The organism is Robbsia betulipollinis (genome assembly GCF_026624755.1).
Classification (GTDB): Bacteria; Pseudomonadota; Gammaproteobacteria; order Burkholderiales; family Burkholderiaceae; genus Robbsia; species Robbsia betulipollinis.
This window is the reverse complement of the sequence record NZ_JAPMXC010000001.1, coordinates 1553370-2014742: the sequence shown is the minus strand read 5'-3', so window position 1 is coordinate 2014742 and position 461373 is coordinate 1553370. Positions and strand designations below refer to the sequence as shown.

Genomic DNA, 461373 nt, shown 5'->3' with positions numbered 1-461373 from the left:
TAGGGATTGCGCTGGACCACCCAGATATCGCCCAGCACCTCGTACAGCATGCGCGCGGAGCGGCCGGTGCGACGTTCGTCGCGCAGCCCGGAGAGGGCCTGCCACGCCTCGTCGCCGAGCAGCCGGATGACGATCTCGCGATCGGAAAACGAGGTGTAGTTGTACGGGATCTCGCGCAGGCGCGTTTCGCCATGCAGATCGACGCCGCCGCCGGGGACCACCGGCATGCCGCTCGGATCGAATATCTGGGGAGCGTTCATTTTCGACTATTGTATTGACCGGCGTTGCGGCCGGACAGGCAGGCCCGGAGACGGGGCCGCGGGGTCGGCCGGCCGGGCGCCGCGAGGGGCGGCCCGGTCCGGCGCGCGATTTTCATGGAAACGGGACGGCCGACGACACACGCCCGCACGCCCGCCACGGCAAGAATGGCTGCCGATCGGCGGCGGCTATGCATCGCCCTGAAAAAAGCGAATTGTACTGCAAGGGCGGGGTTCGCGTGACCGGGGACGGGGGCTTGCGCTTCAGGGCCGCGCGAGCGCCCCCGGCGGCGCGGCGGGCGCATCGGCCACCGTGCACGCATGATCCTGCAGCCGCTCGGCGCCCTGGCCGTCGCCGCTGGCGCGGCGCACCCGCCAGACCACGATGTAGAGATCCTTCGCGTGCGGGTCGGGGATGGTCGCGGCGGCGCTTCCGGGCTTTTGCGCGTCGGCGCCCGTGACGTACGGCGCCACGGCATCGCGATTCGCCGCGCCGGTCACGAAAATCGTCTGCGTGCCCATGTCGGCGGCGGCGTCCGGGATCTGCGCGGCCACCAGCTGAAACAGGTCGGTGTCGCGCAGCTGGTCCGCGGCGAGGCGGCGCACGCGGTACGTCCTGCCGTGCCAGGCCCAGTCGGACCATTGGCCGGTGATCCGCGCGTCGTCGGCGGCCAGTCCGCGGCGTGCATCGGGACGGATGCAGTCGATATGGATGTGCAGTTGATCCTGCGAACGCGCCGTCGTCGGATTGATCGCCAGACTGAGTTCGTCGTCCGACAACGGCTTGCCCAACGTGGCGATCACGTAATCGCGCTTCGCCCAGGCATCGAAGAAATAGTTCGACGCGCCGGGCCGCAGCAGCATCGGGCTTTCGATACCGGAGACGCGCGCGGTGGGAATCAGCAGGTGCTGCGAGCGCCCGCGGATGTCCTTGATGACGACGAAACCGGCGGCGGTGTCCACTTCGGCGCAGGGCGACGGGGAGCCGGTGCGGGCGACGTTCGGCACGCACATGCCGTGCGTGATCGCCCAGAGCGCGTTGGGCGACTGCGACAGGCGTTTCACCGGCCAGGCGCAGGCGCTGGTGAGCAACAGGAGGGACAGCGAAAGAGTCGAGCGGATGCGCATGCGCGGTTCGCCATGGGTCGACGGACAGGATGGCGCAGCGGTCAAGCCGCGCCGGCTGCCGCGATTCGGGTCTTCTCCCCTTTCGAGACCGCGGCTGCGCCCATGGTAAACCAGGCGCCGATGCGCTGCTGCGCGATATCGCCGCGCTCAGGCAACGCCGGGCGGGTTCGCAAGCGCCGCGAACCCCGGCACGCCGCGGATCGTCGCCTTCACCTGCTCGCTGGTGATGAGCCGCGTGCATTCGAACTGGCGATCCGTGCCGGCATGGCGTGGACACCAGAGGAAATCCTGATGGTCGAAATGCACCCGTACGTCGTTCCAGCAGCTATTGCAGGTGTGATAGTTGATGACCCGGTGCGGCGTGGCGAATTCGGTGCTGGGGTGCGAGAAACCGCTGATCATGACCACCGGGGTGCCCGTGGCCCAGGCCAGCCAACTCAGGCCGCTGCCCAGGCCGACAAAGAAATCGGCATGCTTCAGCCAGCGCGCGCGCTCGGTCAGCGGCCGGTCACCGGTCTGGTCCTCGGCGCCGTACGGCAGATGATTCCAGACCATGCCGTGACCGTGGACCGGTTTCTGATCGATGCAGATCACGCGGTAGCCATGCTCCTTCAGGAAAGCGACGACCTCGCGCCAGCCCGACGGATTGTTCCAGTATTTGCATTGCGTGGATGCCTGGCTGGCGACGCAGACGTACTTTTCCGGGATCGGCCGGGTATCGCCGCCCGCGTCGCCCGCGTCGCCCGCGTCGCCCACGTAGTCCAGCAGCGGGGGCGTTTCGTCCATGTCGACGCCCAGGATGTAGGCGGCGGTATGGTGCAGGCCGACGATCCGGAAGTCGCAGGGCTGGAAGATGTGCGCGTCGTCGTGAAAGAACAGGCCGATCCGGTAGGTCGCATAGAAGTCCTCGGCGACGACCTCCTCCGGCGTGATGAAACGGATCGACGGATAGCAGGCCTTGAACAGCGGAATGATCCGCGCGGACATCGAGCAGGTCAGCTCGCAACCATGCTTTTCCTGGAATTTGGCCGCATACGGAAACCAGCCCATCAGGTCGCCGAGCGTGCCAACCGGAAACTGGACCAGCACCGGCCGATTTCTCGGGTCGAACGTGTGCTGCAGCACCGGCCTGCCGTCCGAGTGGACATCGATCTCGAACGGCACGTAATACTTTTTCGCGCTGGCGACGCTGCCCGCGCCGATATCCGTCTCGAACAGCACGTTGCCGGTCACGCGGTCGCGCAGCCGCACGTGCCACTGGCCCCCGGGAAAGGTGACCCGGCAGCCATCGTTGAAATCGAAGCGGATCGACTCCGGCCCCGCCTGGGTAGGGATGGCGGGCGCGGCGACGAAGGGTTTGAACGGGGTGACGACGGGGACGGCGGACGGGGTGGTGGAACTGCTGAACGCGTCGCGCGGCGCGGCGTCGACCACGGGCGTCGCACACGGCGACGGCAGAGAGGCGCCTTTTCGGACGAACTTCACGGAGGACGGGATCGGACGGGGTTGCTTGGACACGATGGTATCGAGTAAGGCCGCGAGGTGGATGACGTTTGTTGAGTAACGCGCCACTCGCCGGTGTTCCGCCTCCCGTGAATGGAAATGTCCGTTCTCCCGGCCGCCCCGGCCCGTGTCGAGAAAAAGTGCCTGTCCGTTCGCCGTCTATCTCATCAGCGCCCGCCTCACCACTGCCACTGCACGCCGACGTTGCCGCCATACGCTTTCGTCGTGCTCCCGACCGATCCGCCGAGATTGGCGAACAGCGTCGTCGACGGGTTGACGTGCCACTTGCCGCCCAGCAGGAGGCGCAGCGCGTCGGCATCCATCTTCGCACCGTTGATCCGGTACGTCGCCAAGGGGGCGTTCACGAAAGCCGCATCGAGCGAGGTGTTCGTCGCGCCGAAACGATGCTGCCAGGACATATCCGCCTGCCAGTCGACCGCATGCCCCAGCAGCGTGGCACCGGCCCGGCCAACGCGCACGCCGAGCACGCTGGACACCGCCGTGGAATGCGCGCTGTCGTAGCGCAGGTTGAAAAGGTCCGATCCCGCCGTCGTGCTTTCCGTGCCGCCCTGCTGCTGGTAGCGCCCCACCTTCACGCCGGCATACGGCTGCGCCGGGCCGAGCGGACTATTCAGCTTCAGACCCGTCTCCACATACAGCGATTCGCCGGTGGTGTCGAAGCTCCCGCGCGTCCCGCCGGACAACGCCCCCAGCGTGACCTGCCGCGACAACGTGTTCTCCCACCAGCCGTAGCTCGCGATGCCGTTGACATAGAGCGACGAATTCACCGGCGTGAAGGCGCCATACAACAGGGCCTGAGCGCCGTCGAGGCGTGCGTTCGCACCGCGCTCGCTGAAGCCGACCGTGTCGTGGTTGAGCATCACCGCCGCGCCCACGCGCACCGACGGCGTGATCGCCCGGTCATGGCCGATGGTCAGCGCCGACGCGCGGTCGAGGGTGGCGCCCGCGCCCGAGGCGTCGTTACCGCCGGTGCGCGCGTTCTGGTAGCTGGCCTGCGCCCAGACATCGCGCCGCGCCGCCCGGGCGTCAGCGGCCCCGGCCGCGCCGGCGCCGCCCGCATCGCCCACCTCGCTCGTCAGCCGGTTGTCGACCACGCCCTGCGCCTGGTCCATCCGGCGCTCGGCGATCTGCCGGAACGCGACCGCCGCATCGCCCGACATCTGCGTCAACGCGCCTTGCGCCTGCGTCGCGCTGGCCGTGAGCAGCGCATCGGTCAGGCCGTTGCCGCCCGCGCGCAGAATGTTCATCAGCGCCTGCGCGACGCTGCGCGGGTTGTCGTGGGTCGCGACCGAGGCGAAGTCGGCGTTCGGGGCCATCGCCAGGGTGACCGTGACGGCGCCGCCGGTGTAGCCGAGGTTCGGCGTCACGAAGGCGAAATCGCTGTCGATCGTGCCGAAGGCGCCGGATTCGCTGCCCTGATAGGTGAGGATCGTGAACGTCTCGCGAGGCGAATATCGGCCCGGGTTCGCACTCAGCACCAGCCGCGCCCCGGGTGCGATCGTCAGGTCGCCGGCGACGCGGGTGATGCCGCTCGACGGCGCGCCGCCGGCGGCCAGCACGACCGGGCTGGCCGCCGCGTTCGCGCGCTGCGCCATGACGGAGGGCGCCACGGCGCCGGCCGCGGACGCCGGGTTCACCGTGACCGCATAGGTCGAACCGGCCGCGAACGTCAGAGTGCCGTTCACGCTCAAGCCGGCGCCCGGCGTGCCGGCCGCGATGGTGCTGCCCTGCGTCGCGCTCAGGTCCGAGGCGACGACGCCGGTACCGGTGACCACCGCCCCCGTGCGGAGCGACAGGTTCGACGCGGTGCCGTCGATCACCACGCTGCCCACGCCGACTGCGATGCCGTTGCTGACGCCGCCGGCGGCGATGGTCTGCGTGCCGTTGTTCGAGATCACCGTGTTCGACGCGGCACCACCGGCGTCGATCGTCTGCGTGCCGCCGGCGAGCGTCGTGCCGTTTGCCAGACCGCCAGTCGCCACCACTTGCGCTCCGCCCGTGGCCACGGTCGTACCGGTGGCCACGCCGGCGCTGTAGACCATTTGCGTGCCGCCGTCGTTGATCCGCGCATTCAACGCGGCGCCGCCCGCCAGCACGTTCTGCATGCCGTTCGCGTTCACGGTCGTCGCTTCGGCGACGCCTCCCGACACGTTCTGCACGCCGTTCGCGTTCACGGTCGTGGCGATGGCGATGCCGCCCAACGCCACGGTTTGCGTGCCGCCCGTGTTCACGACGCTCATCGAGGTGGTGCCGCCGGAGGCCACGGCTTCCTCGCCACCGGCATTGATCCGGGTGACGACCGCCGTCGCGCCGTTGGATACCGTCTGCGTACCGCCGTCGAGGATCGAGCCGATCGCCGTCGCGCCATTGCCCCCGACGGATGCCTCGCCATTCGCGGCGACGATCGCATCGCGCGATGTACCGGAAGCGCCGATATGCAACAACCCGCTTTCATTGACCCGGGTCCCGATCGCCGACTGGCCCGCGTTCACCTGCAGGCTGCCGCCGTTCTCCAGCAGCAGATGCGTGGCGACGCCGCTGGATACCGTAAAACTGCCGGAGGCATTCACGCCGTCCAGCGTCGCGCCGGCATCGGTCACCAGCGCCGCGCCGGCGAGCTGGGAAATACCGGTGCCCACGCCGCCCGCCGCGACCCGGATCTCGCCACCCCTGTTGATCGTCGTATCAACGGCCGAGCCGCCCGACAGCACATACTGCAAGCCCGTGACGTTGACGATCGTGGCACCCGCGACGCCACCGGCCAGGACATTTTGCGTCCCACCGGCGTTCACCATGGTCCCCGACGCGCTGCCGCCCAACGCCACCACTTCCCGGCCGCCGGCACCGACGCGCGTGCCGCTCGCCGCGCCGCCGTCGAAGAGTATTTGCAGGCCGCCGCTGAGGATCGAGCCCGAAGCCGACGCGCCGGCGCCCGAGACGAATGCCGTCCCTCCCGCGGTAACGATGGCCGCCTGGGAAAGACCGCCATCGACGACGTTCAACATACCGTTCGCGCCGACGAAGGTCGCCGATGCCGACTGGCCCGCGTTCACCTGCAGATTGCCGCCATTTTCCAGCAGCAGATGTGTCGCCACGCCATGGGCGATCGCGAAATCGCCCATGGCATTGACGCCGTCCAGCGTCGCGCCGGCATCGGTCGCCAGCGCCGCGCCGGCACGTTGGTCGATCGCCGTCGCCGACCCGCCCGCGACGACCGCCAGCGTGGCACCGGCCTCGATCGTCGTGCCGGAGGCGACGCCCAGGGAGAACACGATTTGCGTTCCCCCCACGCTGACGACCGTGCCCAGGGTGACGCCGTACGCGTACACGCCTTCCGCGCCGCCCGCATCGATCACCGTGCCGCTTGCCGTCGCGCCGTCGACCAGTATCTGCTTGCCGCCGTCGAGCACCGTGCCGGTCACGCGCGCGCCGTCGCCTCCGGCGGATACGACGCCGCCCGACAGGACGACCGAACCCAGCGCCATCCCGCCGGGGTTGACGACCAACGTCGCACCGGATTCGAGCGTCGAGTCGGTGGCATTGCCCGAGGCAAATACGATCTGCCTGCCGTTGGCGTAGATGTGGGCACTCGTGGCCACCCCCCCGGCGGAGAGGTATTGGTTTCCGTACGCGTTGACGACCGTGCCGAACGCATTGCCGCTGTCATACACGATCTGCGCCCCGCTCGAATTGACCGTCGTGACCGTGCTGAACCCACCGTCGCTCACGGTTTCCAGGCCGCCGGAATTGACCGTCGTGTCGTAGGAAGTGTCGCCAGACCCCACCACCTGCAGCCCCTGGGGGCCTTCGACCGTCGTGTCGTGATAGGTCGTCGCCCAGGCCATGCCGCCGCAGCCGATGCCCGACAGCGCGAGCAGCGTCGCGCAGAGCCGCGACAAACGTTGCCGGCCGGCGCCGAACCGGCGTACCCCATATATTCTGCGAAACGACAGCGGCTTCATGTCACCTGATTCCGAATGATTTTCTGGCGCCGGGCGCTGTCGTCGATCACGACGGGCGCGGCATGAGGGCCTCCACCGCGATGAGTCACCGCCCCGGAAAAATCGTGTTCGTGCACCAGGAAAGTTGAAGAAACGCGTCCGGCGAACGAGCGAATGCGCTATCCCCGCCCGGAATCGGCGACAATGGCGCCATGAAACCCGCCGCCACTCCCCTCCTCGCCACGCCGACCGGCATCCTCCTTGCCGCCGGCAAAGGGCATCGCTTCGATCCGTCGGGCGTCCAGAACAAACTGCTCGCGACGCTGCGCGAAGGGCCGGAAATCGGCCTGCCCGTGGCCTTCGTCGCGGCGCGGCGCATGCGCACCGCGCTGTCGCGCGTGATCGCGGTCATCGACGCGCAGGCGCCGCAGCGCGCGGCGCTGGCGGACTGGCTGCGGCGCGCGGGATGCGAGGTGGTGGAGGCGCCCGACGCCGCGGAAGGAATGGGCGCGAGCCTCGCTTTCGCGATCCGGGCGAGCCTGGCGGAGGATGCCGCCGGCGATATCGCCGATCGCTCTGGCTCGCCCGCCGCCGCGGGACATACCCCTGGCGCGAACGGCGCCGCGACGTCCTCGCCGACCGGCTGGATCGTCGGACTCGCCGACATGCCGATGATCGCGCCGGCGACCATCCAGGCGGTGGCCGGGGCGCTGACGGCCGGCAACGACGAATCGATCGTCGCGCCGGTGTGCGACGGCCGGCGCGGGCACCCGGTCGGCTGGGGCCGGGCGCACGGCGCGGCGCTGATGGCGCTCGGCGGCGACACCGGCGCGCGGGCACTGATCGACGCGCACGCCTTCATCGCCGTCGCGACCGGCGACGAAGGCGTGCTGCGGGACATCGACCGGGAAAGCGATCTCGGCTGAGCGCGGCCCCGGCGTGCCGCCACGGTGCGTGGCCGCCGCCCATCGTCACCGCTTGCGATCACCGCTCACCACCGCCACTGCACGCCGGCATTGCCCGCGTACGCCTGCGTCGTCGCGCCCAGCGACATTCCCGCGGTGACATACACCGACATGGTCCGGTTCACCGCCCACTTCACCCCCAGCGTCGTGCGCAGCGCGTCGTGATCCATCTTCGTGCCGCCGACCTGATAGCCGATCGTGGGCGCATCGACGAAAGCCGCCTGTAGCGTGCTTCCGCTCGGGCCGAAGCGGTGCTGCCATGCCACGTCCATCTGCCAGTCGAAGCCATGCCCGAAGAGCGCCGCGCCGTCGTGCTTCACACGCATACCTAACAAACTTGATGCGGCCGTGGTGCGCGCGCCGCCGTAGCGCAGGTCGAACACGTTCGTGCCGCTTGCCGCGCTTTCCGCATAACCTTGCTGCTGGTAGCGGCCCACCTTCGCGCCCACATAGGGTTGCAACGTGCCGATGGCGCTGACGAAATTCAGCCCGGCCTCGGTATAGAGCGACGCGGCCATGGTATCGAAGCTGCCATGCGCATTGCCCGACAGCGTGCCCAGCGTCACCTGGCGCGATAGCGTGTTGTTCCACCAACCGTAGCCGGCGATGGTATTGACGAACACCGGGCGATCCGCGGGCGTGAAGCTGCCGTAGAGCAGCGCCTGCGCGCCATCGACGCGCCCGTTCGCACCGCGGTCGCTGAAGCTCACCGTGTCGGTGTTGAGCATCAGCGCGGCGCCGACACGCACCGTCGGCGTGATCGCGCGGTCATGGCCGATCGTCAGCGCCGTGGCGCGGTCCAGGTAGGCGGCGGCGCCGGTGGCGTCGTTGCCGGCGGTGCGTGCGTTCTGGTAGCTCGCTTGCACCCAGAGTTCGCGCCCCAGCGTCGGCTGCGCCTTCGAACCAGGCGTGGCAGCGCCCGGCCCGGCGCCGGTTGCATCGGCGAGGCGGTTGCTGATCACGCCCTGCGCCTGATCCATGCGGCGCTCGGCGATCTGCCCGAACGCGGGCACCTCGTCGCCGCTGAGCGTGCGCAATGCTTGTTGCGCCTCACTCACCGAGGCGGTCACCATGACGCCGGTGAGCGGGTCGCCGCCCGCGGCGTAAATCGAGGTCAGCGCGTCGCCGACATGCCGCTGGTTGACGGTCGCGGCCACCGAGGCGAAATACACCGGGAATCCCGCCGGGGCCGCGGGAGTCACCGGCGCGGTCGACATCGTGGACAGCGTGACCACCACTTTGTTGTCGCCATAGGTCAACACGGGCGTGACGTAGGCGAACGTGCTTTTCGCCGTGCCGAACGTGCCGCTGCCCGCGCCGTCGTAGGCGATGATCGTGTACGGGGTATTCGCCTTGTACGTGCCGGCCTGCGTGGCGAGCAACGACACCGTGCTGCCCGCGTCGATCGACAGGTTGCCACCGACGTGCGTCATTCCCGCCCCGGTGGCATCCACCGTCACGCCATACACCGAACCACTGGCGAACGCCAGATTGCCCGTCACCGTCAGTCCGGCATTCGGCGTGGCGGCGCGCAGCGTGCTGCCCGGGGCCATCGTCAGATCGGATGCGATGGTGCCGGTGCCCGCCACCGTGGCGCCGTCGCCCAGCACCAGATGGGACGCCGTGCCGTCCACCACCACACTGCCCGAGTTCACCGTCGTGCCGCTCGCGTATGCGCCCGACTGCACGATCTGCGTGCCGCCATTGTCCAGACGCGTGGCGGTCGCGCTGGCGCCGCTCGCCAGCGTCTGGACGCCGCCGTCGAGGAAGGTATCGGTCACCACGCCGCCGCTGAAAACGTTTTGGCTGCCACCGGCGACGACCGTCGTGCCGCTCACGCTCGCCGTGGTGCCCGTGACGAGCGTGATGACCGAATAGGCGTACGCTGCGCTAGGCTGGCCGGGGGCCGACGGGGGCAGAAGCACCGTGACGACCGTGGTCTTCGATGTCACCGGATAGCTGGCATACACATTCTGCGTGCCGCCGGCGTTGACCTGCGTCGCCACCGCGGCACCGCCCTGCCGGACGGTTTGCACGCCGGTTGCGTTCAGGGTCGTGCCGCTCGCGCTGCCGCCCGAGAGCACGGTCTGCGTGCCACCGTTGTCGACCGTCGTGGCGGTCGCGCTGGCGCCGCTCGTCACCGTCTGCGTGCCGCCATCGACGAAGGTGCCCGTCACGACGCCACCGCTGAAGACGTTCTGGTTGCCCCCGGTCAACACCGTCGTGCCGCTCACGCCGCTCGTCATGACCGCCGCCGACGCGCTCGTCACGCCACCTGCGACACTGCCCGTCTGTGCGAAGGTCGAGGCGATGATGGACGAACTAGAGGCCGAGACCGACGCCGACGCCGACGCCGACGCCGACGTTATGACAGTGCTCGTGACGGCCCCCGTCGTCGCGCTGCTCGGCGCGGCGCTCGCATACACGTTCTGCGTGCCGCCGTTCTCGACCAGCGTCCCCACGGTCGATCCACCCTTCCACACGTTCTGCACGCCGCCCGTATTGACCGTCGTGCCGCTGGCGATGCCGCCGGCCAGGAGGTTCTCGGTGCCCTGGGCGGCGATGCCCGTCTGGCGCGTCACGCCGCCACTGCCCACGTTCAATATGCCGCCGGCCTGGATCTCGGGCATCGACAGCGTGCCGCTCGTCAGACCCTGCACGCCCGAAACGACCTGCTGCGCCTGCACGGGCGTCACCGCGCCGATCAAACCGATCCCGAACAATACGGACAGGCACAAGGCGGAGGGATCCGAGCAGCGACGGCCGAAACGGCGCACACCGTATTTTCTGCGGAACGAAAGAGGACTCATGGGGCAGGCGAATGAAGAGCGACGTGTCGCGGGTCAGGGGTATGCCATGGACGCGATCCCGATCGAGAACGACCTCTGCGCGCGCCAGTGACGCTCGTGAGTAACGCCTCGCATGCCTAAGTTGTTCCGCCTTCGTAAAATTGAGTCATCATCCAGGACGGCATGCACGGCATGCGCCCCGGATGATGACTTTCGCTACCACTTCCACTGCACCCCGGCATTGCCCGCGTACGTCCGCATCGTCGCGCCCAGCGACATGCCGGCATTCACATACAGCGATGTGGTGCGGTTCAGCGCCCACTTCACCCCCAGCGTCGTGCGCAGCGCGTCGTGGTCCATCTTCGTGCCGCCGACTTGATAGCCGATCGTGGGCGCATCGGCGAAGGCCGCCTGCACCGTGCTGTCGCCCGGGCCGAAGCGGTGTTGCCATGCCACGTCCATCTGCCAGTCGAAGCCGTGTCCGAAGAGCGCCGCGCCGTCGTGCTTCACGCGCACGCCCAGCAAACCCGACGCGGCCGTGGTATGCGCGCCGCCGTAGCGCAGGTCGAACACGTTCGTACCGCTCGCCGCGCTTTCCGCATAGCCCTGCTGCTGGTAACGGCCCACTTTCACGCCAGCGTACGGCTGCACTGTCCCGATGGCGGTGGCGAGATTCAGCCCGGCTTCGGTATAGAGCGACGCGGCCGTGGTATCGAAGCTGCCATTCGCATTGCCCGACAGCGTACCCAACGTCACTTGCCGCGAGAGCGTGTTGTTCCACCAGCCATAGCCGGCGATGGTATTGACGAACACCGGGCGGTCCACGGGTACGAAACTGCCGTAGAGCAGCGCCTGCACGCCATTGACGCGCCCGTTCGCGCCACGGTCGCTGAAACTCACCGTGTCGTTGTTGAGCATCAGCGCGGCGCCGACGCGCACCGTCGGCGTGATCGCCCGGTCATGGCCGATCGTCAGCGCCGTGGAGCGGTCGAGATAAGCGGCGGCACCGGTGGCGTCGTTGCCGGCGGTGCGCGCGTTCTGGTAGCTCGCCTGCACCCACAATTCGCGTTCTACCTTGTTCACCGGATCAATGGCTGCCGCTGCGCTGCCCGATGCGCCTGAAAGCGCCAACCCCGACTTCTCCGAACCGGACGCGCTCGCCACCGTCGCGCCGCCATCCGCCGTATTGACACCCCCCAGCCGATCGCTGATCACGCCTTGCGCCTGATCCATCCGCCGCTCGGCAATCTGCCGGAACGCCGGCGTCTCGTCACCCGCCATCTGCGTGAGCGCGGCGCGCGCCTGCGTCGTCGATGCCGACAACAACGCGGTGGTGAGCGCGTTGCCGCCCGCGCGGTAGATGCTTGTCACGGCGTTGCCCACGCCTGCCTGATCGCCGGTCTGCGCGACCGAGGCGAAGCTCGCCATCGGCGAGACCACCAGCGTCACCGCGATCTGGCCCGCGTCGTAGCTGAGCGTGGGCACCACGTAGGCGAAATCGTTGTTGACGGTGTCGAAGCTGCCGGACGCCGTGCCGCCGTAGTTCACGATCGCGAACTTCATGCCGGGGGTGTAGAGGCCGGGCTGCGCGGTGAGCGTGAGCGTGGTGCCCGGCGCGATCGCGACATTGCCCGTCACCGTCGTGACGCCACCCAGCGCGGACAGCCCCGAGGCACCCGCACTATCCGTCCCCGCGCCGTTGCCGCTCGCCGGCGTGCTGGCGACCGTCACCGCATAGGTCGATCCGGTCTTGAACGTAAGGGCGCCCGTCACCGACAGGCCCGCGCCCGGCGTGGCGGCCGCCAGGGTGCTGCCGCTGTTGACCGTCAGATCCGACGCGATCCGGCCCACGCCAGTGAGGATGGACGCAGCATTCAGTGTCACATTCGCCGCCGTGCCATTCACGATCAGCGTGCCGTCGTTGACCGTCGTGCCGTTCGCGGTGGCGCCCGTCTGCACCGTCTGCACCCCGCCACCACCCACCACGGTGTTCGTCGTGCCGCCACCCGCCGAGACGGTCTGCGACCCGCCGCTGACGGTCGTATCGCTCGCCGTGCCGCCATTCGTCACGGTCTGCGAGCCGCCGGATGCCACCATGCTGCCGCTCGCCGTGCCGCCGTTCGTCACGGTCTGCGAGCCGCCCGACGCCACCGTGCCGCCGCTCGCCGCGCCGCCGCTGCCGACGGTCTGGGTGGCGCCGCTGCTGACGCTGTTGCCGATGACGACGCCGCCGTCCGTGACGCTTTGCGTGCCGCCCGCCGCCACGGAGGTGCTGATCGACACGCCGCCGGAGGCGATGTTCTGCGTGCCGCCGTCGTTCACGAGCGTGAAGAAGGTCGAGCCGCCGGCGAACACGTTCTGCACGCCGCTGGCGTTGACCACCGTGTTGCTGGCCTTGCCGCCGAACAAGACGTTCTGCGTGCCGCCGGCGTTCAGCGTGGTGGACGTCGCGGTGCTGCGCGAGCCGACATTCTGTATGCCGGCGCTAGCGACCGTCGCGAACACGGCCGCGCCGCCATCGACCAGTTCCTGGCGGCCGCCGTTCAACACCGAATACGACGCGACGGAACCGGTGTTCGTGATGGTCTCGACGCCGCCCGTGTTGATCGAGGTCTCGTGCGAGGTGCCGCCGAGCCTGACGTTCAGCGCGCCGCCGGCGTTGAGGATGCTCTGGTAGGCCGCCACGCTGGGTCCGGCGACCGTGCCCGTGCCGCCGTTTTCCAGCAACAGGCCGCTGGCATAGCCGCTCTGCACGAGGAAACCGCCGGACGCGTTGGTGCCGTCGAGCGTGGCGCCGGCAATATCGACGATCAACGCCGCCCCGCTCGCCTGCGTGATCGCCGTCGCCGCGGCACCGGGCCGAACGTCCAGGGTGCCCCCGCTGGCGACCGTCGCCGACAGCGACGAGGCGCCGGACAGCACGCGCTGCGAACCACCGGCGCCGATCGTCGTCAGGCTCACCGCGCCGCCCGAGGACACGGTTTGCTGGCCAAACACGGTACCGCCACTCGCCTGGGCGTTCATGCCCACCGATTGCAGGCCGCCGGCGGCCACCGTGATGCTTTGCGTAACGCCGCCCGACGTGATGTTCTGCACGCCGGACACCACGCCGCCGCTCGCGATGACGCCGTTGCCGATGGTCTGCGTGGCGCCGGCATCGATCAGGTTGTCGAACACCAGGCCACCGGCCGAGATATTCTGTTGCCCGCCGTTCAACAGGTGGGCGCTGATGGCGGAACCGCTCGCATAGATGGTTTGCACGCTGCCGGAGGAGATTTCCGTCCCGATCGCCGTGCCGTACACGTTCTGAAAACTAACGCCGTTCGATAAAACCGTGTTCGAGGCAACCCCGCCAATCTCAATATTCTGTGCACCCTGACTGACGAGTGTCGATATCGCAAGGCTCCCGGAATTGACGTACTGGACTCCCCCGTTCGCCACGGTGGCAGAAAGCGCCGCTCCGCCCAGCGTCAATCTCTGTGCGCCGTTGACCGTCGACGAGTTAGCGAGCGAACCGCTACCGATGACATATTCCGTGCCGCTTGCACTAATGACCGAGGAAAGCGAGGTTCCTCCTGCCGAAATGGTCAACACGCCATCCGCACCAACGATGGTTCCAATCGCCGTCTGCTGCGGCCCCGTCACCAGCAAGTTACCGCCGTTCTCCAGCAAGAGGCCGCTGGCGACGCCACCGGCGATGCTGAAGACCCCCACCGCATTGACGCCGTCGAGCGTCGCGCCGGCATCGGTGACGAGCACCGCGCCCTGGTTCTGCACGATTCCCGTGGCCGAGCCTCCGGCACTGATGACTTCGGTACCGCGCGAGGACACCGTTGTGGCAACCGCGACACCGCCCGCCGATATCGTCTGCCACCCGTAGGCGGCCACGGTCGTACCGGACGCCCAGCCTCCGCTCATAATGGTTTGCGATCCGGCGGCGACGGTATTGGTCGCGCGGCCGCCGCTAGCGACGATTTGCAGTCCGGCGCCGCCGATGGTTGTCGCATCCGCCAGACCTGAGACCAGTTGCGTCCCGCCGGCGCGATTGGTTGGCGGCGTGGTGGCGCCAGTGAGAGTAACGGCAAAACCATAACCCACTCCGTTAGTCCCAATGGTGGTACTGGTTGCCACCCCACCCGCCTGAACCGTTTGCAGCGCCTGTGTGCCTACATAAGTGTTTTGCGCGCTGCCGCCAGCGTTCACCACTTGCGACGCCCGGCTTAATGTCGTTATGTTGGCGGTACCATTGCTGGCAACCGTTTGCACGCCGCCGTCGGTCACAAAACTGGAAACCGCCAGCCCTCCAGCGGAAACGGTCTGCATGCCGCCGGTGACGACGTAGGCCAGTAGCGAGGAGCCTCCCGAGAAAATCGTTTGCAGACCGTTGACGATGGTGTTGGACGCAAACGCGCCGCTGCCGACGTTTTGCGAACCGCCGGACAATACTATCGAGCGGCTGGTCACGCCGCCGCTTGTCACGGATTCCACACCGCCCGAGGAAACCACCGTGGAGAACGCGTAGCCCGCTACCTTCTGCGCACCGCCAGCGGATACCATCGTCGCGATGCCAATGCCACCTGCCAGAATATCTTCCAACCCGCCTGAGTAGACCGTCGCGCGGGTCGTCGTATAACCGGACGTGACGTGCAGTGTTTCTCCAGCGGAAATCGCTGGACTGGCGAGATTTCCCGAAGTGGTCTGGTCAGTCGCCACGACGGTCTGGGCCACAACAGGTTGCACTGCATTGACTACCCCCAACCCATACAACATCGACAAACACAGCCGGGAGAGAAACACCTTGCGGCGGCCAAAATGGCGCACGCCGTATTTTCTGCGGAACGAAAGGGGGGTCATGGAACGGGCAAGGTAGGCGCGACGCGTCGCAGGTCAATGGTGTGTCATCGACTGCCTTTCGATCGAAAACGACGCATGCGCGCGCCGATGACGAACGTGGGTAACGCCTTACGCCTCGGCGTGATGTCGCCCGCGTAAAATTGAGCAACCGCCCGCCCCACCCCGCCGCGCAGCGACACCGCCCCCGACCGCGCTATCATGGCGGTCTCGCAAAACCGCGGACACGACCATGCCGGCCCCCGACTATCTGAGAAAAGTGCTGAACGCGCGCGTCTACGACGTCGCGCGCGAGAGCGAGCTGGATTTCGCCCCGAACCTCTCCGCGCGGCTGGGCAACCGAATTTATTTCAAGCGCGAGGACAATCAGCCGGTGTTCTCGTTCAAGCTGCGCGGCGCGTACAACAAGATGTCGGGCCTGTCGGCCGAGGAACGCGCGCGCGGCGTGCTGGCCGCGTCGGCGGGCAACCACGCGCAGGGCGTGGCGCTGGCGGCCGCGCGCCTGCGCTGCACCGCGGTAATCGTGATGCCGACGACCACGCCGCAGGTGAAGGTCGACGCGGTGCGCGCGCACGGCGGCAACTGGGTGGACGTGGTGCTGCACGGCGAGTCGTATTCGGACGCGTACGGGCATGCGCTGACCCTTCAGGCGGCGCGCGGTTTGAGCTTCGTCCATCCGTTCGACGACCCGGACGTGATCGCCGGCGCCGGCACCGTCGGCATGGAGATCCTGCGCCAGCATCAGGGCCCGATCGACGCGATCTTCGTGCCGATCGGCGGCGGCGGCCTGGCCTCGGGCGTGTCGGCCTACGTCAAGGCGGTGCGCCCGGAGATCAAGGTGATCGGCGTGCAGACGGAGGATTCCTGCGCGATGGCGCAGTCGCTGGAACGCGGCGAGCGCGTGGAACTGGCGGAGGTCGGGCTGTTCTCGGACGGCACGGCGGTGAAACTGGTGGGCGGCGAAACCTTCCGCGTGTGTCGGGAATACCTCGACGAGATCATTCGCGTGGACACCGATGCGCTGTGCGCGGCGATCAAGGACGTGTTCCAGGACACGCGCAGCCTGCTGGAGCCGGCCGGCGCGCTCGCGGTCGCGGGCGCGAAGCAATACGCGGAGCGCGAGGGGTTGCGCGACGCGACGCTGATCGCGATCAACTCCGGTGCGAATCTGAATTTCGACCGGATGCGTTTCGTCGCGGAGCGCGCCGAGGTGGGCGAATCGCGCGAGGCGGTGTTCGCGGTGACGATTCCCGAGGCGCGCGGCAGTTTCCGGCGCTTCTGCGAGATCGTCGGCGAGCGCAACGTCACCGAGTTCAATTACCGGATCGCCGACCGGCGCGCCGCGCATATCTTCGTGGGCGTGCAGACGCGCAGCCGCGACGAGGGCGTGGCGCTGGCGGCGGCTTTCGAGCGGACCGGCTTCGCGACGCTGAACCTGACGCAGGACGAACTCGCGAAACAGCACGTGCGGCACATGGTGGGCGGGCATTCGCCGCTCGCCAGCGACGAGCTGCTGTACCGCTTCGAGTTTCCGGAACGCCCGGGCGCGCTGATGCGCTTCCTGTCGTCGATGTCGCCGAACTGGAACATCAGCCTGTTCCACTACCGCAACCAGGGCGCGGATTACAGCAGCATCCTCGTCGGTCTCCAGGTCCCGGCGGACGAGTGCGCGGCGTTCGGCACGTTTCTGGAGGCGCTGGGCTATCCGCACTGGAACGAGACGGACAACCCGGTGTACCGGCTGTTTCTTGCCGACACGAGCGCCGACACGAGCGCCGACACAGGCGCCGACATGACGCCCGCTGGCGCTGTGCCTTCCCTTCACCAGGATCGATGAGGTTTTTTCGATGACACCCGAACAGTCCACTCTCGGCAAGCCGGTCGAATATCGCGATACCTACGACGCCGGCCTGCTGTTTCCGATCGAGCGCAGCCGCGGCCGCGCGGAGATCGGTTTGACCGGCGCGCTGCCGTTCTTCGGCATGGATATCTGGAACGCGTACGAACTGTCGTGGCTGACGCCGCGCGGCAAACCGCGCGTCGCGCTGCTGACCGCGCTGGTGCCGGCCGATTCGCCGAACATCGTCGAGTCGAAGTCGTTCAAGCTGTACCTGGGATCCTTCGCGCAGACCCGGCTGGAATCGGCCGAGCAGTTGAGCGACACGATCCGCCGAGACGTCTCGGCGCTCTGCGGCGCGCCGGTGCAGATCCGGATCACGCTGCCGGACGCCTTCGGCGAGCTCGTGCTCGACGAACTCGCCGGTGTCGATCTCGACCGTCTGGACCTGGATACGGATGTCTACATGCCGGATGCGAACCTGCTGAGCGCGCGCCTCGACGAGGCGCCGGTGGAGGAGACGCTGGTGTCGAACCTGCTGAAATCGAACTGTCCGGTGACCGGGCAGCCGGACTGGGGCAGCGTGCAGATCCGCTACGCGGGGCCGCAGATCGATCAGGCGGGGTTGTTGCGCTATATCGTGTCGTACCGGATGCATACCGGTTTTCATGAGCAGTGCGTCGAGCGGATCTTCACCGACATCCAGCGTCACTGCCGGCCGACGCAGCTCGCGGTGTATGCGCGCTATACCCGCCGCGGCGGGCTGGACATCAACCCGTTCCGGACCAATTTCTCGATGCCGCTGCCGGACAACGCGCGGACGGCACGTCAATAGACGGACATCGCGCCGCGGACCACCCCGCCCGTCCCGCCCATCCCGCCCGTCAGGACGCGATCCTGCAACGGGCGGCCACTTCCTTGATGCGCGCCTCGAACAGCGTCATCGTCTCCTCCATCAGGCATAGCCTGTCCTCGGACAGCGTGTCGGTCGCATCGGCCAGGAAGGCGTCGCGCAGCGGCGTCGCCTCGTTGATCTTCTGCCGCCCCTTTTCCGCCAGCGCGACGTTCGTGAGGCGGTTGTCGCGCTCGTCGATGCTGCGCGTCAGCCAGCCTTTCTGCTCCATCTGCTGCAATTGCCGCGTCAGCGCGCCGGCGTCCACGTCGAGCGTCTCGACGAGGGTCTTCTGCGGCTGCGCGCTGGACAGATCGCGCAGCATCAGCAGGATCCGCCATTGCAGCAACGGCAAGCCGACGCAGGCCTGGAACGCCGTCATGAAAGTGCGGTAGGTCCGTCCGAACTGCTGCACCACCGCGATGCGGTCCTTTTCATCAAGCATCCGTTCTACTCCGCTGTGTTACGGCCGGGTCTGTTGCCACACTGCGTGAACGCAGGGCGCCGCCATTATGCCGACCGCCCGACGCTTGCGCGAGCGGCACCGCCTTATCGTGACGATTGACATGATTCATACCGGCCATAGGTATTGGTAAGGCCGCCAACTGTAATGCACGCAAGCAATCCCGCAGCCGGCGGGCCCGCAGTCCGGGAAGGCGGGGCGAAGCTGCTGCGCACCCGAAATGCGACCGGCACGTCCAGCGCCCGTCCGGGGGCGCTCAGCGCCGAACCGCGAGCGGGCGGTATCATCGGTATTGGCCTGCACCTTCCCCTATCTCCTACCTGCGAGCATGATGCCTCTTCCCTCCCCGATCGCGCCGGACCACCTCGACGAATTACGCAAGGCGCGCGCCCGTCTGGAGCATCCCGGCTTTCCGGTGAAGCTGGCGTCGATGGTGGGAGCGCCGGTCGAGAAGCTGCTGGCGCGCCTGCCGAACGTCGCCGGCAATCTCGTCAACGACGCCACGCGCGCGGCGCTCGACAAATGCCTGGCATTGGCGCTGCGCACGATCCGCAAGACACCGGTGCCGTCCGGCCATGGCAGCGCGACGGCCCCTGGCGGCGCGGCACCCGGTACACCCGCGCCGCACGGCGAGGCGGTCGAGCGCACCAGCAGCCGTTTCCACAAGCTTGCCGTCGCGGCCACCGGCGCCGCCGGCGGCGCTTTCGGCTTCGTGTCGTTGCCGGTCGAACTGCCGGTGACCACGACGCTGATGTTCCGCTCGATCGGCGAGATCGCGCAGGCGTACGGGGAGGACCTGTCGCTGCCCGACGCACAGCTGCAATGCCTGATGGTGCTGGCGATGGGCGGCCCGGCGACGGCGGAGGACGACGCGTCGTACGGGTACTTCGTGGTACGCGGCGCGCTGGCCCAGACCGTCGCCTCGGCCTCGGCGGAACTCGCGGGCAAGAGCGCGGCGAGCCACGGCTCGGCTTTCGTGACGAAGCTGGTGCACTCGGTGGCCGCGCGCTTTTCCGCGCAGGTGGGCGAGCAGGCTGCGGCCAAGGCGATCCCCGTCGTGGGCGCGGTGTTCGGCGCGGCGATCAACACGGTGTTCATCTCGCATTTCCAGGAAATGGCGCGCGGTCATTTCGCGATCCGGCGTCTGGAACGGCTGTACGGCGAGGACGCGGTCAGACAGGCGTACGAGCGTGTCGGCGGATGAAGTCGCCCGCCTGATGCAGGGCGACCCGCGCCTCGGGCAGAAAACCGGCGAAGATCTGCCAGGCATGCGGGACCCCGCGCCACTGGTGAAACGCCACCTCCACGCCGGCGGCGCGCGCCTTGTCGACCACGCGGCGGGCGTCGTCGAGCAGCACCTCGCTGTCGCTCGCCTGGATCAACAAGGGCGGCAAACCGGTGAAATCGCCATAGAGCGGCGACGCGCGCCAGTCGGTGCCGGGCATGCCGGCGAGATACAGGCGGGCCGCCGCGCGCACCCCGCGTCCGTCGAACAGTACGTCGGAATCGGCGTGACTATCGATCGTCGCGCCGGTGACCGCGAGATCGGTCCACGGCGAGAACAGCACGCCGGCGGCCGGCAGCGGGTCGCCCGCGTCGCGCAGCGCGAGCAGCAGGGCCAGCGTCAGGCCGCCGCCCGCCGAATCGCCGGCGACGACGATGGTGGTGGGAGCGATGCCATCCGCCAGCAAGCCCCGGTACGCGGCGAGCGCGTCGTCGAGCGCCGCCGGCGCGGGGTGTTCGGGCGCGAGCCGGTACTCCGGCGCCAGCACGCGCGCCAGACCATGCCGCGCGAGCGCGCACGTGATCGGCCGGTGCGTGCGGGGCGAGCAGAACAGATAGGCGCCGCCATGCAGGTACAGGACCGTGCGCGACAGCGTGGGAGTCAACTCGGCCGCGGCGGGCTCGATCCATTCCGCCGCGACCGTGCCGACCTGCCCCTCGGATGCGGCGCGCGCGGGTACCGCGCGGATCCGCCAGTCGCGCGGCGCCCGGCGCGGGGCCCACATCCTGTCTGCCAGGGCGCGTGCCTCGGCGACATCGATTTCGCCCTGCCCTTTGCCTTTCATGCGTCTGCGCAGGAACCACGACAACGCGACGTTCTGCCAACTCATCGGCGCTCCTCTTCGTAGGGGTTAGCGGGAAACGATCGTCGAGGATAGGTTAACCATTCGCCGAACCGCAATACGCCATTGTCTCGATTGCATCCATTTTCGGGAGGATCGTCGACTAGAATGGGCATTGCGAGAAGTTGACCTTCGGCATGATCGAGGTCTCCATTCATTTGCGCGGCTTCGGGCCGCGCTTTTTTTTTGGCTGTCACGGACACAGACGGGCACGCGCATCGCGCGGACATGCGGCGCGCGAAAAAAGCCGGCGACGGTCATCGACCGTGGCCGGCATTCGCAACGCCGCGGTGGCGGGACCGGCCGCCAGAGATCGCGGCGCCGGCCCGCCGGGGCAACGGCCGATCAGCGCCTGGCGCTGGCCGCGGCGGCGTCCGCCACCACCTGGCACAGCGCAAGGTGCTGACGGATGGCGAGGCGGCATTGCCGGCGAAGCGTCGCGAGGCCGCGGGCGACAGCGCCGTCTTCGTGCGAGAAGAATTTTGCGAGGGTGGTCATGGCAAGGCTCGTCGGGATAGCTGGGAATCATTCCTAGGGGTTATCCCTAATCTAGGCCGCCATGCCGTAAAAAGCAAGCCCTTCGCCGCCGAACGCCGTTTTTGGGCGTTGGCCGGGCGCGACAACCCGCATGTGATTGCCCGCCCTCCACCCCACCCACGCCCCTGGCCCGTCCATCCGCTTTTTCAGGCCACCCGCTCGCCCAGCACCTGCGCGAACGCCGCGCCGACATGATCGACATTCGCCTCGTTCAGGCCGGCCACGCACATGCGTCCCGAGCGGATCAGGTAGATGCCGAACGCCTCGCGCAACCGGTCCACTTCCGCGCCCGTGAGGCCCGTATAGCTGAACATGCCGTGCTGCGTCAGGAAATACGAAAAGTCCCGGTCCGGCAGGCGCGCCGACAGGATGTCGTGGAGACGCCGGCGCATCGCGTGGATGCGTTCGCGCATCGGCGCGACGTCCTCGTGCCAGGAGGCCGTCAGCGCGGCGTCGTTGAGGATCGTCGATACCAGTTCACCGCCGTGGCGCGGCGGACTGGAATAGATGCCACGGATCGTCGACTTCATCTGACCCAGCACCGCGTCGGCGGCCGCGGCGGATTCGCACACCACCGACAGGCTGCCGACGCGCTCGCCGTACAGCGAGAGATTCTTCGAGAACGACGTGGCCACGACCAGCGGCAGGCCCGCGTCGACCATGGCGCGGACCGGCCAGGCATCCTCTTCCAGGCCGACGTCGAAGCCTTGATAGGCCATGTCGGCGAAGACGATCACATCGCGCGCGGCGAGCACGTCGACGATCTGCTGCCACTGCTCGCGGGTCGGATCGACGCCGGTGGGGTTGTGGCAGCACGGGTGCAGCAGCACGACGCTCTTCGCCGGCAGCGCGGCGAAGGTCGCGAGCATCTCGTCGAAACGCAGGCCGCCGGTGGCCGCGTCGTAGTACGGGTAGGCGTTGACCTTGAAACCGGTGCCGCGAAACAACGCGACGTGGTTGTCCCAGGTGGGGGCGCTCACCCACATCGCGCTGTCGGGAAAATACCGGCGCAGGAAGTCGGCCCCGACCTTCAACGCGCCCGAGCCGCCGATCGACTGGATCGTCGCGATCCGGCCCGCCGCCACCGCCGCGCTGTCCGCGCCGAACACCACGCGCTGCACGCCCGCGCGATAACCGGCCAGTCCTTCCATCGGCAGATAGACCTGCGGCGACGGGTCCGCGTCGACGCGCCGCTGTGCCTCCAGCACGCAGTCCAGCCGGGGGATACGGCCCTCGGCATCGTAGTACAGCCCGATCGACAGATTGACCTTGTCGGGCCGGGCATCGTGTTGGAAGGTCTCCATCATGGAGAGGATCGGATCGCCCGCGTAGGCATCGACGTGCTGGAACATGCGACAGGACTCGTAAGAAAGCGAAGAAAAGAGGGGCCGGCGCGCGGCGCGGCGGGCCGCGTCCTGCCGAGGCGTCAGTCTAGCGGCTTTTGCCGCCGTCCGGGGCATGGCGCCGTCGCGCGACGCCTGCGCCCGGGCATCGCCGCGCCGGACAGCGCTGGCGCCGCAGACAGGGAACGCGGCGCCGGGCCGGCTTGTCGGGGCGAAACCGCCGGTTGATTGCACCAACAACAAACCGCGTTCTGGCGCAGAATGACGCGCGAACGACGCGGCGCCCGCGCCATCGGGCAATGGCCGGGCAATGACTGGGCAACGAACGGAACCGTGCAGCCCGCGTCGGTATCGCTCCTCGACCTCCCACCGGAACGTTCCACCATGAACCACACTCTCGCGGCGGCAGGATGGCTGCCGCACGATACGCAGCTCATCGTCGCGGGCGCACTCGCGCTGGCCGTCATCATCACGCTGATCGCCGCGCTGAAGATCGCCCCCTATCTCGCGATCCTCGTCGGCACCTTCGTCGCCGGCGCGGCGGCCGGCCTGCCGCTGGAAAAGGTGTCGACGGCGTTCAGCCGCGGGGCCGGCGCCCTGCTGGGCGACGTCGGCATCATCATCGCGCTGGGGGCGATGCTCGGCGCGCTGATGGCCGAATCCGGCGCGGCCGAGCGGCTGGTGGACGCGATGCTGAAGCATTCCAGCAAGCGCATGCTGCCGTGGATGATGGCGCTGGTGGCGATCATCATCGGCTTGCCGCTGTTCTTCGAGGTCGGTCTGGTGATGATGGTGCCGATCATTTTCGTGATGGCGCGCCGCTCGGGTCAGCCGGTGCTGCGCATCGCGATCCCCGCGCTCGCCGGCATGACGACGCTGCATGCGCTGCTGCCGCCCCACCCGGGTCCCTTGATCGCCGTGAGCGCGCTGCACGCGGACCTGGGCCTGACGCTGGCGCTGGGTTTCGTCGCGGCGATCCCGGCGGTGATCCTCGCGGGACCGCTCTACGGCATGTGGCTCGCCCCGCGCCTGGCGAACCGCAAGCGTGGCGGCATCGTCGAATCGATCGGCGAGTCGCTCAGCACCGAAGGCCCGCCGGCGCACGGCGACGCGGCGCGGCGCCCGGACACGCCCGATACGGCCGAACGGCGCGCCTGGCGCCAGCCGAGTTTCGCCGCCGCGCTGACGACGATCCTGCTGCCGGTGATCCTGATGCTCGGCCGCACGGTGGCCCGGCTGGCGCTACCCGGCGGCTCGACGCTGGCCGAGGTGCTGGATTTCCTCGGCGAACCGCTGGTGGCGCTGACGCTGACCGTGCTGCTCGCGATCGTGCTGTTCGGCTGGTCGACCGGACGCAGCCGCATCGAGGTGGGCCGGATCCTGCGCCGCAGCGCGCCGCCGATCGCCATCCTGCTGCTGACGATCGGCGCCGGCGGCGGCCTCAAGCAGACCCTGGTGCTCGCCGGCATCAGCGACACGGTCGGCAAGATCGCCACCGGCTCGCATCTGCCGCTCCTGCTGCTCGCCTATCTGATTGCCGTCGCGCTGCGCCAGGCGACCGGTTCGGCAACCGTCGCCACGACGACCACCGCCGGCATCCTGGCCCCGCTCGCCACGCATCTCGCGCCGGCGCACGCGTCGCTGGTCGCCTTGTCGATCGGCGCGGGCTCGGTCTTTTTCTGTCACGTCAACGACGCCGGCTTCTGGATGGTGCGCGAGTACTTCGGGCTCGAACTGAAGGAAACGATCTGGGTATGGTCGATCCTGCAGACGATCGTCTCGGTGGTGGGACTCGGGATGGTGCTGCTGATGTGGCAGATCCTGGTCTAGCCTTGACACCTTCCTGCGTTAACGATATATCTTTAAAAACTTCCTAAAGATATATCTAAAATGACAACTTTCGACGGCGATATCCATTCGCGCGGACCCGGGAACGACCCCGACACTGCGCGGCACGACGGCCCTTCCGAAGCGGTACGCGATGGCAGACGCGGCGGCCGGCATGGCGGGCAACGCGACGGCGGCCATCACCACGATCACCACGGTCACCATGGGGCAGGCGGGATGAACCGCGAACAGGGTGGCCGGGATGCGCGGGACGAACGCGAAACGCATGCCGGACATGGAGCGCGTGAGGGCCACGGTGAGCGTGGCGAACGTGGCAAACACGGCGGACGCGGCGAACGCCCGGCGCGCGGCGAGCGTTCGCGGGTACTGGGCCGGGGCGAATTGCCGCTCGTGATCCTGGCGCTGCTCGACGAAGCGCCGCGTCACGGTTACGACGTCATCCGCTCGATCGAGGAGCGCTGCCGGGGCGCCTACGCGCCCAGCGCCGGCGTGATCTACCCGACGCTGACGATGCTCGAGGACCAGGATCTGGCGCTGTCCGCGCCGGCATCGGACTCCGGCAAGCGGCAGTACCGGATCACCGACGCGGGCCGGCGCCACGCCGCCGACAACGCCGGACTCATCCGCGGCGCCTTCGCGCGCATGGACACGGTCGCCCGGATGCGCGCGCGCGAAACGCTGCCCGCGCGCGTGAAACAGGCGATGGAAACGCTGAAACAGGCATTGATGGCGTCCGGCGTGCAGGACGACGGCGCCGAAAGCGAGCGTATCGCGCAGGCGATCGAATCCGCCGCGCGGGCGATCGTCGCGGGGCCCGCGGCCTCGCCCACCGGACCGGAGGACGTACGCACGCACGCCGCGCCCGTGTCGACCTCCCCCCTTTCACAGGCGTCATCCATGACCGAACCCGACTACGCAAGCCGCCGCGTGCGCCACGAAACGACCCGGCGCACGCTCCATGTGGTGCGCACCGAACGGATGGCGCGCGACCTGATCCGGGTGACGCTGGGCGGGGAGGCGCTGCGCGGCTTCGTCTCGGCGGCATTCGACGATCACATCAAGGTGTTCCTGCCGCGCCCCGGCGAAACGGTGCCGACCCTGCCGTCCGCCCCGGGCGACGACGCGGCGCCACGCCCGATCGCCCGGGACTACACGCCTCGCCGTTACGACCCCGTGCGGCAGGAACTCGACATCGAATTCGTCGTGCACGGCGACGGCCCCGGCAGCCGCTGGGCCGAGCGGGCGGCGCCGGGCGATCCGCTGGTCATCGGCGGCCCGAAGGGATCCTTCGTGCTGTCGGACCGATACGACTGGTATCTGCTCATCGGCGACGCCACCGCGTTGCCGGCGATCGGCCGTCGCATCGAGGAGCTGCCCGAGCAGGCGCGCGCGCTGGTGTTCGTCGCGCTCGACGCACCGGACTGCCTGCCGGTCTGGCCGACCCGTCCGAACGTGCAGTTGCATCCGGTGTTCGGCGCTGTGAAAGCGACCGACGCAGCCGATGCAGCCGACGTGACCGCGGGCCTGCTGGCCGCCGTGCAACAGACGGCGTTTCCCGCCGGCACCGGCCATGCCTGGGTGGCGGCCGAGTCGGCCAGCGCGAAGGCGCTCCACGCGCATCTCGTCGACGCGCGCGGCTTCGACAAACGCCACGTGCGCGCGTCGAGCTATTGGCGCGCGGGCGCGTCCGGGCATCACGAAAAGCTGGGCGAGTGAAGACTAGAGCGCGTGCCGCATGCGGATCGCGTCGGGCTGGCCGCGCAGCGCATCCGCGCGCGCCTGCTGGATACGCTGCACGGTGATCTTGCTGACCTCGGCGTGCGCGGCATCGATATGCGCGCCGATCAGCTCCAGCGCGGCGGCCGCATCGCGCGCGAGGATGGCGTCGAGCAGCGCCGCGTGTTCGCCGCGGATCACCCGCACGCGGCTGTCGTACTCGAAATCGAGACGGCGAATCACCCGGATCTTGTCGGTCAGATGCGCGAAGGTATCCAGGATCTCGGCGTTGCCGGCCGCGCGCACCAGCGCGATATGGAAGGCTTCGTCGCGCGCGGCAGCCGCCACGCTGTCGAGCGGCGCAGCGTCGGCGGGTCCGCACCATTGCGCGCGCAGATCGGTCAGTACGGCCCGGTCGACGCGCGCGTGGGTCTCGACGCACAGGGTGCGGATCGCATGCCGTTCGATCAGCTTGCGCAGTTCGTAGAGATCCTCGAAACGGCCGAAATCGAGCGGCACCACTTCCCAGCCGCTGCGAAACTGTACCCGCACCAACCCCTCGCCTTGCAGCCGCAGCAGGGCTTCGCGCACCGGAGTGCGCGAGATGCCCAGGCAGGCGGCGACGTCGCTTTCGGTGAAGCGGTCGCCCGGCAGCATCCGGAATGTGAAAATGTCGTCGCGCAGCCGCGCGTACGCGGTCTCGGCGCGGGAAGAAACGCGGGAAGAAACGCGGGAAGCGCGGCGACCATCCGAAAGCATTGCACCCGAAAGCATGTCACCCTTTTAGCATGCGGCATTCAACCGGCTTGACGCGCGGCGGCCAGAAAACGCCGGCGGCGGGGCCGCAGGACCAGGATCGCCAGCAGCGCGGTACAGATGTCGAGCGTGATCGCCGTGCCGAAAACGGGATTCCAGCTGCCCGTATGCTGATGCATCAACGCCGCGAGCGGCCCGCCGAAGATCGATCCGATCCCCTGCGAAATGTACAGCCAGCCGTAGTTCGCGGTGGCGTAGCGGGTGCCGAAGGTGTCGGTCAGCGTCGACGGGAACAGCGAGAAGATCTCGCCCCAGCCGAAAAATACCACACCGGACAACAACACGAACAATACCGCGTTGTCCCGCGTGGCGAGCCACAGCGCCATCGCCACGCCTTCGAGCGCGAACGCGAAGAACATCGTGGTTTCGCGGCCGAAACGGTCCGATATCAGGCCGAAGAAGGGGCGCGTGAGGCCATTCGTGAGACGGTCGATCGTCAAGGCGAGCGGCAAGGCGACCAGACCGAAGACGACGACGTTCGCGACGCCGAAGTCGTGCGCGAAGGTGGCCATCTGCGAGGTCACCATCAGGCCCGAGGTGGACATCATCGTCATCATCACGAACATCAGCCAGAACAGCGGCGTTTTGAGCATCTCGCCGGGGCGGTACTGACGGGCGCCGGAGGCGTCGCGCGCCACGCTGCCGGCGCCCTCGCCCAGGCTCCGGACATGCGCGGGCGGCGTGCGCAGCCCTTGCGCGGCAGCGAGACCCACCACCGCGAAAATGATGCCGAACAGCCAGAGCGTGCCGTCCAGACCCCGCGTCTCGAGCGATGCGTGGATCGGAAATGTGGTCAGGATCGCACCCATTCCGTAGCCGGCGGCCACCAGCCCGGCGGCGAAACCGCGCTTGTCCGGAAACCAGCGGACCATCAAGCCGACCACGCCGACATAGACGATGCCGGTGCCCAGGCCGCCGATGCCGCCGTAGGTGAGATACAGCAGGGTCGCGCTGCTCGCGTACGACGCCAGCACCCAGCTCAAACCCGACATCACGGTGCCGATCGAGATCAGCACGCGGGGGCCGAAGCGCTCGATGAGCGCGCCCTGGAACGGCGAGAAGAACGTCTGCAGGATGATCAGCAGCGAAAACGTCACCTGCAGCGCGGGCAATGGCAGACCGAGCTTCGCGGCCAGCGGCCGGGTCATCAGCGTCCAGACATATTGCGGGCTCGAGATCGCCGCCATGCAGACCAGACCGAGCAGCAACTGGATCCAGCGGGTACGGGCCGGTAGCGCGACGGTGGGCGGCGCGAGGGGGGCATCCGGCAAACGAGTGGTCATTCCCTGTTTCTCCAGCAAGCGGTATGAAAGGACGAACGAAGCGGTGAAATCTTGCATACAAGATTGAAGACAAGTTAGCAGCTTGCATGCCAATACATTAAATTACTTAGAATTCATATACTTGCCGGATATTTTCAAGATTGCTCGGGGACCGTCGTGGCATGGCGTGGTGCGCACGGATGGGGTCGGTGGACGGCGCCGCGCACTGGTGTTGTGCAGCCGCCCCGTTGCGGGGCGGCGGGCGTGAATGCCGCGTTCGGCGCGCGTCGTACCGGACGCGCCTTGCGCTGGCCGCCGCCGTGCGCGGTACACTGCTGCGATTCACTGGAGTCGAACACATGGTCCCAAGAGCGCTACTTTTTGGAAATCCGCGCCGCGCGTCGGCCACGATCAGCCCCGATGGGCGCTGGCTCGCGTGGCTCGCGCCGCTCGACGGCGTGCTCAATCTCTGGCGCGCGCCCGCCGACCAGCCGGACGCCGCCCGGCCGCTGACGCGCGACACCGGCCGCGGCATTCGGCACTATGCGTGGACCTTCAACGGCCGCCATATGCTGTATCTGCGCGACCGCGACGGCGACGAGAACTGGCATGTGCACGCGCTCGATACCATCGACATGGACGTCAAGGACCTGACGCCCTACGCCGGCGTCATGGCCCACGTCGCGGGCCTGAGCCGCGACATCCGCGACGAGGTGCTGGTGTCGATGAACCGGCGCGACAAGCGTTTTCCGGATGTCTACCGCATCCGGCTGGACACGGGCGAGACGACGCTCGTTGTCCAGAATCCGGGTCTGGCGGACTTTGATTTCGGCGAGGACTTCCACGTGCGGCTCGCGAGCGAGGTCCGGCCCGATGGCGGTTCCACGATCCTGAAACCCGCGGGCGGCGATGGCCCGGTGCGGGAGTGGGCGCCCTGGCTGAGTTTCGATCCCGTCGACGCGAAGACATCGCACGGCACCGGCCTGAACCGGGACGGCACGCTGCTGTACCTGCGCGACAGCCGCGGGCGCGACACCGCGGCGCTGACGCAGGTGGACATCGCCAGCGGCGCAACCACGGTGCTGTTCGCCGACCCGCGCGCCGACGTCGGCGGTTACCTGACCGATCCGGACACGGGCGTGCCGGTGGCGTGCTCGGTCGACTACCAGCGCCTCGAATACCATGCGCTGGACCCGGCGCTGCAGCCGGACCTGGACTTCCTCGCCAGCCAGGACATCGGCGACTGGGCCCTGCAAAGCCGCACCGAGGACGACGCGGTGTGGCTCATCGCGTCGATCACGGATCGCCATCCGGGCGCGACGTACCGGTACGAGCGCGCGGCGCGCACACTCGTCAAGCTCTTCGACGCGCGTCCGGAACTCGCGGCCCATGCGAGCGCGCCGATGCAGCCGCTCGCCCTGCCCACACGCGACGGGCTGACGCTCGTCGCCTATCTCACGTTACCGGCGGGCATCGGCGACCCGGCGACGACGATGGCATCGACCACCGGGGCGGCCGATGTCGGCGATGTCGGCGATGTCGACGATGTCGACGAAGGCGTCAAGGCCACCGACGCGCGCGACGCGCAGGCGGCCCCGTCCGCCTCGCGAGCCCCGTCGGCGCCCGCGCCGCTGGTCCTGCTCGTGCACGGCGGCCCGTGGGCACGCGACCATTTCGGCTATGACGCGCAACACCAGTGGCTGGCCGACCGCGGCTATGCGGTGATGTCGCTGAACTTCCGCGGTTCGACCGGTTTCGGCAAGGCCTTCGTGAACGCGGGCGACGGCGAATGGGGCCGCAAGATGGACGACGATCTGCTGGACGCCGTGGACTGGGCGATCGCGCAGGGCATCGCCGATCCGGATCGCGTCGCGATCATGGGCGGCAGCTACGGCGGCTACGCGACGCTCGCCGCGCTCACCCGCAACCCCGAACGCTATGCCTGCGGCATCGATATCGTCGGGCCGTCGAACCTGCAGACGCTGCTCGACAGCGTGCCGGAATACTGGGAATCGCAAAAGACCATCCTGTACCAGGCCGTGGGCGACCCACGTACCGAAGCGGGCCAGGCGCTGCTGCGCGAGCGTTCGCCGCTCTTCCTGGCCGAGCGCATCCGGCGCCCGCTGCTCATCGCGCAAGGCGCGAACGATCCGCGCGTCAAGCAGGCCGAGGCCGACCAGATGGTCGCGGCGATGCAGCAGGCCGGCGTGCCGGTGACCTATGCGCTGTACCCGGATGAAGGCCACGGCTTCGCGCGACCGGAGAACCGCCTGTCGTTCTTCGCGCTGGCCGAGGCCTTTCTGGCGCGCTACCTGGGCGGCGCGCTGGAACCGGCCGAGGCGGCGACGCTGTCGTCGAGCAGTCTGCGGCTCGAAGCGGATCCCGACGGGCTGGCGGCCGACCTGACCGGCTCCGACGCCGCCACACCGACGACCTCGGCGGCCTGCAACAGCGCCAGCGGCGGATAAAGATCCAGACGGCGCGCGACCGCCAGGTTCACGACGGTTGAAAACCGCGCCAGCGGTCGGGCCGGAATGGCGGCGGGCGCGTGCCCGTCGACCAGGATCCGCTCGGCCTTGAAGGCGGCGAACTCCCCGACCGTGCCGCCGTTCGAGAAAATCCCGTACAGACAGCGCGACTGGCGCAGGATGCTCTCGGTCGTGCAGAACGTGGGCAGACCCGCAGCGAGCGCCGCCGTGGTGACCAGATCGCGCTGGCTGAAGGCCAGCAGCGTGCTCGCGCCGATGTACAACACGTCCGCCCCGGCAGTCCTGAGTTCCCGTACCCGCGCGGGAATCGTCGCGACATCGGCGGCGCCGTCGGCCCGCAGGCCGACTTCCCGCGCGACGATGTCGATGCCGCGCGCGTGCGCGAGCGTGCGCAGCCGGGCGAGCAGCAGTGCGGAATTCACTTCCAGCGGATTGTCGATGAAACCGATCCGGCGGAAGTTCCGGTAGGACCGCAGCACCTCCAGCTGCGTCTCCAGCGGCGCGATATGCGGCACGCCGGTGACATTGCGCCCGGGCGCGTCGAGCGACGCCACGATGCCCGCCCCCACCGGGTCGCTTACCTCGGCGAAGACGATGGGAATATCGCGGATGCCCGGGCCGCGCTCCGGATCGTCGTAACGTCCGGCCAGCGCCAGCGTCGTCGGCGTGCCCCAGGCATAGATCAGGTCGGGACGCAGCGCCCGTACCTGCCGTACCAGCGCCGCGCGGTCCCGCGCCCGTCCCGTGAATGCCACCTGCGCATAGCGCGCCGCGACGTGGTGCCGCGCCAGGTATCGCCGGAAGGCGATCTCGTCATTCTGTTCCGGGCGTGGCAGCACCATCGCGATCGTCCATTCGCGCGTGGCGGCAGGCGCCGGGCGCGGTGCGAGGAATTCGCCGACGTGGTGGGTGAGGCCCGCGGCGGCGTGAACGCCTGGCGTTTCCGTGTCACTCATCGTGGGCCACTGCGCCAGCAGCCGCGCGCCTCCGACGAGCACCAGCAGACATGACACCCACCGCACGCCATACGCCCGCCACGCCGCCGCCTTCGTCGGCTCTCGCTTCATCGGGTCTCCCTTCGTCCGCCCTCTCCTCATCGGTTTTTCCCGACAGCACGCCTTCCCTGCGCATCCGGCGTCTGACGGTGCGGCATGCCGCCGCGATCGTCGCGCTGCGCGCGCGCGTCCTCGCGACGCTGACGCATCCGGACTGCTACGTCGCGGAGTCCGACGAGGCGGCCTTCATCGCGCGCCACCGCGGCGCGACCGGCATCACGCTGGGTTGCTTCGCGGGCGCGACGCTGATCGCCTACGGGATGCTGCACCTGCCGCATGGGGACGCAAGCGCGGACGCGAATGCGGACTCGAATGCGGATTCGGGTGTGGACCCGGGTGTGGACCCGGGTGCGGATCCGGGTGCGGATCCGGGTGCGGATCCGGGCGTGGATTCGGCGCATCGGTCGCCCTGGGGCGCGCCGGCAAGGGCGCGGCTGCCGGAACTGGCGAGCTGCATGGTCGATCCGGCATGGCGCGGCCACGGCCTGCAACGCCGTCTGATCGAGGCACGACTGCAACAGGGGCGTCGCCGGGGCGCGCACCGCTTCTGGGCGATCGTCTCGCCGCACAATCCGGCGAGCCGGCACAATCTGCAGATGGCCGGTTTTCGTGTGGTCGGCGCGGGCGATGTCGATGGGCATCATCGTCTCGTGTTGGGCTGGGAGGCGACCGGCGCGGCCTCTGCGACGACACCGGCGGGGTGGCCCCCGGGGGGGCCCACATAGCGCAGCGCGAAACAGGTGATGTCGTCGGCTTGCGGCATGCCGCGCTCGAAATCGCGGATCGCGGCGACGACGGCATCGTTGACGTCCCGCATCGGCACGCCGGGCCGCGCCGTGCCGTCCACCACGTCGCGCAATGCCGCTTCACCGAACAGGGCCGCGTCGCAGGCCTGCGCCTCGGTCACGCCGTCGGTGTAGAGAAACAGGACGTCGTCGCGCGCCAGATGCAGGGTGTCGGCGTGAAACGCCAGGCCCTCGACGATGCCCAGCGCCATATTGCGGCCCGCGCGCAGCCAGACCGGTGCCGCGCCAGGGCGCACGTGGAGCGGCGGATTGTGGCCGGCGTTGACATAGACCAGCGCGCCCGTGCGCACGTCCAGCACGCCGAGAAACAACGTGACGAACATCAGTTGCGCGTTGTCCTCGCACAGCAATTGGTTCAGCCGCGCCATCACGACCTCGGGTTCGCGCAGCAGCAACGCGGTGTTCTTCAGCAATGACCGGGCGATCGCCATGAAAAAGGCCGCGGGCACGCCCTTTCCCGAGACGTCCGCGACGACGACGCCGAGATGCGCGTCGTCGATCATGAAATAGTCGTAGAAATCGCCGCCGACTTCGCGTGCCGGAATGATCGACGCCGCCAGTTCGATCCCCGCGACGCCGGGCGCGGCACGCGGCAGGATCGACAGTTGCATCTGTCGGGCGATCTCCAGCTCCTGGCGCAGCGCCGCGAAGCGGGTCTCGTTCTCCAGCGCGAGCGCGAGGTCGGCCAGCAGGCCACGCAGCTTGCCGTGCTGCGTGGCGATCAGGTCCGACAGCCGGCCGAGCACCGCCGCGAGATCCGCCAGCGTGCCGGCGGCCTCTCCCTGCGAAGTGGCGGCATCGAGCAGGGCCACGACATCGTTGCGTTCGGCCTCGTCCAACGCGTCGGCCAGCGTGCGCAACTGCCACCGCACCAGGCGCGCCTGCTGTCGCGCGCCGCGCTCCCGTTCGTCGCGCAGCATCTGCAGATTCAATAGCTCGCCGCGCAGCACGGTCACGTCGCGGGCGATCGCTCCGGCGGCGTCGCCGCGCTCGCTGTCCTCGGGGTCGGTCGCGGCGGCGTAGCGCCCCTGCGCCAGCTGCGCCAGCACCGCGACCGAGCGCCCCAGCGGCGCGAACAGTGCGCGCAGCGCCAGGGCCGCCCCCAGCATCGCGAGCAGCAACATCGCGCCGCAGGCGGCCACCTGCCAATGCAACCGCCGGTTCGCATCGCCGGGCATGTCGGGCATGTCGGCCGAGACGGCTACGCGCGCCGGCGCGGGCGGCAACGTCGCGGCCGGGCGCCAGGCCAGTGCGGCGAGCGGCCGGGCTGCCGCATCGGCCGGCGGCAGCGGCAATACCAGCGCATGGGAGCCGGACGCCCGCCCCGGCATCGCCCGCGCGTCGTTGTTGAATGCGCCCGTATCGGTCAGTTCCAGCGCGCCGCCCAGGCGCGCGCGCAGGTCGTCGAGCGATGCCTGGGCATCGATCTCCAGCCACAGCAGCCGGGCGCGCGCCGGCGCGCAGGCGATGCGCCGCACGCCGATCCAGCCATAGCGCCCGTGGCCGACCGGCGCGAAGCGTCGGGCGTCGCGGTCGGCGTCGCGGTCGAGATGGTGAGCGCCACGGACCGGAGCTGGAACCGGCCGCAAAGCCGCCCCGATCATGTCGGCGCGCGCGAGCGGCATGGCATCCAGATCGAGCGCGCTCGTGTAACCCATCCGGCCCATGGCATCGGTCAGTTCGACCCGCGTGCCCGGGTGCCGCTGCACCCAGCGGTCCAGCCCGTCGCGGGCCGCCGCCGACCGTCCCGCACCGCACACCGCATCGCGCGCCGCGTCGAGCCGGTCCGTGAGCGCCAGGGACGCGACGCGATCCGCCTGGCGCCATTCCGACGTCAGGACCGCGCGCAATACCGCCATGTGCTCGACCTGCGTCGCGCGCGCGCGCAACACACCGATGGCATGGGTGAACAGCACGCCCGCGCCCACCGACAGCGCCACGATCAGCATCATGCCCGGCTTAATCCGCACGGCTGACGCACGCCGGCGGGGAACGGCGCGGGTGCGCGGGCGCGGCCAGCACCGCCAGCGCCGCCAGGAAGGCCAGCAACGGCGTCCACGCATCGGCGGCGTGCGGTGCCTCCCACCGCATCGCGCCCCCTTCGCATGCCAGAGCAACGAGTTCGCCCATCCCCAGGGTCAGGCAAAAAACCGGCAGGCAGGCCGCAAGCGGCGCGCGCAACGCGGCGAGCCGGTGCGCGATCGTGGCCGCCAGCAAGCCGGCGCCGACCGCCGCCAACGCCCACGCACCCAGCACGACCATATCCCGCTGCCAGGCCGGCCCGTGTCCGGCGAGCGGCAGTACGAGAATCAGGTACGTCAGCACCGCGGCCTGCGCGGCGGCGGCGTACATACCCGGCACGCACGGCACGCCTGTTGCGCATGGCGCGCGCCGTGCCGTGCGCGCGCCGGCCAGCAGGCCGAGACCCACCGCGCTCCAGAGCAGCATCGGCGCGTGCCCCGGCAGACCCTGGCCCGCCGCGTCCAGCCCCGTGGCGCGCAGTCCTGCCACGAGCCACCCCGCGTCCGCGCGGACGAGCCACGTTGCCTGCAGACACCAGCCACCCACCGCCAGCGCGGCGGCGATCACCGCGCGGCGCTCACCGTTGCGCGGCGCGTCGGCGCGTCGCGCAACCCCGGTCCGCGATGGCGGCAGGCCCTGCCAGGGATGCCGCCCGCCGACGCTGCGCCGGTCGCCGCGATAACGCGCCAGCAGGAGCGCGGCGGCGGCGGCGGGCAAGGCCGCCAGCGCCGCGCATCCGTACCCCGCCCAGCCGGGCAGCACCGCGCCGATGAACGCCGCGGCGACGGGACCGAACCAGAACAGGCCCAGAAAGGCGCCCAGCCAGTGGTCGCGCATGCCCGTTCGCGGCATGTCGAAACGGGATTTGCGCGTGGCCATGCGCACGGCACTGTCCGCGGCCCCGAGCAGTGCGCCCAGGCAAGCGCCTGCCGCCGCATGCACGATCACGCGCGTGACCCAGGTACCGCCCATGCCGCCCGAGTCGCCGAAGACCGTCGCCATGTGCCCGGCTCCGGACACGCCCGTCACGTCCATCGGGCCGATCCATACGGCGCACAACGCCAGCAGGACGAGGCCGATGCAACCCGCGACGCCGATCGAAGCGGCGGACGCCCCACGTCCGATCGGCGGCCGGCACGCGGCGGCCATACCGAGCAGGGTCGCCACGCACAACCACAGGGACGTGCTGCCACCCCCCTGTCCGGCGGCACCCGCGCCACCCGGGGTTCCCAGCGCGCCTGCCGCGCACCCGGCGAGCAGCGCCAGCCAGCGCGCCTGCGCGACGGTCGCCACCCCGCAGCGCGTGGCCGGCGCCTGCCCGGCGAAACGCGCCGGACCGCGCGCGCGAGCGAGTCGCGCGTCGAGCCGGGCACGCCGCGTGACGTCGGTTTCGGTACGCGACAGGGAGTCGACCAGGCGCCAGGCGCGCCGCTCGCTTTCGTTGACCTGGCGCACGAGGTGCGTATTGTCCTGCGCGCGCGTATCCCAGCGGCGCCGCGCCGCGCCGCGCCAGGATGACGAAAAGTCCTCCGCCTGCAGGCGGCGCGCCCCGGCCAGAACGACGCGTCGACGCAACTCGGGGCCGCAGCGCCAGGCCACACGCAGGGCCTCGCCGGCGAAACCGAGCACCGCGGCCAGCACCACCAGCAAATCGCACAGGCCGAGCGCGAGCGGCGCGACAAACCGCTGCACGACACCGCCCGCCGCCAGCGAGACGCGCACGAAACCCACGCGCCCACCCGATCGCATGTCGCGTACCGGCGCCACGGCGAAGACCGTGCCGTCGGCGTCGTGGGCGGCGGCGCTATCGGCGTCCTTGCCGCCACCGCGATGATCGGCACCCGCACCGCGCCCGTCGGCATCCTCATGCGCGAGATCTGCGGCGCAGCCGTCGCCGCCCTTGCCGCCCTCCACGGCAGACCGCATGCCGCTGGCCGCCAGCACCCGGCTGTGCGCGTCGCACACTGCGATCGACAACAAGGGGTCGCCTCGGCGTTGCTGCGCGACGAAATCCGCAAGATCGACGAAGCGCGTCAGCGGCACGCCGTCCGTCACCGCCGCACCGATCTGCGCGGCGAGCGTCCGCGCCAGCGCGCGCGCGCGCGACGCACGCTCGTGCTCCGCGTCCAGGCCCTGCTGACGCAGACAACCGGCGAACAGGAACAGGCTCGTGCCGCCCAGCGCGAGCATGCCGACCAGGGCAAAGCGGCGATACAGCCGGGCGGCATCGCTCATTGGACGTCCTGCCGGGGTACGTCGCAGTCGACCGTTTCCAGACAGTGTTCCAGTGCTGCGAGCCGCGCCATGGCGATGCGCCGCCCATCGGCCTGTTCGCGCGCCACGGCACGGGCGGCTGGCGCGCCATGCAGCCGCGCCAGCACGGCTGTCGCGCACCCGCATGCCAGCAGGAACGTCACGGCGGCCGCCAACCATGCCGCGCCGCCCTGCGCCGCGGTGCCGGACGGCGCGGCGCAGGGCGGCGCGGCCGACGAATCGGCGTAGGTCAGCATGACATCGGCGACCCATTCGCCGAAGGCGTTATGGATCGCCACGCCCTGGATCCACTGCGGGCCCACCCGCGCGCGCCACGGCCATGCGCCGGCGATATCCGCCGCATGGCGAACGGCAGCCGGCACCCTCCCGCCCACGCCGCCCCGATCGCTGTCGAGCAGGATCGTGCCGTGACGGTCGACCACCCGCACCGCGACCAGCGCGGCATCACGCCCATACGCGACATCGAGCATGCGCGCGCCGGCACCGTTGCCGATCGGATCGAGGCCCAGCGCCAGGTCGTTCTCGAAGCGGTCGGCAAGCTGGCGCAACGTCAGCGTGAAGCGTTCGCCGCGCCAGGCATCGCGGGTCGCACGGTTTTCCGCGCCCAACAGCAAATGCACGACAAACACGCCGATCATGAGCGATACTAACCATGTTCCGGCGGTCTCCATGGTGCGTCCCGCCGCCTGACCCAGTTTGCGACCCACCCGCGCCAACCGCCCCCGCAACAGCCCCACGCGGACGATACCGCGCCGCGCGCCGACGACAAACCTGCCCATGACGCCTCTCCTGACATTACCGACACCGTTCTCGCGGCGCATCTCCGCCAGCATGGAAGACGTCGCCGCGCTCAACGACGCTTTCGCGACGTGGGCCGGGCAGGTCGCCCTGCCGCGCAGGACCGCCTTTCACGTCGAACTGATTCTCGAAGAACTGCTGACGAATATCGCGATGCATGGCACGCGGCCCGCCGCGCACGGACCGCACGCCGCCGTCACGATCGACCTGTGCGTGGCGTTCACCGCCGCGGGCGATGCGCTATCGATCACGCTGCGCGACGACGCCCCGCCCTTCGACATGACCCGGCGCGCGCCGGTGGATACGCGCGCGCCGCTCGCGGCGCGCGCGCATGGCGGTCTCGGCGTGCATTTCGTCACGCAATTGACCGAGACGATGCACTACCGGCACGCCGATGGCTGCAATCACCTCGTCGTGCACAAGGCCATCATCCCCGACGTCTGAACGCCGGCGAGCCGCGCCGCGCGGCGGGCAGCACGGATGCGCCGGGCGCCGACGCCGCCCGCTGCCAGGCCTGCGCGTGCCGGAGCAGCCGTTCGATCGCCGCCAGCAGCGATGCGCCTGCCGCGCCGTCGTCCTCGCTTACGCCCAGACCGTCGAACACGGACTGCACGCACCAGGCATCGGCGTGCAGGATCCGCAACGCGATACCGTCGCGGCGCATTTCCTGAAGCGACTCGCGCACCGGTCCCACGCCGGGCAGTGCCGCCACCGGCAATGCCGCGACTTCGCTCGACAAACGTATCCGGCTGCTGTGAGGCCAGCGCTGCAGATGCACGATGCGCGTCCCGAACACCAGGCAACACAGGCCTTCGGCATTCGTACGCAGGTCCTCCAGACCGCACAGCGCACCCAGCTCATGGAGGGGATCCGAGCGGACGGGGGCAATGTCGAAAGACATGCCGAGCAGGTTTTGCTTAATCACAGCGCACTCCCGTTTTCATTACCTGAAATGTTTTTTCATCCGGCGCGTCGCGTCGCCGGCACACCCTGATTCTTTGAAACCGACAGCCGCCGGTAAAACCGGCGTCACCTTCATAAAGCCTTGCCAGGCTTGGCGGTGCGCCCTTTACGCAATAATTTCCGATTAATGAATGCAATAATTTCGAGTGCGCCGCCGCAATGAGTCAAATATACGCAAACCAGGCACTTCACCGCTATTCCAGGATATTCAACATTTCTCATGCGTATGCAATAAACAATGAATCCGGAAAATCCATCCGTTATATTTTGCACATCGCTTGGCAGACAACGAATTCATGGAGTAGGCAGATGCCCGGGGGGCGCCACGCGGCGCGGCTCGGGCGCGCAGACCCTGACGGAACCCGCGCATGGTCCGTGTTACTCACCCCTCAACCATTTGTCAGGAGGCTCGGATGACCATATGCACCGATGCGCGCGGCGCTCGCAGGATTCACCTCGACGACTTTCGCCGCTATGCCGGTCGGGGGCCGGCGATTGCCGTCGTCGAGCACCCGTCGGCGATGAAACTGATCGCCGTGGGCATGACGCCCGCGGGCTGTCCGGTGGCCTGGCTGGAACCCGGCATCGACACGGTCCGGCATTTCGTCGCCGCGCTGCGCGACGCATTCGGCGCGGAACTCGTCGCGCATACCGTGCGGGAGCTGGGGCTGACGCCGCGTCCGGGTGAAGCGCTGTCATCGGCGCTGGTGCAGCGTGCCGTCACGATGACCGAGACGGCACGCGTGGCGCTCGACGGCGTGGATTTCCTGGCCGGCCTGCTGGGCGGCGCCCATCCCGCGATCGGCGGGACGACACAGCGCCTGCAATAGGCGGGATACCGCCGGAACCGCACTCCTGTCGGGCGCGCACGGGCGCATCGTCCGGCCAGCACGCGAATCGCTTCGACTATTCATATGATAGGACAACGAATTATCATGAAGCGTCATCCCCGTGTTCCGGAGCCCGTCGCGGCGCTGGTTTTCGCAGCCGCCGCCCTGCCCGCGGACGTCCCGGCCGCCGGTCGCCATGACGAGGCCGTCGTCGATACCGGTGCCGTCGTCGATACCCCTGCTGTCGACACCCATGCCGCCGCGCACGCGCCGGCGTTCGACGAGGGCGTCTTGTTCAAGCAGCTCGTCGACAGCCATTCCTCACGGTTGTATCGCTTCATCCTCAAGCACATCGGCAACAGCAGCGATGCGGAAGAACTCGCGCAGCAGACATTCGTCGAGGCGGTGCAGGCCTACCGGAGCTTTCGCGGCGAATCGCAGCTGTCGACCTGGCTCTACGGCATCGCGATGAATCTGGTGCGGAACTATCTGTCGCGCTCGCCGCACCGGCGCCATCAGATAACGGACGAATCCGCGCTCGACGACATTTCCGAGAGCGACATCGCCGGGTATGCGATCAACGACCCCGAGCGGCAGTTCGCACAGGCTCAGTTGTTCCGGCAACTCGACGCCGCGCTGGACGAACTGCCGCCGCACATGCGCGAGCTGCTGATGCTGGTCGGCATCGAAGCGCTCTCGTACGAGGAAGCGGCCGTCATGCTGACGGTGCCGATCGGCACGGTGCGCAGCCGGCTGTCGCGCGCGCGCCGCGCATTGACCGAAAAACTGGCGGCACGCGGCGTAAGTCTCTGACACGCGGCGTCGCCACGGCATCGTGGCGGCTTCATCGACGCGGCATCACAGGGGTTTCATCGAAGCGGCATCGTGGCGTCACTGCGGCGCGCCGGTGGACGCCGGCGGGCGTGGTTCGGGCAGGCCGACGATCGTCGGCCGGATCACGAACAGACGCTCGGTATTGCGCTCGCGGGTCTCGCGGTTGCGAAACAATGCGCCGATCAACGGCAACGCTCCCAGCCACGGCGTGCGCGTGACCATGCTCTGGTCGTCGGCGCTGTCGTAACCCGCGATCACCAGCGCCTCGTTCTCGGCGATGCGCGCCTGCGTGCCGATGGTGCTCTTGCGCACCACGGGCAGGCCGTTGTACTGGGTCGGCAGGATTTTCCCGTCCTCGATATCCACCGTGAGTTCGATTTCGCCATACGGTCCCGCGATCTGCGGCGACACATACCGGGGCGTGACGTTCAGGGTCGTGCCGACCGACACCGGCGTGACGGTGGCGACCTGCTGCCCGCGCGTTTGCACATAGAACGTATCGGAGAGATCCAGCACCGCGCCCTGGTTGTCGGCGGTCAGGACCGACGGACTCGCCAGCACGCGCGCATCGCCCGCCTGTTCGAGCAGGCTGATTTTCGCGGCGAACGAATTCCCGGCATTCGCCACCAGAGTGGTCGTACCCGCCCCGCCCGCGCTGACCGCGTCGAGCACGCCGCTGCGCGCGCCGCCGCTCACCGACGAGGTATCCCCGAAGCCGAGACCGACCCGTCCCAGCCGGGCGCCCCAATTGATCCCGAGTTCCTTGATGTGATTGCGGCTGACGTCGACGATCGCCGCCTCGATCTGGATCAACGCCGTGGGCACGTCGAGTTCGTCGATCAACTGCCGATAGATCGGCATGCGCTCCGGCACATCCTCCACGACGATCGCGTTGAGACGGGGGTCGGCCTGGATCGAGGGCGCGAGAACGCGACCGCCGCTCGATGTGGGGCCGGTGCTTCCCGCCGGCGCGCTGCCGGGACTGCTGCCGGGACCGCCCGCACCCGCGACGCCCGCGGCGGCCGGCGTGGATGCACTGCCCGCGATCGGAGATGCCGTGGCGTCCGCGGGCATTCCGAGGGCCGGCAACGGGGGCAGGCCCGGTGCGCCGACGTTGCCCGCCGCGCCGAACACCGGTGCGGGCCCGGCGCGCAACGGCGCGCTGAGCCGGGACACGGTGTCGTCGCCCACCACGCCGGTCACGCCGTCGCCCGCGATCAACCGCCGCAACATCGTCGCCATGCCGGGCGTGACGATCTGCTGGTCACGGTAACGGATCGTGCGGTCCAGCACCGAGGCATGCTTGAGCCGAAATACCCGGACTTCCTGCGCACCCGCCGAACTGGGCAGTTGCGCGACGATCTGCTGGAGCAACGCGACGTAGCGCGCCGGCCCGGACACCAGCGCGATGCCGCGCTCGGGCATTTCCCCCCAGCCGAAACGGGGATCGCGCACCCCCAGGTCGTCGAGCGCCTGGCGCAGCCGGTCGATGCCCCCGCCATGCGCATCGACGACGCGCGTGACCACGTCGCTGGCGTCGCTGACGTACAGCACGCCCGCATACGTGAACCAGGAAAAGCCGTAGACGCTGCCCATCTGATCGAGGAAACCGGTGGGATTGGCACTGTTGAAGCGCCCGTTCACGCGCTTGCCCAGGGGCCCGCTTATGGATCCGCTTCCGGTCCCGCTTCCGGTCCCGCTTCCCGTCCCGCCCGCGAGCGCGGCTTCCGGTTCGTTCAACGCCAGGCGCAGACTGAAATCGCGGGCAAAATCCCGCAGCAACCGCTCGACGGTGACCCCATTCGCGTAATAACTGAACGGGGCGTCGTTCCAGCGCGGCGGCGCGGCCTGCGCCGCACAGCAGGCAGCCGACAGGGCCAGCGTCAGGATGGTCTTATGCATCGGATTCATTCAGGACGACATCCATTCGAGGTGGCGTTTCCAGAACGTCAGCCAGTCGACGAAACCGCCCAGGGCGGTCGCAAAATCGGCCGCCGTGCCATCGGGCGCATGGCGCAACTGCAGCCAGACCGCTTCCTCGCGCGCATCGACGACGCACGCGGGCACGGGCTGGCGGGTCGCGCTCGCCGCCACCGCCGCACGCCGCGCGATGTCCACCAGCAGCGCGTCGCGGCGCGCACCGAACGGCGGCAAATCGATCAGGCGCGCGCGCACGACCACGCGCCCGTCCGAGCCGGCCTGCAAATGCACGCGGTGGCGGCCGTCGAAGATCACCGTCGCCCGCCCCTCGGCATCCGGCAGCGGCAGCGCCCGAGGCGCGAGATAGGACCGCAGCATGGCGGCGCAGGCGGTGCTCATGCGCGCCCTCCCGCGAGCGGCGCGGCCGACGCATCCCGCGCGTCCGCTTCCTCCGCCCATTGCCGCACCAGACGCAGCACCTCGGCGACCGGTTCGATGAAGGTTTCCGGAATGTATTGCGCGATCTCCGCGCGCGCGCTCAGCGCCCGCGCCAAGGGGATGTCGCGCAGAACCGGCACGCCCGCCTCGCGCGCTTCGTCGATCATGCGCTGCGCCAGCGCGCCCTCGCCTTTCGCGAGCACGATCGGCAACGGCGTCTCGGCCGCTTCGTAATAGATCGCGACCGCGTAATGCGTCGGGTTCGTGATCAGCACCGAGGCGCGCCGCGCGCCGGCCGTCGCGCCCTGCATCGCCATCTCCTTTTGCAGATTGCGCCGCATGCTCCGCACATGCGGATCGCCCTCCATTTCCTTGTATTCACGCTTGACGTCGTCCTTCGACATACGCAGTCCCTGACGATGCAGATACCGCTGCCAGGCAAGATCCGCGACGCCAAGCGCGACATAGGCCACTGCCACGTTGAGCAGCAGTGTCGTCATCAGGACCCCGACGGAGGCGAAAACCCCATCGACGCCCGCGCGCGGCAGCGTGAACAGCTCAGGCAGCGCGGCGGCCACCACCCTCCAGACCAGCACCGACAGAAAACCGATCTTCACGACCGACTTGACGAATTCGATCAGGTTTTTCTTCGAGACGATGTTTTTCAGATTCGCCGCCGGATTGAGTTTTTTCGCGCTCGGCTTGAGTTTCTCGAACGCCAGCAGGACACCGACCTGCACGGTTTCCGCAAACACGCCCACGCCGATCACGATCAGCAGAAACGGCGCCACGATATCGAGGCACGCGCCCGCCGCTTCCCGCCCGAGCGCGGCGACCGCGCCGCTGAACGACAACGGCGGCACGGGCGAGAACGTCGACGCGGTAGCCGACGCGGTAGCCGACGCGGCGGCCGACGCGGCGGCCGAAATGCGGCCGGCAAACAGCACCAGCGCCGCCAGCGTCTCGAATATCGCCCGTCCGCGCAGCACCAGATAGGCCAGCAGGGAAAGGATCAGCAGGGTCTGCGTGAAATCCTTGCTGTGCGCGACATCGCCCTTGCGACGCGCATCGTTCAGCTTTTTGTGACTGGGGGGTTCGGTCTTTTCGGAACTCATCGCCGCATTTTCAAGGGGGTCGTGCCTGCCATTGCTCATTGAGGAACGGCAGCACCGTGTGAAGTTCCCCGAGAATGTCGCCGGTGCGGGCGAAGAGCGTGCCGACATACATCGTCAGCACCAGGAAGGCAAGCGCGCTCTTGATCGGCATCGCGATGAAGAAGACCTGGAGCTGCGGCACGAAGCGGCTGATCAGCGCGAGGCCCATCTCCGCGAGGAACATGACGATCAGCACCGGCGAGGCCAGCACGAGCGCCAGCCGGATCAGGCGATCGAGCTGGTCGAGCAGCAACGGCACCGACGCGGGCGAGAGCCGCGGCAGCCAGGCCGCCGGCGGCCACAACAGGAAGCTGTCGTACACGCTGCCGAGCACGAGCTGCAGGCCGCCCGAGGACAGCAGAAAGACGATGAAGGCCTGCAGGAAGAGCTGCCCGAGCGGCGACGAATCGTTGCCGGTCAGGGGATCGAGCGTGGCGGCAATGCTCGCGCCGCGCTGGTTGTCGATGATGAAGCCGACCGCCTGGAACAGCCAGAACGGCATCGCGAAAAAGTACCCGAGCACGAAACCGACGAAGGCTTCCTTCGCCGTCAGCACCAGCAGCAGCAACAGGGGCGGCAGCGACGGCATGCCCGCGCCGGCGGACGCAGCGTCGCCCGGCAGCGCGGGCGCCGCGAGCAGGCCGAACGCCGCCGCGATCGCGAAGCGCAACAGGCTGGGCACCAGTTGCTGATTGAACAGGGGCAGCACCATCAGCATGGCGAGCATGCGCGGCTGCGTCTGCGCCCATGCCCAGAGGAGCTGTTTCGCGTCGCCATAGGCATCGAGCCCGAACGACGGCACGGCGAGCGGTGGCGCCATCAGCGCGCCACGTCGTAGAAATGATCGAACACCGACACCGTGTAGTTGTACAGCTCGGTGCCGATCCACGGCCCCAGCAACATCAGGGTCGCCACCACCGCGATCAGTTTCACCGCGAACGACAGCGTCTGTTCCTGGATCTGCGTGAGTGCCTGGAACAGCGAAAACGCGGTGCCGACGATCGCCGCGACCGCGATCGGCGGCATCGACAGCCACAGCACCAGTTGCAGGGCCTGCTTCAGATAGGCGATGAGGTCGAGTGTCGGCATGTCATTGAATGTAGGACAGCACCAGCCCCTGGATCAGGCGGGTCCAGCCGTCGACCATGACGAACAGGAACAGCTTGAGCGGCAGCGAGATGGTGACCGGCGACACCATCATCATGCCCATCGCCAGCAACACGTTGGAGACGATGAGATCGATCAGCACGAAAGGCAGGTACAGCAGGAAACCGATCTGAAACGCGGCGTTCATCTCCGAGAGCACGAAGGCCGGCACCAGTACCAGCAGCGTGCGCTCGTCGATGCCGGCGGCCAGCTGCGCGCCCCATATCCGCCGCGCGGTGTTGGCGAAGAAGACCCGTTGCTCGGGCCGGCTGTTGCGCAGCATGAAATCCTTCAAGGGTTCGATGCCGGCTTTCAGGCCCTGGAACAAGGCGTCGATGCGCAACGGCGACGCGGCGTTCGCGGCGCCGGCCACGTCCGGGTACCGGGAAACGCCCGCGGGGCTCGCGCCGGAAACGCCCGCGGGGCTCGCGCCGGAAACGCCTGCCGGACTCGCCGCGGAGACGGCCATCATGCCGTCGTACGCGCGCAGTCCGACCGGCGCCATGATGTAGGCGGTGAGGATCAACGCCATGCCGTACAGCGCGATGTTGGGTGGCGCCTGCTGCACGCCCAGCGCATTGCGCACCAGCGACATCACGATCGAGATTTTCAGAAACGAGGTGGTCACGACGGCGACGGTGGGCAGCAGCGCCAGCATGGCGAGCACCAGCGCCAGCGTGACGGGATCGAAATGGGTCATGGCCGGCCCGGTTGGCGGAAAGTCACGGCACGCATCACGATACCGGCATCGACGCGAGCGATGGATGAACCAGAAAACTCAGGAGTCGCATGGACGGTTCGTAACGGCGCAGGGCGCGCCGTTCCCTCCGCACACGGCGCGACGCGGTCGGCCGGACGGGTCAGGTAGCTGCCGGCGTCCGCTCGGTGGCCTCGTCCGCCGCGTGGATCCTTTCCGAGAGCGCGACGATCACGATGCCGATGTTGCCGTCGATTTCCACCAGATCGCCCCATCCGATCGGCATGCCGTTCGCGCGGATGCAGACCGGCGCGCGCGATGGCCGCTCGAGGTCGAGCGCCTGTCCGGGTTGCAGCCGCCGCAATTCGCCCAGCGGCACGACCTGGGTGCCCAGATCGAACTGGAGACGCACCGGCATGCGTTCGATCCAGGCGTCGTCGCGGCGGGTGTCCTCCGCCATCGCCGGTGGGCCATCCGCGCCGGGCGCCACGTCGAATGTCGTTTCATCAAAGTGCCCTTCCGTCATGCCATGCCCCCGTCCCATAAAAATCAGGCGGCCGGCGGCGCCCGGCCCGGTTTCGCCGGACGCGCTCCCCACCAGTCGCATGCGCCACACCCGGCCGTCGGGCGCGGTGGCCGCCACCCACGGCACGGCGCCCAGCGTGCAGCGCGTGCACCGCACGATGTCGCCCGCTGCGAGCGACGCCATTTCCACGACCCGCAGTTCCGCGTCGCCGATCACCAGGCGCAGCGGTACCGGCAGCGCGTCGATGGCGATGTCGTTTTCGCGGTCCGGATGCCGTGCGAGGAGGCTGGCCAGCAGCATCACGCCGAATGCGTCGGTCTCGACGCAGGCCAGCACGCCGGAACGTGGCGCACCGCCCGCCTCCGGCCCGACATCCGCCTCCTCGTCGCACCGCACGGCCAGCACGAAGGCGTGCGCCAGTGCGAGGGGCGGATCCGCGACCGGCGGCGCGTGACGCCAGCGCGGTGCACCCAGGCCGCCGAGCGCGAGCCGTTCGACCACTTCGTCCAGCATCGCTTCCAGCACCGCCTCGGCCAGCGGCGGGTCCAGCGCTTCGGCTTCGTCCACGCCCAGCCGCGCGGCCAGCCACAACGCGGCCGCACGCGCGGGAAAGCGCAGATGCAGGCGCGCGCCCGACCAGTCGATCGCGATCTCGCGGTCGCAGGTGGCGCGCACCGCATCGTTGCGCCCAGGGGTCAGCGACAGCCGCCAGGCCGCGCGCCCCGGCATCGCCGCGTCGCACGGCACCGAGCAGTCCAGCAGGCGGCGGCTGATCAGCGTCAGCGCCTCGGCTTCCCGCGCCGACAGACGCAGGCGCGGCATGAGGCGCGACGGGCGTGGGGTAAGCGCCATGTCAGCCCACCGCGACGTCGACGTCGCCCGTACCGCCGTCGATGTCGTTGTCCTTATCGCCGTCACCTCGATGCCGCACCGCGACGCCCACCGGCCGCGCGAGGCGTTCGTGCAGTAACCCGGCCATCCTCGCGGCCTGGCCGGCCAGCCGGCGGAAACCGTCTGCCCGCCGACAGAAAAAGGTGAAGCACAACCGGGCGTCGGTTTCGGCGATGCGGACCGACACGCCCGGCAGGGTCCGTTCGTCGAGGTCGATTTCGATCACCGCCGTTCCGGACACGTCGCCGCGCAACGCCACGACCATGGCGAACAGGTCGTCGAGGAGGTCGCGCGGGGCCGCTTCCCGCGCCGCGCCCGGTTCCGGCAGCGCCACGGGCGCCAACGTCCCGGCGGCGCCCGTGGCGAACAAGGACCAGACGTCACGTATGCGCGACGCTGCATCGCGATCGGCGCAGCGCGCACGGTCGCGCTGATCGACGCCCCATGCATCGCGTGCGTCGCGCCCTGGATCGCGAGGCGCCCCACCATCGCCAAATGCTCCGCCATCGCCAAGCATCTCGTTATCGCCGAGCGTCTCGCCATCGCCAAGCATCTCGTCATCGCCGGGCGTCTCGCCGTCGCCACCGGGCGCCGCGCCATGATCGCGCGCGCGTGCTCCGGGCAATCGCCCGCCCCGCATCGCCTGCTCGAAAGCGCGCGCGGCGCCTTGGGGCGCGGCACGTGGCGCCAGCGCGTCCGGGCCCGGATCCCGGCCATGGGGCAGACCCGCCGACAGATCCGGCCCACCCCGCTCCTGCCCGCCTGCATACGATCGATTGCTTCTCACGGCGCCTCCTTGTCCGGTGCGTTTCGCTCAGCACACCCGTTGTGTCCGTTTGCCTACGATATTTCGTCATCCTGCGGTTCGTACCGCGCCTGCTCGCGCTCGCGCGCGAGCAGGCCCATTTCCTCCAACTCCCCTTCTTCGCGCCGCTCGGCCTCGCGCCGCGCCGCGCCGGTATGGCGCCGCACCAGCTCGGTGAAAGTCTCGCGGCGCTGCTCGGCCTGGCGCTGCGCCAAGCGACACTGCTCCAGCACGCCGCGCGCTTCGTCCAGCACGCCCTCGGCGCCCGATAGCTCGCCATCGAGCCGCATGTCCTCGCCTGCCAGCGCGCCGACGCGCGACCGCACGTTTTCGATCGACCGCACTTGCACGAGCCGTCCCAGCAGATCGCCGAACAGGCGCACCTCCTCCTCCGCGGCGAACGCACGATGCACGTCGCGCTCGTCGCGTGCGGCGTCGCGGGCCGCGTTCGCCTGAACCACCCGCAGCCGTTGCCGGCGCAGCGCGAGTTCCGCCTGCGCTTCGCGAAACTGCTTGATGCGCAGCACGTCGTCGACGATGCTCATGGGCGCGCCAGCGCGAGCAGCGCCGCCTGCGTCTGCGCGGCCGGAATGCGTTCGCGCGTGCCCTGCTTGAGAAAAGCGAGAATCGCGTCGTGCTTGGCGATCGCCTCGTCGGTCACGGGGTCCGCACCGCTCTGGTATTCGCCGATCTTCAACAACAGCTCGATCTCGTCGTATTTCGCCATCAGCTCACGCACGCGGCCCGCCGCGGCCTGATGCGACGGCTGCGTCACCGCGTGCATCACGCGGCTGGTGGACGCAAGGATATCGATCGCCGGATAATGGTTCGCGGCAGCGAGTTTTCGGGACAGCACGATGTGGCCGTCGAGGATCGAACGGGTTTCGTCGGCGATCGGCTCGGTCATGTCGTCGCCCTCGACCAGCACCGTGTACAGCGCGGTGATCGAGCCGTGCGCGTTCATGCCAACGCGCTCCATCAGCTTGGGCAACGTCGCGAACACCGACGGCGGGTAGCCGCGCCGCGTCGGCGGCTCGCCCGCGGCGAGGCCGATCTCGCGCTGCGCGCGGGCGAAACGCGTGACCGAGTCCATCAGGAACAGCACGCGCTGGCCCGCATCCCGAAAATATTCGGCGATCGCGGTGGCGACGTAGGCGGCCTTCACCCGTTCCATCGACGAGCGGTCGCTGGTCGCGCAAACGATCACCGCGCGGCGCCGCCCCTCGGCACCCAGCTCGCGTTCGATGAACTCGCGCACCTCGCGCCCGCGCTCGCCGATCAGCGCGACCACCGTGACATCGACGTCGGCGCCTTTCACGAGCATGCCGAGCAGCGTCGACTTGCCGCCGCCCGCTGCCGCGAAAATGCCCATGCGCTGCCCTTCTCCGCAGGTCAGCAAACCGTCGAGCGCGCGCACGCCGAGATCGATCGGCCGCTCGATCATGCGGCGCGTGAGCGGATCGGGCGCCTCGGCGAAGACCGGATAGTATTTGCCGGTGCGCAGCGGGCCGCTGTGCGGATCGTCCAGGGGCCGTCCGAGGCCGTCGAGCACGCGGCCCAGCAGTTCCTCGCCCACCGCCACGCGATGCGCCTGGCCCGTGGGCATGACCTCGGTGCTTGCCGACAGGCCGTACATGTCGCCGATCGGCGTGAGCAATGCCGCCTCGCGCGCGAAGCCGACGACTTCCGCACGCATTTCGAAATTGCCGTCCGGATCGCGCAGCACGCAGATCTCGCCGATGCGCACGCGCGGCACCACGGCACGGATGATGGTGCCCGAGACCTGCGTGACACGGCCCCGAACCTGCATCGTCGTGGCGTCGAGCAGCGCCATGCGCATCATCTCGGTGATGTAGTCGAAGCTGCGCACTATGCCGCTCCGCCCGCGAGGCTGCCTGCGCCATCCCCCCGCTCGCCCAGCACCTGCTGGAACGCGCGCTGCAGCGCGCCCAATTGCCCTTCCAGGCTGGTCTCCACCAGACCGATATCGGTTTCCAGGATGCAGGCGGCGGGCGCGAGACGGCCGTCGGCGACGATGTCGATGAAACCGATCGCGGGAAAGCCGGCGAGGATATCGTTGAGCCGCTGCTTCGCCGTGGCGGCGTCGTCGGGGTGCAGGCGCAACGTGATCTGCTTCTGGTTGCGCACCGCGGCAAGCGCGCCGCGCACCACGATCGCGACCTTCTCGGCGTCGGTGAAATCGTGGATGATCTTGCGCACCGCGCCCATGACGAGGTCGATCGCGTCCTTCTCGACCCGCTCGAAATAGTCGATCGCGCGGCCGACGTTCTCGATCATCCGCTCGGCGTGTTCGAGCCGCGCGGCCTCGCTGCCTTCCCGGAAACCCCGCGCCCGTTCGGCGGCATGCACCGCGCGCGCCTCGCCGACGATGCGTTCGGCCTGCCGCGCCGCCTCGTCGAGGATGCGCCGCGCATCCACCAGCAGCCGATGCTCGCCCGCCTTGAGCACGGGCGCGGCGGAATCGACGGCGACGGCCACGCGCGTGGGGTTCAGCGAATCGCGTTGAATGACGAAAACCATGCGGGCTCGAAGTGGGAAAGCAGGGTGTCGATCAGCGTCAGCGCCTCGCGGGCGGTGAACGCCGGGAGCGGCGATGGCGCAACGGCGAGCGTTTGCGCGTCGGCGGCAACCGGCGCGCGTTTGAGCGCGACGCGCGCGAGCACGCCCGGGTCCGCCGCGCCGAGCGCGGCGTCGATGACCGACCAGCCCAGGGGCGCGATCCGCGCCACGAAGCGGCTCGCGCTCTCCTCGGCCTGCCACTGCCGGCTTGCCGCGAGCCCCGGATGATGGGTACGCGCGGCATGGATCGCGAATTGATAGAGCGGCTCCCCCAGCGCGTGCCGCAGCAGGGCGACCGCGTCGCGCGCAATCGTCGCGCCGATCCCCGGCGCGAGCAACACCACGCCGCCCGCGTCGGCCAGACGGGACAGCGCCGCCGGCTCGAGCAGCACCAGGCGCAGCAGATCCGCCGGCAACGTCGCCGGCAGCGCGCGCGCCAGCAGCGGTTGCTCGGCGCGCAATGCCCGCGACCGATGGCGATGCCAGATCGCCCGGCCAGATGCGCCGAACGACGCCAGCGCGGTCTGCGCGGTCTGCGCGGTCTGCGCGGCAGGATGCGCGCATCGGGATGGATGCACGTCATGCGACGCGAGCCGCTCGAACGCGTCGAGACGTGCCGCGACCGATGGCGGCCACGTCGCGCGCCGTGCAAGCTCCAGGAGAACCGGCGCGTTCATCGGCCGGACGCGCGCGCGGCGCGCCAGTAGACCCACCCGAGGCTACCCGCCAGCGCGCAGGTCGCGGCAAAAGCCAGGACCATCCAGCACCACAGCGCCTGCACCGATTCCGCCGCGACATGCAGCCCGAGGACCGTGCGCCACGCAATGGCGGCGGGCACCGGGGCGGCGGGCGATGCGACCATGAAGACGGTGACGTGGTCGGCCGACAAACCGGGAATGCCGTTGGCGACCATCTGCCGGATGTGCGGCTGCAGCGCATCCAGACTCATGCCGGCCTTGTGCTTGATGAAGACGGCGGCGGTGGCCGGCGTCGCGGCCTCGTTGATGTTGCCGCGCTCGGGCAAGACGACATGCACCCGCGCGCTCACCACGCCGTCGATCTGCGACAGGGTTTCGCCCAGTTCCTGCGACAGCGCGAAGACGTAGCGGGCGCGCTCTTCCAGCGCCGACGACACCAGGCCCTCCTTGCGGAACACATTGCCCATGCCGGTGAAACGCTCGCGGGGCAGCCCGTGCGCGCGCATCACGTCGAGCGCGCGCGAGACCTGATCGGACGGCACGGACAAGGTCACGCCGGCCTTCGCGATGCGCTTGTCGACGGACACGCCCGCGTTGAGCAGGGTCGACATGATCTCGTTGGCCTCGTCCTCCGGCACCGCGCCCATCAGCTCGACGCGCGCGCCGCAGGCGGCAAGCGAGGCGAGCAGGGTCAGCATGCCCAGCAGCAGCACCATCCGCGGCATCATCCACCGCAACAGGTCCGGGCGACATTTTGCGGCGCGGTTCATTGTGTCTTGATCAACTGATCGATGTTCTGGGTCGAGCGGGAAATGATCTTGCCGAAATAGTCGAACTGCACGGACGCCTGCATCGCGCCCATCTCGATCTGCAACAGGTGCGCCATCGTCGGCTCGCCCGCGACCGTCGCGAACTGCGTCATCCGGTTCCAGGCATCGCCGGCCCCCGTCGAGAAGGCATGCAGCGTCGCAAGAATCCGCTCGCCGGCGTGCGTGCCCGATGCCGGCGCCACGCCCGCGGTGTTCCAGGAGGGAACGACGTTCGCCGCATCCGGTGCGGCGTTGACGGTACCCGGGACCGCATCCGCAGACATCGCGCCGGCCGACGGCGCGCCTTGCAGCGCGGTCTCGAAGCGCGCCACCAGATGCGCGTCGGCGGACGCGGGCGGCGGCACCGCGGGGAGCGCGAGCGACGCGCTTGCCGCGGCACCCGACGATAGGGAAATCGGCATGCTCATGCGGCCCCCGTCGCATCGCCGCCCATGCCGTGCGCAAGCCGCCTGACGACGGGCGATGCGCCGGCCGGATCGATGCCGGCCAGCACCCGCCGGCTTTCCCCCAGGCGGCTCGCCAGTTGCAGCGCGAGCGCGTGATAGATCGCGAGATCGGGCAACTCGGCGGCATCCACCGGCGGCGCGCACTCGAACACCGCCACCGCCTCGCCCGGCTTGCCGGCGTTCAGCCAGGCGAGCGCGAGCCCGATATACGGAAACGCCCGCCGCGGCCGCAAGGCCATCAGGGCGGTGAAGATCGTGCCGGCCCGCTCGACGTCGCCCGCCGCGCTGGCCAGGAAACCGACTTCCGTCAGCAAACCGATTTCGGCGCCGGTCAGGGAGTCGTCGCCCGGCTCATCCGGCTCATCCTGTGGATGCGTACGCGGCTCGCTCCGCGCACGATCGCCCGCGTGACGTACGTGGCGGCTCAGGGGAAGACTCGTGGGGCTATGCATAAGGCTATTCATGGAGCAGCTCGGCGGCGCCGCGTGCCGGGCAGCCGGCCTTCTCGACCGCCGCGCCGCCCGCCGGCGGCTGCCCGAGCAGCGCCAGCAAGCCCGCCGCGCGCGCGCTGGCGGGATGCGCCGCGCCAGGCGCGGCGGCATGCCGGGCCAGCAGCCCGAGCAAACCGAGGGCGGCCTCATGCCGTTGCTGCGCGAGCAGGCAGTGCGCGAGCTGCAGGCTCGCGTCGAGCGCTTCCGGTGCGAGCATGCCGATGAAGGCATAGACCTGGATCGCGTCGTCATGACGCCCCAACTGCTGCAGACAGCACCCCAGACCGTCAAGGTAGGACAATGCCGTGGGCGCGTACTGCGTGAGGAAGGCAAAGATCGGCAACGCTTCGGCGAAACGCCGGCGCGCGAGCTGCGCATGCGCAAACGCGTAGACCGTTTCGAGTTCGCCGGACGTGTAGCGCTGGCTCAGCGGCGCGGCGGCGAGCGCCGCGCGCAGGCGCGCGACGCTTGCACCGATGTCCGCGCCCGGGTTTGCGTCCATGCCGGCGCTTGCGTCCATACTCACGTCCGTACCGCCGTCGGCATCGTTTATTGCAAGGGAATTCATCACCGGTCTCACACGTTGCGAATCACGGCGGCCGCGGTGTCGCTGCGCGTCTGATTCATCGTTCGGCCCATGTCGCGCAGGCTGACGATCACCTGATCCATTTTCGAGACGGCATCGCCCGCGGTGCCGGCGTTCGCCTCGCTGCGCTTGGCCATCGCCTCGTCCTGCGCCTGCTCGGCATCGTGATTTCTGGCGTCCTGGACCAGTGCCCCCGATGCCATCGTGCCCATGCCCGACACACTCTCGCTCAGCGATTTGCCCATGCCCTGCTGCATACCGGCACGCGCGGCAAGCAACTGGCCCGCATCGGACTGCAGGCCCGCGCCAACCGCCGCCTTCGTGCTGCCCAGCGACACGGTGGCACTTGCTCCCTGCAACACGCCGCCGCCGATCTGCAGCGCGCCCTGCACCATCGTCGCGGCATAGTTTTTCGCGGCCGCCTCGCGGATCTCGTTCGCGCTTTGCGACAGCGACAGCATCTGCGTATTGAGCGATGCCGTGCGATCCTGGCTGCGGGCGGTGCGTACCTCCTGCGCGAATTTCGTCATCAACGCCATCAACTGGGTAATGTCCACGCTGAGCGTCCCGGTGTCCGCATTGGCCGACAAGGCGCGCTGCAACGCGGTGCCCGCATCGGCCGACAAGGCATCGGCGGCGGGCGGCGGCAGCGTGGCGGCAGGGTTGCCCGGGGCATCGGACAGCGACGCGAGCAGGCCCAGATGCACCGCGCTCGTCCGCAGCAGCGCGTCCGGCACAGCAGACGAGGCGGACATGCCCCGTGCAGCCGCGACCGAGGTCGCGGTGTCGGCGGCGCCCTGCTCATCGGTGTCGGAAGGCAGGTATACCGCCAGGCTCGCATGCCGGAGGGATGCATCGATGGTGTTCATTTTCGGACCTCTACTGAGCGTTCCACATACTGCGGCGACGGCACCGTGCGGCCCGTCACGCGCCCGCCGGAACGAAGTTGCTGTTGATCTGACGACTGGTCTGCGACGCGTTTTCCAGCATCCCCGACAGGCGCTCGAACGCCGCCTGGAATTGCTCGACGACCTTCTTGATCTCGTCGCGCGACCGCTCCATCTGGCTCTGCAATCGCATCAGCGTCGCGGTGTTCTCCTTCATGTCCGCCCGCGCGTCGCCGACGGCCTTCTCCGCTTTCGCACGGTCCAGCGTCTGCACGCCCTGAACGACCTGGTCCACGCCCTGTGTTACGCCGCCGATGCCGCCCATCACCGCGCCGGCCGTTTTCACGGTGTTGACTGCCGTGCTCGTGGCCGCTGCCGCCGCATTCGCCGCGCCGCCCACATTGCCCATCGCCGCCATCGCGATCGCGGTCGCGATCACCGCGACCGTCGTCACCACCGCATTGAGGATCGCGAGGGTGTCGGCATGCGCGCCGAGGCACTTCGCCACGCCTGTCGCGAGCGTGCCGACCAGGCCCGGATCGATCAACGCCGCGCCGGTGCCGATACCCACGACGCCGGCGAAGATGTCGCCGGCCTTCTCGGCGGCGTCGTGACGCATGCCGAGTGCCTCGAACAGCTTGGTGCCGCCCTGCGTGAGCAATTTCGTCAGGGACAATTCGGGACCGCCCGCCGCGACGCTGATCTGGCTCGCCAGGCTCATCGTCGCGCTGGCCAGACCGATGCAGGCGACCGCCAGCAGCGGCGCCGCCGCGCCCCCCGTCGCCACCGTCGCGACTGCCGCGACGACCACGCCGACCACCGCGGCGATCGCCTTGAAAATGCTGGTCAGCCAGCCCATGATGCCGCTGTGCTTCCTGTGCGCCTTCTCGCTGTTCTTGATCCAGTCCTGGACCTTCTGCGCCTGGTCCTTGTTGCTGACGGCCGCCTTGCTGCTCGCCACGTCGATCGCGCTTTTCGCGCTGGCCAGCCGCTGGTTCAACAGGTTGTCCTGCGCGGTCTGCAACAGCAGCGCAACGTCTTCCACGTTGCCGACGAAGCTGGCCGGCGCGAGCGACGGCGCACCGTTCGCGTTGTCGAGGCCGTCGCCGCCCGTCGCGCCGGCCCCGGTTCCCTCCAGCCCGGGAAAACCGGACGCGGCGAGCGCCGCCAGCACCGCGCGGGCGGCGGCCAGCGTGGCGTCCGCCGCGGCGGGCGATCCCGCGGCGGGCGTGGACGATCCCGCGGCGGGCGATCCCGTGGTCGGGGCGTCGGTCGCATCCGCCGCGCCATCTCCCGTCGCGGGAAACGACGGCAAGGTCGAGGAACGAAGCACGGTCATGATGCGGCATCTCCTTTCAATAACGCCAGCATGGCCTGCGCGCGACGGCGCAGCGCGCGGTGTTCGGTCGTATCCTCGTCGGCAAGCGCGACCACGACGTCCAGGGTTTCCCGCGCCTCGTCGCGCCGGCCCAGCGCCAGCAGGCACTCGGCGATCCGGTAGATCGGCGCGGGGTCGCTCATGTCCATCGCGACCAGCATCCCGTACGCCTGCATCGCCTCGTCGTGCCGGCCCAGCACCTGCGCGCAGGCACCCAGGCCCCAGTGATAGCGTGGCGCCAGATGGTCGTTGAACGACAAGAATGCGAACAGACTCAACGCGTCTTCGTACCGCGCCTCTTCGTAAAGCGCGCGCGCATGGCCATAGGCCGCCTCGATCCGCTCGGGCGGATAGCCGAGCAGCGTCCCGACCGTCCCGCCGCCGGCGAGCAAATCCGGCAACTCGCGCGCCAGCGTCTCGACGCGCGAATCGTTTCCGGGAAGCGTTGCTGCATTCATGAAATGAGGTCCCGATAAGGAAATGGCACACACGCGGCACGGGCACGCCGCCCGTCAGCGCATGCTGGAAGTGATGCCGCTCTTCGCATCGTTCATCGATTTCAGGAAATTCGACGCGAGCGTCAACGCCGAGTTATAGTTCGACGACAGGCTCTGCACGCGCAACAGATCGGTTTGCTGGATATTGCTGGTCGCATCCACCTGGCTCTTCAGCGTGGTGATGTTCGCGTTCATCACGCCCAGCGAATCGCCGTTCGACGCGTAGGTGGTGGAGATGCCGTTGGCCTCGCAAATCGCCTGGATCTGGGCGGTGTTCGCTTTGAAGGTTGCTTGATCCGCCGCACTCAGGCTGTCGACGCCCTTGCTCGTATCGGTCGTATTGAACAGCGCGGTGTTTTGGTTCATCAACGCCGACACGCTGTTGAGCGCCGACATCTTGCCGTTCGCGTCCTGTACCGACTGGAGCTGCGTGCGCAGCTCGCCCTCCAGCAGGTTCGCGCGCTTGAGCTGTACCTCCATCATCAAGGTATCCAGACTTTCTCCGGGAGAGAAATCCACCGTCGCGGTAGCGGATAGGTCTTGAATGCTCGTCATATCGGCCTCGATGAGAAGTGTTCCGCCCTACACCAGGTTGCGCAGCTTGCGCGGCGCCCCGTTACGGGCGGTTGTCGGTGCATCGCTTTCGTGCTGCGTATTCACCGGTGCATGCATCGGGGAATCCCTTGGCGAAGCCATCGGCGAGTGCATCGCCCCACGCATCGATGCACTCGTCGGCACGACCCGCGCCTCGGCCGCATAGAGGTCGGCTGCGCGCAGATCGTCCTCGAAATGGCGCCGCGCCTCGGCCTCCTGCGCGGCATGCAGTTTCGCCGTCGCCGCGCGGATGTCGATTTTCGCGCGACGCCAATGGCGCGCGGCGCGGTCCATGTCGAACTCGATCTCGCGCACCACGGCTTCGGCACGCGCGATCAACGCCGCGCTCGCCTGTTGGCGGGCGGCTTCCTGATCGGCCCGATCGGCCCGATCGCCCTGCTGATCCGTCTGCTGCCGTTGCGCCATGGTCATGTCCTCTTTCGCGTGGGTCGCCGCCGACAAGGCCACGGACCATGCAGCATCGGTAACGGCTATCGCCAGCCGGTTCCATCGACTCCGCCGTCATGACGCCGCCGCCCGCCCCGCCGGCACGCGACGGAACTTCCCGCGCCCGCCGGTTACTTCTTCCGGTCACTCTCCACCCTGCTGCCATGGCACCCATCCCATTCGACGCGGGCTTCCGTACCGGGAGTCCTGTTTACGACGTCCGCGACGCCGATGCCGCCGATGTCTTTTCGCGCGCGGGCGACGCGCCGGGCGCCACCGCTACCTACCGCGGCGCGGCGCTCGCGCTGCTGCCCGAGGCACCGTCGCTGGCCGACGCCGCCGAAGAGATCAGCCTGCATTTCACCGAAGCGGCCGAAATGCTCGAACTCGACGAGCACGACGCCCGGGCCGACGAGCGGCTGGACCTCTCGGACGACGATATCGATGCCTACTTCGATGCATCGAAGCAGGACGACGGCAGTCTGCGGCGCGAACTGATCGAGGGCCTGCTGGGCAACCGTCCGCCCGGCCCGCGCGAGCGTCTGACGCACGCCCATCCGCACGACCCGAGCGGCCAGTTCCTCCTGTTGCAGCAGGCGCTCCGGCATGGCGAACGGCGTCTCGCGCAACGCACCGATCCGCAGGACCGGCAAGCCGCCCTCGCCACGCTCGAGCGGCTGCGCGATGTCGCGGCGCATCTCGCCCTGACGCAGGGGCCATGGATCCGCGCCGACCTGAACACGATCGCCGTGGCCGGCGCGTCCGGCGACACCGCCACGGACGTCCGGCGCTTCCAGACGGGCTACCGCGACGTGGTGCTGGGCAAGGGCACGCTGGCCGCCACCCTGCAGACGCTGCTGGGTCCTTTCGGCGGCACCGACCCCCGCGCCGCGCTGACCCGGCTGACGCAGGCGCTGGGCCGCGATCTGGCGGCGGCGCGCCCGTCCACCGACGCGGTGCGGCTGCACGCCCTGCTGCACGACCAGTTCCACGCGGCCACCGCGCTTACGGTGCTGGGACGCTGCGCATCGCTATCGAGTGCCGTAGCGCGCACCGCCGCGCATCTCGGCGGCGTTGCCGCCGTCACCGACGATGGTCGCCCCCACCGCCTGATGGCCGCCATCGTCGCGTTGAGCGACGAACGCTGGCCCGCCGCGAACCGCTTCGCCGCGCTCGCGAGCAGCGAGGGCGGCACAGCGGCGCACGTCCAGATCGGCCTGCTCACCGGCCTGCGCGCGATCCTGCGCGACCTGCCGGTCCAGATCTTCCACGACGGCGATCACCGCGAGCAGGTGCTGGGCGCGGCCCAGGACGCGCTCGATACGCTGATCGACGCCAGCGAGGCAGACACATGAACCACGTGGATGACGTCCTCGACGCGCTCGGCCGCGACCTGGGCCTGACCATGCTGCGCTTCGACGCGCGCGGTCATGTGTCGCTCCGTTTCGCCTCGGGTCGCCGTTTCGGTTTTGAAAAACACGATGACGCGCTGGTGCTGTTCGTCGCCGAGCCGGTGCCCCATGCGCTCGGCGAGCGCCTGCTGGACGCGATGCAGCGTGCCGACGCGAGCCAGGCGCCGCCCTGGCCGGTGCAGGTCGTGGTCCAGGATCATGCGGGGCAGCCGGCGCTGCTCGCCGTGGCGCACCTGGGCGCCCGATCGCTGTCGTTTCGCGAGGCGCGCCGCCTCCTGACGTTTCTCGATGAATGGAATCCGCCGCGATGATCGATCTCTCCTCGCAACCGTACGCGCTCGATCGCGGCCTCGACCGCATCGATTATGTCAACGACCAGCCGCTCGATGCGCTGCCCGCCGGCCTGACGACGCTGCTGCCCCCGGGCCGGCAGGCCAGCGCGTCGCTGCGGCAACTGCTCGACAGGCCCGACCTGACCGACTATCTCGAAAGTGCGTTCGAGCCGCAATTGACCGATCACGCCCTCCTGGGACCCCAGGTGTTTTCGCAAGCGCTGCACGGCGTCGCGCAGGAATTGCAGCGTACGCTCGGCGCGGCGGCGCGCAGCGACGCCGCGCGCGAAACCAGCCCGGGTGCCGCCACGGACAACGGCGCGGGTGCCGGCGGCGACAGGATCCTCGCGCGCGCACTGCGCGTGGTGCGGCGTGAACTGGATCTGCGTGCCGAGGTGACCATGAACTGGAACCTGCTGCACAAGGGATGACGATGCCGCGAACCCTCGACGCGTCGCCGGTGGCCGGCGCCCCGCCCGCCCTGACGCCGCAAAGCCTGGCCCTGCTGGAATTGCTCGCCTTCGTCTACCTGCAGAACCGCCGCCCGGACAATGCCGCGACGCTGCTGGAAGCCCTGCTCGCCACCGGCGCGGCGAACGAGCGCGCGTGCGGCGCGCTCGCGCTCGCGCAGTTGCGCATCGGCCGGCCCGGCGCCGCGCTGACGACGCTCGAACGGGCGACGCTGCGCACCCGGCTCGAACCCGCCTTCCAGTTGCTGCGCGCGCAGGCGCTCGGCGCGCTGCACCGCCCGGACGAAGCCGCCGCGGCCATGGCGGCTTTCGTCGACGCGCGCCGCGCGCGCGCCACGGCGGCGCCACACGCATGAGCGCCTCCCTGTACCATCGGCTGCAACGCGCGGTCGCGCTCGCCACCAGCCGCAACGATATCCTGCTCGCCATCGGGCTGATCGCGGTCGTCTTCATGATGATCCTGCCGCTGCCGACCTGGCTGGTCGACGTGCTGATCGCGATGAACATGACGCTCTCGGCGGTGCTGCTGATGGTGGCGATGTACCTGCCGTCGCCGCTCGCGTTCTCGTCGTTTCCGTCGGTGCTGCTGATCACGACGCTGTTCCGGCTGTCGATCTCGATTTCCACCACGCGGCTGATCCTGCTGCAGGGCGACGCCGGGCACATCGTCGAGACCTTCGGCAATTTCGTGGTCGGCGGCAATCTCGTGGTTGGGCTCGTGGTCTTCCTGATTCTGACGATCGTCCAGTTCGTCGTCATCACGAAGGGCGCCGAGCGCGTCGCCGAGGTGGCCGCACGCTTCTCGCTCGACGCGATGCCGGGCAAGCAGATGTCGATCGATGCCGACATGCGCGCCGGCGCGATCGATCTGACCGAAGCGCGGCAGCGCCGCCAGCGCGTCGAAAAGGAGAGCCAGCTCTACGGCTCGATGGACGGCGCGATGAAGTTCGTCAAGGGCGACGCGATCGCCGGACTGATCATCGTCGCGGTCAATCTGCTCGGCGGCATCGTCATCGGCACGATGCAGCAGGGCATGAGCGCGGGCGACGCGGTGGCCACCTACTCGGTGCTGACGATCGGCGACGGCCTGATCGCGCAGATTCCCGCGCTGTTCATCGCGATCTGCGCCGGCATCATGGTCACGCGGGTGCAGGTCGACGACAACGTGTCGAACGTCGGCCGCGACATCGGCACGCAGATTCTCGCGCAGCCGCGCGCGCTGCTGATCGGCGCGCTCATCGCGCTCGGCATGGGATTGATCCCCGGCATGCCGATGGGCGCGTTCGCCGCGCTCGCCATTCCGATCGCGCTCGTCGGCTTCGTCCTGCTGCGCGCCACCCGGCGCGTCGTCGACGAAAAGACCGGCGCGGTGACCGAAATCCACGACATTCCCGGCCTGCGCGCGGCGGGTGCCGGCCCCGGATCCTCTGCATCGGCCGCGCCGGCGGCGGCCGAGCAGGCGGAATTCGTGCCCACGGTGCCGCTGATCGTGGAGATCGCCGCCGGGCTGCGGCGCAGCTTCGACGCGCAGGTGCTCGACCAGGAACTGCTGAAGATCCGCCGCGCGCTGTATGCGGACCTCGGCGTGCCGTTTCCCGGCATCTCGCTGCGCTTCTCGGAAAGGCTCACCGAGGAGCGGTACCACATCCTGCTGTCCGAGGTACCGGTGGCGACCGGCCGGCTGCGCCCCGACCATCTGCTGGTGCGCGACCAGCAGCATCACCTCGAAGCGCTGCAATTGCCGTTCGAAACCGATACCGCCTTCCTGCCGAACATTCCCACGCTCTGGGCACCGGCGACGCTGCGCCAGACGCTGAGCGATGCCGGCATCGTCACCCTCGACGCGAGCCAGACCCTGACCTATCACCTCGCCTTCGTGCTGAAGAAATATTCGGCGGAATTCATCGGCATCCAGGAAACGCGCTTTTTGATCGATGCGATGGAGACGCGCTTCCCCGATCTGACCAAGGAGGCGCTGCGCGTGATGCCGGTGCAGAAGATCGCGGAGATCCTGCAACGGCTGGTGTCCGAGGACATTTCCGTGCGCAATCTGCGCGGCGTGCTCGAGGCGCTGGTCGAGTGGGGGCAGAAGGAAAAGGATTCGGTGCTGTTGACGGAGTACGTACGCATCAGCCAGAAGCGCCACATCAGCTACAAGTTCTCGAGCGGGCGCAATATCCTGCCGGCCTACCTGCTCGCGCCGTCGATCGAGGACACGCTGCGCGCGTCGATTCGCCAGACCTCGGGCGGCAGCTATCTCGCGCTCGACCCCGGCGTGACGAAAGCGCTGGTGAGCGCGATCCAGCGCACCGTCGGCGAGCTGGGTCGCGCCGGGCATCGTCCGGTGCTGTTGACGTCGATGGATATCCGGCGCTATCTGCGCAAGCTGATCGAAGCCGACCTCTACGAACTGCCGGTCCTGTCGTATCAGGAGTTGACGCCCGAGATCAACGTCCAGCCGCTCGACCGTGTCGTGCTGTAAGGGGGTGGCGACGCCTGCAAGGCACGGCGGGCATGGCGGGCGATGGCAGCGCCTCCTGCCGCCTGCCGTCACCCTATGCGCCGGCGGAACCGCCGACGCCTTCCTCCATCCGCCCGTCAGGCAGACTCGCGAGCGCGGTGGCAAGGTCGTCGAATACCGGAAACAACGCAATGAAACCGCTCATCTCGAAAACCTCGCGCACATTCGGCGTCAACGTCGCCAGCACGACGCCGCCCCCCGCGCGAGGCAGGCGCTTGCCGGCCATCAGCACCACGCGCAGGCCGATCGAACTGATGTAGACGAGGCGGGAAAAATCGAGGACCAGTTGCCGGCCGCCTTCCGCGACATGACGTTCGATCGCGGCTTCGAGCAGGGGCGCGCCGATGCCGTCGAGCCTGCCGACCGGGCGCAGGACATGATGCGCGCCGATCGATTCCTGTTCAAGCTGCATGATGAAGACTCCTTGGTAAAACACTGCTGGATACGAAAACCGCACCCCTGTCGCGCCATCTTATCGCCGTCATCGCTTTCCCGGCCATACCATGAAGAGAAAAGATCAGGATTGCTTGCGTGAAACGCCTGCATTCGATGCGACGGTGTCCGACGGCGCTGGCGTTCCCGCCGAGCTCGACGACGCCGGATTCGATGCGGCGCATGCCGCGTTCGAGTTTCGCGTGCTCGCGGGACTGCATGCCGGCGCACGGTTCGCATGGCCGCCCGCGACTGCCGCCAGCGTGCGTATCGGTGCCCGTGCCGACTGCGATATCGTCCTGCAGGACGCGGCGCTGGCAGCGCGGATCCTGCATGTCCGGCTCGCGTCGGACCGGCGCGGCTGGCACGTGCGGGAGACCGCGACGCCGCAGCAGGAAGACCGCTCACCGGGTGCCGGCGGGGACGTCCCCGGGGAAGGCGCCGGGGAAGGCGCCGGAGAGGATGCCAACGCCGCCTTCGCATTCGGGCAGGCGCTGGTCTTGTCCGGGCTCGCATGCACGGTTGCCCTCGCGGGCACGCGCTGGCCGACGCAGAACGCGGCCCTCGCCGGCGGCACCGCCCTGGCCCGCGAGGAAGCCCCGCGCGCCGACGGCGCGACGGGCGCGCGGCCCGACGCGATACGCGACGGTGCCCTGTCGGACGTGACGTCGGACGGCCCTGCGCCCGTGCACGCCCTCCGCGACGCGTCGGCATCGCGCCTCGACACCGACACGAAGAAGGCGGTCGCCGCAGCCGCAGCAACCGACGCCGATGCCCCGGCGGCGGCGGACCGCCGCGCCCGGCCCCGCGGCTGGCGACGCGCCGGCCTCCCGGTTGCCATTGCGATCGGGCTGGCCATGCCGCTGGTCATGATGTTCACCCCGCTGCCGGGCTTGCTGCGGCATGCGCTTCCGCACGCCGTCGCGTCGGCGCATGCGGGGCCGCCGCAGAACCAATCGCCCGCCGCGGTTACCAAGCTGTTGGAGCGTCTGGGTCTGGCGCAGCGTCTGCATCTCGGGACGACCGACGACGGGCTGATCGCGGTGACCGGCTGGCTGGCCGATACCGCGCAGCGCGACGCGCTCGCCGACGCCCTTGCGCAACTGACGCCGATGCCGGCGATGCGCGTCCTGATCGAAACCGAAGCGGTCGCGACGGCGCAGCAGCTGGCGGACACGTTTTCCGCCACGATCGAGGCGCGCTACGACGGCGCCGGTCGCGTCGATCTGTCCGGCGCGATCGACACCGACACGCAGCGCGACGCGTTGCGCCGGGCGTTTCGCGAGCAGGTGCCGGGCGCGGTGTTGATCGACCGGCACCTGCTGCCGCGCGCGGCCATCGAGCAGGCGCTGCGGGACGCGCTGCGCGGGGCCGGCATCGTCGGCGCACGGGTGACGTGGACGACGGCGGCGTTGGAGATCGATGCCCCGGCCGGCACCGACGCGGACCGGTTCGACCGCGCGCTGACGGCCTTTCGCGGCGTCTACGGCAAGCGCCTGCCGCTGCGCGCGCGCATGGGAACGGCGTCGGCGCCGTTCGTCGCGACGGGTCTGCCGTTCGCGATCGTGTCGGTGACCGGCGGCGCGTTGCCGTCGGTGGTCGTCGCGGGGGGTGGCCGGCTGTTGCCCGGCGGAGCGTATCGCCAGTATCGGCTGGTATCGGTCGAGGAAGGACGGATCGTGTTCGATGGACCCCGGCGCGTGATCGTCGCGCGTTGATTGTCGTAACCGCAACGGAATGGGACATGTCATCTGGTATCGTCACCCCGCTCGAATCCCGGCTTGCCGGCAGCGACGGCGCACACGTGGGCGAGCGCCTCGCCGAGCAGTTCGCGCAGGCGCAGACGCGCCTGGAGCGGCGTCTGCGCCGGGGCCTGCCGCCGGACCATTTCGCCATCGTGCTCGCGTGCGCCGAGGCGCTGCGCGCCGCGCGCGCCGTGCTCGCGGCGCAACCCGGCGGACCGCCGCGCACCGAGCCGCACCCCCTCCTCTCACCGATCGCGTCCTCCAGGAACTGACCATGTCCACGTTCGGCAATATCGGCACCACCGGCGGCAGCGGCGGCATCACCTTCGACAGTGTTTCGACGTCGATGACGTCCGCCCTCTCCAGCGCCGAAAGCAATATCAGCTCGCTGCTCAGCACCGCCGGCAACAGCACGTCGACCACCGATCTGCTCGCCCTGCAGGTCGCGATCCAGAAATGGACCCTGATCGGCAGTGTGCAGAGCACGCTGGTGAAGGATCTGGGCGACTCGCTGAAAGGCATCATCCAGAAAGCAAGCTAACTTGTGCCGGAACCTCTGGAAGATGACGCCGACGCTGCCTTCCTATCGCGCCCTGCTCGAGGAACTCGCGCTGCTTGACGGGTTGTGCGCCACGCGCCTGCTGGCGTCGGAGGAATTGCTGATCGGCGAATTGCGCATCGGCCTGATGTGCGAAGGCGACGCGCACAATGGCGACATCCTGCTCTATACGTCGCTGGGCAAGCCCGCGCGGGAACGCGAGCAGGCGATCGACCGTCTGCTGCTCGAAGCCAATCATCTCGGCACCGGCACGGCGGGCTGCACGCTCGGGCGGCACAGCACGACCGGCGTCGTGACCTTGTGCGCGCGCACGCCGATTCCCCTGACCCACGCGCTGTCGCTGTCCGACCTGCTGCAGGCCTTTCACGCCATCGCCATACTGTGGCGCGACGAGATCGAACGCCCATGCGAACCGCGGGCGCACGAGATGAACTGAAATGCCGGAGTCGAGACGCCGCGCCAAGCTCTCCGTGCGCGCCGTCTGCCGGCGCCGGGCGTTGCGCGTAGCCATGCCACGTTCAGGGCATGCAGTCCCCGGAAACGGGGTCGAAGCGCCACTGATTCTCGATCGCCACCGATATCGTGGTCGCGCCCCGCACGGCGAGGATCCGCTCCGGCTGATCGCCGCGCGCCCTGGCATCCGGGATGCCGGCATCCCCCGCGAAGAGCCGGTCGAGCCATTGCGCGGTTTCCCGCTGCGCTGCCGCGTCGCGTTCCGCCGGGCGCTCCGCCGGGCGTTGTGCTGCGCGTTGTGTCGTGCGTTGTGTCGCGCCTGACGGCGCGGCATGGCTGGCCGCGCGCCGGATCGAAAACGACGTGGCGAACGTGACGTGGCTCTCGCCCGCGCCGCGCGCCACACGCCAGCGCGCCTCGGGCTCGCCCCGGTATCCCGCCACCGGATAGACCGCCCGTATGCGCACTTCCATGTCCTGGCCCGCGCCCCCGGCCACTTCGAAAGCGAAGCTCGGATGCTGCGCGAGGCGCAGGTACTGCTCCTGTTCGACGAAAAACAGATCGCACTCTTCATCCACGTCATCGGACGCCCGGAAGACATCGCACGTGCTCGCGACCAATCCGTAAATGGCCTTGGTGACGCCGAGCAGACCGGAGACGGCGGTCATCATCGCATGATCCGCACGACAGGCCTGATACAGCCGCGCGAAAACGGCGGCCTGCGCGGCGTTGACCGGCCGCGATCCCGCGCCGGCGACTGGCGGAAGCAACGGGAGCGGCGCGGAGAACGCCGCCGCCTCCCCGGCGCCTGCCGGACGCGCCGCCGCCACGGCCGCGCTGTCCGGAAAGGTCAACGCCAGATCGGCCGCCTCGGCGGCGAACCCCGGGTCGAGCCGGTAGCCGCCGTAGTCCTGCGGCGTGCCCACCGGAAAACCGGCGACGAAGCGCACGCCGCCCTGGCTCGGGGACGCCGCGTCGAAGTCCAGCGGATAGGGTCCCGTGGACAGCCTGCCGAGCGCGACCGGGAACCGCTCGCGCGCAACGGTATCGAAACCGTTTCCGACACCGTCCGCCGCGAAGCGCGGCCGTATTTCGCACACCGCCCCCAGCGGCGCGATCTGCGCGGGCGCGAGGGACTGCCACAGGGCCGCCGGGCCGGCCGCTCGGGACGCGGGCAGCGCCGACGCCGCGGCGTCGGGATGACGCTCGCCGAGACGGCGCAGCGCTTCCTGGATGGCACGTACCGGAACGTGCCGGGTCCCGTCGACCGGGCCATGGACACCGAGCAGGGCCATCGGAAACGGGCTGACCATGCGCAGCATTTCATCGGCGAGGTCGCGCTCGCTTGCCGGCATCGCAGGGCGCACCCCTGCCGCGGCTGCGCCGCTTCCCGAAGGGCGCACCTGCGCCGTCCGCCCGGCCAGCCCCGTCTCCTGCACCGGATACGCCGCCGCCATGGCGGTCGCCGCGCTGATGAGCGGATCGACATGCTGCGCCGCGCCGTCGAGCATGACGTTGCGCAATTGCGCGCCGAGCGTCTCGCCCACCGTCCCCGCCGCCTGAGCGGCCGACGTTGCCGCCGGATCGGCATGCGCCGGGGTAACCGTCCGGTCCCTGCCCACTCCTGCCGGTGAATCCATTTTTACGACCTCGAACAAAAGGGGGTCAGACAAACGTCGACGTAGAGGGTAACGCCATGTGCCGCGCCGCCGCATCCGGCGCCGGATGCAGCAGCGATGGCAAGGTGTGCAGCAATTCGATGCCTTGACGCAGGAACGATTCGACCGCGAGCACGGCCTGCGCAGCCGCGCCGTCCGCAGCGAGATCGATCGTCTTGAAAAGAATGATCCGGTCGAGCAGCGGGTCGAAGCCGAAATGCGCGCAATGCCGCGTGGCGCGCGGCACGGCGATCTGCAGCAAATTCCCGAGCACCCGTGCACGATCCCGCTCGCCGCTCGCGCCGAGCGCAATGAGCGGCGCATGCAGGCGCACCTGCCGCGCATCCGGGGCCGCGCTGATCGTCAACTCGAAGGTTTCATGGAAAACCAGCGTGCAGGCGCCCGCGTGCGCCGCCGCGGCAAGATCCAGCCGGGACGCCAGTCCCAGCGCCGCGAGGAGATCGACATAACGCATCGCTTTTCCCGAAAAACCGTTATTCAGATGCCGCCAGCAATGGCAGCGCCGCGTTCCACCGGAAACACTGGTCGACGAAGGAGGCCACCGAGCGCAACGCCTGCTCGGTATCGATCCCGCAAAGAGGCTGTGCCTTCGACAAGGTCACACGGTCCCGTTCGGCGTCGAAGCCGAAATACGCACCATCGGTGGCAACCCCGAACAGGTGAATCTGCATCAATGCCGCGAACACGCGCGCCCGGGCAGCGGCCCCGCCCACGGCTGGCGCGAGCACCGCGTGCAGATGGACGACATCGCGCGCCGCCGCTTCCGTGCCGCCGCGCGGAGCCGGTTCGCGGGCCTCCGGCGCGTCGCTCGCGAATTGCACCATGACGTCCACCGCAGCGTCGAAGCGAATCGTATAGGTCCGGTCGCGATCGTCGTCATGTTCCGGGCGCGCAGTGCCCGTGAGATCCAGCCGCATTTCCAGACTCAGCGCGCCGATCAGCTCGGTGTAGTTCATCCATCCCCTCCGGGAACCCTTCGTTCGTCCCTGCCGATCGAACCGGATCGTGGGTAACCGGAAGGTCGGGCAGAGTTCCATGCGGGCGCCGGACGGGACCGCGACCGCTAGAACCGCAACACGCCGTTGACCGAAATCTGCGTGGCGTTCGCGCGGCCGTCGTCGCGGTGCTGCTTGCCCAGTTCGAGCGTCACGCTGGCGCCGCGCAGTCCCAGCGCGTGGAAATCCGGTGCGCTGACGAAGCGCGTGCCGATACCGTAGTCGGCCGCGTGCACGGCGCCGTGTTCGTATGACTGGGCGTTATGGCGGAACACCGCACCGTACCCTGCGAACGCGTACGGCGCGACGCCGAGCGTGACACCCCGCTCGGACACCTGCCAGGGCGACGATATCTCGCCGCGCGCCACATAGCCGGCGTCACCCAGCAAGGTGCCCCAGTTGAAACTCGACAGACCGTCGGGCGACGCGATGTTGAGCATTTCCGAATAGACGAGCGACTGGTTGAACGCGGTCTGTCCGCGCGCCTTCACGTCGAGCGCGAGATGCGGCGCGAACGTCTGCGTATAGCCCAGACTCAGGTCCAGCTTGCGCAGCGCGTCGGTGGAATTGGCGCGCGAGAGCGTCGTGCCGTTTTCGTAGTCTTCCTCGGCCGAGCGCGCGCCCAGCTTGTCCAGACCCACGGAGAAGGCCACCCTGCCGGTCAGCACGCCGGCGCGGGGCGCGTGCCAGGCGAACGCGTTCGCGAAACGCAGGATGCGCAGGCGGTCGAGCGCCGCGGTATCGTTGCCGGCCAGCCCGAAGCGCTCTTCGGTCGCATCGAAACCGATTTCCTGCGAGGTCATCCAGTCGCGCCCGCCGATATAGTCGGTCCGGTAGTGGATCGACAGGCGTTTGTAGTGGCTGCTGGCCAGCGTGGACAGATCGTCGATCGGCGCGAGGGTGCGGGCGTCGGTGTATTCCAGGTTCAGGCTGGTGCCGGTGAGGCCCAGCGGCAGCACGACGCCGGCGGCCAGCACGCGGTCGCGCGACGTGCTCGAGAAAAAGCCGTCGGAACCGAGCGCCGGATGGCCCGCCGCGCGCAGATAGAAACGCTCGCCATACCCGCTCGGCGAATTGAAGTCGATGCCGGCGTTTACCCAGTCGCGTCCCAGCGACGAGCCATAACCGTTCCCCGCGCCGACAAAGCCCTCGACGGGGCGCGTGACGACGGTCACGGACAGCACCTTCGCATCGGGCGTATCGCCCGGCAGGATGACCGCATGCAGACGCATGCCGGCGGGCTGCTCGGCGAACATCATGCGCTGCTCGATCGCGCCCAGCGTCACGTCGCGATGACCGATCAACGGGTGCAGGGTCGCGGCGATGCGCGTCTGGTTGCGGCCCGAGACGCCGGCGATGTCGATGCGATCGATGTAGGCGCCCACGAGGGTCAACCGCAGCGGCTGGTCGTCCTGGATCTGCCCGGGTGCGAGATCGACGCGCATCAGAACGTACCCCGCCTGCGCGTACGCGGTTTCGAGCGCGCGCGCCGCCGCGTAGACGTCGTTCACGGTCACGGTCCGATCCTGCAGGCGCCGCACCAGCGTATCGTCGGCCGCGCGCAGCGACGGCAGGCCACCCTCAAGCTGTACCTCGCGCAGATGCACGCTGCGCTGCCCTTCGCCCTCGGCCGGCGTCTGCGCCGCGAGCGGCAGACCGTCGACAAGCGGCTGCAAATGCGGTTGGGCGCCGTCCGGCGCGAAGCTTGGCGGCACGACCTGACTGGCGCTCTGCGCCAGGGCGCCGCCCGACGCGGCGAGCAGCAGCGCCGCAGTGACGCTCAGGGTCCGGAGGCGAAAAGGTGCAATGGTCATCTGTTGTCGGCTGAAAGTTCAACAGATGCTAAAGTAGCGCGGACCGGAAAAATCTACGCGTCAAACAACGCCCGTTTACGACGCCATTTCCGAAAATGGGCGTGGCGCGGGATCAGCGGTCGACCGCGGCCATCCGTGCTTCGTTGTAGCGCGCCCCGGCGACGACGTTGGCCGGCAACGCCGCGTCGAGTGCGGCGATCTCGTCGACCGACAAGGTAATCGACGCCGCCGCGACGTTTTCCTCCAGATAGGTGCGGCGCTTGGTACCCGGAATCGGTACGATGTCCGCGCCGCGATGCAGTACCCAGGCCAGCGCGATCTGCCCGGGCTTGACGCCCTTGTGTCGCGCGATCTCGGCGACGACCTGCGCGGCGCGCATGTTGGCATCGTAGTTCTCGCCCTGCAGGCGCGGGTCGTCGTGCCGGAAATCGTCCTTCGGGTAATCTTCCGCGCGCCGTGCCGTACCGGTCAGAAAGCCGCGGCCCAGCGGGCTGAACGGCACCAGGCCGATGCCCAGTTCGCGCAGCACGCCGATCAGGCGCGGTTCGAGGTTCCGCTCCCACAGCGAGTACTCGCTCTGCAGGGCGGTGATCGGAAAGGTGGCGTGCGCGCGGCGGATGTTCGCCTCGCCCGCCTCCGACAATCCCAGAAAACGCACCTTGCCTTCGTGCACCAGGTCCGACATCGCGCCCACCGTGTCCTCGATCGGTACGTCCGGATCGATGCGATGCTGATAGAGCAGGTCGATATGGTCCATGCCCAGGCGCCGCAGCGACCCCTCCACGGCCTGCTTCAGATGCTTCGGACGGCTGTTGACGCCCACCATCTTGCCGTCCTCGATCTTCATCCCGAACTTCGTGGCGACGATGACGCGCTCGCGCTGCCCCTTCAGCGCCCGCCCGAGCAGTTCCTCGTTCGTGTAGGGTCCATAGACCTCGGCGGTGTCGAACAGCGTGACACCGAGATCGAGCGCGCGATGAATCGTCGCGATCGCCTCGGCTTCGTCGGCCGGCCCGTACGACTGGCTCATGCCCATGCAGCCGAGGCCGACCGTCGACACCTCCAGACCTTGTTTTCCCAACAGACGCTTTCCCAGCATGTTTTCGACTCCGGATCGCGGTCCGCGCGCGCAGACCTGTGAAAGTGCATGACATCCTCGATCGATTATCCCCGCATCCCGAAAAGGCCGTCGGCGCCCCGGCAGGCGATCAATGCGATAATCCGGCGCGGACGGCACGCCGTCCCGCCGTTCTTTCTCTTCCCGTTTCCCGTTTCACGTCTGCGCCTTCGGGCGCGCCTGCGAATGAAAGATCTCCGCGTTACGCTCGACCGGCGCCACGAATTCGACGACATCATCGATGCGCGCACGCCGCTCGAATTCGCCGAAGACCACCTGCCGGGCGCGATCAATGCGCCGGTGCTCGGCAACGAAGAGCGCGTCGTCATCGGCACGCTCTACCGCGAGTCGCCGTTCGAGGCCACGCGTCTGGGCGCGGCGATGGTCGCGCGCAATATCGCCCGGCACCTCGATACGCTGTTCGCCGACCGCCCGCGCCAGTGGAAACCGCTGATCTACTGCTGGCGCGGCGGCAAGCGTTCGGGCGCGATGACGACCTGGTTCGATCTGATCGGCTGGCGCGCCCGACAGCTCGAAGGCGGCTACAAAACCTACCGAAGCTGGGTGCGCGACACGCTCGCGGCGCAGCCGGCGGCGTTTCGCTACATCGTTCTGACCGGCCACACGGGCAGCGGCAAGACACGCCTGCTGCAGGCGCTGGCGGCGGCGGGCGCGCAGACGCTCGACCTCGAGGATCTCGCCGCGCACCGGGGTTCGCTGCTCGGCGCGCTGCCCACGCGCGCGCAGCCGTCGCAAAAAGGCTTCGACACGGCGCTGGTCAATGCCTTCGCGCGCTTCGACCCGGCGCGGCCCGTTTTCGTCGAAGCGGAAAGCCGCAAGATCGGCAGCATCACCCTGCCGGATACCTTGCTGCACAGCATCCACGGCGGCGACTGCGTGGCGGTGCACGCCGAGCGCGCCTCGCGGATCGCCTTCCTGTTGCAGGACTATCACCACCTGTTCGATGCGCCGGACGCCCTCAAGGGGCAACTCGCCCGTCTGGTCGGGCTGCACAGCAAGGACACGATCGCGCACTGGCATGCCCTGATCGACCAGGGCGCGCGGGCCGCGTTGTTTGACGCGCTGATCGATCAGCATTATGATCCCGCGTACTCGCGCAGCAGCCACGCGCATTTCAGCGCGCGCGGCGCCGCCCTGCCGTTCCGGTTCGAGCCGAATGCACCCGACAGCGTCACGCAGGCGCAGGATCTGCTGGCCGCGCTACGGTATCCGGCGGCCGGCGATCCGGCGGCCGCCGGCTGAGACGTCCCGCCCCGCACTCCCGCCCACCGACACCGCGCCACCGGCCCCAGCGCCCGCACCGCGGTTTATCCAGAAAATATCGTGAAAGCGCGCCTGAGCCCTCCGCAGCCCGTCGCGACCCCCGTCTGGGGCATCGTGGTCTTCTTCGCCCTCGCCGTCGCCGGGCTCTTCTACGTGAAGTGGTCGCCCTATTACCACCGCGCATTCGTCGCGGCCGGTCAGCATGCGATCGGCAATTCGATCCTGATGGGCAAGGCGAGCGCCGCGCCGCCGGCGTCGCTGCAGGCTGCGCTCGACTATGCCTGGGCGTACGGCAAGGCGATCTGGCAGGCAATGGTGCTGGGGCTGCTGCTCGGCTCGGCCGTGCAGGCGCTGCTGCCGCCGCGCTGGATCGCGAAGACGCTCGGGCGCACCGGTTTCGGCAGCGTTGCCGCCGGCGGCATGCTGTCGCTGCCGGGCATGATGTGCACCTGCTGCGCCGCGCCCGTCGTCGTCGGCCTGCGCCAGCAGCGCGCGTCGGCGGGCGGGGCGATCGCCTTCTGGCTGGGCAACACGGTACTGAACCCGGCGACGCTGGTGTTCATGGGTTTCGTGCTTGGCTGGCACTGGACGGCGTTGCGCCTCGTGCTCGGCGTGCTGATGGTGTTCGGCACCGGTTATCTGGTCAGCCGGCTCGCCACGCCGATCGACGCGGTGGCCGCGCGCGCGCAATTGCACACCGCCGTGACCGCGGCCGAGGGCCAGGCCGCCACCGGCGGCACGTTCGCGCGCTGGATGAGGATCCTCGCGCGCATGACGCTGCGCCTGGTGCCGGAATACCTGGTGCTGGTGCTGTTGCTGGGCGCGGCGCGTGCCTGGCTGTTTCCGCATATCGGTCCGGACATCGGCAACGAAGTGCTGTGGATCGCCGCGCTCGCGGTGGCCGGCATGCTGTTCGTGATCCCGACGGCGGGCGAGGTGCCGATCATCCAGGCCATGCTCTCGCTCGGCATGGCGGCAGGTCCCGCAGGGGCGCTGCTGATGACGCTGCCGCCGATCAGCCTGCCGTCGCTGGTCATGGTCGGACGCTCGTTCCCGACCAAGGTGCTGGCGCTCGTCGTCGTCTCGGTGCTCGCCTTCGGGCTGGCGGGCGGTTTCCTGGCGGTGCTGCTGCGGTTCTGAGGCCCGACGGCCGGGCCGCGAGAGCGCGAAAAGCACCGCCGGCCCTGGCTATCGCGCCGGCGGGTTCCGCGACATAATGGCATCCGGCCCCCGGAGACCCGCCATGTACATCCCGCCCGCCTTCGAAGAAGGCAGCCTGCCGCTCCTGCACCAGACCATCCGCCAGGCGCGCATCGCCCAGTTGGTGACGCACGGCGACGCGGGGCTGGACGCCACGCCCCTGCCGCTGCTGCTGGACGCGAGCGAAGGCCCGCACGGCACGCTGTACGGCCACATCGCCCGCGCCAACCCGCTTTGGCGAACCGCGATCGATGGCGCGGCGCTGGCGATCTTCATGGGTCCGGACGCCTATGTATCGCCCTCGTGGTATCCGAGCAAGCAACGCGACGGCAAGGTCGTACCCACATGGAATTACGTCACGGTGCATGCGCATGGTCCGGTCGAATTCTTCGACGACCCCGACCGGCTGCTCGCGGTGGTCACGCGCCTGACCGAACGGCATGAAGCGGAGCGTGCCGCGCCCTGGGCGGTCGCCGACGCACCGGCGGCATTCGTCAGCGCGCACCTGCGCCACATCGTCGGCATCCGCCTGCCGATCGCGCGGCTCGACGGCAAACGCAAGATGAGCCAGAACCGTAGCGCCGAAGACCGCGCGGGCGTGGCCGCCGGACTCGCCGCCAGCGCCGATCCGGCCGACCGGAACACCGCCGCGCAGATGGCTCCCGCCGCTTCGGCCCCGGCTCCCTTCCCGCCCCCGCCGCTTTCCTGAAAGAGATCGTCATGCGCATCCCGCCCATCCGCGTGCCCGCGGTTCTGCGCGAACTTCCCTGGGCCGATGCCAGCCATGCGGCGCTGGTCAGCGCCGCACCCGCCGTCCTGGCCGTGCTGGTCGGCGAGCCGCGCCTCGGCTGGTCCGCGATCGCCGCTTTCTGGGCCTGCTTCGCCGACCCGGGCGGACCGCTCGCGCAGCGGCTGCGCGCGATGTGCTGGGTCGCGGCGGTGGGCGCTTTGTTCTGTTTTCTCGCCAGCGCGTCGAAGGACACGCTGTGGCTGCTGTTGCCGCTGACCTTCGTCTGCTGCACCGCGGCCAGCTTCGCGCAGCTCTGGGGGCCGGCGGCCGCGATCATCGGCACGCTGGTCTCGGCGGGTTTCGTGGTGTCGACCGAACTGCCGACACCGACCCTGGGCGCGAGCGCCGCCTATGCGGCGTTCTTCATCGGCGGCGGACTCTGGTCGATCGTCATGACCGCGCTGGTCTGGCGGCGGCGTCCGTGGCGCCACGCCGCGGCGGCGGTGGCGCAGTGCTATGCCGGCATCGGCGAATACACGGCGGCGATCTGCCTGCTGTACCGGCCGGAGCGCCCCGCGCAGCCCGGCGCGCGCGCGCGCTGGCACGAAGTCAGCACCGCGCACCGCAAGGCATTGCGCGCGCAGATCGAAACCGCGCGGCAGCGCGTGTCCGAAGTGCTGGGCAGCCGGCCCTCGCGGATGCGCCGCGGACAGCAGTTGCTGGCGCTGCTCGACGCCGCCGAACGCGCGTTCGTCGTGCTGGTCGCGCTGGCGGATACGATGGCGTCGCTGAGCGCCGCGGATCACCCCGCGACCGCCGACGCCGCCGATGCCCTCGCGCGCCGCACCAATGCCGACGTACTGCGCGTGATGCGCCGTTTCGCGCACGGCTGCCGGGTCACCTCGCAGATTTCGAACGTGGCGGCCCCGGCGCAGCGACAGGCCCTGCAGAATGCGCTCGCACGCACCGAGCAGGCGGTGCGGCAGGCACACGCGCGTACGTCGGCGCCGGACAACCCCACCGCCGCGACGCTGCTGCCACTGCTCGATCGCCTGTTCAGCGCCGGTACCGACGCCGTCTCGGCCCTGCTCAGCGATGCGCCCGAGACCGTCGAGCACGGCGCCGCCGCCACGCCCACGCAGACGACGTCCGCGCCGCCGGGGCCCTCCGCACTGAGCCATCTGCGGCGCAATCTGGATCTGCGTTCCAGCATCACGCGGCACGCGATCCGCGTCGGCGTCGCGGCCACGGTCTCGGTGGCGCTGTGCAAGTGGTGGCACATCAATCACGGCTACTGGATGTCGCTGACGGTGGTTTTCATCCTGCAGCCCTATCTCGCGTCCACCTGGCAGCGCACCGCCGAGCGCATCGTCGGCAGCGTGGCGGGCGCGATCGGCGCCTCGCTGATCGGCATCCTGCTGCCCTCGCCGCTGGCGGTCGCCGTGGCCGTGGTACCGATCGCGCTGGGCACCTTTCTGGGCCGCACGGTCCATTACGCGGTCTTCACCTTTTTCCTGACCCTGCAATTCGTGCTGGTGGCCGAGATCCAGCAGCCCGCCGCGCATGAATTCACGCTCGCCGCGCTGCGTGGCATGAACAGCATCTACGGCGGCGTGCTGGGCCTGCTGATCGGCATGCTGCTGTGGCCGGAACGGGCGAACGAACGGCTCGCCGCCGTGCTGTCGGAAGCGGTCGAGCGCCATGCCCGTTACGTGCTGGCGGTGTTGCGGGCGACGCAGGCGGGCGACGCCCCCGGCGTGGCGCCGGGCACCTTGCGCCGGGAAGCCTGCCTGTCGGCGGACAACGCGCAGGTCGTCCTGCACAGCCTGATGCGCAGTCCCCTGCATCGTCAGGCACGCGCGCATGCGGTGGGCGATCTGATCGCCGCGCTGCGCGGCATGACCGCCGCGGCGACGGTGCTGGAGTTGCAGCCGCTGACATCCGCCGACGACCGCGAGGCCGCGCCGCGCGGCAAGCCCGAGGGCCCGGCGGACGGTACGCTGAACGCCGCACCGGACGATGCACCGGACGACGAACGGCGCGGCGCGGCGGCGGTGAAACGCTACGCCGACCGCCTCGACGCGGCGCTGCGCCATGTCGTCGTGCGCATTCGCCAGGACGCCGCGCGCGACGCCGTGCCGACGTCGGGCGGCGGGGACGCCCCTTTGCCCTCCCCCGAGGAACCGTCCCCGCAGTGGCTGCGCCCCGCCGATCCGCGTTTCCTGGCCTTGCAGCGCATCGCCGCGCTCGGGCAGGCCATCGGCCGCTTCCCCGATCGCGCGCAACTCGCCACCCGGTCCTGAGTCGCCACCGGCGCCGGACCGCCGGACCGCCGGACCGCCGGACCGCCGGATCGCCGGATCGCCGGACCGCGGTCTGTCGCACGAAAGAGACAGGAAAGCGGCACGAAACGTGCGCGATGGCGCCACGCGGATCGCGTGTGCGTCATCCCCGGCATGGGCCGCGAAATGAACAGGCTGGCGAAGGCTATACTGCCACGACGCTTTTCCAAAACTACAGGCATTCCCCATGGACTACAGTGCATTCACCGAAATACTCGCGCGCGAGGGATTCTCCGAGGTCGTGCTGGTCGAACGGCAGGCCGACGGACATCTCGACTCCCATGCACACCCGTTCGAGGCCAAGGCCCTCGTGCTCGAGGGCGACTTGCGCATTCGCGAGGAAAACGCCGAGACGCGGACCTATCTGACCGGCGAGGTCTTTCACCTCCCGGCCAACCGGGCGCACGAAGAGTGGTACGGCGCGAGCGGCGTGCGCTACCTGGTCGGCAGGAAATAGCGGCGCGCCCGCGCGGGCGCGAGGATCAGTGCAGGATGTCCTGCAGCCGATAATAGGCGCCGATCAGCGGCAGGAAATACTGCCGCCCGGCCTGCAGCGGAATTTCCCGCCATGCCATGCCCACCCATGGCGCCACGTCTTCCAGATCCCGCGCCTTTCCAGCGATCAGCGTCGCCATCACCTGCCCCATATGCGTGGCCATGTGGGTCCCGTGTCCGCTATACCCCATCGAGTAGTACAGGCCGTCGTGCACGCCGGCACGCGGCAGCCGGTCGACCGTCACGTCGATCAGGCCGCCCCAGCAATAATCGATCGCGACATCGCGCAGCGCCGGAAACGTCTGGCCGAGCGTTTCGCGCAGGATGCGCCCGCTTTTCTCGTCGCTCTTCGGATTGGACATCGCGAACTGCGCGCGGCCGCCGAAGATCAGCCGGTTGTCCGGCGTCGTCCGAAAATAATTGCCGATGTTCTTGGTGGTCACGTACGCGCGCCGGTGCGGCAACAGCGCATCGAGCACCGGCTGGTCGATCGGCGCGGTCGCCAGCACGAAGCTGCCCACCGGCGCCATGCGCCGCTCGAAGAATTTGAACGGCCCCATCTGCGAACTGCCGGTGGCAACCAGCACCTTGTCCGCACGGATGACGCCGCGCGTCGACGTTACTTCGTACGCGTCGCCTTGCAGGCGTTTCAGGCCGGTCACCGCGGCGTGCTCGTAGATCCGCGCGCCGCGCCGCGCCGCCGCTTCCGCCATGCCGACGCCGAAGCGTCCCATATGCATCTGCGCGCCGCGCGTCGACAATAGACCGCCGTGGTAGCGGTCGCTGCCCACTTCGTCGCGGATCCGCTCCGGCGCCACCAGCGCGACATCCTGATCCACATGCTTCGCCAGAATCTCGTAGGCGCGTGCCAGCTTCGCGAAATGTTCGGGCTTGGCGGCCAGCTTCAGCTTGCCGGGACGCATGAAATCGCAATCGATCCCCTCCTCGGCGATCAATGCCTCCACCGTATCGACCGCCTGCACGAAGGACTGGTAGAACGCGCGGGCGCGCGCCAGGCCGAACTGCGCCATCAACGCACCGAAATCCTGCGCCGTGCCGGTATTGCAGTGCCCGCCATTGCGTCCCGATGCCTGGCCCACCACGCGATCGGCATCGAGCACCACCACCGAGGCACCCGTGCGCGCCAGCGTCAGCGCGGCCGACAGGCCGGTGAAACCGGCACCGATGACGACCACGTCCGCGCGGCCCTCGACCGGCCCCGGGTTGCCACCGCCGAAGACCGGCGCGCTATCGAGCCAATACGGCTGGAGTTTCATGATTGGACTCTCGATCGGACGGTTTCGGCGCTATCGACATCGGCCTGCGCCAGTTGCGGGTACTGACGCAGCACCTCGCGATACAGATCATCCACCACCGCCGCGCCCGGCGCCAGCGTCCCCGCGGCCTCGCGCGCATCCAGCGCGTCGAAGATCCTGTGCTTGAGGAAGTGCCGCCATACCACCGGGGACCCGGCGAGGATCGTCGTCAGCACCTGGTAGCGCTCGCGCGTCCATTTCGCTTCATACGCGTCGCGTTCCGCGCCGTACGCGAAATGCGGCAGCGTCTCGCGCTCGGCGGCCTGCTTCATCCGCGCGCGCAGCGTCGCGGTTTCGGCCTCATTCACACCGTCCGCGCCGAGCACCACGCCGTACAGCACGCGCGCCTGTTCGAGCGTCACATAGCCGCGACGCACGTCCTCGACGACCTTGCCGGTTTCCCGTTCGTGCGGATGCCCGTAGCCCCCGCCGCCGCAGCCTTCGAGCCGCACCGTGTCGCCCGGATCGCAGATCACCAGATCGGTCACGCCCAGGTTCTCCTCCTTGTCGGTGCCGGCGTTGCGGGTAAAGCGCGACACTGCCCCGGCCTTGCCGCCCAGCACGCCCCAGGACGCGAAGCGCGAGCGGTCGCGGTTGCGTGCCGTCACGAGCGTGCCCGGCGAGAACACGCGGAATTCCATGACCGTGCCCAGGCCGCCACGGTACTTGCCCGCGCCGGCGCTGCCCGGCACCACGCCGTACTGAGTGATGCGGATCGGCACCTCCGCCTCGTTGATCTCGACCGGCGTATTGCGCAGGAAGGCCACGTTCGCGCCGGACGCGTCGGAACCGTCCGCCGACGCCATGCCGCCCGCGCCGCCGCCCACCGGGCCGATCGAGGCGATGATGCTGCGCCCCCCGCGGTCCACGGTCCTGACGTTGAGGATCGACATGCCGCCCGCCGGGCAGGCCGGGAGACGATCCGGGCAGGCCATCGAGAACGCGCCGAACGTGACGTACTGCGCGACCTTCGCCGTCAGGCTGCGCATGCCCACCGCCGCGGGCGGCACGCAGTTCATGATCGTACCCTCCGGCAGGATGCAGCGCGCGACCTGCAGCATGCCGGCATTCAACAGCAGGTCCGGGTTCAGCGAGTAAAGGATGTAGTTCAGGCCGACCAGCGCCAGCACGTGCCGCTCCCTGCCGCCGGTGGGCATGTTCAGCGACGAATTGAGCTGCGGATCGCTGCCGGTGAAATCGAAAACCAGCGAGTCGTCGTCGATCTTCAGGGTCAGCGCCACGCGCAGCGGCTTGCCGTTGACCGAATCCTCGTCCGCGTATTCGGCGAAGAAGTATTCGCCGTCGGGCATGCCGCGCACGATGGTGCGCGCCTGCTCTTCCGAGTATTCGAGCAGCGCGTCCATGCCGGCCTTGAACTGCGCGACGCCGAAGCGCTCGATGATTTCGAGAACGCGGCGCTCGCCGGTCATCAACATCGCGATCTGCGCCTTCAGATCGCCCCGGTTCTGCTCGGGCGCGCGCACGTTGATCGCCATGTGTTCCAGCAGCGCCTCGTCGAGCACGCCCGCGCGCACGATTTTCGTCGGCGCGAAACGGATGCCTTCCTGGTAGATCTCGGTCAGCGTGCGCGACAGCGAGGCCGGCACCGCGCCGCCCATGTCGGTGTTGTGGATGTGGCCGCCCACGTAGCAGACGATCTCGCCCCCATGGAACACCGGCTTCCACATCACCACATCGGGCGTGTGCGTGGCCACGTAACCGCTATACGCGTCGTTGGTCATGCAGATGTCGCCTGGCGCGTAGTCGTCGATCATGTCGATGACCGCGCCGAAGTCGAGTCCCGGGTACCAGGTCGCGCCCAGCGTCTTCGGCGAGGCGAAGGTCAGCCCGCGCGCGTTCATCAGCGTGCAGGAAAAGTCCTCGGTTTCCTTGACGAAGGCCGAGTGCGCGGTGCGTACCAACGTGTAGGCCATGCTCTCGGCGGCGGCCACGCAGTAATTCGCGAAGATCTGCAATACGGTTCGATCGAAAGTCATCTGGCTTTCCTGAAATCGCGCATCGATCATTCGGCGGCGGCCTGCACGGCTTCGAGCAGAAGATTGCCGTAGCGGTCGACGACGCCGTCGAAACCGGGCAGCACGCAGGTGGTGGTGTCGTCCTGCGCGACGATCGCCGGTCCGGAAAAACGGTGTCCGGCCAGCAGCGCGGCGCGCCGATACAACGGCACCTCGCGCCATGCGCCGTCGAGAAAGGACCGCACCATCGATTCCGCCTGCGGAGCGCCCACGCCCTGCGCGATCGCCGGCAGTTCCGGCTTGGGCGTGACCGACGTGATCACCAGCCGCAGCGACACGATCTGGATCGCGGACGTGCCGTCGCTGTGCCCGAACAGGCGCTCGTGCTCGCGATGAAAGGCCGCGCCGATCGCCGCGATGTCGCCGGTCTTGATCGCCTCGACCGACAAGGGCGTATCGATCTCGAAGGACTGCCCGCGGTACCGCATGTCCGCCGATACCACCCGTTCGGCGTTCGCGTCGGAGCCCGTTTCCTGGATGATCCAGGCGCGCGCGTCGGCGTCGAGGATGTCCAGATCGCACGCCAGACGATCGAGCGCGGCGCTGTCCAGTGGATAATACGTGGTGCGTACGAAATCGTTCTTGGTGTCCGCGATCAGTCCGCCCAGCGCGCTGAGCACGCCCGGCGTCGTCGGGATCAGTAGCCGGTGCATGTTCAGCGCGCGCGCGAGAAAGCACCCGAGCATCGGGCCCGCGCCGCCGAAGGGCATGAGCGAGAAAGTGCGCGGATCGATGCCGAAACGCGAGCTCAGCCGGCTGACCCCCGCGTACATGCCGGAGATGGACACATCGACGATCGCCGTCGCGGTCTTGTAGACGTCCAGTCCGAGTTGCCGCGCGAGCGGTTCGATCGCGCGCCGCGACGCTTCGGCGTCCACCTGCACCGCGTCGTACCCGAGCGCCGCGCGGCCCAGCACGCCGATCACGGCGAAGGCGTCGGTGATCGTCGGCCGGGTCCCGCCCCGGCCGTAGCAGACCGGCCCCGGGTTCGAGCCGGCGCTTTCCGGGCCGACCTTCAGCACGCCGAAGTCGTCGACCCAGGCGATCGACCCGCCGCCGTCGCCGATCGACGACACCGACACCGACGGGATGTGGATCTGGAAGTCGCCGATGTATTCGCCGCTCGCGTATTGCGGCTTGCCGTCGATGATCAGCGCGACGTCGGCGGTGGTGCCGCCGATGTCGAGACTCATGCAGTGGGAGATCTCCGACATCTGCGCCAGATACGCCGCGCCGATCACGCCCGAGGCCGTACCCGAGAGAATCATCTGCACGCAGTTGTGCTTGCCGTTCTCGGCGCGCATCACCCCGCCGTTCGACTTCGTGACCTTCAGGTCCGCCGTCACGCCGCTTTTCGCGAGCGCGCCCTGCAACTGCGTCAGGTAATGCGAGACGATCGGTTGCACATAGCCGCCGATCGTCGCCGTGACGGTGCGCTCGTATTCTCGGATGATCGGCCAGATCTCGTGCGAGCAGGACACGAACAGGCCGGGCACCGCGCGTTCGATGATCGCTTTCACCTGCTGCTCGTGGACCGGGTTGCGGTACGAATGCAGCAGCGACACCACCACGCCCTCGCAGCCCTCCGCCTGCATGCCGCGCACCGCGTCGAGCACGCTGGCCGCGTCGACCGGCGTCTCCTCGGTGCCGTCGGCCGCCAGCCGTTCGACGACGCCGAACACGCGGTCGCGCGGGACCAGCGGCGGCGGCCGGTTCGACATCAGGTGGTACATGTCGGGAATCTTCAACCGGGCGATGTCGAGCACGTCCTCGAAATTCTTCGTGGTCACCAGACCGAGCTTCAGGCCCTTGCGCTGCACCACCGCGTTCACGCCGACGGTCGTGCCGTGCGTGAAATACACGACGTCGTGTGGATCGATGCCGTAATGCGCCTTCAGGCCCTGCATGCCGTCGATCACCTCGCTGCCCGGGCTGTCCGGACGCGAGAAGACCTTCAGGGTAAGGATCGTGCGCGTGTCGTCGTCGAGTACGGCGAAATCGGTGAACGAGCCGCCGATGTCGACTCCAATTCTCAAGCCCATTGCTTGTCCTTCCGACGTCGGCCTCGGCCGCCACCGCGCCGCGCCGGTCGATCATTCACAAACCGAAAGATTCGTGCCACAATGCGGCACGCCATTCCATATTTACTCGATGCGAAAGTAGCACGTGAATTTTCACGCCGCAAGTGAGGAAATTCGCATGTCGTGGAACGCACTCAGGCAGAAGCATGCAGCCCCCGGATACGCCACCGCGCACCTCCGTCGACATACCAACCCGGGAACAAGCCCGAGATGACGCAGAGTCCGCGCAGGCATCGCGCATCGCGGTCATCTGGAGAAGGGGACATTGAAAAGTCTTTTGAAAAGCCTCGAAGTGCTCGAGGCCGTCGCGCAACACCAGCCGGTCGCCGTCGGCGTGCTGTCGCGCCTGCTGGGCATGCCGAAATCGAGCGTGCAGCGCGTGCTGCTGACCTTCCACGAAGCAGGATGGCTGCGTCAGACGAAAGGCGACATCACCCGCTGGGAAGTCAGCGCGCGCATCCTCGGCATCCGTCCCACCGCCCTGCACGGCAATGCGCTCTATGCCGCGGCGCGCGAGCCCATGCGGCGCCTGCGCGACGCCACCGGCGAAACGGTGCACCTGTCGATTCCGGACAGCACGAATTCCGTCGTCCTGATCGATCGCGTGGACTGTCACAACAATGTCCGGACCTACAGCCCGATCGGCGATGTCTCGCCCTATCACGCGACGGCCAACGGGCTCGCCGTGCTGGCCTATCTGCCGCAGGGGGAGATCGATGAAATCCTCGCACGCGATCTGTCGAAATTCACCGACACCACGCTCAGCGAGGCGGCGGCGGTACGCGAGGAATTGACGCGGATTCGCGAACGCGGCTATTCATTGAACCTGTCGCAATATCGACCGGCGGTTTGCGCGATCGGCGCGCCGATTCTCGATTCGAACACGCTGCCGGTCGGCAGCATCTGCATCTCGATGCCGGAGTCGCGCTACGACCCCGCGCGGCAGGAGGAATGGGGAACGGCGGTGCGCCAGGCCGCCCGCGAGATCGGCGCGAGTCAGAACGACAGCGCCTGACGTTCTCTTACGTGGCGCGCACCGTCGATGCGAGCAGCGTTTCGATATGCACCGGCAGGTCGCGCACCCGCACGCCCGTGGCGTGATGCACCGCCGACGTCATCGCGGCCGCGAATCCCGCCAAACCGATCTCGCCGATGCCCCGCGCCCCCAGCTCATTGAGCGCGAAATCCGGATGGTCGAGGAACGTCACGTCGATGTCCGGCGTATCGGCATTGCTCGAGACGATGTAGTCCGCGAGATTGCTGTTGATCGGCGCGCCGTTGCGTGGGTCGTACTGGGTGCGCTCGAACAGCGCCATACCCACGCCCATCATGATCGCGCCCTCGATCTGGTTCGCGCCGGTGCGGGTGTTGATGACCTTGCCGCCGTCGATGACGGTGACCACGCGCTTGACCCGTAGACGGGCGATCGCCGGCTGCCAGCTCACCTCGACGAAATGCGCGCCGTACGAGTGGATCGACAGCTTCTTCGCATCCGGATCCGAATCGCTCGCGCCGGACTTGCCCATGCCGGTCACGTGATTGAAACGCGCCGCGCGCAACACGTCCTCGAACGGCATGCCGCTGGCCGCGGCCTGCGCCTTCAGGTGCACCCGGCCATCGGTCAGCGCCAGCATGTCGGGCTTCGTGTCCATGAAGGGCGTGCCTTGGGCGGTACTGGCCACCGTCAGCATCTGCTTCACGGCATCGCGCGCCGCCTCGGACACCGCCGGCACCAGCGACGCGGTCGCCATCGAACCGCCCGACATCGGGCCCGGCGGCAAGCGTGTATCGCCGATCGACACGACCACCTTGGACAGCGGCACCCCCGCCTGCTTCGCCGCCATCTGCGCCAGCACCGTGTAGGTGCCGGTACCGATATCCTGGGTGCCGCTCGACACCCGCAGGGTGCCGTCGGTGTTGAATTCGACTGCCGCCTGCGCCGGCACCCGCGAGGCCTTCCACGAGCAGGACGCGACGCCCCACCCCAGCACCTCGCCATCCTTTTGCATCGATCCCACGCGCGGATCGCGCTTCGACCAGCCAAACTTGTCCGCGCCCACCTGCAAGGCCTCGACCAGATGACGCGACGAAAACGGCACGTTCAGGCTTTCGTCGATTTTCGGCTCGTTGCGCACGCGCAATTCGACCGGGTCCATTTTCAGCAGTATCGCCAGTTCGTCCATCGCCGATTCCGTCGCGAACAGACCCGGCACCGCGCCCGGGCCGCGCATCGAGGTATCCGGCGCGATATTGCGGCGCGCGCTGGCCGAGGTGACCTTCAGGTTCGACGTGCTGTACAGATAAGGCGTGGCTTCGCCGCAATCTTCCTTGCGCTTGTCCAGGATCGGCGCGTGGGAGATATAGTCCTGCTGCAACGACATCAGCTTCCCGTCCGCGGTGGCGCTCACGCGCATGCGCTGCTGCGTGTTCGGACGATGGCCCACGGTCTGGAACATCATCTGGCGGCTGACCACCAGCTTGATCGGGCGCTTGAGCTTGCGCGCGGCGCCCGCCGCGAGAATCGAATGGGTCCACGGCCAGAGCTTGCCGCCGAAACCGCCACCCAGGTATTCCGTGACGATGCGCACCTGTTCGTCGTCCACGCCCAGCATCTGCGCCATCGCCGAACGGTGATTCATGATGGCCTGGGTGGATTCGTACAGCGTGAAGCGCCCCTCGTCGAAGGTCGCGACGCTCGCGTGCAGTTCGATCGGATTGTGCGTTTCCACCGGCGTGGTGTACGTGGCATCCAGCCGCACCGGCGCCGCCGCGAAGGCAGCCTCGGTATCGCCGCGTTCGCTCTCGACCTCGGGCTTCGCGTCGGGCGACATCTGCATCGCCACGTTCGGCGTTTCCTCGCGATACGTCGCCTGCACGGCGGCGGCCGCGGCGCTGGCCTGCTCGAAGGTGTCCGCCACCACCAGCGCGATGTACTGCCCGTAATAGCGAATCGTATTGTCGTCGAGCGGCGGACGCGTCTCGTCGATCTTGATCTTGGTCGCCTTGTTGACACGGTAAAAGCGCCCGATGTTCTCGTGCGTCAGCACCGCGCGCACGCCCGGCATTTTCCCGGCATCCGCCGTGTTGAGGCCGGTCAACGTGCCCTTGGCGATCGTCGACGCCACCGGCACCGCGATCAGCATGCCCGGCAGGCGGCGGTCCGACGTATAGTGCGCGCCGCCGCTGCATTTCAGCGGGCCGTCCACGCGCGAGTGCGCGCCGCCGATGACGGCGTTCACATCCTGGTCGGGATTTTTCATGGTTCGTGTTCTCTGCTTGTCTATGGGGGGGAGCGCGCGCGGCGCTCAGGCCGTCACGGTGCGCAGCGCCTGCATCAGGCAGCGCTTCGCGAGCTCGACCTTGAAACCGTTTTCGCTCTGCGGACGCGCGCCCGCCAGCGCGGCATCGGCCGCGGCCGTGAAACTCGCTTCGTCCGGCGCGGCGCCCACGAGCGCGCGTTCGGCCGCCGTCGAGCGCCATGGCTTCGCGCCCACACCGCCCAGCGCGACGCGCGCGTGCCGGATCCGGCCCCCTTCCACCGCAACGACCACCGCCGCCGACGACAACGCGAACTCGTACGACGCCCGGTCGCGCAGCTTCAGATAGGTCGAACGCGCGCCCGTCACCGGTGCCGGCAGCACCACGTGCGTGATCAGGTCGCCGGGCTGCAACACGGTTTCCCGCTCCGGCGTATTGCCCGGCAGCAGATAGAAGTCGTCGATCGCAATCTGTTTTTCGCCGCCGGTACCCTGGATCACGATGGTCGCGCCCAGTGCGGTCAAGGCGACGTTCATGTCGGACGGATTGGACGCGATGCAGTGATCGCTCGTGCCGAGGATCGCCAGCATCCGGTTCGCCCCGCCGATCGCCGCGCAGCCCGACCCCGGCTGACGCTTGTTGCACGCCATCGCCGTATCGCGGAAATACATGCAGCGGGTACGCTGCAGCAGATTGCCGCTGGTCGTCGCCATGTTGCGCAATTGCGCCGACGCGCCCGACAGCAGCGCCAGCGACAGCACCGGATAGTCGTGCTTGACCGTCTTGTCCTGGGCGAGGTCGGCGTTGCGCACCAGCGCGCCGATGCGCAGCGTGCCGTCCGCGTGGCGCTCGATCTTGTCGAAGCCCAGCCGGTTGATGTCCACGACCTGCGTGGGTTGCTCGACGTCGAGCTTCATCAGATCGGTCAGCGTCGTGCCGCCGGCCATGAAACGCACCTTCGCGCCCTGCTGGGCGGTGGGCGAGGCGGCCGCCGCCGCGATCGCCTGGGCGGGGTCGGAAGCACGCATGTATTGAAAAGTCTGCATGTCGGTCTCCTCAGCCCTTGCGCACGAACTGAATCGCGGCAACGATGTTCTTGTACGCGCCGCAGCGGCACAGATTGCCGCTCATCGACTCTTTTACATCGGCGTCGGCATGGCCGCACGGCTCGTGCACCAGCGCCGCCGCGGACATGATCTGACCGGACGTACAGTAGCCGCACTGATAGCCGTCGTGGTCGATGAAGGCCTGCTGCATCGGGTGCAGATTGCCGGGCTGGCCGAGACCCTCGATCGTCGTGACCGCGTCGCCCTCGTGCATCACCGCGAAGCTCATGCAGGAATTCACCCGGCGCCCGTTGACATGGACGGTGCAGGCGCCGCACTGGCCATGGTCGCAGCCTTTCTTGGTGCCGGTCAGCGCCAGGGTCTCGCGCAGCGCATCGAGCAGGCTGGTGCGCACATCCACCTGCACCGATACCTGCCGGCCATTGACGGTGAACTGTACCGGTACGCTGCCTTCGGCGACGGGCGCGGGGGCGGCGGTGATGGCCGGCGCTTCATGAGGCAACGGCGGCGCGGTGGGCGCGTCGGCGCCGCGGGCCAGACCGGAGACGGAGACCCCGCTCACACCCGCCCAGGTCAGAAAGGAGCGCCGGTTCAGGCGCACGCCCGCCGAGTCGTCGTCGCGCTCGGCCGTGGAAGTGGTGTCGTTCGACATTTTTGTCCTGTGGGAAAGAGAAGATGGCCCGTTCTGGCGCGGGCTCGATCCGTAAGAAGACGCAAGAATCATTCCGAAACCGTGCTTTCCAAAAAAAATCTCGCCACGCAGGCGTGATAGGCTCTTGCGCGCGACCGGAGGACGGCTCATTCGAGAGAAAGCGTCCAGCGGGCGCGATGACCGACAACCCCCGCAGGCCCGTCATGACCCTCGACTTTTTCCTTCGCCTGATCGCCGCCTTCGGCTGCGGCATCGTCATCGGCCTGGAGCGCCAGTGGCGCCAGCGCACCGCCGGCTTGCGCACCGTCACGCTCGTGACCAGCGGCGCCTGTCTGTTCGTGACGCTGGGCGTGCTGACCGGCAACGGCGTCGCGGGCGTTACCCAGATCGCCGCCTACGTGGTCTCGGGCGTCGGCTTCCTGGGCGGGGGCGTGATCATGCGCGAGAAAGGCACGATCCAGGGCATCAACACCGCCGCGACGCTCTGGTGTTCCGCGGCCGTCGGGGTGCTGTGCGGCGCCGGCCACTACGGCCCGGCACTGGGCGGCACCCTGGTCGTGCTGCTGACCAACACGCTGTTGCGCAGCGTCAGCCACATCATCAACGCGTCGCCGGTTTCGACCGCCGACCTGGTCCGCTCCTATGTGCTGACGGTGATCTGCCGGGAAGAAGACGAAATTCACATGCGCGCGCTGCTGTCGAACGCGATGTCGTCTTCGCCGCTGTCGTTCCAGTCGCTGACCAGCAAGGATGCGGACGAAGCGCGCGAACGCGTCGAAGTGCAGGCGGTCGTCGCGCTGCATCCGAAGGACCAGCCGAAGCTGGAGCGCCTGGCGAGCCGCATCAGCATGGAGAAAGGGGTGTCGAGCGTGGGGTGGGAGGGATTGAAGACGGAGCCGGCGGTGGAGTGAAAGCGGCACTGCGCTTTTCCGGGCAGCAACTGTTGAAACGCTGGCGCCCTGTCCAGGGCCGCGAGCTTATCGATCGCTGCCATCCTGTTCATATCGACTTCTTCGGTTTCATATGAAGACAAGTACAATCATGCCCTGACAAAAGATAGGGTTGATGTGCACTTATGGGGCGTATCCGACATCTCCCCCATTGCACCGCATGAAAATAAAAAACCCCATAGCCTCAAAGGGTTATGGGGTTCATCGGCTTCCCGGCGCCTGATACGCCCTAGAACGGAATGTCGTCATCCATTTCGTCGAACCCGCCACTCGACCGGCCCGCGCCGCCGCCGTTACCGGCATTCCCGCCGCCGTTGCCACCACCATTTCCGCCGCCGGCCGGCGCACGCGATGCGCCGCCGCTGCGACCGCCGCCGCTGTTCTCGCGCTGCTGGTAACCACCGCCGCCACCGCCGCCACCGCTGCTTTCGCGCTGATAGCCGCCTTCATCGCCGCCGCCCATGCCGCCACCGCCGCCACCCGCGCCGCCGCGGCCGCCCAACATCTGCATCTGCTCGCCGACGATCTCGGTCGAATATTTTTCCTGCCCGGACTGATCGGTCCACTTGCGCGTGCGGATCCGCCCCTCGACATACACCGAGGAGCCCTTCTTCAGGTATTCGCCGGCGACCTCGGCCAGACGGCCGAAGAACGACACCCGGTGCCATTCGGTGGATTCCTTCATCTCACCGCTGGCCTTGTCCTTGTAGCGGTCCGTCGTCGCGAGACGCAGATTGGTCACGGCATCCCCGCTCGGGAGGTACCGCGTTTCGGGATCGGCGCCGAGGTTGCCGACGAGAATCACTTTGTTGACCGATGCCATGGTGGCTCCTGTAGATTCGGTTCTGCTTCGATTTCTGCGCTTCTGCCCCGCGTCCGCCGCATGTCACCGCGGCGCCCACGTCCACGCCGGGGCAACCGGGACGCTCCGGCGCGGCATCAGACAGGCTGGCGGACCGGCGGCGCCTTCATCCGGCTCGCGATTATAAGCCAGACGAAAACCAGCGCCGACGCGCCGTAAAACACCGCGTGCGGGCCGCTCGTCTTCGACAGCCAGCCGCCGATCGCTCCGCCGGAGAACAGGCCCAGCGCCTGCAAGGTGTTGTAGACCCCCATCGCGGCGCCCTTGCGGGGCCCGGGCGAGAGTTTGGACACCATCGACGGCTGCGACGCCTCCAGCACGTTGAAGCCGGTGAAATACACCAGCAGCACGAGCGCGATAACCCATAGCATACCGGGCAACGCGGCCAGCGCAAGCTGGCCGATCAGCACCAGGGCAATGGCGCCGAGCATGACGCCTTTCATCCTGCCGCGCTTCTCCGCGACGATGATCGCCGGCACCATCAGCACGAAGGACAGGCCCATCACCGGCAGGTAAACCCGCCAGTGCGAGGCGACCGGCAGCCCGGCCAGTTCCAGCATGTGCGGCAGCACCACGAACAGCGCGGTCTGCGTGGCGTGCAGCGCATAGACGCCGAAATTCATGCGCAGCAGTTCCGGATTGTGCAGGACCTCGGAGAACGGCGAGCGCACCACCGGCGGCCCGGTGGGCGCGTCGGGCACGACCCAGATGACCACGGCGATGGCCAGCACCGCCAGCACGCCGATCGCCGAGAACAGCCCGCTCATGCCGATCCACCGAAACACCACGGGCGCAAGGATGATCGCCACGCCGAACGAGACGCCGATGCTGCCGCCCACCATCGCCATCGCCTTGGTCCGGTTGCCCTCGGTGGTCAGATCGGCGATGAAGGCGGTGATGGCCGAGGAAATCGCGCCGGCGCCCTGAATCGCGCGGCCGATGATGATCCAGGTCATGTCGTGCGCGAGCGCGGCGATGGCGCTGCCCAGCGCGAACACGACAAGGCCGGCGATGATCACCGGTTTGCGGCCGATCCGGTCGGACAACCAGCCGTAGGGAATATAGAACAGCGACTGCGTCAGACCGTAGATGCCGATCGCCAGACCGACCGCCGCGGCGTTGTCGCCGCCGGGAATGGTCTTCGCATAGATCGAGAAGACCGGCATGATCATGAACAGGCCGAGCATGCGCAGCGCGAAGATGGCCGCCAGCGACAACGTCGCGCGCAGCTCCAGCCCGCTCATGCGCGACGAGGAAGCGTGAGAGTGTGACATCGAATTCCGCAATGATATCGGGGCGAGATGCCGGCCGGCCGCGTGTTCACGCTCCGTGCCGGCACGCCGGGCGGGTTGGCGCCTGGCTGACGCCCGAAGGCTGCGCGCCGGCAGCGGTTCCGTCAGGCGGGCAGGCCGTTGGCAACCCGGTCGGCAACCCGACTGGTGCGGGGTCCCGAAACGGGACCCGTTCACGCGCACCGGGCCGGGACCCCGCGCCACGCCCACCGCGCTAGTCCGATCCCTTGGTATCGCACGGTGGAAAAGCCGCTATGTTAGCAGGTTTATCCCTTTCGAGACTCCGCGATACCGCTCAAGGCGCCTGGTTGGTGGAGGGACTGAACAGCACCTTCAGCTTGCCGTCGTAATACCCCGCCTGCTTGTCTTTTTGCTTGAATGCGGGTGTATGCAAATGAAGAGACCATGGAACGCAGACCACCGGACCGGTCACGCCGGGCAGAGCCACCTGCCGGACCTGCGCGCCTGGCGAAACGGTGAAATCGTGCGCCGCTCCCGAGGCAAGCGGAAGTTCGGGTGCGGACGGATCACCGGGACTCGACGCGAACACTTGGTAAGTAATTTTCGAACGGTCGCCGGCGCCGAGGTTTCCTGGATTTCGCGCGGTGACGAAAAAGTCGCCGTCATTCGCGTCCGGATTGATCGCCGTCAACGTGAATTTGGTGCTGTCGCTGTTGTACCCATCATAAAGACAAGACTCGATCGTCGCGTCGCCGCTCTCGGTCGCGTCCGGTTTCGCGAAGGGACTGGCCACCAGTCGCAAATCGACCGTGGGCTTCGCGCTGCTCATATTGGGCAAATACATCTGCATATTTTTTACATCTGTCATTTTTATCCGAAGGAAAAGCGTATCCCACTGTATCCAGACAAGTTTTCTCTGCACGAACTTATATTGGTGCAGTTGCAGGGTTGCAGTCCAGATGCCGCCATAGGGTAGTGCCGAGGCCGCGTCGGCGAGACTGAGATAGTACTTTGTATCCCCGGAATCGAGGGAGCAGTCCCCTATGACATTGATCTTCGTATCCATGCCGTCGGAACTGCATTGCGAGCTCGACGCTTCCGACACATACCGGCGGTAAAGATTGAGATTCACCACCGCGAGGGCCCCCGAGCGCTGCTCGGTGAAAGTCAGTTTCAGAGGCGTCTGTCCCGGTTCCGCTTTTTCGCCGAACGCCCCCGGATTCGTGTCACATGCGCCAAAAGTTGGAGAGGTATCGGAACCGCACACCATCCCGGTATATCTGCTTTTATCCTCCTCGCTCCCACCGTATATCACGGAGGTTGCTACAAACCCGTTCGATTTATCGAAAGCGTAATCGAAATTGTGGTAATAAGCATAAACGTCGCTCCCCCAAAATAAAAATATCGCAAGCAATATGCAGTTGGAAAGGAAATGCCATCGCTTTGAAAATTGATATCTCATTTCATTTGTCTCGTAAAATGCGTGTCGCCATTGGATGGCGATGCAGTCCGATGAAAAACCGGCGCGCGTGCCGTGACGCCGAACATTCAACCGTCGTCCCGCGAAACGCGTGTCGCTGTTTCCTTGCTGGCCGCCGCCAGGTTTTTCGACACCGGAACGTGATGCTTCGCGAGCATTTTGATGACCTGCGCGTCGTTCCGAACGTCGCGCGGCAGCGCCGACGACAGGATCGGCGTGCAATGCACGGTGTGTGCATTGAAGAGCGATTGGCGCGATGGCGTCGAGGGCATCATGCATTCGAATAATGCATTTCCCAACAGAACATCGAGCGCCTTCAATCGATGGTGAAAGTCTGCGGCGAACGTGCCGTCGTCATTGATTTCAACGAAATCGCCAGCCAGAATGATGCCGTTCGCGAGATCGCTCTTGTCACCCGCCGTCAATCTTCCGACATAGGTATAGGTGAATTGCGCCGTCGCGAACTGGCGACCCACGTGGCCCGGCACCATGAACCATGTCCGTTTCCCGAGCCCCTCCTTCACGGAAGCGACGCCCGCACCCTGCCTGGCATCGGGATCCTCGATATCGACGTCCACGGGCCGGTATGCCGACTGCGGAAGAAATGCACTCTCGCCGATGCGCATGTTTTGCGAGGCCACGCCATCACCCCGCACCCTCGCCACCGTCTGCGACGAGGCCGCGTGGTCGCCCTTCATCGATACGATGACGGCCGCCATGGGATTGGCGTCTCCGGAATCGTCCCCGATGAGGACGCCCGCCGGCGACAACGCGACCGTGCCGGAATACGTTCCGCTGAAAGCGGGGAGCGCCGCGCCGGTGCGGGCATCGTAATGGTCGCTGAGACCGACATCGATACTCCCGTCCCGTCCTTCCGCCCTGCCGGTGACGGCGGCGTCGATATCACCACGTTGATCGACGGACATGCTCGTTCCCGCCGATGCACGCAGCGCGCCCTGCGGCCGGATGGTCCCGGACATTCCCATCTGATTCTGCACCCCCTGCGGTGTGCTTTCGAGGCTGTATGTCAACGCGCCATCGAAATTCATCGCCCCGTCCGCGCTCCCCGACGGGGCGGCATGATGCAGCTGAAGTGACAGATAGGCCCCTCTGTCGTCATGGCGATTGACTCGCCGAAAGTACAGACTGGCGTCCGTATCGATATCGAGATTGCGCCATTCGAAGACGTGCGATACCGATAACTGCACGGTGGACGAGCGGCTTCGTCTATGCACCCATGCATGACGCAAGGCAGTCGCGGGAAAGTACTGCGGGCGATACCGGCCGTCCTCGGGGTCGACTACCGCGCTGGAGCCGGGCATCAGGTCCCCGTACAGCCATTCGGAACTGGCATGCGTCAATCCGACACGCACGTCCCACCCATACAGCGCGTGCGATACAGAGGCCGTCACATCCGATTCACACGATGACGCCCGCGACGCGCTGCAATCGCTCGAACCGGTATTCGTCCAGGCAAGCAACGCGGAATAGGGTCCGCTCCAGTCGAGGCTCTCCGCGTTCCCGTGCGAGCCGTCGTTGCCCGCGAAAATCGCTGCGCTGATGTCCGCCGTGCCCGCGGCGAACTGGCGCTGCCAATCCAGGCGTCCCTCGCTGTAGATCGCGCCGGCCTGGCCCGCCACGCCGAAAGTCACGCTGGTATCGCTGCTCAGCGACAGCTTGATCCCGCCGGACATTACCTGTCCAGGCGTCGCGCGTGAATAGCCGTCGGAACCGGATTTTCCCGCCTGCACGAACCACTGAAATGCGCCGGGCGTGCCAAGCCCGCCGTCGACCCGCGAAAACGGTTGGGTTTCGGTACGGACTTCGCGTCCGTTCTCGACGACGCGCAACGTCAAAAGATAGGTCCCGGGCGGAAATGCCTGGGTATCGATCTGATGAATCCCGGACCGAAAATAGCTGCTCGATAGCAGTTGCGCGCCGCGATATGCGTCGACGCGCGCGTTTTGAGACAGCAAGATGGTGACGGGAGTGCGTTTGCTTTCCGAATCGGGATTGACATACGCTTGTGTCGTGCCGATCCGTATCCCGTCCATACGCGGCAGGGGCAGCATCGAAAACGCGAACGTGCCTCCGAACTGCGTCGACAAATCCCGCGCATCCATCCGGCCCGCCTGTAGATACAGACGGCGGCCGATATCGTAACGATAATAGAGGTTGCTGACATCCGCCGACGTCTGCTGCCCCCATTCGCTCCCATTGTATGAAAAAGTATAATCGGACGCGATGAAACTGCTATCGGTCGCGCCCAGAACCGCGTGCGCGTTCAGACTCGCGCTTCGGTATCCGGACGATCCCGCAATGACCACGGAATTGCGCTGGATGAAGGCTCGCGACGTATCCGGGGAAACGCTGAAACGTTCCGGATGTGCGGGACCGTCCGACGCGAGCCATGATTTTGAAATGAATATGTCGGCCTGTTCCTCCGATTCGTCGTAGATGATATCGATACTTTTCGTATCGATGTAGTCGCACCCGGCAACGTCCTGCCCTTGCAAGCCACAGACCAGATCGCTATGGCGTGCCATCGGGTTCTCCAGACGCCGCAGCAGCAACGTCCGATCCTTTTCGTCGATGCCCTTTTTCAGCGGCAATGCTGCCAGGATGCCCGCCGGATTCGAGAACACGATGTCTTTGGCGGTTACGCGCGCATCGAACAGGCCCAGACGTCTGCCTCCGACGCGTACTTCGATACGCGCCGACTCACCAATGGCAGCGAGGTTCTCGAACCCTGGGGGCACCCGGTCCGCCGGTGCCTGCGCCGCCGTTGCACGCAGCGGTGCAACCGATTCCAGTAATAGTAATCCCCAGACGGCGATGCAAGACACCGAACGCATAATATTGCTCCTTTTACGACGGCGTCTGCTGCTGCAACATCACCGTCACCGTCCCCTTGTAGGCTCCTTGCGGGATGGCGGCGGTGGGCCACGTCGGGGAAAAGTTGAAATCGATCGCCGCGGTATCGCCTGTCGAGAACAGCGTCTTTGTCTGAAACACCGTTTCCGCCTGGGTCAACGGCACGCCATTCATCTTCACCGTCAGCGGAATCTGATTGGTACCGCTAAACAGCACGGGGGTGTACGGAACCGACGCGACGATATTGTTGGCGGTGTCGTTGGTGGCGAGGATAGCGTCGACATCGGCCGGTGCCAGCGATTTCTTGAGCAGGCTGTAGGCCATCGTGACGTTTGGATCCAGCGCGCTTCCATCGAGCGCCGTCAGTTGCAGCATCGTATTGACGTTCGCGGTAACGTAGAACAACTGCGTGATACTCGATCCGCCCACGTCCTTTCCGCTGGCAAACGCCGGCGCGCAGACCGCCATCGCAAGCGCGCCGATGATTTTTGTGACTTTCATTTTTTTTCCTTTCAGTTGTCGTGTTTTACAGCACGCATATCGCGTACTGGCTGGGGCGACGGGCCCCGAGCTTCGTTGCGCACCTGACCATCCGGTGTCTTGTATTCGATTCTGAATGTATCGCCGGGCCGATCCGGCCTTGCATCGAGGCCCAATTTTTCACCGACGTATACGATGTGTTTGACGCTTTGCCACCGACAGCTGTTCGCATCGGTCTCCGATGCGCAGTAGGCGACCTTGTCGACGCCCAAATGGACATTGCCGTCGTTGGCCAAAACGCCGTGTACCCGATCGATCGACCATGCCGGCGCGGAGACGGCGGGAGCGACCGTCACCAGCGGCGCCCATACAATCGAAAGGCCGACCGAGGTGGATATGCCGCTGGCCGGATGATCGACGCCGGCCGTGGGCGCGGCAACCGGCTTGATCGCGACGCGATAGAGCGTTTCCTTATTGGGCGAACCCTCGACGATCAATCGCACCACATGTACCTGGCGAGGCTCGAGAATCAATCGCTGCGGCGATGCCACCAGGGTCGGTTCGTCGACGGGAGAGACCGGCACGTTTTTCTCGTGATCCGTTCCGGGATGCGTGACTCGCATGACCGAAACCTGGATATATTGCGTGACATCGGAACGTGACAGTATCTTCAGTTCTCCCAATCCATTGTCTTTGGCTGAAATCGTCGACATCATCGGGTAGACTTCGACGGCGGCATACGCGGGCGTCAGAAAAGACAGAAGCAGCGCACATGCGAGAGTGCTTCGGAATAATTTCATCTGATTTTTAGATAAGCAAGGATAGAGAGCAGCATCTGTGTGCGGCGAAAGCGGAGTGCACGCAGCGGGAAGGCCAAATAGTAGTTCGATCGGCCGCCCGCGCTAATGGGTGAAGCCCGCGATGTGCATGGGCGCACGCCCAAAAGCGCTTGATGATGCGGTTCAGCCCGCATGTATATCCCATGGCGGCAGACGCATCACGGCCAGGAATATCGGTCGAGTGCCCTGCGCGCCACACCGATGTTCCCGTATAGGACGCTCGCACCCCATACCGTACGGTCGATTTTCTTGTACTGGTGGAAGGACGACCATCAACCGCCGGAAGGTGGTTGCCTTGGTGTGAAGCGCACCGTCATGCGCCTGGGAACCGTGGCCGCGAGACGGCGAATGCCTAGCCACCCTGTGCGGCGCCTTGGAAGAAGGAGGCGTCTTCTGTGAAATCGCGCCGCCCGGAACGCGGCCTCGCCTGGCCGATGCGTTCGGAACGAAGCGCGCCAAACGCGATGCATCGATGTTCTAGCGCGGCGGAATAGCGTCGAATTTCTTCAATTCCACGATGTCGCGAAAAAACACTTCATAGGATGGAGCATTGTTCATGATGACGTATGATTTTAATTTCAATTCCGATTCGAAAAACGAATAAAAATCCTTCGGAACCGCTTTGCCATATATTCTGCAATAGTTGTTTATCAAGTGCCGAAGGTCTTCCCCGATCCTTCCAGCCTTCAGATTCGCATGAAATTCCTTCATCATGTCCGCCGCGCTTTTCGCCCGTCCGGTCGACGTGCGTGTGAAGTACATGTAATCCTGCGTGCAGGACGAAAAGTGCGTGCACTCGTGAAAAAAGGTTTCCCCGAGGTGATGCGTTTGATAACGACGATACGCCACCGGATGTTCGATATTGGTCATCTGCGATTTTTCCGCGTATATCACCATGATCGATTTGTCGGAACTGTATGTCGCGGCAAACGGCATTTCATTGAGGTGATCCGCGCTCAGCAGGGTGAAGAATTCATTTCCGTCTCCTTGCCGGGCGACGTCCCCCTTGGATGTGACGAACCATAGGTCCTCGAAATTTCCTTCCGTAAGCTTTTCCAGGTATTTCTCGGTTCTTACCGCCACCTCCTTCAATCTCGACAACACGCTGTAGATCAGGGAATCGTCCATGCTGTTGAACAGCCTGGAAAAATATTCAATGATGTGGTTTTTAAATACAACTCCCATCGCGCTTTGCCGCTCGATTTGCTCGAACATCGACCTCATTTTCGACAGGTTTTCCCGCGTGTATTCTATGTGCGATTTGGCCATGATTTTGGATTCCACGATATTGGCCGGATCATCACTCTGCACCGTCAAACCGCGCGCAATGATATATTCCGTGGCACGGTAAACCTTGCTGATTTCATCGTAGACATAACTTTTCCTTTCTTCCTCGCTGTCCTTGGCGATCGATGAGGCCCGTCTATCCAGCGCGTGGGATATCGCCGGGTAGACAAACTCGCCCGGGTCCCTGCTCTCCGCGGCGGCGACCCTCGACGTCTCGTGGATCGCAGGTCGTACGTCCACGCCCTCGCGGCCCGCGACACCTGCCGAATTCGCCGCGGCCGCCGCGCCGGTTCCGCTCGCGCCGGCCGAGCCGGACGCCATGGCCGCGCCAGCTCCGATCCCGACCCCAACCCCGCCTCCGATCACGATTCCGGTCGCGGCGCCGATATCGGTATCGATACCGTCATCGACCAGGTCGACCGCATCGTCCACGCCCAGGACATCTTTCAGCGCCGCCTCCGCATCTTGATCGGCCGTTGTCGTCCGGTTCAGCGAGGAGAAAGGAATCGTCATGTTCCCCGGATCGGATTCGAGGGTCGCTTCGGAGAACTCGGGTTGCATAGTTTTTTCCCGATCCTCCACGCAAGAAGCGATGAACGAGCCATTGAAACTGGCCTCCACCCCGAAAATCCTGTTGTCGGGTGCAATATCCTTTAGGATATTTTTCAGAATGACCGGATGCACGCGGGTGGCGCCGATACCTTCGCACAGATCTATCAAATCAGGGATGATCAGGGCATGCGCCATCGACAGCGATATAAGCGTTTTACCGAAATCCGTTTCCGGTTCATTCAGGGAAGCAAGCAAACCCGATATTTCAAACGCGCTCAAATCGCGCAGGAACCCGGAATGTCCGATTTCTCCGCTGACTTTCGAATAAATGTTGAACAGATTGATACTGACATTTTCAAAAATCAGTTTTTGCAGAACGTGAGAACGAGACAAAGTGAAGGATTCACTGAAAATCGATCCGGCATTTCGCAAGATTATTCTGGTTTCGCGACTCAATCTGGATTTACAATCTTTTTTACTCAGACACACCAGAACGCTTCGTATTTCTTCCGCGATGCGCTCGATTCCCCCGGCACCCAGAATTTCTCGTACCGCCGCGCTCATGTCGGTCAGGCTGCCGGTGCCAGACTCCGGTTGGAAATTCAGGTCATGGTAATGTGTGTCGATCGGCGTCAGACTCGTTTTTGGATAAAGAAACTTCAAAACATTCAGGCAATGGGATTGCAGATCGCACAGCCCCGGACTTCGAAGCATATTTTTATTGTTTAATTTCTTTAAAATATAGTCGACTTTTACCTTGAGAACGGATATGAAATTTTCGACTCCAATTTTTTCATTCGAATTCTCCGCTTCCGTCCCGGAAATTGCATTCCTCAGAACAATATGAAAATATCTATTGTAGAAATTTCGGTCCATGGTGAGTTTCACCATGTCAACGACCAGCTTGGGAGTGAATTCCTCGTTCGTCACGTCGTCGTAGCCAAGCCTTTTTTCGCTCACGAAGCGCGAATCGCCGTCCACCCAGGTGTCAAGCGACGACGACACTTGAGCCTGCCACATCGACCGCTTTTCTGGAACGGGCAAAATCGCAAGAGTGTTGGTCGAAACAAATTTTCGGGCAGCTTCCGTTTTTTCCTTTTTCAAATCAAGCAATACGTCATTCAGAACCGAAGGATCGGTCAAATTGTACAAGCCATTTTCCGACAATCCCACCAGGTCGGGAATAATTGTGCCGCATGCTATCAGACAAGATATGTACGATATATCTTTGTTCGATGAAAAATCATCGCGGCCTTTCAAAGAAGCGCATATGGAACGGTAATTCAATTTTCTCGAAAATTCCGGCGCATCAATGCCTCTATGAAAATCCTTATCCATTTTATTCAACCTTCGCGCGACATTTTTGATCACGATGGCTTGCAATGAACCCGAATTTTTCAAAGAAGAAATTTCGGAGAATACACGTCGGGCATGTCCCACGATTATCTCTGCCCTGGCGCTGATTGCCGGATCACAGCTTTCTCTCATCAAACAAATCAGAGCGCTCCTCAGCTCGTGGCGAAGCTTTTCTGCTTCAAAGACGTCAAGCGCATCGAATGCCTCGCTATTCAAATCTCGTGCAACCGAACCCTGTCCGGGAAGACTTCCATCAACGATCGGGTCGTTTAATATTTTAAATATTGAAAAACATCTTTGTTTTAAATCGCATAATCCCGGGCTGCCAGTCAACTTCATCTTTTCCAGGGAATCCAATATGTATCGAAAATGTTTTTTCAACGAATTTATAAATGCACCCTCTTCGATTCGTCCGTTGGAAGAAATTTTCGTGGCATTATGAACCACCTCCTCGAAGATAACCCTTATGTAGTCGTCGTAATATTTTTTATCTGGAATTGATATCATCACATCAAAAACCGATTTCGGAGAAATCAACCTGTTTATCAAAACATCGTATTCCATATTATTTACATTGATGAAAACAATATGATTACCCTGGTTTCTTTCATTCGGCTTTTCCGGGCTCCCTTCCAAGGCTGCCGGCATTGGCAAATGCTCTGGCGCAAATGACGCGGATTGTTCCATAGCGGAGTCTTCCCGCGCCGGGAGACTATCCCGGTGAATCCTCCTTTTTTCGTCGACTTCCGGTTCGTCGCTTCTTCCTGTCCAGGCTTGCCAAACGGAACGAGCGGCGTAAAAACCGACCACCCCTCCCAAAACCAGTCCCATCGTTCCCGTCAATCGGATAGGCAGCGATGTCAGCGAGCCATTCCTCGCGGACATCGCATCGGAAAATGCTTCCGCTTTACTTTTCAGCGCCCCGCCTTGCGTGAGAATTTGCTGAAGCTCGACATCATGAACGCTCTGCGTGCCCTTGTCGAAAAAAGAAAGATCCGCCACGCGCGGCCATCGATAAATGGTGCGATGCGGCATCCCTTCACCCGATCCGGCAACATTGGTTTTGGATGACTGCGAGACGGAGACAAGATGGTCCGGCAGCGATGCGCTTCGCAACGGATGTTTCTCTTCCGTCTCGACACTTATCGTATCGGTTTCACCGAAATCGGGAGAAAAAAGCGAATGCTCATTGGACGTCACGTGCATAAAAGATGATCTCGGTTGGACAGCGGAACAGGGTGGCTGGTAGGCGCGAATCACGCTGCCCGGCTCGCCTGTGTAGTTGTCGCCCGTTGCAAAAGGGAAATCGGACGAATCAGACGACGGCACTCGTGGAACTGGAAAACGCCGCAGTTTCGGCATGGTCGATTATTTTTTCTCGAAACGCCCGGCACCACCTGAACACGTACCGCGCTTTCGTTAAGTATTACACATCAATCGACAATGATTTATCGGGCATCGACCCTTCCCCGAGAAATCGCCCGAGCGGCGTATAGCGATTTTCAACGATTCAGTCGCATTTGTCTAATTCCGTTTGCACCTTCGGCCCGCTTTCGACTCCATCGATGGCGCGGTACGATGCAAGATATCGATATTCAAATTTCCTAATTGATTGGCAATGACCGTTTTTTGATAGACTCGACAAACCCCATCATTCGGTAATGTCGATTCCGGAAAAAAGGGAGCTGCGAAATGAAATCCACGTATGACGTCACAAGCGCGCCTCATCCGGATCGCGAAGGCTTCGCTCCGATCCCGCGCCAGAGCGAGGCCAGAAGCGATCATGGCGCGGAAACATCCACGATACGACGCCGCGACGGGCGCGACGGTGAAACGTTCCCCGAACGGATAGATGCCATCCGCAATGCCCACCCTGGAACGCAAACGCTGAACACGTCGGCGGCCGAGCGGAATGGGACGTTCGCTGCTGACCTGCGCGGGGTGCTGGTTTCGTCGTCCAACCACCGCTACGGACGACGATACGGCCTCGACGGGACCGGAACGCCCGCCTCGATGCCAAGGACGACGCGGCACCGGTTGCAGACGATCCTGGAGCAAGGCCTGAGCGGACGGCGTGACTTGTCTGCCGGCGCTGCAATGGCCCGGGCACCACGTCCGGACCTACGGCAGAATACCGTGTCATTGCCACCGCCGCCGCCTCCACCACCACCGCCGCGGGATAGTTCCGAAGCGTCGTCCGCGCCGGTGCATGGCGACGCGACGGAAGTCGCCGGCCTTCGCATGCGGGAAACTCGCGAACCCGGTGCGAGCGAACACCGAGGCTCGTTCATATCGTCATCCGTGATGCTGCTGGATTTGCCGCAAGAGGATCTCGATGCCATTGCCGAGCGAGCGGACGCCGGCTCGCTCGTCGCGTTGTACGATGTCAACCGCAGAATGCGCGACACGGTGGAAAGCGTCCTCAGACGCAAATGGCCAATCGAAAGGCGCGAGCGTGAAACGGTACGCGCGGCGCTGGCCGACGAGGCCAAAATCATCCGGTTCTTCGCCGATCACGGTTTCAAGATCGACGACGTCATGATCAACGGTCGTACGCTGCTGGCCGAATCGCTCCATCATGACCTGAGCCGCGATACGTATGCCGTCCTTCTCGACATGACCACCGAACTCAATGGCCGCATCATCAAGGAGCCGTCCGATTTACTCCCGGATTTTCTTCTGGACCGGCCCATTCTCGAAGCGGCCATTCGCTACCGCAACAAGCACGCGGTGGAGGCCATCGTGACGTGCGTACGCCACGCCATTCCGTCCCAGAAATGCGACGAACCGGGATATGTCGCGCTGGCGGCGGAATACAACGATCTGGACACGATGCGGTACCTGATAGAGTCGGGAAAATTCAGCGTGAACGACAGGCGATTCGGCTTCACCGCGCTACAGACGCAGTTGGCGGATCTTTCCGGCGACGGCGTGGACGTGGTTCGCTATCTGCTGTCGAGAGACGACATCGCGCTCGACGATCCGTCCCTCGTCAATGACGTTTTCCCGAAAAACCCTGGCAGGTTTGCCCTGCTTGTCGAGGATCCACGCATCGATATCAATGCCGTCGAATACTATGACACTGTCCATCATGTCGCGCACACGCCGCTGACCGCCGCGATCTATACGATGTGCACGTTGGCGGACAACCGAAACTTCGACGTTTTGATTCAATGCGAGCGCGTGGATGTCAGCAAGCCCATTCTCTGCGCGGATGATCGCTGGAGAACGCCGGAGCAATATCTTCGCCATTGTCATCAAAACAATACGCGCGACGTCCACGATCGAATCAGCGTTGCGTTGCGACGGCACCCCCGCTACGTGAATCGCCGAGCCGCCATCGCCCCGTCGCACTCCGGGAACGCGTCCGCTGGAGAAACGGGTGGATCGCGCTGATGGGGGCGGCATGCGACGGATGACCGTTTTCTGGGCGCGCCCCGGCTCCAGGATTGGATATAAAAGTTCTTCAATTCTTTTGGAGAACATGGATGGTGATGAATCTGACCGACGCTGCGCGTGACGACATCCGTCTTCGCCGGGACATGGCGACCTTCCCTGCGCAGCCACCGGCGGCGCGCGATGCCGTACCGGATGTGGCCGAGAGCGGCGCGCTCATGGCATTCGACCCGGAAGCCATTCCGGGCGGCGTCGTCGCCCGTTTGACCGACGCCGCCCCGTTGCGCGGCCTGACCGACGCCATGGCGAATCCCGGGCCGACCACCGGAACCGCACCCCTCGCCGATCCGTCGACCGCTGCCCGACGCCGCCTGCAACGCATCCTGGACGCCGCGGTCAAGGGCGAGACCGGCAACATCGGGCTGGCGATTCAAAGTCACCGAGCCGCGCAGGCGCAGGCATTCGCCACGCTGCAAGACCGGGTGAACACCCGGCTGGACGTCGCAACGCCGGACCGGCAGGCGCGCGATGCCTCGCCGCAGCCCGCGCGCGGCTCGGAAAGCGGACTCGGCGCGTCGGCCGCCCCCGCCCCGACGCCCGGGGCACAGGCCGGCGACGCGGACCGCGCCGACGATCCGGCCGCGAACGCGCCCGTGGCCAGCGATCCGCCCACGGATACGCCAGCGGCCGTCGACGCGATCACGATCGATACGCTCGACGACCTCAAGGCCTATTACGCGCAATACGCCGCGGCCTACCAAACCCTTGCCGCCTACATCGAGGCGAACTCCGCGTCGGACCCGGAGGGTTGCAAGCAAAGGTCCCAGGCGTTCGCCGACCAGTTCAGCGCACCGCTGATCGTCGGCGCCGGCATCGATCCCGCCTATGCGTCCGTCGCACTGGGCGGTGCCTGGCAAATCAGCGACATCTCCCTGCCCGGGAAAGGGCACTTCGAAGCGTATCGGCTCAATCTGGGACCGGTACAGTCCTATATCGAAGACCAGGCGTTCTGCGATCGGCTGCTGGGTGACTTCAACGCCGCTGGCGTCCTCTGGAACGCCTCGGCCGGAGATGGCACGAGAGAACCGGGTTATTCAGCGCCCACGTATTCGCAGGCTTGTGCCGCCGTGCAGAAACTGAAGGATTCGGTCACTCAGATCTCGCACATCAGCGTGCTTCCTCCTGCCAGTCTGGCTGACTTCTATAATTTCCGGAGCGATCCCGCCGGCGGCTATTTCGTCGAACCTTCGGCCAAGTTCCAAAAAACCATTGACGACGGCAATGCATACCTTGCCGCATGGCGGGAAAAATACGGTGGCACGCCGACGGACGAAGATAAATACGACAGGGGCGAGGGGGGAGCCGCACGGGAAATGTACAACATCGCGGGAGATTGGCTCGGTCAAAATACCAATGTCACCGATTGGCTGGCGGAAGTTACCAAGGGCATACCGGCGAAATTCGAGACCTGGAATCCCGACATCGCCGCCGTGAATGCCGCCCTCGACAGCCTGGCACGGTCGGACGCGGCCCAATATGGCGGCCTGAAGGCGACGATCGGCGAAGCGAAGGCCGCCATCATCGACCCCTACGGCGATCTGATAACCCAGTACATGAAATACACGCAGTCGATCACCGACATCGTCGCGGATCTATCCAAGTACGTCCAGGCGACCGGCGACGGCTCGAAAGTCACGTTCGACGCCGACGCCCTACGCTCGGAGATTCAAGGAAAAATCGATGCCTTGTCGGCCTGGTCGCTCACGATCCCCGGCACCACCGTGCTATCGCAGGCCGATTGGTCGAAGGAACTGGCAGGCAACTTCATCGCGACCAAGAACACCGACGGCACCACGACGCTCACGCTCGATTTGACGAATTTGAACGGCATGCGCGACTCGCTGAAGAACTACGGCAAGGGCGACATCAGCGTGACGCAATACAATGCGTGGTATTCGGGCTTCTCGAGCGAGAAGGACAATGTCCAGAATCTGTCGCAAAGCATCGCGGAGAAGTTTTCCAAGATGAACACGACGTTCGACGACCTGGTCCGCGTCATGAGCGCGACGATCTCGGCGTTGCTTGAGTCGGAATCGAAATATTTCCAATTCTGACCAGCCGGTTGCGATGTCGGCCCCGCGCCGCGGCGGTCCTCGCGGCCGCCGCGGCGTGGGGCCGCTTTCCAGCGGTGGGGGGCGGGCCGCCGTTCTAGCCGCGTCGTCCTCGATGCGCGATAGCCGGCATTTCCCGCGCGCCCGGCGTCACCACGCGTCGAGCCATTTATAGCCTACGGGATTGTCGACGCATTGCGACAAGCCGCACTCAAGAAAAACCGATGCGAGATTCATGACGACGACGGACACGAACAGCAAGACCACGATCCGTCTCGCCAGTGTCGGCACTCGTCCGCTACTCGCCGGACGCGCTTCCGGCTGCATCAGCGCGAAGGCGATGCACAGCATCATCGCCACGGCGAAAACCAGCGTCCACGTATAGAGATGCAAGCCCAGCAAACGGCCGCCATAACCCGTCGCCTGCGGCAGAATGTGAAGAAACACCTGCCGCGTGGCGACCGCGGCCGTCACGACACACCCGACCAGCGCCATGCCGAAATGGCGCGTGGATGTGCCGAACTGAATATTGAACAGGAATCCCGCGCCAATCAAGACGATTGATGCACGCTGCAACAAGCAAAGCGGACAGGGAATTTCATTCAGTACCAGCTGATAGTAAAAGGCGGTGAACAGTGTCCCCGTGATGATCAGCAAGGACAATTCGTTGATGTAAGGTCCGAGACCGTTCAGGAAAATTCGCTTCATGGGCATTGCGTTTCAGAAAGAGAGGGAGAGGACGTCGGACGCGTGATAACGGAAAAAAATCAATATCAGCACCAGCATCGAACCCCATGAGACATATGCCCATTCCCTTTCTCGAAGCATTGAGTACGTCGTCATGGCAGCGGCAAGTAAAAAAGGTAGGAACATGAATAGCCTTTCGGAGACCAACTCCGTGTTGCGGTGAAAAATTCAATCGATCGTCGAACGACGGCGCCACCGGCGCCCACATGGCGATTGACGGTGCCTACCGCCATCGGCAATGTCGAAAGGGTCAGCGACGCGCCATCTATTCATGAAAGCGGCCACTACATCGGCCGCCTGGACGATTGCGTCTCAACCGCCGCGTGATGTCCTCGCGGATTTCCGCCTTGATCGCTTCCGCAAGGCTGGGCTCATGCCGTCTCCATGAGCCATCCCGCCGCGTTGCCTCGGCTGCGCCGTTCGATACCACGACGGCGGTCGACGCGGGATGCCAGATCGTGACGGTCGAATCAGCGGGCATGTTGAGGACCAGGCGAACATCGCCGACACGGGACGACCCGCTCGCCCGACTTGCCTGACCTGTGCGACTCGTCTGACCTGCCGGAAGCGCCTGACCCGTCCGGCTCGTCTGACCTGCCGGAAGCGCCACGTCCGTGGCCATCGCGACCGGCAGCTTGCCGGTCGCGGCGGCTGTCTTTTTTTCCCTTCCCGTCTCCACCGTCGACGCCGCGACCCGCGTCGCGTTATCCACGGCCCTCGGCACACGATGGGAATATCGCCGCCCCTGGTCAGTCGATGACGGGCCGGAACGTGTCGGTGCGTCGCGATTCGCGCGCCGGGCCTCGCTCGCTGCGTCGCGTTCATCGATCCAGCCGTCGTAGGCGCTGGCGTAGGGGCGGGGCACGCTATTGTCGACCCGCTCCAAAGCGCCCGATAGCATCCGGTTGTATCCGTCAACGCCGTAGACCGCGTAGCGGCGTTCAGGGAACCGGGTGGCGTTATAGACATCCTCGGCGCGTCGGCCGTGATACCCGTATATGCGCGTCAGCACCGCATCATCCATTACCGCACCTCCATGCTGTTGACATGAATCATAACGATCGGGGACACACGTCGGCCTTCAGAACCGACTCGACCTGGGCCAGCTTTGCGTCGACGACGGCTTCGTGACTGGCGGCGGCCGACGGCGTCGCGCCACGATCCAGGCCCGCCGCGCCGTCCCGAAGCACCACGGGCCGAAACGCCAGCCGTATATGGTCCGATGCGCCCTCGCCGATCGCCGTAAAAGTTATCCCGGCCTCGCGTCGGCACTCCAGAAGCCCGTTCTCATGCCGTGTCACGCCATCAATTTGATATTGCGTTGTCTGGAAGGGCACCGGGGATCCGCTCATTTCGCGCAGGGGGCCCAACACGTCGACCGGAAAACGGGTGATCGACTCGATCTGCAGCCACCCGGCGAGCGCGCCGATCTCGACCCGCACGGTACCTTGTCCGAGCGGCACCACCGCCGTGTAATAGCCGTCATAGGTCGCGTATGCCGAAATGCAACGGCGAACGGGAGCGCCACCGAACGCGAACGTCACGGGCAAATCGAGACGGCGGAACGAAAATTCGGGCGCGTTCAGCGGTAGTCCGTTCCGCAGGCAGACCATGTAAAGCGCCAATTGATCGAGCCCCGCATGCCGAAGATTGAGCGAGTGATTGCTCTGCGATCCTTCCTTGCTGGTCAGATTCAATAAGCCGCGCCGGCGCAGGCCATCGATGCACGTCGAAAGGTCGCACAGGTCCTGGTTGTACGATCCTCCGATATTCACGTCCGACTGCATCTCGCTGATGGCCGACAGTTCGCGCTCGCTCGGGAAAAACAGGATTGCCGCGAGATTCGTCAACGCGGCTTCACGCAACCGGGTGGGGGTCAGCATGGGCATGGTGGCGCGCGACGCGGCGCAGACCTGATCGACGAACGTCAGCGCGGCGCGTTGGCTGGACTCGACCCAGGCGGGACGATGGACGATTTCCGTCTTGCACACAGGGCTTCCGCTTGCGTCGTAGTCGATCACGGACCCTCCTCCGCTCGAGCAAAGCGTTTCCAGATACACAACCGATTTTGCCAGTGTGTTGACCAACCCCATATCGAGCCAGGACGCGTCGATCAGACCTGCCGCCAGCCCCATCAAATGCAGGTTATCCCTGTAGATCAGATATCGCCCGATGACGGCGACATCCCATTCCCTGCGCATGACGTCACGCAACAAATATTGAATCGTGCCGTTAAAGCCGGTGTCGACGAGACACAGCGTGTCGCCGCGCCGAACGCCGGTCTGAGCGACAACGTGTGCGATCAGGCGCCGGCGGAAATCCGTGGAACGCGCCTTGATGGCCTCCAGCGTTTCCCGGGTAAAGAAATTCGCGACCGCATGCGGGTCCTGCCGCCTTGCGGCGAATGCCGCGGTCAGTGCCGCTGTTTCGTCGTCGGTCAGCAGCAGGCATGCGGCGCACTGGCCGGAACTCAAGCGGTATTCGAGCGCCGTTAATTTGATGAAATGCAGAATGGCATCGTCATCGTAGAACGAGGCGGAAAAAGCGGTAAGCCGGCTGATGTGGAGTATCGGATGAGGTTGCCCGGGCGAGACGATTTCCGCTGCCTTTTGCAACAGCCCGGCGTCCCGCATCAGAAAGCCCAAACGCACCGTCGACCCGGCGGCGCGAGGCGCACGGTCGTGCGACCGGACAATGGCCGGGACACCCCATTCGTCGTCCAGCATCTTTGCGAAGGCGAAGATGACCGGTCCCAGAAAATTCCTGCCCAGCTCTTCGTCCCAGCTCGACTGACCCGCCTGCCCCTGGCACGCCAGGCCGTCATACAGCGTCCAGATGGGTTTCGTCTCGCCGACACCACTGAACATCAAACGCGTTGCGAACTCCCGGCGCTGCAACGTCGCCTCGGCTGCGCCAGCATATCTGTCCAGATGCAGGCAGCGGATGCCAAGTCGCGACGGCACCATGACATCGGCGACGGCATTGTCTCCAAGGTGGACGATCGTATCCGGTTTGGCACACAATTCGGCGACCACGCAGTTCCAAAGCCAGCGTTCTTTTTTGATACGGTACGCCGACGAGCAAAAAATCAGATCGACCAGATCGTTCAATTCCGGCGACACCCTTTCGAAAATCCCGCGCAGCTGGTCCGCGCTGAAATACGTGTCGCTGACGACGATGATGCCCATGCCCCGTCGACGTGCCTCGCGCATGCTGGCGAGCACTGGCGGCGCGACGAAACATAGGGATGCCTCCGTCTCGCACTCCTGCTTCACGCAGGTCAATGCGTGTCCGGGCGCATCGTGTTCGGGAAACAGTTGCTGATAGATCTCCAGCAGCGTGACTTCCGGTATCTGCCCGCGTTCGAATCGTTCGCGCTGCGCCTGCGCTTCGGCCGCCATCCGATGGTAGGCGGTGAAGCGGCGCGTGGAGAACGGCAGCTTGCCGCTCAACTCGCAAAAAACATGGCTCGGTGACGCCACTCCACGCCAAAGCAGCGTATCGAAGCAGTCAAACGACGCGATCGTCTTGCCTTCGGCGGCCCGGCACCACGCGTCGAACAACGCGCTGGGCGGGATGCTCGCAATGTTTTCCACGATATCGATCCTTTTTCTTCAAATCTGGTGTTCCTGGGGGGCTGCCAGCGCGGCCTGTCCGACGACCGTTTCGCCACCGCCCGGCCCCGCGCGCCACTATCGGGATTCGAGCGCGCAGGCGCCTATCGGCATCGCCAGCGGCCCCGGCACCTGCCGGCGTTCGTCGAGTCCGTAGAAATCCAGTTTCAGCGCCAGACGCCGGCTCGCTTGCGCGCTTTGCTTTTGCTCGCCAGCCGAATATCCCCCCACCCTGAACAGCTGGCGGATGGTTTGCCGCTCGGCGTCGGTCATCGCCGCACCATTGCCCTGATCCAGCAGCGCGCACATCAACCTTTCGCTGCGTCGGGCGCTCAAATCGAGATTGAACAGGTACGACCCCGCGGAATCGGTGAAACCTTGGACGATGATGCCTTTCAGCGGCGACAGGGCGGGATCGTCGTGCAGCAGACCCATGAGCTGCGCGACATAGCGGCGTAACTGCGCCTCCTGCTCGGGCGTCAACCGGTCGCTGTCGCGCGGAAAGACAGCGGACTGACCGAGGTCGATCGTGCCCGTGTCCGTGTCCACCGAGAAGCCGTATTGCCGCGACAGCACGGAGATTTTTTTCATCGCGGCCGCGATCTCCGTCTGGTAGACGGCAAGGCGATTCGTATCGTGACCACCGCCGGGCGGGACGTCGGCGGCCGGATCACGCGGAGGTTGCGCGAGTTGCACGGGGGCCGCGTCCGGGGAGATCTTCGCGTCGGGCGCGGGGGGTGGCGTGACGGGACGCGTCGTATCGAGGGTCCACATCACCATCACCGCGCAGGCCAGCACCAGAAACAGCGCCGTCATGCCCGTCATCATGTCCGACATGGAAATCCAGAACGGGCTCTCTTCCGGCGCGCGCATGCCGTTGCGTTGCGCATGATATCGATAACGATTCATATCGTCGGTTTCGTCGCGGCTTCCGGGCTGCGATCGCGCGATATCGCGATCCCATCGAGCGACAGCGCGATGCGCCGGGTTTGTTTCTCGGTCGCCTCCGACGAGCGCGTCAAGCGCGTCATCGGGTCGTCGCCCGGGCTGAAGTCGAAAAGCTTGTCGATCGTCGAGGACAGCTCCTGCAGATGCTGAAAGCAATACGCCATCAGCAGCTTTTCGAAGAAGGTCGTGAAAAACGCGCACAGCACGGCAATGGCGGAAACCACGAACGCGTCGGACACGCTATGCAGCAGACGGCCCAGTGCGACGGTCAGCGTATTGGCATCGACCACCGACCTCAGTGCCGCCGACGCGTGCGCGACGGCGGCGCCCCCCATGTGGTGCGCGCCCGTCGCGCCGTCATCGATCTGATCGAGAACCTTCAACCCCGGAGGCGGCGGCGCCGGTGCCGACGCCACGGGTCCGAAAGAAGAGAATGTGCCATCCGGGTTCGATAGATGAGCATCGTGGCTCGGCGGCCCGGCCGGCGGCGTGGATGCGCCCGGAGCGGCCGGCGGCGAGACGATGGCCGCCGCAAAGCGATGCAGACCGAAAAGCAGCCCGGAGAACGTCCCGAAGATACCGATGCTCGTCATCAATCCAGGGCAGTGACGGAAAAATTCCAGCTTCATCGGGATCTCGACGTTTTCCTGACGATCGAAACACACCGATGCCGGCATCGTTGCACGGCCGCCTCCTGCACGGCTCGCCGGCGCGAGCGTCTTCCTGTAGTTGCGCCAGGACCGGGCAAGGTGGAGATCGGCCTTGAAAATCGTATCGACGTCCGCATCGTCCGCTTCGGTTACGGCGATTCGCCGTAAATGTCGGATGGCGCGCCGGATGCGAACGAGCAACAGGACGGCCGGGAACACGAAGCGCAATGTGAAATAAAGCGAAAGTGTCGCCAGCCCGCACAGCAAGAACACGATCGAAAGCGGCATCTCCGTCAAATCGGCGAACATCACGAAAACATCACTCCTGGCAATTCACTTGAAGGAAACCCGGATCACGCCATGGCATCGCGCCATGGCACCGCCCGGATGCCCTCGACTATCGCAGTCAACCCAAGCCGGTGCCATGAGGCAATGCCCATTCCGAAATGGGACCGCACCCAAACTGCGGAACCCAGGACTCCGAGCGCAAAGTGCTACTCAGTGCGCTCCGGCGACAACGACGCCGCCCTGTCGCCCTGCCATGCCCTCACCGTCTCCGACGGGGTTTGCTGTCCCAATCCTGCCGTCAGGATGACCGGGCGCTGCACCGACACCTGGTGAGCCCATGCCCTGGGCGATGGCGACGTGCGGGGGGCCCGGGCTGACGCATTGCGAGACGATGCGCGGCTGACGTCGAACGGCATGCCGCCCACCTCCGCCCGGCTCGGGTCCGTGAAACTGTAAGTCCGCGTGGGCGAATTCATCGAAAACCCCGATTCCTCCGAACTCGATCGGACCGGCGTTTGCCGTGGTGCAGTCTCTGAGGGTGACGCAGCGCGAGACGATGCGCCGCGGACGTCCGGCGGCATGCCGCCCACCTCCGCCCGGCTCGGGTGCGCGGAACGGGAAGTCGGCGCGGGCGAATTCGGCGAAAACACCGATTCCTCCGAACTCGACCGGACCGGCGCTCGTCGCGGTGCGCGATCCAAGATTCCCTGTCCATCCCCGCCGTCGCTCTTTCGTCGCAAAGCCCCAGCATCGTGCAACGCTTTCGCCTCGTTCATGGTATCGGCGAGCTGATCCAACAACCCCGATTTTTCCGGAGCGTCCGATGCTTGCGGTTGTGGCTGCGCCTGCGCCCGGGGCACGGTCGATGTCTCTACGTTGGGTCGGGACTCATTCTCGTCCGACGGCCCCGGCCCGTTTTCATCGAGCGAGGAGAGTCTGCCGCGGTGCCCGCCCGTGTGCGATGCATTGACGGTGTCGCTTGCCAGGTCTCCTGTCTCCGCGCCCTCCGTCGCCGCCGTCTCCAATCGGCTTTCCTCCGCTCGCGCAGACGCCTGCTGGTGCGCGCCGCCATGACGGCCCGCGCGCAGTCCCGCGTTCGAATCCGTGCCGCCCAACTGTGTCATATGGATAGTCGGCCCGATCATGACTTGATCGCCATTGCTGTTCTTGTTCACGAAATCACGTCCGATTAGTGAACGATGCGCGGACCGTTCATTCTGATCCGAACCACCAACCCCCGTATCGCGACCGTCTTGATCATCCGCGCCCCTGGATCCCGCGGCGCGGGCATTGGCGGCAGCGGGCGCTGCCGCCATGTCAGCATCGTTTCCGTTGGAGGGAGATCCGTTCGGCGGCGCGCCCGCGGCAGCGGCTTTCCCGGTTCCCGGTTCCTTCGGCGCGTCGGCCTTGTTCTCGGGACGGCGCAGGAACTCCGGCATCATATGCAGCAGTTCGCTCGCGCAGGCCAGATTCAAGCCCCTTTCCTCCGGATTCGCCCCCGGGGCACACAGCAACTGACGCGACGCGTCCCAGACCGCCTGCTTCGAGCCCGAACAAAGCCGCGCCTCCGCATTATTGGTGGTTTCGCCATAGACGAACTGCGCACGAAGCATCGTTCGCGGAACGACATGCTCCTCGTAATACGCGTTCAGATGATCCATGTCCGACGCTCCGCCAGACCGCTGCGCCAGCGCTTCGTTCAACGCGGCCCATGCCTTCGACCACACCTTGCAACCGCTCCGCCCCGTCGACGAGTTGAGGTCGAGACTCGCGGAAAACACTTCGTCCGCCTTTCCGGGACTGCGCGCATGCCGTGCGGCCCCGGCATTGATCGCATCGATGAAAGCGTGGCCCAAGGCAGTACGCTTCTCGGCCTGGTTCGCGTCGCACGGGGAGTACAAGCCCGTCACTTTCAGCAGGTGCAGCGCGTAGAGGAACTTACGCAGATATTTCTGCGTCGCGCTGCTCGCTTCCGTTTCGTCGAGCAACGTCGTCAACCGCTGGTTCGCGCCCATCGCGCGCTCGCCGCCGATTTCGCCGATCAGTTCACGCGCGAACGCTCTCATCGACATCTCGATTTCTTCGGTCGACGCATTGGGCGTCGTGACCGGCCTGGCGGTTAACACGGGCTGCGCGGCGGTATCGCGCGTGTTCACGCCGTCGCTCGATGCCGATGTCGATGGCCTAAACGGGTTGGTGGATTGGGTGGTTTCGCGGTCAGCATTTGTCACGGACACCATCGAACTCGTCATGCTCGAACCGGACCCGTTGGAATCTTGCGGGCCATCCGATCGGACGGACGAAGAAAGAGAGGTATGCAACGCGGGCGCGCCCGAATTCGGCGCGCCGATAGCAGAAGTAACCATAGGGCATTCCTTACCGGAAATGATCGTTCGATGCCCCGTATCGCGCGTCTCGTGGTCACGATCGGCGAGCGGGGCATCGGCGGGTGTCGCCAGGGACCTGGCGGTCAAAAACGGAGCCGGCCGTGCCGGCCCCTTTCGCGCGTCAAACGCGCAGGTTGCCGGCGATCTGCGCCGCGACCGAGCCGATGTTGTTGATCAGCTGATTGGAAATGTTGTGCATTTCCTGCGCGATGGCACGACTCTGACGCGCGCTTTCCTCATGCAGCGACGCATCGCTGCGCGCCACCTCCTGCTGGTTCTGCTGAACGGTCTGACGGGCGTGCTCCTTGCTCTGCTCCATCTGCCCCACGCCGTCGACCATTTTCGCGCTGACGTCGGCGCCTGTGTGCCACAGATCGGCCTTGGCATAGTCGCGTCCCCATGCGCGCTGATTCAGCGCATGATGCGTGGAAACGTTAGCCGAGCGCGCGGCCGAACTCATCGCCGGCTCGCTCATTCGCGCCGCATCTCTCGCGGGTGCGCGCACCCTGTCCTCTTCCAGGCGAAGCGTGCGCTTGTTTGCACCGCTCCCCACCGTGACGGTGTCGATCTCCGATGGCCGCACCGCCTCCGCCGACCGAACCGCGCGATTGATGATATTTTCCCGCCCGTGCGCATCCTGCCCGTTCTGCGTGTTCACCTTCAGCGATGCGTGCTCCTTGTTCAATGCGCGGACCCGGATGGTCGTGCTCATTACCTGCATGCCCACATTGAGCGCGGATGAGCTCACGGCCGTTGCGAATGCGTCGTTGCCCGCCGCGATCTGCGAATTCGACTGCTCCATCGCCGCCTTCGTCGCGACCGTCGTCATTTCGCTTTGCAGCTTGCGATCCGCCATCTGCGCCTTCTGCCATTCGGTGCTCATCATCAGCAGGATGTCGATTCGCGCATCGTCCATCAGGAACCCGGACGATGGTTCGCTTTCCGAACCGCCGGCATGCCCTGCATCACCAGCCGAACGCGTCAACACGTCGACGAACGCATTGCCGAGCGCATCGCTCCCCTGCGCGAGGGGCAGCGCAAGCGCCGCGATCTCCGATGGCGCGATACGCTGCGCGGCACCCGCCGACGGCGCCAGCAACCGCGGCGATCCGAAGGTCGCGGCCGCATCCCGCACCGGCGTATCGACTGCGACATCGCTCGCCCCGACGGCATTTCGGGAAGACACCGCTGCCCCCGCCTGGGTCGACGGCGTGCTGCCTGCACGGGCGGCATCGGCGGCGTGCTCGCTGCCGAGCCGATACAACTCCAGGCGGCCGGCGACTTCGGATGCGATATTCATGGACATTGAAAGATCTCCTTGGGTTTTTGGTTCAAACTGCCCGTGCGTTGTTGAGCACGAACGTATCGGCGGCCATCTCGTTTTTCAGCGTGGTCGACATCGCGTTGCCGAGCGCGGTCATGGCCGAGTTGCTGTTGGACAACGATGTCACCAGTTCTTGCAGCAGTTGCGAGATGACCTTCTTGTCGGCAAGCGCACGCGTGATGGCCGCCTGCATCAGCGACGCATCCCGCGTATCCGCGGCGGCGATCGTATTCACCGCGGCCTGCGTGCCGGACAATGCGGTTTCGCCGACGGTCAGCCCGATCTTGCCGCGGGTGGCCAGCGCCTGAATCTGCCCTTCCCCAAGCTCGGAAAGACCCGTCTGCGTGCGCAGCTCCGCCATGAGCATTTTGGCGCGGGATGCCAGCGTCGTGACCCCGGTGTCGTCCGCCAAGGTCACGATCATGTTCTTGGCGCTACGGACCACCGCCGATTCCATGACCTCGGCGAGTTCCGCCGCCGTGGACTCAGCGAGCACCGACGCGACCTTCCCACCAACGCTTCCCACCACCGCTATGCCGGTCACCATCACCGCGGCGACCGCCACGCCCGCCACAACGGCCCCGATGATCTCCGCCTTTTCCTGCGACACGCCGCACGATTCGAGCGCCGAGGAGACCTGCTTGCTCAACCACTCCATCATCGGCTTCACGGCATGATCCATGACCGGCTGCATCGCTTCGTCGATGAACGACGTGCCGGTGGCGGCCTTGTAGATCGCGTCGGCCGCCATCAGCGCCAGGCCGGCCGCAGCAATCACCAGACTGGCACCGCCGGTGAAAATTGCCAAACCTACGCCGATGATCGCCAACGCCCATCCACCGATCTTCGCGATCTCGCCGATCGTGTCCTGCAGCCGCTGCGCCTCCGCGACCTTGGCCGCGTAATCGTCGGACGACTTTTGCAGCGACGTTTGCCGCTTCTCGGACAGCGCATTCAACATCTTCCGTTGACTGTCGAGCGCATCGATGTTGCTGTCGGACATCATTTTTTCAAGCTGCGCCAACGCCATGGTCAGCTTCGCAGTCCCGGTCAGCAGCGCCGCGGTGTCGATATCGAACGCTTCCGGCGTCGACGGCAGCGCCTGCAACGTCGCGCCGCAACGGGCTTCTTTCGCCACGGCATTGGACAGGGCAGCGGCTGCCGAATCGGCCTCGGTCTTCGTCAGCCCCCCGTCCCCGATCCGGGCGACAAGCGTATGCGCTTGCTCGGCGGCGGCCGCAAACGCCGTGGCAGCCTCCGTGTGCTCCTGCACCTTTTCCGACACCGATGCCTCCCAGCGTTCGACATTGCCTTCGATGCGCTTCAGTGCGGCGGAAGCATCCGCATTGCCAGCCGGCAACGATCTCACCGCATCGACGAGCGGCAGCATATCCTTCATTTCGCGCAGCGCGGCGGCCTTGGGCGGCGTCAGCTGCGGCATGGCAAGACCGACGTTCGCCTTTGCAAAGGCTTCCGTCGAACCCATCCTGGTTTCGCAATGCACCACCTCGACAATCTTTTCCGACCCTCTTACCTGCTTACAACCATTAATTTCGTCATACATAACTTCTGACAGAAATTGTTCTTTGGAAAAACTGTTTTTATCTATCAAAATATCTCTCCAAACGTTGACTAGGATGACGCTACTTTCTTCGACGCTTTCGCCCCGACCTGCTCCCCACCATTCTCCATGACATCGAGACTGGCCTTCGCCGCTTCCCGCAATACGGGCATGCTGGCCCGCTCCATCACCACCTCGAACTTTCGCCGCGCGGCGGCACGGTTTCCCAGACAGGCATGACACTGCGCGGCGTGGAAGACCGGCCGCATGTCGTCTTCGGCCAGAGAACCCGCGATGGTGTAATATTCGATAGCCTTGGGGTAATCACCCTGCAATTGATACACCGCGCCCAGGCCCATCGGATATTCGGCGCAACGAAAATCGTACATAAACAGAAACCGGAAGAACGACTCGGCCTCCTTCAACCTTCCCTGTTGATAGAAACGATATGCGTAGGCATACAACCCTTCCATCGCGGCATCGGTGACCCCGTGCAGATCCTTCATCGTCGCGCCTTTCTGGATGGCGGCGATCACGACGCGGTTCAATCGATCAAGCTCGACGGCATCGTCGTTCGTCTCTGTTCTCTGCGTATCGCTCATAACGTGTTTTCCAGTCCCTGCGTGCCGAGATGCATTCACTGCGAGCTGCAATGGCATGCATCAATACTAAGTGTTCCGCCAGCGGCCAAATATCACAAACCGGTCAGGCCGGCGACGGGGCTCTTGCTCTCATGACGAGTTTCTTTGATCGGTCGGACGCGTTTCGTCCGGCGAGGCCGGCGGATCGGCTGCGCCCTCGGCCGTGCCTGCATCGCCGGCCGGGCGCTGTTCAGGCGCGCCAGCCGCTTCGACCTGCCGCAACCAGGTCAGAATTCGGATGATGGGTTCCAAATCCTCGGGGGCGACGAATTGATAGCGTTGCGATCTGGCATAGACTCTTCTCGCCAACGGCACGTCGCGTAATACGGGTACACCGCACTGCATCGCGTAATCGATCGCCTCCCGCGCGAGTGCGTCGACCTCTCGAACCGACACCATCGGAAACGGCGTGACGGCGAAGTCGATGTAAATGCCCACGGCGATGTGGGTTGGATTCGCGAGGATGAACGTCGATCCCTTGACGTTTTCCTTTACCTTTTCGCTCAATCCTTCCCGCGACAATTGCCGCTGCCGCGATTTGACCTCCGGATTTCCCTGGCTCTGCTTGACCTCCTGCTTTACCTCGTGCCTTGCCATCTTGAGACTGCGTATGTACAGGAAATACTCCGCCAGGCAGTCGAGCACGGCAACCGGCAAGGCCGCGCCGGCAAGATAGAGTCCGAGGCAGCGGGCGAGATGTGCAAGCTCGAAGCGCAGCGCCGGCTCGGGCATGCGCGCCGTCATGAACAACTCGCGATAGTGCAGTCTGATGAAAATTGCCGCGCCGGCAAGCGTCGTCACGATATACAGCAGCGTCTTGCAAAAATCTTTCGCGACGCGAAGACTGAAAAGCTTCTTGAATCCGTTCGCGGGATTCAGCGCATCGAAGTTGAATTTGATTGCATCGAAGGCCAGCGTGAAGCGGCTTTGTATGAGCCCCGGCACGACCGTCACCACGGAACAAACCGTGAGAAAGGCGGCGATACCTTTCACCACCAACCATCCCAGTGCGTTGACGTAGGAAAACGGATCGGGCAGAGTGCGGTCGCGAGCCGATTCGGCGATGTGACTGAAAGCGTCGCCAACGCGGTCGAGATGAAACATCAGCGGGATGGCCGCGCCGCCCGCCAGCAGGAGCAATATCGTGCCGATGTCGCCGGCCTTGAACGACTGTCCTTTCTGTTCCGAGTCTCTGCGTTTTTTCTCGGTGGGTTTTTCGGTTTTCTCGCTCATCTCACTGGAGTATCCCGCGGAAGGACCACTGGTCCACGAGGTGATAGATTTCGATCGGTACCGTCGACGCGAAGTAAAAATACATGATGCCGTACGCGCCGAGACTCTTGAGCGTCAACGACAGCGAAAACGCGTTCAACTGCTTGCAGAATCGCGATAGGAACGCCAGCACCCCATCCAGAAGCAGAAGTCCGGCCGCGACCGGCGCCGACAGGCTGACCGCCATCTGGATCACGTGGTTCATGAGCGTGACAAGGCCGACGTAGTTGAAATGGGGTATCTCGCCAAGCGGCACATCCAGCAGGCTTTTCGCGTAAAAACTCATCAACACCGTCAATCCGCCATTCTGGAGAAAGACGTTGGCGAACATCAGGTTCAGGAAAGGCGCCAGGATGGCCGCTTCGACACCGCTGGCAGGGTCGATCGAATCGGCGATGGTCGCGCCGCGCTGGTTGTCGATCAGTTCTCCCAGTAGCGATGCGACCCAAAACGGCCCGGCGACGATCACGCCGACCACGATGCCAACGATTGCTTCCGTCGCGCATGCGAACGCTATTTCGATTCCGCTCGCGCCATTCACTGGATGGACGGCATGCGGCGCGAGTCCGATGACGATGAAACAGATGATGAGCTGCCGCGTCACCGGATTGACGACGATGCGTGAGCTGACGAGTGGAATCAGCAGGAACGTGGGCGCGACCCGCGCGTAGAGCATCGACCATATTTCGAGATGATGAAAGGCATATCCGACCCACCACCGCATCAGCAACATCAACTGCCTCCGGGGAGGAAAGCAAGCCGGAATACCTCCCGCGCGAAATCCATGACGACCGTCGCCATCCAGTGCTCCAGAAGCAGCAGGCATGTCAGCACGGCTATCAATTTCACGCCGAACGGTAGCGTCTGTTCCTGTAACTGCGTTACCGTCTGGAACAACCCCATCGCGATACCCACGACGGTGGCGACAACGATCGCCGGCGCCGATACCAGCAGCACGAGCACGAGCGCCTTGTTCGACGCGTAAATGATTTCATCCATGCTCAACCCAGCGAATGCAATGACAGATAGGGTTGCACCAAATCCTTTGCCACGAGGGTCCAACCGTCGAGCGCAACGAACAGGATCAATTTGATCGGTACGGAGATCGTCACCGGGCTCATCATCATCATGCCGAGTGCCAGCAGCACGTTGGACACGATCAGATCCACGACGATAAAGGGCAAATACAAATAAAAGCCGATGCGAAACGCGTCCCGCAGTTCGCTCAACGCATAGGCGGGCAGCAGGGCGTACAGGGACGGCGGCAGGACGCGGTGGGCCGCGCCTTGAGGGAGGGTGTCCTGCTGGACGGTGCCGGACGGGCTTGCCGCGCTCCCGGGCAGGATTGCCGGGCGCTTCTGCGGGGACGACAGGTTCTCGAAGAACTTGACCAGATCCGCATCGGCATAACGAGCCAGATACCGACGGTACGGGGTCAGAACGGTCGTGACATACGGACTGGCTTCATCGATCGACGTGGCCTGAGGGGTTTGCTCGAAGACCTGGAACGTCGAGGTGAGGACGGGTTGCATGACGAAGGCAGCCAGCATCAGGGCGATACTGTTCAGCACCAGGTTGCTCGGGACCTGCTGTACACCGATGGCGTTACGCAGCAATACCAGTACGATCGAGAATTTCAGAAAGCACGTTCCGGATGCGAATACAAAGGGAAGCAGTGATGCAATCGCGATCAGCGAGATCAGCGACAGTTCGGGATTATGCATTTTTCTCCCTCTGGGACAGATGCAGTACGGCGATCTCCGCGGCGAGCGCGCCCTCGACTTCCACCATCTCGGCCCGACCGATCTGCCGCCCGTTCGCGTAGATCAATAGCCGCGCACCGGGTTCGAGCGGCACGACATCGCCTGGCCGTAACGACGACAGTTCGGCTACCGTCATCGGGAATGGTGCAAAGGAAAAGGACAGACCGACCGGCAACTCGCCAACGGACAGGGGCGCGGACTCGTCAAGCGAAAGGTCGTCCGCCAGAAGAAGGCTCGATGGGGCGTCCGGTGTGCGCGGTGAATGGGACGAACTGTGGGCCGTCGACGAATCTGCCGACGGCACGTCGGACGTCAAAGGGATGTCTGACACGATGAATACTCCATTATCAAGCGCCAACGTCGCGCCAACTCGCGGGGATGCCCGTAGACACGGCTTCGGCGTGACGATCTTCACGACGTCGCCGGCACGCAGCGAATCGACCACCCGCAGCGGAATGCGGGTATGTCCGATTTCCACGCTCACCTGAACCGGGCACGCCGATGCGATGGCCCAGTCCCCTCGGTCTGGCGCCGCTGTAGCGGCGTTCATTGAACATGGCACGCGTTGAAATAAAAATTGCGTGCCGCGAAAGACGACTTCCAGCATCGTGTTGTCCAGCTGCGGCGGCGGGCCGACGCTTTCCAGGGCGACGCCGTCCCAACGCCGGGCCAGCACGGGAACGAAGTCGTGCCATTGCTCGCGATGCAGCACATCGCGCAGCGTCACATCGGAGAGCGCGTCCCACGCGTATTCGACCGCCTCCGGATAGCGCCATGCAATGCATGCGCGCGCGTCCACGTGCACGCTCGTCGCGAACGACCCATGCCGCACGGTGAAGCAGGCATGGCGGGCGGCGGGCGCCGCGCGGGGGATCGCGGCATCGATATCACGCCGCCGCAAGGCCCAGATGGCGCGCAGTGCGGCCGGGTTCGATGCGCCGGCGACTTTGCGCAACCCTTGCCTGAGGCCTTGATCGTGGGTCACGTCGCCGCGTGGCGTCGCCGCTCGCGTCTGGTTCGAAGGAAGCACGTGTCTCATGCCTCGACCGCCACGATCGCTAGCTCGGCGTCAGCGTCGGCATCGCCCCGCGCCAGCGCGCCTTTGATCGCCCTGAGCGCCGCACGGTCAACCGTTGTCACGTGGACGGTCAGAACAGCAGGCCGCGCATTCGGCGTAAAAATTCCAGGGGTGCTGGACAGTTCGATCACAGGCTTGTGCTCCCAGCTTCGAAACGTGAAATACAGACGCCACGGCGTCGCCGGCCAGTCGCCATAGGCGCCGCAGGCGCCGGGGGAGGCGCTCCCGGTCGAGTCGGGCACCGAGATTGACGGCCTGCGCGCCGCGCCAGCCGCCGGGCCGGCGTCCGGCGCATAAGCGTCGCCACCCCGCGCGGTGTCCGCCACGCCCGATGCGACACGGCGGCTTTGCACCGCGCCTCGCGCCAGCGCCTCGGGACGCCGATCGAAATGACAGCCGTACCGGCCAGTCCGGCGTACGAGGCGCACGGCGTCCGTGCTCTCGCCGCGGCGCACCGTCACCCCCGCGGTGTCGTTCGCTTCGCCATCCAGTGAGTCCCGTTCCACACGGTCGCTCCCCATGGCGCCCCCAGCCTTGAGCGCCGGCCCGCCGGTCATTGGCCAGAAACCCATGGCAACCGCCGCGCCGGCGGACGCCGTCGTGCACGATGTCATCGCCATCCTGGAAACTTCGCGATGACCGGTCGCGGTTTCGGCGTCGCCGCGTATCGCGTGTCGTGTCTCCCGGCAATGCGCCTCGGGGCCGGAAGATGCATCGTCGGTCCCGGAAACGCGAGGCATCGCATGCTGTTTCCGCTCCGTGGCGCCTGGCAACGCGCCGTTGCGTCTTTCGTGGCGAGACGGCACGCGTGAATGCGCTCCGCCATGCGAACAGGTTTCCTCCCCGATGCCCGGTGCGGGTGCGGGTTCCTGCGCGGGTTCGGAAGCAATGCCGGCATCACCGTGGCTGCCGGGCGACCAGGACAACTCCGCCTGTGCGGGCAAATGCGGTGCGACGGTTTTGATGTCGACGTGCATCGCCACGTGTCGCCACGCCGCGTGTGGATCGATTTCCACTGCCTCATCCCTATCCTTTTCCGCGTGCGATGCGCGTTCGACGGCCAAGCGCAACAACTTCTCGCGCAAAAAGTCCCTCGCTGAGTCGCCGCTTTCCGCCTGGCCCGCCGCCGCGGCAGTGGATTTTTCGAACAGCATCGTCTCGATGCCGCACTTCCTTTGCACTTTATTGGACATAGCTCTTTATCTCGACGAGGTCTTCGATCTCGCTTCTATCCGCGGCGTTTTGATCCGCCAGCGCGGTGGCGCGTCGGATCTGCTCGATCCTGCCGCTCTTTTTCACCGCGCGCGCGCGCGCGCGCCCGGCATTCGCCGCCTCGGCGCCGGCGTCCGCACGCCGTCCGACCAGGCATTCCAGCTCCAGGCGCAGCGCCGCAAGCGCATGCAATGCCTGCGCTTGACGGGCGAGTACATCGGCATAGGCCGCTTTCGAGTACCGTCCCGGGTGCAGACACGCCTTCGCCATGGCGTCTTTCGCCTCGATCTCTGCCGCTGTTTCCGTTACCGACGCATCGAGCGTCGCATAACGGCTGACGGCTTCGTAATGGCGTTGTTCGGTCCGTATCTGCCGCAAAGTGGCGGCGCTGACCGCCTTACCCAGGATTTCGCGTCGCTTCATGCAATGCCTGGATCGTTTCCGAAGGGTCCGACCATTCCGATTTATCCTGTATCAAAAACCGCCGCATTCGAGCGTGGCAATCGACGATCTGATCGTTTTCCGCATTCAGGCCACGCTTGTATTCGCCCATATCGATGTACACCTGAAGTTCCTGATATTTCGAAAGTCGTTGCCGGAATGCCGCGGCCGCCGTCTGGTGTTTCTGGTCCGTCACGGCATCGAAAAGCCGGCTCGCACTTTTCAAGACATCGATTGCGGGGTAGTGATGGGTATCGGCCAGACCGCGCGACAAATAGATATGGCCATCCAGCAAGGACCTGATCTCGTCCGCGACAAGATCCACCTCATCCTCCGATTCCAAAAGAACGGTATAGAACGCGGTGATGCTGCCAACGACGGTGCGGCCCGCGCGTTCGATCAGTTTCGGAAGCCGGTCGAACACGGAAAGCGGATAGCCCCGTTTCACCGGAAGTTCGCCCGATGCCAGCGCGATATCCCGTTCCGCACGCGCATAACGCGTCAGGGAATCCAGATACACGGTGACATTCGCACCTTGGTCTCGAAAGTATTCTGCCGCCGCCATGGCCACTTTCGCGGCGTTCGCTCGCTCCACCGCCGACTGATCCGACGTCGCATAGACGATGATCAACCGCTCCCCAAGGCGGCTGCGCCGCGCCGCGTCGACGAATTCGCTGACCTCGCGGCCCCGCTCGCCGATCAATGCGACGATGGTGACATGCGCCTCCACACCGTCGATCAGCATCGACATCAGCGAACTCTTCCCGGAGCCCGCCGCGGCAAAGATTCCGACGCGCTGGCCCATCGCGCAGGTCAGCAATCCATCGATGGCGCGGATGCCGCTCCACAATGGGCTCGTCTCCGGGTTCCGGTCGGCGTAATGCGGCCCCATCACGTCCAGCGGCATATCGCGGTCGGCGTCGGCTGCGTGATCGTGCGCATCGGTGCCGGCGTTCGCGTCATTCGCCTGTCCCGCGATCCGCTCGACGATCCGCCCGCTCGCGTTCAGCACCGTGCCCAGCATGTCGAACGACATGTGAATCGACATTCGATTCCCGCTTGGACGAACGACGAACTCTCGCCTGAGGCCATCGATGGCGTCCAGTAGGCTCAGCACGGCGGTATCGCCGGACAGCGCGACTACCTGCGCCCGGCCGATCGGTACGTGCGAGAACGGGCTTTCGTGTACGGTGCACAATTCGCCTACGGCGACATTACCCATGCGCACGCGCAGGATCTGTCCCGCGATGGCGTCGATGCCGGCCGAACGCTGCGCCAAATCCATCAGTCCCATTCACAGTTTTCCCACGATTTGCAGCAATGCCTGCGCTTCCTCGAAAAAATACTCGAGCGCGTGACGAAAACCCGGCATCGAAAACCCATCGGCCGCGAGGTTGGCGTGCAACGCCAAATGGTCGTCATACCAAATGATGACGGGTCTGGCGGGTGAAAAAACCGGCAGTGGAGGACGCATGGCGAATTCGACCATTTGTGTCGAGGCGTGACACAACAGGGATTCCGTGACCGATGGCATTGGCGCGACGAAATGGATGCCATGCTGGCCTGCATCGATCCGTATTTCAGAACCATCTCGAAAATTGACACTTATCGGGTCGTGCGGGTTCAAGGCGTCGCTCACCTTATCCGCGCATCCCAGCTCCTGAAGCGCCTCCCGTACCAATCCAACGATATCGACTACTGCGTTCACTACGATCCCCTATATGTTCCCGAGCACGTCCAACTCGACGTTATCGGACACTTCCCCGAATGAGATGACCTGCAATCCTGGAAAACGCGACTCGATCAGGGTCCGCGTGTAGCGCCTGACGTCCATGGATGCAAGCAGGACGAAATCGCGACGAATCGCATTCAATTGGTTCAGCGCGGCGCCAATGCGATCGATCAATTCATTCGCGACATCCGGCGTCAAATTCAAAAAGGTGCCGGCCGACGTGTTCTTGATACCCTGGCGCAGCCGGTCCTCGAAATCCGGAGTCAACATCAGCACTTTCACTCGTCCGTCATGCGCCACGCCGTGTGAGATGTACCGTCCCAACGCCGTGCGAACGTGCTCCACCAGCACGATGCTGTCTTTCTCGCGCATTCCCCAATTCGCCAGCGTTTCCAGAATCAACTTCATGTTCTTGATGGCCACCCGTTCCATCAGCAATCGCCTCAGGATTTCGCATAGTTTCTGTATCGGCAATTGCCGATAGACCTCTTTCAGCAATTCCGGATAGCGGGTATCGAACGTATCCAGCAGATTCTTCGTTTCCTGTATTCCGAAAAACTCGTTGCAGTTGCGCAGCACCACGGAAATGAACTGATCGTGCAATTCGTCGAGCGCTTCACGAAAATCCACGCCAAGATCCCGTAGCCGCGCCGCGTCCGCGTCGACCCAGTCCACGGATCCGCCGTCGCAGTCCAGCAGTTGCGAGACGGTCATGCCGAAACCGCGGCTCAAATCGGCGCCGTTGAGCAGCCGGACACCGTCGAACGCGATATACAGGGATGCCGCGTCGACATCGTTGACGCGAACCGTCACGCGATGCCGCGCGTCATCGTCGTGGCCGGAATCGGGCGTCGCTTCGGCCGCAGGGCCGGCGAACCCGACGAAAATTTCCGGAAGCAACAGGCCCGTGTTGCCGAACGTCCTGGCATGCAGGGACGTGGCAAGCTGCCGCGGCGCCACGGAACCCTTGCATGCGTGGGGCAGCAACACCACCAAGGGATGGCCTGCCGGCACGGCGTAGTCCTCGCCGATTGCCAAGGGTGCCGCGCGCGCCTCGGGTGCCTGCGAAGACCGCTCTGCGGCGCCGGCGGCCGGAGAACCGGATGAAAGCGCTCCATTGCGCCAACGCCGCCAACACAGCAATGCCAACACTGCGGAAACAGTCAAAAACACCGTCAGCGGAAAACCGGGCAGAAAGCCCATGAGGGCGGACAGACCCGCAGAGATCCACAGTACATGGTTGCTGGACAGCAATTCCGAGACAATGTCATGACCCAGGTTCTGCTCGCTTCCCGCCACGCGTGTGACGAGAAAACCCGCCCCCATCGAAATCAGCAGCGCGGGAATCTGGCCCACCAGCGCATCGCCCACGCTGAGGATCGTGTATGTGGACATCGAATCGGAAATCGACAAATGGTCTTTGATCGTGCCGACCGCGATACCGCCAATCAGGTTTACGAAGATGATCAGAATTCCCGCGATGGCGTCTCCCTTGATGAATTTCATCGCGCCGTCGAATGATCCGTACAACTGACTCTCGCGTTCCAGCGCGCTTCGCCTGGCGCGAACGCCTTCGCCATCGATGATTCCCGCGCGAAAGTCCGCGTCGATGCTCATTTGCTTTCCAGGCATCGCATCCAGCGAGAATCTCGCGGCCACTTCCGCGACGCGTTCGGCGCCTTTGGTGATGACGATGAACTGGACGACCGTCACGATCGCGAAGATGACGATTCCCACGACGATGTTCTCCCCGATGACGAATTCGCCAAACGTCTGGATGATCCTTCCGGCATGGCCGTCCATGAGGATCAGCCGGCTGCTGCTGATCGAGAGCGCGAGGCGGAACAGCGTGGTCAACAGGACAATGGCCGGAAACGTCGATAAGCTCAGCATGTTGACGACGTGCAGCGCGCTCATCAGAACGAGCAACGCCGTGATCATGTTCACGGCGATCAGAAAATCCAGCAGCTCGGGCGGCAGCGGCACAATGAGCATGCCGATGATCATGATGATCAGACACAGAACGAGCAGTTCGGGCTTTTTCTGAAGAATCGAGAGGATTCGGCGCCCGGAAGCAAGGTATGACATATCGATGCCCGTCGCGAGGTCGAGCCTCGCTTTGCGAATTATTGCCAGTCTAAGAAGAAGCAACCGGACGGTGGCGACGCGAAGGCGAACACATCGTGCTAGAAATGTGGGGTGGCCAGACCGAGAACGTCGCTTAGAATCGTCTGGCGGTGGCCGATGTCGGGATAAAGCGCAATTGGCAGGGCGGCGAACGCACGATAGACGCGTTGTACGAATCGCTCCCTTTCGTTCAACGTCCTACTCCGCGTGCACAGCATCCCGACGGCCAGCTTGACCTCCGTCGGGTCGCGCATCATCGTCGTCAGCAACCCTGCCATCTGGCGTTCGAGGTCCCCCCTGTCCTGTGGCGGCGCGCCGACCGGCGCCAGCTGCACCAGCAAACGTTCGGCTGCCGTCATCATTCGCAATACATTGCATTGCACGATCAATGCCGAAAACACTTCCTGTGTACAGCTCGGATCCACTGCCCGCCGATCCGCCGTCAGCGTCTCGCTGACGTAGCGCGTGAGGCCGATGCGTTGATCGTAATCGAACCTCTCGATCCAGTCATCGTAGAGATCAGGCAATGCATCGACGAAATCGAGGAACTCCCGATACAGCTGGCGCAGCAGCCGCGCGCCCATATTCAAGCGCTCGCCATAACGGCGTGCCTGCGTGGCGGCGTTGATTCCCGCCTTGATATGACGGGCGTCGCCGTTCTGGAAAACGTTGTCGATGGCGCGGTCGAGCAGCGCTGCCGCGCCGGCATTATCGAGCGTGGCGGACGTGCTCGCCCCTTCGGGTCCCGCCGACGGGGCCGCCATCGGCATGCGCCCGCGTGCCCGGAGCGCCAGCACGAGATCGCTGTCGTCGGGAAAAAGCCGCCGCGCCTGCCGCAGGAAGTCACGCAGGCTCTGGTTCCCGGATTTGACCACGCGCGCCAGTCTGGCCAGACGCTCTTCGCGATCCTCCTCGAGAATCGACTCGGTCTCGTCGGAGACCCGCGGCCGCATGCGCTCGACATCCTTGCGACGGGCATTCTGCGCCAACATCATGCCCAGATCGTCCTGAAGCGCATATAGCCGCTCCTCGGCATTGTTGCAAGGCATCTGCGCCGGCTGATGCCCTGCCTCGCTTCTTTCGCTACCCTTCGGCATCCCCGCCGCTGCACCATCCGACGTCGACAAATTCGACAGGGAATCCTTGCTCATGCTACTGATTCGTTGCATGGTGCTTCTCCGATGGGTTTCCTTCGAGGCTGTCGGCCCGGGCGTCGTCGACGTTGTCCATATACCGCTGCAACATCCGGCTCGTCGCCGCCATCTCCGACCGGCTGGACGAGAGGCCGCCCTCCGTCAGCGTCTGTCCGTCCTGCCAGCCATCCTGCCGCGCGAGAACGCGCGGCTGAATCAGAAACAAGCGGACCATGTGTTCGGTCCGCGTCCGATCCAGACGAAACAGACTTCCCACGACGGGCAGTTTCCACAGTCCCGGGATGTAATACGTCGTCGTTTCGTGCTGATCGATCGTGCTGCCCCCAAGCAGAAGGCTTTTGAATCGGGGAACCCGCGCTACGGTGCTGATCTGCGTACTGCTGACGCCTGGAATGACCGGCGTATCCTTCGCCGTGCTGCCACTGTTTTGGGATCGACCGTCCTGCACCGTCACGATCATTTCCACCTCCTTCGCCTCCCGCGTCAATCGCGGCAGCACACTGACAAGCGTCCCGTACGTGAAATGCTCCAATGCAGTCGTTCGCTCCCCCACCAGAGGATAATATTGCGTATGGCTGTTATCGAAAATGGCCGGCACGTTCTCTTCGGTCAGCACGATAGGGCGGGACACGATCGTTGCTCGCCCCTTTTCCGATAGCGCGTTGATTGTCGCCAGGAACGTGATGCCGTTGAGCGCCGCCATTTGCGTGCCGTTCACGCTGGCCGTGAGAGGTCCGAAGTTGGAAGAGGACTGCCAATTTATTCCCAGTTCGTTGAGTTTCTGCCGGTCGACGTCGATGATCCACAAAGACAACTCGATCTGCCGTTTGGCGACGTCCACCGCGCGTATCGAACGCTCCATCAAGTCGACGTGGTCCCGCGGCCCGTACAGCAGGATACTGTTGCCATCGGGATTCGAAACCATGCGGACGTCCCATACGGTGTCCTCCCGCATCGCCACCGTCTTTCCGGTCCCGGGCCCGCCCTGGTCCGACGCACTGCCCGCGTCGTCCGCCGGCTTCGGCAACGGCAACGCGAGTACATCCGTCGGTTTGCGCGCTTCCGCGTGCGACACCTCCGCCGCCGATGACTCGCCGCCGGCGGCGGTGCCACCGGACGTCGCAAAGAGCGCATGGATGACATCGGCGACCCCCGGGACCGTCACCAATTCGCCACGGACGCGGTATCGCCGATTCGCGACGAAGGTGTTATGCAACGGCACTACCCGCAATACCATCGCCGTGTCGCTCTGCGCACCCGGCAATTCATCGAGATATTTGGCCGCGGCCACGACCAGATGCACGTAGATCGGCGGCCCCGACACGTAAAACACCCCCATGCCGTCGGATCCGGCGATCGGATACCGTTCGTCATAGAGATTCGACGAACGCAGGAATGCCCGCACATCGCCTAGCCGCTGACGGCCCATTCGTACCATCGATCCGGTCACTTCGTTGTTCCGGTATATGTAGATGGACCGGCCGTCGTCGTACGTCATCAACCCCATCATCTGCACGAGCTTGTCCAACGTGGCCGTCGGCGAGGCGAGGTCGAACGTCCCCGTCACGAACAGCGCACGCGTCTTCGGACTGGCAACGATCGGGCGCTCGATCCTGCCCTCGATCGCATCGAAGACGTCGCTCAGGCTGGTGTTGTTGGCGATGAACGTTGGTGGCGTCGATTTGGCCGACGCCAGGTTTCCGGCGGGAAGCGTGGCGGGCGACGACGATTCCTGCGCCGATGCCGGACCCCACCACAGGCAACCCAGCACGGCGACGGCCACCGCCACGAGACGGCACTCCTGACGCCAGACAGCCGACGCCCGACGATCCACAATACGAGCGTTCATCGCAGACACCCCGGCCGTGCGCCAAAATGAAATTTTATTTCCTGCGCGAAATGGGACGACGATGCGAAACCATGCCGATAGGCCAGCTCGGTGAGCGACCCGTGGTCCGACAGGATATCGTGCAGGGCGTTCTGTGCGCGCCACTGCCGGAGACGGCGCTTCAATCCGCCCCCGAAGATGCCTCTACAGATTCGCCTGAACTGGACCGCCGAAACGCCATAGCGTTGCGCAAGCGCGCTTACCGAAGCATGGCCATCGAAAGAGAGCAACAGAAAGCGGACAAGCAGATACGCTTCCTGAGTCCGCAGAAAGCACCGCAGCGGCATGATGTGGGAATCGTCATCGACGACACGATCGCACAGCCAACGCTCGAACCCGCCCCCCGAGGACAGATCCGTGGCGGTCATCCTCAGCACATTGGCGGCGCAGTCCCGTCGTTCGAACGTGGCGCTATCCACGTCGACACCCAGGGAGGCTTCCATGAATGCCAGCAGGCTGGCGATTCGTGCAACCGGGATGCTCCGCTCCTCCTGCGCGGCGGTGTCGGTCGTGATAACCAGACGATGCTTGTCCAGCACCAAGTATCGGATCTTCTCCCTTTCATACATAATTCGTTATCCTGCATAGAATTTTTTGTTCATGGGGAAAACCCAATCCCGACATGCTCTTTCCGACCACCAACGCGGTCATCGTCGAACGGCTTTTTGTCTTTTCGACACCGACGTATTATGCGAATCACGGCGATCATAAGATATGGTTGCAGGCCCAATGCGGGATGGGCGGCGACCCACTTTCCCAGAGGATTTCCCTCGAATATCAATCGTTTGTTTTTTTCGATTGACTGCTCAAAATCAATCATGTCTCATTACGAAATGCAATGACGAGCATCTCTGTCTCGTTTTCTACTTGTTGAAATGCATGCTGCCTGGAGCCGCATGCTTGGCGAAAGGCATGGAATGAATGGTGTGTCGACTGATGCTGAAGCCCATTACGAGCTGCGCATCCTTTTTGGTCCGATGTTCGGCGTCGACTTGCTGCTGCCGCGGGAAGATTCGATCTTTTTCGTCGTCGGCCCGAACAGCACGGAGTCCGATGAGTTGCAGGGCACTGAGACAGTCGTGCAGGATGCCGCGCAATTTGCGAAGAACATGCTGTTTGTTCCGCATCACCAGTCGGGCATTAACTTCCGGATCAATTTCCAGACGGGTGAGGACGATGATGAGTGCCGCTTCGACGTCGAGTGGATCGATGGAGGCAATAGCGTGGTCGAGGGCGGTCGGCTCAACTGCGTCTGCCAATTCGCGCACATCGCGTTCGCTGTCCGCCTCACCGGCATGCCCTGGTCCGATGCGGTACTTCACTTCGCCGCCGGTCCGCCGGCGGCGGACCACACAGCGCTGGAAAGCCACGATGGTAGCGCCCGTACGGCCATCGCGGACGCAATGCCGACCACCTGGACGAAGCGCCGCATCGGCGCGTTGGGTTGCGTGGCGGTCTCGCTCGTGGCGCTGGCGACCTGCATCGTCGCAAGCATGTTTGCCGATCAGGCCAAGCTGAATCAGCTTGAAACGGTCTTCGACAATGGCGCAGGCAAGAACCGTCTCGTCATGAAGGACGGCAAGGTCTATGTCATTGCGTCAACGGAAAGCGACGAGGATTGGAACAAACAGATAGCCCAGCGCTTCCCTTTGAACCAGCGGCCGATAGTCACCTCCGTTGGCGATCTGCGATCACAGTCGGAGCGGGTTCTCGATGAGCACGGCGTCGACTATTTCACCTTGCTCTTCGACAAGGTAAGCGAGCCGGAGTTGATCCTGGTTGCGCATCAGGGTGAGGATCCGGATGTCGCGAAGAAGCGGATCGACGACGCCACCACGCTCCTGAAGCCTGTCCTGCCGTTCGCGACGGGCCTGCATATCCGGGAAGTCTCGCTGGATGCCGTATCCGCGATGGCGAGTGCCCGTCTGACCCGCATTCCGGTGACGTATTCGCGAATCGAGTCGGGCGGCTACGTGACGTTTTTCGTCACCGGTTACATCACTGATTATGCCTTGTCCGCGATGTCGGACCTGGTGAAACGATTTTCGCATGACTGGGGTCATCGAAAAGTCCGGTTCGGCCTCGGATTGAAAACCACCTGGCTGGACGGGAAATCACGCCGGGTAGGCGAGGACGGCTACGTTCTGGTCGACCCGGATCATTGGTATTTTGATAACGTTATCGCTGGAAATAAAGAAACTAATCATGAGCAAAAGTGAGTCTATTGGATCGAGTCCTTCCGCTTCATCGGATACTTTCGGTGAAGGTCTCGATATGTTCATCATCGACATCGCCAAGGGTTTCAATACCGGAGTAGGCAGCCTTGGCAGCGCGTTGGATGCGGCATTGGCGAAATTGCAGTCAAGCCCCTCCGATCCGAGCGCTCTCGCGAACTATCAGGCGCTCCTGTCCGAGTACAACATGTACCGGAATGCACAGAGCAGCGCGGTGAAGGCGATGAAGGACATCGACACCGACATCGCCGGCAAACTTCGGTAAGCGCCGTGGTCTGATACGACGCAAACAGCGCTACATTCATTTTTCAGGATCCTTTTCGATGAAAATCGTCCCAATCGTTGCATCTGCGTTTTCGGCGACCGCCGTCGAAGGCGAAAAAAGTCTGGATGTAGCGCTGCGATCGGCCGTGCAAAATCTCACCGATGACATGATTTCGAGCAGGAACCGAATCGACTCTTTCATGCAGACACCGAATGGTTATTCCAATCCCGCGGCACTCGCCGCATTTCAGGTCGAACTGGCCAATTACAGCATCAACAACGCCGTCGTCAGTGGCGTCGTGAAACGCCTTACAAGCGGCGTCGAAACGCTGGTCAAGGGGTAATCCGCCGTGCGCCGTGTCTATCGGATGCTGCCACTGGCAAGCTTGCTCGTACTCTGCGCGTGCCACAACGAATCGCTATTGTCCGGCCTTACGGAACCGCAGGTAAACGCGGTGGTGGCGGTACTGCAGCGGCACGGCGTGTCCGCCACCAAACGCGACCTTGGTAAAAACGTCTTCGCGGTGGACGTCGCGCGTAACGACTTTCCCGCGGCCGTGGACCTCACCCGCCGCTACGACCTGCCGCAACCGGCCGAGATTCAGATAAGCCAGGCGTTCCCGTCCGACAGTCTGATTTCGACGCCCCTCGCCGAACACTCGCGGCTGATCTCCTATATCGAACAACGGCTTTCCAGCAACCTGTCGGCGCTGAACAATGTCGTTCGCGCCCGGGTGAACGTCAGCTACCCGCTAACGGGCAACATCGATACCCCGAAGCGCATGCATGTCGCCGTGCTGGTGGTCTATGCCGGCGAGGTCGATCAGGATGCGTTGATCAGCGAAGTGAAACGCTATGTCAGGAACAGTTTCGACCAGATCGATTACGACGATATTTCTGTCGTGGTGGAACGCGGCTCGCCGATCTTTCGCGGAAGGCTTCCCGGAGGCTCCGCGGTCCCGACGGCGTCCGGCGGCGTGGACTGGGCTCATCTGTGCATCTGGCTGGCAGGCATCATCGGTGTCGTCGCATTGCTCGGCGCGCTGGGTTTCGCGCTGGCCCCGCGGCTCGCATCGCGTCCGCTGCCGTCACCCTGGCTTGCCAGGCTGCCGGGACGCCGCGGCGGCGGCGACCGGGATCGCTCCGAACGGGACGCGCCGACCCAGCGCGACCACCGCGATTCCGCCGCGGAACCTTCTTCATCGACGGGATTTTTCCGCCGTTTCCGCGTGGCGCGGCACAAAGTCGAACCCGTGATCAAATGAACGGCACCAACCACCTGCTGCGAATCATGCTCGACCCGGACGACTATCTGCATCCAGCCCGCGTGACAATGGCTGCTGCATCGTGGCGCACGCTGTCCAAAGTCAGCAGGAACACGATCATCTTCGCCGAGCACGGGTTGCACACCGCCTCGCCCGACGTCATTCCAACCGATCCTCCCACCTCTGCCCTGCTGCGCTGCTGGAACGCGATTCCGGACCTCTGCCTTCTGCTCGGGCTCTTCAGTCAACGCGCCGATTGGCTCGCGTCCGGCCAGTACCGGCGCCTGGACGGGCGCCGCCGACGCTTCCTCGAATTGCCGCTGCCGCATCGCGCGGTACCGCCCTGCGCTCGCGCCGGAAAAGTCGATCCGGCCGTCTGCGGTCTGGCCGCTCTGCGACTCGCCATTCCGGGAATGCACGAGGTCATCGCCGAACGGCTCGGACTGCTTTTTTCCGCGCGAACCGACGCGGACGCGACTGCGCTATCCACGCAATTGCAACGCGCTTCACCGGTTGGATATCGCGGCTGGATTTCCCACACCCTTCTCTCGATGGCAACGAGCTATGCGCAACCACTCACACAAGATCTATGGGGAAGCCCCGACGCCGGAAGCCGGCGTGGTGTACCGGCGTTCGGCTCTGCATCGCGCCAACCGACGCCTCGCCTTGGAAGAAACGGCCAGGAAGATCGCCAGGCGCATCGTCGATGACGCCGGCCGCGAGGTGGACGCACGCTACGAGCAGGCCCGTCTGGATGGTTACCGCGATGGCATCGCACTGTTTGTCGACGTCTTGATCGGCGAAACGACGCAGCTTTCGCAAACCTACGCCGCGCAACTGGCGCGCGAGCGCGATGCCATCGCGCGAGACGTGGAAATGCTGTTCACGGACACGGAGACGGTCAACGCACTGATAGAGGAATACCTGGGCGTGAAGGATCGCGAAACGGATCAGCCGGTGAGCGTTCACCTTCCGCGATGGTGCCGGCTGGACCCATGCGAAGTCGATCGATTACAGGCGAACAGCGGACGACGCCTCGCCTTGAGCCCCTCGCCGAACGACCGGCTCGTCATTGGTCATGGCCCATTTTCCCTCTCGTTCACGCCAGCCGCCGCATCGACCCAGGTCTGCGCCCGCATGCAGCGAGGCGCGCGCGGGCCCGGTGCCGACATCACCGCAAAAATGGTCGCGGCGCTATTGTCCCGCGCCCAGCAAACAGAAGAAAAGGAATCCCCATGACGATCGATCCATCGGCACCTTTAGCGTTCGGCGAATCCAAGGCCATGCCGAACGCCGATTCCGAATCGCCGCGGAGTCTGTCCGATGCCGCTGCCGCGGCCTCCGCGACAGGCACCGGCGGCATGTCGCCCTCCGCCATGCAGAAATGGATGATGCAGATCATGATGACGAACATGAGCTCATCCGATGACGACGCGCCCGATGCCAGTCCGACCCTCCAGTTCGACCCCGATCTGTTTTGAAGCCAGCGTGACTATCCGACAGAACCGCAGCCAGCCCACCGTGCGCTTCGAAGCCACCCGACACCGAACCACGCGGTGCCGATGGGTTCGGTGGATGGCAAGCGCCATGTGCACGATGGGTTTCGGAACGACGTGCGCGCAGGCCGGAGATTGCTGGACGGAGGCGGCCCGCGCATATGGACTCGACGCGAGGTTGATGTACGTGATCGGCGAACGCGAGTCCGGATTGAACGCCACCGCATTGAACCGTAACCGCGATGGCTCGTACGATATCGGCGTCATGCAGATCAATAGCCACTGGCTTCCCATCCTGAAGCGGTACGGAATTTCGGAAAAGCGTCTTTTCGACCGATGCACGAACGAAAGCGTGGGCGCCTGGATTCTCGCCCGCAACATTCGTCGATATGGCGCGACGTGGCGCGCAGTGGGTGGCTACAACGCGCACTCTCCCGACAAGCAACGTACTTATGCACGGCGGATATTCGCTGGCTACTATGGCGCCAACGCATCACCGGCGGGACTCACACCGCCATCGCCATTTCGACTGCCGGGCATGGCGGCGATTCATCCCGACGATGGCGGACATCTCACCGACGGACGGCGCACGACCGCCTCCGGCCATGACGCCATGAATCGTCGCGCGAAAGCACCGGCTTTCAGCGGATTCCCCGGTCCGGCGGTGACGCTCGCGCGCGCGCGGAACGCACCACAGCCGCATGACGACACTGACATGTCCACGACACTTGCCCCCTAGAGGGCGTCAAACCGATGTCGGCAATGCCTCGTCCACCCGCGCGGCCAGCGTGATCCAGGCCTGATCCAACTCGGCCTCATCCTGTCGCCCGACAGCAGCCGATACCGGTTCGAGCGCCTGAATCAGCGAATCGTCGCCGAGGGTAAGCAGTGCGCCGCGGACGCGATGGATCTGACGCTCTATCGAGGAAAAATCGCGCGTTCGCACGGCGCCGGCAAGATTCGCCCGATCTTTTTTCCACTCGACCCGGAACGCATCCCACAGGATCGCATCGATTCCCGTGCGTCGCGATGGCGCCGCCGCCTCGCCTTCCCCGGCGTCCCTGCCCGTGAGCCGTTCCAGCAAACGGGATAAATCGTCGAGCAGCACCGGCTTTTCGAGTTGTCCATCGAATGCCGACAGGGCCATCCCGCGGTCGTCCCTGACAGACGCCGTCGTGAAGACGACCTTCGCCCCCGCGTCCTCGCGCCGTATCTCCAGGAGCAGGCCCGGGCCGTCGAGCACCGGCATCGACAGATCGGTGATGACGAGGTCCGCCGGCCGCTCGCGCCATGAAGCCAGCGCGGCAAGACCGTTTTCGGCGCTGCGGATGCGCGTGTATCCGAGACGGCGCAACTGGTCCACCAAGAGACTGCGACTCACGGGCTCGTCCTCTGCGATGAGAATATCGAGATCGGCGACCTTCCGCGATGGTGAGGCCGGGGCGGAAACGACAGGCGCGCTGCCTTCGCCGCAGGCGATCCGATGCAGCGTGTCACGCAGCGCCTGCCGCGACAGCGAGGTCAGTAAGACGGTATCGTCCTCGAAGCGGGGCACCGAGGGCAGATCCGCCGCCAGGCGAACAGTGCGTGTCGCCCGGGCGCTTGGACGCGCGGAAGACCGCGAGTGCGAAGCGGTGGCGTGGACGACGCGTTCATTCGGGGGACCGATGTCGGATACGGTCACCAGGATGTCGAGCGGGGCCTGCTCCGCCGCGTCGACGAAATGCCCGCCCCAGCGCGTGATGCGCTGGGCCAGGGCAGACCGCCATGCCGGGTCATCGACATCGGTACCGACGCGCGTGCCGGGAAGACCGGCACACGCGTCGGCGGCCTCTTCGAGCGCATCGACGCGACCCATCTGGAAAGGCAAGTCGACGTAGAACGTGCTTCCCGCTCCCGGCGCGCTTTCGAGCGTAATGCGCCCGCCCATCAACATGGCGAGCTTGCGGCAAAGGAAAAGGCCCAGTCCCGTTCCGCCAAAGCGTCGGCTTATCGTATCGTCCGCCTGCGTAAGCGGATTGAACAGCGTGGATTGCAGCGCCGCCGGGATACCGATTCCGGTGTCCGCGACTTCCAGCCGGACGCATTGCTGGGTTTGACTCGTGCTGATCAATTCGCTCCTGACGGATACCGCGCCTTTCTCGGTGAATTTCGCGGCGTTGCTGAGGAGATTGAGCAGAATCTGGCCGAGCCGCTGATCGTCGCCCAGCACCATGCCGTCCAGCCTGGCGTCGGTCGTGCATACGCAGCGTACCCCGCGCTGCGTGATCGTTGGGGCGAACTGCTGCACGCATTGCTCGACGATGTCGTTGACGCACATACGCACGCTGCCGATCGTCAGGGCGTTCGATTCGACCTTGGTCAAATCCAGCAGATCGTCGACGATCTTGAGCAGCGACGAGAACGAGCGCCGGATCATCGCGACGCGCTCGACCTGTTCCACGTCGAAGACTTCGCGCTCGAGCAATTCCAGGTGCCCCGCCGCGCCATGAAGCGGCGTGCGGATTTCATGCGTCATCAAGGCAAGGAACATCGACTTGGCGCGGTTTGCCTCGTCCGCCTTTTCCTTCCCCTCGATCAGCAAACGCTCATTGGCTTTCTTGAAATTCAGGTCGACCAACCCGAACAACAACGCGGCACGGCCGCCATATGTCGTGCTGGAGGCGGCAACGCCGATACAGGCGGAGCGTTCGGATGCAAACGGCCAGGTAACTTCTCGAAAAATGTGGTCCCGGTGACTATCGTGCAGCAGCGGCTGTTCATCGGCGATCCTCTTGTAGAAGTCGCTGCCGTTCGTGCCGGCCTCCACGCCCAGCATGCGTGCCGCCACCGCGTTCTCCAGAACGACCTCGTGTGTCCCCGGAATATAGACCGCCACGCCGACCGGAATCGTATCAACCACTGACTTGCTGAAATGTTCGGCTTCGATCCGCTTCTGTATGCTGACGCTCAATGGCCCTGCGATTCGTTTGTCGAAGTAGATCACCGCGCCCCAGAGGAACAGCAGCGATCCCAGGACGATACCGAGCGCACCGAGCGCTTCCCGGTGCAGACTCGCGATCACATCGCGCCAATCGAATACATAAACGGCGATCCAGTCGGGACCGTTGACTTTCTGCGTGATATAGAAGACGGCACCTTCGCGGTAGCTACGAAGTTCGCCGTCGGCTTGCCCGATTATCGCCGGCTGACGCTGGATCGCGCGGTAGCGCCGTTCGTCCGCGGCCGAGTCCAACGCGAAACCGAGATTCTGGTGACGCGCGCTATCCAGAACGAAAAATCCCGGCGTACGCTCGCTATGCAGGAAGAATTGCAGAAAGTCGTCGAATCCGACGCTGACGTCGATCGTCAGAACGCGCTCGTCGCCATGAAAAATCGGCAGCACGATTTGCGAGATGGCGGACTGATTCGTCCCGTGCGTTTCGCTTGCTACATCGGCCCCGCCCCCATCGTCGTCACGCCCCGTCCGTTCCGTGACCCAGAACGGACGTCTCGTACGCAAACCTCTCGGGGATTGACAGGCGAGCACGTCCTCCGCGAACGCCATCCTGCCGAGATTGAAACGCACCGCGCCTTGCGTGCGCGCCGTGACTTGCGCCCTTTCATCCAGCGGCGGAGAAAATGCCATGAATTTGCCATCCGGCGCGTAGATGCCGCCCTGCAAGGTCACGCCGATCTTGCGCGCGTCGATCGACGGCGCGGCGGACACATCGCGAAGAATGCGCAGCAGCACGGCCAGCCGGTCGGCATCGCCTGGCGACGACAGGTTGCTCACGATGGTAAAGGGCGTCACGGTAAGGTCCGCGGACGTTCCTGTCACGTCCATGCCTTCCTTCAACCGCCCTTGATACGCATGCAGTGGAACGTAGTCCGTCTGGTGCAACGACCAGGCGGCTTCATACAGATCCACGAGCTGCATCAGCCGGACCGACAGATTGTCGACCTCGGACTTGACCTGCTCGCGCTTGGTTACGAAAAGCGCGACCTGTTTGTCTCGATATTGATCGACGACAGCGACCGTTGCAAGAGCGGCAGCGCCTAAGATCGCGATCGAAAGCGTGATCGCGGCTCCATACAACAGGCGTTGGTTGTACCGGTAGGTACGCGCCAGAATGCGTTGCGGCATGGTGCTCGATTCTCTTCATCTTAAAAAACTAGCGACCCTGCAAATTGGGCCTTCGCCCATCCCGCATTGCATCTACGCCCGTTCCGGAAAAACACCCATTCCGAGACAATGGGACATCGAAAACAGATTTTAAGCCAAGTTTTTATACAATTTTTTTTCAAGAAAAACAATAATAAATAGAAAAATACTCTATCTACTATTGTTTTATTGCAAAAAAGCAACTTTTCAACGAGGTTCCAGCATGATATATCTACAGGCAGCGGCTATCTGGATCGCGTTCGTGGCTATCGTAATATGTTTTCTGCGAGGCGCAAAACAGGATTACTAAATAAAAACGAGCGGAACGGGGTGCCGCCAGAGTGGATCGGTTACCTGGATTCGCAAACGCGATACGGGGGGAAATATGAAAAAAATATCAGTCGGGTTGGCGGACGACCATCCAGTCATACTATTGGGAGTGAGCCAGGTATTGACCGAACATCCGGATATCGACGTGCGGTTCAGCTGCGCCACTATTGGAGAGCTGTTTCAGCATCTCCTTGAAACCCCCGTGAACGTGCTGTTGTGCGATTTCGAATTCGCGGATGATCCGCAGGCGGACGGTCTCGATCTATTGAAAAGAATCAAGCGCGTGGCGCCCAATACCAAGGTGCTGATCCTCAGTTCCCATACCGGGTCGCACATTGTCTCGACATCGCTGGCGGCGGGCGCCTCCGGATTCATCGGGAAGGCACGTAGCGATTGTGCCGGGTTGCCGCAGGCTATTCGCGATGTGCAAAGCGGCAACATCTATCTACCACCGCCGATTGCCAGTGCCCTGCTGTCGAATATATTTCAAGGCCCGGACAAAGCCGGCGGATTGAGTGCGTTGTCGGAGAAGGAATCGATCGTGGCGCGAATGACGTGCGATGGCTTTTCCATTTCCGAGATAGCGGCGCGACTGCATCGCAGCCCGAAAACGGTGAGTAATCAGAAAGGCGCCGCCATGCGCAAGCTCGGCGCTCGCAACGATGTCGAACTGGCAAGCATCGTGCGCGAGTTGAAGAGCGACTGAACCCCGACGGCAATGTCCGGCCGTTTTCCTGGCGCCCATTCCGGCATGGACGGTAGTTTCGCGCTCGACGCATGCGAACGCGCCTCGATCCGCAATGCGTTGCGGCCGTGACCCGGAGCGTTGAACGCGGTGCCCGTCGACCGGAATGTCGGATAACCGCTGTTTACCTGGAGAAACGACGAGGCATGGATCTGTGCATGCCGAGATGGTGGACCGCATTGCGCTGCGCCCTGGTTACGCGATCTCACCGAACCTTCCGGCCGGCCTGGCGATCGATCCGGGTTCAGGCGTGATCGGTGGCACCCCTGCGGATGTCAGCCCGTCTACAACGTATGCGATCGTGGGCAGCAACGCCGCCGGTAGGCGCGGACCAGCGTCGTGATCGCGATCGTCGCTCCCGGCACCTGGACAGTCGTTGCTGCGTTCTTGACGCCCCATATCGATGGCACGGCGACGCTGCTCAACGACGGCACCATCCTTGTGACAGGTGGCATTCCTACAAGCGCTGGCGCGGCTGCGCCGACGGCCATCGCGGAAGTCTGCGCGCCGGCACGAAACACATGGACCACGTGTGGCGCGATGATCGTTGCTCGGGGCGCCCATACGGCGACACGTTTAGGCAATGGCAGCGTGTTGGTCGCCGGTGGGTTCGCGACGGCGTCCGGCACCAGTGCGCTGGCAACTACCGAGATCTACGATCCCGGCACGCAGCAGCGGCGCGCGGGCGGCGTTCTCAACCAGGCGCGCGCAGCACACGGCCACGCTGTTGTCCGACGGCAAGGTGCTCGTCGCCGGCGGTGGGACCGATGCGACCACGCCGCTTGCCAGCGCCGAGCTTTACGACCCCGCCGCGGGAATCTGGACGACCACGGGTGCGATGGTGGTCCCGCAAATGCTCCATACCGCGACATTGTTGCGGACCAATCAAGTCCTGGTCGCGGGCGTCGGCAGCGAGCGCTATGACCCATCGTCCGGCACTCGGTCCGCTACCAGCGGCGCGATGATTCTTCCCCGCCTCCAGCACACCGCCAATCTCCAGAAAGACGGGCACGATCCTGGTCGCCGGGGGCGACGTGGGGAGTGGGGGCAGCGCGAGCGCGGAGCGCTATGATCCCGGCACCCGCGCCTGGGTGGGCACCGGTGTCATGGCGGCGGCGCAGGAAGAGCAGCGCCTCGTCGGCCTGACCTCCGGACAGGTGCTGTCCATTGGAACCGATGCCGGGATCTATTCGCCCTGACAGCGCCCATCGGGCGATGGCGTCGCGGACATGACCGGTTTTTGATCGCCATGCGTTCATGACAGCGTCTATAAATAAGTCTCCGCATATTTTCATTGAGAGAGACGACGCCAATGGCTTTATCTGATGATCGAATCGCACGATATGGGACGTCGTACCGACGCGAGATCGACTTGTGGTGCGCCGGGCGGATATCGACGGCGCACCGTGGCCCGGATACGGCACCGGTCGAGGCGATGACGTCCCACCGGGTTTTGGCGAACCGGCCGGTGCCGGCCATCCCCGTTCATCGAGAATCGGACGACCAGGTGGCCCGATGATCACGGTGACAGGACAGATACGGGGCCGCGCGCGCGCGCGCCTGCGCATCAACGGGGCCGCGCGATGATCCGCCCGGGAAAACCGGACCTGCTCCCGGATACGCACCGGGAGCGTATCGGTTCGTTCGAGAACGCGAGGCACGGGACGGGACGCCTGCATGCACAAGCCGACGCCCGCATCGTGCGGGCGATCGCCAGCGCCCGGGGAACGTCTCTTGAAAATGTCCGAGCCGGGAACTGGATCACGCTGCTGGCATTGTTGAGCCACGTCGGAAACCTCCTGGCCGCCCCGCGTTCCTTGGGGCAATGCCAGGCCGGCGCCCCATTTTCCGTAAAACGCGCGCCACCCGGCGATGGGATCGATGCGGTATTCAACGTCACGGGCATTGTCGAACGGGACTTCCGGCAGTATTGCATCGCCACCAACCAGAACGCGGCGGGGCGGGAACGCCATGCGTGCGAGATCGGGCACATCGCGCGGATCAAGCGCGCCACCGACAGCCGTACCGTGTATGCGATCGGGCGGCACCGCAACGAGCCGGTGAACGTGCTGTCCATGCGATCCGTCTCCCACGACGCAAGCCCACCTCAGCATTTTTCCTTGTATAGCCGACACCCGGTCGCACGCAATACGATGTCGACCTATCGAATGACACTTGGCGTCGACCTCAGTCGGAAAGGGGCCGCCGATTTCATGCGGTTGCGTGAAAAGTCCCCATCCGGCGAGTGGCGCAGCGTCCTGCATGTCGGCCGGGATGGCAAAAACCGGCTGCGCCTCACGCGACCCGGGCCGACGGGGCGGATGGTGCACGCTGGCCTGGCGAACCTGCAGGATTTCGGCATTCGCCGCAGCGACTACTTCACCCTTCTCGCAACCGTGTGCTGGCAGGGCGCCGACTCATCGATCGGCATCCAGTTGGCGCGCAAGGATGACCTTGTCGATCGCGTCAAGACGACGCAAGCCGAAGCGATCCAGCCGGCTGGCACGCGAACCGACGCCCAACGCGCCGACCTTTACGTGATCCGCTTCGGAAGCGACGACGCGGTGCAATACCGTGCATCGTTTGGATTGGAGAATGTCAGTGGTCGGCTAGGTAGCGTGAATCTTCATTCGCTGACGGAACACCACTGTTCAATTTGATCAAGGAGGCATCCCGCCATGCTGTCAATTCCCGCAACACGTGGACTTTATTCGCTGATCCGAGGGTTGAGCGGGCGGTCGGCCGCGCGCTCCCGCTTCGCGCCGCCCGAAGGCGCGCCTCCGGGCACGTTCCGGTCACTGTCGCCGTTCTCGGAACAGACCAGCGACGTGTCGCAGTCTTCACCGCACGCCATCTCCTCCACGCCGCGGGCATCCCGACCACCGAGCAACTTCGCCATTCGGCGGAATCCGCTGTTCATCGACGAACTTCGCAAACGCATTGCCTCGGTGAAGAATTCATCAGGCGATACGAGCCAGACGGATCGATCGCGTCCCGGCAACGCCGGCCGCGAGCGCGATGTCGTGCAAGACAAAACCGCCGCTGCAACGATACCCGCGCGAATCCCGACGCCCGCTGCGGACCTCGCGCCGTTGACCTCGCCAGCGCTAGTGCTTTCACAACAGCGGGTATTCGAAGCGGAGCAGCTTGCCAGGAGATCGACGGCCCCGCCCTCCGCCGCCCTGCTTCCGGCGAACCCGTCGCAATGGCAGCGTCTGCCGATCAAAGCGCCCCCCCCTCCCTTTCATGTGGAGGCCATCCCGGCAGGCGGCAACCACACCGAAATCCTGCGTACATGGTCCGTGGAGGAATTGCGGGACATGGATCGTATCACCCGGGTTGCACGGACATTGTCGAGCGTCGACATGTTGTGTCACGCGGCATCGGAGAAAACGCGCGAAATGAGCGATGCGGCGCTGGCCATCGACCTGTCGCGCGTGTTCGGCGGCAAGCTCTTTACTCCGGATGAAGTGAGGAAGTGGCGCCGCGACATCACAACGATGTACAACCATGCGAGTCTGTTTTCAGCGCAGCGGGAGAAGCTCGTCGCCTTCACCCACCTGAGCCACGATCGCATGAGGGTGGAACGCCGCTCGCCTGCCGCAATTGGCGAATTCATGAAAAAACACGAGGTGGACCCCTCCCTGATCATTACCGATGCTTTCTTCGACGACAGCGAAGCCCACTGCCTGCTCCAGATACTGCGAGCCGTCACGCACGGAACGGGCCGGCGGGAAACGCTGACGTTTCCGCTGCACCATAATCAGGATGCCGTTTCCTTGTCGGCTTCGCCGCGCAACGCGCTCCACGAACTGGAGGCGTTCTGTCGGGCCGGACTCCGCGTACACGGCAACCTGCTCCGCGGCAACGCCGATGCGGACATCGACCGCAACGCAGTCCGCTTCGGCAAGCACCTTCCGGACGACTTCACGGGCGCCGATCCCAGCGAAGGCGTGAAAAAAGAAGCACTCAAATTGGTACACCGCGGCGATCGTAGAATCGAGCAGCTCGTCAAGACCAACTGCGACAGTCTCGTACTGTACGCGCTTCGCTGCGCGACATCCGGTCGCGACCACGACCGGTAACGCGGTGTCGTCTCCGCGACCGCTTTTCGCCTGAAACGGGACCGGACGGATTTCCGGCACCCCTCGTCCCACCGTCGGGCCCCGGAAGCGGGCTTCCCGCCCGACATCCTTCGCCCTGCCCGGAGCAATAGCCTGAACCCCTTATACAATATGGTGGAAAAGCCGCTATAGTATCGGGTTGATCCCTTTCGAGAATCGACAGGTTAATGGCAGAATCCCGGGACGAAATCCGCATTCGCGGCGCGCGCACGCATAACCTCAAAGACATCGATCTGGACCTGCCGAGGCACCGGCTCGTCGTCATCACCGGCCTCTCCGGCTCCGGAAAATCGTCGCTGGCCTTCGATACCCTGTATGCCGAAGGCCAGCGCCGCTATGTCGAGAGCCTGTCGGCGTACGCGCGGCAGTTCCTGCAGCTCATGGAGAAACCGGACGTCGACCTGATCGAGGGGCTGTCGCCGGCGATCTCGATCGAGCAGAAGGCGACCTCGCACAATCCGCGCTCGACGGTGGGCACGGTGACCGAGATCCACGACTATCTGCGGCTGCTGTTCGCCCGCGTGGGCACGCCCTACTGCCCGGAACACGACATTCCGCTGGCCGCGAGCACCGTTTCGCAGATGGTCGACGCGGTGCTCGCGCTGCCGGAGGACACGAAACTGATGATCCTCGCGCCGGTGGTGTCGAACCGCAAGGGCGAGCACGTCGATCTCTTCGACGACATGCAGGCGCAGGGCTTCGTGCGCTTTCGGATCCGTTCCGGGGGCGGCACCGCCAACGAGGGCAGTGCGAAGATCTTCGAGGTCGAGAATCTGCCGAAGCTGAAGAAAACCGAGAAGCATACGATCGACGTCGTGGTCGACCGGCTGAAGGTCCGCGCCGACATGAAGCAGCGGCTGGCGGAATCGTTCGAGACGGCGATCCGGCTGGCCGACGGCCGCGCGCTGGCGCTCGAGATGGACGCGCAGGTCGAGCAGGTGTTCAGCTCGAAGTTCGCCTGCCCGATCTGCGCGTACTCGCTCCAGGAACTGGAGCCACGGCTGTTCTCGTTCAACAATCCGATGGGCGCCTGCCCGCATTGCGACGGGCTCGGCCACATCACCTTCTTCGACCCGAAGCGCGTCGTCGCGCACCCGTCGCTGTCGCTGGCCGCGGGTGCCGTGAAGGGCTGGGACAGGCGCAACCAGTTCTACTACCAGATGCTGCAAAGCCTGGCGGCGTTCTACGAGTTCGACATCGACGCGCCGTTCGAGGAACTCGACGAGAAGGTGCGCGACGTGCTGCTGCACGGCTCGGGCAAGCAGGAAATCCCGTTCGCCTATATCAACGAACGTGGCCGCACGGCGGTCCGGTCGCACGCGTTCGAAGGCATCCTGCCGAATCTGGAACGCCGCTACCGCGAGACCGATTCCGCCGCCGTGCGCGAAGAACTGGCGAAGTTCCAGAACGTGCAGACCTGCCCGGTCTGCGAAGGCACGCGGCTGCGCCAGGAAGCGCGCTACGTGCGCATCGGCGAACATGCGCACCGGCGCGCGATCTACGAGGTCAGCAACCTGCCGCTACGCGACGCGCTCGCCTACTTCTCCGGTCTGAAGCTCGACGGCGCGAAGGGCGAGATCGCCGACAAGGTGGTCAAGGAGATCATCTCCCGGCTATCCTTCCTGAACAACGTCGGGCTGAACTACCTGTCGCTGGACCGCAGCGCGGACACGCTCTCGGGCGGCGAGGCGCAGCGCATCCGGCTCGCCTCGCAGATCGGCTCGGGGCTGACCGGCGTGATGTACGTGCTCGACGAACCGTCGATCGGGCTGCACCAGCGCGACAACGACCGCCTGATCGACACGCTCAAGCATCTGCGCGACCTGGGTAACTCGGTGGTGGTGGTGGAGCACGACGAGGACATGATCCGCGCGTCGGACCACGTCGTGGACATGGGCCCGGGCGCCGGCGTGCATGGCGGCCACGTGGTGTCGCAGGGCACCCCGGCCTTCATCGAAGCCGACCCGGCATCGCTGACCGGCCAGTACCTGTCGGGGCGCAAGCGCATCGACGTGCCGAAGCAGCGGCGCGCACCCGACGAACGGCGCCTGCGCATCGTCGAGGCGTACGGCAACAACCTGAAGCACGTGACGCTCGATCTGCCGGTGGGCCTGCTGACCTGCGTGACGGGGGTATCGGGCTCGGGCAAGTCGACGCTGATCAACGACACCCTCTACCACGCGATTTCCCAGCACCTGTACGGCTCGTCGGCCGAGCCGGCGCCTTTCGAGGCGATCGACGGGCTGGAATATTTCGACAAGGTCATCAATGTCGACCAGTCGCCGATCGGCCGCACGCCGCGCTCGAACCCGGCGACCTACACCGGCGTCTTCACGCCGATCCGCGAGCTGTTCGCGAGCGTGCCGGCGGCCAAGGAGCGCGGCTACGAGGCGGGCCGTTTCTCGTTCAACGTCAAGGGGGGACGGTGCGAGGCCTGCCAGGGCGACGGCGTGCTGAAGGTGGAGATGCACTTCCTGCCGGACGTCTACGTACCGTGCGACGTCTGCCATGGCGCGCGCTACAACCGCGAGACGCTCGAAGTCCAGTACAAGGGCAAGAACATTCGCGACGTGCTGGAAATGACGATCGAGCAGGCGCACGATTTCTTCAAACCGGTGCCGGTGGTGGCGCGCAAGCTGAAGACGCTGCTGGAGGTCGGACTCGGGTATGTGCGGCTCGGGCAGTCGGCGACGACCCTGTCCGGCGGCGAGGCGCAGCGCGTCAAGCTGTCCCTGGAATTGTCCAAGCGCGACACCGGACGTACGCTCTACATCCTCGACGAACCGACCACCGGCCTGCACTTCCAGGACATCGCGCTGCTGCTGGAAGTCATTCACCGGCTGCGCGAACAGGGCAATACGGTGGTCATCATCGAGCACAATCTCGACGTCATCAAGACCGCCGACTGGGTGATCGATCTGGGCCCGGAGGGGGGCGCCGGCGGCGGCGAGATCATCGCGCAGGGAACGCCGGAGCAGATCGCGAAGTCGAAAGCGAGCTTTACCGGCAAATACCTCGCACCGCTGCTGCGCAAGACGTGACGTGCCCCGGCGGCACGCGGCGCGTGCGTGCGGCGCGTCATGGATGAATACGGATTGAGATCGGAGAAGAAGCAAGTCGATGGCTAAAGTTCCCACCGGTCGCCCCACCCGCGAGCCGCCCGCCCCACCCGTCAACCGTCAGTGGCTCGAAATCGCCAGCTACGTGATGACGGCGGCGGCGCTTGCCCTCGTGCTCCTGCTGAATCTGCTGCCGGGGTTGCTCGCCGGCCTGCTGGTCTATCAACTGGTCAACGCCCTGGCCCCGCGTCTGGCGCGCCGCCTGACGGGGCGGCGCGCGCGCTGGATCGCCCTCGCGGTGCTGTCCGGCCTGATCGTCGCGGCGCTCACCGCCCTGACCCTGCTCGGCATGGCCCACTTCAAGGCCGACGCCGGCACGATGCCGCGCCTGCTCGACAAGGCGATGGAGATCGTCGACCAGGCGCGCGACCATCTGCCGGACTGGGCCGACCAATACCTGCCGGACGATATCGACGACATCCGCGATGCGGTCTCGACCTGGCTGCATGCGCACACGGCGATGCTGCAGCTCGCCGGACGCGAGGCGGCACGCACCGTCGCGCACATCCTGATCGGCATGGTGCTGGGCGCGATCGTCGCGGTGGACGCGTCGGATCCGGGCTATCGGCGCCCGCTCGCGGCGCTCCTGGTCCTGCGCTTTACCCGCGTGGCCGACGCCTTCCGGCGCATCGTCTTCGCCCAGGTCAAGATTTCCCTGATCAACACCCTGTTCACCGGCCTCTTCCTGCTGTTCTTCCTGCCGCTCTTCCACAACCGGCTGCCGCTGTCGAAGACCCTGGTGCTGGTGACCTTCGTCGTCGGTCTGCTGCCGGTGGTCGGTAACCTGATCTCGAACGCGCTGATCATCATCGTCGCGCTCTCGGTCGGCCTGCCGGTGACGATCGCCGCGATCGTCTTCCTGGTGGTGATCCACAAGTTCGAGTATTTCCTGAACGCGCGCATCGTCGGCGGGGAGATCGAATCGAAGTCGTGGGAGCTGCTGCTGGCGATGCTGGTGATGGAAGCGGCGTTCGGTTTGCCCGGCGTCGTCTCCGCGCCCATCTACTATGCCTACGCGAAGCGCGAACTGCGGATCAAGCAGTTGGTCTGAGACAGGCGGACGGCCGCGCGTTCAGGAAAACACGATGGTCTTCGAGCCGTTGAGCAGGATGCGGTGCTCGACATGCCATTTGACCGCGCGGGCCAGGGTCACGCACTCGACGTCCCGGCCGATCGCCGTGAGTTGTTCGGGACGCATGCTGTGGTCCACGCGCGCGACTTCCTGCTCGATGATCGGCCCCTCGTCGAGGTCGGTCGTGACGTAGTGCGCGGTCGCGCCGATCAGTTTCACGCCCCGGTCGAACGCCTGGAAATACGGTCGCGCGCCCTTGAAGCTGGGCAAAAAGGAGTGGTGGATGTTGATCGCCCGGCCCGACAGTTTCTCGCAGAGCGCGGGCGAGAGGATCTGCATGTAGCGCGCGAGCACCACCAGGTCGATCTTCTGCTCGTCGATGACGCCGGCGATCCGCGCTTCCTGCGCCGCCTTCGCCTGGTCGTCCGAGCCGAGCAACGGCAGATGATGGTACGGAATGTCGTAGGCGGCGGCGAGCTGGTAGAAATCCTTGTGATTCGACACGATCGCCGGAATCTCGATCTGCAGTTGCCCGGTGCGGTAGCGGAACAACAGGTCGTTCAGGCAGTGGCCGATCTTCGACACCATGATCATCACGCGCGGCTTGACGGCCGCCCCATGCAGTTCCCAGCGCATGCCGAACTGCGCCGCCAGCGGCGCGAACGCGCTCGCCAGCGTGTCGACGGTATTGCTCTCCCCGCTGGCAGGCGCACCCGCGCCGGTCTGCTGGAAATGCACCCGCATGAAGAATTCGCCGGTGTGATCGTCGCCGAACTGCGCGGAATCCAGGATGTTCGCGCTGCGCTCGAACAGAAAGCCCGACACGGCGTGAACGATGCCCGGGCGATCCGGGCAGGCGAGCGTCAGGATGAAGTCGTGGCGCGGGGACATGATGAGGCGTTTTCCTTCGAAATATTCGGTATTCGGTTACGGCCGGGCCGCTTGGAGAACGTCATGCGCCCTCCCGTCCCGGCAACGGCACTGTCATCAAACGGGCGAAGCCGGGCAGGCTGTCGGCGTCGAGCCAGCCGTGGCGCAACGCGCAATCGAGCGTGGTGATGCTCGCGTCCACGGTCATGCGCCCCGTCGCGACGGCCTGCAACGCCTCCTCGCCGCGTACGCACAGATGCTCGGCGACCTCGCCGTCCTCGGCGTGCGGCGCGAAATCCGGCGGCAGCCACAGGTCGTAGGTGAAGAGCTGCTCGGCCTGCGTCCCTTGCGGGATTTCCGTCAGGATATGGAGGATACGCCCTGGACGCGCGGTACGCACGAGTTCCGGGGCGATCCCCGACTCCTCCCAGCATTCCTTCTCCAGCGCCGCCTCGATGCCCCAGCCCCAGCCGATGCCGCCGCCCACCAGGGTATCGAGCATTCCCGGGTCGACGGCCTTGTCCAGGCTGCGCCGGGCGATCCACAGCATCGCGCTGCCGTCGTTGCCGTCGTTGCCGTCGTTGCCGTCGTCCTTGTCCTTGCTGCGGTGCGAACCCCTGCCCCCGCCGCCATCGGCCGCGGACCCCAGCAGCCCGTTGACATGCACCGCATAGGTCATCGTGCCGAAGAAACGCGACGCGGCGCGCTCGATGAACGCCAGCGGCGGGTCGTCGAAGCGGTTGCGGATCGCGAACGTCTCGTCCCGCCAGCCGGTGATGCGCCCTTCCCCGGCGAGTGCCTGGATGACCCCGCCCAACGCCGCGCTGCGCGCCTCCAGCGTATCGAGCGCCGCGGCGAGCGTGACCGTTCCCGGCGCGATCGTGAAGACCGCCGGCCAGCGCCGCAGCACGTCGACGTCGTCCTCGCGGATCCAGCCAACGGCCGTGGCCGCGATCATCAGACGCCGGTGCCGGCGGGGATCGAAACGCCGGGCGGCGGCGATGCAGGGCGGATCGGTCAGATCGGCCAGCGCGGCGCTATACAGGTCGGAGAAGGCGGACATGGATCGGGAGGTGACGAACGGTGGGGAAATCAGAAGTCGCAGAGCGTAAACAGCGGCAGGCCGGCCGCACGCAGCCGTGCCGAGCCGCCCAGCGCGGGAAGATCGATGATCGCGCCGCCTTCGAGCACCTCGCCGCCCAGCCGTTCGAGCAGCGTGCGCGCCGCCAGCATGGTGCCGCCGGTGGCGATCAGATCGTCGATCAGCACGACGCGCTCGCCCGGCGCGCACGCATCGACATGCACTTCCAGGGTGGCCTGCCCGTACTCCAGATCATAACTCTGCGACAGCGTCCGGTAGGGCAGCTTGCCCTGCTTGCGCACCGGGATGAAGCCCGCTCCCAGTTCGTAGGCCAGCAGCGGCGCGAGGATGAAGCCGCGCGCCTCCAGCCCGGCGAAATGCGCCACGCGTTGGTCCCGGTAGCGTGCGACGAGGGCATCGACGATCAGGCGCAGGCTCGCCGGCGCGGACAGCAGCGGCGTAATGTCGCGAAACGCGACGCCCGGTTGCGGCCAGTCCTGCACGGTGCGGATGTGGGACCGGATATGGGACCGAATGCGGGACGCGTCCTGCGCGGCCGTCCGTTCGGCTTGCTCGACCATGGGGGTGAACTCCAGAATGCCAGGATAGGGATGCAGCGCGCGGCGCTCAGCCGCCCGGATGCTCGCGCAGCAGCCGCTCTTCCGCCTCGGCGAGCGCCGGCGGCGCGCCGCGCAGGACGAGGATGTCGTTCATCATGATCCGGGCGGCCGCGTCCGGCTCGCCGCCGCGGATGCCGCGCCGCCGGATCGCGGTGACCTCCACGCCGAGCTGACGCAGGCCGAGTTCGCCCAGCGTGCGGCCCACCGCATCGGCGCGCGAGTCCATCTTCACGGATTGTAGCCTGACCTGCTCGCGCTCGTTCTCGTCCTCGGTATCGTCGGCGCCGCGGAAATAGCCGCGCAGCAGGCTGTAGCGCTCGTCGCGCATCTGCTCCACCCGCCGGATCACGCGGCGCATCGGCACGCCCATCACCACCAGCGTGTGCGAGGCCAGCATCAGACTGCCCTCGACGATCTCCGGGATCACCTCGGTGGCGCCGGCGGCGATCAGAACGTCGAGCGCGGCGTCGTCGACCGTGCGCACGATCACCGGCAACGCGCCGTTGAGTTCCTGGACATGCCCCAGCACCTTCAGCGCCGACGGCGTGTTCGCGTAGGTGATGGCGACGGTGGCGGCGCGCTGGATGCCCGCGGCCACGAGCGATTCACGCCGCGCCGCGTCGCCGAAGACCACCGATTCCCCGGCCGAGGCGGCGGCACGCACCCGGTCCGGATCGAGATCGAGCGCGACGTAGGAAATTCCCTCCTGCTCCAGCATGCGCGCCAGATTCTGTCCGGAGCGCCCATAGCCGCAGATGATCACATGCCCGCTGGTCTTGATGCTCTGCGTGGCGATGCGCGTCATCTGCAGGGACTGCATCAGCCATTCGCTGGCCGACAGGCGCATGACGATACGGTCCGCGTTCTGAATCAGGAAAGGGGCGGCCAGCATCGACAGCAGCATCGCCGCGAGGATCATGTCGCGCATCTCCGGTTCCAGCAACTGCTTCTCGGTGATCAGGTTCATCAGCACGAAACCGAACTCGCCGGCCTGCGCGAGCCCCAGGCCGGTACGCATCGCCACGCCCGGCGACGCGCCGAAAAGCCGCGACAGCCCGGTGATCAGGACCAGCTTCAGCGTCACCGGGACCAGGAACAGGATCAGGACCGCCACCGGATGGTGCCAGACCACCATGGGATCGAGCAGCATCCCGGTGGTGATGAAGAACAGCCCAAGCAGCACGTCGCGAAACGGCTTGATGTCTTCCTCGACCTGGTGCCGGTACGGCGTCTCCGCGATCAGCATGCCGGCGATGAAGGCGCCCAGCGCCATCGACAGTCCCAGCGAATCGGTGACGAACGCCGAACCGAGCGTGATCAGCAGCAGGTTCAGCATGAACAGTTCCTGCGAACGGCGCCGCGCGACGATGTTCAGCCAACCGCGCATCAGGCGCTGTCCGAGCCACAGCAGCAGCGCGAGCGCCACCGTGATCTTCACCGCGGCGAGCCCGAGCGCCATCGCCAGATCCTTCGGATCCTTGTCGAGCGCGGCGATGATGATCAGCAGCGGCACCACCGCCAGATCCTGAAACAGCAGCACGCCGATGATGTTGCGCCCGTGCTCGGATTCCAGCTCGAGACGTTCGGCCAGCATCTTGCTGACGATCGCGGTGGACGACATCGCCAGCGCCGCGCCCAGCGCGAACGCCGCCTGCCAGCTCAGCGGCGCGAAGGAACGGATCGCGATGCTCGCGAGCATCGCCACCGAGATCGTGCCCAGCACCTGGGCCACCCCCAGCCCGAACACGATGCGCCGCATCGCCCGCAGCCGCGACAGCGAGAACTCGAGCCCGATCGAGAACATCAGGAACACGACGCCGAATTCGGCCAGGTATTCGACGCGGGCGGAATCCCGGGCGAGGCCGAAGGCGTGCGGACCGACCAGGATGCCCACCGTCAGGTAGCCCAGCATCGGCGGCAGATTCAGACTGCGGAACAGGACCACGCCCACGACGGCGGCAAAGAGCAGGGACAGGGTCAGTTCCAGCGGTGTCGTCATCGGTGAATGTCGTCTCGAAAAACAGCGGCAGGGCCGGGGATTGAACGTCGCCCGAGGGGCTGGCAGCGGCAGGCCCCGTGAACGAGCCGATATGATAATCGGGCCGCCGCCGGCGTGGGGGAAACGCCGACGCCGCGGCTGCGGCGGCGAACGGCGCGGCGCGCATATCGGGCCGGTGCGCGGCGTGGCCGGCAGGTCCGGGCGCGGCGTGCGCGCAGGGAAGATCCGGCAGGGAATCCGGCAAAATCGCCGGCCGCGCAACCGCCCGCCCCACGGGGCGCCGTGCGCGACGGCAGGCCCATTTGTTATACTCCGCGGATGATAGCGAAAATCAATGAGGATCGCGCCATGATCCTGGCGCGCGACGTGCTTGGGATCGAAGCCGACGCCGTGCGGGGCGTGGCGGCGCGTCTCGACGCCCGTTTCGCCGATGCCGTGGCGCTGCTGCTGCACTGCACCGGGCGCGTCGTCGTGTCCGGCATCGGCAAGTCGGGCCACATCGCGCGCAAGGTCGCCGCCACGCTCGCGAGCACCGGCACGCCGGCCTTTTTCGTGCACCCCGCGGAAGCCAGCCATGGCGACCTGGGGATGGTCACGGCGGACGACGTCTTCATCGGCATGTCGTATTCGGGCGAAACCGAGGAACTGTTGCGCATCATGCCGCTGGTCAAGCGCATCGGCGCGCACCTGATCGCCATCACCGGCAGCCCGGCGTCGAGCCTCGCCCGACTGGCCGACGTGCATCTCGATGGTGCCGTCGACAAGGAAGCGTGTCCGATGAACCTCGCGCCCACGGCGAGCACCACCGCCGCGCTCGCGCTGGGCGACGCACTCGCGATCGCCGTGCTCGACGCGCGCGACTTCGGCCCCGAGGATTTCGCCCGCTCGCACCCGGGCGGCGCGCTGGGGCGGCGTCTGCTGACTTTCGTGCGGGACGTGATGCGCACCGGCGAACAGATGCCGGTGGTGCCCGCCGACGCCAGCGTCTATGACGCGCTGTTCGAAATCACCGCGAAGCGGCTCGGCATGACGGCGGTGGTCGATGCGCGCAATCAGGTGCTGGGCATCTTCACCGACGGCGATCTGCGCCGCGTGCTCGAACGCACCACCGACCGCATGCCCGACCTGCGCGCGCTCGCGATCCGCGACGTGATGAAATCCGGCCCGCAGACGATCGCCCCCGACCAGCTGGCCGCCGAGGCGGTCCGCCTGATGGAGGCATTCCGCGTCAGCCAGATGCTGGTGGTGGATGCCGCCGGCAGGCTGGTGGGCGCACTCAACATGCACGACCTGTTCAGGGCAAAGGTAATCTGATGCGCACTCTTTCCGGCACGCCGGCCCCCGACACGCTCGAACGGGCCGCGGCGGTCCGCCTGATGGCGTTCGACGTCGACGGCGTCTTCACCGACGGCCGGATCTACTACGGCGCCGAGGGCGAGATGCTCAAGGCGTTCAATACACTCGACGGCCATGGCGTCAAGCAGTTGGCACGCGCCGGCATCGAGGTGGCGATCATCACCGGGCGGCGTTCCGGCAGCGTCGCCGCGCGTGCCGCCGAACTGGGTATCCAGCGGGTGCACCAGGGCGTGCACGACAAGGCGCAGGTGATGGCGGCGCTGCTGGCCGATACCGGCGTGCCGTTCGCCGCGGCCGCCTATATGGGCGACGACTGGCCCGACCTCGCCGTGCTGTGCCGGGTCGGCCTGGCCTGCGCGCCGGCCAATGCCCACGCGGACGTGCTCGCCCGCGTGCATCACGTCACCGCCGCGCGCGGCGGCGAGGGTGCGGTGCGCGAGGCCTGCGACCTGATCCTGCGCGCCCGTGGCGGTTACGACGCCCTGCTCGCCGCCGCCTGCGGAGACTGACGATGGCCGACCGCCTGCCTTCGCGCCTCGCCGCCTACCTGCCCCTGGTCGGCATGGCGATCCTCGCCGGCCTGACCTACTGGCTGCTGCAGTCGTCTCTGAAGCCATCCATCGCGCCCGTCGAGCACAAGGTCCAGCACACGCCGGACTATTTCGCCGACGACATCTCCGTGACGATGCTCGCGTCCACCGGCGCGGCGAAGTACCGCCTGAATGCGCAGTCGATGCTGCATTACGAGGACGACCAGAACACCGATCTGACGACACCCGCGATGCGCTCTTTCACGCCCGGCCAGCCAATCATCACGGCGACGGCCCGACGCGGCGTGGTCAACAGCGACGGCTCGATCATCAATCTCTACGACGACGCGAAGATCGTGCGCGCGCCGGGGCCGGCGGATCCGCCGATGGAAGCGGACTCCCAGCATTTCCTCGTCTTGGCAAACGACGACGTCGTCAAAACCGAAAAGCCGGTTAAACTGCTGCGCGGCCAGTCGATCGCCACAGCGAACGGCATGATCTACACCAACACCACGCGCAACGCGGAGTTGCTCGGACAAGTGCGCGGCTCCATCGCGCCGTCGCAACTCAATGGCGGCACCAGCCGATGAAGATGACATATTCCACTACAGGCCACCCCGGCCGTCCCCGCGCCTGCCGGCGCCCGTCCCGGCGACGACAGGCCGCGGCGGGGCTCGCGCTCGGCCTGGCCGCGTGCCTGGCGGCCTTCGCGCCGGCCTCGCGGGCCGAGCAGGCCGACCGTTCCAAACCGCTGATCTATTCGGCGGATCACCTGTCCTATGACGATCTGAAGCAGACCACGATCCTCACCGGCAACGTCGAACTGACGAAAGGCACGATCATCGTGCGCGGCGACCGCGCCGAGGTGCGGCAGGACCCGGAAGGTTATTCGTACGCGACCGCGACCCGGGACAAGGGTCTGGCCTATATCCGCGAGAAACGCGACGGCGTCGACGAATACTTCGAGGGCAATGCGCGCCGCATCGATTACGACGGCAAGAACGACGTTTCCACACTGGTCGGACAGGCCGTCGCGCGCCGGCTGCAGGGGCTCACGACGACGATCGACGAAGTGCACGGCAGCACGATCCGCTACGACGGCCAGACCGGCTTCTACACCGCGACATCCGGCGGCACGCCCGGCAACACGTCCAGCGGACGGGTACGCGGCATGATTGCGCCGACGACGGCGCCCACCGCCCCCGCCGCTTCTGCGGGCAAGACGCGCGCCACCGGCAGCATCCTGGCGCCGGCACAGACGCTGGAGGACCCGCAGTGAGCACGTCGCGCATTCAGCCGAGCACGCAGCAGGATCTTCGCGCCGCGCGCCGCCCCGCCATCAGCACCGCCGACGGCGGCGCGCGCCGCACGCTCACCGCCCAGCATCTCGAAAAGCGCTACGGCGCGCGCACCGTCGTGAAGGACGTCTCGCTCGAGGTCTCCAGCGGCGAGGTCGTCGGCCTGCTCGGGCCGAACGGCGCGGGCAAGACCACGTCCTTCTACATGATCGTCGGTCTGGTCCCGCTCGACGCGGGCGAGATCCTGCTCGACGACAGGGCCATCTCGCAGTTGCCGATCCACCTGCGCGCGAAGCTCGGGCTGTCCTACCTGCCGCAGGAAGCATCGGTGTTCCGCAAGCTGAACGTCGAGCAGAACATCCGCGCGGTTCTCGAACTGCAGCACGACGCCGACGGCCGCCGCCTGTCGAAGGCCGAACTGGCGTCGCGCACCGACGCCCTGCTCGACGAGCTGCAGATCAGCCATCTGCGGGGCAATGCCGCCCTGTCGCTGTCGGGTGGCGAGCGGCGCCGGGTGGAGATCGCCCGCGCGCTCGCCACCGAGCCGGCCTTCATCCTGCTCGACGAGCCGTTCGCCGGCGTGGACCCGATCGCGGTGCTCGAAATCCAGAAGATCGTCCGCTTTCTGAAAAGCCGCAACATCGGGGTTCTGATCACCGATCACAACGTCCGCGAGACCCTGGGCATCTGCGATCACGCATACATCATCAGCGACGGCCGGGTACTGGCGTCCGGCGCGCCCTCGGACATCATCGAGAACGAAAACGTCCGACGCGTCTATCTCGGCGAACATTTCAGGATGTAGCACGGCAGCCGTGCGCCGCGGCGGCATCGCACGGGGTGTTGTCGCACAGCATCGTTCGCAGCAAATCTCAGGCCAGGGACGCATCGCTTGGCCACATGCGGGTTTCGCCGGTGGGACAAAGCCACTACAATACTTGTCGACACCATGAAAGCCAGCCTCCAGTTACGCCTATCGCAACACCTCGCGCTCACGCCGCAACTGCAGCAGTCGATCCGACTGTTGCAGCTTTCGACGCTGGAACTGCAGCAGGAAGTCGCCACCGCCGTCGCCCAGAACCCACTTCTCGAAAACGAGGACGACTGGAGCGGCAAATCGATGCGCGTGGCCACCGACGGCTCGCTCGTCGGCCCGGGCGCCTCGCCGGGCCCGTCCAGCACCGAGCCGCCTTCTCACCATGACGACCGCGGCCAAGCCGGCGACGGCGCATCCGGCGCGACGAGCACGTCCGAGCGCGGCGCCGAAGGCGAGCCAGGCGGCCTGGATTCGGTCGGCCGCGATGACGGCAGCGGCGACGGGCCGAGCTGGAGCCTGGACGACTACGCCCGCCCCGGCGCGCCCAGCGACGACGACGACATGCCGCCGATGCAGCTGGAAGAGGTCCAGACGAATCTGCGCGATCACCTGAACGACCAGCTCGCGCTGACGCAGGTGGACCAGCGCGACCGGGCCCTGGTGACCTTCCTGATCGAATCGATCGACGACGCCGGCTATCTGACCACCGGGCTCGACGAGATCATCGCCGAGCTCCCGGACGACTACGGCATCGAGATCGACGACCTGAACAACGCCCTGGTCCTGCTGCAGAGCTTCGATCCGCCCGGCGTCGGTGCGCGCTCGCCGTCCGAATGCCTGACCCTGCAACTGCGGCGCCTCGACAACACCGCCACGCGGGCGCTGGCCATCGAGATCGTCGGCAAGCACCTGGAACTGTTGGCCGCGCGCGACTTCACCCGGCTGCGCCGCCATTTGAAAGTCGGCGACGACGAACTGCGCGACGCGCACGTCCTGATCCGCTCGCTGGAGCCCTTCCCCGGCGCCGCCTTCGGCAGTTCCGAGGCGGACTACGTGGTGCCGGACGTCCTGGTGCGCAAGAGCAGCCAGGGCTGGATCGCCGAACTGAACCCGGAAGTCGTGCCGCGCCTGCGAATCAACAACCTGTACGCGAACATCCTGCGCAACAACCGCGGCGACCCCGGCAGCGGCTCGCTGCGGCAGCAATTGCAGGAAGCGCGCTGGTTGATCAAGAACATCCAGCAGCGCTTCGACACGATCCTGCGCGTCGCGCAAGCGATCGTCGAACGGCAGAAGAACTTTTTCGCGCATGGGGAAATCGCGATGCGTCCCTTGGTTTTGCGGGAAATTGCTGATACGCTAGGTCTACACGAGTCGACTGTGTCGCGCGTCACCACCGGCAAATACATGCTGACGCCGTCCGGAACGCTCGAGTTCAAGTTTTTCTTCGGGTCCCATGTTTCCACGGATACCGGCGGTTCGGCCTCGTCCACCGCCATCCGTGCATTGATCAAGCAGCTGATAGGAGCCGAAAACCCGAAAACGCCGCTTTCGGACAGCCGGATTGCCGAACTTCTGGGCGAGCAGGGATTCGTCGTCGCACGACGCACCGTCGCCAAGTACAGGGAAGCGCTCCGCATTCCGGCAGTCAATCTGCGCAAGTCCTTGTAGCCCGGTGCATGTCGCGCCGGGTTCATACCGGCCGCGACGCCTTGCCCGGAGACGGGTGAACGTGCGGCCCCAGCATGGGAGAGCAGCTATGAATTTGACCATCAGTGGGCACCATCTCGACGTTACCCCTGCACTGCGCGAATACGTAGTCAATAAACTGGACCGGGTGCTGCGGCACTACGACCAGGTGATTGATGCCGCCGTCCTGCTTGTCATGGACAATCATCGGGAAAAGGACAAACGTCAGCGTGCCGAGATTACCCTGAGGGTCAAGGGCCGGGACATCTTCGTCGAGAACGCGGACGGCGATCTTTATGCGGCGATCGACCTTCTGGTCGACAAGCTGGACCGTCAGGTGCTGCGTCACAAGGACCGGCTTCAAGGACACCCACGCGATGCGATCAAATACCGCTCGGAAGGCATCGAGGCGGGGATATCGTGACGCAAGCGAACGTGGCGCCGCGTCGACCTTGCGGCGTTTCGACGCACTGCTGAAAGGGCTTGGCACATAGGTGCCATGTTCGCGCCGCACCCCGCACTGTCTCCGGACAACGGGCCTCTCGCAGGCACCCAGTATCGCAAGGGCCGGCAGGGCAGCATGGGAAGCGGCAAGGAGCCGACGGCAGCATCGTCGGCTCTTTACTTTTGACGCCCTCGTGCGAAGCGAGACGATTCTGACGCCAGCGAGCGCGCAAGATTCGTGCGTGCTGCCTTATAATATGTCGTTCATCCTCGGGGGAGTATCGGCCAGGGATCGCCGTTCTGGAAAGACCCAAGTGGGTGCGTGTCAGGGCTTTCGAGATGCGGTTCCCGCCTTTCACAATGAATCGTCTAGCCAAACTGTTACCGCTTGAAAATGTCGTCCTCGGCTTGTCCGTGACCAGCAAAAAGCGTGTATTCGAACAGGCCGGTCTGATTTTCGAAAATCAGAACGGCATCGCCCGCAGCACCGTCACCGACAACCTGTTCGCGCGCGAACGGCTGGGTTCGACCGGGCTTGGCGAGGGCGTCGCGATTCCACACGGGCGGATCAAGGGGCTGAAGCAGCCGCTCGCCGCCTTCGTGCGCCTCCAGGAAGCCATCCCGTTCGAATCGCCGGATGGCCAGCCCGTGGCGTTGCTGATTTTTCTGCTGGTGCCCGAACAGGCCACGCAGCAGCATCTGGAAATCCTTTCCGAAATCGCCCAGTTGCTGTCGGACCGGAACACACGCGGTGCGCTCGCCCTGGAGCAGGATGCCGGCGCGGTGCATCGACTATTGACCGAATGGCAAGGCTGAGTCGCCGCTGTCCTGCGTGGAGCTAGTGGTTCATGGACATGTCCAGCATCAATGCGCAAAGCATCTTCGACGACAACGCCGCGGAGCTGAAGTTGGGCTGGCTGACCGGCCATGAAGGCTGGGAGCGCGGCTTTTCCCCGGAAACGGTGGCGAACGCCACGTCCGGCGCGGATCTCGTCGGCCACCTGAACATGATCCATCCGAACCGGATCCAGGTGCTGGGCGACGCGGAACTGCTGTACTACCAGCGCCAGACCGACGAAGCCCGGTCGCGGCACATGGCGGAACTGATCGCGCTCGAACCGCCCTTCCTGGTGGTTGCCGGCTCGACCGAGATACCCGACGAACTGGTACTGCGCTGCACCCGCTCGTCGACGCCGCTCTTTACCACGCCGCTGTCCTCGGCCGCCGTCATCGACACGCTCCGCTTGTACATGTCGCGCATCATCGCGCCACGCGCGACGATGCACGGCGTCTTCCTCGACATTCTGGGCATGGGCGTGCTGCTCACCGGGGATTCCGGGCTGGGCAAGAGCGAGCTCGGCCTGGAACTGATCAGCCGCGGCAACGGGCTGGTGGCCGACGACGCCGTCGATTTCGTGCGTCTGGGCCCGGATTTCATCGAAGGGCGCTGCCCGCCGCTGCTGCAGAACCTGCTGGAAGTCCGGGGCCTCGGCCTGCTCGACATCAAGACCATCTTCGGCGAGACGGCGGTGCGGCGGAAAATGAAGCTCAAGCTGATCGTCCAGCTCGTGCGCCGTCCGGACGGCGAGTTTCACCGGCTGCCGCTCGACGCGCAAACCGTCGACGTGCTCGGCCTGCCGATCTCGAAAGTCATCCTGCAGGTGGCGGCCGGCCGCAATCTGGCGGTGCTCGTCGAGGCGGCCGTGCGCAACACGATCCTGCAATTGCGCGGCATCGACACGTTACGCGACTTCATGGACCGGCAGCGCCAGGCGATGCAGGACCCGGACAGTCAGTACCCGGGCAAGCTCGTCTGATTCGCGACCGACGACCCGACACACGGCGACATGTGGCGGGGTACTATTGAACGGGCATCACACCCTCCAGGGCTTGCGGACAGACCATCGCCATGCGCATCATTCTCATCACCGGCATTTCGGGCTCCGGCAAATCGGTGGCGTTGAATGCACTCGAAGACGTCGGTTACTACTGCGTCGACAATCTCCCCCCCCGGTTTCTCCCCGAACTCGCTGCCTTTCTCGCCAGCGACGGCTGCAGCCGCCTGGCGGTGGCCATCGACGCGCGCTCCGGCAACTCGCTGCACGACATCGCGCGCATGCTCGACGACCTGCGTGCCAGCGGCCACACGACGCGCGTCCTGTTCCTCAACGCGAGCACCCAGTCGCTGATCGCCCGCTTCTCGGAAACGCGCCGCCGCCATCCGTTGTCGGTCTCGTCGGGCGAAGCCCTGCCGCGCAGCGAATCGTCGCTCGCCGACGCGATCGAGGGCGAGCGCGAGTTGCTCAGCGGCCTGACGGAACTGGGTCACCAGCTCGACACCAGCAGCCTGCGGGCGAACACGCTGCGCGCTTGGGTGCGCACCTTCGCCGAGCATCAGAACGAAGGCCTGACGCTGATGTTCCAGTCGTTCGGTTTCAAGAAGGGGCTGCCGCTCGACGCGGACTACGTGTTCGACGTGCGCTCGCTGCCGAATCCGTATTACGACACGGCCCTGCGGCCGTTGACCGGACGCGACCAGCCGGTCATCGATTTCCTGTCGGACATCCCGGAAGTCCACGAGATGATCGAGGATATTTCCGCTTTCCTGAAAAAATGGCTGCAGAGCTTCCGCGACGACAACCGCAGCTACCTGACCGTGGCGATCGGCTGCACCGGCGGACAGCACCGCTCGGTCTTCATCGCCGAAACGCTCGCCCGACGCTTCGGCGGCGCGGACCAGGTCATCCTCCGGCACCGCGAAATTGCTCCCGTCGACGCTGTCGACACCCCTTCCCCCGCGCCGCGCCACTGACTGGCCCCGAACCCGCCATGGATACCCCGTTCGCCGACCTGCCGCTGTTTCCCCTGGGAACCGTGCTCTTCCCCGACGGCCTGCTGCCGCTGCGGGTCTTCGAGGCGCGCTATGTCGACATGGTCGGCGAATGCCTGCGCAAGAACACGCCGTTCGGTGTCTGTCTGCTCAGGAGTGGCACCGAGGTGACGCAGGCAGGACAGGTGCCGATCCCGGAAGCGGTCGGCTGTCTGGCGGACATCGTCGATTGCGATATGGAACAGCTCGGCGTGCTTCTGGTGCGCTGCCGGGGCAGCCGGCGTTTTCGCCTGCTGTCCTCGCACACCGAGAAGAACGGCCTGCTGCGCGGCATCGTCGAACCGGTGGGCGACGACGTTCCCGCCGAGACGGCGGAAAGCGCCCTCCAGCTCGCCTCCTGCGCCGAAGTGCTCGGACGGATCATCGATACGCTCGGCGAACGCGAGAAGGGCGGGAGCGGCGCCAGCCTGCCTTTCATCGCGCCCTACCGGCTCGACGACGCGACCTGGGTCAGCAACCGTCTCGCCGAGGTGCTGCCGATTTCCATCAAGGCCCGGCAACAGTTGATGGAACTCGAGGACGCGGGCGCGCGGCTCGACATCGTCCACCAGTACATGCGCCGCAATCAGCTTCTCTGACGGGTCTTCGCGCACCGCCTAGATCAGCGAGCCGTGCAGCGCATCCAGTATCCGTCGCACCGGCGCCGGCAGGCCGTACCGGTCCAGATCCCGCCGGTCCACCCACGCCACCGGCGCGTCCGGCGTGCCGAGCAGGCGTCCGCCCTGCGGTTCGCCGCAGGCGATGCGCACGGGCGCGATTTCCAGGCGGAAATGGGTGAACGCGTGCACGAACGGCGTGAGCCGGCTGAAGCTCTCCGGCTGCCCGCCGAATTCGCGTGCCACGTCCCGCGCCTGCGCTTCGTCCTCGACCTCGGGCAGGCTCCACAGGCCGCCCCAGACGCCCGTCGGCGGACGGCGGTGCAGCAGCACGAACGGTTCCGCCTCCAGGATCAGCATCACGGTGCGCCGCGTGGGCGTGACCTTCGGCGCACGGCGCGTGGGCAGTTCGCGCTGGCGGTGCGTCAGGTTGGCGACGCAATCGGCCGCGAACGGGCAGCGCGGACAGTCCGGATTCGCCCGCGTGCACAGCGTCGCGCCCAGATCCATCAGACCCTGGGTGTAGCGGCTCATGTCGTCGTCGGACGGCGTGGCGGACACGCCCCGCGGCGGCATCGGCAGCAGCGATTCGGCCAGCGTCCACATCGCCGTTTCGATGCGTTTCTCGCCGGGGAAGCCCTCGATGCCGAACACGCGCGCGAGCACGCGCTTGACGTTGCCGTCGAGAATGGCTTCGTGCCTGCCGAAGGCGAAGGCCGCGATGGCCGCGGCGGTGGAACGGCCGATGCCCGGCAGGCTCGCGAGATCGACGGCGTTTTCGGGAAAACGCCCGCCGAAGCGCGTCATCACCTGCTGTGCGCATCGATGCAGATTGCGCGCACGCGAATAGTAGCCAAGGCCGCTCCAGAGCGTCATGACATCGTCGTCCGGCAACGCGGCGAGTGCGGCCACATCCGGGCAACGCGCCAGAAAGCGCGCGTAGTACGGGATCACCGTGGCGACCTGCGTTTGCTGCAACATCACTTCCGAGAGCCAGATCCGGTAGGGGTCGCGCGTGCGTTGCCACGGCAGATCGTGCCGGCCGTGCGCACGCTGCCAGGCCAGCAGGCGCGGCGCGAAGTCTTCATGGGCGATCATGGTTTCCTTGGAGGGCGGCACACGTCACCGCTGGCAGACCGGGCAATAGAAGGTCGAGCGCTGCCCCTGGACGATCTTGCGAATCGTCGTGCCGCAGACGCGGCAGGGTTGTCCGGCACGGTCGTACACGGCGTGCTCGATCTGGAAATAGCCGCTCTCGCCGCTGCTGCCGATGAAGTCGCGCAGCGTGCTGCCGCCCTTCTCGATCGCCTTGGCCAGGATGTCGCGCACGGCGACCGCCAGCCGCTCGTAGCGCGCGCGGGAAACCTTGCCGGCCGCCAGCGTCGGCCGGATACCGGCGCGGAACAGCGATTCCGATGCGTAGATGTTGCCCACGCCGACGACGATCGTCCCCGCCAGCAGCGCCTGCTTGACCGCGACCGACCGGCCGCGCGTGCGGCGAAACAGCAGGTCCGCGGTAAATTCCGGGGAAAACGGCTCGACGCCCAGGCTGGCCAGCAGCGGGTGCAGCAGCACGTCGCCGGCGGCGCGGGGATGCCAGAGCACCGCGCCGAAACGGCGCGGATCGCGCAACCGGAGGATGACCTCGTCGAACACCCAGTCGACATGGTCGTGCCGTCCCACCGGGGTCTCGCGCTCGCTGCCCGTCAGCACGCGCAGTGTGCCGCTCATTCCCAGATGCAGGATCAGCCAGCCGGCGTCGGTTTCCAGCAGCAGGTACTTGCCGCGGCGCGCGACGCGCTCGATCACCCGGTCGCCCAGGAGCTGCGCGAGCTCGGGCGGGATCGGCCAGCGCAGCGACGGCGCGCGCACCGTGACCCGCGCGATCCGGCGCCCGCTCACGTGCGGTTCGATGCCCCGCCGCGTGACTTCGATTTCCGGCAGTTCAGGCATGATCCAGATCCAGGTCCAGGGAAAGGTTGCGCGCATCGCGGTTCGAAGCGCGGTTCGAAGCATCGCCCGAATCGCGTCCCGGGCAGCAAGTCCGATCTCCGCGCCGATCCGCAGGCCGACAATGTACCAGCGCCGCACGAAGTTCGCTCGCCGCGCTCCCGATGGCGGCGGTTTTCGGCGAATCGGATGTTGACGTGGTTGTCGCGATACAATCGAATAAACAAAGCCCGGATCATATGAACCTTCCTTTCGCCACACCTGATTCCACACCGGATCCCAAGCGGAACATGCATCAGGACCCGATCGTGCCCGCGGCGACCGCGGCGTCGCTTGCGCCATCGTCCGCATCGTCATTCGCCTCGGGCTTCGGCTCGCTGAGAACGGTGGCCCTGGCCGTCGCCGCGGCGTTCTGCGTGCCGCTGGCCGCCTGCGCGCAGATGGGCGCGACGAGTGCCCAGGCGCAGCCGCAGCAGCCGCCCGCGGGCCCATCGGACTCGGGGGGCATGACGGTTCCGGCGCAGGCGCCGCGGGCCGCGGTGCGCACCCGTTTGCTGCCCACCACCGCGGCGCAGCCGGATCTGCCCAACCGCGAGCTGACCAGTCAGATCATGTTCCAGGTGCTGGCGGCGGAAATCGCGCTGCAGCGCGGGCAGGTCGCGCCGGCTTACCAGACCTATCTGGCGCTGGCGCGGGATACGCAGGATCCGCGCATGGCGCAGCGCGCGTCGGAGATCGCCGTCGGCGCGCAAAGCATTCCCGACGCCCTGACGGCGGCCCGACTGTGGCACCAGTATGCCCCGTCGGACCCGCAGGCCGCGCAGCTCGACGCGTCGCTGCTGGTGCTCAACGGCTATCTGGACGAAGCGCGCCCGCTGCTTGCCCGGCAGCTCGCCGCGGTGCCCGATGCGCAACGCGGCGACGCGATCCTGTCGCTGCAGTTGCTGATCGCGCGCGGCTCGGACCGTATCGGCGGCATCCACGCGCTGCGCGAGTTGCTGCGGGACGACATGCAGCGGCCCGAGGCGTACACGGCGATCGGCCGTCAGCAGATCGTCGCCAACGACGCCCCCGGCGCGCGCGCGTCGTTCCTGGCCGCGTTGAAGCTCAAGCCCGACTACGAACCCGCCGCCCTGATGCTCGCGCAGATGGGCGGCGACGAACGCCGCCAGGCGATCGCCATCGTCGCGGACTACACGGCCCAGCATCCGAACGAACGCAACCCGCGCTTCCTGCTCGCGCAGCTCTATCTGGCCGACAACCAGCTCGACCCGGCGCGCCAGCAGTTCGAGGCAATGCGCAAGATGAACGCGAAGGATCCGGCGCCGCTGCTGGCGCTCGGCCTGATCGCGATGCAGAACAAGCAGGAACGCGACGCCGAGAAGTACTTCGTCGCCTACGCGGACGTCGCCGATCAGCAGCCCGACGCGCAGCGCGTCGATGCCGGTCCGGCCTATCTCTATCTCGCGCAGATGGCGGCGGACCGCAAGGAACTGGCCACCGCCGACCACTGGCTCGGCAAGGTCGATCGCGGCAGCAGCCAGTATGTGGCCGCGCAGATCGCCCGCGCGCAGTTGCAGACCTCGCAGAAGCAATACGATCAGGCCGGCGCGACGCTTGCCGCGGTCCAGCCGCGCAACGCGCGCGAGGCCGTCGGCTTGGGCCGCGCGGAAGCTGCCGTGCTGATGCAGGCGGGCCGCTATCCGCAGGCCGAGCAGAAGCTCGCGTCGCTGCTCGAACTCGTACCGGACAATCCCGACGTCATCTACGACTACGCGATGGCCGCGGAGCGCAACGGCCATTACGACCTGATGGAGAACGAACTGCGTCGTCTGATCGTGGTCGACCCGAACAATGCCCAGGCGTACAACGCCCTGGGCTATTCGCTCGCGGACCGCAATCAGCATCTGGACGAAGCGGACAAGCTCGTGCAGAAGGCGCTCGCGCTGGCACCCGGCGACGCCTACATCATGGACAGCGCGGGCTGGGTCAAATACCGGATGGGCGACAAGGACGCCGCGGTCGATCTGCTGCGCCGCGCCTATCAGGCGCAGCCCAATGCGGAGATCGGCGCGCATCTGGGCGAGGTTTTGTGGCGTCAGGGCAAGCAGGACGAGGCTCGCCAGGCGCTGCACGCGGCACAGCAAATGGATCCCACCGACCCCACGCTGATCCGCACGCTCGATCAGCTCAAGCTCGCTCCCACGCCATGACGCACATGCTCCTCCGCAACCCGACCGGTCCCGCCATGCGTCGTGCGCTGACCCGCACGGCGGCCGGCGCGACCCTGCTGCTGGCGGCCACCGGTGCCGCCCTTCTGTCCGGCTGCGCGACCCCGCAGCAGAAAACCGAGGTGGCGACCGCGCGCGCCAGCACGGCGACCGCATACCAGGGCCGCTTCGCGGTCCGCTACCCGGATGCGAACGGCGAAACCCGCAACGCCTACGGCAACTTCTCCTGGGACGAGCAGGCGGACGCGGTCACGCTGTCGCTGCGCAATCCGCTGGGCAGCGTGCTGGCGATCGTCGTCGCAACGCCCACCAGCGCCACGCTCGAATTGCCGAACCAGGCGCCCCGCACCGCCTCGAACGTCGAGGAATTGATGCAGGCGTCACTCGGCTTTCCGATGCCGGTCAGCGGCCTGCGCTACTGGCTGAAGGACCAGGCCGCGCCCCAGTCGCACGCGAAGACCACGACCGATGCGAACGGGCGCATCACGCAAATCGTCCAGGATGGCTGGCAGATCGACTACGTCGCCTTTGCAGACGCGGCGGCGGCCGGGGTCACCGATGCGACCGGCGGCCATCCCACGGCGGTCCGCCGGATGAATCTGGCACGCAAGGGCTTGAACACCGATGCGCCGCTCGAAGTCAAACTCGTGATCAACCCCTGACGCGCTTTGCCCTTCCGGCCTACCGGCCGGCAGCCGCGCACGACCCCGTTTCACGCGCACGACATCTGCCAGGAACACGCGACATCGCATGACTGAATCCACCTTGTCGGCCACGCCGGCCGGCGCCGGCGACCCGGACGCATTGCATGACTGTCTCGCCCCGGCCAAGCTGAACCTGTTCCTGCACATTACCGGCCGTCGCGCCGATGGCTATCACGCCCTGCAGACCGTTTTCCAGATGGTCGACTGGGGCGACCGGCTCCATTTCACCCGGCGCGACGACGGCCTGATCGTGCGGCTCATGCCGCTGCCCGGGGTGGAGGAAGCGTTCGACCTGACGGTACGCGCCGCGCGCCTGCTGCAGGCGCATACCGGGTGCCGCTACGGCGTGGACATCACCGTCGACAAGGTCCTGCCGATGGGCGCCGGTCTGGGAGGCGGCAGCTCGGACGCGGCGACCACCCTGCTGGCGCTGAACCGCCTCTGGGGGCTGTCGCTGCCACGCACGGCCTTGCAGGCACTGGCATTGCGCCTCGGCGCCGACGTCCCGTTCTTCGTCTTCGGCCGCAATGCGTTCGCCGAAGGCGTGGGTGAGGCATTGCAGGCGGTACCCACGCCAGCCGCCCATTTCCTGATCGTCACGCCGCCGGTGCACGTGCCCACCGCGGAAGTTTTCAGCGCAAAGGATTTGACACGCGATTCGAAACCCATCACAATTACGGACTTTCTCGGGGCACAAAGACCCGCTGGCAGTCAGCGCCTCTTCGGGCGCAACGACATGCAGGCGGTGGTCGCGGGGAAATACGCCGAGGTGGCGCGGGTGCTGAGATGGTTTTCGGGCATCGCGCCGGCCCGGATGTCGGGATCGGGAGCGAGCGTGTTTGCTTCCTTTGCCGATCGGCAGGAGGCGCTCGCAGCACAGGCGACCTTGCCCCCGGGCGGCAGTTGGAAGAGCGTGGTGGCGGCCGGACTGGAAACGCACCCGCTTCACGACATGGCACGGTAGCGAAGCATTTCGACAAAACGAAGCTTGAAAGTTCTTGTCAAAAAGGTTGTTCCGGCGTACAATCTGCGCCGAAAGAAGCGAAGCACTGAACGTCAAAAACTGTGAAAGCGGTTCTTTCGGCAGACGTTCAAGCGGCGCGCATCATCGAAGGTCGTAGGGGAGTGGCCAAGCGGTTAAGGCACCGGATTTTGATTCCGGCATGCGAAGGTTCGATCCCTTCCTCCCCTGCCAAGATTTCATCGCATCACGCGAGTCGAAGGCAGCAGCCCTTACGCTCGGGCCTGCTGTTCATACAGCCAGCGCAACACTCTCGTCCCCATCCAAGTGACACCCCCAAGCAGGTACATGATGAACGAAGGCCTGATGGTTTTCACTGGCAATGCCAATCCTGGTCTCGCCGAGGAAGTCGTCAAGATCCTGGGCATTCCGCTCGGCAAAGCCATGGTCAGCCGGTTCTCCGATGGCGAGATTCAGGTCGAAATCATGGAGAACGTCCGGGGCAAGGACGTTTTCGTGCTGCAGTCCACCTGCGCGCCGACGAACGACACGCTGATGGAACTGATGATCATGACCGACGCGCTGCGACGCGCGTCGGCAGGTCGGATCACCGCCGCCATCCCGTATTTTGGCTATGCCCGCCAGGATCGTCGTCCCCGCTCCGCGCGCGTCGCCATCTCCGCGAAAGTGGTCGCGAACATGCTGCAGATCGCCGGCGTGAACCGCATCATCACGATGGACCTGCACGCGGACCAGATCCAGGGGTTCTTCGATATCCCGGTGGACAATATCTACGCCACGCCGGTGCTGCTGGACGACCTGCGCAAGCGCAACTACGACAATCTGATGGTCGTGTCGCCGGATATCGGCGGCGTGGTGCGTGCCCGGGCGCTGGCCAAGCAATTGAATACCGATCTCGCGATCATCGACAAGCGCCGCCCGAAGGCGAACGTCGCCGAGGTGATGAACATCATCGGTGACGTCGAAGGCCGCAACTGCGTGATCATGGACGACATGGTCGACACCGCCGGCACGCTGTGCAAGGCGGCACAGGTCCTGAAGGAACGCGGCGCGCTGCGGGTGTTCGCCTATGCGACGCACCCGGTTCTGTCCGGCGGTGCCGGCGCGCGCATCGCGGCGTCGGAACTCGACGAACTGGTGATCACCGATACGATTCCGCTGAGCGAGGAAGCCCGCAGCTGCCCGAAGATCCGCACCCTGACGAGCGCCGGCCTGCTGGCGGAAACGTTCTCGCGCATCCGCCGCGGCGACTCGGTGCTGTCGTTGTTCGCGGACGGCGAGTACATGCCGACGCTCTGATCGAGACGCCGGACGAGGCGGCGCAGGTTTCCGCGCCGCCATTTCGCATTTCCCGCATTGCCCCCTTTCGCCGCTCGCGGCCGGAAGGAACAGTCGGTCCGGACGAACGAAGGTCCGGACCGTTCATTCAAAGGGCTCGGCGACGAGCCCGATACACCGCCTGGTCGCGGGCGGTTTCTGGAGAAACACGATGGACGTTATCGCTTTTGAGCGCAGTGCACAGGGAACGGGTGCGAGCCGCCGCCTGCGCCGCGCAGGCAAGACCCCCGGCATCGTTTACGGTACCGGCGAACCGCAAGTGATCGAGCTCGATCACAACGCGTTGTTCCACGCCCTGCGCAAAGAGGCTTTTCACGCTTCGATCCTGAACCTGAAGGTCGGCGACGGCGCGAGCCAGCAAGTGCTGCTGCGCGACGTGCAATACCACCCGTTCAAGCCGCTGGTTCTGCATGTCGACTTCCTGCGCGTCGATGCATCGCGCGTGCTGCACACGAAGGTGCCGGTTCACTACCTGAACCAGGAAGGCTCCCCGGCGGTCAAGCTGAGTGGCGGCGTGATCACGCACGTGCTGTATGACCTGGACATCGTCTGCCTGCCGTCCGCCCTGCCGGAATTCGTCGAAGTCGACCTCGCGAATTTCACGATCGGTCAATCGGTGCATGCGAAGGAAGTGAAGTTGCCCACGGGCGTGACCCTGGCACCGGCTTTCGCGCAGGAGAACCCGGTGATCGTCACCGCGACGGCACCGGCGGCGATCCTGTCCGCGGAAGACGCGGCAGCCGACGACAGCGAAGCCGCACCGGCTGCCTGAGCGATTCGCTGAGTCCGACGGACTGCGGGTGTCAAAGCCCGCTGGCCCCGGACCTGCTCTTCCCTGCCTCGATCCGACGTGTCCGAGCGCGCCTGGCGCCGCTGGACAATGCTCCGATCCGACCCGCCGCGCGCTGCACGGCGGGTTTTTTTCGTCGCCAGCGATGCTGGCCCCTTTCCGCCACGCTCCAACGGAATGCGATGATCAAAGTAATCGCCGGTCTCGGCAACCCTGGCCCCGAGTACGTCACGACCCGGCACAATGCCGGCTTCTGGCTGATCGACCAGCTCGCCCGCGATGCGGGTGCGACGTTGCGCCACGAACCCCGTTTCAATGCGCTGGTCGCGAAAGCGCGGCTCTATGGCAATGACGTGTGGCTGATCGAGCCACAGACCTTCATGAACCGTTCGGGTTTCTCGGTGGCGGGGCTTGCGCGGTTCTTCAAGATCCTGCCCGACGAGATTCTGGTCGCGCACGATGAACTGGACCTGCCGCCCGGGATCGTCAAGCTCAAACGCGGCGGGGGCACCGGTGGCCATAACGGCTTGAAGGACATCACCGCGCAGTTGACGACGCCGGACTACTGGCGCCTGCGCATCGGCATCGGCCACCCACGCGAACTGCTGCCGCAGGCGTCGGGCAAGCCGGATGTGGTCAATTTTGTCCTGAAGGCACCACGCCGCGAGGAACAGGAACCGATCGACGCCGCAATCGAGCGTAGCCTCGCCGTGATGCCGCAGATCGTGCAGGGGGAAAGCGAGCGCGCCATGATGAACCTGCACCGCTCGGAAGACTAGCTTCCAGGTACCGGGGGCGTTTCGGCCTCTCTCTCGGCATCCCCCTTCGCGGCGGTCAGCCTTTCGTACTTGCGCAGCAGGGTCTCGCGCGACTCGACGTGCAGGGGGTCCAGCGGAATGCACTCCACCGGACAGAGCATCTGGCATTGCGGCTCGTCGAAGTGGCCGACGCACTCGGTGCATTTTCCCGGGTCGATCTCGTAGATCTCGATGCCCATCGTGATCGCACCGTTCGGGCAGGCCGGTTCGCACACGTCGCAGTTGATGCACTCGTCGGTAATCGTCAATGCCATGATCAGCTCGGCATGTCGTCCGCGCCGTCGTCGGTTTCGGCGACCTTCCGGATCAAGCGAGCCTCCACCGACGGGAACACGAACTTGCTGACATCGCCATGCAGTTGCGCGACTTCGCGCACCATCTGCCCGGAGATGAACTGGTACTGATCCGATGGCGTCATGAACATCGTCTCGACGTCCGGCAACAGATAACGGTTCATCCCCGCCATCTGGAACTCGTATTCGAAATCCGAAACCGCCCTGAGTCCGCGCACGATCACGCGTGCCTCGCAACTGCGCACGAAGTCCTTCAGCAGCCCCGAGAACCCCTCCACGCGCACGTTGGGGTAGTGCCCGAGCACGTCGCGCGCGATTTCCAGCCTTTCCTCCAGCGTGAAGAACGGGCCCTTCTTCCGGCTCGCGGCCACGCCCACCACCAGCACGTCGAACATGCTCGCCGCACGACGCACGAGATCCTCGTGACCGCGCGTGAGCGGGTCGAACGTGCCGGGATATACCGCTGTAATCATTGTCTTCTCCACTGTCCCCAACAAAATGTCAGGGTGTCGCATCTTTTCGGGCCCATCCTTGCGGCATGCTCGAACGGGCCGCGAGTGCATGATTCATCCGTTGTCGCCTGCGGTCTCGTCTGCGGTTTCGTCCGCCGCTTCGTCCGCCTGCTGCCGCAGCAGATGATAATGCACCGCGCCGGCTTTGCCGTACCGCGCAATGCGCCAGCCGACGGCATGCAATTGCGCGAACGCCGCGGCGAGCGCGGGGTCGGCCATTTCCGGCGGCAGCGCCCGCGCCGCCTCCGGATCGAGCGGCACCGGGGATTCGACGTAGATATCGCCCGCGGCGCTCGCCAGCCGGGCGGCAACCGGCAAGGCCTTGGCGAGCAGCGCGCCGTCGAACGGCGGATCGATGAAGATCACGTCGAAACTCTGCGGCGCGAGCCCGGCGGCCAGCCGCAACGCATCGGCCTCGGCCACCTCCACCGCGCCCGCGCCCAGCCGCGCCTTCACCGCGCGCAACTGCGCCGCCGCCTTGGCCTGACGCTCGACCAGCAGAACCCGGCGCGCGCCGCGCGACGCCGCCTCGAAACCCAGCGCGCCGGTGCCGGCGAACAGGTCCAGGCAGACCGCCCCCGCGAGCTCCTGGCCCAGCCAGTTGAACAGCGTCTCCCGCACGCGGTCCGGGGTCGGCCGCAGCCCCTGCGCGTCGACGACCTGCAGCGGCGTGCGCTTCCAGTCGCCACCGATGATGCGCACCTGCTGCGGTGCGTGGCGCACCGCTCGCGCGGCTGCCTTGCGGTCGGTGGGCGCGCTGCTGGCGGGGGCGCCGGAGCGCGCACGGTGGGAGGACGAAGGACGATTCATGTCAGCGTGTGGAGGGTGGCGATGGCGAGGCCCATTATCGCAGACTCGGCCGTCCCGGCCAGCATTCAACGCCGTGCCCCCAGCACCAGTGTGGTCTGCCGCGCGGGATCGATCCATTTCGCGAAGGTCGCCATGGCCTGCGCGAGCGACACCGCCGCGACGTGCTCCGGCCAGCGCAGCAGATGATCGAGCGGCAGACGATCGAAACCGATGTCGGCGGCGTGGCGCAGCAGCTTCGCGTTCGAATCGAACGCCAGTGCGCGGCCGTCGATCAGCTCCCGACGCGTGCGGTCGAACTCGGCCGCGTCGACGCCCTGCTCGACAAAGCCGCGCAAGGTTGCGTGCACCGCGTCCAGCGCCTGCTGCGCCTGATCCCGGCGCGTCTTGAGGGCGATCCGGTGCTCGCCGAGGCGCGACATGAACAACGCGCTCGAGACTTCGTAGGCGAGGCCGAGGCGGTCCCGCACCACATCGTTGAGCCGCCAGGAGAACATCCGGTTGGCGAGCATCAAGGGAAAATAATCGGCGTCGCCCACGCCCGGCACGCGTGCGCCGATCGCGATATGCGCCTGGCTCGCGGGATGGTCGAGCGTCAGCCGCCGCCCCATGGCCGCCGCGGGCGGCGGCGCGACGGCGTTTGCCTCTTCCGGCTCGCCGCCGGTGCGCGACGCGGTGTCCGACGGCGCTGCCAACGGGCTGGCGCCCGCCGGCAGCGCCAGCGCGAGGGTCTCGGCGATGCGTTCGGCATCGGCGCGCGTGAGGTCGCCGACCAGCGTGATGATGGCCCGGGAACGCACGAAATACTGCCGGTGAAACGCCGCGACATCCTGTCGGCCGATCGCCGCGATGCTCCCGGCATCCGCGACCACGCCGAACGGATGCCCGGCGTAGAGCGCCTGCGTCAGCCGCAGATTGCAGAGCTGTTCGGGATCGGTCAGCTGCTCCTCGGCGAAGGCAAGCAAGCGCTCGCGCTCGCGTTCGAAGGGGCGCGCCGCCCACGCGGGTGCGGCCAGCATCGCGCAGAGCAGCAGCAGCGCGCGCTCCAGCAGCACGGGCTGCGACAGCGAACGCAGTCCGATGGCGATGCGGTCCGCCTGCGCGTCCGCCGCCACCTTCGCGCCGATATCGTCGAACGCGTGCTCGGCGGCCTCCTCGCGCATCGCCGGCAGCGCGCCATAACGCTTCTGCCCGGTCAGCAGCAGGCTCGCCACCATTTCGGACAATCCCGCCCTGCCCGGCGGATCGAAGCAGCTTCCGGCATCGAAATCGATGTTCAGATCGACGATCGGAATCGAGCGCCGCGCCGCGTACACCACGCGCACGCCGCTCGACGTGGTCCAGCCTTCCAGCACGGGGCCGCCGTGGACGGGATGCGGGTCAGCGGGCATCGCGTCGTCCCGGCCGCGCTCGCGCGGCAGCGTCGCCTGCGGGAGCGTCGTCATGCCGGGGCGGGCGTTCGGCGGCCGTTGCGTCGTTCCCATCTTCGTCTTCTTCCTCTTCCTCGTTGTCTTCCTGGCCCTCGTCCGCGTCTTCCGTCGACTCGCTCGGCAGCAGCACGGCGACCGTCATCGTTTCATCGGAAAAATAGCGCGCGGCGACATCCTGCACCTGCCACGGGGTGACCGCCGCCAGGCGCGCATCGATGATGCGCACGTCGTCGGCGAGCCCCAGCATCGCCATGCGGCCGAGTTCGTCGGCCTGCTCGAACACGGAATCGCTGCGATAGAGCCGCGACGACAGCAACTGCGTGCGCACGCGCTGCAGCGCGCCTGGCGTCACTCCGTCGCGGGCGATCGTGGCGATCGCCGCGCGCAGGCCGCGTTCGACGCGCGTCGGCGTCACCTCGGCCGCGCACACCGCGCCGACGATGAACAGGCCCGGTTCGCGCGCCAGGTAGTCGTAGGTCGCCCAGGTCTCGTCGGCCAGCCGGCGGCGCCGGACCAGCGCGGTTTCGAGCACGCGGCCCCAGTCGAGGAGTTCCGCCAGCACCGCCAGCGCATAGACGTCGTCGTCCGCGCGCGGGTCGCTCAGGCGCGGCACCTTGAAACCGAGCGCGAGCTGCGGCGCGGGCACCAGCGCGCGGGTGGCGATGCGGCGCGTGCCGCGCTGCGCCGGCTCGTGCTGGGCGCGACGCCGCGCCGGGGCCGCGGAGACCGCCGGCGCCGCGGGCGCAATGCCGCCGAAACAGCGTTGCGCGAGCGCGAAGACCGCCTGCGGCGCGACATCCCCGGCCACCACCAGCAGCGCGTTGTCCGGGCGATACCAGTTCTCGTACCAGTGCCGCGCATCCTCCGCCCGCATCGATTCGAGATCGCTCATCCAGCCGATGATCGGCCAGCGCTGCGGGGACGCGTGAAAGGCGCTCGCGTACAGGCTTTCGTAGAGCAGGCCGGCCGGATCGTCGTCGCTGCTCTGGCGCCGCTCCTCCATCACGACGCGGATCTCGCGCTCGAACTCGGCGTCGGTGATCCGCAGGTCCGTCATGCGCTCGGCTTCCAGCGCCATGACGTCGGCGAGCCGCGAGGCCGGCGCCTCGACCGTGTAGGCGGTGTAGTCCGTCCAGGTCAGCGCATTCGCGTAGGCACCCAGCGCACGCATCTGCTGATCGTATTCGCCGGGGCCGTAACGGGTCGTGCCGTTGAACATCATGTGTTCGAGAACGTGGGCGATGCCGGTCACGCCGCTGCTTTCGTCGAGCGAGCCGGCGCGGTACCAGAGCGCATGCCCGACGACCGGGGCACGATGATCCTCCAGCACGAAGACCTCCAGGCCATTGCTCAGCGTGTGCCGGCTGACCGGCGCATCGAACGCGGGGGGCGCATCGGCCAGCGAAGCGATCGCGGCGTCGAGCGCCGCATCCGCGGGCGCATGCGACGATTCGGGCATCGAACCTCTACGATCCATACACTTCCTCTCTGCTAAAATACGGTGCGCTATCGAGGCGCCATCCGAAGGTGACGACAAGCGCAGGCAAGGCGCGCCCTGACGCGTCACCTCCACGTCGAGTTTCCACCATGTTCAGTTTTTTCAAACGCTTCAGCCGCTCGCAGGCCGAACCCGCGCCGGTAGAAAAGCGCGATGATACCCCCGCGCCGACACCCCCGCAGGCGTCATCCGAGACGCGTGCGCCGGAGCGCGGCGCCACGGCCCCCGTCGTTCCGGCGGCCGCGCCCGCGGCGCCTCCGCCCGCTCCCGCGCCGGCCGATGCGCCGGCACCCGCCGTGCAGGGGGGCGAGATGCCGCCGATGACCGCTTCGCCGGTGGTCGAAACGCCTTCGGTGACCCGCACGCCCGCTGCCGAAACCCCGCATGTGCCGGCCGCGCGGACGCCGCCGGCCAGTGACGCCGCGCCGATCGCGCAGCCTTCGATCGCGCAGCCTTCGATCGCGCAGCCTCCGGTTGCACAGCCTCCAGTTGCACAGCCTCCAGTTGCACAGCCTCCGGTTGCACAGCCTCCGGCCGCGCAGCCTTCGGTCGCGCATGCCGATCCCATCGCGACGGCGCCGGTCGTCCACGCGCCGCCCGCCGCGCCCGTGCCGCTCGCGCACGCGGATCCCATCGTACGATCCGCGCTGCCCGCGCATGCCGATCCGATCGCCCGCGCGCCGTCGGTGGCACCAGCTGTTCCACCGGCGCCACCGCCGATCGTGCATGCCGATCCGATCGTGCAGGTGTCTTCCGCCGCACCCGCCGTACCCCGCACGACCGACGGCGATGCCGCCAAACCGCGGCCGTTCATCAGCCGGCTCTGGGGCCGCGGCAAGAGCGACGCCGAGATCGAGGCCGACGGCGCGCCGGGCGACGACGCCACCGGCAGCGAGGACGCCTACGAGATCATCCCGCCGCCTCCGCCCGATCCGGGCGCGCGCCAGTCGTGGCTGACGCGGCTGCGTTCGGGCCTGTCGAAGACCAGCGCGGGACTGACCGGCATATTCGTCGGCGTCAAGGTCGACGACGCCTTGTTCGAGGAACTCGAAACCGCATTGCTGATGTCCGACGCCGGCATGGACGCCACCGAGTTCCTGCTCGAATCGCTCAAGCAGAAGGTGCGCATCGAACGCCTGAGCAACGGCGCGCAAGTCAGGGAAGCCTTGCGCGAACTGCTCATCGAACTGCTGGCGCCGCTCGAGCGCTCGATGGTGCTGGGCCGCGCGCAACCGCTCGTCGTGATGATCGCCGGGGTGAACGGCGCCGGCAAGACCACCAGCATCGGCAAGCTTGCGAAACATCTGCAAAGCTATGGCCAGTCGGTGCTGCTGGCGGCGGGCGACACCTTCCGTGCCGCCGCTCGCGAACAGCTCGTCATCTGGGGCGAGCGCAACAACGTAACGGTGGTCGAGCAGTCGGGCGGCGATCCGGCGGCGGTGATCTTCGACGCGGTCAATGCCGCGCGCGCGCGCAGGATCGACGTGATGATGGCCGATACCGCCGGGCGCCTGCCGACCCAGCTGCATCTGATGGAGGAGTTGCGCAAGGTGAAGCGCGTGGTCGGCAAGGCGATGGACGGCGCGCCCCATGAAGTCCTGCTCGTGATCGATGCGAACACCGGGCAGAACGCGCTGACCCAGGTGAAGGCGTTCGACGACGCGCTCGGCCTCACCGGACTGATCGTCACCAAGCTGGACGGCACCGCGAAAGGCGGCATTCTCGCGGCCATCGCCCGGCAGCGGCCGATTCCGGTGTACTTCATCGGCGTCGGCGAATCGGTGGACGACCTGCAACCGTTCTCGGCTGCGGAATTCGCCGACGCGCTGCTCGGCATCGAACCGCTCTAGGCCACCTTGACCGTGAATTCGCCGAGGCCGTCGACGCCGCCCGTCATCACGTCGCCGCGGACGATGCGGCCGACCCCTTCCGGCGTCCCCGTGTAGATCAGGTCGCCCGGGAACAGCGCGAACAGTCCGGAGAGATAGGCGATCGTATCCGGCATCGACCAGATCATGTCGGCGATATCCGAACGCTGCCGCTCCTCGCCGTTGACCTTCAGCCAGATCGCGCCCTTGGCGAGGTGTCCGACCGACTCGGCCGGATGGATAGGACCGATCGGTGCCGAATGATCGAAGCCCTTCGCCACCTCCCAGGGGCGACCCAGTTTCTTCGCCGCCGCCTGCAAATCGCGCCGCGTCATGTCCAGACCCAGCGCATAACCGTAGACATGGTCGAGCGCCTGCGCCGCGGCGATGTCCCGGCCGCCACGGCCGATCGCCGCCACCAGTTCCATCTCGAAATGCACGTCCTCGGATGCCGGCGGATAGGGAAAACGGCCTTCGGTGCCGGGTGCGACATAGACGATGGCGTCGGTCGGCTTGCCGAAAAAGAACGGCGGCTCGCGGTCCGGATCATGGCCCATCTCACGCGCGTGCGCCGCATAGTTGCGTCCAACGCAATAGATGCGCCGCACCGGAAACGACGCGTCGCTGCCGGCGACGGGCACCGCGACGGGCGCGGCGGGGTCGAATACGTAAGCCATCGGACATTCTCCATTCAGAAAAGGCACAGCGGGCGGCGGCACCCGGGCGCTCGGCCTCGCGGTCAGCGCCGCCGGGATACGAAAACACGGACGGAAAAACGTTATAGTACCCTGCGGCGCACGAGCGCAAGACCGGCCGCGCGCTCGTCCTTTTTTCTTCATGCTGGCTGGATATGAACCCGATCTCCCCCCCTTTCGCCTGCGCGTCCCTGATCAAGGAAATCGGCCGGGGTGCGCACGGCGCCCGCGCCCTGTCCCGCGACAGTGCGCACGACCTCTATGCGGCGATGCTCGACGGCCGGGTCGGCGACGTCGAACTGGGCGCGATCCTGATCGCGTATCGCATCAAGGGCGAGACGCCCGCCGAACTGGCCGGCATGCTCGGCGCGGCGCATGCACACATCGCCGCGATCGACGCCCCCGCGGGCGCCTGCCGCCCGGTGGCGATTCCGTCCTACAACGGGGCTCGCAAGCAACCGAACCTGACGCCCCTGCTCGCGATGCTGCTGGCCCGCGAGGGCGTGCCGGTCGTGGTGCACGGCGTGCGCACCGATGCCGGACGGGTGACCAGCGCGGAAATTTTCGCGGCACTGGGTATCGATGCGGCGGCGTCCGCGGCACAGGCCGCGCAAAGGCTCGCCGACGACCGTCTGGCCTTCGTGCCGATCGACGTGCTGTCGCCGGGCATGACGCGTCTGCTGCAACTGCGCGCGCCACTGGGGGTGCGCAACACCACCCACACGCTCGTCAAGCTGCTCGACCCGTTTCGCGTGTCGGCGGCCCGGCCCGACGGCGCGGTGCGCCTGGTCAACTATACGCATCCGCCCTACCGCGACAGCCTGACCGGCCTGTTCGGCGCCTATCCCGATATCGCGCATGGCGATGTATTGCTTGCCCGCGGCACGGAAGGCGAGGCGGTCGCCGATACGCGCCGGCAGGTGCAGATCGACTGGTTGCGCGATGGCCGGGCCGAAATCCTGGTGTCCGCCGCGCGCCGGGAAGCCGACGCCGCCGCGCCGCGCCTGCCGGCGTCGCTCGAAGCCGCAGCGACCGCGGACTGGATCCGCGAGGTACTGATGCACACGGACCGCATACCCGATGCGATCCTCAGGCAGGTCGACGACATTGCCCGGATTGCCCGCTCCAATGTCAGCAAAAGTCTCTAAGCTTTGTCCAAAATGGCGACAACCGCGGCTAAAGACCCTTGTCCGACCAGTGCCAGGGTTTACTTGAAATTGTATTGGACATAGACTTGCTGGAAGTCGATGCCGGGGTTGGGCCGCTTGATGCTGGCGTTGGAGAGATGCTGGAAGCGATAACCCACCTGGTACTGCTGATGCGAGCCGAACTTGGCGCCCACGCCCACCATGTCCGCGAACTGATAGGCGCTGGACAAGGTGTAACTGGAAGAGATGCGTGCATGCGTCAGCAGCCGTACCCCCACGCCGGCCTCGAAGTAGGGCCTGATCGCGCCGCTGGATTTCTCGAAGCGCAGGACCGGCGTGGCACCGAATTCCTCGATGGAGCTGTTGACGTTGCCGTTGGTATGCCAGTAAACCGCATGCGCTTCGCCCACCAGCCCGAAATGCCAGCCACCGATCGGCCACCAAGTCAGATGCGGGTCCCACACGAGGCCCAGATCGACCTTGTCCACCTTGTCGCTGTGATGGTCGGCATGCCCGACCGCCAACTGCGCGCCGAAGGTATTGCCAGCGTCATCGTCCGCCTGTGCCGCCAGCGGGAATGTGACAGCAAGGGTTGACATGCCAATAAGAGCTGCGCGCGCAACCGTTCTTCCAATGTGCATTGACTACTCCGTCCTGGTGACTGCCCGTCCCGGCCCGCCAGGCGACGCGACGACAGGTTTCGCGCGCTGAAATGAAGCGCTGGGCGAAGCGCACATTTTAAGCACGTTTTTGAGATTTACCGTGTTGTCCCGTAACAAATTTCCAGGTTGACATTGCTGGACGTTCACGACCCATACGGCGTACTATCAACCGTTGTCTCCAATAGATTGAAGATATTGACAAGGACAGGAAAGCCCGGATTTACGCGGCGCGCTCCCTTGCCGAAGTCTTAGCACTCATGTCCCGAGAGTGCTAAAATTATCTCTGTAGACCGCTAACAAAGGAGTTCGCGTGAGCACAGCCATGTCCCCTACCCTTTCTGCAGCGCCTGCGCGCGACGGCGCCCTTGCGCTGACGCCGAAGTCCCTGCTGACCGGGCACATCGGCAATATCGATGCTTATATCCAGGCCGTGAACCGGATCCCCCTGCTGACGCTGGCGGAGGAACAGGGTTTCGCGCGGGATTACCGTGAACAGAACAATCTCGATGCGGCACGCCACCTGGTGCTGTCGCATCTGCGTCTGGTCGTGTCGATCGCACGTCATTACCTGGGCTACGGCCTGGCGCACGCGGATCTGATCCAGGAAGGCAACATCGGTCTGATGAAGGCCGTGAAGCGCTTCGACCCGACGCAGAACGTGCGTCTGGTGTCATACGCGATGCACTGGATCAAGGCCGAGATCCACGAATACATCCTGCGCAACTGGCGCACCGTGAAGGTCGCGACCACGAAGGCGCAGCGCAAGCTGTTCTTCAATCTGCGCAGTCACAAGCAGGGCCTGCACGCGTTCACGCCCGATGAAATAGCGGGCTTGGCGAAGGAACTGTCGGTGAAGCGCGAGGACGTCGCCGAGATGGAACGGCGGATGTCGGGCGGCGATATCGCGCTGGAAGGCCAGGTGGACGATGGCGAGGAGACGTATGCGCCAATCGCCTATCTCGCGGACACCCGGCAGGAGCCAAGCGAAGTGCTGGCGACGCGCCAGTTCGACCGTTTGCAGTCGGACGGCCTGTCCACCGCGCTCGAATCGCTGGACTCGCGCAGCCGTCGCATCATCCAGGCGCGCTGGTTGAATGTCGAGGACGACGGCTCGGGCGGTTCGACGCTCCATGAGCTCGCCGACGAGTTCGGCGTCTCCGCGGAGCGCATTCGCCAGATCGAGGCCAGTGCGATGAAGAAGATGCGCGGTGCCCTGACCGAGTACGCATAAGCGAGAGCGTCCCTACGCCGGCGCGCCGCGCCGGCTCGCATGCCGCACAGGTGCGGGCGCGGCCCGTTCAGCCCTGCAGCAGAAGCCTGACGTCGTGCACCCAGCGCCCTACGCCCTGCCCGTCCCGGGCGTAGAGCCGCAACTTTCCGCTCGGATCGAAGACGAAGCTCGCGGCCGTGTGATCGACGGTGTACGCCGGCTGCGCGGCGACGCCATTCGCGCCCCCGCCGGAAGCGGGCGTTCCCGGCACGGCGCTCTTCGCCGCATAGATGTGGAACTGCTTCGTGACGGCCGCCACCGCGAGATCGTCCACCGGACGCAGTGCGACGAAAGAGGGATCGAACGCCGCCATGTACTGGGCGAGGATCGCCGGCGTATCGCGCGTCGGGTCGACGCTGACGAATACCACCTGCAAACGCGCTCCCTCGCGCCCCAATTGTTTTTTCGCCTCGGCGAGTTCGGCCAGCGAGGTCGGACAGACGTCCGGGCACTGCGTATAGCCAAAGAAGAGCACCACCACCTTGCCGCGGAAATCCGCGAGCGTGCGCGTCCTGCCGTGCGTATCGGGCAACGCCAGGTGCGTATCGAAATTGCCGTTATCGGTGATGTCGAGATTGTCGAACGACGGGGGTTTCTTGCCGCAGGCCCCCAGCAGCGCGCTCGCCAATGCGCCCGCCCCCAGGTACGCCAGAAACGGGCGGCGCCGCATCAAACACCGTTGCCGAAAAGCATTTGCGCGTAATGGTCGAGCATCAACGCGGCGAACAGCAGCGACAAATAGAGAATCGAGAAACGGAAAGTGCGGCGCGCCAGGTCGTCCGAATACGTGCGCCAGATCTGCCAGGAATATCGCAGGAACAGGCCGCCGAGCACGATGGCGCTGGCGAGATACAGATAGCCGCTCATCCGCGACGCGAACGGCATCATCGTCACCGCGAACAGGGCCACCGTGTATAGCAGAATGTGCAGGCGGGTGAGCTGCTCGCCGTGGGTGTTCGGCAGCATCGGCAGACCCGAGTTCAGGTAGTCCTTGCGCCGGTAGAGCGCCAGCGCCCAGAAATGGGGCGGCGTCCAGATGAAGATGATCAGCACCAGCAGCCACGCGTCGCCGGGCACCGCGCCCGTGGCCGCGGCCCAGCCGAGCGCCGGCGGCATCGCGCCGGACGCCCCGCCGATGACGATGTTCTGCGGCGTCGAAGGCTTCAGGATGATCGTGTAGATGATCGCATAGCCGACGAAGGTCGCGATCGTCAGCCACATCGTCAGGGGATTGGTGAAGGTGTAGAGCAGCCATACGCCCGCCGCGCCCAGCACCGCCGAGAACGCGAGGATCTGACGGCTGCCGATCTCGCCGCGCGCGGACGGCCGCCACGCGGTGCGGCGCATCAACGCGTCGACCTTCTGCTCGACCAGGCAATTGATCGCGAACGCGGCGCCCGCGGTCAGCCAGATGCCGATGCCGCCACCGATCAGGACCGACCAGGGCACCATGCCGCGGGTCGACAGGAACATGCCGATGACCGCGCAGAATACCGCCAGTTGCGTGACGCGCGGCTTGGTGAGGGCGATATATTGGGAGAGGCGACTACCGGAGGGGGAAGAAAGAGTTGTGCTATCCATGGCTCGGTCACAGCGTGACGGCGGTGCGGGTCGCCTTGCCGGCGGAGCCGGGTCGGCCGGGTCGGCTCGAGGCGATGCGGTAGTTTAGCATAATGAGACACAGCAACATGACCGCCGCACCACCGTTGTGCATGACGGCGATCAACAGTGGCCATTTCAGCACGATGTTCGACAGGCCGGTGAGCAACTGCACGGCGGTCATCAGCAACAGCAGACGCGCGGGCCCCCGCAGCACCGCGAAACGCTTCAGACGGATGCCGAGCCAGGCCAGGTAGGCGATGACGATCACCGCGAAGGTGCGGTGCGTCCAGTGGATGGCCACCAGCGCATCCTGCGCGATGACCTCGCCGTTTCCGGTCAGGCCGAGTTTGCGCCATAGATGGAAGCCCTGCGCGAAATCCATCGGCGGCAGCCACTGCCCGTTGCAGGTCGGGAAATCGGTGCAGGCGAGCACGGCGTAGTTGGTGCTGACCCACCCGCCCAGCGCGATCTGCACGATCAGCAGCAACAGACCGGCGACGGCGGCGGTTCGCCAGCGCCGCACCTCCGCACCCCGCGCCGGCGCATGCGCCGGCTGCGGCGTCTGGCTCGCGGCGAACCAGCCGAGCCCCGCCAGCAGCGCCAGCCCGAGCAGCAGGTGGATCGTGACGATCACCGGCTGCAGCTTCAAGGTGACGGTCCACGCGCCGAACGCGCCCTGCACGCAGATCAGCGCCAGCAGACCAGCCGGCCAGAGCCAGGACACGCGCAGTTGACGGCGGCGCAGCACGACGATCAGCAGTTGCGCGATGATCAGCACGCCCACCGCCATCGCCACGTAGCGATGCGTCATCTCGATCCACGCCTTGGTCATCGTGACCGGGCCGGTCGGCATCGCCGCCTCGGCCAGGCGGATCGCATGGTGCGCGACGAACGGCGACGCGGTGCCGTAGCAGCCGGGCCAATCGGGGCAGCCCAGGCCGGAATCGGTCAGGCGCGTGAAGCTGCCGAACATGACCAGGTCGAGCGTGATGAAGGTGGTCACCCAGAGCAGTTTGCGAAACTTCGCCGCGTCGCCCTTGACCAGTACATAGGACAGCGGAAACAGCGCGACGCACAGACCAATCAAAGCCAATTGCAATACGAACATCGGAGTCATCCAGTACGGCCGGCGCGCGGCGTTTTCCGCCCGACAGCCGGTTCGAGCCCGCGCGCGGCGTGTGCCGCGCCCGTTGCCGCCAGCGTTCGCGGCTCAGCCGATACCCGACCACTTCAGGAGCCGGGTCAGATCCTGCTTGATGCGGCTCGGGTCGGGGTTATCGGGGAAGCGCATCATCAGATTGCCGTTCGGGTCGACCAGATAGATATGACGGTCGATGCCGTCGCCCTTCGCGGGCTGCAGCCAGGCCGCCAGCGCCGCCGCATCGGCGACGTAGAATTGCGCGTCGCCGTAGGCATCGCAGATCTTTTGCGGCACCGGCCGGTCGTCGGTGCGCAGCCACAGCAGTTGCACCCGATCGCGGTCGGTGTTCTGCGTGAGCCGGACCTGGCGCATGTAATACAGCTTTTGCAGGCAGCGCCCCTCGCAGGCGCTCGCGTCCACCGAGAGCATCAGCCATTTGCCCTTGAGCGTGGGCATCGCCACCACCTGCCCCGCGTCGTTGCGCAGCGCCAGCGTCGCGGGGATCGGGCGTTGCGGCGCGATCAGCGTGCCGTAGTTCGTGGATCCGCCGGCCGGCCTGACTACGTAGTACGTGAAGTAGGACGCCAGCACCGGCGCGACACAGACCGCCAGCAACAGCACCAGCGTCCAGCGGCTGCGCGGCTTCGGCGCGGCCGCGCCCGGGTCGGCGGCGGTCTTGCCGGCACGCCGGCGCTCATCATGGCTCACTGTCATTTCTTTCCAAAGTCTCGTGCGCGCCGGCCGGTCCCGCCCCGCGCGCTGCGTCCGGGCCCCCGGCGGGTGCCTCGCGCCGGAACGCCAGATAGAGGCCGAATCCCAGCGCCGCGGCGGCCATCCCCCACCATTGCAGCATGTAGCCGTAGTTGCGCGCGACGTCCGCCGTCGCTGGCGGCCAGTCGCGCAGCAGTCCATCCGCGCCTGCCGTACCGTCGCCGTCCTGCACGAGCACGAACGGTTGCAGCGCGAGACCGGTTTCGCGAGCGTATGCGACGACGTCCAGGTTCTGCCGGATGCGCTGACCGGCCTCGTGCGTCTGGCCCGCCAGCATCAGCGTCCGGCCGGCGTCCGCGCGGGCCAGACCCGTGATCTCGATCTCGCCCGGCGACGTGCGGTACGGCGCGATGCGCGTGCGCTCCGCGGGGTCGCGCGGCAACCAGCCGCGATTGACCAGCACCGGCGCGCCGCCAGTGACGGCGAAGGGCATCAGCACATGAAACCCCGGCCGGTCCTGGTGCGACCGGTTATCCAGGTAAACCACGCGGTCGGCCAGGAAGTGCCCGCGCAGCACGACCCGATGATACGCGATGGCCGCAAGCGATACGCGTTCGGCCCCGAGCCGCCGCGCAGGCATGTGCGCGTAGGCGACGATGGCGCGTTGCCGCGTCTCTTTCTGGTGCGCGCGGTCGCGCTGCCAGAATCCGAGCGCGATCGTCACGGCCATCACGGCGACCAGCGCCGCCGCCGGCCACACACGAATGCGCGGTCGCCTCATGCGCGGCTTCGGCGCCGCGCCGGGCGGCCCCGGGGGAAATGCGATAATGCCTCACCTTCCCGTTCCGATGACACCATGCGCATCCTCATCGCGATTGCCTTTTTGTTGATCCTGGCCAGCCTGGGCTCGGCGCTGTTTTTCATGATGCGCGACCGCGGCACGACGAAGCGCATGGCCTATTCTCTGACGCTGCGCGTCGGCTTCTCGGTCGCGCTCTTCCTGTTCATCCTGTTCGCGAACTGGATGGGCTGGATCCATAGCACGGGCACCCTGTATTGAGTCCACGGCGAATGTCAGACCGGGAAAACCGCCGCGCGCCGTGCGCGGAGCAGACGCGGCCCGAAAGCAAAACGCCGCCCGCGGGCGGCGCTCGGGGCACGACGAAAAACGTTCAGAGCCAGTAGACGACGATATACAGCCCGAGCCAGACGACGTCCACGAAGTGCCAGTACCACGCGGCGCCCTCGAAGCCGAAATGCTTTTCCGGGGTGAAATCGCCGCGGATGACCCGGTACAGCACCACCGACAGCATGGTCGCCCCCAGCATCACGTGAAACCCGTGAAAGCCGGTCAGCAGGAAGAAGGTCGAGCCATAGGCGCCGGAGGTCAACTTCAGGTTCAGTTCGTGATACGCGTGGAAGTATTCGAAACCCTGGCAGAACAGGAATATCACGCCCAGCCCGACCGTGGCGGCCAGCCAGATCGCGGTCTTCCTGCGATGATTCGCACGCAACGCGTGATGGGCGACCGTCAGCGTCACGCCGGAGGAGAGCAGCAAGGCCGTGTTGATCGTCGGCAGCGGCCAGGGCGACATCGACCCGAAATGGGTGATCAGATCCGCGGGCCCCGTATTCGGCCAGACCGCGGTGAAGTCCGGCCACAGCAGGCGGCCGCTCAGGCTGCCCAGATCCGGCAAGGCGAACAGGCGGGCATAGAACAGCGCGCCGAAGAAACCGAGAAAAAACATCACTTCGGAGAAGATGAACCAGCTCATGCTCCAGCGAAACGACAGGTCGACCCGCTTGCCGTAATGACCGGTCTCGGATTCGTGGATCGCGTCCCCGAACCAGTGGTAGACCACCCAGAACAGACTGAACAGGCCGGCGAAGAACGTGTATTTCGCCCACCCATCGCCATTGATCCAGGTCGCCAGAGACCCCATCATCAACAGCAGGCTCAGGGCCGCCGCGAGCGGATGCCGCGAGGGATGCGGCACGAAGTAATACGGCAGTTGGTGATTCGGACCGCGCATTGCAGATTCTCCACTTCTTCCAGTTTCATTCGAGCGCGGCGGCCGGCGATCCGGCGGCCGGCGATCCGGCGGCCGGCGATCCGGCGGCCGGCGATCCGGCGGCCGGCGATCCGGCGGCCGGCGGTCGGCGGCCGGCGCTGCGGCGGCCGGCGCCTCACTGCGTCAGGATGTCACGATGCGCACCAGGACGATCAGACCCGCCACCAGCGCCGCCGCGCAGGCCACGGCCGCGAACGCCACATGCAGGGGACGAAGCTGCGCGAAATCCCGCGCCTGGTCGCGTCCCTTGCGAATGCCGAGGAAGGACCACAGGACCGCCGCCACCGACCGGCGAATCCCCGTATGCCATGGTGTGACCGGCTCCCGCATACGCCCCCCTAGTCCGCCAGCATGTGCTGCACCATCGCGCCGAAGAAAAACACGGCGACGATGCCCACGAGCACCATCGCCAGTCGCAGATTCGCCGCTTTTTGCGCGGCCTTGTCGCGAAACGTCATGATCGGTTCATCCTCGCTGGCTGCCCCTGCGCCCGTCATTCGACGGTGGGAGGATTTTCGAACGTATGGAACGGCGCCGGCGTCGGCACCGTCCATTCCAGCCCCTGCGCGCCCTCCCATGGGCTATTGCCGATCACCTCGGTCGTGTCGTCGCCCTTGCGGTAGATCGGCAGGGCCACCAGAAACAGGAAGTAGACCTGGATCAACCCGAAGGCGAACGCGCCGATCGTCGCAATCTGGTTGAAATCCGTGAATTGCGCCGGGTAATCCGCGTACCGGCGCGGCATGCCCGCGAGGCCAAGGAAGTGCATCGGGAAAAAGGTGACGTTGAAGCTGATCATCGACACCCAGAAGTGAATCTTGCCCCGGGTCTCGTTGTACATCCGGCCGGTCCACTTCGGCGACCAGTAATACCAGGCAGCGAACAGCGCGAACAGCGAACCGGCGACCAGCACATAGTGAAAATGCGCGACCACGTAGTAAGTGCCATGCACGGCGATATCGATCGGAGCGATCGCGAGGATCACGCCGGTGAAACCGCCGATCGTGAACACGAACAGGAAGCCGATGGCGAACAGCATCGGCGTCTCGAACGTCATCGAACCCCGCCACATCGTCGCGGTCCAGTTGAAGACCTTCACGCCGGTCGGCACCGCGATCAGCATCGTCGCGTACATGAAGAACAATTGCCCGGTAACCGGCATGCCGGTCGCGAACATGTGGTGCGCCCAGACCGTAAACGACAGGATCGCGATCGACGCGGTTGCATAGACCATCGAGCTATAGCCGAACAGCGGCTTGCGTGCGAAGGCCGGGATCACCTCGGAGATCATGCCGAAGGCCGGCAGGATCATGATGTACACCTCGGGATGCCCGAAGAACCAGAAGATATGCTGGTACAGCACCGGGTCGCCGCCGCCCGCGGCGTTGAAGAAGGCCGTGCCGAAATGACGGTCGAACAGCAGCATCGTGATCGCGCCGGCGAGCACCGGCATCACGGCGATCAGCAGGAAGGCGGTGATCAGCCAGGTCCAGACGAACATCGGCATCTTCATCAGCGTCATGCCGGGGGCGCGCAGATTCAGAATGGTGACGATGATGTTGATGCCGCCCATGATCGAGGACGCGCCCATCAGGTGGATGGCGAAAATCGCCATGTCCATGCCCGGTCCCATCTGCACCGACAGCGGCGCGTACAGCGTCCAGCCCGCGGCGGTCGCGCCGCCCGGCGCGAAATACGAGCCGATCAGCAGCAGGGACGCCACCGGCAGCAGCCAGAAGCTCAGATTGTTCATCCGCGCGAACGCCATGTCCGACGCGCCGATCTGCAACGGAATCATCCAGTTCGCGAAACCGACGAACGCCGGCATGATCGCGCCGAAGATCATGTACAGACCGTGGCTGGTGGTCAACTGATTGAAGAACTCGGGACGCATGATCTGCAGGCCGGGCTCGAACAGCTCGGTGCGGATCATCAGCGCCATCACACCGCCCACCATGAACATCGTGAACGAAAAGATCAGGTACAGCGTCCCGATATCCTTGTGGTTGGTGGCCAGCAGCCAGCGGCGCCAGCCCACCGGCACATCGTGCGAGTGATCGTGCCCTGCCGCGGGGTCATGAACGATCGACGTCATATCTCACTCCTTCCTCGAAGACCCCGGCCTCAGGCAGCCGGGTGCTTGCTCAATTCGCCGTTGACCTGCTTCTGCGCGCCCTGGGCGGCACCTTCCCGTGCGGCACGCACCTCCACGGGTTGTACGACGTCGTCCGCATGGTTGCGCCATGCATTGCGCGAATAGGTCACGACCGCCGCAATTTCGACATCGTTCATCGTCTGTTTCCATGCCGGCATCTGGCCGCGGCCGTTCAGGACGAGATCGACGACCGGTCTGGCGGCGCCTTTCAGCAGGGCGGAGCCGTCGAGCGCCGGAAACGGTCCGACCCCCTTGCCGCTGGCCTGGTGGCAGACCGCGCAGTTGGCGGTGAACACCTTCTCGCCGCGCTGCATCAATTCGGCGAGCGTATAGGTCCTGTCCGGGTCGTCGGCCGCCATCGCGGCGTGGCTGCGCTGCGCGTCGACCCATTTCATGTAATCCGACTCGGAGACCACGTTGACCACCACCGGCATGAACGCATGCTCCTTGCCGCAGAGTTCCGTACAGAAACCCCGGTAGATGCCCACCTTCTCGGCGGTGAACCACGTGTCGCGGGTGAAGCCGGGAAACGCATCCTGCTTGACGCCGAAGGCCGGCACGTACCAGGAATGGATCACGTCGGCGGCCGTCGTGATGATGCGGATCTTGCGGTTGACCGGCACGACCAGCGGATGGTCGACCTCCTGGAGATAGGTATCGGTCTTGGGCGCGACGCCGGCGATCTGCTCGCGGGGCGTCGCCAGCGTGGAGATCAGGCTGATGCCTTCGCCCGGGCCTTTCAGATAGTCATAGCCCCATTTCCATTGATAGCCGGTGACCTTGACGGTCAGGTCGGCATTGGAAGTGTCCTTCATCGAAATGACGGTCTTCGTCGCCGGAATCGCCATGCCGATGATGATCAGGAACGGCACGACGGTCCACAGGATCTCGACGGTCGTGCTTTCGTGGAAGTTCGCCGCCTTGTGGCCGCGCGACTTGCGATGCATGATGATCGAGTACAGCATGATGCCGAACACGCCGACGAAGATCGCCAGGCAGATGACCAGCATCAGGGTATGCAGGCTGTACACCTCGCGAGCGATGCTGGTGACCGGCGTCTGGAGATTCAACTCGTTGACCTCGGGACCGCCTGGCGCCGCCCCGACAGCCCGGGCCGCGCCTGCCGTCAGCAGTCCGCTCACCGCCGACAGGCCGGCGAGCGCTCGCTTGATTGCTGCTTTCATAGATTCCTTACCCAAAATTGCCATCACGGCACCGGCAGCGCCCGACGGCGCCCTCGCCGCTTTGCGCCCGGTTGCGTGCCCGTTCGCACGATCGCCCGTTCGCTCACGCAGCGGCCGGTTCATCATCCACATCGGCGGAGCCAGGCGCGCAACTCGGTTGCAAACGGTTCGCGGGCATCCGCCATCAGGTACTGGCCGATGCGGACCGACTTTCCCGCCGAGTGCAGGGTCATCGGTTCGCGCGACGTCGCGCCGGGTTCGACCCGCACCCACAGCGGGTTGAACTCGTCGCAAGTGAGACGAAACGCGTGCATCCGCTCGACCACCAGCCGGTTCGGGAACAGCCGGATGTGTTCGTAATCGATCGCGTGCCGCGCCTGAATCACGCATGCCGTCAGCAGCGCGCCCATTTCCAGCGCGGTGAACGGCAGGATCATCCAGGCGCCCCGCAGCAGGAAAACGATCGCGATCGTCAGCGATACCGAGCAGAGCGAAACAAAGAACATCGCGAACTGCCGGGGAGAAAGCGCGCAGTTTCGTTTCAGCATCCATTCCTTGAGCGCCGGCTCCACGTGCGTTGCCGCCGATCGCCGCTGCCCGCGCGCTGCCGCCGTCGCGTCCATTCCACGCTCCCCGCGCCCGTGCGGCGCATCCAGGCCGGGTCCGGCCAGTGGCGCCGGCGAGGCCCTGACCAAGGCGCCGCCGCGCCAGAGGCCATGCGATAAACCGTCGCATTATAGCGCTTCCTGGAGCCACCACAAGCCGGACACCTCGGCCGGCGGGCGGTCTTTCCGCATCCGCTGGGAGCCGGAACCGGCGGGCGTGCGCCCGGTCCAATGGCGCACGACGCACGCCCTACGCGCCCGACCTCCGGGACGGACGCGCGCCGCGCCGGCCGCCGATATCTTCCACCCGCACGATCGCACGCCCGTCGTCGTCCGCCTTCGGCCGGGCCTTCCATGCATGGCCGTAGACGATCTCGAACGTCAGGGCGATCTGACCATCCGCGTTGCGCTGCCGCTCGATGGCGTCGAGCAGCCTCCGGTGCGCCAATCGCCCGGTCAGCCCGGTCAGCCCGGTCAGCCCGGTCAGCCCGGTCAGCCCGGTCAGCCCGGTCAGCTCGCCAGCGCCGGCCGCGCCGGCGGCATGGGTGGCCGCATCGTCTGCTGCGACGCCGCGCCCGGCGATGGCGCCCCAGGCGCGTACGTCGGCGAGCAGCGCCACCGGGTCCCGGTAGGTCACGCTCAGGGTTTCCATGTCCATCACCGGCAGTTCGAAACCGCTCGCAACCAGCATGTCGCCGAAGTCGTGCATATCCACGAAATCGAGTACCGGCGGCCGGCGACGCGCTTGCCGGGGAATGGTGCCCGCGGTGTCGGGTACCGCCGCATCGGCCGCATCCGACGCGGGGCGGCCGGCGTCCGCCTCGAGCCATGCGGCACGCAGTTCCCTGAGCGTGTCCGGCCCCAGGGTCGAGAACATCAACAGACCGCCGGTGGCCAGCACGCGCTGCCATTCCGGGAACACCGCGTCGGGACGGGGGTGCCATTGCAACGCCAGATTGGACCACAGCATGTCGAAGGCGCCATCGGCGAACGGCATCGCCGAAAAATCGGATTGCACGCGCCATGCATCCCGGCGCCCCAGCATGCGTCGCAGCGCATCGGGCAACCAGCGCCGGGCATCGAACGCGCCGTCCTGCGCGCTGCGTTCCGCGCGGCCCGCCTGTGCCAGCATCGCATGCGAGCCGTCGACGCCCGTGATCTGCGCGGCCGGATAGCGCGCGCCCAGGGCGACGAGATCGGCGCCCGTGCCGCAGCCGGCGTCCAGGACATGCGCCGGGGTGGTCTTGATGTAGTCCAGACGCTCGCGCATGCGCGCGGCGATTTCGCGCGGCAGAAAGGCGACCTTGTCGAAGCTGGCCGCGCGGCGGTCGAAAACCCGGCGCCGCACGGGTTGCACGGCACGCTGAAAGGGATAGACGGTCGGGATAGGCATGCTCAACGCTCGGCACCAGTAGGCTGCGAAGTATACTCGGTCCTTCCCCGACGCCCCATGGAGGCCACGATGTCCGACCTGTTCGGTCCGGCGCCGGCGGGGACGCCGGCGAGCGCTTCGGCATCTCCGCGCGCCGCGCTGCTGCGCATCCTCGCGGCGTGCCTGCCGGGCCAGTGCCTGGTCTGCGGCGACGCGGCCGGCGACGCGCTCTGCCGGCGCTGCGCGCAGGCGTACTGGCCGGCCGCGGGGGCGATTCCGCGCTGCGCGCAGTGCGGAATCCGGCTGCTCTCCGGCAGCGACGCCGCCCGCGCGCGCCGGCCCCGCTGCGCGCCCTGCCGGTTGGCGCCGCCCGCGTTCGACGCGACGCTGGCGCTGGCCGATTACCGGCCGCCGCTCGACATCCTGGCGATCACGCTCAAATTCCGGGGCCGACCGGCGCTGGCGCGCGATCTCGCGGACCGTCTGGCCGCCGGTTTCGCGAAACGGATCGCCTGCGCGCTGGCGGCCGGGCATGAGACGAACGGCGCCGCTGCGGACACGCTGGACATCGTGCCCGAGTTGCTGCTGCCCGCACCGCTTTCGCGCCGGCGACTCGTGCGGCGCGGTTACAATCAGGCCTGGGAGCTGACGCGCCGGCTGGCGCGGCAAACCGGCATACCCGCCGACCCCACGCTGCTGCTGCGTCGGCATACGACGGCCCAGTCCGACCTGAATCTCGCCGCGCGCCAGCGCAACCTCGGCCGCGCGTTCCGCCTCGCGCCGCACGCCGCGGCGCGCATCGCCGGCGCGCATGTCGGCCTCGTCGACGACGTGATGACGACCGGCGCGACGCTGAACGCCCTGGCCCGTGTGTTGAAGACGGCGGGCGCGCGCCGCGTCAGCAACTTCGTGATATTCCGGACCGCCTGATGCGCCGGCAGCCCGTCGCCTCAGGTCCCCGGGCCCGCGATCCGTAAAAATACCCGACACCCTCCTGCCATGTTCAATGTCGTACTCGTAGAACCCGAGATTCCGCCCAATACCGGCAACGTGATCCGCCTGTGCGCGAACACCGGCGCGGCCCTGCACCTGGTCGAACCGCTGGGGTTCCCGCTCGATGACGCGCGCATGCGGCGCGCCGGTCTGGACTATCACGAATACGCGCGGATGAAAGTCCATGCGGACTGGGCGGCGTTCCTCGCCGCCGAGACGCCGGATCCGGCGCGCCTGTTCGCGATGACCACGCACGCCGCGACGCCGTTCGGCGGCCAGGCGCTGATGCCCGGAGACTGGTTCGTCTTCGGTCCGGAAACGCGCGGCCTGTCGGCGGTCTTTCTGGAGGCGTTCGACGCGGCGCGCAGGCTGCGGCTGCCGATGCGGCCGCACAACCGCAGCCTCAACCTGTCGAACGCGGTCGCGGTGACGGTATTCGAGGCCTGGCGCCAATCGGGTTACGCGGGCGGGGCGTGATCCGGGAGGCGAGCCGGAGAATGCGGAGCAGCGGGCCGGTAAAAGCGCATCACGCCTTCCAGGCCGCCTCGCCCTCGGTTTTCGCATCCCGCCGCAGCAGGGAGGCCAGCACTTCGCCCGGCGCCGCATCCTCGAAAAGAATACGGCACACCGCTTCGGTCAGGGGCATGTCCACGCGCTCGCGCAACGCGAGGTCCCGCACCGCACCCGCGCATCGCACACCCTCGGCGACATGACCGAGCTCGGCGAGAACGCGGGCCAGCGGTTGCCCCGATGCGAGCCGGATACCGACGGTACGGTTGCGCGACAGGTCGCCGGTGGCGGTCAGGATCAGATCGCCCACCCCGGACAGGCCGGTGAAAGTCTCATTGCGCGCGCCCAGCGCGACGCCCAGACGGGTCATCTCGGCCAGCCCGCGCGTCACCAGCGCGGCACGCGCGTTCAGACCCAGGCCCATCCCGTCGGCAATGCCGGTCGCGATCGCCAGGACATTCTTCACCGCCCCGCCCACCTCCACGCCGACGATGTCGTCGCTGGTGTAGATGCGCATCGCCGCATGGTGGAACGCCTGCTGCGCACGCAGCCGGCAGGGCGCCGTCCGGCTCGCCGCGGTCAGCGCGACCGGCAGGCCCTGCGCGACTTCCCTCGCGAAACTGGGGCCCGTCACGGCGCCGCAGGACACGTCGTCCCCCAGCACGTCGGCGACGATCTGATGTGGCAACAACCCCGTATCGGCCTCGAAACCCTTGCACAGCCAGACGAAATGCGCCGGCACGCGCGCGCCGGCACGCAGCGTTTCCAGCAACGGCCGGAGACCGGCGACCGGCGTCGCCAGCACCGTCAGCGCGGCCGCATCGTCCGCATGCCCGGCCGCGCGTTCCAGGTCGGCCTCCAGACGCAGCGCCGAAGGCAATGGACAGCCGGCGAGATAGGCGCGGTTTTCCCGCCCGGCGGCCATGCTGGCAACCAGTTCCGGGTCCCGCGCCCACAATACCACCTCGTGCCGGGCGGCCAGATGGACCGCGACGGCCGTGCCCCAGGCGCCCGCGCCCAGTACGCAGACGTTCATGCTGTCGCTCCGGGGACGCGCGAGCGGTCAGTGCGTCTGCGGCGGCGCGCTTTGCGCGATCTGGATGTCGCTATCCGACGTGCCGACGGTGGCCTGTGCGAAACGCTGTTCGTACAGCGCCTGGAAATTGATCTCGGCCAGATGGATCGGCGGGAATCCCGCGCGCGTCACGGCGTCGGCGATGTTCGAGCGCAGATACGGGAAGATGATCTGCGGGCAGGCGATGTTCAGCACCGGCTGGAGCTGGTCCTGGGGCAAATTGCGGATGTCGAAGATCCCGGCCTGCGTGGCTTCGATCAGGAACGCCACCTTCTCGCCGACCTTCGCGGTCACCGTGCCGGTTACCGTGCATTCGAAAACGTTTTCCTGCAGTTGCGCTTCCTTGACATTGATTTCGACTTCGACCTGCGGCATTTCCTGTTCGAGGAAAATGGAGGGCGAATTCGGCTGTTCGAGCGACATGTCCTTCAGATAGACGCGCTGAATGTTGAAAAAGGGCTGATCGTTTTGTTCGCTCATGGAAATTCCTCGGATGATGAATGCGGCGCGCGCCGCGTGAACCTGCCGAACCTACGGCGCGCGCGAAGAAACGGGCGGCGGGCGGGGCCGCCGGAACCCGGTGACTCAGTTGCCGTGCGCGCCGTCCTGCGACGCCGCCAGCAGCGGCAGCAGGCCGCCGGAGCGGTCGAGCGCGGACAGATCGTCGTAGCCGCCGACGTGGGTCTCGCCGATGTAGATCTGCGGCACGGTGCGGCGCCCGGTGCGCGACATCATGTCCGCGCGCTGGGCCGGGTCCTTGTCGATCAGGATCTTTTCGACATGCTCGACGCCGCGCTGCTTCAGCAGGCGTTCGGCCATCTGGCAATACGGACAGACCTGCGTGCTGTACATCACGACCTTGTTCATTTCGCCACTCCTTGTTTGACGATGGGCATGCCTGCCTTCTGCCAGCCGTCGATGCCGCCGTCGAGGCCATGGACCTCGGCGTAGCCCGCCGTCTTCAACAGCGCCTCGGCCCTGGCCGACTGGACACCGGACTGGCAGACCACGATGACCGGCGTGTTCTTGTTCTTGGCAACCTGGGCCGCCTTGCCCGCCAGGTCCGCGAACGCCAGGTGCCGAGCCTGCGGCAAATGGCCGGCGGCGTAGGCCTCGGCACTGCGGATATCGAGGACGACCGCGTTGCGCCGGTTGATCAACTGCGTGGCGTCCTGGGACGAAAGACCCCGGCCGCGCCGCATCAAGACAGGCCACGCAAGAAGCGCTCCCGAAATGACCGCGATGGCGATCAGGATAAGATTGGTGTAGTCAGAGAAGAACTTCACAGGCAACCGCCGGAAAAAGGGAATCCGCGCATTATAGAGGGAGTCGCGGAATTTTCACGCTCACACGGCATGCTGGCGCGCAAGAGCCTCTAAAATGTCGGTATCGAATCCCTCACTCACCATCGACGCCATGTACAAACTCGTTCTGATTCGCCACGGCGAATCCACCTGGAACCAGGAAAACCGCTTCACCGGCTGGGTCGACGTCGACCTGACCGAAAAGGGCGCGACCGAGGCGCGCCAGGCCGGACGCCTGCTCGCGGAAGCCGGCTTCGCCTTCGACATCGCCTACACCTCGGTGCTCAAGCGCGCGATCCGCACGCTCTGGCACGTGCAGGACGAGATGGATCTGATGTGGATCCCGGTGGTGCACTCCTGGCGTCTGAACGAGCGCCACTACGGCGCGCTCGCCGGACTGAACAAGGCCGAGACGGCGAAGAAATATGGCGACGAGCAGGTGCTGGTGTGGCGGCGCAGCTACGACACCCCGCCGCCGGCGCTGGATCCGGACGACGAACGCACCTCGTTCGCCGACCCGCGCTATGCCCGCGTGCCGCGCGAGCAGCTGCCGCTGACCGAATGCCTGAAGGACACGGTCGCCCGCGTGATGCCGCTCTGGAACGAATCGATCGCACCGGCATTGAAGTCCGGCAAGCGGCTCGTGATCGCCGCCCATGGCAATTCGATCCGTGCGCTGGTCAAGTACCTCGACGACATCCCGGACAGCGAGATCGTCGGCCTGAACATTCCGAACGGCATTCCGCTGGTGTACGAACTCGACGCGAACCTGAAACCGCTGAAGCACTATTATCTCGGCGATGCGGACGCGATCGCGCAAGCGCAAGCGGCGGTGGCCAATCAGGGCAAGGCGAAATAAGCGGTCCCCCTTCCGGCCGCATCGGCCGCGTGCCGCGCCCGAGCCGCAAGGCCGGGCGCCAAACCAGTTATACTGCCATGTCCGCTTTGACGGACAACCGTGTCCAATCCCCCTCCCCCGTTATGCGCAAACACCTGAAACACGTGGTTTTGATTGTCGCCGGCTTGACGACCGGAGTGCTGGCAACGCTGCAGATTTCCGCCGCCGCACAAAGCAATGTAAGCCCCGCGGCCGTCGCTGCGCCACTGCCGCTCGATCAGTTGCGGCTGCTGGCGGAAGTGTTCGGGCAGATCAAGCATGAATACGTCGAACCGGTGGACGACAAGAAACTGTTGACCGCCGCGATCAAGGGGATGGTGTCGAGCCTGGACCCGCACTCGTCGTATCTCGACAAGACGGACTACCAGGAGCTTCAGGAACAGACACAGGGCCGGTTCGCCGGATTGGGCATCGAAATCACGTCGGAGGATGGCCTGATCAAGGTCATCTCGCCGATCGAGGACACACCGGCGTTTCGCGCCGGCATCCGGCCGGGCGACCTGATCACCCGGATCGAGGACAAGCCGGTGCGCGGCATGACGCTCGACCAGTCGGTCAAGCAGATGCGCGGCGCCCCCGGCACCAAGGTCACGCTGACGATCTATCGCAAGTCCGACCAGCGGACCTTCCCGCTGACGGTGACGCGCGCCGAGATCCGCGTGCAGAGCGTCAAGACGAAGATCATCGAGCCGGGCTACGCGTTCGTGCGCATCACCAGCTTCCAGGAACAGACCGTTCCCGATCTGGCCGCGAAACTGCGTGACATCGCCCGTCAGCAACCGAACCTGAAGGGCCTGGTGCTCGACCTGCGCAATAACGGCGGCGGCCTGCTGCAAAGCGCGGTCGGCGTCGCGGGCGCCTTCCTGCCGGCCAATGCGCTCGTGGTCTCGACCAACGGCCAGATCGCCGATGCGAAGCAGACCTATCGCGATACCTATGACAATTACCGTCTGCCGTCGATGAGCGGCGATCCGCTGCAAGGTCTGCCGCAGATCTTCAAGACGGTACCGATGATCGTGCTGGTCAACGCCTACTCGGCATCGGCGTCGGAAATCGTCGCCGGCGCGTTGCAGGACCATCACCGCGTGACGATCATGGGCAAGGCGACGTTCGGCAAGGGTTCGGTGCAGACCGTGCGGCCGCTGACTGCGGACACCGCGCTGCGTCTGACGACGGCCTACTACTACACGCCGACGGGCCGCTCGATCCAGAACAAGGGCATCCGCCCCGACGTGACGGTCGACCAGTACGCCGAGGGCGATCCGGATGACGCGTTGGTGACGCGCGAGGTGGATTACACGAATCACCTGGCGAACACGCAGGACCCGAACGAGAAGAAGGAAGCCGAGGCACGCGAGGCAGACCGCATGGAACAATTGCGCCTGCTCGAGGAGCGCAATGACAAGCTCACGCCGGAACAGCGCCAGAAGGAACGCAATCGCGTCCCGCCGGAGCTGGGCAGCACGGACGACTTCATGCTGAAGCAGGCGATGAACCAGTTCAAGGGCCAGCCGGTGCAGCTTTCGAAGTCCGCGTCGGAACGTACGCTGTCGAGCGCCAAGCCGCCGCGCGACGCGTCCGCGCCGGTGGTCACCTCGCGTCCGGCCCTGCCGGCGGTACCGTCGGCCTCGTCGCCGGCCGCCGCGAGCGCTACCGCGGCATCCGCGCCGGCAGCGGTATCGGCACCCGCCGCGAAGTAAGGACAAGCGGGCGAACCGGGTTCCCGGGGGCCCGCTCGTAGGACACGACAGCCCGGCAACGGGCTGTTTTCAATGGTGCGCGGCGCCGACCGTGGTTCCCCCTGCCATGCGGTCGCCCGGTGACGAGACTCTCCATGAACGACGAGCAACTCCTGCGCTATTCGCGTCATATCCTGCTGGACGAATGGGGCATCGAGGCGCAGCGGAAGATCCTGGATGCGCGCGCGCTGATCATCGGCGCGGGTGGCCTCGGGTGCCCGGCAGCCCTGTATCTCGCAGCGGCCGGCCTGGGCCGGATGACGCTCGTCGATGGCGACCAGGTCGATCTGACGAATCTGCAACGCCAGATCGCGCATACGATGGCCAGCATCGACATGCCCAAGGTGGCGTCGCTGCGCAGCGGCATCGGCCGGCTCAACCCCGATATCCGGGTCACGGCGGTGGCCCGGCACGCCGACGCCGCATTGCTCGACACGCTGGTGGCGGATGCGGATGTGGTCCTCGACTGCACCGATCATTTCGAGATACGGCAGCAGATCAACCGGGCATGCGTGCGGCACCGGGTGCCGCTGGTGTCGGGCGCAGCACTGCGCTTCGATGGCCAGGTGACGAGCTTCGACTTCCGCCGCGACGACTCGCCGTGTTACGCCTGCATTTTTCCGCCCGATGCCATTCCGGAAGAAGCCGCGTGCGCCACGATGGGGGTGTTTTCACCGACGGTGGGGATGATCGGCGCGATTCAGGCGGCCGAGGCGCTCAAGCTGGTGGCCGGCGTCGGCGGCACCCTCACCGGGCGCCTGATGATGCTGGACAGCCTGCGCATGACGTGGAGCGAGATTCGCGTCGGCCGGCAGCCCGACTGCCTGGTCTGCGGCGGCCGGGGTCTGCCGTCGGGATCTCCCGCCGCCTTGAGCGATCAAGCGAATAGGTGAGGCTAAAGCTGGCCCAGGCGTTCGAAAGCCGCCTTGATTTCAAGCGGCTCGACCATCGCCACCAGATCGGCCGCGGCCCGTTCGAGCGCCGCGAGATCGGCGCGCAGCACTTCCCGTTTGACGACCAGCAACTGGCTGGGGTGCATCGAGAATTCGCGCAGACCCATGCCCAGCAGCAGACGCGTCATCGTCGGGTCGCCCGCCATTTCCCCGCAGACGGCCACCGGCACGCGCGCCCGCGTCGCTTCGCGGATCGTCATCGAAATCAGCGTGAGCACCGCCGGGTGGAGCGGGTCGTAGAGATGCGCGACCGCGCTGTCGGCCCGGTCGATCGCCAGTGCGTACTGGATCAGATCGTTGGTGCCGATCGACAGGAAATCGAAACGCTTGAGAAACAGCGGCAACGCCAGGACGGCCGCCGGAATCTCGATCATCGCTCCGATCTTCAGGTTCGGGTCGTAAGCCAGGCCCGCGGCGTCGCATTGCCGCCGGGCGTCGTCGATCAGGTCGAGCGTCTGGTCGATCTCGCTCGCGTGGGCCAGCATCGGGATGAGGATACGTACCGGACCGAACGCCGACGCACGCAGGATCGCCCGCAACTGCGTGAGGAACATCTGCGGCTCGGACAGACACCAGCGAATCGCACGCAGGCCGAGCGCGGGATTCATCTCGGCCTCGAAACCGTCGGCGCCGCCGCGCGTGTCGAGCGGCTTGTCGGCGCCGACGTCGATCGTGCGAATGGTGACCGGCAGGCCGCCCATCGCCTCGATCGCGCAGCGGTACTGGGCGACCTGCTCTTCCTCGTCGGGCAGGCCGTCGCGCCGGTTCATGAACAGGAATTCGGTGCGGAACAGACCCACGCCCGCCGCGCCCGCCGCGCAGGCCGCCACGCCGTCGACGGGCAGCTCGATGTTCGCGCACAGGGCGATCGGCGTGCCGTCCAGCGTCTGGGTGGTCGCCGAGCGCAGCATCTGCAGCTTGCGCTGCTCCAGCGCCCGCTCGCTCTGCCGGTAGCTGTACTCCTCGAGCACCGCCTGCGTGGGCGCGACGATGACGACGCCGCGCTCGCCATCGACGATGATGACGTCGTCCGAGCGGATCAGTGCGCTGGCCTGCTGAACGCCCACCGCCGCCGGGATGCCGAAACTGCGCGCCACGATCGCCGTATGCGAGGTGCGGCCGCCGAGGTCGGTGACGAAGCCCCCGAAATTCTGCGTCTTGAATTGCAGCATGTCGGCGGGCGCGATGTCGTGCGCGACCACGATCATGTTCATGTCGCTGCCGTCGCGCGTGCGATCGGCGACCAGCGCGGCGGCAGACGGCCGGCCCGCCAGCACCTTCAGCATTCGCTCCGCGACCTGCTCGACGTCGGCGCGGCGCTCGCGCAGATAAGGGTCGTCGATCTCGTCGAAATGCCCGACCAGCATCGCGAGCTGTTCGGATAACGCCCACTCGGCGTTATAGCGCCGGGCGCGGATCAGCTCCACGGTAGCCTCGCTCAACATCGCATCACGCAGGATCAGCGAATGGACGTTCAGGAAAGCGTCCATCTCGCCGGGCGCGTCGGGCGGCAGTTCGCGCCGCAGCGTGTCGAGTTCTTCGTGCACCACCTCCTGGGCGGCGACGAATCGGGCAACCTCGGCGGCGATGTCGGCGCTATCCACCAGGTAGTGATCGACGTCGACCGCCGCCGGACCGATCAGGTAGGCGCGGCCGATCGCGATGCCTTTTGAGACAGGGATGCCATGCAGGGTGAAAGACATGGGCGCTCCTACGAGATGTTGTTCTGATTCGGTCGCAGGTGGCGATGCCAGCCGACCAAGGTCTACTGCCCTTCGCCGAACTTGTCGGCGATCAGCGCTTTCAGTCCGGTCATGGCCTCGCCTTCATCCGCGCCTTCGGTCTCCAGCACGACCGTGCTGCCGATGCCTGCGGCCAGCATCATGACGCCCATGATGCTTTTCGCATTGATGCGGCGGCCGTTGCGCGACAGCCATATCTCGGATTGATATTTGCCGGCGAGTTGCGTGAGCTTCGCGGACGCGCGGGCGTGCAGCCCCAGTTTATTGACGATGGTGAGTTCTTCGCGCAGCATGATGCTCGGTCGTGCAGGGGACGGGAGGAACGGGGAAGACGCACGGCGCGGCCGCGTTAACGGCCTGGATGCCGTTGGCGCCCCCCGCCAGCGTTTTCTCGACCAGCATGTCGAGAGGCGTATTGCGGTAGCAGACCGCACGCAGCAGCATCGGCAGATTGACGCCGGCCAGCACGCGCACGTCCGGTAGCGTGGCGAGACGCGAGGCGATGTTCGCCGGGGTCGCGCCATAGAGATCGGCGAGCACCAGCGTGCCGTTGCATTCCTTCAGGCGCTCGATCTCGGTGCGGGCCAGTGCCGTGACCGTGGCGGGATCGGTGTCGGGCAGAACGTCGATCGCTCCGATCCGCGATGGCAATCCGCAGTAGATGTGCGTCAGGCAGTCCCGCAGCGCACTGGCCAGAGGAGCATGGGCGACAATCAGTATTCCGGCCATATCAACTAAAGCCCCGGGGCTTGATGGATCCAGAGGCGACGGCACGCGGATGTCGAATGCCCATTCCGCGCAGCTTCTGGAAGTGATAAGACGAATATGTGGCCGCGCGTGGGAAAACCCATGCACGGCCTGCCGGGCGATTGTAACAGTTTGTTGTGTATCCGGCAGTCGCCTGCGCGGGCGCCCGCGCCGTTCGACGGTCAGCCCGCGGTTGTCGAAGACGCGCGGCCAGCGGCTTCCTCGAGCGCGTCGATGAACATCCCGGCGACGTCGAACCCGGTCTGATCCATGATCTCGCGGAAACAAGTCGGACTGGTCACGTTCACCTCGGTAAGCCATTCGCCGATCGAATCCAGTCCGACCAGCAACAGCCCGCGGTCCCAGAGCACCGGCGCGAGCGTCGCGGCGATATGCTGATCGCGCGCGTCGAGCGGCTGGGCGCGGCCCACGCCACCGGCGGCGAGATTGCCGCGAATCTCGGTGCCCTGCGGCACGCGGGCCAGTGCGAACGGCACCGGTTTGCCGCCTATCAGCAGGATGCGCTTGTCGCCGTCCTTGATTTCCGGGATGAAGCGCTGCGCCATGATCGAGCGCCGGCCGTCCTCGCCAAGCGTTTCGATGATGGACCCCAGATTCATCGCATCCTCGCGCACGCGGAAGATACCCATGCCGCCCATGCCGTCGAGCGGTTTCAGGATCACATCGCCATGCGCCGCGTGAAAGCGCCGGATGCGCTCCGCGCTCTTCGTCACCAGGGTCGGCGCGACGAATTGCGGGAACTCGCCGATCGCGAGCTTTTCGGAGTGATCGCGGATGGCCTGCGGCTTGTTGAAGACGCGCGCGCCGGCCCGCTCGGCGAGTTCCAGCAGCCAGGTGGACGTTACGTATTCCAGGTCGAACGGCGGATCCTTGCGCATCAGCACGGCGTCGAAGGCGGTCAGCGCCCGTTCCTGGGCCGCATCGCGGCGGAACCACATTTTCTGATCGCTGCCGACGATCTCGATGCGCGCCACCGGCGCGGACACCTCGCCGGCCTCGTAGGCGAGTTCGCGCGCTTCGCATGCGTACACCTGATGTCCGCGCGCAGCCGCCTCGGCCATCATCGTGTATGTGCTGTCCTTATAGATCTTGAAGCTTTCGAGCGGGTCCGCGATAAACAGGATTTTCATCGTTCCGCCTAGAGAATGTTATGCACTTTTACAGGTCTTCGATCATACCTGGATGGCTTCGGGATCGGTCTTCTCGAGTTCGATCGACGCCGCCAGCAGCGACAGGCGCGCGACCACGCCATACAGGTAGAAGCGGTTCGGCGGGGTGAGGCTCGGCTTGGCGTGCGAATCCGGCAGCGCCGCGTGCTCGAACGACAGCGGCACGAACTGCATGCCCGGCGCGTTGAGGTTCTGGTCGCGCTCGCGTCCGTGATGCACGCGATAGAAACCGCCGACGACATAGCGGTCGATCATGTACACGACCGGCTCGGCCACCGCGTCCTGCACGCGCTCGAAGGTCGGCACGCCTTCCTGCACGATCACGTCATGGACGGCGACGCCTTCCTTGCCGATGCTCATCTTGTTGCGCTCGCGCTTGTTGAGCCCGGCCACCTCGGCCGCATCGTGTACCGTCATGACACCCATGCCGTACGTACCCGAGGCGGATTTCACGACCACGTACGGCTTTTCGCTGATGCCGTACTCGCGATACTTCTTCGCGACCTTCTTCAGCACCGCATCGATGCTGTCGGCCAGCCGTTCCTCGCCGATGCGTTCCTGGAAGTCCACGCCGTCGACATGGGCGAAATACGGATTCAGCATCCACGGGTCGATGTCGACGCTTTTCGCGAACCGCTTGACGACGTCGTCGTAACAGGCGAAGTGGTTGGACTTGCGGCGCACGGCCCAGCCCGCGTGCAGCGGCGGCAGCAGATACTGTTCGTTCAGATGGCCCAGCACCTTGGGGATGCCCGTCGAAAGGTCGTTGTTCAGCAGGATCGAGCACGGGTCGAAATTGCGCAGGCCGAGACGCCGCGGCGTGCGTTCGAGCGGTTCGAATATCAACTGCTGTCCGTCCGGCAAGGTCACCGTGACGGGGTCCTCCAATTCCTCGTCCAGCGAGCCGATGCGCACGTTCAGGCCCGCTTGCCGCATGATGGACGACAACCGCGCCAGGTTTTCGAGATAAGAGCGGCTGGGATTGCCGGCCTCGGGAATCAGCAGCAGGTTCTTCGCGTCCGGGCAGATTTTTTCGATTGCGGCCATCGTTGCCTGGATCGCAAGCGGCATGACCTCGGCCGGCAGGTTGTTGAAGCCGCCCGGAAACAGGTTCGCGTCGACCGGCGCCAGCTTGAACCCGGCATTGCGAAGATCGACCGAACAATAGAACGGTGGCGTGTGCTCCTGCCACTCCAGCCTGAACCAGCGCTCGATCGCCGGCGTGGCGTCGAGTATTTTCCGCTCGAGATCGAGCAGTGGGCCGTTCAGCGCGGTAACAAGATGCGGAACCATTAATTTCTCGCGGGCTTTCGAATTGCAGGATTGTAGTATGGGGGCCACGTGCGGGTCGCTGGAACCTCTGCTCCGCCTTGTACGGCCGCAGCCCGGTTTTATCCATGTACCCGCCCGTTCAAAGCAAGCGGCGGACCCGCAGCCCCATGCGTCCACCGCATGGGCGGACCGGGGGCAGCGAAACGCTGCGGCGGCCAGGGCCATCGCGACCAGCCTCGCTTGCGCATGCCAGGGTGCAGCATATTGGGATAAGGGCGCTGCATTTCAAGAGACCGTTGCCGAAGCCAGGACGAAAAAAGGCCCGCCATGGGCGGGCCAACGTCGCTGCCATTACCAATAAACCGGAATCACTCCACGTGTTCGCCGTGCAGGATGACGTCCAGGCCTTCGCGCTCTTCCTCTTCGGTCACGCGCAGACCGATGGTCATGTCTACCGCCTTCAACAGCACGAAGGTCAGCACGCCGCTGTAGACCAGCGTCACCACCACGCCCTTGACCTGCGTGAGCAGGCTGCCATCCAGGCCGCTGATCGCAGGCACGGCGAAGATACCCGTCAGCAACGCGCCGACGATACCGCCAATGCCGTGCACGCCGAATGCGTCGAGCGAATCGTCGTAGCCGAGCTTGTTCTTGAGCCAGGTCGCGCCCCAGAAGCACACCACGCCCGCAACGATGCCGATGATCAGCGCGCCCATCACGCCGACGAAGCCGGCTGCCGGGGTGATGGCCACCAGACCGGCGACCGCGCCCGAAGCCAGACCCAGCACCGACGGCTTGCCGCGCGACATCCACTCGGCGAAGATCCAGGCCAGTGCTGCGGCGGCCGTGGCGACCTGCGTGGTCATCATCGCGAATCCGGCACGTCCGTCCGCGGCCAGCGCCGAACCGGCGTTGAAGCCGAACCAGCCCACCCACAGCAAGGCGGCGCCCACCAGCGTCAACACCAGATTGTGCGGCGCCATCACCTCGCGGCCATAGCCCACGCGCTTGCCCAGGACCAGCGCGCAGACCAGACCGGCGACACCGGCGTTGATATGCACGACGGTACCGCCGGCGAAGTCCAGCACGCCCGAGGCCGCCAGCCAGCCAGTCGGCTCCCAGACCATGTGCGCGATCGGCGCGTAGACAATGATCGACCAGAGCACCGAGAACACCAGCATCGCGGAAAACTTCATCCGGTCGGCGAACGCACCGGTGATCAGCGCCGGCGTGATGATCGCGAACGTCATCTGGAACATCATGAAGACCGATTCGGGAATCGTCGGCGCGAGATGGCTGACGGTCAGCGTCGTGGTCGTCGTGCCCTTCACGTAGTCCATGCCGGACAGGAAAACGCGCGAGAAGCCCCCGATGTAACCGTTACCCGGCGTGAACGCCAGGCTATAGCCGATCACCACCCAGACGATCGTGACCGCGCAGCAGATCGCGAAACTCTGCATCATCGTCGCCAGCACGTTCTTCTTGCGGACCATGCCGCCGTAGAAGAGCGCCAGGCCCGGGACCGTCATCAGCAGAACGAGCGCCACCGACATCAACATCCATGCCGTATCGCCCGCGACGATCTTCGACGCGTCGATCGAGAAAGGCGCGGTCGGCGCGGCGGGCGCGGACGCGGCGGCAGGCGCGGCGGCTGCCCCGGATGCCGCGACGACCGAGGTCGCTGCCGGCGCCGATGCATCCTGAGCCATCGCGGGAGCGATCGCCGCGCCTAGCAGCGACCCCGCCATCAGAATGCTCAACAAGAATTTACGCATGATTTTCTTTTCCTCTTGGCCTCAAAGAGCGTCCGCGCCGGTCTCGCCGGTACGGATACGGATGACTTGTTCGATGGGTGTCACGAAAATCTTGCCGTCGCCGATCTTGCCCGTGCGTGCCGCCCGCTCCAGTGCCTCGATGGCCTGTTCGACCAGGTCCTCCGAGACGGCGGCTTCGATCTTTACCTTCGGCAGGAAGTCGACGACATACTCCGCGCCGCGATACAGCTCGGTATGCCCCTTCTGCCTGCCAAAACCCTTTACCTCGGTGACCGTGATCCCCGATACGCCGAGCGCCGAAAGTGATTCACGGGCCTCGTCGAGCTTGAATGGCTTGATGATTGCTGTAATGAGTTTCATGGAATGCTCCAAATGATCGGCTCTTCGCGCAATGAGGGGCGCCGGTTCGCGGTCGCTCTCACGATCCCGGTCCCCCACGCCGTTAATGGTGTCTTTGACTGTTTCGTCAGCGTGCCATTCCGCGCCGGCCGGTGGCAGCCGGCGCGGGATGACGAACGTTTTCGAAAGGCGGAGAGACGGGACCGCGAACGTAAGGCAAGCCTCATGCCATGCAATCCTTACCGATGCTTTGGCCGGAACGACATGGCCCACGATGTCATGCAACACCACGAGGCGCAGCGGGTTCGCGAAGCAGACCGGCCCGCATGCAGCCCGTAACTCCTTGTTACAGCGTGGGCGTTCCACCAATCGGCCAGGATCGCGCCGCGGGGAAAGGATGGCCGGGACGTTCATGCTAGAGTGCTTCCGTGGCGTCGGCGAGCAGGCGCGCATCGCACGCCGCAGACCACCCATGATTTCGTTCGCATCGATATGGTGCGCACAAATACGGTGCAGCGATACCGCTTCGCCAGTCGCGCACACTTCTAGTGCAACAAGGTAAACAATATGAAACCGGAAGATTTCCTGAAAGACGTGCAGGGCAAGCTCGGCGACTTGTTGCGGCAATCGCCCGCCAAGGACGTCGAACGCAATGTCAGGGCGGTGCTGGCCCAGGGGTTCTCCAAGCTGGACATCGTCACGCGCGAAGACTTCGACACCCAGGCGCAGGTATTGGCGCGCACGCGCCAGCGGCTGGAGGAACTGGAACGTCGCGTCGCCCGGCTGGAGCAGCGCGGCAACGAGTCGACGGGCGCGGCGGCTCCCGTGGCACCCGCAACACCCGCGACGCCGGCGACGGGCATGGCCGCCGTCGCGCCGGCAACCGGTGGCGTTGCGTCAGCCACCGCCAACACCGCGGCGGCGCCCTTCCCGTCCGCCGCACCGCTCGCCGACTAAGCGGCGTACCCGCCACCGGGCGCCGGCGACGCGTCCCCGTTCCTGGAGGGTGTTCGATGTCGATCGCCATTGTCCGCAGCCGCGCGCTGAGCGCCGCCGCCGCGCCCGAAGTTACGGTCGAGGTGCATCTGGCCAACGGCCTGCCCGGGTTTTCGATCGTCGGGCTGGCCGACACGGAAGTCCGCGAGAGTCGCGAGCGCGTGCGCGCGGCGTTGCAGAACTGTGCGTTCGACTTTCCCGCGCGTCGCATCACCGTGAATCTCGCACCGGCGGATCTGCCCAAAGCTTCGGGACGCTTCGATCTGCCGATCGCGGTCGGGATCCTGGTCGCCAGCGCCCAGTTGCCGGAACGGGCGCTGGATGCGGCGACCTTCGTCGGCGAACTCTCGCTGACGGGCGAGCTGCGGGCGATCCAGGGCGCCTTCGCGATGGCCTGCGGCGTGGCTGCCGGTCCCGCCGGGGTGCCCTGCCGCGCCGGTGACGGCGCGCCCGACGGCGCCGCCGGGCGGACATCCGGGAGCGTGCTGTACCTACCGCTGGCGAACGCGCGGGAAGCGGCCTGCGTACCGGGCATCGACGCCTACGGCGTACCGGACCTGCGCGCGCTGTGCGCGCACCTGCGCGGTGTCGCGGCGTGCCGGCTGCATCCCGCCGAGGCCCTTCCGCGCGACACCGGGGGGGCGGATGCGACCGACGGCCACGCACCGGACCTGCGCGACGTCATCGGTCAGCCCGCGGCGAAACGCGCGCTGGAAGTGGCCGCGGCGGGCGGCCACCATCTGCTGATGATCGGCCCGCCGGGGGCCGGCAAATCGATGCTGGCGGCGCGCCTGCCGGGCATCCTGCCCCCGATGAGCGACGCCGAGGCCCTGTCTTCCGCCGCCCTGCTCAGCGGCTGCACGTCGCGCTTCACCGCCGCGCACTGGCGCCATCGGCCGTTTCGCGCGCCGCACCACTCATCCAGTCCCGCGGCGCTCGTCGGCGGCGGCAATCCCCCGCGTCCAGGCGAGGTGACACTGGCGCACCACGGCGTGCTGTTTCTCGATGAGCTGCCCGAGTTCGAACGGCGCACGCTCGAAATGCTGCGCGAACCGCTGGAAACGGGCGCCATCACCGTCAGCCGGGCGGGGTGCCAGGCGGAGTTTCCCGCCGCCTGCCAGCTGGTCGCCGCGATGAACCCCTGCCCGTGCGGCTGGGCCGGCGATCCGTCCGGCCGCTGCCGTTGCGCCCCCGACGCCGCCGTCCGTTACCGGAACAAGCTGTCGGGCCCCCTGCTGGACCGCATCGATATCCAGCTGGAACTGGCGGCGCTGACGCCCGGCGAGCTGGCAGCCAGCGCGACGCGCGAACGCGCCCCGTGCGAAAGCAGCGCGGCAGTGCGCGAACGGGTGATCCGGGCGCGACGGCGCCAACACCTTCGGCAGCAGCGCCCCAATGCCGCGATCGGCGCCACGCGGGTCGATCAGGTCTGCGCGCTGGACGACGCGATGCGCGGCCTGCTCGACCAGGCGGCACGGCGTTTCGGCTGGTCCGCCCGGTCGCACTATCGCGTGCTTCGCGTCGCGCGCACGATCGCCGATCTCGCCGATGCGGATCAGGTGGCCGCGCCGCATCTGGCGGAGGCGATCGGCTATCGTCGCGCGCTTTGACCATGGGTACGGCGCGCTCGCGCCGGCCCGCGCGGTTCATGGACAAATTGTCGCTGGGAAGGCCGGTCACGATCCGTCGGCGAGCCGCGGGCCCAAGCCCGCACAGGCCGGCCCCGCAGTACCGAATTGCGCTCCGACAGCATGCCGGCGCGCCGCCGGCGGCTGGGCATGGCGCGTCGGCATGCGCCTTTTCTCGGGAAAACCCGTCTGTCAAGACTTGACTTATTCACAAAGTCAAAAATTCGTCATATTTGTAATGGTTTACTAGCGAATGTCCCATGCATGGGCTAAGCCTTTGAAATCCCTTAGCTTTTCAATTTGCCGACAAATTGGGCAGACACCTGGCCACGCCGAAAAGGCCCATGAATAGGACGCCGCCCAAGTTTGTCAACAGAGTTATGCACAGGGCTTGTGGACAAATCCGGCGGGTCAGAACGGCTTGAAGGAATCGAGGAACTGACGCACTTCCTCGTCCGGGAGCGCCTGTTCGGAGATGATCACCGCCTCGTAGACGCGCGTATCGGTCGCGACGAAACGGGCAATGACCGTGCGGCTCTGCTTGGTGCCCGGCACCAATCCGCTTGCGCGCCATTCGCGCGCGGGCAGGAGCCGCCCGTCCGCGCCCTTGATCTGGACGTCGCGCGACGCGCCATCGGGTCCGACATTGCGCGCGATGCCCTGCGTCACGAAATCGAGGGCCGCCTGCCGCGTCGCGGGCTGCGCATCGGGCAGGACCACCGCCCCCACCGCGAACACGGCGTCCTTGACGCTGGCGGTCTGCATGCGCATCGGCAGGCGGGCGCCGCTGCCGATGTCGACATCGCGTATGTCGAGCGAGGGCTTGGCGGGCAAGCTGATGGAATAGCGGCCGGTGTCGTCGTCAAGGGTTCGCCAGTCGTATCGGGGAGAGCAGGCGCCCAACGCGACGGTCAGCGCCACCGTCAGTGTGGTGGCGGCCGCGCGGCGCGGGAAAGAGAAGGAGAAACGGGGCATGGGCATATCTTCCGCCGCGCCGGACAGGACCGCCGGCACGATCGGAGGCGTGTGAAGGATTGTGGTCAATCCGCCATTATCGCCGCCTGGCGATACACGCACTGCGAATCGGCGTAAAATCCGTGCACCCCCTTTATCTCCCCATCTGCCGAGGCCGCTCGCATGAGCTCTCTATCCCCATCGACGTCGGGCCGCAAGGGCCTGCTCGGGGCACTGGCCGTGATCGTCGCGCTGGCCATCGCGGTGACCGGCTGGTTCGCCTTCACCTCGACCAAGCACGTTCCCGATGCGACCTTCACGCTGCTTTCCGGCCAGAAAGTGTCGACCGGCGAACTGAAAGGCAAGGTCTACCTGATCAACTTCTGGGCGACGAGTTGCGAGACCTGCATGCACGAGATGCCGCAGATGATCAGCACCTTCGAGCAGTTCAAGCCCGCCGGCCTGGAGTTCGTCGCCGTGGCGATGAATTACGACGCACCGATGTACGTCGCGAACTACGCGAAGACGCGCGACCTGCCGTTCAAGGTGGCGCTCGACGATGGCAGCGCGGCGCGCCAGTTCGGCAATGTCCAGCTCACGCCGACCACCTTCGTCGTCGACCGCGACGGGCGCATCCTCAAACGCTACGTCGGCGAACCGTCGTTCCCCGAATTGCACAAACTCCTCGAAACGGCCCTGTCCAAGCAGGCCTGAGCCCTTGCCCGCGCGCCACTGCACGCGCCGGCGCAAGGGTCGACGACCTTATTTCGGTCCGAAGGTATAGCCGATCGTCGTCAGGAACAACGTGTTGACCTTTTTGACGCCGGCCACCGGGTGGTTCTGATAGCTGTTCGATAGCGACAGCTTCAACTGAATGCGGTTGGCGATCGCGGTCGTCAACGCAACGTCCGCCTGCGTGCGGTAGTCGCCGATATAGCCCAGGTTCGGGTACACCGATATGCGCTCGCTCAGCGAGGACGCGCTGCCCAGCTTGTGCACCAGATTCTCGCCGATCAGGAGTTCCGGGTAATTGCGCGTGTCGCCCGAGTACTTTTCATAGTTGAACGACAGACCCGAGAACACATCGAAGCTGGTCGGCGTGGTACGGATGACGTGATAGCCCAGACCCGCGCCCACCGACGACTGGAAATTGAGGTCCTGCAACTCGTTGCGCTGGACCTGGAAGACGCCCAGCCCGTAGACCTTCTTGCCGAGATCGTGATCGTACTCGGTTTCCAGCTTGACCAGATTGTCCGAAACCGAGCGGCTGCCGTCCGAGGTCGTCGTGCCGTACAGGCCGGTCAGCGAGGCGATGAATTTGTCGACGGCGGTCGCACGCTGCAGATTCGCGCTGACGTTGACGCTGGTGGAATTGGTATTGCCGGAAGCGACGCTGACGCCGCCGTTCAGGGCGCCGCGCCAGACGCCGTCGGTCTTGACGGCGGCGTCGCTGGGCAGGCCGACGATCTGCGCCCACAGCGGCGACGAGGCGAACATCATGAGGAGAGGAAGTGCGCGGGTTTTCTTGAGAGCCATAATGTCCAGGAGATAAAGCGGTGGAGAAAAAAAGCGGGAGGTGACGCGCTGACCGTGCCGATGATAGACCGGACATAAATTGCCTTCGCAACGATCGGCCCGAGCGGGGAATCATACAGGACGAGGGTATTCGCGCGATGGCGCCTCGCGGTGCGTCCGCCTCATGTAAAATACTGGCCCAGTCGCCCGCTCCGCCGCGCAGGCCTTCACCGGATTCCCACTATGAATAGCATCGAGCGTCAATCGATCGCCGAAACGACCGCCAAGATCCTCCTGGAAGTACAGGCGGTGCATTTCAATGCACAAACCCCGTTCAAGCTGACGTCCGGCTGGGCCAGCCCGGTCTACATCGATTGCCGCAAGCTGATTTCGTTTCCGCGCGCGCGCCGCGCGTTGATGGAAATGGCGGAAAAAGTCATTCTCAGCGATATCGGCTTCGAGCAACTGGATTCGGTCGCTGGCGGCGAAACCGCCGGCATCCCGTTCTCCGCATGGATCGCCGACCGTCTCGATCTGCCGATGCAGTACGTGCGCAAGAAGCCCAAGGGTTTTGGCCGCAACGCGCAGATCGAGGGCCATCTCGAACCCGGCTCGCGCGTCCTGCTGGTCGAGGACCTGACGACCGACGGCCGCAGCAAGATCAACTTCTGCGAAGCGCTGCGCACCGCGGGGGCCGAAGTCAAACACGTGTTCGTGCTGTTCCACTACGGCATCTTCCAGCAGAGCCAGTCGGCGCTGGCGGATATTGGCGTATCGCTGCACGCGCTGGCGACCTGGCACGACGTGCTGGCTGTCGCGCGGACTCAGTCCTATTTCGACAAGAACACGCTCGACGAAGTCGAGGCCTTCCTGCACGATCCCGCCGGCTGGTCCGCCCGCAATGGCGGCGTCCACGCCAGCAGTTGAGCCGCTGGCATCGGGGAACCGGCCATGAGCCGCTTCCCGGGCGCTAGTCCGGGCCCAGCACGTCGCCCGGCAGGTTCAGGAATCCGTTCATCTGCGCGTATTTGAAGAGATCGGCATCGCGCGTGACGCCGATCTTCTGCATCGCGCACATCTTCTGCGTGCTGATCGTCTTGACGCTGCGGTTCAGACTCGACGCGATCTCCTTGACGGTCGCACCGCCGACGTAGAGACGCAGCACTTCCGATTCCCGCTTGCTGAGCGTCGCGGCCACGCCGCCTTCCTGCTCGTTCATGCCGACACGCTCGAATGCCTTGCGAATCGACGGCCCGACATACGCGCCGCCCCCCATGACGCCAAGCACCGCCGCGGTAATCAGCGTCATGTCGTCGCCCTTGTTCAACACCCCCTTGACGCCCGATTGTTGCAGCCCTTTCAGAATCCCGGGGTTGTCCAGCATCGTCTGCACGATCAAACGGACCTGCGGGAAATGCCGGTGGATATAGGCGATCATCGGCAGACCATCGCCATAGGACCCGCCCGGCATCGCCAGATCGCAGACCAGCACGTCGCACGGCTCGCTCGTGAGCAGGGCAATCAATTCGGTCGAATTGCGTGCCTTCCCCGTCACCTGAAACTGCTTGCGGTCCGCCAGGGACAAGGCGGTGCCCAGCAGGATGAGCGGATGATCATCCGCAATGATGACTCTGATCGGCTGCGTCATAGCAATTCCCTCGACAAAGCTTTTTGACAAAATGGCGCTCCCGCCTGGCCATGCGAGGCCCGCGAGCGTGTTAGACTCGTTCGCGATGGTCTGGATATCGCATAAAAAATTTCAATGAAGCGGTTCGCCGCTCGATTCAGCGTCATGCAAGCACATCCGAGCGAGAACACGGTCCGCGTTCGAAGCCTCCCTCCTCCTTCGCGAGCCGTTTCCGGCCGCCGTCCCGGCCCTTTGCCGCGAATTGCACCCGCATCTCCGTCCGCACGACGCATCGCACGTTTCGCCACGCGCACCGTCTGCCTGCTCCTGTCGCTGGGCTGCGCCGCACCGGCACTTGCCGAAGCGCCGTTTTCCATCAGCAGTCCTGACTTTTTCGGTGGCACGCTGCACCCCGCGCAAATGTACAACCACGGCGGCTGCAAGGGCGGCAATCAATCGCCCGCGGTGAGCTGGCGCGGTGCGCCGCCCGGCACCGCCGGCTTCGCGATCACGCTGCACGACATCGACACGCCCGGGCGCGGCTGGTGGCACTGGGCCGTCGTCAATATCCCCGCGTCGATCCGGCAACTGAACGCCAACGCCAGCGCCTCGGGTGCGCTGGCGGCGCTCGGCGCGGTGGAAGCGCGCAATGATTTCGACAACGACGGCTACGGCGGCCCCTGTCCTCCCGCCGGTACGGTACACCGTTACGTGCTGACCGTCTATGCGCTGAAGACGACGAATCTGCGGGTCGCTCCGGGCCGCCCGGCGCCTTTCTTCGAACATGAAATTCTCGATAGCGCGCTGGCGCACGCCTCCATCGTCGTCAAAAACCCACCACTTCCGTAAATTCTTGCCGTCGACGCGTGCGAAAGGACAAGCAATTCCACGCGAGCGCCCGCGCACCTTTAAAATACGTTTTCGAACAAGCCGAAATATCGTGCGGCTGCGCTTGCGGCCTGCGGCGCAAATCCGCGCTTCCGGCGCGCGACGTCCCGTTCACCGGCGCCCGTTCCCTGGAATGTGCAGTAGGTGACGCCAGAGCACGCAAGGCTGCACCGTGTTGACGATCCACCCTTTTCCCTACGAGGCAGCACGATGAGCTTCAATGTATTTGTCGATGGCCAGGAAGGCACCACGGGCCTGCGTATTTTTGAATACCTCAGTGCCCGCGACGATATCTGGATTCTGCGCATCGACGAAAACCGCCGCAAGGACGCCGATGCCCGTCGGGAACTGATCGATGCGTCCGACGTCACGTTCCTCTGCCTGCCGGACAGTGCTTCTCGCGAATCGGTGGCGCTGTCGACGCAGCCGCGGACCTGCATCATCGATGCCAGCACTGCTTTTCGGACAGATCCGAACTGGGCCTACGGACTGCCCGAACTCGGTTCCCGCTACCGCGAGGCGCTGCGCTCGAAAAAACGCATCGCCGTACCCGGCTGCCACGCCTCGGCCTTCCTGCTGAGCGTGCATCCGCTGCTGGCGAGCGGACTGGTGGCATCCGACTATCCGGTGTCGAGCTATTCGATTACCGGCTACAGCGGCGGCGGCAAGAAAATGATCGCCGATTATGAATCGGGACAGTTGCCGCAGCTCGCAAGCCCGCGTGCGTATGCGCTCGCGCTGAACCACAAGCACCTGCCGGAGATGCGTTTCCACGCCGGACTCGATCACGCGCCGATTTTCACGCCGATCGTGGGCGATTTCTACCAAGGTCTGGCGGTGACCACGTACTGGCATCCCCGGCAATTCGTGCGGCCGGCGGGCATTGCCGACGTGCATGCCTGCCTGTCGGCACATTATGCGAGCGAGCATTTCGTCAAGGTCCATCCGTTGGGTGCGGCGGAGAACCTGGACAATGGCTTTTTCGATATCCAGGCGTGCAATGGCACGAACCGCGTCGACCTGTTCGTCTTCGGCGACGACGAGCGGATCGTCACCATCGCCCGCCTCGATAACCTCGGCAAAGGCGCCGCCGGGGCCGCGGTGCAATGCATGAATCTTCATCTGGGCCTGGATGAAAGCTTTGGCTTGACCGTCTGATTCGAGCACATGCTCTAAATCGCGCCCGCAGTTCGCCGCGCCGGTCGACCCGCGGGCGGCCGGACGGCACGCGTCCGCCTGCTCCGGATGGTGCGTCCTCGGCGCCGCCTCGCCGCCTGCAGCCAATCCACGAATTATCTTAAAAATGCAGCGAAACGTGCGCCAATCCAAAAGATCGCCGCCGAAAAATCGGATTGTCGAAAACGGCAGCACGGCAGCGTGGCACGCCGCCGCGGGGTCCCGCGCGCCGCCCCCCGGCGTTGACAGGGTACCCGTCGCGCGTCTTCCCGACAGCGCATTCAGGGATAACACCGACGATAAAAAGCACGATCGTTCGGAGTAATATCGAGACGCGACGATCCGTTCGATACCGGGCGTAGGCAGCGTGGACAACCACCCTTCAGTTCCGGCCCGGAATGTCGTAATACGAGATTGCCCCTTGAAAACCCGCCGTCGTGATCGGACCGACCCAAGGGGAGGATCCATCGCCCTTTGCAAGGAGATACACATGAAGATACGTTACGCGGCGGGCATCGCCCTGGCCCTCGGCTGGAACATGCAGGCCCATGCCCAGGCGGCGGGCGACGTGCTGCTCAATCTGGGATGGTTTCACGTGGCGCCGCAGGATTCGAGCACGCCCCTGCGCGTAAACACGCCGTTGGGCAGCGCCGCCATTCCGAATTCCAGCGCGAGCGTGGAAAACAGCGACACCGGCGGCGGCAGCATCGGCTATTTCATCACCGATCATGTCGCCGTCGAGGGCATTTTCGGTTACGCGCCGAAAATGCAGCTCGACGGTGGTGGTTCGCTGGCCGCGCTCGGCAATCTGGGAAGCGCGAACGAGTGGAGCCCGGCGGTCTTGCTGAAATATTACTTTGGCGAGCCGGACGCCAAGCTGCGGCCTTACGTGGGCGCGGGCGCTTCGTACGTCTGGTATTCGAACGTGAAGCTCCAGCCGGCGTTGGCCAGCGGCGCCTTTCTGGCGGCAACCGGCTTGTCGGGCACGACGCACGCGGACCTGAGCAGTTCCTTCGCGCCGGTGCTCAACACGGGGATGAACGTGCGCCTCTCGAAGCGCTGGTCCGTGGGCCTGTCCGTTTCCTATCTGGTGCTGAGCACCCGCGCGAAGCTGACGACGCAATCCGCCTTGGGAACGATCACCAGCGAAACCCGGCTGCACTTGAATCCGATCGTCACCTTCGTCTCGCTAGGCTACCGCTTCTGAATTTGCCACGGGAAATTTTGCAAGGGAGACACGGCGTATTATCATGGGCCGCCCGGCATAGTCAGGCAGTCCCTGGATAATTCCGCCCCCTACCCCAGCGCTCGACCGAGCGTGCGTCGAACCCATGCCCGGACCGTCTTCCTCTTCCCCCGCCGCACCTGGCGGCGTCCCCGCGCTGCCCTTCCAGCAGGCCTTGCTCGCGATGCTCGGCATCGGTCTGGTCAACATGCTGGTCGCGCTCGACCAGACCGTCGTCAGCACCGCCTTGCCGTCGATCGTCTCGGAACTCAGAGGCTTCGAATACTATGCCTGGATCGCCAACGCCTATCTGCTGGCGTCGATCGTCACGGTGCCGGTATTCGGCCGGCTTGGCGATCTGTTCGGGCGCAAGCCCTTCGTGGTCGCCGCGGTCCTGATCTTCACCGTGGCCTCGATCCTGTGCGGTTTCGCTCATTCCATGCTGTTTCTGGTGATCGCGCGCGCGCTCCAGGGCATCGGCGGAGGCATGATGGTGGGCACCGCGTTCGCGTCGATACCGGATCTGTTCCCCGATCCCCGGACGCGCGTGCGCTGGCAGGTGGTGATGGCCGCGGCCTATGGCATCGGCACGGCCGCCGGCCCGTCGCTCGGCGGCTTTCTCACCGAACACTACGGCTGGCGCTCGACTTTCCTGGTGAACCTGCCGGTGGGCCTCGCCAGCCTGTTCTGCATCGTCCGGTTCCTGCCGGCGGTGCGTCATGTGCCCCATGCGCCGGTGCGTCTCGACATCCTGGGCGCGGCGCTGATCACGCTCGCGCTGGGTGGCCTGCAACTGTGCGTCGAGCGCTTTCCGGAGACCGGCCCGAGCGCCGGCAACCTGGTTCTGCTGGCCGGCGTGCTGGTCTGCTGCTGCGCGTTGCTGGCCTGCGAGCGGCGCGCGGCGCATCCGATGATCCCGCTCGATCTGTTCGGCGACCGGGATCTGCGGCGCCTGTTCGCGTTGTCGCTCGCCTCCGGCTTCATCATGTTCTCGCTGCTGTTCTTCACGCCCTTGCTGCTGCAAGGCGGCTTCGGCCTGTCGCCGCAGCTCGCCGGCCTGCTGGCCACGCCGCTCGCCGCCTTCATCGCAGTAGGCAGCATCATCAATTCCCGCATCGTCGTGCACCTCGCGCGCCCGGTCACCACCCTGCTGGCCGGCTTCGCATTGATGCTGTACGCGGCCATCGGCGTGATGGCCACGCAGTCGTACACGCCGCACTGGTTCCTGGTGAGCGCGGTGATGGCCGCCGGCGTGGGGCTGGGGTTCACCCTGAACAACCTGAACATCTTCGCGCAGGAGATCGCCGGTCGCGCCCGTTTCGGCATCGCCACCGCGCTGATGCAGTCCTCGCGCATGGTAGGCGGCATGCTGGGCACGACGCTGATCGGCACGCTGGTCGCGCACAGCTATGCCGCCGGGGTGGCGCAGCGCCTGTCGCGCGTCACGGAAACGCCCCTGCCCGCGGCCATCGCCGCGCGCTTTCACGACCCGCAACTGCTGGTGGATCCGGAGAGTCAGCGCGAGGTGCTGGCGGCCCTGCAGCCGTTGCACGTCAACGGGCGCGAGTTGCTGGCCGCAAGCCGCGACGTGCTGGTGGGCGCGGTGCACATGGGCATGCTGCTCACGGCGGTTACGGCCCTTGCCGCGGTGCTGATCGCGGGCCGCCTGCTGCATATCCGCCTGCACGCGCGGAAACAGGACGACGCCAGCCTCTGACCGGGCGACGCCAGCCTGGACCGGGCGACGCCAGCCTGGACTGGGCGACGCCAGCCTTTGACTCATCGGGCGGATAATGGTCTGATGCCGGATCCGCCCGCCCTGTTCGCGCCCTCGCGGCACGGGCACGGCCGGCCGATTTGTCCATCATGCGTTTTTTTCTTTCTTCTCGACAGTACAGATGCAGACCCACACCAGCCATCGCATCGTCATCGTCGGCGGCGGCGCCGGCGGCCTCGAACTCGCCACCCAGCTTGGGCGCCGTCTCGCCCGGCGCGGCAAGGCGCACGTGACGCTGGTGGACCGCAACGCCACCCATATCTGGAAACCGATGCTGCACGAGGTGGCCGCCGGCAGTCTCGATCCCTATATCCATCAGGTGCAGTACGCGGCGCAGGCGCGCTGGAACGCCTTTCACTTCGAGCAGGGCGATTTCGTGGGCATCGACCGCGCCGCCAGGACGATTCGCCTCGCGCCGCTGGTCTTCAGCGACAGCGGCGAGGACATCGCGCTGCTGCCGGAACGCGAGATCGCGTACGATACGCTCGTGCTGGCGATCGGCAGCACGACGAATTTCTTCAATGTGGAGGGGGCGGAGCAGCATGCGCTGGCGCTCGACACGGTCGCCGACGCGGAACGCTTCCGCCGCCTGCTGATCAGCGCGCTGGTGCGGGCACCGGCGCAGGCCGAGGGCAATGCCCGGCCGCTGGTGCGCGTGGCGATCATCGGCGCCGGCGCAACCGGCGTGGAACTCGCCGCCGAGCTGCGCACCACCGCCAGCGAACTGCGCGACTTCGGCGTCCACAAGCTCGACCCCTGGCAGGACGTCACGATCACGGTCATCGAAGGCAATCCGCGCATCCTGCCGGCGCTGCCGGAACGGGTCTCGGTGGCAACCGCGCGCCTGCTGAGCGAGCTGGGCGTGTCCATGATCACCGGCGACCCGGTGGCGAAGGTGGAGGAAAGCGTGATCCGCACGCAGGGCGGCCAGTACATTCCGACCGATCTGACGGTCTGGACCGCCGGCATCAAGGGCCCCGCCGTGCTCGGCACGCTCGACGGCCTGGAGGTCACCCGCGGCAACCAGATCGCGGTCCACCAGACGCTGCAATCGAAATCCGACCCGAACATCTTCGCGTTCGGCGACTGCGCCGCCTGCCCCTGGCCGGCGATCGGCAGGAACGTGCCGCCGCGTGCGCAGGCCGCGCATCAGCAAGCCACGTTTCTCGCGAAAGCCTTGCCCCGGCATATCGCGGGGGGATCGCTGCCGATATTCCAGTATCGCGACCTCGGTTCGCTGATCTCGATCGGCCAGGTGACGGCGGTGGGCAATCTGATGGGCGGCGGCGCCGGCAAGAGCGTCTTCCTCGAAGGCTTCCTGGCACGCATGATGTACGTGTCGCTGTACCGGATGCACGTGGTCGCGCTGACAGGCGTGACGCACGCACTGCTCGACGCGCTCGCGCAACGCCTGCGCAAGACCTCGGTGCCACGCATCAAGCTGCACTGAGTGCGCCCTCCCGACACGCATTCCCGCGCGCTGGCCCTGGTGCTGGGCGCGCTGGTGGTGGCGATGGCGAACAGCACCGCCCCCTCGCCCCTGTACCGGCTGTTTCAGATCCAGTGGGGCTTCAGCGCGACCACGCTGACCCTGGTGTACGCGGTGTATTCCGGCGGCGTGCTGACGACGCTGCTCTCGCTGGGCCGGCTGTCCGACCGCCTGCGCGACCGGCGGCTGCTGATCGTGCCCGCGCTGGGGGTGATCGCCGCGGGGGCGCTGTGCATCGCGGCGGCGACCTCGGTCGGCGGATTGATCGTCGGGCGGCTGCTTTCCGGCCTGGGCACCGGCGCATTGACCGGCGCCGCCAGCGCGGCGCTGGTCGAACTGATCGCGCCCGTCGCGCGCAAGCGCGCCGCCATGCTCGCGACGACGTCGATCACCGCGGGCGCCGCGCTGGGACCCGCGCTCAGCGCGCTGGCGCTGTGGCTGCATCTGGGCGCCACCCATCTGCCGTTCATCGCGACGGCCCTGGCCGCGCTGGGCGTCGCCGGCGGGCTGATGCGCGTCGGCTGGCCCGCACGCACCGTGGCGGCCACGGCCGTACCGGCCGGGATGGTAGCGGACGAAGGGGCCGAGCGCGCCGCGGGGAGGACCATGGCAAGCGCTGCCGCCCCGGACGGCCGGCCGGACGCCGCCCGGGAGCGGGAGCCCGGTTTGCTGGCCAGTTGCGGCCCCGCTTTCCCCGTGGCCGCGGCGGCACTGGCGCTTGCCTGGGCCGCCGGGGCTTTCGCGATGACGCTGGCGCCCTCGCTGGCCGAAAGGCTGATGGGCATCCACGACCGGACGATCATCGCGCTGCTGCTCTGCGCGCTACAGATCGTGATGGGCATCGCGCAACTGCTCGCGCGGCACGCCGCGCCGCGCACCGCGCTGGTCGTCGGCACCGTGCTCGTCGCCCTGGCGGTACCGGTTTGCGCGCTCGCCAGCTGGTGGGGCCTGGCTGCCCTGTTTTGCGGCGGCACGCTGGCGATCGGCATCGGCTACGGCGCGGGGTTCGTGGGTGCCGCGGCGATGATCAACGATATTGCCCCCGCGCATCGCCGCGCCAGCGCGGTCTCGCTGTTCTACGTGGTGGGCTATGGCGGCAGCGCGCTGCCGATCCTGGCGTTCGGCGCGCTGGCCGATGCCTTCGGCTTTCTGCCGGCCACCGCGCTGTTCGCGCTGGCGAGCGTCGGCGTGGCCGCCGCGATCGTGCGGGTCGCGCCGCGCCTGCCGGCGCAATGAGCGCGACGGATACGGCCGGGGGTTGGCCGCCCACGTCCCGGGCCGACCCGGAGGCGTTTGCCGTCTCAAGGCGTGTCGGCCGCCCCGAGGCGTGTCGGCCGCTCCGAGGCGGTCAGCCGGCCAGCGGCCGCGTGGCACCGCTCGCGTCGACATCGGCGCCCGAGGCGCGGATGAGATGATAGCGGTCCTCCATTTCCTTGCGCAGCTGCCGGCGCAGCTCGGCCTTGCGAAACCGCTCGCGCGCCTCGCTGCCATCGGGTACCAGCGGCGGCACTTCCACGGAGTTGCCGGCATCGTCGACCGCCACCATCGTGAAATAGCAGCTGTTCGTATGCCGCACGAGCTGCGTGCGGATGTTTTCGGTGATGACCTTGATGCCGATCTCCATCGAACTGCGTCCGGTGTAGTTGACCGAGGCGAGGAAGCTCACCAGTTCGCCGACATGAATCGGCTGACGGAACACCACCTGGTCGACCGACAGCGTCACCACGTAGCGCCCCGCATAGCGGCTCGCGCACGCATAGGCGACGCCGTCGAGCAGCTTGAGGATCGCGCCGCCATGGACGTTGCCGGAGAAGTTGGCCATGTCCGGCGTCATGAGCACGGTCATGGATAATTGGTGGCTGGCGTCGTTCATGGCGGGCAACAGAAGTGGATTCAGCGTGCATGATAACTGCGTTGCACGATGCGGTGTCCTCTGTCGGCGTCCTCGTCAGTGCCCGGCGGATTTCGAGAACAGATTGATCACGGCGACGCCGGCGATGATCAGCCCCATGCCGGCGAGCGCCGCGCCGTCGAGCTTCTGCCCGTACAGCAGGAAGGCGATCACCGAGATCAGCACGATGCCGGTTCCCGACCAGATCGCGTAGGCGATGCCGATCGGGATCGTGCGCAGCGTCAGCGACAGCAGATAGAAAGACAGCAGGTAACCGACCACGGTAAGCACCGCGGGCCAGAACCGCGTGAAGCTGTCCGAGCCTTTCAACGCGGACGTGGCGATCACCTCGGCAACGATCGCCGCGGCGAGAAACAGGTAATTCGACATCCGGCACGCTCCTGGAAAGGACGCCCATGATGCCAGAGCCGGGCGTTCGCTTGCGGACCGGCACACGCCGATCCGCGGCGCGGGGCGATCGTTGCCATGGTGGCAATCGCGGTAATATCGATACAGGAGGAGCAACCGACCGCGATCCGTCCTGGCAGATTCCGCGACACCGCGGTCTGCGTGAAAGCGCGGCACCCGGAGCGCAGGTTGTCCGTATCTCCCATCGAACATGACGAACCCGGCGGCACGCCACGCGCCGACGCACCCTCCCTCACGCCCGTAGGCAAGCAGCAGCGCATCGCCATTTTCGTCGGCCTGATCCTCGCGATGATCATGGCCGCGCTCGACCAGAGCATCGTCTCGACCGCCCTGCCGACGATGGTCAGCGACCTCGGCGGCCTGGTCCACATGACCTGGGTGGTGACGGCCTTCATGCTGACATCCACCGTGAGCGCGCCGCTGTACGGCAAGTTTTCGGACATGTACGGCCGGCGCCCGCTGTTCGCCGTCAGTATCCTCACCTTTTTGGGGACCTCGCTGCTGTGCGGTCTCGCCCGCAACATGCCGCAGCTGATCGTTTTCCGCGGGCTGCAGGGGCTGGGCGCGGGCGGCCTCATCACGTTGTCGCAGACCGTGATCGGCAGTATCGTCAGCGCGCGCGATCGGGGCCGTTATCAGGGGCTCTTCACCGGTGCGTTCGCGGTGAGCAGCGTCGCCGGCCCGCTGCTGGGCGGCATCATCACCAGCCGGCTGTCGTGGCGCTGGGTGTTCCTGTTGAACATTCCCATCGGCCTGCTGTCGCTCGCACTCGTGCTGGCGACCCTGCCGGCGGCACGCGCCGGACGGAATGACCAACCGCCATCCCGGCAACGACATCATATCGATTTCGCCGGCGCGGGGCTGCTGACCGCCGGCACCGCCGCCTGGCTGCTGCTGCTCAACGGCAGTGGCGCGACGCTGCGCTGGACGTCGCCGGCCACGCTCGGGCTGCTGGCCGTGGGCGTGCTGGCCTTCGCGCTTTTCGTGCCGGTCGAACGCCGCGCCCACGAACCGATCATCGATCTCGCGCTGTTTCGCATCGCACCGTTCACGATCAGCGTGTTCGCCTCGGGCGTCATGGCCTTCGCGATGATGGGGTCGCTGGTCTTCCTGCCGCTCTATTTTCAGCTCGTGCTCGGCCAGTCTCCCGCGCAGGCGGGCATGATGATGCTGCCGCAGGTGGCCACCATGCTGCTGAGCTCGATCATCGGCGGGCAGGTTTCGTCGCGTACGCGACGCTTCAGCCTGCTATTGGCCGTGGGCGTCGCGCTCGAGTGCCTGGGCCTGGTGCTGCTCGCGACGCTCGCGCACTTTGGCGCCACGATCCCGCCTTTTCTGCTGGTGCTGGGGTTGCTGGGCGTGGGCATGGGGGTGGGCATGCCGAACGCGACGGTCGTGGTCCAGAACGCGGTGCCGGCGAGCGCGCTCGGCACCGCCACCGCGACGATGTCTTTCGTGCGTTCGCTGGGCGGATCGCTGGGCGTCGCCCTCTCGGGCGGCGTGATGGCGCTGGTCTTGCGCCGGCAGCTCGCGGCGCTGCCCACGCATATCGACGTCGCCGCTCTGCTGGAACACGGGATCGGCGCGATCCGCCAGGTGCCGCCGGCGCTGCGGGGCGACCTGATCGGCGCGTACCGGCATGCGATCGGCGCGAGCCTGATCACGGGCGGCATCATGATGTCCATCGCCCTGCTGCTGGTACTCGGGCTGGTGCGCACCACCCACGGCAAGGCCGAAGCCTAGCGGACGCGCCAGCCGCGCTCAGGCGCCCGACCGCGCCCGGTCGGGGCGCAATGCGAAGCCGTCCCGCCCCGTCGCGACGTCCGTTCGCGGTGTCCCTTCGCCGCACGGGGAGCCGTCAATGCCCGCCGGGGCGCCGATACGCGTTGCCGATCCAGGTCGCGGCGCTCGCGGCGTTCAACTTGAAGGCCGGGTCGACCCGTACCTCGGCGAGTGCCTCGCCCAGTTCGTCGAAAGCCCGCAGGAAAGCATGCGGATCGTACTCGTCGGGCACGATCTGCAGCGTCACGCGGATGCGGCCCTGCTCGCCGTCGACGGTCACGCTCTTGTGCAGCTGCGCATGCAGTTGCTGTTCGTGCCGGCGCCGCACCTCGAAGGCGGTCTTGACGAGCACCGAGAAGGCGTTCGCGTCCAGCGGCTTCGGGTTCTTCTTGTCCCGCCCCATCGTCCAGGGGCCGACCAGCGCGGGTTCCGGTTCGCCATCGAGCGTCATCGCCACCGCCCAACCGTCGTCATCCTCGTTCTTCATGACGCGCGCGGTCCAGCCGTCGTCCTGCCAGACACGTGGCTCCTGGATCAGCAGGACCTCTTCGGCGTGCGCGTGCGTATCGTGTTCGTCGGGGGCCGTGGCGGAGGGGAAAGCGGGAACGGCAGAGGCAATCGGTTCGGTCATCGCGGATCTTGATTCGGGCGGCGTGAAGCGGCGGAAAGACTTCATTGTACTGCGCTCCCCCTCGTCCCTCTAAAGACCGGCGCGATTTGGTCGTTAAGGTAGTCGTAATGTGGCGCAATTCACTTTCTCCACGGTGCGGCGCCCGATTTCCGGCAAACCACTTCGTCCATTCCGCTCATCCATGCTCACTCCGAATTTCCGTCACATGCGCGTCGGCACCCGCTTCGCGCTGCTCGCCTGCCTGGCCGCCGCGGCAATCGTTGCCACCTTCACGATCGCCGTGACGCACGCCGCGGGCGAACAGGTCGACGCGCACGCAATGTCGCGGATCGAACACGACGACCGGGCGATCGCGTCGATGGTGGGCCAGTACGACAAGGCGGTGCGCGCCGAGGTGACCCGCTCGATGACGCTGTTCGAGAGCTTTCTGCCCGCCCCGTTCGCGCTGGACGCGAGCCAGCCGGTCGACGTCGCCGGCGCCGCCACGCCCACGCTGCGCGCAGGCGCCACGGCGCTGAATCTCGATTTCGCGATCCCCGACACCTTCCTCGCGCGCAGCGGTGCGATCTCGACCGTTTTCGCGCGCCGCGGCGACGATCTGGTCCGCGTGACGACATCGCTGAAGAAGCAGGACGGCACGCGCGCGCTCGGCACCGTGCTCGACCGTCAGGGCGCCGCCTACGCGCAAATCATGGCGAACCGTCCGTACACCGGCATCGCCGAACTGTTCGGCAAGCAATACATCACCCAATACAAGCCGCTCGCCGACGCCGCGGGTCATATCATCGGCGCGCTGTTCGTCGGTGTGGACATCAGCGCCGAGAGCGTCGCGCTGCTGCAGGATATTCGCGGGATGGAGGTGGGCGGCAGCGGCTACTACTTCGTGCTCGACGCGTCCGCCGGCCCGAACCGGGGCACGCTGCTGGTGCACCCGGGCGGCGTCGGGCAGGTCGCCGACGAACGCGTCGCGCCGTTCGCAAAAATGTTGGAAATGCACCAGGGCCGGCTCTCCTTCACCGCCGACGACAGCGCCCATGTCGCCAGTCCCGACCCGAAGGTGCATGACGGCGCCAAGGAGATCGTGTTCCGCAGCGTGCCGGAATGGCACTGGCTCGTCGGCGGCATCGCCTACCGCGACGATCTGCTCGCCGAGCTTCATGCGCTGCGCAACCGTTATCTGCTGATCGGCCTGCTGGTGATCGTGATGCTGGTGACGGTGCTGCTGCTCGCCGTGCGGGCGATGATCAACCGGCCGCTCGATGCCGCGACGCAAGCCGCCACGCAGCTCGCGGCAGGCGACCTGAGCGTGCGCCTGGCGACTCACCGGCAGGACGACGTCGGCCGCCTGATGCAGGCGATCGACGGCGTCGGCGGCGGCCTCGCGCAGATCGTGCGGCAGGTGCGCGACGCGTCGGCGGAGATCCTCGGCAACACCGAGCGCATCGCCGCGGGCGGCAGCGATATCGCCTCGCGCGTGTCGAGCCAGGCGGCGAGCCTGGAGCAAACCGCCGCAAGCATGGAGGAAATGACGTCGATGGTGCAGCAGAACGCCGCGAACACGCTCCAGGCGGACGCGCTGGCGGGCGCCGCGGCCGATGCGGCCCGCAGCGGCGGCGAAACGGTGCGACGCATGATGGCGACGATGGGGGATATCGAGACATCCTCGCGCGGCATCGCCGAGATCACCTCGGTGATCGAGGGCATCGCGTTCCAGACGAACATCCTGGCGCTGAACGCGGCGGTGGAGGCGGCGCGCGCGGGCGAGCACGGCCGCGGCTTCGCGGTGGTGGCGGCCGAAGTACGCGCGCTCGCGCAACGCAGCGCGAGCGCGGTCAGGGAGATCGACGTGCTGGTGGCGGCCTCGGCCGGCAAGGTGGCCAGCGGCTACCGGAGCGCCGAGGACGCGAACCGGACCATGACCGGCATCGTCGAGCAGGTGGCGCGGGTCACGGCGCTCATCGGCGAGATCGGCGTGGCGTCGCGCGAACAGTCGGGCGGCATCGAGCAGGTGAACCAGGCGGTCACGCAGATCGGCGAGGCCACCCAGCAAAACGCCGCGCTGGTGGGCGACAACGAACAGGCGACGCTCGCCTTGCGCGATCAGGCAGGGCGCTTGAGCCGGGCGGTGGCCGTGTTCACGGTGTGAGGAGCACCGCTCCCCGGCCCGGAACCGCAGCCGGCCGTCGGCCTCAGGCGGTCGGCCGGATCAGCTCGAACGCCTCGCCGACGCCCAGGTAGTCGCCGCGATAGCCCGCGCGCATCACCGGTTGCGCGGCGACGGTGTCGAACAGACCGTCCTTGAGAAACTCGCTGCGGATGTGCACGCCGACGACCTGCCCCAGCGCCAGCCAGTTGTCCATCGGCGTGCCGTCGAGCGTCTTGAGGCGGATGATCTGCAGCAGCTTGCATTCGAGCGCGGCCGGCGACTCGGCGACATGCGGCACCCGCACCGCGCGCCCGGGCGCCTTGGTCAGGCCAGCGAGTTCGAACTCGTCGACGCCATGCCCGACCGGCGCCGAGGTGCGGTTCATCTTTTCCGCAAGCGGGCGGCTCGTCATGTTCCAGACGAATTCGCCGGTCGCCTCGACGTTCTCGATGCTGTCCTTGCGGCCTTCGCTTGAAAAGCCGATGACGTAGGGGAAGGTCGCGAAAGCGCCGAAGAAACTGTAGGGCGCGAGATTCACCCGTGCGTCGGCATCCTGGCTCGAGATCCAGCCGATGACGCGCGGCGCGAGAATGGCCTTGAACGGGTCATGGGGCAGGCCGTGGCCTTGGGCGGGGTCATAGTAATGAACGGCTTGTGCATCGGTCATGAAAGGGGTTCCAATGAATTTCACGTGAGCAGGTCCAGCGTGGCCTTGTCGGATTCGCCCTGGAAGTACTTGCTCAACGCATCGAGAAAAAGGTGATTATCCGCCGTGGCGAGTGCGAACAGCGTCATCGACGAACGGAATTTCATGTCGTCCGGGCTGCCGAAGATCTGGTGGATCGAGCGGCCTTCGACCGCATTGACCAGACGCGTCGCCTCGCGCAGTTCGGCGCCCAAAACGGGGTGTGCGACATAGGCGCGCGCTTCGTCGAGGGATTCGAGCGCGAACTCCCGGGCGATCGCGCTATGCCCCAGCCCCCGTATCTGCGGAAAGAAGAACCACATCCAGTGGCTGCGTTTCTGCCCGTCGCGCAATTCACCGTGCACCGCATCGCGTACGGGCCGCTGCGCATCGAGGAAACGCCGCAGGCGGTACGGGTCGGCGCTCGCGTTGTGCGGGTTGCCGCTCGGGTGACGGATCGGTTCGGACATGGCAGGCTCCTGGCGCGGCAAGGGACGAATGACATCGGACAGGCAATCGTGAAACGGTGCAAACCAGCCTGGAAACGGTCAGCAATCGCCATGCCCAATGCCTGGCCGCCCCTGCGCCTGTCCTCGCCTATGCCCTTGCCTGTGCCCGCTTTTCAGACATGAAACCATTGCGCGATCAACGCCGCACCGAGAAAGGTACCGGCGTTGGCGACGAAGGACACCAGCACGATACGCCAGCCCAGACGGCGAAACGCCGGGACGTCCTTGGCGATCGACAGGCCCGCGAAGGTCAGCATCGGCGTGACGATCGACAGGAAATCGTTCCTCGCGCCCCATGCGCCGATCTGCGCGGCCCAGGGCGACCAGGGCGAGGTCAGCAGCATCGCGACGATCGACACCCAGCACACGGCCGGAATCCGGCGCCCCGTGAGCTGACAGATCGCGTCGCCGACGATGACCGCGCCGAGCATGACGAGCATCCCCGGCAGACCCTCGCCCGGATGGGTGCCGTGCGTGATCCGGTCGCAGACCAGCGCGAACGCGGCGGTGAGCAACCAGGCGCCGAGCTTGCCCGCGAAGCCCAGGACCGGCGCCGCCGTGACCACCTCGCCCAGCGCCGGGGCCGGGCGCGGCGTCGCGGACGCGCGGCTGGTGCGGCCGATCACGGGCTCCAGCACCCGGTAGCCCCGCACTGCGAGCGGCAGCGAGATGAACAGCGTGAAATAGGTGCCGATGGTGGTGGTGATCAGATTGCTGGCCGCGGCGAAGGTCAGCACCGATTTCGCCAGTTCGGGCGTCTGCTGCGCGGCGATCGCGCCGGAGGCGGCCGCCATCATGCTGCCCGAGCCCACGCCCGCGCCCATCGCCAGCGCCAGCGGATCGAACACGTGCAGACTGGCGACGAAGCCCGCGAAGAGCGCGATGAAAACCGCGCCGAACACGGTGCCGGTCAGGTATTCGGCCAGCACGCCGCGGCCTTCGGCGGAGTCCATCCCGTATTTCTCGCCGATGATCGCGAGGCTCGGCTCCCGTCCGACCGAAAAGGTCGCGCCGATCGCCTCGCGCTTGATGCCGAGCAGCAGCGCGAGCGGCAGCGCCAGCAGGATCGTGCCGACGAAATGCCCGAGTTCCTGGAAGGCCAGCGCCCAGCCCGCCTTCGCCAGCTGCGGCAGCGCGCCGCCGACCATCAGGCCGAGCTTGGCGACGAACAGCAGCAATGCCGGCTGCAGGACCGCGGCGGCCAGGAACTGGGTCTTCTCGTCGAGCCGCGCGCGGTTGTGCCAGCGGCCGCTCGCCAGCCCGAGCACGCCACCCAGCAGCAAGGCCCAGACCATCGGCAACAGGACGACCTTCCCCGGGCCCACCTTGAAGGCCAGCGCGCCGATGGATTGTGCGATGACCAGGATGAGGGCGGCATAGAAACACAGCTTGGCGATGCTCGGGCCGTCGGCCTCGCTCGCGGGGAGGGTGCGTGCTGCGTCGGTCACGTGTGCCATGGTGGTCCCTGTGGTGGTCTTTTCATAGATAGCCGAACGTGGTGGCCGGATGCGCAGCGGTTTCCACCCACACGCTCTTGGTCTGCGTACATTCGTAGAGTGCCTCGACGCCGCTCGAACGTCCATAACCGCTCAGCCCGTAGCCACCGAACGGCGAGCCGGCGTTGATCGTCTTGTCGCCGTTGATCCAGAACGTGCCGGCCCGCACCTGCGCGGCCACACGGTGCGCGCGCGCGACCTGCTCGGTCCAGACGGCGCCGGCCAGGCCCGGTGCGCGATCGCGGCCTGACCGATGGTATGGCCATAACCCGCGAAGACGTTGATCAGGCCGCGCGGCACGCCGGCCTTTTCGGCGAGCCGTGCCAGCACCAGCGACGTGCACGGCGTCATCTCGGACGGCTTGAGCAGCACCGCGTTGCCCATCGCGATCGCCGGCGCGACCTGCCAGCCGCAGGTGAACACCGGCGCGTTCCACGGCGCGATCTGCAGCACGGTGCCGGCCGGCTCGCGCCGCGTGTAATTGAGGTGCGACGAAGGCACGGGAATCACGTCGCCGTAGAACTTGTCGGCCCAGCCGCCGTCGTACTCGAACATCTCGGCGACCTTCGCCACTTCGCCGCGGCAATCGCGGATCGGCTTGCCGGAGCCGATCGCTTCCAGCCGGGCGAGCGGCTCGACATGCAGGCGCAGTTCGCGCGCGACATCGAACATGACGCGGCCGCGGCCGGCATGGGTGAGCGCCCATCATCACGATGCCGCTGCGGCATCCGGTGCTGGAAACCGCCGAGGCGCATCCGATCACCCGCGCGGGCCGGCGCCTGTCGAGCGCGGCCGCGCGGATGCTGCAGTTGATGACGGCGCAGTTGCGTTCGTTGCGGTAGCGGGCAGGGGAGACGCCGTCGCCACGCAAGTGGTCCGATGCCCACGGTTATAATTTCAGTTCCGATTCAGCGTTTCCAACCAGCGGTCGACCCATGGCCTATACCCTCGTGCTGTTCGTCGGACTCGTGGCCGGCGTGTTGAGCGGCATCATCGGGACAGGTTCTTCGATGCTGCTGATGCCGATACTGGTGGTGTTTTTCGGCCCGCAGCAGGCCGTCCCGATCATGGCGATCGCGGCGATCTTCGGCAATCTGGGCAAGGTGCTCGCGTGGTGGCGAGTGATCGATTGGCGGGCCTGCGCCGCGTATTGCGCGACGGCGGTGCCCGGCGCGGCACTGGGCGTGCGCACCCTGCTCGCGCTGCCCCCGCACGCGGTGGAATGCGCGCTGGGACTGTTTTTCGTGACGATGGTGCCGGCACGGCGCTGGCTGGCGCGGCGCGATTACCGGCTGTCGTTGCGCCATCTGGCGCTGATCGGCGGCATCGTCGGTTTCCTGACCGGCATCGTGGTGTCGACGGGCCCGATCACCGTTCCGGTCTTCATGGCGTACGGGCTGGTCAAGGGCGCATTCCTGGCCACCGAAGCGACCGGATCGCTCGCGGTGTATGGCGCCAAAGTCACGGTCTTCGCCCATTTCGGCGCCCTGCCCGCGCATGTGGTGTTGAGCGGCCTGCTGATCGGCGCGTCCCTGATGGCCGGTTCGTTCGCGGCGCGGTACATCGTCATGCGCATGCACCCAAGCACATTCAAATTGATCGTGGACGGGCTGATGCTGTCCTCCGGCCTTTCGCTGCTCTGGGCGGCGGTGCGTTAGCTTCTCCGCGCCGGAAACCCGCGCACGCGCGAACCCGCGCCTTCACGTTTCGATCAGCCCGCTGGCGCGCTGCACCTGCCGCTCGATCGCTGCTTCGAATACCTGATGATCCGTGCCGGCGCTGGCCAGCGTGAACCAGTGTCGCGCGCGGGTAATGCCCGTGTACACGAGCTCGCGCGTCAGGATCGGATTGAGCCGCTCGGGCAGGACCAGCGCCGCGTGCGCAAATTCGGAGCCCTGCGACTTGTGGACCGTCATCGCATAGACCGTCTCGACCGCCTGCAGGCGGCTGGGCAATACCCATTTGATCCCCTGCCGACCATCGCTCGTCAGGAAGGCGACGCGCAGGATCCAGCGCGGCGACGCCTCGCCCGGCGCCTGGTGCGGCAGCGCGAGCGTGATGCCGATATCGCCGTTCATCAACCCGAGCCCGTAATCGTTGCGGGTCACGAGGACCGGCCGCCCCAGATACCAGCCCTCGTGCGACGAAATCAGCTGGTCGGCGAACAGGAGAGCGGCGATGCGCCGGTTCAGCCCGTCGACGCCATGTTCGCCGCGCCGCAGCGCGCACAGCACCTGGAACCGACCATGCGCGGCCAGAACGTTGCGCGCCCAGTCGTCGAATGCCTGCTGGCGTTCGGCGGCGGTGCGTGGAACGCCGCCCTCGCCATCGGTCAATGGAGGCCGGGTCTTGCGCAGAATGTCAAGATAGTGCCGGTAGCCGACGGGCGGCGGTAGTCGCATGTCGGCGCCATTGCCCGTGCCATCCGTGCCATCCGTGCCGCCCATCCGACGGTCGCGTCCGGCGTTCGGAAACTGCGTGGGTGCGCCATCGACGACGAGCGCCCTCAGCGCGGCGGTATGGGACGATGCGGCGGTTTTGTCCGGCGCGGCGGTGTCGCGCACCGGCAGGCTGATCCGCGCGAGGTCCGGATAGCCATGCGACCAGACCGCCCGCGTCTCCCGGACCGCCCCCGCGTTCACCGCTTCCGCGAGCCGGCCGATGCCGCTGTGCGCGGTGAAGCGGTAACTCTCGCGCAGCATGGCGACGGCCTGATCGAGCGGCGTGCCGGCCGGCGACAACAAAGCGGGATCGACGGTTTCGCCGCTCGCCGCTTCGAGCCAGTCGCGCTGCGCGGGAAGATAGCGCCCCTCGCGCGCGTGGCGGCACAGCTCGCCCAGCACCGCACCCGCCTCGACCGACGCCAACTGGTCCTTGTCGCCGAGCAGGACCAGCCGCGCGTGCCGCGGCAGCGCGGCGAGTACCGCGGACATCATCTCCAGATCGATCATCGACGCTTCGTCGATCACCAGCACGTCGAGCGACAGCGGATGGCGCGCATCGTGGCGGAAATGGCGCGTGTCGGGGCGGCTGCCCAGGAGCCGATGCAGCGTGGTGACCTCGGTCGGAATGGCCGCGCGCAGCGCCTCGGCGTCGGCGAAGTGGTCGAGCGGCAGGCGCTGCACGGCCTGCGCGATCGATTCGTTCAGGCGGGCCGCCGCCTTGCCGGTGGGCGCGGCCAGCCGGATGCGCAACGCCCGTGCGGCACCGCCGCCATGCAGCGCCATGCTTTGCAGCAGTGCGAGCAGCGTGACGACCGTGGTGGTCTTGCCGGTGCCGGGGCCGCCGGTGATGATGCTGAAGCGCTGGCCCGCGGCCATCGCACAGGCCAGTTTCTGCCAGTCCGCCGGACGATGCGATGCGGCGGTGGGACACGGGGCACCCGGCACGACGGCGCCCGACAGGAACAGCGCGTCGAGCGCCGCCCGCAGTCGGGGCAGCGGCAAGGCGGCCCGCTCCTCGACACCCAGCGTGAGCCGATACCCGATCGCCGCGCGGACCTGCCGTTCGTATTGCCAGTAACGGCGCAGATAAAGCCGGGCACCTACGCGCACGAGCGGTGTGGCGCAGGCTACGCCTTGCAGCGCCCCGGCCCCCGGTGCTGCGGCCCCCGGTGCTGCGGCCCCCGGTGCTACGGCCCCCGGTGCTACGGCATCCGCGTCGCCAACCAGCAACGGATGCACCAGCGCGGCACGCCACCGCGCGAGGTCGAGACCGGCGAGAAAGGCGCCGGGCAGCACAGGCCGGTCGTCGGGCGCGTCGCCCTCGGGCGGCAGCGACAACGCGAAGCTGGCGTCGGCCAGCGTCGCCTGCAGGTCGAGACACACATGCCCGCGGCCCAGTTGGTGGCTCGCCAGCGCCGCGGCCAGGATCAGCAGCGGCGCGGCGTCGGGCGCTTCCCGCGCGAGGAAATCGGCGAACACGCGATCCAGTTCGCGCAACCAGCCGCGCCGTGCCCAGTCGTCGAGCAGCGCCAGCAGCGCCGGCAAGCCGGCCGTCGCGTAATGCAGGGCGCCGGCGACCGGCGCGGGAGCGGAGACCGCCGGCGCGTCGTCGTCCCACAGACCAAAGGAAAGCTGTTCGCTCATGCGTCGTCCTCCGTGCCCGCGTCGTGCGCAGACGCCGAAAACAACCGGTCGAGCGCATCGATCAGCGCCCGCGGCGGCCGGTCGCAAAACAGACCCTGCGTGTCCGCCCCGCTGCCCCGCAGGAACAGATAGACCGCGCCGCCGACGTGCCGGTCGTAGTCATAGTCGGCCAGCCGCGAGCGCAGCAGACGGTGCAGCGCGAACAGATACAGCACGTATTGCAGGTCGTAGCGCTTTTCCAGGATCGCGCCGCGCATCGCGCCGAGGGTGTAGTGCGCGTCGGTCGGCCCGAGCCAGTTCGATTTGTAGTCGGCGACGTAGTAGCGGCCCTCGTGTTCGAACACGAGGTCGATGAAGCCCTTGAGCATGCCGTTCAACTGGTTCGGCAACAAGGCGGGCCGGGGAGCGCCGTCCAGCGTGGCGCTGCTCACCAGCCGGTCGAGCCGCAGGGTATCGACCGCGTGCACGCCGAACCAGAATTCCATCTCGACCTGGTAGGCGCCGGAACCGGTGCTGCCGCCCTGCCCCGCTCCCTGTCCTGCTCCCTGTCCTGCTCCCTGCCCCGCTCCCTGTCCTGCTTCCTGTCCTGCTCCCAGATCCGCCAGCCGCACGGCGCTGTCCGGACCCAGACGCAGGGGCGCGCCGAGCAGGGAGGCCAGCCAGGCCTGCAGCGGTTCGATCCAGCGGGTCCAGCCGCGCAGACTGCAACGCCGGGCGATCAGATCGTCGAGGTTCCGCGGGTCCGCGTGCACTGCCGCGAATCCGGTCTGTGCCGCCCATTCGAGCAGGCCGTGCAGGAAGCTGCCGGGATTCGGCCCGCGCGGAAACGCATGCAGGCCCTCGGCGCGGGCGGCGGGCGGCGGTATGTCCATTTGCGGGATGTCCGGGTCCGCGCCTTCGGCGAAAATCTCCTGCGCGGCGGTGGCGGCGCCGGCTCGGGCCGGCCCGGCGTCCGCGACGGCGACCGGAACGCCCGCGTCCCGCCCCGCGAATGATGCATCGCGCGTCTCGATCGCGCCGATCTGCAACGACGAATAGCTGGCGATCCACCATGGCTCGCGTGGCGGCAGGTGCAGGGGCCGTTCGCGGGCGAGCGGCGTGGCGGTGTGCAGCGGCCGATAGCGGCGCGCCTCGGGCCGGGGCGCGGGCACGATGTCGATCGCGACGCGGCCCTCACCGCCGTTGCCCTCGCCGCCGTTGCCCTCGCCGCCGTTGCCCTCGCCGCCGTTGCCCTCGCCGCCGTTGCCCTCGCCGCCGTTGCCACCGCCGTCCCTGAAGGCCTGCAACACGGCCGCCAGCGTGCCGGGCGCGATCGGTTCGCCGCCGCCCAACAGGTAACCGAGTGCGCCGCGCTCCAGTTCCGCGAGCGGCGCGACGCCGATCCAGGTCGCGAAACGCGCACGCGTCAGCGCCACGTAGAGCTTGCGCAGATCCTCGCCCAGACGCTCGCGATCCGCTGCGGCAAGCGACGCGGCGTCCGCGCTCAACGCGACATGCAGCCGATGCGCGTCGTCGTGCCATTTGAGCGGCAGGTCCTCGGCCTTGACCGCGCGAAAACCGCACGCGAACGGCAGGAACACCAGCGGATATTCCAGCCCCTTCGATTTGTGGACGGTCACCACCTTGACCAGCGCCGCGTCGCTTTCGAGCCGCAGCTTGCGCGCGTCGTCCTCGTCGCCGGCGGCGTCGCGCTGCTCGGCCAGATAGCGGATCAGCGCGTGCTCGCCGTCGAGCACGGCGCTCGCCTGCTGCAACAATTCGGCAAGATGCAGCAGGTCCGTCAGGTCGCGTTCGTTGCCCGCCGCCAGCAGGCGGCGCGGCACCGCGAAATCGTTGAGCAGCCGGCGCAGCATCGGCAGCACGCCCTGGCGGCGCCAGCACGTGCGGTAGTCGCGAAACTGCACGACCCGGTTTTCCCAGGCGATCTCATCGTTGTTCAGGTGATCCAGTTCGGCCCAGCTCATGCCCAGCGTCGCGGTGCCGAGCGCCGCGCGCAGCAGCCGGTCATCGTCGGGCTCGGCGCAGGCGGCCAGCCAGCGCTGCAGTTCGCCCGCGCTGGCGCTGTCGAACACGGACTCCTTGTCGGACAGGTAGACGCTGCGCACGCCGGCGCGGGCCAGCGCCTGGCGCACCGCCTGCGCTTCCTTGCCGGTGTTCACCAGCACGGCGATGTCGCCGGGCCGCACGGGTACCAGCGCATCGTCATCCCCATCGGCGTCGGCGACGAACCCGGCCCGCCCCTGCTGTCCGAGTTGCAGCAAGCGGACGATCTCGCCGGCGCAGACGTGCGCGAAATGCTGGACGTAATGGCCTCGCCCCGTGGACTTGCCGCCCCCGTCGCCCCCCTCGCCCGCATCGTGGAACCACACCGTCAACGCCGCGCCGTCGGCGGCGTCGACGCGCCAGCGCACCGCGCGGCCCTCGGCGGCGACCGGCAGGAAGGGCAACGGGTTCTCGTGCGGGCGCCGGAACAGGAACGCGCCGCTGCCGGTCTCGCGCCGTTCCGCCTGCATGAAGCAATGGTTGGTGGCCGCGACCAGCGCCCGCGTCGAGCGGAAGTTGCGCCCCAGCGTGTAGTGCCGCCCGGCGGTGTCGCGGCGCGCGCTCAGATAGGTGTGGATATCGGCGCCGCGAAACGCGTAGATCGCCTGTTTCGGGTCGCCGATCAGGATCAGCGCGAGATCGGCGGGCGTGTGCGCGACGCGATAGATGGCGTCGAAGATCCGGTATTGCAGCGGGTCCGTGTCCTGGAATTCGTCGATCAGCGCGACCGGGAATTGCTGTCGCACCAGTTCCGCGAGGCGTGCGCCGTTCGGCCCCTGCAGCGCGCCATCGAGGCGCGTGAGCAGATCGTCGAAGCCCATCTGCGCACGGCGCTCCTGTTCCGCGGCGAAGCGTTCCGCGACCCACGACGCCGCATGACACAGCACGTCGCGCCGCGCGTCGGGCAGGGCCGCCAGTTGCGCGGGCAAGGCGGCGATCGCATCCAGTGCAGGATGCGCGGGGGCGGTCATGCCCGCCTTGACGATCGCCGCCAGTCCGTCGGGCGTCAGACGCGCCCAGGCGATGTCGGTCAGATCCGGCGTGGTTTGCGCCATCGTGTCGCGCCACGTTTGCAGCGACGCAAGCCAGCCTTCGTAGTATCGGCGCTGCATTTTCTTGGCGTCGACCTGTTTCGCGGCGACGGCCGCGTCGAGCAGCGCGCGCAGTTCGTCGACCCAGACCGTCCATGGCGCCTTGAGCGCAGCCAGCGCGTTGGCGGTCGCGTCGCGGGCCTGCCGCAAGGCTTGCGCGGGCGCCATGCCCACGCCCAGCAGCGCGCCATGCCCCAGCAGATTGCGCAGTTGCCGGCGCAGCAGATCGGGCGTCTCCCACCATTGCAGCACGGCGGCGACGTCCTGCGCATCGAGCGGATACAGGAAGGTGCGCCAGTAGTCGCGCACGACTTCGTCGAGCATCTCGCTCTGGTCGGTTTCCAGCGTCTGCGTGAACAGGCTGTCGCTGTCGAACGCGTGTTCGCGCAGCATCCGGTGGCACCAGCCGTGAATCGTCGATACCGCCGCCTCGTCCATCCATTCCGCGGCGAGTTGAAGCTTGCGCGCGCAGCCCTGCCAGGTCTCGGGCGGATGGTCGTCGCGCAGGGCTTCCAGCAACGCGTCGCCGGCGACCGCGGGCGCGTCGCCGCGGTCACGGTCGATGCCGTGCGCCGGGCCGGCGTCGGGCAGGGAATCGAAATCGAAATCGGCGTCGAGCTCCGAATCCGAGTCCAGCCACGCATCCAGATCGAACGCCTCGCCCTGGCTGCCGTCGCCATTTCCGTCGTTCTTCGGTGCGGCGCCCGCCAGAAAATATGCCGCGGCCTGCGCGAGGCGAGCGCGGATGCGGTCGCGCAGCTCCTTGGTGGCGGCGTCCGTGAACGTGACGACGAGAATCTCCGGCGGCGTCAACGCGCGCGCAAACGCCGCGTCGCCGCCATGGCCCAGGACCAGCCGCAGATACAGCGCCGCGATCGTGAAGGTCTTGCCGGTGCCGGCGCTGGCTTCGATCAGACGGCTGCCGTGCAGCGGGAAGCGCAAGGGATCGAGCGCCAAGGGCGGGGCGTCGTTTTCCGCGAGCGCGGAACGGGTGGGTGCGGCGGTCCGGGGAGGGTTCATGCGTCGGTGTCCGTGCGCGGCGCCGTCGACGCGTGCTGGCGGGCGGCGGCGCGGGCCCCGACATGGTCGAACACCGGCCGCAGCAACGCCTCGGCCAGCGTGGCGAACTCGCCGTCGGACCAGAGCGCGTCGAAACTCGGATAGGCCCGCAACAGGTAAGGATTGCTGTCGCGTTCGCCGAAGCGGCCGTAGTCGGGATCGTTCATTTCGTAACAGTCGCGGGCCGCCTCGCGCGCGGCGCCATGGACGGCGGTGCCGTCGATATCGGCCGCGGCACCCGCCACATGGGCCGTGCCGCCTTTTTCGAGCCAGGCGAAGCCGGTCCTGAGCGCCAGCGGCAGGGGTCGGGTCATGCCCGCGCGCCATGCCGCGAGCAGCGCGTCCCAGTATGACCGGACCTGCTGCTGCGTCAAGCGCGGCAGCGTGACGGTGCCGGCCTTGCTGACGATGACGGTGGTCAGGGCCTCGCCGCACAGGTGCCCCGCGACATGCGTGATCCAGAACGGAATCAGCCTGTCGCGGCGGTACGCACCCTTGCGCACGAGCCCGCTGCTTTCGAGCAGGACGCGCCCGCGTTCGCCCGCCGCGTTCCGGCGCCAGCCGCCGAGCCAGTCCGACAAATGCAGCGGCGTGATGCCCCCTGTTCCGGCGCCGTCGCCGGTACCCGGCGCGGCCTCCGGCGTCACGCCCGGTTCGACATATTCGACCGGCTCGTCGGGCGCGAGGTCCGGCCAGTTCGCGAGCGCGTCGCGGTATTCGTTGAACAGCTTGTCCATCGGCTCCACGAGCCTGGCCCCCACGGCCCCCGCGAAATGCGCGGCCGGCAATTCGCCGCGCCGGCCGATGCGTTCGAGTTGCGCGGCCAGCGCCGCCCCGCGGGACGCGTCGTCCTCCACCGCAGACAATTGCGCCTGGATCAATTCGTCCTGGAGTTGCCAGTTCTCCAGCGCGTCGAGCGCGAACGGTTCCTGATCCTCGCTGACCGGATCGACCGTCTCGAACGCGACGTTCAGACGCAGGCGAAAGAATGCGCGCACCGGATCCTTGACGAAATCGGCGAGCTGCCGCAGCGTGACCGTCCCGTTCCAGTCGAATGCCGGCAGGGGTCCGACATGGCGTTCCCGGGCGGCCCCGTCCCGCGCATCCTGCTCGTTCGCTGCGCCGCCGTCGGCTTCCTGCGCGGCGAGCCCGTCGCGCCATTCGCGTGCGAAGCTGAACAGGCGCGGGTCCGCGGCATCGCTGAAATAGTCGCGATTGAATGGTTGCAGCCGGTGCGTCAGCGTCAGCGCGTCGAGCAGCCCCGTGGCCGCTTCGGGCGCACGCGGCGCTTCCCCGCCGGACGATGCTTCGCCGCCACCCTCACTGCCGTCATCCTCCCCGCCGCCATCCTCCCCGCCGTCATCCCCACTGCCGCGCGCCAGCCGCCAGCCCGCGGCGAGGTGATCGCGCAATTGCGCGACCAGCACCGAGGGCGGCCGCTCGGTGTTGTCATGGATGCTGTTGCCCACCCAGCTGATATGCAGGTGATCGCGTGCCGAGAGCAGCGCCTCGAGGAACAGATAGCGGTCGTCCTCGCGCCGCGACCGGTCGCCGGGGCGATAGTCGCGGCTCATCAGGTCGAAGTCCATCGCGACGCGCGAGCGCGGATAGTCGCCGTCGTTCATGCCGAGCAGGCACAGATGCCGGAACGGGATCGCGCGCATCGGCATCAAGGTCGCGAACGTCACCGCCCCCGCGAAAAACGGCTGGCTCAAGCCGGTTTCGTCGATCTGTTGCAGCCAGTGCTCACGCACCACCGACAACGGCAACGTCTCCGCCAGCCCCCCGGCGACGCAGGCGTCCAGCCAGTCCTGCAGCGCGCCATCCAGCCGCAGCAGCGTGAACCCGTCGTCGCCGTCGTCGGCAAGAAAAAACGCGTCGAGCAGCCCGTGCAGGCGCGCATACCACTCGGCGGGCGTCGCCGGCGTGCGCAGTTGCCGCCACTGCGCATCGAGCGTATCGAGCAAGTGGACCAGCGGCCCGAGCAACACGGCGTCCAGGCCGCCGATCTCGTCGAGCGGTTCGATCGCGCGCCACGCGTCGCCCGCGCCCACCGCATAACCGAGCAGCATCCGCCGCACGCCGAAGAACCAGCTGTTCTGTTCGAGCGCATCGGGCAGGTCGAGACTGTGCCGCTGTTCGGCGTGCAGGCCCCAACGGATGTTCGCGGCGGAGATCCAGCGGTGCAGCAACGGCAAGTCCGCCTCCTCGATGCCGAAGCGCCGGCGCAGCGCGGGCACCTCGAGCAGATCGAGCACGTCGCTGACCGCCAGGCGCGACTGCGGCAGGCCGAGCAGCTTTTCCAGCGCGCCCACCAGCGGATCGTGATGCCGTTGCCCCTGGTCGGCGATGCGAAACGGCAGCGTGCGGCGGTCCCGCGTGTCGAACAGACCGAACACCGCCTGGATATGCGGCGCGTACGCATTGATGTCGGGCACCATCACGATGACGTCGCGCGGCCGCAGGGTCGGATCCGCGCCGAACGCGGCCAGCAGCTGGTCGTGCAGTACCTCGACCTCGCGCTGCGGGCTGTGCGCAACGTGGAAACGGATCGAGTGGTCGACCGCCGGGTCCACCGCCGGCCACAATGCTCGCGTCTCGCCCAGCGGCCGCAACGCGAGGATGTCGTCCTGCAACTGCTGCAACAGCGTGGCGTCGCCATTCGATTCGAACAAATCGATGCGCTGGCTGATCTCGATGAAGCGCTGTTCATAACGCTCGCGCTCGTCGTGCGCATCGAGCAGGCCGATATAGTCGCGCCCCTGCTTGCCCCAGGCCGCCAGCAGCGGGTGGGCGTACAGATGCAGCTGCGTCTCGTCGATCTGCTCGGGCATGCCCTGCTTGCGCGACTGGCGCAGGCGCGCGCCGCGCAGCAGGTCCTTGTCGGCGATGATGTTCGCCCAGTAGTGCTCGCAGGGGTTGTGCACGCACATCAGCACCTGCATCCAGTTCGCGAGCCCGGACAGCACCTCGAGCGCCTGCTGCGGCAGCGACGAAATGCCGAAGACCAGCAGGCGGCGCGGCAGCCCGGGCGGGCGCGCCGCGTGTGCGCGCCCGCCCGCCACGTCGAGAAAGCGCTGGTGCACCTCGGCGCGGCTGGTGCCCGCCTGTTCGGCACCCACGTCCTCGCGCAACGCGCGCCATAGCCGCGGCTGCCAGAGCAGGGTGTCGGGTATCGGCTGCCGCCCCTGGCGGCTGGTGACGATATCGTCTTCGCCGCGCGCCCAGCCGGCGAGCCAGTCGGCGCGATATACCTGGTACTGGTCGAACAGATCGGCGAGGCGTTCGGCCAGCTGGTAGCGGCGTCGGCAATCGGTGTCGCGCTGCAGGAAGCGCCGCAACGGCGCGAACACCGGCTCCCCGGACAGCGACGGCAGCAGCCGCATCAATCGCCAGATCAGCAGCGATTTGTCGAACGCCGAGGTGAGGGGCACCGCGGCCTCGCCAAGCACCGCGCGATACGCCTGCCAGATGAAGCGCTGCGGCAACTGGGCGTCGAGCGCGGCCGCGATGCCGCAGCCGCCGGCATCGGCATCGCGCGCGAGCGCCAGCTTCAGCCATTGCGCGATGCCATTGCTCTGCACCAGCACCACCTCGTTCTCGAGCGGCGCAAGCGGATAGCGGTGCATCCAGCTCACGAGCAGCGCCCGCAGCGCGTCGGGCTGATTGCCGTGCACCACCATGAAGCCGGGGCTCAGGTCGTTCGTCGATGGGTTGGGATCGCGCCGCGCGTCGTTGCTCATGGATTCCTTCTCGTTCCCCTTGTTCCGCTTGCCGGACATGGTAAACCACGCGGGGTGCAACACGCGGGGTGCAACACGCGGGGTGCATGGCGCCCTGCCCGGGCAGCAACATCGCGGCCGCCAGCCGGATCAGCCTTCGCCACGTCCCCGGATAAGGCATCGCTGCCCGCGCAGGCCAGCGCGCGATGCGATCATCGGCTCACTCCCCGGCCGCACCCGGATGCGCGCCGTGCCAGCGGACGCTGTCCGCCCGTCGATCAAGGAGGTGACGTCTTGCCCACACAATTCTATGTCGCCCCGCCGCCCCGGATCGTGCCGCCCGACGTGCGGCCGCGCCCCCCCTCGCCGCGATCGCCCTCGCCGCCTTCGCCACCGCCGCGCTCGCCATCGCCACTACCACCGCCCCCTTCGCCGCCACCGGCACCACCGCCATCGCCAGCGCCATCGACCGCGCCGCCACGCCCCGCGCACAGCATCGCCTCGCTCAAGCAGGCGATCGACAATCTGATCCGCGCGCTTCCCGAAACCCTCGACCTGCCTTCCTGCGACGGGGGCCCACCTGTCACCTTGCGCTTCGACGCCCAGCGCCACATCGACAAGCTCGAGCATGCGACCCGCAAATTGTATGGCCGTACCCGGACCAGTCGCTTCTGGCGCCAGCGCCGCGACACGACCGCGTTACACGGCAACTGCCGCCGCCTGCATACCCTCCTGCGGAATTACCGCGACGCAACGGCCGACCTCTGCACGCAACTCGCCCTCGCGAAACAGGCCATGGAGACGGACGACCCGAAACGGCTGCTGGTCCATTACCACGCGATCATCAGCCACTGCATCACCTGCACCGAACGGCTCAACGCATGCCGCGGGGAAATCCCGAAAAAACAGCGGCGTTCGTGCATGCGCCTCATTTTGCGCGTGTCGCTCTTCGTCGCGGGCACGGCCCTGGCCGGCGTCCTCGCGCCGTTCACGGCGCTCGTCCCGCTGCTCGGCTTGCTCCTGTCGTTCTGGGAGTACTGGCGCGAGCGCAACAGCTCCGCGTGGAATTCGCTCGATGCGGCGGTCAGGGCCTTCGCCGACGAGGTCGTCACGATGGAACGCATCGTCCAGGCTCGCAGCGCCGAGATCGCGGAGACGCACCGGTATGAATTGTCCCGTCGTTTCCAGGCGCTCGAGCGGCGCGAAAGCCGGCACGAGCTCCGGATCGGAGAGATCGCGATAGCCGAACTTCAGAATATGGCGTTGATCGACAGTCTGGAGCAATCGGTGCGGCAAATCCGCGACGTCATCGTGGATTGGCAGAACGACGCGGACGGACCGGCGAAGTGTCACGCCCTGAATGGGGTGCACGCGGCGCTGCTGCCCCTGCGCCGCCTGCGCGGCGCCCCCTTGGCCCGACCGGACGGCCCGCGCCCGATTTCCGAACACGGCATGGCGCCGGAGAACGAGCGATGATCGATTCCACTACCCGCGCGTTCGTCTGCATCCGCAGCCTCGCGATGCGCCAGGACCTCGACGACTACGCGCAGCGTCAGGCGCAACGGGAGCGTGCGCTCGACGCGCTCGTCCACCAGCAGCAAAAGGTAGCGGCCCGGCTGCACCACCTCTCCCGGGACGTCCATCAATTGGGCGACGCCATGATGCGGGTGGAAGACCGGCGACGCGCGAGACGGCTGCTGCGTGGCGCCGCGCCCGACGCCCCCGCCGGTCAGGGAGAGTCCGGCGGCGCCGCTCCCTGAAGCGCTCCGATGCGCGTATTGTCTCGGAAAGGCTTTCGTGATTAAATTTTTCCGATCGTATCGCCCACGTAGCATCGCGCATCGCCGCGCCGACCCCCGGATCATCATGCTGACCCAGACCATTCTCGAACAGCTCAAGGCGCGCGCCTATGAGAAAAACGCCACGGCCACGGGCGATGCACTGGCCGACCTCGTCAACTGGATCGCGCTACACGCGCCGCGGCTGGACGGGCGGGACATGTCAGTGATGTTGTCCGCCGCGCTGGCGTTGTACAAGATCGAAATCGAAAAAAACTGGGAGGTGTCGGCGCCGGACCTATCGGCGGACCCGGCCGACGCCGTCCCGCCGCATCACCCGTCGCCGGATCAGCCACCGCCGCAGGATGCACCGGACCGCGCCGCGACGGATGCCAGACATACCGCCGCGGCGGCCGCGATCGCCTCGCTGGTCGCGCTGCGGCGTCCCGTCACGGCGCACGCCCCGCCCGATGGCGCGTCCGCCCCGCCCGCCGGACGCCGCTGGACCGATACCGGGCACTGGGCGCTTACGCTGCGCTGAATCGCGCGCGGCGCAGCGGGCATGGGGCATGCGTGAGTGCCGGACACTTCTCAACGCACGGGACGCCGATCATGCTGAAACACCTGAGCACCCTCACGCTCGACATCGCCTACGAAGAGAGCGGCGCCGATGATGGCTGGCCGGTCGTCCTGCTGCATGGCTTTCCCTACGACATCCATGCGTATGACGATGTCGCCCCGCGCCTCGTCGCGCGAGGCGCGCGCGTGATCGTTCCGTACCTGCGCGGGTACGGGCCGACGCGCTTTCGCTCGGCGGGCACGCCGCGCTCCGGCCAGCAGGCGGCGCTGGGGGCCGACCTGCTCGCCCTGCTCGACGCCCTGCGCATCGAGAAAGCGCTGCTCGGCGGCTACGACTGGGGCGGCCGCGCCGCCTGCATCGTGGCCGCCCTCCATCCCGCGCGCGTACAGGGTCTGGTGTCGGTCAACGGCTACAACATCCAGGACATCGCGCATGCCAATGCCCCGCAGGAGCCGAGCGAGGAATACCGTCTCTGGTACCAATATTATTTCCACGGCGAACGCGGGCGCCAGGGACTGACGGCGCATCGCGCGGCGTTCTGCCGCCTGCTGTGGCAACTCTGGTCGCCCACCTGGCGATTCGACGATGCGACCTATGCGCGCACCGCGCAGGCGTTCGAGAATCCCGATTTCGTCGACGTCGTCATCCATTCCTACCGACACCGTTTCGGACTCGTGGCGGGCGACCCCGCGTTGGAGGACATCGAGCGCCAGCTCGCCGCGCAACCGCCGATCACGGTCCCGTGCGTGACGCTCGACGGTGGCGCCGACGGCGTGCAGGGGCCGGAAAGCAGCGCCCGGGATGCCCCTCATTTCACCGGCAGGCATGAACACCGCGTGATCGACGGCGTGGGCCACAACCTGCCGCAGCAGGCGCCCCGGGCATTCGCCGACGCCGTCCTGACGGTTCGGGACTGGACGGCGCCGGGGCTATAATCGAAGGCATCGGTCACCGCATCGCCTGTCACCCTAAAGGAACTGTCCGCCATGTATATCGCCATGAACCGCTTCAAGGTCGCGCCCGGCTCCGAGACGGCTTTCGAGGAACTCTGGGCCAGCCGCGACAGCCATCTGAAAGAGGTACCCGGCTTCGTGGAATTCCATCTGCTGCGCGGCCCGCGTCGCGACGACCACGCGCTGTACTCGAGCCATACGGTCTGGGAGGACCACGCCGCGTTCGAGGGCTGGACGAAGTCGGATGCGTTTCGCGCGTCGCACCGCAATGCCGGCAACGGCGGAGCGGCCCGTCCGCTGTACCTCGGTCACCCGGAATTCGAAGGCTTCGAGGTGATCCAGACGGTCAAGTAGACGTCGGCGTGCCGGCGCGAGGATCGATTAAATTGATGCCGAGCTAAAAAATTTATCGTTTTCGTCCGTATTTTTGAGCGCTTAGACTGCCGCACGAAGTACCCGACGAAAAGGATCGCATGCCGCGCCCCTCCAACACCGCGGCTCCCGACGCTGGGGCCATCCCCGCGGCCATCCCTGCGGCCTTCCCCTCGGTCGAGCCGATGGGAGACCGCTGCCTGCTGGTGCGCCTGGGCACGCGAATCGATTCCGACGTGACGCAGCGCGTGCACGCCCTCACCGCGCGCCTGTTCGCGGCGCGGCTGCTGGGCGTGATCGACATCGTGCCCGCCTTCACGACGGTGGCGCTGCATTACCGCCCCGCATGCCTGCCCCGCGCGCAGGGTTCCCCCTATGCGCAGTTGCGCCAGGCCATCGCGCCGTTGTTGCACGCCGCGCCATCGGCCGATGCGGCACCCGCCCGGCTGATCGAGATTCCCGTGTGCTACGGCGGCGAGTACGGCCCCGATCTCGACGATGTCGCGCGCCGCTGCGCGCTCTCGCCCGAGGAGGTCGTGCGTCTGCATGGCGCGATGGAAGTCTCCGTGCATACCTTCTACTTCTCTCCCGGCAATCCCTTTGCCGGACCGCTGGACCCGCGTTTGTCGGTGCCGCGCCGAACGACGCCCCGCACGCGCGTCGAGGCGGGATCCGTCGCGATCGCCAACGGGCTGACGTCGATCTACCAGGTCGCCTCGCCGGGCGGCTGGAACATCATCGGCCGCACGCCGTGGAGTCTGTTCGATCTGGCATGGACGCCTCCCACGCGCCTGCGTCTGGGCGATCGCCTGCATTTCTCGCCGATCTCGCCCGAAGTCTTCGCCGAACTCGACGAGCGCCGCGCGCGATGAGCTCGCCACCGGACAACCACGCCGTTTCCTTTCCTATCCGAGGCAAGATGCGATGAAATCGATCGACCTGAACTGCGACATGGGCGAAAGCTTTGGCCCCTGGGTCATGGGCGACGACCAGACGCTCCTGCGCTTCGTCAGTTCCGCCAATCTCGCCTGCGGTTTTCACGCGGGCGACCCGATGACGATGCGCGCCACGGTGCGCGACGCGCTGGCCCTGGGCGTGGCGATCGGCGCGCATCCCGGCCTGCCCGATCTGCAGGGGTTCGGCAGGCGGGCGATGACGATGACGCCGGACGAGGTCTACGCGCTGATGGTGTACCAGATCGGCGCGCTGTCGGGTTTCGCCCAGGCGAGCGGCAGCCGTCTGCGCCATGTCAAGACGCACGGCGCGCTGTACCAAATGATCGTGCGGGAGGCGGCGCTGGCGCAGGCGATCGCCGCGGCGGTGCGCGACGTCGATCCCTCGCTGCTGCTGATCGTGTCGACGCCGAACCTCGCGCAGGCCGCCGCGGACGCAGGCCTGCGGGTGGTGCACGAAGTGTACGCGGACCGCACCTACCAGCCCGACGGCACGCTGACGCCCCGCTCGCAGCCCAACGCGATGATCGTCGACGTGGAGCGCTCGATCGACCAGGTACGGCACATGGTGCACGAAGGCAGCGTGATCGCGCTGGATGGCACGCGCGTGCCGGTGCGTGCCGATTCGGTCTGCATCCATGGCGATCAACCCGGCGCCGCGTCGTTCGCGCAACGCGTGCGCGCCGGCCTGGAAGCCGACGGCATCACGATTTGCGCCCCATGACGGCCGGCGGCGACGCGCCGTCGGGCGCCATGCACGTCGAGAAACCGGGCATGCTGTCGACGCTGCAGGACAGGGGACGCTACGGTCACCAGCGCCTGGGGGTGCCGGTCAACGGCGCGATGGACGAGTGGTCGCATCGGATCGCCAACCTGCTCGTGGGCAACGACCCGGACGCGGCGACGCTGGAAAGCACGCTGATCGGGCCCAAGGTCCGGTTCGATCGCGACGTGCTGCTCGCGTTGACGGGCGCCGACATGCAGGCCTGCATCGATGACGTCCCGGTCCCCCGGCAACGCGCGCTGCTCGTGCGCCGCGGGGCAACGCTGCGTATGGGCGCCTGCCTCAAGGGCGCGCGGGCGTATCTCGCGGTGCGTGGCGGCTTTGCGGGCGATCGGGTGCTCGACAGCCGCAGCACGTTCCTGCGCGGCGGTTTCGGCGGCGTCGCGGGCCGTGCGCTACAGGCCGGCGACCGCGTCGCGCTCGGCGCGGCGGACAGCGGCTACCCGATACTGCACGCCGCGCTGCTGCGCGGTGCGGCACCGTTCGTCGCCGGTCCGGCACTGTACGTCGCCCCGCACCCGGCGCTGTTGAGCGCGCTGCGTTTCACACGCGGCCCGCAGTGGTCGCACTTCACCCCCGCCGCGCAGGCCCACTTCACGCGAGACTCGTACCGCATCCATGCCCGCTCGGACCGAATGGGCTATCGGTTCGAAGGGCCGGAACTGCATCTGCGCGCCGCGCTGGAGATGATCTCGGAACCGGTGGATTTCGGTACCGTGCAGATTCCCCCCGATGGCCAGCCCATCGTGCTGATGGCCGACCGGCAGGGTGCCGGCGGCTATCCCAAGATTGCCCATGTCATCAGTTCCGACCTGCCGGCGCTCGCGCAAGCGGTGCCCGGAACCCGCGTGGGGTTTGACGAGGTGAGCCACGCCGAGGCCGAGCGCGTCCATCTGGAACAGGAGGATGCGCTGGCGGCCCTGCGCGCGGCCGTGCGCATGACGCTGCACGCGTTGCCGGCCGCGACGACGCCGGCGGCACCCGCCACGGGCTAGCCCATCGCGCAGGCGCCGCCGGGCGGGCGCGCGGCCTGCGCCGCGAGGGCCGCGAGGGCCGCGAATCGCCGCGTCACCGGCTGCCTGTCCTGGCGGGGCTGAACCAGGCCGATTTCCCGATGAAACCCGTCCTCGCCCAGATCGAGCGCCCGGACGCCCGCCGGCCAGGCGTCGAGCGTGGCGGCGCGCGGCACCAGCGCGACGCCGACGCCCCGCGCCACCAGCCGCGCGATGGCCGGCAGTTCGTCGAGTTCCACCACGTCGTGCACCGCCAGGCGCGCGCGGCGCAGGAAACGGTCGACCAGACGTCCCCCGAAAGAACCGCGGTCGTACCGCACGAATGGCGCGCTGACGAGGGTGTCCCGCCAGGGCGCGGCGGCAAGCGCATCGGGCACCAGCAGCATGAACGGTTCGTCGACCAGCGACGTCCATTCGAGTTCGGCGGGCAGCGCGAACGGGGGACGGATGATCACCGCCGCGTCGAGTTCGCCGGCATCCACCTGCGCGAGCAAGTGCAGCGACAAGCCGGGGACGACCCGGATTCGCCAACCCGGATGCGCCTGCCGGAAATCCGTGATCGTATCGACCAGGAACGACCACTGCGCCGAGGCGATCGCGCCGATGCGCAGCATGCCATGGTCCTCGGGTGTGGTGCCGTGACGCCCCAGACGCGCGTACAACGTCATCATCTCCCCGGCGAGCGCGAGCGTCTCGCGCCCGGCCTGACTGAGCACCGCGGAGCGTCCGGTGCGATCGAACAAGGCGATGCCGAGCTCGGACTCGAGGCGCTGCATCTGCGCGCTGACGGCGGATTGCGTGAGACCTATGCGCGCCGCGGCGCGGGAGAAGGTGCCATGCTGCGCGACGGCGATGAAGGTGCGGAGTTCACGAAGCATGGAATTCATCAAAAATAGTGTTTTGAAGAACAAAAATATATCGCTATTCACCATTTTTTGTCATGCATAAACTGCGTTGAATGCATGGCGTCCCGACGCCCGGCGTGCGCCGGCCGGCGCTTCCTTCACCACACGAGTTGCCACGATGCCCACCACCCAGCAGGCCATTCCGTTTCATCTCGCTTTCCCCGTCCACAGCCTGGCGGCGGCCCGCAGCTTCTATGGCGAGCTGCTCGGCTGCCCGGAAGGCCGCAGTTCGGCGGACTGGGTCGATTTCGATTTCTACGGCCATCAGATCGTCGCGCACCTCGCGCCCGAGGAGGCAGGCCATCGCCAGACCAGCGCGGTCGATGGCGACGCCGTGCCGGTCCGCCATTTCGGCGCGGTGCTGCCGATGGCGCAATGGCAGAGTCTCGCGGACAAACTGCGGCAAGCGGACACGCGCTTCATCATCGAGCCGCATATCCGCTTCAAGGGTGAAGTCGGCGAGCAGGCGACGATGTTCTTCCTCGATCCGTCGGGCAACGCCGTCGAGTTCAAGGCCTTCGCCGACATCGGCGCGATGTTCGCCAAATAACGGCTCGTCCGCGCCGCGTGCGTGAACCCACCTGGAACGCCGGATGACAGAATCGATGCGACAACGCCGCCGCAGGCTCTGCCTCGTGGCATCCGTATGCGTCGCCCTGGGGGGCGTCACGGGAATCATGGTTTCCCCGGCAGCGGCGCAGGACGCCACGTCGGTCGCCATCGGCTTCGCCGGGCCGCTGACCGGTCCTTCCGCGAACTACGGCAAGGACCTGCAACTCGGCATCGGTCTGGCGATCGCCGAGGCGAACGCGCAGAAGCTGGTGATCGGTGGCAAGCCCGTGACCTTCGCCTTGCTGGTACAGGACGATCAGGGGGATCCGCGCGTGGCCGTGCAGGCCGCGCAACGCCTGGTCGATTCGAACGTGGTGGCGGTGGTGGGCCACTTCAATTCGGGCACCACGATACCCGCCTCGGCCGTCTACCACCGCGCGGGCATCCCGCACATCGTTCCGGCGGCGTCCAACCCCTCGCTCACGCACCAGGGTTTTGCGTTTCTGTACCGGCCCTACGGCACCGACAACACGGTGGCCGACAACGCGGCGGCGTATGGCGTGCGCACGCTCCGGGCAAAACGCATCGCCGTCGTCGACGATCGCACCGCCTACGGACAGGGTCTGGCGGATGAATTCGAGAAAGCCGTCAAGGCGCAGGGCGGCACGCTGGTCGACCACGAATTCACGAGCGATCAGGCAGTGGATTTCCGTGCGATCGTGACGACGCTGAAGGCCCGGCGTGCCGACCTCGTCTTCTTCGCCGGGCTGGGCGTGCAGGGCTCGCTGTTCGCGAAGCAGGCGCGGCAGGTGGGTTTCGACGGCCGGTTGATGGCGGGCGCGACCTTCGCCAACCCCGCTTTCCTGAAACTTGCGGGGAGCGCGGCCAACGGCATGCTTGCCTTCGAGCAGGGCGCGGAGATCGCCCGCACGCCGGGCGGCCAGGCCTTCCTCGAGCGTTTTTGCGCGATGTATCACGCCGATCCGGTAGGCTTCGCTGCGTTCGCCTACAATGCCGCTTGGGTTGCCATCAACGGCATGCGGCTGGCCAACTCGACGCAGCCCGCGGTGTTCGGCCCCGCCATCGGCAAACTCGCTTTCCAGGGGGTGCTTGGCAAGATCGCGTTCGATGCGAACGGCGATCTGCAGGATCCGAAGATGACCCTGTACCAGGCCGTCGACGGCCGCTGGCAGGCGGTGCGGGTCGTGACCGCGCCCTGACGCGCCTTTTTCCCCTGACGCGCCTTTTTTCAGGAGAGTTCGATGTCCGTCGAGATCGTGCTGGACGCGCATGCCGGCATCGGCGAATCGCCCACCTGGGTGGCCGCCGAGAACGCGCTTTACTGGATGGATGTCAGAAAGCCCGCCGTCTACCGCTACGATCCCGCCAGCGGCGCCGAGCGCTGCTGGCCGGTGACGAGTCATATCGGCGCGTTCGCGCTCGTCGCCGATCTCTCCGGCGCCGTCGTGGCGCTGCGCGAAGGCGTGCACCGGCTCGATTTCGCCTCGGGGTCGCTCGAACCGCTCGCGCCCCCGCCGTTCGACCCGGCGCTGTTTCGTTTCAACGAAGGCGCATGCGACAGCACCGGCCGCTTCTGGATCGGCGCGATGTTCGAGCCGCTGGACGAGAACAGCCAGGCCACGCCGCAGAAATGCGCGCTGCAGACCTTCACCTTCGACACGGGCCTGCGCCCGGTGGCGGACACGTCGGCCCTGCACAACGGCATGGCATGGAGCCCCGACGAGCGCCTGTTCTACGTCTCGCATACGCAGACGCGGGAAATTCTCGCCTACCCGTTCGACGCGAGCCGGGGTCTGCTGGGCGCGCGGCGCCTGTTCGCGCAGATTCCCGAGGCGGTGGGCGGCGTTCCCGACGGTGCGGCAATGGACGCCGCCGGCGGATACTGGTGCGCGCTGCATGGCGCGGGGCGGCTGCGCCGCTACCATGCGAGTGGCGAAGTGGACCGGGACATCGCGCTGCCGGTCAGCCAGCCGACGATGTGTGCGTTCGGCGGTGCGTCCCTCGATACGCTGTACGTCACCAGTTCGGCGGAAAACCTGACGCCGGAGCAACTCCGCGAGGAGCCGCATGCGGGCGCACTGCTGCGTTTGCGACCGGGCGAGACGGGCATCGTCAAGCCGTATGTGGTGCGTTGATCGGCGGCGAAGCGTGCGTTATCGTAAAATTGCCGTCCTGTCATCCGACGACAACGCTTCCAACCGCTTGCTAACCGATGACATCCTACGACACTTCGGACAACGCGCCAAAAACGCGTGACAACACGCATGCCAGCGCGCATGCCAGCGCGCATGACGGCACGTCCGCCCTCCTCCCGGAACCTCCCCGCCGCTCTTTTTCCTTCGCCGATCTGCGCGGCAACGTCCTCGCCGGCCTGACCACCTCGTTCGCGCTGGTTCCCGAGTGCATCGCCTTCGCGCTGGTCGCGCGCCTGAACCCGCTGATGGGGCTGTACGGGGCCTTCTTCATCTGTACGCTCACCGCGCTGTTCGGCGGACGCCCGGGCATGATCTCGGGCGCGGCCGGTTCGATGGCCGTGGTGATCGTCGCGCTGGTCGTGCAGCATGGCGTGCAGTACCTGCTCGCGACCGTGGTGCTGGGCGGCCTGCTGATGGTGCTCTTCGGCGCGCTGCGTCTGGGCAAGCTGATCCGGATGGTGCCGCACCCGGTGATGCTGGGCTTCGTCAACGGCCTGGCGATCATCATCGCGATGGCGCAACTCGAACACTTCAAGGAAAACACGCCGCAGGGCGTGCACTGGCTGCACGGCGGCGCACTGTGGCTCATGATCGGGCTGGTGGCGGCGACCATGCTGGTCGTCTACCTGTTGCCGCGCCTGACCCGCGCCGTGCCGTCGGCGCTGGTCGCGATCATCGGCATCGGCGTGGCGACGCAGATCCTGCATCTGCCCACGCGCACGCTCGGCGACATGGCGCACATCGCCGGCGCGCTGCCGCGCCTGCATCTGCCCGGCGTGCCGTTCACGCTGGAGACGCTGTACATCGTGCTGCCCTACGCGGTACTGATGTCGCTCGTGGGCCTGCTCGAAACGCTGCTGACCTTCAATCTGACCGACGAGATCACCGCCACCCGCGGCCGGCCGAACCGCGAATGCGTGGCGCTGGGGGCGGCGAACATCGTGTCCGGGCTGTTCGGTGGCATGGGAGGCTGCGCGATGATCGGTCAGACGATGATCAATCTGGGTTCGGGCGGGCGCTCGCGTCTGTCCGGCGCGACCAGCGGCGTGATGATCCTGCTATTCATCCTGTTTCTGTCGCCGTTGATCGAACGCATCCCGCTTGCCGCGCTCGTCGGCGTGATGTTCGTGGTCGCGCAGCAGACCTTCGCGTGGGGATCCCTGCGGGTGCTCGGCAGGATACCGCGCAGCGACGCGCTGGTGGTCGTCGCCGTCACCGTCATCACGGTCTTCACCGACCTGGCCATCGCCGTGCTGTGCGGCATCGTCATCGCCGCGTTGAATTTCGCCTGGCAGCACGCGCGCGACATCCGTGCCGACATCGAAACCGGAACCGAAGCGGGCGTGCCCGACGGGAAGACCTATGTCGTGCACGGCACGCTGTTCTTCGCGTCGACGGCCCATTTCCAGGCGTTGTTCGACCCGGCGCGCGACCCGGGGAACATCACCGTCGATTGCCGCCACCTGCACTTGGCGGATCACTCGGCGATCGCGGCGCTGGAGGCGCTCGATGCACGCTACCGCAGGGCCGGCAAGCAGGTGCGCGTCGCGCACCTGTCGGCGCGCAACCGGCAGTTGCTGATACGTGCCGGCGTCGCGGTCTAGGCAAACGCGCCCGCGCGTTCGTCGACCTTGAAGATCGCGATCGCGGCGCGCAGCTTCGTGGCCTGATCGGCCATCGCCTGCGCGGCGGCCGAGGTCTGCTCGACCAGCGCCGCGTTCTGCTGGGTGACTTCGTCCATCTGCCCTACCGCCAGATTCACCTGCTCGATCCCGGTGGACTGCTCGGTGGAGGCCGAGGCGATTTCGCCCATGATGTCCGTGACCCGCGTAACCGAGCGCACCACGTCGTTCATCGTCTCGCCGGCCGAGCCGACCAGCCGCGACCCCGCGGCGACATGATCCACCGAATCGGCGATCAGGGACTTGATCTCCTTGGCCGCGCTGCCGCTGCGCTGCGCGAGATTGCGCACCTCCCCGGCGACCACGGCGAAGCCGCGGCCCTGCTCGCCGGCACGCGCGGCCTCCACCGCCGCGTTGAGCGCCAGGATATTCGTCTGGAACGCGATGCCTTCGATGACGCTGATGATCTCGGCGACCTTCGCCGAGCTGTCCGAGATGTTGCGCATCGTATCGACGACCTGCGAGACCACGTCGCCGCCGGTCGTCGCGGTGGACGAGGCCGCGTGCGCGAGCACGCTGGCCTGCTTCGCATTGTCGGTATTCAGTTTGACCGTGGAGGTCAGCTGGCCCATGCTCGCGGCGGTCTGCTGCAGCGATGCGGCCTGTTCCTCGGTGCGCTGCGAGAGATCCACATTGCCCTGCGCGATTTCCCCCGACGCCACCGCGATCGAATCCGCCGACGCCTTGATGCCGACGACAACGGCGCTTAATTTCGCGCGCATCGCCTCGAGCGTGCCCATCAGGCTGTCGCCGGCATGCACGACCGTACCGCGACGCGCCATGAGATTGCCGTTCGCGATGTCGGTGGCGAGCGCCGCGGCCTCGGCGGGCTCGGCGCCCAGTTGCCGCAGCACACTACGGGTGATCAGCACGGCGGCGACGCAGCCGGCCAACACCGAGAGCACCGACAATATCGCGATCGTCAGTTTCAGCGCCGCGGCCTCGCGCGATGCTTCCGCGGCCGCCTCTTCGTTTTCCTGGCCTTCCAGCGCGACCAGTTCGTTCAGTGTCTTCGTCCAGGCACGCTGCTTTTCACGCAAGGTGTTGAGCATTTCGTCGGTGGCCGCCTGCGTCTGATTCTGCACGCCCAGTTCGATCACGCGCTGGAAAATCGGCATCGCGGCGTCCCGGTCGCCTTTCAGGCGGACGACGAGCGCCTGTTCGCCGGGCGTCGCGCCATATTTCGCGAAGAGTTGCTGGAGATCGTCCAGCCGCTGGTTGTAGCGGTCTTTCTGTTGCGCAATGCGCTGACCTTCCTGACGCTTGTCGTCGATGACCGGAAAGAGCACGACATTGCGCACGGCGATCGTGATGTCGGTCACGGCCGCGTTCAGGTCGACCGCGGCCCGCTGTTCCTGATTGTTGACCGCCGTCACTTCGAAGATGCGGTTCTGCAGCGTCAAAATACCGGAGAATCCGGCAATACCGATGCCGATCAGGAAAACTAGCACCAAGCCAAACCCTGCCGTCAATCGCGTGGATACTTTCATTTGTTTCACAACGTCACCTCGCATCCGTTCAACGCCGCGCCCCTGGCGGTCGGCATCTGACGAACCCATGCGTTCGCCATGAGGGGATTAACGGCCACGAACCCTGGAACTTGATCGAAATCGGCCTGGACAGGCATTTCCTCCGGGTGTGACGAATCCATTCGACGCCGTGCCGCGGCGGCCATCTCGTCGACGGGGCGTGGGCACCGGAGGGCGAACCGCCCGCCGGCGCGGCACGGGCGCCGCGGGCGCGCCGGCCGGCCGCCCGCGTCATATGCAAATAAGAAATGGCTATTTTCAGTTTGCTCCGGCTCGTGCGAGGATCGAGCGCCTTACCGTGCACAAACAGGAAGTCATCATGAAGCGTCGCCACCTCCTCGCCGGCAGCCTTGCGCTGGCGGCCGGCCTTTTCTTGGGAAGCGTCGCGCACGCCGCCGATGGCGGCACGCCGCAGGTGATTCGCGTGGGTACCATGAGCGGCCCCGATGCGGATATCTGGCAAGTGGTGAAGCAGGCCGCGAAGAAACAGGGACTGGACGTCAAGGTCATCGAATTCAACGACTACGTCCAGCCGAACGCCGCGCTCGATGCCGGCGACCTCGACGCGAACAGCTTTCAGCATCAGCCCTTTCTCGACAGCCAGATCCAGCAGCGTGGCTACAAGATCGTCGGGGTGGGCCTGACCTACACCATGCCGCTCGGCTTCTATTCGAAGAAGATCAAGTCCCTGAAAGACCTGCCCGAGCATGCGCAGGTCGGTATCCAGAACGACCCGTCGAACGGCAACCGCGCCTTGCTGCTGCTGCAGGCCAATCATGTCGTCACATTGCGCAAGGGCGCCGGGGTGGCCGGTACGAACGCGACGCCGCTGGACGTGGTGGACAATCCCAAGCACCTCAAACTGGTCGAACTCGACGCGGCGCAACTGCCGCGTTCGCTGGACGATCTGAGCGCCGCGTCGATCAATACCGACTACGCGGTCAAGGCCGGCCTGTCGCCGATGCGCGATGCGATCGCGCGCGAAGACGTACATGGTCCGTACGCGAATCTGATCGCGGTGCGCGTCAAGGACAAGGACCAGCCGTGGGCCCGCAAGCTGGTCGCGGCCTATCATGCGCCGGAAGTCCGCGCCTACATCCTGAAACAGTTCAACGGTGCGATCGTGCCGGCCTTCTGAGCGTCTTCCCGGTATTTTCCGGACGTCTTCCGGACGCAGGGACGATGCGCCCCGGCGCGCGCTATCCCGCGCAGCGCATATCGATGCGAGCAAATCTTGGTTCCGGCCCGCGCGCCGTCCCCCCTATGATCACCGGAGTGCCGGGCTGTCCGGCCCGCTTCTTCGATCGATCCCCTGCCGGAGTCCTCTCTTGACCCATCCCGAACCTCGCCGCCCCCTCGTCGTCGGCATCGGCGGCACGACACGCGCCGCCTCGTCGACGGAAAGCGCCCTGCGCGTCGCGTTGCGCCATGCCGAGGCCAGCGGTGCCCGCACCCGTCTCTTCGGCGGCGCCTTTCTGCACAGCCTGCCCCACTACGCGCCGGAAGACCCGCAACGCACCGATGCGCAGCGCGTCTTCGTCGACGCGGTACGCGACGCCGACGCCCTGATCATCGCCACGCCCGGCTATCACGGTGGCGTGTCGGGGCTGGTGAAGAACGCGCTGGATACGCTGGAGGAACTGCGCGGCGACGCGCGTCCCTACCTCGACACGCGGGCGGTGGGCTGCATCGTCACCGCCTACGGCTGGCAGGGCGCCGGCGTCGTGCTGACCTCGCTGCGCGCCATCGTGCATGCGTTGCGGGGTTGGCCGACCCCCTTCGGCGCGACCATCAATTCGCTGGAAAACCGCTTCGACGGCGACACCGCGTCGGATCCGAAAGTCGACGCCCAGCTGGCCACCCTCGCGCAACAGTCGGTCGAGTTCGCGCTGGCGTTCCAAAGCCGTCAGCAGGCGCTGGAAAACATCCGCGTGCAGGCCATCGCATCGCAGGCGCGTGGCGCCGCGGCGTGAGCAACCGACGTGAGTCCAACGACGTGAGCGGGCGCCGCGTGCGCTGCCAACGCCCGCAGCGCTGCCGCGGCGGCGCTGCATGGCCGCCGTGCCCGGCGTAAGATGAGGAAGTCGGATGGCAGCGCCCCGCCGTCCGCCCGGGTCTCCCTATGTTGGGGCTGGAGCAGCGACGATGGCAAAACACGTATTGGCAGGCAGTGAGCGGGCCGCGCTACCGGGCGCACGGCTTATCGGTCCCGCGGACGAAAACGAGAAGGTGCAGGTCAGCCTGATCCTGCGGCGCGCCGACGCCAGCGGGTTTCACGCGCACCTGGCGAGCGTCTGCGCGCCGGTGAACGCGGGCTCCGGCGCGGCGCCGCGCGCGCTGTCGCGCGAAGCCTATCGCGATCAGTACGGCGCGGCCCCCGCGGACCTGGAAACGGTGCGTGCCTTCGCCGCCCGGGAACATCTCGATGTGGTCCGCGAGGACGCCTGCAGCCGCACCGTCGTGCTGGCGGGTAGCGTCGCGCAGTGCAATGCCGCGTTCGACGTCGACCTGCAGCGTTACCGACACGACGCCGGCGACTTCCGGGGCCGCACCGGCGTGATCCACTTGCCCGCGGAATTGAAGGATGTGGTCACGGCGGTGCTGGGCCTCGACGACCGTCCGCAGGCGCGCGCCCACCGTCTGCTGCGCCCGGCCGGCGGCGCGCCGGGCGATGCGACCACGGGCCATGCGACCCAGGGCGGCGCCCGCGATACCGCGGGGGAGGCGACGGAGAAATCGGTGCCGGCTCGCCCCCCCGTCAAACCGGCGCTCAGCAAACCACAGGAACGTTCGTACACCCCGCTCGAACTGGCCGCGCTGTACGGCTTCCCCGACGGCGACGGTAGCGGTCAGTGCATCGGCATCATCGAACTGGGCGGTGGCTATGCCACCAGCGATCTGAACACCTACTTCACCGGGCTGGGCCTTGCGCTGCCGAAGGTCGTGGCGGTCTCCGTCGACGGCACCGGCAACGCACCGTCGGACGACCCGAACGGCCCCGACGGCGAAGTCGCGCTCGACATCGAAATCGCCGGCGCCCTCGCGCCGAAAGCCACGCTCGCGGTCTACTTCGCGCCGAACAGCGATGCGGGCTTCGTCGATGCGTTGAACGCCGCGATCCACGACACGGTGAATCGCCCTTCGGTCATCTCGCTGAGTTGGGGCAGCCCGGAATCCAGCTGGACCGCGCAGTCGATCAGCGCACTCGACGACGTGCTGCAAAGCGCCGCGACGCTGGGCGTCACCGTCTGCGTCGCCTCGGGCGACAGCGGCTCCTCGGATGGGGTCGCCGATCATGCCGATCACGTCGATTTTCCCGCATCGAGCCGGTTCGCGCTGGGTTGCGGCGGCACGCGCCTGAGCGGCAGCGGTACGACCATCCAGGCGGAGACGGTCTGGAACGACGGCGCGCGGGGCGGCGCGGGCGGCGGCGGCGTGAGCGCGCACTTTCCGCTGCCGGACTGGCAGAAGGGTCTGAGCGTGACGCGCAGCGGCGGGAAGTCCAGCCCGCTGGCCATGCGCGGCGTGCCCGACGTCGCCGGTGACGCCGATCCGGAAAGCGGCTACCAGATCCTGGTGCATGGCCAGCCGCAGGTGGTGGGCGGGACCAGCGCCGTTGCGCCGCTGTGGGCCGGACTGATCGCGCGAATCAACGCGGGCCGGAGCGCGCCGCTGGGATATCTCAACCCGCGCCTGTATGCGCAGCCCGGCGTGTGCCGCGATGTCGTGCAGGGCAACAACGGGACGTTTCATGCGTCGCCGGGGTGGGATGCCTGTACGGGGCTGGGCAGTCCGGACGGCTCGAAGCTTGCCGCCCTGTAGTGCGTGCCCCAACGCGACGCCGCCCCGGACGTGCATCCGGAAAGTCGGACGCGGAACCAGGTCCTGGGTCCTAGGTCCTACTTCCTTGTTCATGCTTTGTTAAAGAAATCCTCGAACACTCCGTATTACACGATGACCTGACCGATCGGGCAGCGTAGAACCAACAATACGGATGACGATGGAAACGAAAAACGGCAGTCTAAAAAGAAAGTTGCATCTGTTGGCCGCGATCGTCGGCCTGGCTTTCATGGCCTTCGGCGTATGGAGCGCCAGCCGGGAACGTGCGGAGATGGTCGCCGGGCGCGAGGTCGATCTCGTGCACGTCGTCGACCTTGCCCGCACCGTCCTCGTCGAGGGCCAGCAACAGGCGGCATCCGGCAAGATGACGCTTGAACAGGCGCAATCGTGGGTGACCCAGCGCATCGCGGGCATGCACTACGGCGACGATGGCTATATCTTCACTTTTTCGCATGACCTCGTCATGCTCGCCCATCCCAATGCGAAACTGCGTGGCACGGACTTGCGCGATGCGCGCTCCGAGGACGGAAAATTTCTTTTCCGAGACATGCTGAAGCTTGGCGAGGAACACGGTCAGGGATTCTACCGCTACGCCTTTCCGCGACCTGGCGCCCAGCGTGCCCAACCCAAGCTCACCTACGTCTACTATGATCCGACATGGCACTGGGTGGTGGGGAGCGGGATCTACATGTCGGACATCGACGAGGCTTTCCGGCATGCATTGCTGAGCCAGGCCGCCGTGATCGTCGCGGTGCTGGCGGCCCTGGCGCTGTTGATCCGCGTCGGCACGCAACGCCTGCTCCTCGCGCCGCTCGGCGAGGCGGTGCGCGCCTGCGAGGCCATGGCCGAGGGCAATCTTCATCTCCCCGACACGCCCTCTCCGCGCGGAGAAATCGGCGTGCTGCTGACCGCGCTCGGCAACATGCGCGTGCAACTCGCCGGAACGGTCCGATCGATCCGCATCGCGAGCACATCGATCAGCACGGCGTCCAACGAAGTCGCCGCCGGCAGCGCCGAACTCGCGGCCCGCACGGAAGCGCAAGCGTCCTCGCTCGAGCAGACCGTGGCGAGCGTCGAACAGCTCGCGGCCGCCGTCAAGCATAACGCGGAGCATTCGCTGGCGGCCTGTGCCCTAGCCGAAACCGCGTCCGCTTCGGCGTTGAACAGTACTACCGTGGTGTCCGACGTCATTGCGACGATGCGCGCGATCGGCGAGCATTCGAACGAAGTGGGCGCCATCGTCGGCGTCATCGACGGCATCGCGTTCCAGACCAACATCCTGGCGCTGAACGCCGCCGTCGAGGCCGCGCGCGCGGGCGAGCATGGCAAGGGCTTCGCGGTGGTCGCGTCCGAGGTCCGGGCACTCGCGCAGCGATCCAGCACGGCATCGAGAGAGATCCGCGCGCTCATCGCCCGCTCCACCGAGCAGATCCGCGCAGGCGAAAGTCGCGTGGATGCCGCGCGCGAGGCCATGGACGACACGATGTCGAACATCCAGCGCGCCACCGCGCTGATGAAGGACGTCGCCGCGGCGTCGAGCGAACAGCGCGCCGGCATCGAGCAGATCGAGAAAGCGATGGGACATATCGACACGGTCACGCAGCAAAATGCCGCGCTGGTGGAAGAATCCACCGCGGCCGCGGCATCGCTGCACGAGCAGGCGGATGTGCTGGCGCGTTCGGTCAACGTCTTCCAGCTTGCAACGGCGGCCTGAACCGGGCGGCCCGCCGGCCTGCGTCCGCGTTTCTGTCTCACGTGGGCCGCGATGCCGGCAATGGCACGTTCCATGCGTCCTCGGACGGAGAAGCGCGCGATATCTCGCGCATACCGGCGGACGGAACGCACCGACCCGCCGAGGCGACGCCGCGCGCTTCTTCCCGATGTTCCGCCCCCGGCGCGACGCGCCGTCATGATTGGAGCGTGCCATGCCCGACAAGAAAACAGCCCCCCTCACAGCCCCCAGGTCCGCCAAGCCAGCCGCGGCGGCCACATCACCCAAACCCACCAAGTCGGCCACGCCGGGGCGCCATGCGCCCGGCGCCGCGCATCCTGCCGACCAGGCGGTATTCGATCCCGTCGCCTATGGCAACGGTCCCGACGATTCGGTCACCGACACCACCGAAACCGCTGCCATCACCCATCACACGATGACGCTGGGGGGCAGGACCTTGGCCTACACCGCCACGGCGGGGCACCTGGTCGTCGTCGACCCCAGCAGTTCGCAGCCCGAAGCCAAACTGTTCCACGTGGCGTTCACGCTGGATGGCGCCGCCGCCGAAACGCGGCCCGTCACGTTTTTCTACAATGGCGGCCCGGGTTCGTCCTCGGTCTATGTGCTGCTGGGATCGTTCGCGCCGAAGCGGATCAAAACCGCGATGCCGGGGTTCACGCCACCCGCGCCCTATACGCTGGAAGACAATCCGGACAGCCTGCTCGACGAAAGCGATCTGGTCTTCATCAACCCGGTGGGCACCGGCTATTCCGCGGCGGTCGCCCCGCATCGCAACCGGGATTTCTGGGGCGTCGACCAGGACGCGCACTCGCTCGCCCAGTTCATCAAGCGTTACCTGACGGCGCACGACCGCTGGAACTCGCCGAAATTCCTGTTCGGCGAATCCTACGGCACCGCGCGCAGCGCCGCGTTGTCCTATGTGCTGCACGAGGATGGCGTCGACCTGAACGGCGTGACCCTGCAATCGTCGATTCTCGACTATTCCAAGGCGGGCAATCCCGTCGGCCTGCTCCCCACCTGCGCCGCCGACGCCTGGTATCACGACAAGCTCAAGATCACGCCCCGTCCGGCATCGCTGGCGGCGTTCGCCGACACGGTCGCCGCATTCGCCGACGGCGATTACGCGAAGGCACTCGCGCAGTTCCCCCAAGTCGATGCGAAGACGCTCGCCACGCTCAGCGACGACACCGGCATCGACGCCGCCACGCTGAAAAGCTGGGGACTCGACGTTGCCGCCGCGAACAGCCGGGGCAATACCCTGTTCCTGATTTCCCTGCTGCACGATCAGGGGCTGGCGCTCGGTTCCTACGACGGCCGCGTCACGGCGATCGACACCGGCATCGCCGCCGACATCGATCCGAATTCAGGCGGCAACGACCCGACGATGACCGCGGTCAACGGCGTCTATACCGCGATGTGGAACACTTACCTGAACGACGATCTCAAATTCACGTCGAATTCGGCATTCACCGATCTGAACGACCAGGCCTTCCAGTATTGGGACTTCCACCATATCGACCCCACCGGCGCTGAAAAGGGCATCGACGCGAAAGGCAACGTCGTGCTCTACACGGCCGGCGACCTCGCCGCGACGATGAGTCTGAACGTGGACCTCAAGGTGCTGTCGGCAAACGGTTATTACGACGCGGTGACGCCGTTCCATCAGACCGTCACCGATCTCGCCGACATGCCCCTGCTCTCGCCGACGATTCGCGACAATCTGACGATCCGGTTCTATCCGTCGGGACATATGGTCTATCTCGACGGGGATTCGCGCACCGCGCTGAAGGCCGACCTCGCGACGATGTATCAGGCCGCCACCGCCGACCATGCGGCGATGAGCCGGATTCGGGGGCTGGAGCAGCGCAAGACGCCGCTGCGCTAAGAGCCGTGCCAGGCGATGCCCTTGGACAAACGCCCGGGGCAACATGATGGCGATCGCTCGCCCCGCCACGTCGTTCACGGCGCCGTTTCGCGATCCGTTTCGCGCTCCGTTTCGCGCTCCGTTTCGCGCTCCGTTTCGCGATCCGTTTCGCGCTCCGTTTCGCGCTCCGTTTCGCGCCCCGTTTCGCGCCCTTTCGCCTCGGGCAGGCGACACTTTATACCGCTGCCGCTACCAGTCCCAATCGCGCGCCCGCCAAAGCTCTTTCATGGCGCAGGAACTCGGGCGTGATGCGCTGGATGGGTCGGTTGTCTACGCCCATGAACAGGTTGCCCTTGGTATCGCGTACGTCCGTGCCGCTGAGCGCATTTTTCTTGAAATCCTTGGTAAGCACATGGTTCTCGAAGAAGCGCACCTTCTCGCGCGAGCCCACGATCAACCGGTCGTAATTGTCGTTCAGGATTTTGGTCATGACGACATTGCCGCCCGGCCGCTGCCTGATGTTTTCGAAAAGACTCTGGTAGGTAACCTTCGTTGCGTCCCACGTATCCCTAGTGGCGGGAGCAAGCGTATCCGATCCAAAGAGGATTCTGTCGCTGTTCTTGACGATGAAATCCGACCATCTTGCGATGGCCTCCGGACTCTTGATCAACTGCTCGGCAACCCGACTCCACGAAATATCCAGGTTGAGATTTTTGTTTTTATCGAGCATGGCCTGCAATGCGTCGATATGCCCGGGTTCTTCCATGACGAACCGTCCCAAACCGCCGGCATGCGCCCAAATAATCGTCGTGTTTTGAACTCTGGGGTCCCCGAACAGATTGCTCAGGCCATCCAGTTGCGTTGGGGCGGCAGGTCCCTTGCCTTTGCCGCTGGCCGACGCAAGGCCGAAATCCACGTCGGGGCCCGCCTTCCGCTGCAACTGAACGAGAAGTTCGTAGGCATCGCAGTGCACGACGGCCGGCATGCCTATCTCGCCGAGATTGGCCAGCAGATCCTTGAATGCTTCGATATTCTTGTGGATGTGGGGCTGCGATTTTCCGGCAAAAAGAAGCTGGACCAGTTCCTTCGTAATGGTGACTTCCCCCACACCAGTAAAGACGCCAGGGTGCGCGTACAGGGTCCGCAGCAAACCGTCGGTCGCCCGGGGATCCCCCAAATGAATGCCCGTCATCATCGGATCGAAGCGGCTACGTTCAGCCTCGCTCAGCCCGGCATCCTGGATGTCGCTGGCCGTCATGTGATCCACGCTGGTATCGACATACAATTCGCCCGCGGCGACGATCTCCTTGAGGATGTCAGGGTGTTTGATGAGATCAGCCGCGGTAATGTTCTTGTGCTCGTCCGGAACGTAATAATGGTTCAGCGAGCCACACATATGCTCCTGCTGGTGTTGGTTCAAGGTCTCCGGCGCGATTTCCGGAGCGGCCAGTATTTCCGGTGCGATGCTCAGAATCGAGCGATCGGTCTTTTTGTCGATGTTTACCGCCAGCAATGACGTCGGTATCGGCATGACCGTCGAATTGCGCACTCCGAGCTCGTCCATCCATTCCAGCGCTTTATGCAAATGCATGCCCCGCTGGACATAGTTGGTAGGGTGCATGTGGGAGTCGGTGTGAGCTTCGCTGCTCGTGGTGGACATTATCCAATGCGGCACGGCGAAGCTGTTGCTTGGCAGCGGCGTTCTAGTCCCCTCGCTGCTTTTTGAAAAAATGCTGGCCTGTCTGAGGGGGCGGGCAACCAGGGAATCGGGACGTTTGGAACCGTCCTTGAACTCCTTTTCCCCGCGTACCACCATGTTCCGACCCAACGCACGCAACGCAGTCGCCGCCTCGTTGGTTGACCGGCGCGGGACACTGTTAGCGGAGGAGGTCCTACCCTGCTCTCCCAAAAGCGGAGTGCGTTCGTTGGGCGGCGAAATATTTTGATCCACCGCGGGAGATGCCGCGCGCGCACCTCTGATCAGACTGCTGAAAACGCTCGCTGGCTTCATGGTCGTACATCTTTCAAGGCAATGTTCCGAAGAATGTGGCCGATCAGCTCCAGAAGAAAAATAAAAGCGAAACCGTTTTCCCAAATACGAAGATTGGTCCGGCGATCTCCCTGGCATCCTGTTTTCGGCACCGGCCCACGCCGGCGCGTTGGCAAGCCGCTCGGAAAGGACGCTATTCGAGCCCGGGTGGATCGAAGACGCCGGCCGCCAGATCGGCGGTGAAGCCGTCGATCCAGTGCGTTCCGGGACCGGCATCATAGGTCACGGGCTCGCTGGGCACGCCAAGCGCCTGGACGGTGACCACGCGCTCGATGTGGTCGACCCGGCCATGATCGGGGTACTGCTCTTCCCAACTCACCGCGAAGCCGTCGACCGGCCGCTGGTATTCCCGACAGGCCGCGGCGAACGCATCGCGCTCGCTTTCTGGCAATGCCTCGTGGCGTGTGTGTGTCATGGGAGGTTTCTCCTGGTCAGTGGTCTCCACCACAGCATAGCGGGTATCGTGCCCGTCGGCATCGTTCACCGCCCCCGCACGGGAACGTCCGCGGCGTGCCATGAACAAACGTTTGATGAGAGTTGGTCTTCCCCGGCGCGGTATTATCGGTAGGCAGAGCCGTGCCGGGAGGGGAAACATGATTTCCAATTCATCGCAAAAAGACCTCAAGCCTTCGTGTCTCACGGCCGTTATTCAGGTTAAGCCGCGTGACAGCCAGATGCGGATCCATCCCGTCCTTGCGCCCGTCGCGGCGACGCGGTTGCAGGATGGCGAGGCGCAATCTGCCGGCATAGGCATGGACGCGGATTGCCATTTCCGGAAGAAACTCAAGAAGGTCGCCGGTCGTAAGGGCGAAGTCGCTTTGAATACTGCACACAACCTTAGCAGCCGATTGAAACGGACGGCCGTGCCCGTTTGCCGTAGCTGGAGCGACCGGCAAGTGCCCAACCTGGAGGCGACAACCCGTGTGCTGGTCGTCGATGACTACGCGCCGGCGGCCGAAGCGCTGGCGACGGCACTGGGCTACGAGGGCTTCGATACCCGTTTCGCGCTCAGCGGCGTCGACGCGTTGGGCACCATCGGCATCTGGGTACCGCACGTAATCGTCCTGGACATCAACATGCCCGAGCACGATGGCTTCGAGACCGCGAGCGTCATGCGACGGCTCACGGCAACCCGTCACCTGGGCATCATCGCCTTCACCGCACTGTCCGACGTCGAGATCGAAACGCGCGCCCATCTCTGCGGGTTCGATGGCTATTGCCAGAAGGGCAGCCCGTTGCAGCAACTGATCGGCCTGATCGACGGCATGGTCGTATAGGCGCGGCGCGCAGCGCCTCTTACTTGAGTGCGGAAAACGCAGTGGGCGCGAGAAAGTAATTCTCGATGCGTTCGACGATGATCTTCTCCGCTTCGCTTGCCGCCCGCTTGGCCAGCCATTCCGGATCGGCCTGAAAGGCACCCCACTTCGCCTCGCGATCCGCCATGCTGTCCCATTTCAGCAGGTAGGTCAGTGCATGGTTGCTGGGACCGACCAACGTCGTCCAGAATCCGACCTGCTCGATGCCGTATTTCTCGAAAAATGCCAGCGTGGTCTGGGTGAAGCGCTCCTGCAGGGCGGGTAACCGGCCCGGTGCGCAATGGTAGATGCGCATTTCGACGATCATGATGTTTTCCTGTTGGTTGAAGTACGGCGATCGGCACGGCGCCGGCGTCGCCGCTGTGATGCATGCATGCGCATGTCCATTGTTCACCAGTTCCGGCAAAACCGCTCGTCGCGTGCGCCGCGTCCGGTACGGATCGATCCAAAGCGAAGCGAGTGCCGCAGGCCCGAAGAATACGGGAAGCGGCCCGCCCCGCCGCGTTTTCCCGGGTTTTCGAGGTTGCTACAATGCCCTCGTCGCGCTGTGCTCTCCTGCTGCCCACGCATCCGGTTCCGATGCCGCGATGACGCTGGCGGCGCGCGGTCGCTCCGTTCTGGGAAAAATGTCATGCCCTCGATCTTTTCACGCTTCCGGTCGGGAGCGGCGAACACCGACGCGCCCCCCGCCCGGCAAACGGATGCGCCGCCCTCGCCTGCGCGTCCCGCCACGGCATCCGCCGGTTCGCGGCTTGCCGGGCACGCGAGCCTCGCGGATCTCGCGGCCGTCGCCAAGCCGGCGCGCAACTCGCGCGAAGGCGCGCCGGACAGCCCGCCGTCGAAGCGGCGCCTGCCCGGGATATCCGAAGTGAAGGCCATGCTGTCCAAGGACACACGCTACGAGGCAGGCTTCGGCATTTCCTCCAAACGCACGGCGCTCACGCCCTTTCGTTCCAGCACGAAGTCGCCCACCCCGAAACTGGGCGGCAGCGTGCGTCGGGAAGACACGATCATGCCGGCGCCGCCTCCCGAACTCGGCGAGGCCAGCCATGGCGTACCGCGCACGGCGCCGCCGCCAAGCGAGGGCTTGAAGCGCCTGGGCTCGAACGGTGCGCTCGACCGCCTGTTCGCGGACCGCGGTTATTTCAGCGCAAAACAGGTCAAGGAAAGTACATCGGACCCCTATTCCCTGCCTCCCCTTCTCTTCCAGTCACGGAGCGACACCCCCGCGGTCGCGGCTTCCGCCACGACAAACCCGCCCGACAGCGCGCAATTCGCACGGGAAGTGGACAAGGCTTTCAACGATGTGGAAGGCAAGCCCCCGCGCGCGAAGCTGCAAACAGCGTTGCAGGATATCCAACACGCGTTGTCCCTCAGCGAGCCGACGGTCGTGCTGCTGGCCAAGACGCTCGACGCGACCTTCGGCCATGCGTGGGATCCCGCCGCGCGCGCGCTCGCGGCGCTGGACCGCCTGCGCGAAACCGACCTGCTGGGCGCGATTCGCGCCGCGGGCCAGCCGGACGCGCGACCCGGCGGCGCCGACGCATCGGCGGCCACGCGCGATGCCTGGCTGCTCGCCCAGAAGCTCGAAAGCGTGAAGGGCGGCGTGGGCATGGACCTGCTGGACAAGCTCACGCCGCACACGCCCTATCCGGAAGGCACCCATGTCTCGGTTCCCGGCAAGGAGCGCATCCTGTTGCGGACCTACCTGAAAGCGACGACGCAACTGGCAATGGAGAAAAAACCCGGGACCGGCGCGGCCTCGGGCGCGCCGGGCGCGCAGTTCGACGATCCGAGCGGCAATCTGCGCCGCGCGATCGATGCCGAACCGGATGTCTGGCCGGGCGCGAAGGGTCGCCCCACGCCGGCTGGCATTCCCTTGACGGTGGCCGAGAAGGCCTTGCTGGCCATCAAGGATGCGCTCGGCGGCATCGACCGCCACGTCGCCGACGCCGGCTCGCGCGGCAAGCCGCTTCCCGTTCGCGATCACGGCTGCGACTTCGCGATCGGGATGATCCGCGGCGGCATGACGACGGACCAGAAACGCAATATCGACAACACGCGCAGCGAATTCGATTTCGTCGAAAGCCGTACCCAAAAATCGTGCGGCCCCCACCTGGAGCGCGCGCTGCGGCCGTCGTCGCGGGGCACGCGCGCCCTGAATGCCCTGGTCAATTTCTTCAATCCCACAAGCAACTTCACCGTCAACAAGAACAAGTCGCCCCTGCGGACATACGACGCGCTCATCGCCGGCAAGCACGGCGGCGTCCAGGTCGCGCATCGCGGCGGCATCCACGAAGGCCGTACGTTTTCCGACATGTTCGACGTGCTGAACACCGCCATCGCGGCGCAGCTTCGCGAAGCGGGCGTCGGTGACCAACCCGATCCCCAACGTCTCGCCGGCGAGGAAGGCACGGCGCTGATCCAGCAGCTGGCGCGCGAGGCGATCATCGCGACGACGCGCAAGGAAGTCGTGCTGCTGCCCCGCCTGGCGCAGCCGGTGGCATTGTCGCCCCGCGCCGAGGAGATAGCGGTCGGACTGGTGCTCGCGAAGCTGCCCGCGTCCGATTCGCCGGATGCGACGGCGACGTTGCGGCGGAAGATCGCCGCTAGCGTGCACCAGGAAAACAGGCCGCTCACGCCCACGCGCCTGCTCGACTGGGCGGGCATGGCGGGCGGCCCGCGCGACGCCGAAGGCGCACGAACCCTCGCGCAGGCCGGCGCAGGGGGATCGGTCCCCGCCGGCGCACCCGACTGGCGCGCGTTCGCGAAGAGCTTCGAGCGGGTGGAGAACCTGCAGATCACGCCAGTGGATACGCGCTCGCTCAAAGGCATGACGCGATCCGAGGCGGCCGAATCGCTCGGCAACGTGGTGTCGCACGAGGAACTCGGTTCGGGCATCTCACTGAACAGCGCCGGCAACGTGCAGGTCACCACGCACAACGCCACCGGCCTCGTCTCCAGCATCCTCTCGGGCACGATCGCGAGCGTGCGGGTCGACCTCGGGGGCGGCATGATGCGTACCGTGTCCTTCGAATCCTCGACCACGACGGATCGCAGCGCGCTGCGCGTCAGCGTCTCGACGCTGATACCGAAGCAAATCGGCGCGGGCGCATCGGGGGGCCACGCCCTGGGGCACGAATTCCCCGTGACCCTGAGCGCGGGCGGCGACATCAACCATGCCTGGGGCACGGTTCACCAGGAGGGCGCGGTGTTCGGCTTCCCGCGGCACCTGTCGGGCGGCGTGGGCGGGGATCGCGCCGTGAACGCGAAAAAGGCGGCGCTGGTGAAGATGCTGCTCGACCCGGAAACGCCCCGCGGAATGGCGCAGCCCGGCAACGGGGAAGACCGCGGCTCGCTCGTCAAGCGCGCCTACCAGGCATTCGGCGACGACCTGTCGATCGGACGTTTCGAATTCACGGACCGCGAACACGTCACCACGGGCTCCAGCACGGGCGGCGCGGGCATCCGCTTCGGCGATTTCCGGCTGGGCCTGCCCAACATGCGCGTGGCGGGCCAGTTGCAAAACGGCAAGACCACGTACCGCGAGACGTCCGGCTGGCTGCGGACCGAGCGGGACACGCAGGCGCAGACTTTCAAGGCCAGCGCGGACGGCATCCTCACGGCCCTGTACGGTCTGGACGCCGTCGCGCGCGGCGACGTGACGGGTTACGCGCAGGTCCTCGCGGGCAATGGCGCGGCCGGGGGCGTGGATTTCTTCCGATGCGGGCAGGTGGACGCGCGCACCCGCATCCTGGAGGACGGCAAGGAACTGCCCACCAGCTTCGCGACCCGCTCTTTCCTGGACCCCCGCTCCTTCGTCGCCGGACTGGCGCCGGAGATCGACCAGTTCGCGGAAGACAAGGCGAAGAAATTCGCTCCCGCCACGTACAGCGACCCGGCGAGCCGGGACGAGGCGATCGCGCGCGAGAAGCGCCACATGGGAGAGATGGTCGGCCAGTACCTCGCCGAGCGCGACATGACGGCGATGCCCATGATGTATTGGGAGTTCGGCCGGCATGTCGACACCGCGAACCTGCTCGACGCCGAGGCCGATCTCTCGGGACGACGCGGCGAGACCCGGGTGCAGACCCAGGCGCGCAACGAAATCGACGATATCCACACGGGCAGCGCGTACCGGGAAGGCCGGTTCCTGATCAATCAGAAAGTGCGCTCGCACATCAACGACACCGGCCTGAACGGTGTCGGCGGGGTGACCCATGCCGTGCGCGATCGCGCGGTCGAAACGGCGATCGGCTTCACCTGACGCGTACTCGGCACCGCCCCTTCGTTTACCCGGAGCCGTCAGATACGCGCAACAGTGTCCAGACGCGGAAAGCCCCGCCGCGCCTGGGTTCGAGCCGGATGCGCGGCGTCATAAAATTTTTTTATGCGCCGATGTTATTTTTTTTGTTCGACCGTTTTAAACGGCCTCCACACAATGTTCCCTGGCGCGGCAGTGGATCGACGTTTCAGGATCGGCGTGCTGGAAGAAATCGCATTGCTTGAAATCGCATTGCTTCGCTGACCCAACGATCCGGCGAAGAGTCACATTCACACCACGACCCACCTTCCCGAACGGAACCAAGATGAAAAAGACGCTTCTTTCCATGGCTGTGCTGACCGGCTGCGGCGCCACGTCCGTCTACGCGCAAAGCAGCGTGACGCTGTATGGCCTGATCGACGAAGGCTTCGTCTACACGAACAATGTGAAGACCACGGGTGGCGGCCATGCGCGCTATGCGCTGTCGAGCGGCAACGTGAACGGCAGCCGTTGGGGACTGCGTGGCAGCGAGGATCTGGGTGGTGGCCTCAAGGCGGTTTTCCTGCTGGAAAACGGTTTCACGCTGAGCAACGGCGCCTTTGCCCAGCAGGGCCGGGAATTCGGCCGCCAGGCCTTCGTCGGGCTGTCGAGCGATCAGTTCGGCACGGTGACGCTCGGACGTCAGTATGACTCGATCGTCGACTACATGGGCCCGATGTCGCTCACGGGCACCGGCTACGGCGGCTTCCTCGCGACCCACCCGTACGACAACGACAACCTCGACGACTCCTTCCGCGTCAGCAATTCCGTCAAGTTCGCGAGCGTCAACTACAACGGCCTGAAATTCGGCGGCATGTACGGTTTCTCGAACTCCACGGGCTTCAACCAGAATCGCGCCTACAGCGCGGGTGTGTCGTACACGTTCGCCGGTTTCAACATGGCGGCGGGCTACATGCAGATCAACAATTCCCTGAGCGGCTCGACGCCCACGTCCACGACCGGCGCGGTCAGCGACGCGGTCATCTCGGCGGCGCGGCAACGCGTCTATGGCGGCGCCATCAACTATGCGTTCGGTCCGGCCGTCGTCGGCGTGGTGTTCACCCAGTCGCGGTTCGAAAACGCCGGACAGGGCGCGACCGCCGGCTCGGTGTCGTTCGGCCTGCCCGCCGGCGCGTACCTGCGCTTCAACAACTACGAAGCGAACGTGCGCTACAGCGTCACGCCCGCCTGGAACGTGTCGGCCGAGTACACCTACACGCAGGCGCGCGAGTCGGGCTTCGTGGGGGGGGGCGACAGCTCGCCCAAGTTCCACACCGCGTCGCTCATGACGTCGTATTCGCTCTCGAAGCGCACCGACGTCTACGCGCAGGGCGTGTACCAGTTGGTCAATGGCCGCAACCTCCTGGGTGGCGCGGACATTCTCGACGCGGGCGGCATGTCCAGCACCAACCGCCAGGTGGTCGGGTCGGTCGGCGTTCGCCACCGCTTCTAAGGCGACGGGACGGCACGCGGCACCGGCTCCGGTGCCAGTGCCGCTCCTCCACCGCGGGCCTGCCCCGGGTCCGCGCAGGGCCCGATGTTTCGCACCCCTTCCGGACGGGCCCGGTTTTTCCCTGCCGCCTCCCGGGCGTCGCGCAAGTCCGCTCCGCGCCCGCTCGCCGGTCCCGCGCCGATCGCGGCACACCTCCCCTTCCTTCCCCTCCCGCCGCGCTTCACGCGCTGTCGTTTACCCCAAGACCGGACACCGATATGCGCGGCACGAACGCCGCGCCACATCGCGAGAGCACCGCAGCGCCTGGGTTTTCGGGTGATCCGGTCCGGCTACAAATTTCGTTTATGGCCGGATGTTATTTTTTTTGTTCGACCGTTCCAAGGCTTGTCCAGAGAATGCCTTCCATGCGCAGCGTCCCCGGCTGCGTCGACACCGAGTCGAGCCCAAAAAAACGGAGTTTCGCATGGCAATCTCAAATCGTTCCCTGTCCGATCGCGCCGCCGATGCGCGCACCGTGCGCGATGACGCACGCTGGCAGTTCTGGGTGGACCGTGGCGGCACGTTCACGGATATTGTCGCGAAGCGACCCGACGGCACGCTGGTCACCCACAAGCTGCTGTCGGAGAATCCCGATCAGTACAAGGATGCCGTGGTGCATGGCATCCGTCACCTGCTGGCGCTGCGTGCGGACGAGCCCCTGCCGCAGGACCAGATCGACGTCGTCAAGATGGGCACGACCGTGGCCACCAACGCGCTGCTGGAACGCAAGGGCGCCCGCACCCTGCTGGCCATCACCCGCGGCTTTGCGGATCAGTTGCGCATCGGCTATCAGGACCGGCCGAACATCTTCGCCCGTCACATCGAACTGCCGTCGCTGATGTACGAGCGCGCGGTCGAGATCGACGAGCGCCTCGACGCGCACGGCGCCGTGCTGCGTCCGCTCGACGAGTCCGCGACACGCAACGCCCTGCGCGCCGCCCGCGAGGCGGGCATCGCCTCGATCGCAATCGTGCTGATGCATGGCTACCGCTTTCCGGCACATGAATTACGGGTCGCCGAGATCGCGCGCGAAATCGGCTTCACGCAGATTTCCGTCAGCCATGTCGTCAGCCCCCTGATGAAACTCGTGGGCCGTGGCGACACCACCGTCGTCGACGCGTATCTGTCTCCGGTCCTGCGCGACTACGTGGCGCGGGTGTCGAGCCAGTCGGGCGATGTGCGGCTGATGTTCATGCAGTCGAGCGGCGGCCTCGCCGACGCCGACCGTTTCCAGGGCAAGGACGCGATCCTCTCCGGCCCGGCCGGCGGCATCGTGGGCGCGGTCAAGACCTGCGAGGCCATCGGCGAACGCAAGGTGGTGACCTTCGACATGGGCGGCACCTCCACCGATGTCGCGCATTACGCCGGCCACTACGAACGCGTGTTCGAGACGCAGGTGGCAGGGGTGCGCGTACGCGCGCCGATGATGGACATCCACACGGTGGCGGCGGGCGGCGGGTCGGTGTGTTCGTTCGACCGGGGCCGCTTGAAGGTCGGCCCCGAATCCGCGGGCGCCTACCCGGGCCCGGCGTGCTATCGCAACGGCGGTCCCCTGACCGTCACCGACTGCAACGTGATGCTCGGCCGGGTGCAGGCGGCCTATTTCCCGCACGTCTTCGGCCCGAACGCCGACCAGCCGCTCGACCTCGACGTGGTGCGCAGGAAGTTCACCGCCCTCAGCCAGCAATTGCGCGAGGAGACCGGGCGCGAGATGAGCCCCGAGGCCATCGCCGAAGGCTTCCTCGCGGTGGCCGTCGACAACATGGCCCAGGCCATCAAGACCATTTCGGTCGAACGCGGCCACGATGTCTCCGACCACTCGATGTGCGCGTTCGGCGGCGCCGGCGGTCAGCACGCGTGCGACGTGGCCGAAGCGCTGGGCATGCGGCGCATCATCCTGCATCCGTTCGCCGGCGTGCTGTCGGCCTTCGGCATGGGCCTGGCGGATCTGCGCGTGCTGCGCGAGAAAGCCGTCGAGTCGCTTCTCAATGGCGCCGATGTGGAGAAGGTGGTCGCCTCGGTGCTGGCCTCGTACGACGCGCTGACGCAGGCCGCGACCGGGGAGATCCTGGCGCAGAAGGTCCCGTCGGATCGCATCAGCACGACGCGCAGCGCGCGTCTCAAATACAAGGATACGGATTCCACGCTGGAAGTGCCCTGGTCCGATCCGACGGGCATGACCTATGCCTTCGAACAGCTGCACCGCAAGCGCTTCGGCTTCGTCATGGAGGACAAGCCCCTGGTGATCGAATCGATCGCCGTGGAAGCCGTGGGCGCCACCGGCGACACGCCGCTGCTCGCGCCGGATGCGAACGCGCCCGCGGCCGGCTCGCCGAACACGCCCACGGACAAGGTCCGCATCCATCTCGCAGGCAATGCCCGCCTGGTGCCGATGTATGCGCGCCGGCAACTCGCCGCCGGGGAGGCGGTGTACGGGCCCGCGCTGATCACCGAGGACATCTCGACCATCGTGCTGCAGCACGACTGGATCGCGACCGCGCGCGGCGACGGCACGCTGGTGCTGCAACGCAGCGAGTCCGTCCCGGGCTCGCAGGAGCGCAACGCCCTCACGGTCACGACCGAGCGGCACCCGGTGCATCTGGAGATTTTCAACAATCTCTTCATGGCGATCGCGCAGCAGATGGGCACGACCCTCGAGAAGACCTCCTATTCGGTCAACATGAAGGAGCGGCTCGATTTTTCGTGCGCCATTTTCGACCGGGCGGGCGCGCTGATCGCGAATGCGCCGCACATTCCCGTGCACCTCGGCTCGATGGGCGACAGCGTGACCAGCGTGATCCGCGAGCATGGCGCGTCGATGAAGCACGGCGATGTCTACGTATTGAACGTACCGTACAACGGCGGGACCCATTTGCCGGACATCACCGTCGTCATGCCGGTGTACGACCGCGACGGCAGCGAACTGCTGTTCTATGTCGCCGCGCGCGGCCACCACGGCGATGTCGGCGGCATCACGCCCGGCTCGATGCCGCCCGACAGCACCGTCATCGAACAGGAAGGCGTGCTCATCGACAACGTCAAGCTGGTGGACAGAGGCGTGTTCCTGGAGGAGGAAACGCGGCAGCGCTTCCTGGCCGGCCCCTTCCCGAGCCGCAATGTGGACCAGAACATCGCCGACCTGATCGCACAGGTCGCGGCCTGCGAGGCGGGTGCCACCGAGCTGCTCAACACCGTCGACCGCTACACCGCGCCGGTGGTGCTGGCCTATATGCAGCATGTCCAGGACAACGCCGAGGAAGCCGTGCGCAACGCGATCGCCGTACTGAGCGACGGCAGCTACCGCTACGAAATGGACGACGGCGCGAGCATCGTCGTGAACGTTTCCATCGACCGGGAGACCCGGCAGGCCAAGGTGGATTTCACCGGCACCAGCGTGCAGCGCCCGACGAACTTCAACGCCCCGCGTTCGATCTGCAAGGCGGCCGTGCTGTATGTCTTCCGCACGCTGATCGATGACGAGATTCCGATGAACGAGGGCGTGCTGCGCCCGGTGGAAATCGTCATCCCCGAGGGTTCGATGCTCAGCCCGGTATACCCGGCGGCGGTGGTCGCGGGCAATGTGGAGGTTTCGCAGGCGGTCACCGACGCGCTCTACGGCGCGCTCAACGTCATGGCGGCCGCACAGGGCACGATGAACAATTTCACGTTCGGCGACGAGGTCAGCCAGTATTACGAGACGATCGCCGGCGGCTCGGGCGCCACGGCGACGCACCCCGGCACCTCGGCGGTGCAGACGCACATGACGAACTCGCGCATGACCGACCCGGAAGTGCTCGAGTGGCGCTTCCCGGTGCTCGTCGAGCAACACGCGATCCGCCGCGGCAGCGGTGGCGCGGGGAAACAGCGCGGTGGCGACGGCGCAATCCGGCGCATCCGCTTCAACCGGACGATGACGGCCAATATTCTCGCCAACCGCCGCCGCGTCCCGCCGTTCGGCCTGGCCGGCGGCGAACCGGCACAGCCGGGCCGCAATTGGGTCGAACGCGCGGACGGTTCGCGCAGCGATTTCGGCGCGACCCACAGCACGCCGGTGCATGCCGGCGACGTGTTCGTCATCGAAACGCCCGGCGGAGGAGGTTTCGGCGCCGCCTGAGCGGGCCCGTCACGCCGCGCCCGCCCGGGCGCGGCGCCAGTCAGAAAGCACCTCGCTCGCCGAGGCTTCCGTTCCGTGACCTGGAGGTTTGCATGAATACCGCAGTGAACTTGTTTCCATTGATCGGCGTTCTCGTCATCGTCATCGGTTTCCTTTTGCGTTTCAACCCCATGCTGATCGTGGTGGTCTCCGCCATCGTCACCGGGCTGGCGGCGCACTTTTCCGTCGTGCATATCCTCGAGGCGCTCGGCGCGGGCTTCGTCAAGACCCGGGTGATTCCCCTCATCATCCTGCTGCCGCTCGCGGTGATCGGCCTGCTGGAACGTCATGGATTGCGTGAACGCGCGCAGATCTGGATCAGCGGCATCCGCGCGGCAACGCCGGGACGCCTCCTCCTGGTCTATCTCTTCATTCGCGAAATCACCGCGGCGCTCGGGCTGACCGGCCTGGGCGGGCACCCGCAGATGGTGCGTCCGCTCATCTCGCCGATGACCGAGGGCGCCGCCGAGACCCGGTACGGCAAGCTGACGGACGCGGTGCGGTACCGCCTGCGCGCGATGGCCGCGGCCACGGACAATGTCGGCCTGTTCTTCGGCGAGGACGTTTTCGTGGCTTTCGGCGCGATCGTCCTGATGGTCACGTTCCTCAAGGCATCGGGCATCATCGTCGCGCCGATGGAGGTGGCGCTGTGGGGTATGCCGACGGCGCTCGCCGCCTTCCTCGTGCACGGCTTCCGCCTGTATCGGCTCGACCGCACGCTCGACGCGGCCCTGCGCCCTTCGGGCGGCACGGTGCCCGCGCCCGCCGCGACGGGCCTCCCCCATGCCGCCACCGACATGCGTTCCGTTACCCGTCCCATTTCGGCCTCGACTCCCGCCACGCGTCCCGGAGACCGTCAATGACACTCTCGATCACCACCTTCTTCTGGCTGCTCGGCGTTCTGCTGTTCATCATCGGCGGGCTCATCATCGGTGACCGGGCGCACCCCCGCCGTTTCTCCGCGGGCGGCTTCTGGATCCTGTACGGCGCGCTGTTTCTCGCCTCCGACCGCCTGCCGGGCTGGCTCGTCGGCGCGGCGGTCATCGTGATGGCGTTGATCGCGGGCTTTGGCGGCGTGACCGGCGCGAAACCGTCGATGCCCGCGGAGTCGGTTCGCCGCGATACCGCGCTGCGGCTGCGCAACAAGCTCTTCCTGCCAGCGCTGACGATCCCCTTCGTGACGGTGCTCGGCACCCTGCTCGCGCCGCATCTCGTCTTCGGCGGCGTGCCGCTCATTGATCCCAAAAACGTCACGCTGGTATCGTTCGGCGTGGGCTGCATCGTCGCGCTTGCCGCGGCCTGCGTGGTCACGCGGGACACGGTATGGCAGTCCGCGAAGGAAGCCCGTCGCCTGCTCGACGCGCTCTCCTGGGCCGTGGTGCTGCCGCAAATGCTGGGGATTCTCGGCCTGGTGTTCGCGGACGCGGGCGTGGGCAAGGCCGTGGCGCACGTGACCACCTCCTACGTCAACATGGATTACCGATTCGTCGCGGTGGTAGTCTATTGCGTGGGCATGGCGCTGTTCACCATCGTCATGGGCAACGGCTTCGCGGCCTTTCCGGTGATGACCGGGGGCGTCGGCGTACCGATCCTGATCGGTGTGTTCCACGGCAACCCCGCGCCGATGGTCGCCATCGGCATGTTTTCGGGATATTGTGGCACGCTGCTCACGCCGATGGCCGCGAACTACAATATCGTGCCCGCGGCACTGCTCGAATTGCCGGACAAGTACGGCGTGATCAAGGTGCAGGTGCCCACCGCGCTGACGATGCTGGTCATCAATATTGTCCTGTTGAATACTCTGATGTTTCTGTAAAAGGGCCTGCTGACCACGACGCACGCGGGCCCGACCCGGAGTGGACACGGACGTGTTCCGGAGCGCGATCCGCTTCGGAACACGTCCAGGCCATCAGGTTCGCATGGCGGTGCGCGTATATCGAAAAGGCCAAATGAATCTCAAGTTTCTGGACACGTTCATATGGGTAGCGCGGCTGCGCAGCTTCAGCCTGGCAGCCGACAAGATGCATTCGACGCAGGCCGCCATCTCCAGCCGGATCTCGGTCCTGGAGCAGGAACTGGGCGCGCGCCTCTTCACCCGTGACCCCAAGGGAGTGACGCTCACTCGCGAGGGCGAGCGCGTCCTGCAGCATGCCGAATACGTCACGCAGGGCATGCTGCGCCTGCGCGCCTCGCTGCGCGACGAAACGCTGGAGTTCGGCTCGATCCGCATCGGCGCGATGGACAGCGCCGTGCACTCGTGGTTCGTCGACTTCGTCACCAACGTCACGCACCAGTTTCCGAACCTCGACGTGGAGGTCACGGTGGACACGGCGCTCAACCTGAACGATCAGTTGCGCAAGGGCATGCTGGACGTGGTATTCCAGACCGACGCGCTGCGCGAGGAAACGATCCAGAGCGCCGAGTTGTTGCAATTGCCGTTTTCGTGGATCGTCGAGCCGGGCTTCGCGCGCGCCCAGAACATCGGCCATGAGGCGGCGACCGCCGCGCTCAGGGCACTGGCGCGCGGCAAGCTCATCACTTTTTCCCACCATTCCCGGCCGCACCAGGACCTCGTGCGGCTCCTGCAGGCACATGGCATCGGGGCGTCGCGCATCAGCTGCGTCAATTCGGTGGCGGCCATGATCAAGCTGGCGCAAAAAGGCTTCGGTGCCGCCGTGATGCCGTCCGCGCTCGTCGCCAAGGAGCTCGCGGAGGGTTCCCTGCACCTGTTGGGCGGCATCATCGCGCCGCCCCCGATGCCCTTCGTCATGGCATGGCGAACCGGCTCGGAATGGCCCGAGCGTTTGATCGACGTCGCCTTTGAAACGGTACGCGCCTACTCGGCGCGCGTGGGCGAGGACCTGGCGCGCCTGGCCGTGCCATAAACTTTTCTTATACTCGGCAATTTTATTTCTTGTTCGATCTGCCGTTCCCCCCGCGTAAGAATGGAATCGTGTCCCACCCAGCGCAAGCAGTCGAGCAACAACATGGGAAACCTTCTCAGAGGTTCACCAAGCGATGCGATATTTTGACATTCCCGTGCTGCGCAGCTTCCTTCTGATCGCGGAAGGCAAGAGCTTCGCGGAAGCGGCGTCCGTGGTGGGGCGTTCGGCGTCCGCCATCACCCAGCAGATCAAGCGGCTCGAGGACGATATCGGCGCGCGGGTGTTCGTCCGCACCGCCCGCGCCGTCACCCTGACGCCCGACGGCGAACGCCTGATCGCGCACGCACAGCGGCTGCTGTTGCTGCACGACGAGGCGATGCTGGCTTTCTTCGACGCGCCGGGCAGGATCCTGCGCCTGGGGATCACGCAGGATATCGCCGAGCTGACGATGCCGTCCCTGATCCACGCCTTTCGCCAGCGCTACCCCGATCTTTCGCTGGAGGTACGGGTCGACCGCGCCGAGATGCTGGTCGGCCAGATCCGCAACCAGCAGCTGGACCTGGCCATTGCCGAGCGCCGCGAGGATGGCGCCAACCTCGGCGTCATCGGTTCCACTCCGATGCTGTGGTTGGGCGATGCCGCATTCTCGCTGCCCAAGACGGGGCGCGTGCCCATCGCGATGCTCAACGAGCCGTGCATGTTCCGTTCCACTTCGCTCGAGGCGCTGTCCACCACCGGGCTTTTCGGCGACGTGCTTTATACCAGCCCGAGCCTGCAGGGCGTCTTCGCCTTTTGCAGCTGGCGGCATGCCGTCACGGTACGCACCGCCCTCGCCCTGCAGCATTCCGGGCTGGTCGATGTCGGCCCCCGGCTCGGCCTGCCGGAATTGCCGCGACTATCGTATTGCGGCTACAGCAAGAACAAGGATCACCGCGAGGTCAAGGAATGGCTGATCGAGCAGGTCGCGGAAACTTTCCGGCCGGACCGCCGGGGCACGGCCATGGCGAAGTCGTCGCTGGCGGAAATCATGGCGACGCTGGCGGAATGACCCGCGCCGCGTGTGGACATCGATGACATCGACCTCCCGCGCGACCCACGTCGCTCAGGGCGCCAGTTCCCGTCCCCGGGTTTCAGGCAACGTGAGGGCCGCGAAAATCACGATGCCATAGGCCGCCGCGGCGAACAAGCCGATCGCATGACCAAGGGACATGGATTGCGAGACATGGCCGATGAGGAAGGGGAACGTCGCGCCCGCCGCGCGTCCCATGGTGTAGCAAAAACCCTGACCCGATCCACGCATCTGCCCGTTTTCTGCCGATCCTGTCGCTCAACCACGCGCCCGTCAGATACCCGCAGTATGAACCCGCGATGATGACGCCCAGGTAGCCGCCGGTGCCGATGATGCTCAGGCCTTTCTCGGTTTTCAGATAGGTGGGCAGCCAGGTGGTTACCGCGTAGTAGCCGCCCTGCACGCCGGTGGCCAGCACCGACGCCCGGATGGTGGTCCACAGGATGCCGGGCGCGAAGATGTCGAGCATCGAGGACGATTTCGCTTCCGTGGCATTCATGCGCTGCTGCTTGCGGTGCACCTCCGGCTCGTCGACGAAGCGACGGATGTAGATCACGAAGGGAGCGGGCAGGATGCCGATGGCGAACAGCACGCGCCAGGCATAGGCGGCCGGTACCCATGAATAGACCACGGTGAACAGCAGCGTCGAGAGCCCCCACCCCAACGCCCACCCCGCCTGCACCATGCCCACGGCCTTGCCACGATCACGCGGTCGGATCACCTCGCCGATCAGCACCGCGCCCGCGGTCCATTCGCCCCCGAAACCCAGGCCCGTCAAACCGCGCGCCCACAACAACTGACCGAAGTCCTGCGCCAGCGCACACAGCAGGGTGAATACCGCGAACCAGACATCGTGATCTGCAGCGTCCTGACGCGGCCCACCCGGTCGGACAGGATGCCGGCCGCCCAACCGCCCACCGCCGACGTCAAGCCAGTTATCCCGTGCACTGGATCGCCCAGCGCGGCCTGCTGCCTTCCGATCCCGCGTCCCTCGCGCGCGCGATGTTGCGCTGGCCCATCCTGACCTTCGGGCGAGGAACCGCGCCGCACATCGCCGTGGACGCGATGGTCACCCGCCTCGCGGTCCATAACAACGTGCCGCTGTCCGAGACGCGCGTGACGTGCATGCCGTCGGTGGCGGCGATGATCCATTTGCTCAGGGACGGTTACGGCGTCGCCGCCGTGCCGAGCTTGCTGGTCACCGCCTATCTCGACAGCGGCGAACTGGTGGCGTTGACGGGTCTGCACGCGCCGCCACCGATCGTCGTGGCCATGTGTCGGCGCGCCGATGCGGGGGTCGCCACGCTCGCGGCCGAACAGGCCGCACACGACGTTTGCCGCGGTTTCTGCGTGACGCACGGCAAGGCGCTGATCGAAGCATTGTGACCGCCCGGCGTGGCGCCGGCGCCGGATTCGTTTCGTTTCGCTTCGCTCCGGGATGAACGCCTTCGCTCCCCATACCGAAGGAAATTCCAGCGCTTTCATCATGGCACCAGTCGCATTCGATGCCGCCTGGCCGCGTGAACCGCGGGTAGCGGATCCTGGAACGCGCATCCACGCGACGTTTCGTTATGGAAAACGTTGCGTCCTTTCGAAAAAAGCGCCATTCGACCGAAATGATGGTGCCAATGACGAAACGATTCCGCCCGCCCCTCCCTGCCTGCTTTTATCCTGCGAGCGATCATGGAGAAAGACAATGAGGGTGGCCGGCGTTCTATTTTGTTTACTGCTCTTGCTGGCTCCCTGGCGGCTGGCGCAGGCGAACTGCTTCGATGACGCCGCGGCTTTTCACCACGTCAATGCGAATGTCCTGCGCGCCATCGCCTGGATCGAATCGCACAATCAACCCGCGGCGAAACACGTCAACGAGAACGGCTCGGTCGACTACGGCGTCATGCAGATCAATTCGATTCACCTGCGGCAGCTGTCGCGCTACGGCGTGGACGCGTCCGTGTTGATGCAGCCCTGCAAGAACGTCTACATTGCCGCGTGGCATCTGCGCAATCAGATCGTACGCTATGGCAATACATGGGCCGCGGTGGGGGCGTACCATTCCGCGACGCCGACGCTACGTGACGGCTATGCCGCGCAAGTTTCCCGGATTTTGCGCGGCTGGCATCTGCTGAATGCACCCGACGCGCAGGACATGGCCGAAACGGACGCAAACGACGATCGGGCTGCCTCGCGCCTCCACGCGAAACGGAATAGACCGTCCCCCGCGCAGGAACCGGTCTCGGCGATGCGGCGAGTCGGCTTGAGCACCGCGGAGGCTGCGGCCATGCTCGAATGAGGCGTATCCCGTTCACTCAGCGCTTTTCCCCTCTTCTTTAGGATTTCGACGATGCCGCTTCCTGTCCTTCCCCCTACTGGAGGCCATGTCGGCCGGATCAACCCGAGCGAACATAACGCCCACACGGAACCGTCACCCGGCGCCCGGCCCACGGGCGCGCCGAACGCGTTGCGGCGTTCCCACTCGCAAGGGTCGCTCGGGGGACTGAGCGCGCGTGCCGATGGCGTTGGCCGACCAGCCCCGTTGCGGCGCCCGCGGTCGCAATCCCTACCGGAGCCCGCGCGGCCCGCAGTCATCGCGGAAACAGCGCGACTGCGTGATGCGAATGTCCATCCGATGGAATCCCGCAGGCCTCCCGCGCCGGCCGACGATGCTCGCCCGCCCCATGTCCCGGAACAACCGGCGCCCGAGGCACGATTGGAGAACCCGGACATGTTGCAAGGCGCTCGCCTTCAGGAACAGGCCATTAAATATCAAGCGGCGATACAGATAGCGAGCCAGTCGTTCGAAATGCAGAAGCTGGGACCCGCAAAGGCGGCGGAGCTGACGCGGCCGAGTTAGGTTCTCGCAGGCCAGGACCGACGCGAGGGTCGGCCCCCGGCCAAAGGGCATACGCATGTGCGAGCGCACTTCGTCACACGCGACATCTCTCGATCAGCAGCGTCGCATCTCCACTGGCAGAAAGGAAGCGGACGATCTACCGCTCCCGGCGGCAGGCTCTAGCCGGTAGCCCGCCGAATATACCGCTTTCAATTCGATGCTTTCGCCTTCCGTCAGGCACAGCTTGCGACGCAGCTTGTAGATATGCTGTTCCAGCGCGCGGCCGACTTGATCGGCGCCCTGCCCCCATATTTCCAACGCGATGCGGGGCCGACTCAACAAAGCGCCCGGGCTGGAGAAAAACAGCCAGGCGATCGAAAATTCGCGGGCCGTCAGCTTGACGTCTTTCCCGCGGAACGTCACGCGCTGCGACCATTGGTCCAGCACGTAGTCGCCCAGTTCGATCTGGGTCGTGTCCTGGCCTTGACTCTTCAACCGGGACGCGCACCGCGCCGCGCGCGCATACAGCTCACCCACGTTGAACGGGCCGACGACGATGTCGTCGCCGCCCATTTCGAATGCGCGGGCCATGGCGGTCGGCAGCAGGAACTGGCCGATGACAAGAATGGCAAAATCCGTGCGGGCATGGCAGGCGCGCCACGATGCGAGACGGCCAACCGCGTCGAGATCCTCGTCGGCATCGACGATCACCACGTCGATGGCCGCGCGGGATGACAGGTGGCGGATCAGGTCGGTACGCAGTTCAAAATGCAGGGGTTGGCAATCGTCTTCAAGAGTCGCAAACGCGGAAATCATGTCCTTTACGGTTTCGCTTTTCGTCAACATGGCAAGTATCACGAAATTTTCCTTTGTTTGACGTTTGGGGCAGCCTTGACGACGGGGGAGCGCCAAGGGGGCCGAGTCGCGGTCATACATTGCTTGAATAATAGAGTGGAGAATTCCAGCAAAGATTAATTTTTCTAAATTGTAAATCTCGATTCAATCAACCCAACTACCGGACAGGTATTAAGTTCCGGATTGAGTTCGAACCATTTTTAATCTATTCATCAAACCGTAATAATCGAAAGACTCAACGTCCCGGTCTTACCTATCCTTACAAAGCTTTCTTTGCTATGTGCGGTACCGCACAGTCAAAATGCCAATGTCCGGTAACCGGCTCATTGCACTTTTTACATTCAGTTACAAAAGTAACAGGCGCCGCAAGGGTTGGGGAAAAGCGATATCGATCGGGAGCATGGCGTCGCGCGGCGGGCGCGCGTGGCTTCCCCCCTTGCTGCCCGTTGTTGCGGGGTGCAAGGGGGGGAAGCCACGATTGAAGGAAAGCCGCGCCTGCGGGGTCGCGGGCCGCGGAGATCGGAGCATGCCTGCCGCGTGCTCCGTGCGGTTGCGCTCAGGCGGTGGCGTGATGGTTTTGATATGCCTGCTGGGCCTGGTCGCTGGTTTGATCCCGGGCGACATCGGTCACGCCTTCCCGCAGTCCCGACTCGACGCTCGCACGTTCCGCCTCGCCCACGCCTTGTTTCGCGCCGACGGTGACATCCGCCTCGATGCCATCGACCGCCCCCCTGGCGATCGCGCCACCCGCGCCCGGCAGCGCCGCGATGCCCACCGCCGCCTCCGCCATGCCGATGCCGGCTTGCTTCTCCGCCGCCCGAATGGCCGACCTACCCCCCCCCGCCCGCCGCGACCGATGCCACTTCGAGTTGTCCGGAAACCGTTTTCGCGGCCATCGACGCGCCGGCGAACAGCACGCCGATGCCCGGGATCCTGGCCAGCGCGTCCAGCACCGTCGACACCACGTCGAGGATTTTCGAGAAAACGTGCAGGAGGCCCTTGAGGAATTTCATGAATCCCCCGCCCTTCGACTTTTTCTGTTTGGGCTGATTCTGGGTGCCGGCCTGCATGGCTTGAATTGCCGCGCCGTCCGCCGGAGAACGCGTCGCCGCCGCGCTCATCGCCGAGGTCGCCGGCACTCCCAGCGACGTGGCCGCCGATGTGGGTGGCGGCGTGGCGACATACTGGCCGAAGCTTTCCAGGTTCCGGGTAAAGCTGTCGAAATCCCCTCCGCCGATCTTGCCGTCGTCGGCCGCGTAGAGCGGATTGCCGGAATGGCCCTTCTTGCCGTTATCGAGCATGCCGAACAGCAATGGATCGTTCAATAATTGCTGCGCGGCGGTTTTGACCGCGTCGCTCGCATTCGGGTCGGTCGACATCGTGCGAAGCTTGTCGCGCGTCAGATTGCCGCCGCCGAAGAACGCATCGCGATTCGCGCCGATGGTCTGCAACGTATCGGTCTCGCTCTCGGTCAGCGTGATTTTTTTCGAGATCGCATCTTCCAGGTGCCCGCGGGAGATCGACGTGCCGTCGCCCGCCACGCTCTGGAACGCGTCGGGATGATCGAGCATGTGTTTCGCCGCCGCGACGAGCTGCGGCGGCGTCTTGCCCTCGCTGCCGGTGCCATCGACGCGGGCCTGCAGCGATGCCTTGGAGATGTGCTTCGGCAGATAATCCGAATACCGGTACAGCTCGCGCATCGCGTCATTGCTCGTCATCGCGCGTGGCTGCGTATCGCCGTCTGCCGCATCGGACGGAATGTAGTTGGCGACGAAGGCCGCCGCCTGTTTCCGCTGGTACGCCACCATTTCCGGATGTTTCGCGACCAGCCGGATCACGTCGTCGACGCCGATCCTGCCGTCCACCTTGCCTTTCTTGCCGGCATCGAGCATGTCGCGCAACGCGGGATCGTCCTTGAGCTTTTGGAGCGCGGCTTTCAGATCGGACGGCGTCTTCGGGTCGTCGATCTTCGATTGCAGATCGGAGACCTTCCCCTTGAGTGCCGCCGCATGCCGATCCAGAACCGCGAGTGTCGCCATCTCGTCGTCGGTCAGTGTGGGATTGCCGCCGCTCGCGGCGAGGCGGGCACGGTCGGCTGCGCTGGGTTCATCGGCGGTGGCGTCGGTGCTGGCGCTGGCGCCGGTGTCGGTGCTGGCGCTGGCGCCGGTGTCGGTGGTCGCCGGCACGACAGTCTCGATGCGCAGGGTATTCGCCGACCCCGAGGTCACCGGCAAGGCGTCCGGGGACGCTGCGGCACCGCTGTCGCACGATTCGCGCGTCGCGCCGCATGCCGACTGCATGCGCAGCGCGCGTATGCTGCCCGCCGAACCGAACATACCGGCCAGGCCCAACGTGATCGCTTCGGCGGCGGTGTCGACCGGCGTCGCATCGTCCGGTTCGTTCGGCGTGGCTTCGCCCGATGCAGCGACGGAGATTCTGAGATCCATCGTTCCCTCCTCTATTCGAGATGCCGACAGTCCGACGCGGCCGCTGGTTAGGCGGTGCGTCCGATTATGCGAAGCAGGGAACATTACGGGGCATTACAAAAACGAAGGCGGAAACGCGCGAGCGAATCCGCCCTCTCTCGGCGGAGAAATTTCCATGAGAACGAAAGGGGCCGCCCACGCCGTCGGGCTCGCCCCTTCTCGCCCACGCCGTGCATGTGTCATCTGTGCGCGCCCTACCCGCGGCGCCGCTCACCTCACCCCCGCCCGTCTCCTTGCAAACTGCCCATCTGCGCGCCGCGGTCCGGCCGCGAACGCGCGGTGGGGCCGAGGTTCAACTCGTCACGCATGCCCAGTTCCGAATCCTGCTGGTACGCGCCCGCCGGCGTGAGGATGCGCGGCGTCACGAGGAACAGCCGCTGGAACTTCTGCCCGGTATGGCTCTTGTAGCGGAACAGCCCGCCGATCAGCGGAATCTTCGACAGCCCCGGCACGCCGGTTCCCTGGCGCTCATCCTGGTCGACCGCGTAACCCGCGATCAGCAGGCTCTCGCCCTGGTTGATCAGTGCCTGGGTGTCGATCGTGCTGTTCGAGACGACCGGCAGGCTGCTGACGGTCTGCGTCGTCAACTGGCCGTCCTCGATATGCACGTTCAAGCGGATATGGGGCGTCTCGCCGGCATCGCCGCTGCCGCGCACGATCATCGGCAGCACCCGTAGCGACACCCCTGCGGAGATGCTGTACAGGTCGGCGGATTGATAGCCGGACACCGGCACGTAGAACGTCTGCTTGTTGTCCATCACCGCCTCGACGTTGTCGAGCGTCGCCACCTTCGGGCTGGCATTGAGGGTGGCCTGATCGGTCTGCTGCAGGGCGCTGATGCGCGCCAGCAGGTAACGGCCCGCGCCGCCGAGCACGGCGGTGAACACGCCGCCCACGGGCGTGGTGCTGGTGACCGAGCTGGTACCCGCCGTCGTCGAGGTATTGAAGCCGCTCGGGTTGATCGCGCTGGTGGAGGTAGCCAACGTGTTCGTGCCGTTGCCGGTCTCGATGTCGGTGTGACCCGAATGCGCGCGCCAGTCCACTCCCAGCTGTTCCAGCGCGTTGTCGGTGATCTCGATGATGCTCGCGTCGATTTCCACCACCGCCGGACGCACGTCGAGCGAGGCGATCAGGGACTCGAACGACGCCATGTGGTCGGGCTGTCCGCGCACCAGGATCGAGTTGGTCCGCGGATCGGGCGTGATCACCGGCCGATCTTCGGCATAGACATCGGTGGTGCGGGAGCGACGCGAGCGCGAGCGGCGCGGCGCGACGTCGCCATCGTCGTCGTCCCCGTCGCTCCCGCTCGCCACGTCGCCCTGCGGGAACGGCGCGCCGGGGCTGGCACCGCCGCCCCCTCCGCCACCCAGCAGGCCGGGCAGGCCGACGGTCCACCCGCCGTTCGACGCGGCTGCGCGCGGCCGGCTGCCGCCGCCCGTGCCCACGTCCGCCCCCCCGCCGCCGCCCGCGGAATCGGCGACGTTGCGCAGCCGACGCGCATCCGCCTGCGGCGCGGTCTGCGAACCGATCGGTCCCCCGCCCTGTTCATAGAGGCTGCGCAGGATGGTGGCCACGCCGGTGATCTTGATCGACTGGCCATCGACGGTGACGGTATGGTCGCTCGCCCATGCATAGCGTAGCGGGAAGACCCGCACCGCCTGTCCGCGTTGGGTCAGTTGATGGTTCTGATCGACCAGCTTGGCGATGTCGCCGATCAGTTCCACGTAGCGCGGCGGGCCCGAGACGACGGCGGTGCGCGCCTCGTCGTCGTAACGCACCGGAAAGCGGCGATCGTTCACCGCCAAACGCGACAACGAACGGCGCAGGTCCGCGGTGGAGGCCGTACGCAGGCCGATCGTCGCGTTGGTGATCTCGTCGGAACCATAAATGCGTAATACCGAGCCATCGTAGTACCACACGAAACCGAACGACGACGACATACGGTTGAGCAACTGCTGCGGGCTCGACTGGAAATGACCGGTGACGTTGCCGTCGACCTTCGGCGAGATCCAGATCGGCACGCCGGCGCTGGCGCTGACGTCGCGCAACACGTCGCGCAGTGCCTTGTGATCAGCGACGTAGTCGATCTGCATCGACCGCCAGGGGATCGGCGCCGCGTGAGCGGTCGTGACGCCCAGCAGCGGCACCGCTGCCCACAGGCTAGCCAGCAGGCACCAGCGTGCGGTGAGCGCCGTCCTGCGGCGGCCGGGCGCGAGGGGCGCCCGAGCGCGTGCGCGGAGGGACGTGGGTCCGGTCATCTCAGCCATTCATGGTCTCGGAAGGCGATTCGTTGAACTGCTTGCGATAGCTTTTGATGAGCGCCGAGCGGCTCGTCACGCCCCACCGGTTCGCGGTGTCGAGCACCGATGTGCTGGGACGGGATTCGTCGAGCAGTTCGCCGCGAATGCCATCCAGCCGCAGCTGCCGGATCAGGGCGCCGGGCGACATGCCGAGGGAGCGCTTGAAGACCATCTGCAGCGCTCTTTCGGTGACGTTGATGTAGGCGGCGACTTCGCGCGTGGTCAACGCGCTTTGCGCGATGTTGTCGATGATGTAGCGGTAGGCGCGCCGGTACTTGGCCGGCAGGCGGCCGACGACGTCGTCCGAGCGCCCCTGCGCGCCCGCCTCGCTGCGCGGATCGAGGGTACGCATCATCAGCACCTCGGAGCGCAGGCAGTGCAGCGCCTCGCGTGAATAGCGGGTATAGAGCGTCAGCGCGTTCAGCATCTGTCCGCGCAGGGCGGCCACCTTCGCGCTGGCATACAGCCAGTCCAGGTTCGAATGCATCGCGCCGTTGCCGATATCGCGCTTGCCGATGGCGTCGAGCAGACGCTCGGCCAGCGTCGAGAATCCACCGCCGAGCGCCGCGAGCAGCGCCCCCACCCGCATCTGCGGCAACAGCGTGGCGCTGCCGCACAGGCGCACGTCTTCGAGCACGCGCGAGAGCTGGGTGGCGGCGTCGTCGCTGCCGACCGAGGTATCGACCAGGCAATGCAGATAGGCGACATGCCGGCGCATCAGCAGCGGCAAGACCGCGGCGGCGGCGGCGCTGGGCAACGGCGCGGGATGCACCTCCTCCGTGGCCGGCCGCTGGGCGCCATTGAGGCGGGCCGATTGCCAGAAGACATGATCGGCCAGCGCGCCCGCGCAGCGCACGCCGATCTGCACGCGAAGATCGGCGGCGAGCAGGTCGACCACCTTCCCCCACAGCGGGTCGGCGACGTTGGCAACGAACCGTCTTGCATACTCGAGCGCTTGTTCCGCCGCCGATTGCTGACCCAGTTGGTGATCGACGATCGCCAGGCCGATGCAGGCTTCCGTCGCCTGTTCGGGGCTCGCGGCTTCGTCGCGCACGATGCGCGTGAAGCAATTGCGCGCGAGACCGAAGCGGTCGCGCTTCAACGCCTGCCAGCCGGCATTGCGGCAGGACAACATGCGGATCTCGTCGTCCACGCCGCTGCAGGCGCGCTGCGCGCGTGCATAGTATTGCTCCGCCTCTTCGTCGAGGTCGCGCAGCGCGAGGGAATCGGCCAGGGCCAGCAGCCGCCGGTCATCGCCGTCGTTGAGCTGGCGTTCGTTACTGTCGGCCACCGCCGCGACGGCGGCGTACGCGTTTTGCCAGTCGCCCTCGAGCAATGCCTTGGAATAGCGGGGGAGCAACGTGCGGGCCGAGATGCCCGAGACCAATGCAAAGTAGATCCTGCTGACCATGATTTCACCTATTCGCGTAAATACGTCGCGATTGTCGGGGCATGGGGGTATACCCAGGGAAAGCGCTTGTGTTGAATGCGAAACCTGCGTACACAATAGCGAAAAGTCCTACTTCGAAAGATCAAGAAACCGGTTCTAAATTCTCAAGTTTCTACACCATTTGATAGGCGTCGGGCACGACCCGCGCATGTCCGACAGATGTCGTCCAGCAACGATCGGCCGGCCGCGCGCTGGTGCGCCGCGATGTCGCGCCGATGCGCTGGCGTTGGTGAACGGCGCCGACGACATCCGCATCGGTGACGAGCGACATCCCGTTGAACCGTGATTCCCGGCCAAATTTCGCCGCTGGCTTCCGCGCTTCGGAAAATACGGGGGCGGGCGGGAGGGAGGGAATAGGCTGCAATCTCCCTCACTCTTTTTTTCCCTTGCCATGAGTACTCACATTTCGTCCTCTACGCCCTCGACATCCTCCACGCATTCTTCCGATGAGCCCTCCTCGACGAGTTCGTCGAGCAAGCCCTCTTCAACGAATAATGGCGGGGATAGCACCACCAGCACATCGTCGGACAGCAGCGATCTTTCCGATAGCCTGGACACCATGCTCCTGCAGGTCGGTCAGCAAATCATGCAGAGCGGCAAGACGCTTTCCGCCAACCTGAAGGACGACGACAGCGACGATAGCTGAGCGGCCTGCCATGCGCCGGGCGCCGATGCGTCGCCCGGTCGAAAGATCCATGGTGCGGGGCTCGGTTTCGATCCGTCGCGCAGTCCCGGTTCGGCATCCTGTTCGCGCACGCCGGCCATGCTCATCCGATACGCGCGATGGTCATTGCGTACCGATCGTTCCGTACCGGTGATTCATTTCGCGCCGGGTGCGCCGATTCCGGAGAAGATCGCTGCGAAGCCGGTGAAGTGCAATGCGTCGCGGACCTGCACGGCGACCGCCGACGTCAGCGCGATCAACAGCATGACCGCGACGGCGCCGCGTATCGGCTGGCTGAGAGAAGCCGGTTCGAGCTTGCCCGCCGCCCGGCCGATCACGCCCAGGCCGATATCGATCAGCACCAGCGCCAGCATGATCGGCGTGCAGATCTTCACCGCCATCAGCAGGACGTTTTCGCCCTGGTGGATCGCCAGGTCCGATGCCGCCGCGTGAAAGTCCGGCACGCCGGCGGCCAAGGGCCACCAGCGGTACGACTCGAACAGCGCGCCCAGCAGCACGGCCATGCCGCCCGAGACATAGAACAACGTGATGGAGAGCTGCAGCAGCAACGAGGCCACCGGCGTGCTCTGCTCGCCCTGCAGGGGATTGGTCATCTGTACGTTGTTGAACCCGGCCAGATCATCGATCAGCGTGCCGGCCGCTTCCGCGATCCAGAAGATCGTCGACGCGGTATAGCCGATGATCAGACCGATGAACGCTTCCTTGCCCGTCAACAGCAGCAATTCCGGGATGCTCGCCCGATCGAAGGCGGCGGGCGTTTGCCCGGCGGCCACGAACCAGGTCATCAGATAGACCGCGCCGGTGCGCGCCGCACCCGGAATCGCCTGCGACCCGGTGGCGGGCAACACGGTGAAGATGACGAGCGAGCGGATGCTGGACAGCGCGAGCATGTACAGCAAGCCCTGCAGGTTCGCGTGCGCCCCGGTCAACGCCTCGAAGAGAGCACCGAGATTAGGCATGCGTAACGCGAAAGAGGCGGCCCGCCGCTGTCTCGCACGCCTCTTCGTCGGCGGCCTCCTCGACCCGGCGCGCCAGCGTTGTCTGCAAGTCCCGCTGCTTGTCGCGGCACGCCTCCAGCGACGCGTCGGCACGCGCGAACACACGCTGCGCGGCATCCACCTGTCCTTGCGCGTGGACCTGATGGCGCAGCGCGGCCTCGCATGCCTTCGTCGCGACCGCGAGATCGCCATCGAGCCGCGTCATGTATGCCTTGTGGAGCAGATAGGCATCGGGGGCCACGTGCCCGGCGCCCGCCAGGACATCGCTCAACGCATGGCCCGCCGCGGCGCGGCGCGCCGCCTGCTCCTGCCGTTGCGCCTCGGCCGCGTCCACGGCACGCGTGCGCTCGGCGAGTTCGGCCCGCGCACGCGACAGCGTTTCCTCGGCACGCGTGCGCGCGCGTTCCTTGACGAGCAGTATGGTTTTCCAGGAACGCAGGGCCTGATTCATCGGGGTGCGAACTGACCGACGAGCCCGGCGGTATCGAAGGCGTCGGCCTGCTCCCCAGTTTTTTGGGATAGAAACGCCTCCAGCCAGTCGTGGCGTTCGATCGCCTCGTCGGCCAGCGGGTCGTTGCCGCGCTGGTACTCGCCCACCTGCAGCAGCGTCTCGACCTCGGCATACCGGGCCATCAGCTGGCGCATCCGCGCGGCGCCCGCCAGATGCGCGTCGGTCACGACCTGCGGCATCACCCGGCTCAGGCTGTTCAGGATGTCGATGGCGGGGTAGCGGTTGCGTGCGGCGATGTCGCGCGACAGGATCAGGTGACCGTCGAGAATGCCGCGCACCTCCTCGGTGACGGGGTCGCTGCCGCTGTCGTCCTCGGCCAGGACCGTATAGAGCGCGGTGATGGAACCCACGTCGCTGGTACCCGCCCGCTCGAGCAGCCGCGGCAGCTCGGCGAAGATCGACGGCGGAAAACCGCGGCGTGTCGGCGGCTCGCCCGCCGCGAGACCGATCTCGCGCTGCGCCCGCGCGAAGCGCGTCAGCGAATCCATCATCAGCAGGACCCGCAGACCCTGGTCGCGGAAATATTCGGCGACCGCGGTACCCACGTAGGCCGCTTTCGCCCGTTCGATCGAAGAACGGTCCGAGGTCGCGCAGACCACCACGGTCTTGCGCATGCCTTCCTCGCCGAGAATCAGTTCGATGAACTCGCGCACCTCGCGGCCGCGCTCGCCGATCAACACGATCACGTTGACGTCGCAGTCCGTGCCGCGGGCGAGCATTCCCAGCAGCGTGCTCTTGCCGGCCCCGGCCGGCGCGAAGATCCCCAGCCGCTGCCCCTCGGCCAGCGTCATCATGCCGTCGATCGCGCGCACGCCGGTACCGAGCGGCGTGTCGATAAGCTTGCGCCGCATCGGATCGGGCGCCTGCGCGTAGACCGAGGCGAACGTGGCCGCCTCGACCGGCCCATAACCGTCGATCGGATTGCCCAGACCGTCGATCACGCGCCCCAGCAGGGCGGGACCGACACCGATGGCCAGAGGCTGACCGCTGCCCAGCACCCGGGTCGAACGCGACAGGCCGATCGCGTTGCCGAACGGCGCGAGCAGCAGGAACTGACGGCTGAACCCGACCACTTCGGCGCGCTGCAGCAAGCGTCCGTCCTTGTCCTGCAATTCGCAGATCTCGCCAAGCGCGGCATCCATCCCGCCCACCCGCAGCAGGGTGCCGGACACCTCGACCAGCTTGCCATAGCGCTGTCCGCTCGGCGCGTGGTCGAGCGCGAGATCGAGGCGATCGGCGAAATCGAGGACCATGCTCATGCCGTGTTCCCGTAGTCCACGTCGCGCGCCGCGCCCGGCCGGGCGGGAACACCACCGCCGCCCGGTCGCGGCGCGGCTATCGATCCATCTTCGGGCGCGGCATCGTCGACATTCGCGTCCTCCCCCGCCTCGGGTGCCGTGTCCACGTTCTGGAACAAGGCCCGCCGGATCGCGGCGAGCTGCGCGTCGAGGCCGGTCACCAGGATGCCGTAATCCCATTCGCACACGCAACTGCCATCGCGCGCGGCGGCGTCGGCGATCACATCGAAACCGCCGATCCAGCCCGCCTTCGTGCTCGCTTCGGCAAGCATGCGTCGCGCACGCGCGGCGTCGCCCGGATGAACGGTCAGGCTCAGGTAGGACTCGCTGTCGATCAGGCGCTGCAGCGTCACGCCGATCCGTTCGAACAACGCGTCGCGGTCGGTCTCGAGCACCACCTGTTCAACCGCCTTCATGACGATGCCCGCCAGTCGGGCGCGGGTACGCCGCGCAGCCTCGCGTTCTTCGCGCACCCGGTACTGCATCGTTTCATGCGCTGATTCCAGCGCGCGTCGCAGGCCCGCGGCATATCCCAATTTACCGCTGGCGATATAACGTTCCTGGGCGCTCGCCGCGCTGGCCTGGGCCGCCGCGAGCGCCTCCTCGTGAATGGCGTCGGCACGCTCTCGCGCCTCGGCGACGATGCGCGCGGCCTCGTCCTGCGCGCGTACCAGCGCAGCGTCGATGTCGAGTACCGCGGCGAACTCGTCCGCGCGCAGCACGTCCGCGTCCACCCCGACGCGCGGCACGTCATGTTGGGATCGGTTGAGCCAAAGGATCATGGCAACTCCGGAATCAACAACGGCAGGCGCGCGAAGAAACGCGCGCGCTCGCCGGACCCGCCCGGCTCGCACGGATAGCCGTCCGGGGCTGCGGCGCCGTCGAGCTGCATCGCCACCAGACTGACGATGGCCGGTATCGCGATCGCGCTTTCGCGGCGCAGCCGCCAAAGACCTTCCTGCGCGAGCGACGCCGCATCGAGCATCTCGGGCAGCGGCAAGGTGGTCTCGCCGTCGGTCGCGGCGACGCGACGCAGCGCGTCGAGCGTCTGGGCGCCGACCGCCGCGCGCATCTGATCGAGCAGCGCGCGATCGATGCAGCGCCGCACCGCCGAGCGCCGCGCATACAGCGCCCGCACCGCCAGCGCACGACGCAACAGCACGGGCTCGGCCACGCCCAGCCGTTCGCCGGCGTTGACGAAGGCGAGCGGCGGCACCGGCCCGAGCCGGGGGGGGAGGAGTGCCTCGCGCAACCAGATCCAGCTGTCGTCGCGCGTCGACACCCGCGACAGCATGTCGGCGGGTAGCGCGCTCACGCCTTCCGAAAAGTGGCGCAGCCGCGACTCATACTCCCGTAGCGCGGCGACGACGCCGTCGAGATAGGTCGACGAGGGCAAACGCCCGGACGATACCGCAGCGGCATCGTCGACGGCGGCACGTGACGCAGGCAAGGAGCTTTCCACCGCGTCGCGCGTCGCCGACAATCCGCCGTCGTCGATCTCGAACGGAATGGCCACGGTCACGGCGTCACCTTGGTGTGGTCGTCGGCTCGCGCGTTCGGCGCGTTCGTCTTCGCGCCCCGGTCAAGACGGCGCTGCATCGTAGCGCGCAGCGTCGCCATGAGCCCGGCGACCGATTCCCGGAAGAGGATCGCGAGTGTCACCAGCAGCAACAGCGCCAGACCCGCTCCCGTAACGAGCCACGGAAAACCATGCGCGCGGCTGCGCGGACTGAGGTCGGGCATCGCCGCCGGCACGAAGGTGACGCTCACGTCGGCATAGCTCAGGCCCTCGACGCTATGCACGACGAGATTCTTGATGCTCGGCAGCAGCGTGGCGACGTCGGTATTCGGCCGGTACTTGATGAATACCGCGGCCGAGGACGGCTTGACGACGCTCGACAGCGGATCGTTGTTCGGCAAGACGATCTGGACGTTCGCGAACGCCACGCCGTCGATGCGGGACAGCATCGACGACAACTGCTGAGACACGCCGTAGATGAAACGCACGCGCTCCTCGGTGGGCGTCGAGATCAGGCCGTCCTTCTTGAACATGTCGCCCAGATTCGTGTATTTGTCGTGCGGCAGGCCGTGCGCGTGCAACACGCGCATCGATTCCGGAAAATCGTCGCCGGGCACCGACACGGTCCAGGTCTTGCCGCCGTCGGGCGTGGCCTTGTCGGGGCTGAGGCCGGCGTCGAACAGCACGCTCAGCATGTCGTCGGCGTCGCCTTCGTTCAACTGCGAATACAGCTGCTTGTTGCAGCCGGCGAGCGCGCAGACCAGGGTCACCACCAGCGCGGCGCGCAGCCAGCGGCTGGAAGATCTTCCTCGCGCTCCGCTCGCGGCATCGGACAGGGAAGGGGCGGCACGCATCATTGGTTCTTCATCAGGGTCTGCACCGCGCCCTTGCCGCCCTGTGCGAATCCCACGCCCAATTGGATCTTGGTCATCGCATCGGCCATCTCGAATTGCATGCGTATCGTCTGCGCGGTGAATTCGCGCATGTCCATCGTCCCGGCGTTCTGCTGAAACGCTTCGGCCGAGGCCAGCGCCTTGCTGAAGGCCGCGTCCTGGCCGTCGACGATCGTCGAGATGGCGGAAGGGTGCTGGGAGACGCTCGCGCCCGATTGCACCGTCAGCGTCGCATGATCCAGCATCTGGCGGAAGCGTTCGGTCGACTCGGCGGAGGCCGGCGTCGGCGCGTTGGTCCCCCCGGCGACGCTCGCCCCACCCACGCCGCCGGTCTCGCCGGCGGCCCCGACGCCGTTGGCCGCCGGGAGCGCGCCCTGCATCGCATTCGCGCCGGACACGGCGGCGGACGAAGCGGACGAAGCGGACGAAAGCGACGACGCGGCGCCGACCGGGTCGATACCGCTGATCCGCGAAACGGCGGAATCGAAAGTGATCATGGTGAGCTCCTCAGGCGCGCATGAAATAGGCCGTCGAAAAGGGCGACACCTCCGCGGCGGCGGGCGCTGGCGAGGCATCGACGATCGCCGCCTCTTTTTTCTTGCCCATCAGGAGATTCACCAGCGTGACGGATTCGGCGTCCTCGTCGCGCGACAGCACCTCGTTGGCGAAAATCTGCCAGCTCGGGTCGCGCAGCGAGTACAGGCAGATCGCCATCAGCGCGCTCACGTACGCGCCATAGGGCGCCTGCAGATCCTGCCCGTCCATCATCCGCAGGATCTGCACCGCCTCGACGTGGCGCTTGCGTCCCATCAACAGCCAGACGTCGTACACATGCAGTTCGCGAAATCGTGGTCGCATCACGTGCAGTGCCGCGAGCAGTTGCTCCGCCTCCGCAAGATACTTCTTGTTCACGCTCGTCACGAGCAGGTCGATCAGTGCGGAAACGAAATTGTCCGGGCAGGATGTGAGGTCGAGCACGTTGTGCCTCCATTGATGCGATGCGCCGGCGAGCTGCGCCGCGAATTTACGCCGTGAATCCGACATGTACAGGCGGACCTTAGCCGTCGCGGGCCCGGGCATCCCGCATCAAATGCGAAGGCGCTAGGCCCAGGCCGAAACCGCGCGTCGAGTTTCGCGCGCGGACCAATGCCTTCGCCTGCCGACCTTGCCCATCACCGTCGCTACCGCATCATCAGGCCGTCTGACGGACTGGCAGCGGTCCGTCCCCACCCGCTTCCCTACAGCGGCGACATTCGCGTCGCAAACCGCAGCGCAAACCGCAGAGCGACTCGCAGAGCGACAATGGCTGAAGAGAAAACCGAAGAGCCGACAGATAAGAAGCTCAAAGACGCGAAGCGCGACGGCAAAGCGCCGAAGAGCACCGACATTCCCGCCGCCGCCCTTTTCCTGCTAGGCGCGATGGCCCTATCGTTCGGCGCCGAACCGCTCGGGGATCATCTTCGGGTGCTGATGCGCATCGCGCTCGATGTCGGCCGGGCGACCTCGCCGCAATTCGACCTGCAACAGGCGATGACGGCGGCGATGGTGGAGGCCGCGTGGATACTGGTGCCGTTGCTGGGTGCCGCCCTGCTGCTGCCGATGCTCGCGTTGGTGGCGCAGATCGGCATCAACATTACCTTCAAGCCGCTGGAACTGAAGATCGACGCGATCAATCCCGCGTCGGGGTTGAAGCGCATTTTCTCCGTGCGTTCCCTGCTCGACCTGGTGAAGATGATCATCAAGGCGGCCGTCCTGATCGCGGTGCTCTACAAGATCACGCTGCTTCTGCTGCCGCTCACCGCGAGCCTGTCGTACCAGCCGATCCTGGACGTCATCTCGATAAGCTGGATGGTGCTGTGCCGCTTCGTCGCCGCGGCGGGACTCGTCGTGTTGATCCTGGGCGGGGCGGACTTCGGCATCCAATACTGGCTGTTCATCCGCGAACACCGGATGACGAAGGATGAGATCAAACGCGAGCACAAGGAATCCGAGGGCGACCCGCAGATCAAGGGCAAGCGCAAGCAGATCGCCCGCGAGGATGCGAACGCGCCACCCCAGCACAAGATCGCGGACGCGCAGGTGGTGGTGGTCAATCCGACGCATTACGCGGTCGCGATCCGCTACATGCCCGGCGAACACGGGTTGCCGCGCGTGATCGCGAAGGGCGTGGACGAGGACGCGCTCGAAATTCGCCGCCACGCCGAGGAATTCGGCGTGCCGATCGTGCCGAACGCGCCGCTTGCCCGGGCGCTTTATCTCGTTCCCCTTCACCAGGCGGTGCCCGACCCGCTGTTCGAAGCGGTGGCGGAAGTCCTTGCCTGGGTAGGTCAGATGCAGCAAATCAACCAGCCTCACGGAGCGGACCCCGGTCCCTCCGCCTCCTGACAGGAAACGTCCATGAAACTCCGGATACAGGAATACTCGGGCGAATTCAGCATCGCCACGCTGGTGGTGGCGATCGTCGCGCTGATGATCCTGCCCCTGCCGACCTACCTGATCGACATGCTGCTGGCCATCAACATCACGCTGAGCGTCGTGCTGCTGACCGCGACGATGTACGTGCCGAACGCCACCACGCTGTCCGCGTTCCCGTCGATGCTGCTGTTCACCACGCTGTTCCGGCTGTCGCTCAACATCGCGTCGACCAAATCGATCCTACTCAAAGCGGACGCGGGGCACATCATCGAGAGTTTCGGCGAGCTGGTGGTGGGCGGCAATCTGGTGGTCGGGCTGGTGGTGTTCCTGATCATCACCACCGTGCAGTTCATCGTCATCGCGAAGGGTTCCGAGCGCGTCGCCGAGGTGGGCGCACGCTTCACGCTCGACGCGATGCCGGGCAAGCAGATGAGCATCGATGCCGACGTGCGCGCCGGCAGCCTGACGCCCGAGGACGCGCGCGAGCGTCGCGCGATGCTCGCCGTCGAGAGCCAGCTCCACGGCGGCATGGACGGCGCGATGAAGTTCGTCAAGGGTGACGCGATCGCCGGGCTCGTGATCACGCTGGTGAACATCACCGCGGGCATCGTCATCGGCACGACCTACCACGGCATGACCGCGGGCGAAGCCGCCGGACGCTTCTCGGTGTTGTCGATCGGCGATGCGATGGTGTCGCAGATTCCGTCGCTGCTCATTTCCGTGGCGGCCGGCGTGATGATCACGCGGGTCTCGAAGGAACATGAGAAGCCGCGCTCGTTGGGCATGGAGGTGGCCGCGCAGCTCAGCACCAGCTCGCGCGCGCTGACCACCGCGGCGGTCCTGCTGTGCGGTTTCGCGCTCGTGCCGGGCTTTCCGTCCACGATGTTCGTGGTGTTGGCCGCGATCATCTTCCTGGGCGGGCAGGCGGTACGGCGCGGGACGGCCAAACGCAACCCGATCGGTGACGCCACGTTGTCGTCGCTGCAGCGCGAGGGCGCGAAGATCGAGGCGAACAGCATGTTGCGCAGCGCGCCCCCCTTCGCCGCGCCGCTCGCGGTCAAGCTATCGGCCAAGCTCGCCGAGAAGATCGACCCGCGTCGTCTCGACCATGCGTTCGAGGCCGGCCGCCGTGTCGTCACAGAGGAACTCGGTCTGCCCTTCCCGGGCATCGTCTTCTGGGCCTCCGACCAGTTGCCGGGCACCTCGTACGAGGTCCTGATCCACGATGTCCCCGTGGCGTCGGTCGATGTCGGCGCAGGGGGGGGCTTGACCAACGGGACCACAGTGGCGATCGGGGCGCCCGGGGCGACCAAGGCCACCGCGACAGCGGTGGCGACAGTGGCGCCGGCAGCGAGCGTGGACCGCGAGGCGGCGATCGCCGAACATGCGATCCGCATGCTGCGGCACGAGGCGCGGCTCTTCATCGGGGTGCAGGAAACGCAGTGGATACTCGAACGCGTCACGCCCGATTATCCCGGCCTGGTCGCGGAAGTACAGAAGGCCCTGCCGGTGCAGCGCATCGCCGAGGTGCTGCGCCGTCTGCTGGAGGAACAGATTCCAATCCGCGACATCCGTTCGATCCTGGAAAGCATGGTGGCGTGGGGCCCGAAGGAGAAGGACCTGATCATGCTGACCGAATACGTACGCAGCGACCTGGGCCGCATGATCGCGCATCGCGCCACCCAGGGGTTGCGCAGACTGCCGGCGATCGTGCTCGACCAGGAACTCGAACAAACGATTCGCCAGGCGATCAAACCGACGCCGGCGGGCAACTTCCTGACGCTGGAGCCGCAACAGGTCGAGGTGATCCTGATGCATCTGGAACGCCTGGCGACGTCCGCGCCGCCCGCTAATCTCGCGGTGGTCACGGCGGCGGACATCCGGCGCTATTTCCGCCGCATGATCGAAAAACGGCTCGACTGGCTCAACGTCTATTCGTTCCAGGAGCTCAACGGCGAGATCGACCTGCAATTGGTCGGCAGCCTGAAGCTGTAATGCGCCCGTCTCGCGTCCGGCCAGATGCCGCCCACGGGCGGTACGGCAGACGATTTCCCCACGACCCGCACGTCGGACCCTGCCATGGCCCATGACTTTTTCCGCACCGCGCCGACGCCGCTGCATGTCGATGACGCCACGCGTGCCGGCGACCGGCACGCGGCCGACGCCGGCACGCGCTTCGCGCGTCTGCTCGACGGCACGAAGACCGCCGCGCAGGCGCGCGCCGCCACGCCTGGCGACGAGGCAGCCGCGAACACGTCCGGTCGGACCCGTGCCGGCGCGGGTGGTCCGGACGCCGGCGCCGGCTCGACCGAGGACAGGCGGCGCCACGCCGACACGCAAACCGGCGCACAAACCGACGCGCGTCGCCTGCTTTCACGAGAACGTCGCGACGCGCCGAACGCATCGCCAGCCAATTTGCCGCCGTTCCCCGCCGAAGGGGCGGCCGACCGCCCGCCGGTGCCGGCTTCGCCCGCGCACGCCGCGACCGTCGGCGACGCCGGACTCGCGCGGGACGCACGCTCCTGGGGCGCGACGGGCGCATTCCCCGGCCTCAGCAACGGCGCGCGGGAGGACGGCGACCGCGCAACGGACCCGGCCACGCCACCCGGGGTCCACGACGCGCGCCCGTCACTCGGCGACACACCCGGCCCGACGGCATCGCCCGACGCATCCCCCCTCGCGGCCCGCGTCCTGTCCGCGCGCGCCGTCGCGTGGCGCGCCGGCGGCGAACCGGGCGTGCGGCGTCGCGCCAACGCTGCCGGCGAAGGGCGCCGTGGCGCGCCCACCAGCACATTCCTCGGCACGCCCGACCACGCCACGCCCGACCACGCCACGCTCGACCACGCCACGCTCGACCCCGACGATGCGACGCCCGACCATCCGCTGCTGTCCCGCCTCACGAGCCTGGTGACCACGCGATATGGCGGCCTGGCGTCCGCGGGAGCCGTGGCATCCACCGATACGGGGCACCAAGCCGACGACAGTCATCGCGAATTGTCGATCCGGCTCGATCCGGCGCTGCTGCCGGAGACCGTGCTGACCCTCGCGGTTTCGCGCGCCGACCTCTCGCTTCGCTTTGCAAGCCCCCTCGCCGCGTCGCGCGCCCTACTCTCTGCACAAACGGACGAACTTGCGTCCAGGCTGACGAAACGCACCGGCCGCCAGGTCAGCATCGACATCACGACCTGAACCACGACGGCCCGACCTGAATGTTTGCGACCGCGCCCTGACCTGCGTCAAGGGGAGGGCGCGGTCATCGCCTCCGAATCGAATGGATCATTCCTCCCATCCCGATCGCCATCGCATCCGTCTAGGCGACCGGCTTCGCACCTATTCGCGACCGCTGGCGGACCTGTCACGCCTCGTCACGCCGTGCCTGCGGCCGCTTGCCTCCTCGCACCTGCCGGCGATGCTGCGGCCCGGCTGCCTGGTCTTCACGACGGCTTATGGCGACGCTCGCGTCCGAATCGATCTCGCGCGTTTTCCGGCGCTGGAAAGCATTGCCCGCGACGACAATCCGGGCCGCCGCGTCGCCCTCGCCAATCTCTTCCTGGAGCCCTGGCTCGCGCCGCTGCGAACCGGCGACAACGATATCGGCATCGGTCCGCTCGTGGGACTCGCCATCGCCAACCTGACGCCTGACGTGGAGCGCGCGTCGCCATTCGCGCGCGCGGCATCGGCTGGCAACGCCCCGGATGCGCCGCTCGGCCGCCCCGCCGAGTACGGCCTGGCACTGATGATCGCGGTGTCCGCGTTCGCGCCGTTGTCGTGCGTCGTCGAGGACATCGCGCCGGCGCTCGTGGCCGCGCTCGGCGCCTCACGCGAGGCGATGCCGGAAACCGCGAATGCCGGTCACCTCGCCGCGTTGCCCCTGCCGGGCCGTCTGCGCATCGCCAGCCGCGGCTACCGGCCCGCGGTGCTGGCCTCGTTGCGCGAGGGAGACGTACTCCTCGGTTGGCCGCTGCGCCAACCCTACCGCCCGGGCGCACCGCTCGCGGAATGCGAGCTTCGGTGGGGTGCACCCGGCGGCATGCAATACCGGATACCCGTCGATGTCGGCGGTTCGCGTATCACATTGAAAGGCCCTTTCACCATGACGAACGACACACTGGATTACGCTGCGCGGACCTTCGCGGACGATGCCGACCCGGACCCGACGGCACCGGACACGGCAGCCGCGCCGGCGACGCGGCATGCGCTGGATGCGCTGGAAGTCCTGGTGCATGTCGAGATCGGCGCGCTGACGCTGCCGCTCGCGGCGCTGGCGGCGATGGGTCCGGGGCATCTGCTCGAACTGCCGACCCCCATTGCCGACGCCCCGGTCAGGCTGGTTTCATGCGGCCGTACCCTCGGCACCGGGGAACTGGTGGCCGTGGGTGACAATCTCGGCGTTCGGATCACGCATCTCGCCGCCGACGATGGGCGCTAACCTCAACCCCGCCACGCTGCTGATCACGCTGCTGGCGCTGGGCCTGTTGCCCTTCGTCGCGATGGTGGTTACCTCGTACACGAAAATCGTCATCGTGCTCGGCCTGCTGCGTAGCGCGCTGGGCACGCAGCAGGTTCCCCCGTCGACGGTGATGAATGGCATCGCGCTTATCGTGTCGTGCTTCGTGATGGCGCCGATCGGCATGCAGGCGTATGACGCGGCGCAGAAGATGCAGGGCCAGGGGGACGGCAGCGTCAACGTGGTCTCCCTCTTCGACGCGGCGCGCGAGCCGTTCCGGCAGTTCCTGTCCAAGCACACGACGGAGCGGGACAAGGCCTTCTTTATCCATTCCGCGAAACAGATCTGGCCCGCGGAAATGGCCGCGAGCCTCAAGCCCGACGACCTCATCGTGCTCGCGCCTTCGTTCACCGTCAGCGAGCTGACCTCGGCATTCAAGATCGGCTTTTTGCTGTATCTGGTTTTCATCGTCATCGACCTCATCGTCGCGAACCTTCTGATGGCGCTTGGTCTGTCGCAAGTGACGCCGACGAATATCGCCATTCCCTTCAAGCTGCTGCTGTTCGTTGCAATGGACGGCTGGTCGACGCTCATCCACGGACTGATTTCCACCTATAAATGACCCCATGGATTACGAAAACATCGTCCGCCTGACCACGAGCGCGCTCACGATCTGCCTGCTCGTCTCGCTACCCGCCGTCGCCACCGCGGCGCTGTCGGGATTGCTGATTTCCTTTCTCCAGGCCATCACGTCCTTGCAGGATGCAAGTATTTCGCAGGTTGCGAAGCTGATCATCGTGACCGCGGTGATTCTCGCCTGCGCGCCATGGGGCGCATCGGCGGTGCTCGAATTCGCGCATTCGGTGATGCAGGCGGTCTTTCCATGAAGGCGGGCGGCGCGGCTTTCGGCATGACGAGCGTCGCGAACATGGTCGCGAACGACGCCGTGCAGAACGACGCCGTACACGTGGCGAAGCACGGCCATAGCGCCGCGCATTCGGCCGGCGCGAAACGGTCCGCTGCCCGCGCGGCACGCGCGCGTCATCAGCGCAACGGCGACGTTTCGCAAGGAGACGCCGCGGAAAGCGAACCCGCGCCGACCGAACTCGATGAACTTCAAGAGTTGGTGGAGCATCATCCCAAGATGGGGCACAAGGCGCAGCACTCTCGCCGCCGCCGCCGCGCGCAGTCGAGCGGCCCCGACGTCGATGACGATCAGGACGACGATTCGGAAAGCATCGCGCTGCTGCTCGACGAAGAGAACCGGCAATCGCTGGAGCGGTTGATCTTGTCCGTGGCGGAGCAAGAGGGCGAGAGCGCCGATTCGCAAGGCGACGAGCGCGGGCGCGGCGCGCCATTGGACCGGCTTACCGCATTGGATGGCGGGCGCGGTGAGCCGATGCATCAGAAAGGTGCGACGCCCCGGCACGCGCCAGCGGGAGCGACGACCGCGCATGATTCCGCGACCGGCCCTGGCAAGAGAGCGGGCTTTCAGCGCGCCGCCCCGCCCGCGACCATTGCGGACGCAACATCCCTGGCGGAAGCGTCGCTGCTCGGCCTGATGGGGGCGAACCGCCATCCGTCGGGTTCGCGCGGGGCCCCATCCGCCGCGGCGGGCGGCATGGCGGCACGACCGACGATGCCTTTCCGACCAGGCGCGTCCGGTTTGCCGGAACACGCGGCGATGCGCATCATGCGCCTCCATCTGACGGCTTGTCGGGAAAGCGGCAAGCATTCCACGAACACGGGCGCGTCGACGACGAATCCTCCGTCCGCGACGCTCGATCGCGTGCGCGACCGTTTGATCGCTGCGGCCGCCGCGCAAGGGATCGAACCCGTGCCATGCGCGCAGCTCGCCCTGGAACAACAACGATTCAATCTGCTGCTGCCACTGTGGCTGTTGCAACTGCGTGCCCCGCGGCAATCCGCGCATCATGGCTCGGCGATCGCGCGGCTATGTTCGCTCGGCGCACGGTGACTGAGGAGTTTCGGTAATGACCAAACAAATTCGGATTCTGACCGGGTGCCATGCGGGCGCTCGCTTAAATTTGCGTCATGGGACGTGGTCGCTCGGCGATCACCCGGATGCCGACATACAGATCAGCGATTGGGAGGCCGAACAGATGATATTGGACTATCGAGAGGACGGCACCGTCATGTTCGGCGCTGCCCAGGCGGCTGGGGGCGCGACGCGGCTGGCCGAACGCCTGCACGATCTGTTGCCCCGCCGCTGTGGCGACATCGCCTTGTGCGTGGGTCCGGCAGATGCGCACTGGCCATCGGACATGGAGTTGCTGCAGGCGATGTTGGCCGAGGCGCCGCGCGCGCCCGCTGCACCGAAGGACGATATCGACGCGACCGCGTTGCCGGCACGTGCGCCCAAGCGTTTCAGCAAGCGGATGGTCCGCACCGGCGCCTGCGCGGCGACGGTTGCGGGGATGATCGGATTCACGCTGCTGCTGACCACCGGACAATCAGGCAAGGCCGACGCGGCGATTCGCCCGGCAGGCATGACGCCGGCCGAACGCCAGCGCAACAAGGTCGAGGTTGCCCTGCGCCGTCTGCACCAACCCGATCTGCACGCCGAGCGCAGCGATGGGCACGTCGTCGTCAGCGGCATCGTACCCACGGCGGCCGACGCATTGGCGACCACGCGCGCGCTGCGCCAGCTCTCGTCGGATGACGATGCGGTCGAGGTGGAGACGCACTTCGCCGTGGCGGACAGCGTCGCGGACGATCTGCGCTCGTCGCTGGGCGAGGACGGCATCACGGTCCGTTACCTGGGTGGCGGCGCTTTCGCGGTCTCGGGTGTGACGCGCGATCTGACGCGCACCCGGGCGACGCTGGCCCGTGCCCGCACCGATTACGGAACGGCCATCCGCCGCATCGACGACACGCTGACGCAAAACGCCCTGCCGCCGCAAAACGTCAACGCGATGCTCGACTCCGACGACGTGCGCTACGTGCAGTTGCAGGATGGCACGAAGAGTTTCGCGGCCGAGCCGTCCAGCCCGCCCGGACCGCCCCCTGTCACATCCGCCGATCTCTCGCAGCAGGACGATTAGAAAATGACCATGTTCAATGCCATCGCCGACATCACGCCGCAGATGCAGGCCACGCTCGATCAGATCATCACGCTGGCGGCGAGCAATCCCCACGACCCGCGCGTGCGGGAAGGCATCGACGAGCTGAACCGGGTGGCGGCGGGTATCGCGCAAGCCAGCGCGGCCACTCCCGAAGCGCACGTCCGCAGCGCCGGCAAGGTCGTCGCCGATGGATTGCTGGCGGCCGCGGCGATCTGCCAGCGCCTGCAGGCCGAGAAAGTTTCTTCGTAGTTCGCACCACGCCGCCCGCCGCACCGGGGAGGCCGCCTTACCGCCGTGCGTCCCGTAACGGCGTTTTTTCCAAAGCCGAGTTTTCGGCATCTGCCCTCGCGGGTCCTTTATCGTTTTGGAGATTGATTATGACCACGTCCACCACCACCACTTCCGCTTTGACCACCGCCGGCGCGACCGCTTCCGACGCCAGCACCGCAACCTCGGCCATCGCGGCGATGCAATCCGCCATGGTCGCGCAGAACGCGATCAACACCGCGATGACGGAAATGCAGCTGCAGGAATCCGGCCCGAAGAACGCGAAGTCGCTCACGCAAGGCTAATGGTGTCGGCCGGATCCGTCCGGCCAAACCGGTAACGAGTGGCACATCGGCCCAAGCCGTGCGCCACTCGTTTTTTTACGATTTTTTCTTCTTTTTTATACTCATAACGCAATGAGTCTCGAGCGCCGCAACGATCTGATCGCCGAACTATGTGGAGTGCTTGACATTCCGGGCGTGGACGCGATCGTCGAGGCAGGCAAACTCCAGGCCAACGGCTTCGACGTCGCCATCGATTTTTTCGAGGAAGACCCGGACGCCATCTATCTTAATTTCGAATACGGCATCGTCGGCAGCGGGCGCACCCTGCGCATCTTCCGGCTGCTGCTGGAATCCAATCTTCTCATTTACGCGCAGGACCAGGCGCAACTGGGCCTGGACCCCGACACCGGCGGCATCATTCTGTTGTTGCGCGTGCCGCTGAGCGACGACGTCGACGGGATCTACCTCGGCGAATTGCTCGACCATTACGCGGAACACGGCCGCTACTGGAAAAACAACATCCTCGAATCCTCCGACGAGATGTTCGATAACATCGCGAGCGGCGCCTATACGTGGATTCGCGCTTGATCTGCACTTGTTCGTCCACGAAACACGCGACGCCGAGGGAATCCCTGGAGGAGGCGCAGGCACGCATGCGGCAGGTTACGCGGGATGCCTTCGAAATCCTGACGCGGGACGCGCACTACGCAAGCCTCGACGGCATGCTGGTGGTCGAGGGCGCGATCGTGGCGGTGACGCCGACGTGGGTCGGCCCCTATTTCGGCGCGGGGCGGGAAGCCGGCGTGCTGATCAGCGCCGAGGCGGGCTACGACCTGAACGCCATGACCTTGTCCGACGCGGGCGCCCTGCTCAAGCAAGCCGGCGATCTGCTGGCCACGTTCGGCGCGGCGCTCGGCTGCAATGCGAAGGGCTGGCTGGTGCTGCACCGGGTGCTGGGCGCGCGCGGTCTCACGAGCGCCACGTTGGCCACCGAGATCGTCGCGACGCGTCGCTTGCAGCGGCTGCTCAACGAGGCGCCGCAGGGCTCGGACAGCGAAGCGGCGACATGGCGCTGATGCCGTGCCGCCGGACTTCCCGCAACGCGCGGTCGGTGCTGCCGGGGCGCACCGGGAAGGCCGGTGGTTTGCCCGAGCACGAGGCAATTTGCTTCGTTTTCGCTGTAGCTGCTTCGTATGAACGCGCGAATCCATGCGCGTGTCGCACGACACTCGACACTCGATGCTCGAGGATCGCTGTTCCATGCCCGGGTCGACCCGACTGGCACGGCCGATACCATTCACCCCGCCGTTCACCCCGGGAACAATGCCATGGCCCTACAGATCAATACCGGCACGACGTCGCAAACCGACTTCGACCAGACGTCGTCCACCACGTCGCTGCAAGACACGTTCTCGCAGGTCGACCAGGCGCTCAAGGCGCTGATGGCCCGGATTTCCGCGTCGGTCACCGCATCGGCGAAAACGCCGTCGGCCGCGGGCGTGTCGTCCTCGGACAATGCGCAGTGGCGCTCGTCCGCGCTCGACGACCCGAGTTGGTCGACGTCCGGAAGCACGACCCCCGCGACCACCGCCACCGACAGCACCGACGGTGGGCTGGACGACGGTACGGATGACGCATCGGGCGGCAGCCTGAAAAGCGTTCTGAAAAAACTCGAACGCGATCTGGAAAAACTGCAGAGCTATCTGGACGGCGATTCGAGCAACAGCTCGGACAACGATCTGGACAGCGATTCAGGCTATGACTCGGACAGCGATCTGGACAGCCTGGCCGGCGACTCGGACAGTGATGCGGGGGATAGCCTGGATAGCGACCTCGACAGCCTATCCGGCGACTCGGATAGCGATGTGGACGACGGCCTGGACAGCGACCTCGATAGCTCGGCGAGCGATTCGGATAGCGATTACGGCGATAGCCTGGACAGCGACCTCGACAGCCTGGCAAGCGATTCGGACGGTGATGCCGGCGACAGCCTGGACAGTGATCCCGACGGCCTGGCGAGCGATTCGGATGACGATTCGGGCTATGGCTCGGACAGCGACCTGGACAGCGCGCCGGACACCATCCCGAGTACCGCCGTGAAGAGCGCCGCTTCCAGCACCACGAGTACCGCCACCAGCAACACCGCCAGCGCCACGAGCGCCGCCACTTCCACCGCCGCCGCCACTTCCGCCACGCAGACCGCCTCGGTCGACGGCGGCGGTCCGAATAGCCTCACGATCAACAACACCACGGACGAACCGATGACCGTGGCGTTCTTCAGGAATCTGTCTTCCGGCACCAATCCCAGTTTCGACGGCGCCGACGCGCAACTGACGATTCCGGCGGGCGGCACCGCGCAGGTGTCGATGCCGGCGGACTGGCAGGGCCGCGTGCAGAAATTCGATGGCAGCACCCAGGACAAGGCGAACTGGGGCGAAATCAATTTCGAGCAAAGCACCGGCAAGGTCTGGTTCGACGAAAGCGACATCCCGGGCCGCAACGCGTCGATCAAGATGACCGCCGACGACGGCACGACGGCCGGCACCGACAAGAGCGTGCTGGGCGACGCACCGTCCGACGTGGTCACGACCGATAGCGCCGGCCAGAAAGTGATCGACGCGCCGCAGTGGTTTACCGGCGGCACCAACCAGAACGCCGTCAATTACCTGGACCAGTCGATCGGCAATTCCACCGCCTACGTGCTGCCCGACGACAACAACGCGGTACGCGTGAGCGACAGTCATCACCTGACGATCGACATGGGCAACGCCTGACGGGTGACGTGCCCGCCCGGGCGCGCGTCGGCCCGGGTCGCCAACGCATGCGCTTCATTACCGTCGTCATCAAGCATGCCACGCGCGGCGGATCGGTCCCGCATCGAATGGCGCTCCGATAATGCTCCCCTCCCCCGAATCGCGAGGACTCTGCTATCTTGCTGGCAGATCAAAACGGGAGGATGGCATGGCCGCGGCAGGCAAGGCACCAGCGCCGAATGGCACGCCGGATGGCGCGCCAGGTGGCACGCTACGCGCGGCGGCGGCCGTGATCGTCGGCAGCGCGCTCGAATGGTACGACTTCTTCCTCTACGGGCTGCTGGTCGGCAGCGTGATGACGGTCAACTTCTTTCCGAACGTCGACCGCTCGGTGGCGACGATCGCCGCCTTCGCCACCTTCGCGATCGGCTTCCTGGCACGACCGCTGGGAGGCATGCTGCTCGCCAATCTGTCGGACCGCTTCGGGCGCAAGCAGGTGCTGGTGGGCATCCTGTTCCTGACCGGCGGCAGCAGTTTCCTGATGGGGCTGTTGCCCACCTATGCGCACGTGGGCATCGCCGCGCCGCTCGCGCTGATGGTGCTGCGCATCCTGCAGGGCGTGGGCGCCGGCGCGGAATACGCCGTCGCCGCGGTGTACGCGGTGGAGAGCGGACCCGACGCGCGCCGCGGCCTGCGCGGCGCGTATCCGGCCGCCGGCCTGTACCTGGGGCTGCTGCTGGCCTCCGGCGCGCTGGCCGTTTTCTCGAAATGGGCCGGACCGGATTTCGTCCACTGGGGCTGGCGCATTCCGTTCCTGCTCAGCGGGCTGTTGCTGGTCGCCGGCTTCTGGATTCGCCGCCATCTCGCCGAGTCCGCCACCTTCGAGCAGGCGCGGGCCACGCACACGCTGCTGCGTCATCCCACCCGCGAACTCCTGCGCCGGGAATGGCGCGGCGTGGCCTTCGTCGCCGGCGCGCAGTGCGCGCAGGCCGGCCTCGGCTACCTGTACCTGACCTTCGCGATCTATTACATCACCGACGTGCTCGGCATGGGCCGCGCCGTCGCGCTGCAGGGAACGTGGCTCGCCGCGGCGGTCGCGATGGTCACCGCCCCGTTGTTCGGCGCCTGGGCGGACCGCATCGGCACGCGGCGCTTCTTCATCGGCGCGCTCGTTTTTTGCCTGCTGGGCGGCCTCGCCTACTTCCCGATGCTGAACACCCGCAACCCCTGGCTCATCGCCCTGTCGATGGTGTTCGCCATCGGTATCGGCGTCAACGCGCTGCTGGCCGTGCAGGGGGCATTGTATTCGGCGCCCTTTCCGGCGGCGATGCGCACCAGCGGCGTGGCGCTCGGCCGGGAATTGTCGACCGCGATCGTCGGCGGACTCGCGCCGCTGGTGGCGACGGTGCTGCTCCAGCGTTACGGCCCCTCGGGCGTCGCGGCGCTGGCGGCGGGGCTGACGCTGCTGTCGCTCGCCACGGTGCTCGTGAGTCGCCACGCCGGGATGCGCCCGGACTGAGTCAGGCAATCTGAGTCGGGCAATCGATAAACGGCCATTGAACGTGCCCGATCTTCGCTTATCCTGGCGCCAGGCCCCGCCGTCGCCGTCGAGGCAACCGAGGCACGCGCCGAGGCACGCGCCGCGGCAGGCACGGCCGCTTCCCCTCGCGCCCATGCGCCGGCCTCCGGTCCGGCGCCACTTTCGAGCCTTCTCGCATGACAGCCGCCACCCACGCATCCCCCCGCTTCACGACGCTCGACGAGGTCGCGCCGCTCCACGCCGATCTGGTCGCGCTGCGGCATCACTTCCACCAGACGCCCGAGCTCGCGTTCGAGGAGCACGCGACCGCGTCGAGCGTCGCCGCGCGTCTCGCCGAATATGGCTATGCGGTCAGCACCGGCATCGCCGGCACGGGTCTGGTCGCCTCGCTCTCGGCGGGCACCGGGCGCCGCGCGATCGGCATCCGCGCCGACCTCGACGCGCTGCCGATCCACGAGGCCAACACCTTCGCGCACGCCAGCCGGACCCCGGGGCGCATGCATGCGTGCGGACACGACGGGCACACGACGATGCTGCTGGGCGCGGCGCGTCATCTCGCCGCCACGCGCCGCTTCGACGGTACCGTCCATCTGATCTTCCAGCCCGCCGAGGAGCGCGGCTTCGACAGCGGCGCGAAACGCATGCTCGCCGAGGGCCTGTTCGAACGCTTTCCCTGCGACGCCGTGTTCGCGATGCACAACCACCCCGGCAAGCCGAGCGGTCAGATGCTGTTTCGCAGCGGCGAATTCATGGCGGCGGGCGATCGCGTCTTCATCACCCTGCGCGGCGTCGGCGGCCATGCCGCCCGGCCGCACCTGGCGCGCGACCCGGTGGTGGCCGCGGCGAGCCTGATCATGGCATTGCAGACGGTGGTCTCGCGCAACATCGACCCGGCCCAGACCGCCGTCGTCACCATCGGCAAACTGCAGGGCGGCCAGGCGCTGAACGTCATTCCGAACGAGGTGCAGCTGGGTCTGAGCGTGCGCTCCTTCGACCCGGCGGTGCGCGCGCTGCTGAAGGAACGCATCGTCGCGCTCGCCGAGGCGCAGGCCGAGAGCTTCGGCGTGACGGCCGAGATCGACTACGTCGCCGGTTACCCGGTGGTGCGCAACGCGCCGGACGAGACCGCGTTCGCCATCGCCGTGGCCAAGGAACTGGTGGGCGCCGAGAACGTCGTCGAACAGATGGACCGTCTGACCGGCAGCGAGGACTTCGCCTACATGCTGGAGGCCCGCCCGGGCTGTCTGGTGCGGATCGGCAACGGCCTGGCCGACGCGGGCAGCATGCTGCACAACCCGCACTACGACTTCAACGACGCCAACCTGGTGGTGGGTGCGGCATTCTGGTCGTGCCTGGTGGAGCGTTATCTGGCCGTGGACTTCACCGGAGACGACAGGGCTGCGTAACATTCCCGGCGTCACGGCGCTGAAGGCAGCGTCGGGCCGGCCGTCCGCGCGGCGAGCAGGCAACGCACCGCACGCCGTCCACGAACGACGTATTAGAATCATCCATGAATCGGATCCGACCCATCCCCTGCCCGCCCAGACCATGCCCCTGAATCCCGAATCCCCCATCGCGAAATTGATGCTGGCGCCCGTGCACCCGGGCAAGGTCGTCTGGCTGGGGCTGCGCGCGGTACGCCGCGAACCGTTGCGGGTGGTCGATACCGTCGCGGCGCGGGCGGGCAACGGGCTCGAAGGCGACCGCTACGGCCGGGTCGGCGGCAACCGGCAGGTCACCCTGATCCAGGCCGAAAGCCTGGCTGCCATCGCCAGTCATCTCGGAAAAGACGCCGTGTCGCCGCTCGACCTGCGCCGCAACATCGTCACGTCCGGCATCAACCTCCTGGCCCTGAAAGCGCGGCGTTTTCGCATTGGCGACGCGATCCTGGAGGCCAGCGGCGAATGTCACCCCTGCTCGCGAATGGAGGAGATCCTGGGCACGGGCGGCTACAACGCGGTGCGCGGTTTCGGCGGGATCACCGCGCGCGTGATCGAGGGCGGTACAATCGGGTTGTCGAGCGTCATCGTGCCGATCGATTGAACGGCCGGCGACACTGCATGCGAAAGGTCGATCGGCGCGCGTGACCGTGATGGCCGCATGCCGTGTCCCGGCGGTGACGGAAGTATGCAACCTGGACGATATCGCGAACGCCAAGGCCCTTGCAAATGCATGGAGACAGCAAAATGATCAAGGAAGACGCAAAGCTCATCCCGTTCGATGCAGCCGAATTGCTGGACAGCGATGAAGCCATCGCCGCATTCATGGCTGACGCTTTTGAAACGGGCGACAGTTCTTTCATCGCCCATGCACTGGGTATCGTTGCCTCCAGCACCGGCACGAGCGGTCCCGCCTGCGGATACGGCGGCAGCCACTCTTCGGCGTAACGGCACACGGGCCGTGCCGCGTTGATCCGATATTACACAGTGCAGGAGCGACGATAATATTGTTATCGGTACGCCGACCCACGACACGCGCTCCCTACGCGCAAGCGTGCCGCTGATTCTGACGGACATGATCGTCCGTCCCGCTTCCCGGCACCCACGAAACGATTCGTCTCAGGACAGCCCGGCGTCGCGAAGCCAATCCCGCGCGATTTCCGTACATATTGCCGCGCGCTCCAGCGTCGGGAAGTGCCCGCAACCAGGCAGCGATGCGAAGCGCGCATGCGGCATTCTTCGAGCGATACGCCTTCCGACTTCGAGCGGCACGAAACGGTCGACTTCGCCCCAGATCAACAGCGTCGGAACCGTGCTGGCCGCCAGCGTCGGCCAGCGGTCGGCGCGCGTCAGCGTCGCGTCGGACTGCCGGGCAAACGATTCGGCGCCCGCGTCGCGCGCCATCGTGACGAACATTGCGCGCGACACCCCGTCTTCCTCAGGAATGGCATCACGCGTGAACTCCGCGATGACGGCGTCGTGTTCGCCCTGGCGAATCCGGCGACTTGTCGCGCGAACGCGATCGGGGTATGGATGCGCCCCTGGCTGGCAGTTCATGAGCCACAGGCCCGCGACGCGCTGCGGCGCCCGCGCCAATACCTCCATCGCCAGACATCCGCCATAGGCTGTGCCCGCCAGGATGAAGCGTTCAGGCGCGGACGCCAACAGTACGTTCGCGCTTTCGGTGAACGTCTCGCGGTCCAGCACCTGCACGGCGGGCGAGACCAGGTCCCGCAAGCCATCGACCTGGGCGGCGTACATCCTGCCATCGCAAGGCATTGCAGGAAGGAAGATCATCGATAACGGCATGCTTATTTTCTTTTCCCATGCGCCACGCCCGCCCCGCCGGGGCTTGCCTCACGTACACCAGACCAGGCAATCTCAAGAAGCCACCCCCTTCGCCTCCCACGCCCGGATGAAATCCACAAACGCGCGCAGCGGCGCCGGCAAATGGCGCCGCCCGGAAAAGTACAGGAATGGCCCCGGAAACGTCGGCCACCAGTCCTCCAGCACCGGCACGAGCTGTCCCGCCTGCAGATACGGCGCGAGCCATTCCTCGAACAGATACACGATGCCCAGCCCCGCCACCGCCGCGCTCACGGCCATGTCCGCGCCGGTCGGCGTCACGGTCAGGGGACCCTCGGGCGCGATGCTCACCGTCTGTCCGGCGCGCGTGAATTCCCACGCGTAGACGGCCCCGCTGAGAAACTTGCCGCGCAGGCAGGCGTGCTCCAGCAGCGTGCCGGGATGCGCCGGCATGCCGCGGCGCGCCAGATAGGCGGGCGCCGCCGCGACCGCGAAACGCTGCGTGCGCGGGCCGATGGGAACCGCGATCATGTCCTGCTCGAGCCGCTCGCCGTAGCGAATGCCCGCATCGCAGCCACTGGCGACAATATCGACGAAATTGTTGTCGACGACGATCTCCACGGTGATATCGGGATAGGTCGTCATGAAGGCTTCGACGATCGGCGACAGGAAATACCGCGCGGCGATCACCGGTACGTTCAGCTTGAGTGTGCCACGCGGCGTGTCGCGCAGGTCGTTGAGTACGTCGACGGCGCTGCGGACCTCGCTCAGCGCGGGCGTCAGGCGCAGCAGCAGCCGTGCGCCGGCCTCGGTGGGCGAGACGCTGCGCGTGGTCCGGTCCAGCAGGCGAAGGCCGAGTTGCCCTTCCAGGCGGCGCACCGCCTCGCTGAGCGCGGAGGCCGACTGATCGGTGGCGCGTGCCGCCTGGCGAAAGCCTTTGTGCCGGGCGACCAGCGCGAAGGTCGACAGGTCGGCGATCGAATAGGACGCCGTCGTCATGCAGGATGTCTGTGGTTGTGCACCATTGTGCGTAACGGCGCACAGGCCGTGCCGCGTTGAGCCGATTATCACACAGCACCGGGAAGGCTACAGTGCTGTCACCGGGGCACGCACCCACGACACGCGCCCCGATACCCCCGACTCACCGCCACGCGCGAGCGTGCCATCTCCCCAGAAAATGCCCATGTCCGCCTATTCCCCCAGCCGTCACCGCTTCACCCCGGCACACACCGCAAAGACATTCAACCGCATCGGCTATGGCGCGATGCAGTTGGCGGGGCCCCACGTATGGGGGCCGCCCGCCGACCGCGCCAGCGCGATCGCGATACTGCGCGAGGCCGTCGCGCTGGGCGTCAATCACATCGATACCGCCGATTTCTACGGGCCGCATGTCACCAACGAGATCATCCGGGAGGCTTTGCATCCCTACCCGGCGGACCTGACGATCGTCACCAAGGTCGGGTTCCGACGCGGCACGGACCGGTCCTGGCTGCCGGCGCACGCCGATCGCGAACTGGTCGACGCGGTGCACGACAATCTGCGCCGGCTCGGGCTGGACGCACTGGACGTCGTCAACCTGCGCGCGCCGGGTCTGGAGGCGCCGGAGGGCAAACCGCTCGGCGAGGCACTGGAGACGCTCGCACGGCTCCAGCGCGACGGCCTGATCCGCCATATCGGCCTGAGCCAGGTCACCGCGCAGCAGGTCGCCGAGGCACAGCGCATCGCCGATATCGTCTGCGTGCAGAATCACTACAACCTCGCCCATCGCGGCGACGACGCGTTGATCGATGCGCTCGCGGCGCAGGGCATCGCCTATGTGCCCTTTTTCCCGCTCGGCGGCTTCTCGCCGCTACAGTCCGACACGCTCACGCGCGTGGCCGCCGCGCTGCGGGTTCCCCCGATGCAGGTGGCGCTGGCCTGGCTGCTGCGGCGCGCGCCGAACATCCTGGTCATTCCGGGCACCGCGTCGCTTGCGCATCTGCGCGAGAACATTGCGGCGGGCGCACTCGAACTCGATGCGCAGGCATTGGCGGATCTGGACGACCTTTGAGATCACACCACCGGCGTCTCCAGCGCGTCGCCCCGCGCGAAGGCGGCGATATTGGCGAGCAACAGATCGCCCATCGCCGCGCGCGTCTCGTGCGTGCCGCTCGCCGTGTGCGGCGACAGCACGACGTTGTCGAGCGCCAGCATCGCGTCGGGCACGCTCGGCTCGTCGGCGAAAACGTCGAGCGCCGCGCCGGCGATCGTGCGTTTCGCCAGCGCGGCGATCAGCGCGTCCTGATCCACCACCCCACCGCGTGCGACGTTCACCAGCAGCCCGCGCGGCCCCAGCGCGGCCAGCACGCCGGCGTCGACGATGTGATGCGTGGCCGCGCCGCCCGGCAACGACAGCATCAGCACATCGGCCGCCTCGGCCATCGCGGGCAGCGAGTCGAAATACGGATAGGGTAGATCGTGCTTGCGGTTCGGGCCGAAGTAGACGACCTGCATGCCGAACGCCTCGGCACGCCTGGCAATGGCGCGGCCGATGCCGCCCATGCCGACGACGCCGCACACCTTGCCGCCGAGCTTGGCGCCCAGCGGCAGCTTTGTTTGCCGCCAGCGGCCCTCGCGCACGAAACGGTCGCCCTCGACGATGCGCCGCGACAACGCGAGCAGCAGGCCGAGCGCGTAGTCGGCGACGCAATCGTTCAACACGCCGGGCGTGTTGGTCACCGCCACGTCATGGGCCTTCGCGGCGTCGAGATCGATCGCATCGACCCCCACGCCGAAACTGGCGACCAGACGCAGGGCCGGCAGCGCGGCGATCAGCGCGGCGTCGGTGGCATACGCGCCGCCGGTCGCGAGCACCTCGAACTGCGCGCCCTGTTCGGCCAGAAACGCGGCGCGATCGGGCTGGGTCCAGAGTCGCGCGGTCTCGTGCGCGGCATCGAGCGCGTGCATGACCCGGGGCGTCAGGGGACCGGCGATGAGAATCTTCAGGCGGCGGGGAGCGGAGGAGGCAGTCATCGTGAAGGAGGGTGTCGGATTGGAGGCGGTGGAAAACCGTGCCGCGCCGGCGCGCGGGGCGGCGGCGAAGCGAAGCAAGGCACTATCGTCCCATGAAAGCGCCCCTCCGTGGTGGTGGCACGACCGGCCGATTCCGCTCGCGATGCGATGCGCTCCCTATCGCGGTCATATAGACAGTCAATGCCGGCGATGAAGAACCGCAATTGGACAATTGTTGTCTGCGGCGGCAACAATGGCCCGGCACCCACAATGGAATAAAGCATGTTCAAAACCAAGAAAATCACCGCGCTGGTCTGCCTCGCGTTCCTGTCGGCCTCGGCGGCCCATGCCGCGGACCTGACGCGCGACAACGGCGCCCCGGTGGGAGACAACCAGAATTCGCAGACCGCCGGCCCGGGCGGCCCCGTGCTGCTGCAGGACAGCAACCTCATCGAGAAGCTGCAGCGCTTCGACCGCGAGCGCATCCCCGAGCGGGTCGTGCACGCGCGCGGCACCGGCGCCTTCGGCAATTTCGTCGAGGAAGCGGACTTGTCGGACCTCACCCGCGCGAACGTCTTCGAGGCGGGCAAGACCACGCCGGTCTTCGTACGCTTCTCCACCGTGATCAACAGTGGGGGCTCGCCCGAGGAAGCGCGCGACCCGCGCGGCTTCTCCGTCAAGTTCTACACGGAACAGGGCAACTGGGATCTGGTCGGCAACAACATGCCGATCTTCTTCATCCGCGACGCGATCAAGTTCCCGGACTTCGTCCATTCGCTGAAGCCGGACCCGGTGACGAACCTGCAGGATCCGAACCGCATGTTCGACTTCTTCTCGCACAGTCCGGAAAGCACGGCGATGCTGACCTGGCTGTATTCGAACCGCGGCACGCCGGCATCCTATCGCAAGATGGACGGCTTCGGCGTGCACGCCTTCAAGCTGGTCAACGCCAAGGGCGAGATCCACTACGTGAAGTTCCACTGGGTCAGTCGCCAGGGCATCGAGAACCTGACGCCGGCCCAGATTCCCGTCGTGCAGGGCAAGGACTTCAACAACCTGACGCGCGATCTGTACGGCGCGCTGGCGAAGGGCGACGACCCGAAGTGGGACCTGATGATCCAGGTGCTGAAGCCGGCGCAACTGGCTGACTTCCCGTACGACGCGCTCGACGACACCAAGGAATGGAAGGGCGTGCCGGAGCGCAAGGTGGGCACGATGACGCTGACCAAGGTACCGGCGAACTTCTTCGAGTCGACCGAGGAATCGGCGTTCGCACCGTCGCGGATGGTGCCGGGCATCGAGCCGTCGGAAGACCGGATGCTGCAGGGCCGCCTGTTCTCGTATGCGGACACGCAGATCTACCGCGTGGGCACGAACTACATGCAGTTGCCGATCAACCGGCCGCGCGTGCCGGTGACGAACAACCACCAGGCCGGTGAACTCGCGGACAGCAAGAAGGAAGGCAGCATCAATTATGATCCGACCGGGCTCCAGGACCTGAAGCAGAATCCGGAATACCGGATGACGCAACTGCCGCTGACGGGCACCACGCAGCAACGCGCGATCGCCAAGAAGATGGAATTCGTGCAGGCCGGGGAGCGCTATCGCTCGCTGTCGGCCAGCGACAAGCACGATCTCGTCGCGAACCTGGTGACCGACATGAGCCAGATCACCAACGAGGAAAACGAGTACACCGAACTCTCGTATTTCTACAAGGCGGATCCGGAGTTCGGCACGCGCGTGGCCAAGGGCCTGAAAGCCGACGTCTCCCGCGTGCAGGCGATGGCCGCCAAGCTCGAAGGGTGAGCATGCGCCCGACGACGACACGGACCCGGTCCCCCGTGACCCGGTTCACGCGCGTCGGGGCGGTCCTGGCAGTACTGGGCGCGAGCGTTCTGGCCGGTTGCCAGAGCGTCGCGCCGCCGACGGCCGCCATGGCCCCGGCGACGCCGGCGTCCGCTGCGGCCGCCACGGCCCCGGTGCCGCCGGTGGCCGGGGGCGCGGTCCATTACGACGAACAGTGGTTCGCCGCCGCCCGCATGGGCCGCACCGACATCCTCCAGGCGCTGATCGACGCGCATCAACCCCTCGACATCCAGGACGACGCCGGTTACACGGCGCTCATCCTCACGTCCTATCGCGGCCATCGGGACGCGCTCGCGTCCCTGCTGAAGGCGCATGCGAACGCCTGTCTCGCGGACAAGCGCGGCAACACCGCGTTGATGGGCGCGCTTTTTCGCGGTCGCGACGAGATCGCCCGCGACCTGTTGCAAGCCGACTGCGACCTGAACCAGACGAACAACGCGGGCGAAACCGCGCTTGCCTTCGCCGCGCTGTTCGGCCGCACCGCGATGATGCCGGCGCTGGTCGCGCATGGCGCGGACGTGAACCATCGCGACGCCCGCGGCAACACGGCGTACGATATCGCTCTGCAACAGGGCAACCAGAGCGCGGCGGATGCCCTGCAGCAGTTGGGCGGCACCGAGTAGGGACTGCCCGCGCGCCGACCATCCCGCCGCCGTGGAGCCCCCATGAACCGTCGTCTGTTTCTCCTGCTGGCCTCCTGCATGCTGCCGGTCGGCGCGTATGCCGAGGATGCCGTTCCCGGCGCGCGCGTCGCGCCCGCGCCAGCCAATGACACGCGGACCGACGGCGCAGCCTGCTGCGGGCCGGTCACGGAGGATGGCGAGCACCTGCGGCGCTTCCTCGACGACAGCGGTGTCGATCATCTCTGGCTGCCCGATTATCGGGTGGACTGGCGCACCGGCGCCGCGCTCGAAATGTCCCGCCCCGGCAGCGGCCCCCATACCCATTGCTCGGCCTTCGCCGGCAGCGCCGCGATGCGTCTGGGCGTCTACCTACTGCGCCCGCCGGAGCACGGCCAGACCCTGCTCGCCAATGCGCAGGTGCGCTGGCTGGACACGCCCGAGGCCGCGGCGAGCGGCTGGCGCGCCCTCCCCGACGCGTTCGCCGCGCAGACGCAGGCGAACCGCGGCGCACTCGTCGTGGCGGCGGTCGAAAACCCAGACCCGCGCCGCGCCGGCCATGTCGCCCTCGTTCGCCCCGGCCCGATCGCCGGGGACGCACTGCGCCGGTCCGGACCGATGGTCACCATGGCGGGCGCCCACAATGCGCTCGCGGTCTCGCTCGCGGAAGGCTTCCGCACGCATCATGGCGCCTGGCTCCCCGGCGGTGGCGGCTCGGCAGGCTTCCATGCGCACGAGGTGGACTGGCGCGCCGTCCTGGCATAGCATCATTCTGGCTCCGGGGCAGGTCCCCGGCGCACTCCCGCACGTTTCGGAACCTGCCGCCCCATGCCCGTCCCCACGCCTCCGTCCGCCCCCCTCTGGCCCGTTGCCTCCGGCACCTTCGACGTCGTTCCCGCCGCCGCTTTCGACATGGCCCCACGCGCTGTTTCGGAAACGGATTCCGCGGCCGACCCTGCCGTCGCGCCCGCTTCCGACCCCTATCTCGCCCTTGAAGCCCTCGACGATCCCGAGGTCGGCCGCTGGCTCGACGCGCAGAACGACCGCACCCATTCGGTCTTCGGCCACACGCCGGACAGCGACGCGCTGACCCAGCGGCTGCTGCGCGCCTATACCGCCGAAGACCGCATCGTCAGTTGCTGGCGCGTGGGCGACTGGGCGTACAACACCTGGCAGGACGCCGAACACCGCCTCGGCATCGTGCGCCGCACGCCCTGGCAAAGCTGGCTCGACGGCACGCCGAACTGGGACGTCGTCCTCGACATCGACGCCCTCGACCTGAACCAGGCGGGCGCCAGCGAGCACCGCTGGGCGCTCAAGGGTTTCAGCATGCTGCGCCCGGACCACGACCGCGTGCTCGTGCGCCTCTCGCCGGGCGGCGCGGACGCGTGCATCGTGCGCGAATTCGACATTGCGTCGCGGACCTTCGTCGCCGACGGCTTCACGCTGCCCGACGTCGGCAAGCATCACATTTCGTGGATCGACCGGGACACGGTGTATGTCGGCTGGGACGACAGCGCCCACACCCCCACGCCGGCGCTGACGTCCTCGGGTTTGCCGCGCGAGGCGCGCCGCTGGACCCGCGGCACGGCCGTCGCCGACGCGCCGGTCGTTTTCCGGGGCGAGGAAAGCGACGTGGTGGCCGACGCGCACTATGACCGGGAAGACCGCCTGCATCTCGCCTCGCGCGCGGTGACCTTTTTCGAAGCGATGCATTTCTGGCGCGACGATGCCAGCCAGGAATGGCGGCAATACGACATACCGCTGCATGCCGAACTCCAGCACTGGGACGGCTGGCTTTTCATCACGCCGCGCGAAGCCTGGAGCGTGGGCGGCGAACGGCACCCGAGCGGTTCGCTGCTCGCGATCCGGCGCGACGCCTTCCTCGCCGGCGAGCGGCGCTTCGCCGCGCTGTTCACGCCGGGCGAACGGCAGGTGCTGAGCGGCGTCGATGTGTCCCGGCGCTTTCTGGTCGTCTCGACGACGAACGACGGCGTGCCGGCCGTGACGCTGTGGACGCCGCCGCGGTCCGGACGCGAATGGCACGGACAGGCGCTCGCGCTGCCCGCCGGGCAGTGCGACGTCAGCCCGATCGACTTTCGCCGCGACGACACCGCGCTGGTCTATGTCGAGCACTACCTCACGCCCCCATCGCTGTTCCACGTCACCCTGGGCAGCGACGCACCCTGGCACCTGCTCGCACAGTTGCCGGCCCGCTTCGACAGCACGGGACTGGTCGCCGAACGCCGGCATGCGAGCGCGCCCGACGGCGTGCAGATTCCGTACTGGCTGGTGGGACGGGAAGCCGCCGTCAGGGGCGCGGCGGCGCCCTGCCTGCTCTACGGGTACGGCGGCTTCGAAATCGCGCTCGACCCGCGCTACGACGCCACCACGGGCATCGGCTGGCTCGAAGCCGGCAACCTCTACGCGGTCGCGAACATCCGCGGCGGCGGCGAATTCGGTCCCGACTGGCACCGTGCCGCGCAACGCGGCAAGCGTCAGGTCGCCTTCGACGACTTCATCGCCGTCGCGCAGTCGCTGATCGACTCCGGCGCCACCACCGCCGCGCAACTCGCGATCAGCGGCGGCAGCAACGGCGGCCTGCTCACGGGCGTCTGCCTGGTGCAGCGCCCGGACCTGTTCGGCGCGGTCGTGTCGGAGGTGCCGCTGCTCGACATGGCGCGTTTTCATCTGCTGTTGCAGGGCGCATCGTGGATCGACGAGTACGGCGACCCGGACGTTCCCGAGGACCTGCGCGTGCTGCTGACCTATTCGCCGTACCAGAACGTGCGCGAAGACGCCGCGTATCCGCCGGTGCTGTTCACCACGTCGAGCGCCGACGACCGCGTGCACCCGGGACACGCCCGCAAGATGGCGGCGCGCATGCAGGCGCAGGGGCATGCGCAGGTGTGGTATCTGGAGAACCGCGAGGGCGGCCACGGCGCGGGCATCGAACCGGAAACCATCGCGCGGCAACGGGCGACGGTGTTCGATTTCCTGCGACGGACGGTGGGCGCGGTCTGATCTGGCCGCCACGCCATGTAGAAACATGGCTGCACCGTGGTGCAATACCGGGAACGCGCCACGTAGAAGGATGCCATTCGCGGGCCGGCTACCCTGCCTTATCGAAGCCGATGGAGGTTGTCGTCGATGCGGCCTTGAATCGTGTGCAGGGTTTCCTGCGTGATTTGACCGGGGAACATGCGCCTGGCCATCGCTGAAAACCGGCTGGCCACGTCGCGGATCCTATCGATGACATCGCCGGTATCCCGAGTGGAAAGATCCGCCTCCTGCTCGCCAAGAAGGCGCATCCGCTCGCGGCCTATGTCCAGGCCCTCGCCCATGACGTTCATTTGATGGTAACCGCCTGGCCCCTCGCAGAATGTGACATCGTAGGCTGGCGCCAGCCTCCATTGTCCCGCCGCCGACATGATGTACGCGAAATTCTTGGCATGATCATCCCGATTGTTGAACACGACATTGAAGACCGCCCGCTCGAACGCAACGGCTTTCTCGCGCATGTCATTGGTACACATCTGAGTTGCGCGCAGGAAAACGGTGTAATCCAGCGTCCCCGGCATCCGGAAGTCCGCTCCGGTAAAAGCGGCCAGGCTCTGCATCGGCACCCGACTGACGCCTTGTCGGTCAAACCGTTTGCTGGCGAAGGCAGCCTGTCCGTTTGGGAGATCGAAGTGCTGCGTCTCCGGCGTCTCGATGCCACACTCGCGCAAACATGCAGCGTAGACGGCTTCGATCGCGCAGACTTCAGGGTGTTCCTGTCGGGCGGGAAACTTCACCAGCCATGCGTCCAAGCCGGGCGCTGCGGCCGTGGTGAAGGACTGGCTGCCGGGGTCTCGATAAAGCAATGCCTTCGGCCTCGCACCTTGTGGAGAGCCGCCCATCAGCAGCAACTTCTGCAAGAATGCCCCACCTTCGCCATTGAGTACCTCCTGAACCTCGACGGCCAACTGGGCAAGGAGAATCTCCTGGTCCGCCGCGATGACCTCCGTCGCCATCGGCTCGAACGACATTGCTCCCATAGCATGGGTCCCGATACAGGCGAGCCGTTCCAGAGGACCGATACGTGCGGGATTGAGGCCACGACTCCTGAACAAACGGTCCATGAGAAGCATGCCCCAGCCGTCAGGTAGTGCGTCGTAGACCGGTCCAGGCAGTCCCATCTGATGGGTGGGAAAGTCCCTGCGCAGCGTGGGTCCGTTCAAAGGGAGACGGTGGGCCGATAGCTCCAGCCCCTTGCTTTTTGCCTCAGCGCTGTATTCAAACGCTATCAGCGGACGCCCCGTGATCGCATTCGAGGACAAGAGCGTGCCCCAACGCCAATGCTCGCCCCACCCATCGTAGTAGACGTCGATTCGATCAGGCATTGTTGGAGGGTTTCTTGATACGGTAGCGGTTTACGCTGTTTTCGTAGCGCAGGATATCGTCCAGGCTATCCAGCTTCGGCTTGAACAACCCTTCCAGTTCCTGGAGACGCCCGAGCACCATTGCCAGACGGACCAGGCTTTCGAAGGTCACGTTCCGTCCCGCTTCAAGATTGGATACGGTATTGACGCCGATGCCGGCGCGCGCGGCCAGATCGGCTTGCGTCATCCGTTGCGACAAGCGCTCCTTGCGCAAACGCTCACAGAGCACCTTGACAACTTCACCGGGCTTGGTAAATTCTAAATCCATTATTTTGTGTATTAAAAGAAAAATATTCATTTAACACACAATATTCTATACTTATAAAGTGGATTGGTAAAGTTGGTCAATCTTTTCCCACGGCTGTAATCCGGCTATGGCGGCCCAAGTGTCGCACCCTTCGAGCGGCGGCGAAGTTTGCAGGCCGCTGTACGACCGGCCAGACCGCAGGCGGGTGTCGTTCACCTTTCTCTCGACGGGTCCATGGCGTCTCGAACGACCGTTCGGGAATCGATTTCAGACATTTGACTGTGCCTTCACATTTTTTTACATGTTTTTATATAGCATAACTTATCAATTTTTTATCTAAACTGTGCTCCGAACAGGAAGGGATGCGCCCCTGCGGACAGCCCGACGGGTTTTACGTAGCGTGCACCGTGCTACCAGGGGTCCGGGACAATTCTGATTTTCAGTCGAGAAAGAACATACCGTGGACCGCAGGATTTCTGGTTTCCACCTTCCTGAGCATGACCTTCCTGGAAATGGCGGCCCGAACGATTCCGCTGGGAACGGCTTACGCGATCTGGACCGGCATCGGCGCGCTGGGGTAAGGGTTGGCATAGCCCGCTATCTTTGCGTCGGGGACGAGCCAGCAGGCGCGAAGTTCGGCAACGCGGTCGCGTACCCGGCTGCTTTCCCGTGGCGACAGGCGAAATATCGAGACTTCGAGCGCGCTCCAGGGCCAGCGCGTCGCAGCCAGCCGCCGTCGCAGATCCAGGAGCACCGGTTCGGCGATTTCCAGGGTAAAGGGTTCGATCATCGCAATCTCGCCAATCTCACATGACGCACGAGCGCAACTTCAGACAGCGATTTCGCCACCATCGTTACCGTCCCAGTAGTGAATGCGATCGGCACGGACCTTTATCAGAACGATGCCGGGCGTGTCGATTCCTTCCGAGAACCAATAGTCGAGATCCTTGTTCCAGTGCGCGGCGAAAGCGCTCTTGTCCATGATGAGTTCCGCCGTGCCCTCGATGGCGATGAAAATGGGAGGACGGCCAAGCAGGCCCTTTGCGCCCGTCAACGTCAGACCCACGTTGGCATCGTTCCGGATATCCGAAACCGTACGGGCCGATTCGAAGGAAAAGAAAAACGAATTGCCCTCATAATCCACGTCACCGTTGTTGCTCATCGGGCGGCTCGCCATCGCACCGCCCTCGGTACGCGTCGACAGCATCGCGAAATCGATTTCGCTCATCCGCCGCGCCAGTTCCTGAAGCGTCATTTCCTGCATATCCGTCTCCTCGCTCAAGGTAACCATTGATAAAATGAACACTGACGTTCATTTAAATGAACATAGCAGTTCAGTTCTTTCATGGCAATCGAAAAAGTGCCCCAGCGGCGAAATCAGGCATGACGAAAGTATCCAACCCGGTCCCCAAACCGGAAGCCAAACGGCGCGGTCGACCGCCCGCCGCGCAGCAAGGGGACGTGGACACCCGGCTTCTCGACGCGGCCACGCATCTGTTCGTCACACGCGGTTTCGAGGCGACGCACTGCGATGACATCGCGCGTCTGGCGGAGGCGGGAAAAGCGAGTCTTTACGTGCGCTTCGCCAGCAAGGGGGAGGTATTCGCGGCGGTCGTGCGGCGCCATGCGGATCGAACCCGGATTCCCGACAGCACGGATCGTGAAGCACCGCTCGTCGAGCGGCTACGGTCGGCGGGCCGCGATATCGTCGAATACGCCGTGACGCCGGCGGTGGTCGAGATGTTGCGAATCGTCATCGCCAAGACAGCGGGCGCGCCAGAACTCGCATTGCTCGCCAGCCGGTTCGGCAGTCAGGCCGCGGCGGAACGGGTGGTGCTGAGCCTCGTCGCAGGCCAGCCCGACGATTTGCTGCCGATGGACAATGCACGGCTGTGCGCGGATCGCTTCGTCGATCTCGTTTTCCTGCCTTATCAGATGCGCGCGCTTCTCGGCGAAAGCGCGGAAGCGCTGTTGCCGACGGCGCCGCAGCGGATCGAGGAAACGATCGCCCTGCTCGCCTCGGCCGGAATGCTGCATCGTTGACCAACACCTCCAGCGGAATCCATGACGAATTTTTCAGATATCCTGGCGCACGGCACGGCCCACGCCTGGCTCTACTTTCCCAGCGCCATCCTGCTCGGCGCCTTGCATGGGCTCGAACCCGGCCATTCCAAAACCCTGATGGCCGCGTTCATCGTCGCCGTGCGCGGAACGGTCAAACAAGCGGTGATGCTGGGCATCGCCGCTACCGTGTCGCATACGGCCGTCGTCTGGATCGTCGCGATCGGCGGCATGTATCTCGGCCGGCATCTCGACGCGCACGCGACGGAGCCCTATTTTCAACTGGCGTCGGCGGGATTGGTCATCGTCATCGCCGCCTGGATGTTATGGCGGACCTGGTCGGGCGAACAGGCATGGCGCCGGCAGCAGCAACAGTCCACGCCGGACCACGCCCATGATGCAGCCCGCCAGATCGATACCGGACACGGCCGCGTGGAACTGTCGATCGTCGCGGAAGGCGAACCGGCACGCTGGCGGTTGAAGACCCTGGCCGGCAACGCATGGGCGGCGCGAGACGTGGTCCTCACGACCCTCCGGCCGGACGGCAAGAAGCAGCGGTTCGCGTTCAACCGCAGGCCGGATTATCTCGAATCGATGGAGCCGGTTCCCGAGCCGCATGCGTTCGACGTCAGGCTGAGCATGGGCCACGGCGGCCATTCGCACGACTACGATCTGGCGTTTCACGCGCGTCATGGCGTTCATGCCGGCAACGACGCGACCGGCCCGGGACTCACGACGGATGACGGCTATCAGGACGCGCACGAACGGGCGCACGCGAACGACATCAGGCGCCGCTTTTCGCAGCGCGACGTCACCACCCGGCAGATCATCGTATTCGGTCTCACCGGAGGACTCGTGCCCTGCCCCGCCGCGATCACCGTGCTGCTGCTCTGTCTGCAGTTGCAGCAGATCGCACTGGGGGCGGTGCTCGTGCTGTGTTTCAGCGTCGGACTGGCGGTCACGCTGGTCACGGTCGGCGCGGCGGCGGCGATCGGCGCCAGAAAGGCAACGAGCCGTTGGCCCTGGCTCGGAAACGCGGCGCGTCGTGCGCCCTATCTTTCCAGCACGCTGATGATCGTGGTCGGGCTGTATGTCGCGTTCCAGGGGTATGCGGGATTGGCGTCCTGAGGGACGGCGTTGCCGCATGGTCGGCTTTCTGGACCCTACACCGTGGCCACCGGGCTCACCGGCGAGCCGACCGCGCGCGGCAGTCTGAGCGGGGGTGCGGTCAGCAGAAAGCGGTTGCGCCCGTTCTCCGCCAGCCAGTCCGCCAGCGGACTCAGCAGCCACAGCTCGCCGAGATAGACGCCGAGACGGAACAGACACAGGTCATGCAGCGGGTGCGACGCATAGGAGGCAGTGGTCGCGGGGCGCGCCGGCAGCATCTCGACCGCGGCGTTGTCGGCGATCAGCGCCACCACGCCGGAGTCGACGATCCATTTGCGCAAACCCTCGTCGCGCCCGTCGAGCGCGGCGAAATGCGCGCCGAGCCAGGCGATGTCCGGCTCGCCCCGCATGCCGAGCAGCGCCTCGTCGGTGCCGGTGCGCAGGCAGACCATGTCGCCCGGTTCCACCACCACCTGCTGCGCGGCCATCACTTCCCGCAGTTCGGCGAAGCCGATGGCGCGCTTCTCTATCCCGAAATGCCGCTTCAGATCGATCATCACGGCCCGCCCCTGCACGTTCGACGCCGCCATGTTTTCGATGCCGAGCCGATAGGCGCCCGGGGGACGCGGCGTCGCAGGCGCGCTGCCTGGCTCGTGCCGGTAGTCGACCGGACCGATCACGTCCTCGCCGGCACGATAGCCGTTGTAGAAAGCCATTTCCGGCTTGCCCGTGCCGGACAGGTCGAACCACTGCCCCATGTGCGCGAGGCTGTCCCATTGCGTCGAATACTGCAGCGCGAGATGCACGGTGTCGTCGCAGACCACGTCGAGCAACGGCGGGTTGTCGCGCGACAGCGGGTAGGCCATGTTGGGCAGGTCGCCGCGCATCGTCGGCGCGAGATGCGGCGGCTGCCGCCGTGGGTTCAGCGCCGTGCCGCCCGGGCAATCCAGCGGCAGGCTCAGGCAGAAATTGCGCCCGGTGCGCACTTCGCGCACGCCGTCGAGCACCTTCTGCGGCGTCAGCAGGTTCAGGCGGCCCAACTGATCGTCCGGGCCGAAATCGCCCCAGTTCGCGTCGGCCGGGCGCTGTGTCCAGCGGCGCGTGCGCGTTTCCGTGTCGCTGCTCATGCGCGTACTCCCGTTGCCGTGAATTCGTTGCCGGTGCGTTCCGTCATGGAGCCCGGCGCATCGTCGCGTTCCGCATCCGGCTCGACCGGCATCCAGCGCGAGGCGTCGAACAGGCTGATCGCGATCACGATGAGCGCGCCGCCGGCGATGAAGGACGCCATACCCAATTTGAGACCGAGCGCCGGCGTCACCAGCGCGATCACGTACGGCGCGATGACGCTGATCGAGGTCATCGCATAGCTGATGCCGATGCCGGTGGCCCGCGCCTCCACCGGGAAACGGCGCGCCTGGTACAGCGGCAGGATGCCGAACAGCCCGTTCGCGAACATGCCCATGCAGAAGGCGCCGACGCCCATCAGGAAATGATCCGCCACCAGCGTGTACAAGGCCGTGGTCGGCACCACGATCGACAGGAAGATCACGATCGTGCCGCGCTCGCCGATGCGGCTCGCCACGTAGCCCGAGAGCGGCTTGCCGATCACCGAACCCACCGAGTACGCGATGATGAAGGGAAAGATCGCGCCGGAACTCAGATGATGGACGGTCAGCAGGAAAGTGGGATACAGCACCTGCACCGCCCACAACATGAAATTCACCCCGGCGGAAAATGCCCAGGCCTGCGCCACCGCCGGGTTGAAGACGAAGCTGCGCGAGACGTGCCCCGCGCGCTTGCGCGCTTGTTGCGCCTGCCAGTCCGCGGATTCCCTGACGTTGCGCCGCAGGAACAGCGTCAGCAGCGCCGGCGCGATACCGAGGAAAAACATCCAGCGCCAGCCCAGCACCGGAAACAGAAAATGGAACGCGAGTGCCGCCAGCATGTAGCCGAATTCGTAACCGGCCACCATGATGCCCGAGGCGAGCGGGCGGATTTTTTCCGGAACGGTTTCCATCAGCAGGGAGACCGACGCGGTCCACTCGCCGCCGAAGCCCATGCCGAACAGGATGCGCATCGCCATGAAGGAGGCATAACTCCAGGCGAGCCCGCTCAGTCCGGACGCACACGAGAACCACAGCACCGCCGCCATGAAGGCGATGCGGCGTCCGTAGCGGTCCGCCAGGAAGCCCCAGCCGATCGTGCCGGCGATCTTCGCGAACCCGGTCGCGGTGACGACCAGCGCCATCGCCGGCAGGCCCACCTGGAAAATCTTGCCGAGGTGCGGAATCAGGAACAGCAGGATCGTGAAGTCGAAGGCGTCGAGCGCCCATCCCGCGGTGGCGGCGAAGATGATGTGCCAGTGCTTTCTCAGAAGGCGGGCCTGACCGCCCATGCCGCCGCTTTCCCGGGCCACGTCGAACGTGCCCTCCCCCATGGATTCCGACATGCTGCTCCCCAAAATCCGGTTGACCAGCCGCCGAGCCGCGTCGTCGGCATCCTATGTTAGCGGTGTGTGTAACCGGTAACATACGGAGGCATGGTAGTCCGCTTTTCGGGAGATGGATGCTCGCGTTTTCCCTAGAGACTGCCGGGCACCTTTACGGTGCTCGCGAACCGGGACAGCGGATTCCCGGGCAGGGACCGCACTGTGCCGCGTGCTTCCGCCACACGCATGGTGCCGGTCATTCGCTGTCGGTCCATTCCACGTTGGCGCCCACCGAGCGCAGATTCTCCACGAAATTGGGATGGGCGCGACGGATCGGCAGCGCGTTCGTGATTTCCGAACGCCCCTCGATGCTCGCGGCCACCATCAGCAGCGCGATGGCCACGCGAATGATGTAGGGGCTTTCCACTTTCGCGGGGCTCAGCTTCAGGCCGCCGAACGTGATCAGGCGGTGCGGGTCCGACAGGAACACGTGCGCGCCGAACTTGGACAGCTCCCCGGACCACCCCATCGCGCCGTCGTAGACCTTGTTCCAGAACATCGCGCTGCCTTCCGCCTGCACGCCCAGGGCGATGAAGATGGGCAGCAGGTCTACGGGCAGATAGGGCCAGGGCGCCGCCTCCACCTTGGTCAGGATGTTCTGCGTGAAGGGCCGGCGCACGCGCAGGGGGCCGTCCCGAACGGTGCGGGACCAGCCGTCGCGATGCACCACCTGGACGCCGAACTTCGCGAAGGTCCGGTCGATGAGCGGGAACTGTTCCGGGGCCGAATTCCTGACGGCGATATCGCCGCCCGTGATCGCGCCGAGCGCGAGAAAGGTCGCGATCTCGTGGAAATCCTCGCTGAACCGGAACTCTCCGCCTCCCAGCCGCTGCCCGCCGGCGATGCTCAGCCGCGAGGTGCCGATGCCGTCGATCGCGACGCCCAGCATCGCGAGGAATCGGCAGAACTCCTGCACATGCGGCTCCGACGCCGCGTTGACCAGCGTCGACGTGCCGCCGGCCGACGCCGCGCAGAGCACGAAATTCTCGGTGGTGGTGACCGAGGCGTAATCGAGCCAGTGATCGTTCGCCGTCATCCGCTGCGCCGCATGCACGATCAGGGAATCCGCGGTGGTCTCGATGCGGGCGCCGAAGCGCTCGAACACCTCGACATGCGGATCGATCTCGCGCACGCCCAGCGTGCAGCCCTTGACATCGTTCTCCAGGCGCGCGACGCCGAAACGCGCCAGCAACGGCGGCACCAGCATGATCGACGAACGCATCTCCACGGGCAGGCGGTGCGCGGCGGGGTCGAACGCGGTCGCGTGATGGTGCAGATCGAGCATGCCGGTGGCGAAGTCCATCGACACTTCGCTACCGAGCGTGCGGAAGATCTCGAGGATCTTTCTGACGTCGGTGATGTCCGGCACGCCGACGAGCCGCAGCGGCTGATTGGTCAGCAGCGTCGCGCAGAGAACGGGCAGGACGGCGTTCTTGTTGCCGGATGGCACGATCTCGCCGCGTAGCGGGAGGCCACCGTGTACGATCAGGTTCGACATGTGTGGGCAGGCGGTGAAATGAACGGCGAAATCGCTATGATGCCACTCTGGTCACCGGGCGTAGGGATTTTCCAGACCGGTGAGCGACCACGCAGGCTCCGCCTCGCCGATAAACCGATGCCGTTCGAGCCCGCCAGACACGGTGGAGAAGCGATGGAGACGGCGCGACGGGCTAGCCGGAGCAATGCCTCGGCCTTGCGTCGGTGACACGCCGGAAGGTGTCAGCGAGCCGCCGTCAACGCCACGGCGTCGGCACCCGCCGCAATCCGCATCGGACACGACGGATCGTTCACCGCGCGCCACACCGCTTCCGCCACATCCCGGGACTGCGTGATCTCGGTCGACTTCTCCCATTGCGCAAACACATTCCGCGCGAGGCTCGCATAGGCTTCGGGAATGGCGCCCTGCATGCGGGACTGGGCGTTTTCCCCGAAACGCGTTTCCGGCGCGCGTCCGGGGAGCACCAGCTTGACACGTATGTTGAACGGCTCGAGTTCCAGCGCGACGGACTCCGTGAACGCGTTGACGGCCGCCTTGCTCGCGGTGTAGACGGCCAGCAGCGGCAGCGGCATCAATGTCACGCTCGACGTGACATTCACGATGATGCCTGCCTGGCGTTGCCGGAATTGCGGCACCACCGCCTGGACCATCGCGATCGTGCCGAGTGCTTCAGCAGCGCCGTGGGTCTGGCACCGATGGCGTATCTGCTCGCCTGGCGCATGGCGCTGGCCAAGGATCTCCTGCGCCGCCGGGAACTGGGCATCGCCGAGATCGCCGGACGTGTCGGCTACGGCTCCGCCAGCACGTTCAGCGTCGCGTTCACCCGCTTCGTGGGATGTCCGCCTTCGCGGTATGTGCAAGAGTAGGCGCAAGTGCAGGCAGGCGCGCAGACCGAGGCCTGATACAGCGCTCCTGTTCAGCTGGCCGTGCGCGAAGCATCACTGCGTGCGTTCGATCTCGGCCGTCGCAAGCGCACGCGCCGCAGCCCCCCGCTCCACAATCGCCGCGATCCCACGCAGGGTCCGAACGCAGGCTTGCGCGACCTCGTCGCCCTTGGTCAGGAAGTGTTCGCGAAAAAAACCGACATGCTCGTCGCCGCCATGGAAGTGATGCGGCGTGAGCACGGCCGAGAAGACCGGCACGCCGCTGTCGAGTTGCACGCGCATCAGGCCGTCGATCACCGCGCTGGCGACGAAGTCATGCCGGTAGATGCCGCCGTCCACGACCAGGCCCGCCGCGACGATCGCGGCGTAGTCGCCACGTTGCGCGAGCAGCTTGGCGTGCAGCGGGATTTCGAAGGCGCCCGGGACCTCGAAGTAATCGATCGCGTCGGCGCGATGGCCCTCTTTCTGCATCCGGGCAGCGAAAGCCTGGCGGGTCTGGTCGACGATGTCCTTGTGCCAGGCGGACTGGATGAAGGCGATGCGTGTGGCACGCGAACGGGACGCGGGAACGCCGTCCTGAGGGAAGTGGGAATCCGAAGCCATGGATACAGGTCCTGTTTATGAGAAAACAGGGCGTACAAGGGCAGGACGCAGCGCCGGCACGCAGGCAGCCGGGAAGTGGCATCGCGCAAACGACACCTTCCCCGGCACCGCGCCGGCGCACCCGTCCCACCCCGTTCTCTTTCATCCAGACTGTCACTGTCGGCCCCGGAATCACACCGGCTCTGCTGACCCCCTCACGCCGATTGCATGACGGGCGCTCGCGGGCTACGCGCATCCGCGCGATTACCGCCGGTGGGAAATTTCATCCCGCCCCGAGAACGATCGATACAACGGGATAAACGATACCACGCGATAAAAGACCCTGCCCTTGCCGGGGCGAACGCGTTACGACGGCGCCCAGGGGTCGTCGCGCAGGCATGGCGCGCCCGTGGTGCGTAGCAGCACCGGGCCGGGCATTGTCGCGTACTCGGTCAAAGCGACCGCGCCATGCGGTGTTTCGAGGAGCGCATCGATACGGCAGTCCGCGTGCTGCCGGCTCACGCGTGCGAGTGCGTCGTGCAGGTGCCGCGCCACATCGCGCGGCAGACGCCGCGGGCAGCGCACCAGCAGGTCGAGGTCGCTGGTCGCGGTGGCGGTCGGCACACCGCTCGCCAGCTCGAAGCCGACGCTCCCGGTCGGTCCCCACGCCAGATCCGCGGCGGCGAAAACGTCGCGCAGCGCCGGCAGCATGGCAAGCGCCGGAACGGCATCCGCTGCACATGATCCGTCCGCCTCGCGCTGGCCGCCGTGCCGGCTGGCGGCGCCGTCCAGGCCCGCCAGCGCTTCGGGCCGAACCCGCGCGACGATCCGCCCGGGCGCGAGACGCGTCCCGTAGCGCTCGCCGCGGGAAGTCCCGCGCACCCCCACGGGCACGCTTCCGGCCGCGTCGCGCGCGCGTCGGACGACGACCCACGGCGCGCGCGCCAGCGCCGCCGCGACCCAGGCCGGCGCGCCATGAAAGCGCGTCGGCGCATCGATGCGCAGCAGGTCGTGCGCCAGGAGCGGCGGATCGTACAGCCTGCTGGCCGCCTCGCCGTCGCTTTCCTCGGCGTGGGCACCGCCGGCGGCCTCGTCGGCTTCAGCGTCCCGGTCATCCCTCTCTCCCCCGGTCACGACGCCTCGCCCGCCCGTTGCGCGAGATAGACGACGGTCTCCAGCGGCGTGTCGGCGAGCGCGCGCGCGTTCGCATCGTCGAAGCTCTCCCGGACGATGCCGGTCAGCGTCGACCCGGGCGGTGCCTCGAAGAAGGTGCGGATGCCGCGCTCGTACAATACCGTCATGCCGTCGTGCCAGCGCACCGTATGCGCGACGTTGCTCGCCAGGTCTTCGCGGATGCTCTCGACATCGCGCAACGCCCGCGCGCGGACGTTGCCGATGTACGGCATGCGGGGCCGTTGCAGCGGCAGGTCCGCCAGCGCGCGATGCAGCGTGTCGGCCACCGGCGCCATCAGTTCGCAATGCGAGGGCACGCTGACCGCCATGCGCTGCGCATGCCGGGCGCCCATTTGCCGGGCCACGGGCAACGCGCGTTCGAGCGCGGCGTCGCTGCCGGCCAGCACGATCTGCGTGCGCGCGTTCAGGTTGGCGATGTAGAGCGGCATCGCGGGCGAATGGATGTCGCGCACCAGCCGGCCGACCTGCGACTCGTCGAGACCGACCAGGGCCGCGAGTCCATAGCCGCGGGGATAGGCACGCTGCATCGCCTCCGCACGCAGGCGGACCAGGGGCAATGCCTGCTCGAAGGACAAGGCGCCGCAGGCCACCGCCGCGCTGAACGCGCCGCTGGAGAGACCGGCCACCGCATCGGCGTGCACGCCCAGCGCGCTCAGCGCGCGCGCGACCGCGACGCCGGCGATCAGACCGCTCAGCTGCACGCCGACCGTGCCGGCCAGGGAGGCCGCGCCGTCGAGCGCGCCGATGTCGGCATCCAGCACCTCGCCCGCCTCGCGCAGCGTGCGCGTCACCTCCGGGTGCGCGGGCAGGCGCGACAGGAAGCCCGGCGTCTGCGCGCCCTGTCCGGGAAACAACCAGGCGATGTTCATGCTGTGCGGCCCCTCACCGCGGCGCCAGCAACAGGATCGCCAGCGACAGCGTAACGATTCCCGCGAGCGACGACACCACCAGCGTCGAGCCGGCCACCGGCGGCCGCAGCCCCGTGCCGACGCCGAAGACCAGACCGAAGAAGCCGGACGGAATCGCGGTCAGCAGCACCGCCTGCGCGCCGATCGCCACGGGGATGTCGAACGCCCGCACCAGGCCATAGACCAGCAGCGGTTGCAGCAGGTTCTTGATCGCGGTGCCGGACAGCACGTCGCCATCGAGCCGGATCGGCTGCGCGGACAGCATGAGCCCGGTCAGGAACAGGCCGATGCCGGCGGTGATGTTGGTGAGCGGCCCGAGCGCGGTCACGCCCAGCGCGGGCAGATGCAGACCCGACAAGGCGACCGCGAGCCCCAGCACCGGGCCGAAGAAAATCGGTTTCGATACCGAATGCCCGAGCGCGCGCAAAAACTGCCGTACCGGCGAGACCGCCACCGGCGGCGCCATGCCGCCAGCGCTCCCGGCCGCGGCGGCCTGCGCCTCGCGCGCCTTGTGCAATTCGAGCAGCGCCAGCGTCAGCGGCGAAATGGTCACCGAGCCGGTCGCGATCGCGATGGCCACCGGCAGCGCTGCCTGCGGCCCGAACACCGGCAGCAGCAGCGGCAGACCGATGGAGGCGAAATTCGGGAAGGCGATCGTCAGAGTTTCGATCGCCGCGTCCCCCAGCGACAATTTGAAGAGATGGCGTTGCAGGGTGAACACCACCGCGTAGGTGACGAGCATGCCCAGGCCCAGCACCAGCGCCAGCATGCCGTTCGCCAAGATCACCGCCTGCGGGGTCCGCGCGATCGACACGAACAGCGTCAATGGCAACGCGAACTGCATCAACAGGACGTTCAGGCTGGCGACGTTGCGGTTGTCGATGAGCTTTCTGTAACCGGCGAAATAGCCCAGGGCAAGCGTCAGGAACACCGGCAACAGGGCCGTGGCGATCAATAGCGGCATGGCATCTTCCCGTGGAGGATGCGCGTGAAACGGTGCGCTACCATTGCTGCGCCAGACGCTTGCGCACTTCGATCGATGCAGCGCGCAACGTCTGCGCCTGCGGCGAGGCATAGCGGCCCGTAAGGTCGCGGCTGCCGCTCGCGCGCACCGCGGCGAGCGCCTGTGCCAGCGCCGTCCGCACGCGCGCGAGCGCCGCCGGATCCGGCGCGTCGGGGTTCACGCCTTCGAGCAGTGCGTCGAGCATGCCGAGCTTGGCGTAATTCTTCACGTCGTAGGACATCGGCGGAAAACGGTTGCCCAGTTCGTTCAACTGTTCGACGGTGCGGCGCGTCACGCGCGCGGCGGCCGCCTGTCCCATCGCATGGATCAGCACGCCGGGATCGTCCAGCGCGATGATCCGGTTCGCCTGGTAACCATGCGCGAGGAAGGCGCCCGACATCGCCTTGCCGACGATCAGCGCGAGGACCGGGTGCCCGGCCAGACGCGCATCCGCGTACGCGTTCGCCGCGGCGGCGCATGCCATGTGCACGCCCATCAATTCCTCGCGGCGGCCGTAGGCCTGGCTGCTGACGTCGACGATCGCGACGATCGGCTGGCGCGCGCCGTCCGGTGCCGGAGCCGCACCTGCCGCGATCGTGTCGCGGACCACGCGCGCGAGCGCCCAGCCCTCCTCGAGACCCACCTCGCCGGCGCGGGCGCGCGGAAAGTGATTCTGCGGATCGGGCACGACGGCGATGAAGCGCACCGGCGCGGCGTCCGGGCCCGCGTCGCCTGACTGCGCGTCGCCTGACTGCGCGTCGCCTGACTGCGCGTCGCCCAACGGCGCATCGGCGTGCAGCACCGAGCGCAACGTCCCGACCGTCCGCCCCTGCTGTCCGCTCAGCGCCTGCAGCCAGATCCGGCCGCGGCTGTGCGGCGTGGACGTATCGTTCATGCGGATTCTCCGTTGTCTGCCTGCAGGCCGGCATCGCCCCACAGCGCCTGCAATGCGGCGCCGTCGTACTGGCGCGTGGTGTCGACCGCCGCGAGGCGGGACGAATAGGTATCGACCTGTTCGGTGCGGTGCACCGCCGGCACGCCGTGCTGAAAACACGCGCGCACCGCCGCGCCGATCTCGGCCACATCGTCGACGACGAGCTGATCGACCATGCCGACCCGGGCGCGCTGCGCGCCGCCGATCAGGTCCCAGATCATCGCCCGGTCCGAGGCGTTCATCTCGGCGATGCCGGCTTCCTGCTCGATGACCTCCGGGCCGTTCATGCCCAGCCGCGCCGCGCGGGTAACGATCAGATAGCTGCACAGCGCCGCCGCGAGCGACATGCCGCCGAAGCAGCCGACCGGCCCCGCGATCACGCCGACCACCGGCACGTGCGAACGCAACGCGACGATGCCCGCATGAATCTCGGCGATCGCCGCGAGGCCCAGGTTCGCTTCCTGCAAACGCACGCCACCGGTTTCCAGCAGCAGAACGGCGCGCGTCGGCGTGCCGTTCTCGCAATCGCGCAGCGCGAGTTCGAGCGCGCCGGCGATCTTCGCGCCGGCCACCTCGCCCATGCTGCCGCCCTGGAACGCCCCCTCGATGGCCATGATCACGGCCGACTGGCCGTCGATCGTGCCACGCGCCACCACCACGCCGTCGTCGGCCTGCGCGACGATGCCCTGCAGCGGCAGCCAGGGCGATTTCAGCCGGTCGAACGGGCCGACCAATTCGCGAAACGTGCCCGCGTCGAGTATCCGCTGGGCGCGCTCGCGCGCTTCCAGTTCGACGAAGCTCTTGCGGTCGATGAACTTTTTCCAATCGACGACGGCGTTCATGATCTGCTCTCCTCCACTGCCTGTTCGAGGCGCAACAGCACGACGCCCGGCGTCGCGCCGAAGTCGTTGATCTCGATGGCGACCTGCCCGTCGAAGCGGGAAAAGAAGCGATCGATCACCGATTTCCACACCGTGCCGAAACCGTCGACGCTGGTATTGATCACCACGGAGGCGCGCGCGGCGTCGGTCGGCTCCATCAACACCTCCAGATCGCCCGAGCCGACCACGCCGACATGCACGCGACGGGCGAAGCGGGTGTGGGCCGGGTAGTCGTAGTTGAGTGTTTCCATCGGCTGTCTACTCCTGGACGGACGGCGCGATGCGCCACCCATCGGGTTGAATTCGATCGATGAAGAGCGTGGCCGCGAGCAGATCGGCGGCGCCCCCGGGGGAAGCGTTGCGCGCGAGCAGTTCGTGGTCGAGGCGCAGCAGCGCCGCGTGTCCCGCCGGTTGCGCCACGCCGCCCGCCGCCAGGATGCGCGCGGCGCCGCGGCGCGCCGTGGCCAATGCCTCCGCGCCGCCGCGATGCAGCAGACACGTGTCCTCGAGCACGGCGACGATCGCCACCAGCGCGTTGAGGCGCGCAGCGGTTTCCGGCTCGCGCCGGGCGCGCGCGGCGCGCAGGGCGGGAAGGCCGATGTTCACCACGTGGGGAAAACCCGCCAGCGCCTCGCCGCGCGCACCCGCCGCCCCGTAGCGGGCCCTGACGCGCGCGCCGTGCGAATCGGCCAGCGCCGACACCGGCGCATGACGGTCCGGGTACCGCGCGATGCCCGCGGCGCGTTCCGCCAGGGCGGTTGCCGCGTGAGAGACAGAAGACGCGTCGCCCAGCGCCGCCGCGGCGACCAGCAATCCCAGAATCCAGATCGCGCCACGATGCGCGTTGCTGCCGGACGTGACGGCCAGCATCGCCCGCTCGGCGTCGCGGCCGATCGCCGCGAGCTGCTCGCGCAAGGGCTGATCGGGCAGCCGGCCCTGCGCCGCACGCGCCATCGCCATGAAACCGGGCCGCAGCGCCTGCGCCGAGCGGCGCATCAGCGGCAAATCGAGATCGACGTGCGCCCCGCTGCCACGTTGGTCGACCAGCGCCGGCTTCGGCGTCAGTTCGGCCTCGTCGATCAGCGCCGCGACGGCCTGCGCGGCCAGCCATTCGGCCTGCGCCGTGTCGGCCCGGGCCACGCCGTGCACGCCCGCCACGCCGCGCGATGCCACCGGGAGCGGATGCATCCGGCTCACCAGCTGCGAAATCGCGCTGGCGGCACATACAACCCGCCGGACCACGCGACCAGATCCTCGATGCTGCGCGCCGCGAGCAGCGAGCGTTTCGCGTCCGTGCGCCGCACCCCCAGGTCCTCCGGATAGGCGACGATGCCGCGCCGGCGCAGCTCGGCGCTGCGGGCCGGATCGGCGCGGCGCCCGAGTTCGGTCGCGCCCGCCACGGCCGCGAGCGCCGCGCGCCGTTCCTCGCCCTGCACCTGATAGAGGTAGGCGATGCCTTCCTCGGTCACGACATGGGTGACGTCGTCGCCATAGATCATGACGGGCGCGATCGGCATGCCGCTCTTCTTGCCGACCTCGATCGCATCGAGCCGGTCGACGAAGGACGGCGTGCCGCCGGCCTTGAAGGTCTCCACCGTCTGCACCACCAGCTTGTGCCCACGCACCACCGGCGCCTGCGAGGTGATCATGTCGAGCCAGGCGGCGCTGCTGTGCCGCCGCCCCTTCGGGTCGTGTCCCATATTGGGCGCGCCGCCGAAGCCGGCCAGCCGGCCCAGCGTCACGGTCGACGAGTTCGCGTCGGCGTCCATCTGCAGCGTCGAGCCGATGAAGAGATCCACCCCATACTGCCCCGCCAGCTGGCACAGCACGCGGTTCGACCGCATGCTGCCGTCGCGGCCGACGAAATACACATCCGGACGCGCGCGGATGTATTCCTCCATGCCTACCTCGCCGCCGAACGAATGGATGCTTTCGACCCAGCCGCTCTCGATCGCCGGAATCAGCGTGGGATGCGGATTCAACGCCCAGTTCCGGCAGATCCGGCCCTTGAGCCCGAGCGATTCGCCGTAGGTGGGCAGCAGCAGTTCGACGGCCGCGGTGTCGAAGCCGATGCCGTGGTTCAGCGTCGTCACGCCGTGCTTCTCGTAGATGCCGCGGATCACCATCATCGCCATCAGGATCTGCAACTCACCGATGTGGCGCGGATCCCGCGTGAACAGCGGCTCGAGCGCGAACGGCCGGTCGGCCTGGACGACGAAATCGACCCACGACGCGGGAATGTCCACGCGCGGCAGCGTGTCGACGATCTCGTTGACCTGCGCGATCACCACGCCATGCCGGAAGGCTGTCGCCTCGACGATGGTCGGCGTGTCCTCGGTGTTCGCGCCGGTGTACAGATTGCCCTCGCGGTCCGCCTGCACCGCGCAGACCAGCGCGACGTGCGGCGTGAGGTCGATGAACATGCGTGCGTACAGCTCGACATAGGTGTAGATCGCACCGATCTCCAGCTTGCCGTCCTCGAGCAGTTGCGCGACCCGCAGGCTCTGCGGCCCCGCGAACGAGAAATCGAGCTTGCGCGCGATGCCGCTCTCGAAGATGTCGAGATGCTCCGGCCGGCTGATCGTCGAGATCAGCAGATGCAGGTCATGCAGCCGGGCCGGATCGACCTGGGCCAGCGAGCGCGAAAGGAAGTCCGCCTGTTTCTGGTTGTTGCCCTCGAGCGCGACCCGGTCGCCCGGACGGATGATGGCCTGCAACGCGTCGATGAGTTGCCCGGCGTCCAGCACCTTTCCGGCGGCGAACGGGGCGGCGGCCTGCAGACGTTCGGCCTTGGCGCGGCGCATCGTGTCCCAGCCTCGAATCGCCCGGTCCGGTTCCGCGGTGACAGCAGTCATGGAATGCTTTCCTGTAAAGAGAACGCGCGGGCCGCCGGCGAACCGACGGCACTGGTTTCAAGGTAGAGGGTTTTCCCTGCCCGCGCAATGATTTGCATCATTTACTTTCCACTTGCCGATGGTGTAGGTGCGCGATCAGTCGGGAAGCGGCATGCCTTTGGTTTCAGGGGCCAGCGGAATGACCGCCAGACCCACGAGAAAGACGATCGACGTCAGCGCGACCGGCAACCCCAGGGTGCCGAAGTGCAGGACGAGCCCGCCGATCAGGAAATTGATTCCCGCGCCGATGAAACGGCCGATCGAGGTGCAGAAGGCGAACGCCGTCGCACGCACCCGCGTCTCGTATTGTTCGGGCAGCCACAGGCTGAACAGCGCGAAGTTCCCGCCGAAGAACCCCAGCACGAAAAGGCAGGCGACGAAAGGCACCAAGGCGTTCGGCGCATAGAACACCCACCCGAACGTGACCCAGATCGTGGCCGCCATGCCGATGAAGTACACGGCCAGGGTCTTGCGCCGGCCCAGCGCCTCGGCCATCGGCGGCAGCGCGAGACATCCCAGAATCGTGCCGATCGACAGCACGCCGGTCGCCAGCGATGCCGCCCGCGACGCGCCTACCTTGGTGTACCCGGCCTTCAGGGCAAGCTGGATGACCGCGGAGGGCTCGTACACGGCCCCCGCCCAGAGACCCACCACCGCGACCGTCAGCAGGACCGCCGCGACGACGGTGCGGCGCCGGTAGGCGCCCGACAGGATCGCGCGCAAGGGCGGGACGACGGGGGGCGCGGCGACAGCGCCGGCATCGGTGCGGTGGACCGAGGACTGCCATTTCGCCGTTTCCTTCACGCGCAGCAGGACCATGATCGAACACACCACCGGCACGGCCCCGCACAGAAACATCATGCGCCAGCCGAACGCCGCGCCGATCGTGTAGTTGAGCACGCCGGCGAGGAAAAACCCCGCGTAATAGCCGGTCTGCAAATAGCCGGCGCCCATTTTGCGCCGGTCCTCGGGCCAGGATTCGGCGACATAGGTTCCCGCCAGCGCCCATTCGCCGCCGATACCCACGCCCGCGAGAAAGCGATAGACGCCGAGCGACCAGACGCTGTGCGCCGTCGCGGCCAGACCGGTGAAAATCGCGAACATGAAGATGGTGGCCGCCAGCACGCGGGTACGCCCGTAGCGGTCGGCGATCGGCCCCCAAATGAACGAGCAGCCCCAACCGACGAGAAACGTGGCGAACAGGATCGAGCCCGCCAGTCCGATATTGCCGGGCGTTGCCGCATAACCCGAGCGGGGCAGCAGTTCGGTCAGCGCGGGCGCCAGCACCAGCGCATAGATGAACGAGTCCATGCCGTCGAGCGTCCAGCCGGCCCATGCGCCCCAGAAACCGATGATCTGTGCCCGGTTCAGTGGCGTTTTGCGGGGCCGCGCGATGGCGGGAGAAGCGGATGGGGAATGGGTGGGACGCATGGCCAGGTCTCCAGGAGCGAGGCATCTCGACAGGAGTGCCATGGAATTTCCATCGGCATCGATTGTCGGACCGCTTCGCTCGCTCGCGAAGCTTCCTCACGGACGGGCTGCCCGATTCGGAATTTTCTGCGGCTGCTTACTTTACCCGATACCCGAGTGCCTCAAGCAAGTCGTTTTGCTTCGCCAACCTCCGTGTTTTCCCTGTGAACGGGAAGCCGGCGGCGGTGCTGGCGGGTTCTCCCCTTCCTTCATTAGGTGGAACTCCCAATAGCTTTTTAAGATATTCGTACGCGGCAACTATTTCCGAAATATATCTGGAATAAGGCAATAAATACCTTGTAATATTACGAGTCATGAAGATCCTCCTTACGAATTTCCACACAGGACACGGGGGAGGACACCTCACCTACATTGTTGCTCTGGCAAAGGGACTTTCCCTGCAGAACGACATCACGGTCGCGACACCGGCAGGCAGCGCACTGCTCAGGCAGGTGCAGGGACTGATCAACGTCGATGCGATCCCGATCAATTTCAGGCCTTGCATCAAGACGTATTTCAGGGATCTGCGCCATCTGCGCCGCGTCATCCGCCACGGCCGTTTCGATATCGTTCATGTCAACGGCTCGGCGGATCACCGGCAGGTCATGCTGGCGACATGGCTTCTCTGGCGCAGACCCGCGATCGTTTTCACCAAGCACAACGACTACCCGACCGGCAGTCCCGGCAACCGCTGGCGCGCGCGGTTCGCCACGCGTCACACGATCGCCGTCAGCGCCTACGTCGCGCAGTTATTGTCGACGTCCGCCTATCGTGCGGTGACCATCGTGCGGCATGGTGTCGATACGCAGGGCGCCTGTCATCCCGATTTGCGCACGGCCTGGCATGCCACGCGTCGCCGCTTGCTCGGACACGACGATGCCGGCCACATCGTCCTGGGCAGCACCGCCGGAACCGGGGCCCACAAGGGCTGGCTGCATCTGATCGACGCCCTGACGCATCTGCCGCCGGGCGAGCGGTCGCGTTTTTCGGTCATCCTCGCCGGCGCGCTGCCCACCGCCGAGCAGCTCGCGCATGTGCAGCGGTGCCGTCTCCGGGATCAGGTGCACTTCACCGGCCTCATCGAGAACCCGACCGAGGTGCTGGGCTGCAGCGATGTCGCCTTCGTCCTGTCGTATCGCGAGACCCTGTCGTATGCGTGTCGCGAAGCAATGGCGGCGGGACTGCCGGTCATCGTGACGGGCACCGGCGGACTGACGGAGAACGTCGACGACGGCGTCGATGGCTGGGTGGTGCCGGTCGCGGATGCGCAGGCCATCGCCGCGGTGCTCCGGGCCATTCTCGAGAATCCCGCCCGGGTCGGCGCGATGGGCGCCGCGGCGCGGCGCAAAAGCATGGCGGCGTTCGGCATGGCGGAATTCCTCGATGCCACGCAGGCGGTGTACGCACTGGCGGCCGCGCGTCGCCCGGCGCGCACCGTGGCGCATTGGCGCGACCGTGCGCACGACGCCGTGCACGCGATCGGCATGCCTCTGCGGCGCGTTGTTTCGCGCCTGGGCCAGACGTTTTCATCGATACAACACGACTCCGAGGTGGTGACCGTGCGTCCCGAACACCCGGACAGTTAACCCATTCCGCATAGCGCTATGTCGATCCCGATCCTCATGTACCACCAGATCGCCCCCGTGCCGCCGCGCTCGCAGCCGCTATGGACGCTGAACGTCGATCCCGCGCGGTTTCGCCTGCAGATGCGCTGGATGCAGCGTCTGGGCTACCGCGGCTGCTCGGTGCGCGAGCTGCTGCCCTATCTGCGCGGCGAGAAAACCGGCAAGGTGTTCGGCATCACTTTCGACGATGGCTTCGCCAATGTACTGAACAACGCCATGCCGGTGCTCTGCGACCTGGGTTTCACGGCAACGTGTTACTTCGTGGCGCAACGGCTGGGCGGCCACAACGACTGGGACGCCCACTACGGCGTGGCACCCACGCCGCTGATGCAGCCGCGCGAGCTGTCGGCATGGGCAGCCCTGGGCGGCGAGGTCGGCTCGCACACGCTCGATCACTGCCATCTGTCGCGACTCCCTCCCGGGGAAGCGCAGCGCCAGATCGCAGAATCGAAACAGCGCCTCGAAGACGTTTGCGGCACGGCCGTCGAGTCGTTTTGCTATCCTTACGGCGATGCGACGGCCGGGGTGCAGGGCATGGTACGGGCGGCGGGATATTCGAATGGCACGATGACGCACCGGGGCCGCGCACGCGCGAGCGACGATCTGTTCGACCTCCCGCGCGTGGCGGTCGCGGGCTTCACCGGCACCGCGAAATTTCTCTACAAATGCCTGTCGGGCGTGGAAGACCGGCGGCGCGGCACCTGAGCTGCCGTGCCCGCTCCCTCAGAACGTGAGGGCCGTGCGCACACCGAGAACGAAGGTATTTTTCAATGCCCGGGCCGCGTCGTTCGGATCCTGACCGGCGCCCGCGTTGAACGTGTATTGCAGATCGCCCTGGATCACCCACCACGGGGTGGCCTGATACTGATACGTGATTTCCATCGCGGTCTCGCTGGTACGCACCCCGTACGGGCTGCCCAGCACCGAGCGCATATCGAGATCGAGATCGTGCGCATGGTTGCCGACCTTGATATACGCCAGGCCCAGGCCGATGCTGTCGTTGTCGCGGGTGGGGAACGGCGCCTTCAGGACGATGCCCGCGTTGGCGCTGACACCCACCAGGTTGCGGTCGCCGGGGGCCGCCATCACGCGTGCGAACACGCCGATGCTGCGCGGCCTCGCGGCGTCGGGTCGCCAGACCATCTGGTCGACCAGCGCGTAGACGCTGTAATCGCCGCGATGCACGGCCGCGATGCCGCTCGACGCCGGGTCGGCCAGCGACAGGCCGGTGGCGTCGGTGCGCTGATCGTTGAAACTGCCGGTGTTGTACCAGAAACCGGCCTTGTACACGCCGGGCAGACCGCTGCCACCTCCGCTCTCGCCCGCCGTCTGCCCGTCGCCGGGCGGATTGACCGCGTACTGCAATTCGCCGATGAACAGGGCACCGTTGTGAAGATTGAAATTGGTGCCGTGCAGATTGTTGACATCGTTGCCCAGCGGATTGCCGTCGTACACGCCGGCCAGCGCGCTCAGCGACGGCGTCACCTGCGCCCGGATCCGCGCGCCGAGCGCCGCGAGCGGGTAGGCGGGACCGCCCGCGGGCATGTCGTACGACGGCAGGCCGGGCCAGCCGAACATCGTGCCGATGAAGGTGGCGGCGTAGGAACTGACCATGAACTCCTGGTCGATGCTCTGCTGGCCGACGCGTACGTCGACGCGCTTTTGCAGGAAGGACTGCTGGTACCACATCTCCCACAGCCGGGTGCTGTCCTGCGCCTCGATGCCGCTCGCGGTATTCAGCGTGCCGAGATCCTGGGCGCTCAGGTCGCGGCCGTGGATCTGCAACGCGCTGACGTTGATGGTGCCGCCGTCCCAGCCGAACGCCCGCTGCGTATCGACGCCCAGCGTCACGGTCGTCAGTCCGTCATAGGCACCACCGCGCTTCAGGCCGCCGCGCACGTTCCCCAGGTACTCGGAGGTCTCGGTGGCCAGCAGCGTCACGCCGTACCTGCCGAGCCAGGGCCGCACGCCGCCCATGTCGCCGAGCAGGGTCGCGCGCGTCCAGACAGCGCTCCCGCGGTCGACGGGCCGTACGTCGATCGGCGAATCCGCTTCCGACGGGTCCGTCGGCGCGGCGCCGGGACTGGGCGCGGTCGCCGCGGCGAAAGCGGCCGACGACGCGACCGTCAAACAGGCCACACCCGTCTTCAGCGCCCTGCCCGTACGCATGGCGCCGAAGCGGCCCGGATAACGGTGCTTTTTCAAACGGTCCAGCAAACTCTCATGCAGCACTGCCACTGTGATTTCCCCGCCCGTCGACCGCATCTCCGGCGACCTGTTGACTCGACGCTTCATTCTTTTCATGATAACGAGGCGCTTCGAAAGCGTCAAAAAAAGAGGCCATTTATCAACACGTTACACATAATTTGGGGAAATCTTGTTTTTCGCTTGCAGAAAATGGGGTACTTCTTTCGTGGATCATCGCCATCGTGCCGCCGCCCTTGAACGCCCCGACACCTGACATCCCGCCGCATGCGCGCATCGACGCCGGCCATCCCCTGCTCGCGCGCCGCTCGATCCGCCGCTTCCTGGACCGGCCGCTGCCGGACGGCCTGCTCGAACATCTGCTCGACGTGGCGCGGCGCGCCCCCAGCGGCGCCAATCTGCAACCCGGGGAATTCATCCGCGTGGTGGGTGCCACGCGCGCGCGGCTCGGCGCCGCGCTGCGCGACGCGCACCGTGACGGGCGCCAGGAAAGCGAGGACTACCGGTATTTTCCCGAACCGATGCCGCACGCGCTGCGCCGCCGTCAGGTCGCCGCGGCGCAGGCCCTGTACGGCGCGCTGGGCATCGCGCGGGAAGACCGCGCGGCGCGCGCTCGGCATTTCGAACGCAACTTCGATTTCTTTGACGCGCCGGTGGCGTTGCTGGTGACCATCGATGCGCGCCTGGGCGCGGGCGGCTATATGGATCTGGGAATGCTACTGCATGCGTTGATGCTTGCCGCCAGCGCCGCGGGGCTGGGCAGTTGCGCGATCGGCGCGCTGGCGCACTATCCGCGCCTGATCCGCGCGCAGCTCGGTCTGCCCGAAAGCCGCCATCTGGTCTGTGGGCTGGCGCTGGGCTACGCCGATCCGGACGCGCCGGACAATGCCTGCCGGACCACGCGCGTGCCGGTCGGCGAATTCTTCACGACCCTCGGCGGCGAGGAATGATCAGACGCGTTCGAGCAGGGCCGCGCTGCCGATGCCGCCGGCACCCGCCACCGCCACGAGGCCGAGCGCGCCGGGCGCTTCATCGCGGTCGAGATCGGCCAGCAACCGCACCAGGCTGACCGCGCCCGATGCGCCGATCGGATGCCCGCGCCCGAGTCCGCCGCCGCGCCGGTTGAGCCGTTCCGGCGCGATGCCGAAGGCATCGGCGAAGGCCAGCGCTTGCGCGGCGAACGCATCGTGCAGTTCGAGCACCGCCAGGTCCCCGATGCGTCGGCCGTGCCGCTGCAAGAGGCGCCGGGCGGCGGCCTCGGCCGCCAGCATCGGCTGCTCCGGCGCCACGCCAAGCGCGACGCCGCCGCGCCACATCGCCCGCGCGCACCAACCGGCCTGGCGAGCGGCGGCACGCGTGGTCAGCACCACGAAGGCCGCGCCATCCGCCTGGGGGGCGACCGCGAGCCGGCTCTGGCCGTAGTCGGACGCAGCGGGGGCGCCGCCCTGGCCGCGCCCGGCGGCGCGTGCCTGCGCGGTCGCAAGCGGCAGACGCGCGACCCGCGTTTCATCGAGCCGACGCGCATAACTGTCGGCGCACAATCCCGCCACCGGCACGATCTCCCCGGCCAGCGCCGCGCGTGCGTCGAGCGTGCGGGCGTGGCTCAGCATTGCGAACGCGTCCTGACGGCGGCGCGCGAGCCGGTGCGCGCAGGCATAGTCCGCCGCGGCAGCGAGCAGGTCCGGATCCCGCGCGGGATCGGGCGCAAAGGCCGGACGCGCATAGGGCAGCGGCGCATCGTCCGGCCGCAGCGGCCGGTGCAGTCTGAGCGGCGCCCGGCTCCAGGCCTCCACGCCGCCCGCCACCACCACCGACGCCCCGCCCGTGGCGAGCAGGCCGGCCGCCATGCCGACCGCGTCCAGGCCGGCACAGCATTGCGTATCCACACTCAACGCGGCACAGCCATCGGGCAGACCCGCGGCCAGCGCCACCATGCGCGCGGGATTTCCGCCCGCGCCCAGCGCGTTGCCGGCGACCAGCGCATCGACCTGGTCGGCCCGCACGCCGCACCGCGCCAGCAGCGCCCGCACCACCGGCGCGCCGAGTTCGTGCGGCACGCAGCCCGCGAGCGCGCCGCCCACGGGCGCGATCGCGCTGCGCGCCCAGCCGAGGACGATCAGATCGGTATCAGCCATCGCGCATCATTTGCATCATTTGCATCGCTCGCGTGCGCGCCGGCCAGCGCCCGCGCCAGTGCCGGATGGTCGGTCTTGCCGCTCGCGGTCAGGGGCCACGCATCGCAGCGCCACAGGCGGCGCGGCACCTTGTAGGTTTCGAGCCGCGCCCCGCACCAGGCGGCCAGCGCGCGCCGGGTGGCGTGGGCGCCGGGCGCGAAACGCACGACGGCGACCACCCGCGTGCCGCGCAGCGGATCGTGTTGCGGCTGCACCGACGCGTCGACCAGCGCCGGATGCGTCAGCAGCACCTGCTCGACCTCCTCGGGGAACAGATTCCTGCCTTGCGTGACGATCATGCGTTTCTCCCGTCCGATCAGGCACAACCGGCCCTGCGCATCGATACGACCGACGTCCCGCACCGACAGCCACGGCCCGTCGCGCAACGCCGCCGTGTCGTCCGCGCCGGCGCCGACATAGTCGCGAAACAGCATCGGACTGCGTACATGGATCAGGCCCGGCGCGCCCGGCGGCACGTCCGCTCCGCGGGCGTCGCGAATCGCGATCTCGACATTCGCGAACGGCCGTCCGACCACGGCGCCCGGCAGCGCCGGATCGGCATCGGTCCACGCCACGAAGCTCGTTTCCGACGCACCGTAGAACTCGACCAGACGCGCGTTCGGAAACAGCGCGCGCAGCGCCGGCGTGCGTTCGCGCATCCAGCGCGCGCCGCTGATCATGATCAGTCGCACGCCCGGCAGCGGCGCGACGGCGCGGCGCGCGGCCAATTCCAGCATCAGCAGCAACTGGCTGGGCACCGCCACCATGCAATGCTCGCCGTCGCGCAGCAGCGCCAGCGCGCGCCCGGCCGAGAAGCGCGCCTGCAGGCGCACCCCGGCGCCGGTCCATACCCCCAGCAGCGCGCCGAACAGGAACAGCGAGTGGGACAGACGCCCGGGGCAGAAGACCCGCGCCCGCGCACCCGCCCCGAATTCGTCGAGCGCGACCCGAAAGCTCTCGGCCCAGGACCGGTGATCGCGCCGAAAACCTTTCGGCACCCCCGTGCTGCCCGACGTGAAGCCGATGTAGAACGGGCTGCCGGGCCCCGGCGGCGGCATGGTCACGCGCGCAGGGTCGAGCACGTCGACCAGCCGTTCGCGCACGCCCGGCGGCCAGTCCGCGTCGCCGACCGCCGCCGCGCGCCCGCTCGCGACGATCGCGAGAAAATCGCGCAGACGCCCGACCAGCCCGACATCCGCCTGCGGATCCCGGCTTGCGGCCGGAGCCGGCGCGCCGTGCGCCGCACCACGCCACGCCGCCACCGCATCGAGCCACACCGATGCCGGCGCGCGTGCGGCGTCCAGCTCTGCCGCGCCCTGCGCCACTGCCTGCGCGAGCGCGGCGAAGCTCATCCGGCTGTCGCCGTCGTCGAGCGCGATCGCCGCCGGACGGCAGGCGGCCCAGTGCGCGAGCGGTGCGTCGAGCGTGCCGAAATCCGCCGCAATGCCGGACACGCCGGCTGCTGCGGGCAGGCCGGATGGCGTCGATGTCGATGTCGATGCCGCCGTCGGCCCCGTGGGATGCGGCGCCGGGAGGGAAAGACCGTGCGGTGGGAGGGTCATGCGTCTGTCCGTATGCGCCCGCCCCCGCCGCCGACGGGCCCGGGCGGGACCGCCAGCCGCGGGCCGGATCGGGCGCTCATTATAAGATGCGGACGCGGAAGGCCGACGCGCATCCCGTCCGGCTCCCGAAATAACAAAATTTCAAGTTTCCGGCCAGGCGGTCGTTACAGGGTCAACAATGACCCCGAACGCCACCATGCAAAATCTCACGATCCGATCCAGCCTCCTGATGGTGCTCGCCGCGTTCGCGGCCATGATCGTCTTCGGTGCCTGCATCGGCGTCGTGGCGCTGGGCCGCGCCAACGACGGCGCCACCCGCCTGTATGACATTGCCCGGCAGGAATTGCTCGTCAACGACGGCTACAAGGAAACCACCCGGGTGCGCTCGGCGCTGACCCGCGCGTACGCGGCCCTGAAGGAACGCAACGACACGTCGGGCCGCGACTCGGCGCTCGACAGCGCGCGGAAAAGCTTCGCGCGCGGCGTCGCCACGGGCCAGGCGTTCCATGATGCCGCCGCCTTTCCGGGACGCGACGAGGCCATCCGGCAGGCGATCGTCGACGCCGGCGCCAAAATGCACGACGCGCTGCTGCATGCCATCCAGGCACTCGACAAGGGCGATACGGCTGCCTACGTGCGCATCAACGACGCCGAAGTGATCCGGGGCGGCATGCAGTACGGGGAGAGCGTCGAAGCATTTCAGAAGTCTGGCGAAGCCCTGATGCGCGACGACATCGCGGCCAGCCAGCGCGAGCATGCCTGGGTCCTGGGCCTGGTCATCGTCGGCGTGCTGGCGGCGCTGGCCCTGACGTTGACGACGCATCTCGCGTTGCGCCGTCTTCTCATCCGACCCCTGGAAGGCGCCGTGCGCACCCTCGACGAAATCGCATCGGGCGACCTGACGAGCGTCGTCCCGCCGGCCGGACGCAACGAGATCGGGCAATTGCTGCAGGCCATGACGCACATGCAGCACGAGTTGACGGCGACGGTCATGAACGTGCGGACGAATTCGCAGGCGATCGATACCGGCGCGCGCGAGATCGCCGCGGGCAACGCGGACCTGGCGAGCCGCACCGAGGAACAGTCCGCGGCGCTGGAGCAAACGTCCGCCAGCATGCAGGAACTGACGTCCACGGTCAAAGCGAACGCCGACAACGCCCGCGAAGCGAGCGCCCTGGCGCTGGCCGCCTCCGACATCGCGCACCGCGGCGGCGACGTCGTCGGGCGTGCGATCGCCACGATGGACGCGATCCAGTCCAGCTCGAGCAAGATCGCCGACATCACCGGTCTCATCGACAGCATCGCCTTTCAGACCAATATCCTGGCGCTCAACGCCGCGGTGGAGGCCGCGCGTGCCGGCGAGCATGGCCGCGGTTTCGCCGTGGTGGCCAGCGAGGTACGGGGCCTGGCGCAGCGCAGCGCCAGCGCCGCGAAGGACATCAAGACGCTGATCGATACGTCCGTGCGCGACGTCCACCAGGGCAACGGCCTCGTCGCCCAGGCGGGCGGCACCATGACCGAGATCGTCGGCGCGATCGGCAAGGTCGCCACGTTGATGAACGACATCACGGCCGCCACCGTCGAGCAGAGCACCGGCATCGATCAGGTCGGTCTGGCCGTGCGGCAGATGGATCAGGTCACGCAGCAGAACGCCGCGCTGGTCGAGCAGGCGTCGGCGGCGGCCAGTTCGCTGGAGCAGCAGGCGGGCCGGATGGTGGCCGCGGTCTCCGCCTTCACCGTGAGATAGGGCCGCGAGCGAGGAAAGCGGGAAGCGGGACGTGGGAGACAGAACAGGACGGCAGCGCGACGGACTAGGGAAAACCCGTAAGCACGGCATTTCTTTCCGGAGATTTCGGCCTGTACAATCGGGCCCACCTCAGCCCGGCCCCTGCCCTTTCCATGACCGCTGTCGACACTTCGCGCTGCAAACCATCGTTCCCTCTTTCTTCGCGCACCCGTTTCATCGGTGCGGCGTTGCTGACGCTCGCCGCGCAGGCCGCCGGCGCGGCCACGCCCGACGACAGCCCGCCGCTGGGCCAGCTCCCCGACTGGGCGGCGCCGCTGTCGTACAAGCTCGACTTCCGTATCGATCCGCACGCCGCGCGTTTCGACGGCACGACCACCATCGCGCTCGATCTACGGCGCCCGGCCGATCACCTCTGGCTGCACGCCAGCAAGCTCGATGTCCATTCGGCCACGCTCACCGACGCCGCCGGCAAACGCACCGCCGTTACGCTGACGAACGCCAACGCCAGCCAGGGCGTCGCCGAAGTGCACTTCCCGCGGCTGATGCCGGCCGGCCGCTTCACCCTGCGCTTCGCCTATTCCGCACCGCTCGAGAAAGGCCTGGACGGCCTGTACCGCGTTGATTTCGCCGGCCACTCGTACGCGATGACGCAGATGGAATCGATCAGCGCCCGCAACGTGTTCCCGAGCTTCGACGAGCCGCGTTTCAAGACGCCGTACACCCTCACCATCGCGGCGCCCGCGCGGGAACGCATCATCGCCAACACGCCGGAGATCGCCGAGCGCGCGCCGCAGACGGGCTGGCGCGAGGTCACCTTCGCGCCCACCCGGCCGCTACCGACCTACCTCGTCGCCTTCGCGGTGGGACCGTGGGACCTGGTGCGCGGGCCGACGATCGCGCCGTCGCCGTGGCGGTCCGCGCCGATCCCGCTGCAGGGCGTGACGACCGCGGGCGAAGGCGCGCGGATCGACCACATCCTCGGCGAGACCCCGGCCATCATCGCCAGTCTTGAAAACTATTTCGCGTTCGGCTATCCGTTCGGCAAGATCGCGCTGCTCGCCGCGCCCGATTTCAGCGCCGGCGCGATGGAAAACCCCGGTCTCGTCACCTTCCGCGATTTCCTGCTGCTGTCCGACGCCAACACGCCGAAGGGTCTGCTGCGCGACTCCTTCGTGACCGTCGCCCACGAGCTGTCGCACCAGTGGAACGGCGATACCGTCACCATGGCCTGGTGGGACGACCTGTGGCTCAACGAAGCGTTCGCGACCTGGATGCAGAGCAAGATCACCGAACAGGTTCATCCCGAATACCGGATCGCGCTCGACGACATGGCCGGCACCGCCCGGGCGATGAGCGAGGACAGCCTGGCGGCCGCGCGCCAGATCCGCCAACCGATCACCGACAACAGCGACATCGACAGCGCCTTCGACGGCATCACCTATCAAAAAGGCGCCGCCGTTCTGCGCATGTTCGAGAAGCTGGCCGGCGAAACGCCGTTTCGCGACGGCGTGCGCCAGTATCTGAAGGCCCATGCGTTTTCCACCGCGGGCGCCGCCGACCTGATCTCGGCGATACAGGCGCAGACGCCCTACGGCGAGCGCTACGGCGCGGCGTTCCGCAGCTTCATCGACCAACCCGGCGTGCCGCTGCTGACCACCCGGCTCGTCACGCGCGACGGCCAGGTCATGCTGAACGTCACGCAGCAACGCTATCTGCCGCTGGGCTCGAACGCGGACGCGCGACGCGTCTGGGGCCTGCCCGTATGCGTGCGCTACGGGGTCGGCGACGCTTCCGGAACGACGTCGAAGACGAAGTGCGAACTCGTGAGCGACGCGCAAGGCAGCATCGTGCTCGACGGCGCGAACGCGTCGAGCTGGTACATGCCGAACGCCGATGCCGCCGGCTACTACCAGTTCGAGCAGGCCGACGACGACCGCCACCGGCTGCACGATCACCTGGCGGCCTTGAGCGATCTGGAAAAACTCGCCTACGCCCGCGCGATCGCGGCCGGTTTCCAGCGCGGCGACCTGCCTTCGGCAGTGGTGCTGGAGACCGCCGCCGCGCTGGCCGCCTCGCCCACGCGGCAGGTATCGACCGCGCTGATGGGCAGCGCGAGCTGGCTGTATCTGCATGCCGCCGGCGACGCGCAGCGCGCCCATGTCCGTGACGTGGCGATCCAGGCCTGGATGCCGGCGATGACCCGGCTCGGCTATGCCGCGCGCCCGCAGGACAGCGAGGACGACGCATTGCTGCGCGCCACCTTGCTGGGCTTTTTCGCGCTCGATCTCAAGGTGCCGGAAGTCCGGCAGGCGTTGCTGGCACAAAGCGACCCGGCCTTCGCGCACCCCGTCGACGGCCATCCGGATCTCGCCGCGCTCGACGCCAATACCCGCGACGTCGTGCTCGCGGTCGCCGTGCAGGAACGCGGCGACGCGGCGATCACGCCGCTTGCCGACGCGCTCGGCACGGTGACGGATGCCGCCCAGCGTCTGAGCCTGCTGCATGCGCTCGGTGCCGCGGTGCCCTCGGAACACGCGAACCGGGTGATGGACCTCATGCTCGATCCGCGCGTGAAGACCGGCGAACTTGCCCAGCTGCTGCGCAACACGGATGCCGGTCCGGCCAGCAACGCCGCGATCTGGAGCTGGTACACGGCGCACGCCGACGCGGTCGCGAAACGCAGCGACGGGTGGATGACGCTGCGCCTGCCCCAGCTCTTCGGCGCGCGGGGCTGCACCGCCGAGGACGCGGCGCGCGTGGGTGCGCAGTTCAACGGCGCGTCCGTCGCGCCGTCCGCCGGTCTGGCCCGTTCGGTGCGCAAGGTGCAGGAGCAGATCGGTTCATGCGCCGCGCTGGTCGCGAAGATGACGGCCGAGTAGCACGGCCCGCCTGGCCCGGTCGCCGACGCCGGGCGCGCGTGGGTGCGGAACTTGCGCGTCCGGCGTGAGGGAAGCGCCGGACGCGACAGCGCTCGGCCCTCCCTTGTCCGCACAGCATAAGGAGAGACCATGTCAGACGATCACACCGACGACTGCGTTTGCCGCCGCCGTTTCAACACGACGCTCGTCAAGAGCGCGCTGGCCCTGCCCCTCGCGGGTCTGTTTTCCAGACTGGCGGGGGCACAGCAAACGCCCGCCGCGCCGCTGCCGGCGGCGTCGACGTCCGGGCCAACGTCCCTGCACAGCAAGATGCTCGACACCGGAGCGGACGCGCTGCAAAGCAAGAAACCCATCGACGCGATGAGCGAATACCTGAACGGCTTCCATTTCTACGCCGACGACATGGGTCGCCAGGTGGAGGCGAACCACTTCTGCACGCACCTGAGCGAGGATTTCCACCAGTGCGTGATCTATGACGCGAACCACGCGCACGCCAAGCTCATCGGCATCGAGTACATCGTCAGCGAGCGGGTGTTCAAGACCCTGCCCGCCGAGGAAAAGCGCCTGTGGCACAGCCATCACTATGAGGTGAAATCGGGCGAACTGGTGGCACCGCGCGTGCCCGACCTCGCCGAGCATGCGTTCATGAAGGATCTGGTCACCACCTATGGCAAGACCTGGCACACCTGGCAGATCGACCGGGACAAAACTTTTCCGTTCGGCATCCCGCAACTGATGATGGGGTTCACGCAGGATGGACAGGCGAATCCGGCCATGGTGCAGAATCGCGACGAGCGCTTTCACGTCAGCGCCGCGGCACAGAAGAAGAACCGGGCGGATATTCCGATGCCGACGGTCGACCCCGGCGCGAACGCCTGGCAAAGCGGCAAGACCGTGCAACTGACCTTGATCGAGGTGCCGGTCAAAAATCTGAAGAAAACCTGATCCGCATCGCGCGGGCGGGGTCGCCCTGCCCGCGACGGCGTGGCGCGTGAAATAACGTATACACTACAATTTTTTCTTGTGCCGACGCCCCCTCCCTCGCCCGCCAAGATTCGGAACAGCGACGATTACGTGTTCTCGGACCAGATTGGCCACCTTCTCAGACGTGCTTATCAGCGGCATATCGCGCTTTTTCAGGCAGCGATTCCCGATTCCGAACTGACGGCCGCCCAATTCGTCACGCTGTGCGCGATCCGCAAGCAGGATGCGTGTTCATTGAACGATATCGTCAAGGCGACCGCCATCGATCAGGCGACCATCCGCGGCGTGGTGGAACGCCTCAAGAAACGGTCGCTGGTTTCCGTGTCGGCCGATCCCGGGGACAGGCGCAAACTGATCGTGCGCGCGACCGGCAAGGGCCGGGCGCTCACCGACCGGACCATTCCATTCGCGCGGGACGTGACGGAGCAGACCTTCGGTTCGCTGAACCCGGGCGAACGCGTCGCGCTCGATTTCCTGCTGCGCGCGATGATGCGCACCGAGCAATCCTAGAAAGGTTGGCACCCTCGGGCTTGCGGACCGGGGAACCGACGATGTGCGCCAAACAGCGAGGCGCACCTCTCGATACGATGTGCGTCGCGCGCGGTGTCGGTCAATGCGGCATTCTGCGGATACGCGCGGACGTGGCCGCGAGGTCCGGCCACGCGGGTTCCGCCGGCGCGAAACGGGCGCGCAGATAGGCGCCCAGCGCCGCGACCTGCCGGTCGTCGAACACGTCCCGGAAGCCGGGCATATAGCCCAACGCGTCCGTTGCCGGCGCGGCGATCCCTGCCTGGATCACGCGGAGCAGATTGTCGGGGGTACGTTCGGCGACGCTGGTATTGCGCGACATCAGCGGCCGCACGCCGAAATTTCCCACGCCGCCGGCATCGGCGTGACACACCGCGCACGCCCCCTCGAAAATCCGCTGGCCGGTTTCCAGCCCACGCAGACGGATCGCCGGATCGTCCCGCTCATGCGCTTGCTCATGCGCTTGCTCATGCGCTTGCTCATGCGCTTGCTCATGTGCCTGCTCATGTGCCTGCTCATGCGGCGGCGCGCGCAAAGACGCCAGATAGTGCGCCATCGCCCGGACATCCGCCGCCGGCAAGGTGGCGAGACCCGCGACCACCGGCGCCATCGGCCCCGCCGCGACGCCGTGTTCGCGGGAAAAGCCCGTGCTCAGATAGTCGAACAATGCCGTCTCGGTCCAGGGCAGCCGCGACGTTGCATTCGCCACGAGCGACGGGGCCGTCCAGCCATCGACGACGCCGCCGGACAGATGACGGGCGCCGCCCAGTTCCGCACCCAGCGCGTTGCGTGGGGAATGGCAGGCGGCGCAATGCCCGGCGCCCTCCACCAGATAGCGGCCGCGATTCCACTCGGCGGCGCGCGCGGGATCGGGCCGATAGGCACCCGGCCTCAGGTAGAGCGCGTTCCAGCCGGCCAGCAGCGCACGCCGATTGAACGGAAACCGCAGCCGGGTCGCCGGTGCCGGCACCGGTACCGCGGGCCGCGCCATCAGGTATGCGTACAAGGCGGTCATGTCGGCTTCGCTCAGCCTGGCGAAAGCCGTGTAGGGGAACGCCGGGTACAGATGCCGTCCGTCCCGCGAAATCCCCTGCCGCATGGCGCGCTCGAAAGCGGCGAACGACCAGCCGCCGATGCCGTGGACGACGTCCGGCGTCAGATTCGTCGAATAGACCGTGCCGAAGGGCGTCGCGATGCCCAGACCGCCGGCGTTCTCGACCCCGCCCGGCGCGGTGTGACAGACCGCGCAGTCCCCGGCGGCGGCGACGGCGCGTCCCCGTGCGAGCGTCGCCGCGGACCAGGTCGCCGGATCGGGCCGCTCGATGAGCGGCAGCGGCGCGCGTACCGGCCAGGCCGTACCGAGCACGGCCGCCAGCGCGCTGGCACCCGCCGCCAGCCAGGCCAGACTGCGGCGCGTAGCGAGGCGCATGCTGGCGCCGCGGTCGCGCGGACCCGCGAAAGGGCCACCGCGCGCCGGAACGGCGTCGTTCAGAACCGCGCGCACCCGCTCCGGGGTGAAGGGCGGATCGCGAAACCGGACACCGGTCGCGTCGTACAGCGCGTTGGCGATCGCCGCGGCGGCGGGCGCGGCGTCGCTTGCGTCGCTTGCTGCGTCGATTTCCGGCGCCGGACCGGCGTTCACCACCGCGTCCCCTGTCTCGACCTTTGCCTGCATCGCGCTCTTCACGGCTTGCACGACGGCGCCGGACGCGCGATACGCGAGCGCCGCGGGACCGGCGGTTTCGTCATGCGCGGGCACATACGCCACGGTGCGCCCGAGCAATCGCGACGCCGCCCGCGCGATGCGCGCCGCGCCGATCCCTTCGATGCCGCTCCCGTCGATATGCCCGCGCGCCTGCCCCGCGACCACGCGCGTCACGGCGATGCCGCCGCTCGCGCCATCCACTTCGACGTCGACGATCCACCCGGAATACACCGGGCAGTCCGCTTCGCCCGGGCGCGGCGCGCGCTTGTCGAAAGCAAAGCCGCGGCCCCGCGTCACCCGTGCGTCAAACGGGCGGGGCGGCTGGGATCGCGGCCGCCACACGGCACGTTCCGCGAGCGCGTCGACCAATGCCGAGCCGCCACCGTCGCGTGCCGCGTCCAGATGCGCGCGCCGGAATGCCAGGGGGTCACGCCTACCATCGCGCGCGATCTCGTCGACCAAGGATTCCCGCGCGAAAACATGCGCGACGGCAGGGATGGCGCCCGCGGCGTCATCGATCAGCGTCTCGATGCGCCGCGGTCCGTACGGCATCTCCGGCCGGATTGCGGCGCTGGCGGCGCCGGGCACGGCGTGCGGCGATGCCCGCGCCGCGTAGCGCCAGAGCGCGAGTCGCCCGGCGGCGTCGAGCGACGCGGCACCGTCGAGCCGCGCCCGCGGCGCGACGGTGCCGGCGTTCAGCGGCCAGCTGTAGCACGCCCGATGCGGCAGCACTCGCACCGGTTCGGACGCGGCTGCCAAGGGCGATGCCGCATCGGTACCCACGTCGGCACCCACGTCGGCACCCACATCGGTACCCACGCCCTTGCCCGCCTCAGCTTTCGCGCGCATGTTTCACATACACCGCCGCGCGACGCACCGCCCGCATGATCTCGACGTGCGTGCCGCAGCGGCAATAATTGAAGCGCAACGCTTCGCGGATCCGGTCATCGCTCGGCGCGGGGTGGCGGTCCAGCAGGACCTTGGTGCTCATGATCATGCCATTGAGGCAATAGCCGCACTGCGCGGCCTGTTCCTCGATGAAGGCGCGCTGAATCGGATGCGGCGCGGCGGCGTCGCCCAGCCCTTCCAGCGTGAGCGTCTCGCGACCCACCGCCGCGGCAACCGGCACGACGCAGGAGCGCGCCGCGCCGCCGGCGAGCAGCACCGTGCAGGCACCGCACTGCCCGAGTCCGCAACCGTACTTGGGACCGTTCAGCGCGAAATCGTTTCTCAATATGTACAGCAAGGGCGTGTCGCGCGCCGCCTCGATCGTCCGCGTCGCGCCATTCACCGTCAGCGTCAGCGATTCGCTTTCCAGGGGACGCGGCGGCGCGGGCGCCGTCATCGCAGGGGCACGTCGAACACGTCGTAGGCGAACACCCAGGCCGGATCCTCGTTCGTGCGCAGCCAGGTATTGTCGTGCGAGACCTTCTGCACGCGCGAGGCGCGCTCCGCCCGGTTCGCTTCGTAGAGCGCGAAGGCAGTCGCCGGATCGTCGGCACCCGCTTCGTCGAGACAACGCGTCAGCATCGCCGCATCCTCGATCGCCATCGCCGCGCCCTGCGCCATGTGCGGCTTCATCGGATGGCAGGCGTCGCCCAGCAAAACCAGCCGGCCCCGGCTCCAGAGCGGCAGGGGGTTGCGTTCCAGCAGCGGCCATTTCGTCACCTCGGGCGTCGCGTCGATCAGCTTCTGCACCGCGGGGTGATACCCGTCGAACGCCTCGCGCATTTCTTCGCGGCTGCTCGGCAGCATCGATTGTCCCTGCGGCCAGTCCGGCGCGGGCACGCCCGTGACGTAGTAGATCTCGTCCTTTTTCCCCGTCACGTAATAGACCATCATGTGACGGTCCTCGGACCACCACTTCGCGCACAGATCGAAGGGTGTGTCGCCCAGCAACGCCGCGGGCAACACCGCGCGGTGCGCGACCAGCCCGGTATAGATCGGCGGTTCCGCGCCCAGCAGATGCTCGCGCATCCGGGAGTTCACGCCGTCCGCGCCGATGGCGATGTCGGCCGTCTCGACGGTGCCGTCGGCGAAGGTCAGCCGGACCTCGCCGCCGCCGTCCTCGCCGCTGGTATCGTCGATATGGCTCAGGCATTTGTCGAACTGCACCGTTCCCGGCGGCAACGCGTCGATCATCAGAGCGTGGAAATCGCCGCGATGCACCGTCAGATACGATGCGCCATATTCCTTGACCGCGAAATCGCCCAGCGGCACACGGGCGATGAGCTCGCCGGTGCGGCCATCGCGGCTGCACCAGGCGTCCGCGTGCGATCCCATGCGGTTCATCGCGTCCTCGATGCCGATGCGTCGCAGGATCTTCATCACGTTCGGGCCGACGTGAATCCCCGCCCCGATCCGCGAGAACGACGGCGCCTGTTCGTACAGGCGGACCGAATAGCCCGAGCGCAGCAGCAAGGCCGTGGCGGCCACGCCGCCCAGGCCGGCGCCGATGACCGCGATGCGGGGCTTCTTCATATGCACTCTCCAGAACGGAAGCGGGCCCGGCAGAACGCCGGCGACCCCTCTCTTTATTCGAGTGTACACATTCCAATTTTTGTGAAAAATAAAAATTTGGCATGGCCTTTCCACTGTCGCAGCCGCAGGGGTCATGCAATTCTCCAACCGATCGTCACCCTAAAAAATATCGAGAATACGCATCGAAACAGGGCGAATTTATTTTGAAAATCCAATGTGTACACTATGATCGAAACACTCCGGCATCGGTATCCCCTCATCGGAAAAGCGCATGTCCATCAGCGATTACGAAATGATCGACGCCTGGAAACGGGTCCTGACGCTGTCGAACCTGCAGGCGGGTCAGACCGTCACCATCCTGACCGGCGCCGCCTCGCATCCGCAGACGCTCGCCACCGCGCTGATCGCCAGCCAGTCGATGGGGGCGATCGTCAACCGCCTGGATCTGCTCCCGGTCAATGGCGACAAGGCACTGAGCCGGGACGCGCTCGCCTACCTGGGCACCACGCCGCTGACCGGCAACCATGCGGCGATCGCCGCGCTGAAGGCCAGCGATCTGGTGCTCGACCTGATGACGCTGCTGTTCTCGCCGGAACAGCACGACATCCTCAAGGGCGGCACGAAAATCCTGCTGGCGGTGGAGCCGCCGGAGATTCTCGCCCGTCTGGTGCCCACGTTGGCCGACAAGGCGCGCGTCGCGGCCGCGGCCGCGCGCATCGGCGCGGCGCGCCAGATGCGCGTGACTTCGCCCGCCGGCACCGATCTCACCTGCCCGCTCGGGCAGTTCCCGGTGATCTCGGAATACGGTTTCGTCGACGAACCGGGCCGCTGGGACCACTGGCCCAGCGGCTTCGTGCTCACCTTTCCCGACGACGGCCAGGCGAGCGGGCGCATCGTCATCGATCGCGGCGATATCCTGCTGCCGCAGAAACGCTATGTCGCCGAGCCGATCGTGCTGACGGTGGAGAACGGCTACGCGGTCCGCATCGAGGGCGGCATCGACGCGGACCTGCTGAACGATTACATGGCCGCGTTCGACGACCCCGAGGGATATGCGATCTCCCATATCGGCTGGGGTCTCCAGCCCCGCGCGCGCTGGTCGACGCTCGGCCTGTACGATCGGGAGTCCACCATCGGCATGGACGCCCGCGCCTTCGCCGGCAACTTCCTGTTCTCCCTCGGCCCGAACAACGAGGCCGGCGGCACCCGCACCACGGCCTGCCACATCGACATCCCGCTGCGGCATTGCGATGTGCTGCTCGATGGCGAAGCGGTCGTGCGGCGTGGCGTGGTGCTCTCCCCGGACGACGCCACGCCGCATGCGTGATCCCGCGTCGGCGGGCGCCGCGGGCGCGGGTAAAATACCGTGCCGTCCCGTTTGCTCTCGTGTTTTTGGTTGCGTACGTTACCGATGATCCGGCGCGCCGTCCGGTGCCTCCCCGCTCCCCATTCAGAAGGATAACGACATGTCCACCTCCACCGATGGCGACGTCCCCGGATTGTCCCGCATCGAACTGACGGCGAACGACCGGCTCTACCGCAAGCTGCTATGGCGCCTCATCCCCTTCTTCTGCCTGTGCTATTTTTCCGCCTACCTGGACCGGGTCAATATCGGCATCGCGAAGCTGCAGATGCTGAGTGCGCTGCGCTTCAGCGATACCATCTACGGCCTGGGCGGCGGCCTGTTCTTCGTCGGCTACATCCTGTTCGAGGTCCCGAGCAATCTGGTCCTGCAGAAGGTCGGCGCGAAGATCTGGATCGCGCGGATCATGATCACCTGGGGCATCCTCTCCGGTCTCACGATGTTCGTGAAGACGCCCGGCCAGTTCTACGCGCTGCGCTTCCTGCTGGGCGTCGCCGAAGCGGGGTTTCTCCCCGGCGTGCTGCTCTATCTCACGCACTGGTTTCCCGACGCGCGACGCAGCAAGGTGGTCGCCCTGTTCATGATGGGGCTGCCGCTGTCGAGCCTGATTGGCGGCCCCCTGTCGGGCTGGATCATGACCGCCTTCAATGATCGGCATGGCCTGCAAGGCTGGCAATGGCTGTTCGGGCTGGAAGCCCTGCCGTCGATCCTGCTCGGCATCGCCGTATTCTTCTATCTGCCGAACACGGTCGACAGCGCCCCCTTTCTCGACGCCGCGGAACGCACGCGCCTGAAGCGCGACCTCGCGCGCGATTCGCAGGACGGCAAGCGCCATTCGCTGCGTGCGGCCTTCACCGACCCGAAAGTCTGGGCGCTCGGCCTGATCGATCTGTGCGTGCTGCTCGGCACCTATGCGATCAGCTTCTGGCTGCCCAGCATCATCCGCGACTCCGGCGTCAAGAGCGTGCTGGAAATCGGCATACTGACCGCGATCCCGAACGCGCTCGCCATCGTCATGATGCTGATCACGGGCGCGAGTTCCGACCGTTTCCGCGAGCGCCGCTGGCATATCGTCGTGCCGTTCGCCTGCACCGCTTTCGGCCTGATCGCCAGCACCTTCTTCAGCGGCAGCACCGCCGCCACCGTCATCCTGCTGTCGATCGCCAACGCCGGCGTCGCGGCCGCCATGCCCGTGGTATGGGCCCTGCCCTCCACCTTCCTGCGCGGCACCGCGGCCGCGGCGGGCATCGCCTTCGCCTGCTCGATCGCCAATCTCGGCGGGTTCGCCAGCACCTACGCGCTCGGCTGGATGAAGGACCGGACGCACAGCATGAGCGCGGGCCTGATCACCTTCGGCATCTGCATGCTGATCGGCTGCGCACTGGCCCTTGCCATGCCGAAGCGGATCGTCAACCGGTGAGCGAGCCGCTCACGCGGCGCGCGCTGCTCGCCCGCGACGGCTGCCTGACCATCGTCCGGCAGCCGCCGACACCGGTCATTCCCACGCCGGGCCAGCCCGGCAGCAACTCGACCTATGTGCCGGACCTGCCGGAAATCTTCATCGCGGTGCTGGACGATGGCCGCATCCTGGCGTTCAACGGTCACGTCGACCTGGGCACCGGCATCCGCACGTCGCTCGCGCAGATCGTCGCCGAGGAACTCGACGTGCCGCCCGGGCAGGTACGGATGATCCTCGGCGACGCGAGCGAAGTGCCGAACCAGGGTCCGACCATCGCCAGCGCCTCGATCCAGATCAGCGCGGTGCCGCTGCGCCGGGCCGCGGCACAGGCGCGGCAGATTCTGCTCGGGCTCGCGGCGCGGCGCTTCGGCGTCGACGCCGCCCGCTGCCGCACCGAGGCGGGCGCCGCGTTCGCCGACGACGGCCGGCGTCTGGGCTTCGGCACCCTGCTCGCCGGACGCCGCGTGTCGCTGCCGCTCGATCAGGACGTCGCCGTCAAGGATCCCGCGCTGTACCGCACGGTCGGACGTTCGACGCCGCGCGTGGATCTTCCCGCGAAAGCCACCGGGGCGCTGACGTTCGTCCACGACATGCGCGTGCCGGGCATGTTGCACGGGCGCGTCGTGCGCCCGCCGTACGCCGGCCACGACAGCGGCCCCTGCGTCGGGCGCTCGCTGCGCGCGGTGGACCGGGACAGCGTCGCGGGTCTGCCGGGTTTTCGCGCGCTGGTCGTCATCGGCGACTTCATCGGCATCGTGACGGAACGCGAGGAGCAGGCGGTCCGCGCGGCGCAGATGCTGCGCGCGCGCTGGCATCCCGCGGCACATCTGCCGGACATGCGCGATCCGGCCCGTGCGATCAAGACCGCCCCCGCCACGCCCCGGCTGCTGCAACAGAGCGGGGATGTCGCCGCCGCCGGGCGGCAGCCCGGGGTCGCCACCCTGACGCGGCGTTACGTCTGGCCATACCAGATGCATGCATCCATCGGACCGTCCTGCGCGCTCGCGGATTATCGGGACGAGCGCATCACCGTCTGGTCCGGCACGCAGAACCCGCAATCGCTGCGCCACGATCTGTCCGTGCTGTGCGGGCGCGGCGAAGACGAGATCGATATCGTGCGGATGGAAGCCGCCGGCTGCTATGGGCGCAACTGCGCCGACGACGTCGCGGGTGACGCGCTGCTGCTCTCGCGCGCGGCGCGCGCCCCGGTGCGCGTGCAGTTGTCGCGCGCCGACGAACATCTCTGGGAGCCCAAGGGCGCCGGTCAGGTCATGGACGTGACCGGCAGCGTCTCGGCGCAGGGCGACACCGTCGCCTACGACTTCGAAACCCGCTACCCGTCGAACGACGCCCCGCTGCTGGCCACGCTGCTCACGGGCGCGCGACCGGCGCGGGCGGGTGTTTTCGAGATGGGCGACCGCACCGCGGTCACGCCCTACACCTTCCCGCACACCCGCTTCGTCTGCCAGGATCTCGCGCCGCTGGTGCGCACGTCCTGGCTGCGCGGCGTCTCCGCGCTGCCCAATTCCTTCGCCCACGACGCCTTCCTCGATGAACTCGCCGTGCTCGCGCGGGCCGATCCGCTTGCGTTTCGCCTGCGTCACCTGGAAGACCCGCGCGCGCGCGAACTGCTGGAAGCCACCGCGCGGCGCGCCGGCTGGCAGGCCGGTGCGGTGCCGCGCCATCCGGAACAGACCGGGGAGCGGATCGTGCGCGGCCGCGGGCTGTCCTATGCGCGCTATGTCCACAGCCGCTTCCCCGGCTTCGGCGCCGCCTGGGCCGCGTGGATCGTCGACATCGAAGTCGACCGCGAAACCGGCGCGATCCGCGTGGTGCGCGTGACCGTTGGTCAGGATACGGGGACGATGATCAACCCGGACGGCGTGCGTCATCAGATCCACGGCAACGTCATCCAGTCGCTGAGCCGCGTCCTGAAGGAAAGCGTGCGCTTCGCCGACGGCATCGTCGCCTCCCGCGAATGGGGCAGCTACCCGATCCTGACGTTTCCCGAATTGCCGGAAATCGACGTGCTGCTGATGCCGCGCCAGGGCGAGCCGCCGATGGGTGCCGGGGAATCGGCGTCGGTCCCCGCACCGGCCGCGATCGCCAACGCCCTGTTCGATGCGACGGGCGTGCGCTTCTATGCCCCGCCCTTCACGCCCGAAACGGTGCGCGCCACGTTGCAGGCGGCGCGCACCGGCGTGACGACGGCCGTTCCCGACGACGCCTGACCGGCAGGCGGGTCAGCATCGTCTTACACGCGATTCAGCCAAACGACCCTGTTCGCGCCGGGCGGGCGCCGGTATTCTGGACACATGGATGCACGCAGGTACCTCAAACAAAGGAGATGAACATGAACAAGGCACAAACGGAAGGCATCAAGGACCAGGTCAAGGGCAAGGTCAACGAAGTCGTCGGCAAGGTAACCGGGGACAAGACCCAGGAAGCCAAGGGCGATCTGCAGCAGGCTGCCGGCAAGACCGAAAAAGCGGCTGGAGACACGGCGGAAAACCTCAAGGACGCGAAGTAAGTCCTGAAAGACCGCAGCACGCATGCGAAAGGCGCCCCCGGGCGCCTTTTTACGTTGTTCGGTCGGCCTTTGCGAGATTCAACGCATGACGTCGCGTATGGCCGGTCTTCCCTGCCGGGGACGCGGAGTCGGCGATAATCACCGTTTCAAAGACCGCGAGTGAAAGGCCACCCACTATGATCCGACGCATTTCGAAGCCCACCGTCCGCCGGCTGTCCGTCTTCGCGACCGCCGCCGGCGTCAGCCTGCTGTCGGGCGTTCTGCCGGGAACGGCATCCGACGCTTTCGCGCAGGCCCCGGCCAAAGCGCTGGTCTATTGCAGCGAGGGCAACCCCGGCGGCTTCGACCCGGCGCGCCTGACGACCAGTACCGATTTCGACGCCAGCGCGCACGTCCTCTTCGATACCCTGGTGGAATTCAAACACGGTTCGTCGGATCTCGTGCCGGGTCTCGCCCGCTCCTGGGAAATCTCCGCGGACGGCAAGACCTATACCTTCCATCTGCGCCCGGGCGTCAAGTTTCAGACAACCGCCTGGTTCAAGCCGACGCGCGACTTCAACGCCGACGACGCGGCCTTCACCCTCGATCGCATGATCAACCCGGACAACGCCTTCCAGAAAGCGGCACCGGTCCTGTTCTCGTACGCGGCGGATGTCGGCTTCGACAAGGAAATCGCCCGGGTCGACACGCCCGATCCGCTGACGCTGCGCATCACCCTGAACCAGCCGGATGTCGCCTTCCTCAGCAAGATCGCGATGGAATTCGCGTCGATCCAGTCGGCCGAATACGCGCAGGCGCTGCTGAAGGCGGGCAAGACCGGACAACTGAACGACGAGCCGGTGGGCACCGGCCCCTTCATCCTGCGCCGCTTCACCCAGGACGCGCAGATCCGCTACGACGCGAATCCCGATTTCTGGAACAAGGGCCGGATCCATATCCCGAAACTGATCTTCTCGATCACGCCGGACCCCGCGACGCGCATCGCCAAGCTGGCGAGCGGCGAGTGCCAGATGAGTGCCTTCCCGCGTCCCATCGATCTCGATGCGGTGCGCCAGAACCCCCAGTTGAAGCTCATGAGCGCGCCCGGCTTCAATATCGCCTACGTGGCCTACAACGTCACCCACAAGCCGCTCGACAGTCTTCTGGTGCGGCGCGCGCTGGACATGGCGGTCGACAAGCAGGCCATCCTCAAGGCCGTCTACAGCGGGCAGGCCACCATCGCCGCCGCGCCCATGCCGCCGACGCAATGGGGCTATGACAAGGATCTGAAGGATGCACCGCTCGACCTCGCCAAGGCGCGCGATCTGCTGCGCCAGGCGGGCTTTCCGAATGGCTTCTCGATCACGCTGTGGGCCATGCCGATACAGCGCGGCTACAACCCGAATGCCCGCTTGATGGCACAGCTGATCCAGGCCGACTGGGCGAAGATCGGTGTACAGGCGAAGATCGTCAGCTACGAATGGGGCGAATACAACAAGCGCGCGAAGGTCGACGGCGAGCACGACGCGATCCTCTACGGCTGGATGGCGGATTATGCCGACCCCGACAACTGGCTCGACACGGTGCTGGGCTGCGCGTCGCGCAAGGGCAGCAATGTGGCGAAGTGGTGCAATCCCGAGTTCGACAAGCTGACCGCCGCCGCGCGCCAGACCACCGACCGCCAGCGCCGCATCGCGCTGTACCAGCAGGCGCAGCAGATCTTCAAGCGCGAGGTGCCGTACACGCCGATCGCCTATATGAACACCTACCAGCCGATGGCGAAGAACGTCGACGGTTACGCCATCAGCCCGGTCGCCGGCCACCGCTTCGAGGACGTGACGGTGAAATGACCGGCATAACGCGCGACAGGCGTCCTCACCGCCCGGCGCCTCTCGCTATTGGCAAGCGTGCATGACGCTCGCGGAACCGCGTAGTGAATTCCCCACTGTGTTTTTCCCCACAAGCGCGGTACGGTTTTCGTCCCCCGCCGCGCCTGCGGCGTCAGCGCATCCCGACCGATCCGAGAGGCTTCTGCCCATGATTTCGATTCGCCCTTCCCGGCGCCCCGTGCTCCTTGCGTGCTGCCTGGCCTTTGCCGCCAAAGCGCAAGCCGTCGACCTGCACGTCATGATTTCCGGCGGCTTCGCCCCGGCCTACCAGCGCATGGTGCCCGTCTACGAGCATCGGACGGGCAATGACGTCGTCACCGCCTGGGGCCCGTCGATGGGCGCCACCCCACAAGCCATTCCGCAACGCCTGGCGCAAGGCGAACCCGCGGACGTCGTCATCATGGTGGGGTACGCGCTCGACCAGCTCATCAAGGAGGGCAAGGTCATTGCCGGCTCGCGCGTGGAACTCGCCGACTCGCGCATCGGCATGGTGGTGAAAACCGGCGCGGCCAAACCCGACATCGGCTCGGTCGACGCGTTGCGCGCGACGTTGCTGGCGGCGAAATCGATCGCGTATTCAGACAGCGCGAGCGGGACCTACATCCACAACGAACTGTTTCGGAAAATGGGCATCGAGGACCGCGTGGCGGGAAAGGCAAAAATGATTCCACGCGTCCCCGTCGCCACGGTCGTCGCCGATGGCGAGTATCAACTGGGCTTCCAGCAAGTCAGCGAATTGCTGCCCGTGAAGGGGACCGAACTGGTGGGCAAGATCCCCGAGTCCCTGCAATCGGTGACGCGCTACGCGGCGGGCATTCCGGTGTCGGCCGCCCATCCCGTCGAAGCGAAAGCCCTGCTGCAATTCATGTCGTCTCCGGGCGAAACGAAGGTGATCGCCGCGACGGGAATGGATCCGCTCACCGCGCGACACTGATGCCCACCGGGGCGCGCGGGGTGCCGCACCGTGACGATCCTGCGCGACCGGCGTTTTCGCCGTCGGCAGCCGCACGGTCGCGCGGGGAAATCGGCCATGGCAAGATGGGACACCGAGCGCTGTGCCGGTACGCCGCTGCGCCATCGCGCCGCGGCGGACAGCGCCTCCGTGTTCACGCGAAAACAGGATCCCATGCAACAGACAGAAGAAAACCCGGTTCCGGCACGCCCCAAGGTCATGCTCATCGCCACCGGCGGCACCATCGCGGGCAGGTCCGCGTCCTCGACCGACACCACCGATTACATTCCGGGACAGGTCAGCGGCAAGGATCTGATCGACGCGATTCCCGAAATCGCCGATGTCGCCCGGGTCGAGGTGCGCCAATTCCTGAATGTGGCGAGTCCCGATCTCACCAACGTCCATCTGCTCGACCTCGCGCGTCTGGTGCGCGGCTATGCCGAGGACGAGACGGTGGCCGGCATCGTCATCACGCACGGCACGTCGACCACCGAGGAAACCGCCCTCTTTCTCGACCTGGTCATCAAGACCCCCAAGCCCGTCATCGTCGTGGGCGCGATGCGCCCGGCCAGCGCGATCAGCGCGGATGGTTCGCTCAATCTCCTGCAGGCGGTCGCGCTCGCGATCAGCCCGTCGGCGCGCCACCGCGGCGTGATGATCGTGTCGAACGACCGCATCGGCTCGGCACTCTACACCTCGAAAGGCCATAGCCAGGCCGTGGATGCGTTCCGCTCCTACGACGCGGGCTACCTGGGCGTCTTCGTCGGCATCCAGCCGCGCTTCTTCTTTGCGCCGGCGGCGGTGTGCGGACTGCCGTATTTCGACCTCGGAGGCATTGCCGCATTGCCGCGCGTGGACATCCTCTACAGTCACCAGGACGAGGACCCCGGCTATATCGATCATGCGATCGCCAGCGGCGCGCGCGGTATCGTCGTGGCGGGCACGGGCAACAGCACCGTGTCGAAGCCGATGGAGCGACGGATCGATCGCGCCATGGCGGAGGGCACCCCCGTGGTCCGCGCCTCGCGCACCGGGGCGGGTTTCGTTTCCGCGCGCAGCGAAGGCATCGCCGCGGGATTCTACAATCCGCAGAAGGCCCGGATGCTGCTGGCGCTGGCGATCCAGGCGGGCGCGTCGATCCGGACGATCGAGACGTATTTCATCCCGGAATAGCACGCGTTCGGACGGACTACGTCGCCAGCCCCGCCTCCGCCCACAACCAGGCATGGAACAACCGGATCTTGTTCTGACCGCGCTCGTTGACCCGGTAGCTCAGAAAGTGCGTCTCGCGCGCGAGGGGCACGAACGCGGCGCCTTTCAACGCATTTTGCGGCGTGCTTCCGGCCCCGCTTCCGGCCCCGCTTCCGGCCCCGCTTCCCAGTTCGACCAGATCGCCGCGCGCCAGCTCGCGTTCCGCGAGCCGGGTGGTTTCGAGCGCGACGCCCATCCCGTCCTGCGCGGCGGACAGCACCATCGCGGCGCGGTCGAACGACGGCCGGGGGCGCATCGGCAGCGTCAGGTCGTTCAGCGCGAACCAGTCCGACCAGGTCACCCGGCTGAGCTGGGAATCGATCAGCGTCAGCCGGGTAATCTGTTCGCGTAGCGAAATCGCCGCATCCAGCAGCGCGGGCGAACACATCGGCACGATGCGCTCCGCTCCCAGCGGATGAATCAGCAGGCCCGGCCGATCGAGCGCGACCCCGTACGATATCGAAACGTCGACTTCATGCACGCGCGTCAGGTCGATCGGTTCGGCGCCCGACGACAGGCGGATCGTGATGTCCGGATGCGCCTGCATGAAAGCAGGCAGCCTGGGCCCCAGCCACTTCACGGCGAAACTCGGCGCGCAATGCACCGCCAGCACCTGGGCGCGGGGTTCCAGCGCGACTTCGCTGCACGCCGTTTCGATGACGTCGAAAACCCGGGCCAGGCTGTCGAACAGCCGGCGCCCCTCCGCCGTGGGCTCCACCCGCCGATTGCGCCGGTGAAACAGCGAACGACCCAGATAGGCCTCCAGATCCTTCACCTGATGACTGATCGCCGACTGCGTCAGATGCAGCTCCTCGGCGGCCAGCGTGAAACTCTCCAGCCGCGCGGCCGCCTCGAAGGCACGCAACAACACGAAACTCGGCAGGCGTCTCATGTTTTTCCCTCATACATGAATGTCATTCATCTTTCTATGAACAACCCTCGTTTGTCAAGCCGGCACCCTGCGCGGAACATGGGGCCTTTCCATCCGGCACACGAGGAGAACGACGATGTCAGCAGTTCTGGAGGCAGCACCGCAAGCGGCCGCAACCCGGCCCCGGGAATCCATCTATCAACCCGAACAGCAGGGTCTGATCTTTCCCGAAGTCCCCCACTTCTCCAGCGCGGCGCAACACCGCACGCATCTGAAGGAGCGGCTGGTGGGCGCCTGCCGCGCGTTTGCGCTGCAGGGCTTCGACTACGGTTTCGCCGGACACCTCACCGTGCGCGATCCGGAAGACCCGACGCTCTACTGGACCAACCCGATGGCGGTCCACTTTTCGCAGGTGAAGGTGTCCAACCTGATTCTCGCGGACCACGACGGCAAGGTCGTCGAGGGACGCCACGCGATCAACCGGGCCGGCTTCGTGCTGCACGCGGCGGTTCACGAAGCGCACCAGGACATCGTGGCGATGTGCCATGCGCACACCCTGTACGGAACGGCGTTCGCGACGCTCGGCAGGAAGCTGGACCCCATCTCGCAGGACGCGGCGGCCTTCTTCGAGGACCATGTGGTGATCGGCGACGAAGCCGGACAGGTCGCCGTCGAGGTCAAGGCCGGGCATAAGGTCGCCAACGCATTCCAGGGCGTGAAGGCGGCGATTCATCAGAACCACGGCCTGCTCACCGCCAGCCGGCACAGCATCGAGTCCGCGGCGTTCTGGTTCATCGCGCTCGAGCGCTGCTGCCAGCAGCAACTCGCGGTGGCAGCCGCCGGCATCACCCCCACGCTGGTGACACCCGAGCGCGCCCGCTACAGCCGCGAGCATGTGGGCAGCGACTACATCGGCTGGCTGCACTTCCAGACCATCTGGGATCAGCTCCTGGCCACGCAGCCGGACATGTTCGACTGAGGGGGCGGCGCGCCGGTTCGCGACACCGGCGGCGCCGGCGGCGGGAAGCAACGGCAGAAAACGGGTAGCGCACCGCAAACGACAGAGCGCCGCAGAGCGCTGGGCATTTCGACAATCATCAGAACTCCAGGAGACAAGCCATGAGTTTCGTTCGTTCTGCGGCGGGTGCGCAGACCGAGGAATCGGCGACCTACGCGAAGATCGCGTGGCGGCTGATTCCTTTCGTCTTCATCTGCTATCTATGTTCCTATCTGGATCGTATCAACGTCAGTTTCGCCAAGCTGCAGATGCTCAAGGATCTGGGCCTGAGCGACGCCATCTACGGCGCCGGCGCCAGCATGTTCTTCGTCGGCTATCTGCTCTTCGAAATCCCCAGCAATCTGCTGTTGCTGCGCGTCGGTCCCCGCCGCTGGATCGCCCGCATCATGGTGACCTGGGGCCTGATCTCCGCGGCGATGATGTTCGTGCGCTCGCCGTTGACCTTCTACATCGCCCGTTTTCTGCTCGGCCTGGCCGAGGCCGGCTTCTTCCCGGCCATCCTGCTGTATCTGACCTACTGGTTTCCGCCGTCGCGGCGCAGCAAGGTCATCGCCTTGTTCATGACGGGCATTCCGATGTCCGGCGTGGTGGGCGGCCCGCTGTCGGGCTGGATCATGCACGCGCTGGGCGGCGCGGCCGGCTTCGCCGGCTGGCAGTGGCTGTTCCTGCTCGAAGGCCTGCCCACCGCCCTCCTCGGCTGCATCGCGTTTTTCTATCTCGATGACAAGGTCAGCGACGCGAAATGGCTGTCCCCCGCGCAAAAAGCCCTGGTGGCGGACCGGCTGCAACGTGAAACGCCCCCGCAGCAGATGCATTCCCTGCGCGACGGCCTGCTGCATCCGAAGATCCTGCTGCTCAGCGCCATTTATTTCTTCTATGCGATGGGTCTCTATGGCGTGACCTTCTGGCTGCCCACCCTGATCAAGGCAAGCGGCGTGTCCGATCCGCTGAACATCGGCCTGCTGACCGCGGTGCCGTATGCGGCCGCGACGCTCTGCATGCTGTTCGTCGGCCAGCGCTCCGACGCCACCGGCGAGCGTCGCTGGCATCTGGCGATCCCCGGCGTCGTCGGCGCGATCGGGCTGTACTTCAGCGTGACCTATGCGCACTCGACCGTGATCGCGATGATTTTCCTCACCATCGCCACCAGCGGCGTCATCACCACCATCTCGCAATTCTGGGTTCTGCCGCCGGCGATCCTGGGCGGCACCGCGGCGGCGGCCGGCCTGGCGCTCGCGAATTCGGTGGGCGGTATCTCGGGCGTCGTCAGCCCCTACGTCATCGGCTTGATCCAGACCGCCACCGGCTCCACCGGCAACGGCGTGTTCGGGTTGTCGGTCAGTCTGCTCATCGGCAGCGCGCTGGTGCTGTTCGCCGTGCCCGCCCACCTGGTCAACAACCCAGCCAAGCGGGAGCGCGGCGCCCTCGCCGGTGGCGTGGCCACCCTGCCCACGGTCGAACCCGCGTCGGCGACACCGCAGCCGGCGCAATCGGTGCGCTCGCTGGGCTGAGCCCCGCGCGGCATGCCGGCCCCGGCGATCTCACCCCGCGTGCAGGTCGTCCGCCCGGTCCTCGCCATGCGCGCCGTCGGACGCCGCGCCCAGCACTTCGCCGAGCCGCTGCACGAGATTCGTCCGCGCCCGGCTCGCATGCTGTTCGGACAGCTCCCCCGCGAGCGCCACCGCGCCCTGCGCGATGGCAGCGGCGATTGCCGCATGCTCGTCCCAGATCGCTCTGCGCTGGGCGGAAACCTGCAGGACGGCCCCCATCACCCGGCGCAGATGCACCCAGTGCATGCGCGCCGTCTCGGCGATCAGCGGATTGCCGGACGCCATGTAGATGGCCATATGGAAATTGCCGTCCGCCTCGATCATGGCCTTGACGTCGCTGCCGCGCGCCGCCTTGCGGCCGTCGGCGATCAGGCGCTTGTCGATCCGGGCGGATTTCTCCGCGGCCAGACGCGCCGCCAGCGAATCCAGCGCGCCCCTGATTTCATACAGATGGCCGATCCACTCCACGTCCAAAGGCGCCACCAGCAAGCCGCGCCCGGGCGCATCCTGCACGAGTCCGTCCTTCTTCAACAGACGCAGCGCCTGCAACACCGGCGAGCGGGACACCGCCAGCTGCTCGGCGATCTCCTCCTGGGTGATGCGCGTGCCGGGTGCCAGCGACCCCTCGCTGATCGCATCGAGCAGCACTTTATAGACCTCGTCCACGTAGTCGGTCCGCGCTTGTATCTTGATCAGTTTCGCCTGCATGGGAATGGGGTTCGCGTTCGATACGGAATCATGCAGGGTACCCGCGTGGGCTATCGATGGTCAATGCCGATGGTCGATGCCGGGTGGACGACGGGAGGCCGGCATCGGCTCCGGAACGCGTACGCGGTGCCGCGCCCGCTTCCGCCCGCTCCCGCCCGCTTCCGCCCACGTCCACGTTTCCACTTAGAGACAAATCGACGTTCGGAATCTAATCTCTGTATACAGAGTTCAGAGTTCAGGACTCAAAAAATCGGACATCCCCCGCAGCATTTTTTCGAGAGACACCTCATGAGCGTCAAGTCAGACAAACTGGAGGGCGCGACCAGCAGCGGCGGCGCCCAGGTCGTCAGGAAACTGGTGCCGTTCGGTGGCTACCACACCAGCAAGATACCGGGGCACGATCCCGAGCTCACGGAAACCGGGCCCGGCACGCCGATGGGCGAATACATGCGCGGGTTCTGGCATCCGGTATGCATGGCGATCGAACTTACCGATACCCCGCGTTATCTGAAGATCCTTTGCGAGGAACTGGTGGCGTTTCGCGATGGCAGCGGCGCCATCGGTGTCCTGCATGCGCATTGCGTGCACCGCGGCGCGTCGCTCGAATACGGCGCGATTCAGGAACACGGCATCAAGTGCTGCTATCACGGCATGGTGTTCGGCGTCGACGGCTCCTGTCTGCACGTGCCCTTTCCCAAGGGCGAGGAAAAGGAAGCGGAGAAATACGCGTGCTCGATCCAGCAGGGCGCATACAAGGCGATCGAGCGGCACGGGCTGATCTTCGCCTATATGGGACCGCCCGAGAGCGAGCCGCCGTTTCCCGAATGGGAAGGCGACTTCACCGTGGCGCCCACGGACGAACTCGTGCCCTACAGCAACTTCCAGCACTGCAACTGGCTGCAGGTGCAGGACAACGCCGCGGACAACTATCACCCCACCGCGCTGCACGCGGGCAAGAACGTGGTGGGCGGCCATTACCAGGGCACCACGTTCGATGAAGTCGGCGCGGCGTCGATGGAAGTCGCGCCGGACATGCATTTCGTGCCCATCCACCAGGGCCGGGGACTGGCCTGCGCGGGCGCGCGCCGGGTCGACAAGGATCGCCTGTTCGTGCGCGTGCAGCACCAGGTGCTGCCGAACCTGAGCCTGCACGCGTACACGTCCGAGGACGGCGCGCGAAAGAAGCTCTTCAGCCGTTTTCATATCGTCCGCTGGACCGTTCCCGTCGACGACGAGAACAGCAAGATGATCGGCTGGCGCGTGATGGGCCCCGGCATCGATACCCGCGGCATCGGCAGGAAGGATCTGGTCGGGTATGAATCGATCGACTTTCTCGAAGGTCAGGTGGCGCTGCGGCGCCCCGAGCGCTTCGACGGGCACACCATCGACGACATCGTCTCCATCCCCACCGATCACCGCGCGCGCGAAGGCTACAAAGCCGCGCAATACGCCCCGGGCGATTACGAAGCGATCATCAGCCAGCGTCCCATCGCCGTGCATTCGCTCGAAAACCCGACGAAGTTCGACGCCGGCCTGTTCCTGTTCCGCAAGATGCTGCGCGACGCGGTGCGCGGCACCAATCCGGCGGCGTCGGCGGCGCATTTCGCCGACTGGCTGCGCGAACAGCACAGCGCGCCGAACAGCTATTGCTCGGGAAACGTGCTCGACATTCCGGAAGCCGATACGGTCGAGAAGGAAGTCGCGCAGCGGCGCGGCATCACCCGGCGCATCGTCGCGATTCTCACCGAGAGCGACCGGTTCAAGGGCGCCGAGCGCGCCGACTTCGTTCGCGAGAAATTCGACGAACTGGAGCAGGCCAGCAAGGCGTGACGACAGGAAAAAGCCATGGCAAGTGACACCCTTCCCTCGCCGCCCGACGGCGGCAAAGGCCTGCTGCATCTGCTGGTCCGGCAGATCCGCTTCGAAGCCGCCGGCATCAACTCCTATGAGCTGGTCGATCCCGCGGGCGCGGCGCTTCCCGCATTCGATGCCGGCGCGCATATCGACGTCTACATGGAAGGCGGTCTGGTCCGCCAGTACTCGCTGAGCAATGCGCCGCACGAACGGCATCGCTACGTCATCGCGGTACTGCGCGACGAAGCGGGGCGTGGCGGCTCGAAAGCGCTGCACGGCGGCCTGCACGTACAGGACGTCGTCCCGGTCAGCCCCCCGCGCAATCATTTCGCGCTGGACGCGCACGCGAAGAAAGTCATTCTGCTGGCGGGCGGGATCGGCATCACGCCGCTGAAAGCCATGGCCCACCGTCTCGAGGAACAAGGGGGCGACTACGAACTGCACTACTGCGCGAAGGATCGCGCCCACGCCGCGTTCGGCGGCGAATTCGCCGAGCAGGAACGCCGCGGCCGTCTGCACTTTCATTTCGACGGCGGCGTGCCGTCCGCCGGGCTCGATATCGCGCGCCTGCTGAGCGACCCCGCGCCGGGCACCCATCTCTACTACTGCGGGCCCGGCGGATTCATGAAAGCCTGCGCCGGCGCCGCGGCGCACTGGCCGGCGGGCACGGTGCATTCGGAACACTTCAAGGCACCCGAGCCGGCCGTTTCCTTCAATCCGACGAACGAGGAAACCGATGCCCTGCACGCCATCGACGGCTTCAGCGTCGAGATCGCGAGTACGGGCCAGGCGATCGCCGTGGGGCCCTACCAGAGCATCGCCGACGCGCTCGAGGAAGCCGGCGTCGCCATCGAAACCTCATGTCGCGCGGGGCTGTGCGGAACCTGCAAGGTCCGCTATCTGTCGGGAACGGTGGAACACCAGGACTGCATCCTGAGCGACGAGGAAAAAACGCAGTTCCTGACGACCTGCGTGTCGCGCGCCACCAGCAAGGTGCTGGTGCTGGACCTTTGACGCACCACCACGGCGACGCGTCGGGGCCGTTCGGGGCGCCGCCTGTGCCGCCGCGCCTGCCACGCTACGATCGCTTTGCCGGTTGCGCTGCCGATCGTGCGGCGAGGAACGCCTCGACCTGCGCGATCACCCGCTCGCAGTCGTCCAGCGCAAGGCCATGCAGGCTGTGTGTCGCGCCGTCCAGGCCCGCCTCGCCCGCCGCCCAGCGCAGCGCCTTGGCGCGCGCCTCGAACGGATTGACCCCGTCGCGCCGGACCTTCGCCTGCGCCAGCGGTTCCAGCACCGCGTGCAGACGCGCCTTCGCGTCACGCAACGCGGGATTGGCGAGCCGCCCGAGCGGAACGTGGCGCGTGCTGCGGGCGCGCACGCCGATCCACGCCTCGCAGGCCGCGCACAGCCACAACGCGCCGTGATCGTCCCGATACGGATAGGCCGCGTCGCCGAAGCGCGCGAGCACCGCATGCGCCTGGCAATAGTCGCAGACCGGTTGGGGCGGCGCGGCCACCGGGCGGCCTACGCGCATGACATTCCCCGGAAGATGGCGTGTCGCGGCATGGAGTAGAAATCGAAGTGGCGGTCAGACGCATGATAGGCGATTTTCACCGCTGACCGCGCAGCGGGCGGCGTCGGACCCGCCCGCCTATACGCCCTCAACGCACGATGTCGAGCGTAAAGGTCGCCACCGCGGCGTTCAGGCCGTTGGCCTGGTCTTTCATTGATTGCGCCGCGGCCGACGCTTCCTCCACCAGCGCGGCATTCTGCTGCGTGATCTGGTCCATCTGCGACACCGCCTGGTTGACCTGATCGATACCCTGGCTCTGCTCTGCCGACGCCGCCGCGATCTCGCCCATCAGATCCGTCACCTTGCCCACGGTGCTGCTCAGATCGCGCATCGTATTGCCCGCGCGCTCGGCGAGTTGCACGCCGTTCGCCATCCCCGAGACGGAATCGTCGACCACGCGCTTGACCTCCTTGGCCGCCGCCGCGCTGCGCTGCGCCAGCGCCCGGACTTCCGACGCCACCACCGCGAAGCCCCGCCCCTGTTCACCGGCGCGCGCGGCCTCGACCGCCGCGTTCAGCGCCAGGATATTCGTCTGGAAGGCGATGCCCTCGATGGTTTCGACGATGCCCGCGATCTGCTGCGACTGGCGCGCGATCCCGCCCATGACGTCGACGACCTCGCCGATCGTCGCGGTGCTGGCCTGAGCCGTCGTGCTCGCCGTGAGGGCCACCTGATTGGCCTGCTTCGCGTTTTCCGAATTCTGGCGCACCGAGGCGGTCAACTCTTCCACGCTCGCCGCGGTCTGTTCGAGCGAGGCCGCCTGCTCTTCCGTGCGCTGGGCGAGATCGGTATTGCCCGCGGACAGTTCCAGCGTCGCGGTGGAAATCGCGTCGCTCGCCTGCTTGACGCCGCCGACGATCTGCGCGAGCTGGCCGATCGCCCGATTCAGCGACCCCGCCAGCATGCCGGTCTCGTCGCGCCGGGCCACGTCGATGCGCACCGACAGATCGCCATCGGCCAGCCGTTCGGCACCGGCCATCACGCGCCGCAGCGGCTCGACGATCGTACGGGTGACAACGATGCACAGGAAAATCGCGATGACGAAGGCCAGGGCCGCGACGCCCCACAGAACGGCGCGAGCGGTACCGTAAGCGGAGACGCTGTCCGCCACCGATTGGTCCATCGCCCGTTGCTGGAGCCTGCCGAAGTCGTCCAGCGCGGCGAATGTCGCCCGCTGGGACTCTCCGACGTTCGACAAGGTCGCGCGCGCGCCCGCCACGTCGTTCGCGTCGATCTGCGCGTAGGCCGGCTTCAAGGCTTGCGAGTAGATCGTGCGAACGCGCACCATGTCCGCGAACGCCGCCTTGTCGGCCGGCGTCGCCATCAGCGCTTCGAGCTTGCCGTAATTCTGCGTGTTGACATTGATCCGGGCGGTCAGCCTGGCGACCAGCGCTTTCTGACCTTCGGGGGTCTTCTCGTCGAGCGCGCGATACATCAGCAACGCCACCGAATACGTACCCTGCTTCAAATCCGCCACGAGGCGTTGCCGGACGACCAGATCCGAAACGATCGCCTGCGTGTTGTCATTCATCCGGGCCATTTGCAGGCTGACCGAGATGCAAATGACGAGCAGCAAACCCAGGACTGCACCAAAAGTTGCCGCCAGACGCATGCCTATTTTCATGTTCTTCACCACCAGCCCGATCGATTAAATATCGAGATAGCGACCGGATGCACACGATACTTGAGGACTTTTTCCGAAATTGCCGAATTTTTGCGTCATGGCGGAAGCGGCCTATGTTTCGCTCACATCGGGATTGCCTACGATTCCCGCGGCAGCCCGTTCAGAATGCCGGACCGTGCATGGCAATTCACGTACTCGTAGCGCTGTTGCCCCGACGTCAAAACGGCCACTTCGTGATAAAGCCGCAGCCGCAACGCAAAATTCAGTTCCTGCACCACCTGCATGAAGGTCCCGAAAATCGCGACGTGCGTGGCGTGGGATTCCGCCCAGCGTTCGAGTTCGGTCAACGAATGCCAGTAGCTCAGGCCAAAGGTCTTTTCCACCGGCCGGCCCGCGACGTCCCGCTGCTGCATGTACCGGTTCGCGTAGCAACCGACGCTCGTTCCCGCGTCGCGCAGGAAATCCATTCCGGCGCGCAGCACCGGCGCGATGTTGTCGCAGTACAGCCGACGCTCCTCGCCCGCCGTGTCGCTCCAATCCTGACCCGAACGGATCACCGCCAGATTGGCGTGTCCCGCCACGCGTACGCGCGCACCGGGCCCGGGTGCGCCGTCGATGATCGTGAGCGCGCCGCTCGCGCTCAGGGGATCGGTCTGGGACAGCGGCAGCCGGTCGCGCATCGATCCCCAGTAACCGTGCTCCATGATCTCCTGACTCAATCGGCCCAGTGCGGCGCCGCCGGCTTCGAGCCGGTCCGGCGCGCTGAACAGGGTCTCGTACCGTTGCTCGGCAGGCGCGAGGACCTCGCGGAACCAGCCCACGCCGTCCGTGAGGCGCGCCGGCGCGCGCCACCAGGCGTCGATGTCCGGGCGGCCGGCCCAGGCGTCGTATGCGGCAACGTCGCGCCAATAGGTGATGGCGATCATCGTGACGTAGCCGCATTCATCCACCTGGTGGGCGACGTCGCAATGCAGCGGCGCGCCATGGGCATGCAGGCCGGCGACGATCTGGCGCAGGCCCGCGCAGGCGTCGCGCTCCGCGTGAGCGCCGCATGCCTGTACGCCGAGCAGCGCCATCACGATCGTCTGACCGGGGCGCGACGGGCGCGCGGTCCACGCCGGGAACGGCGGCGTGTAGCCGTCGTCGACGCGCCTTTGCAGCGTGCGCGGGCATTGCAGATGCCGAGGGATAGCCGATTCCATGGAAAGTGTGATCCGTAACAGGGTTCGAAGTGGGGGACGGCGGAGATCACTCGCCCGCGCTGGCCGCCGACGCCACGCATCCCGATGCGTCCTCGCGCTCCGGATGTCCGGCGCCGGCTTCCGGGAATCGCGGGCCGTCATCGGTCGCGCGCGGCCGCACGACCGCACGCGACGGCCGGTCGTCGAACCAGAGGCGCGTCACGTCGGGGCGGCTGTAGTGACCGGCCGGGTCCGCGACGGCTTTCGCCACGCCGATCATCGACAGATCGATATCCGCCAGGATCAACCCTTCTTCGTCCGGGCGCAGCGGCTCGGACAGCGTGCGTCCGTCGGGACCGTAGATCGCCGCGTGACCGCCACCGGCGCGCAGCAAGGCCGCCTTGTCCGGCGTATCGCACAGCAGATCGATCATCTCCTGCGACACGACCGCGCAAGGCGCCAGCACATAGCAGGACCCCTCGACGGCGTACATCCGGCTCGCGGCGTTGTTCACTTCCGGCCCGAGCGCATGGGCGAGACCCTCGTACAGCGAGAAGCTCGGCCAGGCGGCCACGTGCAGTTGTTCGTTTTGCGAATACATCGCATAACGGGACAGGGGTTGCAGATGCTCCCAGCAGCACAGCGCGCCCACGCGGGCGATATCGAGTTGATGCACCGACAGATCGCTGCCGTCGCCTTCACCGAAAACGGTGCGTTCGACGTGGGTCGGCTTCAGCTTGCGCCGCCGCGCGATCCATTCGCCGTGCGAGCCGATCAGCCATTGCGCGATATAGAGACTGCCGCCGTCGCGTTCGGACACGCCGATGACGACGTGAATGCCGGCGCGTTTGGCCGCGTGGCGCAGCCGTTCGATCTGCGGATGATCGGGCGTCGGCGACGCCGCGAAGTAGCGCTGGACGAATCCCCGTCCGATGGACCATGCCGGCGAGCCGAGCCAGATCCACCACGGATAGCCGGGCAGCCAGGTTTCCGGGAACGCGACGATGCGGGCGCCGGCGTTCGCGGCCTGCTCGATCAGCGCGATCGATTTCTCGATCGTCGCGTCCAGATCGAGAAAGACCGGCGCGGCCTGAACGGCGGCGGCCTTGAAGGATGACATCTCATTGACCACGGTAAACTCCGGTTGAATGACGGCGCGGCGCTCGGGCGAGCGCGCGCTCAAAAGACCTTGGCGAGGCGCAGGTCGATCCGCAGCCGTTCGCGGCTGCCCTGGTGCACGGACAGATCGGAACCGACGATCGCCTGAACCTGCGTGGTCGGCGTCATGAATTGGGTGACGCCCAGCCGCCCGTACGATGTCGACAGCCGGTTGTTCTCATCCACGCCGTCGAGCGTCTGCCGCGCGCCGGCGACATAACCGCCGCCGCCCCACAGCGTCGTCGTGCCGCTCAGGGTGTAGCGGACGTAGGCCTGCGCTTCGTAGCGCGGTTTCTCGGCCAGCGTGCCGCCCGTGACCGTCGCATCGCGGTTATGTCCCGCGAATTGCACATCCGCCACGGTGTCGACGGCCCACGTGTCGTTGAAATGGTGGATATAGGCGAACTGAAGCAGGAACTTCCAGCGATGTTCGCCGATGTTCAGCGCGCGCGATGCGTCGTAGGATCCGGTCGGCACGTAAAGAAAAGGACCGATCGACGCCGTGTTGCGGGCCCGTTCGTCCAGCACGAATTTGACGGGGGCGCCAACGATCAGGTCGCCGACGCCGGTTCGATCGCCGAGGGCGGACGCATCGCCCGACGTGGACAGATGACCGAACGGCAAAATGAATTGCGGATCGAGGACGATATGCGGCGCAAGGGCCAGCGGATGAATGTATCGGAACAAGCCGATATCGCTCGTGGTGCCGAAATCGTTCGACGTACGCCGGCCGTCTTGATAATACCGGCTGGTTTCGGCGTGCTGGTAGTACAGCAGCGCGATGTTGGCGTTGGGCGGATAGGCTTCGTAATCGCCGGGCGCCACCTCCAGCGCATGGGCGCCCTGCGCCGCGCAACAGGCCAACGCGATAAAACATACAGTGTGCGAGCGCATGCAGCGTAGGACAGCCAAAGTCGTTCTCCTGGTCGTGTGGGCGGCAGCGTTCGGCGCGCCCCGCGTTCGGCGGCGCGGTAGGCGCAGTGGCGCCGTACTGACGGCGAAGCGAACTGTAGCCAGCGAAATTTCGACGGACTTTGGTGAGAGGGAACAAAAAATGTCCTTCGCCGAATTGCTGGCGGACCGTTATCGCATTATTTTTTTGGCCGTAGAATGCGACGCATGGAAGCGTCCCGTCGCGGGACGCGGGCCCAGGATGGCGGAACATGACGACGATTACCACCGAAGGCGTCTACCCGGCGCAGCGTGCCCGTTTCTGGCGCGACGCGATCAGCGCCGCATTCGTCGAACTCGACTGCCGGATCGCCGACCCATCGCCGTTTCGCGGCAGTCTGAAGCAAAACCGGGTCGGACCGTTGTCGTACACGCATGTCGAGGCGGGCGGCCAATCCGTCAGCCGTCCGGCGACGCGCCATGTGCGTCATGACGAATACATCCTGGTCAGCATCGGGACCACCGGGCACGGCATCCTGCGTCAGGATTGCCGCGAAGCGCGCCTGGAGGTGGGCGGCTTCGCGGTGTACGACACGGCGCGGCCCTATGAACTGCACTTCGACGCGCCGTTCTCGCAAGCGGTGATTCAGATCCCGCGTCTGCTGCTCAAGGAGCGGCTGGGGATGACGGAGCACGTGACCGCGACCTTCCTGGAAGGGCGCGACCCCCTCGTGCAATTGACGCGCGATTATCTATTGGCGCTGGGGCGCTTCGCGGATCACGATACGGCCTTCGAAACCGACCGGATCGCCCAGCAGGCGGTCGACCTGCTGGCGATGGCGCTGCAATCGAGGCAACCGGCCGACGCGATGTCGACCGCGCCACGCGCGACACGCCTGTTCCGTATCAAGCAATTGACCGAATCGCACCTTCGCGACGGCGAATTCGGGCTGGCCGGGTTGAGCGCGCGGCTCCATGTTTCGGGCCGCTACATCAACGACCTGTTCAGCGACGAGGGAACGTCGTTCGGGCGCTACCTGCTCGCGCGCCGGCTAGAACGGTGCGCCGAGGATCTCCGGGCACCCGGCATGCGCCATCGGACCATCAACGACGTGGCATTTTCCTGGGGATTCAACAACTTTTCGCACTTCAGCGCGACATTTCGCCAACACTTCGGCACGAGCGCACGCGCCTATCGAGCGGACCATGTCGCGTCCTAGCCCGCGATGCAACGGGACAGCGATATCACGGGCCGCGTGAACCGGCGTCGCGGCCATGCCGCCCTGGCCGTGCACCGAAAAGTTCCATGACACACTGTTACCATTTGTAAATGATAACAGTTATCATTTACAATGCATTCCCTTTGTCACCGAATGCATACCATGGGTCGCCAGGCGTCTTCCACTCGGGTCCAACCGTCCATTTCCACCCGCCTGTCCGCCCGGTGCGACGTGCCCAGGCCCGTGCGTCCCCTGGTCGTGATGCTGGCGATCGCCGGCATGTCGCCGATGCTGTCGTGGGCCCAGGCCAACGCAAGCGGCAACGACGGCGGCGGCAGCGCCACGGCTGGCGCCCGCGCCGCAACGACCGGCGACACGAAAGCCGTCGACGATGCCAGCGCGAGCGCACCGGGCGCGAACCCGGAGAGCGGCGCGACACGGGATGCGCGATTGCCCGTCGTCAGCGTCACGGCCCAGGGCGACGACACACAGCCCCCCACGGAACGCACGCACGCGTACACGATCCAGTCGACGACCGCGGGCAGCAGGATCGCCCTGTCGCCCAAGGAAACGCCGCAATCCGTGTCCGTGCTGACGCGCCAGGAAATGGACGATTTTCAGCTCACCGACGTCAACGACGCGCTCCGGCACGTGACGGGCGTGACCGTCGAACCGTACGACTCCTACGCGACGGATTTCACGTCGCGCGGATTCCACATCACGAACCTGCAGTTCGACGGCGTCGGCCTGCCGCTGGAATACACCTCGCAATACGGCGATATCGACATGGCGCTGTACGACCGGGTCGAAGTGCTGCGGGGCGCCGACGGGCTGAACGCCGAAACCGGCAACCCGTCGGCGACCGTCAATTTCATTCGCAAGCGCCCGACCTACCAGTTTCAGGCATCCGGCAACGTCTCCTACGGATCGTGGGACACGAAGCGGGTCGACGTCGATATTTCCGGGCCTTTGAACAAGGCGGGAACCGTGGCGGGCCGCCTGGTTGCCGTTCACCAGGATGGCGACTCCTATACCGACCGCCTGAAGCCGAGCAAGGATATCGTCTACGGCGTGGTCGACGTCAACATCACGCCCGGCACGTTGGCCACCGCCGGCTACAGCTACGAGCACAACCGGCTGAATGGCGCCACCTGGGGCGGCCTGCCCTTTCTCGATGCGTCCGGCAAACAGCTCAGTTATGGCGTAGGCACCAGCCTGGCGCCGAGCTGGGCGTTCTTCAACACGGAGGAGCAGCGGGCTTTCGCGGAAGTGACGCAGCAACTGGGCGAACGGTGGAAATGGAAAACGTCGGTCAACTACAACGACATTTACAGCTACGCCAACATCTTCTACCCCTACGGCGCGTTCAATGCCGATGGCTCCGGCATCAATTCCTATACGTCCTCGTACGAGTCGTCGAACCGGCAACTGGTGCTGGACTCGAACGTGACCGGCAAGATCGATTTGTTCGGCCGCACGCATGACCTCGTCTTCGGCGCGAATTTCTCGCGCTCCGAATTCACGAACCCGTCCGCCGAAGGCGATACCGATGGCGTGCCCGTGGGTTATGCCGAGCTACTGGCCGGCACCTATCCGAAACCCTCGTTCGGCGCGGCCACGTCGCACATCAATTACCTGGACGTGCGGCGCTCGGTCTATGCCTCGTCACGCTGGAGCCTGACGGACCGCGCGCATCTGCTCCTGGGCATCAACTACACCCAGGCGGCCAGCAGCGGCAACGCCAACGGTGCGGGATACGACCAGCAATCGTCCGGGTCCGCGCCTTATGTGGGCGTGACGTACGACCTGACCCGACAGATCACCGCGTATGCGAGCTTCACGAAAATCTTCAACCCGCAGTACCAGTTGAACATCGACAACCAATTGCTCGGCCCCGCGCGCGGGCGCAGCGCGGAAGCGGGCATCAAGGGGGAATTTTTCGATAAACGCCTGAATACGTCGCTTACCGTCTACCGTATCCACCAGTCGAATATCGCAACGGACGCAGGGTTCAATCCGAGCACGGCGCAGGATTATTATTCCGGCGGCAATGCCACCTCGCAGGGTATCGAGGCCGAGATTGCCGGACAAATCACGCACGACTGGAACGTCAGCGCGGGCGGGACGATTCTGCGCGTCACGGATGACAGCGGCCAATCGACGCAGCTCTACGTCCCGCGAAAATCCGTGCATGTGTCGACGACCTACCGCATCCCGTATTTCGACCACAAGCTGACGGTGGGCAGCAGCATCCGCTGGCAGAGCGCGACACGCTACGTGGACGATGGCGTCGGCACGGCGCGCCAGGGCGCCTATACCGAGGTCGACTTCATGGCGCGTTACGACGTGAACAGGCACTTCACCATCACGGGCACGCTGAACAACGCGTTCAACAAGAAGTACTGGGCGACGATGGAATACAGCTACGGGACTTACGGGGCGCCGCTGAATGGCAGCGTCAATCTGACATGGCGGTATTGACGACCGTTTCCAGCATGCGGCGTGCTGGCTAGGAAAACAGCTGTCGAACGAATTCCCGGATTTCCCTGTCGATCCGCTCGCCCTCCGGAGCGCCAGGGAACCCGGTATGCGGTCCGGCTTCGGTGACGTGCAACTGCGCCGGAACGCCCGCATCGCGCAGCGCTCCGTGCATCCGGACCGTGTTCGACAGGTACAGGTCGCGTGTTCCTGTCGTCAGCAGCGTGGGCGGAAACCCTTCCAGATTGCCGAACAAAGGCGACAGATAAGGCGTGCGCAGATCCTGTCCGTTCGCATAGAGCAGATTGACCGGCATGAGGCTATGCAGCACCGGATCGAGCCCCTCGTGGGTCTGGAAACTGTCTCCCGATTCGGTCAGGTCCACTTCGGGTGTCCCCAGGATAAGACCCGCAGGCATCGGCAACCCCTCGTCGCGTGCCCGCAGGAGCAGCGCAGCGGCAAGATTCCCGCCGGCCGAACTGCCGCTGACGATAATGTCGGAAGCCGGTCGTTCGCGCAGCAAACCGCGGTAGGCGTCCATGCAGTCATCCAGGCCGGCGGGAAAGGGAAATTCCGGGGGCATCCGATAGTCGACGGCCCACATTCTTCGTTGCAGTGTCGCCGCCGCTCCCATGGCCATCAATTTGCACGACTCGCCGCCGCAGAGGATGAGTCCGCCACCGTGGATCTCGAGTACGACGCCGCGGCTCTGTGACGCGACTCCGTCCGGGACGATATCGAATACGTGAGCGCCGCCGACGGTTCGTTCATCGACCTGCGCCTTGGCGTCGCCGCTCACCGTGCGAAGCAGTGGCAGGACCGCGTTATTTTGCGCGTCCACATACGATCGCCACGCCGCTTTATCATCCATCGCCGGGTAAGGCGCGGTCGGCCGGGGAATCAGGTAGCCACGCGCTATCTCACTCAGGAAAGCAGGAGCCTGGATGGTACGGGCAGGAATGTGAAGACCGGGGAATGCGTTTTCAGCTGTCATATCGTCCTCTCGTGCAACGTTACATTTCATTCAGACGTGCGTTTCGACTTTCTCATCCCACAGAACGCCCTGCGCTGAAAGGCTCTACTTCCACGCCCGTTCAACGGGTGTGAGATTTCCCGTCATACCCGATCCCGTCGGAAGACCGCATCAGGTTCGATCGGCGCGTGTATTTATCGTGCCGGTTTCGGGAATCATATTCGAGCACGGTCCACTAACCCCTCGCGCCGACCATTTCGCTTGCGGGCCTCGCTTCCAGGGGCCGTGACAGGAGACGACTGAGCACGCCGTGCGTTGCCGACCGTTCGCCGCCCGCTCCGGACATTCCACGGGACATCCGACGCAGGCCTCGTCGACCATGCTCGCCACATCGGATGCCGGCGTCGCAACTAATTGAGAAATGGTGAAACCGCTTCGAAATACACTGTCCTTTGCCGTAACAATGATACGGCAATAGCCACGCCAGACAACGGAATCGCCTTGATCGCACCTTCGTCAACCGCTCTCTCGTCACACGCGAGCGGGAACGCATGAACATCACGCCATCCCGATTTTCGCTTCATCGAACAGATCGTTGTAGAAACGCCATAGGAGAAGACCATGTCAGGCAGCTTGCAAAAATGGGTGGGGCGCAACCGGCCGCCTCGCGTGCAGATCACCTACGACGTCGAAGTGGGCGATGCGGTCGAGAAGCGTGAGCTGCCGATGGTCGTCGGCATCCTGGCGGATCTGTCCGGTAACCCGGCGACGCCCCTGCCCAAGTTCAAGGATCGGCGCCCGCTGGAAATCGACCGCGACAACTTCAACGACATCATGGCGAAAATCCAGCCGCGCCTGGAGCTTGTCGTTCCCGACATGATTTCCGATAACGGTTCGCTTGCGGTCACCCTGCATTTTTCTCATATGTCGGATTTTCATCCGGATGCGCTGGTGACGAAGATTCCGCGCCTGGCGAAATTGCTGGAAGCGCGTCAACAGCTCCGCGATTTGTTGGCGAAGCTCGACGGCAACGATGAACTCGACGCCATCCTCGAAAAAATCGTGAGGGATACGCCGGAACTCAAGCGCGTCCAGGAACAGGCGAGCGCGGACGGATTGGCCGACATCGATCGCGCGGCATCGGCCGCTGCGGAAGCGGACCGTCCGACGACCTGAAGATTTCTCGTCCGCCGGCACTTCATATACCGCTTGTTTCAGAGGGATATCACCAAAATGGCAGAGATCGCAGTTGACAGGGCCTCGTCGGGAGACGCAGCCACGGCTGTTCCGGAACCGACGTTGCTCGACAAAATCGTCCTCGAGGGGAACATGGCCATCGAGCCTTCGCAAAATACCTATGCGAAGAAACTCATCGGCCAACTCGCCTCGCAGATTCTCGATGAGGGCATGCGTACCAGCCCGAATAAGGGCATGGTGGCGATGATCAACGAACGGGTCGCGGAAATCGACGCGATGCTGACCGATCAGCTCAACGCGATCATTCACCAACCTGCCTTCCAGACGCTGGAAGCAGCGTGGCGCGGCCTGTCGGACATGGTGCTCGGAACGGAAACGAGCCAACGTTTGAAGATACGTCTGCTGAATGTCACCAAGGCCGAACTGATAAAGGACCTGGAAACCGCAGTCGACTACGACATGAGTGCTTTGTTCAAAAAATTATACGAGGAAGAATACGGCACCTTCGGCGGCATGCCCTATTCGATGCTGATAGGCGATTACACGTTCGGACGCCATCCGCAGGACGTCGCTTTGCTGGAACGCATTTCCAAGGTGGCGGCCGCGGCCCATGCGCCGTTCATCGGCGCGGCATCGCCCGCCCTGTTCGATATGAAGTCGTTCGTGGAACTTGGCGTGCCGCGCGATCTTTCGAAGGTATTCGAAAGCGCCGAATTGACGGCCTGGCGCGGCTTCCGCGAATCCGAGGATTCGCGCTACGTTTCGCTGGTACTCCCCAGTTACGCCGCGCGCTTGCCGTACGGCGCGGCCACGGTGCCGGTAGCGAGTTTTTCGTTCGAGGAAGACGTGAATGGCACCGATCATTCCAAATATCTCTGGGCCAACTCCGCCTACCAGTTGGGACTTCGCATCACCGACGCCTTTGCCCAATACAGCTGGGCGACGGCGATTCGCGGCGTCGAGGGCGGTGGGAAGGTCAGCGGATTGCCAGCACACACGTTCAACACCGATGAAGGCGATATCGCCCTGAAGTGTCCGACCGAAGTGTCCATTACCGACCGCCGCGAAAAGGAACTGAACGACCTGGGTTTCATCGCCATCGTCAATTCGAAAGGATCGAATTCGGCGACGTTTTTCGGCGGCCAGACCACCAACAAGCCCAAGGTCTTCAACAAGGACGCCGCCAACGCGAATGCGCAGTTGTCGGCACGCTTGCCCTACGTCATGGCCGCGTCCCGCTTCGCGCATTACCTGAAGGTCATGATGCGCGACAAGATCGGGAGTTTCCAGACGCGGGAAGAAATAGAAAGTTACCTGAACAACTGGATTTCCGGTTACGTGCTGCTGAACACGTCGGCGCCCCAGGCAGCCAAGGCCCGTTTCCCGTTGAGCGAGGCACGGATCGATGTGACCGAAGTCGCCGGCAAGCCGGGTGTGTACAACGCGACATGCTTCTTGAAGCCCCATTTCCAGATGGAAGAACTCACCGCGTCCATTCGCCTGGTGGCCGAGCTGCCGAGCGCGCTCAGCTAGTGCTGGCGCCGCCCGACGAATGCGCGCCGACCCATCATTGATACCTCATTTCATTCAGGAAAATCATGGACACACTCATTCTCGCCATCGACAGCATCAAGGGAAATTCGGCGCTGTCCGATTTCGCCGGCAAGGTCGCGGTCGATTCCTATTCGCTCGGCGTCTCGCTACCGATGAATCACGACGTATCCAATACGGAGCGAACCATGGGCAGGCCCTCTTTCTCCGAAATGACGCTGTCCAAGATGACCGACGTCTCGACCCCCGCGTTGTACGCGGCGTGCGCCGCCGGCACCAAGCTCGGCGATGCCACGCTCAGCCTGGGCCGCAACGTGAACGGAAAGTTCGTTTTGCTCGTCAAATACGTCCTGGAAAACACGATGGTATCGAATATCCAGACCTCCGGCGGTTCCGGCGGCGCCATGGACAATTTTTCCTTGAATTACACCGCGATCACGTGCGAATTCACCCAGCAGAATCCGGATTCCACCGCCAAGGGCACTTCGCAGTTCGGCTGGGACCTGACCACCAACGTCGCGAAATCCTGAGCCGGGATCATCGCCGATTTTCTTCCTGTTTTCCGCCGACGCCATGCCCACTCTTCCGTCCAGAACCCTTGCGCCCCTGTTCGACCGGCTTTCGGTTTCGGCGGGAGAGGCAATGGCGCCGATGTATATGGATGGAGATCAGGTCCAGGCGTCGATTCGCAATGAGTTGATACAGATCTTTGCCACGCGATCGTCCTGCCCGTTCCATGCGTTCTTCGAGAACGATCACGGTGTGCTCGATTACGGTATTCCCGACAGCAGTGGGATGTCGATGGATGCCATCGAGGACCGTCGTCGCCTTGAAGCGGCACTGGTTCTCGCGATAGCGCGCTTCGAACCCCGACTGTCGGACGTCACCGTCAGCGTGCAACCCAGCACGGAACGCGGTGCGGACGCACTCGTCAAAATCGATGGCCGATTGCAGCTGGGATCGACCACGCGACATGCGACCTTCGTGCTCGACCCGCGTCGCATGCTCGATGCGCCCAATGTACATCCAGGGTGGTCACGATGAACGACGGCGCATCGAACGATCTGCTGCACTATTACAAACGGGAACTGGCCTACCTCCGCGCGCAGGGTGCCGAGTTCGCGATGCGGTATCCGAAAATCGCTTCCAGCCTGAGTTTGAATGGCCAGGAATCCCTCGATCCGCACACCGAGCGACTGATCGAGTCCACCGCCTTCCTCGCCGCGCGGGTACATCGCGATCTCGACCAGGAGTTTCCCCATGTCGCGACGGCGTTGCTGGAGAATGTCTGCGCATCCCTGGCGCAGCCGATACCGTCGATGTCCGTCGTGCGATGCGATCTGGACGCCAGCCAGGGAAAGGTGACCGCGGGCTATCACCTGCCCCGTCACACGGGTCTGTATGCACGAACGGCACGCCACGAGGTGTGCCGGTTTCGCACCGCATGGGACGCCACGCTATGGCCCATCCAGGTCGTGGCCGTGCGTTTCGACAACGATTCGACGCTGCGGCTGACGTTGGAAACGACGGACGACTGCGATTTTTCCGAACTCGCCGTGGCGTGTCTGCGCTTTCACCTGCATGGCGACTGGACGGAAACGGTGCCGGTCTACGAGTGGCTCGCCAGTGGGGTCGAACAGGTCTGCGTACAAAGTGATGGCGACGCTTCGCGCCCGCTGCCCTCCACGTCGTGGCGCGAAGTCGGCTATGCCCACGACGAGACGGTGCTGGCACCGCCGGAACATGCCTATCTGCCTTATGTACTTTTGCAGGAATACTTCGCTTTCCCCCGGAAATTTCATTTTTTCGATCTGGTTTTTCCACCAGGCACGCTCGGGAACGGCCGTCGCGCCGATATCGTCCTGCGCCTGGACCGCGCGCCACGGCATCCCGCGGCGCTACGGGTATCCACTTTTCAGTTGGGCTGCGTGCCGGTCGTCAACGTGTTTTCCCGCACCAGCGAACCCGTCGCGCTGAACCAGGGCCATTATGAATACCCTTTGGTCGGCGACCGCCGGCACGAGTCCGCGACGGAGGTCTACACCATCTCGGCCGTCTTCGCGCTCGACCCGGCATCCGACCGCTCGACGACCATACCGGGTTTCGCCGCGGGGCCGGACCACAGCCCTGGTGACAGTGCTCGGGAAAGCGGCGTGTTCTGGTTCGCGCGCCGTCAATCCAGCCAACGACAGCACATTCCCGGATCCGATACCTTCATCAGCTTCATCGACCGTTCCAGCGGACCGCGACTACCCGATGCATCGGTCGTCTACGCGAATCTGTTGTGCACGAATCGGCGGCTTGCCGAGCAATTGGAGCGTGGCGTGAAAATGGTTGTCGAGGGCGTTTCCCAAAATGTGCATCTGACGTGCCTCTATGCGCCAACGGCGCAACACAACGCGCCCCTGGGCAGTGCCGCGTTATGGCATCTGGTGTCGCTGCTCACGCTGAATTACCAGTCGCTACGGAGCAGCGACGCCGCGTGGTTGCGCGAGCTCATTTCCTCCTTCGTCACCGATAGCGAGCGCGATCGCGAGCAGGTTCGCGGCATTTTCTCGATGGCGACGCGAACCGTGACGGGCCATATCGGTCAGCCAGGATGGCGCAGCACCTGCCGCGGCACCGAAATCTCCCTGCATTTCGAAGAGGAAACGTTCGCCGGCGCGTCGCCTTTGCTGTTGGGTGCCGTGCTGGCGCGTTTTTTTTCGATGTACACGTCGATCAACTCCTTCGTGCGACTGGTGGTTTATAGGCGCGGGGAGGTATGGAAGCGGTGGGATTCCATCAACGGCCAACAGGAGCCACTGTGATCGATCACCTGCTCCGGTCGCCGCAACGGTTCAATCTGTTCCGCGCCATCAGCCTGCTCGAACAGCACGCGCGGCCGATGCAAACGTTGGGCATGGCCGACGGACGCAACGAACGCGTTCGTCTCAGCGGATGCGTGTCGTTGGCGTTTCCGTCGAGCGACGTGCGGAGCATCGCCGACGTGACGGCGGGCGACGGCGCACCGCGTTACGTATTGTCCACCGCGGCGTTGACACTCGCCGGCGGGCAGGGCCCCCTGCCCCTGGTCATCACCGAAAAGGTCATACAACGCAGCGCCGCGCGTGACTGCGCCACCGCTGATTTTCTGGATATCTTCAATCACCGGTTTCTGTGCTTTTTGTATCGCAGCCGAAAGAAACACGCACCGGCGCTGCACGGACATGGCGACGCCGATTCGCCGATCGCGTCGTGCATCGACGCCATCGCAAACCTCGGACGCGGCAGTTCGCCACGGCACCCCGCGCCATGGTTGCGTCATGCCGGTCTGATGGGCGGCGCACCGCGTTCCATGGTCGCCCTGCTCGCCATTCTGGGAGACCGACTGAAAGTCCGCGTCCGCGGCACCCAGTTCGTCGGCGGTTGGCACCGGCTCGACCCGCATGACGCCTCTCGCCTGCATGGCGGCGGTGCCCGCCTTGACGGCTCACGCGCGCTGGGGATGCGGGCGTGGGATCGCAGCGCGGGCATCGGGATCGAATGCGCGATGCTGACGCCGGCCCAGCTGGAGGATCTTCTTCCCGGCGGAGACCGACACGCCCTGATGACCTGGCTGATACGGCGCTACGTGCAGACGCCGCTCGACATCCATCTGTGCCTGCGACTCGCGCCCGCCCAACCGGTCGCCCCTGGCCGGCTTGGCGTGACACGGCTCCGGCTCGGCTGGACGACCTGGCTTGGGCGCCGCGTCCGCTCGGCCGCCGAGACGCCCGCGCCGACGCGACTGAGGTTCGCGTCGGACGAACGCGCCGATAGGTCGCCCGGTCGATGAACGGCCGTACCCACCACCCTGATTCGCCAGCTGGTCAATGACAGGACGACGATGCAAATCGATATCCGCACCCTACTCGCGCGCCTGGACCCCGAATGTAAAGCCGGCATGGAAAAGGCGGCCGAGCTTTGCGTGCAGCAGACCCATTACAACGTCGAGATCGAACATCTGCTCCTGCAATTGCTATGTGCGGCGGCGGCGGACTTCGTCAAGATCCTGAACGCATTCGATATCGAACGGGATGACGTGGCGTCACAGCTGCAACACGCCATCGAACAATTCAAACGCGGCAATGCCCGTACACCCGCGTTGTCCCCCGATTTCCCGGTGTGGCTCCAGGAAGCGTGGCTGCTGTCGTCGATGCTGCTCGGACGGCAGGAGATTCGCGCGAGCACGCTCGTTCTGGCACTGCTCGAAGTCGAACGCCTGCGCGGCGCGCTGATCGAATCCTGTCCGGCGCTGCTGAACGTGCCCCGCGACAGGCTGCGCGACGCGTTACCCGCGATGAGCACGAACTCCGCCGCCGGGAGCGATGGCGGAATGACGGACAGGGAGAGCCGTTTGACGGGCATGCCCAGCCTGGGCGACGGCGCACAGGCGGCGCATGGCGCGCGCAGTGCGACGCCGTCGCTCGATCGATACACGATCGATCTGACGCGTCTGGCGGGGGACGGCAATGTCGATCCCATCGTGGGCCGCGATGCCGAAATCCGCCAGCTGATCGACATCCTGCTGCGGCGGCGCCAGAACAATCCGATCCTGACCGGTGAAGCCGGCGTCGGGAAGACCGCTGTCGTCGAAGGATTCGCCCAACGGGTTGCCGACGGCGCGGTGCCACCGGCGCTGCGCCGGGTCTCGGTGCGCTCGTTGGACCTGGCGCTGCTACAAGCCGGGGCCGGTATCAAGGGCGAATTCGAAAACCGGCTCAAGTCGGTGATCGCGGAGGTGAAGGCATCGCCGGTGCCCGTGATTCTGTTCATCGACGAAGCCCATCAGTTGATCGGCGCCGGCGGCGCGGAGGGTCAGGCGGATGCGGCAAACCTCCTGAAACCCGCACTGGCGCGCGGCGAACTGCGCACGATCGCCGCGACCACCTGGGCCGAATACAAGCAATATGTCGAGCGCGATCCTGCCCTCGCCCGCCGGTTCCAAGTGGTGAAGGTGGAGGAACCGACGGAAAACGTCGCCGTCGACATGCTGCGCGCGATCGTCCGCAAGCTGGAACGGCATCATGACGTGGAAATACTCGACGAGGCGGTGCGCGAGGCCGTCAAGCTGTCGAAGCGCTACATCACCGGGCGGCAACTGCCCGACAAGGCGATCAGCGTACTGGACACCGCCTGCGCACGCGTCGCGATAGGTCGATCGGGCAGACCCGGGAAAATCGAGGCGCTGGATCGCGACATCGCGAGCGATGAAAATCAGCTGCGCATACTGCGTCACGAAACCGCGACCGGACTGCATCGCGCCGAAGCCACGCTGACGGTGGAGCGACGCATCGACGCGGCGCGCACGCGGCGCCGGATCCTGTCGGAAAAATTCGCCGCCGAAATGGGCGTGGTGCACGAGATCGTGAGATTGCGCCGGCGAATCGCCGACAGCCTCGATGTCGCGCCGGCCGCGGATGACGCGGAAAGCACCGCGCAACCCGCCGTGCACCTGCGCCGTCTCGAAAAAGGCCTGGAAGCGATCCAGAACGACGATCCCATGGTACCCGTGTGTGTCGATGCGACCATGGTCGCCGACGTGATCTCGGGCTGGACCGGCATCCCGGTCGGGCGGATGCTGGCGGACGAACTGCATACCGTACTGCATCTGAAGGACCGGCTCGCGGCGCGTGTGGTCGGTCAGGATCAGGCGCTCGATGCGATAGCGAAGCGCGTGCGCACGTCCCGCGCGAACCTCGACGACCCGGGCAAGCCGGTGGGCGTGTTCATGCTGGTGGGCCCGAGCGGCGTCGGCAAGACCGAGACCGCCGTTGCCCTCGCGGACACGCTGTATGGAGGCGAACGCAACCTGATCGCCGTCAACATGTCCGAATTCCAGGAGGCGCACAGTGTTTCCGGACTGAAAGGCGCACCGCCGGGGTACGTCGGTTACGGCAGCGGCGGTGTCCTCACGGAGGCGGTACGACGTCGACCCTACAGCGTCGTGCTGCTCGACGAGATGGAGAAGGCGCATCCCGACGTTCTCGAACTGTTTTTCCAGGTGTTCGACAAGGGCGTGATGGAGGACGGCGAAGGCGTCACGATCAGTTTCCGCAACACGGTGATCCTGCTGACCTCGAATGCGGCGCAGGACGTGATCACGGGTGCCTGCCGGGAGCGAGACCAACCCGACATGGCGTCGTTGGTCGCCTTGTTGCGTCCTGCCCTGACGCAAAGATTCAGTCCGGCGTTTCTGGGACGCCTGGCGCTCATCCCCTATTACCCGCTGGGCGACGCGCACATCCGTTCGATCGTCGAATTGAAACTCGGCCATCTCGCCGTACGGTTCGCGAACCATCACCAGGCGGATTTCAGTTGGACGCTGGACGTCACGGAAGCGATCGTCACCCGGTGCACGGAAGTGGATAGCGGCGCACGCAATATCGATTACATCCTGGCGCAAATGGTATTGCCTGAAATATCGCGTCTCGTGCTCGAACGCATGGCGATCGGCGAGCCGTTCAGCGCGGTGCGAATGTCGATGACCGAAAGTGGCGCGTTTGCTTTCGTTTTTTCGCACCCACACGACGAGCGATGAAATGAACAGAAAATTCACCCAGGACGGCGCGCTGCTGTCGGTCACGACGCCGTTTGGCGATGACGTCCTGTTGCTGGAGCGCTTCGTCGGACGTGAAGCGATTTCCGAGCCGTTCCAGTTTCAGCTGACGATGCGCTCGTCGAACCCCCGCCTCGACCCCGACCAGATCGTCGGCGCACCCGTGAGCGTTACCCTCTCGATGAAGACGCGACCCCGTCGGGATTTCAACGGCATCGTGACGCGCTTCACGCACGTCGGCGGCAACGGTACGACATCCCGCTATATCGCCGACGTAGCACCTCGCATGTGGCTGCTGACGTTGGGAAATGACCGCCGGATCTATCAAAACCAGACCGCCGCGGACATCGTCAAACAGATACTCGGCGCCGGCAACGTGGCATTCGAAGATGGATTGACCAGAACGTACGCATCCCGCCCCTATTGCGTTTGCTATGACGAGAGCCCGTTCTCGTTCATCTCGCGCCTGATGGAGGAGGAAGGCATCTTCTATTTCTTCACGTTCGCCGCCGGCCGACACACGCTGGTTCTGGCCGACGCCGCATCCGCGCATCCGGCCAACGCCGATGTACCGGTCCTGCGCTACTTGCCTGAACGCCGGATGATCGGCGCGGTCGACATCGTGAGCGATTTCGACCTGGTCTGCAAACTGGTGGTGAAGACCTGCATGCTCAACGATTACGACTTTCAGCAATCGGCGACGCCGCTGCTGACCGGTGCCGCCGGCAGAACGGGGCGGGGCATGAGTTATCTGTACCCGGGAAAGCACGGCGCCCTGAACGACGGTACGCGTCTGGCCAAGTCGCGCGTCGACGCCCAACAATTGGACAGCGCGACGGGGCGAGGCACCAGTCAGTGTCATCCGATGGCGGCGGGCACGCAATTCCGGCTCCGCGGCCATCCTCGCACGACGCTGAACGTGGCCCATGTGGTTCGGTCGGTCACCCATCACGCCGGCGACGACGAATACAGCAATGCGTTCGAGACTTTTCCGTCCAGCGCGCGGTTCCAACCGCCACGGCTCACGCCCCGTCCGGTCGTCGCCGGGATGCACACCGCGGTCGTCGTCGGCCCTCGCGGCGAGGAAATATGGACCGATGCGCTGGGTCGCGTCAAGGTGCAGTTCCACTGGGACCGCTTCGGCGCGAACGATGAGAAGAGTTCGTGCTGGGTGCGCGTGGCCCAGATCGCGGCGGGTCAGGGGTGGGGGCAGCTCTTCGTGCCACGCATCGGACATGAGGTGCTGATCGCGTATGTCGACGGCGACCCCGATCGGCCTTTGATCACGGGTAGCGTCTATAACGACACGCAGACGCCGCCCGTGCCGTTGCCGGGATCGCAGACGCAAAGCGTGATCCGTTCGCGCTCGTCGAAAAACGGGACCGCGGGCAATGAGATCCGCATGGAGGACAAGCTCGGCGGCGAACAGCTCTTCCTGCATGCGCAGAAGGATTTGCGCATCGATGTGGAGAACGATCTGACGACCACCCTGGTGAGCGGCTCGGAAGTGCGCACGCTCGAAAAAGGCGATAGAACGATCGACGTCCGGACAGGAAAGGAAACCCATACCGTCGAGGGCACCCGCGACCTGGCGGTGACGGGAGACGAGACACATCGCAACGGCGCGGACTTCGTCCAGACGGTCAAGGGGAACTTCACGCTCAAGGTGTCGGGCGACTTGCTGATCGATGTCGCCGGTTCCGTGAAAATTCAGTCAGGCACGACGCTGACCTCTCACGCCGGCACCGCGATGCTGAACCGAGCCGGCATGGATATGAAAAACGAAAGCGGCACGACGCTGGCGAACAAGGCGGGCACGACCCTGAGCAATCAGGGCCTGATGATCGAAAGCAAGGCGTCCACGACGCAGGTCGTGGATGGCGGCGGCGTATTGACGCTGAAGGGCGGTCGAGTGGAAATCGATTGAACAACGCACCGTCTCCTTTTTCGTCGGCGTCGACAGGGCTTCCTTGCGCGGCGGTGCCACAGGCGTCGGAAGCGCCGGTCTTGCTTGAGGACAGGGACGCGCAGGGTCGACTGCTGAGTCGCACGCCGCTATTGATGGGCCAGGCACACGGCAGGGTGATGCAATTCGGTGCGAATGAGGCGCCACGCATCATCGCCGAGTACCGGCATGGTCAACGGCATGGTGAATTGCAGTGCTATGACGCGCGCGGGCAATTGCTGCAAACGGCGATGTACCGCGGCGATGTGCAACATGGCCCGACCACGCTCTATTCCGGCGGTCGCGTGGTTTCCACGCAGCAATTCGTGGATGGCCTGTTGCATGGCGACACCGTTTGCCATGCGGCAAGCGGTCTCGTGGTGGCGCGGTTGCCCTACCGTCTCGGCGTGCTGCACGGCGAGGCAACGTATTTGCAGGACGGACGGATCGTGCGACGCGCGATGTACCGCGACGGCATGTTGAACGGCACCAGTGAGGATAGGGATCGGGCCGGGCGGCTGGTGCAAAGCGCGCACTACCGCGAGAACGTGCTGCACGGCGCGCTGTGCCGATACTGGCCCACCGGCCAGATCATGGAAGAGACGATCTACCAAGATGGCAAAGTCAAGGGCGCGCCTCGCCGGTTCGATGCGCAAGGTGCCGAGGCCACCGAGTCGCCGGTGCCGGCGCCGGGCGGCAAGTTCGTTCGCGACTTCGAAAAATGGGTGAGGGGTTGATGAGCATTCTGATCACGTCCGGCGCGATGCTGCAATGCACGTTTGGCGCGGCGCCCGCCTCCCTGAATGTGCTGCCGATCAAACGCATCGATGCCGGCGCTCCCGTCGCGAACATCATGGATCATTTGCCGGTGCTCAATATCCCCCCTTTTGGCAGCTGTGCATGCCTTGCCAATCCGCAGGTGGCCGCGGCCACCTCGGCCGCGCTCGGGGCATTGACACCCGTCCCCTGCATGCCGATGACGGGCACCCCATGGCTACCCGGCTCGCCGACGGTCCTGGCAAAGAAGATACCGGCGCTGCAGGACACATCGATGCTGCTGTGCAGTTGGGGCGGCGAGATAACGATCGTCGCGCCGGCGCAATTCACGACGCTGGTCGCGTAAGGCAACGGACACCATGCAAATCGTCTTCACCATGAGCGCGCGGATGATCGCGATCGTCTCGGTCTGCGCGCTGGTGCTCTGCATCGTCGTTTTCATCGCGGGCATGCAGGTCGGCGCGTGTCTCGATGTCCACGTCGGCCATGCCGGCCCGGCCGGTGCGAGTGCCGTCGCAACGGGTTCCGCCTCGTCGATGGCGGCCTGGCCGGCTGCCCCGGCGAGCGACACGTCATCCATCAACCATTCCGGCGAGTAACGATGCGTTTCCCATTTCTTCGATATGGCATCCGTTCAGGACTGGTGCGCGTTCTGCGAACATCGATGGTGCTGCTTGCCGGCGCATCCTGCATCGCGCATCCGGGACCGGCTCGCGCATCTTGCGTCGCTCCCACGCCCACGGCCCCGGCCCCGGCCGCCTCGACGGTCACATCGGGCGCACCCGCGCTCGCGCCGCCCGGGGTCGCGAGCATGGGGGGCGCCGCGCATGTCGTCGCGCTGCCCGACGGCCGTCTCATCGCCTCCGATTTCGCCCCCATCATCACGCGCGGCGAGTTGGTCGTGGCGATGTTGGGCGTCGACTCCCCGCCGTTCTTTTTTCAAAAAAATGGCCAGCTCGCGGGTATCGAGGTCGACCTCGCCAATGACGTCGGACGCGCCCTCGGCGTCAAGGTCCGTTTCGACAGAAGCGCGATGACATTCGACGATGTCGTCAAACTACTGGCCAGCGGCCACGCCGACATCGCGGTCAGCAAGCTGTCGCAAACGCTCGCCCGTGCCCGCCAGATCGATTACAGCCATCCGTACCTGACGCTGCATCGCGCACTGCTCATCAACCGCGTGCGCCTTGCCGCCCGCTCGGGCAACCGGCCGCTGCCCGACGTGATCCGGTCGTTCGACGGCACCATCGGCGTCATTGCCGCCTCCTCGTACGCCGATTATGCGAAGAAGAATTTCCCGCACGCGAAAATCGTGTCCTATCCGGGCTGGCAAGCGTTGATCGATGGCGTGAGGGCCGGTGACGTGACCGCCGCCTACCGTGACGAGTTCGAGATCAAGCGTCTGCTGAAATTCGACCCCACCGCATCGCTGACGTTGCGCACCGTCACCTTCCAGGACCTGAGCGATACGCTCGCCATTGGCGTCAGGGTGGACGAACCCACCGTTTTATCCTTCGTCAACGAATACCTGGGCGAGCGTACCGAGACGCTCGACGTCGCGCGTGTTCTCGATGCGGTCAAACAATAACGGTAACCGGGTAAAATCGACATGAACGCAACCCGCCTGTATGCGATCGCTCTCAACCCATGGGTCGTCCTCGGCAGCCTGCTGTCGGGGGCGATGTTCGGCGCGATGGTGCCCGCCGCCGCCGTGCGCCTCGCGACACTCGGCGACATCTATGTCGGCCTCCTGAAAATGACGGCGCTGCCGTTCATGATTTCGGCGGTGATCTTCAGTCTGCAGCGCCTGCTGCGCATCGGCGGCACGGGACGTTTGCTCGTCCGCGTCACGGTCGTGTTCGTCGCGGCGTCGATTCTGGTGGCGGTCGTGGGGACCGCCGTACTGCTGGTGGTACGACCCGGCGAAAGACTGTCGCATACCACGATGGCGACCTTCGGCCGGATCGTCGGTACGGATCTCGACTCCACCGATACCGCCATGGCGTTGTACGGTGCCGATGCGACCGTCGCGTCCCCGGGCTTCCTGGAGATGGTACGCGACCTGGTTCCGACGAACATCTTCGCGGCGCTCGCGAGCGGCGAGATCCTGAAGGCGCTGGTCTTCGCCTTATTGTTCGGCATGGCGGTCGGCTATGTGCCGTCGCGGATTTCCGACGGGCTGACCCAGGCATTGGAAACCGTCTACCACGCCTGTCAGAAGCTGATGCACTGGCTCAGCTATCCGCTGCCGCTGGTGCTCTTCTGCATGAGCGCCTCGCAGCTCGCGAAAATCGGCTTGGGCCCGCTTCAGGCGATGATGCAGTTCGTCCTCGCGTTCGCCCTTGCCTCGACGCTGCTTTTGCTGGTCGCCCTGTCCCTGATATGGCGGCGCTCGGGGCAAAGCCTCGGCAGGACACTCGATGCATTGCGCGGGCCCTTCACCTTGGCGCTCGCCACGCGCAACAGCGCGGCGTGCATGCCCAGCATGATTCAGAGCCTGGCCGACGGTCTGGGATTCGCACGCTCGCGCGTCGAACTCCTGGTGCCCCTGGCGATATCGTTGCTGCGCATCGGACCGGTGGTGTACTACGCCTGCGCGACCCTGTTCATCGCGCAGTTGTACGGCCGCGCGCTCGGGCCGCTCGAATTGCTCACCGTGGTGCTCGCGTCGGTGCTGGCAGGCTTCGCGTCGGCGGGGATGACGGGACTGGTCACCGTGTCGCTGGTCGGCATGACCTGCACCTACCTGCACCTGCCGTTCGAAGCCGCTTTCGTGCTGTTCCTCGCGGTCGATCCGATATGCGACATCCTGCGCACATTGGTGCTGGTCATCGGCAACACCGCCGCCATCGTCGTCATCTGCCCGCGCCCGCTGAAAGTCTAGATCATGACTTTTTCCAAATGCCTGACCCATCCGTGGACGATCGCGCTCTGCATGCTGCTCGGCGCGGTCACCGGGACATTCCTGCCTGCGGTGGGCGTCACCGCCTTCACCGTCGGTGCGCTGTATCTGGCCATCGTCGGCATGGTGGCGTTGCCCCTGCAAGTGGTCGCCGGTTTTTTCGGCCTGCGACAGGTGGCCGCCTTGCCGCGCTTCGTCCCCCGCGTGACGCTGATGATCGCGATATCGTTGGCACTGGTCGCGGGGGCCGCATTCTGCACGACGACGATCGGCTCCGTACTCGATACCGGCAGCGCCCTGTCCGCCGAAACGCGGGCGCAGCTGGGCAGCATCATCCAGCGCGCGGACGCCGGTGGCGTCAGCATCGATCTGGTCGATCGGTCGACGACGGAAACGCCCATTTCGACGCGGTCCGCCAACGCCGATGCGGCCATCCCGGACAACTTCTACCGCGTCCTCGCCGAGGGCCGCCTGTTGGGCATTTTCGTCGGTACGACGCTGTTCGGACTGGCATTCGCTGCCCTTCCCCGAGAGCAGACGCAGGCGCTGGGTCAGATCCTCGACGGCGCCTATCGCGCGCTCGAGACGGTCATCGACAAAGCCAATCTTTTTATTCCGGTCCTGGCGTTCGGCATGACCGCGCATCTGATGGGCCAGACCGGATATGCGACGATCCGCGCGCTCGGCACGATGCTGGGGTCGTTTTTCCTGCTCGTGGCACTGCTCGGTCTGGCGGCGGTCGTGGTCGTGTCGCGTGGCGCCCGCACGTCGATTCGCGACGTGATCACGAAATTGAAGGCGTCGCTGGTGATCAGCCTGACATCGGGCAGCCCGATCGCCGCGATCCCCAATACGATAGACGCGATGAGTACGCAACTCGGATTCAGCCGGGGCATTACCGAGCTGCTCATCCCGTTCGGGTTCGTCTTCGTCCGTGCCGGTACCGCGGTCTACTATGCAAGCGTGGCCATTTTCATTGCCCATCTCTACCACCGTACGCTGACACCCGGCGACCTCCTTCTCGTCTGGTTGAGCGCGACGGGCGCCGCCTTTCTTTCCGCGGGGTACATGGGCGCGGCCAATATCGGCCACGTGAGCCTCGTCCTCCTTGCGCTCCATCTCCCGGCCGACGCCGTCATCCCGATTTTGGTGTCGGTCGATCCGATCTGCAACGGGCCACGCAATGTTTTGTCGCTGCTCGCCGTCTGCGCGTTGACCGCCCTGGCGTCGGCGGGTCTGCCTTCGGAACGCCGGGCGTCCCCCGATCGCATCCTGGCCATGCCCGTCTCCATGACATTCGTCCTCACCGGATCGCAAGCCGCACTGACGCTTGGGTGCGCCGGCGTCATCGCGCTGTTCGTTTTTTTCATCGGCATGGGTATCGGAGCGCGTTGATGCCGGACAAGCACGAAGTCATACATCCGGCGCCCCGCCCTCGTCGTCGCCCTCGCCTGGCAACCGGGATGCGCATGACGAATCTGGGCATCCATGCCCTTGTCTGCGCATGCCTGGCATGGGCGGGGGGATGCGCCATGCCGGGCATCCGGGGGGCGCATGCCAACTGGCGCGACTTCACCTTCATCGCCGCTGCCGACATGAATCGAAACAGCCCGGTCGCAGTGGACGTGGTACTGATCAGTAGCCAGGACGCCCTGGAAAAAACGATGGCGCTCACCGCGGCGCAGTGGTTCGCTTCCCGAACCGACCTCGGTGCGACCTTCCCGCACGACATCCGGTATCGCAGCTGGGAGATCGTTCCGGGCCAGACCCTTTCCGCGGATAAGAAAGCGTTCGCGGGTTCGCGCGTGATCGCGGCGCTCGTCTTCGCGAACTATGACGCTCCGGGCGCGCATCGAATTCGGGTCGACAAACTGAATGGTCGAGTCGTTGCGACGATGACGACGACCGGCTTCACGCTCACTTATCCGAAATGAACATGCGCGAATCCATCCCCGAGCGGATCGAGTGGCACGAAGGCATGCTGCTGTCGCCTCAGCATTTCCAGACGCTGTCCGCAAGGCTCGACTCGCTGATCGCCTGGCAGACACTCGCCGCGGCGCCGTTCAGCTGGGGCGTACGCAGCGTTTCCATCGATACCGGATTATTGCCGGCCGGCCTGCTGCGCATCCTCGCGCTCGAGGCGATTTTGCCGGATGGCACGGCGGTCTGCTACGACAGCGGCAATCCGATGCACGGCGCGCTCGAAGCGGCGCTGCTTCCGTATGCGGACAAGCTCGCCGGCGGTTCCCTCGATGTGTACCTGACCTTGCCCACCCCGCATACGATGCGACACAGAGGCGCCGTGCGGCGCTATCGCTCGGTCGGCGGCCCGCTCGTCACGGACGAGGTATCGGAGGCGCCGCCCGCCGATATTCCGCGGCAGCTGCCCAATCTCGCCCTGGCGATCGGCGACGTGCCATCCGTCAATTACAGCCACCTGCGTCTGTGCTCGCTCTCGCGTGACAACGAAGTGGTGCGACTGGGCAGGCTTCTGCCGCCACTGCTGGAAATCGCGCGCGACAATGTGCTTTGGCAACGCACGGCGGCTCTCGTCGCGCAAATTCGGAGCAAGGCCGCCTTCGTCGCCAAGCAAACCGCGAATCCGTCCTCCCGCATCGACGACCGTCTCGCGCAACTGGAATTGAAGGATCGGCTCCGCAGCCTGCTGACGGACCTGCCCCTGGTGGAAGCGACGTTGCGCACGCCCCGACTACACCCGCTGCCCCTCTACCTGGCACTCGCTTCCTTGCTGGGTTCGCTCAGTCTCCTGACGCCCGGCGCGATTCCGCCCGCGCCGCTCGACTACGACCACGGCGACCCGCTGTCCGTCTTCGGGCCTCTGCTGGCCCATCTCGATGCCGCCATCAACGAAGTCAGTCAGCAATATCGCGAACAGAAATTCGAACTGCATGGGGGCGCGTTCCAGTTCGACGCGCGAACCACACCCCTGCCGTCGCAGCTGTACGTGGGCCTGCGCGGTCAATCGGAAAAGGATCTGGCCGCCTGGATGAACGGCGCCATCATCGGACCCGCGTCGGGGTATCCGTTGCTGCGCGAACGACGCATTCTGGGCGCACCCCGCCATCGCGTCGATGACGTACCGGCGTTGGGCGTTCGCGCCGGATCGGGCTATCTGCTGTTCTCCGTCGATATCGGAAAAGAAGGCATTTCGCCTGGCGATGCGCTGCTGATCAGTCATACGAACGAAGGGGCCAGCGCGCAGCGCCCCCAGGAAATCGTTCTTTTCGTGAAGGGGTAAAACGATGCATCGCACCTCCGCGGTACCCGCCTCCCAGACCGCCACGTCGCGCAACGTCCTGAAAACGGACGATGAGCTGATGACCGAGCAGTTTCGCGCCTTTATCGACGAAGTGAGACATGCGCCGGCACGGGTCCTCGACGTTCGCCAGACCGATCCCGAACTCGCCGCCGTTGCGCTGAACCAGCATCTGCAACGATTGATCGAACTGCAAAGCGCACAGATCGAACGGCAAACGAGCCGCCTCGAGGTCGACAACGTCGCGGATGCCCGCTATCTGAAAACCGCCCTGGCCGACGAATTGCTCCTGACGATGCCCTGGCCGGGCCGCGACCGCTGGACCGCGCACCTGCTCGAATCCGCCTTTTTCAGAACGAATATCGCGGGAGACCTGGTCTTCGAGCGCATCGACGTCCTGCTCGCGGACCGGGAACCGTCCCGACGCAAGATGGCGCGCCTCTACCTGTTTGCGCTGGCGATCGGTTTCCAGGGACGCTTTCGTGGGGATGCCGCGCTGGAACGGCTCACGGCCTATCGCACCGAGTTGTTCCAGTTCGTCTATCAGCGGCGTCCCGATCTCGGCGGCCGGGATCGCGTGCTCGACGACGATGCCTACGCGCACACCCTTTCGCACCTGGCGCAGCACAACCTTCCCCCATTGAGCCGCTGGACGCTGGGTGTCGTGGTCGCCGTGATCGGCCTGCTGGCGACGTCCGAGATCCTATGGCTGTCGACCACCTGGCCCGTGCGCGAGGCGTTGCATCATGCAAGCGTCGAATAGGCCAGGCGACGCTCCGACGCGATTCCGGCGGGAGGCGTGGCCATCATGTTAAGCAACCATCTTTTCCTGCTCTCGCTCGGGGTGCTGGCGCTGGTCGTGGCGGCGGTTCTGGGCTTCGTCCTGTATCTCGCCGCCAGAAACCCGCATGCGCAGCCGCAGGCGGGTTCGCGTCATGCGCGCCTGCGTCACGATTCCCTGCGGTCCTCGTTTCGCGCGGCCGTGGAACTGATCGAGGCCAACATCGCCTCGCGCGACGAGCGCTACGGCGTGCCCTGGGTACTCGTGTTGAACGAAGGCGAGGATGCGGCACGGTTGCCGGTCGCGCAGTCGGGCGTCGCCAGCATGCTCGGTGGCGAATCCACGTCGGCGGCCACCGCGCAGGGCATTGCCTGGGAGTTTTTCGATCGCGGCATCGTCATCGATCTGCGGGGCGACTATCTGGGCGCGCCCGACGAGGACGACGGCACGGAAAAACCCTGGGATGAATTCCTCGGTCTGTGCAGAACCTATCGTCCGCAGCGGCCCTTCGATTCACTCGTCATCACCGTGCCGGCGGCGCTCCTGCTCGACGGTTCCGCGGACGCGGGCCTGGAACTGACGCGCCGGGCCAAACTCGCGCATCGGCGGCTATGGCTGGCCCAGAACCGCTTCGCGATGCGGGTCGCCGTCTACCTGGTCATCGTCGGCGGCGAGCATATCGATGGTTTCTCGACATTCGCGCGCGCCGTTTCCGAACCGCTGAGCGCCAGCATGCTGGGATGGTCCTCGCCCTTCGACCTGTCGACGCAGTACCAATCGGACTGGGTCGATACCGCGTTCTCGACCGTGTTGAAATCGGTATCGGACATCGGCGCCGAACTCCTCGCGCTGGAGGCGGCCGCCGAGCATGCCGCGGCCATACTGATGCTGCCCGCGAGGATCGACGCGATGCGCGAGCGGTTACGCATGTATGTCGACGAACTGATGCGCCCCAGCGCCTATCACGAACCCTTCCTGCTGCGCGGCATCTATCTGACCGGCGACAGAAGCGAATCGCTGGAACGGGCCGCGATGCTGCACACCCGGGAGCGGGACGAGACCCCTGAGGACGAATACGGCGACGACGCCCGCGCCGATCCCGGCCGGCGCCACGATCTTCTCGAACGGCTCGCGCTGCAGCCGGCCTTCCTGAAGGATGTGTTCGAACGAAAGATTTTTCCGGAACGGGGTTTGACGCGCCCGTCGCGGACCCAGCAGTTGCGCCGTCCGCTCATGCGGCGGGCGCTGCGGTGGGGTGGCATTCTGGTGCTGGGTGGCTGGGGCGCGGGGCTGGTCCTGGCATCCTGGCAATTACGGCAGCGCAGCGTCGAATGGGCTGCCGCATTGGACCAGTTGCACCGCAGCGAGGTTTTTCGCGATGCCACGCTGCGAAGCGGCGCGCAACTGTCGCCCGATTGGTACCGGCAGACCTCGTTGGCGATACTCGCGATCAACGAGCGGTTTCAACCCGTCACCGCCGCGATGATCGTCATGCCGGGTTCCTGGACGCTCTTCGACGACCTGGAACGTCGCGTGGGAGCGCGCTTCGAACAGGCATTCGGCGAGATCGCCGTCGACACGATTCACCGGGAACTCGCGGCCCGCATCAGTCAATTGACCGGCGCGAGCCTGGATCCGGGCACCGGTAACCTGGGCGTCGGCGGTGAATGTCACGCGCCCGCCGTGTCGAACCCCGGGGCGGCGCGCCCGGCCAGTCTGGCCGTCGACGATCAACCCGAGACGATCGCGTTGCAATCGTACGTCCTGGCGGTGGACCAGCTCGAAGGCGCGCTGCTCGCATTGCAGCGGCTCCGGCAAGCCGCCACGTCCGGTAGCGCCGATCTACGTCTCGTCATCGGCTACACCCTTGGCGTGGCGCCGCAGGGAAGCGTGTCGCGCAGCCTGCCCTATTTTTACGAAAACGGTCCGCAGGTGGACGCCCTTTTCGCGAACGACGCACCGCTCATCCGGACCGCGGTGCGCTGCGCGCTGGACAGGGGCAATGCGCGCCTCGAAGCGCGACTGTTCACGAACAACCCCTCGATGGCGGCCGAACAGACGGTCGACACTTTGCTGGCCAGCCTGCCGCTGACCGATGCGCCCGCCGGCGCGGCCACGGACCGTTTTCGGCAGCTCGTCAACGCCATCCAGACCGAGAGCGATCTGCTGGCATCGGGGACCGCGGGATGGATGGGGCCGAACGGAACGGGTCTGGGCACCGGCTACGACCGGCTCGTGGCCCATGTCGCCCGGAACGGCTTGCTCGGCCAGGACGCCGCCGATCACCTGCGCACGGACACGGCCGCGGCATTTCAAGCGTTTCGCGCCACGTTCGCGCGGGACGTCGACACCCCCGGTGGCGGCCTGCAGTGGAGCGAGAAGCAGGCGCAGTTCAGTCTGTCGACAGACCGGATGGCGCTGAAGGAGGCGCTGACGAACCTGTTGAACCAACCGTTCATGGCGCCGCCACGCGATCGCGTGTTCCCCCCGATGGCCATCGGTACCGTCCTGGCATGGGATGCGGGGCAACTCGATCAGGTCATCGCGTTGGCGGATAGGCGCAAGCATTACCTCGCGGACGGCCTCGCGCACGTTTCCGCCGGGATGCAGCCGGTACTCGCGACCGCCGTCGACAGGCAGTTCGCGGCGACGGCGGAAGATCAGCTCGTCGCGGCGGCCACCGTGATCGCGCCCCTTCCCGACACCGATGCCGCCGCATTCCAGGCAGCGCAGCCCAGACTGCAGAAAATCGCAACGCTGTTCGAGGAAAGCGCCGCCGCGTCACGCGCCGATGATCTTCGGGCGACGAATTCCGCCGACGCCTTGCGTCATCTGCGCATGGTGGACGACGCGTTGACGGGGTCCGAGCTCTACGCGGTCGCCACCTCGGCGCCCGCGCCAGGCGCGAACCCGGATCACGCCCTGTTGGCCACCGCCTTCGGAGTCAGCGACGCCGCGTCACTGTCCGCCTATCTCGGACAGCAGTCCGCCCGCGCGCAAGCGCTCGGGCAGCAAGCCGCCATTTACCTGTCCGCGTTGGCACCCACGGACGCCGCGACGCCGCTCGCCCGGCGCTGGGCCGCGATCAACCGCGATCTCGAAAGGTACAAGCTGAAAAATCCGAACAGCGCCCTGCTGGCCCTCGAACAATTCGTGATGGCACTGGGAAGCGCGGATACGCCCGCCGATTGCGTCGGGAAACTGTCGGGGCAGGCGCCGTCCACCGCCGACAACGACTATTTCGCGCAGATTCATCAGCGCCTGTACATGCAACTGGAAATGCGTTGTGCAAGCGAGCGGACACGCTACGGCGAACGGGCGTGGAACGCGTTCGCGTCCCTGTTCAATCGGGAATTGGCCGGTCTGTCGCCCTTCGCGGGGACGACGTCGACCGCCTCCGCGAGCGCCGACCCGACCCAGCTCGCCAGGGTGCTCGGGCGGTTCGAGGACACGTCGCGCGCGCTGGGCGCGCAACGCGTGAACGGCGATATCGTCGTGCAGGGGGCGGGATCGGCGGTGCAACGCTTCGCGGCCCGGATGGACCACGCCGATGCGTTTCTCACTCCGTTGAAACCAAGCGATGGTCAGGAAGCGCCGGGCTACGACATCGCGGTGGAATTCCGCACCGAGCAACAGGCCGAAGTGGACGGCAACCAGATCATCGAGTGGTCGTTGCAGTCGGGTTCGCAAACCGTCAAGTCGGGCGACACGCCGCATACGGTGCATTGGGCGTATGGCACGCCGATCTCGCTGACCCTGCGCCTGGCGAAGGACGCCCCCCTATCCGCCGCCACGGACGTGCAACAGCCGGAGATGCGTTCGGACGGGCACAGCGTGACCTACCGTTTCGCCGACGCCTGGTCGTTGATCACGCTCATGAACCGTCACCTCACCACGCAATCCGGTGCGGGCGCGAATGCCCGCGGCCAGACGCTGGCGTTCGAATTTCCAGTGAACACCCACAACGCCGGCGGGAATGGGCCGCCGTCCGGCGACCGCCGCGCGCGCGTGTTCGCGCGCATCGCGCTGTTCGAGGCCGGCAAGAAAAATGCGTTGATCTGGCCGGGAATCCTTCCCACCCGGGCGCCCGACTGGACGGGTTCCGGTGGCGACTGACCGAACACACGGCGCGCCCGCAAACGCGCCGAACCAGGAAACGTGAGCGATGAGCGAGCCGAGCAACATCTACCCCGCCGAGCTGATGTCCGAACTCGCTGCGGCATGCGCCCCCCTGGCCGACACCGCCCCCGCCGGCACATCCCTGCGCTACACATCGATCTATCAGGAAATTCGCCACGCCCGCGAAGAAGACGATATGTCGCTGCCACGTGGGGATTGGGAACGGCCGTTGAAAAAGGCCGACTGGCCGAAGGTGGCGAGCCTGTGCGTAACGGCGTTGGGAACGAAGAGCAAGGATTTGCAGATCGCGGGCTGGCTGTGCGAAGCATGGGTCCGCCTCCATGGCGTGCCGGGTCTCGCCGCCGCGGTCGAAGTTTTCGGGAACCTGGTGGACCGTTGCTGGAGCGCAGCGCAGCCGCTGCCCGACGGCGACGATTGGGAGCCGCGCATCGGCATTTTCGCCTGGCTCAACGAATCGCTGGCATCGATGCTGACGCTGAACGTGCCCTTGATGAGGCTCGACCTGCCTGGCATGCCCATGCTCAACCTGGATGCGTGGGCGCGACGCACCGGCGGCACGCCCGCGACCCGCGAGGAAAGCGTTTTGACGCGCGACGAACTCGTCGCCTACGCCTTAGGGGAGCGTCTCGACAGTCTGCTCGTCATGCAGCGCGACCTGGCGCACGCCGCGGCCGGCTTCACGTCATTCACGCAGCGGCTCGATGAAGCAATGCAGGGCCAGGCACCGAGTTTCGAGCGGACGCTCCAGACCCTGGATCGGCTTGGCAGAGCGATCGGGAGCTTGGTGAACGGGCGGCAGTCGGGGCGAGAAACCGCCGCGGAGACCGCCGACGCATCGCCGCGCCCGACGGACGACACCGTACGCGAAACGCACGTCCCCCTGACAGCGCTTCCGCCGCCGCCCGATGATGCGGGCACCGTACCTTCGGGCGATCCGACCGTCGCCGCATTCCGGATACGGGATCGCGACCATGCGTATGCACTCATCGACACCATCGCGAACTATCTGCAACACCACGAACCCCATAGCCCCACGCCCTACCTGTTGAAGCGCGCGGTGTCCTGGGGAAGCATGCCCCTGATCGCCTTGATGGGCGACATCGTCCGGGAGGAAAGCGACCTGCAGCGCTATCTCGCCGCGATCGGTGCGCAACCCTGATCGCGAAAGCGGACCCGTATCTAAAAAAATTCAAGGACTACCATCATGCTGGGCTTGACCATCATGCCGCTCGGGCCGGGGCTGTACGGCGCGGAGACACGCATCGAGATTTGCCACGACCGCGCCAAAACGACGATCTGGCTGCAATTGACGAACACGCAATATATCGTCAACGGCAGCACCTCGCCCCGGTTCGTCACGGTCCTGATCGGCGCGATCCAGCGTGGTTCCGGCTGGGTGCCCATCGACGCCGGCACGGCGGCACGTTGTCGCGACGTGACGATCGCGGTGCATACGATGAAACCGGAGGCCACGACGCGCTTCCAGATCGCCATCGTCAATCATTGGCGCACCTTCGACAGCGCCCAGGCCAGGAACTGGGCGAAAGGCACCACGCTGAGGGCGAGCCTCACCAATGCCAGCTTCGTCATGAAGGCGTTGAAAACCGGCTTCGACGCGATCGGCGAGCCGATGGCAGCCTACAGCGGTTTCCGAACCGCGGATTTCACGCTGGATGAGGTGCTCGCCTACCTGACGACCCGCTCGAAAGCGGCCAGCACGACCCTATCCGACGGCGCCCTGCTGGATTTCCGGGAACTCATGCCCGCGCCGGCGTATGCCCCGCCATACGCACAGGATCGCACCGATACGAGCGACAAACGAACGATTCCCTGCATCGCCAGCGCGAGAGCGGGCACGCATGGCGGCCGCTTTGCCTATACGGCCGTGACCTCCGACGTTCCGTACGAACGGGTGATCACCTATGGGTTCCGCGGCGACTCACGCCCGCCGAGCGGCATCAAAAATGCCGGCGGCTTCCTGCCGAATTACACGCGGCCGGCACATATCGAAAAGAACTGGCTTTTGGCGCAGGACCAGGCGCTCAATCTTCAAAAATTCATTTCCGATCAGGAATATGGCGGATACCTTTCCGTGACCAAATCCACCACCGTGGCGAAGGGCTTCGCCATAGGCTACGGAGGAACGACGCCTGCCGGTCCGGGGTGGATTTACGCATGCTTCGTGGAAGGCGGGTTTCACCTGCCGGCGCGCGGCACGCACAAGTGGGTACAGTTCGACGAGCAGGAGATCTCCATGCCCGGGATCATCGAATGGGAGGACATCGTCGGCTGCCGATACGTGCTGGCGGATGGCCGCTCCGAAGGCAGCGTCTATCTCAAGGACACGTTCCTGTACACCGATGCCATGGCCGCGGTCGAGGTGTGGGAGTTGCTGAGCGGGAAATCTCAGGGGCCGGGTCCTTGATGTATACGCGCAATATCACTTATCCTGAACTTGTCCTCTTCGACGACCCGGACGTGCTCCTGGCGGTGCGACAATAGTGTGCTTCGATGGCGCCGTCGCTTGCTTGCCCTCGCCGGCATGCGATTCAAGCGTCTTCGTTACCCGCCAAGCACGGGACGCCGCCCTCCCCATCGGCGCATCCAGGCCATTTCGATCGAGGCAGACGCATGTCCATTGTCGGATCCGCTTCCGTACCGCCCATCACGACCTATTATTCGCCCAGCGCCTGCACACGCGCACTGGTGACTTGCAACGATCTTTCCCTGTCGCCCACGTGCTCCCCGGCGACCCGGGGTGCCGCGCGGCGCGACCTGATGGACCTTGCCCGCCCCCTCCCGGCGCTGCTGACGAACGTATGTGCCGTGCCCCTTCATCCCCCTGTCGAGAAAGGGTGGTTCGGCCTGAATCCCTCGGTCGCATTGTGGCGCGGACGACTGCACGTCATACACCGCGCGGCGAATTTCCTGCCTGTCCGGGACGGACACTATATCGATATCCCGGCCTCGTTGCGCGCCGATCGCAACTATCTTTGCTCGCTCCACGCGGATCTGACGGTGAACGGTCCATGGATGGAAGTTTTGCCCCCCCGGGGCGAAACCGTCCGAAGCAGGGACCCCGTCCCCGGTCTGAAGGATATCCGCCTGTTCGCGATGGATGAAGACCTGTATGGCGTCGCATCGAGTCATGGCAGGGCGCCTGATTTCATCGATGACATGCTGGTTGCGCAGCTCACCTTCGGCGAGGGGACGTCCTGCCGCCATGCCGAGCCGCGCAGGCTCTCCAGCGCGTCGACCCGAAGCCGGGAGAAGAACTGGACGCCCCTGATCGTCGCCGGGGAACCGCGATTCATCCGATACTTTCAGGATAACGTGGTGTTTTCGATCGACGGCAACGAGGTCTCCCGTACGCCGTCATCGCTCGCCGTCGACCATCTCCGCGGCGGATCGCAAGCGCTCCCCTTCGCCGGGGGCTGGCTATTGATCTGTCATGAAATGGTCGAGGGCGTGAACCGACGGCGGTATGCCCATCGCTTCGCCTGGCTCGATGGCGATGCGGTGTTGCGACGCCTCAGCGAGCCCTTCAAGCTTCGTGGAGACGATGTCGAATTCGTCACCGGCCTGGCCGCCCATCCCGACGGTCGAGACCTGGTCATCAGCTACGGGCTGAGCGACTGCGAGGGCTGGCTCTCCCGCGTGCCGGCGATCGAGGTGGCGCGGCTGTTGCATCTGCATTGAAGATGCCCGTACCTAACTGCCAGACCTTCTCGCGTGGTACGACACCGTGCACCGCCACGTCGATCCCGCGATACCTGACTGGACGTTCTCACTGATTTCGAATTGATCGCCGCATCGCAATCCGCGAACATTCAGCCCTATCATGCGATAGACACGATTCATCAAATCATTATCGTCGACGGCATGGGAATGCCACATCACCTCAGTAGTGCAACACAGAACGCAACGAATGCACTGAGAGAGAAGTATGCGTCGGCAGCTTATACGCTATGGACCGGAGAGATGCTCCGGGAATTCATCGGCAGGCATTACGGCAACGATGTCGTCACGGCGTTCGATTCGTTGAAACCCCATGCGTATCAGTGCGATCTGGCGCGTTACTGTCTGCTGCACACCCTGGGTGGGTTGTACAGTGATCTGGGGATAGAGCATTACCAAAAGTGGAACATTCCGCACAATTTCGATTTCGCGGGATGCATTGCAGCTGTATATCCCGAACCGTCAGCAGGGATTCGATGTCGAGAATGCCGTTTTATGGTCGAAGCCGGCGGCGCCAGCGCTCTTGCTTGCAATCAATAAAATTGTCGAACATACCCGTGTTCGTTTCTACGGGAATCGCTCCATCGACCCCACGGGTCCGGGCCTGCTCGGATGGGCATGCGCGAAAACCTTGGCGATGCAATGGGAACGACGCGAGAAATTGAACCAGTACATCGGCATCAGCACGAGTTCCCGCAATGCGGACGGTCTCAAATTGGATTTTCACGTGCGTGCGGAGAAACTGTCGGAAGAAAACAAATTCGCTTCCCGTTTGCGTCGAGCTTCGGACGCCAGCTATATGGGTGCATCGGGTGCAAACACCTACGTAGAAGCATGGCATCAAAGGGATGTTTACCGCTGACGGGTTGCCCCCGTTCATCCACCCCCAGCTTCACGGAATCATTCGTGCGAACCTCGCGATAGGCATGCCTGCCCAGCGGTAGAGCCCCTATTCCACCGTCACCGATTTCGCCAGATTCCGTGGCTTGTCCACATCCGTGCCCCTGGCGCACGCCGTGTGATACGCCAGCAGCTGCAACGGCACCGTATGCAGAATCGGCGACAGCGGCCCGTAGTGCTCGGGCATCCGGATCACGTGAATCCCGTCGCTGCTCTCGATATGCGTATCCGCGTCCGCGAACACATACAACTGCCCGCCCCGCGCGCGCACTTCCTGCATGTTCGACTTCAGCTTCTCCAGCAGCGTGTCGTTCGGTGCCACCGTCACCACCGGCATCGCCTCGGTGACCAGCGCCAGCGGCCCGTGCTTGAGCTCGCCCGCCGGATAGGCCTCGGCATGGATATACGAGATTTCCTTGAGCTTCAGCGCGCCTTCCAGCGCGATCGGGTAATGCAGCCCGCGCCCCAGGAACAGCGCGTTTTCCTTGCGCGAGAATTCCTCGGACCACGAAATGATCTGCGGCTCCAGCGCCAGCACGCTGTTCAACGCCGCGGGCAAATGCCGCAATTGCTTGAGATACGCGGCCTCGGTGGCCGCGTCCACCTGCCCATGCAGTTTGCCGAGCGTCGCCGCGAGAATGAACAGGGCGGTCAGCTGCGTGGTGAAAGCCTTCGTCGACGCGACGCCGATCTCGCGGCCGGCATGCGTGAGAAAGGCCATCTCGGTCAGGCGCACCATGGCGCTCGACGCGACATTGCATACCGCCAGCGTGTGCGTGTGCCCGAGCTGCTGCGCGTGCTTCAGTGCGGCGAGCGTGTCGGCTGTCTCGCCGGATTGCGAGATGGTGATGACCAGCGCCTCCGGGTTCGGCACGGAGTCGCGATAACGGTACTCGCTGGCAACCTCGACCTCGGTGGGAATGCGCGCGATCGATTCAAGCCAGTATTTGGCGCACAGGCCGGCGTAATAGCTGGTGCCGCAGGCCAGGATCAGGATCCGCTGGATGCCGGGCAGGACCGCGGCGCCGCGCTCGCCGAAGAGCGCGGGCGAAAACGCATCGACGGCGGGAATGGTGTCGGTGATCGCCTGCGGCTGTTCGAAGATTTCCTTCTGCATGAAGTGCCGGAACGGGCCGAGTTCGACCGCGCCGCCATAGGCGACGACCTGCCGGATCGGGCGTTCGACGGTGCGGTCCCGGGCGTCGACGATGGTGACGCCTTCGAGCCGCACGTCGACGATGTCGCCCTCTTCCAGAAAGATGAAGCGGTCGGTGCTGCCGGCCAGCGCCAGGGCGTCGGAGGCGAGGAAGTTCTCGCCCTCGCCCACGCCGACGACCAGCGGCGAACCGGCGCGCGCGCCGACGACGCGGTGCGGTTCGTCGCGATGGATCACGGCGATGGCGTAGGCGCCGCGCAATTGCGGGACGACCGCGCGCACGGCGTCGAACAGGTCGCCGCGGTAGTGGCTGTGCACCAGATGGGCGATGACCTCGGTGTCGGTCTGCGTCTCGAAAACATAGCCCTGCGCGCGCAGCGTTTCACGCAGTGTCTCGTAATTCTCGATGATGCCGTTGTGCACGAGGCCGACGGTATTCTGCGAGAAGATCGGATGCGCGTTGCGGGTGACGGGCGCGCCATGCGTCGCCCAGCGCGTGTGCGCGATGCCGGTCTGGCTCGCGAGCTGCGTTTCCTCGACCTGGGCGGCGAGATCCGCGACGCGCGCGATGCTGCGCACGCGGGTCAGTTCCCCGCCGACGATGGCGGCGACGCCGCACGAGTCATAGCCGCGGTATTCGAGCCGCCGCAGGCCTTCGACCAGCACTCCGACGATATTGCGTTGCGCGACCGCGCCGACAATCCCACACATGGTGTTCTTCCTCAGCCGTCGTCGAAACCACGTTCCGACGCTCAGCGTTTCTGTTTGACCGGCCGCCGATGGCCGGGCCGGGCGTTCTGGGTTTTGGGATTCAGCGCCAGCGCGCCGGCCTCGACGTCCTTCCAGACGGTCGTGCCGGCGGCCAGCGTCGCGCCCCGGCCGAGCCGGACCGGCGCGACCAGCGCGGCGTTCGAGCCGACGAAGACGTCGTCCTCGATGACGGTGCGATGCTTGTTGGCGCCGTCGTAGTTGCAGGTGATCGTGCCGGCGCCGATGTTGACGCCGCTACCGATGTCGGCGTCGCCGATGTACGTCAGGTGGTTGGCCTTCGAGCCGGTGCCGATCACGGCGTTCTTGACCTCGACGAAGTTGCCGACATGCACGCCGTCGGCGAGTTCGGCGCCGGGGCGCAGCCGCGCGTACGGTCCGATGACGGCGTCGGCGCCGATGCGCGCATTGTCGAGATGCGAGAAAGCGTCGATGCGCGTGCCGGCGCCGACGACGACGTCGCGCAGCACGCAGTTCGGACCGATCGCGACGTCGTCGCCCAGGGTGACGGCGCCTTCGAACACGCAGTTGACGTCGATGAAGACGTCGCGCCCGGCGTCGACGCTGCCGCGGATGTCGATGCGGGCAGGGTCGGCGAGCGAGACGCCGCGCTCGAGCAGCGTGTTCGCCAGACGCGCCTGGTAGGCGCGTTCGAGCACGGCGAGCTGCGCCCGGCTGTTGACGCCGAGGGTTTCGGCGATGCCGGTCGACGAAGTGGTGACGATGTCGACCTGATCGGCCAGCGCCTGTTCGACGAGATCGGTCAGGTAGTACTCGCCCTGCGCGTTGTCGTTGCCGAGCGCGGCGAGCCAGTCGCCCAGCCGCGCGGTGGGCGCGACCACGATGCCGGTGTTGATCTCGGTGATCGCGCGCTGCGCGGCGTCGGCGTCCTTCTCCTCGACGATGCGCAACACGCTGTCGTCCGCGGCCCGGACGATGCGGCCATACCCGGTGGGGTCGGCAACGTCGACGGTGAGGATGCCGAAGGCGTGCGCGCCGGCCGCGTCGAGCAGCGCGTGCAGCGTCGCGGGGGTGGTCAGCGGCACGTCGCCGTACAGCACGAGCGTCGGCACCGTGGAGTCGAGCTGGCCGACGGCCTGCCGGACCGCATGGCCGGTGCCCAGTTGCTGCGCCTGTTCGGCGAACAGGATGTCGGGGGCGGCGACGGCCGCACGCACCGCCTCCGCGCCATGTCCGACGACGACGACGATCCGCCGCGGCGCGAGTGCGCGCGCCGTGTCGATGACGTGGGACAGCAATGGCCGGCCGGCCAGCCGGTGCAGGACTTTGGGCAGGGCGGAACGCATCCGCTTGCCCGAGCCCGCCGCAAGAATCACGATGTTCACGTCGCGCCGCTCAGGAGGATGTCAGGGAAAATTCAGCCATGAATTTTAGCATGCGTCCAAGCGCCGCCCGGCGGCTTCTCGACCGCTTCTCGACCGCTTCCCGGTCAGAAGGCGTAGCTCACCGAGGGCAGCACCGTCACGCCCACGCGTCGCTGCGCGATCGGACTGTTCGCGGCCTTGTCCGTATAGAAGCTGCCGCTGACGATCAGCTCGCCGGTCCAGTGCCTGTCGAAATGATGATCCCATGTGACGCTCAACGCATAGGCGTAGACGCCGCCTCCGGGCGCATAGCCGTCATATCCCGAATTCACGCTCTGCGCGCGCGTCACGCCGAAGTAGGTCTGGTTGTAGCGGCGGTCGCCGAGCTTGACGTTGGCATCCAGGGTGACCGGATCCTGCGTGCCGCGCGCGGCGATGCTCTCCAGACCCAGTTGATACTGGTTGCCGCGCCGGCCATCGAGGCCGAACTCGGCCTGCGCGTTCGCGGACAGCCAGGAGACGATCTGCTGGGACACCGTCAGGGTGCTGGTGAGCGAGCCCTTGACGCTGCCGAGCCGGGCGAGACGATCCGCGCCGGGGCGCAGCCAGTTGTCGCCGTCGTCGCGGCCCGTGTCGTAATTAAGGGCTTCGCCGATGTAGAAGCCCGAGGCGGACTGATACTGGATGCCCGCCCCGCGCGTGGTGTCGGCGAAGAAAATGCCCCGGCTGACGTTGAGCATCGGCACGAGCAGCGGCCGAAACGCGCGCGCGCCCATGTAGCGCTGATCCAGCCCCGCTCCCATCCCGATGCTGACGTCGGTATGGTTGCCGAAAACGCCGCCGTCGTCCGGGGGCGTGGCGGACGCGACCGTCGGCGCGGCGGACGAAGCGGACGAAGCGGATGACGCCGCCGCCGTGACGGTATCGCCCTCCATGCCCGCTTGCGCCCGGACCGGTCCCGCCACCGCGAGCGCAAGCACGAACGCGCAGCACCCGGCGATGGCACCGCGCGAAAGCAGCCTGAAATGCGCGATACATCGCGCCATACGCGTTTCCTTCGATCTGGTCCGGGGTCCTGCCGGGTCCGGCCAAACGCCGCAATCCGGACCCGTGACCGCGCTCGTCGCCCTGGTCACCGCCCGCGCCCGCCGCCGCGCTGCGAGATATGCCAGGGCACCAGCCGCCGTTCGACGAAGGAGACCGCGCCGAACAGCACGACGCCCATCAGCGCGAGCAGCACCACCGCGACGAAAACCCGGGTGGTCTCGAACATGCCCTGGGCACTGAGGATCACGTAGCCCAGACCGCGTTGCGCGGCGACGAATTCGCCGACGATGGCGCCCACCAGCGCGAGCGAAACCGCGACCTTCAGCCCCGAGAGGATCGACGGCAACGCGTACGGAAACTGGATGCGCCAGAGCACCGCCCGCCTGCCGCCGCGCGCGGCGCGGGCGAGGTCGAGCAGGTCCTGCGGCACCGATTTGAAACCATGCACGGCGTCGATCAGCACCGGAAAGACGGCCACCAGGAAGCCGATCGCGATTTTCGGCTCCATGCCGGTGCCCAGCCATAGCACGCACAACGGCGCGATCGCCACCTTGGGCACGCTGTTCAGACCGACCACCGTGGTGTAGACGGCGTTCTCCAGCAGCTTCGAGCGCACGATCAGGATCGCGAGCCCGATGCCGACGACGGTCGCGGCGACAAAGCTGGCGAGCGTGACCTCCAGCGTGTACCACGCATTGTCGAGATAGAGGCCGGGGGAGTCGAGGAATTCGCGCACGATGGCGCTGGGCGACGGCAGGATCACCGGGTTGATGTGGGCAAGGCGCACCAGCGCTTCCCAGAGCGCGAGACACAGCGCGATGAAAATGCTGCTGGCCGCCATGGGCGCGACGGCGCCGAGGAAGGCGAAAGGCCGCCCCGCCGGGGAGACGGGCGGGCTTCCGGGCGGCGGCACGGACGACGGATGCAACGGCTGCGGCGGCGTGGCGCGGGAGGTCTCAGGCGTCATGCAGCAGTCCCATGTCTTCGAACAGGCCCCGGATGCGGGCGCGGTACTGGCTGAAACGGGCGTGCTGCGGATGCGCGGGATCGTCGCGCATCGCGAGACTGCGCGGGCGCGGCAGATCGATCGCGAGCGTGTCGACGATGCGCCCCGGACGCGGCGAGAAGACCGCCACCCGGTCGGCGAGGAAGACGGCCTCGGCGATGTCGTGCGTGATGAAGAGCACGGTCTTGCGGCTGTCGAGCCAGATGCGTTGCAGCTCGACGTTCAACTGTTCGCGGGTCAGCGCGTCGATCGCGCCGAACGGCTCGTCCATCAGCAGCAGCGACGGGTCGTCGATCAGTGCCCGGCAGATCGAGACGCGCTGGCGCATGCCGCCGGACAACTCCCACGGGTAGCGCGTCGCGAAAGCCTCCAGGCCGAACAGCGAGAGCAGATGCCGCGCGCGCGTCTCGTGCGCGGCACGCGCGCCCTGCAGCTCGCCGCGCAATGCCAGCGGCAGCAGCACATTGCCGAGCACGTCGCGCCAGTCGAGCAGGACGTCGCGCTGGAACACCATGCCCAGACCCGCGGGCGGCCCGTCGCCCGGACGCCGCACGTGACCGTCGATCGCCAGCACGCCGCTGGTCGCGTCGTCGAGCCCGGCGATGCAGCGCAACAGGGTGCTCTTGCCGCAGCCGCTGGGACCCAGCACGCTGACGAATTCGCCATGCGCGACGTCGAGCGATGCGCTCTCGAGGGCGACCACCGGCCGCTTGCCGGGATAGCGCCTGCCAAGCTCGCGCACCTGGATATGCGGCGGCCGGTCGGCGGCAGTTGCGTCGTTGGCGTTGGCGTTAGCGTCGGCGTCGCGCGCGTCGACACCCCCGGGCGAGGCCAGTTTCACTTGCCGGCTCCTATCCGGTCGATCGTCGCGCGGTCGAGCAGGGTATTTGTGAAGTAATGGTCGGCCGGTTCCGGATTTTTCAGCAGTTTGGCGTCGCCCAGGGTCTTCAGCGCGCCCTGCCAGTCACTCTCGGCCATATAGCCGGTCGGCTGGCCCTGCGTGGCCGGCGTGTGCATGAAGCCCAGCAGCTGGTCGATCTGGCCGCGCAGGATTTTGGGATCCAGCTTGACGTCCGGACGCTGCGCGAGCATTGCGGCGACGGCCTCGTCCTGGTGGCCCTGTTCGATGTACTGCCAGGCCCCCGCCATGACGCTGGCGAAGCGGCCAAGCGCCGCGCGCTTGGCGGCGAGCGCTTTCTCGTTGGTGAACAGACCGAAACTGGGCAGCGGCAGGCCGAAGTCGGCGAAGCGGATCGCGCGCGATGGGCGCTGCGCGGCGACGATCGGCAGGAAAAACGGAATGCTCGACACGGTGCCGTCGACGCGGCCGGCGATGTAGATCGCGGTCTGCGCGGCGGCATCGACGTTCAGGCGCGTGACCTGGTCGGCGGCGACGCCGCCGTTGGCGAAAAACCGGTCGAAGAACGGCGCGCCGGAACCGCCCGGCGTGATCGCGATGCGCCTGCCGACGAGATCCTTCGGGGTACGCCAGTTTTCGTTCGCGGGCACCAGCACGCCGGTGTCGTTCTGCCGGACGAAGTCGGCGATCGCGATCACCGGCAGGCCGCGATCGCGGCCGATGATCATCGGTCCGAGGTTGGCGAGGCCGGCATCGAACTGTCCGGCGCCCACGAGTTGCACGGTGTGCGTCGAGCCGATGCCGTCCTGCGCGTCGACGGCGATGCCGGCGCGGGCGAACCAGCCTTTCTGCTTGGCCAGATACAACGCGGCGTCGATGCCCCATGGCGTCCAGTCGGTGCGCAGGCGAATCGTGTCGAGATCCGCGGCGCTGGCCGTGGACAGCGGAACGAGCGCGACGCTGGCCGCCACGCTCGCGACCAGACAGAGCGCCGCGCGAACGATGATGCGCTTCAACCTCATGCGAGACTCCCTTGCATCCAGCGGACGCACCGTCCGGCGAATGCCGTGTGTTGCAATCGAATGGCCCATGCCGCCCCGCGCGTGCACGGCCCGGCTGACGCCGGCGTCACGTCCCGCATCCCGCGCCGCGCATCAGGGGATGAAACGGATCGCTTGCGGGTCGCCGGCGACACCCGTCTCGCCGTCGGCCCCGCAGGGGTCCTCGTCGAAAGCGATGTCGCCCGCGGGGTCCGCCCGTCCGCTCGCCTTCAGCCCGGCGAAGTCGAACAGCTCACGATCCATCAGGTGCGAGGGCACGACGCTCGACAAGGCGTTGAACATATTGTCGACCCGCCCCGGAAAACGCTTCTCCCAGTCGCGGATCAGCGCCTTCATCTCGGCGCGCTTGAGGTTCGGCTGGCTGCCGCAGAGATTACACGGAATGATCGGGAATTCGCGCAATTCGGCGTAGTTTTCGAGATCCGCTTCCTTCACGTAGGCGAGCGGCCGGATGACGATGTTGCGGCCGTCGTCCGATTGCAGCTTCGGCGGCATGCCCTTGAGCTTGCCGCCGTAGAACAGGTTCAGGAACACGGTCTGCACGATGTCGTCGCGGTGATGGCCGAGCGCGATCTTGGTCGCGCCCAGTTCGCCGGCGACCCGGTACAGGACGCCGCGTCGCAGCCGCGAGCACAGCGAGCAGGTCGTCTTGCCCTCGGGCACCAGCCGCTTGACGATGCTGTAGGTATCCTGTGTCTCGATATGGTACGGGACGCCGCGCCGCGTCAGATATTCCGGCAGGATGTGGTCCGGGAAGCCCGGCTGCTTCTGGTCGAGGTTGACCGCGACGATATCGAAATGGATCGGCGCGCGCTCGCGCAGCCGCAGCAGGATGTCGAGCAGCGCATAACTGTCCTTGCCGCCGGACAGGCAGACCATCACGCGGTCGCCCTCCTCGATCATCGTGTAATCGGCGATCGCCTGCCCGACCTGACGTGCGAGCCGCTTGAACAGCTTGTTGTTCTCGTAGGCGTCGCGCTGCTCGCGGCGGTCTGCCGCGCGTTCCGCGACCGCGCGCTGAATATCGTCGGGCATCACGCCTCCTTGAAACGAAAGATTTCGACGCCCACCGATTCGCATCCCGGATACACGTCGACCTTCTCGGTGACGACGCGCACCGCGCGCACGCGGACGTCGGCCAGCAGGCGCGCGGCGACGTCGTCGCACAGCGTTTCCTGCAGATGAATGTGACCCTGACCGATACTCGCCAGGATGGCCTCGGGAATGATGTCGGAGTTGACGATCTCGTCGAGCGCGTCGCGTTTCGGGGTCGAAATCGCCAGCGCGATGAACAGATCGACGTTGAAGCGCACCCGCTGGGCGGCGCCTTTCTCGGCTTCGTAGGCGCCGATATTCATCCGGACTTCGTAGTTGCGGACGAAAAGCCGGCGACAATCGGCCAGACGGGGGTCGGTCAGCACGCTGGACATCGCGTGGCTCCAAAGGAAAAACAGAACGGACGTACGGCGGCCCGAAGGCGAGCGCGCACGGCATGAAGGAAAAACCGGTACGACGGACAGCTCATGAACGGAAGCGCTCCCGCTCGACGGCATGGCGGACATCCGCTGCGCCGTCCGCGTCGCCATTCGCTGCACAAGGCGGGGCGCAGGACGGGGCGCACCCCGTGCCGCCATCCACCAGCAAGGTCGAGCCGGTGATCGTCGATGCATCGGCCAGATAGCAGACGGCCTGCGCGAGCGCGGCATCGAGCGCTCCGCCGCCGGGCATATCGTCCGCATCGCCCGCATCGCCCGCATCGCCCGCATCGCCCGCCAGCAAGGTCGTGCTCACGGCAACCACGCGCAGGTGCGGCGCATAGCGGCGCGCCAACACCGGCGTGGCGGTCGCGACCGCGGACTGCGTGAGCGCGAACAGGACCGCGTCGCGCCGCACCTCCGGCAGCAACGAGTCGACGATATTGACAACCACGGCGTCGTTCTCGCCCGCGCCGCCCGCGCCCGCGCCGCCGTCGCTCCCGCACGGCGCACCGGTCGCATGCGCCAGTCCCTGCGCCAGCGCCAGCGCGTTCCACAGATTCGCATGATTCATCCGTGCCAGCGCCGCGCCGCTCAGGCGTCCCGCCGGGTCGCGCTCGACACGCAGCGGCGCGCTGACCACGCAGCGTGGCCGGCCCAATCGCTGCGCGCAGCGGCGCACCAGCGTCTCGGCCGAGGCGTTCTCGCCGTCGTCCGTGACGCGTGGCGTCGTCGACACGGGAAATGCCGCAGCGCGGCGCGCCAGGGCCGTCACGGCGGCGCACAGGGCCAGCGCCGTGGCCCTGTGCCCGGCTCCGCCCTGGCCGGCGGCAGCGCCGCTGCCGGCCGCGCGGTCACTGGCGTGGTCGCTGGCGTGGTCGCTGGCGTGGTCGCTGGCGTCGTCGCTGGCGTCGTAATACACGCCGACATCCCAGCCCCGGCCGGCGAACGCCAGGGCGAGCGCCCGCCCGCGCGCGGGGTTTGCCGCGATCGCGCTGGGCAGGAGCACGATGCCAGGTGCGCCCGGAGGGTCCGGGAAAGTCGTTTCAGTCATTTACAATGTCGCGATGGACGCCAAACCACACGCTAGTTTACCCGTTCCCGACGCGCACGCCCTCGCGCGTTCCACCACGCTCGTGGCGCGCATCGCCGCGGAGATCGCCGCCGCGGGGGGCTGGCTGCCGTTTTCCCGCTACATGGAAATGGCGCTGTACACGCCCGGACTCGGCTACTACAGCGGTGCGAACCGGAAATTCGGCCACAGCGCGGCCGACGGCAGCGATTTTATAACCGCGCCGCATATCTCGCCATTCTTCGCGCGCGCGCTGGCGCGGCCGGTCGCCGAGGCGCTGGCGCTCGCCGAAGCGGACGAGATCCTCGAATTCGGCGCCGGCACCGGGCTGCTCGCCGCGCAGTTGCTGAACGCGCTGGCGGACGATGCGCTCCCCGCCATGCCCCGCATCCGCCGCTACACGATCGTCGAGCTGTCCGGCGAACTGCGCGAACGCCAGCGCGAGACCCTCGCGCAACACGCGCCCGCCTGGCGCGATCGCGTGCGCTGGCTCGACGCGCTGCCCGAGCGTTTCCAGGGCGTCGTGATCGGCAACGAGGTGCTCGACGCGATGCCGGTGCAGTTGCATCCGCATGTCGATGGCGCCTGGTTCGAACGCGGCGTCGCGCTCGACGGCACGCGCCTGGTCTGGCGCGACCGCCCGGCGGCCGCGCCGCCGACCATCCCCGCGGCGGTGCGCCAGGCGATCGATACCGCCGCCGTCGACTACCTGATCGAGAGCCACGCGGCGGCACGCGCCTTCGTCGGCACCGTCTGCGCGATGCTGACGCGCGGCGCGGCGATCTTCATCGACTACGGCTTTCCCGCGCACGAGTACTACCATCCGCAACGCGCCGCCGGCACGCTGATGTGTCATTACCGGCATCAGGCGCACGACGATCCGCTGCTGTACCCGGGCCTGCAGGACATCACCGCGCATGTCGAATTCAGCGGACTGACGCAGGCGGCGCTCGACGCCGGCGCCGACGTTCTGGGCTATATGTCGCAGGCCCGCTTCCTGATCAATGCCGGCATCGCCGAGGACCTGGGGCGCACGATCAGCCCCGGCGACCCGGCGCGTTACCTGCCGGCCGCCAACGGCGTGCAGAAGCTCCTGGCCGAATCCGAGATGGGCGAGCTGTTCAAGGTGATCGGTTTCAGCCGGGGACTCGACGACCTGCCCCGAGCCTTCGCCACCGGCGACCGCTCGTGGACGCTGCTCGACGAGGAGGACGGCGCATGATCCGCTGGCTCGTCACGACCTTCGTCGCGGTGATGATCCTGTCCGCCTGCTGGCCCTGGCTCGGCAGGATCGGCGTTGGCCGCCTGCCGGGCGACCTGCGCTTCCGGTTGTTCGGGCGCGACTACCTGTTTCCCTTCACGTCGTCGATCCTGATTTCGCTGATCGCCACCGCACTGGTGCGCTGGCTGTGACGCGTCGAGGCGTCGCGTCGCGAGGCAGACGCCGCGCCGTCCCGGATCGAAGATCCCGTTTGATGGCAGACTGGATGCACGATTCGCGGCTATGCTTGGATACCCGCCGCACGCGCCACTCCCGCGCGCCGCGCCGCGCGTATATCGAAACAGGTTCCACCATTCTCTCATTCTCCGTAACTGGCGCATCGAGGTAAGCCATGGATGACCGAGTCCGCCCGCAGGGCGCCCATTCCATGAGCGACAATGCCACCAGCGCCATGCGCGACGTCCTGGAAGGGCGCCGCACCGGCTGGTCGATCCTGGTGCCCTTCGCCGGCCCCGCGGTCGTCGTTTCGGTGGCATACATGGACCCGGGCAATTTCGCCACCAACATCCAGGCTGGCGCGCGCTACGGTTATTCGCTGCTCTGGGTCGTCTTGCTGGCCAACCTCATCGCCATGCTGTTCCAGGCCCTGTCCGCAAAACTCGGGATCGTGACCGGCCGCAGTCTGGCCGAACTCTGCCGGGCGCATTTTCCACGGCCGCTCGTCTATGCCATGTGGGGCGTGAGCGAAATCGCGGCAATGGCCACCGACCTCGCCGAATTTCTCGGCGGTGCGATCGGCCTGGCGCTGCTGTTTCACATGCCCCTGTTGATCGGCATGGTCATCACGGCGATCGTCACCTATCTCATTCTGTTTTTCGACAAGGCCGGCTTTCGACCGCTCGAACTCGTCATCGGCGCGTTGGTCGGAATCATCGGTCTGTCCTACCTCGCCGAGCTGTTCATCGCACCGGTCGCGTGGTCCGGCGTCGGCCTGCACCTGTTCAAGCCAGCGTTGCCGGACGCGCAGTCCGTCACGATCGCGGTGGGCATCATCGGCGCGACGGTGATGCCCCACGCCTTGTTCCTTCATTCCGGCCTGACGCAAAGCCGCATGCCGCCGCGCTCCGAGGCCGAGCGCAGGATACTCATCAAACTGTCGAATCTCGAGGTGATCATTGCGTTGACGATCGCCGGCATGATCAACATCGCGATGGTCATCATGGCCGCAGGCGCCTTTCATCGGGGTCACCCGGACGTTGCCGAAATCGAGACGGCCTATCATACGTTGGCGCCCCTGCTGGGCGTGGCGGCCGCCGGCATCTTCCTGCTGTCCCTGATCGCCTCCGGCATATCGAGTTCCGTCGTCGGCACCATGGCCGGCCAGATGATCATGCAGGGATTCGTGGATTTCCGCATTCCCATCTGGGTACGCCGCGCCATCACCATGGTGCCGAGTTTCGTGGTGGTGGCGCTGGGCGTCAACGCCACCCAGGCCCTGGTCACCAGCCAGGTCGTGCTGAGCATCGCCTTGCCCGTTCCCATGCTGGCGCTCGTGTGGTTCACCTGTCGCCGGGACATCATGGGCGCCTACCGGAACAGCACGCTCGTGAAATGCGGCGCCGTGGTCGCCGCGGCCGCGGTCTTGTGCCTGAACGCCATCCTGTTGTTGCAGGCTTTTGGTTTCAGCGTGCCGGGGTTGCCAGCCTGAGCACGGCGCCATCGTCGCGCTTGCATATCCGCAAGGCATTCCACAAAATGATCCGTCCCCCCGACTTTCCGATCCCATGAATTCTTCCCGTCGCACCGTCCTTGCCCGCAGCCTCGCCGTGCCGTTGAGCCTGGGTCTTTCATCGGCCTTGCTCACCCGGGCGGTACGCGCCGCGCCGGCCGCCCCGCCTCTCGCGATGGTCATGAACTCGGGAGAGGCCAGCGTTTCCGTCATCGACATGACGTCCCGCAAGGTCATCAGGACCCTGCCGACGCTACGGGAACCCAGCCATTGGGCGCTGTCGAAGGACCGCAGCAAAATGTACATCGCGGACGCGAACGGCAATGCATTGTTCATCGTCGATCCGCGCACCGGCACCGCGCTCGGCCACACCGTCATCGCGGACCCGTACCAGTTGGGCTTCACGCCCGACCACCGCTACCTCGTCGTCAATGCCCTCAGGCTGGACTATGTCGACGTCTATCGCGCGGACGACCTGAGCCTGGTGAAGCGTTTTTCCCCGGGCTCCATGCCCAGCCACCTGGACTTCTCCCCGGATTCGCGCTGGAGCTTCAACTCGATGCAGGCCTCCGGGACGCTCGTCTCGTTCGATCTCGTCAACATGTCGATACGCTGGAAGGCCAAGATCGGCCCGACCCTGGCCGGCGTGCTCTGGCACAACGGCAAAGTGCTCGTCTGCGTGATGGGCAGCGACCACGTGGCGGAGGTCGATCCCGTCTCCGGCGCGGTATTGCGCCGCATCAAGACGGGCGTCGGCCCGCACAATATCTTTCTCACGCCGGACGGCAAGACGCTGTACGTTTCCAATCGTGTCGGCGGTTCGCTGGTCGCGCTCGACCCCACGACGTTCGAACTGCGTCGCACCTATCCCTTTCACGCCGCGGGTCCCGACGACCTCGGCGTGGCGCCCGACGGCAAGCTGTGGATCTCGCTGCGCTTTCGCGAGCAGGTCGCGGTGCTGGATCCCCATACCGGATCCGTCGAGACGATCGACGTCGGCCGTTCGCCGCACGGCATTTTTCTCAATACGGAACTGCGCCATCCCGGTCCCGTCACCGCGGAAACGCTTTGAGGCCCCCTCATGCTGTTATTTCTCGACAGATATTTCAACATCCTCGCCGGTGAAATCGACCAGTACCTCGTCCTGCCGCTGCTGTATCGCTTCGGCTGGATGCAATGGGAGGAGCTGTCGTTCGACTGGGCGCTGGTGTGCGTCTACGGTTTGTTCGCCGTCGTGGTGACCTATGCCGTCTGCTGGCCGCTGGAGGCGCTCTTTCCCATCGAGCGCTGGGACAACCGCAAGGCCGTGATGACGGACGCGCTCTACACCATCGTCAACCGGGTGGGTGTCCTGCCGATCGTCAGTTTTCTGCTGTTCTATCAGGTACAGGTGTGGGTGAACGGGTTTCTCGTCGGACACGGCTACATTCCGCCGACGATCGAGACGCTCGTCCCCGCGCTGATCGGCCATCCCGTCGTGGTCTTTCTGATCTATGCATTGGTGCTGGATTGCGCCGATTACTGGCGTCACCGGCTCTCCCACACCTTCCGCTCCTGGTACGCGCTCCACGCGCTGCACCATGCCCAGCGGCAAATGAGCTTCTGGTCCGATGACCGGAATCATTTGCTGGACGATCTGATCGCCGCGCTGTGGTTCGGCGTCGTCGGTCTGGCCATCGGCGTTCCGCCATTGCAGTTTCCGCTGCTGTTCCTCTTCATGCGCTTCATCGAGAGCCTGAGCCATGCCAACATCAAGCTGTCGTTCGGCTCGGTGGGAGAACGGCTGATCGTTTCGCCGCGTTTTCACCGGCTGCATCACGGACTGCGCGCCGCGGGCCGAAATTCCTGCAACTATGGTGCCGTGTTCCCGATCTGGGACATCCTGTTCCGCACCGCGGATTTCTCGGTCGAATATCCGCCCACCGGGGACCGGCGCGCGCCCGAGGCGATGGCCACCGGCGGCTACTTCGCCCAGCAGCTCAGCGGCTTCCGGTTCTTCGTCGATGAGTTCCGGCGCGCGCGACAGGCGCGCGTTCACCCCCGGTCCTGATCGCGGGGTTTCAAGCGGTGTCCGATTGCGGAAACGACCAGACATCGCCGTCGTCGGCATGCCCCCCCGAATGGGCCGCCGCCGTTACCGGACCAGGCACGGTCTCTTGTTGTCGAATGTCCAGTTCGGCACGAGATACTGCATCGCGATGCCGTCGTCCCGCGCGCCCAGGCCGTGCCGCTGGTAGAGCTCGCTGGCCTTGCCCAGTTCGTCCATGTCGAGTTCGACGCCCAGGCCCGGCGTCTGGGGCACCGCGACCTTGCCGCCGACGATCCGCAGGGGCTCGCGCGTCAAACGCTGCCCGTCCTGCCAGATCCAGTGGGTATCGATCGCCGTGATCCTGCCGGGCGCGGCCGCCGCGACGTGGGTGAACATCGCCAGCGAAATATCGAAGTGGTTGTTCGAATGGGAGCCCCATGTCAATCCCCATTCGTGGCACAGCTGCGCGACCCGCACCGAACCCTGCATGGTCCAGAAATGCGGATCGGCCAGCGGAATGTCGACCGATTGCAGCTGGATCGCATGGCCCAGTTGGCGCCAGTCGGTGGCGACCATGTTCGTGGCCGTCGGCAGGCCGGTGGCGCGCCGAAACTCCGCCATGACCTCGCGTCCCGAATACCCGTTTTCGGCGCCGCACGGATCTTCCGCATAGGCCAGCACGTGATGTTGGTCGCGGCACAGGCGCACGGCTTCCGCGAGCGACCATGCGCCGTTCGGGTCGAGGGTGACGCGCGCCTGCGGAAACCGTTCCGCCAGGGCGGTGACCGCTTCGATCTCCGCGTCCCCCGACAGCACGCCGCCCTTCAACTTGAAATCGTTGAAGCCATAGCGGGCGGTCGCGGCTTCGGCCAGGCGCACGATCGCCTCGGGCGTCATCGCGGTCTCGTGACGCAGCCGCGTCCAGTCGTCGGTGCCATGCGCACCGGACAGATAGGGAAGATCGGTCCTGCCGCGGTCCGCGATGTAGAACAGATACCCGAGCATCTCGACTTCGGCGCGCTGCTGCCCTTCGCCCAGCAGCGCCGCGACGGGCACGCCGAGATGTTGACCGAGCAGGTCGAGCAAGGCCGCTTCGAGTCCCGTGACCGCATGGATCGTGGTGCGCAGGTCGAAAGTCTGCAGTCCCCTGCCGCCTGCGTCCCGGTCGGCGAACGCCGTGCGCACCCTGTTCAACAGCGCCTGCATATTGCCGATGCTTTCCCCGGCCAGCAGGGGGCGGGCATCGTCGATCGTGCGCCGGATGTTTTCTCCGCCGGGCACTTCTCCCACCCCGGTATGGCCGGCGCTATCGTGCAGGATCACGATGTTGCGCGTGAAGAACGGGCCGTGCGCGCCGCTGAGATTCAGGATCATGCTGTCGCGTCCCGCGACGGGGATAACCTGGAGTTCCGTGATGACGGGCGCGGTATGCGAGGATGCCGAGAGAAGGGTCATCTTTCCGATTCCAGTTGAAAATTCTTGGCGATATCCGTCTGTTCGACGAGTTCGATCCAGTTCGCGCCGCGGCCGCCGGGCGCGCGCGAGACGCGTTCGAGCAGCCCGGTCGCGGAATCGATGCGATACACCGCCACATGGGCCGACCGTTCCCCGCAGGCGAGCAGGAAGGTGCCGGTCGGATCGATCTTGAACCCGCGCGGTTGTTTTTCGGTTTCCATCGCGCCGACGCAGTCCAGCGAACCGTTTTCCGCCCGCACCCGGTAAATCAGCAACAGGCTGGCGGTGCGTTCCGAGGCGTAGAGGAACTGGCCGCCGGGGTGCACCTGCAGATCCGCCGCCCATACCGATGTCGCGAGCAGGCGCGGGTCGGGCTGCACCGGCGCATCGAAGTTCGGCCGGGCGACGCCGTCGCGCAGATGCGCGAGCGCGGGCGGGCGCGGCGACGCCGAACGCCAGGTCAAGCGTCCCGTCTCGGGATCGCGTTCCAGGACGGCGACGATGCCGCGGAATTCGCTCAAGGCGTACAGGTAGCGGCCGCACGGGGAGAAGCGCAGGTGCCGGGGACCGAACCCGGCCGCCAACGCGATGCTGTCGACAGGATGCAGGGGGCACGCCGCATCGTCCCCGATGCGAAAGCACAGGATGCGGTCGCCACCCAGCGCGCTCACGTAGGCGAACCGGTCGTCGGCCGACACGACGACGCAGTGCGCATGCGCAATGCCTTCCACCACCTGCAAGGGCGCCGCCTGCCGATGCGGGGCGTAGACGCCAAGCATGTTTTGCCCGTACGAGGCGCCGAACACGTAGCGCCCGGCGCGGTCGGTCGCCAGATAGGCATGGCTATGGGCGATCGCCCGCGTCTGCCGGCGCGTCAGCGAACCATTCGTCGCGTCGACGGCGAACGTCACCAGCGTCATATCGCGTCCCCGGGTCGCCGCGAAGACGGTGCGTTGGTCGCGCGACAGGGCCAGCGGCATGACGACCTCGCCCGCGGCGACGGTGTCCAGCGGCCGCAACACGCCAGACGCGCCCTCCAGATGGAATACGCCGATGTGGCCGTCTTCGGCGTTCGAGACAAGCACGAATTGGTTCATGGGGCGGGCGCGCTGCAACATGGCGGGCATGGCGGAAGGGATCAAACGGCCTGATTGCGCCGTTCGTCGATGGGATGCCGGACCGCGCGATCGACGCGCCGGTTCTTCGTGAAAAAGACCGCGCCGGCAGCCATGACGGAAATCACGCCCAGGCCGTACAGTCCGCCGGATATCGAACCGGTGTGCTGGTGCAGATAGCCGAACGCGGCGGGGGCGAAGAATCCGCCCAGATTCCCGATCGAATTGATCAGCGCGATCACGCCGGCCGCGACCCGGGCATCGAGATAGCCCTGCGGAATCGGCCAGAAAAGCGAGGCGGCGGCCTTGAAACCGATCGCCGAAAAGCAGATGGCGACGAAGGACCACACCGGATTTCCCGACGTCGAGGCGAAGAGTCCCCCCGCCGCGATGAGCAATGCCAATGCCAGCCAGAACTGCGGATGCCGCCACTTCGCCGAGAGCAAGGCAAAGCAGTACATCGCGCCCATGGCGATCAGCCAGGGGATGGCGTTGAGCAAACCGACCTGAAAATCGGTCAGGTTCCCCATCTTTCGGATGATCGTCGGCAGCCAGAACGTTGCCGCGTAGATCGTCAGTTGAATCGCGAAGTACAACAGACAGAAGAGGACGATTTGCGGATCCTTGAGCAATCCCGTCACCCGCATGTGCGCCGTACCGAGCGCTTCGCGCTCCGCCTGTTCTGCCTTGATGGTGGCATCGAGCACATCCTGCTCGTCCCGACTGAGCCAGGCGGCATCGTGGATGCGCGATTTCAGCATGAACCAGCACACCGCGCACAGGCAGACCGAGAAGAAGCCTTCGACCAGAAACATCCACTGCCACCCGTGCAGTCCGAGGCCGCGAATCGACAGCAGCGCGCCCGAGATCGGACCGGACAGCACGGATGCGAGCGCGGAGCCGCCAAGAAAGATCGCAACGGCCTTGCCCCGTTCGTTCTGCGGCAACCACTGGGTGAAATAGAAGACGACGCCGGGGAAGAACCCGGCCTCGGCGATACCCAGCAGAAACCGCAGGACATAAAAAGAGCGCTCGCCCGCGGTGAAGGCCATGGCGGCGGCGACGATTCCCCAGGTGAACATGATCCGGGTGATCCATGCGCGCGCGCCGTATTTCACCAGCAGGATATTCGACGGCACTTCGAACAGCGCGTAACCGACGAAGAACAGCCCGCTGCCCAGGCCGTACGCCGCCGCGCCGATGCCCAGATCGACCTGCATGTGCGCGTTGACGAAGCCGATGTTGACCCGATCGATGTAGTTGGCGACGAACATCACCAGGAACAACGGCATGACATGCCGCATGACCTTCGTCACGGCCGACGCCAGCACCGGACCGGGAAGCGGCGGTTGAACTGAGTTCAAAACGTTGTCTCCGAAGCAGAAGTCGCAATGGGGCCGGCGCGGCCGGCCCGCCGTTCGAAAGGCCGCACGCCGCAGCGACATCGGACGGCGTAGCGTGCGTGGTGATAAGTCATCCTACGACATAGTAACGATGCAAAGTCGCCGTATTAATGGGTGTTTTCCCTTCTCTCGATCCATTACCCCTAAACATCATTAAGGGTGTTTACACTTAGTGCGGAGATTTACCGCGAATTCATCTATATATTGTGCGTGTCACACACCTTCCAATCCATAAGACGTCATATGACTTAGGGAGTCATCGCATGCGTGCCCCCTTGCAAGGTAAGGATCTGCGCAACGCGATCCCCGACCACGCGACGCCGGTTTCGGAACAACGCGTTTTCAGAAAGACGACCTGGCACCTGATGCCGCTTTTGCTGACGGTGTTCGTCATCGCCTATCTGGACCGCATCAATGTCGGACTCGCCAAGCTCCAGATGGCGAGCGACCTGGGATTCAGCAATACGGTCTATGGCATCGGGGCGGGTATCTTCTATCTTGCCTATGCGATATTCGAAGTGCCCAGCAACCTCATCATGCATCGCGTCGGGGCGCGTCGATGGATCGCCAGGATCGCCATCACCTGGGGAATCGTGTCGATGTGCATGCTGTTCGTGCACAGCGCGGCGTCCTTCTATGTGCTGCGCGTGCTGTTGGGCGCGGCGGAATGCGGTTTGTTTCCAGGCATCATCCTGTACCTCACCTATTGGTATCCGGCGCGCCGCAGAGGCAGAATCATCGCCATGTTCATGGCGGCCCTGCCCCTGTCGGGTTTGATCGGCGGCCCGCTGTCGGGATGGATCATGCAGGCCTGCAACGGCGCATCGGGCCTGCGCGGCTGGCAATGGCTGTTCCTCCTGGAAGCGCTGCCCGCGGTGCTGATGGGCTTCGTCGTATGGCGTCTTCTGCCTGACCGGGTGACGGACGCACGCTGGCTCACGCCTTCCGAAAAAGCGCTGATTCAGCGGCTCATCCATGCGGAGAACGTGGTGAAAACCACGTCCACGATACGCGCCGCGCTCCGGAGCGGCCGCATCTGGTTGATGAGCCTGATGCTGTACGCATTCGCATCGGCGAATATGGGCATCAGTTTCTGGCTACCGACGCTGTTGCAGCGCGCCGGGCACGAGACGGCGCTCCACGTCGGTCTGTTGACGGCGATTCCCTACGCCTTCGCCGCGATGGCGATGGTAGGGCTTTCAATGAGTTCCGACAGGCGGCGGGAGCGCCGCTGGCACCTCGCGCTGCCGGCGTTCGCGGGGGCCGCGCTACTCGCCGCAAGCACCCTCTGGAGCGACAACCTGGCGATGACCGTGGTCGTCATGACGGCGGCGTCGATGTGTGTCTTCGCCGTCGCGCCGCTTTTGTGGTCGCAACCGACCGCACTGCTCAGTGGCGCCGGTGCCGCCGCGGGCATCGCGATGATCAGTTCTCTCGGCAATCTCGCAGGCGTTTTCGGGCCCTCGCTGTTCGGCTGGCTGACCGATCTCACCCACAGCACCGCGTGGGGCATGTATCTGCTGGCCGGATTCATGGCGCTGGGCGGCGGCCTGGCATTGTGTACGCCGGCGCGGCTGGTGAACCAATGAAACACCCCGTGCCGTCGCGCGCGCGGGCGCCTGCTGCGTAAGCGGGCGTTTTAGCGGTGGTCTGGCGAACCGTCGTCTTCCACCTTCCCCAACGCCGCCGCCACCGCGTCCACCCGCGCCTGGTGCACCGCGTCCTTGATCCGCGCCGGCTGCGCGGCATGGAGCGCCGCCACCGCGCCCGCGTCGACCGCGCGCGCGGCGATCAGCGCCTCGCGCAGGCGCGCCGCCTGCGGATAGGCGCTGCCCTCGAAACCCAGCCGGCCCCGCGCATCGGCCTCGCAGGCCTGCAGCGCCTCGGCGAAGCGGCCCGGCTTGCGGATGCCGTCGCAGCGTTCGAGCAAACGCACCAAGGCCGCCGCGCCCGTTTCCCGCACCCGGTGGATATTGCCGTGTTCGCGCGCGACCAGCACCGCGAGGTCGCGGCAGTCGTTGGGCACGCGCAGACGCTCGCACAGGGGCTTCAGCAGGTCGACACTGCGGCCTTCGTGGCCGATGTGGCGCGGCAGGATGTCCGCCGCCGTGGTGCCCTTGCCCAGGTCGTGCGTCAGCGCCGCGAAGCGCACCGCCAGCGCATAGCCATGTCGTGCCGCATGGTCGACCACCATCATCACGTGCACGCCGGTATCCACCTCGGGGTGATAGTCGGCACGCTGCGGCACGCCGTACAGACGATCGACCTCGGGCAGGATGCGGGCGAGCGCGCCGCACTCGCGCAGCAGCGCGAACATCCGCGACGGCCGGGCCTCCATCAGGCCGCGCGCGATTTCCTGCCAGACGCGCTCCGGCACGAGCGCATCGACCTCGCCCGCCGCCACCATCCGGCGCATCAGCGTCAGCGTTTCCGGCGCCACGGTGAAGTCCGTGAAGCGCGCGGCGAAACGCGCGATGCGCAGGATGCGCACGGGGTCCTCGGCGAACGCCGGGCCGACATGCCGGAACACCCGCGCCGCCAGGTCGCGCCGCCCGCCGTACGGGTCGACGACCGGGCCGTGCAACGCGCCGTCCGGCGCGATCGCGCGCGCCATCGCGTTGACCGTCAGATCGCGGCGCGCGAGATCCTCCTCGAGCGTGACGTCCGGCGCGTAATGAAAGACGAAGCCGTGGTAGCCGGCGGCGGTCTTGCGCTCCGTGCGCGCGAGTGCGTATTCGGCCTGCGTCTGCGGATGCAGAAACACCGGAAAATCCCTGCCCACCGGCCGAAAGCCCTGGGCCACCATCTGCTCGGGCGTCGCGCCCACCACCACGTAGTCGCGATCCATCACCGCCAGACCCAGCAGGTCGTCGCGGATCGCGCCGCCCACGGCGAAAATGTTCATGCGCCAATACTCCGTTCAGGTGGCATCGTGCGGACCGGGGGCGGCGGCGGCCTTGAGCGCCGCCTCGGCGGTGACCCGGTGCCCGCCCGCACGGCCGCCCAGATAGGCACCGGCGACCGATTCGACCGACACCGGCACGATGTGCAGCATCGGGTCGATCGGCGCGCTCAGCACCGACGGCACGGTCATCGAATCGATATTGTCGCGGCTGATCGGCGCGTTCGGCAGATGCTCGAACACGGCGCCCTGCAGACGCGCCGCCCAGTCCGGCAAGCCGACGATGCGGCGCGGGTGCCCGCTCGCGGAGCCGGCGAAACGCACCAGCTCCGCGAGCGTGTAGACGCGCGGCCCGCCCAGCTCGAACGCCTTGCCGACCGCGCCGTCGAGATCGATCGCGGTGACGATGGCACGCGCCACGTCGCCGGCGAAGACCGGCTGGAAGCGCGCGGTCGGGCTCGCCAGCGGGATGACGGGAAACAGCTTTTGCAGATCGGCGAAGGTCTGGAGAAACTTGTCGCCCGGCCCGAACACCACCGACGGCCGGAAGATCGTGGTCAGCAGGTTGGTCGGCGGGCCGCCGGCCGCCGCGACGATGTTTTCGCCGTCGCCCTTCGACCGCAGATACATGCTGGGGCCTTGGGGATCGGCGCCGAGCGCGCTCATGTGCAGCAGGCGGCGCACGCGGGCCTGCGCGCAGGCGGCGACGATCTTGCGCGGCAGTTCGACATGCACGCGCCGAAAGTTCGGGCCGTACGGCCGCTGTCGGGTGTCCTGCAGGATGCCCACCAGATTGACGACCGCATCCGCGCCGTCGATGAAGGCGGCGAGTTGCGCCGGGTCGTGGACGTCGCACTCGGTGATGGTCACCGGCAGCATCTGGAGATGGCCCGCGTGCGCGCGGCGGCGCACCGCGATCCTGACCTGATGCCCGGTGCGCAACAGCCGGGCCACCACATAGGTGCCGATGAAACCGCTGCCGCCGATCAATGCCACGGTCTGGTATCGCATGGTGCGCCTCGCGCGAGGCCGTGGCCCCGGTAAGCCCCTTCAGAGAAACAGCCAGGGGAAAATCAAGGGGAAATGATGCCGAGCCGGCTCTTCAGCGATTGCGGCCGTCCCTCGAACAGCACACCATAGTAGGTGGTGTTCGACAGCACGTTCTTCACGTAGTCGCGCGTCTCGTTGAACGGAATCGTTTCGGCGAAAATGGCGCCTTCCACGGGCCGCGTCAACGCCTGCCGCCACTGCCGCGAACGTCCCGGACCGGCGTTGTATCCCGCCGACGCCAGCACCGGCGACTGATCGAACTGGTTGTAGACCATCGCCAGGTAATTGGTGCCCAGCTGGATGTTCATGTCGAGTTCGTTGATCTGGTCGCGGCTCAGCCGGCCCAGGCCGAGCCTGCGCGCGACCAGGTCCGCGGTGCCCGGCATCAGTTGCATCAGGCCGCTCGCGCCCACGCCGGACCGGGCATTGTAGATGAAGCGCGACTCCTGCCGCATCAGACCATACGCCCATTCGACGTCCAGCCCGGTCGACGCGGCGTAGCGGTCGACGATCGAGCGAAACGGCGACAGATAACGCAACGAAAAATCGTGCTCGACGCGCGTCTTGTCCGCCGTGTTCACGGCCCGGTCGAACACCTCGATCTGGTTCGCGTAGGCGGCCGCGGCGATCAGTTGCCGGTCGGTCATGCCGCGCAGTTGCCAGTTCCACTCGCGATTGCCCTCGAGTCGCAGGTTCATCGAATAGAACCGCTGCGCCAGCGCGAAGCCCGGGTTCTGCGCCGCCTGCCGCACCTCGGTCGCGCTCACCGGCGTGCGCGGCGGGAGGGTGATCGGCTGGCCCAGCGCCTCGGTGGCGAGCTGGCCGTAGAAATTGTATTGGCCGGAGATCGACTGGAACAGCGTCGCCGCGCCCACCGCGTCTCCCGCCTGCGCGAGCGCGCGGCCGCGCCAGTAGATCCAGCTCGGCTGGTTGCGCAGCGCCGGCGGCATCGCCTCGATCGACCAGCGCACCATCGTCCAGTCCTGCGCGGCGAGCGCGGCGCGCGTGCGCCACTCGTACGCATTGTTCGACATGGGCGCATCCACCGACAGGCGGTACCAGTCGACCGCCGACGGCAATTGCCTGAGCGCCGCGCGGTAGGCGATCGCAGCCCAGCCGATGCCGCGCTCCTGCGCCGTCAACCGTGGCTCGACGCCCGCGTAGGCGATGGCCGCCTGCGCCGGGTCGTTCGCCGCCATCCGGGTGATGGCGAGCAGCGCCAGTTGATGCGCCCCGGCGTTGGTGCGGATCGTGCCGGCCAGGTAGAGCGGCGGCTTGTCGGTCGCCATCGACAGCGTCGCGTCGCTCGGTTTGTCGCTGCCGAGCGCGTCGGTGATCCGGGAGCCCAGCGACGTGTAATTGCCTTCGTAGGCGAGACGGATCTGCGCCCAGACGTCGTCCGAGGTGAACTGCCCGGACGCCGCCAGCGCGCCGATCAGATCCACGCAGCCGTCGCCGTACCAGCGCGGCTCGACCAGCAGCGCGCGGGCCGCGTCGGCGACGTTCTCGCCTTTCGACGCACGGGCCTCGAGCGCATAGCACTTGACCTGCGTATCGTCGTTCAGGGCGAAACGCGGATACTCGGCGAGGAACTGACGCCAGTCGTGGCGTCCGCCCAGCACGACGAGGTAATCGTTGCGCATCCGGTCGGCGATCGCGGTGCCGTCGTAGCGGCTCAGGAAGGCCTGGATCTGATCGTCGGGCGCGTCGAGCAGCGCGCGACCCGACGCATCGAACATCGTTGGCTTGATCCGGTAGTAGTCCACGTAACCGGGCGCGGGGTAATCGGGAATTTGCGCGGCGAGTCGCGCGGCCGTGGGCGCGTCGTTGCGGCGTGCGGCCTCGCGCAGCGCGACGAAGACCTGATCGGCATCGGCCGGCGCGGTTTGCGCCTGCACCGTCCCCGGAGAACTGCATGCTGCCAGCACGAGCGCCGCCAGCGAGGCGGCCACCACGCGATATACTCGAACCATCGTTTATGCCATGTTTTCGGTGGAATCAGATGAAGGAGAGCATATCACGCGACCATCGCGATTCCGCCGCCGAGCCATCCGCCGCGTCGTCGGTCGCACCCCGCGCCGCACCTGCCGCCGACGCGAAACGTCTCTGGCGCGCGACCCTGCTCGCCACGCGCGCGCGCCTGACGGCATGCGCCCCCGACGCCATTGCACAGTTGAATCAGCGGCTTGCGGACTGGCTTGAGGAACAGGACGCGCACAGCCTGGCGTTCTACTGGCCGACACACGGCGAGCCGGACCTGCGCGAGACCATCGTTGCGTGGCTGGCACGCGACACCCGGCGCCGCGCCGCGCTGCCGGTGATCGAAAGCGCGCGCGCACCCCTGGTCTTTCGCGGCTGGACGCCCGATGCGCCGATGCGCCCCGGTCGCTACGGCATTCCCGTGCCGGCCGCCGGGGAAATAGGCATGCCTGCGCTGCTGTTGATCCCCTGCGTCGGCTTCGATGCGCGCGGTTATCGCCTCGGCTATGGCGGCGGCTTCTACGACCGCACGCTCGCAGCGGCCACGCCCCGGCCGCGCACGCTCGGCGTCGCGCTCGACGGCTGCCGCGTCGCCGCGTTGCCGAACGAGGCGCACGATCTGCCGCTCGACCACGTCCTGACGGAAACCGGCGCGATCGACACCGCGGCGGCGCGCTGACGGCGTCCCCGGCCGGCGCACGCGGCATCCTGCTCCCGATCCGCGGCATCGCGCCGGATCATTCTAAGTAGACCCCGAGGCCCGCCCGGGCATCCCGTCCAACGCCCTCCGCTTCACTTCGAAAGACAATGTGTTGGACGACATCGCCGATGCCCGCCCGGAGGCTGCCATGCGCCTGCCGCATCTCGATCTGACCATACTCGCCCTGCATCATCTATTGAGCGCCGCGCATGACGGCGGCTCGCGCCCCGCCACGGCGGCGGCGTGGCGGCCCTGCGAACGGCACCGGGACGCGCCCGCCCTGGCCCACGCCGCACGCGCCGGCTTGCTCGACGCGCGCGAAGCCGCCACGGCGCACGCCCCCGCCGGAACGACATGGACGCAGACGCGCCGCGTCCCGCGCCGCACGCCATCCGCCCAGGCCCGCGCCCGCGCCCGCCGAAATGCGGCAACTACCCCAGCCACCGCGACCGCCGGGCGGACGCCGCGCGCACGACCCACTCGCCAGGCCGTGCCGGCAACGCCCATCGATTGGTCGAAAGCATGGCTGGCATTGCCCGTCTATCAGCGCGCGGAACTCGCACAGGCGATGGCGCATGCGAACCGGACGGACACCGCAGGGCGCGATCTCGATGCGCACCTGGCGGCGCAAAGCGCGCAAAACCGCGCCATGACGCGCGCGTGGCTGTGCCAACCCATCGCACCATCCCGCGAAACCCCTGCCACTGTCGTCGCGGACGCGTCACGCCGTCGCCCGGATGCCGACACGCTCGATCTCTATCACCGCCTCCAGGCCGACCCCACGATGACGTTGTCCGACGCCGTGGCCATCGCGGGCCGGCTCGCCGACGCCCGCGTCGGGCGCATGCCCGTCACCGTGTCGTCTCCCATCGCGGAATCCGCCTACCAGGCGAACCGTCTCGCCGATGTGTTCGATCTCGCGGCGCTCTGCCACCCGCCGCCCACCGCCTTGCGTCTGCTGCGCCGGGTTCATGCCGCGCTCGCCGCCCTGTATCCGGAGTATCGGGCGGCGTTGCTCGACGAACATGCCGTCGCCGTCGCGACCCAGTTACGGCAGCGCTGCACGATGGCGGCGCCAGACACCGTGACAGGCCTGTCCGGGGCGGCCGCGCAGGGCGATTTCCAAAGCGCGGTCAATGCGGAACTCACGGCGAACGCGCGCGCCGCGCATCTGCTTCCCTGGGGCGCGACGTCCCGCGCGGACGGACGGGCGTGGTTCGATGGCATCGCGGTACGGGACGCGGCCGGCAAAACCCCGATCGATCTGGTCGAGGACCTGATCCGGCTTCGTCCCTCTCTCGTGCGCCGTCTGCGCCTGCCCGCCCACGCCGCGCCGGACGATCCGGCGCCGGCTGCCGCTGCCGGGACCGACGCAATGGATGCGACCGACGCGATGCACGCCGACGCCGCGCGGGCGCAACGCCCACTGCTCGTGCAGTGGATGAAAAAACGATTGAACGATCTGGTCGAAAGCACACGCTTTCCCTTCGGCACCCCGCCCCAATCGATCGACACCATTTTGCTGCGACTTTCCGCCATGCACGGTGTCCAGCGCACGCCGGGTGAGGATTTCGCCACCATCCTGCGCGATTTCACGCGTCTGTGCGCGGTCTGGCAGGCACGTCCCGGCTACTGGATGTCGCCCACGCTGGCCGCCGCCGTGCACCTCGCCCATGCCAGCGGAACGCACGCCGCACCGGAACCGCTCGACCGGGCGGCGCGGGAATACCGCCTGACCGGTTTCTTTCATGACCGCTTGCAGGCGTACCGGGCCCTGCCGGGGCAGGATCCGAGCGCATGGCCGGAGTGCGCGGCCGTGCCCGCCGCGCGTGGCTGCGCCGCTGCCGCGAACCGGACCGACGCGGTCGCACCCACGCTTCCCAGCCTGGACGCCAGCCCGAACGCCGGCTCGGACGCCCGAGCGGGCGCGCAGGCTGCGTCCGCGCCCGGGCGTCAATTCCTGGAAACCACCGAATCGCTGCTGATCCTGAACTGGCCGATGCACATCGGGCGCACGCTCGCGCGCGGCGCGCCCCGGGACATCCTCGGCCTGCTGCCGTTCGCCGTGCCGGCCTACGATATCGAGGAAGGCATACGCCTGGGCAACCAGAGCCGCGCCCTGCGCGGCGCCTTCCAGTTCGGCGCCGATGTCGCCATGACCTGGATCGGCGGACGGATCGACGCGGCGCTGGCGGTGCCGGAAGCGCTGCCGGCGCTGGAGCGGGAAGAACGCGCGGCGCTGGCCATGTTGCACCACGGCGCGACGACACTGGGCGAAACACGGCCGCGATACCTGCCGCTGTCGCCGGATACGGCCATCGAACGGCCGCGCGGCGTCGTACCCGTGTCCGACGACAGCCTGCTGCCCCTGGCACACCGGCAACGGGCGGCGCGCGCGCGCAACGGCGAGATCGTCCCGGTCAGCCTGGCCAATATGCCGCAAGCCTGGATCGTCCATCTACGGCAGGAGGACCGCGTGCTCCCGGTCGGGCTGTCCGGCTCGACAGTCTGGCAACTCGACTGGGAAGGCCATGCCATCGGCGTCGTCGACGACCTGCGTCTGGACGGTATTCGGGAGACGCTGTTCGACCAGGCGCGTTCCCGCCTACCCGCCGCGCCCGCGCCGCCATGGACCATGACCGACGGCCGAACCGTGCAGACCATGGAGCGGTGGCTCGCCGCCCGTTCGACCGCCGCGCCGTCGCGCCGCATACCGGAGCCACGGGAAGCGGAAGCCGCGCTGCGCGGCGTGCTCGATTGCGACGAGGGCAATCCGGATGCACGCGTGATCGTCGCGGAACTGCGCGCCGCCTACCGACGCTCGGAAACCTTTCGCTTGATCGCGGACTCGGCCACGGTGCACGCGACCGGTCGCCGCGCGGGCCTCGCGATCGCGCCGGGCACGGCGCCCCATTACGCGCCCGCACGGCACCGCATCACGGTGCCTCCCGCCGCTGAAATCGCGCAACTCGAATACCGCGGCTGGCATGGCCCGACGCGGTTCGACGCCCGGGATGTCTGGATCCATGAATTCATTCACGCGATGACGCAGATGCACGACCCGGAACCCTCGCTGGCCGCCCTGCACCGTGGACCGGTGGTGTACCTCACCGATCGCATCCTGTACGAACTGAACCGGCGCTCTCCGGAAAGAATCGCCTACGCGCCACCGCCACCCGCGGACGGTGCGGCCGGCGGGTACTCGGAACGCATCGCCGACCGGGTGATTCGTGAAAACATTCTGCTCGACGAACAACTCGCGCCCAAGACGACCATGCGACCCGAGACGTCCGTTCTCGGCGTCCCGGTTCGGGAACGCGCCACCGTCGATGACGCGATGCGCATCGAGACGATGGTTCGCGCGTCCATGGCGCGCCAAAAACCCCGCACGCCGTTCGCGGACAGACTCCTCGACGTGGTTCGCGTGGATACGCCGGACGCGAGAACGCCTCCAGGCGCACACCTGCGCCTCGCGCGGGATTTCGTGTTCCACGCCCGGGAAATCTACGAAGGCCATGCCTGGGCGCGCGGTTTCCTGGACGCGTGGCTGCGGCGCGAGGACACGAAGAAATGGACGCTGCGCTATCGGTCGCCCGCACAGGCGCGGCAGGATGCCGTGCCCTGCCGCGTGCAATCGCCCCGTCATCGAATCGAACTGTCGTTCGCCGACACCTTCGCCTATCTCTGTCCAACCGGACTGCGGCCGTACACCATGCGACGGCGCGTCGCGACCCTCTTGAGCGAACTGGCCATGTCTTCCCGGAGGCCGGCATCGAACATCGATGCCAGCGTCGAACGCGGCGCCACGGTCTACATCGAGAACAAGTTGCTCGGGCTGGGCCGCGACAGCGAGGAACGCCGCGTATCGGCGGGTGTCTGGCATCGTCAACCGGCGGCGCCCTTCGCCTTTCCGAGGGTCAATCCCACGCTGGCGCGCCGCGTCGCCGATGACGAAGACCGCTTCCTCGCATCGGTCTGCACGTCCACGCCGCAGGGCGGCTGCGCGTGTTCCTGAACGGCCGGGCGCCGTCATCCGCCGGAACGCCTAACTGGATCCCCCATGCGCTTGCCGAACCTGGACGTGGCATTGCTGGCCGCCCATTACCTGCTTGCCGCGGCGCGCGGCGATAGCTCGCACGACCGGTCGGCCACCCTGAGCCCGCGACACGCCGCGCGTACGCGTCCGGCCACAACGAGGAACGACGCCGACAGGTTTGGTCCCCTGGCGGCGTCGCTTCCGAACGCGATGGACCGCGCGACACGTGCGGGTCTGTTCACTCTTCCGGACGGGGAGCGGCAAGAACGCGACCCCGCACTCCCCACGCCTTGCTGCCCGCGCGAGCGGCGCCACGCCACGCCACGCGGGGGCCGCCATGCGCGCGCGGCCGAGAGTGCGCCGCCGCCCGACACGCCCGACATGTCCACGCACGCCACCTCCGCGCCGTCGTCGCCTTCTACGGCACTCGGCGGGCGCAATGCCCCCCCTGTTCCCGCCATCTGGACCCGCATGTGGGATGCCTTGCCGATCTCTCAACGCGCGGATCTCGCGCGCGCGGCGGCACGCGCGCAACGTCTGGAAATTCCCATCCCGCACAGTCTGACGACGGTGGAAAACGAAAATGCCGCCCTCACGCAGCGATGGCTGTCGGACCCGATCGACCGTCCCGTGCGCCGCGTCTATCCCGCATTGCCGGCATATGCGCAGGAAGGTCAACGCACCGACGACGTCGACCTCGATCGCATGCTGCGCGCGACGTCGACACAGCGCCTGGAGGACGCGATGCGCGCCGCCGAGCGGCTCGCATGGGAGGTGTCCCCCCGGGCACTGACGGCGGAACAAGAGACCGCCTATCAAGCCGACCGGCTGGCCGATCTCTTCGACCTCGATCGCCTGTGCGATTCCCGGCGCAGCGACCTGTCCCTGCTGCGCACCGTTCACGTCGTCTTGCGCGCACGCTTTCCACGCTATCGCGCGCCGCTGCGCGACGCACATGCGATCGCCGTCGCCGCGCGCTTGCGCCAGCGCTGCGAAACCCGGAGGGACGAGGACCTGCCTGCCAGCCAGGCACGCATTTTCGCGCAGGAAGTCGCTGCGGAACTCGAAGCGGAATCCTTCGCCGCCCGGTTGATTCCCTGGCGCGCCGCACCCATGGCGAACGCGGACCCCTGGTTCGACGGCATGGCGATCCGCAACGCGGTCGGCAAGAACGTCACCGGCCTGGCGATGGATCTCATCCGTCGCCAACCCGGCCTCGCCCACGATCTCGTGATGCAGAAAGATCCAGCGTGCCGCCTCGCGCTGCCGGTGAGGCCCCGGACGCTGCTTTCGATCGCCACGCGGCAATGCCACCGGCTGCTCGAAACCTGGGTGCGCAAGCGGCTGAACGATCTGCGCGAAAGCACCCGCTTTCCGCTCGGCACCCCGCCCCAATCGATCGACACCATCCTCCTGAGGCTCGCCGGCGCCCATGGCGTGCGTCTTTCCGCGGGAGCGGACTTCGCCACCGTCATGCGCGACTTCCATCGTCTTTGCGCTGCCTGGCGCGCCGCGCCCGCATACTGGATCCCGCCCACGCTCGCCGCGGCGCTGCATCTCGCCCATGCCACGGAAGACCGCGCGACGCTGATCGCCACGGCCGCGGAAGCACGGGAAAACCAGGCGATCGACCGCTTCCATGAACGCCTCGCGGCGTACGCCGACCCCGCGGGGAATCGGGAACCGCAACGCCTGCGGGAACTGCACGCGCCCCCTCCCCACCCGCTGGCTGCGAATCGCACTGACGCGCTCCCGCCGTCGAACGAAGCGCGACAGGACGAAAAAGCGCAGCGCAGCGCCGTGCCCAGCCAGGGCGCCACCACCCGGGAATTCGTTCAGTCGCTGCTGGTTCTCCCATGCTGGCCGATGCACGTCGGCGAAACGCTGGCACGCGGCGAACCCCGGGAAATACTCAGCCTGCTGCCGTTCGTCGTGCCGGCCTACGATATCGAGGAGGGCATCCGCCACGGCAACGAGACGCGCGCGCTGCGCGGCGCTTTTCAGTTCGGGGCGGACCTCCTGATGACCTGGCTTGGTGGGCGCGTCGAAGCCTCCCTGGCCTTGCCCGCCGCGCTCCCGCTCGTCGAGAATGGCGAGCGGGCCACGCTCGGCATGTTGCATCGCGGCCTCGAGACGCTGGGCGATGCGCGCGCCCTCTCGTTGCCGTTGACCGAGCGGGTGAGCGTGGAGCCGGCTATCCCGATGGTGACGCTCGCCGATACCGACCTGCCCTTGCGCTACCGTCCCCTGGCCTCGCGCGCCCGCGACGGCGAAATCGTGCCGGTCGAGCTCCCGAACGTACCCCGCGCGGGACTGGTCCACCTGCCACGCGAAAACCGCGTCATTCCGGTCGGGCTGGCGGGCGATGTCATCTGGGAACTGGACTGGAACGGCCATATCGTGGCGCCCATGAGCGATGCGCGCCTGGGCGAACTCAAACCGAAAATCCGAACGGAGTTGCGTCACCCCGCCGCGTCGGCCGAGCCAGCCGACACCGCGACGATCGCCAACGGCGTAACGGTGACGTCGACGACGCGCTGGCTCGACGCGCACGCCACGGCACCCCCGACGCGCGGCGCGAACAGCAACTCGTTCGCGGCAACGGTGTTGACGGACCTGATGACCATCGACGAGGAAAATGGCGAGCAGCTACGCATTTTCCAGGAACTCGGACTCGCCTACCGCCGCTCGGAGACGTTTCGTTTATTGGCGCGCGGGGCCGCGCTTCGGACGAACCCCTCGCCGCTGCGGTTCGACATCCGTTCGGAGGCGATCCCGGCCTACGCCCCCGCCGAGCATGTCATCACCCTGCCGCCGGCCGACGAACTGGCCGAGATCGAGTACCTGGGCGCGACGGGTGCGGTGCATTTCAACCCAAAGGATGTCTGGATTCACGAGGTCGTGCATGCGATGACCCTGCTGACCGATCCGCCGCCCGCGCTGGCGGCCACCCATCGTGGGCCAGTCGTGTATCTCACCGACAGGATCCTGTACGAGATCAACCGGCCGGCGCCGGAAAGAATCGCGTACGCGGTGCCTGCGACGCGCGCTCGCACGCTCGGGAAAACGGATTTGAAACATACCGCCGAGCGCGTCATTCGGGAAAACCTGATGCTCGACGCGCAGTTGGCGCGCCGAACGCCCATTTCACCGGACACGCTCGTTCGCGGCACGCCGGTGGGGCAGCGGGCTACCGTGCTGGCCGCGAAACGGATCGAAGAATCCATCGTGCACGCCTCCTCCGCCAGCAGAACGCCGCGCATACCGTTTCCGGACGAACTCGTCGCACGGCTCCATGGGGACACCTTTCTCGCGAGCGAGCACAGCAGCGCCCACCTGCGCCTGCTGCGCCATTTCGTCGAGCATGCGCGCTACCTCTACGACGGCAGTGCCTGGGCACGGAAATTTCTGGACGCCTGGCTCGAGCGCGACCCGACGACGCGGTGGACCCTGCATCGCTTCTCGCGCATCCTGGCCGAGCGCGAAGGCACGCCCTGCCGGGTGGACACGAGCTATCGCCGCATCGAACTCTCGCTCGCGTCGTCGTTCGCTTACCTCAGCCCGACCGGGCTCAAGCCGTACACGATGCAGCGGCGCGTCGCCACGCTGCTGGCCGAACTCGGATTGCCCGCGCGTACCCGCACCGCGAACGCCATCGACATCGACACCGAGCGCGGCGCCGCCGTCTATGTCGAGAACAAATTGCTGGGACTCGCCGACGACAGCGAGGACCGTCGCATCGCCGCGCGCATCTGGCGCGACCGGCCGCCCAACCCGCCGGCCGCCGACATTCCCGTCAATCCCACCCTCGCGCGCCGCGCGGCCGACGACGAGGACCGTTTCCTGGCGTCGGTCTGCATCCGCGAGACCGACAACACCTGCGTTTGCAGTTAGACGTCACACGGAGCCCGTCCCATGCGCCTGCCACCGCTGGACCTCGTTTTGCTCAGCGCGCACTATCTCCTGTCGGCCTCCGACGCGGCGCGCGCGCCCGCCCGCCCGGCAGGACCGCCTGCGAGGACGGCAGGCCCCTCTCCCGTCCTCGCCCCCGCGCTCGCGCACGCGGCGCGCGCCGGCCTGCTTGACGCCGGGGAGCCGCGCCGGCTTCCCTCCCTTCCGGAGCCGTACCCTGCGCCCTGTGCTTTCGCGTCCCCGGCCTGGGCGGACCTGCCGCCGCGACAACGCGCCGAATGGGCGCTCGCCACCGCCGATGCCGGCCTGCGACGCATCGACACCGAGACCGCGCTGGCGGACCGGGAGCGCGATGCGCGCGCCATGACGCTCCAGTGGCTGCACCAACCCGCCGCGCCCCGGTCCTGCACCGCCCCGGCCGTTCAGCACCTGCGCGCCCGCTGGAACACCTTATGCGAACGGCACGACGCAGCCATCGCCCTGTACTGGCACGCGCAGCGCGACCCCTTGCTGGACGAGGACGCGGCCCGGGAGCACGCCCTGCGACTGATTCCCCACGCCAAAGCCGCGTTGCACAGCATCGAGGAAGAGTGCTTCTACCAGACCAACCAGCTCGCCGACCGTTTCGATCTCGACCGCCTGCTTGCCGGATCGCGTGCCCCGCTCGATCTGCTGCGGGCGGTGCATGCTTTCCTGGCGAACGACTTCCCGGAGCATCGCGCGCTCCTGCTGGACGAAGCGGCACTCGCGATCGCCGCGCGATTGCGCCAGCGCTGCATGGCACGCTCGACCGGCGCGCTGCGCGAGACGACGGCGACGGCGGCGTTCCGGGAGGCCATTCACGCCGAGATCGGCGCGTTGGCAATCGCCACGGCATGGCTGCCGCTCGGCGGCCCGCGCCCGGACGGTGCCGCGGCATGGTTCGACGGCGTCGCCGTGCGCAACGCGTCCGGGGCGGATGTCGCCGCGCTCGTCGCGCACGCGCTTGCCGCGCGGCGCGGTTTCGCCCACGCCGCTGGAAACGAAGCACCGGACCCCGTGCAGGCGGAACACTGGATGCGGCAGCGCCTGCGGGATCTGGGAGAAAGCGCGCGCTTTCCTTTCGGCACGCCACTGCAGTCCATCGATACGGTCCTGTTGCGGCTGGGCCCGTCGCACGGTATCGCGCACGCGTCGGGCGAGGACCTGGGCGCGGTCCTCGCGGATTTCAACCGGCTCTGCGCCGCCTGGCGAATCGCCCCGCGCCACTGGATCTCGCCAGGCCTGTCCGCCGCGATTCACCTCGCGCATGCCGACACGAGCCCGCGCGCACGTGCGGAACATGCGCCCTCGGCAGTGGAAAACGCCTTGCTCGACGAGTTCATCCGCCACTTGCGCATCGATGTCCGGCTGCGCCAGGAACGCGCCGACACACCGCCGGGCGCCGATCCCAGAGCCACGGTGCATCTTCTGGAGGAAACGATCGAACACGCCGACACCGCACGCGCGCGGCGCGGCGCATTCGGCTTCGACATCGATACCCTGATCGCCTGGCTCGACGGACGCATCGCCCCCACCACGGCACTGGCGCAGACGCTGCCCGGCCTGCCGGTGGGCGAACGCGCACGGTTGGGCATGCTGCACGGCAGTCTGACGATGCTGGGGGAATGGCAGCCGCGCTATTTGCCCCTGACCGGAAAAATGACGCTGGACCCGCCGGCCCGGTCCGTCGTCTCGGAGCCGACGCGCCTTCCCCTGCGCCATCACGCGCGCGCGGCGCGCGCGCGTGATGGCGCCGTCGTGCCGCTCGCGCTGGAACACGCTCCCGACGCCCGGCTGGTGTACCTGCGCGGCGAACAACGGCTGGTGCCGCTGATCGCGTCCGAGGCCGCCGTCTGGGAATTGAACTGGCAGGGCCACATCGTCGGCACCGTCGACGAACGCCGGCTGGGGAACGCGCGTCGGGCCCTGATCGACGGCACGCGCGGACCGCCTCCCCGGGTGGCGATGCCGCGGGGTTCCGCCGCGCTGCGCGAGGGCATCACCGTCAAGGAAGTGCAGCGCTGGCTCGACAGCCACCCGGCGCCACCGCCGCGCGCTGCGCCGGTGGCCCTGAGCGATATCGCCGATTTCGGCGACGACGCGGAACAGCGCACGATTCGCGCCGAACTCGACCTCGCCTATCACCGTTCCGCGACGCTACGCCTGCTATTGCAGCGCGCGCCGGCACGAGCGGACGCGCAACGTGTGCGCTTTACCGTCGCGGCGGGCGCGCGCGCGCGCTATGCCGTCGCCGAGCATCGCATCATCGTTCCCCCGGCGCGCGAGCTCGAGAACGTGGAGGTGCTCGGGCCGGCAGGCGCGGCCCGCACACTGCCCACGGCGGTTTGGCTCCACGAACTCATCCATGCCACGACATCGTTGTTCGATCCGCCCGCGCCCCTGTCGCGCGCGCACCGGGGGCCGGTGGTCTATCTGACCGCCCGGGTGCTGTACGAAATGAATCGAACTTGCGAGGAACGGGTCGCCTATGCCACCGCGGATGCCTTCGATGCCGAAAGCCTGCCCGCCCATCTGGAGCGGATCAAGCCGCGCGTCCTGCTGGAGAACCTGCTGCTCGACCGGCAACTCGCGCGCGCGAACGCGATTTCCGCGCGCACCCTGGTGCTGGGCACCGAAGTCGCGCAGCGCGTCACCGTGCGCGCGGCAATCCTTTTGGAGCGTGCAGTACGCGGCGCGCTGCGGCGGGCGCCGGCGCAGGCCTCTTTCGTACAGCGGCTGCTGGACCGGTTCCGCTGGGACACGCTGGCCGAGGTGCCGGACCGTGGCGCGCGGCTGCGGGCCATCGACGAATTCGTTTTCCACGCCCGGGATATGTACGAAAGGAGTGCGTGGAGCGGCGGCTTCCTCGACGCCTGGCTGGAGGAGGCCGGCGAAGCGCCCCGGCAGACGCGATGGGCGCTTCACGCACTGACCGGTGCGCCCGCCGGACACGACGCCGTGCCATGCCGCCTGCTGGCGTCCGAACACCGCGCCGAACTGTCGCTCAGCGACGCCTTCGTCTATCTCAGCCCGATCGGATATCGCCCCTACACGATGCGCCGACGGGTGGCCTGCCTGCTCGCACGGTTGGGGATGCCCGCGGACATCCCCATGGCGGTGACGCAGCCCGAAACCGAACGCGGCGCGCTCGCGTATGTCGAGGACAGGCTGCTTGGCCTGCCCGCGCACAGCGAGGAGCGGCGCGTGGCTGCCCGCATCGGAACCGATGTCGCGCAGCACGTTGCCGGCGCGGCCACGAACGCCTCGAACGACGCCGCGCCCGCCGCCTACCGCGACCCTACGCGCGCGCGGCGCGCCGCGGACGACGAGGACGCCTATCTCGCCGCGGTCTGCCCGCCCCTGACCGGCTGCCCCGCGCCGCCATGAAACCGGAGACGGCACACGCAGACAGGACCGCCGCAGCGGGCGCCGTAACAACGCGCACCGTCACAGCATGCGCACCTGATACCCCGCCGCGCGCAGCAGCGCCAGCACGCCGCGCGGGCCCCCCAGATGCAGGGCGCCGATCGCGACGAACACGGGCCGGCGCGGCTGCGCGAGCGCCTGCATCCGCGCCGCGAAGCGCCGGTTGCGCTGGAACAGGATCTTGTCGTCGATCGCGGCGGATACCCCCGGATCGCGCGCCAGTTGCGCGGACCGCGCGCGCTGCCACGCGAACAGACGCTCCGCGTCGCCCGCGCGCCACAACGCATGCACCCGCCGCAGATCGGCGGCGTTCTGCTGCGGCGCCTGCGCGAGATCCTGTTCGAGCATCTCGCGCTGTTCGGCCAGCGTCAGCGTATCGAAGGCGCGCATCTGCTCGGCCAGCGTCTCCAGGCCGACGATTCGGCCCTTCAGATAGACGTTCTGGATCTGCGCTTCGGAACCGTAATCGGTTTGCAGGCCCGAGGATGTCGCGTCGTACGATTCCATCACCATCGCCGCGAGCCAGGGGCGCATGCGCGCGACCTGCGCGAGCAGGGCCGGATTGTGACCCACGCGCGCGGCAACCTTGCGCCACAGCGAGGGCGAGATCTGGCGCGGCAGGCAGTCGTACAGGCAGCGCCCGTAGCGCTGGACATCGGCCTGCGCATCGATCAGATCGTCGGGCGAGAGTTCGAACGCGACCGTGGGCGAGGCGTCGAGCGCCGCCCGGATCGCGGGCCGAAACGGCCGGTTGGCGGGATAATCGATCGGGTCGCCGGCGTGCAGGGTTCCGAGCACGTAGAACGTGAGACGACCGCGCCGCGCCAGATAAAACGGCAGACGCGGCGGTGCGGCATTCGCCTCGCGCGCGGTAGGCCGGGGCGGACCGGCCCGGTAACCCAGCCACTCGCCGGCGTTGCCCGCGACGCGCGGCCGCGACAAAGCGGCTCGCGGGGCCGCGCGCGCCGCCGGCCGGTGATGCGCGCCCGGCGCGCGCAGACCCGGCGCCTTTTCCGCATACGCCGGGTGGGACGCGCCCAGCCCGCCCAGCCCAGCCATTCCGACCAGCACGCTCCACGACACCGCTCGCAGGACCGACATCAGGCGAGTGCGGGCGCAGGCCCACTCAGGCATCAACTTCCTCCGCCCGATGACAGGCGACCGCGCGCCCGTCGACCGGGCGCAGCAACGGCACCTCGCTGCGGCAGCGCGCGATGGCATAGGGGCAACGGCGGTGAAACGTGCAGCCGGGCGGCGGATCGAGCGGCGACGGCAATTCGCCTTCGATGGCGATGCGCACGCGCCGGTCCTGCGCCCGCAGCGCCGGCGTCGCCGAAATCAGCGCGCGCGTGTACGGGTGGCGCGGATGCGCGAAGATCCGCGTCTTGGGACCGATCTCCACCGCCGCGCCCAGGTACATCACCATCAGGTCGTCGGCGACATGTTCGATGACCGCCAGATTGTGCGAAATGAAGACGTAGCTGGTGCCGAACTGTTCCTGCAGGTCGAGGAACAGGTTCAGGATCTGCGCCTGTACCGAGACGTCGAGCGCCGAGGTCGGCTCGTCGGCGACGACGATGCCGGGTTCCACGATCATTGCGCGGGCGATCGCCACGCGCTGCCGCTGTCCGCCCGAAAACATGTGCGGGTAGCGTCGCAGATGCTCGGCGCGCAGCCCGACGGTTTCGATCATCTGCCGCACGCGTTCGCCGCGCTGCGCCGCGTTCATCGCGGTATTGATCGCGAGCGGTTCGCTCAGCGCCTGCTCGACCGTCTTGCGCGGGTTCAACGACGCGAACGGGTTCTGGAACACCATCTGCACGCGCCGCCGCAACGCGGCCGGGTCCGCGACCGATACCGCCTTGCCGCCCGCGTAGACGGTTTCGCCGCCGATGGTCAGGCCGCCCGCGGTGGGCGTTTCGATCATCGTCAGCTGACGGGCCAGCGTCGACTTGCCGCAACCGGACTCGCCGACCACGCCGAGCGTGCGTCCGCGGGCGAGCTGGAACGATACGCCGTCGAGCGCCTTGACGAGGCCCTTGCCGAACCAGCCGCGGCGCACCGGGTAATGGCGCGACAGCGCCTCGGCCACCAGGACCGGCGCGTCGCTGCCGCGCGGAAGGTCGGCGGGCTGCATGACATCATCCTTCATCGCGCGTCTCCGTGACCTGCCCGGGCCGCCGGCGCACGGTGCAGCGGCTTGATGCACCGCACCAGGCCCGCGTGCGCCGCCGGTGCCGTGGCGGGGCTACCGCCCAGGCCGTTCATCAGGCCATTCGGACCATCCGCTTCGCACGGAACCAGCGGCGGCCGCGCGGCGCGGCAGGCATCTTCGACATACGGGCAGCGCGGCGCGAACAGACAACCCTGCGGCCGGTCGTAGCGGCCCGGCACCATGCCGCCCAGCGCGGCGAGCCGGCGCGCGCCGCGGTTGTGCTCGGGAATCGCCGCCAGCAGCGCTTCGGTGTAGGGATGATGCGGCCGCTCGAAGACCGCCGGCACGCGCTGCTGCTCGACCACTTCCCCGGCGTACATCACCGCGACGCGATCGGCGATTTCCGATACCACCGCGAGATCGTGCGAGATCAGCACCATCGCCATGCCCCGGTCGCGCTGCAGATTGCGCAATAGCGTCATGATCTGCGCCTGGATCGTCACGTCGAGCGCGGTCGTCGGTTCGTCGGCGATCAGCAGCTTCGGATTGCAGGCGATCGCCATCGCGATCATCACGCGCTGGTTCATGCCGCCGGACAACTGGTGCGGATAGGCACCCATGCGGTTTTTCGCATCCGGAATCTCGACCTGATCGAGCAGGCCCAGCACGCGTTGTTCGAGCGCCCGGCCGCGCAGCCCCTCGTGCTGGCGCAGCGCCTCGCCGACCTGGAACCCCACCGAATAACTCGGGTTCAGGCTCGACTGGGCGTCCTGGAACACCATCGCGATATCGCGGCCGACGATGCGGCGCCGGGCGCGCTCCTTCAGTTCGAGCAGGCTGTGGCCGTCGAAGCGCAGCAGGTCCGCGCGGACCCGGCCCGGCGCATCGATCAACCCCATCAGCGCGAGCATCGTCACGCTCTTGCCCGAGCCCGACTCGCCGACCACGCCGACCACCTCGCCGGCGGCGATGTCGAAGTCGACATGCTCGACCGCCACCGCGCCGTCGAAGGTGACCGACAGGTTGCGGATCGCGAGCAGTTCGGCCGACGTGCCGGCGGGCACTTGATTCCGATCGGCGGACAGGGCCGTCATCAACGCATTCTCCGTAATTTGGGGTCGAGCGCATCGCGCAGACCGTCCCCGAACAGATTGATCGCGAGCACCGTGATCAGGATCGCGACACCCGGCATCGTGACGATCCACCACGCACTCTCGATATAGTCGCGTGCCGAGGCCAGCATCGCGCCCCACTCCGGCGACGGCGGCTGCACGCCCAGGCCGAGGAAACCGAGCGCCGCGGCATCGAGGATCGCGGTGGAGAAGCCGAGCGTGGCCTGGACGATCAGCGGCGCGGCGCAATTCGGCAGCACCTGCGAGAACATCAGCCGCAAACGCCCCGCACCCGCGACGCGCGACGCCACCACGTAGTCTTTCTGCAACTCGCCCAGCGCCGCCGCCCGCGTGAGACGCGTGAACGCCGGCAGCCCGACGATACCGATCGCCATCATCGTGTTGAGCAGGCCCGGCCCGAGCACCGCCACCACGGCCACCGCGAGCAGCAGGGACGGCAGCGCCAGCAGCACGTCCATCAGGCGCATCACCGGCGCGTCCAGCCATTTGTCGAAAAACGCCGCGAGCAGGCCGAGCACGATGCCCGGCACCACCGCGATGAGGACCGAGACGCCCCCGATCAACAAACTCAGCCGCGCGCCGAACAGCAGCCGCGAGAGCACGTCGCGGCCGGTTTCATCGGTGCCCAGCAGAAACCGCGTGCTGCCGCCGTACTGCCAGAACGGCGGGCGCTGCACCGCGTCGCGGAACTGGATGACCGGATCGTGCGGCGCGAGCCAGGGCGCGAAAAGCGTGGCGAGCAACAGCGCCGCCAGCAGGCAGGCCGCCAGCAAGGCGCCGCGGTTCGCGGCGAACTGATGCCAGAACTCGCGCGCGCCGGCGATGCGGCCCGAGGCGGGCGCGGCGTTCGCGGCCGGCGCCGTGTCCGTGGGCGGCAGGGGTTGCAGACGGCTGCTCATACGCGCTCCAGGGCACGGGGGAATGTCGTGCGTTCGACGGGCACGATGCAGGGGGACACGAGGCGGACGGACAGGGGACTAGCGCACATGGCGCACGCGCGGATTGAGGACGCCATACAGGAGATCCACACAGAGGTTGACGAAGATCACCAATAGCGCGATCAGCAGGATGCCGCCCTGCACCACCGGGTAGTCGCGCCGGCCGATCGCGTCGATCAGCCATTTGCCGACGCCGGGCCAGGAGAAGATCGTCTCGGTCAGCACCGCGCCGGCCAGCAGCGTGCCCACCTGCAGGCCGATGACCGTGATGACCGGCACCAGCGCGTTGCGCAGCGCGTGCACCACCACCACCCGGGCGCGCGACAGCCCCTTCGCGCGTGCGGTGCGGATATAGTCCTCGCGCAGCACCTCGAGCATCGACGAGCGCGTCATCCGCGCGATCACCGCGAGCGGAATCGTGCCGAGGACGATCGCGGGCAGGATCAGGTGGCTCACCGCCGAGCGCCAGGCACCGGCGTCCGTCGACAGCCAGCCGTCGATCAGCATGAACCCGGTCACGGTCGGCACGTCGTATTCGACGGCAATGCGGCCCGAGACCGGCGTCCAGCCGAGCTTTACCGAGAAGAGCATGATCAGAATCAGGCCCCACCAGAAGATCGGCATCGAATAGCCGGTCAGCGCCGCGCCCATGACGCCGTGATCGAGCGCCGAGCCGCGTTTCAGCGCGGCCGCGACGCCGATCGGCAAGCCGATCACGATCGCGAACAGCAGCGCGCACAGCGACAGTTCCAGCGTCGCCGGAAAGCGCGCGCCGAATTCCGCGAGAACGCTGGTATGACTGATCAGCGACTGGCCCAGATTGCCGTGCAGCGCCTGCCACAGATACCGGACGTATTGCACCGGCAAGGACTGGTCGAGTCCGAGTTGCTTGAGCGCCTGCGCATGCGCGGCCGCATCGATGCCGCGTTCGCCCATCATGATTTCGACCGGGTCCCCCGGAATCAGGTGGATCAGCGCGAACGCCAGCAGCGTGATGCCGATGAAGGTCGGCACCACCATGCCCAGACGACGCAGGATGAATCGCAGCATGCTTGGGAAGTCCTGTCGCGTGTATTGCGGGTTAGCGGCGGTTATGCATTCTATGATGCATTCGAAGGCACGCAAGGTTCGCGCGCCCGTCTTATCGTATGTCACCGGAAATGGGCGCGCTCGCCGGCGCGCGCCCATCTGCGCACTCATCTACCTACTCATCCACCTACTGACCCGGCGCGTGCAGGCCCAGACGGTCGCAAATCGCGCGGGTCGGCTCCGCGCCGTTCAGTGTATAGAAATGCAGGCCGGGCGCGCCACCGGCGATCAGGCGCTCGCACATCGCCGCCACCACCTCGGCGCCGAACGCGCGGATCGACGCTCGGTCGTCGCCGTACGATTCGAGCCGGCGCGCGATCCAGCGCGGCACTTCCGCGCCGCACATCTCGGAGAACCGGATCAACTGCGAATAGTTGGTGATCGGCATGATGCCCGGCGTGATCGGCACGTCGACACCCGCGCGCCGCACCTCGTCGACGAAGCGAAAGTACGCGTCGGCGTTGAAGAAGTACTGGCTGATCGCCGCGTCCGCCCCGGCCCGCACCTTGGCGACGAAGTGCTCCAGATCCAGGCGCGGCGAGCGCGATTGCGGGTGATATTCCGGATACGCCGCCACCTCGATGCGAAACGCGTCGCCGGCATGTTCGCGGATGAAGGCGACCAGATGGGCGGCGTAGCGGAAATCGCCCATCTCGACCATACCGGAGGGCATGTCGCCGCGCAAGGCGACGATATGCGAGATGCCCTGCGCGCGATAGGTGTCGAGGATGTCGGCGAGCCCGGCGCGCGAAGCGCCGATGCACGACAGGTGCGGCGCGGCGTCGACACCGGTACGGGCGATCTCGAGCACGGTGTCGAGCGTGCCCTGTTGCGTCGATCCGCCCGCGCCGAACGTCACCGAGACGAACTTCGGCGCGAGCGGCATCAATTGCGCGCGCGCGGCGCGCAGGCGCGCGATGCCGTCGTCCGACTTGGGGGGAAAGAATTCGAATGAAAGCTCGATCGGTTCCATCGGGGTCCTGTTCAGATAAAATACCGCGCCTGCCGGCTCGCCTCGCGGCTAGCCGAACAGACCGTCGCGGTGCCCGAAGATCAGTGCCGAGAGGATCCAGGAAATGATGCTGTACAGGATCGAGCCGAAAAACGCCGCCCAGAAACCCGTCACCTCGAAGCCCTTGAGCAGCCATGAGGCGAACTGGAACAGCAAGGCGTTGATGACCAGAATGAACAGGCCGAGGGTGACGATCGTCACCGGCAGCGTCAGCAACACCAGCACCGGACGCAGCAGCGTGTTGATCAACCCCAGCACGATCGCGATCGTCAGCGCCGTGCCGAAACTGCGGATGCGGATCGACGGGATCACGTAGGGCAGGATCAGCAGCGCGAGCGCATTGATCAGCCAGGTCAGCAACAAACTCATCTCTCGCACTCCTTGCACTGTAAAAAAGGGGCCGCGCACAAAAAAGGCCTGCGGTCCGCACGAAACGTCGCACGCACCCAGGCCACTCACCGGCAATCGGCAAGCGATCGGTCCCGCCTGGCGCCGCGCCGGCGCGCCAGGCGGGACCCGTTCCTCAATACCGGTAGTGCTGCGGCTTGTACGGGCCGGTCTTGGCGACGTCGATATACGCGGCCTGCTGGTCCGACAACTCGGTCAACTCGGCGCCGATGCGGCCCAGGTGCAGACGCGCCACCTTCTCGTCGAGCTGCTTGGGCAGTACATAGACCTTGTTCTCGTACTTCTCGCCCTGCGTGAACAGTTCGATCTGCGCGAGCACCTGGTTCGTGAACGAGTTCGACATCACGAACGACGGGTGGCCCGTGCCGCAACCCAGGTTGACCAGACGCCCCTCGGCCAGCAGGATAATGCGCTTGCCGTCCGGGAAGACGATGTGGTCGACCTGCGGCTTGATGTTGTCCCACGTGTGCTGGCGCAGCGACGCGACGTCGATTTCCGAATCGAAGTGGCCGATGTTGCAGACGATCGCCTGGTTGCGCATCGCCTTCATGTGTTCATAGCCGATCACATGCAGATTGCCGGTGGCCGTCACGAAGATGTCGGCGCGCGAGGCCGCGTAGTCCATCGTCACGACGCGATAGCCTTCCATCGCCGCCTGCAACGCGCAGATCGGATCGATCTCGGTGACCCAGACGGTGGCGCCCAGACCGCGCAGCGACTGCGCGCAGCCCTTGCCCACATCGCCGTAACCGGCGACCACGGCGATCTTGCCGGCGATCATCACGTCGGTCGCGCGCTTGATGCCGTCGACCAGCGATTCGCGGCAGCCGTAAAGGTTGTCGAACTTCGACTTGGTGACCGAGTCGTTGACGTTGATCGCCGGGAACGGCAGGCGGCCGTCGCGTTCCATCTGGTACAGACGATGCACGCCGGTGGTGGTTTCCTCGGTGACGCCCTGAATCGCTTTCAGGCGCACGGAGTACCAGTGCGGGTCGATGTCCAGGTGCGCGCCGATCGACTTGAACAGCGCCACTTCCTCTTCATTGCCCGGCTTGGCGATCGCCGACCGGTCCGACTCCGCGCGGGTACCCAGCACCAGCAGCACGGTGGCGTCGCCGCCATCGTCGAGGATCATGTTCGCGTGCTCGCCGTTCGGCCATTCGAAGATGCGGTGCGCGTATTCCCAGTACTCGTCGAGGGTTTCGCCCTTGATCGCGAACACGGCGGTGCCGTTCGCGGCGATCGCGGCGGCGGCATGGTCCTGCGTGGAGAAGATGTTGCACGACGCCCAGCGTACTTCGGCGCCCAGCGCCTCGAGGGTTTCGATCAGGACCGCGGTCTGGATCGTCATGTGCAGGGAGCCGGCGATGCGGGCGCCCTTGAGCGGCTGCGACGCACGGAACTCGTCGCGCACGGACACCAGGCCCGGCATTTCGGTTTCGGCGATCGCGATTTCCTTCTTGCCCCATGCGGCGAGCGCGTGGTCGGCGACGATGGCTTCGGTACTCGGCTTGCTTTTCAGGACGGCAGCGTTCATCACGCCTCCTTTCTAATATAGATAGAAATCAAGACGTGAGCGCCGTTGGCAGGAGGCCCGCGGGCCTGACGCCGCCGCGCCGGTGCCGTGTCCGTGCCGATAACCGGCCGGGGCACGACCGGGCGGCGGTCGCCTTCCGAGCCTGGCGGACAATGACTGCCCGTTGCAACGCTCCTCGGAAGTCTGGGATTGTAGCAAAGAATGCCGGCGCGATGGTCCGTGGCACATGGGCTGCGCGCGGTGCGCGGCGCAACTGACGGATCAGCGCAACAGCCAGCCGATCAGGGGCGCGGCGATGACCACGACGACGCCGGCGATGGTCATCGTCAGGCTGGCGATCATGCCCTCCTCGCTGCCCAGCGAACGCGCGGTGGCGGTGCCCACGCCATGCGCGCCCGCGCCGAACAGCGCGCCGCGCGCGATGCCGGTGCGCATCGGCAGCCAGACGAGCAACCCCTTGCCGATCAGCATGCCCACCAGGCCGGTGATGATGACGAGAATCGCGACCACGTCGGGGGCCGCGCCCACCGGACCCGACATCGCCAGCGCAAAGGGCGTCGATACCGAACGGATCGCCATCGCGCGCTGCAGCGCGGGCGGCAGGTGCAGCAGTTTCGCCAGGAAAAAGGAGCCCGCCACACCGCTGACGATGCCCACGCTCACACCCAGCGACAGCGACAGCCAGTGCCGCCGGATGACGCCGCGGTATTCGTGGATCGGCAGCGCGAACGCGATGGTGGTGGGCCCCAGCAGCCAGAGCAGCCAACGGGTGTCGGACAGATAGACGGCATAGGGCACGTGGGTCAGCAGTAGGGCCACGACCAGAACGAGCGGCACGGACACCAGCGGCATCAGCCAGATCCGCGGGAAACGGGCATAGAGCCGCTTGCCCGCGAAATAGAGGAGAATCGTGCTCAGCAGGCAGAACGCGCCCAGCCACTGCAGGCCGGGGGTGGGATCGGCGCTCATGCGCGCCGCCCGGCCCGGCGAGGCGCCGGCGTGGGCCGCACGGCGTGGACCGCACGCGGCGCGCGGCGTGCGCGCGCGCGGCGCAGACGGCGCAGCAGCAGTCCCCGCTCCAGTCGCACGCCGAACTCGACGGCGAGCGCGGTCGCGCACATCACGAGCAGCGTGCCCGGCACGACCACCAGCGCCAGGCGCACGCCGTCGTTCTCGATCAGATGCCCATACTGCACGATCGCGACCGCGGCCGGCACGAAGAACAGCAGCATCTCGGAGAGCATCCAGTCCGCGCCGGATTTGATCCAGCGCGGCGCGACCCGTCCCGACCACAGCAGACCGAGCAACAGCAGCAGTCCCACGACGCCGGCTGGCAGCGGCAGGTGCAGCCAGCGCACCAGGGCATCGGAGACGAACCAGAAAGCGACCAGCGCGCTCACCTGCGTGGCGATCGCCGCCGTGCGGCGCAACGTCGCATGAAGACCGCGGCGCGCGGGCACCACGGCGCCTTCGGCCGCCGTGGCCACGAAAACCGGTCGCTTCATAAGGGAAAAGCCGGATAGGCAAAAGAATTTGAGAATCTTCCTAATATACGACGCGCCCCCGCCCAGTTCCAATGAATTAAAATAATCATTCTTCGTCACGCCGGTCAACCGGGGGCGCTGAAGGGCCGGCTGCCCGCCAGCGCAGCACGCCGCTATCATGGCAACACCCCGGGTGGTACCCCGGGTGGCGCCCCGCTGCGATACGCCGCGGCGACACTCCGCGGCAATATCCAGCGACACCCCCCCTGGCGGCGAGCCCCGGACTGCAAGCGTCGCCGCGCACGTCGCCGCGCATATCGATATGGCGCGGCAGCCGATGGCATGCGACATGCCGCCGTGCCTACCCTGCTCGGCCTGCTCCCTCCGCGCGACCCGACATCCCTCGATGGACCCGGGACGCGTCGCGCGTCACCCATCGAACAATCAGGAGTTACCCGCAGGATGAGTTTGTTTCGTACCAAGAACATCGCCACGATGGTCGCCGACACGCGTCGCGCGGCCCTCGACAAAACGCTCGGGCCACTGGACCTGACCTTTCTCGGCATCGGCGCGATCATCGGCACCGGCATCTTCGTGCTGACCGGCACCGGCGCGATGCTGGCGGGGCCCGCCCTCACGTTGTCCTTCGTGGTCGCGGCGATCGCCTGCGCGCTCGCCGCGCTGTCGTACGCGGAATTCGCTTCGTCGATTCCCGTCGCGGGGTCGATCTACACCTATTCGTACGCCGTCATCGGCGAGCTGGTCGCCTGGCTGATGGGCTGGGTCCTGGTGCTGGAATACGGCCTCGCGGTCTCCGCGGTCTCGGTCGGCTGGTCGGGCTATTTCCAGTCCTTTCTGAGCGGTTTCGGCGTGACCCTGCCCACCGTGCTG

397 protein-coding genes, 1 tRNA gene, 9 pseudogenes and 2 riboswitches (2 of these 409 running past the window's edge) are annotated in these 461373 nt (G+C 66.5%); of the genes and pseudogenes, 196 read left to right on the top strand and 211 right to left on the bottom strand.

Annotated elements, in window-relative coordinates; genetic code table 11:
• From OVY01_RS08745 to OVY01_RS08730, 4 genes and pseudogenes are all read right to left on the bottom strand, one after another.
• A pseudogene (locus tag OVY01_RS08745) lies at positions 1–260 on the bottom strand (DUF3683 domain-containing protein); its annotated part reaches 3602 nt to the left of the window's first position; the annotation flags it as partial.
• Positions 261–521: 261 nt separating this feature from the next.
• Positions 522–1385, bottom strand: a complete 864-nt coding sequence (locus OVY01_RS08740; RefSeq protein WP_267847068.1) for a CDP-diacylglycerol diphosphatase — start codon at positions 1383–1385, stop codon at positions 522–524.
• Positions 1386–1532: 147 nt separating this feature from the next.
• Entirely contained in the window at positions 1533–2903 is a 1371-nt protein-coding gene (locus OVY01_RS08735; protein WP_267847067.1) for an autotransporter strand-loop-strand O-heptosyltransferase, read from the bottom strand.
• Between the two features lie 164 nt (positions 2904–3067).
• The gene (locus OVY01_RS08730; protein WP_267847066.1) at positions 3068–6871 is read right to left on the bottom strand and encodes an AIDA repeat-containing protein; all 3804 of its coding nucleotides are present in this window, start codon (positions 6869–6871) and stop codon (positions 3068–3070) included.
• 191 nt (positions 6872–7062) lie between these two features.
• On the opposite strand from OVY01_RS08730, the gene OVY01_RS08725 reads away from it, so the two are divergent.
• Complete coding sequence (locus OVY01_RS08725) at positions 7063–7776, top strand: nucleotidyltransferase family protein (protein ID WP_267847065.1); 714 nt, start codon at positions 7063–7065, stop codon at positions 7774–7776.
• 65 nt (positions 7777–7841) lie between these two features.
• Here the strand turns inward: OVY01_RS08725 and OVY01_RS08720 are convergent, their stop codons facing one another.
• Both OVY01_RS08720 and OVY01_RS08715 read right to left on the bottom strand, forming a co-directional pair.
• Positions 7842–10625 carry an autotransporter outer membrane beta-barrel domain-containing protein gene (locus OVY01_RS08720; RefSeq protein ID WP_267847064.1) on the bottom strand — a complete coding sequence of 928 codons (2784 nt, stop codon included), beginning with the start codon at positions 10623–10625 and terminating at the stop codon, positions 7842–7844.
• A gap of 195 nt (positions 10626–10820) precedes the next feature.
• Entirely contained in the window at positions 10821–15374 is a 4554-nt protein-coding gene (locus tag OVY01_RS08715) for an AIDA repeat-containing protein (RefSeq protein WP_267847718.1), read from the bottom strand.
• A 223-nt stretch (positions 15375–15597) separates the two neighbouring features.
• Here OVY01_RS08715 and ilvA point away from each other — a divergent pair, with 223 nt between their 5' ends.
• Both ilvA and queF read left to right on the top strand, forming a co-directional pair.
• Positions 15598–17292, top strand: coding sequence for a threonine ammonia-lyase, biosynthetic (gene ilvA, locus OVY01_RS08710; RefSeq protein WP_349293515.1), 1695 nt, complete (start codon positions 15598–15600; stop codon positions 17290–17292).
• A 10-nt stretch (positions 17293–17302) separates the two neighbouring features.
• Positions 17303–18127, top strand: coding sequence for an NADPH-dependent 7-cyano-7-deazaguanine reductase QueF (gene queF, locus OVY01_RS08705; RefSeq protein ID WP_267847063.1), 825 nt, complete (start codon positions 17303–17305; stop codon positions 18125–18127).
• Positions 18128–18176: 49 nt separating this feature from the next.
• Here queF and OVY01_RS08700 read toward each other — a convergent pair whose 3' ends face one another.
• Entirely contained in the window at positions 18177–18629 is a 453-nt protein-coding gene (locus OVY01_RS08700) for a MarR family winged helix-turn-helix transcriptional regulator (protein ID WP_267847062.1), read from the bottom strand.
• A 346-nt stretch (positions 18630–18975) separates the two neighbouring features.
• Here OVY01_RS08700 and OVY01_RS08695 point away from each other — a divergent pair, with 346 nt between their 5' ends.
• Complete coding sequence (locus tag OVY01_RS08695; RefSeq protein ID WP_267847061.1) at positions 18976–19851, top strand: EcsC family protein; 876 nt, start codon at positions 18976–18978, stop codon at positions 19849–19851.
• On the opposite strand, the gene OVY01_RS08690 is transcribed toward OVY01_RS08695, so the two are convergent.
• The 3 genes from OVY01_RS08690 to OVY01_RS08680 all read right to left on the bottom strand — a co-directional run bounded on the left by OVY01_RS08690 (position 19820) and on the right by OVY01_RS08680 (position 22662).
• On the bottom strand, positions 19820–20761 hold the full coding sequence (locus OVY01_RS08690) for an alpha/beta hydrolase fold domain-containing protein (protein ID WP_267847060.1): 942 nt from the start codon (positions 20759–20761) through the stop codon (positions 19820–19822). The two genes, OVY01_RS08695 and OVY01_RS08690, sit on opposite strands and share 32 nt — an antisense overlap.
• A gap of 357 nt (positions 20762–21118) precedes the next feature.
• Positions 21119–21271, bottom strand: coding sequence for a hypothetical protein (locus OVY01_RS08685; protein ID WP_267847059.1), 153 nt, complete (start codon positions 21269–21271; stop codon positions 21119–21121).
• A 185-nt stretch (positions 21272–21456) separates the two neighbouring features.
• On the bottom strand, positions 21457–22662 hold the full coding sequence (locus tag OVY01_RS08680; RefSeq protein WP_267847058.1) for an amino acid aminotransferase: 1206 nt from the start codon (positions 22660–22662) through the stop codon (positions 21457–21459).
• 375 nt (positions 22663–23037) lie between these two features.
• Between OVY01_RS08680 and OVY01_RS08675 the strand changes: the two genes are divergently transcribed.
• A complete protein-coding gene (locus OVY01_RS08675) occupies positions 23038–24483 on the top strand; it encodes a GntT/GntP/DsdX family permease (RefSeq protein ID WP_267847057.1) in 1446 nt (481 codons plus the stop codon).
• 60 nt (positions 24484–24543) lie between these two features.
• On the top strand, positions 24544–26217 hold the full coding sequence (locus OVY01_RS08670; RefSeq protein ID WP_267847056.1) for a siderophore-interacting protein: 1674 nt from the start codon (positions 24544–24546) through the stop codon (positions 26215–26217).
• 3 nt (positions 26218–26220) lie between these two features.
• Here the strand turns inward: OVY01_RS08670 and OVY01_RS08665 are convergent, their stop codons facing one another.
• Both OVY01_RS08665 and oxlT read right to left on the bottom strand, forming a co-directional pair.
• Positions 26221–26976 carry a GntR family transcriptional regulator gene (locus OVY01_RS08665; RefSeq protein ID WP_267847717.1) on the bottom strand — a complete coding sequence of 252 codons (756 nt, stop codon included), beginning with the start codon at positions 26974–26976 and terminating at the stop codon, positions 26221–26223.
• Between the two features lie 38 nt (positions 26977–27014).
• Positions 27015–28316, bottom strand: coding sequence for an oxalate/formate MFS antiporter (gene oxlT / locus OVY01_RS08660; protein ID WP_267847055.1), 1302 nt, complete (start codon positions 28314–28316; stop codon positions 27015–27017).
• 338 nt (positions 28317–28654) lie between these two features.
• Here oxlT and OVY01_RS08655 point away from each other — a divergent pair, with 338 nt between their 5' ends.
• Complete coding sequence (locus OVY01_RS08655) at positions 28655–30763, top strand: S9 family peptidase (RefSeq protein WP_267847054.1); 2109 nt, start codon at positions 28655–28657, stop codon at positions 30761–30763.
• Between the two features lie 26 nt (positions 30764–30789).
• Here OVY01_RS08655 and OVY01_RS08650 read toward each other — a convergent pair.
• A pseudogene (locus tag OVY01_RS08650) lies at positions 30790–31626 on the bottom strand (ABC transporter substrate binding protein); the annotation flags it as partial.
• A gap of 164 nt (positions 31627–31790) precedes the next feature.
• Here OVY01_RS08650 and OVY01_RS08645 point away from each other — a divergent pair.
• Complete coding sequence (locus OVY01_RS08645) at positions 31791–32564, top strand: GNAT family N-acetyltransferase (RefSeq protein WP_267847053.1); 774 nt, start codon at positions 31791–31793, stop codon at positions 32562–32564.
• Here OVY01_RS08645 and OVY01_RS08640 read toward each other — a convergent pair.
• From OVY01_RS08640 to OVY01_RS08630, 3 genes are read right to left on the bottom strand one after another with little or no spacing between them, the layout of a single operon-like run.
• Complete coding sequence (locus tag OVY01_RS08640) at positions 32480–34597, bottom strand: PP2C family protein-serine/threonine phosphatase (protein ID WP_267847052.1); 2118 nt, start codon at positions 34595–34597, stop codon at positions 32480–32482. The genes OVY01_RS08645 and OVY01_RS08640 overlap by 85 nt on opposite strands.
• Before the next feature lie 7 nt (positions 34598–34604).
• Positions 34605–36902 (bottom strand): hypothetical protein, encoded by a 2298-nt coding sequence (locus OVY01_RS08635; protein WP_267847051.1) that lies wholly within the window; start codon positions 36900–36902, stop codon positions 34605–34607.
• The gene (locus OVY01_RS08630; RefSeq protein ID WP_267847050.1) at positions 36899–37720 is read right to left on the bottom strand and encodes a hypothetical protein; all 822 of its coding nucleotides are present in this window, start codon (positions 37718–37720) and stop codon (positions 36899–36901) included. The genes OVY01_RS08635 and OVY01_RS08630 overlap by 4 nt, the downstream gene beginning before the upstream one ends.
• On the opposite strand from OVY01_RS08630, the gene OVY01_RS08625 reads away from it, so the two are divergent.
• Positions 37719–38183 (top strand): ATP-binding protein, encoded by a 465-nt coding sequence (locus OVY01_RS08625; RefSeq protein WP_267847049.1) that lies wholly within the window; start codon positions 37719–37721, stop codon positions 38181–38183. The genes OVY01_RS08630 and OVY01_RS08625 overlap by 2 nt on opposite strands.
• Here OVY01_RS08625 and OVY01_RS08620 read toward each other — a convergent pair.
• Positions 38167–38664, bottom strand: a complete 498-nt coding sequence (locus OVY01_RS08620) for a type III secretion system chaperone (RefSeq protein ID WP_267847048.1) — start codon at positions 38662–38664, stop codon at positions 38167–38169. The genes OVY01_RS08625 and OVY01_RS08620 overlap by 17 nt on opposite strands.
• 451 nt (positions 38665–39115) lie before the next feature.
• Between OVY01_RS08620 and OVY01_RS08615 the strand changes: the two genes are divergently transcribed.
• On the top strand, positions 39116–39532 hold the full coding sequence (locus tag OVY01_RS08615; RefSeq protein ID WP_267847047.1) for a hypothetical protein: 417 nt from the start codon (positions 39116–39118) through the stop codon (positions 39530–39532).
• Between the two features lie 105 nt (positions 39533–39637).
• Entirely contained in the window at positions 39638–40345 is a 708-nt protein-coding gene (locus OVY01_RS08610; protein WP_267847046.1) for an RNA polymerase sigma factor, read from the top strand.
• Positions 40346–40423: 78 nt separating this feature from the next.
• Here OVY01_RS08610 and sctC (OVY01_RS08605) read toward each other — a convergent pair whose 3' ends face one another.
• The 21 genes from sctC (OVY01_RS08605) to OVY01_RS08505 all read right to left on the bottom strand — a co-directional run bounded on the left by sctC (OVY01_RS08605) (position 40424) and on the right by OVY01_RS08505 (position 57356).
• Positions 40424–42277 carry a type III secretion system outer membrane ring subunit SctC gene (sctC, locus tag OVY01_RS08605; RefSeq protein ID WP_267847045.1) on the bottom strand — a complete coding sequence of 618 codons (1854 nt, stop codon included), beginning with the start codon at positions 42275–42277 and terminating at the stop codon, positions 40424–40426.
• Positions 42278–42685, bottom strand: coding sequence for a CesT family type III secretion system chaperone (locus OVY01_RS08600; protein ID WP_267847044.1), 408 nt, complete (start codon positions 42683–42685; stop codon positions 42278–42280). It lies immediately after the preceding gene.
• The gene (locus tag OVY01_RS08595; RefSeq protein WP_267847043.1) at positions 42682–43839 is read right to left on the bottom strand and encodes an EscU/YscU/HrcU family type III secretion system export apparatus switch protein; all 1158 of its coding nucleotides are present in this window, start codon (positions 43837–43839) and stop codon (positions 42682–42684) included. The genes OVY01_RS08600 and OVY01_RS08595 overlap by 4 nt, the downstream gene beginning before the upstream one ends.
• Positions 43840–43849: 10 nt before the next feature.
• Positions 43850–44698, bottom strand: coding sequence for a type III secretion system export apparatus subunit SctT (gene sctT / locus OVY01_RS08590; RefSeq protein ID WP_267847042.1), 849 nt, complete (start codon positions 44696–44698; stop codon positions 43850–43852).
• A complete protein-coding gene (gene sctS / locus OVY01_RS08585; protein WP_267847041.1) occupies positions 44698–44967 on the bottom strand; it encodes a type III secretion system export apparatus subunit SctS in 270 nt (89 codons plus the stop codon). The genes sctT (OVY01_RS08590) and sctS (OVY01_RS08585) overlap by 1 nt, the downstream gene beginning before the upstream one ends.
• Before the next feature lies 1 nt (position 44968).
• Entirely contained in the window at positions 44969–45724 is a 756-nt protein-coding gene (locus OVY01_RS08580; protein ID WP_267847040.1) for an EscR/YscR/HrcR family type III secretion system export apparatus protein, read from the bottom strand.
• Positions 45725–45884: 160 nt separating this feature from the next.
• Positions 45885–47099 (bottom strand): type III secretion system cytoplasmic ring protein SctQ, encoded by a 1215-nt coding sequence (gene sctQ, locus OVY01_RS08575; protein WP_267847039.1) that lies wholly within the window; start codon positions 47097–47099, stop codon positions 45885–45887.
• 1 nt (position 47100) lies between these two features.
• Positions 47101–47925, bottom strand: coding sequence for a hypothetical protein (locus tag OVY01_RS08570; RefSeq protein WP_267847038.1), 825 nt, complete (start codon positions 47923–47925; stop codon positions 47101–47103).
• 53 nt (positions 47926–47978) lie between these two features.
• Complete coding sequence (gene sctO, locus OVY01_RS08565) at positions 47979–48488, bottom strand: type III secretion system stalk subunit SctO (RefSeq protein WP_267847037.1); 510 nt, start codon at positions 48486–48488, stop codon at positions 47979–47981.
• Complete coding sequence (sctN, locus tag OVY01_RS08560) at positions 48485–49813, bottom strand: type III secretion system ATPase SctN (RefSeq protein ID WP_267847036.1); 1329 nt, start codon at positions 49811–49813, stop codon at positions 48485–48487. The genes sctO and sctN (OVY01_RS08560) overlap by 4 nt, the downstream gene beginning before the upstream one ends.
• Complete coding sequence (locus OVY01_RS08555; protein WP_267847035.1) at positions 49813–50484, bottom strand: HrpE/YscL family type III secretion apparatus protein; 672 nt, start codon at positions 50482–50484, stop codon at positions 49813–49815. The genes sctN (OVY01_RS08560) and OVY01_RS08555 overlap by 1 nt, the downstream gene beginning before the upstream one ends.
• Complete coding sequence (locus tag OVY01_RS08550; protein WP_267847034.1) at positions 50454–51200, bottom strand: hypothetical protein; 747 nt, start codon at positions 51198–51200, stop codon at positions 50454–50456. The genes OVY01_RS08555 and OVY01_RS08550 overlap by 31 nt, the downstream gene beginning before the upstream one ends.
• On the bottom strand, positions 51197–51991 hold the full coding sequence (gene sctJ / locus OVY01_RS08545) for a type III secretion system inner membrane ring lipoprotein SctJ (RefSeq protein ID WP_284700755.1): 795 nt from the start codon (positions 51989–51991) through the stop codon (positions 51197–51199). The genes OVY01_RS08550 and sctJ (OVY01_RS08545) overlap by 4 nt, the downstream gene beginning before the upstream one ends.
• Positions 51988–52452, bottom strand: a complete 465-nt coding sequence (gene sctI, locus OVY01_RS08540; protein ID WP_267847033.1) for a type III secretion system inner rod subunit SctI — start codon at positions 52450–52452, stop codon at positions 51988–51990. The genes sctJ (OVY01_RS08545) and sctI (OVY01_RS08540) overlap by 4 nt, the downstream gene beginning before the upstream one ends.
• Positions 52453–52454: 2 nt before the next feature.
• Positions 52455–52949 (bottom strand): tetratricopeptide repeat protein, encoded by a 495-nt coding sequence (locus tag OVY01_RS08535; RefSeq protein ID WP_267847032.1) that lies wholly within the window; start codon positions 52947–52949, stop codon positions 52455–52457.
• 4 nt (positions 52950–52953) lie between these two features.
• Complete coding sequence (locus OVY01_RS08530; protein ID WP_267847031.1) at positions 52954–53508, bottom strand: tetratricopeptide repeat protein; 555 nt, start codon at positions 53506–53508, stop codon at positions 52954–52956.
• Between the two features lie 56 nt (positions 53509–53564).
• A complete protein-coding gene (locus OVY01_RS08525; protein WP_267847030.1) occupies positions 53565–54443 on the bottom strand; it encodes a hypothetical protein in 879 nt (292 codons plus the stop codon).
• Between the two features lie 55 nt (positions 54444–54498).
• Entirely contained in the window at positions 54499–55800 is a 1302-nt protein-coding gene (sctE, locus tag OVY01_RS08520) for a type III secretion system translocon subunit SseC family protein (protein WP_267847029.1), read from the bottom strand.
• A complete protein-coding gene (locus tag OVY01_RS08515; protein ID WP_267847028.1) occupies positions 55797–56297 on the bottom strand; it encodes a SycD/LcrH family type III secretion system chaperone in 501 nt (166 codons plus the stop codon). The genes sctE (OVY01_RS08520) and OVY01_RS08515 overlap by 4 nt, the downstream gene beginning before the upstream one ends.
• A 54-nt stretch (positions 56298–56351) precedes the next feature.
• Complete coding sequence (locus OVY01_RS08510; RefSeq protein ID WP_267847027.1) at positions 56352–56891, bottom strand: hypothetical protein; 540 nt, start codon at positions 56889–56891, stop codon at positions 56352–56354.
• 27 nt (positions 56892–56918) lie between these two features.
• Entirely contained in the window at positions 56919–57356 is a 438-nt protein-coding gene (locus OVY01_RS08505; RefSeq protein WP_267847026.1) for a hypothetical protein, read from the bottom strand.
• A gap of 185 nt (positions 57357–57541) precedes the next feature.
• Here OVY01_RS08505 and OVY01_RS08500 point away from each other — a divergent pair, with 185 nt between their 5' ends.
• The 5 genes from OVY01_RS08500 to sctV (OVY01_RS08480) are packed head-to-tail and all read left to right on the top strand — an operon-like array spanning position 57542 to position 62073.
• A complete protein-coding gene (locus OVY01_RS08500; RefSeq protein WP_267847025.1) occupies positions 57542–58732 on the top strand; it encodes a TyeA family type III secretion system gatekeeper subunit in 1191 nt (396 codons plus the stop codon).
• The gene (locus tag OVY01_RS08495) at positions 58729–59100 is read left to right on the top strand and encodes a type III secretion system chaperone family protein (protein WP_267847024.1); all 372 of its coding nucleotides are present in this window, start codon (positions 58729–58731) and stop codon (positions 59098–59100) included. Before OVY01_RS08500 ends, OVY01_RS08495 begins: the two co-directional genes overlap by 4 nt.
• A complete protein-coding gene (sctX, locus tag OVY01_RS08490; RefSeq protein ID WP_267847023.1) occupies positions 59097–59552 on the top strand; it encodes a type III secretion apparatus assembly protein SctX in 456 nt (151 codons plus the stop codon). Before OVY01_RS08495 ends, sctX begins: the two co-directional genes overlap by 4 nt.
• Positions 59553–59554: 2 nt before the next feature.
• Positions 59555–59947: a type III secretion apparatus assembly chaperone SctY gene (gene sctY / locus OVY01_RS08485; protein WP_267847022.1), complete on the top strand. Its 393-nt coding sequence runs from the start codon at positions 59555–59557 to the stop codon at positions 59945–59947.
• Entirely contained in the window at positions 59944–62073 is a 2130-nt protein-coding gene (gene sctV / locus OVY01_RS08480) for a type III secretion system export apparatus subunit SctV (RefSeq protein WP_267847021.1), read from the top strand. Before sctY ends, sctV (OVY01_RS08480) begins: the two co-directional genes overlap by 4 nt.
• A gap of 73 nt (positions 62074–62146) precedes the next feature.
• Here sctV (OVY01_RS08480) and OVY01_RS08475 read toward each other — a convergent pair whose 3' ends face one another.
• Positions 62147–62524, bottom strand: a complete 378-nt coding sequence (locus OVY01_RS08475) for an STAS domain-containing protein (RefSeq protein ID WP_267847020.1) — start codon at positions 62522–62524, stop codon at positions 62147–62149.
• Between the two features lie 91 nt (positions 62525–62615).
• Between OVY01_RS08475 and sctD the strand changes: the two genes are divergently transcribed.
• From sctD to OVY01_RS08455, 4 genes are read left to right on the top strand one after another with little or no spacing between them, the layout of a single operon-like run.
• Positions 62616–64262 carry a type III secretion system inner membrane ring subunit SctD gene (sctD, locus tag OVY01_RS08470; protein WP_267847019.1) on the top strand — a complete coding sequence of 549 codons (1647 nt, stop codon included), beginning with the start codon at positions 62616–62618 and terminating at the stop codon, positions 64260–64262.
• 26 nt (positions 64263–64288) lie between these two features.
• Positions 64289–64561, top strand: a complete 273-nt coding sequence (locus OVY01_RS08465) for an EscE/YscE/SsaE family type III secretion system needle protein co-chaperone (RefSeq protein ID WP_267847018.1) — start codon at positions 64289–64291, stop codon at positions 64559–64561.
• Between the two features lie 2 nt (positions 64562–64563).
• Positions 64564–64830: an EscF/YscF/HrpA family type III secretion system needle major subunit gene (locus OVY01_RS08460; RefSeq protein ID WP_267847017.1), complete on the top strand. Its 267-nt coding sequence runs from the start codon at positions 64564–64566 to the stop codon at positions 64828–64830.
• Positions 64831–64852: 22 nt separating this feature from the next.
• Positions 64853–65284, top strand: coding sequence for a type III secretion system chaperone (locus tag OVY01_RS08455; RefSeq protein WP_267847016.1), 432 nt, complete (start codon positions 64853–64855; stop codon positions 65282–65284).
• An 82-nt stretch (positions 65285–65366) separates the two neighbouring features.
• Here OVY01_RS08455 and OVY01_RS08450 read toward each other — a convergent pair whose 3' ends face one another.
• The 5 genes from OVY01_RS08450 to OVY01_RS08430 form a co-directional block, all read right to left on the bottom strand.
• Positions 65367–66941, bottom strand: coding sequence for a hypothetical protein (locus tag OVY01_RS08450; RefSeq protein WP_267847015.1), 1575 nt, complete (start codon positions 66939–66941; stop codon positions 65367–65369).
• 25 nt (positions 66942–66966) lie between these two features.
• A complete protein-coding gene (locus OVY01_RS08445) occupies positions 66967–67434 on the bottom strand; it encodes a type III secretion system chaperone (RefSeq protein WP_267847014.1) in 468 nt (155 codons plus the stop codon).
• A gap of 19 nt (positions 67435–67453) precedes the next feature.
• A complete protein-coding gene (locus tag OVY01_RS08440; protein ID WP_267847013.1) occupies positions 67454–67936 on the bottom strand; it encodes a type III secretion system chaperone in 483 nt (160 codons plus the stop codon).
• A gap of 107 nt (positions 67937–68043) precedes the next feature.
• On the bottom strand, positions 68044–69789 hold the full coding sequence (locus OVY01_RS08435; RefSeq protein WP_267847012.1) for a ShlB/FhaC/HecB family hemolysin secretion/activation protein: 1746 nt from the start codon (positions 69787–69789) through the stop codon (positions 68044–68046).
• A 112-nt stretch (positions 69790–69901) separates the two neighbouring features.
• Positions 69902–70888 (bottom strand): aldo/keto reductase, encoded by a 987-nt coding sequence (locus tag OVY01_RS08430; RefSeq protein ID WP_267847011.1) that lies wholly within the window; start codon positions 70886–70888, stop codon positions 69902–69904.
• 204 nt (positions 70889–71092) lie between these two features.
• On the opposite strand from OVY01_RS08430, the gene mnmH reads away from it, so the two are divergent.
• The 5 genes from mnmH (at position 71093) to OVY01_RS08405 (ending at position 76919) form a co-directional block, all read left to right on the top strand.
• Positions 71093–72169, top strand: a complete 1077-nt coding sequence (gene mnmH, locus OVY01_RS08425) for a tRNA 2-selenouridine(34) synthase MnmH (RefSeq protein ID WP_267847010.1) — start codon at positions 71093–71095, stop codon at positions 72167–72169.
• 93 nt (positions 72170–72262) lie between these two features.
• Positions 72263–73330, top strand: coding sequence for a permease (locus OVY01_RS08420; protein ID WP_267847716.1), 1068 nt, complete (start codon positions 72263–72265; stop codon positions 73328–73330).
• A 103-nt stretch (positions 73331–73433) separates the two neighbouring features.
• The gene (locus OVY01_RS08415; RefSeq protein ID WP_267847009.1) at positions 73434–74099 is read left to right on the top strand and encodes an FMN-binding negative transcriptional regulator; all 666 of its coding nucleotides are present in this window, start codon (positions 73434–73436) and stop codon (positions 74097–74099) included.
• An 11-nt stretch (positions 74100–74110) separates the two neighbouring features.
• Positions 74111–76423, top strand: a complete 2313-nt coding sequence (locus OVY01_RS08410) for an FUSC family protein (RefSeq protein WP_267847008.1) — start codon at positions 74111–74113, stop codon at positions 76421–76423.
• Between the two features lie 226 nt (positions 76424–76649).
• Entirely contained in the window at positions 76650–76919 is a 270-nt protein-coding gene (locus tag OVY01_RS08405; RefSeq protein WP_267847007.1) for a cupin domain-containing protein, read from the top strand.
• Between the two features lie 25 nt (positions 76920–76944).
• Here the strand turns inward: OVY01_RS08405 and OVY01_RS08400 are convergent, their stop codons facing one another.
• The 3 genes from OVY01_RS08400 to OVY01_RS08390 are packed head-to-tail and all read right to left on the bottom strand — an operon-like array spanning position 76945 to position 82351.
• Positions 76945–78234, bottom strand: coding sequence for an NAD(P)/FAD-dependent oxidoreductase (locus OVY01_RS08400; protein ID WP_267847006.1), 1290 nt, complete (start codon positions 78232–78234; stop codon positions 76945–76947).
• Entirely contained in the window at positions 78231–80270 is a 2040-nt protein-coding gene (locus OVY01_RS08395) for a hydantoinase B/oxoprolinase family protein (protein ID WP_267847005.1), read from the bottom strand. The genes OVY01_RS08400 and OVY01_RS08395 overlap by 4 nt, the downstream gene beginning before the upstream one ends.
• A 26-nt stretch (positions 80271–80296) precedes the next feature.
• A complete protein-coding gene (locus tag OVY01_RS08390; RefSeq protein ID WP_267847004.1) occupies positions 80297–82351 on the bottom strand; it encodes a hydantoinase/oxoprolinase family protein in 2055 nt (684 codons plus the stop codon).
• 304 nt (positions 82352–82655) lie between these two features.
• On the opposite strand from OVY01_RS08390, the gene OVY01_RS08385 reads away from it, so the two are divergent.
• Positions 82656–83405, top strand: a complete 750-nt coding sequence (locus tag OVY01_RS08385; protein WP_267847003.1) for an IclR family transcriptional regulator — start codon at positions 82656–82658, stop codon at positions 83403–83405.
• 7 nt (positions 83406–83412) lie between these two features.
• Here the strand turns inward: OVY01_RS08385 and OVY01_RS08380 are convergent, their stop codons facing one another.
• The 3 genes from OVY01_RS08380 to OVY01_RS08370 are packed head-to-tail and all read right to left on the bottom strand — an operon-like array spanning position 83413 to position 87367.
• Positions 83413–85650 (bottom strand): xanthine dehydrogenase family protein molybdopterin-binding subunit, encoded by a 2238-nt coding sequence (locus OVY01_RS08380; RefSeq protein ID WP_267847002.1) that lies wholly within the window; start codon positions 85648–85650, stop codon positions 83413–83415.
• A 45-nt stretch (positions 85651–85695) separates the two neighbouring features.
• On the bottom strand, positions 85696–86694 hold the full coding sequence (locus OVY01_RS08375) for an FAD binding domain-containing protein (protein ID WP_267847001.1): 999 nt from the start codon (positions 86692–86694) through the stop codon (positions 85696–85698).
• 10 nt (positions 86695–86704) lie between these two features.
• Positions 86705–87367 (bottom strand): (2Fe-2S)-binding protein, encoded by a 663-nt coding sequence (locus OVY01_RS08370; protein ID WP_267847000.1) that lies wholly within the window; start codon positions 87365–87367, stop codon positions 86705–86707.
• Between the two features lie 203 nt (positions 87368–87570).
• Here OVY01_RS08370 and OVY01_RS08365 point away from each other — a divergent pair, with 203 nt between their 5' ends.
• Complete coding sequence (locus tag OVY01_RS08365) at positions 87571–88278, top strand: MgtC/SapB family protein (protein WP_267846999.1); 708 nt, start codon at positions 87571–87573, stop codon at positions 88276–88278.
• Positions 88279–88546: 268 nt separating this feature from the next.
• On the opposite strand, the gene ssb is transcribed toward OVY01_RS08365, so the two are convergent.
• The 7 genes from ssb to OVY01_RS08330 all read right to left on the bottom strand — a co-directional run bounded on the left by ssb (position 88547) and on the right by OVY01_RS08330 (position 100662).
• Complete coding sequence (gene ssb / locus OVY01_RS08360) at positions 88547–89140, bottom strand: single-stranded DNA-binding protein (protein WP_267846998.1); 594 nt, start codon at positions 89138–89140, stop codon at positions 88547–88549.
• Positions 89141–89256: 116 nt separating this feature from the next.
• Positions 89257–90453, bottom strand: coding sequence for an MFS transporter (locus OVY01_RS08355; RefSeq protein WP_267846997.1), 1197 nt, complete (start codon positions 90451–90453; stop codon positions 89257–89259).
• A gap of 313 nt (positions 90454–90766) precedes the next feature.
• Positions 90767–91894: a CblD like pilus biogenesis initiator family protein gene (locus OVY01_RS08350; RefSeq protein WP_267846996.1), complete on the bottom strand. Its 1128-nt coding sequence runs from the start codon at positions 91892–91894 to the stop codon at positions 90767–90769.
• A gap of 86 nt (positions 91895–91980) precedes the next feature.
• Positions 91981–94767, bottom strand: a complete 2787-nt coding sequence (locus OVY01_RS08345) for a TcfC E-set like domain-containing protein (protein ID WP_267846995.1) — start codon at positions 94765–94767, stop codon at positions 91981–91983.
• Positions 94768–94780: 13 nt separating this feature from the next.
• Positions 94781–95287, bottom strand: a complete 507-nt coding sequence (locus OVY01_RS08340; protein ID WP_267846994.1) for a CS1 type fimbrial major subunit — start codon at positions 95285–95287, stop codon at positions 94781–94783.
• Positions 95288–95298: 11 nt separating this feature from the next.
• A complete protein-coding gene (locus OVY01_RS08335) occupies positions 95299–95982 on the bottom strand; it encodes a hypothetical protein (RefSeq protein WP_267846993.1) in 684 nt (227 codons plus the stop codon).
• 600 nt (positions 95983–96582) lie between these two features.
• Positions 96583–100662 (bottom strand): hypothetical protein, encoded by a 4080-nt coding sequence (locus OVY01_RS08330; protein WP_267846992.1) that lies wholly within the window; start codon positions 100660–100662, stop codon positions 96583–96585.
• 330 nt (positions 100663–100992) lie between these two features.
• On the opposite strand from OVY01_RS08330, the gene OVY01_RS08325 reads away from it, so the two are divergent.
• Together OVY01_RS08325 and OVY01_RS08320 are read left to right on the top strand one after the other, a co-directional pair.
• Positions 100993–102696: an ankyrin repeat domain-containing protein gene (locus tag OVY01_RS08325; protein ID WP_267846991.1), complete on the top strand. Its 1704-nt coding sequence runs from the start codon at positions 100993–100995 to the stop codon at positions 102694–102696.
• 92 nt (positions 102697–102788) lie between these two features.
• On the top strand, positions 102789–104810 hold the full coding sequence (locus tag OVY01_RS08320) for an IpaD/SipD/SspD family type III secretion system needle tip protein (protein WP_267846990.1): 2022 nt from the start codon (positions 102789–102791) through the stop codon (positions 104808–104810).
• A gap of 147 nt (positions 104811–104957) precedes the next feature.
• Here the strand turns inward: OVY01_RS08320 and OVY01_RS08315 are convergent, their stop codons facing one another.
• The 4 genes from OVY01_RS08315 to OVY01_RS08305 all read right to left on the bottom strand — a co-directional run bounded on the left by OVY01_RS08315 (position 104958) and on the right by OVY01_RS08305 (position 108742).
• On the bottom strand, positions 104958–105515 hold the full coding sequence (locus OVY01_RS08315; protein ID WP_267846989.1) for a disulfide bond formation protein B: 558 nt from the start codon (positions 105513–105515) through the stop codon (positions 104958–104960).
• A 12-nt stretch (positions 105516–105527) separates the two neighbouring features.
• The gene (locus OVY01_RS23265; RefSeq protein ID WP_432422197.1) at positions 105528–105680 is read right to left on the bottom strand and encodes a DUF5993 family protein; all 153 of its coding nucleotides are present in this window, start codon (positions 105678–105680) and stop codon (positions 105528–105530) included.
• A gap of 139 nt (positions 105681–105819) precedes the next feature.
• Positions 105820–106578, bottom strand: coding sequence for a hypothetical protein (locus OVY01_RS08310; protein ID WP_267846988.1), 759 nt, complete (start codon positions 106576–106578; stop codon positions 105820–105822).
• Positions 106579–106606: 28 nt separating this feature from the next.
• Positions 106607–108742 carry a hypothetical protein gene (locus OVY01_RS08305; RefSeq protein ID WP_267846987.1) on the bottom strand — a complete coding sequence of 712 codons (2136 nt, stop codon included), beginning with the start codon at positions 108740–108742 and terminating at the stop codon, positions 106607–106609.
• Positions 108743–108841: 99 nt separating this feature from the next.
• Here OVY01_RS08305 and OVY01_RS08300 point away from each other — a divergent pair, with 99 nt between their 5' ends.
• Positions 108842–109030: a hypothetical protein gene (locus OVY01_RS08300; RefSeq protein ID WP_267846986.1), complete on the top strand. Its 189-nt coding sequence runs from the start codon at positions 108842–108844 to the stop codon at positions 109028–109030.
• Between the two features lie 216 nt (positions 109031–109246).
• Here the strand turns inward: OVY01_RS08300 and OVY01_RS08295 are convergent, their stop codons facing one another.
• The 19 genes from OVY01_RS08295 to OVY01_RS08205 form a co-directional block, all read right to left on the bottom strand.
• Positions 109247–110077: an OmpA family protein gene (locus OVY01_RS08295; RefSeq protein ID WP_267846985.1), complete on the bottom strand. Its 831-nt coding sequence runs from the start codon at positions 110075–110077 to the stop codon at positions 109247–109249.
• Positions 110074–111075, bottom strand: coding sequence for a hypothetical protein (locus OVY01_RS08290; protein ID WP_489886429.1), 1002 nt, complete (start codon positions 111073–111075; stop codon positions 110074–110076). The genes OVY01_RS08295 and OVY01_RS08290 overlap by 4 nt, the downstream gene beginning before the upstream one ends.
• A gap of 185 nt (positions 111076–111260) precedes the next feature.
• Positions 111261–113069 carry a hypothetical protein gene (locus OVY01_RS08285; protein WP_267846983.1) on the bottom strand — a complete coding sequence of 603 codons (1809 nt, stop codon included), beginning with the start codon at positions 113067–113069 and terminating at the stop codon, positions 111261–111263.
• Positions 113070–113562: 493 nt separating this feature from the next.
• A complete protein-coding gene (locus OVY01_RS08280) occupies positions 113563–114747 on the bottom strand; it encodes an IpaC/SipC family type III secretion system effector (RefSeq protein WP_267846982.1) in 1185 nt (394 codons plus the stop codon).
• 25 nt (positions 114748–114772) lie between these two features.
• A complete protein-coding gene (gene sctE / locus OVY01_RS08275; RefSeq protein WP_267846981.1) occupies positions 114773–116377 on the bottom strand; it encodes a type III secretion system translocon subunit SseC family protein in 1605 nt (534 codons plus the stop codon).
• Between the two features lie 20 nt (positions 116378–116397).
• On the bottom strand, positions 116398–116928 hold the full coding sequence (locus tag OVY01_RS08270; RefSeq protein WP_267846980.1) for a SycD/LcrH family type III secretion system chaperone: 531 nt from the start codon (positions 116926–116928) through the stop codon (positions 116398–116400).
• A gap of 129 nt (positions 116929–117057) precedes the next feature.
• Positions 117058–118200 (bottom strand): EscU/YscU/HrcU family type III secretion system export apparatus switch protein, encoded by a 1143-nt coding sequence (locus tag OVY01_RS08265; RefSeq protein WP_267846979.1) that lies wholly within the window; start codon positions 118198–118200, stop codon positions 117058–117060.
• A 1-nt stretch (position 118201) separates the two neighbouring features.
• Positions 118202–118972 (bottom strand): type III secretion system export apparatus subunit SctT, encoded by a 771-nt coding sequence (sctT, locus tag OVY01_RS08260; RefSeq protein ID WP_267846978.1) that lies wholly within the window; start codon positions 118970–118972, stop codon positions 118202–118204.
• Entirely contained in the window at positions 118972–119238 is a 267-nt protein-coding gene (gene sctS / locus OVY01_RS08255) for a type III secretion system export apparatus subunit SctS (RefSeq protein WP_267846977.1), read from the bottom strand. The genes sctT (OVY01_RS08260) and sctS (OVY01_RS08255) overlap by 1 nt, the downstream gene beginning before the upstream one ends.
• Positions 119239–119240: 2 nt before the next feature.
• On the bottom strand, positions 119241–119963 hold the full coding sequence (locus OVY01_RS08250; RefSeq protein ID WP_267846976.1) for an EscR/YscR/HrcR family type III secretion system export apparatus protein: 723 nt from the start codon (positions 119961–119963) through the stop codon (positions 119241–119243).
• A complete protein-coding gene (locus OVY01_RS08245) occupies positions 119956–120801 on the bottom strand; it encodes a FliM/FliN family flagellar motor switch protein (RefSeq protein ID WP_267846975.1) in 846 nt (281 codons plus the stop codon). The genes OVY01_RS08250 and OVY01_RS08245 overlap by 8 nt, the downstream gene beginning before the upstream one ends.
• Before the next feature lie 236 nt (positions 120802–121037).
• Positions 121038–121694, bottom strand: a complete 657-nt coding sequence (locus OVY01_RS08240) for a hypothetical protein (protein ID WP_267846974.1) — start codon at positions 121692–121694, stop codon at positions 121038–121040.
• A gap of 568 nt (positions 121695–122262) precedes the next feature.
• Complete coding sequence (locus OVY01_RS08235) at positions 122263–122715, bottom strand: hypothetical protein (RefSeq protein WP_267846973.1); 453 nt, start codon at positions 122713–122715, stop codon at positions 122263–122265.
• Entirely contained in the window at positions 122690–123955 is a 1266-nt protein-coding gene (locus OVY01_RS08230) for a FliI/YscN family ATPase (RefSeq protein ID WP_267847715.1), read from the bottom strand. Before OVY01_RS08230 ends, OVY01_RS08235 begins: the two co-directional genes overlap by 26 nt.
• Positions 123956–124027: 72 nt before the next feature.
• Entirely contained in the window at positions 124028–124441 is a 414-nt protein-coding gene (locus OVY01_RS08225) for a type III secretion system chaperone family protein (RefSeq protein ID WP_267846972.1), read from the bottom strand.
• 9 nt (positions 124442–124450) lie between these two features.
• Positions 124451–126553: an EscV/YscV/HrcV family type III secretion system export apparatus protein gene (locus OVY01_RS08220; RefSeq protein ID WP_267846971.1), complete on the bottom strand. Its 2103-nt coding sequence runs from the start codon at positions 126551–126553 to the stop codon at positions 124451–124453.
• Between the two features lie 98 nt (positions 126554–126651).
• The gene (locus OVY01_RS08215; RefSeq protein WP_267846970.1) at positions 126652–127761 is read right to left on the bottom strand and encodes an HrpJ domain-containing protein; all 1110 of its coding nucleotides are present in this window, start codon (positions 127759–127761) and stop codon (positions 126652–126654) included.
• Entirely contained in the window at positions 127745–129595 is a 1851-nt protein-coding gene (sctC, locus tag OVY01_RS08210; protein WP_349293514.1) for a type III secretion system outer membrane ring subunit SctC, read from the bottom strand. Before sctC (OVY01_RS08210) ends, OVY01_RS08215 begins: the two co-directional genes overlap by 17 nt.
• Positions 129592–130203, bottom strand: coding sequence for a helix-turn-helix domain-containing protein (locus OVY01_RS08205; RefSeq protein WP_267846969.1), 612 nt, complete (start codon positions 130201–130203; stop codon positions 129592–129594). The genes sctC (OVY01_RS08210) and OVY01_RS08205 overlap by 4 nt, the downstream gene beginning before the upstream one ends.
• A gap of 53 nt (positions 130204–130256) precedes the next feature.
• Between OVY01_RS08205 and OVY01_RS08200 the strand changes: the two genes are divergently transcribed.
• The 9 genes from OVY01_RS08200 to OVY01_RS08160 all read left to right on the top strand — a co-directional run bounded on the left by OVY01_RS08200 (position 130257) and on the right by OVY01_RS08160 (position 135632).
• Positions 130257–130436 carry a hypothetical protein gene (locus OVY01_RS08200; protein WP_267846968.1) on the top strand — a complete coding sequence of 60 codons (180 nt, stop codon included), beginning with the start codon at positions 130257–130259 and terminating at the stop codon, positions 130434–130436.
• A 73-nt stretch (positions 130437–130509) separates the two neighbouring features.
• Positions 130510–131853 carry a PrgH/EprH family type III secretion apparatus protein gene (locus OVY01_RS08195; protein WP_267846967.1) on the top strand — a complete coding sequence of 448 codons (1344 nt, stop codon included), beginning with the start codon at positions 130510–130512 and terminating at the stop codon, positions 131851–131853.
• Positions 131840–132133, top strand: a complete 294-nt coding sequence (gene sctF / locus OVY01_RS08190) for a type III secretion system needle filament subunit SctF (protein ID WP_349293499.1) — start codon at positions 131840–131842, stop codon at positions 132131–132133. Before OVY01_RS08195 ends, sctF begins: the two co-directional genes overlap by 14 nt.
• A gap of 58 nt (positions 132134–132191) precedes the next feature.
• Positions 132192–132476, top strand: a complete 285-nt coding sequence (gene sctI / locus OVY01_RS08185; RefSeq protein ID WP_267846966.1) for a type III secretion system inner rod subunit SctI — start codon at positions 132192–132194, stop codon at positions 132474–132476.
• A 24-nt stretch (positions 132477–132500) separates the two neighbouring features.
• Positions 132501–133397, top strand: a complete 897-nt coding sequence (gene sctJ, locus OVY01_RS08180) for a type III secretion system inner membrane ring lipoprotein SctJ (protein WP_267847712.1) — start codon at positions 132501–132503, stop codon at positions 133395–133397.
• On the top strand, positions 133394–134107 hold the full coding sequence (locus OVY01_RS08175) for a hypothetical protein (RefSeq protein WP_267846965.1): 714 nt from the start codon (positions 133394–133396) through the stop codon (positions 134105–134107). Before sctJ (OVY01_RS08180) ends, OVY01_RS08175 begins: the two co-directional genes overlap by 4 nt.
• Positions 134064–134636, top strand: a complete 573-nt coding sequence (locus OVY01_RS08170) for a hypothetical protein (protein ID WP_267846964.1) — start codon at positions 134064–134066, stop codon at positions 134634–134636. The genes OVY01_RS08175 and OVY01_RS08170 overlap by 44 nt, the downstream gene beginning before the upstream one ends.
• The gene (locus OVY01_RS08165; RefSeq protein ID WP_267846963.1) at positions 134633–134878 is read left to right on the top strand and encodes a hypothetical protein; all 246 of its coding nucleotides are present in this window, start codon (positions 134633–134635) and stop codon (positions 134876–134878) included. Before OVY01_RS08170 ends, OVY01_RS08165 begins: the two co-directional genes overlap by 4 nt.
• Positions 134823–135632 carry a lytic transglycosylase domain-containing protein gene (locus OVY01_RS08160; protein ID WP_349293498.1) on the top strand — a complete coding sequence of 270 codons (810 nt, stop codon included), beginning with the start codon at positions 134823–134825 and terminating at the stop codon, positions 135630–135632. The genes OVY01_RS08165 and OVY01_RS08160 overlap by 56 nt, the downstream gene beginning before the upstream one ends.
• 6 nt (positions 135633–135638) lie before the next feature.
• On the opposite strand, the gene OVY01_RS08155 is transcribed toward OVY01_RS08160, so the two are convergent.
• Positions 135639–139019 (bottom strand): hybrid sensor histidine kinase/response regulator, encoded by a 3381-nt coding sequence (locus OVY01_RS08155; RefSeq protein ID WP_267846962.1) that lies wholly within the window; start codon positions 139017–139019, stop codon positions 135639–135641.
• 403 nt (positions 139020–139422) lie between these two features.
• On the opposite strand from OVY01_RS08155, the gene OVY01_RS08150 reads away from it, so the two are divergent.
• The 8 genes from OVY01_RS08150 (at position 139423) to OVY01_RS08125 (ending at position 148406) form a co-directional block, all read left to right on the top strand.
• On the top strand, positions 139423–140073 hold the full coding sequence (locus OVY01_RS08150) for a response regulator (protein ID WP_267846961.1): 651 nt from the start codon (positions 139423–139425) through the stop codon (positions 140071–140073).
• A 145-nt stretch (positions 140074–140218) separates the two neighbouring features.
• Positions 140219–140455: an Ig domain-containing protein gene (locus OVY01_RS23260; protein WP_432422196.1), complete on the top strand. Its 237-nt coding sequence runs from the start codon at positions 140219–140221 to the stop codon at positions 140453–140455.
• A gap of 240 nt (positions 140456–140695) precedes the next feature.
• Positions 140696–141184, top strand: a complete 489-nt coding sequence (locus OVY01_RS23255; protein WP_432422195.1) for a Kelch repeat-containing protein — start codon at positions 140696–140698, stop codon at positions 141182–141184.
• A complete protein-coding gene (locus tag OVY01_RS08145) occupies positions 141105–141311 on the top strand; it encodes a hypothetical protein (RefSeq protein WP_349293513.1) in 207 nt (68 codons plus the stop codon). Before OVY01_RS23255 ends, OVY01_RS08145 begins: the two co-directional genes overlap by 80 nt.
• A gap of 384 nt (positions 141312–141695) precedes the next feature.
• Entirely contained in the window at positions 141696–142772 is a 1077-nt protein-coding gene (locus OVY01_RS08140) for a hypothetical protein (RefSeq protein ID WP_267846959.1), read from the top strand.
• Between the two features lie 18 nt (positions 142773–142790).
• Positions 142791–144197, top strand: a complete 1407-nt coding sequence (locus OVY01_RS08135) for a hypothetical protein (protein WP_267846958.1) — start codon at positions 142791–142793, stop codon at positions 144195–144197.
• Positions 144198–144403: 206 nt separating this feature from the next.
• The gene (gene uvrA, locus OVY01_RS08130; protein ID WP_267846957.1) at positions 144404–147277 is read left to right on the top strand and encodes an excinuclease ABC subunit UvrA; all 2874 of its coding nucleotides are present in this window, start codon (positions 144404–144406) and stop codon (positions 147275–147277) included.
• A gap of 79 nt (positions 147278–147356) precedes the next feature.
• The gene (locus OVY01_RS08125; protein WP_267846956.1) at positions 147357–148406 is read left to right on the top strand and encodes an AI-2E family transporter; all 1050 of its coding nucleotides are present in this window, start codon (positions 147357–147359) and stop codon (positions 148404–148406) included.
• 21 nt (positions 148407–148427) lie between these two features.
• On the opposite strand, the gene purU is transcribed toward OVY01_RS08125, so the two are convergent.
• From purU to OVY01_RS08105, 4 genes are all read right to left on the bottom strand, one after another.
• Positions 148428–149318, bottom strand: coding sequence for a formyltetrahydrofolate deformylase (purU, locus tag OVY01_RS08120; RefSeq protein WP_267846955.1), 891 nt, complete (start codon positions 149316–149318; stop codon positions 148428–148430).
• A 61-nt stretch (positions 149319–149379) separates the two neighbouring features.
• On the bottom strand, positions 149380–150360 hold the full coding sequence (locus OVY01_RS08115; RefSeq protein WP_267846954.1) for an NUDIX hydrolase: 981 nt from the start codon (positions 150358–150360) through the stop codon (positions 149380–149382).
• 29 nt (positions 150361–150389) lie between these two features.
• A complete protein-coding gene (locus OVY01_RS08110; RefSeq protein ID WP_267846953.1) occupies positions 150390–150959 on the bottom strand; it encodes an adenine phosphoribosyltransferase in 570 nt (189 codons plus the stop codon).
• A 46-nt stretch (positions 150960–151005) separates the two neighbouring features.
• A complete protein-coding gene (locus OVY01_RS08105; protein WP_267846952.1) occupies positions 151006–152997 on the bottom strand; it encodes a monovalent cation:proton antiporter family protein in 1992 nt (663 codons plus the stop codon).
• A gap of 318 nt (positions 152998–153315) precedes the next feature.
• On the opposite strand from OVY01_RS08105, the gene OVY01_RS08100 reads away from it, so the two are divergent.
• The 11 genes from OVY01_RS08100 to OVY01_RS08050 all read left to right on the top strand — a co-directional run bounded on the left by OVY01_RS08100 (position 153316) and on the right by OVY01_RS08050 (position 162599).
• Positions 153316–154311, top strand: coding sequence for a KpsF/GutQ family sugar-phosphate isomerase (locus OVY01_RS08100; RefSeq protein ID WP_267846951.1), 996 nt, complete (start codon positions 153316–153318; stop codon positions 154309–154311).
• The gene (locus OVY01_RS08095) at positions 154311–154862 is read left to right on the top strand and encodes a KdsC family phosphatase (protein ID WP_267846950.1); all 552 of its coding nucleotides are present in this window, start codon (positions 154311–154313) and stop codon (positions 154860–154862) included. The genes OVY01_RS08100 and OVY01_RS08095 overlap by 1 nt, the downstream gene beginning before the upstream one ends.
• Positions 154863–154864: 2 nt before the next feature.
• Complete coding sequence (gene lptC / locus OVY01_RS08090) at positions 154865–155473, top strand: LPS export ABC transporter periplasmic protein LptC (RefSeq protein WP_267846949.1); 609 nt, start codon at positions 154865–154867, stop codon at positions 155471–155473.
• A 2-nt stretch (positions 155474–155475) separates the two neighbouring features.
• Positions 155476–156162 (top strand): lipopolysaccharide transport periplasmic protein LptA, encoded by a 687-nt coding sequence (gene lptA / locus OVY01_RS08085; protein WP_267846948.1) that lies wholly within the window; start codon positions 155476–155478, stop codon positions 156160–156162.
• Entirely contained in the window at positions 156159–156986 is an 828-nt protein-coding gene (gene lptB / locus OVY01_RS08080; RefSeq protein ID WP_432422194.1) for an LPS export ABC transporter ATP-binding protein, read from the top strand. The genes lptA and lptB overlap by 4 nt, the downstream gene beginning before the upstream one ends.
• A gap of 144 nt (positions 156987–157130) precedes the next feature.
• Complete coding sequence (locus tag OVY01_RS08075; protein WP_267846947.1) at positions 157131–158669, top strand: RNA polymerase factor sigma-54; 1539 nt, start codon at positions 157131–157133, stop codon at positions 158667–158669.
• Between the two features lie 88 nt (positions 158670–158757).
• A complete protein-coding gene (gene hpf, locus OVY01_RS08070; RefSeq protein ID WP_267846946.1) occupies positions 158758–159111 on the top strand; it encodes a ribosome hibernation-promoting factor, HPF/YfiA family in 354 nt (117 codons plus the stop codon).
• A 359-nt stretch (positions 159112–159470) separates the two neighbouring features.
• Entirely contained in the window at positions 159471–159947 is a 477-nt protein-coding gene (locus OVY01_RS08065; RefSeq protein ID WP_267846945.1) for a PTS sugar transporter subunit IIA, read from the top strand.
• A gap of 32 nt (positions 159948–159979) precedes the next feature.
• Positions 159980–160948 carry an HPr(Ser) kinase/phosphatase gene (hprK, locus tag OVY01_RS08060; RefSeq protein ID WP_267846944.1) on the top strand — a complete coding sequence of 323 codons (969 nt, stop codon included), beginning with the start codon at positions 159980–159982 and terminating at the stop codon, positions 160946–160948.
• Between the two features lie 92 nt (positions 160949–161040).
• Positions 161041–161943, top strand: a complete 903-nt coding sequence (gene rapZ, locus OVY01_RS08055) for an RNase adapter RapZ (RefSeq protein WP_267846943.1) — start codon at positions 161041–161043, stop codon at positions 161941–161943.
• 17 nt (positions 161944–161960) lie between these two features.
• A complete protein-coding gene (locus tag OVY01_RS08050; protein WP_267846942.1) occupies positions 161961–162599 on the top strand; it encodes an LON peptidase substrate-binding domain-containing protein in 639 nt (212 codons plus the stop codon).
• Between the two features lie 18 nt (positions 162600–162617).
• Here the strand turns inward: OVY01_RS08050 and mutY are convergent, their stop codons facing one another.
• Both mutY and mutM read right to left on the bottom strand, forming a co-directional pair.
• Positions 162618–163715: an A/G-specific adenine glycosylase gene (gene mutY, locus OVY01_RS08045; protein ID WP_267846941.1), complete on the bottom strand. Its 1098-nt coding sequence runs from the start codon at positions 163713–163715 to the stop codon at positions 162618–162620.
• 24 nt (positions 163716–163739) lie between these two features.
• A complete protein-coding gene (gene mutM, locus OVY01_RS08040; protein ID WP_267846940.1) occupies positions 163740–164570 on the bottom strand; it encodes a bifunctional DNA-formamidopyrimidine glycosylase/DNA-(apurinic or apyrimidinic site) lyase in 831 nt (276 codons plus the stop codon).
• Positions 164571–164857: 287 nt separating this feature from the next.
• Here mutM and OVY01_RS08035 point away from each other — a divergent pair, with 287 nt between their 5' ends.
• The 7 genes from OVY01_RS08035 (at position 164858) to pth (ending at position 171391) form a co-directional block, all read left to right on the top strand.
• Complete coding sequence (locus OVY01_RS08035) at positions 164858–166780, top strand: tetratricopeptide repeat protein (RefSeq protein ID WP_267846939.1); 1923 nt, start codon at positions 164858–164860, stop codon at positions 166778–166780.
• 5 nt (positions 166781–166785) lie between these two features.
• Positions 166786–167460, top strand: a complete 675-nt coding sequence (gene lolB / locus OVY01_RS08030) for a lipoprotein insertase outer membrane protein LolB (RefSeq protein ID WP_432422227.1) — start codon at positions 166786–166788, stop codon at positions 167458–167460.
• An 88-nt stretch (positions 167461–167548) separates the two neighbouring features.
• Positions 167549–168466, top strand: coding sequence for a 4-(cytidine 5'-diphospho)-2-C-methyl-D-erythritol kinase (gene ispE, locus OVY01_RS08025; protein WP_267846937.1), 918 nt, complete (start codon positions 167549–167551; stop codon positions 168464–168466).
• A 155-nt stretch (positions 168467–168621) separates the two neighbouring features.
• Positions 168622–168697: transfer RNA gene (locus OVY01_RS08020), tRNA-Gln, on the top strand.
• Positions 168698–168811: 114 nt separating this feature from the next.
• On the top strand, positions 168812–169783 hold the full coding sequence (locus OVY01_RS08015; protein WP_267846936.1) for a ribose-phosphate pyrophosphokinase: 972 nt from the start codon (positions 168812–168814) through the stop codon (positions 169781–169783).
• Between the two features lie 190 nt (positions 169784–169973).
• A complete protein-coding gene (locus OVY01_RS08010; RefSeq protein WP_267846935.1) occupies positions 169974–170594 on the top strand; it encodes a 50S ribosomal protein L25/general stress protein Ctc in 621 nt (206 codons plus the stop codon).
• A 200-nt stretch (positions 170595–170794) separates the two neighbouring features.
• Positions 170795–171391, top strand: a complete 597-nt coding sequence (pth, locus tag OVY01_RS08005) for an aminoacyl-tRNA hydrolase (protein ID WP_267846934.1) — start codon at positions 170795–170797, stop codon at positions 171389–171391.
• On the opposite strand, the gene OVY01_RS08000 is transcribed toward pth, so the two are convergent.
• The 5 genes from OVY01_RS08000 to OVY01_RS07980 all read right to left on the bottom strand — a co-directional run bounded on the left by OVY01_RS08000 (position 171388) and on the right by OVY01_RS07980 (position 175949).
• Positions 171388–171684 carry a YfhL family 4Fe-4S dicluster ferredoxin gene (locus OVY01_RS08000; RefSeq protein ID WP_267846933.1) on the bottom strand — a complete coding sequence of 99 codons (297 nt, stop codon included), beginning with the start codon at positions 171682–171684 and terminating at the stop codon, positions 171388–171390. The genes pth and OVY01_RS08000 overlap by 4 nt on opposite strands.
• Before the next feature lie 2 nt (positions 171685–171686).
• A complete protein-coding gene (gene coaD / locus OVY01_RS07995; RefSeq protein WP_267846932.1) occupies positions 171687–172196 on the bottom strand; it encodes a pantetheine-phosphate adenylyltransferase in 510 nt (169 codons plus the stop codon).
• A 93-nt stretch (positions 172197–172289) separates the two neighbouring features.
• On the bottom strand, positions 172290–173045 hold the full coding sequence (rsmD, locus tag OVY01_RS07990) for a 16S rRNA (guanine(966)-N(2))-methyltransferase RsmD (RefSeq protein WP_267846931.1): 756 nt from the start codon (positions 173043–173045) through the stop codon (positions 172290–172292).
• A 65-nt stretch (positions 173046–173110) separates the two neighbouring features.
• Complete coding sequence (locus tag OVY01_RS07985; RefSeq protein ID WP_267846930.1) at positions 173111–174487, bottom strand: M16 family metallopeptidase; 1377 nt, start codon at positions 174485–174487, stop codon at positions 173111–173113.
• The gene (locus tag OVY01_RS07980; RefSeq protein WP_267846929.1) at positions 174423–175949 is read right to left on the bottom strand and encodes a M16 family metallopeptidase; all 1527 of its coding nucleotides are present in this window, start codon (positions 175947–175949) and stop codon (positions 174423–174425) included. The genes OVY01_RS07985 and OVY01_RS07980 overlap by 65 nt, the downstream gene beginning before the upstream one ends.
• Before the next feature lie 629 nt (positions 175950–176578).
• Between OVY01_RS07980 and ftsY the strand changes: the two genes are divergently transcribed.
• Entirely contained in the window at positions 176579–177820 is a 1242-nt protein-coding gene (ftsY, locus tag OVY01_RS07975) for a signal recognition particle-docking protein FtsY (protein WP_267847709.1), read from the top strand.
• Here ftsY and OVY01_RS07970 read toward each other — a convergent pair.
• Positions 177817–178515 carry a fumarylacetoacetate hydrolase family protein gene (locus tag OVY01_RS07970; RefSeq protein ID WP_267846928.1) on the bottom strand — a complete coding sequence of 233 codons (699 nt, stop codon included), beginning with the start codon at positions 178513–178515 and terminating at the stop codon, positions 177817–177819. The genes ftsY and OVY01_RS07970 overlap by 4 nt on opposite strands.
• A gap of 173 nt (positions 178516–178688) precedes the next feature.
• On the opposite strand from OVY01_RS07970, the gene ybiB reads away from it, so the two are divergent.
• Entirely contained in the window at positions 178689–179681 is a 993-nt protein-coding gene (gene ybiB, locus OVY01_RS07965; RefSeq protein ID WP_267846927.1) for a DNA-binding protein YbiB, read from the top strand.
• A 59-nt stretch (positions 179682–179740) separates the two neighbouring features.
• Here ybiB and OVY01_RS07960 read toward each other — a convergent pair whose 3' ends face one another.
• The gene (locus tag OVY01_RS07960) at positions 179741–180280 is read right to left on the bottom strand and encodes an acyloxyacyl hydrolase (protein WP_267846926.1); all 540 of its coding nucleotides are present in this window, start codon (positions 180278–180280) and stop codon (positions 179741–179743) included.
• A 385-nt stretch (positions 180281–180665) separates the two neighbouring features.
• Here OVY01_RS07960 and rpoH point away from each other — a divergent pair, with 385 nt between their 5' ends.
• Positions 180666–181574 carry an RNA polymerase sigma factor RpoH gene (gene rpoH / locus OVY01_RS07955; RefSeq protein ID WP_267846925.1) on the top strand — a complete coding sequence of 303 codons (909 nt, stop codon included), beginning with the start codon at positions 180666–180668 and terminating at the stop codon, positions 181572–181574.
• A 67-nt stretch (positions 181575–181641) separates the two neighbouring features.
• Here the strand turns inward: rpoH and OVY01_RS07950 are convergent, their stop codons facing one another.
• The 5 genes from OVY01_RS07950 to OVY01_RS07930 all read right to left on the bottom strand — a co-directional run bounded on the left by OVY01_RS07950 (position 181642) and on the right by OVY01_RS07930 (position 185848).
• Entirely contained in the window at positions 181642–182283 is a 642-nt protein-coding gene (locus OVY01_RS07950; protein ID WP_267846924.1) for an SCO family protein, read from the bottom strand.
• Positions 182283–183194, bottom strand: coding sequence for a heme o synthase (gene cyoE, locus OVY01_RS07945; RefSeq protein WP_267846923.1), 912 nt, complete (start codon positions 183192–183194; stop codon positions 182283–182285). The genes OVY01_RS07950 and cyoE overlap by 1 nt, the downstream gene beginning before the upstream one ends.
• A gap of 7 nt (positions 183195–183201) precedes the next feature.
• Positions 183202–184323 (bottom strand): COX15/CtaA family protein, encoded by a 1122-nt coding sequence (locus OVY01_RS07940; RefSeq protein WP_267846922.1) that lies wholly within the window; start codon positions 184321–184323, stop codon positions 183202–183204.
• Positions 184324–184425: 102 nt separating this feature from the next.
• Complete coding sequence (locus tag OVY01_RS07935) at positions 184426–185070, bottom strand: SCO family protein (RefSeq protein WP_267846920.1); 645 nt, start codon at positions 185068–185070, stop codon at positions 184426–184428.
• A complete protein-coding gene (locus OVY01_RS07930; RefSeq protein ID WP_267846918.1) occupies positions 185054–185848 on the bottom strand; it encodes an SURF1 family protein in 795 nt (264 codons plus the stop codon). The genes OVY01_RS07935 and OVY01_RS07930 overlap by 17 nt, the downstream gene beginning before the upstream one ends.
• Positions 185849–185923: 75 nt before the next feature.
• Here OVY01_RS07930 and OVY01_RS07925 point away from each other — a divergent pair, with 75 nt between their 5' ends.
• Entirely contained in the window at positions 185924–186127 is a 204-nt protein-coding gene (locus tag OVY01_RS07925; RefSeq protein WP_267846916.1) for a twin transmembrane helix small protein, read from the top strand.
• A gap of 112 nt (positions 186128–186239) precedes the next feature.
• Here OVY01_RS07925 and OVY01_RS07920 read toward each other — a convergent pair whose 3' ends face one another.
• From OVY01_RS07920 to OVY01_RS07890, 7 genes and pseudogenes are all read right to left on the bottom strand, one after another.
• Positions 186240–187100, bottom strand: a complete 861-nt coding sequence (locus tag OVY01_RS07920) for a cytochrome c oxidase subunit 3 (RefSeq protein WP_267846915.1) — start codon at positions 187098–187100, stop codon at positions 186240–186242.
• Between the two features lie 162 nt (positions 187101–187262).
• Positions 187263–187424: a DUF2970 domain-containing protein gene (locus OVY01_RS07915; protein ID WP_267846913.1), complete on the bottom strand. Its 162-nt coding sequence runs from the start codon at positions 187422–187424 to the stop codon at positions 187263–187265.
• Between the two features lie 53 nt (positions 187425–187477).
• Positions 187478–187597: a cytochrome oxidase small assembly protein gene (locus tag OVY01_RS07910; protein ID WP_267846911.1), complete on the bottom strand. Its 120-nt coding sequence runs from the start codon at positions 187595–187597 to the stop codon at positions 187478–187480.
• A 35-nt stretch (positions 187598–187632) separates the two neighbouring features.
• On the bottom strand, positions 187633–189234 hold the full coding sequence (ctaD, locus tag OVY01_RS07905) for a cytochrome c oxidase subunit I (RefSeq protein WP_267846910.1): 1602 nt from the start codon (positions 189232–189234) through the stop codon (positions 187633–187635).
• A gap of 89 nt (positions 189235–189323) precedes the next feature.
• Positions 189324–190502 (bottom strand): annotated as a pseudogene (gene coxB, locus OVY01_RS07900) (cytochrome c oxidase subunit II); the annotation flags it as partial.
• 98 nt (positions 190503–190600) lie between these two features.
• On the bottom strand, positions 190601–191101 hold the full coding sequence (locus OVY01_RS07895) for a DUF2244 domain-containing protein (RefSeq protein WP_432422193.1): 501 nt from the start codon (positions 191099–191101) through the stop codon (positions 190601–190603).
• A gap of 232 nt (positions 191102–191333) precedes the next feature.
• Positions 191334–192476, bottom strand: coding sequence for a methyltransferase domain-containing protein (locus OVY01_RS07890; protein ID WP_267846906.1), 1143 nt, complete (start codon positions 192474–192476; stop codon positions 191334–191336).
• A gap of 69 nt (positions 192477–192545) precedes the next feature.
• Here OVY01_RS07890 and OVY01_RS07885 point away from each other — a divergent pair, with 69 nt between their 5' ends.
• Positions 192546–193385: a ComF family protein gene (locus OVY01_RS07885; protein ID WP_267846904.1), complete on the top strand. Its 840-nt coding sequence runs from the start codon at positions 192546–192548 to the stop codon at positions 193383–193385.
• A gap of 69 nt (positions 193386–193454) precedes the next feature.
• Positions 193455–193925, top strand: a complete 471-nt coding sequence (locus tag OVY01_RS07880) for a tRNA (cytidine(34)-2'-O)-methyltransferase (protein WP_267846903.1) — start codon at positions 193455–193457, stop codon at positions 193923–193925.
• A gap of 49 nt (positions 193926–193974) precedes the next feature.
• On the opposite strand, the gene OVY01_RS07875 is transcribed toward OVY01_RS07880, so the two are convergent.
• The 4 genes from OVY01_RS07875 to OVY01_RS07860 all read right to left on the bottom strand — a co-directional run bounded on the left by OVY01_RS07875 (position 193975) and on the right by OVY01_RS07860 (position 196319).
• A complete protein-coding gene (locus OVY01_RS07875; protein ID WP_267846902.1) occupies positions 193975–194994 on the bottom strand; it encodes an NAD(P)H-dependent glycerol-3-phosphate dehydrogenase in 1020 nt (339 codons plus the stop codon).
• Positions 194995–195021: 27 nt separating this feature from the next.
• Positions 195022–195513 carry a protein-export chaperone SecB gene (gene secB / locus OVY01_RS07870; RefSeq protein WP_267846900.1) on the bottom strand — a complete coding sequence of 164 codons (492 nt, stop codon included), beginning with the start codon at positions 195511–195513 and terminating at the stop codon, positions 195022–195024.
• Positions 195514–195618: 105 nt separating this feature from the next.
• A complete protein-coding gene (gene grxC / locus OVY01_RS07865) occupies positions 195619–195900 on the bottom strand; it encodes a glutaredoxin 3 (RefSeq protein WP_267846899.1) in 282 nt (93 codons plus the stop codon).
• Positions 195897–196319: a rhodanese-like domain-containing protein gene (locus OVY01_RS07860; RefSeq protein WP_267847708.1), complete on the bottom strand. Its 423-nt coding sequence runs from the start codon at positions 196317–196319 to the stop codon at positions 195897–195899. Before OVY01_RS07860 ends, grxC begins: the two co-directional genes overlap by 4 nt.
• 130 nt (positions 196320–196449) lie before the next feature.
• Between OVY01_RS07860 and gpmA the strand changes: the two genes are divergently transcribed.
• From gpmA to OVY01_RS07845, 3 genes are all read left to right on the top strand, one after another.
• The gene (gene gpmA, locus OVY01_RS07855) at positions 196450–197196 is read left to right on the top strand and encodes a 2,3-diphosphoglycerate-dependent phosphoglycerate mutase (RefSeq protein ID WP_267846898.1); all 747 of its coding nucleotides are present in this window, start codon (positions 196450–196452) and stop codon (positions 197194–197196) included.
• A gap of 122 nt (positions 197197–197318) precedes the next feature.
• Complete coding sequence (locus tag OVY01_RS07850; RefSeq protein ID WP_267846896.1) at positions 197319–198935, top strand: S41 family peptidase; 1617 nt, start codon at positions 197319–197321, stop codon at positions 198933–198935.
• A 134-nt stretch (positions 198936–199069) separates the two neighbouring features.
• On the top strand, positions 199070–199867 hold the full coding sequence (locus OVY01_RS07845) for a HesA/MoeB/ThiF family protein (protein ID WP_267846894.1): 798 nt from the start codon (positions 199070–199072) through the stop codon (positions 199865–199867).
• A gap of 2 nt (positions 199868–199869) precedes the next feature.
• Here OVY01_RS07845 and ptsP read toward each other — a convergent pair whose 3' ends face one another.
• The 7 genes from ptsP to OVY01_RS07810 all read right to left on the bottom strand — a co-directional run bounded on the left by ptsP (position 199870) and on the right by OVY01_RS07810 (position 207013).
• The gene (ptsP, locus tag OVY01_RS07840) at positions 199870–201630 is read right to left on the bottom strand and encodes a phosphoenolpyruvate--protein phosphotransferase (protein ID WP_267846892.1); all 1761 of its coding nucleotides are present in this window, start codon (positions 201628–201630) and stop codon (positions 199870–199872) included.
• A 62-nt stretch (positions 201631–201692) separates the two neighbouring features.
• A complete protein-coding gene (locus tag OVY01_RS07835) occupies positions 201693–201962 on the bottom strand; it encodes an HPr family phosphocarrier protein (RefSeq protein WP_267846890.1) in 270 nt (89 codons plus the stop codon).
• Complete coding sequence (locus OVY01_RS07830) at positions 201931–202398, bottom strand: PTS sugar transporter subunit IIA (RefSeq protein WP_267846889.1); 468 nt, start codon at positions 202396–202398, stop codon at positions 201931–201933. Before OVY01_RS07830 ends, OVY01_RS07835 begins: the two co-directional genes overlap by 32 nt.
• A 200-nt stretch (positions 202399–202598) precedes the next feature.
• On the bottom strand, positions 202599–203567 hold the full coding sequence (gene gshB, locus OVY01_RS07825; RefSeq protein WP_267846887.1) for a glutathione synthase: 969 nt from the start codon (positions 203565–203567) through the stop codon (positions 202599–202601).
• Positions 203568–203609: 42 nt separating this feature from the next.
• Positions 203610–204899 (bottom strand): glutamate--cysteine ligase, encoded by a 1290-nt coding sequence (gene gshA, locus OVY01_RS07820; RefSeq protein WP_267846886.1) that lies wholly within the window; start codon positions 204897–204899, stop codon positions 203610–203612.
• Positions 204900–205246: 347 nt separating this feature from the next.
• Complete coding sequence (locus OVY01_RS07815) at positions 205247–206653, bottom strand: ammonium transporter (protein WP_267846885.1); 1407 nt, start codon at positions 206651–206653, stop codon at positions 205247–205249.
• Positions 206654–206674: 21 nt separating this feature from the next.
• The gene (locus OVY01_RS07810; protein ID WP_267847707.1) at positions 206675–207013 is read right to left on the bottom strand and encodes a P-II family nitrogen regulator; all 339 of its coding nucleotides are present in this window, start codon (positions 207011–207013) and stop codon (positions 206675–206677) included.
• A gap of 546 nt (positions 207014–207559) precedes the next feature.
• Here OVY01_RS07810 and OVY01_RS07805 point away from each other — a divergent pair.
• Both OVY01_RS07805 and OVY01_RS07800 read left to right on the top strand, forming a co-directional pair.
• Positions 207560–207787, top strand: a pseudogene (locus tag OVY01_RS07805) (accessory factor UbiK family protein); the annotation flags it as partial.
• Positions 207788–208005: 218 nt separating this feature from the next.
• The gene (locus OVY01_RS07800) at positions 208006–209598 is read left to right on the top strand and encodes a YifB family Mg chelatase-like AAA ATPase (RefSeq protein WP_267846883.1); all 1593 of its coding nucleotides are present in this window, start codon (positions 208006–208008) and stop codon (positions 209596–209598) included.
• Positions 209599–210027: 429 nt separating this feature from the next.
• Here the strand turns inward: OVY01_RS07800 and OVY01_RS07795 are convergent, their stop codons facing one another.
• Positions 210028–210591 carry a hypothetical protein gene (locus OVY01_RS07795; protein WP_267846882.1) on the bottom strand — a complete coding sequence of 188 codons (564 nt, stop codon included), beginning with the start codon at positions 210589–210591 and terminating at the stop codon, positions 210028–210030.
• Positions 210592–210753: 162 nt separating this feature from the next.
• Between OVY01_RS07795 and OVY01_RS07790 the strand changes: the two genes are divergently transcribed.
• The gene (locus tag OVY01_RS07790; RefSeq protein ID WP_267846881.1) at positions 210754–211284 is read left to right on the top strand and encodes a TlpA family protein disulfide reductase; all 531 of its coding nucleotides are present in this window, start codon (positions 210754–210756) and stop codon (positions 211282–211284) included.
• 48 nt (positions 211285–211332) lie between these two features.
• On the opposite strand, the gene OVY01_RS07785 is transcribed toward OVY01_RS07790, so the two are convergent.
• Complete coding sequence (locus OVY01_RS07785) at positions 211333–212106, bottom strand: DUF481 domain-containing protein (protein ID WP_267846879.1); 774 nt, start codon at positions 212104–212106, stop codon at positions 211333–211335.
• Between the two features lie 222 nt (positions 212107–212328).
• Between OVY01_RS07785 and OVY01_RS07780 the strand changes: the two genes are divergently transcribed.
• On the top strand, positions 212329–213012 hold the full coding sequence (locus OVY01_RS07780; protein ID WP_267846877.1) for an orotate phosphoribosyltransferase: 684 nt from the start codon (positions 212329–212331) through the stop codon (positions 213010–213012).
• Positions 213013–213055: 43 nt separating this feature from the next.
• Here the strand turns inward: OVY01_RS07780 and OVY01_RS07775 are convergent, their stop codons facing one another.
• On the bottom strand, positions 213056–213733 hold the full coding sequence (locus tag OVY01_RS07775) for a response regulator (RefSeq protein ID WP_267846875.1): 678 nt from the start codon (positions 213731–213733) through the stop codon (positions 213056–213058).
• A gap of 231 nt (positions 213734–213964) precedes the next feature.
• On the opposite strand from OVY01_RS07775, the gene OVY01_RS07770 reads away from it, so the two are divergent.
• From OVY01_RS07770 to OVY01_RS07745, 6 genes are all read left to right on the top strand, one after another.
• Entirely contained in the window at positions 213965–214561 is a 597-nt protein-coding gene (locus OVY01_RS07770; RefSeq protein ID WP_432422192.1) for a YbhB/YbcL family Raf kinase inhibitor-like protein, read from the top strand.
• Positions 214562–214810: 249 nt separating this feature from the next.
• Complete coding sequence (gene argC / locus OVY01_RS07765) at positions 214811–215758, top strand: N-acetyl-gamma-glutamyl-phosphate reductase (RefSeq protein ID WP_267846873.1); 948 nt, start codon at positions 214811–214813, stop codon at positions 215756–215758.
• A gap of 508 nt (positions 215759–216266) precedes the next feature.
• Positions 216267–216983, top strand: a complete 717-nt coding sequence (locus tag OVY01_RS07760) for an OmpW/AlkL family protein (RefSeq protein ID WP_267846871.1) — start codon at positions 216267–216269, stop codon at positions 216981–216983.
• A 124-nt stretch (positions 216984–217107) separates the two neighbouring features.
• On the top strand, positions 217108–218718 hold the full coding sequence (locus tag OVY01_RS07755; RefSeq protein WP_489886427.1) for an MFS transporter: 1611 nt from the start codon (positions 217108–217110) through the stop codon (positions 218716–218718).
• A 181-nt stretch (positions 218719–218899) separates the two neighbouring features.
• Positions 218900–220228, top strand: coding sequence for an NAD(P)/FAD-dependent oxidoreductase (locus tag OVY01_RS07750; protein ID WP_267846869.1), 1329 nt, complete (start codon positions 218900–218902; stop codon positions 220226–220228).
• A complete protein-coding gene (locus tag OVY01_RS07745; RefSeq protein WP_267846868.1) occupies positions 220229–221503 on the top strand; it encodes an MFS transporter in 1275 nt (424 codons plus the stop codon).
• Positions 221504–221615: 112 nt separating this feature from the next.
• Here OVY01_RS07745 and OVY01_RS07740 read toward each other — a convergent pair whose 3' ends face one another.
• Together OVY01_RS07740 and OVY01_RS07735 are read right to left on the bottom strand one after the other, a co-directional pair.
• The gene (locus OVY01_RS07740) at positions 221616–222140 is read right to left on the bottom strand and encodes an acyl-CoA thioesterase (protein ID WP_267846866.1); all 525 of its coding nucleotides are present in this window, start codon (positions 222138–222140) and stop codon (positions 221616–221618) included.
• A gap of 75 nt (positions 222141–222215) precedes the next feature.
• Positions 222216–222548, bottom strand: a complete 333-nt coding sequence (locus tag OVY01_RS07735; protein ID WP_267846864.1) for an SMR family transporter — start codon at positions 222546–222548, stop codon at positions 222216–222218.
• A 207-nt stretch (positions 222549–222755) separates the two neighbouring features.
• Here OVY01_RS07735 and OVY01_RS07730 point away from each other — a divergent pair, with 207 nt between their 5' ends.
• A complete protein-coding gene (locus tag OVY01_RS07730) occupies positions 222756–224330 on the top strand; it encodes an MDR family MFS transporter (RefSeq protein ID WP_267846862.1) in 1575 nt (524 codons plus the stop codon).
• A 115-nt stretch (positions 224331–224445) separates the two neighbouring features.
• Here the strand turns inward: OVY01_RS07730 and OVY01_RS07725 are convergent, their stop codons facing one another.
• On the bottom strand, positions 224446–225000 hold the full coding sequence (locus OVY01_RS07725; RefSeq protein WP_267846861.1) for a hypothetical protein: 555 nt from the start codon (positions 224998–225000) through the stop codon (positions 224446–224448).
• A 181-nt stretch (positions 225001–225181) separates the two neighbouring features.
• On the opposite strand from OVY01_RS07725, the gene OVY01_RS07720 reads away from it, so the two are divergent.
• On the top strand, positions 225182–227146 hold the full coding sequence (locus tag OVY01_RS07720) for a methyl-accepting chemotaxis protein (RefSeq protein ID WP_267846859.1): 1965 nt from the start codon (positions 225182–225184) through the stop codon (positions 227144–227146).
• Positions 227147–227189: 43 nt separating this feature from the next.
• Here the strand turns inward: OVY01_RS07720 and OVY01_RS07715 are convergent, their stop codons facing one another.
• The 4 genes and pseudogenes from OVY01_RS07715 to OVY01_RS07700 all read right to left on the bottom strand — a co-directional run.
• Positions 227190–227813: a flavin reductase family protein gene (locus OVY01_RS07715; RefSeq protein ID WP_267846857.1), complete on the bottom strand. Its 624-nt coding sequence runs from the start codon at positions 227811–227813 to the stop codon at positions 227190–227192.
• 20 nt (positions 227814–227833) lie between these two features.
• Positions 227834–228301: a DUF1810 domain-containing protein gene (locus OVY01_RS07710; protein WP_267846855.1), complete on the bottom strand. Its 468-nt coding sequence runs from the start codon at positions 228299–228301 to the stop codon at positions 227834–227836.
• A 152-nt stretch (positions 228302–228453) separates the two neighbouring features.
• Positions 228454–229797, bottom strand: a complete 1344-nt coding sequence (locus OVY01_RS07705) for a DUF3100 domain-containing protein (RefSeq protein WP_267846853.1) — start codon at positions 229795–229797, stop codon at positions 228454–228456.
• A 22-nt stretch (positions 229798–229819) separates the two neighbouring features.
• Positions 229820–230541 (bottom strand): annotated as a pseudogene (locus OVY01_RS07700) (aldehyde dehydrogenase family protein); the annotation flags it as partial.
• Between the two features lie 8 nt (positions 230542–230549).
• On the opposite strand from OVY01_RS07700, the gene OVY01_RS07695 reads away from it, so the two are divergent.
• Together OVY01_RS07695 and OVY01_RS07690 are read left to right on the top strand one after the other, a co-directional pair.
• Complete coding sequence (locus tag OVY01_RS07695; protein WP_267846852.1) at positions 230550–230678, top strand: hypothetical protein; 129 nt, start codon at positions 230550–230552, stop codon at positions 230676–230678.
• A gap of 93 nt (positions 230679–230771) precedes the next feature.
• A complete protein-coding gene (locus OVY01_RS07690; protein WP_267846850.1) occupies positions 230772–231494 on the top strand; it encodes a sulfite exporter TauE/SafE family protein in 723 nt (240 codons plus the stop codon).
• A gap of 42 nt (positions 231495–231536) precedes the next feature.
• On the opposite strand, the gene recD is transcribed toward OVY01_RS07690, so the two are convergent.
• The 4 genes from recD to OVY01_RS07670 all read right to left on the bottom strand — a co-directional run bounded on the left by recD (position 231537) and on the right by OVY01_RS07670 (position 242363).
• Complete coding sequence (gene recD, locus OVY01_RS07685; RefSeq protein WP_267846849.1) at positions 231537–233924, bottom strand: exodeoxyribonuclease V subunit alpha; 2388 nt, start codon at positions 233922–233924, stop codon at positions 231537–231539.
• A complete protein-coding gene (recB, locus tag OVY01_RS07680) occupies positions 233921–238078 on the bottom strand; it encodes an exodeoxyribonuclease V subunit beta (RefSeq protein WP_267846847.1) in 4158 nt (1385 codons plus the stop codon). The genes recD and recB overlap by 4 nt, the downstream gene beginning before the upstream one ends.
• Positions 238075–241860 carry an exodeoxyribonuclease V subunit gamma gene (recC, locus tag OVY01_RS07675; protein ID WP_267846845.1) on the bottom strand — a complete coding sequence of 1262 codons (3786 nt, stop codon included), beginning with the start codon at positions 241858–241860 and terminating at the stop codon, positions 238075–238077. The genes recB and recC overlap by 4 nt, the downstream gene beginning before the upstream one ends.
• 287 nt (positions 241861–242147) lie before the next feature.
• Positions 242148–242363 (bottom strand): hypothetical protein, encoded by a 216-nt coding sequence (locus OVY01_RS07670; protein ID WP_267846843.1) that lies wholly within the window; start codon positions 242361–242363, stop codon positions 242148–242150.
• Between the two features lie 64 nt (positions 242364–242427).
• Between OVY01_RS07670 and OVY01_RS07665 the strand changes: the two genes are divergently transcribed.
• From OVY01_RS07665 to OVY01_RS07630, 8 genes are all read left to right on the top strand, one after another.
• Entirely contained in the window at positions 242428–243315 is an 888-nt protein-coding gene (locus tag OVY01_RS07665; RefSeq protein WP_267846841.1) for a hypothetical protein, read from the top strand.
• Positions 243312–243599: a hypothetical protein gene (locus tag OVY01_RS07660; protein ID WP_267846839.1), complete on the top strand. Its 288-nt coding sequence runs from the start codon at positions 243312–243314 to the stop codon at positions 243597–243599. Before OVY01_RS07665 ends, OVY01_RS07660 begins: the two co-directional genes overlap by 4 nt.
• A gap of 106 nt (positions 243600–243705) precedes the next feature.
• Positions 243706–244158, top strand: coding sequence for a hypothetical protein (locus OVY01_RS07655; protein ID WP_267846837.1), 453 nt, complete (start codon positions 243706–243708; stop codon positions 244156–244158).
• Positions 244159–244229: 71 nt separating this feature from the next.
• Positions 244230–245132: an alpha/beta fold hydrolase gene (locus tag OVY01_RS07650; RefSeq protein ID WP_267846835.1), complete on the top strand. Its 903-nt coding sequence runs from the start codon at positions 244230–244232 to the stop codon at positions 245130–245132.
• Positions 245133–245183: 51 nt separating this feature from the next.
• Complete coding sequence (gene hmuQ / locus OVY01_RS07645; RefSeq protein WP_267846833.1) at positions 245184–245504, top strand: heme-degrading protein HmuQ; 321 nt, start codon at positions 245184–245186, stop codon at positions 245502–245504.
• Between the two features lie 119 nt (positions 245505–245623).
• Positions 245624–246394 (top strand): 5-oxoprolinase subunit PxpB, encoded by a 771-nt coding sequence (gene pxpB / locus OVY01_RS07640; protein ID WP_267846832.1) that lies wholly within the window; start codon positions 245624–245626, stop codon positions 246392–246394.
• 52 nt (positions 246395–246446) lie between these two features.
• On the top strand, positions 246447–247199 hold the full coding sequence (locus OVY01_RS07635; RefSeq protein ID WP_267846831.1) for a LamB/YcsF family protein: 753 nt from the start codon (positions 246447–246449) through the stop codon (positions 247197–247199).
• Positions 247196–248254, top strand: a complete 1059-nt coding sequence (locus OVY01_RS07630) for a 5-oxoprolinase subunit C family protein (protein WP_267846828.1) — start codon at positions 247196–247198, stop codon at positions 248252–248254. Before OVY01_RS07635 ends, OVY01_RS07630 begins: the two co-directional genes overlap by 4 nt.
• Here OVY01_RS07630 and OVY01_RS07625 read toward each other — a convergent pair.
• On the bottom strand, positions 248251–249150 hold the full coding sequence (locus tag OVY01_RS07625) for a LysR family transcriptional regulator (RefSeq protein WP_267846827.1): 900 nt from the start codon (positions 249148–249150) through the stop codon (positions 248251–248253). The genes OVY01_RS07630 and OVY01_RS07625 overlap by 4 nt on opposite strands.
• 145 nt (positions 249151–249295) lie before the next feature.
• Here OVY01_RS07625 and OVY01_RS07620 point away from each other — a divergent pair, with 145 nt between their 5' ends.
• The 4 genes from OVY01_RS07620 (at position 249296) to OVY01_RS07605 (ending at position 253549) form a co-directional block, all read left to right on the top strand.
• The gene (locus OVY01_RS07620) at positions 249296–249727 is read left to right on the top strand and encodes a VOC family protein (RefSeq protein ID WP_267846825.1); all 432 of its coding nucleotides are present in this window, start codon (positions 249296–249298) and stop codon (positions 249725–249727) included.
• Between the two features lie 43 nt (positions 249728–249770).
• The gene (locus tag OVY01_RS07615; protein ID WP_267846823.1) at positions 249771–250949 is read left to right on the top strand and encodes a branched-chain amino acid ABC transporter substrate-binding protein; all 1179 of its coding nucleotides are present in this window, start codon (positions 249771–249773) and stop codon (positions 250947–250949) included.
• 42 nt (positions 250950–250991) lie between these two features.
• Positions 250992–251885, top strand: coding sequence for an SMP-30/gluconolactonase/LRE family protein (locus tag OVY01_RS07610; protein WP_267846821.1), 894 nt, complete (start codon positions 250992–250994; stop codon positions 251883–251885).
• Between the two features lie 77 nt (positions 251886–251962).
• Complete coding sequence (locus OVY01_RS07605) at positions 251963–253549, top strand: SulP family inorganic anion transporter (RefSeq protein WP_267846819.1); 1587 nt, start codon at positions 251963–251965, stop codon at positions 253547–253549.
• On the opposite strand, the gene OVY01_RS23085 is transcribed toward OVY01_RS07605, so the two are convergent.
• A complete protein-coding gene (locus OVY01_RS23085) occupies positions 253546–255117 on the bottom strand; it encodes a methyl-accepting chemotaxis protein (protein ID WP_284700837.1) in 1572 nt (523 codons plus the stop codon). The two genes, OVY01_RS07605 and OVY01_RS23085, sit on opposite strands and share 4 nt — an antisense overlap.
• Positions 255118–255475: 358 nt before the next feature.
• Between OVY01_RS23085 and OVY01_RS07590 the strand changes: the two genes are divergently transcribed.
• From OVY01_RS07590 to OVY01_RS07570, 5 genes are all read left to right on the top strand, one after another.
• Complete coding sequence (locus OVY01_RS07590) at positions 255476–256294, top strand: MetQ/NlpA family ABC transporter substrate-binding protein (protein WP_267846817.1); 819 nt, start codon at positions 255476–255478, stop codon at positions 256292–256294.
• A 190-nt stretch (positions 256295–256484) separates the two neighbouring features.
• Complete coding sequence (locus OVY01_RS07585) at positions 256485–257129, top strand: NADPH-dependent FMN reductase (RefSeq protein ID WP_267846816.1); 645 nt, start codon at positions 256485–256487, stop codon at positions 257127–257129.
• Positions 257130–257301: 172 nt separating this feature from the next.
• Positions 257302–258978 carry a S53 family peptidase gene (locus OVY01_RS07580; protein ID WP_267846814.1) on the top strand — a complete coding sequence of 559 codons (1677 nt, stop codon included), beginning with the start codon at positions 257302–257304 and terminating at the stop codon, positions 258976–258978.
• Between the two features lie 178 nt (positions 258979–259156).
• Positions 259157–260710: a methyl-accepting chemotaxis protein gene (locus OVY01_RS07575; protein WP_267846812.1), complete on the top strand. Its 1554-nt coding sequence runs from the start codon at positions 259157–259159 to the stop codon at positions 260708–260710.
• Positions 260711–260921: 211 nt separating this feature from the next.
• A complete protein-coding gene (locus OVY01_RS07570; RefSeq protein ID WP_267846810.1) occupies positions 260922–262613 on the top strand; it encodes a S10 family peptidase in 1692 nt (563 codons plus the stop codon).
• Positions 262614–262827: 214 nt separating this feature from the next.
• Here the strand turns inward: OVY01_RS07570 and OVY01_RS07565 are convergent, their stop codons facing one another.
• Together OVY01_RS07565 and OVY01_RS07560 are read right to left on the bottom strand one after the other, a co-directional pair.
• Positions 262828–264603: an amidohydrolase family protein gene (locus tag OVY01_RS07565; protein ID WP_267846808.1), complete on the bottom strand. Its 1776-nt coding sequence runs from the start codon at positions 264601–264603 to the stop codon at positions 262828–262830.
• Between the two features lie 172 nt (positions 264604–264775).
• The gene (locus OVY01_RS07560) at positions 264776–265057 is read right to left on the bottom strand and encodes a hypothetical protein (protein WP_267846806.1); all 282 of its coding nucleotides are present in this window, start codon (positions 265055–265057) and stop codon (positions 264776–264778) included.
• A gap of 178 nt (positions 265058–265235) precedes the next feature.
• On the opposite strand from OVY01_RS07560, the gene OVY01_RS23145 reads away from it, so the two are divergent.
• Positions 265236–265919 (top strand): response regulator, encoded by a 684-nt coding sequence (locus OVY01_RS23145; protein ID WP_349293496.1) that lies wholly within the window; start codon positions 265236–265238, stop codon positions 265917–265919.
• A 19-nt stretch (positions 265920–265938) separates the two neighbouring features.
• Here OVY01_RS23145 and OVY01_RS07550 read toward each other — a convergent pair whose 3' ends face one another.
• Positions 265939–266265, bottom strand: a complete 327-nt coding sequence (locus OVY01_RS07550) for an NIPSNAP family protein (protein WP_267846804.1) — start codon at positions 266263–266265, stop codon at positions 265939–265941.
• Between the two features lie 324 nt (positions 266266–266589).
• Between OVY01_RS07550 and OVY01_RS07545 the strand changes: the two genes are divergently transcribed.
• The 7 genes from OVY01_RS07545 to OVY01_RS07515 all read left to right on the top strand — a co-directional run bounded on the left by OVY01_RS07545 (position 266590) and on the right by OVY01_RS07515 (position 279839).
• Complete coding sequence (locus tag OVY01_RS07545) at positions 266590–270225, top strand: hypothetical protein (RefSeq protein ID WP_267846803.1); 3636 nt, start codon at positions 266590–266592, stop codon at positions 270223–270225.
• A 322-nt stretch (positions 270226–270547) separates the two neighbouring features.
• Positions 270548–271714, top strand: a complete 1167-nt coding sequence (locus tag OVY01_RS07540) for a porin (RefSeq protein WP_267846802.1) — start codon at positions 270548–270550, stop codon at positions 271712–271714.
• 463 nt (positions 271715–272177) lie between these two features.
• Complete coding sequence (locus OVY01_RS07535; protein WP_267846800.1) at positions 272178–275867, top strand: hydantoinase B/oxoprolinase family protein; 3690 nt, start codon at positions 272178–272180, stop codon at positions 275865–275867.
• A 92-nt stretch (positions 275868–275959) separates the two neighbouring features.
• Positions 275960–276769, top strand: coding sequence for a DUF969 domain-containing protein (locus tag OVY01_RS07530; protein WP_267846799.1), 810 nt, complete (start codon positions 275960–275962; stop codon positions 276767–276769).
• Positions 276766–277722, top strand: a complete 957-nt coding sequence (locus OVY01_RS07525; RefSeq protein ID WP_267846797.1) for a DUF979 domain-containing protein — start codon at positions 276766–276768, stop codon at positions 277720–277722. Before OVY01_RS07530 ends, OVY01_RS07525 begins: the two co-directional genes overlap by 4 nt.
• Before the next feature lie 133 nt (positions 277723–277855).
• Complete coding sequence (locus OVY01_RS07520) at positions 277856–278791, top strand: LysR family transcriptional regulator (RefSeq protein WP_267846796.1); 936 nt, start codon at positions 277856–277858, stop codon at positions 278789–278791.
• 133 nt (positions 278792–278924) lie between these two features.
• Positions 278925–279839 carry a LysR substrate-binding domain-containing protein gene (locus OVY01_RS07515; protein WP_267846795.1) on the top strand — a complete coding sequence of 305 codons (915 nt, stop codon included), beginning with the start codon at positions 278925–278927 and terminating at the stop codon, positions 279837–279839.
• A 54-nt stretch (positions 279840–279893) separates the two neighbouring features.
• Here the strand turns inward: OVY01_RS07515 and OVY01_RS07510 are convergent.
• A pseudogene (locus tag OVY01_RS07510) lies at positions 279894–280799 on the bottom strand (MFS transporter); the annotation flags it as partial.
• 3 nt (positions 280800–280802) lie between these two features.
• Between OVY01_RS07510 and OVY01_RS07505 the strand changes: the two are divergent.
• Positions 280803–281246, top strand: coding sequence for a LysR substrate-binding domain-containing protein (locus OVY01_RS07505; RefSeq protein ID WP_267846793.1), 444 nt, complete (start codon positions 280803–280805; stop codon positions 281244–281246).
• 310 nt (positions 281247–281556) lie between these two features.
• A pseudogene (locus tag OVY01_RS07500) lies at positions 281557–281991 on the top strand (lytic transglycosylase domain-containing protein); the annotation flags it as partial.
• 813 nt (positions 281992–282804) lie between these two features.
• Here the strand turns inward: OVY01_RS07500 and OVY01_RS07495 are convergent.
• The 6 genes from OVY01_RS07495 to OVY01_RS07470 form a co-directional block, all read right to left on the bottom strand.
• Positions 282805–283626 carry a response regulator transcription factor gene (locus OVY01_RS07495; RefSeq protein WP_267846792.1) on the bottom strand — a complete coding sequence of 274 codons (822 nt, stop codon included), beginning with the start codon at positions 283624–283626 and terminating at the stop codon, positions 282805–282807.
• A 475-nt stretch (positions 283627–284101) separates the two neighbouring features.
• On the bottom strand, positions 284102–284335 hold the full coding sequence (locus OVY01_RS07490) for a hypothetical protein (RefSeq protein WP_267846790.1): 234 nt from the start codon (positions 284333–284335) through the stop codon (positions 284102–284104).
• Between the two features lie 40 nt (positions 284336–284375).
• On the bottom strand, positions 284376–285992 hold the full coding sequence (locus tag OVY01_RS07485; protein WP_267846788.1) for an HrpF/NolX family T3SS translocon protein: 1617 nt from the start codon (positions 285990–285992) through the stop codon (positions 284376–284378).
• Between the two features lie 254 nt (positions 285993–286246).
• Entirely contained in the window at positions 286247–288298 is a 2052-nt protein-coding gene (sctC, locus tag OVY01_RS07480; protein WP_349293495.1) for a type III secretion system outer membrane ring subunit SctC, read from the bottom strand.
• Positions 288291–289742 carry a helix-turn-helix transcriptional regulator gene (locus OVY01_RS07475; RefSeq protein ID WP_267846787.1) on the bottom strand — a complete coding sequence of 484 codons (1452 nt, stop codon included), beginning with the start codon at positions 289740–289742 and terminating at the stop codon, positions 288291–288293. The genes sctC (OVY01_RS07480) and OVY01_RS07475 overlap by 8 nt, the downstream gene beginning before the upstream one ends.
• A 151-nt stretch (positions 289743–289893) precedes the next feature.
• Entirely contained in the window at positions 289894–290052 is a 159-nt protein-coding gene (locus tag OVY01_RS07470) for a hypothetical protein (RefSeq protein WP_267846785.1), read from the bottom strand.
• A 120-nt stretch (positions 290053–290172) separates the two neighbouring features.
• Between OVY01_RS07470 and OVY01_RS07465 the strand changes: the two genes are divergently transcribed.
• Positions 290173–290427, top strand: a complete 255-nt coding sequence (locus tag OVY01_RS07465) for a hypothetical protein (RefSeq protein WP_267846783.1) — start codon at positions 290173–290175, stop codon at positions 290425–290427.
• Positions 290428–290600: 173 nt separating this feature from the next.
• Here OVY01_RS07465 and sctT (OVY01_RS07460) read toward each other — a convergent pair whose 3' ends face one another.
• Genes sctT (OVY01_RS07460) through OVY01_RS07425 form a run of 8 tightly spaced genes read right to left on the bottom strand, consistent with a single transcriptional unit; the run spans position 290601 to position 296663 of the window.
• Entirely contained in the window at positions 290601–291425 is an 825-nt protein-coding gene (sctT, locus tag OVY01_RS07460) for a type III secretion system export apparatus subunit SctT (RefSeq protein ID WP_267846781.1), read from the bottom strand.
• Positions 291418–291915 (bottom strand): hypothetical protein, encoded by a 498-nt coding sequence (locus tag OVY01_RS07455; protein ID WP_267846780.1) that lies wholly within the window; start codon positions 291913–291915, stop codon positions 291418–291420. Before OVY01_RS07455 ends, sctT (OVY01_RS07460) begins: the two co-directional genes overlap by 8 nt.
• Positions 291912–293228 carry a type III secretion system ATPase SctN gene (sctN, locus tag OVY01_RS07450; protein ID WP_284700834.1) on the bottom strand — a complete coding sequence of 439 codons (1317 nt, stop codon included), beginning with the start codon at positions 293226–293228 and terminating at the stop codon, positions 291912–291914. The genes OVY01_RS07455 and sctN (OVY01_RS07450) overlap by 4 nt, the downstream gene beginning before the upstream one ends.
• 2 nt (positions 293229–293230) lie before the next feature.
• Positions 293231–294055, bottom strand: coding sequence for a type III secretion system stator protein SctL (sctL, locus tag OVY01_RS07445; protein ID WP_267846778.1), 825 nt, complete (start codon positions 294053–294055; stop codon positions 293231–293233).
• Positions 294052–294795: a type III secretion protein HrpB4 gene (locus OVY01_RS07440; RefSeq protein WP_267846777.1), complete on the bottom strand. Its 744-nt coding sequence runs from the start codon at positions 294793–294795 to the stop codon at positions 294052–294054. Before OVY01_RS07440 ends, sctL begins: the two co-directional genes overlap by 4 nt.
• Entirely contained in the window at positions 294792–295646 is an 855-nt protein-coding gene (gene sctJ, locus OVY01_RS07435) for a type III secretion system inner membrane ring lipoprotein SctJ (RefSeq protein ID WP_267846776.1), read from the bottom strand. The genes OVY01_RS07440 and sctJ (OVY01_RS07435) overlap by 4 nt, the downstream gene beginning before the upstream one ends.
• On the bottom strand, positions 295646–296182 hold the full coding sequence (locus tag OVY01_RS07430; RefSeq protein WP_267846775.1) for a hypothetical protein: 537 nt from the start codon (positions 296180–296182) through the stop codon (positions 295646–295648). The genes sctJ (OVY01_RS07435) and OVY01_RS07430 overlap by 1 nt, the downstream gene beginning before the upstream one ends.
• Positions 296183–296192: 10 nt before the next feature.
• On the bottom strand, positions 296193–296663 hold the full coding sequence (locus OVY01_RS07425; RefSeq protein WP_267846774.1) for an HrpB1 family type III secretion system apparatus protein: 471 nt from the start codon (positions 296661–296663) through the stop codon (positions 296193–296195).
• Positions 296664–296987: 324 nt separating this feature from the next.
• Between OVY01_RS07425 and sctU the strand changes: the two genes are divergently transcribed.
• The 17 genes from sctU to OVY01_RS07340 all read left to right on the top strand — a co-directional run bounded on the left by sctU (position 296988) and on the right by OVY01_RS07340 (position 312864).
• On the top strand, positions 296988–298070 hold the full coding sequence (gene sctU / locus OVY01_RS07420; protein ID WP_267846771.1) for a type III secretion system export apparatus subunit SctU: 1083 nt from the start codon (positions 296988–296990) through the stop codon (positions 298068–298070).
• A 12-nt stretch (positions 298071–298082) separates the two neighbouring features.
• The gene (gene sctV / locus OVY01_RS07415) at positions 298083–300095 is read left to right on the top strand and encodes a type III secretion system export apparatus subunit SctV (protein ID WP_267846769.1); all 2013 of its coding nucleotides are present in this window, start codon (positions 298083–298085) and stop codon (positions 300093–300095) included.
• A gap of 84 nt (positions 300096–300179) precedes the next feature.
• Positions 300180–301289, top strand: coding sequence for a type III secretion HpaP family protein (locus tag OVY01_RS07410; RefSeq protein WP_267846767.1), 1110 nt, complete (start codon positions 300180–300182; stop codon positions 301287–301289).
• An 82-nt stretch (positions 301290–301371) separates the two neighbouring features.
• Positions 301372–302529, top strand: a complete 1158-nt coding sequence (gene sctQ, locus OVY01_RS07405) for a type III secretion system cytoplasmic ring protein SctQ (protein WP_267846766.1) — start codon at positions 301372–301374, stop codon at positions 302527–302529.
• Positions 302519–303169, top strand: coding sequence for a type III secretion system export apparatus subunit SctR (gene sctR, locus OVY01_RS07400; protein ID WP_267846765.1), 651 nt, complete (start codon positions 302519–302521; stop codon positions 303167–303169). The genes sctQ (OVY01_RS07405) and sctR overlap by 11 nt, the downstream gene beginning before the upstream one ends.
• A 4-nt stretch (positions 303170–303173) precedes the next feature.
• Entirely contained in the window at positions 303174–303434 is a 261-nt protein-coding gene (gene sctS / locus OVY01_RS07395; protein ID WP_267846764.1) for a type III secretion system export apparatus subunit SctS, read from the top strand.
• Positions 303431–304525 (top strand): hypothetical protein, encoded by a 1095-nt coding sequence (locus tag OVY01_RS07390; protein WP_267846763.1) that lies wholly within the window; start codon positions 303431–303433, stop codon positions 304523–304525. The genes sctS (OVY01_RS07395) and OVY01_RS07390 overlap by 4 nt, the downstream gene beginning before the upstream one ends.
• A 16-nt stretch (positions 304526–304541) precedes the next feature.
• Complete coding sequence (locus OVY01_RS07385; protein WP_267846762.1) at positions 304542–305612, top strand: hypothetical protein; 1071 nt, start codon at positions 304542–304544, stop codon at positions 305610–305612.
• Positions 305613–305615: 3 nt separating this feature from the next.
• Positions 305616–305882 (top strand): hypothetical protein, encoded by a 267-nt coding sequence (locus OVY01_RS07380; protein ID WP_267846761.1) that lies wholly within the window; start codon positions 305616–305618, stop codon positions 305880–305882.
• A 128-nt stretch (positions 305883–306010) separates the two neighbouring features.
• Positions 306011–306205 carry a hypothetical protein gene (locus tag OVY01_RS07375; protein ID WP_267846759.1) on the top strand — a complete coding sequence of 65 codons (195 nt, stop codon included), beginning with the start codon at positions 306011–306013 and terminating at the stop codon, positions 306203–306205.
• Between the two features lie 111 nt (positions 306206–306316).
• A complete protein-coding gene (locus OVY01_RS07370) occupies positions 306317–306772 on the top strand; it encodes a CesT family type III secretion system chaperone (protein WP_267846758.1) in 456 nt (151 codons plus the stop codon).
• Between the two features lie 65 nt (positions 306773–306837).
• Positions 306838–307260, top strand: coding sequence for a hypothetical protein (locus OVY01_RS07365; RefSeq protein WP_267846757.1), 423 nt, complete (start codon positions 306838–306840; stop codon positions 307258–307260).
• A gap of 252 nt (positions 307261–307512) precedes the next feature.
• Positions 307513–308958: a hypothetical protein gene (locus OVY01_RS07360; RefSeq protein WP_267846755.1), complete on the top strand. Its 1446-nt coding sequence runs from the start codon at positions 307513–307515 to the stop codon at positions 308956–308958.
• A 187-nt stretch (positions 308959–309145) separates the two neighbouring features.
• Complete coding sequence (locus OVY01_RS07355) at positions 309146–310456, top strand: MFS transporter (RefSeq protein ID WP_267846754.1); 1311 nt, start codon at positions 309146–309148, stop codon at positions 310454–310456.
• Positions 310457–310653: 197 nt separating this feature from the next.
• A complete protein-coding gene (locus OVY01_RS07350) occupies positions 310654–311883 on the top strand; it encodes a M20 aminoacylase family protein (RefSeq protein ID WP_267846752.1) in 1230 nt (409 codons plus the stop codon).
• Positions 311884–312025: 142 nt separating this feature from the next.
• Entirely contained in the window at positions 312026–312520 is a 495-nt protein-coding gene (locus OVY01_RS07345; protein ID WP_267846750.1) for an MOSC domain-containing protein, read from the top strand.
• A gap of 143 nt (positions 312521–312663) precedes the next feature.
• On the top strand, positions 312664–312864 hold the full coding sequence (locus tag OVY01_RS07340; protein ID WP_267846748.1) for a helix-turn-helix domain-containing protein: 201 nt from the start codon (positions 312664–312666) through the stop codon (positions 312862–312864).
• Between the two features lie 171 nt (positions 312865–313035).
• Here the strand turns inward: OVY01_RS07340 and OVY01_RS07335 are convergent, their stop codons facing one another.
• Both OVY01_RS07335 and OVY01_RS07330 read right to left on the bottom strand, forming a co-directional pair.
• The gene (locus OVY01_RS07335; RefSeq protein WP_267846747.1) at positions 313036–313677 is read right to left on the bottom strand and encodes an alpha/beta fold hydrolase; all 642 of its coding nucleotides are present in this window, start codon (positions 313675–313677) and stop codon (positions 313036–313038) included.
• Between the two features lie 120 nt (positions 313678–313797).
• Positions 313798–314721 (bottom strand): LysR family transcriptional regulator, encoded by a 924-nt coding sequence (locus OVY01_RS07330; RefSeq protein WP_267846746.1) that lies wholly within the window; start codon positions 314719–314721, stop codon positions 313798–313800.
• Between the two features lie 184 nt (positions 314722–314905).
• Here OVY01_RS07330 and OVY01_RS07325 point away from each other — a divergent pair, with 184 nt between their 5' ends.
• Positions 314906–315772: an oxidoreductase gene (locus OVY01_RS07325; protein ID WP_267846744.1), complete on the top strand. Its 867-nt coding sequence runs from the start codon at positions 314906–314908 to the stop codon at positions 315770–315772.
• A gap of 2 nt (positions 315773–315774) precedes the next feature.
• Here OVY01_RS07325 and OVY01_RS07320 read toward each other — a convergent pair whose 3' ends face one another.
• On the bottom strand, positions 315775–316734 hold the full coding sequence (locus tag OVY01_RS07320; RefSeq protein ID WP_267846743.1) for a 2-hydroxyacid dehydrogenase: 960 nt from the start codon (positions 316732–316734) through the stop codon (positions 315775–315777).
• Between the two features lie 261 nt (positions 316735–316995).
• Here OVY01_RS07320 and OVY01_RS07315 point away from each other — a divergent pair, with 261 nt between their 5' ends.
• From OVY01_RS07315 to OVY01_RS07300, 4 genes are all read left to right on the top strand, one after another.
• Positions 316996–318519: a catalase gene (locus OVY01_RS07315; RefSeq protein ID WP_267846742.1), complete on the top strand. Its 1524-nt coding sequence runs from the start codon at positions 316996–316998 to the stop codon at positions 318517–318519.
• 35 nt (positions 318520–318554) lie between these two features.
• On the top strand, positions 318555–319202 hold the full coding sequence (locus OVY01_RS07310; protein WP_267846741.1) for an ankyrin repeat domain-containing protein: 648 nt from the start codon (positions 318555–318557) through the stop codon (positions 319200–319202).
• A gap of 42 nt (positions 319203–319244) precedes the next feature.
• Positions 319245–319964: a hypothetical protein gene (locus OVY01_RS07305; RefSeq protein ID WP_267846740.1), complete on the top strand. Its 720-nt coding sequence runs from the start codon at positions 319245–319247 to the stop codon at positions 319962–319964.
• Positions 319965–320027: 63 nt separating this feature from the next.
• Entirely contained in the window at positions 320028–322223 is a 2196-nt protein-coding gene (locus OVY01_RS07300) for a prolyl oligopeptidase family serine peptidase (RefSeq protein WP_267846739.1), read from the top strand.
• A 98-nt stretch (positions 322224–322321) separates the two neighbouring features.
• On the opposite strand, the gene OVY01_RS07295 is transcribed toward OVY01_RS07300, so the two are convergent.
• Both OVY01_RS07295 and OVY01_RS07290 read right to left on the bottom strand, forming a co-directional pair.
• Positions 322322–323584: a type II toxin-antitoxin system HipA family toxin gene (locus tag OVY01_RS07295; RefSeq protein ID WP_267846738.1), complete on the bottom strand. Its 1263-nt coding sequence runs from the start codon at positions 323582–323584 to the stop codon at positions 322322–322324.
• Entirely contained in the window at positions 323577–323921 is a 345-nt protein-coding gene (locus OVY01_RS07290) for a helix-turn-helix domain-containing protein (protein WP_267846736.1), read from the bottom strand. The genes OVY01_RS07295 and OVY01_RS07290 overlap by 8 nt, the downstream gene beginning before the upstream one ends.
• Positions 323922–324232: 311 nt before the next feature.
• Between OVY01_RS07290 and OVY01_RS23140 the strand changes: the two genes are divergently transcribed.
• The gene (locus tag OVY01_RS23140; RefSeq protein ID WP_349293494.1) at positions 324233–324451 is read left to right on the top strand and encodes a DMT family transporter; all 219 of its coding nucleotides are present in this window, start codon (positions 324233–324235) and stop codon (positions 324449–324451) included.
• On the opposite strand, the gene OVY01_RS07280 is transcribed toward OVY01_RS23140, so the two are convergent.
• Positions 324415–324660 carry a hypothetical protein gene (locus OVY01_RS07280; RefSeq protein ID WP_267846734.1) on the bottom strand — a complete coding sequence of 82 codons (246 nt, stop codon included), beginning with the start codon at positions 324658–324660 and terminating at the stop codon, positions 324415–324417. The two genes, OVY01_RS23140 and OVY01_RS07280, sit on opposite strands and share 37 nt — an antisense overlap.
• A gap of 39 nt (positions 324661–324699) precedes the next feature.
• A complete protein-coding gene (locus OVY01_RS07275) occupies positions 324700–325134 on the bottom strand; it encodes a pyridoxamine 5'-phosphate oxidase family protein (RefSeq protein ID WP_267846732.1) in 435 nt (144 codons plus the stop codon).
• Positions 325135–325253: 119 nt separating this feature from the next.
• Between OVY01_RS07275 and OVY01_RS07270 the strand changes: the two genes are divergently transcribed.
• Complete coding sequence (locus tag OVY01_RS07270; RefSeq protein ID WP_267846730.1) at positions 325254–325913, top strand: TetR/AcrR family transcriptional regulator; 660 nt, start codon at positions 325254–325256, stop codon at positions 325911–325913.
• Between the two features lie 21 nt (positions 325914–325934).
• Positions 325935–327059, top strand: coding sequence for a nickel/cobalt efflux transporter (locus OVY01_RS07265; protein WP_267846729.1), 1125 nt, complete (start codon positions 325935–325937; stop codon positions 327057–327059).
• 35 nt (positions 327060–327094) lie between these two features.
• On the opposite strand, the gene OVY01_RS07260 is transcribed toward OVY01_RS07265, so the two are convergent.
• From OVY01_RS07260 to OVY01_RS07245, 4 genes and pseudogenes are all read right to left on the bottom strand, one after another.
• Entirely contained in the window at positions 327095–328165 is a 1071-nt protein-coding gene (locus OVY01_RS07260) for a cyclase family protein (protein WP_267846728.1), read from the bottom strand.
• A complete protein-coding gene (locus OVY01_RS07255; RefSeq protein WP_267846727.1) occupies positions 328162–329487 on the bottom strand; it encodes an MFS transporter in 1326 nt (441 codons plus the stop codon). The genes OVY01_RS07260 and OVY01_RS07255 overlap by 4 nt, the downstream gene beginning before the upstream one ends.
• 235 nt (positions 329488–329722) lie before the next feature.
• Positions 329723–331024 (bottom strand): UDP-N-acetylglucosamine 1-carboxyvinyltransferase, encoded by a 1302-nt coding sequence (locus tag OVY01_RS07250; protein WP_267846725.1) that lies wholly within the window; start codon positions 331022–331024, stop codon positions 329723–329725.
• Between the two features lie 221 nt (positions 331025–331245).
• Positions 331246–331689, bottom strand: a pseudogene (locus OVY01_RS07245) (SDR family NAD(P)-dependent oxidoreductase); the annotation flags it as partial.
• Between OVY01_RS07245 and OVY01_RS07240 the strand changes: the two are divergent.
• Positions 331687–331890 (top strand): annotated as a pseudogene (locus OVY01_RS07240) (helix-turn-helix transcriptional regulator); the annotation flags it as partial. The pseudogenes OVY01_RS07245 and OVY01_RS07240 sit on opposite strands and share 3 nt — an antisense overlap.
• Positions 331891–331962: 72 nt before the next feature.
• Here OVY01_RS07240 and OVY01_RS07235 read toward each other — a convergent pair.
• The 10 genes from OVY01_RS07235 to OVY01_RS07190 form a co-directional block, all read right to left on the bottom strand.
• Positions 331963–332511 carry a 6,7-dimethyl-8-ribityllumazine synthase gene (locus OVY01_RS07235; protein WP_267846724.1) on the bottom strand — a complete coding sequence of 183 codons (549 nt, stop codon included), beginning with the start codon at positions 332509–332511 and terminating at the stop codon, positions 331963–331965.
• Between the two features lie 129 nt (positions 332512–332640).
• Positions 332641–332795, bottom strand: a riboswitch (FMN riboswitch).
• Between the two features lie 61 nt (positions 332796–332856).
• The gene (locus OVY01_RS07230) at positions 332857–333624 is read right to left on the bottom strand and encodes a malonate decarboxylase holo-ACP synthase (RefSeq protein ID WP_267846722.1); all 768 of its coding nucleotides are present in this window, start codon (positions 333622–333624) and stop codon (positions 332857–332859) included.
• Positions 333621–334553 (bottom strand): malonate decarboxylase subunit epsilon, encoded by a 933-nt coding sequence (gene mdcH, locus OVY01_RS07225; protein WP_267846720.1) that lies wholly within the window; start codon positions 334551–334553, stop codon positions 333621–333623. Before mdcH ends, OVY01_RS07230 begins: the two co-directional genes overlap by 4 nt.
• A 13-nt stretch (positions 334554–334566) precedes the next feature.
• Positions 334567–335556 carry an AEC family transporter gene (locus OVY01_RS07220; protein WP_267846719.1) on the bottom strand — a complete coding sequence of 330 codons (990 nt, stop codon included), beginning with the start codon at positions 335554–335556 and terminating at the stop codon, positions 334567–334569.
• Between the two features lie 37 nt (positions 335557–335593).
• Positions 335594–336490: a biotin-independent malonate decarboxylase subunit gamma gene (gene mdcE, locus OVY01_RS07215; RefSeq protein ID WP_267846718.1), complete on the bottom strand. Its 897-nt coding sequence runs from the start codon at positions 336488–336490 to the stop codon at positions 335594–335596.
• On the bottom strand, positions 336487–337371 hold the full coding sequence (locus tag OVY01_RS07210; protein ID WP_267846717.1) for a biotin-independent malonate decarboxylase subunit beta: 885 nt from the start codon (positions 337369–337371) through the stop codon (positions 336487–336489). Before OVY01_RS07210 ends, mdcE begins: the two co-directional genes overlap by 4 nt.
• Positions 337368–337661 carry a malonate decarboxylase subunit delta gene (locus OVY01_RS07205; protein WP_267846716.1) on the bottom strand — a complete coding sequence of 98 codons (294 nt, stop codon included), beginning with the start codon at positions 337659–337661 and terminating at the stop codon, positions 337368–337370. The genes OVY01_RS07210 and OVY01_RS07205 overlap by 4 nt, the downstream gene beginning before the upstream one ends.
• A 7-nt stretch (positions 337662–337668) precedes the next feature.
• The gene (locus OVY01_RS07200) at positions 337669–338598 is read right to left on the bottom strand and encodes a triphosphoribosyl-dephospho-CoA synthase (RefSeq protein WP_267846714.1); all 930 of its coding nucleotides are present in this window, start codon (positions 338596–338598) and stop codon (positions 337669–337671) included.
• Positions 338599–338603: 5 nt separating this feature from the next.
• Positions 338604–340265, bottom strand: a complete 1662-nt coding sequence (gene mdcA / locus OVY01_RS07195; protein ID WP_432422191.1) for a malonate decarboxylase subunit alpha — start codon at positions 340263–340265, stop codon at positions 338604–338606.
• 135 nt (positions 340266–340400) lie between these two features.
• Positions 340401–341735 (bottom strand): MFS transporter, encoded by a 1335-nt coding sequence (locus OVY01_RS07190; protein ID WP_267846713.1) that lies wholly within the window; start codon positions 341733–341735, stop codon positions 340401–340403.
• A 353-nt stretch (positions 341736–342088) separates the two neighbouring features.
• Here OVY01_RS07190 and OVY01_RS07185 point away from each other — a divergent pair, with 353 nt between their 5' ends.
• Positions 342089–343360 (top strand): glycosyltransferase, encoded by a 1272-nt coding sequence (locus tag OVY01_RS07185; protein WP_267846711.1) that lies wholly within the window; start codon positions 342089–342091, stop codon positions 343358–343360.
• Between the two features lie 18 nt (positions 343361–343378).
• Positions 343379–344104, top strand: coding sequence for a polysaccharide deacetylase family protein (locus tag OVY01_RS07180; protein WP_267846709.1), 726 nt, complete (start codon positions 343379–343381; stop codon positions 344102–344104).
• A gap of 18 nt (positions 344105–344122) precedes the next feature.
• Here the strand turns inward: OVY01_RS07180 and OVY01_RS07175 are convergent, their stop codons facing one another.
• The gene (locus tag OVY01_RS07175; RefSeq protein ID WP_267847701.1) at positions 344123–345568 is read right to left on the bottom strand and encodes a carbohydrate porin; all 1446 of its coding nucleotides are present in this window, start codon (positions 345566–345568) and stop codon (positions 344123–344125) included.
• 293 nt (positions 345569–345861) lie between these two features.
• Between OVY01_RS07175 and OVY01_RS07170 the strand changes: the two genes are divergently transcribed.
• Positions 345862–346554, top strand: a complete 693-nt coding sequence (locus OVY01_RS07170; protein ID WP_267847700.1) for a nitroreductase — start codon at positions 345862–345864, stop codon at positions 346552–346554.
• Here OVY01_RS07170 and OVY01_RS07165 read toward each other — a convergent pair whose 3' ends face one another.
• Positions 346555–347739, bottom strand: coding sequence for a thiolase family protein (locus OVY01_RS07165; RefSeq protein WP_267846707.1), 1185 nt, complete (start codon positions 347737–347739; stop codon positions 346555–346557).
• Positions 347721–349340 (bottom strand): AMP-binding protein, encoded by a 1620-nt coding sequence (locus OVY01_RS07160; RefSeq protein ID WP_267846706.1) that lies wholly within the window; start codon positions 349338–349340, stop codon positions 347721–347723. The genes OVY01_RS07165 and OVY01_RS07160 overlap by 19 nt, the downstream gene beginning before the upstream one ends.
• Before the next feature lie 196 nt (positions 349341–349536).
• On the opposite strand from OVY01_RS07160, the gene OVY01_RS07155 reads away from it, so the two are divergent.
• The 4 genes from OVY01_RS07155 (at position 349537) to OVY01_RS07140 (ending at position 355460) form a co-directional block, all read left to right on the top strand.
• Positions 349537–351087, top strand: coding sequence for a methyl-accepting chemotaxis protein (locus OVY01_RS07155; protein ID WP_267846705.1), 1551 nt, complete (start codon positions 349537–349539; stop codon positions 351085–351087).
• A 152-nt stretch (positions 351088–351239) separates the two neighbouring features.
• Positions 351240–353966, top strand: coding sequence for a M1 family metallopeptidase (locus tag OVY01_RS07150; protein ID WP_267846703.1), 2727 nt, complete (start codon positions 351240–351242; stop codon positions 353964–353966).
• A gap of 129 nt (positions 353967–354095) precedes the next feature.
• Positions 354096–354911, top strand: coding sequence for an OBAP family protein (locus OVY01_RS07145; protein ID WP_267846701.1), 816 nt, complete (start codon positions 354096–354098; stop codon positions 354909–354911).
• Positions 354912–354989: 78 nt separating this feature from the next.
• Positions 354990–355460 (top strand): MarR family winged helix-turn-helix transcriptional regulator, encoded by a 471-nt coding sequence (locus OVY01_RS07140; protein WP_349293493.1) that lies wholly within the window; start codon positions 354990–354992, stop codon positions 355458–355460.
• A 100-nt stretch (positions 355461–355560) separates the two neighbouring features.
• On the opposite strand, the gene OVY01_RS07135 is transcribed toward OVY01_RS07140, so the two are convergent.
• Genes OVY01_RS07135 through OVY01_RS07125 form a run of 3 tightly spaced genes read right to left on the bottom strand, consistent with a single transcriptional unit; the run spans position 355561 to position 359664 of the window.
• The gene (locus OVY01_RS07135; protein ID WP_267846699.1) at positions 355561–358032 is read right to left on the bottom strand and encodes a cytochrome c; all 2472 of its coding nucleotides are present in this window, start codon (positions 358030–358032) and stop codon (positions 355561–355563) included.
• Positions 358016–358528, bottom strand: a complete 513-nt coding sequence (locus tag OVY01_RS07130) for a (2Fe-2S)-binding protein (RefSeq protein ID WP_267846697.1) — start codon at positions 358526–358528, stop codon at positions 358016–358018. The genes OVY01_RS07135 and OVY01_RS07130 overlap by 17 nt, the downstream gene beginning before the upstream one ends.
• Positions 358525–359664 carry an FAD-dependent monooxygenase gene (locus OVY01_RS07125; RefSeq protein ID WP_267846695.1) on the bottom strand — a complete coding sequence of 380 codons (1140 nt, stop codon included), beginning with the start codon at positions 359662–359664 and terminating at the stop codon, positions 358525–358527. The genes OVY01_RS07130 and OVY01_RS07125 overlap by 4 nt, the downstream gene beginning before the upstream one ends.
• Before the next feature lie 271 nt (positions 359665–359935).
• On the opposite strand from OVY01_RS07125, the gene OVY01_RS07120 reads away from it, so the two are divergent.
• The 7 genes from OVY01_RS07120 to OVY01_RS07090 all read left to right on the top strand — a co-directional run bounded on the left by OVY01_RS07120 (position 359936) and on the right by OVY01_RS07090 (position 369009).
• Positions 359936–360991, top strand: coding sequence for a 2,5-dihydroxypyridine 5,6-dioxygenase NicX family protein (locus OVY01_RS07120; RefSeq protein ID WP_267846693.1), 1056 nt, complete (start codon positions 359936–359938; stop codon positions 360989–360991).
• A 139-nt stretch (positions 360992–361130) separates the two neighbouring features.
• Positions 361131–362447, top strand: a complete 1317-nt coding sequence (locus OVY01_RS07115) for an MFS transporter (protein WP_267846691.1) — start codon at positions 361131–361133, stop codon at positions 362445–362447.
• Positions 362444–364717 carry a xanthine dehydrogenase family protein molybdopterin-binding subunit gene (locus OVY01_RS07110; RefSeq protein ID WP_267846689.1) on the top strand — a complete coding sequence of 758 codons (2274 nt, stop codon included), beginning with the start codon at positions 362444–362446 and terminating at the stop codon, positions 364715–364717. The genes OVY01_RS07115 and OVY01_RS07110 overlap by 4 nt, the downstream gene beginning before the upstream one ends.
• A 122-nt stretch (positions 364718–364839) precedes the next feature.
• Positions 364840–365016 (top strand): CsbD family protein, encoded by a 177-nt coding sequence (locus OVY01_RS07105; protein ID WP_267846688.1) that lies wholly within the window; start codon positions 364840–364842, stop codon positions 365014–365016.
• 176 nt (positions 365017–365192) lie between these two features.
• On the top strand, positions 365193–366845 hold the full coding sequence (locus OVY01_RS07100; protein WP_267846687.1) for an ABC transporter substrate-binding protein: 1653 nt from the start codon (positions 365193–365195) through the stop codon (positions 366843–366845).
• Positions 366846–367032: 187 nt separating this feature from the next.
• Complete coding sequence (locus OVY01_RS07095; RefSeq protein ID WP_267846686.1) at positions 367033–367818, top strand: substrate-binding domain-containing protein; 786 nt, start codon at positions 367033–367035, stop codon at positions 367816–367818.
• Between the two features lie 192 nt (positions 367819–368010).
• On the top strand, positions 368011–369009 hold the full coding sequence (locus OVY01_RS07090; protein WP_267846684.1) for an asparaginase: 999 nt from the start codon (positions 368011–368013) through the stop codon (positions 369007–369009).
• 16 nt (positions 369010–369025) lie between these two features.
• On the opposite strand, the gene OVY01_RS07085 is transcribed toward OVY01_RS07090, so the two are convergent.
• Positions 369026–369979: a LysR substrate-binding domain-containing protein gene (locus tag OVY01_RS07085; RefSeq protein WP_267846683.1), complete on the bottom strand. Its 954-nt coding sequence runs from the start codon at positions 369977–369979 to the stop codon at positions 369026–369028.
• A gap of 115 nt (positions 369980–370094) precedes the next feature.
• Here OVY01_RS07085 and OVY01_RS07080 point away from each other — a divergent pair, with 115 nt between their 5' ends.
• The gene (locus OVY01_RS07080; protein WP_267846682.1) at positions 370095–370937 is read left to right on the top strand and encodes a class II aldolase/adducin family protein; all 843 of its coding nucleotides are present in this window, start codon (positions 370095–370097) and stop codon (positions 370935–370937) included.
• 140 nt (positions 370938–371077) lie between these two features.
• The gene (locus OVY01_RS07075; RefSeq protein WP_267846681.1) at positions 371078–372487 is read left to right on the top strand and encodes an MFS transporter; all 1410 of its coding nucleotides are present in this window, start codon (positions 371078–371080) and stop codon (positions 372485–372487) included.
• A 30-nt stretch (positions 372488–372517) separates the two neighbouring features.
• Here OVY01_RS07075 and OVY01_RS07070 read toward each other — a convergent pair whose 3' ends face one another.
• Positions 372518–373234: a GntR family transcriptional regulator gene (locus OVY01_RS07070; protein ID WP_267846679.1), complete on the bottom strand. Its 717-nt coding sequence runs from the start codon at positions 373232–373234 to the stop codon at positions 372518–372520.
• Between the two features lie 288 nt (positions 373235–373522).
• Between OVY01_RS07070 and OVY01_RS07065 the strand changes: the two genes are divergently transcribed.
• Positions 373523–375064, top strand: coding sequence for a Rieske 2Fe-2S domain-containing protein (locus OVY01_RS07065; RefSeq protein WP_267846678.1), 1542 nt, complete (start codon positions 373523–373525; stop codon positions 375062–375064).
• Positions 375065–375079: 15 nt separating this feature from the next.
• The gene (locus OVY01_RS07060) at positions 375080–376102 is read left to right on the top strand and encodes a PDR/VanB family oxidoreductase (protein ID WP_267846676.1); all 1023 of its coding nucleotides are present in this window, start codon (positions 375080–375082) and stop codon (positions 376100–376102) included.
• 64 nt (positions 376103–376166) lie between these two features.
• On the opposite strand, the gene OVY01_RS07055 is transcribed toward OVY01_RS07060, so the two are convergent.
• The 5 genes from OVY01_RS07055 to OVY01_RS07035 all read right to left on the bottom strand — a co-directional run bounded on the left by OVY01_RS07055 (position 376167) and on the right by OVY01_RS07035 (position 381521).
• Positions 376167–376625, bottom strand: coding sequence for a zinc-finger-containing protein (locus OVY01_RS07055; RefSeq protein WP_267846675.1), 459 nt, complete (start codon positions 376623–376625; stop codon positions 376167–376169).
• A 127-nt stretch (positions 376626–376752) separates the two neighbouring features.
• Positions 376753–378288 carry a methyl-accepting chemotaxis protein gene (locus OVY01_RS07050; protein WP_267846674.1) on the bottom strand — a complete coding sequence of 512 codons (1536 nt, stop codon included), beginning with the start codon at positions 378286–378288 and terminating at the stop codon, positions 376753–376755.
• Between the two features lie 137 nt (positions 378289–378425).
• Positions 378426–379490, bottom strand: coding sequence for a phenylacetaldoxime dehydratase family protein (locus OVY01_RS07045; protein ID WP_267846673.1), 1065 nt, complete (start codon positions 379488–379490; stop codon positions 378426–378428).
• A 46-nt stretch (positions 379491–379536) separates the two neighbouring features.
• The gene (locus OVY01_RS07040) at positions 379537–380589 is read right to left on the bottom strand and encodes a carbon-nitrogen hydrolase family protein (protein WP_267847698.1); all 1053 of its coding nucleotides are present in this window, start codon (positions 380587–380589) and stop codon (positions 379537–379539) included.
• A 59-nt stretch (positions 380590–380648) separates the two neighbouring features.
• A complete protein-coding gene (locus OVY01_RS07035; protein ID WP_267846672.1) occupies positions 380649–381521 on the bottom strand; it encodes a transporter in 873 nt (290 codons plus the stop codon).
• Positions 381522–381790: 269 nt separating this feature from the next.
• On the opposite strand from OVY01_RS07035, the gene OVY01_RS07030 reads away from it, so the two are divergent.
• Together OVY01_RS07030 and OVY01_RS07025 are read left to right on the top strand one after the other, a co-directional pair.
• Positions 381791–382738, top strand: coding sequence for an AraC-like ligand-binding domain-containing protein (locus tag OVY01_RS07030; RefSeq protein ID WP_267846670.1), 948 nt, complete (start codon positions 381791–381793; stop codon positions 382736–382738).
• A gap of 243 nt (positions 382739–382981) precedes the next feature.
• Positions 382982–385219: a TonB-dependent siderophore receptor gene (locus tag OVY01_RS07025; RefSeq protein ID WP_267846669.1), complete on the top strand. Its 2238-nt coding sequence runs from the start codon at positions 382982–382984 to the stop codon at positions 385217–385219.
• Positions 385220–385247: 28 nt separating this feature from the next.
• Here the strand turns inward: OVY01_RS07025 and OVY01_RS07020 are convergent, their stop codons facing one another.
• Complete coding sequence (locus OVY01_RS07020; RefSeq protein ID WP_267846667.1) at positions 385248–386240, bottom strand: alpha/beta hydrolase fold domain-containing protein; 993 nt, start codon at positions 386238–386240, stop codon at positions 385248–385250.
• Positions 386241–386810: 570 nt separating this feature from the next.
• Between OVY01_RS07020 and tssB the strand changes: the two genes are divergently transcribed.
• The 23 genes from tssB (at position 386811) to OVY01_RS06905 (ending at position 413939) form a co-directional block, all read left to right on the top strand.
• A complete protein-coding gene (gene tssB, locus OVY01_RS07015) occupies positions 386811–387365 on the top strand; it encodes a type VI secretion system contractile sheath small subunit (protein ID WP_267846666.1) in 555 nt (184 codons plus the stop codon).
• Between the two features lie 57 nt (positions 387366–387422).
• Positions 387423–388919, top strand: a complete 1497-nt coding sequence (tssC, locus tag OVY01_RS07010) for a type VI secretion system contractile sheath large subunit (RefSeq protein WP_267846665.1) — start codon at positions 387423–387425, stop codon at positions 388917–388919.
• Between the two features lie 65 nt (positions 388920–388984).
• On the top strand, positions 388985–389467 hold the full coding sequence (locus tag OVY01_RS07005; protein ID WP_267846664.1) for an Hcp family type VI secretion system effector: 483 nt from the start codon (positions 388985–388987) through the stop codon (positions 389465–389467).
• 43 nt (positions 389468–389510) lie between these two features.
• Positions 389511–389981, top strand: coding sequence for a type VI secretion system baseplate subunit TssE (gene tssE / locus OVY01_RS07000; RefSeq protein ID WP_267846663.1), 471 nt, complete (start codon positions 389511–389513; stop codon positions 389979–389981).
• On the top strand, positions 389978–391747 hold the full coding sequence (gene tssF, locus OVY01_RS06995; protein ID WP_267846662.1) for a type VI secretion system baseplate subunit TssF: 1770 nt from the start codon (positions 389978–389980) through the stop codon (positions 391745–391747). Before tssE ends, tssF begins: the two co-directional genes overlap by 4 nt.
• Positions 391744–392754 carry a type VI secretion system baseplate subunit TssG gene (tssG, locus tag OVY01_RS06990; RefSeq protein ID WP_267846661.1) on the top strand — a complete coding sequence of 337 codons (1011 nt, stop codon included), beginning with the start codon at positions 391744–391746 and terminating at the stop codon, positions 392752–392754. The genes tssF and tssG overlap by 4 nt, the downstream gene beginning before the upstream one ends.
• A gap of 51 nt (positions 392755–392805) precedes the next feature.
• On the top strand, positions 392806–395499 hold the full coding sequence (gene tssH / locus OVY01_RS06985; protein ID WP_267846659.1) for a type VI secretion system ATPase TssH: 2694 nt from the start codon (positions 392806–392808) through the stop codon (positions 395497–395499).
• A gap of 1 nt (position 395500) precedes the next feature.
• Positions 395501–397444, top strand: coding sequence for a type VI secretion system Vgr family protein (locus OVY01_RS06980; protein ID WP_267846658.1), 1944 nt, complete (start codon positions 395501–395503; stop codon positions 397442–397444).
• Positions 397445–397524: 80 nt separating this feature from the next.
• Positions 397525–398199 (top strand): toxin-antitoxin system YwqK family antitoxin, encoded by a 675-nt coding sequence (locus OVY01_RS06975; RefSeq protein WP_267846657.1) that lies wholly within the window; start codon positions 397525–397527, stop codon positions 398197–398199.
• Positions 398199–398585 carry a DUF4280 domain-containing protein gene (locus OVY01_RS06970; protein WP_267846655.1) on the top strand — a complete coding sequence of 129 codons (387 nt, stop codon included), beginning with the start codon at positions 398199–398201 and terminating at the stop codon, positions 398583–398585. The genes OVY01_RS06975 and OVY01_RS06970 overlap by 1 nt, the downstream gene beginning before the upstream one ends.
• 13 nt (positions 398586–398598) lie before the next feature.
• Positions 398599–398838, top strand: coding sequence for a hypothetical protein (locus OVY01_RS06965; protein WP_267846652.1), 240 nt, complete (start codon positions 398599–398601; stop codon positions 398836–398838).
• A 2-nt stretch (positions 398839–398840) separates the two neighbouring features.
• Complete coding sequence (locus tag OVY01_RS06960; protein ID WP_267846650.1) at positions 398841–399827, top strand: ABC transporter substrate-binding protein; 987 nt, start codon at positions 398841–398843, stop codon at positions 399825–399827.
• 21 nt (positions 399828–399848) lie between these two features.
• A complete protein-coding gene (locus OVY01_RS06955; protein ID WP_267846648.1) occupies positions 399849–401123 on the top strand; it encodes a dicarboxylate/amino acid:cation symporter in 1275 nt (424 codons plus the stop codon).
• 3 nt (positions 401124–401126) lie between these two features.
• A complete protein-coding gene (locus tag OVY01_RS06950) occupies positions 401127–402536 on the top strand; it encodes a dicarboxylate/amino acid:cation symporter (protein ID WP_267846647.1) in 1410 nt (469 codons plus the stop codon).
• Positions 402537–402610: 74 nt separating this feature from the next.
• Positions 402611–403075 (top strand): hypothetical protein, encoded by a 465-nt coding sequence (locus tag OVY01_RS06945; RefSeq protein ID WP_267846646.1) that lies wholly within the window; start codon positions 402611–402613, stop codon positions 403073–403075.
• A gap of 2 nt (positions 403076–403077) precedes the next feature.
• On the top strand, positions 403078–404400 hold the full coding sequence (gene tssK, locus OVY01_RS06940; RefSeq protein WP_267846645.1) for a type VI secretion system baseplate subunit TssK: 1323 nt from the start codon (positions 403078–403080) through the stop codon (positions 404398–404400).
• 4 nt (positions 404401–404404) lie between these two features.
• On the top strand, positions 404405–405181 hold the full coding sequence (locus OVY01_RS06935; protein ID WP_267846644.1) for a DotU family type IV/VI secretion system protein: 777 nt from the start codon (positions 404405–404407) through the stop codon (positions 405179–405181).
• 45 nt (positions 405182–405226) lie between these two features.
• The gene (locus OVY01_RS06930; RefSeq protein ID WP_267846643.1) at positions 405227–409315 is read left to right on the top strand and encodes a type VI secretion system protein; all 4089 of its coding nucleotides are present in this window, start codon (positions 405227–405229) and stop codon (positions 409313–409315) included.
• A gap of 49 nt (positions 409316–409364) precedes the next feature.
• The gene (gene tssA, locus OVY01_RS06925) at positions 409365–410498 is read left to right on the top strand and encodes a type VI secretion system protein TssA (RefSeq protein WP_267846642.1); all 1134 of its coding nucleotides are present in this window, start codon (positions 409365–409367) and stop codon (positions 410496–410498) included.
• A gap of 45 nt (positions 410499–410543) precedes the next feature.
• Positions 410544–411764 (top strand): scabin-related ADP-ribosyltransferase, encoded by a 1221-nt coding sequence (locus OVY01_RS06920; protein ID WP_267846641.1) that lies wholly within the window; start codon positions 410544–410546, stop codon positions 411762–411764.
• A gap of 206 nt (positions 411765–411970) precedes the next feature.
• Positions 411971–413038, top strand: coding sequence for a glycoside hydrolase family protein (locus OVY01_RS06915; RefSeq protein WP_267846640.1), 1068 nt, complete (start codon positions 411971–411973; stop codon positions 413036–413038).
• A gap of 102 nt (positions 413039–413140) precedes the next feature.
• Positions 413141–413617 carry a glycosyltransferase gene (locus OVY01_RS06910; RefSeq protein ID WP_267846639.1) on the top strand — a complete coding sequence of 159 codons (477 nt, stop codon included), beginning with the start codon at positions 413141–413143 and terminating at the stop codon, positions 413615–413617.
• On the top strand, positions 413601–413939 hold the full coding sequence (locus OVY01_RS06905) for a hypothetical protein (protein ID WP_267846637.1): 339 nt from the start codon (positions 413601–413603) through the stop codon (positions 413937–413939). The genes OVY01_RS06910 and OVY01_RS06905 overlap by 17 nt, the downstream gene beginning before the upstream one ends.
• An 87-nt stretch (positions 413940–414026) precedes the next feature.
• Here the strand turns inward: OVY01_RS06905 and glmS are convergent, their stop codons facing one another.
• The 9 genes from glmS to OVY01_RS06860 all read right to left on the bottom strand — a co-directional run bounded on the left by glmS (position 414027) and on the right by OVY01_RS06860 (position 423728).
• On the bottom strand, positions 414027–415844 hold the full coding sequence (glmS, locus tag OVY01_RS06900; protein ID WP_267846635.1) for a glutamine--fructose-6-phosphate transaminase (isomerizing): 1818 nt from the start codon (positions 415842–415844) through the stop codon (positions 414027–414029).
• A gap of 41 nt (positions 415845–415885) precedes the next feature.
• On the bottom strand, positions 415886–417247 hold the full coding sequence (gene glmU / locus OVY01_RS06895; RefSeq protein WP_267846633.1) for a bifunctional UDP-N-acetylglucosamine diphosphorylase/glucosamine-1-phosphate N-acetyltransferase GlmU: 1362 nt from the start codon (positions 417245–417247) through the stop codon (positions 415886–415888).
• A 104-nt stretch (positions 417248–417351) separates the two neighbouring features.
• Positions 417352–418272 carry a MipA/OmpV family protein gene (locus OVY01_RS06890; protein ID WP_267846632.1) on the bottom strand — a complete coding sequence of 307 codons (921 nt, stop codon included), beginning with the start codon at positions 418270–418272 and terminating at the stop codon, positions 417352–417354.
• Between the two features lie 86 nt (positions 418273–418358).
• Positions 418359–419240 (bottom strand): ABC transporter permease, encoded by an 882-nt coding sequence (locus OVY01_RS06885; RefSeq protein WP_267846631.1) that lies wholly within the window; start codon positions 419238–419240, stop codon positions 418359–418361.
• A complete protein-coding gene (locus tag OVY01_RS06880) occupies positions 419230–420027 on the bottom strand; it encodes an ABC transporter ATP-binding protein (protein ID WP_267847697.1) in 798 nt (265 codons plus the stop codon). The genes OVY01_RS06885 and OVY01_RS06880 overlap by 11 nt, the downstream gene beginning before the upstream one ends.
• An 89-nt stretch (positions 420028–420116) precedes the next feature.
• Positions 420117–421160, bottom strand: a complete 1044-nt coding sequence (locus tag OVY01_RS06875) for an ABC transporter substrate-binding protein (protein WP_267846630.1) — start codon at positions 421158–421160, stop codon at positions 420117–420119.
• A gap of 132 nt (positions 421161–421292) precedes the next feature.
• On the bottom strand, positions 421293–422234 hold the full coding sequence (gene ttcA / locus OVY01_RS06870) for a tRNA 2-thiocytidine(32) synthetase TtcA (RefSeq protein ID WP_267846629.1): 942 nt from the start codon (positions 422232–422234) through the stop codon (positions 421293–421295).
• On the bottom strand, positions 422234–422629 hold the full coding sequence (locus OVY01_RS06865; RefSeq protein ID WP_267846627.1) for a dihydroneopterin aldolase: 396 nt from the start codon (positions 422627–422629) through the stop codon (positions 422234–422236). The genes ttcA and OVY01_RS06865 overlap by 1 nt, the downstream gene beginning before the upstream one ends.
• Before the next feature lie 91 nt (positions 422630–422720).
• Positions 422721–423728 carry an SDR family oxidoreductase gene (locus OVY01_RS06860; protein WP_267846625.1) on the bottom strand — a complete coding sequence of 336 codons (1008 nt, stop codon included), beginning with the start codon at positions 423726–423728 and terminating at the stop codon, positions 422721–422723.
• A 13-nt stretch (positions 423729–423741) separates the two neighbouring features.
• Here OVY01_RS06860 and OVY01_RS06855 point away from each other — a divergent pair, with 13 nt between their 5' ends.
• From OVY01_RS06855 to OVY01_RS06835, 5 genes are all read left to right on the top strand, one after another.
• Positions 423742–424968, top strand: a complete 1227-nt coding sequence (locus OVY01_RS06855) for a class I SAM-dependent methyltransferase (RefSeq protein WP_267846623.1) — start codon at positions 423742–423744, stop codon at positions 424966–424968.
• Positions 424965–425159 carry a DUF2905 domain-containing protein gene (locus OVY01_RS06850; protein WP_267846622.1) on the top strand — a complete coding sequence of 65 codons (195 nt, stop codon included), beginning with the start codon at positions 424965–424967 and terminating at the stop codon, positions 425157–425159. Before OVY01_RS06855 ends, OVY01_RS06850 begins: the two co-directional genes overlap by 4 nt.
• Before the next feature lie 200 nt (positions 425160–425359).
• On the top strand, positions 425360–426676 hold the full coding sequence (locus OVY01_RS06845; RefSeq protein ID WP_267846620.1) for an Nramp family divalent metal transporter: 1317 nt from the start codon (positions 425360–425362) through the stop codon (positions 426674–426676).
• A 76-nt stretch (positions 426677–426752) separates the two neighbouring features.
• Positions 426753–427769, top strand: a complete 1017-nt coding sequence (locus OVY01_RS06840; protein ID WP_267846618.1) for a YncE family protein — start codon at positions 426753–426755, stop codon at positions 427767–427769.
• A gap of 9 nt (positions 427770–427778) precedes the next feature.
• Positions 427779–428747, top strand: a complete 969-nt coding sequence (locus OVY01_RS06835) for a sterol desaturase family protein (protein WP_267846617.1) — start codon at positions 427779–427781, stop codon at positions 428745–428747.
• Positions 428748–428831: 84 nt separating this feature from the next.
• Here the strand turns inward: OVY01_RS06835 and gudD are convergent, their stop codons facing one another.
• From gudD to OVY01_RS06820, 3 genes are read right to left on the bottom strand one after another with little or no spacing between them, the layout of a single operon-like run.
• Complete coding sequence (gene gudD / locus OVY01_RS06830) at positions 428832–430181, bottom strand: glucarate dehydratase (protein ID WP_267846616.1); 1350 nt, start codon at positions 430179–430181, stop codon at positions 428832–428834.
• The gene (locus OVY01_RS06825) at positions 430178–431278 is read right to left on the bottom strand and encodes a lactonase family protein (protein WP_267846615.1); all 1101 of its coding nucleotides are present in this window, start codon (positions 431276–431278) and stop codon (positions 430178–430180) included. Before OVY01_RS06825 ends, gudD begins: the two co-directional genes overlap by 4 nt.
• A 41-nt stretch (positions 431279–431319) precedes the next feature.
• Entirely contained in the window at positions 431320–432600 is a 1281-nt protein-coding gene (locus tag OVY01_RS06820) for an MFS transporter (RefSeq protein WP_267847696.1), read from the bottom strand.
• 362 nt (positions 432601–432962) lie between these two features.
• Here OVY01_RS06820 and OVY01_RS06815 point away from each other — a divergent pair, with 362 nt between their 5' ends.
• A complete protein-coding gene (locus tag OVY01_RS06815) occupies positions 432963–434288 on the top strand; it encodes an MFS transporter (protein WP_349293492.1) in 1326 nt (441 codons plus the stop codon).
• Positions 434289–434338: 50 nt separating this feature from the next.
• On the opposite strand, the gene OVY01_RS06810 is transcribed toward OVY01_RS06815, so the two are convergent.
• The 3 genes from OVY01_RS06810 to OVY01_RS06800 form a co-directional block, all read right to left on the bottom strand.
• Positions 434339–435604: a multifunctional CCA addition/repair protein gene (locus OVY01_RS06810; RefSeq protein ID WP_267846614.1), complete on the bottom strand. Its 1266-nt coding sequence runs from the start codon at positions 435602–435604 to the stop codon at positions 434339–434341.
• Between the two features lie 15 nt (positions 435605–435619).
• Positions 435620–436612: a complex I NDUFA9 subunit family protein gene (locus OVY01_RS06805; RefSeq protein ID WP_267846613.1), complete on the bottom strand. Its 993-nt coding sequence runs from the start codon at positions 436610–436612 to the stop codon at positions 435620–435622.
• 62 nt (positions 436613–436674) lie between these two features.
• A complete protein-coding gene (locus OVY01_RS06800; protein ID WP_267846612.1) occupies positions 436675–438624 on the bottom strand; it encodes a lytic transglycosylase domain-containing protein in 1950 nt (649 codons plus the stop codon).
• A gap of 29 nt (positions 438625–438653) precedes the next feature.
• Here OVY01_RS06800 and OVY01_RS06795 point away from each other — a divergent pair, with 29 nt between their 5' ends.
• The 4 genes from OVY01_RS06795 (at position 438654) to OVY01_RS06780 (ending at position 450687) form a co-directional block, all read left to right on the top strand.
• The gene (locus OVY01_RS06795; RefSeq protein WP_267846611.1) at positions 438654–439310 is read left to right on the top strand and encodes a 5-formyltetrahydrofolate cyclo-ligase; all 657 of its coding nucleotides are present in this window, start codon (positions 438654–438656) and stop codon (positions 439308–439310) included.
• Positions 439311–439443: 133 nt separating this feature from the next.
• Positions 439444–443346: a PipA/GogA/GtgA family type III secretion system effector gene (locus tag OVY01_RS06790; RefSeq protein ID WP_267846610.1), complete on the top strand. Its 3903-nt coding sequence runs from the start codon at positions 439444–439446 to the stop codon at positions 443344–443346.
• A 45-nt stretch (positions 443347–443391) separates the two neighbouring features.
• Positions 443392–447261, top strand: coding sequence for a PipA/GogA/GtgA family type III secretion system effector (locus OVY01_RS06785; protein ID WP_267846609.1), 3870 nt, complete (start codon positions 443392–443394; stop codon positions 447259–447261).
• Between the two features lie 21 nt (positions 447262–447282).
• Entirely contained in the window at positions 447283–450687 is a 3405-nt protein-coding gene (locus tag OVY01_RS06780; RefSeq protein ID WP_267846608.1) for a hypothetical protein, read from the top strand.
• A 60-nt stretch (positions 450688–450747) separates the two neighbouring features.
• Here the strand turns inward: OVY01_RS06780 and OVY01_RS06775 are convergent, their stop codons facing one another.
• The 10 genes from OVY01_RS06775 to OVY01_RS06730 form a co-directional block, all read right to left on the bottom strand.
• On the bottom strand, positions 450748–451947 hold the full coding sequence (locus tag OVY01_RS06775; protein ID WP_432422190.1) for a TraB/GumN family protein: 1200 nt from the start codon (positions 451945–451947) through the stop codon (positions 450748–450750).
• The gene (locus OVY01_RS06770; protein WP_267847694.1) at positions 451853–452863 is read right to left on the bottom strand and encodes a dipeptide ABC transporter ATP-binding protein; all 1011 of its coding nucleotides are present in this window, start codon (positions 452861–452863) and stop codon (positions 451853–451855) included. The genes OVY01_RS06775 and OVY01_RS06770 overlap by 95 nt, the downstream gene beginning before the upstream one ends.
• An 11-nt stretch (positions 452864–452874) precedes the next feature.
• A complete protein-coding gene (locus OVY01_RS06765; protein ID WP_267846606.1) occupies positions 452875–453975 on the bottom strand; it encodes an ABC transporter ATP-binding protein in 1101 nt (366 codons plus the stop codon).
• Positions 453975–454913: an ABC transporter permease subunit gene (locus OVY01_RS06760; protein ID WP_267846605.1), complete on the bottom strand. Its 939-nt coding sequence runs from the start codon at positions 454911–454913 to the stop codon at positions 453975–453977. Before OVY01_RS06760 ends, OVY01_RS06765 begins: the two co-directional genes overlap by 1 nt.
• A 78-nt stretch (positions 454914–454991) precedes the next feature.
• Positions 454992–456002: an ABC transporter permease subunit gene (locus tag OVY01_RS06755; RefSeq protein ID WP_267846604.1), complete on the bottom strand. Its 1011-nt coding sequence runs from the start codon at positions 456000–456002 to the stop codon at positions 454992–454994.
• 166 nt (positions 456003–456168) lie between these two features.
• Positions 456169–457014, bottom strand: a complete 846-nt coding sequence (gene metF, locus OVY01_RS06750; protein ID WP_267846603.1) for a methylenetetrahydrofolate reductase [NAD(P)H] — start codon at positions 457012–457014, stop codon at positions 456169–456171.
• A gap of 48 nt (positions 457015–457062) precedes the next feature.
• Complete coding sequence (locus OVY01_RS06745) at positions 457063–457422, bottom strand: phage holin family protein (RefSeq protein WP_267846602.1); 360 nt, start codon at positions 457420–457422, stop codon at positions 457063–457065.
• 154 nt (positions 457423–457576) lie between these two features.
• A complete protein-coding gene (gene ahcY / locus OVY01_RS06740) occupies positions 457577–458998 on the bottom strand; it encodes an adenosylhomocysteinase (RefSeq protein ID WP_267846601.1) in 1422 nt (473 codons plus the stop codon).
• A gap of 113 nt (positions 458999–459111) precedes the next feature.
• A riboswitch (S-adenosyl-L-homocysteine riboswitch) is annotated at positions 459112–459181 on the bottom strand.
• A gap of 78 nt (positions 459182–459259) precedes the next feature.
• On the bottom strand, positions 459260–459967 hold the full coding sequence (locus tag OVY01_RS06735) for an LrgB family protein (RefSeq protein WP_267846600.1): 708 nt from the start codon (positions 459965–459967) through the stop codon (positions 459260–459262).
• The gene (locus tag OVY01_RS06730; protein WP_267846598.1) at positions 459964–460503 is read right to left on the bottom strand and encodes a CidA/LrgA family protein; all 540 of its coding nucleotides are present in this window, start codon (positions 460501–460503) and stop codon (positions 459964–459966) included. Before OVY01_RS06730 ends, OVY01_RS06735 begins: the two co-directional genes overlap by 4 nt.
• A 441-nt stretch (positions 460504–460944) precedes the next feature.
• On the opposite strand from OVY01_RS06730, the gene bcaP reads away from it, so the two are divergent.
• Positions 460945–461373, top strand: the start of a protein-coding gene (bcaP, locus tag OVY01_RS06725; RefSeq protein ID WP_267846596.1) for a branched-chain amino acid transporter BcaP. The gene runs 966 nt beyond the window's last position; the window shows 429 of its 1395 coding nt (coding positions 1–429); the start codon lies at positions 460945–460947; its stop codon lies beyond the right edge, outside the window.

What these genes read in the sequence shown, in the direction of transcription:
- OVY01_RS08740 (WP_267847068.1), bottom strand. Translation starts at nt 1,385, where the DNA reads ATGCGCATCCGCTCGACTCTTTCGCTGTCCCTCCTGTTGCTCACCAGC.
- OVY01_RS08730 (WP_267847066.1), bottom strand. Translation starts at nt 6,871, where the DNA reads ATGAAGCCGCTGTCGTTTCGCAGAATATATGGGGTACGCCGGTTCGGC.
- OVY01_RS08725 (WP_267847065.1), top strand. Translation starts at nt 7,063, where the DNA reads ATGAAACCCGCCGCCACTCCCCTCCTCGCCACGCCGACCGGCATCCTC.
- OVY01_RS08720 (WP_267847064.1), bottom strand. Translation starts at nt 10,625, where the DNA reads ATGAGTCCTCTTTCGTTCCGCAGAAAATACGGTGTGCGCCGTTTCGGC.
- OVY01_RS08715 (WP_267847718.1), bottom strand. Translation starts at nt 15,374, where the DNA reads ATGTTGTATGGGTTGGGGGTAGTCAATGCAGTGCAACCTGTTGTGGCC.
- queF (WP_267847063.1), top strand. Translation starts at nt 17,303, where the DNA reads ATGACACCCGAACAGTCCACTCTCGGCAAGCCGGTCGAATATCGCGAT.
- OVY01_RS08700 (WP_267847062.1), bottom strand. Translation starts at nt 18,629, where the DNA reads ATGCTTGATGAAAAGGACCGCATCGCGGTGGTGCAGCAGTTCGGACGG.
- OVY01_RS08695 (WP_267847061.1), top strand. Translation starts at nt 18,976, where the DNA reads ATGATGCCTCTTCCCTCCCCGATCGCGCCGGACCACCTCGACGAATTA.
- OVY01_RS08690 (WP_267847060.1), bottom strand. Translation starts at nt 20,761, where the DNA reads ATGAGTTGGCAGAACGTCGCGTTGTCGTGGTTCCTGCGCAGACGCATG.
- OVY01_RS08685 (WP_267847059.1), bottom strand. Translation starts at nt 21,271, where the DNA reads ATGACCACCCTCGCAAAATTCTTCTCGCACGAAGACGGCGCTGTCGCC.
- OVY01_RS08680 (WP_267847058.1), bottom strand. Translation starts at nt 22,662, where the DNA reads ATGTTCCAGCACGTCGATGCCTACGCGGGCGATCCGATCCTCTCCATG.
- OVY01_RS08675 (WP_267847057.1), top strand. Translation starts at nt 23,038, where the DNA reads ATGAACCACACTCTCGCGGCGGCAGGATGGCTGCCGCACGATACGCAG.
- OVY01_RS08670 (WP_267847056.1), top strand. Translation starts at nt 24,544, where the DNA reads ATGACAACTTTCGACGGCGATATCCATTCGCGCGGACCCGGGAACGAC.
- OVY01_RS08665 (WP_267847717.1), bottom strand. Translation starts at nt 26,976, where the DNA reads ATGCTTTCGGATGGTCGCCGCGCTTCCCGCGTTTCTTCCCGCGTTTCT.
- oxlT (WP_267847055.1), bottom strand. Translation starts at nt 28,316, where the DNA reads ATGACCACTCGTTTGCCGGATGCCCCCCTCGCGCCGCCCACCGTCGCG.
- OVY01_RS08655 (WP_267847054.1), top strand. Translation starts at nt 28,655, where the DNA reads ATGGTCCCAAGAGCGCTACTTTTTGGAAATCCGCGCCGCGCGTCGGCC.
- OVY01_RS08645 (WP_267847053.1), top strand. Translation starts at nt 31,791, where the DNA reads ATGACACCCACCGCACGCCATACGCCCGCCACGCCGCCGCCTTCGTCG.
- OVY01_RS08640 (WP_267847052.1), bottom strand. Translation starts at nt 34,597, where the DNA reads ATGATGCTGATCGTGGCGCTGTCGGTGGGCGCGGGCGTGCTGTTCACC.
- OVY01_RS08635 (WP_267847051.1), bottom strand. Translation starts at nt 36,902, where the DNA reads ATGAGCGATGCCGCCCGGCTGTATCGCCGCTTTGCCCTGGTCGGCATG.
- OVY01_RS08625 (WP_267847049.1), top strand. Translation starts at nt 37,719, where the DNA reads ATGACGCCTCTCCTGACATTACCGACACCGTTCTCGCGGCGCATCTCC.
- OVY01_RS08630 (WP_267847050.1), bottom strand. Translation starts at nt 37,720, where the DNA reads ATGGGCAGGTTTGTCGTCGGCGCGCGGCGCGGTATCGTCCGCGTGGGG.
- OVY01_RS08615 (WP_267847047.1), top strand. Translation starts at nt 39,116, where the DNA reads ATGACCATATGCACCGATGCGCGCGGCGCTCGCAGGATTCACCTCGAC.
- OVY01_RS08610 (WP_267847046.1), top strand. Translation starts at nt 39,638, where the DNA reads ATGAAGCGTCATCCCCGTGTTCCGGAGCCCGTCGCGGCGCTGGTTTTC.
- sctC (WP_267847045.1), bottom strand. Translation starts at nt 42,277, where the DNA reads ATGAATCCGATGCATAAGACCATCCTGACGCTGGCCCTGTCGGCTGCC.
- OVY01_RS08600 (WP_267847044.1), bottom strand. Translation starts at nt 42,685, where the DNA reads ATGAGCACCGCCTGCGCCGCCATGCTGCGGTCCTATCTCGCGCCTCGG.
- OVY01_RS08595 (WP_267847043.1), bottom strand. Translation starts at nt 43,839, where the DNA reads ATGAGTTCCGAAAAGACCGAACCCCCCAGTCACAAAAAGCTGAACGAT.
- sctT (WP_267847042.1), bottom strand. Translation starts at nt 44,698, where the DNA reads ATGGCGCCACCGCTCGCCGTGCCGTCGTTCGGGCTCGATGCCTATGGC.
- sctS (WP_267847041.1), bottom strand. Translation starts at nt 44,967, where the DNA reads ATGCCGACACTCGACCTCATCGCCTATCTGAAGCAGGCCCTGCAACTG.
- OVY01_RS08580 (WP_267847040.1), bottom strand. Translation starts at nt 45,724, where the DNA reads ATGACCCATTTCGATCCCGTCACGCTGGCGCTGGTGCTCGCCATGCTG.
- sctQ (WP_267847039.1), bottom strand. Translation starts at nt 47,099, where the DNA reads ATGGCGCTTACCCCACGCCCGTCGCGCCTCATGCCGCGCCTGCGTCTG.
- sctO (WP_267847037.1), bottom strand. Translation starts at nt 48,488, where the DNA reads ATGAGCATCGTCGACGACGTGCTGCGCATCAAGCAGTTTCGCGAAGCG.
- OVY01_RS08555 (WP_267847035.1), bottom strand. Translation starts at nt 50,484, where the DNA reads ATGGTTTTCGTCATTCAACGCGATTCGCTGAACCCCACGCGCGTGGCC.
- OVY01_RS08550 (WP_267847034.1), bottom strand. Translation starts at nt 51,200, where the DNA reads ATGAACGCGCCGGTTCTCCTGGAGCTTGCACGGCGCGCGACGTGGCCG.
- sctJ (WP_284700755.1), bottom strand. Translation starts at nt 51,991, where the DNA reads ATGAACCGCGCCGCAAAATGTCGCCCGGACCTGTTGCGGTGGATGATG.
- sctI (WP_267847033.1), bottom strand. Translation starts at nt 52,452, where the DNA reads ATGCCGATTTCCCTATCGTCGGGTGCCGCGGCAAGCGCGTCGCTCGCG.
- OVY01_RS08535 (WP_267847032.1), bottom strand. Translation starts at nt 52,949, where the DNA reads ATGCATAGCCCCACGAGTCTTCCCCTGAGCCGCCACGTACGTCACGCG.
- OVY01_RS08530 (WP_267847031.1), bottom strand. Translation starts at nt 53,508, where the DNA reads ATGGACGCAAGCGCCGGCATGGACGCAAACCCGGGCGCGGACATCGGT.
- OVY01_RS08525 (WP_267847030.1), bottom strand. Translation starts at nt 54,443, where the DNA reads ATGAACACCATCGATGCATCCCTCCGGCATGCGAGCCTGGCGGTATAC.
- sctE (WP_267847029.1), bottom strand. Translation starts at nt 55,800, where the DNA reads ATGACCGTGCTTCGTTCCTCGACCTTGCCGTCGTTTCCCGCGACGGGA.
- OVY01_RS08515 (WP_267847028.1), bottom strand. Translation starts at nt 56,297, where the DNA reads ATGAATGCAGCAACGCTTCCCGGAAACGATTCGCGCGTCGAGACGCTG.
- OVY01_RS08510 (WP_267847027.1), bottom strand. Translation starts at nt 56,891, where the DNA reads ATGACGAGCATTCAAGACCTATCCGCTACCGCGACGGTGGATTTCTCT.
- OVY01_RS08505 (WP_267847026.1), bottom strand. Translation starts at nt 57,356, where the DNA reads ATGGCGCAACGGCAGCAGACGGATCAGCAGGGCGATCGGGCCGATCGG.
- OVY01_RS08500 (WP_267847025.1), top strand. Translation starts at nt 57,542, where the DNA reads ATGGCACCCATCCCATTCGACGCGGGCTTCCGTACCGGGAGTCCTGTT.
- OVY01_RS08495 (WP_267847024.1), top strand. Translation starts at nt 58,729, where the DNA reads ATGAACCACGTGGATGACGTCCTCGACGCGCTCGGCCGCGACCTGGGC.
- sctX (WP_267847023.1), top strand. Translation starts at nt 59,097, where the DNA reads ATGATCGATCTCTCCTCGCAACCGTACGCGCTCGATCGCGGCCTCGAC.
- sctY (WP_267847022.1), top strand. Translation starts at nt 59,555, where the DNA reads ATGCCGCGAACCCTCGACGCGTCGCCGGTGGCCGGCGCCCCGCCCGCC.
- sctV (WP_267847021.1), top strand. Translation starts at nt 59,944, where the DNA reads ATGAGCGCCTCCCTGTACCATCGGCTGCAACGCGCGGTCGCGCTCGCC.
- OVY01_RS08475 (WP_267847020.1), bottom strand. Translation starts at nt 62,524, where the DNA reads ATGCAGCTTGAACAGGAATCGATCGGCGCGCATCATGTCCTGCGCCCG.
- sctD (WP_267847019.1), top strand. Translation starts at nt 62,616, where the DNA reads ATGAAGAGAAAAGATCAGGATTGCTTGCGTGAAACGCCTGCATTCGAT.
- OVY01_RS08465 (WP_267847018.1), top strand. Translation starts at nt 64,289, where the DNA reads ATGTCATCTGGTATCGTCACCCCGCTCGAATCCCGGCTTGCCGGCAGC.
- OVY01_RS08460 (WP_267847017.1), top strand. Translation starts at nt 64,564, where the DNA reads ATGTCCACGTTCGGCAATATCGGCACCACCGGCGGCAGCGGCGGCATC.
- OVY01_RS08455 (WP_267847016.1), top strand. Translation starts at nt 64,853, where the DNA reads ATGACGCCGACGCTGCCTTCCTATCGCGCCCTGCTCGAGGAACTCGCG.
- OVY01_RS08450 (WP_267847015.1), bottom strand. Translation starts at nt 66,941, where the DNA reads ATGGATTCACCGGCAGGAGTGGGCAGGGACCGGACGGTTACCCCGGCG.
- OVY01_RS08445 (WP_267847014.1), bottom strand. Translation starts at nt 67,434, where the DNA reads ATGCGTTATGTCGATCTCCTCGCGGCGCTGGGACTGGCGTCCCGGCTG.
- OVY01_RS08440 (WP_267847013.1), bottom strand. Translation starts at nt 67,936, where the DNA reads ATGAACTACACCGAGCTGATCGGCGCGCTGAGTCTGGAAATGCGGCTG.
- OVY01_RS08435 (WP_267847012.1), bottom strand. Translation starts at nt 69,789, where the DNA reads ATGACCATTGCACCTTTTCGCCTCCGGACCCTGAGCGTCACTGCGGCG.
- OVY01_RS08430 (WP_267847011.1), bottom strand. Translation starts at nt 70,888, where the DNA reads ATGCTGGGAAAGCGTCTGTTGGGAAAACAAGGTCTGGAGGTGTCGACG.
- mnmH (WP_267847010.1), top strand. Translation starts at nt 71,093, where the DNA reads ATGAAAGATCTCCGCGTTACGCTCGACCGGCGCCACGAATTCGACGAC.
- OVY01_RS08415 (WP_267847009.1), top strand. Translation starts at nt 73,434, where the DNA reads ATGTACATCCCGCCCGCCTTCGAAGAAGGCAGCCTGCCGCTCCTGCAC.
- OVY01_RS08410 (WP_267847008.1), top strand. Translation starts at nt 74,111, where the DNA reads ATGCGCATCCCGCCCATCCGCGTGCCCGCGGTTCTGCGCGAACTTCCC.
- OVY01_RS08405 (WP_267847007.1), top strand. Translation starts at nt 76,650, where the DNA reads ATGGACTACAGTGCATTCACCGAAATACTCGCGCGCGAGGGATTCTCC.
- OVY01_RS08400 (WP_267847006.1), bottom strand. Translation starts at nt 78,234, where the DNA reads ATGAAACTCCAGCCGTATTGGCTCGATAGCGCGCCGGTCTTCGGCGGT.
- OVY01_RS08395 (WP_267847005.1), bottom strand. Translation starts at nt 80,270, where the DNA reads ATGACTTTCGATCGAACCGTATTGCAGATCTTCGCGAATTACTGCGTG.
- OVY01_RS08390 (WP_267847004.1), bottom strand. Translation starts at nt 82,351, where the DNA reads ATGGGCTTGAGAATTGGAGTCGACATCGGCGGCTCGTTCACCGATTTC.
- OVY01_RS08380 (WP_267847002.1), bottom strand. Translation starts at nt 85,650, where the DNA reads ATGAAAAATCCCGACCAGGATGTGAACGCCGTCATCGGCGGCGCGCAC.
- OVY01_RS08375 (WP_267847001.1), bottom strand. Translation starts at nt 86,694, where the DNA reads ATGCAGACTTTTCAATACATGCGTGCTTCCGACCCCGCCCAGGCGATC.
- OVY01_RS08370 (WP_267847000.1), bottom strand. Translation starts at nt 87,367, where the DNA reads ATGTCGAACGACACCACTTCCACGGCCGAGCGCGACGACGACTCGGCG.
- OVY01_RS08365 (WP_267846999.1), top strand. Translation starts at nt 87,571, where the DNA reads ATGACCCTCGACTTTTTCCTTCGCCTGATCGCCGCCTTCGGCTGCGGC.
- ssb (WP_267846998.1), bottom strand. Translation starts at nt 89,140, where the DNA reads ATGGCATCGGTCAACAAAGTGATTCTCGTCGGCAACCTCGGCGCCGAT.
- OVY01_RS08355 (WP_267846997.1), bottom strand. Translation starts at nt 90,453, where the DNA reads ATGTCACACTCTCACGCTTCCTCGTCGCGCATGAGCGGGCTGGAGCTG.
- OVY01_RS08350 (WP_267846996.1), bottom strand. Translation starts at nt 91,894, where the DNA reads ATGAGATATCAATTTTCAAAGCGATGGCATTTCCTTTCCAACTGCATA.
- OVY01_RS08345 (WP_267846995.1), bottom strand. Translation starts at nt 94,767, where the DNA reads ATGCGTTCGGTGTCTTGCATCGCCGTCTGGGGATTACTATTACTGGAA.
- OVY01_RS08340 (WP_267846994.1), bottom strand. Translation starts at nt 95,287, where the DNA reads ATGAAAGTCACAAAAATCATCGGCGCGCTTGCGATGGCGGTCTGCGCG.
- OVY01_RS08335 (WP_267846993.1), bottom strand. Translation starts at nt 95,982, where the DNA reads ATGATGTCGACGATTTCAGCCAAAGACAATGGATTGGGAGAACTGAAG.
- OVY01_RS08330 (WP_267846992.1), bottom strand. Translation starts at nt 100,662, where the DNA reads ATGCCGAAACTGCGGCGTTTTCCAGTTCCACGAGTGCCGTCGTCTGAT.
- OVY01_RS08325 (WP_267846991.1), top strand. Translation starts at nt 100,993, where the DNA reads ATGAAATCCACGTATGACGTCACAAGCGCGCCTCATCCGGATCGCGAA.
- OVY01_RS08320 (WP_267846990.1), top strand. Translation starts at nt 102,789, where the DNA reads ATGGTGATGAATCTGACCGACGCTGCGCGTGACGACATCCGTCTTCGC.
- OVY01_RS08315 (WP_267846989.1), bottom strand. Translation starts at nt 105,515, where the DNA reads ATGAAGCGAATTTTCCTGAACGGTCTCGGACCTTACATCAACGAATTG.
- OVY01_RS23265 (WP_432422197.1), bottom strand. Translation starts at nt 105,680, where the DNA reads ATGTTCCTACCTTTTTTACTTGCCGCTGCCATGACGACGTACTCAATG.
- OVY01_RS08310 (WP_267846988.1), bottom strand. Translation starts at nt 106,578, where the DNA reads ATGGATGATGCGGTGCTGACGCGCATATACGGGTATCACGGCCGACGC.
- OVY01_RS08305 (WP_267846987.1), bottom strand. Translation starts at nt 108,742, where the DNA reads ATGGGCATCATCGTCGTCAGCGACACGTATTTCAGCGCGGACCAGCTG.
- OVY01_RS08295 (WP_267846985.1), bottom strand. Translation starts at nt 110,077, where the DNA reads ATGAATCGTTATCGATATCATGCGCAACGCAACGGCATGCGCGCGCCG.
- OVY01_RS08290 (WP_489886429.1), bottom strand. Translation starts at nt 111,075, where the DNA reads ATGTTCGCCGATTTGACGGAGATGCCGCTTTCGATCGTGTTCTTGCTG.
- OVY01_RS08285 (WP_267846983.1), bottom strand. Translation starts at nt 113,069, where the DNA reads ATGGGCGCGAACCAGCGGTTGACGACGTTGCTCGACGAAACGGAAGCG.
- OVY01_RS08280 (WP_267846982.1), bottom strand. Translation starts at nt 114,747, where the DNA reads ATGTCCATGAATATCGCATCCGAAGTCGCCGGCCGCCTGGAGTTGTAT.
- OVY01_RS08270 (WP_267846980.1), bottom strand. Translation starts at nt 116,928, where the DNA reads ATGAGCGATACGCAGAGAACAGAGACGAACGACGATGCCGTCGAGCTT.
- OVY01_RS08265 (WP_267846979.1), bottom strand. Translation starts at nt 118,200, where the DNA reads ATGAGCGAGAAAACCGAAAAACCCACCGAGAAAAAACGCAGAGACTCG.
- sctT (WP_267846978.1), bottom strand. Translation starts at nt 118,972, where the DNA reads ATGTTGCTGATGCGGTGGTGGGTCGGATATGCCTTTCATCATCTCGAA.
- sctS (WP_267846977.1), bottom strand. Translation starts at nt 119,238, where the DNA reads ATGGATGAAATCATTTACGCGTCGAACAAGGCGCTCGTGCTCGTGCTG.
- OVY01_RS08250 (WP_267846976.1), bottom strand. Translation starts at nt 119,963, where the DNA reads ATGCATAATCCCGAACTGTCGCTGATCTCGCTGATCGCGATTGCATCA.
- OVY01_RS08240 (WP_267846974.1), bottom strand. Translation starts at nt 121,694, where the DNA reads ATGACATCGTGCACGACGGCGTCCGCCGGCGCGGCGGTTGCCATGGGT.
- OVY01_RS08235 (WP_267846973.1), bottom strand. Translation starts at nt 122,715, where the DNA reads ATGAAGCGACGCGAAATCCTGGGTAAGGCGGTCAGCGCCGCCACTTTG.
- OVY01_RS08230 (WP_267847715.1), bottom strand. Translation starts at nt 123,955, where the DNA reads ATGGGTAATGTCGCCGTAGGCGAATTGTGCACCGTACACGAAAGCCCG.
- OVY01_RS08220 (WP_267846971.1), bottom strand. Translation starts at nt 126,553, where the DNA reads ATGTCATACCTTGCTTCCGGGCGCCGAATCCTCTCGATTCTTCAGAAA.
- OVY01_RS08215 (WP_267846970.1), bottom strand. Translation starts at nt 127,761, where the DNA reads ATGCAACGAATCAGTAGCATGAGCAAGGATTCCCTGTCGAATTTGTCG.
- sctC (WP_349293514.1), bottom strand. Translation starts at nt 129,595, where the DNA reads ATGAACGCTCGTATTGTGGATCGTCGGGCGTCGGCTGTCTGGCGTCAG.
- OVY01_RS08205 (WP_267846969.1), bottom strand. Translation starts at nt 130,203, where the DNA reads ATGTATGAAAGGGAGAAGATCCGATACTTGGTGCTGGACAAGCATCGT.
- OVY01_RS08200 (WP_267846968.1), top strand. Translation starts at nt 130,257, where the DNA reads ATGCTCTTTCCGACCACCAACGCGGTCATCGTCGAACGGCTTTTTGTC.
- OVY01_RS08195 (WP_267846967.1), top strand. Translation starts at nt 130,510, where the DNA reads ATGCATGCTGCCTGGAGCCGCATGCTTGGCGAAAGGCATGGAATGAAT.
- sctF (WP_349293499.1), top strand. Translation starts at nt 131,840, where the DNA reads ATGAGCAAAAGTGAGTCTATTGGATCGAGTCCTTCCGCTTCATCGGAT.
- sctI (WP_267846966.1), top strand. Translation starts at nt 132,192, where the DNA reads ATGAAAATCGTCCCAATCGTTGCATCTGCGTTTTCGGCGACCGCCGTC.
- sctJ (WP_267847712.1), top strand. Translation starts at nt 132,501, where the DNA reads ATGCTGCCACTGGCAAGCTTGCTCGTACTCTGCGCGTGCCACAACGAA.
- OVY01_RS08175 (WP_267846965.1), top strand. Translation starts at nt 133,394, where the DNA reads ATGAACGGCACCAACCACCTGCTGCGAATCATGCTCGACCCGGACGAC.
- OVY01_RS08165 (WP_267846963.1), top strand. Translation starts at nt 134,633, where the DNA reads ATGACGATCGATCCATCGGCACCTTTAGCGTTCGGCGAATCCAAGGCC.
- OVY01_RS08160 (WP_349293498.1), top strand. Translation starts at nt 134,823, where the DNA reads ATGACGACGCGCCCGATGCCAGTCCGACCCTCCAGTTCGACCCCGATC.
- OVY01_RS08155 (WP_267846962.1), bottom strand. Translation starts at nt 139,019, where the DNA reads ATGCCGCAACGCATTCTGGCGCGTACCTACCGGTACAACCAACGCCTG.
- OVY01_RS08150 (WP_267846961.1), top strand. Translation starts at nt 139,423, where the DNA reads ATGAAAAAAATATCAGTCGGGTTGGCGGACGACCATCCAGTCATACTA.
- OVY01_RS23260 (WP_432422196.1), top strand. Translation starts at nt 140,219, where the DNA reads ATGTCGGATAACCGCTGTTTACCTGGAGAAACGACGAGGCATGGATCT.
- OVY01_RS23255 (WP_432422195.1), top strand. Translation starts at nt 140,696, where the DNA reads ATGGCAGCGTGTTGGTCGCCGGTGGGTTCGCGACGGCGTCCGGCACCA.
- OVY01_RS08140 (WP_267846959.1), top strand. Translation starts at nt 141,696, where the DNA reads ATGATCCGCCCGGGAAAACCGGACCTGCTCCCGGATACGCACCGGGAG.
- OVY01_RS08135 (WP_267846958.1), top strand. Translation starts at nt 142,791, where the DNA reads ATGCTGTCAATTCCCGCAACACGTGGACTTTATTCGCTGATCCGAGGG.
- uvrA (WP_267846957.1), top strand. Translation starts at nt 144,404, where the DNA reads ATGGCAGAATCCCGGGACGAAATCCGCATTCGCGGCGCGCGCACGCAT.
- OVY01_RS08125 (WP_267846956.1), top strand. Translation starts at nt 147,357, where the DNA reads ATGGCTAAAGTTCCCACCGGTCGCCCCACCCGCGAGCCGCCCGCCCCA.
- purU (WP_267846955.1), bottom strand. Translation starts at nt 149,318, where the DNA reads ATGTCCCCGCGCCACGACTTCATCCTGACGCTCGCCTGCCCGGATCGC.
- OVY01_RS08115 (WP_267846954.1), bottom strand. Translation starts at nt 150,360, where the DNA reads ATGTCCGCCTTCTCCGACCTGTATAGCGCCGCGCTGGCCGATCTGACC.
- OVY01_RS08110 (WP_267846953.1), bottom strand. Translation starts at nt 150,959, where the DNA reads ATGGTCGAGCAAGCCGAACGGACGGCCGCGCAGGACGCGTCCCGCATT.
- OVY01_RS08105 (WP_267846952.1), bottom strand. Translation starts at nt 152,997, where the DNA reads ATGACGACACCGCTGGAACTGACCCTGTCCCTGCTCTTTGCCGCCGTC.
- OVY01_RS08100 (WP_267846951.1), top strand. Translation starts at nt 153,316, where the DNA reads ATGATAGCGAAAATCAATGAGGATCGCGCCATGATCCTGGCGCGCGAC.
- OVY01_RS08095 (WP_267846950.1), top strand. Translation starts at nt 154,311, where the DNA reads ATGCGCACTCTTTCCGGCACGCCGGCCCCCGACACGCTCGAACGGGCC.
- lptC (WP_267846949.1), top strand. Translation starts at nt 154,865, where the DNA reads ATGGCCGACCGCCTGCCTTCGCGCCTCGCCGCCTACCTGCCCCTGGTC.
- lptA (WP_267846948.1), top strand. Translation starts at nt 155,476, where the DNA reads ATGACATATTCCACTACAGGCCACCCCGGCCGTCCCCGCGCCTGCCGG.
- OVY01_RS08075 (WP_267846947.1), top strand. Translation starts at nt 157,131, where the DNA reads ATGAAAGCCAGCCTCCAGTTACGCCTATCGCAACACCTCGCGCTCACG.
- hpf (WP_267846946.1), top strand. Translation starts at nt 158,758, where the DNA reads ATGAATTTGACCATCAGTGGGCACCATCTCGACGTTACCCCTGCACTG.
- OVY01_RS08065 (WP_267846945.1), top strand. Translation starts at nt 159,471, where the DNA reads ATGCGGTTCCCGCCTTTCACAATGAATCGTCTAGCCAAACTGTTACCG.
- hprK (WP_267846944.1), top strand. Translation starts at nt 159,980, where the DNA reads ATGGACATGTCCAGCATCAATGCGCAAAGCATCTTCGACGACAACGCC.
- rapZ (WP_267846943.1), top strand. Translation starts at nt 161,041, where the DNA reads ATGCGCATCATTCTCATCACCGGCATTTCGGGCTCCGGCAAATCGGTG.
- OVY01_RS08050 (WP_267846942.1), top strand. Translation starts at nt 161,961, where the DNA reads ATGGATACCCCGTTCGCCGACCTGCCGCTGTTTCCCCTGGGAACCGTG.
- mutY (WP_267846941.1), bottom strand. Translation starts at nt 163,715, where the DNA reads ATGATCGCCCATGAAGACTTCGCGCCGCGCCTGCTGGCCTGGCAGCGT.
- mutM (WP_267846940.1), bottom strand. Translation starts at nt 164,570, where the DNA reads ATGCCTGAACTGCCGGAAATCGAAGTCACGCGGCGGGGCATCGAACCG.
- OVY01_RS08035 (WP_267846939.1), top strand. Translation starts at nt 164,858, where the DNA reads ATGCATCAGGACCCGATCGTGCCCGCGGCGACCGCGGCGTCGCTTGCG.
- lolB (WP_432422227.1), top strand. Translation starts at nt 166,786, where the DNA reads ATGCTCCTCCGCAACCCGACCGGTCCCGCCATGCGTCGTGCGCTGACC.
- ispE (WP_267846937.1), top strand. Translation starts at nt 167,549, where the DNA reads ATGACTGAATCCACCTTGTCGGCCACGCCGGCCGGCGCCGGCGACCCG.
- OVY01_RS08015 (WP_267846936.1), top strand. Translation starts at nt 168,812, where the DNA reads ATGATGAACGAAGGCCTGATGGTTTTCACTGGCAATGCCAATCCTGGT.
- OVY01_RS08010 (WP_267846935.1), top strand. Translation starts at nt 169,974, where the DNA reads ATGGACGTTATCGCTTTTGAGCGCAGTGCACAGGGAACGGGTGCGAGC.
- pth (WP_267846934.1), top strand. Translation starts at nt 170,795, where the DNA reads ATGATCAAAGTAATCGCCGGTCTCGGCAACCCTGGCCCCGAGTACGTC.
- OVY01_RS08000 (WP_267846933.1), bottom strand. Translation starts at nt 171,684, where the DNA reads ATGGCATTGACGATTACCGACGAGTGCATCAACTGCGACGTGTGCGAA.
- coaD (WP_267846932.1), bottom strand. Translation starts at nt 172,196, where the DNA reads ATGATTACAGCGGTATATCCCGGCACGTTCGACCCGCTCACGCGCGGT.
- rsmD (WP_267846931.1), bottom strand. Translation starts at nt 173,045, where the DNA reads ATGAATCGTCCTTCGTCCTCCCACCGTGCGCGCTCCGGCGCCCCCGCC.
- OVY01_RS07985 (WP_267846930.1), bottom strand. Translation starts at nt 174,487, where the DNA reads ATGACGACGCTCCCGCAGGCGACGCTGCCGCGCGAGCGCGGCCGGGAC.
- OVY01_RS07980 (WP_267846929.1), bottom strand. Translation starts at nt 175,949, where the DNA reads ATGGATCGTAGAGGTTCGATGCCCGAATCGTCGCATGCGCCCGCGGAT.
- OVY01_RS07970 (WP_267846928.1), bottom strand. Translation starts at nt 178,515, where the DNA reads ATGGCTTACGTATTCGACCCCGCCGCGCCCGTCGCGGTGCCCGTCGCC.
- ybiB (WP_267846927.1), top strand. Translation starts at nt 178,689, where the DNA reads ATGAACCCGATCTCCCCCCCTTTCGCCTGCGCGTCCCTGATCAAGGAA.
- OVY01_RS07960 (WP_267846926.1), bottom strand. Translation starts at nt 180,280, where the DNA reads ATGTCAACCCTTGCTGTCACATTCCCGCTGGCGGCACAGGCGGACGAT.
- rpoH (WP_267846925.1), top strand. Translation starts at nt 180,666, where the DNA reads ATGTCCCCTACCCTTTCTGCAGCGCCTGCGCGCGACGGCGCCCTTGCG.
- OVY01_RS07950 (WP_267846924.1), bottom strand. Translation starts at nt 182,283, where the DNA reads ATGCGGCGCCGCCCGTTTCTGGCGTACCTGGGGGCGGGCGCATTGGCG.
- cyoE (WP_267846923.1), bottom strand. Translation starts at nt 183,194, where the DNA reads ATGGATAGCACAACTCTTTCTTCCCCCTCCGGTAGTCGCCTCTCCCAA.
- OVY01_RS07940 (WP_267846922.1), bottom strand. Translation starts at nt 184,323, where the DNA reads ATGTTCGTATTGCAATTGGCTTTGATTGGTCTGTGCGTCGCGCTGTTT.
- OVY01_RS07935 (WP_267846920.1), bottom strand. Translation starts at nt 185,070, where the DNA reads ATGACAGTGAGCCATGATGAGCGCCGGCGTGCCGGCAAGACCGCCGCC.
- OVY01_RS07930 (WP_267846918.1), bottom strand. Translation starts at nt 185,848, where the DNA reads ATGAGGCGACCGCGCATTCGTGTGTGGCCGGCGGCGGCGCTGGTCGCC.
- OVY01_RS07925 (WP_267846916.1), top strand. Translation starts at nt 185,924, where the DNA reads ATGCGCATCCTCATCGCGATTGCCTTTTTGTTGATCCTGGCCAGCCTG.
- OVY01_RS07920 (WP_267846915.1), bottom strand. Translation starts at nt 187,100, where the DNA reads ATGCGCGGTCCGAATCACCAACTGCCGTATTACTTCGTGCCGCATCCC.
- OVY01_RS07910 (WP_267846911.1), bottom strand. Translation starts at nt 187,597, where the DNA reads ATGACGTTTCGCGACAAGGCCGCGCAAAAAGCGGCGAATCTGCGACTG.
- ctaD (WP_267846910.1), bottom strand. Translation starts at nt 189,234, where the DNA reads ATGACGTCGATCGTTCATGACCCCGCGGCAGGGCACGATCACTCGCAC.
- OVY01_RS07895 (WP_432422193.1), bottom strand. Translation starts at nt 191,101, where the DNA reads ATGGACGCGACGGCGGCAGCGCGCGGGCAGCGGCGATCGGCGGCAACG.
- OVY01_RS07890 (WP_267846906.1), bottom strand. Translation starts at nt 192,476, where the DNA reads ATGCCTATCCCGACCGTCTATCCCTTTCAGCGTGCCGTGCAACCCGTG.
- OVY01_RS07885 (WP_267846904.1), top strand. Translation starts at nt 192,546, where the DNA reads ATGTCCGACCTGTTCGGTCCGGCGCCGGCGGGGACGCCGGCGAGCGCT.
- OVY01_RS07880 (WP_267846903.1), top strand. Translation starts at nt 193,455, where the DNA reads ATGTTCAATGTCGTACTCGTAGAACCCGAGATTCCGCCCAATACCGGC.
- OVY01_RS07875 (WP_267846902.1), bottom strand. Translation starts at nt 194,994, where the DNA reads ATGAACGTCTGCGTACTGGGCGCGGGCGCCTGGGGCACGGCCGTCGCG.
- secB (WP_267846900.1), bottom strand. Translation starts at nt 195,513, where the DNA reads ATGAGCGAACAAAACGATCAGCCCTTTTTCAACATTCAGCGCGTCTAT.
- grxC (WP_267846899.1), bottom strand. Translation starts at nt 195,900, where the DNA reads ATGAACAAGGTCGTGATGTACAGCACGCAGGTCTGTCCGTATTGCCAG.
- gpmA (WP_267846898.1), top strand. Translation starts at nt 196,450, where the DNA reads ATGTACAAACTCGTTCTGATTCGCCACGGCGAATCCACCTGGAACCAG.
- OVY01_RS07850 (WP_267846896.1), top strand. Translation starts at nt 197,319, where the DNA reads ATGCGCAAACACCTGAAACACGTGGTTTTGATTGTCGCCGGCTTGACG.
- OVY01_RS07845 (WP_267846894.1), top strand. Translation starts at nt 199,070, where the DNA reads ATGAACGACGAGCAACTCCTGCGCTATTCGCGTCATATCCTGCTGGAC.
- ptsP (WP_267846892.1), bottom strand. Translation starts at nt 201,630, where the DNA reads ATGTCTTTCACCCTGCATGGCATCCCTGTCTCAAAAGGCATCGCGATC.
- OVY01_RS07835 (WP_267846890.1), bottom strand. Translation starts at nt 201,962, where the DNA reads ATGCTGCGCGAAGAACTCACCATCGTCAATAAACTGGGGCTGCACGCC.
- OVY01_RS07830 (WP_267846889.1), bottom strand. Translation starts at nt 202,398, where the DNA reads ATGGCCGGAATACTGATTGTCGCCCATGCTCCTCTGGCCAGTGCGCTG.
- gshB (WP_267846887.1), bottom strand. Translation starts at nt 203,567, where the DNA reads ATGAAAATCCTGTTTATCGCGGACCCGCTCGAAAGCTTCAAGATCTAT.
- gshA (WP_267846886.1), bottom strand. Translation starts at nt 204,899, where the DNA reads ATGGTTCCGCATCTTGTTACCGCGCTGAACGGCCCACTGCTCGATCTC.
- OVY01_RS07815 (WP_267846885.1), bottom strand. Translation starts at nt 206,653, where the DNA reads ATGCGTAAATTCTTGTTGAGCATTCTGATGGCGGGGTCGCTGCTAGGC.
- OVY01_RS07810 (WP_267847707.1), bottom strand. Translation starts at nt 207,013, where the DNA reads ATGAAACTCATTACAGCAATCATCAAGCCATTCAAGCTCGACGAGGCC.
- OVY01_RS07800 (WP_267846883.1), top strand. Translation starts at nt 208,006, where the DNA reads ATGTCGATCGCCATTGTCCGCAGCCGCGCGCTGAGCGCCGCCGCCGCG.
- OVY01_RS07795 (WP_267846882.1), bottom strand. Translation starts at nt 210,591, where the DNA reads ATGCCCCGTTTCTCCTTCTCTTTCCCGCGCCGCGCGGCCGCCACCACA.
- OVY01_RS07790 (WP_267846881.1), top strand. Translation starts at nt 210,754, where the DNA reads ATGAGCTCTCTATCCCCATCGACGTCGGGCCGCAAGGGCCTGCTCGGG.
- OVY01_RS07785 (WP_267846879.1), bottom strand. Translation starts at nt 212,106, where the DNA reads ATGGCTCTCAAGAAAACCCGCGCACTTCCTCTCCTCATGATGTTCGCC.
- OVY01_RS07780 (WP_267846877.1), top strand. Translation starts at nt 212,329, where the DNA reads ATGAATAGCATCGAGCGTCAATCGATCGCCGAAACGACCGCCAAGATC.
- OVY01_RS07775 (WP_267846875.1), bottom strand. Translation starts at nt 213,733, where the DNA reads ATGACGCAGCCGATCAGAGTCATCATTGCGGATGATCATCCGCTCATC.
- argC (WP_267846873.1), top strand. Translation starts at nt 214,811, where the DNA reads ATGAGCTTCAATGTATTTGTCGATGGCCAGGAAGGCACCACGGGCCTG.
- OVY01_RS07760 (WP_267846871.1), top strand. Translation starts at nt 216,267, where the DNA reads ATGAAGATACGTTACGCGGCGGGCATCGCCCTGGCCCTCGGCTGGAAC.
- OVY01_RS07755 (WP_489886427.1), top strand. Translation starts at nt 217,108, where the DNA reads ATGCCCGGACCGTCTTCCTCTTCCCCCGCCGCACCTGGCGGCGTCCCC.
- OVY01_RS07750 (WP_267846869.1), top strand. Translation starts at nt 218,900, where the DNA reads ATGCAGACCCACACCAGCCATCGCATCGTCATCGTCGGCGGCGGCGCC.
- OVY01_RS07740 (WP_267846866.1), bottom strand. Translation starts at nt 222,140, where the DNA reads ATGAACGACGCCAGCCACCAATTATCCATGACCGTGCTCATGACGCCG.
- OVY01_RS07735 (WP_267846864.1), bottom strand. Translation starts at nt 222,548, where the DNA reads ATGTCGAATTACCTGTTTCTCGCCGCGGCGATCGTTGCCGAGGTGATC.
- OVY01_RS07725 (WP_267846861.1), bottom strand. Translation starts at nt 225,000, where the DNA reads ATGACCGAACCGATTGCCTCTGCCGTTCCCGCTTTCCCCTCCGCCACG.
- OVY01_RS07720 (WP_267846859.1), top strand. Translation starts at nt 225,182, where the DNA reads ATGCTCACTCCGAATTTCCGTCACATGCGCGTCGGCACCCGCTTCGCG.
- OVY01_RS07715 (WP_267846857.1), bottom strand. Translation starts at nt 227,813, where the DNA reads ATGACCGATGCACAAGCCGTTCATTACTATGACCCCGCCCAAGGCCAC.
- OVY01_RS07710 (WP_267846855.1), bottom strand. Translation starts at nt 228,301, where the DNA reads ATGTCCGAACCGATCCGTCACCCGAGCGGCAACCCGCACAACGCGAGC.
- OVY01_RS07705 (WP_267846853.1), bottom strand. Translation starts at nt 229,797, where the DNA reads ATGGCACACGTGACCGACGCAGCACGCACCCTCCCCGCGAGCGAGGCC.
- OVY01_RS07695 (WP_267846852.1), top strand. Translation starts at nt 230,550, where the DNA reads ATGCCGCTGCGGCATCCGGTGCTGGAAACCGCCGAGGCGCATCCGATC.
- OVY01_RS07690 (WP_267846850.1), top strand. Translation starts at nt 230,772, where the DNA reads ATGGCCTATACCCTCGTGCTGTTCGTCGGACTCGTGGCCGGCGTGTTG.
- recD (WP_267846849.1), bottom strand. Translation starts at nt 233,924, where the DNA reads ATGAGCGAACAGCTTTCCTTTGGTCTGTGGGACGACGACGCGCCGGCG.
- recB (WP_267846847.1), bottom strand. Translation starts at nt 238,078, where the DNA reads ATGAACCCTCCCCGGACCGCCGCACCCACCCGTTCCGCGCTCGCGGAA.
- recC (WP_267846845.1), bottom strand. Translation starts at nt 241,860, where the DNA reads ATGAGCAACGACGCGCGGCGCGATCCCAACCCATCGACGAACGACCTG.
- OVY01_RS07660 (WP_267846839.1), top strand. Translation starts at nt 243,312, where the DNA reads ATGATCGATTCCACTACCCGCGCGTTCGTCTGCATCCGCAGCCTCGCG.
- OVY01_RS07655 (WP_267846837.1), top strand. Translation starts at nt 243,706, where the DNA reads ATGCTGACCCAGACCATTCTCGAACAGCTCAAGGCGCGCGCCTATGAG.
- OVY01_RS07650 (WP_267846835.1), top strand. Translation starts at nt 244,230, where the DNA reads ATGCTGAAACACCTGAGCACCCTCACGCTCGACATCGCCTACGAAGAG.
- hmuQ (WP_267846833.1), top strand. Translation starts at nt 245,184, where the DNA reads ATGTATATCGCCATGAACCGCTTCAAGGTCGCGCCCGGCTCCGAGACG.
- pxpB (WP_267846832.1), top strand. Translation starts at nt 245,624, where the DNA reads ATGCCGCGCCCCTCCAACACCGCGGCTCCCGACGCTGGGGCCATCCCC.
- OVY01_RS07635 (WP_267846831.1), top strand. Translation starts at nt 246,447, where the DNA reads ATGAAATCGATCGACCTGAACTGCGACATGGGCGAAAGCTTTGGCCCC.
- OVY01_RS07630 (WP_267846828.1), top strand. Translation starts at nt 247,196, where the DNA reads ATGACGGCCGGCGGCGACGCGCCGTCGGGCGCCATGCACGTCGAGAAA.
- OVY01_RS07625 (WP_267846827.1), bottom strand. Translation starts at nt 249,150, where the DNA reads ATGCTTCGTGAACTCCGCACCTTCATCGCCGTCGCGCAGCATGGCACC.
- OVY01_RS07620 (WP_267846825.1), top strand. Translation starts at nt 249,296, where the DNA reads ATGCCCACCACCCAGCAGGCCATTCCGTTTCATCTCGCTTTCCCCGTC.
- OVY01_RS07615 (WP_267846823.1), top strand. Translation starts at nt 249,771, where the DNA reads ATGACAGAATCGATGCGACAACGCCGCCGCAGGCTCTGCCTCGTGGCA.
- OVY01_RS07610 (WP_267846821.1), top strand. Translation starts at nt 250,992, where the DNA reads ATGTCCGTCGAGATCGTGCTGGACGCGCATGCCGGCATCGGCGAATCG.
- OVY01_RS07605 (WP_267846819.1), top strand. Translation starts at nt 251,963, where the DNA reads ATGACATCCTACGACACTTCGGACAACGCGCCAAAAACGCGTGACAAC.
- OVY01_RS23085 (WP_284700837.1), bottom strand. Translation starts at nt 255,117, where the DNA reads ATGAAAGTATCCACGCGATTGACGGCAGGGTTTGGCTTGGTGCTAGTT.
- OVY01_RS07590 (WP_267846817.1), top strand. Translation starts at nt 255,476, where the DNA reads ATGAAGCGTCGCCACCTCCTCGCCGGCAGCCTTGCGCTGGCGGCCGGC.
- OVY01_RS07580 (WP_267846814.1), top strand. Translation starts at nt 257,302, where the DNA reads ATGGCAAAACACGTATTGGCAGGCAGTGAGCGGGCCGCGCTACCGGGC.
- OVY01_RS07575 (WP_267846812.1), top strand. Translation starts at nt 259,157, where the DNA reads ATGGAAACGAAAAACGGCAGTCTAAAAAGAAAGTTGCATCTGTTGGCC.
- OVY01_RS07570 (WP_267846810.1), top strand. Translation starts at nt 260,922, where the DNA reads ATGCCCGACAAGAAAACAGCCCCCCTCACAGCCCCCAGGTCCGCCAAG.
- OVY01_RS07565 (WP_267846808.1), bottom strand. Translation starts at nt 264,603, where the DNA reads ATGAAGCCAGCGAGCGTTTTCAGCAGTCTGATCAGAGGTGCGCGCGCG.
- OVY01_RS07560 (WP_267846806.1), bottom strand. Translation starts at nt 265,057, where the DNA reads ATGACACACACACGCCACGAGGCATTGCCAGAAAGCGAGCGCGATGCG.
- OVY01_RS23145 (WP_349293496.1), top strand. Translation starts at nt 265,236, where the DNA reads ATGATTTCCAATTCATCGCAAAAAGACCTCAAGCCTTCGTGTCTCACG.
- OVY01_RS07550 (WP_267846804.1), bottom strand. Translation starts at nt 266,265, where the DNA reads ATGATCGTCGAAATGCGCATCTACCATTGCGCACCGGGCCGGTTACCC.
- OVY01_RS07545 (WP_267846803.1), top strand. Translation starts at nt 266,590, where the DNA reads ATGCCCTCGATCTTTTCACGCTTCCGGTCGGGAGCGGCGAACACCGAC.
- OVY01_RS07540 (WP_267846802.1), top strand. Translation starts at nt 270,548, where the DNA reads ATGAAAAAGACGCTTCTTTCCATGGCTGTGCTGACCGGCTGCGGCGCC.
- OVY01_RS07535 (WP_267846800.1), top strand. Translation starts at nt 272,178, where the DNA reads ATGGCAATCTCAAATCGTTCCCTGTCCGATCGCGCCGCCGATGCGCGC.
- OVY01_RS07530 (WP_267846799.1), top strand. Translation starts at nt 275,960, where the DNA reads ATGAATACCGCAGTGAACTTGTTTCCATTGATCGGCGTTCTCGTCATC.
- OVY01_RS07525 (WP_267846797.1), top strand. Translation starts at nt 276,766, where the DNA reads ATGACACTCTCGATCACCACCTTCTTCTGGCTGCTCGGCGTTCTGCTG.
- OVY01_RS07520 (WP_267846796.1), top strand. Translation starts at nt 277,856, where the DNA reads ATGAATCTCAAGTTTCTGGACACGTTCATATGGGTAGCGCGGCTGCGC.
- OVY01_RS07515 (WP_267846795.1), top strand. Translation starts at nt 278,925, where the DNA reads ATGCGATATTTTGACATTCCCGTGCTGCGCAGCTTCCTTCTGATCGCG.
- OVY01_RS07495 (WP_267846792.1), bottom strand. Translation starts at nt 283,626, where the DNA reads ATGTATGACCGCGACTCGGCCCCCTTGGCGCTCCCCCGTCGTCAAGGC.
- OVY01_RS07490 (WP_267846790.1), bottom strand. Translation starts at nt 284,335, where the DNA reads ATGGCGGAGGCGGCGGTGGGCATCGCGGCGCTGCCGGGCGCGGGTGGC.
- OVY01_RS07485 (WP_267846788.1), bottom strand. Translation starts at nt 285,992, where the DNA reads ATGGATCTCAGAATCTCCGTCGCTGCATCGGGCGAAGCCACGCCGAAC.
- sctC (WP_349293495.1), bottom strand. Translation starts at nt 288,298, where the DNA reads ATGGCTGAGATGACCGGACCCACGTCCCTCCGCGCACGCGCTCGGGCG.
- OVY01_RS07475 (WP_267846787.1), bottom strand. Translation starts at nt 289,742, where the DNA reads ATGGTCAGCAGGATCTACTTTGCATTGGTCTCGGGCATCTCGGCCCGC.
- OVY01_RS07470 (WP_267846785.1), bottom strand. Translation starts at nt 290,052, where the DNA reads ATGTCGCTCGTCACCGATGCGGATGTCGTCGGCGCCGTTCACCAACGC.
- OVY01_RS07465 (WP_267846783.1), top strand. Translation starts at nt 290,173, where the DNA reads ATGAGTACTCACATTTCGTCCTCTACGCCCTCGACATCCTCCACGCAT.
- sctT (WP_267846781.1), bottom strand. Translation starts at nt 291,425, where the DNA reads ATGCCTAATCTCGGTGCTCTCTTCGAGGCGTTGACCGGGGCGCACGCG.
- OVY01_RS07455 (WP_267846780.1), bottom strand. Translation starts at nt 291,915, where the DNA reads ATGAATCAGGCCCTGCGTTCCTGGAAAACCATACTGCTCGTCAAGGAA.
- sctN (WP_284700834.1), bottom strand. Translation starts at nt 293,228, where the DNA reads ATGGTCCTCGATTTCGCCGATCGCCTCGATCTCGCGCTCGACCACGCG.
- sctL (WP_267846778.1), bottom strand. Translation starts at nt 294,055, where the DNA reads ATGATCCTTTGGCTCAACCGATCCCAACATGACGTGCCGCGCGTCGGG.
- sctJ (WP_267846776.1), bottom strand. Translation starts at nt 295,646, where the DNA reads ATGCGTGCCGCCCCTTCCCTGTCCGATGCCGCGAGCGGAGCGCGAGGA.
- OVY01_RS07430 (WP_267846775.1), bottom strand. Translation starts at nt 296,182, where the DNA reads ATGATCACTTTCGATTCCGCCGTTTCGCGGATCAGCGGTATCGACCCG.
- sctU (WP_267846771.1), top strand. Translation starts at nt 296,988, where the DNA reads ATGGCTGAAGAGAAAACCGAAGAGCCGACAGATAAGAAGCTCAAAGAC.
- sctV (WP_267846769.1), top strand. Translation starts at nt 298,083, where the DNA reads ATGAAACTCCGGATACAGGAATACTCGGGCGAATTCAGCATCGCCACG.
- OVY01_RS07410 (WP_267846767.1), top strand. Translation starts at nt 300,180, where the DNA reads ATGGCCCATGACTTTTTCCGCACCGCGCCGACGCCGCTGCATGTCGAT.
- sctQ (WP_267846766.1), top strand. Translation starts at nt 301,372, where the DNA reads ATGGATCATTCCTCCCATCCCGATCGCCATCGCATCCGTCTAGGCGAC.
- sctR (WP_267846765.1), top strand. Translation starts at nt 302,519, where the DNA reads ATGGGCGCTAACCTCAACCCCGCCACGCTGCTGATCACGCTGCTGGCG.
- sctS (WP_267846764.1), top strand. Translation starts at nt 303,174, where the DNA reads ATGGATTACGAAAACATCGTCCGCCTGACCACGAGCGCGCTCACGATC.
- OVY01_RS07390 (WP_267846763.1), top strand. Translation starts at nt 303,431, where the DNA reads ATGAAGGCGGGCGGCGCGGCTTTCGGCATGACGAGCGTCGCGAACATG.
- OVY01_RS07385 (WP_267846762.1), top strand. Translation starts at nt 304,542, where the DNA reads ATGACCAAACAAATTCGGATTCTGACCGGGTGCCATGCGGGCGCTCGC.
- OVY01_RS07380 (WP_267846761.1), top strand. Translation starts at nt 305,616, where the DNA reads ATGACCATGTTCAATGCCATCGCCGACATCACGCCGCAGATGCAGGCC.
- OVY01_RS07375 (WP_267846759.1), top strand. Translation starts at nt 306,011, where the DNA reads ATGACCACGTCCACCACCACCACTTCCGCTTTGACCACCGCCGGCGCG.
- OVY01_RS07370 (WP_267846758.1), top strand. Translation starts at nt 306,317, where the DNA reads ATGAGTCTCGAGCGCCGCAACGATCTGATCGCCGAACTATGTGGAGTG.
- OVY01_RS07365 (WP_267846757.1), top strand. Translation starts at nt 306,838, where the DNA reads ATGCGGCAGGTTACGCGGGATGCCTTCGAAATCCTGACGCGGGACGCG.
- OVY01_RS07360 (WP_267846755.1), top strand. Translation starts at nt 307,513, where the DNA reads ATGGCCCTACAGATCAATACCGGCACGACGTCGCAAACCGACTTCGAC.
- OVY01_RS07355 (WP_267846754.1), top strand. Translation starts at nt 309,146, where the DNA reads ATGGCCGCGGCAGGCAAGGCACCAGCGCCGAATGGCACGCCGGATGGC.
- OVY01_RS07350 (WP_267846752.1), top strand. Translation starts at nt 310,654, where the DNA reads ATGACAGCCGCCACCCACGCATCCCCCCGCTTCACGACGCTCGACGAG.
- OVY01_RS07345 (WP_267846750.1), top strand. Translation starts at nt 312,026, where the DNA reads ATGCCCCTGAATCCCGAATCCCCCATCGCGAAATTGATGCTGGCGCCC.
- OVY01_RS07340 (WP_267846748.1), top strand. Translation starts at nt 312,664, where the DNA reads ATGATCAAGGAAGACGCAAAGCTCATCCCGTTCGATGCAGCCGAATTG.
- OVY01_RS07335 (WP_267846747.1), bottom strand. Translation starts at nt 313,677, where the DNA reads ATGTACGCCGCCCAGGTCGATGGCTTGCGGGACCTGGTCTCGCCCGCC.
- OVY01_RS07330 (WP_267846746.1), bottom strand. Translation starts at nt 314,721, where the DNA reads ATGACGACGGCGTCCTATTCGATCGCCGACCTGTCGACCTTCGCGCTG.
- OVY01_RS07325 (WP_267846744.1), top strand. Translation starts at nt 314,906, where the DNA reads ATGTCCGCCTATTCCCCCAGCCGTCACCGCTTCACCCCGGCACACACC.
- OVY01_RS07320 (WP_267846743.1), bottom strand. Translation starts at nt 316,734, where the DNA reads ATGACTGCCTCCTCCGCTCCCCGCCGCCTGAAGATTCTCATCGCCGGT.
- OVY01_RS07315 (WP_267846742.1), top strand. Translation starts at nt 316,996, where the DNA reads ATGTTCAAAACCAAGAAAATCACCGCGCTGGTCTGCCTCGCGTTCCTG.
- OVY01_RS07305 (WP_267846740.1), top strand. Translation starts at nt 319,245, where the DNA reads ATGAACCGTCGTCTGTTTCTCCTGCTGGCCTCCTGCATGCTGCCGGTC.
- OVY01_RS07300 (WP_267846739.1), top strand. Translation starts at nt 320,028, where the DNA reads ATGCCCGTCCCCACGCCTCCGTCCGCCCCCCTCTGGCCCGTTGCCTCC.
- OVY01_RS07295 (WP_267846738.1), bottom strand. Translation starts at nt 323,584, where the DNA reads ATGCCTGATCGAATCGACGTCTACTACGATGGGTGGGGCGAGCATTGG.
- OVY01_RS07290 (WP_267846736.1), bottom strand. Translation starts at nt 323,921, where the DNA reads ATGAATATTTTTCTTTTAATACACAAAATAATGGATTTAGAATTTACC.
- OVY01_RS23140 (WP_349293494.1), top strand. Translation starts at nt 324,233, where the DNA reads ATGCGCCCCTGCGGACAGCCCGACGGGTTTTACGTAGCGTGCACCGTG.
- OVY01_RS07280 (WP_267846734.1), bottom strand. Translation starts at nt 324,660, where the DNA reads ATGATCGAACCCTTTACCCTGGAAATCGCCGAACCGGTGCTCCTGGAT.
- OVY01_RS07275 (WP_267846732.1), bottom strand. Translation starts at nt 325,134, where the DNA reads ATGCAGGAAATGACGCTTCAGGAACTGGCGCGGCGGATGAGCGAAATC.
- OVY01_RS07270 (WP_267846730.1), top strand. Translation starts at nt 325,254, where the DNA reads ATGACGAAAGTATCCAACCCGGTCCCCAAACCGGAAGCCAAACGGCGC.
- OVY01_RS07265 (WP_267846729.1), top strand. Translation starts at nt 325,935, where the DNA reads ATGACGAATTTTTCAGATATCCTGGCGCACGGCACGGCCCACGCCTGG.
- OVY01_RS07260 (WP_267846728.1), bottom strand. Translation starts at nt 328,165, where the DNA reads ATGAGCAGCGACACGGAAACGCGCACGCGCCGCTGGACACAGCGCCCG.
- OVY01_RS07255 (WP_267846727.1), bottom strand. Translation starts at nt 329,487, where the DNA reads ATGTCGGAATCCATGGGGGAGGGCACGTTCGACGTGGCCCGGGAAAGC.
- OVY01_RS07250 (WP_267846725.1), bottom strand. Translation starts at nt 331,024, where the DNA reads ATGTCGAACCTGATCGTACACGGTGGCCTCCCGCTACGCGGCGAGATC.
- OVY01_RS07235 (WP_267846724.1), bottom strand. Translation starts at nt 332,511, where the DNA reads ATGGCTTCGGATTCCCACTTCCCTCAGGACGGCGTTCCCGCGTCCCGT.
- mdcH (WP_267846720.1), bottom strand. Translation starts at nt 334,553, where the DNA reads ATGAACATCGCCTGGTTGTTTCCCGGACAGGGCGCGCAGACGCCGGGC.
- OVY01_RS07220 (WP_267846719.1), bottom strand. Translation starts at nt 335,556, where the DNA reads ATGCCGCTATTGATCGCCACGGCCCTGTTGCCGGTGTTCCTGACGCTT.
- mdcE (WP_267846718.1), bottom strand. Translation starts at nt 336,490, where the DNA reads ATGAACGATACGTCCACGCCGCACAGCCGCGGCCGGATCTGGCTGCAG.
- OVY01_RS07210 (WP_267846717.1), bottom strand. Translation starts at nt 337,371, where the DNA reads ATGAACGCCGTCGTCGATTGGAAAAAGTTCATCGACCGCAAGAGCTTC.
- OVY01_RS07205 (WP_267846716.1), bottom strand. Translation starts at nt 337,661, where the DNA reads ATGGAAACACTCAACTACGACTACCCGGCCCACACCCGCTTCGCCCGT.
- OVY01_RS07200 (WP_267846714.1), bottom strand. Translation starts at nt 338,598, where the DNA reads ATGCATCCGCTCCCGGTGGCATCGCGCGGCGTGGCGGGCGTGCACGGC.
- mdcA (WP_432422191.1), bottom strand. Translation starts at nt 340,265, where the DNA reads ATGACTGCTGTCACCGCGGAACCGGACCGGGCGATTCGAGGCTGGGAC.
- OVY01_RS07190 (WP_267846713.1), bottom strand. Translation starts at nt 341,735, where the DNA reads ATGCGTCCCACCCATTCCCCATCCGCTTCTCCCGCCATCGCGCGGCCC.
- OVY01_RS07185 (WP_267846711.1), top strand. Translation starts at nt 342,089, where the DNA reads ATGAAGATCCTCCTTACGAATTTCCACACAGGACACGGGGGAGGACAC.
- OVY01_RS07180 (WP_267846709.1), top strand. Translation starts at nt 343,379, where the DNA reads ATGTCGATCCCGATCCTCATGTACCACCAGATCGCCCCCGTGCCGCCG.
- OVY01_RS07175 (WP_267847701.1), bottom strand. Translation starts at nt 345,568, where the DNA reads ATGCGTACGGGCAGGGCGCTGAAGACGGGTGTGGCCTGTTTGACGGTC.
- OVY01_RS07165 (WP_267846707.1), bottom strand. Translation starts at nt 347,739, where the DNA reads ATGGCTGATACCGATCTGATCGTCCTCGGCTGGGCGCGCAGCGCGATC.
- OVY01_RS07160 (WP_267846706.1), bottom strand. Translation starts at nt 349,340, where the DNA reads ATGACCCTCCCACCGCACGGTCTTTCCCTCCCGGCGCCGCATCCCACG.
- OVY01_RS07155 (WP_267846705.1), top strand. Translation starts at nt 349,537, where the DNA reads ATGCAAAATCTCACGATCCGATCCAGCCTCCTGATGGTGCTCGCCGCG.
- OVY01_RS07150 (WP_267846703.1), top strand. Translation starts at nt 351,240, where the DNA reads ATGACCGCTGTCGACACTTCGCGCTGCAAACCATCGTTCCCTCTTTCT.
- OVY01_RS07145 (WP_267846701.1), top strand. Translation starts at nt 354,096, where the DNA reads ATGTCAGACGATCACACCGACGACTGCGTTTGCCGCCGCCGTTTCAAC.
- OVY01_RS07135 (WP_267846699.1), bottom strand. Translation starts at nt 358,032, where the DNA reads ATGCGCGCGAAAGCTGAGGCGGGCAAGGGCGTGGGTACCGATGTGGGT.
- OVY01_RS07130 (WP_267846697.1), bottom strand. Translation starts at nt 358,528, where the DNA reads ATGACGGCGCCCGCGCCGCCGCGTCCCCTGGAAAGCGAATCGCTGACG.
- OVY01_RS07125 (WP_267846695.1), bottom strand. Translation starts at nt 359,664, where the DNA reads ATGAAGAAGCCCCGCATCGCGGTCATCGGCGCCGGCCTGGGCGGCGTG.
- OVY01_RS07120 (WP_267846693.1), top strand. Translation starts at nt 359,936, where the DNA reads ATGTCCATCAGCGATTACGAAATGATCGACGCCTGGAAACGGGTCCTG.
- OVY01_RS07115 (WP_267846691.1), top strand. Translation starts at nt 361,131, where the DNA reads ATGTCCACCTCCACCGATGGCGACGTCCCCGGATTGTCCCGCATCGAA.
- OVY01_RS07105 (WP_267846688.1), top strand. Translation starts at nt 364,840, where the DNA reads ATGAACAAGGCACAAACGGAAGGCATCAAGGACCAGGTCAAGGGCAAG.
- OVY01_RS07100 (WP_267846687.1), top strand. Translation starts at nt 365,193, where the DNA reads ATGATCCGACGCATTTCGAAGCCCACCGTCCGCCGGCTGTCCGTCTTC.
- OVY01_RS07095 (WP_267846686.1), top strand. Translation starts at nt 367,033, where the DNA reads ATGATTTCGATTCGCCCTTCCCGGCGCCCCGTGCTCCTTGCGTGCTGC.
- OVY01_RS07090 (WP_267846684.1), top strand. Translation starts at nt 368,011, where the DNA reads ATGCAACAGACAGAAGAAAACCCGGTTCCGGCACGCCCCAAGGTCATG.
- OVY01_RS07085 (WP_267846683.1), bottom strand. Translation starts at nt 369,979, where the DNA reads ATGAGACGCCTGCCGAGTTTCGTGTTGTTGCGTGCCTTCGAGGCGGCC.
- OVY01_RS07080 (WP_267846682.1), top strand. Translation starts at nt 370,095, where the DNA reads ATGTCAGCAGTTCTGGAGGCAGCACCGCAAGCGGCCGCAACCCGGCCC.
- OVY01_RS07075 (WP_267846681.1), top strand. Translation starts at nt 371,078, where the DNA reads ATGAGTTTCGTTCGTTCTGCGGCGGGTGCGCAGACCGAGGAATCGGCG.
- OVY01_RS07070 (WP_267846679.1), bottom strand. Translation starts at nt 373,234, where the DNA reads ATGCAGGCGAAACTGATCAAGATACAAGCGCGGACCGACTACGTGGAC.
- OVY01_RS07065 (WP_267846678.1), top strand. Translation starts at nt 373,523, where the DNA reads ATGAGCGTCAAGTCAGACAAACTGGAGGGCGCGACCAGCAGCGGCGGC.
- OVY01_RS07060 (WP_267846676.1), top strand. Translation starts at nt 375,080, where the DNA reads ATGGCAAGTGACACCCTTCCCTCGCCGCCCGACGGCGGCAAAGGCCTG.
- OVY01_RS07055 (WP_267846675.1), bottom strand. Translation starts at nt 376,625, where the DNA reads ATGCGCGTAGGCCGCCCGGTGGCCGCGCCGCCCCAACCGGTCTGCGAC.
- OVY01_RS07050 (WP_267846674.1), bottom strand. Translation starts at nt 378,288, where the DNA reads ATGAAAATAGGCATGCGTCTGGCGGCAACTTTTGGTGCAGTCCTGGGT.
- OVY01_RS07045 (WP_267846673.1), bottom strand. Translation starts at nt 379,490, where the DNA reads ATGGAATCGGCTATCCCTCGGCATCTGCAATGCCCGCGCACGCTGCAA.
- OVY01_RS07040 (WP_267847698.1), bottom strand. Translation starts at nt 380,589, where the DNA reads ATGTCATCCTTCAAGGCCGCCGCCGTTCAGGCCGCGCCGGTCTTTCTC.
- OVY01_RS07035 (WP_267846672.1), bottom strand. Translation starts at nt 381,521, where the DNA reads ATGCGCTCGCACACTGTATGTTTTATCGCGTTGGCCTGTTGCGCGGCG.
- OVY01_RS07030 (WP_267846670.1), top strand. Translation starts at nt 381,791, where the DNA reads ATGACGACGATTACCACCGAAGGCGTCTACCCGGCGCAGCGTGCCCGT.
- OVY01_RS07020 (WP_267846667.1), bottom strand. Translation starts at nt 386,240, where the DNA reads ATGAAATGTAACGTTGCACGAGAGGACGATATGACAGCTGAAAACGCA.
- tssB (WP_267846666.1), top strand. Translation starts at nt 386,811, where the DNA reads ATGTCAGGCAGCTTGCAAAAATGGGTGGGGCGCAACCGGCCGCCTCGC.
- tssC (WP_267846665.1), top strand. Translation starts at nt 387,423, where the DNA reads ATGGCAGAGATCGCAGTTGACAGGGCCTCGTCGGGAGACGCAGCCACG.
- OVY01_RS07005 (WP_267846664.1), top strand. Translation starts at nt 388,985, where the DNA reads ATGGACACACTCATTCTCGCCATCGACAGCATCAAGGGAAATTCGGCG.
- tssE (WP_267846663.1), top strand. Translation starts at nt 389,511, where the DNA reads ATGCCCACTCTTCCGTCCAGAACCCTTGCGCCCCTGTTCGACCGGCTT.
- tssF (WP_267846662.1), top strand. Translation starts at nt 389,978, where the DNA reads ATGAACGACGGCGCATCGAACGATCTGCTGCACTATTACAAACGGGAA.
- tssH (WP_267846659.1), top strand. Translation starts at nt 392,806, where the DNA reads ATGCAAATCGATATCCGCACCCTACTCGCGCGCCTGGACCCCGAATGT.
- OVY01_RS06980 (WP_267846658.1), top strand. Translation starts at nt 395,501, where the DNA reads ATGAACAGAAAATTCACCCAGGACGGCGCGCTGCTGTCGGTCACGACG.
- OVY01_RS06970 (WP_267846655.1), top strand. Translation starts at nt 398,199, where the DNA reads ATGAGCATTCTGATCACGTCCGGCGCGATGCTGCAATGCACGTTTGGC.
- OVY01_RS06965 (WP_267846652.1), top strand. Translation starts at nt 398,599, where the DNA reads ATGCAAATCGTCTTCACCATGAGCGCGCGGATGATCGCGATCGTCTCG.
- OVY01_RS06960 (WP_267846650.1), top strand. Translation starts at nt 398,841, where the DNA reads ATGCGTTTCCCATTTCTTCGATATGGCATCCGTTCAGGACTGGTGCGC.
- OVY01_RS06955 (WP_267846648.1), top strand. Translation starts at nt 399,849, where the DNA reads ATGAACGCAACCCGCCTGTATGCGATCGCTCTCAACCCATGGGTCGTC.
- OVY01_RS06950 (WP_267846647.1), top strand. Translation starts at nt 401,127, where the DNA reads ATGACTTTTTCCAAATGCCTGACCCATCCGTGGACGATCGCGCTCTGC.
- OVY01_RS06945 (WP_267846646.1), top strand. Translation starts at nt 402,611, where the DNA reads ATGACGAATCTGGGCATCCATGCCCTTGTCTGCGCATGCCTGGCATGG.
- tssK (WP_267846645.1), top strand. Translation starts at nt 403,078, where the DNA reads ATGCGCGAATCCATCCCCGAGCGGATCGAGTGGCACGAAGGCATGCTG.
- OVY01_RS06935 (WP_267846644.1), top strand. Translation starts at nt 404,405, where the DNA reads ATGCATCGCACCTCCGCGGTACCCGCCTCCCAGACCGCCACGTCGCGC.
- OVY01_RS06930 (WP_267846643.1), top strand. Translation starts at nt 405,227, where the DNA reads ATGTTAAGCAACCATCTTTTCCTGCTCTCGCTCGGGGTGCTGGCGCTG.
- tssA (WP_267846642.1), top strand. Translation starts at nt 409,365, where the DNA reads ATGAGCGAGCCGAGCAACATCTACCCCGCCGAGCTGATGTCCGAACTC.
- OVY01_RS06920 (WP_267846641.1), top strand. Translation starts at nt 410,544, where the DNA reads ATGCTGGGCTTGACCATCATGCCGCTCGGGCCGGGGCTGTACGGCGCG.
- OVY01_RS06915 (WP_267846640.1), top strand. Translation starts at nt 411,971, where the DNA reads ATGTCCATTGTCGGATCCGCTTCCGTACCGCCCATCACGACCTATTAT.
- glmS (WP_267846635.1), bottom strand. Translation starts at nt 415,844, where the DNA reads ATGTGTGGGATTGTCGGCGCGGTCGCGCAACGCAATATCGTCGGAGTG.
- OVY01_RS06890 (WP_267846632.1), bottom strand. Translation starts at nt 418,272, where the DNA reads ATGGCGCGATGTATCGCGCATTTCAGGCTGCTTTCGCGCGGTGCCATC.
- OVY01_RS06885 (WP_267846631.1), bottom strand. Translation starts at nt 419,240, where the DNA reads ATGACGCCTGAGACCTCCCGCGCCACGCCGCCGCAGCCGTTGCATCCG.
- OVY01_RS06875 (WP_267846630.1), bottom strand. Translation starts at nt 421,160, where the DNA reads ATGAGGTTGAAGCGCATCATCGTTCGCGCGGCGCTCTGTCTGGTCGCG.
- ttcA (WP_267846629.1), bottom strand. Translation starts at nt 422,234, where the DNA reads ATGCCCGACGATATTCAGCGCGCGGTCGCGGAACGCGCGGCAGACCGC.
- OVY01_RS06865 (WP_267846627.1), bottom strand. Translation starts at nt 422,629, where the DNA reads ATGTCCAGCGTGCTGACCGACCCCCGTCTGGCCGATTGTCGCCGGCTT.
- OVY01_RS06860 (WP_267846625.1), bottom strand. Translation starts at nt 423,728, where the DNA reads ATGACTGAAACGACTTTCCCGGACCCTCCGGGCGCACCTGGCATCGTG.
- OVY01_RS06855 (WP_267846623.1), top strand. Translation starts at nt 423,742, where the DNA reads ATGGACGCCAAACCACACGCTAGTTTACCCGTTCCCGACGCGCACGCC.
- OVY01_RS06850 (WP_267846622.1), top strand. Translation starts at nt 424,965, where the DNA reads ATGATCCGCTGGCTCGTCACGACCTTCGTCGCGGTGATGATCCTGTCC.
- OVY01_RS06845 (WP_267846620.1), top strand. Translation starts at nt 425,360, where the DNA reads ATGGATGACCGAGTCCGCCCGCAGGGCGCCCATTCCATGAGCGACAAT.
- OVY01_RS06840 (WP_267846618.1), top strand. Translation starts at nt 426,753, where the DNA reads ATGAATTCTTCCCGTCGCACCGTCCTTGCCCGCAGCCTCGCCGTGCCG.
- OVY01_RS06835 (WP_267846617.1), top strand. Translation starts at nt 427,779, where the DNA reads ATGCTGTTATTTCTCGACAGATATTTCAACATCCTCGCCGGTGAAATC.
- gudD (WP_267846616.1), bottom strand. Translation starts at nt 430,181, where the DNA reads ATGACCCTTCTCTCGGCATCCTCGCATACCGCGCCCGTCATCACGGAA.
- OVY01_RS06825 (WP_267846615.1), bottom strand. Translation starts at nt 431,278, where the DNA reads ATGAACCAATTCGTGCTTGTCTCGAACGCCGAAGACGGCCACATCGGC.
- OVY01_RS06820 (WP_267847696.1), bottom strand. Translation starts at nt 432,600, where the DNA reads ATGCGGCATGTCATGCCGTTGTTCCTGGTGATGTTCGTCGCCAACTAC.
- OVY01_RS06815 (WP_349293492.1), top strand. Translation starts at nt 432,963, where the DNA reads ATGCGTGCCCCCTTGCAAGGTAAGGATCTGCGCAACGCGATCCCCGAC.
- OVY01_RS06810 (WP_267846614.1), bottom strand. Translation starts at nt 435,604, where the DNA reads ATGAACATTTTCGCCGTGGGCGGCGCGATCCGCGACGACCTGCTGGGT.
- OVY01_RS06805 (WP_267846613.1), bottom strand. Translation starts at nt 436,612, where the DNA reads ATGCGATACCAGACCGTGGCATTGATCGGCGGCAGCGGTTTCATCGGC.
- OVY01_RS06800 (WP_267846612.1), bottom strand. Translation starts at nt 438,624, where the DNA reads ATGGTTCGAGTATATCGCGTGGTGGCCGCCTCGCTGGCGGCGCTCGTG.
- OVY01_RS06795 (WP_267846611.1), top strand. Translation starts at nt 438,654, where the DNA reads ATGAAGGAGAGCATATCACGCGACCATCGCGATTCCGCCGCCGAGCCA.
- OVY01_RS06785 (WP_267846609.1), top strand. Translation starts at nt 443,392, where the DNA reads ATGCGCTTGCCGAACCTGGACGTGGCATTGCTGGCCGCCCATTACCTG.
- OVY01_RS06780 (WP_267846608.1), top strand. Translation starts at nt 447,283, where the DNA reads ATGCGCCTGCCACCGCTGGACCTCGTTTTGCTCAGCGCGCACTATCTC.
- OVY01_RS06775 (WP_432422190.1), bottom strand. Translation starts at nt 451,947, where the DNA reads ATGCCATCGCGCGCTGCCGCAGCGAGGTGCCGTTGCTGCGCCCGGTCG.
- OVY01_RS06770 (WP_267847694.1), bottom strand. Translation starts at nt 452,863, where the DNA reads ATGCAGCCCGCCGACCTTCCGCGCGGCAGCGACGCGCCGGTCCTGGTG.
- OVY01_RS06765 (WP_267846606.1), bottom strand. Translation starts at nt 453,975, where the DNA reads ATGACGGCCCTGTCCGCCGATCGGAATCAAGTGCCCGCCGGCACGTCG.
- OVY01_RS06760 (WP_267846605.1), bottom strand. Translation starts at nt 454,913, where the DNA reads ATGAGCAGCCGTCTGCAACCCCTGCCGCCCACGGACACGGCGCCGGCC.
- OVY01_RS06755 (WP_267846604.1), bottom strand. Translation starts at nt 456,002, where the DNA reads ATGCTGCGATTCATCCTGCGTCGTCTGGGCATGGTGGTGCCGACCTTC.
- metF (WP_267846603.1), bottom strand. Translation starts at nt 457,014, where the DNA reads ATGGAACCGATCGAGCTTTCATTCGAATTCTTTCCCCCCAAGTCGGAC.
- OVY01_RS06745 (WP_267846602.1), bottom strand. Translation starts at nt 457,422, where the DNA reads ATGAGTTTGTTGCTGACCTGGCTGATCAATGCGCTCGCGCTGCTGATC.
- ahcY (WP_267846601.1), bottom strand. Translation starts at nt 458,998, where the DNA reads ATGAACGCTGCCGTCCTGAAAAGCAAGCCGAGTACCGAAGCCATCGTC.
- OVY01_RS06735 (WP_267846600.1), bottom strand. Translation starts at nt 459,967, where the DNA reads ATGAGCGCCGATCCCACCCCCGGCCTGCAGTGGCTGGGCGCGTTCTGC.
- OVY01_RS06730 (WP_267846598.1), bottom strand. Translation starts at nt 460,503, where the DNA reads ATGAAGCGACCGGTTTTCGTGGCCACGGCGGCCGAAGGCGCCGTGGTG.